Here is a 461,373-nt window from a genome sequence, read left to right on the forward strand (position 1 = left end):
CTATTTTTATTATGGAAATATAGTTGTTAAGAAAATTGACGAGACCTATATCCTATAGGTTCATACAATACTTTAAAAAAACGATTCTTTTTGATTACTTTCTTCTAAGAAGTTTGGTAGTTTATCGATTTTATGACCGTATTGCCAAACAAAACATTTGCCATTGCTACCATATATTGAGGGGTGTATTAGAGGGAGTATCCTGTTAGTCTTGTGTATGTGGCCAAGCAAACTTGGTTAAATACATTACGAACCTTCAGGAGGTTACGAATCTATGAAAAAAACAATCTTAAAACTTGTTGCTGTTTCAACATTAGCTTTTTCGCTAATTGCGATGACTGCTCCACAATCTAAAGCTAGTGCTGCAACAACATATCAAGTGCAATCAGGAGATACATTCTGGATTATTGGTAAAAAGTATGGAGTTCCTGTTAAATCTTTAATGTCAACAAATAATAAATCTTCACATTTATTATTTATCGGTGAAAAACTAGTTATACCTCAAACAATAACAGCATCAGAGATGGATTTATTGGCTCGTCTTGTAAATGCAGAAGCAAAAGGTGAACCTTATGCTGGTAAAGTTGCTGTTGCTTCAGTTGTATTAAACCGTGTAGACAGTTCTTTATTCCCAAATTCTATTTCAAGTGTTATTTATCAGAAAGATCAAGGTTACTATGCTTTTACACCTGTTCAAAACGGAACAATTAATTCACCTGCAGATGCATCAGCAAAAGCAGCAGTAAAAGAAGCTTTAGCTTTCCGCGGAATGGGGAAAGGCTCATTATATTTCTATAATCCTAAAACAGCAAAAAGCACTTGGATTACATCACGTCAAGTGACAGTAACTATTGGTAATCACCGCTTTGCGAAATAATGATATTACTTAGAGGGTGACTCAAAAGGTTGTTAAATAACGACCTTTTGAGCACCCTTTCTTCATTTTTTATATAGAAACCAAATAAGTAGGATTTTTTAATGAAAAAGGGTATTCCTCCCCCCTTATTGGCATCCAATTTCCTCTTTTACTTTATTTCTTTTTATTGCTTTCTGCATTTTTTTACAGTTATGTGCAACGCAAAGAAGCCCCCATTCAATCGTATTTTTTTGGAGGCCACGCATCGAAAAGCGTCTGAACTGCTGATTATGTTTTATTTGTCCAAATACACTTTCCACATCACATTTTCGTTGGCTATATAATTTTTTTCCTTCTTCACTCTGAAGACGTTCACGAATCTCTTTTCGTTGTCTTTGATTTTCTAGAGATATTGTAATTGTTTTTTGTTCTTTTCCTTTTGCACAAGTTTTTTGGAAAGGGCAGCCTGCACATTCAAAACATGAATATTTTCTTTTAATTGAAACATATTCATTTTCAGAAGTTTTTGAGGTTTCATACTGGAATACAAGGCTTTGCTTGTTTGCACATATAAACTCATCTAGTTCCTCATCGTACTCCATATTTTCTACACGTTCGATTTTCTTTTTCCAGTTTCTTTTTTGTTCTTGATCAAATGTATTATATTTTATGTACGCTGTTCGTCCTTCTCTTTCTAAAAAGTCATAGTTTTCCTCACTACCATAACCAGAATCGGCAACTATTTTTTCTGGTTTCACTCCGTGCTCCTCCAGGTGTTGAAGATGAGGGATCAAGCAGCCTGGATCACCTGCTCTTTGATGTAGAGAGAAACCTGTAATAAATTGACCTTCTGTTCCTGTTTGTACATTATATCCTGGTTTTAACTGCCCATTTCGCATATGATCTTCCTTCATTCTCATAAAAGTTGCATCATTATCTGTTTTCGAGAAACTGTTTCTTCCATTGAAAAGTTGATTTTGTTCTTCATATTTCATTTTTCGAGGAAGATAGTCTTTCTTTAATAATCGAACAGCTTTTTTTGCCTCTTTATTTTTAGGTTCTGTCTCTAAATGCTTTTCTAACTTTTTAATACTTTGTTCAATCTGTTCTGAAGTAATAGGAGTTTCTTTCAGCTTTTCTTCTAGCCCCATGGAAGGGGCGGTCTTTTCCTCATTTTCAAGGATGTGCTCAATTTGTAAAGCGAGTTGACGATATTTATCATCTAAACTTTTTTCATATTTCTCTGTCGCTTTTCGCCAAACAAAAGTATACTGATTTGCATTTGCTTCAATCTTAGTCCCATCTACAAAATAGTGCTCCAGCTTGACTAATCCTTTTTCACGTAGTAACTCTATAATTGAGAAGAAGACTTGATAGATAATGTCTTTCATTCGCTCTGATCGAAACCGATTGATCGTACGAAAATCAGGAGTTTGACAACCGCTTAACCACATAAAGTAGATATTTTCGGTTAGTAACTTTTCCATTTGTCTTCCTGAATAAACTTTTTGTGTATAAGCATATATGATGACTTTAAGTAACATTTTTGGGTGATATGATGGGCGTCCACCACCTTTGTAGGGTTGAACCAACAAAGTATCGTCTAGATTTTCTACAGCTTCGTGAACAATGATAGATAAATGATTTTGAGGGATGAGAATTTCAAGGTCTAATGGAAGAACTAACTGATTCATGTTATAATTAACGAAAGAGATATGATCATATTTCATAAAAAAATCGTTCCTTTCTTGTATAAGGTGGTGTGGTAACTTCATTATACAAAATTGGACGATTTTTTTGTTTTAATTTTGTCTTTTAAAAAGTTGTTTTCGTAGATTGATGCAGATAAATATTATTTTAAATGGATAGTGGAATGGAGCGGAAGACACTTGACTCCTGCGGGAGGTAGAGGAAAGGCTGAGACCCCGCAGGCGAAGGCGAGGAGGCTCAGCTTCCTCCCCGCGGAAAGCAAGTGTCTGGAGCGCAATGGAACGAACCAGTTTTTATATTTAACTTTATTAAAAACACTTCTTAAAAAAGGCTAACCCAAAGGTCTAAAATCTAGACTTTTGGGTCAGCCCCTTTTTGCATTATAAAATACATATCCGTGATTAAGATGAATATCTAAATCCTTTTAATAACAATCTCCTATCAGTAAGAATATTATCGCTAAATTTTGGCAACATAAGAAAAAAGTATGTCAATGAAAGCGTGTGGAATGATGAATAAAATGACGTATGAAGGTGGCAGAGAAAAGCTATCATTAGTACAGGTGTTAGCAAGGTTTAGAACTTCTTCTGACTTTATTCAATATGAAGCCGAGACTTCACAGGTTAAGTACTGGGTATCTTACTTTAGGACAATGGTTGATATGCAGACTCTTCAAAAAAGTATTATGCCTTTTTTAAAGAGTGAGAATTGGAAAACATTAGATGATTTGCAAAAGGGAATACCAATCGAAATTATCATTATCACTATTGATACAGATGTGATTAAGGAAAAGTTATTAGACGGCTACATTCTTATTTGCTTAACAGAGTATGGATTGCCTGGCTTATTAATTAAAGCAACAATTAATAAAGCGCGTGATGTTTCTTTACCTGAAGTTGAGTTTAGTGTGGTTGGTCCAAAAGAGGCCTTTGTTGAATCAATTGAATCTAATATTAATTTAATCCGAAAACGAATTCCAGATGAAAAACTACGTATTTTTGAATTGAAAGTCGGTGAGCTTTCAAAAACAAAGGTAGCAATTTTATATATAGAGGGAATTGCGAATGAAGAGAATGTTCACACGGTTAAACAAAGGATTAAAAACATTGAATTTGACCAAATTAGTGACAGCTCCTTTATTACGCAAATGATTTCAGATAATCACAATTCTCCTTTTCCTCAGTTATTGGATACGGAACGCCCTGACAGGGTGTCATCGATTTTAGCTGAAGGAAAGGTTGGTGTTATGGTTGATGGATCTCCACATGTATTAATTGGACCCACAACGTTAGTGGAATTTTTTTCAGCATTTGATGACTACTTTTATAACTGGTTAAATGCATCATTTTTTAGACTGATTCGTTTGTTTGCAGTAGCATTTTCTATTTTAGTTACACCTATTTATGTTGCTACCTTAACTTACCATTACGAATTAATTCCAGGTGATTTATTAAATACTCTCATTTCATCCAGACGAGTAGTACCATTGCCGCCGATACTAGAGGCATTGTTTTTAGAATTAACGATCGAGCTTTTGCGTGAAGCTGGAGCACGCCTTCCTACTAAAGTTGGTCAAACAATTGGTATCGTTGGAGGGATTGTTATTGGAACGGCTTCTGTAGAGGCGGGTCTTACAAGTAATATTTTATTAATTATTGTTGCGCTTTCAGCACTTGCGTCTTTTACAACACCAATTTACGCTATGGGCAACACAATCCGTATGCTTCGCTTTCCATTTTTATTATTGGCAGAATGGTTAGGGTTACTGGGATTAATGCTTTGTTTCTGTTTTCTTATGACCCATTTGTTAAGATTAACCTCTTTAGGGAGACCTTTTTTAGAGCCAATCTATCCACCTAGAACAAAAGATATGAAAGACGCGCTAATTAGACTTCCGTTTTCCTTATTGTCAAAACGACCGTCACAATTGAGAACAAATAATCCGATAAGGTTTCCTTCTAAAAAGGCAAAAATGAATAAAGATATTGATGAATGAATGAGGTGAGTGGACAAAATGAAAATAGCAGAGCGTTTTCAAGTATCACATTTTTTAGTATTCTATTTGATCCACTCACTCCAATTTGGTGTAGGAGTATTAGGATTTCAAAGGATTGTAGCAGAAAAATCAGGAAGAGATGCCTGGATCGCCGTTATTATATCAGGATTATTTGTACATATTTCAGTATGGATGATTTTTCGTATTTTAAAAGATTTTGACGGCAACATTATTGATGTTCATAAAGAACTTTTTGGGAAATGGATCGGTGGTGCTCTTAGTACTCTTTTTGGTCTATATTTCTGTTTACTAGCGATAAATGTTTTAAATACTTATATAGAAATTATTGTAGTTTGGATGTTTCCGGATCTCAATTCTTGGTTGTTTACATCAATCTTTTTGTTATTAGTCTACTATGTGATTAGTGGTGGATTTAGAATCGTAACAGGTATATGCTTTTTTGGAGTTGTTTTACCTAGTTATTTAATATTTACATTTTTCTTTCCAATTGAATTCTCAGATTTATCTAATCTAGCCCCACCGCTTAATCATTCTTTCAAAGATATGGCTTCTTCAACTAAGGATATGTCTTTAACAGTATTAGGGTTTGAGGCTTTGTTAGTTTATTATCCATTTATCAAACGACCGGAAAAGTCAAAAAAATGGGCACATCTCGGGGTTGCCTATAGTACATTATTGTTTACTTTAATCATGATGATCTCACTTGCTTATTTTAGTGAGGAACAATTGCAGAAAAATGTGTGGGCTACATTAACAATTTGGAAGATTGTTGAAATGCCTTTTGTGGAACGTTTTGAATATATAGGAATTGCTAACTGGTGTTTAATCATATTGCCTAACGTTTGTTTAACTTTTTGGTGTGCGAGCAGATGTCTTAAGGATACATTTAAATTTAATCAGAGAATTTTGCTTGCACTTGTTTTGCTTTTGGCATTTTTTATCATTCCATTGATTCAAACAAGAGAGAAAATAAGCTTTTTTAATGACTTAGTTTCACAAATAGGCTTTTATATGATGTTTGGATATATACCGATTCTTTTCTTTCTCACAGTATTGATAAAAAAAATAAAGGGGAGAAAAGCGTGAATTGTAGGTTTGTATTCGTATCTTTGCTAATGATGACATTTCTAACAGGATGTATTGAAAAAGAAATTATAGATGATGTAAACCTTATAACAGCTATGGGCATTGATCTTGTTGAAGGAGAAGATAAGATAAAAGGATCGGCTAATATTGATACATACATTAAAGATCAACCCGTTACAGATCATGTTATTGTGGAGGAATCTGAATTGGCGCGTGATGTTGTTTCAAACATGCAAAAACAATCACCAGATCCACTCGTGTTAGGTAAATTACAGATTGTTTTATTTGGGGAAAGTCTTGCCAAACAAGGACTTACAGAAATGGTTGATACGCTTCAGCGTGATGCTTCAATTGGTGAGCGATTATTGCTTGTTATTACAAGAGGTGAGGCAAATGCGATTTTAGAATCAGACTTTTCGACACTCGGTGCAGCAAAATACTTAACTAACTTGGTCTTACATAACAAACTGAATAGTGACTTGCCACGAACGAATCTACATTTGTTTCTTTATCAACATTATTCAAAGGGGCAGGATCCATTCCTTCCGATTATAAAAAAAAATGAGGGGTCCGGTAGTGTTGAAATTGATGGAATAGCGCTTTTGGATGGCAAAAAAATGGTTGGTGAAATTTCAAATGAGAAGTTGTTATTTTTTAAAGTACTAGCAGATCAGTATACAAAAGGCACTTATACAGTCAAAATGCCTGACACAGGTGAATCAGTTGGCGTTAAAAGCATAGCCTCATCACGTGAGCTAAAGGTAATTTCAACAAATCCAATTAAGGTGGAAATAAAAGTTCATATTGAGGGGGTTATAAATGAGTTTACAGGGAAGAAAATTACCCCAGAGGTAATGGGGAAAGTTGAGAAAGCCTTTAAAGATGTTGTGGAAAAAGAATCGCTAGCTCTAATTGATAAATTTAAAGAGTTAAAAATAGATCCGATTGGAATTGGAGACGATCTCCGGTCACAGTCTCGTACATTTCTAATTGATGAGTGGCGGGAGCGAATCCCTGAGTTGGAGGTGGACTTGCAGGCGGATATAGTTATCTCTGAATCAGGTGTTATCGATTAAGTTTATCAATTTTGTGAATTTTGATAAAAATAAAAGATGCTTGTTTTATTTAAAGGTGTTGTCTCATATCGTTTAGTAATGGACTAGTCTAAAGATAAGGGGACAAGACATCATGAATACTTTTGTTAAAGGGACATTAATGCTTGTTATAGCAGCCTTTTTCGGTGAATGTTTAGAGTTTTTCATTAACATGATTTTGGCTCGGGAGTTAGGAGAAGAGGGAATGGGCTTATATATGTCCATTTTACCGATTATCTTTTTTATTGTTATAATCGCCAGTTTAGAGTTGCCGATTTCTATTTCTAAATTTGTTGCTGAAAAGCATCGTGAAACACATTTTTATATGTTGAGACATACTCTTTTGTTGACCATTATCTTTACATGTATATCTGTTGTAGCTGCTGTACTAACTATTCCACATTTACCATTTTTAGATACCTACCATCCATATGTAAAATGGTTGTTCGTTATTCTCATACCTGTTGTGTCATTTTCATCGATTGCAAGAGGTTATTTTATGGGAGTACAACACATGGGGAAGATCGCATTTTCAAATTTCTTAAAAAAGCTAGTACAACTTGGTATTCTTTATTGGGTGTATCAATCCTTTCAGTTTCAAATTGAGCTTGCATTGCTTATTGCTTTAGCTACATTAATTGGAAGTGAGCTGCTTGTAAGTGCCTATTTAATTGCTGTCTATATTATGGAATATCAAATACTTAGCAAAGAAAATAATAAGTTCCTACGTGGAGATAAAGTGAGAAAGGCTCTTTTTTCCGTCTCTTTTCCAACTACAGGATTGAGGCTTTTTCATTCTTTTACACATGCAATACAGCCTTTCCTTGTAAAGGGTGCTTTAGTTGCAGCTGGATTTTCTAGTATCATGGCCAATGAACATTATGGAATGCTAGCGGGTGTAGCTATGTCAATTGGTTTCTTTCCAGCTTTTATAGGTCATTCTTTAATGGTGATGCTTATACCGAATGTGTCTGAAGCCTATGCGAATAACGATAATAACAAGTTAGTACGATTGTTACAGCAGTCAATGGTTATTACATTACTTTATGGATCTGTTTCGGTTTTTGTGATGTATATGTTTGCAGAACCACTTTCCCGCTTATTTTTTGATTCTTCAACTGCTGCATTTTATTTAAAGCTATTATGGCCGTACTTTCTTTTCCATTTTTTCATCATTCCTATGCAAGCCTATTTAATTGGTTTGGGGCTCGTCAAGGATGCCCTTTTTCATACTGTATGGTCCCATATCATTTCGTTTGGGATGATGTATGTATTAGGTTCTATGGAAGTACTGCAAATGAAAGGGATTATCTTGGGGATGAACATGGGAGCTGTGCTTCTTATGCTCATGCATTACGTAACAATTTGCAATAAGCTAGAAGTAAGTGTGTATTTTATGAAAAAAAGATATACGTATTAATTGGAGGTGGAATATGAGTAAGGGAGCTATTAACATAATCCTTTATTCATATTTTTTTGTTTTCTGGTAAAAGTAAGCAGAGGATAATATCTTAAAGGGTGATTTAATGAACACATTTAGCTTTTTTTTAAAGATACTGCTCATCATTTTTATTGTTTTTCCTGTTTTTAGCGATAGCTCGCTTGCTCTTGAAAAAGGAGAAAAAGCAATTGATTTCACATTGAAAACGACAGAAGATATTGAATTCAATTTAGAATCCCTAAAAGGAAAAGTAATTGTTCTTACATTTTGGACTACTTGGTGTTCTTATTGTCAGGAAGAAATGGCGGAATTGAAGAAGTTTTATATAGGGGAAAAATCAAAGGATATTGAGGTAATTGGAGTTAACATTACATCTTCAGAAAACAGTCAAAAAGAAGTTATCCAATTTGTGAAGCAATCAAAATTACCGTTTTCAGTTGCTTTAGATGTAAATGGAGAGGTTTCAAAGAGTTATCAAGTCATTGGAATTCCTACGAATTATATAATAGATAAAACTGGAACAATTAAAGACAAAATATTAGGACCTGTAACTGCTGAAAGGTTACATCAGGCATTATTAGATCTTTAGGTCACTTTTAAATTAACATGATAAATATTAATAAACTTATTGTTAATGGTTTGGCTAATAGTGGTTTTTCTCACAGATTAAATTAAATTTAATATCATTTATTTAAGGGAGTACAGTTAGTGACAAGGATTCTTGCATTAACTGTACTTTCTTTTTATGCGTTTAAAAGGTTAGCACCTTATTTAGGAGGGTATTATAACTAATTTATTGAGAACTCTTATTATTAATAATTATTATCATTTAATAATTATAATAATTATTACTTGAAAATAAAATGTTGTTTGCTATAATCAAATTATACCTTAATTTAATCATGTTTTGTTTGAATAGACCTAGAAAATTTAAAAGAATAAAGACTGTGACGATGAATGTTATTCTCAATTAGAAAGGCGGATGATTATGGAGACAAACACGGTAAGTGGAATAAATCCTCAAACAAACGCAAAAAATGAAAACCAGTTTCTTAAAAAAGGGATGGAACATATAGAGCTTATTAATGCAATTATTTCTGGTATCTTAATAGGTTTTGGATGGTTTTATAATAATCAGGGGAATGAGACAATCGCTATTCCACTTTTTATTTTGGCCTTTATTATAGGTGGATTTGCAAAAGCGAAGGAAGGGATAGAGGAAACAATAGCAGAGAAAAACCTGAACGTTGAACTACTAATGATCTTTGCAGCAGTAGGTTCTGCTATTATTGGTTATTGGACAGAAGGTGCCATCCTTATTTTTATTTTTGCTTTAAGTGGTGCATTGGAGACCTATACAATGAATAAAAGTCAACGGGAAATTTCCGCATTAATGAGTTTGCAGCCTGAAGAGGCAGTGCTGTTAGTTGACGGAAAGGAAAGTCGAATCCATGTTTCTTCATTAGCTATTGGTGATACCATTTTAGTGAAACCTGGTGAAAGAATTGCAACAGATGGTTATATTTTATCCGGTAAAACAAATATAGATCAATCTGCTATTACAGGAGAGTCTATGCCTATTGAAAAAGGTATAAATGATGAGGTGTTTGCTGGTACAGTTAATGGAAATGGTTCAATTACAGTTTCTGTTACGAAAAAAAGTACAGAAACAATGTTTCAGAAAATATTAGATTTAGTTCAGTCTGCTCAATCGGAAAAATCTCCTTCACAACAATTTATTGAACGGTTTGAAGGCACGTATGTAAAAGGGGTATTACTATTAGTTGCAGCGATGATGATATTACCTCACTTTTTATTTGGTTGGACATGGAATGAAACTATTTATCGTGCACTTGTCTTAATGGTCGTGGCATCACCTTGTGCATTGGTTGCATCAATTATGCCAGCAACTCTATCAGCCATATCAAATGGGGCAAGAAATGGTCTCTTATTTAAAGGTGGTATGCATTTAGAAAGGTTAAGTAAAACAAGTGTTGTCGTCTTTGATAAAACAGGAACTTTAACAAAGGGAGAACCGGCTGTTACAGATATTATTACGTCTAAAAATGTGGATCTTAAAGAATTCTACGAAGCAGTTTACTCGATTGAAAATCAATCAACACATCCACTTGCAAAAGCTATCGTTTCCAAAATTAATAAAGACAACCCAAATCACCCGGCCAAAATGACTTCAGTGGATGAAAAGTCTGGATTTGGTGTAAGTGCAGTTATGAATGGAGTGAATTGGAGGATCGGTAAGTCGGATTTTGTTGGAAGAAGTATAGCGGAGACATTTCATGATGGAATAAGCGAACAACTTGCTAAAGAGGGAAAAACCATTGTATATGTTCTTCGTAATGATGAAATGATAGGGCTAATTGCTTTAAAAGATGTTGTAAGACAAGAGGCAAAGGCTGCAATTGAAACCTTGCAGCAAAGTGGAATTAAGACAGTTATGTTAACGGGTGATAGTCTATCAACCGCAGAAGCAATCGCAAAAGAGTTGAAGTTGGATTTATTTAAGGCTGAGTGTTTGCCGGAAGACAAGGTGGCAGAAATTAAAACATTAAAAGAGACATATGGTACAGTAACAATGATTGGGGACGGAATTAATGATGCTCCGGCGCTTGCCATTTCCGATGTGGGAATTGCAATGGGCGAAGGTACAGATGTTGCACTGGAAACAGCAGATATTGTTTTAATGAAAAATGAACTTTCGAAGCTTACAAATGCTTTGAAATTGTCTAAAAAGATGAATAGAATTGTAAAACAGAATATTGTATTCTCTATGTCTGTAATTGCACTATTAATTTGTTCAAACTTCCTCCAAGTGTTGGATTTACCTCTCGGTGTTATTGGACACGAAGGAAGTACCATTTTGGTTATTTTGAATGGATTACGTTTATTAAGAGGGATATAGAAAGAGAAAAGAGGGTGTTTCATACAATAAGAAAGAGTATGAATCCCCTCTTTTTAATTTCCTGCATTTTATAAAGATTCTTTAGGTGCATTAACTGCTCCTTCTTCCTCATCAGGGCGTTTACTTACAATGATATATGAAATAACAAAGCAGCAAAAGCCTATAATCCATCCAAATATCGTACTATAGTAAAAGGTGTCAATTAATGACATTCCTATAAAAGGAGCAACAACCCCTATGATACAAAGTATAGAAACTAAATGACGTTTTACCCAATGAAGCAATACAAACAACTCCTTAGTAGGAAGAAAGATAGATAGACATATAATGTTATTATACAAGAAAAAGAACTTTTGGAGTATCAATGAAATATTAAGAACATGTTACAATTATTAGTGATATTTACGTCCTTTCCACATATATCCTTTTTTCCTAATTGAAGAAACCATGGAAGAGATCAGTAATGCGATAAAGGATACTGCAATTAACGGCATCGCAAAACTGGTTGAAACATTTTGTTTGTTTTTCCGGTCAACAAACCCTTTTTGTATTACGATAAGTAAGTAAGGAAAAATATTAGATATAGTAATATAATTTTTAGCCATAAAATTGTATACTTCATAGATGACAAGAAAGCCTGGAAAGATAAAGAAACAGAAATAAAAGGAAATAAGAATAAAAGCAAAAAAACGAGAGCGACCAATTCCGATAAAAGTATTTTTTTTAAAGCCTTCCCATACTTCTTTATTGTTCTTATACATGTAGCATGTAACAAATGATGTTATATTGCTCAGAATGACTTTGTAGCCTTGCTTTTTCATAATCCTCGCTAAATGAACATCATCAAGCAAAGAATTTTTAATGGCTTCGTGACCACCAATATTAAAATATGCCTGTCGTTCAAATAACATAAATGACCCATGTGCAGCAGTAGCGGAAGACATTTGCGTATAGTTTGCTAAAAAAAGCGGTAAATGGAAATAAATTAAAAAATGCTGCATGGGCACAAGCCATTTTTCTAATATATGATGAACAGGGAAACGTGGAAAGCCTGTAATTAGATGACCTTTTTGTTTTTCAAGCATATGAATAACTGATTGAATAACATCTGGATTTAAGCGAACGTCTGCATCTAAAAATAATAAATAATCACCTTTTGCGTGCTTGCTTAATTGTTTGCATGCATGGACTTTTCCTGTCCAGCCTTCAGGTAATTCAGTTCCGTAGAGTAAAGTAAAACGCTTATTGTTCAATATCGAGGACTTAATATAAGATGATGTAAGATCAGTTGATTGATCGTCGAGTAAATAAAATTCAAGGTTTTGATAAGTAAGTTTTTTTAGAGATTGGATTAGTTCAATTACATTGTCTTCTTCATTGCGTAAGGGAATTAAAATGGAGACAAGTTTATTGTGATGTATTCTTTGTTTTGTTAATTCAGGCATAAAGAAAGAGTTGAAAATGGTCCAAATCAAAAATAAACTTAAAATGATAATATAAATAAGCATAATGATCCCCCAATTATCTTTATCAAATCTATTGTACTGTCTTAGGGGGGATTTTACATTTTGTAAGGTGTTTTGGTTAAAAAACCCACGTAGACTGTAATATCTTCTACATGGGTACACATATTAGCCAATTTCTCTTTCCTGATCATATTTTAGGTCGTGTTCCAATATTAGATCTGCAGTCAGTTGCCCAGATAAAGTTACCATTGGTACACCTCCCCCGGGATGTGTTGATCCCCCTACAAAGTAAAGATTTTGCACATATGAGCTTTTGCTCGGAAATTTAAAGCCACCGTTTTTCTTACGATCTGTGGCAACTCCATAAATAGACCCGCCGTTTGCTCCGTATAATTGCTGAAGGTCATTAGGTGTAAACATGTATTCAAATTCAATAGAATTTGATAAATCTGTAACACCCATTTTTTCGAGTTTAGTAATAATTGTTTTCCGGTATTCAAGTGCTTTAGTATCCCATGTTTCTCCTTCTTTTAATGGAGGTACATGTGTTAACACAAATAAGTTTTCTTTGCCATCAGGTGCTTGTGTTGAATCGGACTTTGAGGATATTCCAACATAAATTGTTGGGTCTTCTGCTAGAGTTTCCTCATTGAAAAGTTGGTTAAACTCTTTTTCAGGTGATGATGAGAAGAAAAAGTTATGATGTGTAAGATGTTCGTATTTTTTATTAACCCCTAATAAAAGCACTAGGCCAGAAACCGTTGGAGGAAACTTTTCCTGTTCCTGTTTAAAATCAGGATGTAAAGAGTGATCTTCTAACAATGATTGATAGGTAGGCACCACCTCTAGATTGGAGACAACAATATCAGCTTCTACTATTTGTCCATTTTCAAGCTCTACACCCGTTGCTTTGTTTCCATTTAATACGATTCTTTTTACTTTAGTGTTTAGATGTACATTAACTTGTAATTCATGTAAGACCTTTGACATAGCGTTTGCAATTTCGTACATGCCGCCCTCAACATAATATATTCCAAGTCCTAATTGAACATGTGCTAACTGAGACAAAACGGCAGGAGCATGATAGGGGGAAGACCCAATATACATGATTAAAAAATTGAACAATTGCTGAATTTTTTTATCCTTGAAAAATTTACGTGTTCCTTGATGCATTGTTTTCATCGGATCCATAGATAATAACTCTTTAACAGTATGCATGGATCTTAAATCATGTAGTCCTCTTAAGCTTTTTTTATAAACACTTTTCAAGCTGTACTCATACATTTTACTGCAATAATTCAAATAATTGAAAAGCTCTCCTGCGTCATCTTCAGATACTGATTTTAGTTGTTTAATTAACTCAGGTAAATCACTTGTAAGTTCGATGGTTGTGCCGTCTTCAAAAAATGTTTTCCATTGGGGCTCGATTCTTTTAAGTTTAATATAGTCTGAAAGGTTTCTATTGGCATTTTGAAATAATTGTTCCAGTACCCATGGCATGGTTAGAATAGATGGACCTGTGTCAAAAGAATACCCTTTTCCACCTCGCTTGTTCAATTTTCCGCCAAGTCGCTCTCCTTTTTCTATAATCGTAACATCGTAGTTATCTACAGCAAGACGTATACCTGCTGACATCCCGCCTAAACCACCACCGATAATAACAACTTTTTTGTTCATATTTTCCTCCTTAAGAATCTTGAGTGTGAATAAATGTAAAAAACGACCTCTTTTAGAACTTATTTTATCCATGATTTTCCTATTCAAGACAGTGAATTGCTTCCTTAATAGATTTTCTAACAAAGAGTAGTTACTATGGGTTTCGTTAAATTGTACTTTTATAGGTTCATTGCTATCATGTAAAGAGAAGTGTAGAAGGGTAGTGAGATTATGAAAAATCGTATAGAACATGTAATGAAATGGCTTCAAGAGCATAATATTGATATGTGTTTTATCCAAACTAAAGAGAACGTCTTTTATTTAACCCATTTTTATACCGACCCACATGAAAGATTATTGGGTGTTTTTATATTTAAAGAAGCTGATCCTATTATGGTTTGTCCTAATATGGAGGTTAATCAGGTAAAGGCATCTGGGTGGCAAAATGAAATTATTGGTTACAGTGATCACGAAGATCCTTGGGAGCTAATTAAAGAAAGAGTGAGAATTAGACATAAACATTCTTTAAATAAGGTCGCGGTGGAAAAAGAAACTGTTTCCTACAGTAGGGTTGAAAAGTTAAAACAACTTTCAAATGAAGATGTTCAAATTGTTTCAGCAGAGGATATGTTAAATCAACTTAGACTAATAAAGGACAAAAGTGAGATAAAAATCATAACTGAAGCTGCTAAACTTGCAGACTATGGAGTCCAAATTGGGGTAGAGGCTCTTAAAAGTGGTGTTACTGAAATGGATGTATTGGCCACGATTGAATACGAGCTCAAGAAAAAAGGTATAAGAGAAATGTCTTTTTCAACAATGGTATTATTCGGAGAAAAGTCAGGGGATCCTCATGGCAATCCCGGGTTGAGGCAGCTTACTGATGGAGATTTTGTACTATTTGATCTTGGTGTTGTATTAGATGGTTATTGCTCCGACATTACAAGAACTTTTGTGTATAAACAGGCTAATGAAAAGCAAGAAGAAATTTATCATACTGTACTTCAGGCGCAATTAGCTGCATTGGAAGCTAGTAAACCTGGTACTCGAATTGGAGATTTAGATGTAATAGCTAGAAAAGTGATTTCAGATGCAGGCTATAGTGATTATTTCCCGCATCGACTTGGACATGGGTTAGGAATTAACGTTCATGAATATCCTTCCATGAGTCATATTAATGATGATTTGTTAACAAAAGGTATGGTTTATACAATTGAACCTGGAATATACATACCTTCTATTGGTGGAGTACGTATAGAAGATGATGTGTTGATAACAGAAAATGGAAATAAGATATTAACAACGTTTCCAAAGGATTTTACTGTAATTAAATAACCGTAGCACCTAAAAGGATTGACATAAAAAAGATGAGAAAGAAATTAATAAACCTGTTTTTCTTGCTGCTAATGTTCTTAGTAACAATAGCATGCTCTGCAAATCAAGATAGCAAGGACATGATATCTGCTAAAGTAATAAATGTCGTAGACGGAGACACATTAAACGTCATGATTAATGATAAAGAAGAAACAATACGATTACTATTAGTAGATACTCCAGAGACGGTACACCCTACTAAACCTGTTCAACCGTTTGGTCCAGAGGCAAGTCAATTTTTAAAGGAACAGTTAAATGGAAAAGAAGTTCAGGTTGAATTAGGAATAGGTGAACGTGATAAATATGGCAGGCTGTTGGCATATGTGTATGTTGATAAAGAAATGGTAAATAAGTTGCTTTTGGAAAAGGGTTTAGCAAGAGTTGCTTATGTGTTTGAACCTAATACAAAGTATATTGATGAATTCAATTCACTTCAAGAGCAAGCTCAACAAGATGAGATTGGGATTTGGAGTATTGAAAACTATGCAACAAATGAAGGTTTCCAGACAACAATTAATGAAGACCAAAACGAGTTAAATCAAAGTTTGCCAGTTGATGAGGAGTGTACAATTAAGGGGAACATTAATTCAAAAGGTGAAAAAATTTTTCATACAGAGCAATCACCTTCATATAAAATGACAAAGCCGGAAGAAATGTTTTGTACAGAAGATGAAGCGATAGAAGCGGGATATCGAGCGGTTAAAAGATAGCACAAAAGGGATTCAATTGTTGAATCCCTTTTGTGTTACATATAAGTATCTGTTATTCCCTATTTTTTGAATTACAGACCTGCTAGTTGTCGATTTTCTTTATCAAATAAAAGTAAGGAAGGATTTGGGCTTGGCTTTCCAATAAAATATCCTTGTGCTAAATCGATACCAATTTCCTTTAAATATTGGAATTCTTCTTTTGTTTCAATACCTTCACCTAACACTGTAATACCTAGTTCTCTAGCCAAATTCATTACACCAAGTAAAAAAGTTTGATTGTCTTTGTTCATATGACAATCTTGAATATATTGTCTATCAATTTTAATATAATCAGGACGAAGCTTAGAAAGCATATCTAATGTAGAATATCCGGCGCCAACATCGTCTAGTGCAACTTTCATACCGTGGTTTCTATAGGTTTTTAGAATTGATTTTAAATGCTGTACATCATGTATTTTCTCTGTCTCGACCACTTCAAACACTAAATCATTTGGATCCACATTGTATTTTTCGACAATTTGAAATGTGTGTTTTAAGCAATGCGCAGGGTTATAGATTGTTGAAGGTAAGAAGTTGATAAAGCTTTTGATTCCTTGTGGGATTTGATTTGTTCGAGCCTCTATGGCGATTTCACGGGCTTTTTTATCTAATATAGAGTGCATTTCTGTTTTTCTGGCAACTTCAAATAGTTGACTAGGAAAAATAGATTGATCCTTTACCCTTAGAAGTGATTCATATCCATAAATATCGCCACTTTCCATATTAATTATGGGCTGCATATAACTAATAAACTCTCCATTTTTTATAATGTTAACTGTATTTTCATGAATGGTATGTTCATATATTGTTTGTAATGAATACCTTTCAAAAGGTCCCGGCACTTCTTCCTGGTGTATGGCCCCTTTAACTTCTTCAAGAACATTACCCAATTCATAATGAATAAAAGAAAGAAATTCCTTTAATGCACTTTTTGACTCAAAAGCATTAATGAAATGATCTGTGTTAACCTGTTTAAAATAAAGTTTCGTCAAAGTTTCTTTTAATTTATCATTATCGCTAGAAAATATTGAAAGAAAACCTTGATTATGTATTTTAAGAGGTTGAAAGCAGGATCTACAATAATTGACCATCTTTATCCCTCGTTTCAGAATCAAAATTTAGAATGATTTTATTTTACCAAAGATTATACAAAAGTTAAACAAAAATAATTCAAGAATAAAATTGCTAAATGATTCTAGCGAATTGATTATCTTGTCCACTGTTTGGGTATAGCATAAAAGGAACTTTAAAAGTGTTCTTTTACCGTTATTTATTAAGGATATGAGTAATTTCACCGTAGTGTTTTGGTTAATAAAGTAAAAATGGGAAAGTCTAAAGGAGTGATGAAAATTGATAAAAGCCGTTGTTTTTGATGTGTATGGAACATTGTTTAATGTTCATTCTGTTGTTGAAAAATGTAACTCTCTTTTTCCAAGCAAAGGTCAGGAACTGAGTGAACTTTGGAGAAAAAAACAATTAGAGTACTCGTTTCTGAGGCAGCTTATGGGAAATTATGAGACCTTTTTAACGATCACAAAAGAGTCATTAGCATATTCCTGTAAAAGTTTAAGTCTCCCATATAATTCCGAAATAGAAGAGATCTTGATTAATGAATATGCAAATTTATCATTATATGATGAAGTTGAAGAGGTGCTAGCCACACTTGAAAATAAAAAAATAGCAATGTTTTCAAACGGCTCTCTCGATATGTTAAAGCCGCTAATACATAATTCTTCAATAAATAATAATAAAATAGTGTTGATCTCTGTTGATGAAAGAAAACAGTATAAACCGACACCAATGTCTTATCAATTCGTATTAAAAAAGCTTAAGGTTGAGAGGAGGCCACTGAAAATCTGACGATTTTAAAGATTATTCATGTGAGTTTAAAAAGAGCCGACTTTTTTTCCTTTTTTAGGAATTAAAGTCGGCTCTTTCTTTGCATTAGCCACATATTTTCTCTAATTTTCCCCTAGTAGCTTTAGAATTCTTTTAATGTTTACCGTAAATATAGCCATGGCGCCTTGCAACTCCATGCTAATTAGACCCGAGGATTTTGCCACATTATACCCGTGTCTGTGTTTTAATTCACTATTTTTCGCTTCAATTTTATAACGCTCTTTAGACTTTTCCTTAAAATATACACTTTTCTGGAATTGTGCTTGGGATGAATGTTGATCAGACTTAAGGGAAACAGAATATGTTTTACTTTTGGCTCCCTCTTTGTAGCACCCTTCTCTGAAAGGACATCTCTTGCATTTTTCAACATTAAAATAGTAGGTATCAACTTGGTTTTTGCCTACTCCTTTTTTACCTTGCCTAGCTTTCCGTACAGCCATATGCCCTGCCTTGCAGACATACATGCCCGCATCCTTATTGAATTCAAATTCATCCTCTTTTTTTCGGGTACCCTGAGTTATGGAAGGATTTAATTTTGAGACCAGTTTAATTCCATTTTCCTTACTATATTGAATGTTGTCTTTCTCAGAATACGCAGTATCCCCAATAACCGTTTCAATTTCCATTCCTGCATCTATACTTTTCTCAACAAGTGTCTGTAGCTCTTTTCCATCATTTTTTTCTCCGGTTGTAATCGTTGCGGCTGTAATAATTCGCTCTTCACTCATCGCCAGATGAGTTTTATAGCCAAAGAATGATGAGTCAGCTGCTTTGTGTCCGACTTTGGCATCTAGATCATTCATGGACTGTAGCTGTTCGATATCATCTGCAACGGCTTCTTTCAGGAGATTAAGATGTTCCTTGACTTTTGGATACTCTAAAAGGCTTTCTTCCTTTTCAATCACTTCAATGAGCTCTTGGGAATAAGTAATCTCATCTTCAAGTAGATCATTGTTTGGCTTTACGGGGAATTTCTTCTTCATACTCTCGTTAATTTTATAAATTGCTTTTCTGAGGTTTTTGGAGCGCTCCATTAGTATTTCTTTTGGAGTCATTTGATTATATCTCGCCTTTGTATGGGTGGCATCTACAATAATGGACTTGCTTTTAATAATCTCTTTCTCAATGGCAATCTCCACTGTCTTATTGATAAGCATGTCTAATAAGTTCATGTCTTTTAACCTAAGCTTACGAAACTTTGTCAAAGAACTTGAATCAATAACGGCTTCCTCCGGAGCCATATCCAAAAAATATTTGAAGGACATATCATATTTTGAACGCTCGATAATATCAACATCTGAAACATCATGAATGGTTTTCAAAAACAAATATTTAAACATGCGAATAGGATCTATCGCATTCCGCCCATTATCTAGACAATATTTATCCTTTAATTCTTCGTAAATAAAAGAAAAGTCAATTAGATCCTTAATTCTTCGTAACATATTATCCTGAGGAACGACGATATCATATAGAGCCACATATGGACTAAACATCATTGTTTGTTGTTTTTGTATCATTGGAAACCACCCACTTATATTTATAATTTTAATTATAAAGTAAAAAAGGTAGAAAAGTTCACCTAAGTGAATCTTTCTACCTTTTACTTGGACTTTTTCAGTGGCCTCGTTGAGAGAGAAGAGATTTTGTTTGTTTCCTCTAATACTTGGGATATTGCAGGGGCTAAACATTTTGGTTTTCGGACTGCTTGGATTAATCGGGATAACCGAGTGTTTGATTATCTAGGGACTTTTCCTGACAATGAGTACAATAACTTAAAAGGAATTATATAAGAAATTTTTCAGGAGGTTGTATTATGAAAAAAATAGCAGTGTTAACGAGCGGAGGAGATTCACCAGGTATGAATGCAGCTATACGTGCTGTTGTTCGGAAAGGGATTTATGAAGGGTTAGACGTTTATGGTGTATATCATGGCTATGCTGGTTTAATGGAAGGGAAAATAAAAAAACTTGAGCTAGGTTCAGTTGGAGATATTATCCATCGTGGTGGTACGATTCTTTATTCGGCAAGATCTGAAGAATTTAAAAAAGATGAATCACAGCACAAGGCAATAAGACAACTAAAGGATTTAGGTATCGATGGACTTGTAGTTATAGGTGGAGATGGCTCATATCGTGGGGCCGCAAAATTAACTGAAAAAGGTTTTCCATGTGTTGGTTTACCTGGAACAATTGATAATGATATCCCAGGAACAGACTATACCATTGGATATGATACAGCTTTAAACACTGTTGTCGAAAATATTGATAAAATTAGGGACACCGCAACATCTCATGATCGAACATTTATTATTGAAGTAATGGGACGTCATGCAGGAGATATTGCGCTTTTTTCTGGAGTGGCTGTTGGGGCTGAAACTATATTAATCCCCGAAAGAACTTTTGAATTAAATGATGTTGTTGAAAAATTAAATAAAGGTATAAAACGTGGAAAGAAGCACTCTATTATAGTATTAGCGGAGGGTGTTTGTTCTGCAAATGAACTAGCAGAACAATTAAAGGAAAAATACCATCTAGAAACAAGAATTTCAGTATTAGGGCATATTCAAAGAGGTGGATCTCCTACAGGTTTTGATCGTGTTTTAGCATCAAGATTAGGTGCCCGAGCTGTTGAACTTTTACTCCAAGGAAAATCAGGTCGAGCAATTGGCATGCAAAAGCAAGAGATTGTTGATCATGATATTATTGAAATTTTGAAACAAAAAGATCCGTTTCCAGAGGGAGTTTATACATTGTCGCAGCAATTATCAATATAGTCATAGTCTAGATAAAGAGAGCTCATCATTGACAGAGGCTGACTGTTTTAAGTTAAACAGTCAGCCTCTTTTTGTTGAAAATCGAGAAACCATCATCAAAATACTTTCACGATCTTCTATCTTGATGTTTATGTAAGCTTATTTAGCTTTAAGGGTTTATTTTTTGTTATTGTCTATTTTATTGACGCCTTAAGATATAAGCCCTGCCTCTCTTATATCGTTGCGGCTCCTTGGCCGCGCCACTGATTTAAGCGTCTTGTAGTTGTATCATGGTGTTGCTTCATTGCGCGCTTAATTATGTAATACCCATATTGAACATTACAAAACACATAGAGACAAGTTATTTTAAGAAGTTAAGTTAACATGATTTAAATTATCCTATGCTGTTCATGAAAAAATGTTATTGAAAAGAATAAATATGAAAGATGATATTGCAGAGTATAAAGTGAATAAGTATGATAATGCTTAAATTGCTTTTAAAGAAGGATCCACTCCTGCAGAAAGTACATTTTTAACTGAAAAGGTACGAATTTCTTTTCGTAAATAACAATAAGCCATTATTTTCTCATCGGATATTTTCCGAACAAGTATTTTTCTTTTTGAAAAGCTGCCTGATCCTGATAAGTAAATAATTGTAATCGGCAATTTATTTTCTAAGCTTAATTTTAAAAAGTATTTCATAAGGACACCCCCATCTTTCTTCACCTTTATTATATGCGAACGTACATTCTTTTATCCACTAAAAACGAACATATATTCGATATTTTTTAGCCATATTTCTTCTTTATCAGGCGTAAGATGTAAGGATCACATTTTTAGTTTAGATCCTTGAGAGGGGAGAAATGAGGATGACAGAACGAGAAAAAATATTATTAATCCAAGAAATTTCAAAAGAAATGATGAAACATTCTGTTAAGGATCAAAAAGGGAAACATACAAGTGAGTATGAAAAAGCGGTAGAACTTCTTGCAAGAGCCTTACATGATTTTTCTGATCTGTATCTAAAGCAACAAAACGATGATGAAGTTTTAAAAGGTATATTAGCAAAGGTGAAAATTGCCTACAACACTATGGAGCGGGTAAAGAAACCAAATATAGTTATTAAAAGAGTTTAAATCATACTTTGAATAAACAGAGGGGGTGATTAATATAGGAGGAATGAATTAAAAATAGAACATACGTTCCAATCCGGAGTTGTTTTATGGTACAATAAGTTTGCAGTCAAGTGATCGAACAAGCCCCTTCTAAAAGGAGGTGATGCTTGTTGACGATTTATGAGAGTCTTATTTCTATGTTTACATTTGCTTCTTTAGTTATTGCTATTCTGGCTTTTTCACAAAAAAAATAGACCTTCTAGAGGTCTAATCATTTAAATCTACTTTAAGATCTGTCGACTGCAGACTGTGGATGCTGCAACATCCACGGTCAATTATAACCCTATTATACCATAATAGGAAGAATGAATAAGTACGTAAACATATTGCTTATTAATTATTTTTGCTTCTTTTTCTTAGTTGTCATTTCTTTAGATGTTGTTGATTCCATAGCTTCGTTTTGTTGTTTTTGAAATTTTTGTTCTTTACTATCATTGCTGTTTTGCATGTTTTCACCTCCGAGACTTTTTCCTTCTCTATTTTCAACTAACAGTAAATTTCTTATTCCTTATTCTTTAATTTCCAAAGTTTTCAATAAATCGGTGAAATTAAATTCTATGTCAAAAAACATCGGTGTATTTTCATCGTCATATAAAATTAATCTCCCTTGATTTTCTGTTGAATGATCATATATTAATATAATTTCTGTTATAAGAGAATCAAACCATTTGTTTTTAACTTTATATGATTTTGTTAATGGTATTCTGATGAGATAACCTTTATTGGGGATAGGATTTGCTTGTACTGTGACCTTTTGAATACTCTTAATTGCGCTAATTGCATATTGATCCATTTCAGAAGATAGTTTCTTTTCTTTGATAATTGCATTTGTTTCGATATCCATTACTTTAATTTGTTGATTTTCTGCTATAGCAACATTATTGTTTGAAAAGCTAACAAAAAGAAAAAAAATAACGTGAAACAAAAGATGTTTTTTCTTCATTTTTTCACCTCAGTTATTAGTCTTTCCAACAAGAAAAATAATCAACATGGAATTATTACCTAATAGAACTTGTCGAAAGTCGCCATCCTAACTAAAGGAGGTGATAAGATGATACAAAAACTACTTCTTATTACAGGGTGTTTTCTTTTTATTACTGGTTGCAAACAGGATGATCAGGTGTCTTCAAGAACATTTTTAATACCAGAAGGATATGTAGGTTGGGTTCAAGTAAAATATGATCAACAGTTACCTGAAAAAGTAAAGAATGAAGGAAATAATCAAGTATATAAAGTTAGTCAAAATGGAATGACATATACAGATGAAGAACATATCCATGAGGGGTGGGCAACTAATAAATATTATTATGTAGACGATAAAGGTGAACGAACGTCTCTAGTACCAGGGAAGATGGTTCATGGACCATCAAGTGGAAGAGAATTAGCTGGTAAAACGGTTGAATATTTTTTTATAGGCTCATCAGATCAGTTTCATAAAGATGAATATGTACCCAATGAGTATGAAGTAAATTAGCGGCTGCAATATGCAGCTTTCTTTTTTCTCCTAGACTAGCAAGTCAAGAATTAATCAAAAGAAATTTTTCTACAATAAGCGACAAATTCATTGACGTCCATACATAACTTTTGTACGATATGAAGGATTGAATGAAAAGGAGCTGTGGATTTCGCGATGGAGTCCTTTAAAATAAAAAAAACTTTAAATAACAACGTTTTGATAGCATCTCATGATTCTTTTGGAGAGGTTGTATTAATTGGAAAAGGCATTAGTTTTGGTAAAAAAGAAGGAGACATAATTCAAGAAGATAGCTATGATAAAATGTTTGTTTTAACAAATCAAAAGGAGCAGGAGCAATATAAGTTACTGCTATCAGATATTGATGAAGAAATGCTCGAAATTATGCAGGAAGTGATTCAATATATCTTTGAACGTGTTGACAAGCCATTAAATGAACATATTCACATAGCACTTACAGACCACTTAGCATTTGCTTTAAAGCGTTTGCAGCAAGGTATGGATTTGAAGAATCCTTTTCTCCTTGAAACAAAGTCTTTATATCCTTTTGAATATGAGCTGGCAACAGAGGTTATTAATATGCTGAATGATAAATTAAACGTACAGCTTCCTCAAGGAGAAATTGGTTTTATTGCGCTTCATATTCATAGCTCAATATCTAATAAACCACTTTCAGAAGTAAATCAATATTCTCAGCTCATTAGCCGGTTAACAGAAGTGATAGAGGAGTCTTTAAAGATCAAAGTGGATCGAGAAAGTGTAAACTATTTACGTCTAATTCGCCATCTTCGCTACACAATTGAAAGAGTGAATTCAGGGGAATCTGTTACAGAACCAGAAAAATTAGCTTTTTTGTTGAAAAAAGAATATCCTTTATGCTACAATACTTCTTGGAAAATGATAAAAGTAATGCAACAGGTTTTAAAGAAATCTGTTTATGAAGCTGAAGCAGTTTACTTAACAATGCACTTATACCGACTAACAAATAAATAATTGTAACAGATATTATTCACGTGTTACTGATTCGATCAGGCATGAGTGAACAAGGTGTTTTTAATTGCTATTTTGGGGAACTATACCTAATAGCAGCTAAAATACATGTTCACCATGCCTTTTTTGTATGCATCGGGACAATTCCTGAGCTTAATGTAAACGGTTAATAGTAGATTGTTTTTTTAGGCTTTGTACTTTTATTGACTACAGAAATTAACAAAATAGGAGGAAATGATTATGTTTAAAAATGCATTCGGCGTCTTGCAAAAAGTCGGACGTGCACTAATGCTGCCAGTTGCATTATTACCAGCTGCTGGTTTATTACTTGCAATAGGTAATGCCCTTCAAAATCCAACACTTACTGATTTAGCACCATTCTTAACAGCAGATTGGATCGTATTAATTGCAAGTGTTATGGAGAATGCAGGTAACATTGTATTCTCGAATTTACCTGTATTATTCGCAGTTGGGGTTGCAATAGGCTTAGCTAACGGTGATGGAGTTGCCGGTATTGCTGCTTTAATTGGTTACTTAATAATGAATATTACAATGAGTAGTATCCTTAAGGGAGTTGGTACACTTCCGTCTGGTGGACAGGAGCTTGCTGACTTTTTAGCTAATAACGGTGCTGCCTATGGTAATGTACTAGGTATCCCAACCCTACAAACAGGGGTATTTGGTGGTATTATCGTTGGTATTATTGCTGCTGCCATGTATAATCGCTTTTTCACGATTGATTTACCATCTTATTTAGGATTCTTTGCTGGTAAGCGTTTCGTACCAATTGTAACGGCTGGAGCAACAGTATTACTTGGTATTGTAATGTATTTTGTTTGGCCTCCAATTCAAACAGGTTTAAACGCTTTTTCTACAAACTTATTAGATGCAAACAGAACGTTGGCAGCCTTTATATTTGGTGTTATTGAACGTTCGTTAATTCCATTCGGTCTTCATCATATCTTCTATTCACCGTTCTGGTTTGAATTTGGAAGTTATGTAAATGCTGCTGGAGAAACTGTACGTGGAGATCAAACAATCTTCTTCTCTCAAATTAGAGATGGTGTACAAGATTTAACAGCAGGTACATTTATGACTGGTAAATTCCCATTCATGATGTTTGGTTTACCAGCTGCAGCACTTGCAATTTACCATGAAGCAAGACCAGAACATAAAAAAGTTGTTGCAGGTTTAATGGGTTCTGCAGCCCTAACTTCTTTCTTAACAGGTATTACAGAACCACTTGAATTCTCATTCTTATTCGTAGCACCTGTATTATTCGGTATTCATGCAATCTTTGCTGGTTTATCATTTATGACTATGCACATTCTTAATGTTAAAATTGGTATGACGTTTTCTGGAGGTTTAATTGACTTCCTATTATTCGGGGTATTAAACCCACAAACAAACTGGTGGCTAGTTATTCCTGTAGGTTTAGTCTTTGCAGTTGTTTATTACTTTGGTTTCCGTTTTGCAATTAGAAAGTGGAATCTTGCCACTCCTGGTCGTGAGGAAACTGATGTTGAAACTTCTGATGAAGGTCAACCAAAAGCAAATGCAGGAGATTTACCATTCCAAGTGTTAGAATCCTTAGGTGGATCTGGAAACATTAAGCACTTAGATGCTTGTATTACTCGTTTACGTGTTACAGTTAATGACATTAAAGATGTTGACAAAGATCGTTTGAAAAAACTTGGTGCATCTGGTGTATTAGAAATTGGAAACAACATACAAGCAATCTTTGGACCTAAATCTGATAATTTAAAAACTCAAATCCAAGATGTTATGTCTGGCAAACGTCCTAAAGCAACACAAACTCATTCTCAAGAAAAAGAAGTTCAAGAGCAAGTTGAGGATGTAGTAGCTGACGGATTAAAAAATGATGTAATAGATGAAACATTTGTTTCTCCACTTACAGGTGAGATTAAAGATATTACAGAAGTTCCAGACCAAGTATTCTCTGGAAAAATGATGGGTGATGGTTTTGCAATTCTACCTTCTAACGGAACAGTCGTTTCACCTGTTAATGGTAAAATCTTAAATGTTTTCCCTACAAAACATGCTATTGGTATTCAATCTGATGGTGGTAGAGAAATTCTTATTCACTTTGGTATTGATACAGTTAATCTGAAAGGTGAAGGATTCGAAGCATTTGTCCAAGAAGGTGACATAGTTGAGCAAGGTCAAAAACTTCTAGAGGTTGATCTAGATTTTGTAAAATCTAATGCACCTTCAATTATAACTCCAATCGTATTCACGAACTTAAAAGAGGGTCAATCAATTAAACTGCAAACAAAAGATAATGTTGCAGCAAATGATACTGATATCATTGAGATTGAAGGCAAGTAATTTTAATATCCAAAAGCCACACTTGTATTTTTACATGTGTGGCTATAAAATTAATTTTTGAATAATATGAATGATTTTAAAGGAGATTGATGAAAATGGCAGAAAAAACATTTACAGTAACAGCAGATACAGGAATTCACGCTCGTCCAGCAACTGTGTTGGTACAAGCTGCAAGTAAGTATGATGCAGATGTAAACCTTGAGTACAATGGTAAAACTGTTAACTTAAAATCAATCATGGGTGTTATGTCTCTAGGAATTCCAAAAGGCTCTCAAATCAAGATTATTGCTTCAGGTTCTGATGCAGACGAAGCAGTTACAGGTCTTGGCGAAACTTTAAAAAATGAAGGGTTAGGCGAATAATGAGTAACCTTAAAGGGATTGGAGCTTCGGCTGGTATTGCTATTGCAAAAGCTTACCGTTTAGAAGAACCAGAACTAAATATTGAACAAAAAACAATTGCAGATAAAGAGGCAGAAAAGCAACGTTTTGATGATGCAATAAACAAGTCAAAATCAGAGCTTGAAAAAATAAAAGACCATGCTAATCGTGAATTAGGTGCAGACAAAGCTGAAATTTTTGCAGCACATTTATTAGTTTTAAGTGATCCTGAGTTGTTAAATCCAGTAGTGGATAAGATTAACGCTGAAGGTGTTAATGCTGAATTTGCAATGAAGGAAACAGCTGATATGTTTGTTTCTATGTTCGAATCAATGGATAATGAATATATGAAAGAACGTGCAGCTGACATTCGTGACGTAACTAAGCGTGTTATTGCTCACTTATTAGGGGTGCAAATTCCAAACCCTAGTCTAATTTCTGAAGAAGTTGTCATTATTGCTGAAGATTTAACACCATCTGATACTGCTCAATTAAATCGTCAATATGTAAAAGGATTTACAACAGACATTGGTGGACGTACTTCTCATTCTGCAATTATGGCTCGCTCTATGGAAATTCCAGCTGTTGTTGGAACAAAGCAAGCTACATCAACGATTGAAAATGGTGTAATGGTTATTGTTGATGGATTAGATGGTGATGTTATTATTGATCCATCTTCAGATGTTATTGCTCAATATGAAGAGAAAAAGGCAAAGTATGAAGCTCAAAAAGCAGAATGGGCAAAGCTTGTAAATGAACCTACCATTACAAGTGATGGTCAGCATGTTGAGCTTGCTGCTAACATTGGAACACCTGATGATGTTAAAGGTGTGCTAGAAAACGGCGGTGAAGGTGTTGGACTTTATCGTACGGAATTCTTATATATGGGAAGAGATCAGCTTCCAACTGAAGATGAACAATATGATGCTTATAAAACTGTTTTGGAAAGAATGGGTGATAAGCCGGTTGTTGTTCGTACTTTAGACATCGGTGGAGACAAAGAATTACCATACTTACATCTTCCAAAAGAAATGAACCCATTCCTTGGTTTTAGAGCAATTCGTTTATGCTTGGAAGAACAAGAAATTTTCAGAACACAATTACGTGCATTATTACGTGCAAGTAGTTATGGAAATCTAAAGATTATGTTCCCAATGATTGCGACAGTTTCTGAATTCAGAGAAGCTAAGGCAATTCTTTTAGAAGAAAAGGAAAAGCTAGTTGCCAATGGGGTACAAGTATCTGATTCAATTGAGATTGGTATGATGGTAGAAATTCCATCTACAGCAGTAATGGCTGATCAATTTGCAAAAGAAGTAGATTTCTTCAGTATTGGAACAAATGATTTAATTCAATACACTATGGCTGCAGATCGTATGAATGAGCGTGTGTCATACTTATATCAACCGTATAACCCAGCTATTTTACGTCTGGTTTCTATGGTAATCGATGCAGCACATAAAGAAGGCAAATGGGCAGGTATGTGTGGTGAAATGGCTGGCGATACTATCGCTATCCCACTATTATTAGGTTTAGGTCTTGATGAGTTCTCTATGAGTGCTACATCAATCCTGCCAGCACGTACTCAAATTAAAGGTCTATCTAAAGAAAAAGCCCAAAGCATAAAAGAAACTGTTTTATCTATGAGTACAACTGAAGAAGTCGTTGCATTTGTGAAAGAAACTTTCCAAATTGACTGATAACCGAAAGACAGGCAGAATTTGCCTGTCTTTTTGATGTTTTTTAAAGATAATACATACACTTCATTATGGGAAAGCTAACCCTAGTATAGATGGGAGGAGTTTTCCAAAATGGACAATTTCAAAATAGGTGAAGAAGTATATGTGATCTATAGAAATCCTCATGCTGTAAATGTGGCAAATATTGAAAAAGCAGAAATTGTTGAGCACCCTACTAATCAAAAGGAATTGGCTATTTTCCTACATGATGCATACCATCCATTAGCAGAAGATGATGCTGTCTTTTCTAGTTTTGAGGAAGCCGAAGAGCTTTACAATCAGCTATTTGATTACCAACAATTCGATTAAGTTAATAGGAAATATTTGAATCGATTATTAGATAACGATTAAGCAAAAGGTAAATATGTATAGAATCTTTGATTATATATAAAGGAAGGTACTATCATGATAAAACCTTTTGTTCCACAATTAGTTTATATAGAACCTAGAGCTCTGGAATACCCGCGTGGTGTTGAACTAAAAGAAAAATTTGAAAAAATGGGTCTTGAGATTAGAGAAACAACGTCTCATAACCAAGTCCGAAATATTCCAGGTAAGAACCACCTTCAGCAATATCGAACAGCCAAATCTACATTAGTTGTCGGTGTTAGAAAAACGCTCGAATTTGATAGCTCCAAGCCATCAGCTGAGTATGCAATTCCTTTAGCAACTGGATGTATGGGTCATTGTCATTATTGCTATTTACAAACTACAATGGGTAGTAAACCGTATATTAGAACATATGTCAATGTAGATGAAATACTTGAGCAAGCTAAGGATTATATGGAGGAGCGTGCTCCAGAAATTACACGGTTTGAAGCCTCTTGTACATCTGACATAGTAGGGATTGACCATCTTACTCATTCTTTAAAATCAGCAATTGAATTTTTTGGACAAACAGATATAGGAAGGTTGCGTTTTGTAACAAAATTTCATCATGTTGACCATTTATTGGATGCAAAACATAATGGAAAGACTCGTTTTCGTTTTAGCATTAATGCTGATTATGTTATAAAAAACTTTGAACCAGGAACATCTCCTCTTGATAAAAGAATTGAAGCTGCAGTAAAAGTGGCAAAGGCTGGGTATCCGTTAGGGTTTATTGTAGCTCCAATTTATATTCATGAGGGCTGGCAAGAAGGGTACAAAACACTCTTTGAAAAGCTGGATGCATCTCTCCCAGCAGATGTACGAGATGATATAACGTTTGAAATGATTCAACACCGTTTTACAAAGCCAGCAAAACGAGTAATTCAAAAAAATTATCCGAAAACGAAGCTTGAATTAAATGAGGAAGAAAGACGTTATAAATGGGGCAGATATGGGATAGGTAAATATATTTATCAAAAAGATCAAGAACAGGAATTACGTGATACATTAGAGGATTATGTGGATCACTATTTTCCAACTGCCAAGGTTGAATATTTCACCTAACAAAAAAACTCTCATCGTAACATTGATGAGAGTTTTTTTGTTATTTTTTAGCCTTCAACTTCATATTCAACTTCATATATATGGTAAAATTACTTTAATCATACATAAGGGGTGTAACTATGGATATGTCATTAAATGGTAAAAGTGCATTAGTTATTGCTTCCAGCCAAGGACTTGGTAAAGCCATTGCTCAAAAGCTTGCAGAACAAGGGGCAAATGTTATGTTATCTAGTCGGGATGAAGAAAAGCTAAAAAAAATAAAACATGAGCTTGGGCAAAATAGTCATGGACGTATTGAATACAAAGTATGTGATATAAAAAACAAAGAAGAAATAGAACAACTTGTTACTTTTACACAAACTGAATTTGGTGCAATCGATCTGCTTGTTAATAATGCAGGAGGTCCACCAGCAGGTACATTTGAAGAAATGACTGATGAAGATTGGCAGCATGCATTTGAATTAAACTTACTTAGTTATATCCGAATTATAAGAGAAGTGCTCCCCTATATGAAGAAAAGCGGTGGAAAGATCGTAAATATTGCTTCCTCCTCCGTAAAGGAACCAATCCCTGGTTTAATTTTATCTAATACTTTTCGAACGGGTATTGTCGGTTTAACAAAAACTCTGGCTTCAGAATTTGCATCATATGGAATTTTAATAAATACAGTTGCTCCAGGACGTATCTCAACAGATCGCGTCGCCTCTTTAGATGAGATTGCAGCAAAGAAACAAGGAGTATCAAAACAAGATGTTGAGGAAAGTGTAAAAGATAAAATTCCACTAGGCCGTTATGGGTTACCAGAAGAATTTGCTAATTATGCTACATTCCTCTTATCTGACTTAAATTCCTATATGACGGGTCAAACATTTTTAGTCGATGGTGGGCTGGTGAAATCAATTTAAATGATGATAAGGAGAAGCAAGCTTCTCCTTGTTTTTATATTTCTATTTTATAAAGGAGAGGGGAAATTTGATTTCATATCCAATTTTACAAAATGACGCAACAATTGGAGTAACAGCACCATCATCTGGGATTCCTGAAGAACTTCACTCAATGTTTAAACAGGCCTTAGTAAGCATGGAAAACAAAGGTTACAAAACACGTTGTGGTGAAACAGTGTGGACACAGAATAAAGCTAAATCTTCATTTGCTAAAAAAAGGGCGGATGAATTTATGTCCATGATGAAAGATAATGAAATTTCGCTTATTGTTCCCCCTTGGGGTGGAGAGCTCTTGATTGAAATTCTTGAACATATTGATTTTGATAACATGCAGAATAAATGGGTAATGGGTTACTCTGATACAAGTGCATTACTCCTTGCTATTACATTGAAAACAGGAATGGCAACAGCTCATGGAACAAATCTAGTAGATCTAAGAGGTGAATATTCTGATTCGACGACCGCAAAATGGGAAAGTGTTTTAACAACGAAAAAAGGAGAGCTGATTTTTCAGAATTCCTCAGAAAAATTTCAAAAGCAATGGGACCATAACAATCCTTCACCACATGTTTTTCATTTAACTGAAAAAACTGAGTGGAAGACTGTTTCTAATCATAAGGAAGAATGCAAAGGTCGTTTACTTGGAGGATGTATTGATATAATCCGACATCTGGTAGGTACACCTTATGGACAGGTTAGCAAATTTCAAGATTCTTTTTTAGAGCGCGATGATAAAGTAATTTGGTATTTTGAAAACTGTGAGCTAAATACAACAGATTTACGTAGATCTCTTGTTCAAATGAAACTAACAGGTTGGTTTGATTCTTGTTCAGGAATATTATTTGGAAGAAGTGCTGCCAATCAATCTGTAGACAATTATCACGTAGTAGATGTTTATAATGATTTGTATAGTGAACTTCAAATCCCGATTATATATGATATAGACTGTGGTCATGTACCACCACAACTAACATTGATAAATGGAGCATATGCTGAAGTGCTGGTTCAAAATGGAGAAGGAAGAGTTTCACAAATGTTTATTTAATAAGGGATTCGTTACTAGTACATTAAGGAGGAAGTTAGATGAAACAAACAATTGGCTTTATTGGTCTTGGTGTTATGGGGAAAAGTATGGCAAAACACATATTAGAAGCTGGATATCATTTGAACATCTATACTAGAACTAAGGAAAAGGCAGAGGAACTGCTATCTTTAGGAGCTGAATGGAAAAATACGGTTGCGGAGCTTTCGAATGAGTCTGATATTATTATTACAATGATTGGCTATCCGCAAGATGTTGAGCATGTTTATTTAGACGAAGCAGGTATTATTTCATCTTCAAGACCAGGTACATACATTATTGACATGACTACTTCTCAGCCCTCCTTGGCAAAGAGAATTTATGAACAAGCGAAACAAAAAAATATTTACGCACTAGATGCACCAGTGTCTGGGGGAGATATCGGTGCACGTGAAGCTCGATTAGCGATTATGGTTGGTGGAGATAGAGAGGCGTTTGATCATTGTTACCCGTTGTTTGAAAAAATGGGACAAAATACTGTGTACCAAGGAGGAGCAGGTTCTGGACAACATACGAAAATGTGCAATCAAATTGCGATCGCATCGGGTATGATCGGTGTTTGTGAAGCCGTTTCTTATGCAAAAAAATCAGGGTTAGATCCAGCTAATGTGCTAAAAAGCATTACAACTGGTGCAGCAGGAAGTTGGTCGTTAAGTAATCTAGCACCACGTATGTTAGAGGAAGATTATGAACCAGGCTTTTTTGTAAAACATTTTATAAAAGATATGGGAATTGCATTAGATGAATCAAACGAAATGGAACTTTTCACCCCAGGATTAAAGCTTGCACATGAGCTTTATGAGAAACTCGCTGAAGAGGGGAATGAGAATAAAGGGACACAGGCTTTAGTTAAGCTGTGGGATAAAGCGGAAGTTAATAACTAAAAATAATGTAGTTATTTGAAACTTTTTCGTTAAATATACGTCAATTAAAAGTGATGGAAAGGCAACGTGAAACTATTCATGTTGTCTTTTCTTTTTGACGGTATGGTATGTTTCCCATTACTTCATTTTCTTCACATGAATGTCATAAAGCAAAGCTACCTCTTCATTGATGATAATGGTAAAATAAAGGGTAACCTAAGAAAATAAGTTATCTTGAAATAGATATAAATTAATAGGAGGAAAGCGACTTTGACAGAACAAAACACAAATAAATCAGAAGAGCGGAAACTACGGAAGTCCAGATATGTCAGAATCAATGTGTTCTTTTTTCTTGTCTTTCTGTTGTTTGTCGCCCTTATCGTTCGCTTAGGAGTTGTACAAATTGTTCAGGGAGAAGAGTTTTCAAAGGAAGTCTCTAGAACAGAATCCGATTATGCAAGCTTACCTGCACCGCGTGGGAAAATGTATGATCGTTACAATCGTGTTGTAGTAGACAATACAAGGGTACCAGCCATCACATATACAGTTGATAAAACAACATCAGCTGAGGATAAAATTGAAACGGCGAAAAAGCTCGCAGAATATATTAGTTATGATAACGAATTCTTAACAGATGAGCTAAAAGATCGTGACATTAAAGATTATTGGTTAGCTTCTCACCCAACTGAGGCGAAAGAACTTCTTTCTAAAAAAGAACTTGAGCTGAAGCCTGCTGAAACATACAAATTACAAGTAGAGCGTGTGCCAGAGGACGAATTTAATACAATTAAGTCTGATCCTGAACAGATGGAGTTAGCTTACATCTATACACGCTTTTCTTCAGGATATCAGTACGAACCACAAGTTGTGAAATCACTAAACCTAACCGATGAGGAGGTATCACTCGTTGCTGAACATTTGGAGCAGCTTCCTGGAGTAGATGTGATTACTGATTGGGGAAGATCTTATCCATATGAATCACTTGGCTCTATTTTTGGTACTGTAACCTCTCCTGAGGAAGGTATTCTTCAATCTCGAGAAGATTATTACAAGGCAAGAGGCTATGCTAGAAATGAAAGAGTCGGGAGAAGTTATTTAGAATATCAATACGAAGATTACTTAAATCCTCGTAAAGCAAAAGTAGAATATATTTCAGATAAAGATGGTAACATCATTTCTGAAGAAGTTGTAGATGAAGGACAAAGAGGTTATGATCTGAAGCTTTCTTTTGATATGGAACTTCAAATGGAAGTGGAAAAAATTGTAGAAGAAGAATTACTTCAGGCAAGTAAAAGTCACTTTTTAATGGACCGGGCGTTTGTTGTAATGATGGACCCTTACCAAGGTGATGTATTAGCAATGGTAGGAAAACAATTAGATTCCAAAAACCGTAACAACATTATAGATTATCCTTATGGGACGTTTACTACTCAATATGAGGCAGGGTCCACAGTTAAAGGTGCGACTGTTTTAGCCGGATACCAGAAAGGAATTCCTATTGGAAAGGGATATTACGATACAAAGCTCTATTTTAAAGGAACTCCACCAAAAGGTTCATATTCAAATCTTGGTTATATGACCGATTTAAGTGCGTTAAAGCTTTCTTCTAACGTGTACATGTTTCATGTAGCCTTAGCAATTGCTGATCTTGAATATGTGAAAAATGGGCCGTTAAATGTATCAAGTGAGGATTTCCAAAGACTGCGAAATTATTTTGCACAATTTGGATTAGGTGTTCCTACTGGTATTGACCTACCACAGGAATCCTCTGGATTATTAAGTACACCGGATACAGCGGGTAAACTTTTGGATATTGCTATAGGTCAGTTTGACACATATACACCTCTTCAACTAGCACAGTATGTTTCGGCTGTTGCAAATGGGGGATCAAGGATTCAACCACGTATTGTCACAAGTATTCATACACCTGTTGAAGACTCAATATTAGGCCCTATTGCCGTTGATAAGTCTCCAAATGTGTTAAATAAAGTTAATAACACACCGGAGGAAATTGAGAGAGTTCAACAAGGTTTCAGGTTAGTTGTTACCTCTGGAACAGCTTCAGCTTATATTGATTATGATGTTGCTGGTAAAACTGGAACATCTCAAACCAATTACTATGGTCCTAAGCGAGAGTATTGGGGTAGAAAAACAAATAACTTAAACTTTATAGGATATTATCCTTCAGAGAACCCTGAAGTGGCTTTCAGTGTTGTTGTTCCGTGGGCTAGTAACGATAAAGATGCAGTTAATAAACACATTGCAAATCGAATCGTAAAAGCTTATATGGATTTACAAAAGAAGTACTTAACAACAACAGAGATTGAAACACAAGAAGTTACAGAAACTGAATAAACTAACACATTAGACATCAGTCTGTCATTGAACATGGCAGGCTGTTTTGTATTTTTAAAACAATAAATATGGAATCACACATAAATCCCTTCTCTTTTCACAAAATAACAATGAAAACGAAAGGGAGTGAACAACTTGGCAAAAAGAACAAAGAAAAATGACCCGCAGCAAAAAAACAAAAAAGGTTTTGATTCAAGTGTAATCGATTCTGAATTCAGTCATGAAGTAGGAAGTACTGACACGAATAAGATACACAAAGATAAAGCGAAGAAAGAAAAAGCTTCTAAAAACAATGGTGAATATAAAGGATAAAAACTTGGTGCTCACCAAGTTTTTTTGTTTAAACAAATCTTAGCAAAGTGAGTTTTTATAGATTTAATGTTGATAATTTTATTAGTTTCATTATATGATAGATATAGAAACATACCGACCGGTTAGTTGGTGTGGGAGAAGGAGTGAGATTGATTGAATTTTTCTTATTCAGAGAAGGTAATATCACTTCAAGAGAAACTACATACTTTTATGGAAGAATATATTTATCCTAATGAACAATTGTATGAACAACAGTTAGGTGAGCAACAATCACGATGGACAACAATACCTCCTATTATGGAAGAGCTCAAGGACAAGGCAAAGGCACAAGGTTTGTGGAATTTATTTTTACCAGAAAGTGAATATGGGGCAGGTCTTTCGAATATCGAATATGCTCCGTTATGTGAAATTATGGGAAGGTCACTTATTGCTCCGGAGGTTTTCAACTGTAATGCACCTGACACCGGCAATATGGAAGTACTAGTTCGGTATGGGACAGAAGAGCAAAAGCAACAGTGGCTTATGCCATTACTAGATGGAAGGATTCGTTCTTGCTTTTCAATGACTGAGCCTGAAGTTGCTTCAGCTGATGCGACAAATATTTGTGCAACGATTGAAAAAGACGGAGATGAGTATGTGATCAACGGCCGTAAGTGGTGGTCCTCGGGTGCGGGAGATCCAAGATGTAAAATAGCCATTGTTATGGGAAAAAATGATTCTGAAGCTCCAAAGCATGAACAGCAATCTATGATCTTAGTACCACTAGATACTCCAGGTGTAAAAATCGAACGTGTTCTGCCTGTTTTTGGATACGATCATGCACCACATGGTCATGCAGAAATTTCTTTTCAGTCGGTTCGAGTACCAGCAGCAAATATGATTCTAGGAGAAGGAAAAGGCTTTGCTATTGCTCAGGGAAGATTAGGTCTTGGAAGAATACATCACTGTATGCGTTTAATTGGAGCAGCAGAAAGAGCACTTGAACTTTTATGTAAGCGCGTACAAAATAGAGATGCTTTTGGAAAAAGCCTTTCGCAGCAAGGTGTAATTAGGGAATGGATTGCTGACTCTAGAATTGAAATTGAACAAGCGAGATTATTAACACTAAAAGCGGCTTATATGATGGATACAGTTGGAAATAAACAAGCTAAAGCAGAAATCGCCATGATTAAGGTTGTTGCCCCTACTATGGCATTAAAGGTACTAGATCGTGCCATTCAGGCTTTTGGAGGAGCTGGTGTGAGTGAAGATTTTCCATTGGCAGCTCAATGGGCAAATGCAAGAACACTAAGAATAGCTGATGGTCCAGATGAAGTTCATCGCGCACAGATAGGAAAGCTTGAATTAAAAAAATATCAGTAGACAGTAAGTAAGGAGGGAATGAATTTGCATATTAAGGATTTATTTGATTTATCAGGTAAAACAGCTGTTATTACAGGTGGTGGAAGAGGACTCGGAGAACAAATTGCAGAAGGATTTGCAGAAGCTGGAGCTAATATTGTTTTATGCTCACGAAAAGAAGAGGCATGTGTTGAAGTCGCAAATCGTTTAGCCGAAAATGGCGTTCAAGCACTTGGTCTTCGGTGTGATATTACTAAAAAAGAGGATATTACCTATGTTGTTAATGAAACAATGAAACGATTTGGACAAATAGATATTCTCGTTAATAATAGCGGAGCAACATGGGGAGCTCCTGCCGTAGAGATGCCACTAGAGGCATGGCAGAAGGTAATTGATGTAAATGTGACCGGAACATTTTTAATGAGCCAAGCGGTTGGTAAAGAGATGATCAAACAAAAAAGTGGAAAAATCATAAATATTTCATCTGTTGCCGGGCTAGGGGGAACAGATCCCAATTTAATGGACACAATCGGGTATAACACAAGTAAAGGAGCTGTTATTACTCTTACAAAAGATTTAGCCGCTAAATGGGGACAGTACAATATTAATGTAAATGCTATTGCTCCAGGATTTTTTCCAACAAAAATGTCTAAGGTGATCATTGAGCATGGTAAAGACCATTTTCTTTCAGGAACACCTCTGAAGCGATTCGGATCAAATCAAGATTTAAAAGGGGTTGCTGTATTTTTAGCATCAAGAGCCTCAGACTTTATAACAGGTGATGTACTTGTTGTCGATGGTGGTACACATGTGTTATAAAACTAGCTTTATCGTTTTCTATCATTTTTCTTTTGGAGGTATGTAAATGGAAAACAATCAAAAGTGGTTGGCTAAATATCCTAATTCAGTGTCTAATAATGTTGATCTTCCTCATATTTCTTTACCTGAAATGCTACAAAATACAATTAATAAATATGGGAAGCATGAGGCAATTTCTTTCTATGGTAAGAGATTTACGTATCATGAAGTGGCAAAAATGGTTTTTGCCTTTACATCAGCCCTCCAACAGTCTGGTGTGCAAAAAGGTGATAGGGTTGCAATTATGCTGCCCAACTGTCCACAGTATGTTGTCTCCTATTACGGTGCCTTAGGTGCTGGTGGAATTGTTACTCAGCTCAATCCTATGCTTGTTGAAAGGGAGCTAGAGTACATTTTAAATGATGCTGGTGCTGAAACAATTGTTGTTTTTGACAGTATTTACCCGAGAGTAAAGTCTATTCAGTCAAAAACACAGTTGAAAAATATCATCACTGTTAGTCTTCAACCTTCTGGAAACATTCAGGAAGAGGATGACACATTTGAGAGTTTTCTAGCTAAACAGAACGGTCAGGTTTTACCAGTTGATATTGAGCCGGAACATGATATCGCGGTTTTACAATATACGGGAGGAACGACTGGACGTTCAAAAGGGGCTATGCTGACTCATAGAAATGTTGTTGCAAATGCTGTGCAATCTTATGAATTTTTTAAAGAAGAAATTATTATGGGACAAGAAAAATGTTTGACAGTCATTCCATTATTTCATGTTTTCGGAATGTCTAGCTGCATGAACCTTACCATCTTGTGTGGAAACTGCTTAATCATGCTCCCGAGATTTGATTTAGAGGAAGTGCTACAAACAATTAAGAAGGAACAGCCTACAGTATTTCCAGGCGTACCAACGATGTATGTAGCAATTACTAACCATCCAAAAGCTGAGGAATATGGAATTGATTCAATTAAAACGTGCAACAGTGGAAGTGCTCCAATGCCGGTTGAGTTGTTGAATGAATTTGAAAGAAAAACTGGTGCCAAAATTTTAGAAGGCTATGGGCTTTCCGAGGCTTCACCCACTACCCATTGTAACCCGCCATTTGCAGAAAGAAAGGCTGGTACTGTTGGGTTAGGGTTGCCTAACACTGCATATAAAATAGTGGATGTAGCAACAGGTAAACAGGAAGTACCAATTGGAGAGCTGGGAGAACTGATTATTAGTGGGCCACAGGTGATGAAAGGCTACTGGAATATGCCTGAGGAAACAGCTGTTACACTTAGAGATGGCTGGTTGTTTACAGGTGATATTGCAAGAATGGATGAAGAAGGCTATGTTTCCATTGTGGATCGAAAAAAAGACCTAATTATTGCAAGCGGTTACAATGTCTATCCGAGAGATATTGAAGAAGTTCTCTATGAACATCCTAGCGTTCAAGAAGCAGTTGTCATTGGTATACCTGATGAGTATCGAGGGGAAACGGTAAAAGCATTTATTGTCTTAAAATCAGGGAAAACAGCAACAGAAGAGGAAATGATTGAATACAGCCGTAAACATTTGGCTACTTATAAAGTTCCGAGGTTTATTGAATTTCGGAAGGAATTACCTAAAACAAATGTCGGAAAGATTTTAAGACGTGCTTTGAGGGAAGAAGTATTAAAACAATAAAGAATTCAATCTATTTTACTGATAACTGAAAGGAAAAAATACTTGAATTTAACCATAGTTAAAACTGATGATAGCTCTAAACAAAGACGTCTTAGCCTATGGTATAATCTGAAAAAAGTAGAATAGATTGAGAGGATATGAAAAATGAAAGAGAAAATAAGAGAGCAAAGTATTCAACTATTTGCAACAAAAGGGTTTAAAGAAACATCCATCCAAGATATTGTAGATGCTCTCAATGTCACTAAAGGAACTTTTTATTATTACTTCACTTCTAAGGAACAGCTATTAATGGATATACATTTACAGTATATTGATGATTTGTTAGAAAAACAGGAAAACATCATTAAAAACGAATCCATGAATTGTAAGGATAAGTTGTATAACATCGTTTATATGCTCATTCATGATATTGAAAAAGAAGGATTAAGTGCAAAGGTGTTCTTTCGTGAAATGCGTAACCTTAATGAAGATCATCTTACATTAATAGTCCCGAAAAGAGATCAATTTCGAATTAATATCCAAAAATTATTAGATGAAGGTATTGAACAAAACGAAATTCGCTCTGATTTACCGACAGATATTGTAACACTTAGTATATTAGGAATGACTAACTGGAGCTATTTTTGGTTTGATCCTCAAGGTAGGGCATCAGATAAGGACGTTTCAGAGGTGTTTATTAAAGTGTTATTGGAAGGATTGGCTGTGTAGTTGCCTGATGATGCAAGATTAACTTGCATCATCAGAAAAAAATTTACAAAAAACATACCGACTGGTTAGTAAGTGAAGGGAGGATTTATTCATGTTGAAAAATCAAGTTAGATCAATTTGTGTAGTTGGGGCAGGACAAATGGGTCATCAAATTGCCATGTTAAGTGCATTAGCTGGATTTGAAACAGTTATTCAAGATGTAAATGTAGATGCTCTTCAAAAAGCAGAATCAACTCTACATACAATAATGGACAAATGGGTAGCAAAAGGGAAAATCAGTATTGAAACCAAGGAGCAGGCTTTCCAAAGATTAATATTTTCAACTGATTTACTGGATTCTGTGCAAGATGCAGATTTTATTATAGAAGCAATTGTTGAAAAATTAGATGCAAAGCAAGAATTGTTCCGTAAGCTTGATGAATATGCAAAGCCAGAAGCAATCCTAGCTTCAAATAGTTCAACAATTGTAAATTCACTCTTAGCTGATGTAACGAATCGTCCTGATAAGGTTGTGAATATGCATTTCTTTTTTCCACCCCTTGTGATGGATTGTGTAGAGGTTGTGAAAAGTGAAGAAACATCTGAGCTTACAGCTCATATGACGATGTTTGTTTGTGAAAAAATGAATCGAACGGCCGTTCTTTTACAAAAGGAGATTTCAGGATTTATTGCAAATCGAATTTTAGGGGCATTACAGCGTGAAGCCGTTTATCTGTATGAAAACGGTTATGCAGATTTTAAAGATATTGATCTTATTTGTAAAAAGGCTCTAAGTCATCCAATAGGACCATTTGAATTAATGGATTTGTCGGGAATCGATGTTGGTTACTTTGTTATGCAACAAAGATTTTCAGAAACTGGTGATCCGGCGGATAGACCTGCTGCATGTATTGAGGAAAAAGTAAAGCAAGGCCATTTAGGAAGAAAAACCGGTAAGGGTTGGTATGAGTATAAGAAAGAAGAGGTCAGAGGCTAATGAAGCATGAAACATTAGTAAAAGTTCGTTTTTGTGAAACTGATGCCTTAGGACATGTAAACAACACCAGCTTTTTTATTTATTTGGAGGAAGCACGGGTTTTATTTTTTGAAAGCATTGGTTATTCGATGAAAATGGATGGCTGGGAATTTATTCTTGCTTCTACAAAATGTGATTTCATTGGGCAAGCTTTTTTTAATCAAAAACTAAAGATCGAAACAGAGGTTAGCAAAATTGGCAATAAAAGCTTTCATTTAGCTCACTCCATTATTGATGATGTAACAGGTGAATTGGTTGCTAGAGGTGAGGCAATCATTGTTTATTTTAATTTTGAAATGCAAAAAAGTATGCCAATTCCGAATGAGTTAAAAGAAGCATTACAAAGTCATCATACCCTTATTTAAATTAGTAACGATCTAGTTTATATCCTATTAAAAGGAGTGAAAATCATGAGTGATATAATTCCAGTCAGAAGTGGAGAGGAGCTTAATGATAAAACAGTTAAAGAATTTTTAATACATCATTTTCCGCAGCTTTCTGAAGAAGATCCCCTAATCATTAATCAATTTGGAACAGGTGCTTCAAATTTAACGTATGAGCTTAAGCTAGGAAACTGGGAAGGAGTGTTAAGAAGGCCACCACTTGGTCCTGTTGCACCTAAAGCTCATGATATGAAACGAGAATTTAAAATTTTGAGTGCCCTTCACCCTTTGTTTTCACCTGCACCGAAACCGTATCTGTTTTCAGAAGACGAAGAGGTGGTCGGAAGTCCATTTCTTATTATGGAAAGAAGGCATGGAATATTGTTAAATACTGATTTTCCTCCCGATACTCCGTCTTCACATGAGCTTGGAGAAAAGTTAAGCGAAATGATGATTGATACTCTTGTTCAGCTTCACCAAGTTAATTATAAAGGAACAGTTTTAGAAGAACTGAGTAACCCTGATGGCTTTTTGGAACGTCAGGTTTATGGTTGGATAAAGCGATATCACAGTGCAAAAACAGATGATATTAAAATAATAGATGAATTAACAAATTGGCTAGTAAAAAATATTCCTTCTTCACAAGAAGCCACGATCATACATTATGACTTTAAATTCAACAATGCATTATTCTCTCATGATTTTAGTCAACTAACTGGATTGTTTGATTGGGAAATGACAACTGTTGGTGATCCATTAGCAGATGTTGGTGCAGCGTTAAGCTATTGGTGTCAGAACGATGATCCGGACCTATTGAAATATGGACTTGGTAAGCCACCAATAACAGTTAAAGAAGGATTTTATACTAGAAATCAATTTATCGAACGATATGCTGCAAACAGTGGCCGTGATTTGTCACAAATCCATTACTATATGACATTTGCTTATTTTAAGCTAGCGGTCATTTGTCAGCAGATTTATTATCGTTATCATAATGGGCAAACAAATGATAAACGGTTTAAAGACTTTCATCTATATGTGAAAACACTTATTGAGCATGCTGTATCTGTAAGTCGAGAAAAGGCAAGGTGAACTCAGGTATGGGCGTTAGGAGATCTCCTTCAAGAAAGGGGTGTAAAGGGTGACAAAGGTACATGTGATCATGAAAAAAGAAGAAATTATTGAGGAGAAAATGGAGGGGAATATTGCAATTGTTATCGATGTCTTACTGGCAACCTCAACAATCACCTGTGCACTTGTGGATGGGGCGAAAGCGGTTATTCCTGTTCATAATGCAGAAGAAGCTCGTGTAGCCTCAAATCTTATCAGAGCAGAAAATCACATACTAGTTGGAGAATATGAGGGGAAAACAATTGAGGGTTTTTATGATCCAATGCCAACCATTTTAAAAGACAGCATTCAAGGCAAGCATATGATCTTATCTACAACAAATGGAACAGTAGCAATTAATAAATCAAAAAAAGCAAATAAAATTTATATTTGTTCTCTATTAAATGGAAAAGCAGTTGCAAATACAATTACTCATTTTCATAAAGATGATTCTATTATTATTGTGTGTTCTGGATCTTCAGATCAGTTTTGTTTAGAAGATTTTTATGGAGCGGGGCATCTTATCTATCATTTACAAGAAAAGATGCATTTACAGCTAACAGATTCGGCTAAGGCAGCTCGACTTTTTTATGAAAGCAATAAATCTGTTGCTGAAACGATTCTTCTTTCATCAAGGGTAGGAGAAATGCTTGAAAAATATGGATTCATTGATGAAGTGAAAGTTGTTAGCCAAAAAGATTGCTTTGAAATTGTTCCATTTTTTGACGGAGAAAAAATTATAGCAGGGGGAGAGTGTGTATGACTTTACTAGCTAATAAAGGCGGTAGCTTTTTATATGACTATGATTTACCTTTAAATCTATTTACTCCTGAAGATGTAACAGATGAACAAAAAATGATTGAAAAAACGGCAAAACAGTTTGTAGAAAAAGATGTAACACCTGTTAGAGAGAGAATTGAAAATCAAGATTTTGATAAAGTAGTAGAGTTGTTAAAAAAAGCCGGTGAGCTTGGACTCCTTGCACACAGTGTACCGGAGCAGTATGGTGGGCTAGGTCTTGACAAGGTTAGTAAAGGTATTGTTGGAGAAGTTGTCGGAAGGTCTGGTGGATATGGTGTTGCCCATTCAAATCATACATGTATCGCTACTCTTCCGATCACTTATTTTGGTACAAAGCAACAAAAAGAACGTTACTTACCTAAATTGGCTTCAGGAGAATATCTTGGTGCATATTGCTTAACGGAGCCGAATGCGGGTTCAGATGCTCTGGCGTCACAAACAACTGCAAAACTAAATGACCAAGGAACTCATTATCTGTTAAACGGTACAAAACTTTATATTACAAATGCAATATTTTCAGATACATTCATTGTATATGCGAAAGTAGATGGTGATAAATTTTCGGCCTTTATTGTTGAAAAGAACTATCCTGGAATTTCTTTAGGACCTGAGGAACAAAAGATGGGTATTAAAGGTTCCTCTACAAGAGCTGTTATTTTAGAGGATTGTCTAGTTCCTAAAGAAAATCTATTAGGAGAAATCGGGAAAGGTCATGTTATAGCTCTAAATGTTCTAAATTTAGGGCGGTTTAACTTAGGATCTGCGTGTGTAGGGGGTGCAAAGTATGCATTAGAACTTGCACTTTCTTATACAAAACAGCGGATTCAATTTGGTAAATCAATTGCAGATTTCCCTGCCACAAAGGAAAAAATAGCCCTGATGTCAGCACGTATATTCGCCGCTGAGTCTATTCAATATCGAACTGCAGGGTTGCTCGAAGAAATTCTAGGTAACATAACAGAAGATGAAGATATCACAGCTATCGGAAAGAAATTAATGGAATACGCTACAGAATGTGCCATCTGTAAAGTATATGGATCTGAAACACTTGATTCAGTCAGTGATGAGGCTCTTCAATTACACGGTGGGGCAGGCTTTATTAAGGAATATACGATCGAGCAAGTTTATCGAGATTCACGTATTAATCGAATTTTCGAAGGAACAAATGAGATTAATCGCTTGTTATTACCGACCCATTTATTTAGAAAAGCTTTAAAAGGAGAAATTCCTCTAGAAGAGATGATTCAAACAGCGATTCAAAATTTGGCCGTGAACCCAAGTCAAGATAATGGGGAGTTTTCTCAGGAAAAGGCGGCAATAAGCGCAATGAGAAACGTTTTTTTAGCTTGTATTGGAGCTGTTTATGAGCAATTCGGCGAAAAACTTTTTGATGAACAAGAAACACTAATGAAATTATCAAATATAGCAATAGAGCTTTATGCAGCTGAATCGACTCTTGCTAGGTCAATAAAGCGGGATGATCGATTAAAAAGGTTACTAGCAAGAACAGTCTTGGAACAGTCACTGCTTTCTGTTGAAGTCATGTCAAGACAACTTGTGAATGGCGTGGTAAACGGTAAAAAAAGAAGCTTATTTATACAAATGATAACGAGTCACCTTCAATCAGTTGACGTTACGTCAACGGTAGAAGAAAAGCGTGAAATTGCACGGGCTCAATTTGAAGCTGAACGATTTGTAACGAAATGAGGTGCTGTTAATGAGGTTTTTAAATAAACTTGCTGTTATTACCGGAGCTGGGAGTGGAATTGGAGAAGCAACAGCGATACGCTTAGCTAAGGAAGGAGCAACAGTTGTTTTAGTAGGAAGAACAAAAGAAAAGCTTGAAAAAGTTGCTAGAATTATTAATGAATCTAAAGCTTGTGAAAAAGCTATTCCATACCCGGCCGATGTGACTTCTGAGGATAGTATAAAGAAACTTGCTATTTTTTTAGAAAGCGAATATCCATCACTTGATATTGTTGTAAACAACGCTGGAGGCTCATCAAAATCTACCATTCTTGAAACTACGGAAGAGCAGTGGGACACAGTACAGGCTGTTAATTTGAAAAGTATCTTTTTAGTTTCGAAACATCTCGGGAAACTAATGAAAGAACAAAACTTAACAGATTACCGTTCAATCGTAAATGTTGCTTCATTATCGGGGTATAAGGCTGGTGCTCAAATTCCACATTATAGCTCGGCAAAAGCTGGGGTTATTAATTTTTCAAGAGCCTTAGCATTAGAGCTTGCTCCTTATAAAATTCGTGTTAATTCTGTTTCACCTGGATTTGTTGAAACACCGTTAACTGAGAAGGGGTTGGAAAATGAGGCTTTTGTAAAAGCGATTAAACGTAGTACTGCGCTTGAACGCGTTGGGCAACCTGATGAAGTAGCAAATGTAATTGCTTTTGTTGCATCTAATGAGGCTTCATATATGACAGGATCAGATGTGTTGGTTGATGGAGGCTGGCTTATTAAATAACGGTATGCCAATTCAAAGGTTTTTACTAGTTTATTAAAAAGGAGTCAATCAAATGAGTGATTTATTGATAGAAAGAGAAGGGGCAGTGTTAACTCTTTGTCTTAATAGACCTGAAAATTTGAATGCTTTTAGTGCAGAAATGATTAGAATGTTAACAAAAACATTTCAAGACGCTCAACTTGATGAGGAAGTACGTGTGATTGTATTGAAGGGATCGGGGCGATCTTTCTCTGCCGGTGGAGATGTAAAAACAATGGGAACATCAACTGGTTCAGAGGTTTATGAACATATTGGTCAATTAAATGAATGCATTAAAGCAATGACAGAACTTGAAAAACCAATTATTGCGGCTGTACATGGTTTTGCAGCAGGAGCAGCTTTTAATTTGGCATTAGCTTGTGACATGATTTATGCATCAGAAGAAAGTAAATTTGTCATGAGCTTTTCACAAGTAGGATTGATATCTGATGGTGGTGGATTACACTTTCTTCCAAAAATAATTGGACCTTATCGGGCAAAAGAGCTCTTCTTTTCAGCAAAACCAATAACTGCTCAGCAGGCTTACCAATACGGGATTGTTAACGAGCTTATTCCGTTAGATGAATTATCAAGCCGTGTGGCTGCAATTGCTAATGAACTTTCACAAGGTGCTGTAAGAGCATACGGACTCATGAAAAAAATTATTCATTCTGCAGGTTCATTAGAAAATGTGTTGGAGATAGAAAGAATTACTCAAACGTATATGATTCAAACGGAAGATCATAAAGAAGGTGTTAAAGCATTTAAAGAAAAACGGAAACCACAATTCAAAGGGAAGTAGGAGGATATTAAGATGAAAGCTATTCAATTTGAACAATATGGCGGACCTGAGGTATTAAAATATATAGATTTAGATTATCCAAAACCAAGAGATTTTGAGGTTGTTATAAAAATTGAAGCAATAGGTGTAAACTATGCAGACACAGCAAGAAGAGAGGGACAGTATGTAGTCGATACACCTCTTCCTTATGTACCAGGCTCAGAAGTCGCAGGTACAGTGGTCGAGGTGGGCAAGGATGTTAAAGGAATTTCGGTTGGTAGCCGAGTTGTTACATTACTAAGCTCACGAAAAGCTACGGGTTATGCTGAATACACAGTTGCGGATGGAAGAGCACTTATTCCAGTGCCGGACAATGTGGAGTTTAGTACAGCTGTAGCCTTACCGTTACAAGGGCTGAGTGCTTATCATATATTAAAAACAATGGGAAGACTAGAGAAAGGAGAGACGGTATTAATTCATGCAGCAGCAGGTGGGGTTGGAACATTAGCTGTACAACTTGCTAAATTGTTTGGAGCTGGGAAAGTTATTGCTACCGCAAGTACAGATGAAAAACTGGCATTAGCAAAAGAACTTGGAGCTGATGTTCTAATCAATTATACAAAAGAGGGATGGGAAAAAGAGGTATTAACCGCAACAAATGGAGTTGGAGCGGATGTTGCATTAGAGATGGCAGGTGGAGATGTTTTCCGAAAAACACTGGATTGTTTAGCACCTTTTGGTCGGTTAGTTATTTATGGGGTTGCCAGTGGAGAACAAGCTAGATTATATCCTTCATCTTTAATGGCAGAAAATAAATCGGTCATTGGCTTCTTTTTACCGGGAATTATGAAAAAACAAGAGTTGTATAGTAGTAGCTTAACAGAACTATTAACATATGTTAACGATGGAACACTCTTACTTAAAATAGGTGGAGTTTTCCCTTTAGAAAAAGCAGCAGATGTACATCGTCTACTTCAAAGTAGGAAAACTCAGGGGAAGTTGGTATTAGTTCCATAATCTAAAGGATATTTTTTGCTACAAAACGTGGTAAACTTCAGCAGTATGCATTTAATTTTTATCTACAAAAAAGTCGGAAATTCCGGCTTTTTTAACTTTATTGTCATAATTCACACCCTATATCATATATTAATTTTGTCGAGGTTATTTTTCATATATTGACAAACTTTTATTACTATGTACACTTATTTTAAAGGTATAAACATTTATATATGTAAATTCAATAGGAATATGTTCGTTATATAAAACTAATGTACTAGTATAGAGGTCATGAAAAAGGGGAAGGGAAGCAATGAATAGTGAAATAACAAATCAAGAGGAAGCTATACAAACACTGGAACTTTATGCTGTTGTATCCTCAAATGGGAGATTTCAATACATTTCTTCTAATTCTTTTGAATTAATAGGCTACACAAGTACGGATCTAATTGGACGATATATAAAAGATTTTATTCATAATGAAGATTTATTTTTAATAGAGAGTTATTTTTATAACGAACATCATTTATATCCATGTTCCATACGATTTTTGATGCAAAATGGTAGATATATTTGGCTAGAATCAAATGCTGATTTTATCCGAAGTAACATCCAAAAAGAAGGACATGATATTATTCTCAAGATGAAAGCATTAACACCTCATTCGATTAATGATACGGCTACCGTTGAAGATCAATCGAATGATGTAATAAATGAACATGATGAATGGGCTATATTACAGGATTTACCTACACCAGTCTTTATTTCTAGGAAAGGTAAGTTACTCTTTGTAAACAAGGCATTCCAAGAGTTGTTAGGTGCTAGATCTTCGGATCAATTAATAGGTAAGCATACGTTTGATTTTATCGATGAATCTTTTCATTCGGTTATTAAAAATAGAGAGTCGCGGTTACATAAAGGAGAAAGAGTAGGTATTATTGAGGAAACATGGCGCAGGATTGATGGGCGTGAAATAAATGTAGAGATTATGGCATCTTTAACAAATGTTGATGGGGGACAAGCAGAAATTGTCATATTAAATGATATCTCATCCCGAAGGAATTTCCAAAAAATTCTTCAAAAGAGTAGGGAACGGTATCAGCGTTTAATTGATAATTCGATTGATACAATTGCAGTTATTCATAAGGATCAATTTGTTTTCATGAACGAGTCTGGTATTAAGCTTTTTGATGCAGAGTGCTACCCTGACTTGTTAGGGCGGAATATATATGATTACCTACATCCTAATGACCATCAAACAATGAAAAATACATTGAAAAACATACAAGATGGGGTTGCTGATGTTCAAGTAACAAACCAATCTTGGTTAATTTCCAATGAAAAAAAGGTTTTTACAGAAATGGTTTGTATTCCAACTACATATTTTGGTGAGCAAGCTGTTCAAGTTATCCTTCGTGATATTTCGTATAGGAAAAAAACAGAGGAGCTCATGTTGCGTTCTGAAAAACTATCTATAGCAGGCCAATTAGCTGCTGGAATTGCCCATGAAATACGAAATCCATTGACTGCGATTAAGGGATTTTTACAAATTATGCATCCCGATTTAGAACATCACCGTCAATATTTGAATATTATCTTTTCTGAGCTGAATCGAATTGAGATGATATTAAGTGAACTTCTTGTTCTTGCAAAACCACAGGAAACAAAATTTAAAAAAACGAATTTAATTACCTTATTAAACGATGTAGCGATGCTACTTGAAACACAAGGTAATATGAAAAATGTTGCTATTGTTCAAAATCATGACAATCAATCTTTATCAATTAATTGTGATGAAAATCAATTAAAGCAATTGTTTATAAATTTATATAAAAATGCTATTGATGCGATGCCTAAAGGTGGAAAAGTATCGGTATTAACAAAAAAATCAAATCATAATGTTCAAATTATTGTTAAAGATGATGGAGAGGGAATTCCTCCAAGCGTTTTAAAAAGAATAGGTGAGCCGTTTCTTACAACAAAAGAAAAAGGTAACGGATTAGGTTTAATGATAAGTTATAAAATCGTTGAAAATCATAATGGAAGTATGTTGGTCGATAGTCAACAAGGAATAGGGAGTACTTTCACCATTACATTACCTTTTATAGAATAAGCAAAAAAGAACCAACGGATAATATTCGCGTTGGTTCTTTTTGTAAATGAGCTACTACAAACTTTTTAAATAATCTTCGATTCGATCCATAGCTTCAATTAATTGTTCCATGGAATAGGCATAAGACAGCCTTACATATCCTTCACCATATGTAGAAAAAGCACTGCCAGGAACAAGGGCAACTCCTGCTTTTTCAACAAGTGAAAGAGCAAATTCAAAGGAAGTTTGTTCAAACTTCTTAATACTTGGAAAAAGATAAAAAGCTCCATTAGGCTTTATCACATCAAATCCCATTTTAACTAAACGGTCATAAACATAATCTAATCGCTCTTTATATGCTGTTTTCATTTCTTCTGCATCATTCAATCCAATTGTTAATGCTTCATATGCTGCTTTTTGAGAAATCGATGTGGCACAGGAGACATTATATTGGTGAACTTTTAATAAATGTTTTGCTACAGAATGTGGTGCAAATAACAAACCAATTCTCCAGCCCGTCATACTGTGAGATTTCGAAAGACCATTGATAACAATTGTCTGCTCTCTTAGATATGAAGCAATTGAGTTGTGTGTCCCGCTATAAACTAATTCACTATAGATTTCATCAGATAAAACAAAAATATTTTTCCCTCTTAAAAGGTTTGCAATTTCCTCAAGTTCTTCACTACTAAGTGTGGCACCTGTAGGGTTTGATGGATATGGGAGAACAATACATCTTGTTTTTTCTGTTATGTAAGAAGCTAGCAATTCAGCAGTTAACTTAAAATCATTTTCAGTTGTATCTACATAGACTGGAACACCACCAGCCAATTTAATAAGTGGTTCATATCCAGGATATACAGGACTTGGTAATATTACTTCACTGCCTTCTTCTAATAATGTTCGGAAAGTACAATCAATTGCTTGACTAGCACCAACTGTAACGATAACTTCATTTTCAGGAGAGTAGGTTAGACCGTATTTTTTTGAGACAAATTGGCATGCCGCTTCACGAAGCTCAAAAAATCCAGCATTGTGCGTATATGTCGTAAAGTCATGCTGAATAGCAGTTACACCAGCATTTTTTACATGGTTAGGTGTTGTAAAGTCCGGTTGACCAATAGTTAGAGAGATAACATTCTCATAGTCAGCCACCATGTTAAAGAACTTTCTAATGCCTGATAATTCAATTTCCTTAACTTTTGAGTTAACCAAATGCTCCATACTAAAAAACCTCCTATAAAATCTTTTTTAAGCATCAAAATTACTAATCATATTGTGTAGAAGGTTAGTAAATTAATGAATGCAAAAATAAATGAACTAAAAAGTTTCATAACAGTTATTTTACCATTTTTCTTATACAAGTCATCCTTTTCTAACTCGTTTAGTCAATCTACAGAACGGGAATAGTAATAGAGAATGTAAAAAGAGGGTAGTGAAGAAATTGATTAGAACTTTAGCAATAACAACAGAGGAAGAGGTTGTCTATGACCTACCTCTGGGTGAACTAAAAAAAGGAAACATAGAGTGGTATTGGGTTGACTTTCAAGAGCCAACCGATGATGAAGTGAAAAAGCTATCATCTTTTTTTCATTTCCACCCACTAGCAATTGAAGACTGCTTAGAGTTTGTTCAAAGACCTAAAATGGATTTTTATGACCATTATTTTTTTGTTGTCATTCATTCCATTAACCAAAGTACATTAGAAGCGGATGAGATTGATCTTTTTGTTTCAAATCGCTTTATCGTTACTTTTCATAAAAACCCTGTTAGGGATATAACAAACATATGGCAACGTGTAAAAAAAGAAATAAGCCTTCAAAAAAGCCCAATGCAAATCTTGTATCAAATCGTTGACAAGATTGTTGATGAATATTTTCCTCCTGTTTACAAATTAGAAGATTCAATAAATCAGGTAGAAGATAATACTAGTGATCAAACAATAAGTGAACTAATGGAACAAGTATTTGATATTAGATCAGAGTTAAATAAATTAAGAAGAACCATAGTCCCGATGAGGGACCTTCTCTATCGAATCATCTCCTCATCAAGGCTCAATTCACTAAAGGAAAAGCATATTTATTTTCAAGACATTTATGATCACTTGTTAAAGCTAGTTGAAATGATTGATGCTAACAGAGAATTATCTTCTGATATACGTGATAGCTATTTATCAATAAGTTCTGATCGCATGAACAGAGTCATGATGACGTTAACAGTTATGTCTTCAATTTTTCTGCCTTTAACGTTTATTGCAGGAGTTTACGGTATGAATTTTCAATATATGCCTGAATTGACGGGGAAATATAGCTATTTTATTGTGCTTGGACTTATGGGCATAATCGGACTTGGTATGGTATTGTTTTTTTATAAAATGGGATGGTTTCGATTTCATAAAGGAACAAAATTGTAACGACGGACAAATATCTCTTGAACTCTACGTACTATGTAGTAAGATACAATTAGTACTTATTTACTAGAAGAGGTGGTAAATGATGAATGATATGAACTCATTATTAACCGAAGAAGAACAAAAAATCATTACGAAATTAGAATCAGAAATGCTTTTTGCCCTTACTGTCTCACATATGACTTTTTATAAAAATGAAATCCAAGCAATCATTTCACAGGCAAAACGTAGACATTCCTTTCTTGAGAAGCTCGAAAAAGAAGCATTAGTATAAAAAAGAGGTTCCTTCTGGACTTGAGAAAAAGTCTTAATGGGAACCTCTTTTTTATTTGAGTGATAATGACTATCTTCCTAAGTAATCTTTCATAAGGAATATGATAGGTCCTTTTGTTTAGTTCTTATTGATTACGAGGGCGTGTTTTTTCTGCCTTTTTATTTGTAGAAGTAAGTTCTTTTGAGAACTCAGGGTCTGTTAAAGGTTTTGCTGTTTGAAGACCTGATTTTGAACGTACATTTCTCTTTGTCATGTAATTGCCTCCTAATATAATGTAACAATACCCTTTTATTTTTAACGAATCATATCATTTTATTTTAACAATTTCTACCTTAATGGAGGTATGATATAAGAAAGGTGTTTCTAAAAAGAGGAGGTTTCATTAATGAATAATCATAGTTTAAGTATTGCTTATCACAAGTGGGCAACTTTAAAGGTGGTAGGGCATATCCAAACCTTACCTAAAGAGATCCATAAACAAGAAATAATAAGTGTGTTCCCCTCATTATTTGATACACTCTTACACATGATAGAGGTAGATGAACTATGGCTATCAAGAATAAAAAATAGAGAAATTAGCATAAATGAAAATAACACAATCGAACAACTATTTGAAAATTATGTAGCGTTACTAAATGAATATGAACAACTGGAACATGATGTTTTCGATCAATTAGTTACATATAAAAGTTCAGAGGGAATAGCATATGAAAATACATGTTATGAGATCATTCAACATGTAGTAAACCACGGTACTTATCATAGAGGAAATATTTCAGCAATGTTAAGACAATTAGGTAATAAAACAGTATCTACAGATTATATTTATTTTCTTAGAGAGAGCGTGGACATAGAAAGGTAACTAGGAGGAACCGTAACAACGGTTCCTTCCTGAGTTAACGACAACTAAATGATTGAATACGATCTAAATCAATACCGAAATAAACCCAACGATATTGACGTCTGCGCCAACGATATCCTGCGATAGAGTTGCGCCCTACAAATGTTGGATAGAACCAGAAGCCACGTCCATTGTTTAAACGAATATATGTGTATCGATATAAACAACCACGAATTCCACCTGGATCTACAGCAAAAACACTTGCTTGACCTTGTGATTGAAGGGGTGGTATTTCACTTGGTGGTGGACCAGGGGGAGGGCCTGCTTGATCAAATCCACCTCCAAATCCACCTTGACCGTAGCCAGGCGGTCCAAATGGAGCTTGTTGATCAAAATCATTTTGAAAAGGATATTGATCAAAACCATTACCAACTGGTGGCCCATAAGGCGGGAATCCGGGCACTTGAATTGAAAACTGACGATATGGATACATATTTTTCTCTCCTCTCATGAACCTTCGTATTACATTATGCAATAAAATTAGATAGGTGAATGTCCCGGATTTGTTTTTTTGTATTGATAAGTGGGGAAGGTATCATTCTGATGAAAACACGGCGGAACAAAAAAAGATAATGAAAAAGAAATTTCTTCTCCATTATCTTTACTTGTTATTGTTGTGGTGCACAACAATCCTTCTTAGCATTCAAATCATAGCTCACATAACAGCTATCTTCTTGTAACTTACAGAGTTTTTTTACTTCTGCAGCAATTTTACTAATCTCATCTATTGAATGGTAAATATGATTCTGATTTGTAATAGTAGCTATAGAGAGAGCTACTAATGGTATTTTGTTGAAATTACCGTTACGATCTTTTGTGTAAACAAATTTATTATTCCAGTCATGAGGATCATAATATTGTTTTATGCGAACTTCATATTCCTGGATAATAAGTTGGCAAATCTCTTCATAATGGTAATGAGGAAGAATGGCTACAAAATCATCTCCACCGATATGTCCGACAAAGGCATCTCTATCATCAATTAATAAAATATTTTTGCTTAATAGGTTGGCTACTTCTTTTATTAACAAGTCACCTTTTTTAAATCCATATGTGTCGTTGTATTCCTTGAAATGATCAAGATCAACATAAAGAAATGAAAATTCTTTTTGTTTATTAGTAAGAAATTCATTCATCTTTTCTTCAATAAGAACATTTCCAGGTAATCCTGATAAGGGGTTAGTATACATTGCTAGATTCACTTGTACTTCAGCTAGCTTAATCAGCAGATTTTTTATACTGACTATTCCCTTTAGCATTTGATCTTTAGTAACAACTACATAATCATACAGGTTTTTTTGGCTACGTCCCATTGCTTTTGAACTAACGACAGTAATTGCTTCAGTATGTTCGACAATAAGTGGAGCTGTATCCATGACTAGATCAATTGGTCTTCCCATAAAAAGATCAAAACCATATTTGGTAGAAATTTTTTGGTAAAATTGTGCTTTCATGACAAGTCCAACGGGTTGATTTTCACTAGTAACGACGATTCCTTCAAGATCAGGTAAATCTTCAAAAATCTGATTTACCTCCGAACTTTTTGTTTTTATTGAAACAACTGGTACTTTTTCGATAATATCTCCAATGGTTACCATGTACTCACGACTCCTATTTTAATGAACAGGCTGATATATTACCTACTATTGTACTATAAAAACAGAAGATTTTTGTTAAATAAATGTAAATTTTTCAGGATTGAGAAATAATATGAATGTTTTCCCTCGTTAGATTAAAGTAAATAGGTATAAATATCTATATTGCTTTTTTGCCTAAAACATTGATATCCTATACTTATTATTGAATCATCATCATTGGAGGATCATTTTGTTATCACTTATAAAACCACTTATTGTGAATATTACCATTTTATTTTCATTAACATTTAATGCTAATTTGTTCTTACCATTTCAAAAAAACGTTAAACTAACATTAAAATATAAATCAATATATGGTTTTTTAGGTGCATTTGGTGCATTGTTATGTATGGCATATCCTATTGAGACGTTAGGAGAAACAAATTTTGATTTGCGTATGATTGCGATTATGGTTGTAACCTTGTATGCTGGGTGGATTCCTGGAAGTATCATTGTTACGATTGTATCAATTGCACGATTTATTATCGGAGGATCTTTTTTACATATTGGAATTATTGTTTCTATAGGTGCTTTTGTTATTGCTCTATTGTTTAGAAAACAGTATTTAAATGCAGCAAATCGATTTGTAAGTGCTTCATTTATCTCAATCATTTATTTTTTATTATATATAATCGTGATTTATATTAATATCGATTTCTTAGATGCAAAGTTTTACTGTATCTATTTTTTAGCCTTTTTTGGAACATATATGGCTACGATCTTTATTATTGAAACCTTAATGAAGTCTAATAAACAATTTGATGAAATGGTATACATGGATAAGCTGACAACAACAGGTCAAATGGCAGCATCAATTGCTCATGAAATACGAAATCCTATTACAACTGTAAGAGGTTTTATCCAGTTAATTCAACAAGATACGGTTGATCAAAAATTAAAAAAGTTTGCTCCTCTTATACTGGAGGAATTGGACCGCACAAATAATATCATTACTAATTATTTGAAGTTAGCGAAACCAGAGTCTTTTGAATTAACGAAGGTGGAGCTAAATACAATTCTAAGTGACTCTATAGAATTATTACGTCCTTTAGGGACTTTCTCAAATGTATCCATTGAATTTACTCCTTTTAGAGAAAGTTGTTTTGTAAAGGGGGATATACAGCATATAAAACAATCTTTACTAAATATTATAAAAAATGCGATCGAGTCCATTGAAGAATGTGGAGTAATCGTTATTCGAACTGATATAGATCGAAATGAGGGAAGGGCTATTATTAGCATTGAAGATAATGGAAAAGGAATGACAAAAGAAGAATTAAAACATATTGGTTTACCTTTTTACACAACGAAAACAAAAGGTACAGGTTTAGGAAGTATGATCACAAATCGACTAATTCGACAAATTGGGGGAACGATAGAATATAGCAGTGAGTTGGGTAAAGGAACTGCTGTTACGGTTACTTTTCAGTTAGTCTAATGGTTTCTCTATATAAAATGGAAAGCTGACAATTCATAGTCAGCTTTCCATTTTTATTATCGTTGTAATTTTTCGACCTTTTGTGTTTTTAAGTCTACCATATACCATGCTTCACTGTTTTCTTTTTCTCCTTCAAGTGAATAGACATGGATTATATAATGACCATTTTCTAAGTGGTCATATTGAACAATTGTATTTTCATTATGCTCTGAACCTATTTTCTTCTTAACTAATTTCTCAGCTTCAGTAGGATGTAACGGATCATCGTTATTATCCAGATTTACTTCTTCTCTTGATTCAACTAGTAGGTCATCATTTCTTTTTATTTCATCATTGCCTGTTTGAAGTAAACCTTGTTCCTGCTCCACTTCTGCTCCATTCATTGCTTCATCTTGGTTGTTCGTATTACAAGCTGTACAAATTAATACAGTCATAAATATTACAAAATATTTCATAATCCACCTCGCGACTTTTATCATAACTCATGCTTATTTTGTTAAATCAGCGTGTTATTTATGCGAAATGAATGCTATCTGGACAATAAAAAAGACAGATATAAGCTCTGTCTTTAATGTAATGAATGAAAGATAAAGTTTAACAAAAATAAAAATGCAATAATATAAAGAGGTGGTTTAACATCTGTTTGTCTTTTAAGTACAATCTTTAAGATCGGATACATAATAAATCCGAATGCCATACCATCTACAATACTATAGGTAAATGGAATTAAAGCAATAATTAGGAATGCTGGGAAGCTCTCACTAAAGTCGTTTAAATCAATATGCTGGATATTTTGTATCATTAAACTTCCAATTAATATTAGTATAGGAGCTATTGCGCTATCGGGAATTATTCTTACAAATGGTAAGAATAAAAGTGAAGTTAAAAATAAAACTCCAGTTGTAAGTGATGTTAAACCAGTTCTTCCACCAGCAGTAATTCCAGCTGCTGTCTCAACAGTACTTACCGTAGGACTTGAGCCGAAAATACCAGAGGTAATTGTTGATAATGCGTTAGCTTGTAAAGATCGATTATATCGCTGTGGACGATTAATCATATGTACTTGACCAAATACTAAGCCAATGTTCTCAAATACGATAACCATTGTTAAAGAAAACGTTGCTGTCCAGAAAGCAATATCAACCATATTTGCAAAAGACATAGCCAAAAAAACCTCTTTATACATAACAAATGCATCAACTGATTTAAAAGTAAAATCATAGTTGAGCTGACCAAAGCATGCTGAAAGAATAGTCCCAAATAATATACTAATTAGAAAGTTACCAGGTATTTGTTTGGAAAATAATATAACAGTTGTAATTAAAGTGATAAGAGTCAAAAACACAGTTGGTTCACTAAAATTACCTAAGGCTACGAATGTTTCTTTACTTAAAACAACAATGCCGCCTTTTTGTAGACCTATAAATGTTAAGAAAAAACCAATTCCAACTGTTATGGCTTCTTTTAAAGACAGTGGGATTGACTCCGAGATTATAGTTGAAAGCTTTGTAAAGGCAATAATAGTAAACAGAATACCGGAAACAAAGACAACTGCCAGACCTTCTTGCCAAGTTAGCCCCATCCCCAACACAATAGTGTAAGTGAAAAGTGCGTTAACTCCCATGCCAGGAACAAGGATTATAGGCGTATTTCCGAATAACCCCATAATTAAACAACCCGCGACAGATGTCAGAACTGTTGCTATTATCCCTGCTTCTAAAGGTATCCCCGCGTCGGCTAAGATAGAAGCATTAACAACGACAATATAGACAATAGTGAAAAAAGAAACGGATCCAGCAAGTATTTCCTGTTTTATTGACGTTTTATTTTTAGTTAATTGAAAAAACTTATCCAATGTAGACCTTCCTTAATTGTGCCCCTCAACCCAACCCATTGAATACGAAAAAACGATCCACTACAGGATTATAACAAGAGTGTCACAAAAATGCATTTAATTTTTGTTTCTTTATATTTACAAAGTACATTACTATCATGTCATAGAACTGATATAAAAATGTAAACAACATAGAAAATAAGACCAATTATGAAGTTAATAATGCAATCTCAACTAAAATTGAAATGAGTCAAGCTTAGAAGGGAAAATGAGTTAATGGAAATGGATTGAAAAGTGGGGGATTTATTAATTATATGTTTGAGACAACCCTGAACTTTCATATACATGTGTAGAGCGTAGAGAAAGGGTGTGGTGTCTCTGGCACGAAAAGTTTGGGGCGTTGATTCAGCATATACAGTTAATCAAGAGTTATATGATTGTGTAAGAAAGCGATTTGGTTTACCTAAGTTTTGGGGGAGATACTTAACAGATATTCCTAAGGTTTCAAACGGTTTAACTAAACAAGAAATCACTTTTATCAGAAGTAAGGGGATAAAAGTATTACCTATTTATAATGTTATTAGAGAAGCCGTTGGCTATGATGAAGCGCAAATTGCCGTAAGAAATGCTGTTTATCATGCCAGAAGACTTGATTTACCTCAAGGTACGGTTCTGTTCGCAAATGTTGAAAATTTCTTTAATGTTGATTCAGCTTGGATAAGAGGATGGGTCGAAACACTCTTACCGACCGGGTATCAATCGGGATTTTATCATGATCCGGTTGAAGGGGATTTTACTCAAGCTTATTGTCAGGCTGTTCAGGAGAATAATGAAATTGCCCTACAAACCATTTTATGGAGTGCAGAACCTGAACCAGGAGTAACTTCTGAAAGAAAAGCCCCTAAGTATAATCCGGCAACTCCAAACTGTAAGGCAAATGTTTGGGTATGGCAATATGGCAGGGATGCAATGAAATGCCAGATAGACACTAATCTGGCAGATGAAAGAGTATTAAATTATTTATATTAGTATAAAAGCTTGGAATGAACTCCAAGCTTTTGCTTATAGACTGAATCAAGATAATCGTATTAAAATACTAAAACAATTGCTGCTAGGACATGGTATTTCTATAAACTCAAATAAAATCCTTTAAGTTTTTAAAATATTTGCCGATATAATAAGTACAAATGTATTCAGATGGAAGGAAGAAGAAAATGGATCAACAAAAAGGGATTTTACTTGAGAGTGGAACAAATGAACTTGAAATTGTAGAGTTTAGCGTAGGTAAAAATAAATTTGGTATTAACGTAATCAAAGTAAAAGAAATTATCCAGCCAGTACAAGTAACGCAAATACCACATTCACATCCAAATGTGGAAGGAATCATAGATATCAGAGGGGAAATTTTGCCTGTCGTAAGTGTTTCTAGAGCGCTAGGTTTTGGACAAGATGAGGCAGTAAAAGATGAAAAATTTATTGTTACAGAATTTAATCAAACAAAAGTTGTTTTTCATGTACATGCAGTTACACAAATTCACCGAATTTCCTGGGATAAAATAGAAAAGCCATCTGGAATGTATCAAGGCTTGGAAAGTCAAATTACAGGAGTAGTAAAAATTAACGGAGAGATGATTCTTCTGTTAGACTTTGAGAAAATTGTTGTTGATATCAATCCAGAGTCAGGGATTAATGTTGAAAGTGTAAAAAAGCTCGGGTCAAGAGAAAGATCGGAAAAAAAATTAGTTATTGCAGAAGATTCACCGTTATTACGTAAATTATTGCAGGAAACGCTTAATGAAGCTGGATTTCAATATATTGAATTCTTTGAAAATGGTAAAGATGCACTATCCTATTTAAAGTCGATTGTAGAGGCAGGCAAAGCAATCGAAGACGAGGTGCAATTAATTATTACTGATATTGAAATGCCACAAATGGATGGACACCATTTAACAAGAAGGATAAAGGATGATCCATTATTAAGTATTTTACCAGTTATTATCTTTTCTTCCTTAATTACGAGTGACCTTCGACATAAGGGCCAGATGGTAGGGGCAAGTGAACAAATAAGTAAACCTGAAATAAGCACCCTTGTACAAAATATCGATCAGTATGTACTTTAATATACAGAAGACTGCATAATATGCAGTCTTTTTGTAGTACAACTAAGAGGGAAAAATATGCATTGGGGACGGATTGATCGAGATCATTCTGGTTTATAATAAAGCAATCATTTAGTTATTAGTGGCTAGAGGTGAAGATATGGAGATTCTTCTAAAAGCAAGAGATTTTGCTAAGAACGCACATAATGGACAAAAAAGAAAAATAAGTGGAAAACCATATTTTACACACGTAGAAAATGTGGCAGCTATACTTAAACAATCCGGTTTTCCTGATAGCGTCGTTGCAGCAGGATATCTGCATGATGTTATCGAGGATACCGACGTATCCCAAGAGGATATTAGAGAGATATTTGGCGAGGAGATCTTGCAGCTTGTTTTACATAATACAGAAAACAAAGAGTTGGAATGGGAGCAAAGAAAACAAGCTACCATACTAAAAGCAAATGAATCATCGTTTGAAATTAGAGCATTAATAGCAGCGGACAAACTAGATAATAGTAAGGATTTACTGAACTTTTACCAACAATATGGAGACAAAGTGTGGGAGTTTTTTAATAGAGGGTATGAAAAACAAGCTTGGTATTATAAGGAATTAACAGAAGCTTTATTTAAAAATGTAAATGAAACCGAAGTTCCTGATTTTTTTCATATTCTTAGAAGTAATGTTGAACATCTATTTAGTCAGAAAGAAATGTAACTTCTAAAAAGGCAAAAGAAAAAGCCACTTACGATAATGTGGCTTTTTTGTATTTATCTGTAGCTCTCACCTAATCTTTTAAAAACCGGCTTTTCATATGTACGTGCTTTGTTTGTACGATAATTGTGTGATTTAGGTTTTTTCTCTTCCTTCATTCCAACGTAATTTTGTAAGAGAATCTTGGCCTTAGTTAAGGACATGTGTGTTTTTGGGTTACGATAAGTTGAATTTAATGAACCTAAATGTGGAAGTTGATCGAAGTCATCTTTTGTAGGAGGCATATGAAAGTAATACTCCCCAGCTAAAACTAAAACATCAGATTGCTGTTGACTTAATTTTGGATTATTTGAAAAGTGAAGTCCTTTTTTAGTTGCTTTTCCTTCTTGGACAAGCTTAAGTAATGCTTTCTTTTTTAAAGCATAAAGATATTTTGGGTTTGGTGCAGTTTTTGCATGACGGTTAACCACGTAAATAGCACGTGCGAGGTTTTCAATTGTTGGGTTTAATCTTGGATCGAGCCGCTTATGATCGTCCATTGGTTCTCTCCTTTTCTTGTTACACTTTCAGTTTGTATCTATCTTATATAAATTATACTTGGTCAGTAGTAAAATGCAACTAGAAAAGGGTATTTAATTGCAAAAATTCATTAAAGTCTGTAAATAGAAGCATACGTCAAAACGAATGCTTCTATGATAGATTTTCTCAAAAGTTATACGCTTTTCTTAAGTTGATCGCTAGCCAACTGTTCATTTTGTCTCATATAGCTTATGAAAAGTTGAGCATATCTTGGATCCCACTGAGACCCTTTTCCTTCTTCTATAATTGCTAAAGCTTTTTGAATAGGCATACCTTTACGATATGGACGATCAGATGTCATAGCATCAAAAGCATCAGCAACAGCCATAATCCTACCGAAGAGAGGAATATCTTCCCCCAGAAGACCTTCCGGATAACCTAATCCGTCATATCGTTCATGGTGATATTTTACACCTGGAATAAGTGCATCCATCTCCACTTTAGGCTGAACTTGGGAGAGAATGGTTGCTCCGATAACAGGATGGGTTTTTATTTCATTAAATTCCTCATCCGTTAAGCGACCATCTTTCAATAAGATATCATCTCTAATGCCTATTTTTCCAATATCATGTAATAAAGCTGATTTTCTTAATAAATCTAGTGTTTCCTTATCTAACTGAGCTTGTTCACCAATTAAAACTGAATACTTTGCAACCCTGACTGAATGACCAGCAGTATATGGATCACGTGCATCTAATGCTAGTGCTAGTGTTGTAAAAAGACTGTCTAATAGTTGTTTGTTTATTTGATCCCTTCGTTTAAGACCACTAACCATTTGATTATAGCCGGATATTAATTTGGAAAATTCATCAGAATACACATCTTTTTGATAAACAAGATTACCTTGCTGAATTTGTTGCATCGCATCTTCAAGTGTTTGGATAGGTTCTGCTATATTATGAAATAATAAATACGCACCATAAAAAGCAAATAATATCGAAACAACTAAAACGATAACAGCCCAACTCCAGTATTCTGTTAATAATGGGATGGAGGCTTCGGTAAATCGAAAATGAGTGGCTAAACTAAATAATAACAAAGGAAAAATACCTATAAAAATTGCACTATACAATACTTTCTTTTGAATTGAAATGTATATATGCGATTGATGTGAAAAGTCCACGTCGTATAAATTCTGACTTTGATCTCTAATATAAACAAGTATCGGCTGTATAGCCTTGGTAGCTAAAAAGAATTCTATAATAGCATGCATTCCTGCTATAAGTACAGAAGCACCGAAAGCAATTCCAACATAATACAAAGGAAAAGGAAGCATTTCATTGTTAATATAAATGTAGCTCATTGCCATGGCAGGTATAGAAAATCCAAATAAATGTGGACCGAAGATTCTATATACACTAAGAATAGGTAATCGATGTGTTTGTTTAAAAGATAATCTTAAGTCATCAAGTGATGGTTGATCATTCAAGAATGTCCTTTTTATTGGTCTGATCATAAGTGAAAATACAATACTTTCAAGTGAAAGCATACATAAAAGTGAAAGGCAGATTATTTTACCCAATATAATGGTTTCATTTAATTGAACATCTATTGTTGTAAACATGAAAAGTGCTCCAACTCCAAATACTGCAAGTAAGGAGCCAAATATATAGTTTCTAAGTAGAATCAATAAAAAATGTCTAAATATCGTATGTCGCATTTGCTCACAACCTAACATAAGTGGTAAAGAATAAAGTGTCACCATATATATCGGCTAGAAATGATAAATATTAAGGGGATAAGAGACAAGGATGACTCTTTGGGAAAGTCATCCTTTTTAGATTGAGGTGATATTTGCATTAGCTTTATGATTCAATCTTCTTTGCTTTCTCTCAAATGCCTCACTTAATTTTGGAAGTGTGAAGGCATAGAAGAGGGAAACTAGTAAAATAATAGCGGCAATTCCGTAATAGAGTAAATCAATTTCCTCAATGATTTTTGGGAATAAAAGTGCAATAAGACCTAATGTCATAGATTGTGCAAACATCATTAGTGGGTCAATCCATCCACTAACACGGCCCATAAGTTTAGGATGGACAATTTTAGGCATCCAGCCGCCAATTGCTATATTAATTGGACCTAAGCATGTCCCAATAATAAACACGATAATAAGAAAGATCGATATTCTATCTGTAAAACCTAAAAAGAAAACGAGCAAACTTGTTAGAAAGATTGGAAAGATCATTAATTGATGTGGCTTAAACTTTGAGGCAATTAATGTTCCCAGACCGCTTCCTGTTAATAATCCTAAACCTAATGAAATGGCGAAAAGGGATGCATACCATTCATAGTTTGTAGGTGAGAGTTCATATTTCATTGTAAACATAGGTAAGATAGCAAATGCTCCATTAAAAAAACCAAAAACAAAAAAGCCAAAGATTAAAGAAGCTAACAGTCGATTTTTAATAATATAAAGTATTCCATCTTTAAAATCGACAAATGAAGATTTAATACTAACATCTTTCCATTCTAACCTTCCATTAGGAAGTCTTGCAGAAGATGGTATCTGACATGACCTAATAAGTAAGCCAGAGATAATAAAGCTTACAAAGTCAACAGCAACTGCACCATGTATTCCGATTGTTTTATACATTGCTGCACCTATGCCGACTCCAAACACCATAAAAATACTAAAAAGCATTTGATTTAGTCCAGCTGCTTGTGCATATTGATCTTTGTTTAAAATCCCTTGAACAAGACTGTTTTCAGCAGGGAAAAAGAATTTTGTTACAGCACTTCTTAAGAAAAGTACCAGAAAAATAAGAGGGATAGAGTTAGTGAAAAGTGAACCAAATAAGATAACGGTTAAAGCTGCGCGTATCCAGTCACAATTTTCAGCTACTTTCTTACGATCAAATCTGTCTGCGACAACTCCAACGATGAAAAAAACGAGAATGGTAGGTAATGAATACATCAGCTCTGCTATTGTTGCATAAGAAGGCTGATGACTAAAATGATCCAGTAAATAAAAGGCAAAAGCCATATTTCCTATTGTTGTACCCATTTGCGAAAAAAGGGCAGCATAGAATAATTTAACAAAGTTACGATTACGAAAAATTTTCATTTGTTCGCTCCTTATTTTCTTCGTCCATATCTACAATTGTCATTATAAGGTAACAAATAAAGTTTTGATACGTAAATTACAAAATCTTAATAAAATCTTAAGGTCTTATCATTACATTAGTACCATTAGGAACTAGTGAAGCTAGTTCTAAAACATCGCTGTTGTACATTCTAATACATCCTTGTGAAACGGCTTTACCAATAGAAGATGGGTTGTTTGTTCCATGTATTCCATAGTGGATTTTAGACAAGGAAAGCCACATTGCCCCAAAAGGTCCACCAGGGTTTGGTTCCCGATTTACAATGACAAAATCTCCTACAGGTGTAGAACTAACTATTTTCCCTACGGCAATAGGGTATTCTTTCATAACTTGTCCGTTTCTGTTTAGGGTTAAACGTTTATTGGATATAGATATTTGAATCGAATAAGGAATGGTATCAGGATTAGGTAAACCTGGAATCGTTATTTTTTGTCCAATATAGATAATATTAGGATTTTGAATTGAGTTTGCTGATAATAGCTTATTTATAGTAGTTCGGTAATTAGCAGCTATCAGGGCAAGGCTTTCTCCTTGTTTAACAATATGAATCATGTTAATACCTCCATTTATAATAGACACTGTTATACAGAGATTTTTGTGAAAAAAGAAATCAATATAACTTATGTATGGATATGGTATAATGTACATTAATTTATTCCTAAAAGATGACGTTTACAGTAAGATATCAAATAAATGTTTAATACTTTATTCACACAGTTGTATGTAATTTATATATGTAAGGGTGTTGAAATTGAATCAAGAAAAATATGCAATAGTTGATATCGGATCAAATACAATGAGACTTGTTATTTACTTACGGGAGAAAAGCGGAAGATTAAAAGAAATTGAAAATGTAAAGGTAGTGGCACGTCTTAGAAACTATTTATCAGATGAGGGAGTGTTAATGGACGAAGGAATGTCAATTTTAATTAACACGCTTCTTAGTTTTAAGGAGGTAACAAATCATCATAAATTAGATGAGGTAAAATGTGTGGCCACCGCTACAATCCGCCAAGCCAAAAATCAGCAAACAGTTCTTGAAAAAGTAAAAGCTGAGACTGACTTTGTGATTAGAATCTTATCAGAGTATGAAGAAGCCTATTTTGGTTATTTAGCTGTAGTTAATACAACACCTTTTGATCATGGTATTACAATTGATATTGGTGGAGGAAGTACAGAGCTTACGTACTTTGCCAATCGAAAATTAATAAGTTATCACAGTTTTCCTTTTGGAGCGCTATCTTTAAAAAAACAATTTATAAAAGGTGACGTTCCAACTCCGGATGAATTAAAAAAGTTAAGAGCGTTTATATATGAACAGTTTCAAACACTTGATTGGGTAAATAACAGAAAGCTTCCAATTATCGGTATTGGAGGAAGCGCGAGAAATATGGTTCAAATACACCAAGAACGTATCGGATACCCAATTGCAGGTGTTCATCAATATTTAATGAATAATGAGGACATTAATGAAATCAACCAATATCTTCAGTCATTAACGTTTTCAGAGTTACAACGAGTCGAAGGGCTCTCTAAAGACCGAGCAGATATTATCATTCCTGCTGTTGAGGTGTTTTCTTGTTTAGTGGAGGTTGTAAACACAAATAAGTTTGCATTAAGTAAAAAAGGTTTGCGAGATGGTGTTTTCTTTGAGGAACTTACAAAGGAATTTGGAATAAGTATTTTCCCTAATGTTATTGAAGAGAGTTTTTATGAATTGGCAACAGATTACAGCATTAACTTAAACCATGTTTTTCATGTAACTACAAATGCATTAATGATAACTACTCTTCTTGGTAAAGCTGAATTAGCTTCATTTAATAAAGAAGATGAGCTATTACTTAAAAGAGGTGCATTTGTTTATGACCTTGGTTCATATATTGACTCGGAATCAAGCAGTCAACATACTTTCTACCTTCTAGCTAATAGAACAATTGATGGATTGCTTCACCGAGATCGGATTATTATCGCATTGATTGCTTCTTATACAAGTAAAACAAATTTCAAAAGATATGTTTCTTCATATAGTGATTGGTTCACAAAAGATGAGTTAGCAAAGTATAGAATGTTAGGAGCTATACTAAAATTTGCATATAGTTTAAATGCGACGAAAAGAAATATTATTAGATCCCTTGATTTGAAGCTTGAGCAGGGGAAGTTGGTTTTCGATGTTACATGTAACAGAGATTGGAAGCCAGAGCAATATCAAGTTGAAAAGCAGAAGAAACATTTGGAAAAAGTATTGAAAAGGTCAATATCTATTCATTTTGTTGAAGAATAAAAAGATAGATCACTGTTGATAGTAAATGTCGAATGTACGTTAAGTTTTAATAACAACTTGTTAGAGGAAGTTATGCTAATCATTATTTATCTAAGTTTGGTATTGTCTAAATTTATTCATAAGCTAACTATTATTTACATAAAATTAATAAAAATTTACATAAATTTTACAATTTGAGTAGTACCATAGTGCTATCATGTAAACAATAGATATTTGTCGAAAAAGGGTGGCTTAAAATGAATACAATAAATAAAAACGCTGTAGATCTACAGAGTCCGCTATATTATAACAACAGAGAACTAAGCTGGCTTGCTTTTAACGAACGAGTTTTGGAAGAAGCACTAGACGAGCGTAACCCTTTACTAGAAAGGTTAAAATTTTTAGCGATATTTAGTTCAAATTTAGATGAGTTTTTCATGGTTCGTGTAGCGGGATTAAAAGACCAAGTAAAAGCAGGTTTTAATAAGCCGGAAAATAAGGCTGGGATGACCCCAAAACAACAACTTAACCAAATAGGCATTCGAACTCACCGCCTTGTTGAAATGCAATATGAAGCTTATAATCACCTTCTGATCCCAAATCTTGATATAGAAGAGATTCAGTTATTAAAGATGGAAGAAGTAGCTTCTGAGCAGCTACAAATTCTTGAGGAATATTTTGACGAACAAATTTTCCCTGTCCTTACTCCAATGGCTGTTGATGCATATCGGCCGTTTCCAATGCTTTTAAATAAAAGCTTAAATCTTGCTATTGTTATCGAGGATAACGATGAATATGAAGAAAATCGCTATAAAACAGCTATTGTTCAAGTTCCTTCTGTTTTAGATCGCTTTGTTAAACTTTCTTCTTCAGGAGCTACTCAATTTGTGTTGCTTGAAGATATTATTAGCAGGTTTATCCATAAACTTTTTAAAGGATATAAGGTGGTTTCTGTATCTGTTTTCCGGATCACTAGAAATGCAGATATGACGATTCATGAAGAAGGTGCTCGTGATTTATTAAAAGAAATTGAAAAAGAGCTGAAAAAACGAAAATGGGGAGCAGCTGTTAGGCTGGAAATCCAAAAACAAGGATTTGATCGTAATATTTTACGTTATCTTACAGAAGAACTCGAAATTCATGAAAAAGATGTATATGAAATAGATGGACCTCTAGATCTAACATACTTATTTGGTTTTGCAAAAGAAATTTCTAAAATTAGAGAAGACCTTTTGTTTGAAACACTCATTCCCCAGCCTCCACGCGATATCGGCTCAGATGAAGATATTTTTGAAAAAGTTTCAGAACAAGATGTTTTCTTGCATCATCCTTATGAATCGTTTGAGCCTGTTGTAGAATTTATTTCTGATGCAGCAGATGATCCAGATGTGCTTGCGATTAAACAAACTTTATATCGGGTTAGTGGTGATTCTCCTATTATTGAGGCGCTTATGCGTGCTGCTGAGAATGGGAAGCAAGTAACAGTTCTCGTTGAGTTAAAAGCTCGATTTGATGAGGAAAATAATGTCCAATGGGCTAAGGAGCTTGAAAAAGCTGGATGTCACGTTATTTATGGGATGACATACTTAAAAACTCATAGTAAAATAACTCTCGTTGTTAGAAGAAAAAATAACCGAATTGAGCGATTTGTTCATCTTGGAACAGGTAATTACAATGATCAAACAGCAAAAATATATACAGATATGGGCTTGCTTACATCAAAAAGGAAATTTGGTATTGATGCCACAAATTTCTTTAACTATTTAAGTGGATATACCGAAAAGCCTGAGTTTCATCATTTATCTGTAGCACCTTTTGACATTCGTAAGGATTTTATTCAACTTATAGATGATGAAATTAATTTCCACAAAAGATTTTCAAATGGACGGATTATTGCAAAAATGAATTCTTTAACAGATAAAGTCATTATTACAAAGCTCTATGAAGCTTCAAACGCTGGAGTTAAAATTGACTTAATTATTAGAGGAACATGCTGTTTACGTCCAGGAATAAAAGGAGTAAGTGAAAATATAAGGGTTCGCAGTATTGTTGGTAGATTTTTAGAGCATAGCAGAATCTACTTCTTTCACCATAATGGAGAAGAAAAAACATTCCTATCATCCGCTGATATGATGACAAGAAATATGGAGAAGCGAGTTGAAATCTTATTTCCTATCTTTGATGGTCGAATCAAGAAACGCTTAAATCAAGTCCTAATGTCAAATTTAGCTGATAATGTAAAGGCAAGAGAGCAGGACAAAGATGGTGTGTATCATTATGTAACTCGTGAGGTTGAAGATGAGCCAATGATCGATAGCCAATTATTACTTTTTGGCCAGGCTTATCGTGTTCTAGAAGATGAAGAATAAATAACATAAAAAAAGCAGGACCTTCAAATGACTAACTGAAGGTCCTTTCCTTTTCTTGAAAAGGAACTTTCTTTTGAGATAATAAGAGGAAGTTGCTCTTTTTAGAGAGATTAGGAGGAAAGGAATCTTATGATGAAAGAAAAATTTCATAATAGCTTAATTGTTGCAAGCGGAGGAGCAATAGGCTCCATACTCAGATATATGTTTTCTTTCGTTCACTCTTATGGACCATTCTCTACGTTTACAGTTAACATAATAGGTAGCTTTTTATTAGGTTTTTTCACGGTCTTCTTTACAAATCGGGTAGATAATAAGAAGTCGAAGTTACTTCTTGGTACAGGATTTTGTGGAGGATTAACAACGATGTCAACTTTAAGCTTGGAATTAACGACAATGCCGATACATCATGCTATTTTCTACCTTATATGTACTCTAATTATAAGTTTCTTACTAGTACTAATAGGTATGAAAATCGCAAGTAATATAGTGAAAAAGGAGGCTCAGTCATGATAGCTGTAGCAATTGGTGGTGCTTTGGGTGCATCAGTACGATATTTAATAGGTGAATACATTAATAGTACGTTCAAATCTTCAATACCTATTTCAATCATGCTAATAAACCTTTTAGGAGCTTTCTTATTAGGTTTGTTTATCAATGTCACACCCGGAAACATTCTATTATTTCTAGCCACAGGGTTTTGTGGGGGCTTTACTACTTATTCTACTTTTAGTATAGAAGCTATACAGTTAGTTCAAGAGAAAAAATATTTATATTTTATTTTGTATCTACTAATAACCATTGTTGGAAGTATTCTTTCAATTATGATAGGTAATTCTTTAACAACTCATTGGGGAGCAGTTGTTAAATGATAACATTATGGTACTATTAAATTAAAGATGCTAGGGACCAAGCAAAATTAACTAGTTACCACAGTTATTTTATTGTTAAACATTATAAATAGACATGTACAGGATGATGGGGATGACCGATTTTTTAAACTTAAAAAAAGACTTTAATAACGACAAAAAGCTATCAGTAATTGAATCGTTTATTTTTCAAATTATTTTAAAGCATATCAATGATTTGATATTTATTATGAAGGTTGAAATTGATGGTTCATTTACTTATTTATTTGTGAATGAAATGGGGAAAATAAGAGCAAAGCTTGACAATAATTATGCGGGGAAGACCTTTTACGACCTCCAACCTGCAAAGAGTGCAGATGAATTAAATGAGAAATATACATTTGTGAAAAATCATAAAATGGCAACCACATTCCAAGATAGAGTAAAAATTGATGAAAACCATTTTGCATATGGTGAAACCATTTTAACACCAATACAAAATGATGATGGCGATGTTATTTATATTATTGGTGTAACTAGAGATATTTCAGAAAGGGTTCATGAAAAGACCTTGTTAATAGAAAGTCAACAAATGTATAAATCACTTGTTGATTTCAATATGGATGCAGTTTTATCAGTTGATAATGATGGAGTGATCTGTTCGTTTAATCATTCTGCTAAAAGAATACTCAAGGTAGACGATGAATATATTAATGTGAGCGTTTTCTCGCTATTTGAATACAGCTATCATCTAGAAATACAACATGCATTTCAACGATCTATTAATGGAGAATCTTCTGAAGGAGAAGCGGTTCTTATTCAAAAGCAAAACAGATTAAATGTTCATTATAAAACTGTGCCTATTATGATAAATGAAACAGTAAGTGGAATCTTTTTTATATTAAGGGATATCACAGAGAAGGTAAAGCATGCGGAGCTAATTGAGCACCTTGCATATCATGATTCTCTTACTGGATTGTATAATCGAAGTGCGTTAAAAAAAGACTTACCTAAAGTAATGGAGATTTCTAAACAAAATCAAACACCTTTGGCTTTAATGTTTATGGATTTAGATCGCTTTAAAATGTTAAATGATACTCTTGGACATAATAATGGTGATCAAATCTTAATAGAGGTTGGAAAACGGCTGTTAAGTATAAACTCTCCTGAATTTAATGTATACCGTCATGGAGGAGATGAATTCATCATTGTTTTGCCATCATCTAATGTAGAAGCGGCAAGCAAGGTTGCCTCACAAATTCTGGATATGTTTAAAGACCCTTTTTCTATCAATGACAACTTATACTATGTTTCAATTAGCATAGGTATAAGTATATATCCTGATGATTGTCAGGATGAAGACTCATTAATCATGAATGCGGATAAAGCACTATATGTTGTAAAGCAAAGCAGCAGGGCACAATATCAACATTATCATAAGGCTATGGATAAAAATACCAACGAGTTATTATCTATGGAAACTGCTCTAAGAAGGTCTATAGGAAACAATGAATTAAAATTGCATTATCAACCACAAGTTGACTTGCATACAAATGAGATCGTAAGCTATGAAGTATTATTGAGATGGGAAAATTCACACTTAGGAAATGTTTCGCCTGCTAAATTTGTGCCCATTGCAGAGGAGTCAGGATTGATTATTTCTATAGGCGAATGGGTAATTGAGGAAGCATGCAAACAGCTTATGCAATGGAAAAAAGAAGGTTTAGGTGAAATTGTACTAGCTATAAATCTATCAGCTAAGCAGTTTGAACAACCTTATTTAGTAGAAAAAATAAAGAGCTTATTTAGTGAGTATTATATAAATCCTAATCAAATTGAATTTGAGATTACAGAAGGTGCCTTACAAAATGTAGATGAAGCATTGCATATTATGAGTAGGTTAAAAGAAATTGGAGTAGCTATCTCAATTGATGATTTTGGCACAGGATATTCTTCTCTAATGTATTTAAAACAATTTCCTATTGACTCCTTAAAAATTGACCAATCATTTATTCGAGAAGTGTTAACCGATCAAAAAGATGAGGCAATCGTCAAAACAATCCTTTCTATCGCCGAAAATTTAGGACTCTTAGTTGTAGCAGAAGGAATTGAAACGTTGGAGCAGTTGAATTTTTTAAAAACGCTAAACTGTCAAAAGGGACAAGGTTTTTACTTTAGCAAGCCAATCCCACCCGAAGAAATCACCAATAGGCTGAAGGATTAGATCCTTTAGCCTATTTTAATGAGTGGAGTGTAAACTGAGTTAATTCTGGAACAGATAAAAACCTAAACGGAAGTCTAGTTGTGCCTAATCCTCTATTAACATAAAGCTTCATCTTTTCCACATCATATAAACCCTCAATATATTCAGTAGCATAAGGTGGTGTAATTAGCGGTCCGATAAAGGGCAGTTGAATTTGTCCGCCATGACTATGACCTGAAAGCTGTAAGTGAACAGGATACTTTTTTGACTCAAGTGCTGCATCTGGTTCATGAGCTAATAGAATATTAAACATATCTTTATTTAAATTTCCTAGTGTCGCATCATAACTGGGTTTCCCAAGCATAAGGTCATCAATTCCTGCAATGGCTATTTTACTACCATCAACCATTTTTATATTTGCAACCTCATTTTGTAATAATGTAAACCCAGACATTGTTATAACATTTCGATAAATATCAGTACCGTAACCACCATGGTCATGATTCCCGTAAACAGCGTATTTTCCAAATGGTGCCTCTAACTTTTCAAGAACTGGAACAATCTTATTTATTTTCTCATATTGATTTGGTTCGTCCATTAAGTCACCAGTGAAAAGCAATAAATCAGGAGAAAGAGAATTGATTTCCTTCACAATTGTTTCTAGTCGTTCTAATGTGAAAAATTCACTTAAATGTGTATCGCTAAATTGTACGATTTTAAAACCTTCGAATGCTTTTGGGATGTTTGGATGTGACAGTGAAAGAATGTTTTTATCTAAAAAAGTAGGCTCAATATACCTGGCATATGTATAACCACCTGCTGCTGTTAAGAAGCTTGCAAAAGAAAAGGAAAGAAGACCTTTTAAAAAGGCTGTTTTCGCATAGATTGTTGCTTTCTTGACCATACTGTTAAAGGCTTGGTATAATGCTATTTCAAGGAGGCGTTCGGTATGTGGTTGGATGTGTATGAAAATGCAAATGAGCTTACAACAGAAGAACAGTTAGAGTTATTTAATGCTCTTAAAAGAGACCTTTTTCCAGATGAACCAGATAAGATTACCAAACTACTGAAACAAATTCGTGAAACTCGTTTTAACAGTGGTATGGCTTGTGTTCATTGTGGAAGCACATCTGTAAAGCGTAATGGTAAATACAAGACTCGCCAACGCTATCTTTGTAAGGACTGTAATAAAACATTTAACGATATGACTAATACACCATTCTCTGGTTCTCGCTATCCTGATAAATGGGTGAAATATATGGAGATGATGGTCGAAGGATATACACTACCTAAAATCGCTAAATGGCTTAGAATACACATCTCAACGGCTTTCTATTGGAGGCATAAAATACTGAATGCTCTGCGTTCGTTAGATTTTGCACAACTACAAGGTATCGTTGAAAGTGACGAGACCTTCTTTCGTGAGTCAATGAAAGGTCGTGAAGTTACCCATCGTAAACCTAAGAAAAGGAAGACTCCAGACGAAAAGAGAGGGATTTCTGACTTAAAAATTGCCGTTGTTGTAGCACAAGACCGAAATAACAACATTATTGCTTTGAAAGCTGGAACAGGTCGTGTTAAAGCAGATGAAATTGATACTGCCATCGGTAAATATATAGACCCCAAATCTTTACTTTGCACTGATACAGCGACTAACTATAAGAAATTCGCAAAAATGAAGGGATTAAAGCACGAACCTATCAATGACCGACAGAAACAACGAGTAAAGAAGGGAATTTATCATATTCAAAATGTAAATAGTTTTCATAGCCGCTTAAAGACTTGGATGCGAAGATTTCAAGGTGTGGCAACAAAGTATCTTGACAACTACCTTTATTGGTTCAGATGGCTTGAAATAGACAAGCATTTATCCTTTGAAAAACAAGTGGAGCAAATGCTTATTTCAGCGTGTCAAAAATCGAATAACACAACAGTTGAAATGCTAAAATGTGCATAAGAAAAGACCTCAAGCAAGAGGTCTCATTAAATTTCTATTCTATTAACTCAATTAACTTATCAGTCATTTCTTCTGAAACAGTATAGATTGTATGAGTGTCGTCTGTTTTCATTAAGGTGCTTTTTTGTCCTTTTTCACCTATCCATAAATGATAACTTTGCTTATTTTCATTTATGTAGATGACATCCAAATAATATTCAGGATTAGCCATATTCGCTATCCCGTCTTCTTTTACAGCACTTGAAATAATACTTTTAAATGTTTCGACATCTTTATCTTCTTCGAAAACAGTTGGACTGACTCCTTTTGACTTAGAAATACTAATCTTTGTAATTTCCGCATCACCTTCTGATTGTAATTCAGCGTTGGTATTTGCCGCATCCGTAGTAGTGCTATCTTCCGATTGGCAACCAAAAAGAATAGCGGACAACAAAGTTAAAGATAAAAGCAGAGTAATTTTTCTCATATATTATAAACCTCCAATCGTCTTGTTCTAATATTCAAATTAGACGAATAAAACCCTCTTGAAGTTGCACTCTATTTTATTTTATCAGAAAATTGTTACCTATCAACTTTTATCAAAAAACAACAAACTTTACGAAAACAGCCTTTAAAAAAGATCTTCTTGAATATAATTTTGTCATGTTTCTACCAACCATTTCTCCGTGTTTTATTCATATATATTAAGTCATTTTTTTTATTTACGTCCGTACCTGAAAAAATATTCTTCAATATAAGTATATCATGCTTCAATTTAAAGAACCATTTCATACTATTTGAATAGAAACAGAAGTGTAATTATGTTAAGATATGAATGAATGGTCATTCATTACACAAGGGGGAAAATGATTATGAAGGATAATGTTATTATTGTTACAGGTGGCTCAAGTGGGATGGGAAAAGCTATGGCAAAACGGTTTGCTGAAGATGGTGCCAAGGTTGTTATAATTGGTCGAACACTAGAAAAACTGAATGAAGCGAAAAATGAGATTCAAACATATGATGGACAGGTCCTTCCAATACAACTTGATGTAAGAGATCCTGAAAAAATATCAGAAATGATTCAGCACGTTGATACTAAATTTGGAAAAATTGATGGGTTTGTTAATAATGCTGCAGGGAATTTTATCTGCCCTGCTGAAAATCTTTCTATAAATGGTTGGAAGGCCGTAATAGACATTGTGTTAAACGGGACATTTTATTGTTCTTCCGCAATCGGAAAGTACTGGATTGAGAAAAAAGTAAAGGGATCAATTTTGAATATGGTGGCTACATATGCATGGGGAGCCGGGGCAGGTGTTATTCATTCAGCTGCTGCAAAGGCTGGAGTGCTTTCAATGACAAGAACACTTGCTGTTGAATGGGGCAGTAAATATGGGATTAGAGTAAACGCTATCGCACCTGGTCCAATTGAAAGAACAGGTGGAGCTGATCGTTTATGGGAATCAAAGGAAGCTGCTGAACGTACTTTAAATAGTGTGCCACTAGGTCGATTAGGAACTCCGGAAGAAATTGCAGCGCTCTCAGCATTCTTATTATCAAATGAAGCATCTTATATAAACGGTGAATGCATCACAATGGATGGCGGTCAATGGTTAAATCAACGACCATTTTAAAATGTGATAATTCAAACCTAATTTAAAGTCTGATTATTTGATAAGATGGCTGTCAATTCCTTTTAGTCATGAAGGTGTTTTGGCAGCTTTATTGTTCCCTCTTTAATATCTTTGAAAGCCTTAATTAATTTACAAAAAAATCCCTTTAGTTACAATTTTGCCTAATCTTTTCCGGACTATGCTATAATATGATTACTTTCTAGATAGATATAGGTGAGGGGATTGCAATGGATCCGTTAGACGTTTTAACGAATTTGGATAAAGTTTTTCCATATTATCAAGCAATTTTCAGTGCAGATGAACAAACAGTTATTGGTTATGAGGTATTAGGGAGAATAAAAATCAATGATCAAATAGATAGCCTTGGCTCATTTTTTCATGATGAAAGTATTCCAGATGAATATCGGATTGAAGTCGATGATCATTTACTACATATAGCAATAGATGAATTTTTAAAGCTTAATAACCAAGAACTGATGCTATTCATTAATCGAGATGCAAATTTGCTTATGCTAGATCATGGTGAAGATTTTTTGCATACTTTAATAGAAAAACAAGAAAAAGGATTACACTTAAATCAAATTGTACTGGAAATTACAGAACATAATTTTCTAGGAGATATTGAACAACTGTATCATCTTTTACTTTATTACAGAACTTATGGTATTAAAGTTGCTATTGATAATATCGGCAAGGCAGGTAGCAATTTAGATCGAATTGGCCTTTTATCACCCGATATATTGAAAATAGATTTACAGCCTCTCCGATTAACTTCACCACTTCAATCTTATTATGATGTTCTTTATTCAATTTCTTTGTTAGCACGGAAAATTGGGGCAACTCTTTTATACGAAGATATTGAAGTTAATTTTCAGCTTCAATATGCATGGAAAAATGGTGGTAGATATTATCAGGGATACTTTCTAAACAAACCAACTCGTAATTTTATTGAGAGGGACGATTGTAAAGAAAGACTTAGGTTAGAATTTCAGCGTTATATAAGCTCTGAGAAGAAAAAACTAGAAGGATTATATAACTTTACTGAACAGTTTAACCTAAGAGTCCAGCAAATGCTTAATAGAATTGGTAAGCAATATATTGATTATAAACAATTACTTGAACAACTCTCAAATGAGTTAGACGATTGTTGTTTTCGCATATATATTTGCGATGAAGATGGATTTCAGCAATCCGTTAATATATTCAAAAAAGATAATTGGGAAATCCAACCTCAGTATTATTTAAAAAATTGGAGTTGGAGACCATACTTTTTAGCAAATATTATAAGAATGAGATTTGATCAAAAGGGCTTTTTAAGTGATGTTTATAGTGACATAGAGACTGGTGAGTTGATTAGAACTTTTTCGTATCCACTAGATCAAAATCTGTATCTTTTTATTGATTTATCCTACGAGTATTTATATGAGGCAGATGGCTTATTATAAATTTTCCACCCTCAACTGGTTAGTATTCATTGAGGTACTGAAAGAATAATTTGCAGGTAATGAGTCATCCTATTTATAGAAGGGGTGACAGCAAGATGACCTACTTAACAATGGTACTCGGTGTGATAGCATTGCTTATATTGGCTTCAAGCTTAATTTATACATTTAAGGTAGGAAAACTTGTAAGTGAAAGAAAAGCAAAATATGATACTCAAATTAATGAAAAGGTTCAAGATCATCCTTATACTCGCAACCCAGTATTTCTAACTTATTTAATTGCAGCTGTTCTTTCACTTGCATATATTTTTTATTTGGCATTTACAATATCATGGTAAAAACGGCGGATAGGTTTTCCGCTGTTTTTTTTGTAGAAACTGATTAAAAAAACGTTGACAATGAAACTGATAATCATTATCATTGTAGTTAAGAAAGAGAATAAAACAATCTAGAACTACATAAAACATTTTTACGGAGGTGAAACCTTTTTCATCACCTTAGAATGTGCTTGTAGAGCTTGATTAGTCATTAAACTCTCGATTTTCCCCAAACCCCTTTTAATAGACGGAAAAAGCTTGGCTGGTCACCAAGCTTTTTTTCTTTCTTGATTCTTCAGTTTTCAATCTCCAATAACTTTTCAAGCTTTTGTAAATCAAAACCTGTTACTACTGCATCATCAACTGTTACAGTTGGTGTGGAAGTAGATTGTAATTCATTGATCAGTGTGTTTCTTGCATCTAAGTCTATTGAAACATCTTTTTCAATATAGGAAATCTGATGATGCTCTAAAAACTTCTTTACCACCTGACATGGTGGACAACTTGGTTGAGTATAAACTGTAACTTTTTTCACTCATATCCCCCTTACATTTTATATAGATTTTTACTTTTTTTGTTCAAGTTTATAAATGTAATCAACAAGGCCTTGAGCACAAACTGATAAATCAAGTAATACCATATCATGAACATCATTAGAAAGTGTAACTTTTTGTTCAGCTAACACTCGAGAAACAAGGTTTTCTAATTCAATATTTACCTGTTTACTTGCTTGTTGAATGGTTTCAAAGCTATTGCTAGTAAGAGTTTGCTGAGCTGTTTGTAAAAATTGAGGTAACCACTTTCTCAATTCATTAATTACCCTGTTTGGATTTTTACTGACTCCATAATGACTAAAATAAATTAAACTCACATTTAAATTTTCAATCATTTTTGCAGAATGAAGCATAGCTTCTGGGTCAAATTGATTAGGCGATGTAGAAGGTAGGTAAAATTCCTTATTGTTTTCAGGTAGAACCCCATAAAAAACCCCAATCGTATCCCCTGTAAATATTCCATTGCTTACAGAATCATGAATACTAAAATGATGATTTGCATGACCTGGAGAATCATAAAAGGTTAGAGTGCAGTGATTACTTAATTCAAGAGTATCAAGATGTTTCTTAATTATGATTCGATCTTCAGCAATTGGAAGTACTGGATGGAACAAACGATCAAAGCTTTCACCGTAGACTGCTCTTGCACCAGCAATTAATCTTGAGGGATCAATCATATGCCTAGCACCTTTTGGATGGACAATTAGCTTTGCATTGGGACACTTTTCTAAAAGTAATCCTGCTCCACCGGCATGGTCTAGATGAATATGTGTTACAATAATATAGGCTATTGATTCAAACGGAATGTTTAGCTCGTTTAGTCCTTCTAGGATATGAGGTACTGAAGGGCTTGCTGACGGTTCAAAAAGGACTACCTGTTTTTCATCCTGAAGAACATAGCAACTTGTTCTACCTTGCATTCCTAAATCCATTGTGTCGATGATTGTTATTCGATCATTAATCTTTTTTGTAAGTGCCAAAATTAATTTCCCCCTTGTTTTAAACACGGATTTTTTTGACTGACGAGGGTGAAAGTGATTTCCTAGCAATTAATATCAAGGCAGTTTTTGTTGCTTCAGTTGGATTGTTGATATTAATAAATCAACGTTTGTCAAAACTATGTCAATTTCCTTGGAAATCCTTATATACATAGTGTAAAATTGATATGGCACAAAGTAAAGATACTGATTATTGAATCGTTGTTTAGTGGATAGAATGTATGGTAGAGTAAAACAATAAAATATGAGGAATTAGTTATACGTTAACTCTTCCGGAAGGGGGATATTCTAGTGTCACAACTTTTAGGTATTATTACAAGACTTCAAAATTTACAAGAAAATGCGGGGTCTGGAGAACCAGTTCAACGTTTTTTCGAAGTAGAAGGTGAAAAACGCTGTAGTGTAAAATATTTTGATAAAAACAGCACGTTTGAACTAGAGGTTTATCAAAAGGGTGAAAAACCTCAATCTTACCAGTTCGACAATATTGATATGATTGCGATGGAAATTTTTGATCTCCTCCAGTAACTAACGGAGTAAGGAGGCAAAATGAGAAAAGAGCCTTTTGTTATTTGTCCATCATGTCATGGACAAGGACCACTATCAGAATCATTAACAGCTCAATCTAATCAAAATGTTATCTTTACGTGCGCTCATTGTCATGCAACCATTAAAAACATTGAGACTAGTAAAGGAAAGTAGCCATGCCTTAAGGTATGGCTACTTTTTTTTCTGCGTAATTATACGTTTGCTATGAGTTAGTTAGAATTAATGAGAAATACTCATAATATTCCTTGTTTCATACATATAGTGAGGTAGAAGGGAAAAACTCTTTTGAAAAATGAAATCATTGACAAGGAGATGTGACATGAACGAATCTTTCACCTTTTATAATGTCTCTGAGAAGAATATGTCCTTCCAAACTGTAATTGAGCGTATAAAAGGCTTTATGTTAAAGGATCCACGTTCACTTTATGTATTGTCAATTGGTTCAGACTCACATGTTCATCAAACAGAGACTAAGTTTATAACAGCCATACATGTACATCGTGTTGGCAAAGGTGCATGGGGATGTTTAAAGTACCATAGTGTGAATAGGCCAATTTCGAGTATTCGTGAAAAAATTTCGCTGGAAACTGCACTTAGTCAAGAAATTGCTTACTACTTTACTTCTCAATATTTAGAACAGTTAACAGATGTATTAATTCCTTTTTCAGATGAAGGAGCAGATTTAGTTTTTGAAATTCATCTTGATATAGGAAGAAAAGGATTAACAAAGGAGTTAATTCAGGAAATGACAGGTCGCATAGAAGCGATGGGAATTGAAGCGAAAATAAAACCAGATTCATACACGGCATTCAGTTACGCAAATCGATATACAAAATAATGGGAATTTAGTATTATTGTCGAAACTTGCGTTTGACTCCCCACTTTTGAATTGATTATGCTTAGGGAAAGCAACCAATTTCATGGGGGGATTCTTCAATGGAGACAATTGATAGATTATCGTATGATGAGCAAAAGCTTTTAGTAGAAACGCTCTTAAGACAAGATTACGCTATTGAATTAATTAGCAGTGAAATAAATGATATTGAATCAGGTTTAATACAGGTGGATGAGGGATATTATCATCAACTTAAGTTGTTATATGACAGATTGAGAATAAAATAGTTATTCTCTACTTAAAATAGAAAGATTAAAAGTGGATACTCATATAATGAGTATCATTTTTTTATTTGTTCCTAAGTTTAGGAAGATCAAAATTGCTTTGCTGAATGAGTGTTAGAAAAGATCAAATGAAACATATACGATAGCTTTTATGATATGATAGATTTGGATTATTCATTACCTCTTTTATAATATAGAAAAGTTTTTTAGAGAGGAAGAACAGCTATGTTTAGTATTGACGCCAATGAATTAATGGGTTTAACCATTAGAGATTTAATGATTCCTGGAGATAAGGTTGCACATGTTCAAATTGGAAATAATTTAGAGCATGCTTTACTTGTTTTAACTAAGACAGGATACACAGCCATTCCTGTTTTGGACCCAACTTTTAAGCTTCACGGTCTTATTGGGATGAATTTAATATTGGACAATATCTTTGGTCTAGAGAGGATAGAATTTGAAAGATTAGAAAATATGAAAGTAGAAGAAGTGATGAATACAGAAATACCAAGACTCTTTTTAAATGACTCTTTAGAAAAAGGACTGGATCTTGTTGTAAACAATCCTTTTATTTGTGTGCAAAATGATGAGAAGATATTCGAAGGGATTTTTACAAGAAGGGCAATCTTAAAGCAGTTAAAGAAACATATTCATCTATTAAATAATAATCAACATAATAAATAGAAATTCTTAAGCGGTGTAAAAATTTACACCGTTTTCATATTACATAAAAGGCGGATCAAGTAATGGGAGAAGGAAAAGAATTTTTAACATTTAGGCAAAGAAATTCTGTAATAACCAAGAGACCATATGTATTGGCTACTGTTATGTTAGCTATGTTTATGGCGGCAATTGAAGCAACAATTGTTGCAACAGCTATGCCGGCAATTGTTGCAGAACTTGAAGACTTTTCTTTATATAGCTGGGTGTTTTCGTCATACCTATTAATGAATGCTGTTACAGTCTTAATATATGGGAAATTATCTGATATTTTTGGACGAAAACCAGTATTAACTGTTGGGATTGTTATTTTTTTGATGGGTTCTATTCTTTGTGGATTAGCGTCATCAATGGAATGGCTTATATTTGCCCGTTTTGTTCAAGGATTTGGAGCAGGTGCAGTCATGCCGATAGCATCAACTATAGTAGGAGACATTTATACAAAAGAAGAACGGGCCAAAATACAAGGTTACTTATCAAGTGTGTGGGGAATCTCGGCTATCATGGGGCCAGCAATTGGTGGTTTATTAGTCGAATTTGTAAGCTGGCGATTTGTTTTCTGGATTAACGTTCCATTAGGAATATTAGCAATAATTGGATTATATTTATTTCTGCATGAGGAAATTGAAAAGAGTAAGCCAAAAATTGATTATGTTGGTGCCTTACTTTTAACGTTATTTGTAACTACATTTATGTTTATTCTTGTAGAAGGAGGGGTGCGTTGGGACTGGCTATCCGGGCCTATTGTCAGTCTGGCTTTACTCTCGCTTCTAAGTTTGGTGATTTTTGTTTTTTATGAGCGTAAAGTAGATGATCCTATGATGCCATTTGAGCTTTGGCGTGAGCGCTCAATTTTAATAGCAAACTTAACTTCTTTAACAACTGGAATTATATTAATCGGCTTATCGACGTTTTTGCCTACCTTTGTTCAAGGTGTTATGGAGGAAAAACCAATCATTGCTGGGTTAACATTGACAACAATGTCCATAGGCTGGCCAATAGCTGCGACAATTTCAGGAAAAGCCATATTGTCAATTGGCTTCCGTACTACCTCCATCTTGGGAGGAGTTTCTCTTATTTTAGGAAGTATTGTGTTTACGATACTATCTGGAAGTGATAGTCCATTATTCGCTGCGTTTGGATCTTTTCTGATAGGGATTGGGATGGGGTTAACAACTACTGCTTTTATAGTTTCCATTCAAAGCACCGTTTCTTGGAATACAAGAGGCGTTGCAACCGCTACTAATATGTTTATGAGAAATGTCGGTAGTACAGTAGGTGCAGCACTTTTAGGAGGAATTTTAAATAGTCAGCTTCTTGCGTTTTATTCAAGTAAAGGTGTTGAGGATGAAATGAATCTTGACTCCACTACTATGTTACTCGATGATCAGCAAAGAAATGAATTAACAGCACAGGCAAGATCTCTTTTACAGGAAGGACTTGAAATAGCTTTAAATGATGTTTATTGGGTAGTATTTGGGTTTGCCGTTTTAAGTTTTTTGTTCATATTGTTTTTACCTAAAAAGCAAAAGGCTGATGTGTAAGCATTAGTCTTTCAGTCATCTATTCTTTGTAATAATTCAATTCTGTTGTTAAACGGATCAAAGCATGAAAATCTAACAATCCCGGGAATAGGTGTATCTTCTTTAATAGGAACCTGATAGTGTTCCAAGTGCTTTCTTGTTTCCATAATATCTTCGACAATAAATGCTGGATGACGCTTGCTTGTTATGATTGCATCACACTCCTCTACTCCTATATGAAGAAAAGCATCGCCTGCACAACACCAAAAACCGCCGTTTTTCTTTAGAGTCTTCGGTTTTTCAATTTCCTCAAAGTTTAATATGTTAAGGTAGAATTCACGAGCGGTTTCTTCTTGATCAGTAGGGACACATATTTGAATATGATCAAGTCCTGTTATTTTCAATGTCATAAACAATTCCCCTTTTCTGGTGAAATTATTACTTTACAAACCCTTTATTCATCCTTATCATACAATTAAAATCAATATAATAAAATTAGATATTCTTTGATACATATTATAAGAAAAACTTATAAAGTAGGTGCTATATGCAAACATCAGAGCTTCGAATGCTTGTTGTTTTATCGGAGGAAATGAATATGAGAAAGGCTGCTGAACGTCTATTTGTTTCACAGCCAGCTTTATCACAGAGATTGCAAACAATTGAAAAGTCGTGGGGAATACAAATTTTTGTTCGTTCTCAAAAAGGGTTAACACTAACTCCAGCCGGTGAGAAAGTTATTCAATATGCACGTGAAGTTGTTTTGAAAGAGGAGAAAGTAAAGGAACAAATATTAGAATTGGAAGGAGAAGTTCATGGCACGTTGAAGCTTGCTGTAGCCTCTATCATAGGTCAGCATTGGTTGCCAAGTGTTTTAAAAACATATGTAAGAAAATATCCACATGCAAAAATATCTCTTATTACTGGATGGAGCAGCGAGATTTTAAGAAGTATGTACGAAGATCACGTGCATTTAGGGATAATTCGGGGAAATCCAGATTGGAAAGGTATAAAGAAGCATTTATTAACAGATACTTTGTATTTAGTAGACACAGAAATTAACAATATAGAAGAAGTTCTACATACAGAAAGACCTTTTATTCAATTTAAAAGTGATTCGTCTTATTATCAAGAAATTCAGGATTGGTGGCACAGACAATTTCATACTTCACCTAAAAGAACAATTGTTGTTGATCAGATTGAAACTTGTAAACAAATGGCTCTTAATGGAATCGGTTACGCGATTCTTCCTTCTGTTACCCTTAAAGAAGAACAGCAGGATGTTTATAGAATTCCACTTCTAGATGAAGAGGGTAAACCTATTGAAAGAGATACATGGTTGTTAGGTTTTGAATCGTCATTTGAATTAAAACAAGTTAAAGCATTTTTAGAAGTAGTGGAAGAGTATAAAAATACTTGAAATTTGATTAAAAATATAAAATATAACTGACTAGATGACAAATTTAGCAGATAGCTTGTCAACCGATGAATCCTTTGATACAGTAAAGAATGACTGAAATGTACAAGGAGGATATACATATGAAAATGATGGATGCAAATGAGATTATCTCATTTATACAAAACAGCACAAAATCAACACCTGTAAAAGTTTACGTTAAAGGAAATCTTGAAGGTGTAAACTTTGGGGATTCTGCAAAAACATTTATTACTGGAAACACTGGTGTTGTTTTCGGAGAGTGGGCAGAAATTCAAGAAGCGTTAGAAAATAACAAAAATAATATTGAGGATTATGTTGTAGAAAACGATCGACGTAATTCTGCAATTCCTTTACTTGATCTTAAAGGTATTAAAGCACGTATTGAGCCTGGCGCAATCATTCGTGATCAAGTTGAAATAGGTGATAATGCTGTTATTATGATGGGGGCTTCAATCAATATCGGTTCTGTTATTGGTGAAGGGACAATGATTGATATGAATGCTACACTTGGTGGTCGTGCGACTGTTGGTAAAAACTGTCATATCGGTGCTGGATCTGTATTAGCTGGTGTTATTGAGCCACCTTCTGCAAAACCGGTTGTTATTGAAGACGATGTTATGATCGGAGCTAATGTTGTTGTACTTGAGGGTGTAACAGTTGGTAAAGGTGCCGTTGTTGGTGCAGGTTCAATCGTAACAAAAGATGTTGAGCCTTACACAGTTGTTTACGGTGCTCCAGCTCGTAAAATTAAAGATATTGACGATAGCACTAAATCAAAAACTGAAATCATGCAAGAATTAAGACAGCTATAAGAACAAAAGGCGTGGATCATGATCCACGCCTTAAGTATAGAGAGGAATGGTCGGATTGGGGAAAGAACATCTCATTCAAATTCGCAGGGATCTTCATCGGATCCCAGAGATTGGTTTCCAGGAATTCAAAACACAGCGGTATTTACTAGATTTATTAAATAAGCTGCCACAAGACCGTTTGGAAGTAAGAACATGGAAAACAGGAATTTTTGCGTTAGTAAAAGGGACGAACCCTAATAAAACAATTGGCTACCGAGCGGATATTGATGGCTTGCCAATAACTGAGGAAACCGATTATGATTTCCAATCTGAACATCCTGGTTTTATGCATGCATGTGGACATGACTTGCACATGACAATTGCAATCGGAATTCTTATGCATTTTATTGAAAATCCTATTTCTGATAATGTTTTGTTTTTATTTCAGCCAGCAGAAGAAGGTCCTGGTGGAGCGGAACCAATGTTAAATAGTGAAATTGCCCAAGAATGGAGACCGGACATTATTACTGCACTTCATATTTCTCCTGAGCTTCCAGTAGGTACAATTGCGACAAAACCTGGTTTGCTTTTTGCAAATACCTCCGAATTGTTCATAGATCTCAAAGGAAGAGGAGGACACGCTGCATATCCTCATACAACAAATGATATGGTTGTTGCGGCTTGCTCGCTTGTTACTCAGCTGCAATCAATCGTTGCTCGTAATGTCGATCCATTAGATAGTGCAGTTATTACGATTGGAAAAATAACTGGTGGAACAGTCCAGAACATTATAGCTGAAAATGCTAGATTGGAAGGAACCATTCGTACGCTTTCAGTTGAATCAATGGATAGGGTAAAGGAAAGAATTGAAGCAATCGTAAAAGGAATAGAAATCGGATATTCATGTCAAGCCAAAATTGATTATGGATCTATGTATCATCAAGTCTTTAATGATGAAGAACTAACAACAGAATTTATGGATTATATATCTAAAAATACTTCTTACCATGTAAATGAGTGTTCAGAAGCAATGACTGGTGAAGATTTTGGTTATATGGTCGATCAAGTTTCTGGATTCATGTTTTGGCTTGGGGTTAATTCATCATACGGATTACATCATGCAAAACTTCAACCAGATGAAGAGGCAATTGACGTTGCAGTAAATGTTATGAGTAAATATATTTCGTTCAAAGCAACCCAATCATAATGATTGGGTTTTTAAATGCCAAAATAGACAAGGTTGAGTTACATAGTTAAAAAACGAAAAAGAATTAAAGTATATTTTATCCAACCATGTACACAATACATGTAGGAGGTGGATAAATTATGGCAAAAATCGGTGTAGAACAATCACTATCTGATGTAACTTCTGCTTTACAAGAAAAAGGCTATGACGTTGTCCAATTAAAAAATGAAAATGATGCAAAAGGTTGTGACTGCTGTGTCATTACAGGACAGGATTCTAACGTAATGGGAATTAGTAATGTAGTGACAGCTGGATCTGTTATTCAGGCAAGCGGTATGTCTGCTGATGAAATCTGTCAGCAAGTTGAAAGCAAAATAAACCGTTAGTAAAAAAGGCTATGTGGCAAGTGATTAGATTAGTTTTTCATCTGAATCACTTGCCCGCTATAAGATTGGTTGCTAATGAAGGAACATAAAAAGGGTACCTAAAAAAATTAGGATACCCTTCTTTACTCAAGCTATTACTGACTCTTTTTCTCAACATATACTTGATGTGGAAATGGAATTTCGATTCCGTTTGCATCAAGAGCCTCTTTCATTGCCTTACGTAATTTACGTTCAACAGCCCATTGCTGCATGTTTTCAGTCTTTGCAAGCACACGAATGACAACGTCAGATGCACCTAATGCTTGGACACCAAGTACGTTTGGTCCCTCTACAACAGTGTTATCCTCAGCCGCAAATTTGTCACATACATCTTGTAAAACAGTAATTGCCTTATCAATATTATCATCATAAGAGATTCCAATATCTACTAATGCTCTCATATTTCCACGAGAATGGTTACTTACATTTGTGATTTCACGGTTTGGAACATAATGAAGTGTCCCATCAAATCCTCTAATTTGAGTTGTGCGTAACCCTACTTGTTCAACAACACCGTCAAAACCAGCTACAGTAACATAATCTTCTACATCAATTTGCTTTTCTAGTAACAGAAAGAATCCGGTTACGACATCACTAACTAACCCTTGTGCACCAAAACCAATTGCTAGCCCAACAACACCTGCACCAGCAATTAATGCAGATGCATTATAGTTAAATACCTCAAAAATCATGACAACAATAATAAAAACTAACACATATGAAAACACATTTAGTGAAAGACTTTGGAGAGTTAAAGCTCGACCTGATGAAATATTGTCACGTTCTTGTAAACGTTGAAACATTCTTCGAATAATTTTGTTTCCGATTGCTTTTATGATTAAAAAAGCAATGATAATTCCTATAAGTTTTAAAATAATAATTCCTGCTTCAGTCATTAATGATGACCAATCAATTTCCTCAAACCAATCCATTGTACAACATCCTTTCTCGAAATAGAGGTCCTTTCAATACTGCACGCAACCTGTTATTACGCTCTAATTTTTGAAAGAAAGAACAAGTTATTTATACCCTACTTCTACTATGTTAAACATATTTTGTGTAAAAATGAAGGAATTTAGCTTATTTTGACTAAAATGATATGGTTTTTTAGAAATCAATCAATGCGCTTTTGCATGAAATTCTTAAATCGGGACAATAATGATAGTGGTAAAAACTATAACCCTAATGAGTGTAAATTAACTGTATTGCAAGATTACATAGAAGTTGAATTTTAAAAAATATGAATGTTTTCGGAGGTAAAAACTATGGGTGAACGTATGGTGGGAAAACAAGCACCTCGATTTGAGATGGATGCAGTAATGGATGACAAAGAATTTGGAAAAGTTAGTTTAGAGGAAAATATGAAAAATGACAAATGGACTGTACTTTTCTTTTATCCAATGGACTTTACTTTTGTATGTCCTACAGAAATAACGTCCCTATCTGATCGATACGAAGAGTTTGAAGATTTGGATGCTGAAGTAATTGGTGTTTCAACAGATACAATTCATACCCATCTGGCATGGATTAAGACTGATCGTAAAGATAATGGTTTGGGAGATTTAAACTATCCATTGGCAGCTGATACGAACCATTCTGTTTCCCGTGATTATGGTGTGTTAATTGAAGAAGAAGGTATTGCACTTCGTGGGTTGTTTATTATTAATCCAGAAGGTGAAACTCAATATGCTGTTGTTAACCATAACAATATTGGCCGTGATGTTGATGAAACTCTACGTGTATTACAAGCTCTTCAAACAGGTGGACTTTGCCCGGCTAACTGGAAACCAGGTCAATCAACTCTATGATCCCGGATACAATAATCATTACTTTCAATTACCAATATGCTTGGGGGTTACTAAATGAAATTACGTGAACCGATGCCTGAGTTAAACGGTGCAACGGAATGGCTCAATGGCCAAGTATCAAGAGAGGATTTGGTTGGAGATAAGCCGACTCTGATCCATTTTTGGTCAATTAGCTGTCACTTGTGTAAAGAAGCAATGCCTGCAGTGAATGAATTCCGCGATCAATATTGTAAGAAATTAAATGTTTTAGCTGTTCATATGCCTCGTTCTGAGGATGATTTAAATATGGATGAGATAAAAAAAGTTGCAGCTGAGCATGATATCACTCAGTCAATCTTTGTTGATAGTGAGAATATACTAACAGATGCTTTAGAAAATCAATATGTTCCTGCCTATTATGTTTTCGACAGGGAAGGAAAGCTTCGGCATTTTCAAGCTGGTGGCAGCGGAATGAAAATGCTAGAAAAACGGGTGAATCGCGTCCTAGCTGAATTAGAATCATCCGCAGAGTAAGTTATTAGATTATTTTAACCTGGTCGGTTACCATGAAGGTAGCTGACTTTTTTGTTTGAATCATTAGTAAAGATTTTTATAAAGGGGTGGGTCAGAGTTGATTGAAACATTAGGTGTTTTACTCGCTGGAGGTCAATCACGTAGATTCGGAAGTCCAAAAGCATTTGCTACATACAAAGGTAAGGAATTTTGGGAATATTCCTTACAAGCACTCAAAAGTTCGACAGAAAGCCAAGCAATTATTAGTCACCCTAGCTTAATAGAAAAATTAAAAAAACAAACGAATATAAAAGTTTTGAATGATGATCCAATAGTACAAGGGAAAGGACCGCTTGCTGGAATTTATACAGCGATGAAAGATGAAAAGGCTGAATGGTTTGTGTTTCTATCCTGTGATATTCCTTTAATAACAGATAAAGTGGTATCAACACTCCTTACATATAGAAGTGAAGGTGCAAAAATAATTATCCCTAAAATAAATGGCAAACTTCATCCGTTAATAGGAATCTATCACCATTCAATACAGTCTGTTGTAGAGAATCAGCTATTGAACAATGAGCTAAAGGTGATGTCATTGTTCGAAAAGGTCCCAGTTTATTTTGTCTTACAACATCAATTGGATGTAGATTCTAAAATATTTAGTAACATAAACTCACCAAATGATTATGTTGAAATTCTAAAAAATGATAAAATAGCAGAATCTGATTAAACTTACTATTTTATTTACCGGAGTGGAAATGATGATAGAAAAAAGAAAGCCTTTGGCTGTAAAAGAAGCAATTAATAAAGTAATGGGTTATTCTGTAGCTGGTAAGGGTGAAAAGGTAACACTTCAAGAAAGCTATGGTCGTTTTTTAGCAGAGGATCTTATTGCAGATCATCCTGTACCACCTTTTGATCGTTCTCCATATGATGGTTACGCGATAAGATCTATCGATACTATACATGCTCAAAGTGATCATCCTATTGAATTTGAAGTAATTGATGAGATTGGTGCAGGAAGTGTTAGTGATTATACACTAGGTAGAATGCAGGCAATTCGTATTATGACTGGTGCACAGATGCCGGTAGGAAGTGATGCGGTTGTTATGTTGGAATTAACGAAAATGTTTCAACAAGATAATAAGTCTTTTATGTCGATTAAACGACCTTTTAAAAAGGGAGACAATGTGTCATTCAAAGGAGAAGATACACCAGAAGGTAGCGTGTTAGTAAAAAAAGGTACATATATAACCCCTGGTGTTATAGCATTGCTAGCAACATTCGGCTATGAAAAGGTTTCTGTAGTAAAAAAGCCTAAAATTGGAATTATTGCTACAGGTAGTGAATTACTAAATGTTGGGGAGCCGCTTGTTCCTGGTAAAATAAGAAATAGTAATTCATATATGATTGAAGCTCAAGCTAGACGAAGCGGGGCAGCCCCTGTTTTTCTGGGGAAACTTGCTGATGATCTTGAAAAATGCTATGATGCGATCGCAAGTGCCTTAGAAAAGGTAGATTTCTTGATTACAACGGGGGGAGTTTCCGTTGGTGACTATGATTATTTGCCCGAAATTTATAAACGTTTAGGTGCAAATGTTCTTTTCAATAAAGTAGCGATGAGACCAGGAAGTGTAACAACAGTAGCTGAGTTGAATGGAAAATTATTATTTGGACTGTCAGGCAACCCGTCTGCATGTTATGTTGGTTTTGAGTTATTTGTACGTCCTATTGTTCGGATCTTTTTAAACTCAAATCATCCGCATCTTCAAAAGGTTACTGCAACCTTAGGAAAGGATTTTCCAAAGCCAAATCCTTTCACTCGCTTTGTTAGAGGGTTTATCTCAATGGAAAATGGGCGGGTACTAGCTACACCAGTTGGATTAGACAAATCCAATGTCGTTACATCACTTGCTGAAGCAAATGCTTTTATTGTTTTACCAGGAGGAACAAGAGGATATAAAGCAGGAGATACAGTTGATGTCCTTTTAATTGAAGATCAAACAGGAAGTGAACAACCTTGGGCAGAATCCTTCAAGTAGTCGGGTTTCAAAATAGTGGAAAAACGACATTTGTAACGGAATATATTAAAGCTTGTGTAGAAGCGCATTTAAAAGTAGGCACAATTAAGCATCATGGACATGGGGGAGCATCCCTTCATCATGATCAACAAAAAGATACAGGAAAGCATCGTCAAGCAGGAGCCAAAGTATCACTTGTTGAAGGCAATGGATCGTTTATTTTGTCTACAGACAAGTTAAGTTTAACTCTCACACAAATGATTACATTATATAATATGTTTGAACTAGACGTGATATTAGTTGAGGGTTTTAAATTTGAACGATATCCGAAAGTTGTTCTACTTCGAGGAGAAGAAGATATTGACCTGTTAGATAAGCTTGAAAATGTTTGTTGTATTCTAGCTGGCTTTCCTTTACCGAAAATTTACAGCGAAAAATTCAGGATTTATTCTAACATGTATGAGTGTATAAACTGGTTAATAAATACTAAAGCAGGTGAATATATTGACAATTCCAATGTTTGAGATTGTAACAAATCCAATTTCAGTAGAAGAAATGACAAATAAGGTAATACGCAGGGAAGCGGGTGCTGTAACAACGTTTATTGGAACGGTAAGGGAATTTACATACTGTAAACGAACATTATCATTAGAATATCAAGCTTATGAAAAAATGGCTGTGAAAATGCTTGCTCAAATAGGTCAAGAAATAAATGAAAAATGGGAGAATTCAAAAGTAGCGATTACACACAGGATTGGAAAATTAGAGATTTCTGATATTGCTGTTGTTATTGCGGTTTCAACACCACATCGTAAAGATGCGTATGAAGCAAATGAATATGCAATAGAACGAATTAAACAAATTGTCCCAATCTGGAAAAAAGAAATATGGGAAAACGGCGAAGCATGGATTGGTGATCAATTAGAAAAAACACCATATCCAAGTGGAAAGCCAGTGGAGGAGAAACATGATTAAAGTACTTTTATTTGCTCACTTACAAGAAAAAATTGGAACGGATAATATTGTTATTGAAAAAAACTCACTAACGGTTAAAGAATTAAGAGATTTTGTTAGTCAAACGTATGAAGTAGGGTCACTTGAAAATGTTATGGTTGCTGTAAATGAAGAATATGCACTTGAAGAAGATCTTGTACAGGCAGGAGATACTGTTGCGTTTATTCCACCTGTTAGTGGTGGATGACACCATCAGTTTAGGAATCACTATAGACAAGATGTGTATTAAATGGGGAATAAATTATGACATATGAATTTTGGGATCCTATTTTCCTATCAGTGAGAATTGCTTTAATTGCCAGTGTTTTTGTTCTATTAATGGGTACTTTAATAGGCAGGTTTATGGCAAAATCTTCATTTAAAGGAAAAATGTTAGTTGAAACAGTATTGATTTTACCACTGGTTTTGCCGCCTTCTGTTATTGGCTTTTTCTTGATCATTATATTTGGAATGAACAGTCCTATAGGTCGAGTGATTGAGAACATTTTTAATGAAACCATAATTTTTACTTGGTGGGCGGGGGTTATTGCTGCTGCGGTTGTGGCTTTTCCCCTTATGTATCAAGTCACAAAAGCTGGATTTGAACATGTTGACACCGATATTGAAAATGCTGCACGTGTAGACGGAGCTGGTGAAAGAGGAGTTTTTTTTCTTGTCTCTCTTCCATTAACAATAAAATATATTTTTACTGGTTTTGTTTTAAGTTTTACTAGAGCGTTAGGTGAATTTGGGGCAACTCTTATGTTTGCGGGAAATATACCAGGAAAGACACAAACTGTTTCAACTGCCATTTATGTTGCGATAGATAGTGGGAAAATGGACCTTGCGTGGTTATGGGTATTGTCGATGATCCTTATATCCTCGATCATGTTATTGATTGTTCAATGGATGAATAAGAAAGCACATTGATGTTACTGGTGATTTGACAGTTATAGGAAAAAAGGTTATTATAGAATTTAGTGCTTTAAAACCTTTAATGTTTTAGTGTTGTGTGAGTGATCAAATTAGCAAAAAGTAGATGTTAATCAATTCACACTGGCGCGGACTAGGAGCCGTAAGGACGAAAGAGAGGTAGGGCTTTCGTTGTTTTGAAAATTCAGCAATTTTTATAAATAAAACATAGACTATTTTTTATTATAACTAACGAAATATGGAGCTGCTTCATTCACATATTATAAAGAATATCTATATCAACCATTGATATTTTCTATAATATGTGAATTTGATTTATTTCCGGTACGAGTAGCCCTGTATTAAAAAATCTTTGGAGGTACTACTTTTGAAAACAATTTGTAGTGTAATATTGCTTAATTCAGAAAAAGGTTTCGGATTTATAGAAGTTGTAGAAGGTAACGATGTATTTGCTTACTTCAATACTAATAATTGAGAAGGTTTTGAGTTATTAACGGACTAACAATCTCTTGTTAGTCCATTTTTGTTAGGGTTAAACTTATAGAATTGGTGAGTCTTTTTATAAAGACTTATGCTTGTTTTTCATTTCCTAGACTTTTTAGTCATAACTTATAGTTCGGTTAAACGATCAACTGGTACGTTTTTTTCTGCTTGAGGATTGTTTATCGGAAAGATGCGAGCAGTTTCTTGCTCTTCGTTCACAGATTGTATGTAAATAGATTCTCCTTCAAATTGAACATTCACCATTTCACCCATACTTGAGATTTCTTTTGCGCGATTTACATTCATATTATCAACTCCACTTGTATTTAATAAAATCCTTTTTATGAAAGTTTTACGTTAAATCCAAGAAAATCCCTTTTGTTTTTTCCTTCATAATTGATTGAAGGCGTTGTATTAACAGTCATCATATGATGATAGAACTTTCACAATAAGTATATTTTTACGTTCTCCGAATATAAGAAAACTATGCTAGAATAAACTGATATTTTAAATATATTTTCTCACGGTGTGAGATGTGTTATCTTGTATAGAGAGAAAAGGGGGATTAGGGTAATTGATGAGCGCTATTATATTTTTACTATTTTTCTTCATTAGTATTGCAGTCATTTATTTATATTCTAACCAACAACGAATAAGTGAAAATGTTTTTAATAGATCTTTCATTTTATCTGTTATGAAAAAATATGGTGGGACCACCCTTTCGCATCTTCTCTTTTTAGAGGATAAGCAGGTGTTTCAAGCACAGGGAGGTTCTGTCCTAATTTCGTATAGAAAAAAGGGAAGAAGACTTTTTATCCTTGGTGATCCGTTTGGTGATAAGGAAAAAATTGAAGAAGGTTTGAATGAGTTTTTTTCTTATGCATCTAAAAGAAAATTAACACCGGTCTTCTATCAGGCAAGTGAAAAATATATTTCATTTTATGAAAAACACGGTTACCGACTATTTAAAGTCGGAGAAGAAGCTAAAGTGAATCTTAAAAGCTTTGTAATTGAAGGGAAAAAGTTCGGGAATATCCGAAATATTAAAAATAAATTTACAAAAGACGGATATATCTTTTCGGTTGCTCATCCACCGTTCAGTTCTAGTCTTTTAGAAGAAATGAAATCTGTTTCAAATGAATGGTTAAATGATCGAAAAGAAAAAGGTTTTTCTGTAAGTTCATTCTCTGAGGAATATATTAGTTATTTTCCGGTATCGCTCTTTCGTGATCCAAATGGACGTTTAATTGCCTTTGCAAGTCTGCCATCTGATTACCAAAAAGAAGAAACATTAAGTATTGATATAATGAGATATCGAAATGATAGTAGAGGTGCCATGGATATGGTATTTGTATCAACGATTCTTTGGGCAAAAGAAATGGGTTATACATCATGTAGTCTTGGAATGTCTCCATTTTCAAATGTGGGCGTTGACAATAACTCACCTTTTCAAGAGAAAATTGCCCGATATGCCTTTTGAATGGATGTAAATTTTATAATTTTAAGGGCTTGCGTAGGTATAAAGCTAAATTTGCCACCGATTGGTCTCCTCGTTATTTAGTTTATAAAAAGTCTTTATTATTTTTACTGATTTTACAACTCATTTTAATTGTACAAAAAGAGCCTATACACAAATTTTCTTTTATAAAGAAGAAGATTTTTCGAGACAAAGAAGCGGTATAGAGGAAAAGGACGACTAAATGCAGTCGTCCTTTTTTTATAGGTTTGAAACAAGCTCCATACAATGTGCAACAATTTCTTTTTCTTCATCTTCTTCAAGACCGAAATCTAAAAATTTTTCTGTTGTCATCTCAATGAAATCATATTGTGCAATATTGTATTGATCTTGGTCAACAGCAAATATTAATTTTAGTTTAATTCCGTGTTCACTAAACAACTCATCCTCCTCATCTACATCTAATGTAAGGAAAATCTCGTAACGATCTCCGGAAAGAATGCCGAATGGGTCATCTAATTTTTCAATTGTTGATTCAATGATTTTCATTTAAATCTTACCTCTTCCTATTCTTGAATAATCTCATTTAATGGTGTGAAAATATGTACCTAGTCAAACTTCTATAGCATTAATATTATAGCCTTTTCTTTATGATAATCCAAATTAGGGGTGGTCCGATGAAAATCTTGGTTCTTGGAGACACGAATATACCTAAATGTGCAAAAAAACTTTCATATTCCTCTTAAAAAGGTAGTGAATGGTATTCTCTTATTTAATCCGGGTTCTGCTACTGACAAAAGGAGACAAAGACACTATTCATATGGAATTTTAACAATCACAAGTGAGATTCACGCTTAACATAAGTTCTATAGTGTTAGAGAGTAAATTTGTAGACATGCAGTTAGTTATCAAGTGTTACAGTATTGTTAATCTTATCTGCAAGTACGGGAATACAAAAGGGGAATAACATTTGTTTTGATTGCAATGTTATTCTCCATTTTAAAGGACGTTAATTTAGAATTAAAAGCTGGAAAATCACGTCAGATTTAATTGATTTAATTGTTTTTATTGAGTATCTCAAGAATTTGAGATGCTCTTTTTATTGTTAGTGTTAAAATTTTCATTTTAAAAGCGGTATAAAATCATGTTCCAAATCACTTATGTTAGATATTCTAACACGAAATTATCAGAAACTTTGCAAAACGTGTTGACACTTTGAAAATATCGTATAGAATAGTAAATAAGAAACAGATGTTATATTTTCTTACATCTAGTGTAAACTAAACAAACGAGGGAGGAAATGACATGGATTCAATGTTTTTAATGAACAGCTTATGGGTCATGTTAAGTGCAATTTTAGTTATTTTTATGCTAGGAGGATTTATTCTACTTGAAGCAGGGTCAACAAGAATGAAAAATGCAGGTCATATTGCAGGTAAGACAATATTTACAGTAGGCCTTGCTTCATTAGTTTACTGGGCGGTAGGGTATGCATTTACTTTTGGTGGAAATGGTAATTTCTTTGTCGGTTTAACTGATTTCTTCTACTCAGGAGCACAAGCGGAAGGAATGGGATTATCCACAGCAGTATTCTTTGTTTTCCAATGTGCATTTGCCTGTATCTCAATTACAATTGCTTTAGGTGGATTTGCGGAACGTGCTAAATTATCAATTTATCTAGTTTTTACTATCTTATTCTCAGCTCTTATTTATCCGGTTATTGCTCATTGGATTTGGGGTGGCGGTTGGTTAGCAGAACATGGTAAACAAGACTTTGCCGGATCAACAGTTGTTCACTTAACAGGTGCTATGGCAGCATTTGCAGCAACAATTTTATTAAAACCTCGTATTGGAAAATACAATAAAGATGGCTCAGCTAATAACATTCAAGGTCATAACCAAGTATTCACAGCTTTAGGTGTTCTTATCCTTTGGGTAGGTTGGTTCGGATTTAATGCAGGTAGTACTGTAGCTGTTGATGACGGTTTCTTCGGATTTGTTGCTTTAAACACGAACTTAGCTGCTGGAGCAGGTGCAGTTGCAGCACTTCTTATTTCTTGGATGGTTTTAGGGAAATCTGATGTTCCAACAATGTTAAATGGTGCTTTAGCAGGTTTAGTTGCTATTACAGCATCATGTGCGTTCGTTGATACTTGGGCGGCAGTGGTCATTGGTTTCATTGCTGGTATACTAGTATTCTATAGTGCAAGATTCTTTGAAAAGAGAAAAATTGACGATCCAATCTTTGCTTTATCTGTACACGGTGTTGCTGGTGTATGGGGAACTTTATCAACAGGCTTCTTTGCAACGCCAGAACTAGCATCTGTTGGTAAGCCTGGTTTATTCTATGGTGGCGGATTTGATCAACTTGGCGTACAATTTATGGGTGTTGCAGTATCTGGCCTTTATGCATTCATTGTATCTTTTGTTATCTTAGCAATTGCTAAGAAAGTAATGAATGGTCTCCGTGTAACAGAAGAAGAGGAAGTAATGGGATTAGATATGAGCGAACACGGAAGCTATGGTTACCCAGAAGTGTTTGCTTCAAAAAATCAAAATGTTGGCTCTTAAACAACATAAGTGGTTAGATACGCTCATATTGAATAAACGTGAGGAAGTGTCTCTCATGCACGGTGCATTTGATTCCTATGAATCAATTAAAAAGTGGAAAGACGAACATATCCACAATTATGAATCAAATACAATAGAGTTAAATAAATTTCATGATGAGATGATGAAGAGTGCTAGTAAAGTGGCACTCTTTCATCTTGAAAGGAACTCTGGGGCTCCACCTTGTGATTTTACATGGTTTATTACTGGGAGTGGTGGACGAATTGAACAAGGTATCATTAGCGATCAAGATCATGGTTTAGTTTACGAAGAAAAATCAGAACGTGCAAGTAAGTATTTCTCTGCCCTTGGAGAAGAATTGTCAAAAGGACTTCATTTAATCGGATATCCTTATTGTGAAGGAAACGTTATGAGCTCAAATCCTTTGTGGTGTAAATCATTAGATGACTGGGAAAAGCAACTTGTTGCTTGGATGGATGAAAAAAGCTGGGAATCCATTCGCTTTTTACAGATCTTTTATGACTGTAGAAGCTTAGTTGGAAATGATGCTTTTATAAAGGACTTAAAATCTACAATCTTTGAATATCGAAATACAAATCCTAAGCTTTTACAGCGATTTATGGACAATATTCAACATATTAAACATTCGATTGGTCCATTAGGACAAATCTATGTCGAACAAAGTGGCCAGTATGAAGGATGTATTGATCTAAAAAAAGGAGCTTTTTTACCGTATGTTAATGCAGTTAGGTTACTAGCAATGAAAGAGGGGATAATTGAAACCTCTACTCTCGAAAGAATTACCATCCTTAGTAAAAAAGATCCTTATCGACAAGAAATGCTTTATTATAAAAAGAATTTTGAGAAGTTGCTTGAATACCGAAGACTATTATTTGCAAGTGCTGAAAGTTATGATGATGTGCATTATTTAAACATTAAGAAAATGACCAAGGAAGAAAAAAGAGAGATAAAATCAATCTTAAAAGATGGTAAAAAACTGCATCAATATGTGCAGGGGATCATTGATAAAGGGTGTTTAGAATGACATTTGACCCGTTTTTTTTTATGAGAGGTAAGCTTGGTGGTTCTCAATCTGCCCAATCACAGCAACAAGTAGCCTACCTTAGACAATTACAACGTGAAATGAGGGTGGAGGAGACATTAAATATTCCTCTTACTGAATTAAACGTCATTGTTTTTGATATCGAAACAACAGGTTTTTATCCCGATCAAGGAGACCAAATTATTTCAATTGGTGCAATTAAAGTAAAGGGAGATGAAATTAAAGAAGAGGAAACCTTTTACTCACTTGTTCGCTCAGAAAAACCAATTTCTAATGAAATTAGTTCTTTGACTGGTCTAACAAACGAACAATTAACAACTGCTCCGCTGTTATCCGAAACCTTGTTCGAGTTTTTTCGGTTTGCCCAGGATTATACACTTGTTGCTCATCATGCAAACCATGAAAAGATGTTTTTACAGCATGCCTCTTGGAAGCTCTACAGGTCACCATTTAAGCACCGCCTTGTAGATATGTCCTTCTTGTACAGAATTGCAGAGCCTGGAGCAAAGCTTATCACTCTTGAAGAATGTTGCAAACATAATGGAATACCGATTTTTGGTCGACATCATGCTCTGGAGGATGCCAAGTTGACTGCACAGTTATGGAGTATTTATGTTAATAAGCTTAAAAGATTAGGGTGTGAAACATTAAAGGATTTATATGAACGTTATACAATGGTTTAATGAAAAGGGTTATCAAAATGATAGCTCTTTCTTTATATAGAAAAAGTTTCAGAATATAATGATTTATCATAAAAAGATAGCCAAATTATGTCATAAGTAGTATGATAGTACTACTAAATTTATAGGCAGAATTGCCGAAATTATTTGTATATAATATAAAATTGGGCAAACCATTTGAAAAAATGGGACGCAAAACTAAAGGGGCTTATCATTTTATGCTAGCCAGTTGCAGATATGATTAACTTTAAACTTTTTAGTGAGCTGTCCTTATTTTTATCATGTGGGCAGTTTTATTATTTTACAAAGAGTAATAGAGACGAGAAAGGGAGAAAGAACATCATGAAAATCCGTCATGTTTTAAAGAATAATGTATTAAAAGGTATTGACAGAAATCTCACGATTAGAAAAAAATTAATCATTGCCTTCGCATGCATTTTACTTGTACCAAGTCTTGCTATAGGATTTATCTCTTATCAATCTGCAAAATCTGAATTACAAGATAGCATGCTTCAAACAGCTAAGGAAAGTGTGCAACTAATTGATTCTTCTATGAATTCACAGCTAATTCCTATAGAAAAGGACATTGAATATTTTGCTCAGACAGCAAAAACGGCTAATGCAAAAATTGATATCGAGGAAATTTCGAAAATTAAATTGAAATTTAATCAATATATTGAAACAAAACCAGGAGCACAAGCAATTTATATTGGAACAGATACGGGTGAAATGATTGTTTCACCAACACTTCAACTCCCCGATGATTATGACCCACGTGATCGTCCTTGGTATACGTTGGCAATGGAGAATAAAGGAGAAGTTGTTATTACAGATCCGTATATCGATGCTAATACAAATGAAACATCAGTTACATTTGCTAAAGTTTTAAATGATGGTTCAGGTGTAGTGGCTGTTGATGTGAACTTAAATGTACTGAAAGATATGATAAGTGTAGTGAAGGTTGGGGAAGAGGGCTACGTAACAATTGTTGATGAAACTCAAACTTACTTAATTCATCCTTCTAAGCAAGGTGAAAAGGTAACGGGTGATTGGGTAGGAAATTTATTTAAAAGTAATACTGGTGAATTTTCCTATACTATAGATGGTAAAGCGAAGGAAATGGATTTTATTACAAATGAACTAACAGGCTGGAAAATTGCTGGTACGATGTATACTAGTGAAATCTCAGAAGCCGCTAAAGGAATCTTTTTAAAAACATTAGCTGTAGTACTATCCTCTATTCTCGGAGCTATTGTTATTTTTGTTATTATACGTTCTATTTTACAACCAATTCGTATTTTAGTTGCTTCTTCAGAAAAAATTGCTAATGGAGATTTAGCGGTTGATATTAACATTAATTCTAATGATGAAGTAGGACAATTGTCCAAGAGCTTTAACAAAATGGTCGAAAATTTACGTGCAGTGGTTGTAAGTCTCCAAACAGCATCAGAAAGGGTGAGTTCATCTTCTGAAGAGTTGATTGCTAGTGCAGACCAATCGACAGCTGGAACTAAACAAGTAACAGAAGCAATCCAACAGGTAGCTAGTGGAGCCGAAAGCCAAACATTTAAAATTGATGCAAATAATGCTGCATTAGATGAAGTGCTACAAGGAATTCTAAGAATTTCATCTAGCTCATCAAATGTTTCTGATATAGCACAAGAAACTGTCAGTGAGGCAGAAGTTGGTGGGAAATTTGTAAAAGATAGCTTGGAGCAAATGAAGTTTATTCATGCTTCCGTGACTGAATCAAATAAGGTCATTCAATCATTATCCAAAAGATCACAGGAAATTGGAAAGATCCTAGATGCTATTTCTGAAATTGCTAATCAAACAAATTTACTTGCATTAAATGCCGCAATTGAGGCAGCAAGAGCCGGTGAACATGGAAAAGGATTTGCAGTAGTAGCTGATGAAGTGCGCAAATTAGCAGAACAATCTCAACAATCAGCTGGTCAGATCTCTACACTAATTTTATCTATACAAAAAGACACAAATCATTCCGTACAGGTAATGGGCGAGGTATCTAAAAATGCAGAGCAGGGATTAACAATCTCAACAGAAACATCTGAGAAATTTGATTCGATATTAAATAGAATGAACACTATGACTCCACAAATTGAAGAAGTTTCAGCAACTGTACAGCAAATAACAGCTGCCATTCAAGAAGTTACAGCATCAGCCAATGAGCTAGCTATTATTGCAAAAGAAAGTTCAGCAACATCTGAAGAAGTAGCGGCTACAACTGAGCAACAACTTGCTTCAATGGAGGAAATTACAGCTGCCTCAAAAGCCTTAACTGGAATGGCTGAAGAACTACAATCAATTATTGATCGCTTTAAAGTATAAGTGATTGTTAAAAAGTCAGCTGAAGTTGCAGCTGGCTTTTTAAGTTTTTCAACTTAAGGTTATTGAGCATTATGAAGCATTTTTAAAACTAGCTTGGAGTCAAGTTACGCCTAAAGAAGTATTATCTATAGCAAAAACTCACCATACATACGATCGTAGCTAGTGATTACCGGAATTAGGGAGATTAAAAGAGCTTGACGGTATGTAATCAAGCTCTAATGAGACGTTAGATGAACAGTTCCCTATATATGGTTGGAAACTACTATCAATTTTTTTGGTTTTCATTACTGGGAAAGAGAAAATACGTAATTAAGCCGGAAAAAAGAGCCCCACCTAAAGAAATCAACGTTCGGATTTGTATGGAAATAGCGCTACCATAGTTTTGGTCAAGTACTCTAATCGCAAAAATAAACACTATGATCATTACAGGTAGCACAATTTTAAATTTCTTCAAAAGCTTCACATCCCTATCAAAAAATAATACTTAGTTTATCATATTTGATGTTAATTGTTAGGACAAGAATACCATCAATTTGGTCGTAGTCAAGATTAACGGTACAGACAATAGAGAAATAGAATAAAATAATGCTAGTCCACCTCTATAATTATGTTTAAAACATTTATTTTAAGCTAAACAAACGGCAGATCATGACTAATTTTGTTATATTATTTAGAATTGATAACCTTTTTCAACGAAATTGTTGTACTATTATATGTGAGACTTACTATAGATTAAACAGTTTGAAGGTAAGGAGAAAATAACATATATGATAAAAAATATGGCTGAATTTACATATAAATTAAATGAAAATGGTGGAGGTCACATTCTGTATTTTACGGAGAAATTGGATGATTATGTTCAAAACGCTGTTGAATTTATAATTAGTGGTATAAAAAACAATGAATATGTTTTGTTTGTTGAAAATGAGCCTATTAATCATTTAATATCACAAAAACTAAAAAATATATTAGAAGCAGATGAAATAAAGAGAGTCCACCAAATTAGTAATTTTGATTTCTATTGTTCCACAGGTAATTTCCACACAGTAACAATTCTAAACTACTTTTTTAACACATTAGATCCCTATTTTGATCAAAATTTGAAAATAAGGTGTTGGGGTCACGTGGAATGGCCGACTCAAAAACATATTAATAGCACATTGAAAGAATTTGAATTTGAAGTAGACAGGTTAATGCCGGAAATGGATATAATCGGTGTTTGTGCATATAATTTAGACCGATTAACGGATGAGGTCCAAAAAGCTTTAATGGAGTGTCACGGATACTTAATGACGGATAATGAAATAATGAAACTAGTTGATGAAGCTAATGGAATAAAGAAAATATTTTAAATTAAGAAGTTCCTAATGGCAATTTGATTCATTTATTCGTCATCCTTTTTTTCTTTTAGCAAATCACGTATTTCTTCCAGTAGAAGTTCAGTGTTAGTTTTAGTTTGACCAAAAGGCTTGTCGTTGTCTAATTTCCGGAGCTTATAAAATAGTTGGACAAAGAAGAAAATACTATATGTTATGATTAAAAATTCTAATACAGTTTGTAAGAATGATCCATATTGAATAACTGATGCTCCAAAAGGTAAAGAGAAATCCTTCAAATTTATGCCGCCTAAAAGTACACCTATTACTGGCATGACAAGATCATCAACTAATGAGCTAACGATTTTTCCAAAAGCCGTTCCGATAATTACTCCTACTGCTAGGTCAATTGCATTCCCTCTTATGGCGAATTGTAGAAATTGTTTTAGCATGCTATTATCTCCAATCTATTCATTACTTTAAAAGAGGACAATAAAAACAGTCCTTAGTAAAGATTATTCACATAAGACAAGTTTAGAAGGAGAAGAAGAATATGAAGGTTTCATTGTCAGAATATGATCCGAAATGGCCGCAAAAATACCTGATTGAAAAGGAAATGTTACAATCTAAACTAGGTTTTCTTAAACCAATGATTGAACATATTGGAAGTACATCAATAATTGGTTTATCAGCAAAACCAATAATCGATATCATGATTGGTGTTAGAGAGGAAAGTCAGCTTGAAAAGGTTGTTGATGCGTTATCACAACCTCCTTATGTTTATGTATCAATTTATGATAAACAGCTGCCGTTTCGACGTTTTTTTATTGTGGTTAAAGAAGTTTATGCCGAGTTATATCCACGTGTATTAACGACTGAGAATTTTATGGAGATTCCCCATCAACATCGAATAGCTCATATACATACAGTACCTTTAGATAGTCAATGGTGGGAGGAACATCTTTTATTTCGTGATTTTCTTATACAATCGAAAGAGCATCTTTTAGAATATGAAAGCTTGAAAAAGAAATTATCGAAAAAAGAATGGACTAATGGAAATGAGTATGCTGGTGCAAAGGCTAAATTTATACAGTCTGTTCTTAAAGAGGCAAAATTATAAGGTGTTTTTTAGAAAGATGCTTATTGGTTAGTTGAGATTCCACTAACCAATAAGCATCTTTTTTCGTTCAAAGGTATTAGTTCTTTCGTCCACTAGAAGGAGGTAGATTCCTTCAAAGGATATATTTTTAGAAAATTAAGGAAAATGTATGGATAATTATTTCGATTGTCGATATATTTAAACGTATTACGTTATATCTATAGGTAATGTGATGGTAAACAACTGTGGGGAGGGGAAGTATGGAAACGTTTAAAAAATTAAAAAGCTTTTATTGGCCATACAGAAAGTATTTCTTATGGTCATTGTTTTTTGTCTTATTTATTACAGGCATTACGGTTATTTATCCAATTGTTTTGCAATTAACAATCGATGAAATTGTATTAAAGAAACAATATGAGTATATTCCATGGATTGTGGTTGGTTTTTTATCATTGATGGTGGTAAAAGGGGTATCTGCATTTTTTCATCAATATTTAGGAGATATGTTTGGGATACAGTCAGTTTACAGACTTAGAAATGCTTTATATGAAAAGTTACAGCGATTGCCTTTTATTTACTATGATAATGCTAAAACGGGTGATTTAATGTCCCGATTGACTGCTGATGTAGAAGGGTTTCGTTTCTTTTTATCGTTCGGTTTTTCTGAGCTTGTTCGATTTTTACTATTAATATGCGGAACATTAACAGTTATGTTTATTTATTCCGTACCGTTAACGTTAGTAACGATTGCTGCTTTACCTTTTCTAGCGGTGGCTGTATATCATTTTGATAAACGTGTACATCCAGCTTTTCGGAACATTCGTGAATCATTTGGAAAGCTAAACACGAATGTGCAAGAAAATATTAGTGGAATACAAACGGTTAAGGCACTTTCTCGTGAGGATTTTGAAATATCAAAGTTTAACCAAGCAAACGGCAATTACAAAGAAAAATCATTAACAACCTCCTTTGTTTGGGCGAAATTTTTCCCTCTCATGGAGTTAATCGGAAATATATGTGTTGTCGCATTGCTTGCATACGGAAGTGTACTTGTTATTCAAGGAGGCCTGCAACCTGGTGAGCTTGTTGCTTTTTTCAGTTTAGTTTGGTATTTAATGAACCCAATCATGCACTTAGGATTTGTTATTAACTTATTTTCGCAATCGAAGGCATCAGGAGAGCGACTACTTGAAATTTTAGAGGCTGAGGAAAGCATTCGAGATCAAGAAAATATCCTTCCCGATACTAAAATAAATGGAGATGTAACCTTTTGCAATGTAAGTTTACGTTATAAAGAGGAAGAATCACTAGCATTACATCAACTAACTTTTCAGGCATCAAAGGGAAAAACAATCGGGTTAATTGGTTCAACTGGTTCTGGAAAAACAAGTTTGACTCAATTGATGACAAGGTTTTATACACCAACAAGTGGTCAAATTTTAATTGATGGAGAAGATATTCGTGATTATTCATTAAAAGCATTACGCTCAAATATAGGAGTGGTTTTACAAGAATCATTTTTATTTTCATCCACAATTAAATCAAATATAGCTTACGGAAGACCAGATGCCACGATAGATGAAATTATTGATGCAGCAAAACGTGCGCAGGCACATGATTTCATTATGGAACTGAAAGACGGATACGATACGATGTTAGGTGAAAGAGGACTCGGGCTTTCAGGAGGACAAAAGCAAAGAATTGCAATTGCCAGAGCAATTTGCATGGATCCACGCATTCTTATTTTAGATGATGCAACAAGTGCTGTAGATATGACGACAGAGTCTCATATTCAACAAGCATTAAAAGAAGTGATGAAGGGTCGAACGACATTTATCATTGCCCATCGTATTTCTTCTCTGAAGCATGCTGATGAGATTCTTGTTCTTGATAGTGGCTCAATTATTGAGAGAGGAACTCATGAAAGGCTTCTACAGCAAGAAGGTTATTACAAACGAATCTATAATATTCAATATAAAGATCAAAAAGCTGTTCTACACTCAACAGCAGGGTAGGTGATGATATGAGAAACAAAGATATAAAAGAAAAAATTAAGGAAAGATTTCATTACTCCACAGAAACGGTTATAGATAAACCATTTAATTGGCAGCAAATGTGGAGATTACTAAGTTACTTGAAACCGTATTCCAGAACATTACTTCCTGCAGCATTTATTGCTGTCCTCATTTTTGCAGTGGTCCGTCTCGTGGCACCTATATTAATAGGGAAATATACACTAGATTACGCAATTGCAAATAAAGATATCAAGCTTCTCATTATCTTAGTTACGACAATTTCTTTTCTCTATCTTGTATCTTACATAGCCAACACATTTCGAATCAGGTGGATGAACATGCTTGGTCAAAATGTAATCTATGATATTAGAAAGCATATATTTACCCATGTTCAGTCATTGTCTCACAGATTTTTTGATCAGCGTTCCGCAGGTTCTATCCTAGTTCGAATTATGAATGATATTAATTCCCTTCAGGAGCTATTTACTAGTGGGGTAATCAACCTGTTAATGGATTTCATCCTCTTAATCGGGGTTGTAGTACTTTTGTTTACTCTTAGTCCTCAACTCACTTTAGCAATTATGGTTATTGTGCCACTTATGTTTTTCATTTCTACCAGTCTACGAAAAAAAATACGTCGTTCTTGGCAAACTGTACGATTAAAGCAATCAAAACTGAATTCACATCTGAATGAATCAATTCAGGGAATCCGAGTGACTCAATCATTTACACAAGAAAAAGAAAACATTGAATATTTCGATGGAGTTAACTCGGAGAATTTTGGGTCATGGCAAAATGCTACCAAACGCAATGCAATGTTTACACCAATTGTTGAGATGACAAACGCAATTGGTACAGCTATTTTAATTGCTTATGGAGCAACCCTGATAGCAAATGAATCAATTACAATCGGAACTTTTGTTTCTTTTGCTTTTTACTTAGGAATGTTTTGGGAACCAATTTCGAGACTAGGCCAGGTATATAATCAATTGCTAATGGGAATGGCTTCTTCAGAAAGAATTTTTGAATTTATTGATGAAAAACCGAATGTTGCTGATTCGGATAATCCGACCAACCTTAAGAGTATGAAGGGTAAAATTGATTTTGAATCAGTGGAATTTGCCTATGATTCTTCTAGAAAAGCACTCAACAAGATCTCTTTATCAATCTCAGCGGGGCAAACAGTTGCATTGGTTGGCCATACAGGTTCTGGAAAAACAACAATCGCCAATTTAATTAGTCGTTTTTATGATGCAACTGGGGGAAGTGTAAAAATTGATGATATAAATATTAAAAATTTACCAATCAGTGAATTAAGATCACGTATCAGTGTTGTTCTTCAAGATACATTTATCTTTTCAGGCACAATTATGGATAATATTCGGTTCGGTTGCCCAACAGCTTCGGACGAACAGGTGGTAAATGCTGCGAAAGCAGTTGGTGCGGATGATTTCATATGCTGTTTGTCTAGTGGTTACTTAACAGAAGTAGAGGAAAGAGGAAATGTATTGTCAGTAGGTGAACGACAACTTATTTCTTTTGCTCGGACACTACTTGCAGATCCAACCATTATTATACTTGATGAAGCAACTGCAAGTATTGATACTGAAACAGAAGTGAAAATTCAACAAGCACTGAAAACCCTCCTGAGTGGAAGAACTGCAATAATGATTGCCCATCGACTTTCAACAATTCGTGAGGCTGATAATATTATTGTTTTGGATCATGGTGAAATTATGGAGCAAGGAAATCATGAACAACTAATGGAGAAAGAGGGTGTTTACTATGGATTGGTCAAAGCTCAATTTACTATGTTAGAAGTGGGATAATTCTATAGATATCGAATGAGAATAATAGTTTTTATGGATTTATACTTGAAAGGCGCCCAAAATGGGTGCTTTTTTCATTCATAAAAAAAAAAGTGAAATTAAAATTTTAAAAAAACTTCGTGAATTAAATGAACAAAACATATTAATTGTTCGAAAAGATTTATACATACAAATAGGTTTTTAAGGATAAATCAACCATAATATTTACCCCCATTTACCCTTCATTTATAGTTGGAAATAACAAAGAATTCTAATTATTACATTTTGTAAGCGCGTTCAGATATGGGGGGGTATTATGTTAGCAATATTAGGTTTTCTAATGGTATTTGTGTTTATGTTTTTAATTATGACTGGTAGACTATCAGCTTTAATTGCTTTAATTCTTATTCCCGTTATATTTGCAATTGTTGGAGGGTTTGCGAGTGAATTAGGACCAATGCTAATAGATGGCATAAATCAATTAGCTCCTACCGGTGTTATGCTTATGTTTGCGATTTTATATTTTGGTATAATGATTGATGCTGGTTTATTTGAACCTGTTGTAGGGGCAATTTTAAAGGCTGTTAAAGGTGATCCATTAAAAATTATTATCGGAACTGCAGTGTTAGCATTAGTTGTATCCTTAGATGGAGATGGGACAACAACCTATATGATTACAATTTCGGCTATGTTTCCACTGTATCAACGATTAAAAATGAATCCATTAATTCTTCCATGTATAGCGATCATGAGTGTTGGTGTAACAAATCTTACGCCATGGGGAGGACCAACTGCCCGCGCAGTTAGTGCTTTAAATTTAGATATGTCAGAAGTGTTTGTACCACTTGTTCCTGCAATGATAGGTGGAGCTATATGGGTTATCTTTGTTGCATACTTATTTGGAGTTAAAGAAAGAAAACGTGTTGGAACTTTAGAATTAGATCAACTACCACAGCAACAGTTAATCGCGTTTCATCAACAAGCAGCAGCATCAGAAGTGCAATCAGAAAAACGTCCAAAATTAATATGGATCAACTTTGCATTAACTGTACTCCTTCTTTTAGGTTTAATCATGGGAATTATGCCTCTGCCCGCTTTATTTATGATTGGCTTTGCACTTGCAATTGTGATTAACTACCCTAATTTAGAAGAACAAAAGGAACGTATTAAAGCACATGCTGGAAACGTTTTAGCTGTTGTATCACTTGTTTTTGCTGCTGGTGCATTTACTGGCATTCTATCAGGCACGAAGATGGTGGACGCAATGGCAAACAGTCTTGTTGCTTTAATTCCAGATGCATTAGGCTCTTATCTACCGATTATTACAGCATTGACTAGTATGCCCTTTACTTTTTTTATGTCAAACGATGCATATTATTTTGGTATGCTACCAATCATTGCTGAAGCTGCTACTAGTTATGGAATCAATCCAGTTGAAATTGCTCGTGCATCATTAGTTGGTCAACCCGTTCATTTGTTAAGTCCTTTAGTTGCTTCAACGTATTTGTTAGTTGGTATGTCAAAAGTAGAGTTTGGTGACTTTCAAAAATTTACGTTAAAATGGACTGTTGGTACTTCGCTTACCATGTTAATTGTTTCAATTATTGTAGGTGTAATCTCTATATAAAATCATGTGAGAGCTAGAGAGTTACTCTAGCTCTTTTAAAAGTAAATATAGTTAAAATAAGATGTTAAGATGATGGTATAATCTTTAAAATGATTTAATTTATGATTAAAAAGGATATGGAAATGAGAGGGAAAAATAAAATTTCATTGCAATTTAAAGTATTGTCACTGATAAGCGTCCTGCTATTAGTGATCATTTTGCTTTTAGCTGGTATTTTCTCGTATATATTATACGTTGATTCAAGAACTCAAGCAGAGCTGCTCGTGTTGCAAACAGCAAAAACGATTTCTTTAATGCCAGAGCTTTACGAGGCAATTAAAGAAGATAACTTGGAGGAAATATTTCGACCAATTGCCGAACAAGTTAAAGATCAGGCAAATGCTTCAAATATAGTAATTGAGAACCGTGAACGGATCATTTACTCTCATTCAGATTTGAAATTAGTTGGACAAAGAAACTCTAATCACACAAATGACCAAGCTTTAATTTTTGGTGGATCTAGTAGCTTTGAAATAGATCGAGAACAGGGGCGTGTTATTGTTGGAAAAGTTCCAATCATTGCTGACTATAGTACATATAGTCAAGTTATTGGAACAGTATCTGTTGAATTTTTAGAGAAAGACCTTCTTTACAATTTATATAAGAAAATAAAATTTATTATATTTGCTTCTCTTGGAGTATTCATTTTAGGAATCATCGGTGGGATTTACTTAACAAACAATATTAGAAAAGATACTCTCGGATTAGAACCTCATGAAATTTCATCTTTATTCCGAGAAAGAAATGCGATACTTTCTTCTATTAAAGAAGGAATTATTGCTATTAATGAAAGAGGGCTCATTACAATGATTAATCTATCTGCATCAGATATGTTAAACATTTGTGAAAAACATTTCATTAATCAACATATTCATGATATTTTACCTAATATCAAAATTGATCTTGTATTGGAAACTGGACAGGATATCCATAATGTAGAACTGCTTCTTCATGATAAAATGTATATTTTTAATTTCATTCCTATCATTGAACAAGAACAAGTTGTTGAACAAGTTGTTGGAGTGGTTTTAAGTTTTCGTGATAAAACAGAATTAAAGAAATTAATAGATACAATTTCAGAAGTTCGTACCTATTCAGAAGGCCTTCGAGCACAAACACATGAGTATGCAAACAAATTATATTTATTATCCGGTTTATTACAACTAGAAAAATATCAAGATGCACTTGATTTTATAAATAAAGAATCAACGATCCATCATCACCAAACAAAACTTTTGTTTAATCAAATTCAAGACCTTAATATCCAGGCAATCTTATTAGGTAAATTGGGAAGAGCGTCAGAGATGAAGATTCATTTTGAAATAGACCCTGAAAGTTATGTAGATCCTCTTCCAAAACATATTGGAGTTACAGAGATCATCACAATTATTGGAAATTTAATTGACAATGCTTTTGAATCAGTCATTTTTCAAGATAAGAGAAACGTTTCATTTTCTATAACAAACCTCGGAAATGAAATTATTATAGAGGTAACTGATAGCGGCAAAGGGTTATCAAAAGAACAATTTGATACACTTTTTGCAGTTGGCTTTTCTTCTAAAGGTGAAAATAGAGGGTATGGACTATATAATGTAAAACGCATTGTAGATGCCTTAAACGGAAATATTGATGTAATTAATGGCAAAGAAGGAGGGGCAATTTTCACAGTGTTTCTTCCAAAGGGAGTTAAGTAAAGATTAAGGAGAAGGTTCAAATGATTAACGTACTAATTGCAGAAGATGATTTTCGAATTGCCCAGGTTCAGGAGCAATTTCTAAAGAAGATAGCAGACGTTCAATTAGTAGGAAAGGCACTAAATGCAAATGACACGATGAAGTTGTTGAATGAAAATAAAGTTGATCTGCTTTTACTTGATATATATTTACCAGATGAATTAGGTATAGATATATTACCTAAAATTAGAGAGCGATATCCTACCACCGACGTAATCATGATCACGGCTGCAACTGAAAAAGACATGCTTGAAACATCTATAAGACAAGGTGTATTTCATTATTTATTAAAACCTGTAACGATGGAAAAATTTATTGAAACAATTGAAAACTATAAAAATAGAAGGAAATTATTTTATAGTCAAGATGAAGTAACTCAAGTCTTCATTGATCAATATTTTACAAAAGGAAATCAACAAACACTAAATCAAAAAGATTTACCTTCCGGGGTCGATAAAATAACGCTACAAAAGGTAATTGAGGTTCTCAACGCTTTTAAAGGTGGTGTTACGATTGAAGAGATGGGGGAAAGAATGGGTGCTTCAAGAACAACTGCAAGAAGGTACTTGGAGTATCTCGTCTCAATTGATGAATGTAAATCAAAACATGAATATGGCATAGTAGGAAGACCAGAGAGAAAGTACTTTAAAAAAGGTGGAGTTTATTAGGTAATGATGAGAAAAAGAATCTTTTATGTTTGCTTATATTTTCTCCTTTTCCTTTTTGGATGTTCAGTACAAGAGAATAATGAGTTTCTGCTAAGTGAAGATATAACAATCATAGCTCCAAGCTCAAAAGGTGGAGGATGGGATTTAACAGCAAGAGCTGTGCAACGTACTCTTTTAAGTGAAGGGATCATAGAGGAAGATATCCAAGTAGTGAATAAAATTGGTGCTGGTGGAGAACTAGGGTGGAAATTTTTAAGTCAGCAAGAGGGACAAGTACTTGCGATGAATTCAAGTCTTCTTATAACAAATCATTTGCTAGGTCAAAGTAAGCTAACATTTAAAGATTTTACTCCAATCGCAACATTGGCAACTGAATGGGAAGCAGTTATTGTCTCAAAAGAATCTGAAATGAATAGTGCAAAAATGTTAATGGAAAAGATGGAATCAGCACCAGAATCTTTTAAAATTGGGGTTTCGCCTAGACTAGGAAACGATGATCAACTTTCTTTTGTATTGGCTAGTAAACAAGCAGATATAGAGCCAACAAAGCTTAATTTCCGGGTGTATGAAAATAGTCAACAGGTTGTTGATGCATTACTTGCAAAACAAATAGATGTTGCCACTATGACAATATCAGAAGCAATTAAGTATTATGAGTTAAATCAAGTAAAGCTTCTAGTAGTTTCGGCCGATAGCCGGTTAAGGGAACTTCCGATGATTCCTACCTGGAAGGAAGAAGGGATAGACGTCGTTTTTAGCCATTGGCGAGGAATAATGGGGCCGCCTAATATGACAAAAGAAGAGATTTCATTTTGGGATAAGACATTAAGTGAAATGGTGAAAACTAAAAAATGGCAAGAAATACTAGACGAATATATGTGGAAGAGTTTTTATAAAGACAGTAAAGATACCTTTAACTATCTTGAACAACAAAGTGAGATGTATGAGCGTTTAATGGGGGTTAATGAGATGAGTTGATTCTCGTGAACAAAATGATCAAAACTCACTTAATGAACATAATAAAATAATTATTTGTATTATTTACTTTGAAAGTAACTGGAATTATCATATGGAATGAAAGGTTACAAAACTTTATCTTGTCTTAGCAACTGTTTCTAAAAGGGGAACTTTATACTATTAAAAGATTGCTATTTATAAATGTTAGTATAGAAGTTTACCATTTTGATTTGACGATTAGCCTTTTAACAAAGATATTGGGGGAGCAAAAAATGTGGGTAATTACTGTTTATTCTAATGAAAGTATTAAAATGTTCGAATATGAAAGTGAATTAGAAGCTAAAGAATCACTACGGAGCATGAAAGGAAGTAGTATTCTCTCACATGTTGTTTATTATAATGATCACTTAGTAGAAACAGTAGCTAATTAATAGAAACCAAAATGACCCTATCTAAATTACTCTTTTCCCATTGTTAATGTGAAAAGAGTAGCAAATTAGGGTCATTTTTTAGTTATTGTAACAGAAGTTAGGAACGTAGATTTATGAGGGGTGAGTAAGGTTGATCAAGCAAATGAACCTTTATTTTATTATTGAAACAGTCATTGTTGGAGTATGTGGGGGAACTCTTTTCTTACTATTTAACTTGCCTTTAGCATGGATGCTTGGTCCACTAAGTGCAGTTATGCTTTGGAAGTTGATAACTAAACGCAAATTACATTGGCCAATTGGTTTTCGTAACGGTGGACAGATGATTTTGGGCTTTAGTATGGGGTTATCATTTACAACGGAGAGTGCTAGGCAAATACTCGAGCAATTTCCCTCAATGATGATAACAACAATTTTAATGGTTGGATTTGGTCTTGTAATGGCTAAGTTCATTTCAAAGGTCACAAAAATGAAAGTAGCAAGTGCGGTGATGGGGACAACACCCGGAGGATTATCACAAATGGTTATTTTAAGTGAAGAAATTACTGATTCAGAACCAACAATTGTTACATTTATGCAAACGGTGAGGATGTTAACGGTTATTTTCCTAGTACCTTTTTTAACGATCCATGCATTATCTACCTCTCACACCGATAGCTTCGTGGAAGATTCTGTTTCTCAAATGAATACAAGCGGTTACATACAACTATTAATCTTTTTAGTTATTGTTTTCTTTTTTACAAAATTGGCAGTTCGTTTTAAATGCCCTACTCCATGGATTATTGGTCCACTTATTTCTTCTGCACTTTTAACTGTATTTGGGTTTAGTGTTCCATCTGTGCCTGATTTTTTGACCATATTGGCCCAGCTTTGCTTGGGGATCTACCTAGGTCTTGGGATGAAAACAAATATGCTAGGTAATTGGCAAAGTTTGTTGCCGGTTACGATCTTGTCATCATTACTCATTGTAGGGTTTGCTCTTTTATTAGCATACGGATTACATAGCTTATACTCTATTTCCATGTCTACAGCATTTCTATGTATTGCACCAGGTGGATTACCTGAAATGGGTGTCACAGCTCATACAGTAAATGCGGATGTTTCAATGGTGGCGGCCTTCCAATTATTTCGTGTGTTTTTTATCTTATTCATCATTCCGTTATTCTTAAGAAAATTTTTTGGTAGAAATACAATTGAGAAAAAATCAGTTACTGCAAGTAAATTAATACCGTAAATAAAATGAACAAAATACACAGAAAAAATTAAAAGCAATAAATTGTCAAAACGATTACAGGAAAGAGCACCTATAATAAAATGTATTTAGGATATTAAAACGCTTCCAATTCACCTAATTTATTTTAAGCGCAAATGCTTATAGGCTTTCGCTACGTACAAGAAATAGATTAGTCGTTCTAATATCCCCTTTATTGATAAAGCATTTGGAGGTATCGAATGTCTCAACTTAGTAATGCAAGCATGAATATAATTATTAGACTTCATTTTCAGAAAAACCTTATTACGTTTAGTGAGATTGCTAAGGTAATTGGGGAAGCTGGTGGTGATGTAATTGGAATTGATGTGATCTCAACAAGTAAAACACAAACGGTACGAGACATAACGATAACAGTAAAGAACCAACAACATGGTCAAACTGTTATGGACGAAATCGGTCAACTAGAAGGTGTAAAGATTTTGTCAGTTTCTGATCGAACATTTTTATTACATCTTGGAGGAAAAATAGAAATCACTCCAAAAAATCCGATTAAAAATCGAGATGATTTATCTAGAGTTTATACACCTGGAGTCGCACAGGTATGTAACGCCATTGCTGATGAGCCACTTAAAGCTCACTCGTTAACGATTAAACGAAATACGGTTGCGGTTGTTTCTGATGGAACTGCAGTTTTAGGACTAGGTGATATTGGGCCATTGGCTGCAATGCCTGTTATGGAAGGAAAAGCAATGCTGTTTAAACAAATGGCAGATGTAGATGCATTCCCAATATGTCTTGATACGAAAGATCCGGAAGAGATTATTTCAATTGTAAAATCAATTGCGCCTGCCTTTGGAGGTATTAATTTAGAAGATATTTCTTCTCCTAGATGCTTTGAAATCGAAGAAAGATTAAAGACTGAAATGGACATACCTGTCTTTCATGACGACCAACATGGAACAGCTGTCGTATTACTTGCAGGTCTTTACAATGCACTTAAGCTTACTGGTAAAAATATTGAATCAATCAAAGTTGTTTTGAATGGTGTAGGTGCAGCTGGAACAGCATGTGCAAAAATGCTGCTAGCTGCTGGAGTGAAAAACATCATAGGTGTTGATCGAGCAGGTGCTATTAATAGAAATGAAACATACGATAATAAAAATTGGACAGACTTTGCATACATGACAAACCCAGAAAATATCAGTGGTTCCTTAACTGACGTAATAATAGGAGCAGATGTTTTTATCGGAGTTTCAGCTCCTGGTGTGTTAACGGTAGAACATCTCAAAACAATGGCGAAAGATCCAATTGTGTTCGCATTAGCTAACCCTGTACCCGAGATTGATCCAGAACTAGCTGAACCATATGTTAGAGTGATGGCGACAGGTAGATCCGATTTTCCAAATCAGATTAATAATGTCCTTTGTTTCCCTGGTATTTTTAGAGGGGCACTTGATTGCCGGGCTTCAGAAATTAATGAAGAAATGAAAATTGCTACTGCAAAAGCTATTGCTAATGTAGTTTCTGATGATGAGTTAAGTGAAACCTACATTGTTCCAAGTGTATTCAATCAAAAAGTTGTTGAAAAGGTACGCGAGGCAGTGGTAAAGGCTGCTTATGAATCTGGTGTGGCAAGAAAAGATCTATTTAAAGAAGAAAATGCACTAGTGAGAAGTTATTAGCAAAAAGTCTTAGGTTACTAGTTTTTTTAAACAAGTAGCTTAAGATTTTTTTGCTTTTTTTTGAAACCATTTAATACCTCCTACGTATTAGGTAATGAAGACAAATTTTGGAGGTAGAAACATGGAAGAACAAACAATAAAAACGAAAAAACCGTCATTATTCGGAATGATTTTTCAACCGGGAGAACAATTTGAGAGATTAAGAGAAAAACCAGTCATTTGGCTTCCGTTAATTCTTTTGTCTATACTTGGAACAGTTATTGCTGTCCTTACAGCACTTAACGTGGATTATTCTACATTACCAGGACCAGCTATGTCGGCTGAAGAGCTTGAGCTTACAAAAATGTTTGGAATCATTTTTGGGGGACTTGGTGGTTTATTTGGTACATCAATTGGCTTTGTAGTTGTTGCAGCAATTTTATTAGGAATTGCCAAAATAGCTAAATCACCAGTTTCATTTAAACAAATGTTTTCACTAATCATTTTCACCGGATTTATCACAACAATTGGTGGAGATCCGTACATTATGTGAACAAGTGTTAACAGCTTTGTTGGAGCAGATGGAGTTTTAGGAGCAGTTTTAGGCGTATTTGAAGTGTTTCAAATTTGGTATTATGTTTTACTGGCACTTGGACTTGTGAAAGTAGCCCAACTTTCCAAACCTGCAGCATATACAATTGCTATTATCTTCTTTATTTTAGGTCTTATTGTTGCAGCAATTGGAGGAGTTCTTGAAGGGATTGCACAGTTCTGATGAAGAAAAAAATTTGGATAGGTATAGGCGTTGCATGCTTAATCATTATATTAGTTGGAGTTAATGTTTTTCGAACAGTAAGTAAAGAAAACCTAACAGTTGATACAATAAAAGTTGAAGAACGTGAAATGACCGGGAATGTAATGGTTCCCGGTACACTTTCGCTAAGAAATGAGAGTTTAGTTTACTTATCACCTGAAAGTGGTAAAGTTGCTGAGATTCTTGTAAAAGAAGGAGATAAGGTGGAAGAAGGAACACCTCTACTTCGTTATGAGAATGAGCAGCTATTAGTAGAAAAAGAACAAAATGCTTTATCTCTAGAATCTTCCTACCTACGAATTAATCAGGTGGAAAAACAAATAAATGATTTGGATGAAAAAGAGGAGGATTTGACGAAGCAAGTAGGCAAAGAGGAAGCGAAAAAACAAGTTGATGCCGAAAGAGATCAATTAAAAACAGATTTAAAATTAGCTAACATCGAAGCTAGACAAGTGCTGCTTCAAAAAGAAACAATTGAGAAAAAACTGGGAGAACTTGAAGTTGTAAGTGAAATTTCTGGTACGGTTCTTTCTATTAGTAAAGATGCATCAAAAGGAGTCACTCAAGGAGCTATTTTACACATTGCAAAACCTGATGAGCTCATTGTAAAGGGATCCATTTCTGAATATGATTCTTTAAAAATTAAGGAGAAGCAACCTGTAACATTGAGATCTGATGTTGTACCAGGAAAGGAATGGGTTGGTGTCGTTAGTAAGGTTAATCTTCTGCCGGAACAGAGTGAAAATGCAATGGGTAATGAAGATAGTGCTGTTCAGTATCCAATTGAGGTTACAATTGATGATAAAGGTATTAAAGCAAAACCAGGTTTTAAATTAATAATGGATATCCAAACAGAAAAAAGAAAAGCTCTTGCTGTTCCTTTAGAAGCAGTTAAACAGGATGCTGAAGAATATTATGTATTTGTTGTTGAAGAAGGAAAGGCCATTCGTAAAATAGTAAAAACAGGAGCAGCAAGTGATGAGTATATGGAGATCAAAACAGGGTTAGAAACAGGAGAAAGAGTTATTGTTAGTCCTTCAAATGAACTGCAAAATAACATGGAAGTGAATGAGAAATGATTGAGTTAACTTCCATTACTAAGAGCTATAAAGTTGGACAGGATACATTGGATGTTCTTAAAGGAATTAGTCTAACAATTAACGAAGGTGAATTCGTAGCGATTATGGGTCCTTCTGGTTCCGGAAAATCGACACTAATGAACGTTATTGGATGTTTAGACAACCCTACCTCGGGCACATACTTACTCGGTGATGAGGACATTTCAACTTATAAGGATGAAATGTTAGCTAAGGTACGTAATTTATCGATAGGCTTCGTTTTCCAACAATTTCAGCTTCTCCCCCGGCTCACGGCTCTAAAAAATGTAGAGCTTCCTATGGTTTACGCCGGTTATAAGAAAAAAGAGCGTGAGGAGAGAGCAAAGCAGGCTCTTGAAAAGGTTGGGCTAGCCGAGAGGGTGAATCACTTGCCCAATGAGTTATCTGGAGGACAAAAACAACGTGTTGCAATCGCGAGGTCAATTGTAAATAACCCTAAAATCATACTAGCGGACGAACCAACTGGAGCACTTGATAGTAAAACAAGCATTACAATAATGGAGCAATTCACACAATTAAATTTGGAGGGAACAACAGTTATACTTGTTACCCACGAACAAGAGGTTGCTGATTATGCAAAAAGAATTATAACAGTTAGAGATGGGATCATTCTCTCAGATGTAGAGCGGAGGAGAGAAGTATGAGCTTACTTGAAAATGTAAAGATGGCATTAAGTTCAGTATTAGCTCATAAATTGCGGTCCATTTTAACAATGCTCGGAATTATTATCGGTGTAGCATCGGTTATTTTAGTTGTTGCCATCGGACAAGGTGGAGAGCAATTACTAAAAACTTCAATAACTGGTCCTGGTAATACGATTGAAGTTTATTATGAACCAAGTGAAGAAGAATTACTGTCAAACCCAAATGCCTATATGAATGCTGCTTTTACTCAGGAAGATGTTCATTCATTAAGCAATATACCAGAAGTGAAAAAAGTTGTTGCTGCTTCATCAGAATACTTTTCAACAAGATATCGGGAAGAAACAGCCGATACTAGTGTTAATGGTATAAACCAAGCCTATATGGAAGTAAATAACTTGAAGGTTGAATCAGGAAGAAATCTGGTTGAAGCAGATTTTATTGGAGGCACACGTGTAGGGGTTATTAGCTCAGAGTTGAAAAAGGAAATGTTTGATAAAATTGAGCCGTTAGGTGAAGTTGTTTGGATTAATGGTCAACCGATTGAAATTATAGGAGTATTAGAGAAGCCAGAAGGTTTATTCGCATTCGGGGCGATGGAAGTATATGTACCATGGAGTACATTTCGGAACTCTTTTGGAAAAAATGAATATAATTCAATTACGTTACAGGCTACAAATGCTGACGTAATGAAAGAGGTTGGAGAAAAGGCAACAACTCTTTTAAATACAACTCATAATACAGATGATTCTTATAAAGTGTTTAATATGGAAGAAATGGCAGAAGGAATTGGACAAATCACAACGATTATGACTTTAATAATTGGATCAATTGCGGGTATTTCACTTGTAGTCGGGGGAATAGGTGTTATGAACATCATGCTTGTTTCCGTAACGGAACGAACAAAAGAAATAGGTATAAGAAAGGCGTTAGGAGCAACCAAGCGACAAATTCTTACTCAATTTCTAATTGAATCGGTCACCCTTACTCTTATTGGTGGAATTATTGGAATTTTACTAGGAGCAATAGCGGCAAATGTTGTATCAATCTTTGCTGGATGGCCACCTCTCATTTCTTGGCAAGTTGTTTTAGGAGGGTTAATATTTTCAATGGTTATTGGAATTGTTTTTGGAATGTTACCTGCGAATAAAGCGGCCCGCTTAAGTCCAATTGAATCTTTACGATATGAATAACATTTTAACCTCCCATTAGTTGTTTATGGGAGGTTTTTATTATGTTTTTTTCTTGAAATGTAGAGACTGATTTAACTAATACAATTGAATTCTTTCGAAAAACAATCAATTTCATTCAAATAAAATGAATGCATCGATTCTTCAGCCTATTGTTTTATTAAAATATCATTCGATATATGAATGTTTTTGAAAGGATTGTATGTTCATAGTGATAAAAAGTGATAGTTTTTGATAAAATATGATTGATTTTGGCTGGAGATGAAAGTATAATGAAAAAGTAAGCAGATTATGTATTCGCTTACAAAAAATTAGGAGGTGTTGTTAGTTTGTTAACACCTGAACGTCATCGACTAATTCTTGATCTTTTAAAAGAAAGACATTCTGTGAAAATACATGAGCTTGTCGACTTAACTAACACATCAGAGTCAACAATTCGTCGTGACTTAACACAATTGGAAGAAGATAAATATTTAAAACGAATTCATGGCGGAGCAGCACTTTTACAAGGAAAGCTAAAGGAACCAAATGTTAGTGAGAAATCTGCTAAAAACCTTCAGCAAAAGAAAATGATTGCAGCTGAAGCAGCTGCTCTTATAGAAGAAGGAGATTGTATTTTTTTAGATGCAGGTACAACAACACTACAAATGGTTGATTATTTATCACTTGAAAAAGAAATTGTTGTTGTAACGAATGGACTCACTGTTATGGAACCGCTTTTAAGCAAAGGTATAAAAACATACTTAATAGGTGGATTTTTAAAACCATCTACTGGTGCTATGATTGGACGCGGTGCTTTAACGGCATTAGAACAATACCGTTTTGATAAATGTTTTTTAGGAGTAAATGGCATACATGTTGAGTTAGGTTATACAACACCTGACCCAGAAGAAGCAGCAATGAAAATGACAGCGCTAAAGCTTTCAAGAGAAAAATATGTTTTAGCTGATTATTCCAAATTTGGAGAAATTGCATTTTCAAGAATTGCTCAGCTTTCAGAAGCAAAGATTATAACGGATGAAGGGGAAGATGAAGTCCTTTATCCATATACAAAAAATACAGCAATAAAGGTAGTGAATACATGATTTATACCGTGACATTGAATCCATCAGTTGATTACATCGTAAGAGTTGAACAATTTGAGTTAGGGTCGTTAAACCGTTCATCGGAAGATTCAAAATTTCCTGGTGGTAAAGGGATTAATGTATCACGTGTGTTGAAACGATTAGGTGTTGAATCTAACGCATTAGGTTTTATAGGTGGTTTTACGGGTTCTTTTGTAGCAGATTTCCTATCTGAGGAGAATATTCAACACAACTTTATAAACGTTTCTGGTGATACAAGAATAAACGTTAAGCTAAAAACTGACGTTGAGACAGAGATAAATGGAGTGGGACCTAGTGTGTCAGAAGAACAGCTAAATCAGTTTTTACAATTGTTTCAGCATATGAATCAAGACGATATTGTTCTTTTAGCAGGTAGTATTCCAGGGACATTACCAACATCTATCTATCAAAAAATCATGACTATTTGTAAAGAGAAAGAGATAAAAGTAGTGGCAGATGTTTCTGGTGATGCACTAAAAGAAGTTGTATCTGAAAAACCATTCTTAATTAAACCGAACCATCATGAATTAGGGGAATTGTTTGAAACAAACATTCAATCTGTAGAAGATGCACATAAATATGCGAAGCAACTTGTCCAACAAGGTGTAAAGCATGTGATTGTCTCAATGGCTGGTGAAGGGGCACTTCTAGTTACAGATGAATTCAGTTATGTAGCAAATGTACCAAAAGGAAAGGTATTAAATTCTGTTGGTGCCGGTGATTCAGTTGTTGGTGGATTTTTAAGTGCTTTCTCCGAAAATAAATCGCTGGAAGAAGCGTTTAAGATTGGTGTTGCTTCAGGCAGTGCAACAGCATTTTCACTTGAGCTTTGTACAAAAAAAGAAGTAGAAGAGTTATTACCTCAAATAGAAGTAGTCAAAATATAGAGGGGGAAAAATGATGAGGATAACAGAAGTATTAACAAAAAGGACAATAAAATTAGAAATCCAATCAACATCAAAGGGCGATGTTGTAAAAGAATTAGTTGATGTATTAGATCGTGCTGGTAAGCTTTCAAACAAAGCGGCTTACGAGCAAGCCGTATTAAATCGTGAAAAACAAAGTACAACAGGAATTGGTGATGGTATTGCCATTCCTCATGCTAAAACAAATGCAGTGAAAGAACCCGCTATTGTGTTTGGACGCTCAACAACTGGTGTGGATTATGAATCATTAGATGGTCAGCCAAGTTATTTGTTTTTTATGATTGCTGCTCCAGAGGGCGCAAACAATACCCACTTAGAAGCATTGTCAAAACTCTCAAGTATATTAATGAAGCAAGAAGTAAGAGATCAGTTACTTCAAGCAAAAACAGAGGATGAAGTGTTGGCGATTATCGACCAATATGATGTTCAAGAAGATGAGAATGAAGCTGTGCCAACTGAGGGGAAAACAGGTAAAATATTAGCTGTTACTGCATGTCCAACGGGTATTGCTCATACGTATATGGCAGCAGATGCATTAAAAGAAAAAGCAAAAGAGCTGAACTTATCGTTAAAAGTAGAAACGAATGGTTCCGGTGGAGCTAAAAATGTTTTAACTCCTGCAGAAATAGAAGAAGCCACAGCGATTATCGTAGCTGCAGATAAACAAGTAGAAATGGAACGTTTTAAAGGTAAGCATGTGATCATTGTTCCAGTTGCTGATGGTATTCGTAAAACAAAAGAATTATTAGATCGTGCTGTAAATCAAGATGCTCCAATTTATCAAGGAAGTGGAGAATCGAAAAAAGAAGATCGCAGTGGTGAAAGAACTGGATTTTATAAGCACTTAATGAACGGTGTATCTAATATGTTACCGTTTGTTGTAGGTGGCGGTATCTTAATTGCCTTATCATTCATGTTTGGAATTCATGCATCAGATCCTAACGACCCTTCACATAACGCCTTTGCTGAAGCATTGAGCACAATTGGTGGCGGAAATGCATTTGGATTAATGATTCCTGTATTAGCTGGATTCATTGCATTAAGTATTGCTGACCGTCCAGGATTAGCGCCAGGTATGGTTGGTGGATTTATGGCAGCTCAAGGTGGCGCAGGCTTCTTGGGTGGATTAATTGCTGGTTTCTTAGCAGGTTATATTGTTGTACTTTTAAAGAAACTTTTATCTGGCATGCCAGCTTCTTTAGAAGGAATTAAACCCGTTCTGTTATATCCGGTTTTAAGTATATTCACTGTTGGAATGATCATGTTCTTTGTAGTAAATCAACCTGTAAGTGCATTAAATGGTGTGATTAGTGACTTCTTAAGTAACTTAGGTACAGGAAACTTAATACTTCTAGGCTTACTATTAGGCGGTATGATGGCAGTAGATATGGGTGGTCCAATCAATAAAGCTGCTTTCACATTTGGTATAGCAATGATTGATGCAGGAAACTTTGCTCCGCATGCTGCAGTTATGGCTGGCGGTATGGTTCCTCCACTAGGAATTGCATTAGCAACTACGTTATTCAAAAATAAATTTACGAAACGTGAACGTGAAGCAGGTATTACTTGTTATATTATGGGTGCTTCATTTATTACAGAAGGTGCTATTCCTTTTGCAGCGGCCGATCCAGCTCGTGTTATTCCTTCCATTATCACTGGTTCTGCAGTAGCTGGAGCTTTAGCAATGTTCTTCGGAAATGGATTACGCGCACCACACGGCGGTGCATTTGTTATTCCTTTAGTTGAAGGTAACCCAGTTTTATATCTATTAGCTATTGTTATAGGTGCAGTAGTTACTGCTTTAATGTTAGGAATTTTAAAAAAGCCTGTTAATGAATAAAAAATTGTAAAAAAGCAGACTGGTTTTTAGTTTACTAGAAATCAGTCTGTTTTTCTTTTTTGAGAATTCTTTTACAACTGTAGTGATTAAAAGTAAAAAAAGTTGGGTAAATAAAAGTAGTAGACAAAAAGATAGGATTGAAAGGTGGAATTAACTTGTCAAAACCAATATTTACGTCAACAGTAACAGCAGTCGGTGGAAGAGATGGCAGAGTTGAGTCATCTGACGGCAATATCAATTTACAATTAGCAATGCCAGGTTCACCTAGAGCCAAGGAAATGCCTGAAGCAACAAATCCTGAACAATTATTTGCGGCTGGTTATTCTGCATGCTTTGATGGTGCATTACAATTAATTGCAAAAAGAGAAAATGTGAACTTTGAATCTGAAGTAACAGCAAATGTTAGTCTTTTAAAGGACGAGTCTGATGATGGTTTTAAACTAGGTGTTACGTTACAAGTAAAAGGAACGGGAATTGAAAAGGACAAGCTTGAAGAATTGGTTGAAAAGGCACATGGATTTTGTCCATATTCAAAAGCAACAAGAGGAAATATTGAAGTTGAACTAGAGGTCGTATAAGAATTTACCTTTAATTTGAAGAATTTCTTCAAGTAAATAAACGTAAAATTATTTCTAAGCCCCAAATGATATATCTTCATTTGGGGTTTAATTGTTTTTATAGAAATAGGATATTTATTGGCAAAATATCCATATAAAAAGGTATAATGATAAAAGAGCAATGTAATATAGGAGGATCTTCATGTCGCAAACTGAAACAGAAACAACGAAGTCAAAGATGTGGGAATGGACAAAGGCTATTGTGCTAGCGGTTGGACTAGCTATGATTATTCGTATTTTTTTATTTGAACCATATCTTGTAGAAGGGTCTTCGATGGATCCAACACTACATGATGGGGATCGTCTTTTTGTTAATAAAACGTTAAAGTTTATTGGTGAGATTGATAAAGGTGATATTGTTATTATTGATGGCAAAGAAGAAAACATTCGCTATGTAAAACGTGTAATAGGTGTCCCAGGAGATAAGGTCAGTGCGCAAGATGGAAAAGTGTATGTCAACGGAACGGTTATAGAGGAACCATATCTTGATAGTAATGAAAAGGAAGCAGAGAGTATAGGAATTGACTTAACTGATGATTTTGAAGAGATAGAGGTACCGAACGGTAACTATTTTGTTATGGGAGATAATCGACTAAATAGCATGGATAGTCGAAACGGTCTAGGTTTAATTGAAAAAGATCGTATTTTGGGTAAATCTGAATTTATCTTTTTCCCATTTGATCATTTAAGTAAAACAGAATAGTTGATACAACGATGACGACAAAGTTTTATTTGTCGTCTTTTTAAATTTATCTTCCATATTTTTGTAACATTTCATCCTTTTAAGCGACTACATATATAAGTCAAACACAACAAAGGAAGTGTTAAAAAGATGAAAAAGTGGAGGTTTCTTTTATGTTCATTCTTTCTTGTTATCCTTTTTACTGGTTGTAGTAATAATTCAAGTGAGAGTGCAACTGAGAATACGACGGGTCAATCTTCTGATCAAGCTGTTCCGGAACTGGAAAAGAAAGAGCATTCAGAAGCAGATTCAGTAGAAAATACGGTTGAAAAGGAAAAAAAGGAAGATAACTTTGATAGTGGCAGGATGGTTATTTATACAGCTGACCTGTCTATAAAAGTATCGAACTTTGATGAAACAGTGAAATTTGTTCAAGAGAAAACAGAAACTTTACATGGATATGTTGTACAATCTCATTCCTACTCTGTGGATGATGGAGAAACGGTTGAAGGTACAATAACAGTGAGAATACCACAGGAATCTTTTCACTTATTTTTGGAGAGTGTTGAAAAGGGAAGTACAAAGGTTTTAGATCGTTCAATTTCAGGCCAAGATGTAACAGAAGAATATGTTGATCTTGAATCACGTTTGAAATCTAAACAAGTTGTTGAAAAAAGATTACTTGAATTTATGGAGAAGGCTGAAAAAACAGAGGATTTATTGAAAATTTCAAGCGACTTAGCTGCTATCCAAGAAGAAATTGAGACAATAAAGGGAAGAATGAATTACTTAGATAATCAAGTTAGTTTAGCTACTGTAACGCTTCAAGTTAGAGAAGATAAAGTAAATGTTCCAGAACTTGATAATGAGGGTTTGAATACTTGGGAACGGACAAAGAAGCAGTTCATGGAAAGTGTTAATGTTGTTTTAAAATCAATGTCTAGTATTTTTATTTTCTTAGTTGGAAGTTTACCGATTTTAATTATTATTGGTGGAATTCTTTTTATTGCGCTTTTCATTTTTAAAAGAAAAAGAAGGCATAATCAAGGAAAACCACCAACTAATTTAGGTGAATAAATGAAATGCTTTTATGTAGCCAAGATCGTTAAAATAAGCATCGTTATAAAGACAGAACCAATTACTAGTAGTACACTAACTAAAATAGGCATTTTTTTATCCGCAAGGTGATAATGGGGAAGAATTCGCTTTAGTGAGAGCGAAATAATTATGTAAATGAATATAACCCCGATAATAAACGTAACCCCACTAGACTCAAAACCTAGAAAGGCAAAGTAAATTCCAGAAAAAAAGATTAGCAAGCAGTATTCAATTAGAGTGTGTAATTTCATGTTAGTCTCCCTTAAACTTTTAGATAGCTTATTTTAACATAAATTAAATATGAGTTTAAGAAAGACAAGGACTAATAATTGAAATTATAAATAGAAAAGAAGCAGCTGGGAAAGCTGCTTCTTTTTTGGAAAATGCTATGCTGCAATGTTTATGTCATCATCAAGTTGTAATTTATTTTCTCTTGCCTTAATAGCAGCCTTATAGAAGAGACCAGTTATTAAAACAGTGATGATGCTTGCGCCGATATATGATGTTGTTAATGATAATCCGAAGCCAATTGCTGCATTCAAAATATACGTGGAGGTGGCCATTGTCATGAAAATTCCTGGAATCATAGCAATCCAATAGTTTTTCTTAGCGATGAACAAATACATTGAAGCTACCCATAATGCAATTACTGCTGTTGATTGGTTTGCCCAAGAAAAATAACGCCATAATAGTGTAAAGTCTATTTTAGTTAGAGCAAAAGAGATAACAAACAATGGAATCGCAATCCAAAGGCGACTCATAATTTTAGATTGAGAAATGTTTAAATAGTCTGCAATGATCATACGTGCACTTCTAAATGCTGTATCACCAGAAGTAATCGGTAGTACAATGACACCTAGAACAGCTAACGTTCCGCCAATTGCTCCTAACATGGCAGTAGAAGCTTCACTTACAACTGCTGCAGGCCCTCCATTAGCCAAAATATCAGCTAATCCATTATAGCCATCAAATAAACTCATAGCTGCAGCTGCCCAGATCATCGCAATAATTCCTTCAGCAATCATCATTCCATAAAAAATAAAGCGACCTTGTGCTTCATTTTGTGTTGTACGTGAAATGATCGGTGTTTGTGTTGCATGAAATCCGGATAAAGCTCCACAAGAAATAGTTAAAAATAAAAGAGGGAAGATCGGTGCGTTATCAGGATGCATATTAGCAAACGTTAATTCAGGAATTGGTGCACCGGTAATGAGTAATGATACACCTACACCAATTGCACTTATTAAAAGTAAAGCCCCGAAAATTGGATATAAACGACCAATAACCTTATCAATTGGTAATAGTGTTGCTAAAATATAGTAGATAAAGATAGCACCTATAATAACTCCAAATGATACCCAATCAGGAGTAATACCTGCTAATAAATCGGCTGGTGCTGTTACAAATACAGTTCCAACTAAAAGTAATAGTAAAATAGCAAAAGCATTTACAACGTGTTTCATTGCTTTACCTAAAAATTTACCTGCAAGCTCTGGTAAATGTGCTCCACGATTACGAATTGAAATCATACCTGTTAAATAGTCATGAACAGCACCGGCGAATATACATCCGATTACAATCCAAATGAATGCTGCAGGACCGTACAAAGCTCCCATAATAGGTCCGAAGATCGGTCCAACTCCAGCGATATTTAATAATTGAATTAGAGAATTACGTTTCTTACCCATAGGAAGGTAATCAACATCATCTCTACGAGTAATGGCAGGTGTTTTTCTTGCTTCCTTCACACCAAAAACTTTTTCTACAAATCGACCGTAGATAAAATATCCTAAGATTAATAGTACAATTCCAGCAATAAATGTATACATAAAAGGACCTCCTTTAGAGTGATGATTACGCTTACATAGATCTTAACAAAAAAACAGCTAAATCGGAGTGTTTTGTGATTAAGATGTGAAATAGAGAGTGTAACATGTAGTAAAACGCTTTCAAGATGCATGTGGAAATAAATAGAACGTAAGAAAAGGAGTTAAATATTTAAAAACAATCCGTATTCATATATGATGTTAATATCTGCTAAAAAAGGAAACTCTTAAAAACATGGAGGAAAAGAAGTGGAAGCAATATTGCATGGAATATTATTAGCATTTGGGTTAATTCTTCCTTTAGGTGCACAAAATGTGTTTGTTTTTAACCAAGGGGCACTTCAACCTCGGTTTGTGCAGGCTCTTCCGGTTATTGTTACAGCAGCACTTTGTGATACATTTTTAATTATTCTTGCAGTCCTAGGAGTGTCTGTTATTGTTTTTTCATTTGAATGGTTAAAAGTAGCTATATTTTTGATTGGCATTATGTTTTTGCTTTATATGGGTTGGTCTGTTTGGAGGTCAGATGAACAATCAGAAAAGGAGCATCATTCATCCTCCTTATCTCCTAAAAAACAAGTTATGTTTGCGATGAGTGTTTCTCTATTAAATCCACATGCAATTTTAGATACAATTGGTGTCATTGGGACGAGTTCACTTGCTTATAATGAAGGAGACAAGGTGTTATTTACACTAGCGTGTATTATTGTTTCGTGGATTTGGTTTCTTGGTCTCGCACTAACAGGAAGAAGTATAAAGAAAATTGATCAAAACGGAAAACATTTAAGAAAAATAAATAAAGTTTCTGCTCTTATTATTTGGGCAGTAGCTGTTTATTTAATCTTTCAATTAATAAGTTAAAGGGAGATTTGATTATGAGGCAGAGTTTTATCAAAATTGAAGAAGGTAAAAATACGCATAAGAGATATATTGGTTCTCTATTTGTTATTTTAGCTTTTATGCTTATTTTAGGAACAGTTGCATATACAGTAGCACTTATATTAGGTGAGTTTATTAAACCTGGTTTGATAGATTTTGAGACAGGTATGGTAACAGATCCTTTAGTTGATCTTTACCTATTACACTTGCAAAGCATTTTTTTGATTCTTGGTCTACTTATTGCAGTTAAAGCGATCTTAAAAAGAAGGTTCATCTCATTAATAACGCCGTATAAAAACCTAAATTGGGGAAAAATATTTTATGGTTATGTCGTTTTATTTATATTACTAATTGCGTTTACACTAATTGATTATGCCTTTTTCCCGAATGATTATTATTTAAATGATTTTGATGCTGATAGGTTTATATGGTTATTGGTTGCGGTAATTTTTCTGGTTCCGATTCAAACAACTTCTGAAGAACTTCTTTTCAGAGGGTTTCTTCTTCAATGGGGAGCGAAATTCACGAAAAATCCGATTTTGCTCGCTATTATAGTAGGCGGGATTTTTGGTAGTCTTCACTTTTTTAACCCAGAAATGGAGTATGGAGCTTTTTGGGTAGCGCTAGATTACTTAGCAATGGGGTTTATTTGGACGTATATTTCAATAAAAACAAACAGTTCAGAGTTCTCGATTGGTGCACATGCGGCAAATAATATGTTTCTCTGCTTATTTTTAACAATGGATGATACTGTTTATGGTGACATACCTTCCGTGTTTGTAACAACGAATGTCAATGCGATGCTTTCGACACTTACTACGATAATCACTGGTGTGTTATTTACAATTATTGTATTTCGGAAACAAAAGAAAGAGATGAAGTAGAGACTTTTAATCATGTATAGAGCGTGCTATTTAGCCCGCTCTTTTTTTATACTATCAGAAGGCTTTTGTGGATGAGAGTATAAGGAAGACTAAGGTTCTCCATTAACTTGGCTGAGCCAAGTTTTTTAATTAGTGAACTAGTGTCGAATGTCGTTCCTTTAAAATATTTTCGATCAAGGTTAGGTGTATTGCAGCCCAGGATCTTTCTCGAAAATGTAGGATAACACTTATAACTAGTATTGTTAGATAGATGGAAATAAAAATAACAAAAGGCATACTGCCGTTCTTAAATAAAAATTCTTGAAGTTGCTTTGAAAAAAGAAAAAGTAGCCAAGGACCAGCAGATACAAATACAGGAATCATTCCTGTTCCATTTTTCTCCTTTAAAATTCGATAATACATTTTCTCTAATGTTGAGGTATCGATAGTAAGATAGAAATGTTTAATTTGTTCTATTTCTTTTAGTTCTTTTAACTTATGAAGCGGTTGTCCATTCTCGACTGTTTTTTTGAATTTTAAATAAAGTTTATGTGCATCCCCGCGTGTTGAAATCATTTGGTAATTACCTCCGTTCCCTAAATTAAGTCGTTAACAAATGAAGCATATTTTATACCTCCGTTTTTAATATCAGTGGGTGAAAAAATCTTTATCTTTTAGGCTACACGTTGCCCTTAGTAATAAATTCCTTTATAATTAGCATAGCTTAATGTGTAATTTTCTATAAAATTGCTGTGGTTGAAGTCAATATTGACTTTTACGCCTTGTTAAATGTGCATTATTTAACAGGCTTAAAGAGCTATTAAAATAAGTATTAGGGTAATCAGATCCCTTGTTATTGGAGGATGTTTCATGATTCAAGTTACGAATGTTAGCTTACGATTTGGAGATCGCAAGCTTTTTGAAGATGTTAATATTAAATTTACGCCGGGTAACTGCTACGGTTTAATCGGGGCAAATGGAGCCGGGAAATCAACATTTATTAAAATTTTATCAGGTGAGATTGAAGCCCAATCTGGTGATGTTAGCATGGCACCTGGTGAGCGTTTAGCTGTATTAAAACAAAATCATTTTGAATATGAAGAGCATGAAGTTTTGAAAACTGTCATTATGGGTCATAAACGCCTTTATGAAGTAATGCAAGAAAAAGATGCTATCTATATGAAAGCTGATTTCACAGATGAAGATGGTATGAAGGCGGCTGAATTAGAAGGTGAGTTTGCTGAGCTTAATGGTTGGGAAGCCGAAAGTGAAGCAGCAATCCTTTTAAAAGGACTTGGTATCTCTGAGGACCTTCATACAAAGAAGATGGCAGATTTAACAGGTGGAGATAAGGTTAAAGTACTCTTAGCTCAAGCACTTTTTGGTGAGCCGGATGTTCTTCTCTTAGACGAGCCAACCAACCATCTTGATATCCATGCGATTCAATGGCTAGAGGAATTCCTTATCAACTTTGAGAATACTGTTATTGTAGTATCCCATGACCGTCATTTCTTAAACAAAGTTTGTACACATATTGCTGATTTAGATTTCTCTAAAATCAAAATCTATGTTGGAAACTATGACTTTTGGTATGAGTCTAGTCAATTGGCACTTAAACTAGGTCAAGAAGCTAATAAGAAAAAAGAAGAAAAAATTAAAGAGCTTCAAAACTTTATTGCGAGATTTAGCGCTAATGCTTCGAAGTCAAAACAAGCAACATCACGTAAAAAATTATTAGATAAGATTTCCTTAGACGACATTCAGCCATCTTCTCGTCGTTATCCTTATGTAAACTTTACACCTGAGCGTGAGATAGGGAACGATGTTTTGCGTGTTGAAGGATTATCAAAAACAATCGATGGTGTAAAAGTTTTAGATAATATTAGTTTTACTTTGAACAAGGAAGATAAAATTGCATTAGTTGGTCGTGATGAAATTGCGATTACAACTCTTTTTAAAATCTTAGCTGGTGAAATGGAGCCTGATAGTGGCTCATTTAAATGGGGGGTAACAACTTCTCAGGCATATTTCCCAAAAGATAATGGCGAGTATTTTAAAGGTGATGAGCCGAATTTAGTCGACTGGTTACGCCAATATTCTCCTAATGACCAAAGTGAAAGCTTTTTACGTGGCTTCTTAGGTCGTATGCTTTTCTCTGGTGAAGAAGTTTTGAAAAAGCCAAGTGTATTATCTGGAGGAGAGAAAGTTCGTTGTATGCTATCGAAAATGATGCTTAGTGGAGCTAATGTGCTCTTACTGGATGAACCAACGAACCACTTAGACCTTGAATCAATTACCGCTTTAAATAATGGTCTAACAGCATATAAAGGCGCAATGATCTTTACTTCACATGACCATCAGTTTGTTCAAACAATTGCTAATCGCATTATTGAAATAACTGCGAATGGCTTAGTTGATAAACAAATGACATACGATGAATTCTTAGAAGATGATAATGTTCAAAAACAAGTAAAGCAATTATATGCTTAATTTAAAAAATAGCTGGTATGAATTTTTTCATACCAGCTATTTTTTTTGCCCTATATCAATAATAATTTGTTTCATAGGTTACCTTTTGTGATGTTTAGTATATATCTTAAGGACTATATTTCTAATCGTTCTCGCAGTGCCTTAACATAGTTACGACTAACAGAAAGTAGTTCAGAATGACCTTTTAGCTCAAGTTGATAGGCGCCATTGAACCATGGAATTAATCTAGTTACGAATTTTAAATTAACAAGATAACTTTTATGTATTCTGAAAAAACTAAAATCCTTTAGTCGTATTTCTAGATCTTTTAAAGGAGTTTTCGTTTCATATTTAAATACACTGCCAACAATTTTCGTTACTCTTTCATCTCGATATAAATAGAGAATTTCGTCTGGGTGAATATAGACTATTCCCTCATCGCTTTCCACGGCTAATTTTGAAGGAGAGTCTTCTTGCTGGGGGATAACATTTACTAAGCGATCTTCCAGTCTACCAATTGTTTCTTGCAATCTCTCTTCTTCAAAAGGTTTTAAGACATAATCAATTGCATCATAACGAAAGGCATCTACTGCAAATGAAGGGTAGGCTGTTGCAAAAACTAGGAGAGGTTGATGCTTTAATTCTTTCATTGCCATAGCTGTTTCTATTCCATTCATTTTAGGCATCTCGATATCTAAAAAAACAACATCTGGCTTTAGTTGCAGAGTTTTAACTAAGGCAGATTCACCTGAGTCTGCCTCGCCAACAACATGAAGGTTATCATGCTCTGAAAGTAAGTGTTTTAATTCATCCCTGCTATAGCGTTCATCATCAACGATCAATAGTTTAATTTGTCGTTTTTTCATATTGTCCTCCTACTTTACTTTAAAAGAAACGGTTGTGCCTTCATTAAGTTTTGAAGAAATGCGTAGTGTGCTTTCCTCTCCGAGCATGAGCAAAAGTCTTCGATTCACATTATATAACCCAAAGCCAGTGCCCTGTTTGGACTCAACAATACTTTTTACTAAAGAGTTTAATCGACTAAGCTCAATCCCCTTTCCATTATCTTCAATTGTTACAAATATGCTAGTACCCTTATGTTTAATAGAAATTTTAATCAAGCAATTTTTATCCAATTCTCTTATGCCATGCTTGATGGCGTTTTCAACAATTGGTTGTAAAGTTAGAGTTGGAACTTTTTGAGATAAAGCCAGATGATCTATATCATACTTAACGGATAGTCTATCAACAAATCTTGCTTCCTCGATAGAGAGATATGCCCTTACATGTGCAAGTTCTTCCTCAAGGGTAGTCCATTTTGTCGTTGTTCCTGTAAGATTTTTTCTAAAAAACTGTGATAAAGATAAAAGTAACTTTCTTGCTAAGTCAGGGTTTGTCCTAATTAATGAGACAATAATGTTTAATGAATTAAATAAAAAATGAGGACTTATTTGTGCTTGAAGCACTTTAATTTCTGCTTCGTTTGCTAATTGTTTTGCTTGCTCCGCTTCTGCTATTTCTAATTGGTTGCTAAGCAATGAACTTAACCCACTAATTAATTCGATGACTAAATATGAAATGTCTTTTTCAGATTGAAAATAAAATTTTAATGTTCCGATTGTTTCATCCCTTATTTTTAGTGGAGCAATAACAGCAGCTCCTAATGGACAGTTTTTTTCTTGACAATGAATATCTTCTTGCTTGGCAATTGTGAGCTTTCCATTTTCAATGACTTGTTTTGTTAAGGTTGTTTGAATCTTTTGATTAGCTTGGTGATGATTATCAGCCATTCCAACATGAGCTAGAATTCTTTCCTGATTTGTTACAGAGATGGCCAAGGCGTCTACCTCTTTTAAAATAATTCTACACACAACATCTGCGGTTTGTAACGTTAGTCCATTTCTTAAATAACTAAGAGTTTGCTCCGCTAATCTTAGCGCTTTCTGAGCTTGCAGAGCACCAATTTTTTCTTCCTCATTTAATACGTTTCGTATGATAAGAAGAAATATAGCTGATCCAACACCATTTGCAACAATCATTGGTAGGCCAATTGCTTCTACAAGCTGTAATGCTTGACTGAACGGTCTTGAAATGAGGAGGATCACAAGCATCTGTATTGTCTCGGCTAAAGCACCAACAACTAATGCAGTTGATAAATTTAGACGAGCTTTTTTTCTGTAAAAAAACCCAGATAGAATTCCAGCAAGTATTGCAGATATTCCGCAAGATAAAGAAGTAAATCCGCCGAGAGAATATCGATGAATTCCAGCTAATAAACCTGCGCCAATACCGACTTTATAACCACCCAGTAGTCCTGCGATAATAATGCCAATAACTCTTGAATTGGCAATTGCTTCCTCATTGCCTAGAGCATAGGTCCACCTGTCAAACTGTAAAGAGGTTGAATCAAACGTTATACCAGAATATGTACCAATTATACCAAAAGCACCAAAGAATAAAATTGCATAGTATTGTTGTTTTCTACTAATTTCGTTACGTTCAATCATATGTCTGAAGAAAGGCAACCTTGTCATAATTAATGCAACAGTAACAATAATTCCCAATCTTTCAAGCATCGTTAAAAATAATACAAACATGTTTACACACCTCGCTATTATTTGTACATATTTTAGCACAGCTGATAATCGGAAGTAGAGCTAGTTAATAGCGAAGAGTTTTTAACATGACAAATTGTTATCGCTTACTTATACTTTAATAAGAAGATTCTATTATAGCAAAATAAGAATACAGAGGAGAGAACACAATGAAAGTTTTAGTAGTTGGTGCAGGTGCAGTAGGAGGTTATTTTGGAGGGAGACTTCATGAGAAAGGTGTAGATGTGACGTTTTTAGTAAGAGAAGGGCGTCAAAAGCAATTAAAAGAAAAGGGCTTAAAAATAGAAAGTATTCATGGGAACTACACATTTCAACCAAAAACAGTTTTAACTATGGAATCTGAAATTGAAGTATATGATGTTATTTTGATTGGTACGAAATCGTATCATTTTAATCAGGCTATACAAGACATTAAACCATTTGTTGGAACTCAGACGACAATCATACCAATGTTAAATGGAATTAAACATCTTTATGAACTTCAAACTATGTTTGCAAAAGAACAAATAATAGGTGGCCTTTGCTTTGTAGAATCTACTGTTAATGAAGAAGGCACCATCATCCAAACAAGCACAAGTCATGAATTAGTATATGGAGAACTTTCTGGAGAAGAAACCGAAAGAATTATGAAAATAGAAGAAGTATTTTCACATACTAAAGCTTCAATTAGAAGAAGTAATACAATTTTACAGGATATGTGGCATAAATATATGTTTATAACTGGATTATCAGGTGTTACCTCGTTATTTCGATCAAGCATCGGACCAATTCTTAAAACAGAACATGGCTTAGAAATAATTGAAGGATTATTTGCTGAAATTGGTTTTATTATGCGTAAAATGAATGCACCAATAGTAGATGGTATTGAAGAGGTTCAGGTAAATAGAGTAAAAGAAATGGATTATACGATGAAGTCATCTATGCAAAGAGATATGGAAAAAGGCTTTCAAGTTGAAGCAAATCATTTACAAGGCTATCTACTTTCTGAAGCAGAAAAACACAAAGTGAAAACTCCTTATCTGAAAATTGTCTATGCAAACCTTGAAACCTATGGGAAACAATAAGAGATTTTGATAGAACAAAGGCAAGCACACAAAATGTAATGCTTGCCTTTTGAGTTAATTAGAGACAATTTCTACTGCAGCGAGCTGTTGTTTAAGCGTTTCATGATCTAGATTTTCTCCGATAAAAACAAGAGTTTGTTTTCTTTTGATTTGCTCTTTCATATATAACGGCATGCCATAAGAGTATTGAAATAGAAAGGACTCTGTAGAATGAGAAAAGGTTATATATCCTTTAATTCGGTAAATAGTATCAGGCATCTCCCTTAGAAATTTCTCAAATTGGTCTAAATCAATTGGATTTGTAAAGGTATGAACATAACTTCGTACGTGCAGGTTCTTAGAAACATGTGATTGTTCATGATGTTTTTTTTCGCCTAATTGTTTTGGTTGAATAGAAGAGAGTGGTATCTTCGCATGCTCAGTCATGTATAATTTTCCGTTTGGATTTAACCCTTGAATTTCTGCCACTAATTTTGCTTTTTCATTTTCAGATAGTGAATCTGTTTTATTTAAAAGAACGATATCAGCGTGAGTTACTTGTTCTATTAACAATTTACGCAATTGAATGCTTAGCTTTTCTTGGTCCTGCCATCTTTTTGCATCTACTAAAGTGATAATGCCCTTAACATCCAGCTTTTCAGCAAAAAGAGGAGATAAACATGCATCAAGTACCTCGATTGGATGGGCAACCCCAGTAGTTTCAATATAGATTGCGTCCAGCTCATATTCATGAAGCATTTGATTTAGTTGAACCTCAAGCTGACCTTGGATTGTGCAACAAACACAACCGTTTAGCAACTCTTTTAAGGGTGTATCCTTAGAAACAGCATCAGAATCAATCGATGTTTCTCCTAGTTCATTCATAATAACAGCTATTTTTCTATTTTTCTGATGTTCCTGGGTAAGAATGTTTTGAAGAAGTGTCGTTTTTCCTGCTCCAAGGAAACCAGATAATATGTATACGTCAACCTTTTTCATGTTAAACTCCTTATCGTGCTTTTTTTATATATTTCCTTTATTAATGGTTTATAAAATTGATACAAGTTTTATCTTATCATAATTAAAAGGTCTGACATATTTAGTCAGACCTTTTTGCATATTTGAAAATTAGAAAGCCCAAGTACCATTGCGGAAGATTGGTTCAGATGTTCCGTCTTCTTTAATACCATCAATGTCCATGTTAGCTGCACCAATCATGAAATCAACATGGGTAAGACTGGAGTTTACACCTACTTTTTCAAGCTCCTCACGAGACATTTTCTTTCCGCCCTCAACACAAAATGCATAACCGTTTCCAATTGCTAAATGGTTAGATGCGTTTTCGTCAAAAAGAGTGTTATAGAAAAGAATACCTGATTGTGAAATAGGTGAATCATGAGCAACTAAAGCAATTTCACCTAAATAATGTGAACCTTCATCAGTTTCAACAAGTTGCTTTAAGACTGCTTCACCTTTTTCTGCTTTTACTGAAACAATTCTTCCATCTTCAAAAGTTAGTGAGAAGTTGTCAATTAAATTACCACTATAGCTTAGAGGCTTCGTGCTTTGAACAACACCATTTACGCCGTTACGTAATGGCACAGTAAAAACCTCTTCTGTCGGCATATTAGCCATAAAGAAATTTCCTTTTTCGTTCTCACTACCAGCACCAACCCAAGTATGAGTAGGGTGTAATTCAATAGTTAGATCTGTACCGTCAGCTTTATAGTGAAGTTTTTTGTATCTTTTATTATTTAAGTAATCTACTTTTGTATGTAATGAATCATTGTGCTGTTTCCAGGCTTCAACCGGATCGGCTTGATCAATACGAGTTGTTCTGAAAATGGCTTCCCAAAGCTTTTCAACTTGTTTATCTTCACTTTCGTTAGGGAATACCTTTGCTGCCCATTCCTTAGAAGGTGCTGCAATTACTGTCCAACTAGCCTTATCTGCTTGTAAATAATTTCGGTATTTTGTCAGTGCCATTCCAGCAGCTTTTGTAGAAGCGGCGATTCTCTTTGGATCTATCCCACTTAAAAGATCAGGATCTGAAGAAATGATTGACATAAAAGCTCCGTCATTTTCAGCCAATGTTTCTAAGCCTTTTGCTTTCCATTCAGGATAATCACTCAATGCTTCTTCAGATGCAAGTTCAAAACGAGTTCTTGTAATAAAATCGTCATGCCATTCAACATATACATTACGCGCACCAGCTTCATAGGCTTTTTTGACAACAAGACGAACAAATTCAAGAACCTCCGTTGATGCGTTAATTGTTAAGTTTTGGTTTGGTTGAATATTAACCCCTACACGAACTGCGAGTTCAGCATATTTTTCTAAGTTTTGATTGAAATTACTCAAGAAAAAACCTCCTTCATCCTAGGATGAATATGTAATTAATGGAGCTCCTAAAGAAGTTCCTCTTTCATTTTATCAAAACAAATAGAAGAATGAAAAGGTTAACATAATTGATAAGCTAAATTACTTTCAGTTAACAAGTAAAATGACTACAATATGGATAACGAGGTGATAACGTGAATTATATAGATGAACAATTTATAAAAAATGAAAATCAAAAGCAAATACTTTTAAAAACAGATAAGCTAGCAAGAGAATTTGAAACACGTGCAGACCGCTATGATAAAGAAGGTTTATTTCCTTTTGAAAATTTTGATCGTTTAAAAGAAAATGGATATTTACACTTCACCATTCCGAATCACTTGGGAGGGTTAGGGGCAACCTTGTACGAATTTTTATTAGTTCAAGAAAAAATCGCTCAAGGTGATGCAGCAACAGCATTATCATTAGGGTGGCATTTGGGTTTAATGATGCATTTAAGAGAAACGGAAAAATGGGAAGAAAATACTTATAATATAATCTGTGAAGAAATAATTTCTTCAAAAAAACTAATTAACAGTGCTGCAACCGAGCCAAACTCTGGAAGTCCAGCAAGAGGCGGTAAACCTGAAACAATCGCTATTCGAAAAGAAGGACATTGGATCATTAATGGTAAAAAAATCTTTACTTCACTAGCTCCGGCACTTGATTATTTTATTGTACCCGCAACAATTGAAGAAACAGGGGAAATTGGTGACTTTTTAATTCCGAGAGAAGCAAAGGGTGTGGAAATTGAGGAAACTTGGGATACATTAGGTATGCGTGGGACTAGAAGTGACGATCTTATACTAAATGCAGTCAAGGTTCCATTAGAAGCTTTAGTTGAAAGAAAACAGAAGAAAGAAAGACCTACTGCACAAGGCTGGCTTCTTCATATTCCAGCCTGTTATATAGGCATTGCCATATCTGCAAGAAATAAAGCAATAGAATTTGCAAAAACATATCAGCCAACAAGCTTAACTCATCCAATTAAAGATGTGCCTGAAGTACGAAGAAAGGTTGCTGAAATCGATGTGAAGTTAACCACGGCACGAACACTCATGTATTCAACAGCTGAGAAATGGGATTTGGCAAGTAAGAATGAGCGTGATTCTTTAGCGTATGATTTGGCAGTTACAAAAACTGTCGTGACAAATACAGCTGTTGAAGTTGTTGATTTAGCTATGAGGATAGTAGGGGGGCAAAGTCTCTTTAGCTCTAATGTATTGCAAAGGCATTACCGCGATGTTCGTGCAGGGCTACACAACCCACCTTCTGATGATATAACATATAAAATATTAGGTGACCGTGCATTTAGAGAGTAATTGTCTAATGATAAAAAAAGGCATTCAAGAAATGATTTTTTCTTGAATGCTTATGTATTATTTGGGTACATTTATACACCTGAGGCTATAGCCATTATATAAAGCAAAGCTCCTCCGAATATTAATATACCGGTAACATAGAGATTAATAATCGATCCAATTAATGCCCTTTTTGTTAGCATGGAAACGAAGGAATACGCAAAACCAAAAAGTAAAACGATGACAAAGACAGGGATCGTATAAGTACCTAATAAACCGCTTAGGAGTAGTAGTAGAGCAAAAGTCAGGAATACAAATGGAATAATTTGTTGGAATTTAGATATGTCCTTATTTTTCATCTTTTTAGTTAACCTCTCTTTTTGATTACTCACCTTGAACTGAAACGATTTCGTTATTTTGGGATGGGCTACCAGGCATATTTGCCATAGAAACACTCATCCCCCCCATAATGATGACAGCTAATGTTAAACTAATAATGATACGTCTGCTCAGGTCTTTCACACATGTACCTCCCTTACGATTCAATAATTAGACGGATGGAGTTTGATTAAAGTTTCAGGTAACTGCTAAAAATATACAAAGTTATTACTGTATTACTATTAAACCAGATATAATTTATTCAAGAATAAGAGAAATGATGCTGAAAAATATGTTAATTTTGTGTAAATATAAAATTTTGATAAAAGGGTTTAATATTAAAGCTTTATATATAGACAAAAAGGAAACCTAATTTGGTTTCCTTTTTGCATTATTTTGCTACTTTAACTAATCTATTAATAACTGCGAGTGATCTACCGGTGCCAATTGCCACTGACTCTAACGGATTTGGAGCAATATGAACAGGTACAATCATTTCGTTACTTATCCATTCCTGTATCCCTTTCATTAGTGAACCACCACCTGTTAGAATAACTCCTCGGTCAACAATATCACCACTTAACTCAGGAGGACAGTCTTCAAGTGTAGCTCTTATTGCTTCTAAAATATGAAGTAATGATTCTTTCATTGCATCCTGCATTTCATTTGACGAAACACTAATTGTTTTAGGTAAACCTGTTACGAGATCTCTGCCTCGTATTTCCATTGTTTCTTTTTCGTGCTTAATTAGTGCATAGCCGATTTCCATTTTCATTTGTTCAGCAGTTCTCTCACCGATTAGGAGATTATAATTTTTTCTAACATATTGAATAATATCTTCATCAAGTTGATCTCCGCCAATTCTGATTGAGTGACATGTTACGATTCCGCCGAACGAGATTATGGCTACTTCTGTTGTTCCCCCTCCAATATCTACTATGACATTTGCAATTGGTTCGTCTACAGGAAGATCCGCTCCAATTGCTGCAGCTACAGGCTCCTCAATTAAATGAACTTGCTTTGCTCCTGAACTACGAATAGCATCTTGAATTGCTCTTCTTTCAACTGATGTAGCACCTGATGGAGTACAAACAACAACAGTTGGTTTTCTCATAGACATACCAAGCTTTCCTGACGCCTTTTTCATGACATGTCTTAACATATCCGTTGTGATGTCATAATCTGCTATAACTCCATCCTTTAGAGGTCTTACTGCAATGATTTGTCCAGGTGTTTTTCCAATCATACTTTTTGCTTCTGTTCCAACTGCTAATACTTTTTTAGTACTTGTATCTATTGCTACCACAGAAGGCTCATTTAAAATGATACCTTTATTTTTTGTGTAAACTAAGATATTTGCTGTTCCTAAATCTATTCCAATTTCAGTAGTAGAAAACATAACCTAAAAAACCTCTTTCCTTTATTAACGTTATTTATAGAATTTGTTGAATATTGTTGGTTTTTGGGGGCTGTTATCAATATGAAAAGAGATCGTCATCTTTTTGTCATATAAGTGTTTAGATGATTTTTAAATATAATATCTTTATTGAATAAAAGCTTTAAAGTGAAAATGAATATATTTAAGGTTGAAAATTTGCTAATTTGGATGTGTTTTTGATGAGTGGACATTTTTATTGGTAGAAAATCTTACAAAAACCTTTATTTATAAGGGGTTTTGCTCTGTGTGCAGTAGGGGTAAAATGACCTATTTTCATTTTGTGTATTGGGAAAATGGACTTATTTTAATTTTCAGAAAATAGAATTTTCGGACTATTTATTATATTCATATAAAGATTATAATAGTTATGTAGTTATAATAATTTTTAGTAGAAAAGTATTTTGAAGTTACAAAGTTCCATCTTGCAATGCTTTCTATTAAAAGAAGGGGGATTAAAGTGAGAAAGTTAAGAAGAGGAATTGAAGCTCGAAATAAGCAGCTGAAAAAGGCGCTAAAGGTTACTGCTAGTTCGGTAATTATGGGAGGACTATTGTTCAGTACATACTTGCCGGTAGCGTCAAATGTTCAAGCTGCTAGTCCTGTACTAGAGTCAGCACCAATTGATTACAATATTGTTCCTGAAGAGAGATTAGCACAAGCATTGAAAGATCAAGGGGTTATTTCTAAAAATGCTTCTGCTGCAGAAGTAAAGAAAAAGGTTAAAGAATATATTGAGAAAAAAGAAGGCGAAAAAGCCGGTAAAGTGTCTCATAAAACTTCTCATGAAGAAGTGATGGATAAAAAAACGAAAGACTTCCTTACAAAACAAAAGGACAAGCTAGCAAAACAACTAAATAAAGGTCATGGAAACTTCAAAAAAGGTAAACCTAATGGTGCAGTGAAAGTGAATGCTGCTAAACAAGCACCATATAACGGAGAAGTTCGCTCAGATAAGGTCTTGGTTTTATTAACAGAATTTGCAGATTTCAAGCATAACAATGTTGTTCAAGAAGATGGTTACATGTATGCGGATGACTTTAATAAAGAGCATTATGAAAAGTTAATGTTTGGTGATGAAGACTTTACCTTGTTTAATGGAGAGAAAGTTAAAACCTTTAAACAATATTATGAAGAGCAATCAGGTGGTAGTTACACAGTTGATGGAACAGTTTCAGAATGGTTAACTGTACCAGGTACTGCAAAAGAATATGGTGATGACAATCCTGAAGGTGGGCATGATAACCTTAATCCTAAAGGACCTAGAGATCTTGTTAAGGATGCGCTAAATGCAGCAGTTGCTTCTGGTCTTGATTTAGCCGAATACGATGAATTTGATTTATATGATCTTGATGGTGATGGAAATCAAAATGAGCCAGATGGACTAGTAGATCACTTGATGATTATTCACGCAGGTACTGGTCAGGAAGCTGGTGGTGGTACTTTAGGTGATGATGCCATTTGGTCACATAGATGGACGTTAAACGGAGTGTATCCGATTGCTGAAACACAGGCGGAGGTTGATTATTGGGGTGGTCAAATGGCTGCATTCGACTACACAATCCAACCTGAAGATGGTGCAGTTGGTGTATTCGCACATGAATTTGGACACGATTTAGGTCTTCCAGATGAGTATGACACTCAATATACTGGTCAGGGTGAGCCAGTTGCTTCTTGGTCAATTATGAGTGGAGGAAGCTGGAATGGAAACATCGCCGGAACTGCTCCAACAAGCTTCTCACCTCAAAATAAGGAATTCTTCCAAAATGTTATGGGAGGAAACTGGGCGAAGATTATGGAGGTTGATTATGCAGATATTACAAAGAACGGCATTGCGACTTTCCTAGATCAAAGTGTAACGAAATCAAATAACCCTGGTATTGTAAAAGTGAACTTACCAGCTAAAAATGTAAAAGGGTTTTTACCAGCTGAGAATGGTGGGGAAAACTATTACTACAGCCAAAAAGGCGATGATCTTCATACAGCATTAGAAACACCACTATTTGATTTAACAGGTGCAACTTCAGCAGAATTTAATGCATTACAATGGTTTGAAGTTGAATTTGACTATGATTATGTATATGTAAAGGCTATAACAGAGGATGGCACAGAAGCTGTGCTAGATGTTATTGGTGATGACAATACTGCTGATGGTATGGAAACAACAAATGGTCAATGGGTTGAAAAAACGTATGACTTAAGCGATTATGCTGGTAAAAAAGTAAAACTAGTATTTGAATATGTAACTGATGGCGGTTTAGCTCCGAATGGGTTTGCGATTGATAATATTTCAGTAACAGCTGACGGTAACGAAATCTTTACAGATAATGCTGAAGGCGAAGCAAAAGTTTCATTAGATGGTTTCATTGTTTCTAATGGCTATTCTCAAGCTAATAATCATTACTACTTAGAGTGGAGAAACTATGCTGGTTCTGATAAAGCATTAGCATACTCTCGTGGTGCTAAGTATAATACTGGTTTAGTTGTTTGGTATGCAGATGAAAGCTATACGGATAACTGGGTTGGAGTACATCCGGGAGAAGGGTTTCTTGGAGTAGTTGATTCACATCCAGAGGCTGTATTTGGATTATTAAATGGCCAAAAAACGGTTACTCAAAGTACTCGCTACCAAGTTGCGGATGCGGCATTCTCTTTAGATAAAACACCAGGATTCTTCGTTGATTCTCCTACTCGTGGAGCATATGAGTTCCTAAGCTTGAAAGGAAATACTAAGTTTGATGATTCAGAAACATATTACAATACTGCGATTAAAGATGCAGGTCGAATTGTTCCTAACCATGGCTTGAAATTTGAGGTTATTGGTGAAGCGAAAGACAATTCTGCAGGTGCAGTTTGGATTCATAAGTAAAAAGCAAGTAACTCCTTCCTTTCTTTGAAAGAGAGGGGTTATTTTTTTTTGCCTTAAAGGTTAAATTGTATTATATGGTTTAATAGGCATTAGAATTTTAATTTTCACTTTAGTAAAACTTCATAATAACCTTTGAAAAGTAAAATCTACTAAAAAAAGATAAAGCTTAGACGTGTTATACTAGTATAAACAGAAGTAAAATAAAAGCAAAGGTGATTAAATGCTGCAAAAAGCTGAAAAGTTGTTAAAAGATTATTTCGGTTATTCATCGTTTCGAAAAGGCCAAGTGGATATTATTCGTAATATATTAGAGGGACATGACACGCTAGCCATTATGCCAACAGGTGGTGGGAAATCCATCTGTTATCAAGTGCCTGCATTATTGATGGATGGTATTACTGTTGTCATATCTCCACTAATTTCTTTAATGAAAGATCAAGTAGATGCTTTAACAAGTGTTGGAATACCATCAACTTATATAAATAGCAGTCTTTCCATTCCAGACATAAATGAACGAATCGCAGAGCTAAGAGATGGCTCTTATAAAATTGTTTATATTGCACCTGAGAGATTAGAAACGAATTCGTTTCGAGACCTCTTATTAACGTTAAATATTTCTATGGTAGCAGTAGATGAGGCACACTGTATATCTCAATGGGGGCATGATTTTCGACCTAGTTACAGGTCGATAAATAAGATGATAATGGACCTTTCTACTAAACCAATTGTCGTTGCCCTTACAGCAACAGCAACAAAAGAAGTAATAGCTGATATTTGTCATTTGTTAGATTTATCAGAGGAGGATTCGTTTGTTACTGGTTTTTCCCGAGAAAACCTAACATTTAATGTAGTTAAAGGTGAAAATAAGCGCGACTATATTAAAAAATATATTAAAGCAAATAAAAATGAAGCTGGCATTATTTATGCTGCTACTCGAAAAGAAGTAGATGAATTATCTCAATTTCTTAAAAAAAGCGGCTTCAAGGCAGGGAAATATCATGCTGGTATGTCAGAACAAGAGCGAGCACAACAGCAGGATCAATTTTTATATGACGAGTTTGATGTTATGGTTGCAACAAACGCTTTTGGTATGGGAATAAACAAATCCAATATTCGGTATGTCATTCATCATAATTTACCTAAAAATATAGAGGCTTACTACCAGGAAGCAGGCCGTGCCGGGCGGGATGGGGAGCCTAGTGAATGTACGATTCTGTTTGCTGGACAAGACATACAGCTTCAAAAATTCTTAATAGAACAAACATCTCTAAGTTATGAAAAGAAGGTTCATGAATATCAAAAATTACAGCAAATGGTAGATCTCTGTCATACTGAAAAATGTTTACAATCTTATATTGTTGAATATTTTGGTGAAGAGAATGCGGAAGCAGATTGTGGCAATTGCATGAATTGTAAGGATACACGAGAAAAAATTGAGGTAACAACTGAAGCTTTAATGGTTTTTTCTTGTGTGAAAAGAATGAACGAAAAATTCGGGAAAACTCTTGTAGCGCAAGTACTAAAGGGTTCTAATAATAAGCGGATTTCTCAGATGGGATTTCAAAAATTATCAACCTATGGGTTAATGAAGAACAAGACAGAAAAACAAATTGTAGAATTTATTGATTTTTTAATTGCTGAAGGTTATTTATCTTTAACAAATGCTCAATACCCTGTTATCGAACTTAGTAAAAAGGGGTTACTTGTATTAGTTGATAAAACGCCAGTATTTAAGAAGGAAAAACTAGTGATTTCATCAATTGAAAGCAATGATGAACTATTTGAAGTACTAAAGAATATAAGAAGAGAACTTGCTTCTGAACATAGAGTACCGCCTTATATTATATTTTCTGATAGTAGCCTAAAAGACATGAGTAATAAATGTCCGATTAATGAGTCTGAGTTTTTAGAAGTAAAAGGTGTTGCTCAAACAAAGCTTGAACGTTATGGACAACCATTTATTAAGGCAATTTGTGACTATATGAAAGTTGAACAAGAGCCACTTAATCAAATAGTGATACAAAAATCACATTCACAAATATCGGCTGATAAGACACCTAGTCATCTTGTTACCTATCAATTATATATGAATGGGTTAAAGATGAATGAGATTAGTATACAACGGGAAATTACTGAAATCACTGTACAAAACCATATCATTCGAGCGGTGGAAGAAGGACAACCGATTGAATGGAGAGGCATATTTACCGAAGAACAAGAGAACTTAATCATAGAGAAAATTAAGGAATTGAATACTGAATTGCTAAAGCCCTTAAAAGAAGTGTTACCTTCTAGCATTAATTATTTTCAAATAAAAGCGGCAATTTGTAAGTTGAATCTAGAAGTGATCAGTTCGTGAAAAAAGCTCACATCCCCGGGAATGATACTGAGGTATGTGAGCTTTTTTTCATAACTGTTTAATATTAATCTTATAGTAAAGACAGTCTTTAATATGAATTTCTTCTAATTTAAACTTTTTGATGGAAGTTTGTTCATGCTAAATTTTAAAAGACTTGGGACCACACTTATAATAAATAGTAGACGGATAAATTGTAAGGAACTAACTACCGCTGGATCAGCACCAATTGACGACGCCGTTAAAACCATCTCAACTAGTCCGCCAGGTGCAAGAGAAAGCATGGCTGTTGCTAAGTTTAGGTCTGTTAAAAAGCTGAAAACATAACCGAAGGCAAAGCTTGCTACAATAAGAATCATTGTTGTAATAAAATACAAGCCACAGTATTTTCCACCCTTTTTAAGATCATTAAATGTGATCATAAGTCCAAATCCAACACCGATTGATATTTGAGCAAAAATCATAAATAAATCATGAAAAAGGGGTAATTCTATACCTATAATCTTCAATGAGGCAGTTGTTAAAAGAGGACCAATTACATATGATGCAGGTAAGAATTTTCTAAGCCCCCAACCTACAAATCCTGCAAGGAAATACCAGCTATATGAAAATATTGATATATCACTTTGTGCTAAAAGTGTTGTTGTTTGTAAATAAGACGAGGGTTCGAACATATGTAGTATTGTAAATGGGACCAAAAAGACAACTGTTAATAATCTTACAGTTTGAAAGATGGTAACTAATGAAGAGTTTGCATGAACAGCCTCACTAGCGGCAACCATTTCTGTTAATCCACCGGGAATAGAAGCAAAAATACTCGTGTTTCGATCGATGTTAACAAGTTTACTAATGATTAAACCGTTACAAACGCTAAGAAAAATTAATAAAACTGTTGTAAGTAAAAAGGGAATCACGTATGGACCTACAAGAACAAAGGTTTCTTTTGTGAATGAAAGTCCAAATGATATTCCTAAAATCATAAATGAACCGTTTTTAAAAAAACTCGGTTGTATAAATGTACTTATTTTTTTAAAAAGTGATCGCCATATTATTAGAAAAGTCATAGGACCTAAAATCCAAGCTAGAGGGAGATGAGCAAGATAAAATAGAAACCCTCCAAATGTTCCGATTATGTAGGGAAATATGACATTGGGTAGTTTTGTACTCATTCTATTCCTCCCACATTACTTGTTTACTAATTTTCTGTTAAAATATGTTTTAATTTTTACACTGTTATTCACTGACTTTCGTCATGCGGTTTTTTATTGTTACTACACCAGTCTTTCTATTTTATCATAAAGTCCGTGAAATTTTTTAAGGTCATCAGGCTTATCTTTGTACAAATTTTGGTTTATAAAAACAAAAAGATAATCATGAGTTGTCCTGTAAAAAAAAGTTGATATGTGATAACATTTTTAATAGTAGTAGCTTATAAAAAGGATTTTGGTTTCTTAAAGCGTTTTCTAACTATTTATTGTGATATTGCGGAGGATTTTAGATGAAAAAAGAATTTGCGGTAATTGGACTTGGGCGTTTTGGAGGCAGTATTTGTCGGGCTCTAAGTGAAGAGGGTATGGAAGTAATGGCTATTGATACAGATGAAGACAAAGTAAATGAGTTTGCAAACGTTGCTTCACATGCTGTTGTTGGAGATTCCACAGATGAAACAGTGTTAAAAAGTCTTGGTATCCGTAACTTTGATCATGTTATTGTTGCGATAGGAGATAATATTCAAGCGAGTATCTTAACCACATTGATTCTTAAAGAATTAGGAGTTAAGCATATTACTGTTAAAGCTCAAAATGATTATCATGAAAAAGTACTATCCAAAATTGGAGCTGACCGTATCGTTCATCCAGAACGTGATATGGGGAGAAGAATTGCTCATAAAATTATTTCAAACAACGTTCTTGACTATTTAGAGCTCTCTGATGAGCATAGCATCGTTGAAATTGTTGCAAATGACAGGCTTAATGGAAACTCCATCATTGATTTAGATATTCGTGCTAAATATGGAATCAATATTGTTGCTGTAAAAAGAGGAAAAGATATTATTGTTTCTCCGCAAGCAAATGAAATTATTCAAAAAAATGATATATTAATCGTTATTGGTGCGGATACAGATATTAACCGTTTCGAAAAACGTTTATTAGGTGACTAAAAAAGCAGTACCCGATTTTTCAATCGGTGTACTGCTTTTTTAATTAAACTTCCATAATAATTGGTAAAATCATTGGGCGACGCTTTGTTTTTTCGTATAAGAATGGAGCGAGTGTGTCAGTGATTTCATTTTTAATTTCGGACCATTGACTTGTGCGACGTTCCATAATTTTGTTCAGATGCTTGGAGATTAGTGATTGAGCATCATTAATTAAATCACCAGATTCGCGCATGTAGACAAAACCTCTAGAGATAATATCTGGACCTGCTGCGATTTTGAAGTCTTTCATGTTGATGCTTACAACGACTATCACAAGACCTTCTTCTGACAGAATTCGGCGGTCTCGGAGGACAATGTTACCGATATCACCAATACCACTTCCATCAATATAAACATTACCTGAAGGGATTTTCCCAGCAATTCCAACTTCTTTATCTCCTATTGCTAGAACCTCTCCGTTATCCATGATAAAACAGTTTTCTTCCTCAACACCACAGTCTACTGCATGTCTAGCATGCATCTTCTGCATACGGAATTCACCATGTATTGGCATAAAGTATTTTGGCTTCATTAATCTAAGCATAAGTTTTTGTTCTTCTTGACCACCGTGACCTGAAGTATGAATGTCGTTAAGTGGTCCGTGGATTACCTCTGCTCCTGCACGGAACAGTTGATTAATCGTTTTGCTAACGCTAAGTGTATTTCCTGGTATTGGAGAAGAAGAGAAGACAACATTGTCCCCAGGTATAATTTGAATTTGTCTATGAGTGCCGTTTGCGATACGCGATAGAGCTGCCATTGGTTCACCTTGAGATCCTGTACAAAGAATTGTCACACGATGAGCTGGCATACGATTAATTTCATGTGCATCTACAAAAGTATCTTTAGGACAACTAATATATCCTAAATCTTGTCCAATTTGTATGGCTGCCTCCATACTTCGCCCAAACACAGCAACTTTACGTCCGTGTGCAACCGCAGCTTCAACTACTTGTTGGAGGCGGTGTATATTTGATGCAAATGTTGCAAAGATAATGCGACCATCAACCTTACGGAAAATTTCGTGTATACTGTCACCGACACGTCTCTCTGACATCGTAAAGGTAGGAATCTCACTGTTTGTACTGTCAGAAAGTAAACACAGAACTCCATCCCGACCAATCTCAGCCATCTTTGTTAAGTTTGCAGGTTCACCTACAGGTGTAAAATCAAATTTAAAGTCACCAGTATGTACGATGTTTCCAGGTGGCGTTTTAACGACAATACCATATGAATCAGGAATACTATGAGTTGTTCTAAAAAAGGTTACAGATGTTTTTCTGAACTTAATAATATCATCTTCCTGAATTTCGATTAATTTAGTTTGTCGAAGAAGTCCGTGCTCTTCAAGTTTGTTTCTGAGTAAACCTAAAGCAAGCTTACCCCCATAAATAGGAATGTTTACTTGACGAAGTAAATATGGAATTCCACCAATGTGGTCTTCATGTCCGTGCGTAATAAATAATCCCTTTATTTTATCTTCGTTTTTGGATAAATAAGTGTAGTCAGGAATGACATAATCAATTCCAAGTAACTCATCCTCTGGAAATTTTATTCCAGCATCAATCAGGATGATTTCATCTTGAAATTGTACTCCGTACGTGTTTTTTCCGATTTCACCAAGTCCGCCTAATGCAAAGACAGCAACTTGATCATTTTTTACAAATTTCATAACAATCAGATCTCCAATACTTTATAATTTTCGCTTTGCTTTTCATATTCTAAATATGCCCCATCAACTGCAGTGACAAATTCAATATTATAGCCGCGTTCTTTAAGTTTAAATCTCACATTTGCTTCAGTTGTTGCTTCAATATAAAGAGTGTTTGTTCGTTCGCGAACAGGAACCTCTGTAATTTTATCTTGATAATAAACTTTAAAAATCATTTACCAAATCTCTCCTTAACTTCCGAATGTTAGACTAACTTTTTCTATTATATGCGATATTTCTATTCAAGCCAAGCCTATAGGGCAAGAGCGACTCTACTTTTGGTAAATAAGTCTATAACTCACAGTTAAAAATAAAATATAGGCACCAGTTGGAATAGGCTTTATTAAGCGATTGTTTTTCTCTTTACTAAGTGTTTCCACTGTCTTCTAAGAGATTTCTTTAATTTTTTTAACATAGAAAATCCTCCTACCTAATTTTTATTTACCGACCTCATGTTATCGGTTTTAGTATATGTCATTTTTTGTGATATTTTCATGGGAATTAATGTGAAAGAAATTGACAATTTCTTCATTTTCACTTAGTTTGAAAACATGCTTTTTACACATCAGGAGGATAAACTGAAATGAAAAAATTATATAGTTCATTATTTATTTTAAGTATGATTTGGGGGATGTCATTTCTATTTATAAAGGTCCTTGTAGAAGATTTAGGGCCATGGGGTGTTGTGTTTTGGCGGTGTTTATTTGGCACAATCACACTATTCATTATTCTTTTTGTTTTTAAAAAGCAAGAGTTGAGAAAAGTAAGGTTTAAAAGTCTACCGTGGCTGAAGCTTTTTCTTGTAGCACTTTTTAATAATGCACTTCCTTTTGCATTCATAGCTATGAGTGAAATGAAGATTTCCAGTAGTCTTGCCTCTGTTATAAATGCAACTACTCCATTATGGACAATTGTCATTGGGGCACTCTTTTTCTTTATTCCTGTTAAGGGGAGACAATGGGTTGGAGTTTCAATTGGGTTTTTTGGTATTTTAATTTTGTTGAATCTTGATTTTGAAAGCTTAATAAATGAAAACTTTATTGGGGCAGGAACGATGCTTTTTGCTACATTTTGTTATGGGTTAGGCGCTCAAATGGCAAAAAGATATTTACAGGAATTATCTATTATAATTGTATCGATTGTTACTTTGTTTTTTTCAACAATGATCAGCTTAGTATTTATTTTATTATTAAATGAATCTGTTCATCTACCATCAGTTTTTTCGGCTCATACTTTTATATCGTTAATTGGATTAGGTGTGTTTGGTTCTGGATTTGCTTATCTTTTTTACTATTATATGGTTAAAGAAGGTAGTGCAGAATTTGCTTCGCTGGTAACTTATATCGTTCCAATTACGGCAATGTTATGGGGGTATTTATTACTTGGGGAAGGTATTTCTCCACATATGATTTTAGGTTTATTGTTTGTTTTTGCTGGAGTTTATTTAAGCTCAGCTAAATTGGCGAAAAAAAGCAGTATTAATACTTCAATAGAGAGTAAACATTAAAGTGAAGAAAAAACACTCATAGACAAACTAAAGAAGGGAGTATATCCCTTCTTTAACGTTCAATTGGAACTGCATTTTCAGGTTCTTGAAACGGGTGATCTCCATTAATATGATCATAAAACATAACTCCATTTAAATGATCAATCTCATGCTGGAAAACAATGGACAATAGACCTCTTAGTCTAATATCAATATTCTTTCCTTCAAGGCTTGTAGCTTTAACGCGAATTCGGGCATAACGAGGAACAAAGCCTGGAACTGCTCGATCAACCGAAAGGCAGCCTTCACCGCTAGTTAAATAGCTTTTCTCAATAGAATGGCTAACAATCTTTGGATTAAATAGAGCATAACTGTGCTGGTTTCCTTTTTCATCAACAACATGAATAGCAATCATTCTTTTTGATACATTAATTTGAGGAGCTGCAAGTCCTATACCTGGGCGTAATCCGTACTTCTCAGAAATTTCCGGATCTTGACTATTTTTTACGTATTGGATCATTTGAGATAAGGTTTCTTTATCCTCATCAGAAGGAGGTAATGTAACTTCCTTCGCCACTTCTCTCAAAGTTGGATGACCTTCTCTTATAATATCTTCCATTGTTATCATGGTAAACACTCCTTTAAACATAAAGCTAAAGTATTTAATTAGTGAATGACTAAGGCAAGTCAAGCTATATTTTTCCGACCGACCTCCAGGTCATTATGTATATATAAATAGATATAATTTCATTGTATTATACTACAAGATTATATAGGAAATAGTAGAAATCGAAAAGATTTTGGGATTACTTAAAGTATCTCGTAAAAATATAGAAGGGCTAACAGTTAAAAATTGTTAGCCCTTTGACATATTTCTCTACTTTTATTTTTAATAGCCGATGTAAGCTGCACCAACAATAATTAGTAAAATAAACAATACAACGATTAACGCAAAGCCGTTTCCGTATCCAGCTGTTGGTGCAACATATCCGTGACCATAATTTCCACACCCGTAATTGCAATCATAATAATGCATTCTAACGACCTCCTCATGATGATTACGCCCTTTGTTTTGGCGTATAGTACACTGTATGAAAGTAGTTCAAAAGTGTATAGACATTAGCCTAGATATGATTAAATTGACTCTAACTTTCCTAAGGAGCAGTTGATTACTGATGTTATTAGATACTTTACCTCCTTTGTATACCCCTATGATTGGTTTTGAGAAATGCTCTCTGAAAACCACAAGAAATAATGGTCTAAAAACTAAGACAGGCTCATATGAATGTAAATAATAAATACAAAAATTGGAAAAGTGGATTCCATCCAAATAATTCCAAATATATATTCAAAACCTATTGAGAAAATATGTTAGACCAATTATAGTAGAAATGTCTGTAAGTTAGGAGGATATACATTCTGATGCTAAGAAAAAGTAATTACGTTTTGTTTATAATATTATTGTTTTTACTTTCTGGCTGCTTCGGTCCAGCACCAGAAGAAAAGATTTATACGATTTTGGAGGAAGCTGTTACATTAGAAGATTCATTTAAAGAACAACAACAGCCATTACTCGAACTCGAAAAGAAGGAAGCGGACCTCTATAATAAGATTATGGATTTGGGAATGAAAGAATTTGCACAAGTTGTTTCCTTATCTAACCAAGCTTTAACTTCAGTAGAGGAACGAGAATCTAAAATACAAATGGAATATGACAGTATTATGTCTTCGAAAGATAAATTCAATGAAATTAATGAAGAAATAGAAAAAATTAAGGATGAAACACTTTTACAATCTGCACAAGAGCTTAAGTCTGCAATGGAAGGTCGATATAAATCATACGAAAAACTTTATGAAAACTACAAAAAGTCAATTTCTTTAGACAAAGAACTGTATTCAATGCTTCAAAAGGAAGATTTGGAGATGGAGCAGTTGGAAACACAAATAGATAAAGTTAATAAGTCATATCAATCTGTTATGGAACAAAATAATGAATTTAACAAACTAACGGAACAATATAATGATTTAAAAATAAAGTTTTATGAAGAAGCCAATTTAAATGTTGAAAAAAGTGAATAATGCTATGCTTATGAAGATCCTTCCACTTGGGAGGTTCTTTTTTGTGCACTGTTGATTCTCTTATTCCGAATGGTATTCATTTAAAGCTGAATAAATTATTAGCTAAATATGAAAACGCAGTGTTCGAGAAGGTGAAAATTGTCGAGTATATATAATAAATACAAGTTTTATATAAAACTGTATTACAAACAATGTTACAGTGTTTGTATTTGTGATAATACAGTTTGAAGAAACAGGGAAAAAGATTAAGGATAAAATTTATTATTCTTTAGCTATTATAGATATAAACTGATTGACGGGCGTGAAAACATTGGTGTAAACTTGTAAATGAATTGTTAATGTGTATCAGTTTATTTTAAATTTAAACTAATACAGTGTGGGCTAAACAGACCACCAAACCATACATAGAGAACGTTTTTATACATCTCGTGAGTGGTATAAGGGTAAGAAAAGTCGAATTCAAAAAAATTGTGTCATCCATATGATTTTAGGGTAACCTATTGCTGTGAATATTGGAATTCTCTTACTAATACTTTTGAAGTTCAATTCTCAATATGGATTGAACAACACTCTTAAAATGGAAAGGAAGAGGTTATAAAATGGCTGCAAAAACAAAAGGCGCTGTTGTAGACAGTAAGAAACAGTTTGAAGCTATTTCTAAGGTTTTTGAAACATTCCAGATTTTAAATGAAGAAGGTAAAGTCGTAAATGAAGCGGCAATGCCAGAATTAAGTGATGATCAATTAAAAGAATTAATGCGTCGTATGGTTTATACACGCATTTTAGATCAACGTTCTATTTCATTAAACCGTCAAGGTCGTTTAGGTTTCTATGCTCCAACTGCAGGACAAGAAGCTTCTCAGATTGCATCTCAATATGCTTTAGAAAAAGAAGATTGGATTTTACCTGGATACCGTGATGTTCCACAAATCATTTGGCATGGTCTTCCGTTATATCAAGCATTCTTGTTTTCTCGTGGACATTTCCATGGTAACCAAATGCCTGAAGGAGTTAACTGCTTATCTCCACAAATTATCATCGGTGCACAATACATCCAAACAGCTGGAGTTGCATTAGGTCTTAAGAAGAAAGGCAAACAAGCTGTTGCGATCACTTATACAGGTGACGGTGGTGCATCACAAGGTGATTTTTATGAAGGTATTAACTTTGCTGGTGCATATAAAGCTCCTGCAATCTTCGTTGTACAAAATAACCGCTATGCGATCTCAACTCCAGTTGAAAAACAATCTGCAGCACAAACTATTGCACAAAAAGCAGTTGCAGCTGGTATCGTAGGTGTTCAAGTTGATGGTATGGATCCATTAGCAGTCTATGCTGCAGTTCGTGATGCTCGTGAGCGTGCAGTTAACGGAGAAGGTCCTACATTAATTGAAACATTAACATTCCGTTATGGACCACACACTATGGCTGGTGATGATCCTACACGTTACCGTACAAAAGAAACAGAAAATGAGTGGGAAGCTAAAGATCCATTAGTTCGTTTCCGTAAGTTCTTAGAGGACAAAGGAATCTGGAACGAAGAAGAAGAAAATAAAGTTATTGAACAAGCAAAAGAAGATATTAAAGATGCTATTCAAAAAGCTGATAAATATCCAAAACAAAAGGTAACGGACTTGATGGAAATCATGTACGAAGAAATGCCTTATAACCTAAAAGAGCAATATGAAATTTACAAAGCAAAGGAGTCGAAATAATCCATGGCACAAATGACAATGATTCAAGCCATCACTGATGCATTACGCACCGAATTAAAAAATGATGAAAACGTCCTTGTATATGGTGAAGACGTTGGTGTGAACGGTGGGGTATTCCGTGCGACGGAAGGACTTCAAAAAGAGTTTGGAGAAGACCGTGTATTCGATACACCACTTGCTGAGTCTGGTATTGGTGGACTAACAGTTGGTTTCGGTTTAACTGGATTCCGTCCAGTTATGGAAATTCAATTCTTTGGTTTCGTTTATGAAGTAATGGATTCATTAAATGGTCAATTAGCTCGTATGCGTTATCGTTCAGGTGGACATTGGACTGCTCCAGTAACAATTCGCTCCCCATTTGGTGGATTCGTACATACACCAGAGCTTCACGCTGATAGCTTGGAAGGTCTTGTTGCACAACAACCTGGACTTAAAGTTGTTATTCCTTCAACACCTTATGATGCAAAAGGACTTTTAATCTCTGCTATTCGTGATAATGACCCAGTTGTATTCTTGGAGCACATGAAATTATATCGCTCATTCCGTCAGGAAGTTCCTGAAGAAGAATATACGATCGAAATTGGTAAAGCTGATGTAAAACGTGAAGGTACAGATCTTTCAATTATTACTTACGGAGCAATGGTTCATGAATCATTAAAGGCTGCGGATGAATTAGAAAAAGAAGGTATTTCTGTTGAGGTTGTTGACTTACGTACAATCAGCCCGTTAGATATTGAAACAATTATTGCATCTGTTGAAAAAACAGGTCGTGTAATTGTCGTTCAAGAAGCACAAAAACAAGCAGGTATTGCGGCTAATGTAGTGGCTGAAATTACTGAAAGAGCAATTTTAAGCTTAGAAGCACCAGTATTGCGTGTTGCTGCTCCTGATACTGTATACGCATTTACTGAAGCGGAAAATATTTGGTTGCCAATTTATAAAGATATTTTAGAAACTGCTAGAAAAGTTCTTGAATTTTAATTAATACTTCAAAACGAATTTTTAACATAATTATAGGAGGTTGAATGATTTGGCATTTGAATTTAAACTGCCTGATATTGGTGAAGGTATCCACGAAGGTGAAATTGTAAAGTGGTTCGTTAAACCAGGCGACAAGGTTGAAGAAGATGATGTCCTTGCTGAAGTTCAAAATGATAAAGCGGTTGTTGAAATCCCATCACCAGTTAAAGGTACAGTTACAGAAGTAAATGTAGAAGAGGGAACAGTTGCAACTGTTGGTCAAACAATTATTACTTTTGATGCACCTGGTTACGAAAACCTAAAATTCAAAGGTGACCATGGTGATGATGAGCCTAAGAAGGAAGAAAAAGCTGAACCTGCACCAGCTGCAGAAGAGAAAACAGAAGCACCTGCTGCTGCACCTGCAGAAGTAGAGGTAGATCCTTCTAAGCGTGTTATTGCTATGCCTTCTGTACGTAAATATGCTCGTGAAAAAGATGTGGATATTCGTCAAGTTTCAGGTAGCGGTAAAAATGGTCGTGTATTAAAAGAGGATGTTGATTCATTCTTACAAGGTGGAGGAGTTACTGCTCAACCAGCTACTACAGAAGAAACACCAGCTGCAAAAGAAGAGAAACAAGCTCAACCAGCTGCAGCTCAAGCAATTCCAGAGGGTGAATTCCCAGAGACTCGTGAAAAAATGAGTCCAATCCGTAAAGCTATTGCTAAAGCAATGGTTAACTCAAAACATACTGCTCCACACGTAACTTTAATGGATGAAGTGGATGTAACAAATTTAGTTTCTCATAGAAAACAATTTAAAAATGTTGCAGCAGAGCAGGGTATTAAGTTAACATATTTACCGTACGTAGTGAAAGCTCTTACTTCAGCACTTAAAAAGTATCCTGTACTTAATACTTCACTTGATGACAAAACAGAAGAAGTTGTTCAGAAGCATTATTACAACATTGGTATTGCTGCTGACACTGAAAAAGGTCTTCTAGTACCAGTTGTGAAAAATGCAGAGCGCAAATCTGTGTTTGAAATTTCTGATGAAATTAACGGACTTGCTACAAAAGCGCGTGAAGGTAAGCTTGCACCAAATGAAATGAAAGGTGCTTCTTGCACAATCACTAACATTGGTTCTGCAGGTGGTCAATGGTTCACTCCAGTAATTAACCACCCAGAGGTTGCTATTTTAGGTATTGGACGAATTGCAGAAAAACCTGTTGTTCGTGATGGAGAGATTGTTGTAGCTCCGGTTCTTGCTTTATCATTAAGCTTTGACCACAGAATGATCGATGGTGCTACAGCTCAAAATGCTCTTAACCACATCAAGCGTTTACTTAACGATCCACAATTAATTTTAATGGAGGCGTAATCGATGGTAGTAGGAGATTTCCCAATTGAAACAGATACTCTTGTCATAGGAGCAGGTCCAGGCGGATACGTTGCAGCAATCCGCGCTGCACAACTAGGACAAAAAGTAACAGTAGTTGAAAAAGCAACACTTGGAGGGGTTTGTTTAAACGTTGGTTGTATTCCTTCAAAAGCGCTAATCGCTGCTGGACACCGTTATGAAGAAGCTAGACACTCTGAAGATATGGGTATCAAAGCTGAAAACGTAACTGTTGACTTTTCAAAAGTCCAAGAATTTAAACAAGGTGTTGTGAAAAAACTAACTGGCGGTGTAGCTGGATTACTTAAGGGTAATAAAGTTGACGTAGTTAGTGGTGAAGCATACTTTGTTGATAACGAAACTGTAAAAGTTATGGACGAAACGTCTTCACAAACTTACAAATTTAAAAATGTAATTATCGCAACTGGTTCACGTCCAATTGAAATCCCTGCTTTCAAATACTCTAAGCGTGTATTAGATTCTACAGGTGCATTAAACCTTCAGGAAATTCCTAATAAGCTTGTTGTAATCGGTGGCGGATATATCGGAACTGAGCTTGGTACAGCGTATGCTAATTTTGGTACTGAAGTAACGTTTATCGAAGCTGCTGACGAAATTCTTGCTGGTTTTGAAAAACAAATGAGTGCGATTGTTAAACGTAACCTAAAGAAAAAAGGAAATGTTGAAATTCACACAAAAGCAATGGCAAAAGGTGTGGAAGAAACAGACAACGGTGTTAAAGTAACATTTGAAGTAAACGGTGAAGAAAAAACTGTTGAAGCTGATTACTTATTAGTTACGGTAGGACGCCGTCCAAACACTGATGAACTTGGTTTAGAGCAAGTTGGTGTTGAAATGACGGATAGAGGTGTTATCAAAATTGATAAACAATGCCGTACAAACATTCCAAACATCTATGCAATCGGTGATATTGTTGAGGGGCCACCTTTAGCTCATAAAGCTTCTTATGAAGGTAAAATTGCTGCAGAAGCAATTGCTGGAGAAAAAGCAGAGATTGATTACTTAGCTATTCCTGCTGTTGTATTCTCTGAGCCAGAATTAGCTTCTGTAGGTTACACAGAAGCTCAAGCAAAAGAAGAAGGCATTGAAGTGAATGCTTCTAAATTCCCATTTGCTGCAAATGGTCGTGCGTTATCACTTAACAATACTGATGGTTTCTTAAAACTTGTAACTCGTAAGGAAGATGGATTAGTAATTGGTGCACAAATCGCTGGACCAAGTGCTTCAGACATGATTTCAGAGTTAGGATTAGCAATTGAAGCTGGTATGACAGCAGAAGATATTGCAATGACAATTCATGCTCACCCAACATTAGGTGAGATCACAATGGAAGCTGCTGAAGTTGCAATTGGTAGTCCAATCCATATCGTAAAATAATAAAGAAAAGGCTGACTATTAAAGTCAGCCTTTTTGCATGTATTTTTTTCTATTTCGATAGAGCGCTTGAAACAGGCTCTAATATATCTTCTTTTGATACGACGGTTCCTTCGATTTGTACTAAAACTTGTTTCTTATCAATAACAAGAAGCGAAGGAAAAGTTTCAATTTCGAATTGATTATGATCTGTTTTCTCTGAGATTATTTTCATATTCTCAAATTCCTCTGGGAAATTCTTTTTAATGTCCAATAAGGCATCATAATAGACTGCTTCACGCTGAATATTTTCATCATCGGAAAAAAACACTAGTTGTTTGTCTTGTGGAATATCTTCATTTAAGGGACCTTCTGAAAACAGCAAATTTTCACATGAAGAAAGAACAATGACTGGTATGATGAAGGCAATAAGTATTGATCTTTTCATCCATGTCCACCTCTTTTTAATAGAATAAAATAGAACAAAATAATTATTTATGTCAGAATTTCATTTATAAAATTCAAAAATATGTATCTAAATTAAACACATTTTATCATAATAATTCAATTTTCTTCCTATTGTCATCTATTTGTTACATAAATGAAAAATATAATGAAGTTTCTATACAAATAATTAAGATTAAGTTTCAAAATCCCTGAAAGAATCTTATATTTTTGCATAAGAATTGATAAAGGGGGAGGATGAAATGAAAAAAACATGGAGCTTGCTTTCTGTTACTCATCTCCTTTTGTGGAGTAGCTATAGCGTGATAGAATGGCTTTCAAAAAAAGATAGCTTATTAGCAAAAATTATCTTATTGGTCATGTTTTTCTATCTTTCATATTTAATTGCCTATACTTTAATAAAGGCGAGGAAAAATGCGATATACTTTTCTCTTTTTTCTCTCCTGCTATTTGCTATTGCAAATCAAATTATTTTGTTTATTTCGGATTGAAAAAATGAGTACCATATTGGTACCCATTTTACTTTTTAACAATATTTTCTTGTTGCAATGATTTTAATAATGAGAAAACAATTAGGATTATATTCACTGCAAAAGAAAGTGATCTAATACTGCAAACAGAGCGCCGATACTACGTTTAAGTTACTTAAATATTTAATTCCTTTATTAAGAACAGTTTGTACTGATAACATAAATAAGACAGTTACAATTAATATAATGGTAATTTGAGTTGTAAAGTTATTTCTCAATTCCTTTAAATAAATAAGAAATACCTCCGCTTATTTGAGCAGCCCCAAAAGCCTAAAGAAGTGGCTACTCCAAAAACAGTCGCCAAATACAGAAATAAAATTAATTAGAATCCCAATTTTTCATCAACTTTATCATAGCTGAATAAATAGCCCAGGGATGTAAACCTTAATGAAAAAAAGAGTAGCGCAATGCATCCCTTCCTGATTGATCTGTAAAGCCTTCACCAGTTGGTAGACCACTATAATGATGAGTGGGTTCAGAAACACCTCAGAACACTAAACCAATACCCATCCCTGCACTAAACTAAAATGCATCGCAAACCAGGATAAATGGTTATATTCTGGTTCATCAGTATCTTTACCCAACCTAAGGTAAATCTATACGACAATCCATGATGCATAAAGGAAATTTCAATAATATCCAATAACGTCTAGTAAGCCTTGAATATCTCTACATTTACTTTGTTAAAAATATAGACTATTTTATAGTTTTTCTATATTTCTGACACTTGTTTCTGTTTTAAATCATAGATTATCACTGTATTTTTAAAATACGAATGTTGATTGGAGGTTTGATATGTTCCATGAATTCTTATGAAAATTTAGAGGAATATTGGGAGGAACAGTTTGATAAAGGTGTAGAGTGTTATTACAAGGCAATTAAGGGAGATAAAAAAGCAGGTATTGAAGCACATCGTCTTTTTGAGGAACTTTTAAGAGATGATCCCAATAATACGGAATTAATGGCTTATCTTGGATCAGTAAAGGCTTTGCTAGCAAGAGATACATTTGATCTGAGAGAGAAAGGGAAATATGCAAATGAAGGTCTAAAGTTGCTTGATGTAGCGGTATTAAAAGATCCTTCTAATGCATTAATTCGAACATTACGAGGGAATGTTGCCAATAACTTGCCTGAAAGTCGATTTCATAGAACGGAAACAGCAATTGAGGATTTTGAATGTATTATAAACATGTATGAACGCAATTCTTATGGAATTCCACAAACACTATGTATTGAAACAATGAAGAGTTTAATTACTGCGTATGAACGTTTAGGTAAGATAGAAGAAGCCACGGAGGTAGCAAATAAATTATTAGATATAGATTCTTCATATCAAATACCTAAGTTTAATAGCAAATTAAAATCTTTACCAGTAGCTAATATAAATGACCCTATTAATGATGAAATTCATTCTTTATATACTATGGCAATTTGTAGTGATGAGGTCTCTTTACTTAAGGTGATGAAAAAAGTCTCACGATTAATGGATAAAGATTCTAATAATCCAATTTTACAAGCTTACAATGTTCATTTGAACTCAATTAAAAATAGTCATAGTTTTGCCGGTATGGTTGAATTATTCACAAATGCTTATAAGACTGCAAATCTATTAGATAAGCTTGTAAGTGAATATCCTACAACTTATAAAATACGATATGGGAGGGCGATGCAAAGTTATCGATTGCCAGAGTTTTTCTTTTTTCGATCTTCAACTGCAGCACGTGATTTTCAATATTTATCAGCTCAGTATGAAAAAGATCCTACTATTTTTTCTTTGGCTATCTATGAAGATATCCTACTTAGGCTTGGAGAATGCTTTGTTCGATTAGATATGGTAGAGGAAGCAGTAAAACAATGGCATAAACTTGTTGAATTTTCATCAAATAAAGAGATTGTTACCAAAGCCAACGAATTAATTAACGTCTTTTCATTTGAAGAGCTAATACTTGATGAAATAATGGAAAAACCAAAGGAACAATTATATGAAACTGCATTAAAACTTCATGATATTGGTGTGAACGGTAATGAAAAGGCAGCAAAACAATCACTGGCTTTATGGGAATTCATTCAAAAAGAATATAGCAGCTGCCCGGTAGCAAAGTTTTATTATTCCGCGTCGTTAACCTTACTGGGTCGATTCTTCTCGGATCCTTATGAGGTCTTTAGTAAATCTATAAAAGGGCTAAAGAAACTAAATACATCAATTCCGATCAATGATCCAAGGTATATTCAACTTCTTCTACATCGAGCCTATATACAATTTAGCCTTCCGGATACTTTCTTTCGTTGTAGTGATCAGATAATTAAGGATTTTGAAGCAGTTATTAAAATGTATCAAAGTAACACAGATATTGATATAACCAAAAGTCAATATTTAATGGTATTAGCTGATCTTGGAACTGTTTATGAGAAAAAATATTTTGTTCATAAAGCCAAAGAAATTTGGTCTGAACTTGCTAAGGAAGATGAAAGTTTATTTTATTCGGAGTTTTTGACTGAAAAAGGAATACGTATTGAGGATTAATTCTTTGTTCGTATAACTTAAAAAATAGGAGGCTATTTATGGCTAATAATACAGAATGGAATCTTCGTTTTAATGAGGCTGTTGATCTTTATCATAAAGGTGTAAAAGGAAATAAAAAAGCTGCACAGCAGGCATATCATTTATTTGAAACGTTAGCAAGTGAAAAACCAAATCACATAGAATCATTAGGATATTACGGAAGTGCTACAGCACTTTTAGCGAGAGATACCCCAATCCCTAAAGATAAGAAAAAATATGCATTAGATGGTTTGAAAATGCTGGATCAAGCTGTTTCAAAAGAACCAAAAAATTATACAATACGTATCCTGCGAGGTAATGTATGTGTAAGAATGCCTGAATCAGTTTTTCATCGCACTTCAACTGCGATTGAAGACTTTGAGCTGTTAGTGGAGGCTTATAAAAATGACTCAACAGTACTATCGGAAAACACTTATCAATCTATATTAAATGAATTGGAAAAGGCAAAAAAGAGAATAAAATATTAGGTAATAATCGTTAGAATGTGTCACTCTATTCCTTGAAAAAGAGTGACCTTTTTTTATCTAAACATTAGTGAATAAAAATTGTTACTTAAGAATGTAATAATCACTTTATCTAGATTATACGTATTCTTCTCTAACTAAAAATATACTTCCCTATTAACAAATACTTTAAATAATTCACATATGAATGTGTTATACAATTAACTATTGACTATTTAAATGTGACATATTATTATGGGTATAACGAGTTAATTAAACGCTTTCAGAGATTAGGAGAATTAAAGAGTTTTAATTATCTAGAGTGAAAAGGGGTATGGAGATGGGAACAATCGTATGTCAGCACTGCAGCTCTACAATCGGTCATGTAGAAGGAGAAAAAGTGACAACTTTATATGGTAAATGTAGTCATAATGATTGTTGTAGCCAAAACCAGCAACGAAGCTCAGTAAAGGTCAAATAAAAGGGGTTATATATAAAAGGGAAGATTGACTATTAAATTCAGTACTGGAAAATTGTACTGAAAAAATTAGCTCAAGTACTTGTATAGGTACTTGAGCTTTGTTTTGTACTTAAAATACGTTTTAGAATTCCCAAAAAGGGGGGGTTATCTAATTGCTCTATGTTCTTTAATCACTCGTATTTTGTTAAGTGTAGGATCCTCTGGACCTTGAACTGGTAAACCTACTTCTAAGTTTTTCTTAATATATGTTAAATTTTCTTCAGTAATGATTTCCCCTGGAATGAAAATTGGTATACCTGGAGGGTAAACCATGATAAACTCTGCAATAATTCTACCTGCGGATTCTTCAAAGGACACAATTTCAGTTTCCGAATAAAATGCATCTCTCGGTGTAAGCGCAAGTACTGGGATATCAGGTAATAAAATGCGTTCTTTTACATCACCTTGCTCTTTCATTGCCTTAAATTCTGAAGATAGCTCATTTAATGCTTTAATTAATGTATCAACATCATTTTTCGTATCCCCAGGTGTAATAATACAAAGGATATTGTACAAATCAGATAATTCTACCTCAATTAGGTATTTTTCTCGAAGCCATTTTTCAACATCATAGCCAGTAATACCAAGTTCATAAACTGGAATAATCAATTTTGTTGGGTCATAATCAAATGTTGCTTTAGTACCTAATATTTCTTTACCTATACAAGATATGTTAGGAATTTCGTTTATTTTATCTCTCGTATAATTAGCCAACTCAATCGTTTTCTGAATAAGTTCATGCCCTTCGGTTGCCAATCGTTTTCTTGCAACATCAAGTGAAGCAAGAAGCAAGTACGAAGTTGAGGTGGTTGTCATCATACTTAAAATGGATTGAACACGTTGTGGTGATACAAGTCCTTCTCTTACATTTAATACAGAGCTTTGGGTCATTGAACCCCCTAGTTTATGAACGCTAGTTGCGGCCATATCGGCACCTGCTTGCATTGCACTTAAAGGTAAATCTTCATGAAAATGTATATGCACACCATGTGCCTCATCGACTAAAACTGGAACTGAGTATGAATGAGCAATTTCAACGATTTTCTTTAAATCAGCAGAAATCCCAAAATAGGTAGGATTTATTACAAGTACACCTTTTGCGTCAGGGTGTTGTTCAAGTGCTTTTTCAACAGCATCCGTTGTTATACCGTGAGAAATACCGAGGTTTTTATCAATTTCAGGGTGAATGAAAATAGGTGTTGCGCCTGAAAAGACAATGGCAGACATAACGGATTTATGAACATTCCTAGGAACGATAATCTTATCTCCAGGCCCACAAACAGTCATAACCATCGTCATAATGGCACCACTCGTTCCTTGAACGGAGAAAAATGTATGATCTGCACCAAATGCTTCCGCTGCTAAGTCTTGAGCTCTTTTTATCATTCCTTTAGGGGCATGGAGGTCATCTAAAGGTCCGATATTAATTAGATCGATTGATAAGGCGTTATCACCAATAAATTGTCTAAATTCAGGATCAATCCCTGCTCCTTTTTTATGTCCTGGAATATGAAACTGAATAGGGTCTTTTTTTGCATGTTCAATTAAACCAGTGAACAATGGTGTTTCTTTTTGTGACAAAGTTGTTCCCACCTTCTTTTTTGAAAGATATTATTGTGTTTTTTAAGACATCAAAAGCAACGGATGATGTTTAGCGTCTATTATGTATGAGATCCGATACTTTTAAGTTTTACTTGTATTACATAAGTTTATGTCGAAATCTGCGTTATTATTAGACATAAAACAAATGAATTATATCGCTATCAATAAAGTCAGTCAACAGAAAAGATTAAATAAAAAGATAGAAGGGAGAAATTAGCAAGTCTAGAATAGTTATTTAATAAAGGAGGGGAAGAAATGAATTGGAGAACAAGAGTAACTGATGTTTTGGGGATTCAATATCCAATTATACAGGGGGGGTTAGCGTATTTAGCCTATTCAGATTTAGCTGCAGCTGTTTCAAATGCTGGTGGGTTAGGGCAAATTACAGCTATGTCACTTGGAACAACTGATGCACTTCGTGATGAAATTAAAAAGATACGTGATAAAACATCAAAACCGTTTGGCGTGAATTTTGCAATCGGCCAACATGGAAAAGGATATGAAGAGCTAGTACAAGTAGCGATAGAGGAAGATGTTCCAGTGATCTCTATGACAGGTGGAAATCCCAGTCCTATTTTTGATTTACTTAAAGGCACGGAAATAAAAAAACTGGTCTTAGTAGCAGCAAAACGGCAGGCAATCAAAGCAGAAGAGTTGGGTGCAGATGCTGTAATGGTAGTAGGACAAGAAGGCGGGGGACATCTTGGAAGAACAGATGTAGGTACTATGGTGTTTGTTCCTCAAGTAGTCGACGCTGTCAAAATACCTGTTATTGCTTCAGGTGGGATTGCTGATGGTAGAGGGCTAATGGCTGCTTTAAGCTTAGGAGCTGAAGGAATTGAAATGGGCACTAGATTTATTGCTACGAAAGAATGCATTCATGCACACCCTGTTTATAAGAAAGCATTAATTAATGGAGATGAAAACAGCACAGTTGTTATTAAAAAGTCACTTGGAGCACCTGCTCGGGCAATTGCTAATGAATGGACAGACAGAATCTTAGAAATTGAAAAGAATTCTGGTGGGTATGAAGAATTAAAAACTTATATTAGTGGAGGAGCTAACAAAAGATACATATATGATGGTAAGATTAATGATGGGTTTGCATGGGCAGGGCAAGTAATGGGGTTAATATCAGACATACCTTCTGTACAAGAGCTAGTTAGTCGAATTACTAAAGAGGCAGAAACAATCCGTAAAGAATGGACATAATGTTCATAGACACAGTGGAAGTGAGGCATTATACATGGAATATCAATATCCTATTTCTCTAGACTGGAACACAGAAGAAACAGTTGATGTGATTCATTTTTTTGAATGTATTGAGAAAGCATATGAAAATGGAATCGATCGGACAGTACTAATGACAGCATATCGAAGATTTAAAGAGATTGTGCCAAGCAAGGCGGAAGAAAAGACAATATGCAATGAGTTTGAAGAAGTGAGCGGTTATTCATCCTATCGCGTGATCAAAAAAGCAAAAGATGCTGAAGAAGTTCATTTATTGAAAATGTAAGAAACAAAACGTCCAAAGTAGTAAAAGTACTTTGGACGTTTTGTTATCACAAACGATTTGTTTTTTTTATTTATCGAACGACAGCTTATAAAGAGGAAGTAATGTCTCATATGTTTCACGAATGACTTTATATAACTTATCTCCGTCTCGTACAATTGGGTCTTCCGCTCGGAAATGACGACCAATAAGAAATTCCGCTTTTTTTACATCTCTAAATCTTTCTAAAGCTTTTTTTAAATCAGTTTCCTGAAGTGGCTTAGCATCTTTCTTTGTATGATCTAAAGAAACATAGTATTCTTCTGGTGTAATATCTACAACTTTATCAAGATGTTCTAAGAATTTTTTTGCAATATTTTCCTTGTTTGGTAATTCATAAATAAATGCCAGCCAAATAAAAAGATGGTCATCAAATAATCCAACCTGAAAGTGAGGATGCTGTTTATATCCACGTTTATTATCCGCAATAGCCAACCATGTATCTTTAGGTGGATTTACCGTTCTTCTTGCATGCTTTGCTATATGTAAAAACATTTCTTTTTGCAGCAAAGAAGCAAGATCATCTGTTAAAGCTTGTCCTAACTCATGGAATTTTGGTTGAATACGTCCTCGAATTGCTTCCATCCGTTCATCCAGACCATCTATTGTAAATGTTTCAAAATCTTCATTTGTGAACCCATTAAACTTCATCGATCAAAGTTCCTCCTAGTTTATATCTAATTTTAATTTATAATTATTATAAACAATTTCCGTCCTCTTTCCCAGTTATATGTCTTCCTTAAGTTTACCTTAAAAACGATTGATTATTTACTAGTTAAAACTACCCGAACATACATTCTTGATACTCTCTTTTTAAAGTTTTAAAAAATAATTTGGTGGTATAGATTAGGTAAATACACAATTTTGTCTAATTGGTTCCAACTTTTTTTACGATCACATATTATATAAAAAAACTATTAAAACATTAAATGATTCTTTGAAATCGCTTTGTTGGTTACCTTGTTATAAAAAAGATGAAATGAAAGGGGCGGTAAAAAATGAAACAAATAGTTAAAACGAGTGGTCAGAAAATGATTAACAATCGTATTGGGGTGTTAAGACTCGAACTCGATTACGAATTAGCCTCCCTTTACGAAGCTATGCAGAATAAAGATCAAAAGAAAAAAATAGAGTGTAAGCAAAAACTAGAAAAGTTAAGAAAAGAGTGGATGAAACTTCAAGCTTAGTAGAGAAGAATATCTACAAACGAACCTTAGGTTAGGTTCGTTTTTATCTGCGCGACAAAGTGTCAGATACTTGATTTCCGTTAATTCCATACAGTATGCTTAATATAGAAATGGTGATTTATTACATAGAAATGAGGTTGCTTAATGACGAACTGGAAGGAATTAGATCAAAGGGCAAAACAGTGGGTGGAAGAAGCCGGTGAATTAATAAGAAACTCTTTTGATTCTGCCCTTTCTATACAGTACAAGTCAAACCCAAATGATTTGGTTACAAATATGGATAAAGAAGTAGAACAATATTTAATAAGTAAAATTCAAGAAACCTACCCTGATCACAAAATCCTTGGTGAAGAGGGATATGGTGATAAGGTGGAAAGTTTAGACGGAGTCGTGTGGATTATTGATCCAATTGATGGCACGATGAATTTTGTCCATCAGCAAAGAAACTTCGCTATATCTGTAGGAGTATATGGAGATGGTGTTGGTTACATAGGGTTAATCTATGATGTTGTACATAAAGAGCTTTATCATGCTTTTAGAGGAGAGGGTGCTTATATGAATGAGTTACCTTTGCCTAAACGTGATGAAGTGAAAATCGAGCAAGCTATATTAAGTGTAAGTCCGATGTGGGTAACAGAGAATAAACGGTTCGATCACCAATTAATTACCCCTATTGTTAAAAGGGTACGTGGTACAAGGTCTTATGGATCAGCAGCGCTTGAATGTGCATATGTTGCAGCGGGACGTTTAGATGCTTATATGACGATGAGATTGGCACCTTGGGACTTTGCGGCGGGTTTGGTTCTGCTAGAGGAAGTTGGTGCAAACGCATCAACATTATCAGGAGAAAAACTTGATCTATTAAATAAGAATAGCTTTTTTATTGGTGAACAATCATTACATCAATATATCCTTAAAGAATTTTTGGTAAAATGACAAAATTAACATCTCGTATACTTGAAACTAGTGATTATCCATTTTTCATGGATTTAGTTAGGACAAGTCTAGAATGGCAAGAGGAAGAATGTAAAGTCGAAGACATTACTGAATACCTATCATCATACAAAATGTACAACGGTGATTGGAGGGTATGGTTGGATGAAAATCACCTTATAGGTATATCATATGTTTTGGAATGGTCTCCAGCTAACGAGAAGCCTTGGATTGGTACGATTATTGTTCATGAAAACTTTAGAGGAAAAGGATATGGAAAAGCCATACTGAATGAAATCGGAATGGTTTTAAGTGATAATGGCCATAAAGCAATATTTGCGGGGTGTCCTATTCAGAGAGATTCCTGGCTTCTATTTCTTGGGAAATGTGGATTTGAGCAATTTAAGGTTGAAGAGGATGATACAACTCATAAAAAATTTATGATCTCTGTTAAGCCATTATAAAGAAAACTCGCCGAAGGTGGCGAGTTTCTTTAATTTCTAGAGAAAAGGAGAGGATCTTATATTAAGCCTTTTTCTCTCATTCTTTTTTTCATAATAAAACCAGTAGCCATTACAGCATTTAGACCAATGATGGCTAAAATAATTCCCAGGATGCTTCGTTCACCAACGGCCACTCCAATTCCAATCATAAAAAGGGCTGCTAATACAGCTAATACAAGAAAAATCCATTTACCTTGTTTCATTAAAAATGACAGCTCCCAACCATGGCTTTGCCTAATTTTTGATTACTTCTTATAGTTTACTTAAAATCATTCGGCTTTTCTAGATTGTTTATGGTATAATATCGAAGGTGATTTTGAAATAATGAAAGTATTAACTCAGAATACTACAGGAATGAGCATTTTAAAACCATTTAGATAGCCTCTCATTCTTTGGTTATTATATATTTTTAGGAGATGAAATTGTGAAACTTCGAAATGATATTCGCAACATTGCTATTATTGCCCACGTTGACCACGGTAAAACAACTTTGGTTGACCAACTTTTACATCAGTCTGGAACATTCCGTACGAACGAGCAAGTTGCTGAACGTGCAATGGATTCAAACGACCTTGAGCGTGAGCGTGGAATTACAATCCTTGCAAAAAACACAGCAATAAACTATAAAGACAAACGTATTAACATTATGGATACGCCAGGACATGCTGACTTCGGTGGAGAAGTTGAACGTATTATGAAAATGGTTGACGGTGTATTACTTGTTGTTGATGCTTATGAAGGGTGTATGCCACAAACACGCTTCGTATTAAAGAAAGCATTAGAGCAAAACTTAACACCGATTGTTGTCGTAAACAAGATTGACCGTGATTTTGCACGTCCATCAGAAGTAGTCGATGAAGTGTTAGATTTATTCATCGAGCTTGATGCAAATGAAGATCAATTAGAATTCCCGGTAGTGTTTGCTTCAGCTATTAATGGTACAGCAAGTACAAGTCCTGACCCAGCTGAACAAGAAGAAAACATGGCTTCATTATTTGATGCTATTGTAGATCATATTCCTGCACCAGTTGATAACAAAGAAGAGCCTCTTCAATTCCAAGTAGCTTTGTTAGATTACAATGACTACGTAGGTCGTATCGGGATTGGACGCGTATTCCGTGGAACAATGAAGGTTGGACAACAAGTTTCATTAATGAAAGTTGATGGTTCAATTAAAAACTTCCGTGTATCAAAGATTTTTGGTTTCCAAGGATTAAAACGTGTTGAAGTAGAACAAGCTGTCGCAGGGGACCTTGTTGCAGTATCAGGTATGGAAGATATCAATGTTGGTGAGACAGTATGTCCAGCTGAACATCAGGAAGCTCTTCCTATTCTACGTATAGATGAGCCTACATTACAAATGACTTTTGCTGTAAATAACAGTCCGTTTGCTGGTCGTGAAGGTAAATTTGTTACAGCACGTAAAATTGAAGAGCGTTTATTAGCTCAATTACAAACAGATGTAAGTTTACGTGTTGATCCAACAGATTCACCAGATGCATGGGTTGTTTCTGGTCGTGGAGAGCTTCATTTATCAATCTTAATTGAAAACATGCGTCGTGAAGGATATGAATTACAAGTATCCAAACCAGAGGTTATTGTTAAGGAAATTGATGGAGTAAGATGTGAACCAGTAGAACGTGTACAAATTGATGTTCCTGAAGAGCACACTGGTTCTGTTATGGAATCTATCGGAGCTCGTAAAGGTGAAATGCTTGATATGATAAATAACGGTAATGGTCAAGTACGTTTAATATTTAATGTACCTGCTCGAGGATTAATTGGATATTCAACTGAGTTCATGTCTTTAACTCGTGGATTTGGTATCATTAACCACACATTCGACAGCTACCAGCCAATGCAACCTGGTAAAGTAGGAGGACGTCGCCAAGGTGTTCTTGTTTCAATGGAGAATGGCAAGTCTACAACTTACGGTATTCAAGGTGTTGAGGACCGTGGAGTGATCTTCGTTGAAGCTGGTGTTGATGTATATGAAGGTATGATTGTTGGAGAACACACTCGTGAAAATGACCTTGTTGTTAATATTTGTAAGATGAAACAACAAACAAATATTCGTTCTGCTACTAAAGATCAAACGAGTACAATGAAAAAACCTCGTATTATGTCATTAGAAGAAGCCCTTGAGTATTTAAATGATGATGAATATTGTGAGTTAACTCCTGAATCGATTCGATTGAGAAAGAAAATTCTTGATAAAAATGAACGTGAAAAAGCAGCTAAAAAGAAAAAACTAGCTGGCATGTAATTTGAAAGCTAATTTGAAAGGCTGATTCTATTGTGTAGAATCAGCCTTTCACTTAAAGTAATGTTCATAGTTCAATTTGTGGATGGATGGTAACCTAACATAACTAGACTCCAATTTACTAAAATGATGTAACAATTTATGTGTTAGTATATAATTAGAGTTTTTATACAGTTAGTAACTAGCAAGTAAACTTGTGAGGAGGGGACATGATGGATGTTTCAGAAAGACTTTCGTTTTTTCCTAGCCTGTACCAAGTTGTCGATAACCCGAAGCTTGGGATGTGGATGTTATATTTAACAATCTTATTTTTATCGATTCTTGTTTACAAACTTGGGTTTGCTAAAAAACTTCCAATTTTAAAATCGGCTGTTATTTATACCTTTTTAGCCTTTGGTAGTACGGTATTAACATTTTTAGGAATATTTTTACCAGTTGCAGAAGGTCTAGTAGTTGCAGCACTTATTTTAATTATTTATAAAATCAGGCTATATCAGTCAAAAAAACAAGAAGCAGAAGAAGTAAAATAAAGGTTCTGACAAAAGTCAGAACCTTTATTTTATGGTTAATTTAAAAAGTCGTAGTGGAATTGGTAGGATTAAGGCGTATAGTAAGTGTCCTAATGTCCACCAAAGTATAGCTGTAAAGTCAAGTAACTCAGGTGTTTCTTTTATGGAAAGTATTGTTAAAGGGAAATATAAAAAAACAGTTGGTATAGTTAAAAAACATGAGAGAAGAACTTGCTGCTTCACCTTTACTAGCTTAAGGAAATGAGTTAAAAAAACAAAGATTATACCGATCATAACAGATACTGCTAGATGAACAATAAATTCTAAGATTTCAGGAATATAACCAATATAAATAAAATCAATATTTAGCAATAGTGTGTAAACCTTTAGATTTGTTATTGTTTCGACTAATTTTAAAAACAAGCCCAATACTGTTCCGCTTATAAGTCCGGTAACGGCTCCTTGAAAAATTCTCACCAGGTGTCTTCAGTCTTTTTATCTTGATAAAGCCGAAACTTACCGGTTGCAATTCGCTCATTTGTTTTTTCTGTAATTCTGTTTTGACAAGGATTACACATATATGTATGAATTGGACGGTTTCTAAGTCGTTTTGCAACTAATGTTTCATCGTCAATGTTTTCCACTGTATCACAGATAACACACTTTACTCTCATTTGGCACCTCTTTATTATATTAATATCTTTTACTAATTCTATTGGTCATATTATAACATAAGCCTTTAAAAGAATAGAGAAGGAATGTTTTTAGTTGGAACCTTTTAGAAAAAAAGGTATGATATTTGTATATAAAATGGAAAGGGAGGATTCAGATGGCAAATAAAGTTGAACCAGTGTTAATTGAGCCCTTATTTAATGCTTTGCAGCAAGAGCGGTATGTAACTTTGGCAACAATTGATAATGAAACGGGTTCTCCAAACATAAGTGCCATTTCTTGGGTTTTTGCTCCGGAAACTAATCGAATATTATTAGCAGTAGATGAACGCTCACGAATCATCGACAATATAAAGAAACATCCTGCAATTGTTTTAAATTTAATCGCTAACGAATCTACATACTCCATTAACGGAAATGCACATGTTAAAGGGGGAAGGTTGGAAGAAGTTCCGCTGAAACTTGCTTTAATTGAACTATCTATAATCGAAGTTCGTGATGTTATGTTCTAGTTCAAAAATTTCAGCCGAACCAAAATATGAAAAAACGTATGATGAAAAAGCGGCATCAAAGTTAGATAAACAAGTATTAGAGGCCTTAAAAAAACATCATTGAAAAGTGAATATATTATAGTCGGATTAGAAAAAAGACTGCTTGAAACAAGATGACCCTAACACCGCTAACTCGTATTAGGTATTCATAAATTGTTCCAGGCAGTCTTGTTTTAATTTAAAAAAGTAACTGATTTACTTATCGTTTAAATGACCATTCGATTGATCTTGCTGTACTTTTTCTAACGACTTTTCTTCTTGCTCATTTAGTTGATTTTTACCTTGCTCTGTTGGTTGTTTTTGCTGGTTATCTAAGATTTCAGACGGTACTTCTGGTACGACACGTCCTACAATGGCTGCTAACTCGTCTAAGATACCAACAACTGGTCGTCCTTTCTGAATTTCGTTGGCCATTTCACGTAGTCTAACGTTTGTATCTGCATCTGCAATGACGATTGCTCTTGCTCCATATGGATCATGCATTAAGCTTTCTGCAACTGTATATTTTATTGTTTCTACTTTATTACGATCAAGCTTTGAATTAACGTCAATACCAATAACTGCAAATTGTCCAAGCACAACAGCTGTTGCATCGTTAACTTCAGGTATTTGAGTTGCGAGCTCCACAAGATGCTTTGAGATTTCTTGTCCTGTTTTACGATCAACATGCTCTTCTACGCTGTTTTTAACATTTATTGGTGTTTCGTTTCCGCCATTTTTTTGCGTATCATTGGCACCCTGGTCTTGATTGCAACCGGTTATGATGAGGAACGATAACAAAAGAATTGTAATGAATTTCATGAGATCACTCCTTAAGATTTTTTAGAATTTAGTGTTATTCATTGAATTTAATTGTTCATTTGACATCAGAATTTCAGTTGAAAAGAAGTTTTTTTACTGCTTTTTAATTTTATTGTCTAATAAACCTTCTATCTTTATTCATTCTTTCATATATTTTAGCAACGCTTCATTCACAGCTTGACTTTTTTTCACCACCTAATTGTATAAACTCCATAAAAAAATAGGAACGGAGTAGGAGGCGGAGGTTTGAGGAAGATTTATGTTTTAGACACAAATGTATTATTGCAAGATCCGAATTCAATTTTTTCTTTTGAAGAAAATGAAGTAGTAATTCCAGCAGTGGTTTTAGAAGAGGTTGATTCAAAGAAGCGGTATATGGATGAAATAGGTAGAAATGCAAGACAAGTTTCAAAATTGATTGATCAGCTTAGAGAAACAGGCAAACTTCATGAGAAAATTCCTTTACCAAATGGTGGGTCATTAAGGATAGAATTAAATCATCGGTCTTTTCACCAATTACAAGAAATTTTTGTTGAAAAAACAAATGATAACCGAATACTTGCAGTTGCAAAGAATTTATCTTTAGAGGAACAAACGAAAGAAAATGGCCGAGCAGTTATTTTAGTAAGTAAGGACACGCTCGTTCGAGTAAAGGCTGATGCGATCGGTTTAATAGCTGAGGATTTTTTAAGTGATCGAGTAGTTGAAATTGATCACATCTATTCAGGCTTTCTCGACTTGTATATTAGCAATGAAAATTTAAATCGTTTTTATGAAAAAAATGAGTTAATATTATCAGAAATAACGAATCATCCTTTTTATCCAAATCAATTTGTGATCATGAAAGATGCACTTGGAGGTTCTTCATCTGCGATTGGTAAGGTGGATCATTCAGGTAAAAAAATCCAAAGACTTGTATTTGATCATGACCACATTTGGGGAATTAAACCTAGAAATGTTCAGCAAACGATGGCTATGGAGCTTTTACTTAGAACGGACTTGCCTTTAGTTACATTAATTGGAAAAGCAGGAACTGGAAAAACATTACTTGCTTTAGCGGCAGGCCTTATGCAAACTGAAGATCTTGGTTCTTACAAAAAGTTACTTGTTGCAAGACCGATCGTACCTGTTGGAAAAGATTTAGGATTTTTACCTGGTGAGAAAGAAGAAAAGCTTAGACCGTGGATGCAGCCAATATTTGATAACCTTGAATATCTCTTTAATACCAAAAAGCCAGGTGAGCTTGATGCGATATTAGCTGGTATGGGGTCAATTGAAGTAGAAGCTTTAACGTATATTCGTGGGAGAAGTATACCTGAGCAAATTATTATTATTGATGAAGCACAAAATTTAACAAAACATGAAGTGAAAACAATTCTTACGCGTGTTGGTGAGAGAAGTAAAATTGTTCTAATGGGGGATCCTGAACAAATAGATCATCCTTATTTAGATGAATATAATAATGGACTAACCTATGTTGTGGAAAAGTTTAAAGATCAGCCTATAGCCGGTCATGTAAGGCTGGTAAAAGGAGAAAGATCTGGGTTAGCTCAGCTTGCGGCTGACTTACTATAGTGCTCTACAATTAGTCAAAAAGAAAAGGGCTTTGATCAGCCCTTTTCTTAACTCATTAAGAAACTATAATTTCCTTTACATGTTTTATTGGTGAATCAACATTTGATCCATCACCATAATAAACGTGAATAGGACCATCTTCTTTAAGAGGTTTTCCTTTCTTGCTAAACCCTAAGATCATCTCTGAAGCATCTCCAAGTGAAACGATGTATTTCTGATCTTTTGTAATAAATTGAACCTCTTTTGCATCATCTTGGGTCTCTGCATTTTGAAGGAAGGGTTTAAAAGGAATTCCAAAGGTTCCGTTCAAAATTTTTTCTTTTTCATATGTACGTTCTGTCTTAAGTGTTGGAGGGTAAATAGCTCCTTCACGAATTTCACGTTCCCAGTGTTTAGATACCGCTTTCGTATACTCTTCTAACTCATCTTTTGATTCCTGTTCCGTATGAAAATATGTTGTTAAATCAACTTTTCTATCATCGAAAATCCAAACTCCTGGATCTAAGGTAACTTGATAATTTACCTTTCCTTTTATAATAATAATTGAATTCATTATGAACACCCCTTTACAACGCTAGTATAAGCTTTTATGGAAAATTTGTCACATGTTAAGAAAGCAATCCTTTCAATGAGGTTTACAATTAATTCCATTGCGAAAGTGAACATCATTTGTGTAAAAATACATTGGCTTTAACTTATAAAAATCTAATTCCATTATGATAATATTTAAGAATTAGCAAATAGGCTTAAATTTTAGAGGATTATTTAATCTTTAGTCTGTTTGTCCTTGCTTTTTTCTTTCAATGGATTTAATATTAATACATAGAATAGGGTAATCGCTCGGAAACGGAGGGATTAAATTGGCGTCTGAGATTGCTGTTAATCATCGAGAAAAGGCACTTGCGGTACTTAAGGCAGATGCTGATAAAATCATGAAATTAATCAAGGTTCAAATGGATAATTTAACGATGCCTCAATGTCCACTTTATGAAGAGGTTTTAGATACACAAATGTTTGGTTTATCTAGAGAAATAGACTTCGCTGTAAGGCTTGGTTTAGTTGAGGAACGTGAAGGAAAAGAACTTCTTGATTCGCTTGAAAGAGAGTTGTCTGCATTACACGATGCATTTACAACAAAATAGTTGACTAAAAACTCAAACTCACATGTAATAGTTTGAGTTTTTTTAGTTTATTGATAAAAATATGATGATTTTAAAGGATTTTCCTCTATAAAAAGCGAAGATATAGTAAAATAAAGGTACAACTAGATTTACTTCATGTTTTTAAGTAAGGAAGAGATAATTATGATGAAAAAAATAATAAAATCATATGATTATTCATTAATATTGGCTGTTATCCTGTTATGTTCATTTGGACTTGTTATGGTTTATAGTTCTAGTATGATCACAGCAGTTGCACGATATGGCTTTGAGCCAGATCATTTTTTTCAAAGGCAAAAAATGGCTCTTATTGGAGGCGGTCTTGCATTTATTGTAATGATGATTTTTCCTTACAGAGCATTTTTAAATAGTAAAATTTTGAAATTTATTGTCTTTGGATCTATTGGACTCTTAGTCTCTTTATTTTTCATCGGGCATGTAGCAGGTAACGCTCAAAGTTGGATCAAGTTGGGGGGTTTCAGCCTTCAGCCTGGGGAGTTTGTGAAGCTAAGTGTAATCATTTATCTTGCAGCTGTTTATGATAAGAAGCAGTCTTATATAGATGAATTTGGACGAGGTGTTCTTCCTCCGCTTATTTTCACAGGACTTATTTGCTTTTTTGTTGTCATTCAACCTGATTTTGGAACTGCTTTTATAATTGGGATGATTGCTATTTGTATGATTGTCTGCTCAGGAATGGCGATAAAAAGTATGTTAAAGCTAATATCTCTATTCGGGCTGTTTTGCTTATTGATGCTGCCGTATATCATTCTTAAAGGATTTTTTAGCGATGAACAGATGAGTCGTTTTACTGGTGTGCTAGATCCTTTCGGAAACGAAGGGGGAGCTGGATATCAACTTGTAAATTCTCTTTATGCAATTGGTTCCGGTGGCTTGACAGGATTAGGTTTGGGACAAAGTGTTCAAAAGTATGGATACTTACCTGAATCACATACTGATTTTATAATGTCTATCATTGCTGAGGAATTAGGAATTTTAGGAGTCCTATTTGTATTGATTCTACTATCATTTATTGTAATAAAAGGGTTCTATATTGCAAGGAAATGTCAAGATCCTTTTGGTACCTTGCTTGCCGTTGGTATTTCAAGTATGATTGCCATTCAATCTATGATTAATTTAGGCGGGTTAACGGGAATGCTACCGATTACAGGTGTTCCTTTACCGTTTATAAGCTACGGAGGTTCTTCTATTCTTTTGCTCCTTATTTCTATGGGGCTACTTATAAATGTTTCAATGTTTACAACATACCGTGATACGTATAAGAAGCCTGTTAAAGTGGATAATCAACCATTACAAGAAATCAAGCCTATTCAAACAACAAAGAATACTTCAATAAGATAAAATTTACTTAAATACCCATCAGTCACAAATGTCTGTCTGACGGGTATTTTATTTATATTCTGAAGATAACTACCTGCTGTGTTAGTCTAAAAGGCCAAATAGCCATTGATTTTCTGTATAACATTTTTATTCAATGTGTTATACTAATTGCAAACTAATTGTTTGTTTTAGGAGGGGAAATGATTTAATGGGTAAAGTGAATAAGCTTTTAGTTGCAAACAGAGGGGAAATAGCGATTCGGGTTTTTCGGGCATGTACAGAGTTGAATATTAGGACAGTAGCGATTTATTCGAAAGAAGATACAGGATCATATCATCGCTATAAAGCTGATGAAGCTTATTTAGTAGGAGAAGGAAAGAAACCAATTGATGCCTATCTTGATATCGAAGGAATCATTGAGATCGCAAAAAATAATCAGGTTGATGCAATACATCCAGGTTATGGTTTTTTATCTGAGAATATTCATTTTGCTAGAAGATGCGAGGAAGAAGGAATCATTTTTGTCGGTCCTAAATCTGAGCATTTAGATATGTTTGGAGATAAGGTAAAGGCAAGAAAACAAGCAGAACTAGCTAATATACCTGTTATTCCGGGGAGTGATGGTCCTGTAGCAAACCTTGATGAAGTGATTGAATTTGGAGATACATACGATTATCCTTTTATGATTAAGGCCTCACTAGGAGGCGGTGGAAGAGGTATGAGAATTGTAAGAAGTAAAGAAAGCTTACAAGAATCATATGAACGAGCAAAATCTGAAGCGAAAGCAGCTTTTGGGAACGATGAGGTTTATGTAGAAAAATTTATTGAGAATCCTAAACATATTGAAGTTCAAATATTTGGAGATCATGACGGGAAAACTGTTCACCTTTATGAAAGAGATTGTTCTGTCCAGAGACGTCATCAAAAGGTTGTTGAGGTAGCACCTAGTGTTTCTTTATCGGAGGACCTTCGTATTAGGATTTGCGATGATGCTGTAAAGCTTATGGATAATGTGAAATATTTAAATGCAGGAACAGTTGAATTTTTAGTTTCAGGAGATCACTATTATTTCATTGAAGTAAATCCACGTGTACAGGTTGAACATACGATAACTGAAATGATAACAGGAATTGATATTGTCCAAACTCAAATTCTAATAGCTCAGGGTCATAATCTGGCAAGTAAAGAGATTGGCATTCTATCTCAAGATCAAATTAAAGTAAATGGTTATGCAATTCAATCAAGGGTAACGACAGAAGATCCTTTAAATAACTTTATGCCTGATACCGGTAAAATTATGGCATACCGATCTGGTGGCGGCTTTGGTGTTCGTTTAGATGCAGGTAATGGGTTTCAAGGGGCTGTTATTACTCCTCACTATGATTCATTACTAGTAAAGCTTTCGACTTGGGCTTTAACATTTGAACAAGCTGCATCTAAAATGGTCAGAAATTTAAGGGAATTTAGAATAAGAGGAATTAAAACAAATATCCCTTTCTTAGAAAATGTAGTAAAGCATGAGGACTTCTTAAGTGGAAAATATAATACATCCTTTATCGACTCATCACCGGAGTTATTTGTTTTTCCAAAAAGGAAAGACAGGGGAACAAAAATGCTTTCATACATTGGAACTCTTACTGTAAATGGATTCCCTGGAATAGATAAACAAAAGAAGCCTGTGTTTGAGAAACCTGTTGTTCCAAAAGTCAAGTACTCTGAACAAAAATTAAATGGAACGAAACAAATTTTAGACAAACAAGGAGCTTCAGGGCTTATTAAGTGGATAAAGGATCAAAATCAAGTGCTGTTAACAGATACAACATTTAGAGATGGACACCAATCCTTACTTGCAACACGAGTGCGAACAAATGACTTAAAGAATATAGCTGAACCAACTTCGCAATTGTTACCTCATTTATTTTCTTTGGAAATGTGGGGCGGGGCAACTTTTGATGTTTCTTACCGTTTTTTAAAAGAAGATCCTTGGGATCGTTTATTAACAATTCGTGATAAAGTGCCAAACGTATTGTTACAGATGCTACTGCGAGCATCAAATGCAGTTGGGTATAAAAATTATCCTGATAATGTCATAAAGGAATTTGTTGAAAAATCAGCATATGCAGGTATTGATGTTTTTAGAATTTTTGACAGTTTGAACTGGGTTAAAGGAATGACATTGGCAATTGATGAGGTAGGTAAATCTGGGAAAATTGCAGAAGCTGCTATTTGCTATACAGGAGATATATTGGATTCAAGCAGACCTAAATATAATCTGGAATATTATAAAAATATGGCAAAAGAGCTTGAGCGAGCTGGTGCGCATATTCTAGCGATTAAGGATATGGCAGGTTTACTTAAACCTAAAGCAGCCTATGAACTCATATCTACCCTTAAAGATGCAGTTGATCTCCCAATCCACCTTCATACCCATGATACAAGTGGTAATGGAATTTTTACCTATTCAAAAGCAATTGAGGCTGGGGTAGATATAGTTGATGTAGCGGTAAGTTCAATGGCAGGGCTTACCTCACAACCAAGTGCGAATTCCCTTTATTATGCTTTAGAAGGATATGAGCGACAACCAAATATAGATATACAGTCATTAGAACAGCTTTCACAATATTGGGAGAATGTTAGGAAATATTATGTTAACTTTGAGAGTGGTATGAACGCACCACATTCAGAAATTTATATGCACGAAATGCCAGGAGGTCAATATAGTAATCTTCAGCAACAAGCAAAGGCTGTTGGACTAGGTGATGAATGGGATAAAGTAAAAGAGATGTACCGCAGAGTAAATGATCTATTCGGTGACATAGTCAAAGTTACCCCTTCGTCTAAGGTTGTTGGCGACATGGCACTATTCATGGTTCAAAATAAACTAAATGAAGATGATATTTTTGAAAAGGGCGAAACTCTGGATTTTCCTGATTCAGTTATTGAATTGTTTGAGGGGTATTTAGGGCAACCGCATGGAGGGTTTCCTAAAGAATTACAACGAATCATTTTAAAAGGTCGCACTCCTATAACCGAGCGACCTGGTGAAAAACTTGAACCAGTAAATTTTCAAGCTATGAAAGAAGAGCTATTTCATAGTTTGGGAAGACCTGTAACTAATTTTGAACTAATTTCTAATGCTCTTTACCCTAAAGTCTTTTCTGAATATATTAAAACATGTGATATGTATGGTGATATTTCTGTCCTTGATACCCCAACTTTTTTATATGGAATGAGGTTGGGTGAGGAGATAGAGGTTGAGATTGAACAAGGTAAAACATTAATAGTGAAACTTGTTTCAATTGGTGAACCTCAAGCTGATGGACATAGAGTTGTTTATTTTGAATTAAATGGTCAGCCCCGTGAAGTGTTGATTAAAGACGAAAACATACAATCTACGGTAGTGTCAAAGCTTAAAGCTGATAAAAGCAATGGAGAACATATTGGTGCGACTATGCCGGGAACAGTTATTAAGGTGTTAGTTGTAAAAGGTGAAAAAGTGAACAAAGGTGATCATTTAATTATTACAGAAGCTATGAAAATGGAAACTACAGTTCAAGCTCCCTTTACAGGAGTTGTTAAAAGTATTCATGTTACTAATGGTGAGGGAATTCAATCTGGTGATTTGTTAATAGAAATTTCTAAAGGGTAATCTACCAATACTTTAGAGAAAATAAAAAAGAGGCGAAGGCCTCTTTTTTTATTTGGAAAATGAATGTTCAGTTGTTGAACTAACCTCAGTATTTAAATTACTACGACTAACTAATAAAAGGAAATAGCTGAATAGTCCAAACAAACATGAAATTATAAGTGCATGAGCTAACGATACAAAAAGATTTAACCCTGATAAAACAACAAATGCTCCGGATGTTACCTGCATACATACTAAAATAAAGGCAATCATCCAACCTTTATAAATAATTTTTTGATGTTTGTGATACTTAAATGCACGCCATGCGGTATATGTTATCCAAATAAAAATAATGCCCGCAGCCATTCGATGTCCCATTTGAATCCATTCATGCAGTGTAGTCGGCAGTCCACCTGCTCGTCCGCTGCACATCGGCCATTCTGGACAGGCTAGACTTGCACCTTTATGTCTAACATATGCGCCAGTGTAAACGACAACATATGAATAGACGATAATGCCAACCATATGAAATTTCATAGTCTTATCAATTATTAATGTCTTTGAGTCAAATTTCTTATCAACTTCAAATATTAATAGTGTTAATAACAATACAGATGCAAAGGAAATAAGCGATATACCGAAATGAAGAGCAAGAACGGCATCTGATTGGCCCCACATAACAGCAGCAGCTCCAATTAAGGCCTGCAATACTAGAAAAAACATTGATAGTATAGCTAAAAACTTTGTTTCTCTTACATGACCTATTTGTTTCCAGGACCATATTGAGAGAATTAACACAGCTATACCAGCAAGTCCACTAACCAAACGATGACTAAGTTCTATAACGAGTTCAAAAGTGATTTCACTCGGTACAAGCTCGCCGTGACATAGCGGCCAAGAATCTCCACATCCTGCACCTGACTCAGTTTTCGTAACAAGAGCTCCGCCAATTAAAACACACAACATAATCACTGTTGTCAAAACGGCGAACCATTTAAGAGCACGTTGCAACATGTTCACCTACTTAAGTATAGTCAATTGAGATAAATATTAGAAAAAAATACTCCACCGTATCGTACACAATGTATAAGAAAAAGACAATAAATAACGTAAAATGTTCACAAAGTTCTTAAGTTTTATGAAAAGGGTGTCAAATATAGTCGTCACAATTTATTGCTCCGTTAAAGGGGTTGAATATGTATTAGGAGTTTACTAGAAAAATAGAAGGTACCATTATTTTTATTACAATAACTATTTTTTCCTAAGAATTGAAATGGAAATTATGATAAAATAGGAAGGCTTGGTATAGTAGTATAGTTCAAGGGAGATGTATCGCTTCACAATTTCGACAAAAATACTTCATAAATTATTCACAATTTAAGAAAGAATTATGTTTTAATATCAAGTAGACCGTTTTTAAATGTTTATTTTTTTAGTATGATAAGATATAGAAAATTAGCAGGTTGCAACCGCCTTCATCTTACTTCTCTTAACTATGTTATCATATGTAATAGAAGAGACTGTTTATTTCAAAAGCAAGTATTTTAAAGACAGGTGAAGGAAATTGAAATAGCCTAAATATTTTAGGTTATATTGGGTAAGGAGGTAATGAATTGGCAGATACAAAAGTTTTGGATGAGGCTGCAATTAAGCATCATTCAAATGATATACGTGAGACGACACTCTGGAAGGATTTCCTTTCATTAATTAAAGTAGGGATTGTTAACTCAAATGCAATAACTACCTTTACTGGTATTTGGCTTGCTCTTTACTTTAGTGGTAAAGGATTCCTAGCTAATATTGATGTCGTACTATTTACATTGCTTGGTTCTTCATTAGTAATCGCTGGATCCTGTGCAATTAATAATTATTATGACAGGGATATTGATCATTTAATGGAAAGAACAAAGGAACGTCCAACAGTTACTGGAAAAATGAACCCAATGCATGCATTGTGGATTGGAATCTTTCTGTTAACTATAGGATTTGCATTAATGCTTATGACAACGATCACTGCGACAATTATTTCGTTGGTAGGGGTTGTTACTTATATCTTTTTGTATACAATGTGGTCTAAGCGTTTATATACCATTAATACTGTTATTGGAAGTGTTTCAGGTGCTGTTCCACCTTTAATTGGATGGGCGGCAATTGACTCTAACTTAAGTGTTATGGCATGGGTACTATTTTTAATTATGTTCATTTGGCAACCACCACATTTTTTAGCCTTAGCAATGAGAAGAACCGAAGAGTATCGAGCTGCTAATATTCCAATGCTTCCTGTTGTTCATGGGTTTGATGTTACTAAACGTCAAATTATGGTATGGGTTGCATGCTTAATACCGTTGCCATTTTACTTATATGAACTTGGTGTGGGATTTCTGATTCTAGCAACCATTCTTAATATTGGGTGGGTAATAATTGGAATAAAAGGCTTTAAAAATAAAGAAATTGAAATGAAATGGGCAACTAAAATGTTCGTCTATTCAATTAACTACTTAACAATTTTGTTTGTATCAATGGTGTTATTCACCATTATCTAATTGTGAAATTCTTTCTTTAAAAAGAATTTATTTATACAAGAGTTCCTGTAAAATTGATAGGACTTTAATTTACTGAAAGAGGGGTTTGATTTGGCTATGAGAAAATGGCTGACAAAATGGCGTCTGTTTTCACTTTTCGCAGTTATGACGCTTGTCTTAGCCGGCTGCGGTGAACCGTTTCTTTCCACGCTTAAACCTGCTGGTGAAGTAGCGGATATGCAGTACGACATCATGGTATTAAGTACTTTAGTTATGGTCGTCGTTATTGCAATCGTAACGGTAATCTTCATTTATGTTGTAATGAAATTCCGTAGAAGCAAAATGGGAGAAGACAACATTCCTGTACAAGTTGAAGGGAATCATAAGCTAGAAATCATTTGGACTGTTATTCCTATTTTGTTACTTCTTGTCTTAGCTGTGCCTGTGGTATCTGCAACATTTAAACTTGCAGAGGTGGATGCTATCGATGATGAGAACCGTAAACCAGAAGACGCGATCGTTGTCAATGTTCGTGCAAATCTATACTGGTGGGAATTTGAATATCCTGATTACGGAATAGTTACGAGTCAAGATTTAGTCGTTCCAACTGATGAGAGAGTTTACTTTAACTTGATTGCTTCTGATGTTAAGCACTCATTCTGGATTCCATCAATTGGTGGAAAGATGGATACGAACGTAGACAATGTAAACCAAATGTGGTTAAAGTTTGATTCAGCAAGAGCTGACCAAGCTGGTGAGTATTTCTATGGTAAATGTGCTGAACTTTGTGGACCTTCACACGGATTAATGGACTTTAAAGTAAAAGCTATTTCCAGAGACGAATTTGACCAGTGGATCTCTGGCATGGAAAATGCTAATGCAGTTGCATCAACTGATTTAGCAAAACAAGGTGAGCAATTATTTGAAGAAAAAGGATGTATTGCTTGTCATGCTGTTTCTCCTACTGATGAGAGACCAGCAGCTGCAAGAACTGCTCCTAACTTAGCAACATTTGGAGAGCGTGCTCGTGTAGCAGGTGTTCTTGAACACAATGCTGAGAACGTTCGTGCTTGGTTAGAAGATCCTGAAGCATACAAGCCAGGAAATAAAATGACTGGTACTTATCCAGAATTGAATGATCAAGAGTTGGATGCTCTAACTGAATATTTAATGGGACTTAAAGTCTCAAGTAATTAATTAAGAGCTAAATGAAAAGGGAGGTAACACTGTGAGCACGTTAACTCAGAAAAAAGGGGTCGGCGCTGTTCTTTGGGACTATCTCACAACGGTAGACCATAAGAAAATCGCTATCCTTTACCTGATATCCGGTGGCTTCTTCTTCCTTGTTGGTGGATTAGAAGCAATGATGATCCGCATTCAGCTAGCCGTTCCGAACAATGATTTTGTTAGTGCTGGTTTATACAATGAAGTGTTAACAATGCATGGAACGACAATGATATTTTTAGCTGCAATGCCTTTATTATTCGCATTAATGAATGCGGTTGTACCATTACAAATTGGTGCTCGTGACGTAGCATTTCCATTCTTAAACTCTTTAGGTTTTTGGTTATTCTTCTTTGGTGGAGTTTTCTTAAACTTAAGTTGGTTTTTAGGAGGAGCACCTGACGCAGGTTGGACGTCATATGCATCTTTAGCGTTAGAATCACCAGGACATGGTGTTGATTTTTACTTATTAGGATTACAGGTTTCAGGTCTAGGTACGTTGATAGCTGGGATTAACTTCCTTGTAACAATCATTAACATGCGTGCACCTGGAATGACTTACATGCGTATGCCATTATTTACATGGACTACATTTGTAGCTTCTGCACTTATTTTATTTGCTTTCCCTGCATTAACAGTAGGTTTAGCATTTCTAATGTTTGATCGTTTATTTGGTACTGCTTTCTTTAACCCTGCTTTAGGCGGTAACACTGTAATTTTCGAACATATCTTCTGGATTTTTGGACACCCTGAAGTATATATCTTAGTATTACCTGCTTTCGGTATCTTCTCAGATATTCTTCCGGTTTTTGCAAGAAAGCGTTTGTTCGGATATTCATCAATGGTATTTGCTACAGTTTTAATCGGTTTCCTTGGGTTCATGGTTTGGGCTCACCATATGTTTACAACTGGTTTAGGACCAATTGCAAATGCTATTTTTGCGGTAGCTACTATGGCAATCGCTGTACCAACAGGTATTAAAATTTTCAACTGGCTATTTACAATTTGGGGTGGATCTATTAAATTTACGTCCCCAATGGTATGGTCTGTAGCATTTATTCCTACATTCGTTATGGGTGGAGTAACAGGTGTAATGCTTGCTATGGCTGCAGCTGACTATCAATACCATGATAGTTACTTTGTAGTAGCTCACTTCCACTATGTAATTGTAGGTGGGGTAGTATTCTCATTATTTGCTGGTGCCATTTACTGGTGGCCAACAATGTTTGGTAAATTGTTAAATGAAAAATTAAACATGGTAACCTTTGTTTTATTCTTTACTGGTTTCCATTTAACTTTCTTTATCCAACATTTCTTAGGCTTAATGGGGATGCCTCGTCGTGTATTCACATTCTTACCTGGTCAAGGGTTAGATACAGGGAACTTTATTAGTACAATCGGTGCTTTCTTAATGGCAGCTGGAACAATTCTTTTACTTATTAATATTGTCTACACGGCAGTAAAGGGTAAAAAAGTTGGAAGAGATCCATGGGGAGACGGTCGTACACTTGAGTGGGCGATTTCATCACCACCACCTGAGTATAACTTTAAACAAACTCCACTTGTTCGTGGATTAGATGCTCTTTGGATTGAGAAGATGGAAGGAAATAAAGAAATGACACCAGCAGAACCACTTGGTGACATTCATATGCCTAACGGTTCAATCCTACCGTTTATTATGTCATTTGGATTATTTATTGTATCATTTGGATTAATGTACCGTGAAGATTACAGTTGGGGACTTCCTGCGATCATTGTAGGTTTCATTATTACTTTCGCTTGTATGTTCTTACGTTCTGTTATTGATGATCATGGATATCATATCCATAAAGAGGACTTACTTAATGAAGATAAAGGAGGGAAAGCGTAATGGCATCTGTTGAAGAAAAATTAACAGCAGAAAATTTCCCTGCTTCGCCTGAAAAGTCAACCCTTGAAGGCAAAAATAAATTTACTGGCTTTTGGTTATTCCTTGGTGGAGAGACAGTACTCTTTGCAACTCTTTTTGCAACATTCTTAGCTTTAAGAGAATCTACTGCAGGTGGGGCTACCACACAAGAGTTATTTGAAATTCCTCTTGTATTTGCAGCAACGATGTTACTTTTAACATCAAGTTTAACTAGTGTATATGCAATGTACCATATGAAAAACTTCAATTTTGGTAAAATGCAACTTTGGTTAATCATTACTGTTCTATTAGGATTGGCATTCCTGATTTTGGAAATTTATGAGTTTAATCATTATGTCCATGAATTTGAATTCACAATTACTAGTAGTGCACTTGGATCTTCTTTCTACACGCTAGTAGGAACACACGGACTTCACGTTGCTTTTGGTCTATTATGGATTACTACCTTAATTGTTCGAAATGCAAAACGTGGCTTAAGTTTGTATAATGCACCTAAATATTATGTTGCAAGTTTATATTGGCACTTTATTGATGTTGTTTGGGTGTTCATTTTCACTGTTGTATACTTAATGGGAATGGTGGGATAAACTGATGGCAAATAATCATAATTCAACAAACCCTAAAGTAGATCTTGCTTATCGTCGTAAAAAAAATGCAGAGGATATGAAACATCAGGTTGTAACATTTGGCATGATGATTTTCTTAACAATTGTCGCATTTATTGCTGTAGGATATGATGGAATTGCTGAATGGTTCAAGATTCCTTTTATCATTACTCTTGCGGTTATTCAAGTCATTTTCCAGCTTTACTACTTTATGCATATGAGTCATAAAGGACATGAAACTCCAGCATTATTTCTTTTTTCAGGTGTAGGAGTTGCTGGCTTAACAGTTTTAGCTTTCGTTACGATCATTTGGTGGTAATGAAAACAATGAAGAGCAATTGGCGTATATGCTGATTGCTCTTTCTTTATTCGTTAATCCTTAAATACCCACTTAAACGGGATATAATTATTGGTTAGTTGTATATAAATAATTAAATTATCCCCTTAATAGCAAATGTATTTAGATATATATTAGGCTCTCTTAGAGTGTTATCATTAATAAACCTCTAATGTATTTGTCATAGAACGTTCATTGATACGCTATGAACTAAAAGTGTATAATAATCCTGAAAGACTAGCTTAAGGAGCTGACTTAAAGATGAGCTTTGATATATTTGGATTTCGTGCCTTGTGGAGTCCGTATTTTTTCATTGTTTTACTTGTGATTGTAGCCATCTATTTTTTGATCATTGGACCTTGGCGAACTAAGTTTAAAGATAGTTCTCCTGTTTCAAATAAACAAAAATTACTTTTTGTCACGGCTATACTGTTTATCTATATTAGTAAAGGAAGTCCTGTTGATCTTCTTGGGCACATTATGTTTAGTGCTCATATGACACAGATGGCAATATTATATTTAGTTGTACCCCCATTTATTATTTTGGGAGTACCGGATTGGCTATGGAGATCAATAATATATCGTCCAGTAATAAAGCCTATAATGAAAGTATTAACAAATCCAATAATAGCTTTAATTGTATTTAATGGAGTTTTTTCACTTTATCATGTTCCGCTAGTTTTCGATTTTGTGAAAACTGATTCATTGTATCACGCGATCATGACGACAGCTATTTTCATCGGTGCTATGTGTATGTGGTGGCCGTTATTAAATACATTATCAGATTGGAAATCGCTTACAGGTATAAAAAAAGTAGGATATATTTTTGCTGATGGAGTTTTATTAACACCTGCATGTGCACTTATTATTTTTGCTAATGATCCACTTTATTTAACTTATTCCGAGCCACAAGCATGGATTAATGCATTACAATTATGTGTTCCAGCTGATATGCTATCTGGATTAAATCTTACAGGTCCTGATATGTTTAATACATTACCACTTGTTGAGGATCAACAGCTTGGCGGAGTGTTGATGAAAATCATCCAAGAAATTGTTTATGGGACAATTCTTGCTTATATCTTTTTTAAATGGGCAGGTAATGAGAGACGAAGAGATGAACTTGAGTTGAAAAAGAACCTGTCTCCAGAACCAGTAAAATAATATATGAATTATTGGAGGCTGACATCTTATATCAGTCAGCCTTACATAAGTATTTTAAGTTATAAGAGAGGAAGAGACATGAATACATCACTACCGATTTTACCAACAATAAGTACCTCCTTTATCGTTATTAGTGCGATTTTTGTAGCAATTGGTTGGTACCTAATTAAACAACGAAAAATTGAAGCACATATGAAGGTAATGTTTTTAGCAGCTATATCAGCTATCATTTTCTTTGTTATATATGCTTCTCGCACGATTTTTATCGGCAATACAGCTTTCGGTGGACCAGATGAGTTAAAGATTTATTATACAATTTTTCTTATCTTCCATATAACATTAGCAACAATTGGAGCTGTACTAGGTATTATTTCTTTAATTACTGGTTATAAAAAGAACTATGCAAAACATCGAAAACTTGGTCCGGTAACAAGTATTGTTTGGTTTTTTACAGCCATCACTGGTGTTGCAGTTTATTTACTTTTATATGTTTTTTATCACGGTGGAGAAACAACGTCAGTCATTAAAGCAATCTTAGGGTTTTAAACATATTTTAAGGGTGGGTTAGAATAAAATGTTCTAAACCGCCTTTTTTTATTGTCTTGAAACAAGAAAAATATTGTTTAAGGTAACATATATGATAAGTGCGTAATCCACTTAGCATTTACTTCTTTTCATGATGTTAAAATCAATCAGAGGGGAGAGAATGGCTTGATTGAAATTTTAACAAACCGGTTAATGATTGTCCCATGTTCACTTGATATTGCAAAATCATTAGTATTTCATAGAAAAGAATTAGATAAACGTTCACCTATTGAAATCCCTAAAAGCTGGCCATCTTCATATGTACGAGGATTTTTACCTTTCTATATTGAGAGTTTGGAGAAGAAGGAAAAAGAATCTGAATGCGGATTGTGGATGATTATTATGTATGAGGACAAGAAAATTATTGGTGATATTTTATTGCAAGGAAATCCTTCTAAAGAAGGAAAAGTTCACTTATGTTACCATGTTGAAGATAAGACTTTAGACGAAACAATTGCATATGAAGCAGTTGATGCTTTTATTGATTGGCTAACATATCAGATGTCTGTTAAAAAAGTTGTAATGGAATGTGAGAAGAATGATAAACATTCAATTAGACTATTCGAAAAGCTCGGTTTTATTTGTAAAGAAAAAGAAGGTCAATTTTTAATGTGGGAAATTCAAAAAGATGAATAACTTATGTTCTGGGTGAAATAGTTTTTACAAAAGTCTTACTATTTCACCCTATCTTATTAGGGACTTTATATGAACTACATAAACTTGAAGGTAGTTTGGATTAAAGCAAAAAGAAAGAGCTTCGGCTCTTTCTCAGGCTGTCGAGAAACCTCGGCAGCCTATTATTTTGTCTGATTACTTTTACTTTTCACCGCGTTAATTTGGTATAATATATATAACAAATTGGGGATGGTGATATTTATGTTCAATACAAGAGAAAACACACAAAATGAAGTTGAATTTATAGTAATAGATGACCTTGTTCCTGAAAATCATCTGCTTCGAAAAATAGATAAATATATAGATTTTTCATTCATTCTTGAAAAGGTAAAACCTTATTATTGTGAGGATAATGGACGCCCTTCAATTGATCCTTTAGTTCTTTTTAAAATGATGTTTGTTGGCTATTTATATGGAATTCGCTCTGAGAGACAATTAGAAGAAGAAATTAAAATGAATATTGCTTATAGATGGTTTTTAGGATTGAAATTATCTGATCGAGTTCCTCATCATTCTACAATAAGTTGGAATCGTAGAACTCGTTATAAAGAAACAAATATATTCCAAGAAATCTTTGATGAGATTGTCTTTCAGGCAATGGAACATCGTATGGTAGGAGGAAGAGTTCTCTTTACAGATTCTACTCATTTAAAAGCTAATGCGAATAAACACAAATTCACTAGAGAAACGGTTGAGGTTGAGACTAGAGATTATATTGAAGACTTAAATAAAGCTATTGAACAAGATCGTAAAGAACATGGAAAAAAGCTCTGAAAGAAAGAGAGGAGGTGAAGGAAACTAAGGAAATACGTGTAAGTTCAACAGATCCTGAAAGTGGATTTATGTCTAGAGATAACAAACAGGAAATGTTCTGTTACCTAGATCATCGAACGACAGACTTTAAATTCAATATTATAACTGATGCGTATGTTACACCAGGTAATGTCCATGATTCTGTTCCTTATTTATCAAGACTTGACCGTCAAATCGAGCGATTTGGTTTTAAAGTAGAAGCTTCAGCTTTGGATTCAGGATATCTAACTAGTGCTGTTTGTAAGGGATTATCGGATAGAAACATATTTGGAGTAATTGCTCATAGAAGATTTAAACCAACCAAAGGTTTGTTTCCTAAATGGAAATTTACATATGATAGAGAGAATGATCTATATATTTGTCCAAATAAGGATGAGTTAACTTATCGAACAACTACAAGAGAGGGATATCGAGAATATAAATCTGATCCCAAGAAATGTGCAACATGTCCTCTACTCTCACAGTGTACAAGGTCGAAAAACAACCAAAAAGTAGTAACTCGACATGTTTGGGAAGATCATAAAGATCAAGTTAGATTAAATCGCCTTTCCCCATCTGGGAAAGAACTATATAAATTTAGAAAAGAAAAGGTAGAGCGAAGCTTTGCAGATTCAAAAGAATTGCATGGGCTTCGCTACTGCCGGTTACGGGGATTAAGGAATGCAAGTGAGCAGGTGCTTCTCACCGCTGCTTGCCAGAATATGAAAAAGATTGCCACACACCTAGCTAAGTTAAGCTAGGTGTGTGAGAAGCTTTTTCTTTTGGTTGGCTTAAGAAAATTATTACTATTTATAAAAACATTTTTAGAAAATAAAAAAGCCTGTAGAGAAAAACACCCACTTTCTCTACAAGCTGAGAAAGAGCTTCGGCTCTTTCTTTTTATAATTTAAATTTAATTTTTATTAAACCTGCTTCTCTTGCTGAATTGTAAACAATCAAAATCATTGGCCCAATGAAAAAACCAAGTACACCAAATAATTTTAACCCTAGATACATGGAAATTAGTGTAGCAAGTGGAGACAACCCAATATGAGTTCCCATGACCTTGGGTTCAATTGTTCTTCTAATAACTAAAAGGATTATGGTTAAAACACCAAGCTTAGCTGCTATTGCCATATCACCAGTAACTACATGATATAAAGTCCATGGTCCCATAATAATAATGGAACCTATTAATGGGATTACATCAATAATCCAGATAATTAAAGACATGATTAGTGCAATTTCAGGTGCGATAAACAACAAACCAATTAAAGATGCAACAAAAATAATAATACTAACTAAAAATTGTGCTTTGATAAATCCCATCACAACATATGTTAAGCGGGAGATCATAAAAGTCACTTTTTCAGCAGTTTTATCTGTTAGATACGAGTATGCTTTTGTTTTTAATCGAGGTAACTCGAGCATAAATAAAAAAAGAGCAATTAAATAAACAATTAAATTTACTAAATAGTTAGGTATGTTTGTAAAAATTGCTTTTACATTCTCAATGTTTACATAGCTTGTTAGTTCTAATCTGGTCTTTTGTAAAAAACTTGTTACTTGGTTACTAACCTCTTCAACAAAGATTGGTGGAAGATCTTGGGCAGTATTTGAAATATCATCTTCAAAGTTTTCCCAAACCTTAGTAATCTCATTTATATAGGATGGAGCATTATCTGCTATTTGAACAACCTCTCCAACTACCTTAGTGGTTAAGATATAACCACTAACACTTATGAGAATTAGAAATAACAAAAACACTATTAAAACTGATAAGTGTCTGTTTAATGTTCCTCTCCGCTGAAGCAACCGGATAGCTGGTTCAAGAAATAGGGCAGTAATAAAAGCGACAATCAGTGGAACAGAAATTGGTAGAATGTAAAATAGGATTACACCCACAATGATAATTGATACAATTGTTAAGAGAATTCTTTTGTTTAAAATAGTGGTCAAATTTGTGCCCCTTTCTAAAGAAACATTTCTTATCTCATTATAGTACGAAACTCGATGAAAACAAAGAATTTTCAATCGCTTTAAAGGTGCAATAAGAACGTTTGGAAGCTATTTTTAAGGTGAAATAGCCTTTTAAAAATCGGTAGGAATGGGACCACTTTTACTTAGGTTAAATGTATATCCCTAAATTAATGTTTAGCTATAAAGTAAATAACAAAACTTTAATTTAAACAAAAATAAAAAAGCATGGACTAGTCCGGTGCTTTTTTATTTTTGTAGGTTTATTTATGCTTACTGAACCTTTTTTAATTCTTCAGATAATCTTTTTAATAGATTTTTACTAGTATCGACTACAGCTGATGGAAATACTTCTCCTTCACCGTACTCAACACCGTGAGGATAGTAGTGCTTGCCTAAAAGAGGAGTAATAAGCTTCATAACAGCATGACGTCCTCCAACATCTCCTTCAACAGCATAAGCAGGAACACGTAGATAGTAGATATCCCCTTTAGCTTCAATCTTACGATCGTAGGTAGCACGCTCATAATCCCATTGTCCCGCTCTTACTAACCCAAGATCGTCCATTATCTCATCTAAACGTGCAAGATCTATTGTAATTCCCTCTAAACCAGTGCCTTCAATTTTCATATGTAATTTCCCTCCTAAAGCCTTTTCACGTTATTTATTATAGCTTAAAACAACATAAAAGTTAAAGTGAAACTTTAACTCATTCATAGTTAGTTGAGCTTATTAAAAAAATATTATTGGAAAAAATATAAAAAAAGGAGGTATACACATGAGTTTGCAATTCACTCAGCGTAATATTCTACTATTTATCATGATTTGTATTTTGTTGTTATCTCCTCTTCAAGTGAGAGCAGAGGAATTTAATCACACAGTCAAAAAAGGGGAAACTTTATGGAGTATTGCTCAATCTTATCAAGTCGGATTATCAGAAATTCTTGCCTCGAATCGTCATATAGATAATCCTCATTTAATTTTCCCAGGACAGAAGCTGCATATTCCACAATTAAACGAAATTAAATTAATAGAAAAGCAAGTAATTACTTTAACAAACCTGGAAAGGAAGGATGCTGGTCTCCCACCATTACAGACCAATTGGGAGCTTTCCCGGGTTGCAAGATTTAAATCAAAGGACATGAAAGAGTTGAACTATTTTAGCCATGATTCACCAACATATGGCTCTCCCTTTACGATGATTAATAACTTTAATATTTCTTTCCGAACAGCAGCTGAAAACTTAGCAGCAGGTCAGAGAACCCCAAAAGAAGTAGTAAGTGCATGGATGAATAGTCCGGGACATCGTGCTAACATACTTAAAAAGGAAGTTTCGGAAATTGGAGTAGGGTATGTTAATGGAGGTGAGTATGGCCACTATTGGACACAAATGTTTATTAGCAGGTAAAGTGTTATATAATTTATTTGTAACAACTTTCTTACTAATTATTTGATACAATTAAAGTTATCAAAAAGTTTTAACATTAAGTTTCCAGGGTAATAATGATAAGACAGTTTAGGGCTTCTAGAACAATTATTGTGCATACTTGTTCATTTAAAGTAGAAAGAGAATAACAAGTATGTTGTCTCATATAATGAAAGAAATGGGAGAAGCATAAGGAGGAGGTTTTTTCACTGCATATACTGATTCGGAGCATTTTAATTTTTTGTATTATTTTTGTTAGTTATACGTTATTTTTTCATTATGGAAAATATACTCCAAATGAACAACTTAAAGAAGAGAATGTTCAAATATCAAATGAAGAATCAACGAATTCTGAAAAACAAGTTGCTGAAGGTGAAACAGCTCCAAATGAGGGTTTATTATCATTTATGGAGAAATCATCTGAAGAAATCACTGCAATACTAGGTGAGCCTGACCGTATCGATCCCTCTGCTTATGATTATGATTGGTGGATTTACGAACAAGAAGACAATCAATATATACAGGTGGGAGTTTTAAATCAAAGGGTCGTATCAGTTTATGGAATAGGAAAAGAATTAAACGCTAAACCGTTTGTGATTGGACAACCTATTCAAGAAGTCTTTAAAATACAACCTGTTTCATCTAGTTTATCACTAGAGTATGAAGGTAATTCATATCGTTTTGAATTTTCGGAGGAAGATATGAATACCAGACCAACAGTAAAAATAGGTGATGTGTTTGTGCAGTTATATATTGATAAATTTGACGGAATTTTATCAAGCATTCGGGTGATAGATGCTGAGACATTTATCAAACAACGCTCCTATGAGGTTACATACAGAGGTGAGCTCATTGAACCAAAAGAAATAAGTGAAGATAAATGGGAAAAGATTGAAGCTGGTGCTGAACAACAGATCTTGTCAATAACGAATATGTTAAGAGCAAGGCATGGTTTATCAGCTGTTCAGTGGCATGAAGATACGTCAAAGGTTGCTTTTTTACATAGTAAAGATATGAAAGAGAATGAATATTTTTCTCATGAATCGCCAACAGAAGGTACTCTTGTTAATCGTCTTGCACAATTGGATATCAAGTATCAGATGGCAGGTGAAAACATAGCTGCTCAATATGTAGACGCTATTGCAGCAAGTGAAGGGTGGCTAAACAGTAAAGGTCATCGTGATACTATGCTAAACGAGGAATTTACACACTTAGGAGTTGGAGTAGACGGTCTTTATTATACACAGAATTTTATTACAAATTGGGATTTAAACCAATAAACATAGTAACAAGCAAGACCCTTTTTCTTTGTTGGCAAGGGTCTTGTTTAATTTAATTTACTTTACGATACGCTCTTCTTTCAGCATAGCTAATGCAAAGCGCGCACACATAAATCTCTTGACCAATATCATTGAGATAAAATAAACCTTTGTTATTCTTCTTATTACATATTTTACATTGCTTTTTCAGAAAAAACTTTTTCATCTCACTCACCCATAATTATGTTCTATTAATAATAAAAAAACTTGCTGTACTATGTGCAATTAATGTTCCGTCATCACGAAAAACTTTTCCTTCCGTAACAACCGTTTTATTGCCTTTATGAATCATCCCGGCAACACATGTCAGTTCCTTGCCAACCCCTGGAGCCACATAGTTAATTTTAATTTCAGTTGTAACGGCTGCTTTATCAGGGGGGAGGATATGATGGACAAGCCCTCCCATAGCTGAGTCTAATAAAGTAGCGGTTATTCCGCCATGTACTATGTTTAGTGCATTCTGAATAATTGGTGTGTTTGGAATGGTAATTTTAAATTCATGTTCCTTGTACTCGCCCTCAGCATGGAGAAGCGCACCTATGTAGGAACCTTTTTCATGAAATTGCTTTTTCTTCAATCCATTAAGTAGAAGTTCTAAAACATATTGATCCTCTTCATTTGCATTTTGTAAAACTTCGGAACTTAATTTTAATAATTCATCCTTTGTCATACTGTTACCCTCTCCTTTTTAGATCGTATTGTCAAAACTTCTATAAGAAATAGGTTATAAAATATCTCCATAGAGGGCTTTATAGGCAAAAAAATTGCCACCCCCTAAATTCTTTGGATAATTGAGGTTACCACACACCCAACAACCAAGAATGGAAGTGACAATTTGTACCCTCAAATTATAACCTATTTATTAACTTTTATAAACTATCAAGAACAACTCATTCGAACATTGCTTACTTTATTGATTGGTAAAAGCATGTTCGATAAACCTACTGAACAGCCCGTAAATAAACCTTATCGAAAACTTCAAGTGGATGACCTTCCGGTCATTGAAGTTCTAGAACAGCTTGATTATCGAGTTCTTCTTAGTGAATATCTAGAGAAGAACGGGAAAGCTCTCAAACCTGTTCAAAGGCGTAAGAATGCAAAAGTTTCCGTACCTAAAGCCATGAACTGTCCAAAGTGTGGTGCTCCATCGGATTATCTTTATGCCAACAATGGAGATAAAGGTCAGTATCAATGCAAGGTGTGTACAGAACTTTTCAGTGAAAAGAACCGTTACTCTAAGGAGGCCATCCTGAAGTGTCCTCATTGTTCCAAGACTCTCGAGAAAATAAAAGAAAGAAAAGATTTTCACGTGTTTAAGTGCAAGAACAATGACTGTTCTTATTATCAAAAGAAGCTCAATGGGATGACTTCAAAAGAAAAGAAAAGGTTCAAAAAGGACCCTCAAGCATTTAAATTGAGATACATTTTCCGTCAGTTTTATATCGATTTCCAGCCGTTATCTAAGGAATCACCAGAACTGCCGGCCGTGGACTTATCAAAGATTTATGCATCCCCACATACATTAGGATTGATCCTAACCTATCATGTAAACTATGGCCTTTCGGCCCGTAAAACAGCTGCGATTATGCAGGACGTACACGGAGTGATGATTTCACATCAGACTGTATTGAACTACGAAAATAGCGTAGCTTTATTACTTAAACCTTATGTGGATCACTATCCCTATGAACTTTCAGACCAATTCTGCGGTGATGAAACGTATATCAGAGTAAACGGTCGATGGCATTATTTATTTTTCTTTTTTGACGCCGTGAAAAAGATTATTCTTTCGTATCCGGTGTCGCCTAATCGAGACACAGCAACAGCCATTCGAGCAATTGATGAGGTCTTAATCAAGATGAAAGAGATTCCAGAAAATCTGACCTTTGTGGTAGACGGGAATCCAATCTATCTTTTAGCCCAACATTTCTTCGCTCAACATGAGATTTTATTCGATGTGAAGCAGGTCATTGGATTAACCAATGAGGACCCTGTTTCAACCGAATATAGACCAATGAAACAAATAATTGAGAGACTTAACCGCACCTTTAAGGGCAATTATCGCTCCACTCATGGATTCGGCTCTGAACATGGTTCCATTTCATACGTCACCTTATTTACGGCCTACTTTAACTTTTTGCGTCCGCATGCCGCCTTAGAAGGAAAAGTGCCCGTAGTGAATCCAGAACTCAAGGGGCTTCCAACAATGCCAGCACGTTGGACAAAGCTCATTGGATTAGCACAACAATGGATAGTAGAACAAAGACAAGCCTAACTTTTTGTTTAGCTGAGCCCTTAAGCTAATTCAGCAATCGGCGGAGCGAACTCTTGACAAACCGAACTTGCCAATGGTTTAAAATGGAAACAACCAAGGGCTTATTTGGTATGCCTTCTTTTGTTCCCTTCGCCCTTGTTAAACAATCCACAAACCATTGGCGTGTTTGTCAAGAGAGATTGCGGCGCATCTCCATCCAGTAAATAGGAGAGAAGCTAACCCTTTAGGTAGTTTTCATAAATCTTTTGACACTACCTTTTAGATAGTGATATTTTACCAAAAATTTGTTACATTTAGTTATTTTTCTAATAATAAATAGATTTACTTTGTTTTATTTTTTTCTAAATATGGGCGAACAGTCTAATGGTTTCTTAAATAAGATATTATAGGCAAATGTATCAATGAGGTGAGAATAATGACATCTAAAAAAACGCATCCATCTGTACAACAATTTAAGGAATTTGTTAAAAAACATCCCAAACTTGTTCAAGAAGTCCGTAAGGGTAATAAAGAGTGGCAGGAAGTGTTTGAAGATTGGTATTTACTTGGAGAAAATGATATTGTTTGGAAACAGTATAAAGGAGATCAGACAGAGGATTCTTCTGAAAAGGAAACAAAAAGTAAATCTGATTTTATGACACAAATATTTTCAGCTGTTAAGCAAATGGATATGGATACTGTAAACCATCATATTAACAACATGAGTAGTACTATTTCTACCATTCAAGGTCTTTTCGATCAGTTTGGTGGTTCAAAAGGCTCTAATCAAAAGTCTGCAACAGCAAGTCAGCATCCCTTTTCATTCAGAAAGGATTAGTGACCAAATCGTGACTCCGAATGGAGGAGAATGATGAGAAAAGAAGTTCAAGATTATATATTTGCAAATGATGAACGAAAGAAATTTGTACGTGAACAACCATATTGGTATAGGAAACTGTCAAGAAACCCTAATGATATAAACGATATGGAAATTAGTATGATGAACTATTATCAAAAGACAATTCCTCATAAAGTACAGCAGTTTTCAAACTCGATACAAATGGCGTCGATGATGGTAGCAATGTTTCAATCTATGAGACAGCAGGATTAGAATGGTGATTAACACTTACAGGCAAGGTGATTAGTTATAATTGCCTGCCTGTTTTTTTTATCTCCTTACATAAAGAGACATCTGAAAAGTATTCATGAATTTCTACGCCTCTGTAAACACTAAGAAAAAGGAGGCAGATAGGATGAAGCGATTTTTTTGTACGGTTTTTTTATTAGGTATTGTCACTGGATGTGTTGAAGATAAACCAAGACCAGAAGGAAACTTAGAGGTTGTACCTCTTCAAGTGGTGAACCATTCATTTGAGGCAATGGAAGTGATAAATCAACAGCGTAAAATGAATATATCTGTTAAACATCATATAAGAGATCAAGATGTTTATGTAGAATGTTATATACCTTCATTTACCTTTAAAGAAAAAGGAGGAAAAAAGGTAGATGGTGAGGGTCATTTACAGTTATCTGTTGATGGCAAGGTTGTTGATCATATTCAAACGGCTGCTTTTGTTATAAAAGGATTAGAAAAAGGAACCCACACATTTGAAATAGAGGTTGTTCATAATGATTCTACTAGCTATGAACTAAAAAAATCATGGAATGCTACCATTCAATAAATAAAAGGATTATCATGTTAATATTTTAAATTTCTCATTTGACGATATTCATGATAGAATGATTATCGGAGGTGCATATACTCTATGTTTGCTACACTTGAGAGCACATTATTAGTAGATCAAGCTGAAGAACTTGCTAACTTGGTACTTCAATCAGAGACTGTTGAGGAGTATCGTCGTAGTTTCAATATATTAAAAAAAGATCAAGAAGCTCAACAACTAATTCAGGAATTTACTAAGATTAAGGACCTGTACGAAGATGTTCAACGTTTTGGTAAATATCATCCTGATTATCGTAAAATTACAAAAGATTTGCGTGATATTAAGCGTGAGGTAGATTTGAACGAAAGTATATCTAATTTTAAGAAGGCTGAGAATGAAGTACAATCTCTTCTTGATGAAATTAGTGTGCAAATCGGTCAAGCTGTTTCCATCCATGTTAAAGTTCCTACAGGTAACCCATTTTTTGAATCTAGTTGTGGCGGGGGATGCGGATCTGGTGGAAGTTGTGGGTGTAAGGTATCCTAAAACGAGTATTACTGCTCGTTTTCTTTTTTTGCTAAAATGTACAGATGATTAAAATAATACAGATTTAACTGACATTTTTTAAAAATTAGCTTATACGAGTTAATTTCATAATAATAACTCTTAAATCAAAAAACGAACATTTTTCTTCATCCGGAACTTGTTAATAAACAATACACGGATAAAAATACTAATAAAGGTGAAATTCATACGTTTTTTGGTAACAAATGATACATTATGAAATTGATTCATACAAATATTGTTTATAAAATGAAAATTTGCTAGACTTTTTATTGGAAATAATGATGTTACTAATGTTGTTTAGATAACCTGAGGGAGACAAGAGTATGTTTGAAAAGCGTCAAGGGATAGTTGTTTGGCTCCATACATTAAAACAATTAAAAATGCTTAGAAAATTTGGGAATGTTCATTATGTTTCAAAAAAATTAAAATACGTTGTCCTGTATTGTAATATGGATGTAACAGAGCAAACGATTCAAAAGCTCTCTTCCTACTCCTATGTTAAACATGTTGAGCCCTCTTACAAACCCTTTCTAAAGCTGGAATTTGAATCAAAAATTGATAAAGCAAAAGAATATGATTACAAAATTGGCTTGTAGTTATTAAACTGCATCCAAAAAAGGCTGACAATAGTGTCAGCCTTTTTCCATTTGTTGAAAGTAAGGTCGTAAGATCGTAGTGACCAGTTTTAAGGGTGAATGATATGCTATTGAAGAGGAGGGATAAGATGGTTTAGTCTTAAAATCCCAATCAGATATTGGTAGTAAAGATCAGTTTCATTAAACATACTTGATGGTTTAACATCAAACGAAATAATATTCTTCTGCAATGTTTTAGCCAATTCATTAAATAAATCATATCGTTTGTTTTCTAATTGGTTCGGATTAGGTATCCCTTCCCTACATATATATAAGGCTTGGAAATTCCCCGGATCAGTAGGCTTCATAATTACCACAACGGAAGTAACATCTTTGTCATTCAATTTTGTATGTAAAGCTAGTAAATGAGTTACTCGATGTTTATTAGCCATTGCTGTTTCAATTAACTCATAAATATCAGAATAACCCTCACCTAATTCAATAAAACGCTGTATCATAAAAACTTCCCCCTGAAAAAAATTTAACAATATTTCATTTAACCGATCCAACTATAACATGTAAATAGTAAAAAGAGAAGTTGGATAGTAGCTTATATGTTTTCTTGAAAAACATGGATTTTCAGCTAGTACTAATCCTAAATCCTTAGTCCAGTCTATAAATTCCTATTAAAAAAACCCTACAGAAATTAATCTGTAGGGTCCTTCAATACCTTTTATACTAAAGGCTGAAGGCAAAGGGAGAGGAGAAACCGGAGGAAGAACTTATGGGGAAACGTAAGTCTTCTCCGCGGTTGGCAACAACATCAACGAATCGATGTTGTTACTAATCATTATCACCAAATGGTTAATCAGTATACATCATTATGTAATTTTTTCTTAACTTTTTATCCAACTGCAATTCAAAAAGAGAGAACTTGAGGATAAGAGTATAGGAAACAATATTAATTGAAGAAAATATTACTAATAAGTTTAGATATTGTAACAAACTGAAGGCCTATGGTAGGATTAAGTGAAAACTTTAAAAAATCATGTTTTTATCTTTATTTATATCATGTAAAATTAAAAAGTAGTGGTGAACGTAATGAGAGTAGTATCTGGAAACTATAAAGGGAGACAGCTTAAAGCTGTACCTGGAACAACAACAAGACCAACAACTGATAAAGTTAAGGAAGCTATTTTTAATATGGTTGGTCCATATTTTGATGGGGGCTTAGCGTTAGATTTATTTGCCGGTAGTGGAGGGTTAGGAATTGAAGCACTTAGTCGGGGAATTGAACGCTGTATCTTTGTTGATCGTGAGCCAAAAGCGATACAAACAATACATAAAAATTTAGAGATTTGTCAAGCTACCGAATTTGAGGTATATCGTAATGATGCAGAAAGAGCATTAAAGGCTATAATAAAAAGGGAGTTACGTTTTCAATTAATCTTGTTAGATCCACCGTATAAGCAACAAAAATTGAAAGCGCTTTTAAAAATGATAAGTGAAAATGGTTTATTAGACAAAAACGGTTTTATTGTTACCGAGCATGGTTCTGACATAGTACTTACTGAAGAAGTTGAGGAACTTGTTCAAGTAAAACAAGAAACCTATGGTACGAGTTCAATTACAATTTATAGTAACAAGGAAGCAATTGGGGAGGATGAATAAATGGGTAGTATTGCAGTATGTCCAGGTAGTTTTGACCCTATTACTTATGGACATTTAGACATTATCAAAAGAGGAGCAAAAGTATTTGAAGAGGTATATGTTTGTGTCCTAAATAATGCTTCAAAACAACCATTGTTTACTGTGGATGAACGATGTGAGCTTATCCGGGAAGTGACCAAAGAAATGCCAAATGTCATTGTAGAATCATATCGTGGTCTTCTTATTGATTATGTTCGAGAAAAAAATGCACAAGCCATTTTACGTGGCTTACGTGCAGTTTCAGATTTTGAATATGAAATGCAAATTACTTCCATGAACAGAGTACTAGATGAGAATATTGAAACATTCTTCATGATGACAAACAACCAATATTCCTTCCTAAGTTCGAGTATTGTTAAAGAAGTTGCAAAATATAAAGGAGATATTTCTGAATTGGTACCAGAAGTTGTAGAAAAGGCACTTAAAACTAAATTTGTAAATGAATAAAAGGTGAAAAGGTGAGGGAGCTCCTCACCTTTTTTAGATATTTGAGTATTGTTTTATGATAACTTCGTGAAAACATTCCTTTTTCCATAAAGAATGATATATAGCAATAAAGATGCTAATGTAATGATGGGACCAGTATGGATAACTATTTCCCAATAGATTTTTGCCCATTCGGGTCCATTTGTCATTAAAATAACTGGTAAATCACTCGTATTGTGAGCTTGTAGATTCAAGTACAATGGCTTGAACAACAAGTAAGCAATGAACGAAGAATAAAAACCTTGCAGAATTCTAGCGATGAAAAAGGGCTTAAATCTAATATCAGTGTCAGCTAAAATACTTGCAACTTGGGCCTGTATTGATAATCCTCCAAAAGCTAAAATGAAGCTTGCAATCATTACTTTATCTAAAAGATTTGCATTGGTTTCGCTCACTAACTGATTGCCTAGAGTAATTTCAAAGATGCCGGTAATAAGAGGTACGCTTAAATCAGTAGCGATGTGGAAAAATGCTAAAAATCCAGAGAAAATAAGACCGATTATCTCCGTAACAGAAATGATGGCTAAAATTTTATTGAATACCGAGAAAAGGATAATAAATCCGCCAATCATTAGTAATGTTTGAATTGATGATATGACGGCATCTCCAAGCATTTTTCCTAATGGCCTGGTTTCACTCACTCTTGTAGCATGCAGCTCCTTAAGAGCAATTGAAAGAGGTGAAAAGAAGGACTTCTTTTTCTTCGGTTGAATGACTGAATCGGATCCTCCATAAAATCTCATTGTCAATCCAACACCTAAATTCCCTAAATAATGTGATGCAGCTAATAATATACCAAGTGAAGGATTGTCAAAAAAACCAACTGCAACGGCACCAAAAATAAATAAAGGGTTTGAAGAACTTGTAAATGATACAAGCCGCTCTGCCTGAACTGTGGTTAGTTGTTTTTCCTGCCTCATTCTTGCCGTAAGTTTTGCTCCAGCTGGATTACCTGAAGCCATCCCCATTGCCCATACAAAACCACCTACACCCGGAACTCGAAAAATTGGTCTCATCAGTGGCTCTAAAAGAACTCCAATAAATTTGACAACACCAAAACCAATAAGAAGTTCGGAAACAATAAAAAAAGGAAGAAGTGATGGAAAAACTACTTCCCACCAAATTGATAGTCCCCTTGTTGATGCATCAAGAGACTCCTTAGGATTAAGAATAATGGCAACTGTTAAGCCGCTAATAAAAATAGCTAAGATAATTGTTTTAAGTTTTGAAAGACTCAAAATGTGACGCCTCCTAAATTAAACACACATGTATGAAAATAAGGATCATACAGCTTTTCCAAACAATTGTACAATCCTTACTAATTCAATATACGTGAATAGGTGGACATTTTAGACCATAAGAATGTCATAGGAGCTTAAATAAACACTGGGGTACACTCCATAAGTATTTTCTCTAACAGAACCCTAATTATAGTCAGAGACCCTGGTGCAGTGAAGATCAAGGTTTAAATGTAGCAACTTGCTTAAATATAAATCAGTTGCGAAATATTACTAATAAGGTAATCATATATTTTATTCTATTCCAGTGAAAAAGGAGGAACTCTCCTTGAAAAAAGAACCCAAAATCGGACTAGCGCTTGGCTCAGGAGGTGCAAGAGGATTTGCTCATTTAGGAGTATTAAAGGTTTTAAAAGAAAATGGTATACCAATTGATTTAATAGCCGGTAGCAGTATGGGAGCGGTCGTTGGAACCTTGTATGCAGCAGGAACGAGTATAGAACGACTTTATCAGTTTGCATTAGCGTTTAAGAGGAAATATTATTTAGATTATACCGTACCTAAAATGGGGTTTATTTCAGGAAATCGTGTAAAAGAGCTTATTCGGTTATTTACACACCAAAAAGACTTTCATCAATTAAATATTCCTGTTGCAGTTGTTGCAACTGATTTATATGATGGGAAAAAGGTTATATTTAAAGAGGGGCCAGTTGCAGATGCTGTCCGTGCAAGTATTGCCATACCAGGAATTTTTGTACCTGAAAAGATAGATGGAAGGTTGTTAGTGGACGGTGGAGTTGTTGATCGGGTGCCCGTTTCGGTTGTAAAGGAAATGGGTGCTGATATCGTCATTGCTGTAGATGTGTCACATGTAAAAAGGAATGAAGACATTACATCAATTTTTGATGTTATTCTCCAAAGCTTAGATATTATGCAAGATGAACTAGTTCATCACAGGGAAATAGCATCTGATGTGATGATAAGGCCACATGTTGAACAGTATAGTTCAAGAGCTTTCACGAATATTAAAGAAATCATTGAGATTGGGGAAACAGAAGCTCAGAAACATGTAGATAAAATTCAAGATCTTATCGTAAAGTGGAAGGAGACAAATTTTTAATGAAGAATAAATCACTGCTTAGATCTAGTCTAATTGTTTTAATTATTATCCTTATCATATCCTTCATTAAACTTCCGTACTACATTACTCAGCCAGGTATGGCATCTGAATTGGAACCAATTATTAAGGTTGAAAATGGTGATGAAAATGAGAAAGGAAGTTTTTCTTTAACAACTGTCCGCTTCGGCAGGGCAAACCCTTTTACATATATATGGGCCAAGCTTCAAGACTACCATTATATCCATCCATTAGAAGATATTAAAAGAGAGGATGAAACAGATAAAGAGTACTTTAACAGACAATTACATATGATGGAGGTTTCACAAGAATCTGCCATAACAATTGCCTATCAAAAAGCAAACAAAAAGGTAGAGTATACATTTCATGGAATATATGTTGATGGAATAATTAAGGAAATGCCTGCAGGAAGTATATTAGAAGTTGGAGATCGCATATACAAGGTAGATAATAAAGAATTTCAAACAGCTGAAGAATTTATAGAATATGTTAGTCAGAAAAAAGAAGGAGAAGAAGTAACAATCACATTTGAACGTGAAGGGAAACAGGACCAAGCTACGCTGCCATTAACGTCATTCCCTAATGATCCCGATAAAGTAGGGATTGGAATATCGTTAGTGACAGATCGACAATTAGATGTAGACCCTGATATTGAATTGAAAACTGAGGAAATTGGTGGGCCTTCAGCTGGTCTAATGATGTCACTAGAAATTTATAATCAATTAACTAAAGGTGATTTGACCAAAGGTTACGAAATAGCTGGGACAGGAACAATTAGTTCGTCAGGGGAAGTAGGACCTATTGGTGGTATTTCGCAGAAAATTGTCGCAGCAGATCGACAAGGAATTGACGTATTCTTTGCTCCTAATGAAAAAGACAGCCCAACATCAAATTATAAAGAAGCCATTGAAACAGGTGAAAACATACAGACTAAGATGGAGATTATTCCGATAGACACTTTTGATGAAGCGGTAGAATATCTACTAAACTTAGAGGAGAAAGGATGAATTTTATCCTTTCTCTTTCTTTATTAAAAAATAATAACCCTCAAAACGGAAAGAGGTACAACTTAGGTATTGAGATTAAAGGAAGTTATTCTATGGCTTGTATTATCTCACTCTAATGGGTGGAGTGGAGAACTCTTCTTTTAATCGTTTCGTTCGAATTGGTTCATTATAAATCATTTGATAGGCATGTGCAGCTTTAATATCTAAATCCAGCAATGGATGGTCAAAGGAAGTAACTTTAGATAGTAGCGGCAGCATTAATTGTTTTTTTATATGACTTAAATAAGCCTGACCTTCTGAAGACATACCTAGAAGTCTAATATATGGTGACGTTTGGCCTTCATTCATACATTTCATTTGTTCTTTTGTTGTGTTAGTTAATAGATGAGTACATAGTCTTTGAAGTCTTGTCCATGTATAACGTTTTGTTTTTAACGATTCCATAAACTCTTGGAAACTTGAAGAACTTTGAATGAATCTTTTTATTCTATGCTCTAATCCTTCTTCAACTTCGTAGATTGAACCGATTTCCTCGGTTGTCATCGTCATAATCCGATATTTTAATAAATGAAAGTAAAGTTCCCAACGGTGTAAGTGATAATTCTTTTTATTTTCTTGCAGGAATTGTAAAGTGACTTCAGGTACATAACTTTGAATGGGATGATTTTCTGAAAACAATGCTTTACGAATACTAGTTGCACTTGCAATTGTAGGTGATCGAAACTGCTGATCATGATATCCTGCAGAGGTACGTTTTATTGTTAAAGGCTTTATTTTTGAATGCTGCTGAAGAATTGCGCGAACATAATAAAACCCTAAAATATTATTAGGTAATGAAAGATCTAATAATTCTTTATCACCGTTCAAATTTTTGTATGCCAGAGTTAATGCCTTCGGATAACTAACCCCAGTTTTTACATACTGTTGAATTAAGTCTTCATACTCTGCTTTGGATTGTTCTAGAAAATGATTTGTAGAAATAAAAGGATTGATATCTCCTAATTCACTGCCAAAGCATAAATAATCACAACCTAGAGCATCAAGAATAGATACAGCACCACTAGCAAATGTTTCAGCCTTTTGTGTTGCAAATGCGTAAGGTAATTCTACAACAAGATCAACACCACAATATAAGGCCATTTTTGTACGAGTCCATTTTGATACAATTGCTGGTTCGCCCCTTTGCAGGAAATGACCACTCATTACAGCAATTACAACAGAAGCATTTGACTTTTTAATCGATTCTCTCAAGTGATATAAATGACCATTATGAAATGGATTATATTCAACAACTAGACCTACTACACTCATGTAATCACCACTCTTTTTCATTCTACTATTTTCATATGGATAATTTTTATAATATTATAGGGTATAAAGAACAATCTATAAACCTTTGGAAGGAAATTAACATGTAAGTTAGGAGATAAATAATCATGATTTCAGAGTAAGCAATAAATTTAAGGTGAAAATATATAATAAACTATAGCTCTAAAAACGAAAAGTAAGCTTGATATTTCAACACAAATTTTAAATAGGGTATCGATATGATTAAAGATGGTTTTGTTTTGAAAATATAGGTTTATCATGTATACTTACACTGTAAAGAAAAAATATTGACAAATATAATTGCGAAGGCTATAATTACCTTTGTTGCCTTGAGGTGATACGATTTGAAATGGACAATTAGTCAACTACATCAATTACAAAGCAAGGGATTAAAATTTGATGAAGAAATTGATTTAAGCGAATGGGTCAAAAGTCAATCTGACATTCGTGATATTTCGCCAGTAAATGTTAAAGGAAGAGCCGATATAAGCTCCACTAAAGTAACATTCCATCTGTCAATTTCAGGTTCAATGGTTTTACCTTGTTCACGAACATTAGTGGATGTTCCGTATCCATTTTTAATTGATACAACGGAAACATTTTTATTAAAACCCGCAGACTATGAAACGTCAGAGGATTTCTACTTACCAGAGGGTGAAATCGTTGATTTAACTCCTATAATAAAAGAAATTCTTCTTGTAGAAATTCCGATGCAGGTATTCTGTGATGATGTAAGAAATGAAGAAGGAGCAGCTCCACAATCTGGTAAAGACTGGGAAGTTATTGCTGAGGAAGATCAGCAAAACAAGGTTGATCCACGATTGGCTGGACTAGCTAAATTCTTCGAAAATGAAGAAAGCTAATGATTTTTTGAATAGCTTAAAAAGCAAATGAGCTGATGCATATTGTATCGGTCTCACAAATGCGTAATGCTCTTTAAGGAGGTGGGAATAATGGCTGTACCTTTTAGAAGAACTTCTAAAACGAGAAAACGACTACGTCGTACACATTTTAAATTACAAGTACCTGGTATGGTAGAATGCCCAAACTGCGGTGAAAGCAAACTTGCTCACCGTGTATGTAAAGCATGTGGAACATACAAAGGAAAAGATGTTGTAAGCAAATAATAATTTGTTTCAACGAGGCGTAAGGACATTGTTCCTTACGCCTTTTATTTTTGTTTAGGAAATTATAACCCTCTTTAATTGAAGATAACGCTTCGACATCCAGCTCCAGTAATCTGATTTTTTGGCAAAAAAGTCAGATGCCTAACCTCTAAGGTCATAAGCCAATTTAGAATATCAGGCCAAAAAACGCCTTCTATTCTAATCGTCTTATTTCGGTCGGCTAGTTTTTCAATCATAAAAAAAATTTTTTGTTGTGTTGCATTTAAAAATTTTATCTAATAGATAATAAGAGACCTAAAGCAACAAAGAGTATTTTTCCTGAGTTTAAATTTTTAAATGGGAGGGTATGGAAGAATGAGTAAGTTAATTGTAAGTGAAATTGAGGATGGTTTGGTTGAATTACGTCTAAACCGACCGATTAAGCATAATGCTATAGATTACGAAATCATGGATGAAATAAAGAGAAATTTACAGTCACTTAAAACAAAAAAGAGCTTAAGAGCATTAATATTAACAGGAGAAGGAGATAAAGCGTTCTGCTCCGGTGGTGATGTTAAAGCATTTCAGCACCTTAAAACAAGGGATGAAGCATATTTTATGCTATCTAAAATGGGTGATGTTCTTTATGAACTCATGACTTTTCCTTTACCTACATTCGCTATAATAAACGGTATTGCTTTAGGTGGAGGGTGTGAAATTGCAACTGCATGTGATATTCGAATTGCGAGAAAAGGTGCCACTCTTGGCTTTATACAAGGTCAATTATCTATTACTACAGGTTGGGGTGGTGCAACACTGTTATATGAAAAGCTTTCATACGAGCATGCGATTTCCTTTTTATATTCAGCAAAAAAAATATCATCTAACGATGCGGAACATATGGGGTTTGTACAAAAGACTGTTTCTGATGAAAATTATAAAGAACAAAGCTATTCATTTATTAAAGAATCGCTAGTTAAAGACCCAAATGTTTTGAGAGCTTATAAAGCAGTGAAGGTTAGTCAATGGGAGCAATCGAATTTATATTCACGTATGATGTCAGAGATTAATCGTTGTGCAGAGCTCTGGTCTTCTGAGGAGCATCATCATGCAGTATCTGCCTTTCTTACAAGAAAAGGGAAGAGCTAATAAAGCTCATAATCATTACATACAATTTCTACCATTTCCTTCTGTATGATGGTCTATTTAATTGTGTGATTCATTCCTTATTAAGCATCTTCATTCCCGTCCTATTATCACCTTTTTCTAATGTAATAGAGTGTATTTAGTCTATCTACTCTACTAGCTGCATATGTATAGAAAAAAAGTGACTATTGGAGGGAATTTAAATGACAACTACGCGTCAAGATGCATGGACACATGATGAAGATTTATTATTAGCAGAAGTGGTATTAAGGCATATTCGAGAAGGTGCAACACAGCTGGCTGCGTTTGAGGAAGTAGGTCGTAAATTATCTCGTACAGCGGCAGCTTGTGGATTTAGATGGAACTCTCATGTTCGTAAACAGTATAAAACTGGAATCGAGGTTGCAAAAAAACAAAGAAAAGAGTTGCGAACTCTTAATTCACAGGAAAAAGTAGAGGAGCAAAAGGAAGTTAATGTAAAAGAGACTGCTTTAGAGGTGGAACATACAGAATCAACACAACCCACTCAGTTATCTGAACCAACTCAATCAAACCAACCTAGTACTAATTCGAAAAATGCTATTAAGGATCTTATTTCGTTCCTTCAGCAATATGAAGATGCCCCTTCTATAAAGGAGGTTCAAGAAGAGAATCTCCAATTAAGAAATAAAATTCAAGAATTACAAAATGAAGTTGAAAAGCTAAAAGATGAAAAGCAGTCTTTAACTAATCATTTGCAGGTTGTCGAAGAAGATTACCGCGCGTTAATTGAAATAATGGATCGAGCAAGAAAAATGGTTATTTTACAAGAGGATGAAAGAAGTAGGAAAGTTAAATTTCAGATGGATAAAAATGGTAATCTAGAAAGAGTGGAAAAGTAAAAAGGTTCATCTTATTATAAAAATGAAAACAGCTCATGAAGGATCATTTTCCTTTCATGAGCTGTTTTTTTGAGTTAGCATTAAAAAGTTTATTCTTGAATAGTAACGCCACTTGGATACCAAACTAAAGGGTTTTCCCCTTTATCCCGATCCATATCGTATTTTACAGGCTCAAATTGCATTTTTGACCAAAAATCACTGGATTTCACTCTAGGGTTTGTTTTGATTGGTAGGTTAAATGATTTTGCGTATTCCACTAACGCTCTACCATAACCCTTTCCTTGATAATTTGGTAATACTTCGAGTTTCCAAAGTTCTAAATAATCCTGTTTAGGTTCAAAATATTGATCAAATTTCATGTCAACACGGTATAAGCTCATTCTTGCCACCAGCTTGTCACCGTAATAAATCCCATAAAACGGTGAATCACTGTCATTTTCAATAATATTTGATTGAAGATCTTCTAACATTGAAAGTTCTTGAATACCATATTCTCTGAATTTTTTAAATTCTTCCAGGGTTTTGTAATTAACTAATAATTTCTCAACTTTTAACATACCTTTTCCCCCTTGGTGCAAATTCTACAATAATAAAATTACATTCACATGATAAAAAGACTAGTTCAGAGTGTTTGTTGTTTGATTATTTATAAATCCTATAATCTTCAAAGCAGCATTATTTTGACAACAAATCTTTTAATGTAAGTCTTTATAAGATATTGTTATTATACCATGATGAGTGTGAATAGTGGTATGATTTAGTTAACGCTTACACAAAATTAGCTAGAATTGTCAATTAGGCAAAATTCTAGTAAAAATACTGTTGGTTTTGTTATGATATTGATTAAGAAGAACGATTTGTTAAGTATATATTGGCTTTAAGGGGCCTTATTTCAGAAGGTGAAGTTTATGGAAATTGGAATTATTGGTTCTGGATCATTAGGGTTACTTTATTCATTTTACCTTTCAGAAACCAATAAAGTTACTTTATATACCAGACGGGAAGAACAAGCAAATAAAATAAATAAACATGGTATTACTTTGGTTCAAGGAAATACAGAAATAACGAAGAAAGTGGAAGCATCATATGAGAAGAATTATAAAGAGCCAGTATTAATAATCACTGTTAAACAATACAGTCTCAACTCCATTATCGATACTTTAACAGGGCTTTCTCCACGAACCATTATATTTCTTCAAAATGGCATGGGGCATTTACGTTTTCTGAATCACTTGTCACATCATAATCTTATATTGGGTGTATCTGAGCATGGAGCATTAAAAGTGAGTGATTCTGTTGTACATCATACAGGAAGTGGAATAACAAAAATTTCAATGTATAAAGATTGTGAAATGGATGTAATGAACCAATTAATAAGAAATCAATCAGAAGTTTTTCCTTTTATACATAAATCTGATTGGGAAACAATGCTGAAAGAGAAATTAATTGTCAATGCTACCATTAACCCTCTAACAGCACTTTTTAGAGTCAAAAACGGAGAGCTTTTAACAAACCCTTATTTTCATAAACTTTTTTATGAACTTTTTGAAGAAGTGGCCGATCTACTTAAAATAGAGAATAAAGAATTATCTTGGAAACAAGTGCAAACTATATGTGAAAATACTTCGGAAAATCAATCTTCTATGTTTAAGGATATTTACAATGGTAGACAAACCGAAATTGATTCAATTCTCGGATATATGATAGAGCATTCTAATGAAAAATCCTGTCCTCGCATTTCATTTCTGAATCAAGCAATAAAAGGGATTGAGAGAGGAAAGGAGGGCGTATGAGCGGTTTCTTTACTTGGATTGTCTCAGTGGCGATTACGTTACCGATATTGAGTTTGTTATTCATTTATTTTCTTGTTCGAATTTTTGTTAGAGGAAAGAAAACAATTTTGTGGACTGTTGATTTATCAACAGCAGTTTTCATAGTATCCGTGCACTTTCATTTGTTAACCATATTTGAGCAATCATTTCTTCTTTATATTATATTACTACTTACTTTTTTAGCACTGGTTGTCTATTACTTTGAATATAAAAGTTCGAGGGAGCCTTCTATGTATGTGGCTATTAAAAAAATGTGGAGACTTTCATTTTTCCTTTTTTTCATAAGCTATGTAGGTCTTACCATTGGTGGTATTTTAACAGGAGTTTTTAAAAGTGCATTCCTATTATAGTTTTTAATTTTAAGCTATGTTAAACAATAATGTTGATTTTTAATATAAACGAGGGGACTTCAGTATTAAGGAGTTCCCTTGTTAGTTCAATAATTTCTTTACATCGTTTGAAATGTAGTTTTTTAAGAATACCAGTTCATCTTTCTCAAAACTATAAGTATCTTTATCATTTGAATAACATTTAACCACTTTTTCAACGGTGTTTTTTATCTCTTTGGGAAGTGTAGATAACCCCCAGTTACCAGCTTCTTGCTTTGAAGAAATAACACCTTCTTTTAGGTACCAATAAACTCTAATCAAATTTAGCGTACAGTAAATTGGGTCTTCTTCGATATTTTCTAAACAATCCGTGAAATCACCCATTATTGATGATAGATAATCTGAGGATGGAACTAAAGGAAAAACTTCATCAATAGATTTACCATATACACAAACCCCTCTTTTATTAGTGATGGTAATATGAGCTGCTAAATCTGCATCGGTATTAACATCACCATTCAAAAATTTGTCTGTTCCACTTAATAAATCATTTGCATATCGTTCTCTCCAAAATTCACTATAATGAAAATCAAATGGGCAAGGATGCTGCCAGACCTTTAATTGTTCAGTATTCAGGAAACTAATTTCAACAGGAAATGGGGAACTAGAATGCATTAATAAGAGCTTTGCTAATTTCCTTTTAGTTTCAACTGTCATCGACTTGTTTGTAACGACCAATACATCAATATCACTACTGTTCGGATTAAATCCTCCCATTGCTAAGGAACCGTGGATATAGATACCAATTAAATCATCTTTGATTATTTCTGAAATCCCTTTTTGCAGGTTGAAAATAAAATCATTTGTATCGAATGAACTTGATTTCAAATTATAAACCATCTATTACTACCCCTTTTTTTCCTATCTCACCTTCGGTACATCGTTTGATTTTCATAATGAAAATTGTGATAAACGCAATTTATCATAGGTGACATCAATTGAAAACAGGCTACTTTCAACAATCATCTTACTAACAGTTGTGTCGTCATTTCGATGTTTGATTTGGTCGAGAAATTGAAACCAACTCAAATAATGGTCGAGGTATTTTGTAGCCACACCATTAAATCGATTTAACCAGCCTTTTAAACGACTGTGATAACTATTTACATTTTGAATATGATAAACACCACGGACCCGTTCCTTACCATCTGATTTAAATCTATAATGTTCAAGTCCTTTTTCTTTTGCGTAGGTCATAAATGCCCGCCAAGCATCAGTACAAAGAACATTGGAAGAGGAAAGTTTAGACCCAATAGCTTCTTCCAAACGAGTTTTTATAATCCGACCCTGACCAACTACTTTCGAGTATGTTACCTTCTGACGGTCTCTTGCAACAAGAACACAGACTTGTTCTTTGCTGATACCCCGTTGAGAAGACGAACCTCCACGTTTTCGAGCTTTTCGTCCTTCCACTTTACGTTTCCCTTTTTCCGAGTAGAGAAAATAAGTCTCGTCCATTTCCACAATACCTTCGAATTGGTCAAAATCCATCTTTTTAATGGCTGAAAGGAGCTTATGCCTCCAATAAAATAAAGTTACATAATGAACTTCTAAAAGCTCTGACGATTTACGCAGTGAATAGCCTTCTATCATACACTGAACGAACTCCAACCATTTGTGAGGAAGATGAGTACGATGAAGAGGCGTATTCGTCACATCAGTAAAAGTCTTTCCACAATCTTTGCAGCGGTATCGTTGTCGTTCCAATGTACGGCTACCCATTTTCACATTATACTTACCGAAACGAACGGAGTTATTGGAATGGCAATGAGAACAAGTAAATCCATCTTTATGCTTCCGCTCTGAAACCTCTTTAAAAACAGGTTCACTTGCGGAATAGGAAGCCAAAGATTTAGTAAAGAACTCTTTTAGTCGGTATTGGTCTCCCGTACTCAACTTTCTAATTTCTTCGATAATGTCCTTCAATGCCATCCTTGCCAACTCCATATCGTTTAATTTTACAAATTCATTATAGAACAAGGGTTCGTTATAATCAAATATCAACAGAGTTATTTAACATAGCTTAATTTTAAAAAGAACTAGAATTCAAGCAAAGGTTTTTTGTTTCATTACCATAAGTGCTATACTCACCTTGTTACATCGTACAATCGGACATAAATGACAACATATGACTTTAATCAAGAAAGGAAGTTTATATATGGAGATAGTTGAACTCTCCCTGCGCTCTTCAAATCAATTTATTAATGACTTAACTGAGAAAAAGTTGCATGTTGAATCTTTTTTTGATTATAACGTTCATTCATCTTCTCTTTTTAGAGAAAGAGCTGAAGATTTAAGGGAACGTACTTATCAACGCGAAGAGCTTGCAACTTACTTGAAAAACTATACCAACCGATGTTTAAACAGTGATGAAAAAATATTAGAAAACATAGAACGATTGAAAAATCCTGATAGCCTTGTAGTTATTGGAGGGCAACAGGCAGGTTTATTAACTGGTCCTCTATATACAATACATAAAATTATTTCAATCATTGTACTTGCTGAGAAAGAAGAAAAGGAATTAGGTGTTCCTGTTATTCCTGTTTTTTGGATTGCTGGTGAGGACCATGATTTTGTGGAAATCAATCATGTTTTTATAGAGAAAAATCAAATAGCAAGAAAGCTTGCAATAAAGGATTCACCTGTAAAAAAACAACCTGTGTCACAACTTGAGCTTAACAAACAAAAAACATTTGATTGGATTGACCAAGTTTTTGAGGCTTTTGGAGAAACAGATTATTCCAATCAATTGATTTCTACCTTAAAGCAATTTGCTGAAGAGTCTTCAACATATGTTGAATTCTTTGAAAAAGTAATCATGGATCTTTTTAAGGATAAAGGGCTTGTTCTGATTAATTCAGGAGATCATGAGCTAAGAAAGCTGGAAAAATCATATTTCAAATCAATTTTAGAACAAAATGAGAGAATTTACGACGCAGTAAAAGAACAACAACAAAAAATGCAATCATTAGATTATCATCCTATTATAGAAATGACAGATAACAGTGCTAACCTTTTCTACCATCATGACGGGGAGCGTTTCCTTCTAGAGAGAATTAGTCATAATGAGTATGAAGTAAGTGAAATTGGATTTACTATTACCAGAGCGGAACTTTTTGATTTGATTGAAACGAATCCTGAAAAATTCAGTAACAATGTTGTGACAAGGCCGTTAATGCAGGAATATTTATTTCCTACATTAGCCTTTATTGCAGGTCCGGGTGAAGTAACATATTGGTCTGAATTAAAAGGTGTTTTTTCATTATTTGATATAAAAATGCCACCAGTTCTTCCAAGGCTGCAAATGACTATTTTAGAAAGAGCTATAGACAGAAACATAAAGGAAACGGGTGTGGAATTAGAGGCAGTGCTGCAAGAAGGAGTAATGTCTTCAATGAACAACTTTCTCAAGGAAATGTCTCCAGTTGATATGGCACCCTTAATTGAGGAAGCTAAAAAAGAAATTTCCGAGATTCATACTAAGTTGGTTGACGCTGCATTGTTAATTGATCAAAGCTTAGAGCCGATGCTAAAAAAGAATGGTCATTTTATTAAGGAACACCTTGATTTTATTTATAAAACTGTTGAAAATCGGAAGAAACAACAGCATGATTCTCAATTGTCAAAGTTTAAATCAATTGAACAATCATTACTTCCAAATTTACATCCACAAGAGAGAGTTTGGAATGTTTATTACTATTTAAACAAGTTTGGACCAAATTTTGTAGGAGAATTGCTAAACTTGTCATATTCCTTTAATGGAACACATAAAATTGTCAAAATATAAATAAAAGTTTTTTGAAAATCCTGTGAATACAGGGTTTTTTTTTTATGAAAACAAATGTAGAATAAAGATGTGGAGATAAGTGGGGGGAAGTGGTGAGTTAAGGGGAGAAAGTGGGGACAACGAACATGTTTATGGGAGAATACCATCACACCATTGATATAAAAGGCAGAATGATTGTCCCATCAAAATTTAGAGATGGACTAGGAGAAACATTCGTTTTAACACGTGGCCTGGACCAGTGTTTGTTCGGTTATCCAATGAGTGAGTGGAAAATAATTGAAGATAAGCTAAAGAATCTCCCATTAACTAAAAAAGATGCTCGTGCATTTACCCGTTTTTTCTTTTCAGGTGCGACTGAATGTGAGCTTGATAAACAAGGTCGTGTAAATATCGCAACACCACTTTTGCAGTATGCAAAACTAGAAAAAGAATGCGTTGTGATCGGCGTTTCAAATCGGATTGAGCTGTGGAGTAAGTCCATTTGGGAAACTTATGTTGCTGAGCAAGAAGATTCTTTTGAAGAAATTGCGGAAAATATGATTGATTTTGATATATAATCTTCTCTTTAGCAAAGAATGAGTAGAAAAATGGACAAGCTAAGAATAGTCCAAGATTTTAGGGGGAGATTATTTACTTCCTTCTAACTGAAACAGATTTGAAGAGGTGGTACAACATATGTTTAAACATACAACAGTGTTACTAAAGGAAACAGTAGATGGCTTAAATATTAAGGAAGATGGTATTTACGTTGATTGCACACTAGGAGGTGCAGGTCATAGTAGCTATCTGCTTTCACAGTTATCAGAACAAGGGCATCTAATCGCCTTTGATCAGGATGATACAGCGTTAGAAAACGCGAAAGAAAAGCTTGCTAATTATAAAGGTAAGGTAACCTTAATCAAAAGTAATTTTCGTTACCTATCTGAAAAACTTGCTGAAATAGGAATTGACAAAGTAGATGGTATTCTATTTGATTTAGGGGTTTCATCCCCACAGCTAGATACGCCTGAACGAGGATTTAGTTATCATCATGATGCACCGTTAGATATGAGAATGGACCAGCAATCAGATATTTCAGCATACGAAGTGGTAAACACGTGGACTTACGAACAACTAGTGAAAATTTTCTTTCGATATGGTGAGGAGAAATTCTCTAAACAAATTGCGAGAAAGATTGAAAGTCACAGAGAAACTCAGCCAATTCGAACTACCGGTGAGCTAGTTGAAATTATTAAAGAGGCAATTCCGGCACCTGCACGCAGAAAAGGTGGACACCCAGCCAAAAGAATTTTCCAGGCGATAAGAATTGCTGTAAATGATGAATTAAAAGTATTTGAAGAGGCAATTGAACAATCAATTGAATTGTTAAAGCCTGAAGGAAGAGTGAGTGTTATCACATTCCACTCTTTGGAAGACCGTATATGTAAATCAGCCTTTAAAGAAGCGGCAACACCACCTGAATTACCTAGGAATATGCCATATATCCCAGAAGGGTATGAGCCTAAAATAAAAATTATTACTAGAAAACCTATTCTTCCATCAGAACAAGAACTGGAAGAAAACAATAGAGCACGATCAGCTAAGCTAAGAATTGCTGAAAAGCTCTAAAAAGAAAAAGATTATTTTAAAGGAGGTTATTAAAATGAGTAATTTAGCCATGAAACTAGAACAACAACGTCAGGAGCAGCTAAATCAATCCCCTAAACAAGAACCTGTTATTAGAACAAGAAGAGCTTCAATAACCCCAGGTGAGAAATTCCTCATTTTATTATTTGTTTCTCTCTTTGTATTAGGAGCTATTACAATTGTTGCGAACTCCTATAATGTGTATCAAGCTAATATGGAGATTCAAAAAACTGAAGCTAAAATCCAAGAACAAACGAAATTAAACAGTGACCTTCATGTTCAAGTAGAAGAGTTAAGTACATATGATCGTATTTGGGAAAAAGCTAAGGAATTAGGGTTAACATTAGATCAAAATAATGTAAAAAGTGTGCAAAATTAATAAAGAATCAAATAAAGGGACTAAGCCGTGTAAGTTTCATGTGGGCTTAGTCCTTCAATTATTCTATCCATTTACGGGTAAAGGTGATATCATACAACATAGGAGGTTTTCTATGAAATTAACGCATAAAAATATAAACATGAATAGAGGCGCTGCATTATTAGCGTTGATTTTTGGTTTGCTATTTTTAGTTATTTTTGTTCGTTTCTTTTATATTCAATCAACTGGAACTGCACATGGTCAAGCACTTGCAGCAAGAGCTGAAGAACTCTATGAGAGTCAAAGAACTATAGAAGCATCAAGAGGGTCAATATTAGATCGTAAGGGTGAGGTTATTGCTGAAGACAAGTCTTCTTATAAACTCGTTGCAATTCTTGACGATCAAATAACAACAGATCCTGACAATCCAGAGCATGTTGTTGATGTAGAAGAAACGGCACAAAAGTTAGCACCTTTATTAAATATGGAAGAAAATGAAATAGAAGAGGTTTTATCTAAGGATTTATACCAAGTTGAATTTGGATCTGCAGGTAGAGACATTAGCCATACTTTAAAAGAACAAATAACAAAATTGGAGCTTCCTGGTATTACGTTCATTCGTGATACACAACGATTTTATCCAAATGGAATCTTTGCCTCTCATTTAATCGGTTATGCGCAAAAGCAAGAAGACACAGGTGAGACGATCGGAATGATGGGCCTTGAAAAAACATTAGAGAAATACCTTCATGAAGAAGATGGCTACATAAAATTTGAAAAAGATCGTTACAATTGGAAATTACCAACAAGTGACGATGAAATAGTAGCTCCGAAAAATGGTCAAGATGTGTATTTAACCATTGATCAGAAAATACAAACCTTTTTAGAAGACTCTATGAATCAAGTAGTTGAAGAGTATTCACCTGAGAAGATCGTTGCTGTTGTAGCTGATCCGAAGACCGGAAAAATACTAGCTATGGCTCAGCGACCGAGTTTCGACCCAAATAAAAGGAACATTACGTCTTATTACAATGATGTTATCTCTTATCCTTTTGAACCTGGTTCAACGATGAAAATCTTCACTTTAGCAGCAGCAATTGAAGAAGGAGTCTATAATGGAAATGCAACGTTCCAATCAGGTTCGTATGCAGTAGGACCATCTGTTGTACGTGACCATAAAAGAGGTGGTTGGGGAACAATCAGCTTTAATGAAGGTGTACAAAGGTCATCAAATGTTGGTTTTTCAATTCTTGCTAAAGATATGCTTGGAACTGATCGAATGTATCAATATCTAAACAAATTCGGATTTACGAAAAAGACAAATATTGATTTGCCAAACGAAGCTGAAAGTAAAATAAATTATAACTATGAGATCGATAAGGTATCAACTGCATTTGGACAAGCATCTGCCTTTACTCCGATTCAGCTCGTACAAGCAGCAACAGCGATTGCGAACAATGGTAAAATGATGAAACCTTATGTTATTGATAAAATAGTAGATAAAGATTCTAATGAAGTTGTAAAGGAAAATAGTTCAAAGGTAGTTTCTCAACCAATTACTGAAAAAACTGCAAAAGCAACACTGGATATTTTAGAAACTGTTGTAAGTTCAGAAAATGGTACTGGAAAACCTTATAGCATTGAAGGGTATCAGGTTGCTGGTAAAACGGGTACTGCACAAATGCCAAACCCAAATGGAAGAGGTTATTTATCAGGAAATGACAACCATATTTTTTCGTTTTTAGGAATGGCACCAAAAGATAATCCAGAGCTTATTGTATATGTAGCTGTTCAGAAACCTAAGCTTGAAGGACAAGCAGGTTCTGTTCCAGTTTCAATGATTTTTAATACTGTGATGAAAAACAGCCTTCAATATTTACAAATTGAACCTACAGAAGAAATTGAAACTGAAACACAAGTGAAACCCTCAAGTGAAGACACGTTACTTCCTGATTTAGTAGATACAAAGTTTGCAGAAGCTAACAATCAATTGAAAAAATTAGGTTTAACTCCAATTATTCTTGGAAATGGACAAAAAGTTACTGCTCAATATCCTGAAGGTGATACTTCAATAATGTTAAATGAAAAAGTCTTTCTAAAGTTATCTGAAGAAGTTAAAATGCCAGATTTAACAGGTTGGTCTAAACGGGATGTCATGAAACTAGGAAATATAATGAATATTTCTGTGAATGCAGAAGGATCTGGTTTCGTCATAAAACAGAGTATTAAAAAAGGTAGCCTATTAAAGAAAGGCGATGTTTTGACGATATCACTTGGGACAGAAAATGGTGAAAAACAGCCTGAAGAAAGCAATGAACAAGAATAAAATGAATTTAGGATTGATCTCAGCTAAAAAGAGATCAATCTTTTTTTATTCGAATTTATATTCGGTTGTACTTAGTGCAACAATAATTATTTTACATGTTCTTATACATGATTAATGATTGAAAAGTTTCTTTGATTTATCCTTGTGAGTTGTCAGATTAGAATGTATGGATAACAGTTCTAACTCCTCCTGTACAAGCATATATATTTGAACGAGCCTAGACAAGGAGGAGTAAAATATATGCGGGTATCTAATGTGACCGTTAGAAAGCGTCTTGTTTTAACATTGCTTTTCGGTTTTTTAATTTTCTTAGTGATTGATATACGTCTAGGGTATGTTCAATTTTTTCTTGGTAATACACTCACTTCGGGAGCCAAAGATTTATGGAGCAGAAACATTCCATTTGAGCCTGAACGTGGGGAAATTTTAGATCGAAATGGAGTAAAGCTAGCAACGAATATGAGTGCTCCAACGATTTATGTTGTACCAAGACAAATTGAAGATCCTGCTATGGCTGCAAAAGAATTAGCTGCAGTTTTAAATATGTCAGAAGAAAAAGCCTATCAACATATTACAAAAAGAGTTTCTATCGAAAGAATCAATCCTGAGGGGAGAAAAATTTCTCATGAAAAAGCAAATGAAGTGAGAGATTTAAATATAAAGGGAGTTTACATAGCTGAAGATTCGATCAGGTATTATCCTTATGGAAGTTATCTATCACATGTTCTTGGTTTTGCAGGAATTGATAATCAGGGATTATTAGGCTTAGAAGCATATTACGATGAGCAATTAAAGGGAGAAAAAGGGTATGTTAAGTTTTATTCAGATGCAAAAGGGCAAAGGATGCCAGATGAAGCGGATGACTATACAGCTCCTGTTGATGGAAATAATCTAAAACTAACAATTGATTCGAGAGTTCAAACAATTATTGAAAGAGAACTAGATAATGCTCAGGCCACTTATAACCCTGATGGGATTATTGCCATTGCTATGAACCCAAACAATGGTGAAATATTAGCGATGTCAAGCAGGCCTGATTTTGATCCAGCTAATTTTAAGGAAGTAGATCCGATGGTCTACAATCGGAACTTACCTGTTTGGAGTACTTATGAACCTGGTTCTACATTCAAGATTATTACTCTAGCTGCAGCACTGGAAGAAAAGAAAGTGAACCTAGAAAAAGATGAATTTAATGATTCAGGTTCGGTAGAGGTTGATGGAGCAAGATTACGATGTTGGAAAAGAGGGGGACATGGTCATCAAACATTTCTTGAAGTTGTCCAAAACTCTTGTAACCCTGGTTTTGTAGAGCTTGGTCAAAGACTTGGGGAAGAAACGCTGTTTAAATATATAAAAGATTTTGGATTTGGTCAAAAAACAGGAATTGATCTTCAAGGTGAAGGAACTGGTATTATGTTTAAACCAGAACAAGTAGGACCTGTGGAACTTGCAACCACCGCATTTGGTCAAGGTGTTTCTGTTACACCGATACAGCAAGTTGCTGCTGTTTCTGCAGCTATAAACGGAGGTGTTCTGTATACCCCATATATAGCGAAGGAATGGGTAGATCCAGTTACTGGTGAAGTAATCAGTCGAAATACACCTAATGCAAAAAAACGTGTTATTTCTGAAGAAACTTCAAAAGAAATTCGTTATGCTCTTGAAAGTGTTGTTGCATTAGGAAGTGGGAGAAATGCTTTTGTTGATGGCTATCGAGTTGGTGGAAAAACAGGTACAGCACAAAAAGTAAAAGATGGGCGATATATGGAAAATAACCATATTGTTTCCTTTGTTGGATTTGCACCTGCTGATGACCCTCAAATTGTTGTTTATGTTGCAGTCGACAATCCTAAGGGAACGGTCCAATTTGGTGGAACGGTTGCTGCACCTATAGTAGGAAACATTATGCGTGATGTATTACCTGAGATAGGTGTAAAGCCGAGAGACGGCCAAATTGAGAAAGAATATAATTGGCTGGACACAAAACTAGTAGAAGTACCGAACATTATAGGGTTAACGAAACAAGAATTAACTCAACAATTCGTTAACTTGAAGATTGATGTATCGGGCGAAGGAGATGTTGTTGTGCAACAATCCCCAAATGAAGGTGTAAAAGTTAAAGAAGGATCCACCTTAAGAGTATACCTAGGTGATGAACATAGTGAAAAGAAAGAAAGTGAATAACCAGAGGGAGCATGCTATTGCAAAAATTGCATTGGCACGCTTTCTTTCTGTTGGTATAATAACATTTATGTTTTTCGTAAAATTGAAAGGAATGATGGCTCTTTTCTTTTAAGTAAGATAAAATAGTACGGAGAAATATTTTACCATTTATATTTTGACTGGTGGTTTATTTCTTTTATTGTAAAAGGAAAACCCTGTAATGAAAGTAGGAATAAAAATGAAATTAAATGATTTACTAACATTTTTACATGATGACTCACTTCTATCTTTAAAGAACCCTACCATCTCATCTTTAGAAATGGATTCTAGAGAAGTTAAGCCCGGTAGTTTATTTATATGTATAAAGGGTTACACGGTTGACGGTCATGATTTTGCACGAAAGGCTGTTGAGCAGGGTGCAGTAGCTATACTCGCAGAAAGAAACTTAGACTTAGATGTTCCTGTTATTGTTGTAAAAGATACTAAAAGATCAATGGCTGTATTAGCGGATATTTTTTATGGACAGCCAACTCATTCCATGCACCTGATAGGTGTTACTGGAACTAATGGAAAAACAACAACAACACATATTATTGAGAAAATATTCAATGAAGCAAAAAAGCAAACAGGTCTTATTGGGACAATGTACATAAAAATTGGTGATGAACAAAAAGAAGTTAAAAACACAACTCCTGAAAGTCTGACATTGCAAAAGACATTTGCCGAAATGAAGGAACAAAATGTTTCACACGCTATTATGGAGGTATCATCACATGCCCTTCATCTTGGAAGAATCCATGGATGTGATTTCAATGTTGCTGTGTTTACGAACTTAACACAGGATCATTTAGACTACCATAAAACAATGGAAGCATATAAGTATGCTAAAGGACTATTGTTTGCTCAACTAGGTAATAAGTTTGATCATAATGATCTAAAGATTGCTGTTTTAAATGAAGATGAAGAGGCATCTGAAGAATTTAAACGGATGACATCTGCAAAAACTTTAACCTATGGTATCGATCGTCCTGCTGATATTAAAGCAAATAACATAAAAATGACATCTAAAGGTACAAAGTTTCAACTCGTAACACCTGTTGGTACACGCAATGTTACAATTCAAATGGTTGGAAAGTTCAGTGTGTATAACGTGTTAGCTGCTGTTTCTGCTTCACTTGCTTCATCTGTTGATTTAGATACGATTGTTACAGCTATTGAATCGATGGAGGGGGTACGAGGACGTTTTGAATTAGTTGATGGTGGGCAGGATTATACCGTTATTGTTGATTACGCACATACACCTGATAGCCTAGAAAATGTTCTTAAGACTGTTAAACAGTTTGCAGAGGGGCGCATCTTTTGTATTGTAGGATGTGGGGGAGACAGGGATAAAACAAAAAGACCTTTAATGGCTAAAATCGCGGTAACATATAGTGATGAACCCGTTTTTACATCTGATAACCCAAGAAGTGAAGATCCGCAAGATATTCTTCAGGAAATGGAAGAAGGTGTAGTGGGTTACCAGTTCACATCTATTATTAGCAGAGAAGAGGCTATTTCCTATGCTGTTAAAAAAGCTCAAAAAGGTGATGTAATACTAATTGCAGGTAAAGGCCACGAAACATATCAGATAATAGGTAATAAAGTTTTTGATTTTGATGATAAGGAAATCGCATTAAATGCAATAAATACATTAAATTTGTAGTGAATGACCAAGACCTTTCATAAGAATAGGTACAAAGGAAGAAAGAGAAGTTGATAAGATGAAGAAAAACAGTTTAGAAGAACATATTCAGAAAAATACCTCATATGATAATCTCGTAAAAGATACGCTTGTATATTCTAATGACTTAGTATTCTGTGGGGAGGTGTGTGCATGTTAGAGCAAGTAATTTTATTTACAATCGTTATGGGATTCTTAATCAGTGTATTACTTTCCCCAATCATTATTCCGTTTTTAAGAAGGCTGAAGTTTGGTCAAAGTATTAGAGAAGAAGGACCTAAATCTCATCAAAAAAAATCGGGTACCCCAACAATGGGTGGTGTAATGATCATTATTTCGATCATTATTACAACGATTGTTATGACAGGGAAATTTTCACAACTTAGTGTTGAGATGTATTTATTGTTGTTTGTAACATTCGGATACGGTTTGTTAGGGTTTTTGGATGATTTTATCAAGGTTGTTATGAAACGAAATCTTGGTTTAACTTCAAGACAAAAACTTCTTGGGCAAGTGATTATTGCTATTATATTTTACCTTGTCTTCACACAGTATGGCTTTTCAACAGAAATAGGGATACCTGGAACAACTTTTTCTTTAGACCTTGGTTGGGGCTATATTATTCTCGTTGTATTTATGTTAGTGGGAGGATCAAATGCAGTAAACTTAACAGATGGTTTAGATGGGTTGTTATCAGGTACTGCTGCTATCGCTTTTGGGGCATTTGCTGTTTTGGCTTGGAATCAATCGCAATACGATGTTGCCATTTTTTCGGTAGCTGTTGTTGGAGCTGTCCTCGGGTTTTTAGTGTTTAATGCACATCCTGCAAAAGTATTTATGGGAGACACAGGTTCACTAGCACTTGGAGGTGCCATTGTAACAATAGCGATTTTAACAAAGCTTGAAATTTTATTAGTTTTAATTGGCGGAGTTTTCGTCATTGAGACTTTATCAGTTATTATTCAAGTTATTTCTTTTAAAACAACTGGGAAGAGAGTATTTAAGATGAGTCCTCTTCATCATCACTATGAATTAGTAGGGTGGTCAGAGTGGAGAGTTGTTGTTACTTTTTGGACGATTGGTTTAATTTTTGCAGTACTTGGAATTTATATTGAGGTGTGGTTGTAATTGAAAAACATTAATGATTACTTACATAAAAATGTATTGGTAATAGGATTGGCAAAAAGCGGCTTAGCGGCCGCTAAATTGTTACACAAGCTTGGGGCAGCAGTAACTGTAAATGATTTAAAGGCGACTGATGAAGACCCAGTTGTAAAAGAATTGAAAAACAATGGAATTAATGTTGTTGGTGGAGGACACCCTCTATCTTTACTAGAGGATCTTACAATCGACGTTATTGTGAAAAACCCAGGGATTCCATACTCTAATCCTCTTTTAGTTCTTGCCAAGGAAAAGAATATTCCTATCATCACGGAAGTTGAACTTGCTTATAAGATTTCAGAGGCGGACATTATCGCAATAACCGGTTCAAACGGTAAAACAACAACAACAACCCTTATCTTTGAAATGTTAAATGAGGACGGAAAACAACCTTTAATTGCAGGTAATATTGGCACTGTAGCTTGCGAAGTTGCTCAAAAAGCCACAAAAGAAAATGTCATTGTTATGGAATTATCATCGTTTCAACTTCTTGGAACAATTGATTTTAAACCATCCATTGCCATGATATTAAATATTTTTGATGCCCATTTAGATTACCATGGCACCAAAGAAGAATACGTTTATGCTAAGGGGAAGATCTATGAAAACCAAGCTGAGGAAGATGTGTCGATTGTAAACTTAAATGATAAAGAAGTTTGTGAATGCTCTGAAAGATCAACGGCACAAAAATTATTTTTCTCAACTACAGAAGTTATAGATAATGGAGTTTACATCTTAGATGAATCAATCTTTTATAAAGGTGAGAAGATTGTTTCCTTAAAAGATATCGTACTGCCGGGAGAACATAATTTAGAAAATATTCTGGCTGCTATAGCTGCTGTCAAGCTAAGAGGAGTTTCTAACGAATCTATTTACAAGGTTTTAACCACTTTTAACGGCGTTAAACATAGGTTGCAATATGTAGATACTATTCGGGAGCGTCGTTTTTATAACGATTCAAAAGCAACAAATATATTAGCAACAAGTAAAGCGCTTAGTGCATTTAAAACACCTACCATCTTATTGGCAGGAGGCCTTGATAGAGGTAACGAATTCGATGAATTAAAGCCATTTTTACATCATGTAAAGGCTATGATTTTATTTGGGGAAACTGCACCTAAGCTTGAAAGAATTGCCAGAGAAAGTGGAATAGAACAAATTAAACGTGTCGATAATGTAGAAAAAGCAGTATTGACGGCGTTTAATGTTTCCGAAAAAGAAGATGTGATCTTATTGTCACCAGCATGCGCAAGTTGGGATCAATATAAAACTTTTGAGGAAAGAGGAGACATTTTTATTCAAGCCGTGCATAAGCTTAACTAAGGGCTTGTACGAATAATTAATTGCAGTCTATGCTACAGCCCTTAATAAATTTGATACAGGGGTGTTCGGCGTTGACAGCAAAAAGGTCTACACCAGATTTTATATTGGTTATTCTAACATTACTTCTTTTAACAATTGGACTAATCATGGTATATAGTGCAAGTGCAGTTTGGGCAACATATAAGTTTGATGATTCCTTCTTTTTTGCGAAGCGCCAATTGTTATTTGCAGGTGTTGGTGTTATAGCCATGTTTTTTATTATGAACGTTGACTATTGGACATGGCGGACATGGTCAAAAATGTTAATTATCATTTGTTTTTTTCTTTTAATTGCAGTATTAATACCCGGCATAGGGATGGAGCGTAATGGTTCTCGAAGTTGGATTGGTGTTGGTGCATTTTCGATACAGCCATCAGAGTTTATGAAATTGGCGATGATTGCTTTCTTAGCGAAGTTTTTATCTGAAAATCAAAAGAAAATTACCTCGTTTAAAAAAGGATTAGTCCCTTCTCTTGGACTCGTTTTCACTGCATTTGGGATCATTATGCTTCAGCCTGACTTAGGAACAGGGACAGTTATGGTAGGGACATGTATCGTGATGATATTTGTTTCGGGAGCTAGAGTGGTGCATTTTGCTTGGCTGGGTCTTTTAGGTGTTGCGGGATTTGTTGCTCTTGTTCTTTCAGCACCATACAGAATTAAAAGGATTACATCATTTTTGGATCCATGGGAAGATCCACTAGGCAGTGGGTTCCAAATCATTCAATCTTTGTATGCGATTGGTCCTGGAGGTCTTTTTGGTCAAGGGTTAGGACAAAGCAGGCAGAAATTCTTTTATTTACCTGAGCCCCAAACTGACTTCATTTTTGCCATTTTAGCTGAAGAGCTTGGTTTTATTGGTGGGTCATTAGTTATATTATTGTTTGGTTTACTTTTATGGAGAGGGGTACGAATTGCGTTAGGAGCCCCTGATTTATATGGTAGCTTCTTGGCCATTGGAATTATTACAATGGTAGCTATTCAGGTTATGATTAACATTGGTGTTGTAACCGGACTAATGCCTGTAACAGGTATTACTCTTCCATTCTTAAGTTATGGAGGATCTTCCCTTACACTAATGCTAATGGCAATGGGTGTCTTATTAAATGTGAGCAGATACTCAAAGTATTAGGTCCATTAAAAGGCTAATTTTAGTTTCATTATAGGTTGTTTATCATATAAAATAGTAAGTATCGAGGCTGACGTTGGTAAGTGACAGACTAGGGGTTTTTAACCTCTAAGCAGTCCTTAAAAGGTCAGCCTTCATAGTTTTACATATGTGTTTCTATACAACTACTAGTTTACTTATAACCTAGTAGTTGAGAGTACGTACATTTTATAATAAGAAATCCATTCAAAATGGGGGAACAAGTATGAAAGTAGTTGTAAGTGGTGGCGGAACTGGTGGTCATATCTATCCAGCACTGGCTTTAATAAATGAAATTAAAAAACATCATTCAGATGTAGAATTTCTATATATTGGTACAGAAAATGGACTTGAGCAAAATATTGTAAACAGAGCCAACATACCATTTAAATCTGTAGAAATATCCGGATTTAAAAGAAAGATCTCCATTGAAAATGTGAAAACTGTTACGAGATTTCTTAAAGCAGTTTCTGTTAGTAAAAAATATTTAAAAGAGTTTAATGCAGATGTTGTTATTGGAACAGGAGGATATGTTTGTGGACCTGTTGTTTATGCGGCGGCTAAAATGAAGATTCCAACAGTTATTCATGAACAAAATAGTTTACCTGGCATAACAAATAAGTTTTTGTCTCGATATGTTAACAAAGTCGCCATCTGTTTTGAAGAAGCGAGAAAACATTTTCCTGCAGATAAAGTTGTATTAACCGGTAATCCACGTGCTTCAGAGGTGCTGGGTCAAGATGCAGATAAAGGGAGACATTCAGTCGGTTTGATTAAAGACAAAAAGACAGTGCTGATTTTCGGGGGAAGCAGGGGAGCTAAAGCTATTAATGATGCTGTTTTAGAAATGATTCCATCTCTTGCTGAAAAGCCATATCAAATTGTTTATGTCACTGGTGAAGTACATTATGAAAAAGTAATGAATGAAGTAAAAAAAGGAAACAGTTCTGAGAACTTGATCATAAAACCATTTATACACAATATGCCGGAAGTATTAGCGGCAGTGGACTTAATTGTATCGAGAGCCGGAGCTACCTCTCTTGCAGAAATTACAGCATTGGGGTTGCCTAGTATATTAATTCCAAGCCCTTATGTAACGGCTAATCATCAAGAAGTAAACGCAAGATCGTTAAGTGATCATCATGCAGCAATTATGCTAAAGGAGCAAGAATTGAATGGTGATAAATTACTTACGGAAATTGACGGAGTCTTACTTAATGAATTTAAATTGAAAGAAATGAAGCAGGCATCAAAGAAATTAGGTATTCCTGATGCTGCATTAAGACTTTATTCAGTCCTAAAGGAACTTTCTAAGTAACAACAGAGATAAACTGACCTGAGGAGGTAAATTATGACTACGTTATATGAGGCATTAACAACTGCAGAAATTGGGAAAGTTCTTGTAGATGAACCTTTAGCAAAGCATACAACAATAAGGATAGGTGGCCCTGCAGATATTCTATTGGAACCTAGAGACAGTGAAAGCCTGAGCAAGGCGATAAAAATAATAAAAGAATATGGAGCTAAATGGACAGTGGTAGGAAGGGGCTCTAACCTTCTAGTTTCAGATAAAGGAATAGAAGGGGTCGTAGTAAAGCTTGGAGCTGGAATCGATCACTTTGAGTTAGATGAAGATGTATTAACCGTTGGCGGGGGATATTCCATTGTAAAGCTTGCAACACTCATTAGTAGGAAGGGTTTATCAGGTTTGGAATTTGCCAGTGGTATTCCTGGTTCAATAGGTGGAGCTGTTTATATGAATGCAGGGGCACATGGGTCAGACATGTCAAAAATTCTTTTGAAAGCTCTAGTGTTATTTGAAGATGGAACGATGGAATGGCTGACAAATGAAGAAATGGAGTTTTCTTATCGAACTTCAATTCTTCAGACGAAAAGACCAGGTATATGTATAGAAGCAGTTCTACAACTTAAAAAGGGTGAAAAAGAAGAAATTGTTGCGATCATGCAAAAGAACAAAGATTACAGAAGAGAAACACAGCCTTGGAATTATCCTTGCGCAGGGAGTATCTTCAGGAACCCACTTCCTAGTTATGCAGGTCAATTAGTTGAAGCAGCGGGTCTAAAAGGATATCAAATCGGTGGTGCTAAAGTTTCAGAAATGCATGGTAATTTTATTGTTAATGCTGGAGGAGCAACTGCTCAAGATGTATTGGATTTAATAAAATATATTAAAGAAACGATTCTTGAGAAGTATGATGTGACAATGGAAACTGAAGTTGAAATAATAGGTCGGAAATAGTCACATTACTCCCCATTATTTCCTTTTATTGTGTTATAATGTCTTTATAAAAATTGCTGAACAATTTTAGTTTATTCTTAAACGGCATTTTTAAATGCCGTTTCAGTGTGTAAGTGGGGAAAATCTTTTTAAATAGGATTAATTTTATTACTTTACATACTGTGATGATTTGCCATAACATTGTGCAAGAAATCTACCTAGAGGGAACTACTAGGGTGGGGTGAAAACGATTGGAGAAAAAGGTTGTTTCGTTAGAAGACCGCATACCAAAACTACAGCAGCAGCGAAAACAGAAGACTAATCGAAGACTTATTTCATTCCTTTCAATCTTTTTTCTATTAATTTTACTTGTTATCTATTTTCAGTCTCCCTTAAGTAAAGTCTCAAGTATAACAGTAAAAGGAAATGTACATGTTGAGTCGGAAAAGATCATTGAAATGAGTAAAATTACAACTTCTAATGGGTTTTGGAATATCAATACAACAAAGACTAGTCAGTTGATTGAGGACCATTTACAAATAAAACAAGCCACTGTGGAAAAAAAGTTTCCTAACCATATTGTCTTGCAGGTTGATGAGTATGACAGTATTGCTTATCTGGAAGAGAATGGTGTATTTAAGCCGATTCTAGAAAATGGACAAGTTCTGAAGGACCGTACTGTGAAAGTACCGGCAGATGCACCAGTCCTGATAAACTGGAAACAAGAGAAAGATGTTAATGAGATGATAAATGAGTTGAAAAAATTATCTCCCAGTATCTTAAACTCAATTTCAGAAATTCATCATGCTCCTAATAAAACAGATCCTTGGTTAGTTCATCTTTATATGAATGATGGTTATGAAGTAATGGCATCTGTTCGTACATTCTCAAAGAAAATGAATACTTACACTAAAATTGTAAGTCAGCTGGACGAGAACAGTAAAGGAATCATTCATCTGGAAGTAGGCTCTTATTTTGAATCTTATACACCAATAGAGTCTAAGGAAGAGGGGGATGAAGCTCAAGATGAAACTGAGGGGTAGTTATGTGATTTTTTCTCTCATTCTCTTAGTTGCAGGTTTTCTGTTTTCATATTCTTATCAGCTGACAAAGGAAAGTAATCGAAACCAAGAGATAACAACCGAACAATGGGATAAAGAATATGAAATTAGGTCACAACTTATTTCAAAAGAAGAAATAAACCGAGATCTCCAAAAAGAACTTTTTAAAAAACAAGAAGAAGTGAAAGAAATTGAAGAATCTCTAAAGGATGAAAAACAGGTGTACTACAATCTTGTAGAAGATGTTGAAAAGTATCGCATGTATGTTGGTGATATAGCAGTTCAAGGTAAAGGGATACAAGTAACATTAGAAGATTCCTCTTACGTCCCTGAAGGAGAAAATGTAAACAATTATATTGTGCATGAGAGTCATTTGTTTAGTGTTATTAATGAACTTTATATCTCGGGAGCAGATGCTATCTCAATTAACGGTCAAAGGTTATCAAGTCATTCGTATATATATTGCAATGGACCAGTTGTGACAGTTGATGGAAATCAGTTCCCTGCACCTTTTGTTATATCTGCGATTGGGGACCCAAATGTTTTATTACCTGCATTAAATATTACTGGTGGAATTGTAGATCAGCTTTCCTATGATAATGTTGTGGTAACTTTAGAAAAACTAGAAAATATTAAGATGGAGCCACTTCTACAAGAAAAAAAAGCTTCATCATAGGAAAGTAATACGATGTTTCACTAACGGATTATTGTTTAGATAGGTGGTTGGTGTGAAACAAAAAAGTTGGAAAAAGGGTCTTAGTTTTGCTTTGCTAACAATGATCTTTGGTTTAATGCTTGGAATTCAGTTTCAAACAATTAAAGAACCAGTGGAAAGAGATACGCGTGATATGTGGCAACTTAGGGAAGATTTAAAAAAAGAGCAACAACTTCAAGCGGAGCTTCTTAATGAGATACGAAAATATGATGAAATTATTGAGTCTTATAAGAAGCAAGAAAATTCGAATCCAGAAACAGCCTTAAAAGAGACCTTGGCAGTTTTAAAGGAAGAAGTTGGTTTAACCGAAATTTCTGGAGAGGGCATAACAATTACAATTGATCGATTGTTTTCAGAAGAATTACTTGGAGTTGAAATACAAAATATTTCACCAGAGCTTTTAAAACGGTTAATTAATGAACTCAATTCTTATGGAGCGAAAGAAATCTCAATAGAAGGCAGAAGGGTTATTAATTCGACTGTCATAAGAGATATCAATGGTCAGACCAAGATGGATAATTTTAGCTTAAACAGTTTTCCTATTAAGATAAACGTCATTTCAGATAATGTGGACAAGCTTTATAACAGAATGAATGCTTCGAATACTGATGAAGATTTTGCTATAGATAATCTTAAGTTAACGATATCAGACCCAATTGAACAGTTAACGATTCCTCCTTATGAAGATCCAATTCGAGTTCGGAATATGAAACCTGTAGAATCATCAGAAAAAGGGGGAGAATAATATGTGGCTGCCAATTTTAGGACTAATTCTCGGTGTCTTTTTAGGTCTAGTATCGGAGTTGCGTATTCCCCCTGAGTATTCCAACTATTTATCAATTGCAATTTTAGCAGCACTTGATACACTGTTAGGAGGAATTCGTGCACATCTTCAGGATATCTATGATGAAATGGTGTTCGTTTCTGGATTTTTCTTTAACATCATTTTAGCTGCAAGTTTAGCTTTTCTAGGTGTCCATCTTGGTGTAGACTTGTATTTAGTAGCAATGTTTGCCTTTGGAGTAAGGCTATTTCAAAATATAGCAGTAATAAGAAGGATTCTTATTACGAAATGGTCAAATTCTAGGGAAAAAATGAAAAAAATTGAATAATAAAAAGGAAAAATTAAGTATTTGACGAATAAACACTAGTAAAGCAGAAATCAAGCAAATATTTAAATAAAATTTTTGTTACAAACCTGTAAAACTAGATTCATTGTCATGTTGTTCTGCAAAGAATAGAATAGAAAGTGATAGATGGGGAGGTGCCTTAGAATGAACAGCAATGAACTATTTGTAAGTCTTGACATCGGTACATCCAGTGTTAAAGTAATTATTGGTGAAATGACGAATGATGCTTTAAACATTATTGGTGTAGGTAATGTAAAATCAGAAGGATTAAGAAAAGGGTCTATAGTTGATATAGACGAAACAGTTCATTCTATAAAAAAAGCGGTTGAGCAGGCCGAGAGAATGGTTGGAATCTCCTTAACGAGAGTGGTAGTAGGTGTTACAGGAAATCATGTACAATTACAGGATTGCCACGGAGTTGTAGCTGTTTCGAGTGAGAATAGAGAAATATCAAATGAAGATGTAAGACGAGTTATTGAAGCTGCTCAAGTGATCTCAATTCCACCTGAACGAGAAATAATCGATGTTATTCCAAGACAATTTATTGTAGATGGACTAGATGAAATCAATGATCCAAGAGGAATGCTTGGGGTTCGTTTGGAAATGGAAGGTACCATTATTACTGGATCTAAAACGATCTTACATAATTTATTGCGTTGTGTAGAGCGTGCAGGCCTTGAAATAACTGATATCTGTTTACAACCTCTAGCTGCAGGATCTGTTGCATTATCAAAAGATGAGAAAAACCTGGGTGTTGCACTAGTTGAAATCGGTGGGGGATCCACTACAATTGCAGTGTTTGAACAAAATCACCTGATTGCATCGACTGTCTTGCCTGTCGGTGGTGAGCACATTACGAAAGATTTGTCTATAGGTCTTCGTACAACTACCGATGAAGCGGAACGTATAAAGCTAAAATATGGACATGCCTTTTATGATCATGCTTCAGAGGATGAAATTTTTGAAGCAGCAGTTATTGGATCAGATCAGAAAAGAACTTTTAACCAATTAGAAGTTGCGGACATTATTGAAGCTCGTTTAGAAGAGTTATATGAGCTTATCTTACATGAGCTAAGAAGATTAGGAATTGGAGAATTACCTGGCGGCTTTGTTCTAACCGGGGGTACAGTTAGAATGCCCGGAGTACTTGAATTAGGACAAGTTGTTCTTCAGAATAGTGTAAGAATTGCAAGTCCGGATTATATTGGTGTCAGAGAACCTCAATATATGACGGGTGTAGGCTTGATTCAATTTGCATATAAGAATGCGAAAATTCAAGGTAGAAAAATAGGTTCAAACGTTACTGTTGATGCTGTAGAAGTAGCAGCAACAAAGGAACCGCAACAGCAGCGTACAAAACCTCAGCAACAACAAGAAGATAAAAAGGTAAATAAAGTGAAGAAATTTTTTGGCTACTTCTTTGAATAGTTTACATCTATTAGAAGTCATTTGATGGATTAGGAGGATTTTGCATGTTGGAGTTTGATACGAATATTGACGGCTTGGCTACCATCAAAGTAATTGGAGTTGGTGGCGGTGGTAATAACGCTGTTAATCGAATGATAGAGCACGGTGTACAAGGTGTAGAATTTATTGCAGTTAACACGGATGCACAAGCATTAAACTTATCTAAAGCAGAAGTGAAGATGCAGATTGGATCGAAGCTTACAAGAGGACTAGGTGCTGGTGCTAACCCTGAAGTAGGGAAAAAAGCTGCTGAAGAAAGCAGAGAGCAAATTGAAGAAGCTTTAAGAGGAGCTGACATGGTATTCGTTACAGCTGGAATGGGCGGCGGAACTGGAACTGGAGCAGCACCTGTTATTGCACAAATTGCTAAAGATTTAGGTGCTCTTACAGTCGGTGTTGTTACTAGACCGTTTACATTTGAAGGACGTAAACGTCAAATGCAAGCAGCTGGCGGTATTTCTTCAATGAAAGAGTCAGTGGATACACTTATTGTGATTCCAAATGACCGTTTACTTGAAATTGTTGATAAAAATACACCTATGCTTGAAGCGTTTAGAGAAGCAGATAATGTTCTTCGTCAAGGGGTTCAAGGTATTTCCGACTTAATCGCTACCCCAGGTTTAATAAACCTTGACTTTGCAGATGTAAAGACGATTATGTCAAATAGAGGATCTGCTTTAATGGGAATTGGTGTAGCCACTGGAGAAAATCGTGCTGCAGAAGCTGCTAAGAAAGCTATTTCCAGCCCACTATTAGAGAAATCAATTGACGGTGCTCAGGGTGTTCTTATGAACATTACTGGTGGAATGAATTTAAGTTTATATGAGGTACAAGAGGCAGCTGATATTGTAGCTACTGCTTCTGATCAAGATGTAAACATGATTTTTGGTTCTGTTATTAATGAAAACCTAAAGGATGAAATAATTGTTACAGTTATTGCAACTGGTTTTACAGAACAAGAAATTAGTCCTTTAAAACAACCGAATACTCGTCAATTTAATAACGGTAATACGTTAACAAAAGTTCCACCAAAACGTGAGAGTCATCGAGAGGAACCGGTACAAGAAGCACCAACTCGTACTAATACACAACAACCAGAAGAAACGCTTGATATTCCGACCTTCTTACGTAACCGTAATAAACGTAGATAAACCAAAAAGAGTGCTAAATGAAAATTTAGCACTCTTTTTATTTTGAATGATAAAAGATGTAATAGAAACCTAGAATAGTCAATTAAGTTTGATTTTCCTCATATTTTTTTTCAAGTATCTCTTTTTCTACTAATTGTTTTGTGAACCTAGACTATGACTCTTATAATTTAGTCGACAAAAATTCTAATAATCTTTCAAAAATTCTTACGTTCTATCGGCACTAAATGACAGACTTCCTATTTCTTAGGATTTATACTTAATGCAACAGGTCCAGAAGCTTTGAATTGTAATATAAGACAGAGTCAGAGTACAAAGGACTATTATTAAAACAGAAGGGAAAGGAGTAACAGATGTCTATTTATTTAGACGTTATTTGGCTCTTAAACTTTTCCTTTGATTTGTTTCTACTTGTTTTAACAGCCATTGCATTGAAAAGGAAAATAATGAAAATAAGAATTCTTCTTGCGGCACTATTAGGCTCAAGTATCGTGATTATGATGTTTAGCCCTTTAGCATTTATCTCTACACATCCTCTTGGAAAAATGAGTATCTCTATTTTAATGGTCTTGTTGGCATTTGGCTTTAAACGATTTCGCTATTTTTTTCATGGCCTTTTCACCTTTTATTTTGTCACTTTTCTAGTAGGTGGTGGAATGATCGGTGTTCATTATTTTTTACAGGCAGAAATCTCTTATTTAGACGGAATCTTAATGACTAATTCAACTGGCTTTGGACACCCAATCAGCTGGTTATTTGTACTTATTGGATTTCCAGTTTTGTGGATGTTTGCAAGGAATAGTTTAGAAGGCTTTGAAGCAAAAAAAATTCATTACGAACAATTGGTGACTGTTAAGATAAAGGTAGATTCAACTCAAATGACCTTAAAGGGGCTGGTTGATAGTGGAAATCAACTGTTTGATCCGATTACTCGTAGTCCTGTTATGATTTTAGATACTCAGAAAGTTAAGGACTATATTCCTGAACAACTCGTTCACCATGCGCTGCAAGATGATGTGATGAAGGCAATGACTGACGATCAACAAGAAGGTCACGAATGGGAGCATCGGGTTCGGATTATACCTTATCGTGTGGTAGGAAAAGAGAATCAGTTTTTATTAGGATTTAAGCCAGATGAAGTGTGGATAGAAACAAATAGTGAAAAAATCAAGGTACAAAAGACAATTGTTGGGTTAAATCGAACTGCTCTGTCTTCAGAGGATGAATATCAATGTATCGTTCATCCGAAAATGCTTCAAGGCCCATCAATCCAAAATGTTTCGTAAAATTACCTACTTCTATCTTACTCCGGTTCCATTTATTTATTACGCCAGGTATAAGATTTTTTATACTATCAGAATGTAAAAGGTTTAATGGTTGATAGTATAGAAAAATATGGCTCACGTCATTAGGATTTGGCAATAAGCCAATTTGTTAAAATAATGAATTTAAGGAAGAGATCAGGGGAGAAAAACGCAACTGTCATATTTTGGTAGTGTCAAAAGATTTATGAAAACTACCTAAAGGGTTAGCTTCTCTCCTATTTACTGGATGGAGATGCGCCGCAATCTCTCTTGACAAACACGCCAATGGTTTGTGGATTGTTTAACAAGGGCGAAGGGAACAAAAGAAGGCATACCAAATAAGCCCTTGGTTGTTTCCATTTTAAACCATTGGCAAGTTCGGTTTGTCAAGAGTTCGCTCCGCCGATTGCTGAATTAGCTTAAGGGCTCAGCTAAACAAAAAGTTAGGCTTGTCTTTGTTCTACTATCCATTGTTGTGCTAATCCAATGAGCTTTGTCCAACGTGCTGGCATTGTTGGAAGCCCCTTGAGTTCTGGATTCACTACGGGCACTTTTCCTTCTAAGGCGGCATGCGGACGCAAAAAGTTAAAGTAGGCCGTAAATAAGGTGACGTATGAAATGGAACCATGTTCAGAGCCGAATCCATGAGTGGAGCGATAATTGCCCTTAAAGGTGCGGTTAAGTCTCTCAATTATTTGTTTCATTGGTCTATATTCGGTTGAAACAGGGTCCTCATTGGTTAATCCAATGACCTGCTTCACATCGAATAAAATCTCATGTTGAGCGAAGAAATGTTGGGCTAAAAGATAGATTGGATTCCCGTCTACCACAAAGGTCAGATTTTCTGGAATCTCTTTCATCTTGATTAAGACCTCATCAATTGCTCGAATGGCTGTTGCTGTGTCTCGATTAGGCGACACCGGATACGAAAGAATAATCTTTTTCACGGCGTCAAAAAAGAAAAATAAATAATGCCATCGACCGTTTACTCTGATATACGTTTCATCACCGCAGAATTGGTCTGAAAGTTCATAGGGATAGTGATCCACATAAGGTTTAAGTAATAAAGCTACGCTATTTTCGTAGTTCAATACAGTCTGATGTGAAATCATCACTCCGTGTACGTCCTGCATAATCGCAGCTGTTTTACGGGCCGAAAGGCCATAGTTTACATGATAGGTTAGGATCAATCCTAATGTATGTGGGGATGCATAAATCTTTGATAAGTCCACGGCCGGCAGTTCTGGTGATTCCTTAGATAACGGCTGGAAATCGATATAAAACTGACGGAAAATGTATCTCAATTTAAATGCTTGAGGGTCCTTTTTGAACCTTTTCTTTTCTTTTGAAGTCATCCCATTGAGCTTCTTTTGATAATAAGAACAGTCATTGTTCTTGCACTTAAACACGTGAAAATCTTTTCTTTCTTTTATTTTCTCGAGAGTCTTGGAACAATGAGGACACTTCAGGATGGCCTCCTTAGAGTAACGGTACTTTTCACTGAAAAGTTCTGTACACACCTTGCATTGATACTGACCTTTATCTCCATTGTTGGCATAAAGATAATCCGATGGAGCACCACACTTTGGACAGTTCATGGCTTTAGGTACGGAAACTTTTGCATTCTTACGCCTTTGAACAGGTTTGAGAGCTTTCCCGTTCTTCTCTAGATATTCACTAAGAAGAACTCGATAATCAAGCTGTTCTAGAACTTCAATGACCGGAAGGTCATCCACTTGAAGTTTTCGATAAGGTTTATTTACGGGCTGTTCAGTAGGTTTATCGAACATGCTTTTACCAATCAATAAAGTAAGCAATGTTCGAATGAGTTGTTCTTGATAGTTTATAAAAGTTAATAAATAGGTTATAATTTGAGGGTACAAATTGTCACTTCCATTCTTGGTTGTTGGGTGTGTGGTAACCTCAATTATCCAAAGAATTTAGGGGGTGGCAATTTTTTTGCCTATAAAGCCCTCTATGGAGATATTTTATAACCTATTTCTTATAGAAGTTTTGACAATACGCATATTTTGGTAGTGTCAAAAGATTTATGAAAACTACCTAAAGGGTTAGCTTCTCTCCTATTTACTGGATGGAGATGCGCCGCAATCTCTCTTGACAAACACGCCAATGGTTTGTGGATTGTTTAACAAGGGCGAAGGGAACAAAAGAAGGCATACCAAATAAGCCCTTGGTTGTTTCCATTTTAAACCATTGGCAAGTTCGGTTTGTCAAGAGTTCGCTCCGCCGATTGCTGAATTAGCTTAAGGGCTCAGCTAAACAAAAAGTTAGGCTTGTCTTTGTTCTACTATCCATTGTTGTGCTAATCCAATGAGCTTTGTCCAACGTGCTGGCATTGTTGGAAGCCCCTTGAGTTCTGGATTCACTACGGGCACTTTTCCTTCTAAGGCGGCATGCGGACGCAAAAAGTTAAAGTAGGCCGTAAATAAGGTGACGTATGAAATGGAACCATGTTCAGAGCCGAATCCATGAGTGGAGCGATAATTGCCCTTAAAGGTGCGGTTAAGTCTCTCAATTATTTGTTTCATTGGTCTATATTCGGTTGAAACAGGGTCCTCATTGGTTAATCCAATGACCTGCTTCACATCGAATAAAATCTCATGTTGAGCGAAGAAATGTTGGGCTAAAAGATAGATTGGATTCCCGTCTACCACAAAGGTCAGATTTTCTGGAATCTCTTTCATCTTGATTAAGACCTCATCAATTGCTCGAATGGCTGTTGCTGTGTCTCGATTAGGCGACACCGGATACGAAAGAATAATCTTTTTCACGGCGTCAAAAAAGAAAAATAAATAATGCCATCGACCGTTTACTCTGATATACGTTTCATCACCGCAGAATTGGTCTGAAAGTTCATAGGGATAGTGATCCACATAAGGTTTAAGTAATAAAGCTACGCTATTTTCGTAGTTCAATACAGTCTGATGTGAAATCATCACTCCGTGTACGTCCTGCATAATCGCAGCTGTTTTACGGGCCGAAAGGCCATAGTTTACATGATAGGTTAGGATCAATCCTAATGTATGTGGGGATGCATAAATCTTTGATAAGTCCACGGCCGGCAGTTCTGGTGATTCCTTAGATAACGGCTGGAAATCGATATAAAACTGACGGAAAATGTATCTCAATTTAAATGCTTGAGGGTCCTTTTTGAACCTTTTCTTTTCTTTTGAAGTCATCCCATTGAGCTTCTTTTGATAATAAGAACAGTCATTGTTCTTGCACTTAAACACGTGAAAATCTTTTCTTTCTTTTATTTTCTCGAGAGTCTTGGAACAATGAGGACACTTCAGGATGGCCTCCTTAGAGTAACGGTTCTTTTCACTGAAAAGTTCTGTACACACCTTGCATTGATACTGACCTTTATCTCCATTGTTGGCATAAAGATAATCCGATGGAGCACCACACTTTGGACAGTTCATGGCTTTAGGTACGGAAACTTTTGCATTCTTACGCCTTTGAACAGGTTTGAGAGCTTTCCCGTTCTTCTCTAGATATTCACTAAGAAGAACTCGATAATCAAGCTGTTCTAGAACTTCAATGACCGGAAGGTCATCCACTTGAAGTTTTCGATAAGGTTTATTTACGGGCTGTTCAGTAGGTTTATCGAACATGCTTTTACCAATCAATAAAGTAAGCAATGTTCGAATGAGTTGTTCTTGATAGTTTATAAAAGTTAATAAATAGGTTATAATTTGAGGGTACAAATTGTCACTTCCATTCTTGGTTGTTGGGTGTGTGGTAACCTCAATTATCCAAAGAATTTAGGGGGTGGCAATTTTTTTGCCTATAAAGCCCTCTATGGAGATATTTTATAACCTATTTCTTATAGAAGTTTTGACAATACGCATATTTTAGAAGGGGGAGGAAAATGAAAAAATTAAAGTTACAGCTAACATACTTATGGTATAAGTTATTAATTAAACTAGGGATTAAATCTGATGAGGTATACTACATTGGTGGAAGTGAAGCATTACCACCACCTCTTTCTAAAGATGAAGAAGAAGTTTTGCTACAAAAACTACCTTCAGGTGATCAAGCCGCTCGATCAATTTTAATTGAACGAAATTTACGATTGGTTGTTTATATTGCACGTAAATTTGAAAATACAGGAATAAATATAGAAGATTTAATCAGTATTGGTACGATTGGCTTGATTAAGGCAGTTAATACATTTAACCCGGAAAAGAAAATAAAATTAGCTACATATGCTTCAAGATGTATAGAAAATGAAATACTCATGTATTTACGAAGAAATAACAAATTACGCTCAGAGGTTTCTTTTGATGAACCCTTAAATATTGATTGGGATGGTAATGAGTTACTATTATCAGATGTTTTAGGTACAGAAGATGACATTATTACAAAGGATCTTGAAGCAAATGTAGACAGAAAATTACTTTTAAAAGCACTACATCAATTAAATGACCGAGAAAAACAAATTATGGAATTAAGATTTGGATTGCTTGGTGGTGAAGAAAAGACTCAAAAGGATGTGGCAGATATGTTAGGCATATCTCAATCCTATATCTCCAGGCTTGAGAAGCGTATTATTAAAAGGCTGCAAAAAGAATTTAATAAAATGGTCTAAAAAATTTTTTTCAGTAAAAAGTCCTTTTATATCAATTATTTAGACGGTTTCTACTCCCTTTAACTTGAAAGCTTGTGCATATTTTTTCCTGTCCAGGAGATACTTAACACTGTACAGCAACTCCTGTTAGGAGGGAAAGATGTGACAAGAAATAAAGTTGAAATTTGTGGAGTAGATACCTCTAAACTTCCAGTTCTTAAGAATGAGAAAATGAGAGAGCTATTTAAGCGAATGCAAAACGGAGACATATCAGCAAGAGAAGAGCTGGTAAATGGCAACTTAAGATTGGTACTTAGTGTAATCCAGCGATTTAACAACCGAGGAGAATTTGTTGACGATTTGTTTCAAGTTGGCTGTATAGGATTAATGAAATCAATCGATAATTTTGACTTAGGCCAGAACGTCAAATTTTCAACATATGCTGTACCAATGATTATCGGAGAAATCCGAAGATACTTAAGAGATAATAACCCAATCCGTGTCTCCCGTTCTTTAAGAGACATCGCTTACAAAGCACTACAAGTAAGAGAACGTTTAATGAGTGAGACCTCCCGGGAGCCAACCGCAGAGGAAATATCAAAAGTACTTGATGTCCCACATGAGGAAATTGTATTTGCACTTGATGCTATTCAAGACCCGGTTTCACTTTTTGAGCCTATTTACAATGATGGGGGAGACCCAATTTTTGTCATGGATCAGTTAAGTGATGAAAAAAATCGCGATATTCAGTGGATTGAAGAATTAGCATTAAAAGAAGGTATGAGACGCCTTAACAGTCGAGAAAAGCTAATTCTACGCAAGAGATTTTTCCAAGGTAAAACTCAAATGGAAGTCGCAGAAGAAATAGGGATTTCTCAAGCACAAGTTTCTCGTCTAGAAAAAGCTGCAATTAAACAAATGAATAAAAATATCCAAAATTAAGGCTGCTCTTTTGAGTAGTCTTTTTATTTTGTAAGTTGTTACCCAGCTCATTCTGTAAAGTCCTTACCACTTCTTCACTACACTTCAGGAATCTAAGCCATCACTTCAGCAACAAGCAGTAGTATACCTATTTTAAGTATGACATAAAAAAATCTGAACGAATTGAATAGTTTATGCTATAAGCTACATAGATATGTAATAGGGGATTTCTTATAAATGTAAACAGGAATGATTTAATAGATAATGAATTTGAATAATGGGGGTAAAGTTAATGAATATATCCGAGTTCCAAACAAAAGATGTTGTTAATGTTTCTGATGGAAAAAAGATGGGTAACATTGGAGATTTTGATATTAATGTTACAACAGGAAAAATTCAAGCCATTATTATAAATGGTCAAGGAAGAATGCTTGGTTTTTTTGGAAAAGACGAGGAATTCGTCATTCCATGGCGAAATATAGTAAAAATAGGGGAAGATGTTATTTTAGTGAGAATGAATCGACAAATTGAGCCTCAAGATGAATAAATTGTCAATGAAAGCTAAACGTAACGGGTAATATGTGGTAAAATAAAGAGCGTTAGAACCGAATTAATGTCGAATATAAAAGGTTGAAACAATGATGACAGCAAACTCTTTTCAGTTAGAAGATAAAATGTATTTGTCAGTCAGTCCCTGGGATGGTTTAATAAAGGGTCTTTCAGTTGGGTTTACAACTAAAAACGGTGGTAATAGTGTTGAAGGATTTTCCTCTTTAAACCTGGGTCTTCACGTTAACGACCAAACCGAAATTGTTATAAAGAACAGAGATCAACTTGCAAAGGCTTTAGGATTTTCATTAGATAACTGGGTTTTTGCAGAACAAGTTCATTCCAATGTTATAAAGAAAGTGACAAAAGAGAGCAAAGGAAAGGGAATAAGTGTATATACAGATGGATTAACTGCATCTGACGGGATTTACACGTCTGAAAAGGGAATCATGTTATCTCTGTGTTTTGCAGATTGTGTGCCTTTATACTTTATTGCTCCCGAACATTCTTTAATTGGTCTTGCTCATGCTGGCTGGAAAGGGACAGTAAAGAATATTGCTGGTGAAATGATCATAAAGTGGAATAAAGACGAGGGAGTAAACCTAAAGGATATTAAAGTAGCTATTGGTCCCGCAATTAATGATTGTTGTTATATTGTTGACGAAAAAGTGATATCCTCTATAGATAAGAATATTTTAAAAGATTACCCATTGCCTTATAACACTGTATCAGAGGGGCAATACAAATTAAACCTTCCTCTACTTAATAAATACTATCTTTTTAGTGCGGGTATACCGGATGAAAATATTATAACATCCGATTTATGTACAAGTTGTGAAAGTGGACTGTTTTTTTCTCATCGTCGTGACAAAGGAAAAACAGGTAGGATGTTAAGCTTTATTGGAATAAATGAGGAGGCTCACCTGTAGAAATGAACGTGCAGGAAAATTACCGTAATATACGTAGTACAATTGAAAAAACATGTGAACGAATAGGTAGAAATGCAGATGAAGTTCATGTAGTTGCTGTAACAAAGTATGTAAGTGTTCAACGTGCTAAGGAAGCCCTTGATGCTGGAGTTAAACATCTAGGAGAAAACAGAGATGAAGGTCTTATTGAAAAAATAGAAAATATAGGAGAAGGTCCTATTTGGCACTTTATCGGTTCATTGCAAACACGTAAGGTGAGGAATATCATCAATAAAGTTGACTATATTCATTCGTTAGATCGTCTTTCATTAGCAAAAGAAATTGATAAGCGTGCTCAAAAACCTATTAAATGCTTTGTTCAAGTTAATGTTTCCGGCGAAGAAGCTAAGCATGGCTGTTCACCAGAAGATGTTTTAAAATTTATTCAAGCATTATCAGAGTATCCTAACATTATTATTATTGGATTAATGACAATGGCACCATTAACTGAAGACCATGATGTTATTCGAGGCTGTTTTAAACGATTAAAACAGCTTCAGCAAGATGTACAAGCATTACAACTCCTATCGGCGCCTTGTATGGAATTATCAATGGGTATGTCTAATGATTATGAAATAGCGATTGAAGAAGGTGCTACTTTTATTAGAATTGGCACTTCTCTCGTTGGAAATGAAATTGGAGGTGTATAAGATGTCAATCAAAAATAGATTTAAAAGTTTTTTTGCATTAGAAGATGAAGAATATGAATATGATGAAAATGAGGGATATGATGAAGAGTTTGAAACAACTCAACAGCAACAACAACCCTTGGCAGCTAAACATCCATCTCAACCAGCAAAGCAAAATGTGGTGAGTTTGCAAAGTATTCAAAAATCCTCTAAAGTTGTTTTAAGTGAACCAAGAGTGTATGCTGAAGCTCAAGAAGTTGCAGATCATTTGAAGAATCGCCGTGCGGTGGTTGTTAATCTTCAAAGTATACAAAGAGATCAGGCGAAAAGAATTGTTGATTTTTTGAGTGGTACGGTATACGCAATTGGTGGAGATATTCAGCGAATTGGAATGAACATTTTTTTATGTACTCCTGATAATGTTGATGTTTCAGGCTCCATATCTGAATTAGTAACAGAAGATGATCATCAAAGGTGGTAGACAAACATGGGTATATTATTTAGTTTACTCTCTACATTAATTACTTTTTATTCGTATGCGTTAATTGTTTACATATTACTTTCTTGGTTTCCAGGGGCAAGGGAATCAGGATTTGGGCAATTTTTAGCAAAAATTTGTGAACCATACTTAGAGCCCTTCCGAAAATTTATTCCACCACTTGGTATGATTGATATTTCACCGATTGTTGCAATTTTAGCTCTACGATTTGCTCAGTATGGAATTGCTTCGATCTTCAGAATGATTGGCTAAGGGACTATAATTAGTCCCTCTTTTTCATTTATGTAAAGAAATATATTGGAGTTGGGTTATGGATCATATATATCAACATTTTCGCAATGAAGAGAAACAATTTATTGATCAAGTTTTAGAGTGGAAGGATACTGTTTTAAATCAATATAGCCCAAAGCTTACTGATTTTTTAGATCCACGCGAGCAAGAGATTGTAGCATCAGTAATAGGTGAAAATCTGGATATAAAGGTGATGTTTTCTGGTGGTGTTCAGGATACCGAAAGAAAAAGAGCTTTTATTTATCCGGATTATTGTCAGCCACTTGAAGAGGATTTTCAGTTAACACTTTTTGAAATTCATTATGCAAGTAAATTTGTTTCTTTACAGCATAGACAAGTATTAGGTTCTTTAATGAGTTTAGGTCTAAAGAGATCTAAATTCGGAGATATACGATTTTACGAAGAAGTTGTTCAATTTGTGTGTGCAAGTGAAATTGCCGATTATTTGCGTGCTAATTTCCATGAGATTGGCCGAGCCAAAGTTACTCTCAAAGAAATGAATGTAGAAAAACTTATTCCTCATGTTGAAGATGTACAGGAAATAGTAACAACGGTATCTTCTCTTAGACTAGATGTGGTTTGTTCAGCTATTTATACTATTTCACGACAAAAGATTCAACCGTTAATTACAAATGGACTCGTAAAAGTGAACTGGAAAACAGTAGACTCGGTCTCATTTGAATGCCGGGAAGGGGATACTCTCTCAGTCAGAGGTTTTGGAAGGAGTAAACTCGTTTCAATGGAAGGAAAAACAAAAAAAGACCGATTTAGAGTTATCATTCATAAACAAAAATAAATGACCCGAAATAGTTTAGAAAAGATTGAAACATAAAATTATTTTAAGAAAAAACAGGAATTTCAACAAACCTGTCGAAATATGATTTATAATGTTGACAAGGATTAACTATTTCACTACATATTGGAGGTGGCACCCGTGCCTTTAACACCGTTAGATATCCATAATAAGGAATTTAATAAAGGGTTTCGTGGATATGATGAAGATGAAGTTAACGAGTTTTTAGATCAGGTTATCAAAGATTATGAAATGATTATCAGAGAAAAGAAAGAGCTTGAATCTCGTGTTACAGAACTAACAGAGAAACTCGGTCACTTTACTAATATTGAAGAAACGTTGAATAAATCGATCATTATAGCACAAGAAGCAGCGGAAGAAGTGAAGCGGAATGCTCAGAAAGAATCAAAGCTGATTATTAAAGAGGCTGAGAAAAACGCGGATCGAATTATTAATGAATCCTTATCTAAATCAAGAAAAATTGCTATGGAAATTGAAGAGCTAAAAAAACAGTCAAAAGTATTCAGAACCCGTTTCCAAATGCTTATAGAGGCACAGCTCGACCTGCTTAAAAATGATGATTGGGATCATTTATTAGAATACGAGGTTGAGCCTATTTTTGGAGAAACAGAAGAATCCAAAAGTTAAACTTGACTTTTTTAATTTCAATCGCATATAATACGAAAACATAGATATGTTTTTGCTCTAATAATACAAATACTAAATATAACTGTGATAGGGACAGTAGTCTTTTATTTTCTTTATATTAGCGAATCGAGGATGGTGTAAGCTCGACATAAAGATAAAAGATGAACATCACCCTTGAGTTCCAGGCTGAACATGTTACCATTAGTAAGCTGTGGCGTATATATTCACGTTACGAATACTAGAGTGGATTAAAGTAGTGTATTTAATCTAGTAGGGTGGTACCGCGAGAAAACCTTCTCGTCCCTTTTGGGATGAGAAGGTTTTTTGTGTTGTATTAGATAGAATTTTTAAAACATTTACTTATTTTGATCAACAATTCAATGAAAAAAGAGCTATTAAAATAACTGGAGGAATTAGTGATGGAATACAAAGATACCCTTCTGATGCCGAAAACTGAGTTTCCAATGCGTGGAAACCTACCTAACAGAGAGCCGTTAATGCAAGAAAAATGGGATAAGATGAATATCTACGAAATGGTACAAGAACGAACAAAAGATCGTCCACTTTTTGTTTTACATGATGGACCTCCATATGCAAATGGAGACATTCATATGGGGCATGCATTAAATAAAATCTTAAAGGATTTTATTGTGCGTTTTAAATCTATGAGTGGCTATTGTGCACCTTATGTTCCTGGCTGGGATACACATGGTTTACCAATTGAAACAGCTCTTACAAAAAATAAGAAAGTAAAAAGAAAAGAGATGTCTGTTGCTGAGTTTCGTAAGCTTTGTGAGGATTACGCTTGGGAACAAATTAATGGTCAACGTGAGCAGTTTAAACGCTTAGGGGTTCGTGGGGATTGGGAAAACCCATATGTAACTTTGAAGCCTGAATATGAAGCACAACAAATTAAAGTTTTTGGTGAGATGGCGAAAAAAGGCTATATTTATAAAGGGTTAAAACCTGTATATTGGTCACCATCAAGTGAATCAGCACTCGCTGAAGCAGAAATTGAATATCAAGATAAACGCTCTCCATCGATTTATGTTGCCTTCCCTGTAAAAGATGGAAAAGGCGTTTTATCTCATGATGAGAAAATTATCATTTGGACAACAACTCCTTGGACAATGCCAGCAAATTTAGGAATTTCAGTACATCCAGAGTTAGAATATAGTGTTGTAGCTGCTAATGGTGAAAAGTATGTTGTTGCGTCTGAACTAGTTGAATCTGTTGCATCAACTATTGGTTGGGAAAGTTATGAAGTTGACCGCACATTAAAAGGTATTGAACTAGACCGTGTAACGGCAAAACACCCAATTTATGACCGTGAATCACTTGTTATGCTAGGTGAGCATGTTACAAGTGATGGAGGAACAGGTTGTGTTCACACTGCTCCAGGTCATGGAGAAGATGACTTTATTGTAGGACAGCAATATGGACTAGATGTATTATGTCCAGTTGATGAAAAAGGATATATGACAAAAGAAGCACCAGGGTTTGAAGGGCTTTTCTATGATGAAGCAAATAAGCCAATCACTGAAAAACTTCAAGAAGTGGGCGCATTATTGAAGCTTCAATTTATTACACACTCTTATCCGCATGATTGGAGAACGAAAAAGCCAACAATATTCCGTGCTACTGCTCAATGGTTTGCGTCAATCAAAGATTTCCGTGAAGATCTTTTAAAAGCTGTTAATGATACAAAATGGGTCCCGGCTTGGGGGGAAACTCGTCTTTACAACATGGTTCGTGATCGTGGAGATTGGTGTATTTCCCGACAACGTGCATGGGGTGTACCGATTCCTGTGTTTTACGCTGAAAATGGTGAGCCGATCATTACGGATGAAACAATTGAGCATGTTTCAAACTTATTCCGTGATTATGGGTCTAATATTTGGTTCGAACGCGAAGCAAAAGACCTTTTACCAGATGGCTTTTCACATGAAGGAAGCCCTAACGGTAAGTTTACAAAAGAAAATGACATTATGGATGTTTGGTTTGATTCAGGATCTTCCCACCAAGCGGTACTTTTAGAAAGAGAAGATCTCCAAAGACCTGCAGACTTGTATTTAGAAGGATCTGACCAGTATCGTGGTTGGTTTAACTCTTCTTTATCAACGGCAGTTGCTGTGACTGGCAAAGCTCCGTATAAAGGTGTTCTAAGTCATGGTTTTGCTCTTGATGGTGAAGGGCGTAAAATGAGTAAATCTTTAGGGAATACTGTTGTACCTGCTAAAGTTATGAACCAATTAGGTGGAGATATTCTTCGTCTATGGGTTGCTTCAGTTGATTATCAAGCAGATGTTCGTGTTTCTGACGCAATTTTAAAACAAGTTGCTGAGGTTTACCGTAAAATTCGTAATACATTCCGTTTCTTACTAGGTAACTTAAGTGATTTTAACCCAGCAACTGATTCGGTTAGCTTAGAGAACCTTAGAGATGTAGATCGATATATGCTTGTAAAACTAAATAAGCTAACAAAACGAGTAAAGGAAGCTTATGAACAATATGAATTTGCTGCGATTTATCATGCTGTTCATAATTTCTGTACGATTGAATTAAGCTCATTCTATTTAGATTTTGCAAAAGATGTACTTTATATTGAGTCAAAAGAAAATCAGGAACGTCGTGCGATTCAAACTGTACTACACGAAACATTATTATCACTTGTTAAATTAGTAACACCAATTCTTCCGCACACTGCCGATGAAGTTTGGGAGCATATTGATTCTGTAACAGAAGAGAGTGTGCAGCTTGTTGACATGCCGGAAGTAAAAGAATATGAAAAATCAGATGAACTTGAGAAAAAATGGGATGCATTTATGACATTGCGTGATGATGTTTTAAAAGCATTAGAAGTGGCTCGTAATGAGAAAGTAATCGGAAAGTCGTTAACAGCAAGTATTGCTCTTTATCCAAATGCGGAGTCAAAAGCATTACTTGATTCAGTTGATGAAGACTTAAAGCAATTATTTATCGTTTCAGGCTTTACTATTGCTGGGGATTTTGACAATGCACCTGAAAATGCTCAGGTCTTTGATACAGTGAAAATTGTGATAACACCAGCAGAAGGTAAAACATGTGATCGTTGTTGGATCGTTACACCAGAAGTTGGTCAAGTTGAAGAACATCCAACACTATGTCAGCGATGTGCTTCAATTGTTAAGGATCATTATTAAGATTTAATAAGAGCCTATTTCTTTAATGTGTTAATTGCCTATTAAAGAATAGGCTCTTTTTCTTTTGTACATAACTATGTCAAATCCTAAAAAGTATAGTCTACAGACTATATCCGGAAGTATAAAGCCCAATTTCACAGAAAAAGGTTTTAAAGAGTAAATTCATGGGTAAAAAATACTCATTCAGACAAATGGAAAGAAAGTTAACAAAGTTAGCAGCCATTACAATCACAGGAAAATTCTTATCAGGGTGAGCAATGGATTTTTCGGGCAAAACTAATGTTAACATCATGAGAAGGATAAGGAGTTGTCCATCTTGAATAAATTTTCTGGTATTCGTTACGAATTACAATTGATGAGAGAAGAACTGCGAGCTAGATTATTCAATCACAGTTTGTTTGATATGACTTTAGACGAAGATTACAATAAAAGTCATACATTAATGCATCATATTAAAGAGGAACTTCAAGATGTAGAACGTGCCTTAATGAAAATTGAAAAAGGACTTTACGGGTATTGTGAAGATACCGGTGAAGAAATTCCTTTTGAAAAATTAAGGATACTCCCAACAGCAAGAACAAAATACGATTTCTTTTTTCAAGAATTATTTGAACGAAAATCTCTCCCTCAACACGACTATACTCATGAAGAAACTTATATCACAGGCAGTGATTTCTGACCATCATTGATTTTTGCAACAGCCCAAATTACTTTTTAATTTGGGCTGTAATAATTAATAAATTGTTTTATACAAGCTATACTTCTCCTAATAACTTACGCTTTTGTTCTGATTATGGTACAATTTCTTAGGATAAACCCGAAAATAGAAATTAGAAAGTTGGGGGAAGAACGTGTATTATTACATAATTGCTGCTGTAATTATTTTAATTGACCAAGTCACGAAGTGGTTAATCGTAAAAAACATGCAAATTGGTGAGAATATTACTGTAATAGAAAATTTCTTCTACATTACATCCCATCGGAATCGCGGAGCAGCTTGGGGAATTTTGGAAGGGCAAATGTGGTTTTTCTATATTATAACGGCTGTTGTTATAGTAGGGTTAATTTTTTATATTCAAAAACATACAAAGAATAATAAGGTAATGGGTGTGGCGCTTGGCTTTATGCTAGGTGGTGCAATTGGTAATTTCATTGACCGTTTATTTCGGAAAGAAGTTGTCGATTTTATTAATACATACATTTTTTCTTATGACTTCCCAATTTTCAATATAGCAGATTCTGCTCTTTGTATTGGGGTAGCTTTATTATTTATTCATATGTTGTTTTTTGAAGGGAAACAAGAGAAGGAGCAAGCATAAATGGACATCGTTGAATTACAAGTTAGTGAAGAGCATAAAAACGAACGAATTGATAAGTTTTTGTCTACTTCAAACGAAGAATGGTCAAGAACTCAAGTTCAAATTTGGATAAAAGATGGTTTTGTGAAGGTAAATGAAAAGACCATTAAGACGAATTACAAATGTCAAGTGGATGATAAAGTAGTTTTAGAAATACCTGACCCAGAACCTCTTGATGTAGTAGCCGAAGAAATGGATCTTGATATATATTATGAGGATCAAGATGTGTTAGTTGTTAATAAACCAAAAGGAATGGTTGTTCATCCAGCACCTGGTCATATGAATGGTACCCTTGTTAACGGTTTAATGGCACATTGCAAGGATCTTTCAGGGATCAATGGCGTTTTAAGGCCGGGAATAGTCCATCGAATTGACAAAGACACTTCCGGATTATTAATGGTTGCTAAAAACGATATGGCACATGAATCTTTAGTTCAGCAGCTTGTCGACAAAACGGTAACAAGACGTTATAAAGCAATTGTACATGGCAGCATTCAACATGATCATGGAACAATCAATGCACCAATTGGCCGTGATAAAACAGATCGTCAGAGTATGACGGTAACAAATGTTAGCAGTAAAGAAGCAGTCACACATTTTCATGTGTTAGAGAGATTTGATAACTTTACGTATATCGAATGTCAGCTTGAAACTGGAAGAACCCATCAAATTCGTGTCCATATGAAGTATATAGGCTTTCCGTTAGTTGGTGATCCGAAATACGGGCCGAAAAAAACACTAGACATAAATGGACAAGCACTTCATGCAGGTATCCTAGGGTTTGAACACCCTCGGACTAAAGAATATCTTGAGTTTGAAGCGCCATTACCTAATGAATTTGAAGAAGTATTAAATAGTATTAAAAATAATCGTTGACACATTTCTACATGTTTGTCATAATGTAATTAACTTAATAAGAACCTTTAACACAGTCCCGTGAGGCTGAGAAGGAAAACGGATAAAGACCATAGTCTATATTGGCTTAGTCTAGCTATGTCTTCGTTAACCCTCTCATAAAATCGGTGAGAGGGTTTTTCGTTTTTCAAGGTTATATTTTGAATTTCTACATGTGGAGAAACGAAAGGAGATTATAAAATGTCTCAAAAAGCAGTTTTATTAGATGAACAAGCAATTCGTCGTGCTTTAACAAGAATTGCTCATGAAATTATTGAGAGAAACAAGGGAATTGAAGACAGCATTTTAGTTGGCATTAAAACAAGAGGGATTTACCTCGCCAATCGACTTGCCGAACGAATTGAACAAATAGAAGGTAAAAAAATCGCAATTGGTGAACTGGATATAACACTATATCGTGATGATCTTACGAAGAAAACAGAAGACCTAGAACCGCTTGTAAAAGGTTCTGATATCCCTGTAGATGTAACAAATCAAAAAGTGATTTTGGTTGACGATGTACTATATACTGGCAGAACTGTTAGAGCTGCGATGGATGCACTTGTTGATATTGGAAGACCTGCAAATATACAACTAGCTGTATTAGTTGACAGAGGACACCGTGAACTTCCGATAAGAGCAGATTATGTAGGGAAAAACATTCCAACATCGAGCTCAGAAAAAATTGTCGTTGAATTAAATGAAGCTGATAAAAAAGACCAAGTAACTATTCACGAAAATTAAATAAAACCCTTTTAAGAACAGTCCAGAGAGGCTGCAAAGGGGCGCACATTGGAAGGTGGTCATTAGAATAATGATTGCTGGCCTCTTTGTACCTCTTTGCCTTAGGATTAAGCAAAGAGGTTTTTTTATGGACATAAAAAGCGTTACTTGAGTGAATGGTCGGAAACACAATTCAAAGATTACCGCTATTATAATAAAATTACGATTCTTTCACACATTATAACTAACAAGAATGATGCATATTGGAGGACATAACATGAAAGAAGATCAAATTGTTTTAGATGTAAAAGATACACCAAAACCAATGACCTGGCTTGCACTTAGCTTTCAACATTTGTTTGCCATGTTTGGCGCAACAATTCTAGTACCATTTTTAGTGGAGCTAGACCCAGCTGTAGCACTTATCTCAAGTGGATTAGGAACTATTGCATTTTTACTCATTACAAAAGGTCAGGTACCAGCGTATTTAGGATCGTCCTTCGCATTCATTACGCCAATTATTGTGGCAAAATCAACAGCAGGTGTTGGAGCTGCGATGGTAGGGAGCTTCTTAGCTGGTCTTGTATACGGAATTATTGCTTTACTTATTAAAGGGACTGGTCATAAATGGATAATGAAAATACTTCCGCCAGTAGTTGTAGGACCTGTCATTATCGTTATTGGATTGGGATTAGCAGCAACTGCGGTAGGTATGGCGACAAATAACCCTGCCGGCGATTATAGCTTAAAACATTTCTCGGTTGCGTTGGTAACATTGTTAATCACAATTTTATGTTCAATCTTTCTAAAAGGATTTTTCAACTTAATACCAGTACTTATTGGAATAGCAGGCGGCTATTTCTACTCACTAGCGATTGGAATTATTGATTTTTCAAGCGTAATAGCAGCAAACTGGATTCAAGTACCAAACTTTGTTATACCTTTTGTAAACTACACTCCATCAATCACACTTGATATTGTATTACTTATGGTACCTGTAGTTGTCGTAACAATCTCAGAACATATTGGACACCAACTAGTTTTAGGGAAAGTTGTTGGAAGAGATTATATTGAAAAACCAGGCTTACATCGTTCGATTTTAGGAGATGGTGTAGCTACAATGATTGCTGCTTTAATCGGGGGACCACCGAACACAACATATGGAGAAAACATTGGTGTTCTGGCAATTACAAGAGTTTATAGTGTGTTTGTTATTGCAGGAGCCGCAGTACTAGCCATTTTGTTTGGATTTATTGGAAAGATATCAGCATTTATCAGTTCAATCCCGACACCTGTTATGGGTGGAGTATCCATTCTTCTATTTGGTATCATCGCATCATCTGGATTACGTATGATGATTGACAGCAAACTTGATCTTGGAAATAAACGAAATTTAATTATAGTGTCTGTTATATTAGTAATTGGAATTGGAGAAGCAACGCTTAAGATTGGGAATTTCGACCTTCATGGGATGGCATTAGCAGCAATAATTGGTATTGTATTAAATTTAGTTCTACCTTATGATAAGGACGAATCAATTAATAATGAAACGGCATAAGAAAATGGCTTAGATCTTTTAAAGAAAAGTCCAGAGAGGCTTAAAAGGGTGTAAGGCAAACAAAGGTATCTCTATACCTTCATTTGCTCTACCTTCAAACACCCTGATTTAGTAAATCAGGGTGTTTTTCTATAAAAAGAGACTTATTAAAACAAGATTATAGGAGTGGTTGGGCATGTCAAATCTATTAACTATGAACCAGCTTACAAATGAAGAAATTCACGCCATCTTAGAGGATGCAGAGCAGTATAAATCAGGGCAAGGTTGGAAGGCTCTAGATACAGTGTTTGTCTCAAATTTGTTTTTTGAGCCAAGTACAAGAACAAGATTCAGCTTTGAAGTAGCTGAAAAGAAGTTAGGGCTTCAAGTCTTAAATTTTACAGCAGAACATTCTAGTGTGCAAAAAGGTGAAACTTTATATGATACGGTTAAAACTCTTGAGTCAATTGGGGCAAATGCAGTAGTCATTAGGCATCAACAAGATCACTTTTTTGATGATTTGGTCGGAAAGGTATCAATACCAGTGATTAATGCAGGAGATGGTTGTGGTCATCACCCTACACAATCATTACTTGATTTACTAACAATTAAACAAGAGTTTGGACAGTTTAAAGATTTGACAATATCAATACATGGTGATATTCGACACAGTCGTGTTGCAAGGTCAAATGCGGAAGTATTAACAAGGCTTGGAGCAAGGGTGTTATTTTCTGGACCTGCTAAATGGCAAGATCCATTAAACACATATGGAGAATATGTCGAAGTTGACGAAGCAATCCAACAGTCAGATGTTGTGATGCTTCTTAGAATACAGCATGAGCGACACGAAGAAAAAGCATCAGCACAAGATTATCTACAGCAATATGGTTTAACAAAAGAAAGAGAAAAACAAATGAAACAACATGCCATTATCATGCATCCAGCTCCAGTAAATCGTGGTGTTGAAATTAATGGTGATTTAATAGAATGCGAACGTTCTAGAATATTTAAACAAATGGAAAATGGTGTTTTTGCTAGAATGGCTGTTTTAAAGAGAGCTTTACAACAAATTGAGCAAAATCAGGAGGTAATGAAACATGCTATTTATTCTTAAAAATGGATTAATTTTAGATGAGCTTGGTGAGTTGAAAAAGTCTGATGTGAAGGTGGAAGACGGAGAGATACTTGAGATTGGAGAAAATCTTTCTACAGACGGATGTGAAATCATTTCAGTTGATGGAAAGTTGGTTTCAGCAGGTTTTATTGACCTTCACGTCCATCTAAGAGAGCCAGGTGGCGAGCACAAAGAAACAATCGAAACAGGTACACAGAGTGCAGCAAAAGGCGGATTTACAACAATAGCTCCAATGCCAAATACTCGCCCAGTTCCTGACACCAAAGAGCAAATGGAATGGTTGCAAAATCGAATTAAAGAAACAGCTGTTGTGAAAGTTCTTCCATATGCTTCGATTACAACAAGACAGTTAGGTGAAGAATTAACAGACTTCCAAGGATTAAAAAACGCAGGTGCATTTGCCTTCACGGATGATGGTGTTGGTGTACAATCTGCTGGCAAAATGTTAGAAGCAATGAAACAGGCAGCTTCGATCGGTGCAGCAATTGTGGCACACTGCGAAGAAAATACATTAATTAACAAAGGTTCAGTACATGAAGGTGAATTTTCTAAAAAACATGGTATTAATGGGATTCCTTCTGTATGTGAGTCTGTACATATCGCGAGGGATATCCTTCTAGCGGAAGCTGCAGGCTGCCACTATCATGTGTGTCATATCAGTACAAAAGAGTCTGTACGTGTAGTAAGAGATGCAAAACGTGCCGGAATAAACGTAACAGCTGAAGTAACACCACATCACTTATTATTATGTGAAGAAGATATTCCTGGCCTTGATCCGAATTTTAAAATGAACCCTCCTTTAAGAGGAAAAGCAGATCAAGAAGCTTTAATAGAAGGATTATTAGATGGAACAATTGACTTTATTGCAACAGACCATGCACCACATGCAGCAGAAGAAAAAGCAGAAGGCATGCAGTTAGCACCATTTGGAATTGTGGGATTAGAAACAGCATTTCCACTACTTTATACACATTTCGTACTAACGAAGAAATTTACACTAAAGCAACTTGTAGACTTCTTGACAATTCAACCTGCAAAAGCATTTGGATTATCTGGAGGAGTGCTTGAAGTTGGAGCTGCTGCTGATATTACAGTGGTAGATTTGGAAACAGAATCATCAATTAACCCAAGTGAATTTTTATCAAAAGGCAAAAATACACCATTCACAGGCTGGACTTGCAAAGGTTGGCCAACCACAACAATCGTAGATGGAAACATTATATGGGAAAAGGGAGGCATCACAGTATGAAAAGACAACTAATCTTAGAAGATGGAACAGTATTTTTGGGTGAAGCATTTGGAAGTGATAAGGAAAATTTTGGAGAAGTAGTATTTAACACAGGAATGACAGGATACCAAGAAATCCTTTCAGATCCATCATATTGTGGACAGATCGTCACTTTAACGTATCCTTTAATCGGAAACTATGGTATTAACAGAGATGATTTCGAAACAATTACGCCATTTATAAACGGATTTGTTGTAAAGGAATTCTGTGACTATCCTTCTAACTGGAGAAGTGAATATACAATTGATGAGTATTTTAAAATGAAAAACATCCCTGGAATCTCAGGCATTGATACTCGTAAGCTTACAAGAATTATTCGTATGCACGGTACATTAAAAGGAGCAATTTGCTCAGCAGATGCAAACCCTGAAGAAGTCATTAGTAAGCTAAAAGGAACACAACTTCCTACAGATCAAGTACAAGTTGTTTCAACAAAAACAGCCTATCCAAGCCCAGGCAGAGGACATCGTGTAGTGTTAGTTGATTTTGGAATGAAGCATGGTATTTTAAGAGAATTAAATAAACGTAACTGTGACATTGTTGTTGTACCTCATAATGTAACAGCCGAGGAAGTACTACAACTTAAACCAGATGGTATTATGCTATCAAATGGTCCAGGAGATCCAAAAGATGTACCAGAAGCAATTGAAATGATCAAAGGAATTCTTGGTAAAGTTCCATTATTCGGAATTTGTTTAGGTCACCAATTATTTGCCTTAGCTTGTGGTGCAGATTCAGAAAAAATGAAATTCGGTCATCGTGGGTCAAACCACCCGGTAAAAGAATTAAGCACAGGGAAAGTTGATATTACTTCACAAAACCATGGATATACAGTTAGAGAAGATTCAATTAAGGATACAGATTTAGAAGTAACACATGTTGCATTAAATGATGGAACAGTAGAAGGTCTCAAACATAAACAAGCACCTGCATTCACAGTTCAATACCATCCAGAGGCTTCACCAGGCCCTGAGGACGCGAACGGATTATTTGATCAATTTATAAACTTGATGAATGAAGCTAATAAGAAAGAAGGGGTTCTATAATGCCAAAACGTACAGACATCAATAAAATTCTTGTTATCGGTTCAGGTCCAATCGTCATTGGTCAAGCAGCAGAGTTTGATTATGCTGGAACACAAGCATGTATCGCATTAAAAGAAGAAGGATATGAAGTAGTTCTTGTTAACTCAAACCCAGCAACAATTATGACGGATACAGAAATTGCAGATAAAGTATATATCGAGCCTCTTACGGTTGAATTTTTAAGCAACATTATTCGTAAAGAACGTCCAGATGCCCTTGTTCCAACTTTAGGAGGGCAAACGGGTCTTAACATGGCCGTTCAATTAGCAGAATCAGGTGTACTTGATGAATGTGGAGTGGAAATTTTAGGTACTAAGCTTTCCGCAATCCAACAAGCAGAAGATCGTGATTTATTCAGAAGATTAATGAATGAATTAAATGAGCCTGTACCTGAAAGTGAAATTATCCATAACTTAGATGAAGCTTTTGCGTTTGTTAATCAAATCGGATATCCAGTTATCGTAAGACCTGCCTATACATTAGGTGGAACTGGTGGAGGTATTTGTGAAAATGAAGAAGATCTTATCGAAATTGTTACAAGTGGATTAAAAAACAGCCCTGTAACACAATGTCTTCTTGAAAAAAGTATTGCTGGATTTAAAGAAATTGAATATGAGGTAATGCGTGACTCAAATGACCATGCCATTGTTGTTTGTAACATGGAAAACTTTGATCCAGTAGGTGTTCATACAGGTGACTCAATCGTTTTTGCACCAAGTCAAACGTTAAGTGACCGTGAATATCAAATGCTGCGAAACGTATCATTGAAGATTATCCGTGCATTGAAAATTGAAGGTGGCTGTAATGTTCAGCTAGCACTTGATCCAGACAGCTTTAAATACTACATTATTGAGGTTAACCCACGTGTAAGTAGGTCATCTGCGTTAGCTTCTAAAGCAACTGGATATCCGATCGCTAAATTAGCAGCGAAAATTGCTGTTGGTTTAACACTAGATGAAATGAAAAACCCTGTTACAGGGAGAACATATGCATGCTTTGAGCCAGCATTAGATTACATCGTATCAAAGATCCCACGCTGGCCATTTGATAAGTTTGAGTCTGCAAACCGTCGTTTAGGAACTCAAATGAAAGCCACTGGTGAGGTTATGGCGATCGGTCGTACACTTGAGGAATCACTCTTAAAAGCAGTTCGTTCACTCGAGTCTGATGTAGATTATCTTCGTTTAAAAGATGCTGAACAATTCACAGACGAACTAATTGAAAAGCGTATCCGTAAAGCTGGTGATGAGCGCCTATTTTATATCGCTGAAGCTCTTAGAAGAGGTGTTACGAAAGAAACCATTCATGAGTGGAGCCAAATTGACTTATTTTTCTTAATGAAGATTGAAAAAATTATTGCATTTGAAAAAAATCTTCAAGAAAACCCTTATGAATTAACAACATTACAAACAGCTAAAGAAATGGGCTTTGCAGATTCTGAGATTGCTAAGCTTTGGAATACAAATGATCGTGAAGTTTATGAATTAAGAAAACAAGCAGATATTATCCCAGTTTATAAAATGGTTGATACATGTGCAGCGGAATTTGAATCTGCAACACCATACTTCTATGGATCATATGAAGACGAAAACGAATCAATTGTAACTGAGCGTGAAAGTGTTGTTGTTTTAGGCTCAGGTCCAATCCGAATCGGTCAAGGTGTGGAGTTCGATTATGCAACAGTTCACTCTGTATGGGCAATTAAAGAAGCAGGGTATGAAGCAATCATTGTAAATAACAATCCCGAAACAGTTTCAACAGATTTCAGTATTTCTGACAAGCTTTATTTTGAACCATTAACAATTGAAGATGTTATGCATATCATCGATTTAGAAAAACCAAAGGGTGTTGTTGTTCAATTCGGTGGTCAAACAGCTATTAATTTAGCGGATGAGTTACAAGCTCGAGGTGTAAAAATACTTGGAACATCTTTGGAAGATTTAGATCGTGCGGAAGATCGTGATAAATTCGAACATACTTTAGCTACTCTAGGAATTCCTCAACCACATGGAAAAACAGCTACTTCTGTAGACCAGGCTGTGAAAATTGCAGAAAACATTGGTTATCCAGTATTAGTAAGACCATCTTATGTACTAGGTGGACGTGCAATGGAAATTGTTTACCAAGAGGCTGAGCTTTTACACTATATGAATAATGCGGTAAAAATAAATCCGCAACATCCTGTATTAATTGATAAATATTTAACAGGTAAAGAAATTGAAGTTGATGCAATTTCTGATGGAAAAACAGTTCTTATACCTGGAATTATGGAGCATATTGAACGTGCAGGTGTTCACTCAGGAGATTCAATCGCTGTATACCCACCGCAATCTTTATCTGAAGAAATTAAAAATAGTATTATTGACTACACAATTAAACTGGCTAAAGGGTTAAATATTATTGGATTGTTAAATATCCAATTCGTATTATCAAAAGGAGCGGTTTACGTACTAGAAGTAAATCCTCGCTCAAGTCGTACGGTACCATTCCTAAGCAAAATTACCGGAGTACCGATGGCTAATTTAGCAACAAAAGTAATACTTGGTGCAAAACTTGAGGAACTCGGCTATGAAACAGGATTACATCCAGAAAGTGAAGGTGTGTATGTAAAAGCTCCTGTCTTCTCATTCGCTAAGTTACGCCGAGTGGACATCACATTAGGACCAGAGATGAAATCAACAGGAGAAGTAATGGGTAAAGATATTACTCTTGAGAAAGCTCTTTATAAAGCACTTGTTGCATCTGGTATTCAGATTAAAAACCATGGATCAGTTTTATTAACAGTAGCGGATAAAGATAAAGAAGAAGGTTTAGAGATTGCTAGAAGATTCCACCAAATTGGATATCAAATTCTTGCGACAAGTGGAACAGCAGATTATTTAAGAACCTACAATATTCCGGCAAAAGTTGTTAATAAAATTGGTGCTTCTGAACCGAATTTATTAGATGTTATTCGTAAAGGTGAAGCACAATTTGTGATCAATACGTTAACAAAAGGAAAACAGCCTGCTAGAGACGGATTTAAAATTCGCCGTGAATCAGTAGAAAATGGAATTCCTTGTTTAACTTCATTAGATACAGCAGTTGCCATTTTACGTGTATTAGAGTCGATGACATTCTCTACAGATACGATGCCAAAGATCAACAAGCAGCTAGAGGTGAGCTTAACGTGATAAAAAAAGAACTAATGGTCGTGACAAAACACGAAAAAATTGCAGAACATATTTTTCAGCTAACACTACAAGGTGAACTTGTTTCAGAGATGGGTAACCCAGGTCAGTTTGTTCATTTAAAGGTGTCTGAGGGTAGCACCCCTTTATTAAGAAGACCGATTAGCATTTCTGAAATTGATAAAGATAAAAAGCAATTTACAATGATATATAGAGCAGAAGGGGCTGGTACTCAGCTCCTTTCTAAAAAGGTCGTTGAAAACGTAGTGGATGTTTTAGGACCATTAGGAAATGGATTTCCAATTAATCAAGTTGAGAGTGGACAAAATGCTTTGTTAGTTGGTGGAGGAATAGGTGTTCCTCCCTTGCTTGAACTATCAAGACAATTAGTCGCAAAGGGTGTAAAGGTGCAGCATGTTTTGGGCTTTCAAACAAAAAATGCTGTTTTTTTAGAAGAAGAGTTTTCTAAACTTGGAACAACGGTTATAACAACCGATGATGGTTCTTACGGATATAAGGGATTCGTTACTGATGCCATTAAAGATTACGACCTACAATTTGATACAATGTTTACTTGTGGTCCAACACCAATGTTAAGAGCACTAGAAAAGCTTCATGGACATAAACCTTTGTTTCTATCATTAGAAGAAAGAATGGGCTGTGGAGTTGGAGCTTGTTTTGCGTGTGTTTGTCATACCGGAGATGACCCTACTGGAACAAGTTATAAAAAAGTATGTAGTGATGGGCCTGTGTTTAAGGCTGGAGAGGTGGTTTTATAACATGCTAGACATCAACTTACCCGGTTTGTCACTTAAAAATCCTATCATGCCTGCATCAGGATGCTTTGGCTTTGGTAGAGAATATAGTAAGTTTTATGACTTGAGTCAGCTTGGATCAATAATGATTAAAGCCAGTACACAGGAGCCCCGATTTGGTAATCCTACTCCTCGTGTAGCTGAGACAGAAGCAGGCATGTTAAATGCTATTGGACTACAAAACCCCGGTGTTCATAAAGTCATTTCAGAAGAGCTTGCTTGGCTTGAGCAGTATGATGTTCCGATTATCGCAAATGTAGCAGGCTCTCAAATTGAGGACTATGTATATGTCGCAGAAAAGATCAGTCAGGCAAACAATGTACATGCTCTTGAATTAAATATTTCATGTCCTAATGTAAAAACAGGTGGCATTGCATTTGGAACAATTCCTGAAGTTGCAGCACAGTTAACAAAAGCTGTGAAAGAGGTATCAGCTGTACCTGTTTATGTGAAATTATCACCTAACGTTGCGAACATCGTTGAAATGGCAAAAGCTATTGAAGATGCAGGTGCTGATGGTTTAACAATGATTAACACTTTAATAGGAATGAGACTTGACCTTAAAACAGGTAAGCCAGTTATTGCAAATAAAACTGGTGGGTTATCAGGTCCAGCTATTAAACCAGTAGCTATACGCATGATTTATGAAGTAAGTCAAGCTGTATCAATTCCGGTCATTGGCATGGGTGGCGTGCAAAACGTTGATGATGTGATTGAATTCTTATATGCTGGAGCAAGTGCTGTTGCTGTTGGTACTGCTAATTTTGTTAATCCATTTGTATGTCCGGAAATTATCGAGCAGTTGCCAGCAAGATTAAATGAACTTGGTTTTGAACATGTTACGGAATGTATCGGAAGGAGTTGGAAGGCTAATGCAAAGACCGCTCATTATAGCTCTTGATTTTAAAGATCAGCAAGAGGTAAAAGAATTTTTACAGCACTTTCAACAAGAACAGTTATTTGTCAAGGTAGGTATGGAATTATTTTATCAGGAAGGTCCTGAGATTATTTCCTATCTTAAAAAACTTGGCCACAACATCTTTTTAGACCTAAAGCTTCACGACATTCCGAATACAGTTAAACAAGCAATGCGTGGGTTAGCCAAGCTTGATGTGGACATTGTAAATGTGCATGCTGCAGGCGGAAAGAGAATGATGGAAGCAGCTATTGAAGGACTTGAGGCAGGAACTCAAGAAGGTAAAAAAAGACCAATATGTATTGCTGTTACTCAGTTAACTAGTACTTCTCAAGATATGATGCATGAAGAGCTATTAATTAATGAAGATATCAATAATGTTGTTCTTCATTATGCACAAATGGCAAAAGAAAGCGGCTTAGATGGAGTGGTTTGTTCTACTCATGAAGTAGAAACATTAAATGCAAAGCTTGGATCTTCTTTTATGACTGTCACACCGGGAATTCGTTTGAAGGAAGATTCGACAGATGATCAAACTAGAATAGCTAGTCCAGACCAAGCACGTCGTCTAGGTTCGACAGCTATTGTAGTCGGAAGAAGCATAACAAAACAAAACAATCCATATGAGGCATATTTAAAAGTGAAAAAAGCTTGGGAGGAATCAGAGGAATGAAACAAACGATTGCAAAAAACCTATTAGAAATTAAGGCAGTTTATCTCCAACCAAATGACCCCTTCACTTGGTCCAGTGGATTAAAGTCACCAATTTACTGTGATAATCGTCTTACATTATCATTTCCTTCTATTCGTACTCAAATAGCTGAAGGTCTTATTGATTTAATAAAAGAGCATTACCCTGAGGTTGAAGTGATCGCAGGGACTGCAACTGCAGGTATCCCTCACGCTGCATGGGTAAGTGATAAAATGGATTTACCAATGGTTTATGTTCGAAGCAAGGCAAAGGGACATGGTAAAGGAAATCAAATTGAAGGACAAGTTAAGCGAAATCAGAAGGTAGTGGTTGTGGAAGATTTGATTTCAACTGGCGGAAGTGCCATTACAGCTGTTGAAGCTCTTCGTGAAGCAGGCTGTGAGGTTTTAGGGATCGTAGCGATTTTTACATATGATCTTGCACTTGGAAAATCAAAACTGGAAGAAGCGAATATTAAAGCACAATCGTTATGTGACTATAACACTTTAGTTGAAGTTGCTGCTAAAGAAGGTTATGTAACAGAGCAGGACATTAGTAAATTAAAAATGTGGAGAGAAGATCCATCTTCTGAACGCTGGCTTAATGTATAACAAATAAATGTAAGTAAAAAGCGTCTTTTATCGTATGCTCAAATAACGTTCATTAACGTGGAAGGATGCAATAAAAAGGCGCTTTTAAATTTTTGATAGAATTAGAAAGAAGGAACTAAACGAAATAATTAGAAATACGATTAAGTAGCTTGGATAAATGAAACGTTCAGGAATTTTCACCTTTTTTAATAAGCTCCATACTGCTATACCAAGGATAGCAAAAATGAAGGAATGCCTTACAGCTTTTAACTGATTCAATAGTTCTTTACTTGGCTTGTACATAAAAATATGAGCGATACTGAGACAAAATAGATAAAAACCAATGAAGACTAAACAAATATTAGCCACGATCTCCCACATAACAATCCTCCTTACACCTTCTATTAAATAGTACAAGTTTATGTATATGATTTTGCTTTTATGATTTATTATAAGAATTTAAGATATTGAATAAAAATTATTAATCCGATAAGTAAACTCGGGTTGACATTTGTTATAATTGTGTTAAAATTTTGAATCAAATAGCATATTATCATAGTAGGTGTGAGTAAGAAAATGCTGGGACAGTAATAGTAACGCTTTTTATACGATCACAAAGTTTAAAATTTTAATAAAAATAATCTAGTAAATGTATTGTCAAATCACAGATAAGGTGTATAATTCATACTATATTAATAGGTTTTACACTTAATCCCGAGTATTAATGTGTGAATAAACGGGATTCTAATTCCGAGTTGAGTAGTATGAGAGAAAGAGGTGAATCGTATGTTAACATATGAAAACTGGACAGAACAAACTGATTCATTTGAAGTTGATGAAACGTATAAAGGTGCACTTAATGTTTTAAATTGGGCATATGACCATTACGGTGAAGAGGTTGTATATGCTTGTAGCTTTGGAATTGAGGGGATCGTTCTAATTGACTTAATTTCTAAAGTGAAACCAGATGCTAAGATCGTTTTCCTTGATACAGATGTACATTTTAAGGAAACGTATGAATTAATTGATAAGGTAAAAGAAAAATATCCATCATTAAATATTGAATTAAAAAAGCCAAAATTAACACTTGAAGAACAAGCTGAGCAATATGGTGATAAATTATGGGAAACAAACCCTAATCAATGCTGTAACATCCGCAAAATTGTTCCTCTAACTGAAACATTAAATGGTGCAACAGCATGGATTTCAGGTTTAAGACGAGAACAGTCTGAAACAAGAAAGAATGTAAATTATATTAATAAGGACGAACGCTTTCATTCAGTAAAGGTTTGCCCGCTTATTCATTGGACGTGGAAGGATGTTTGGAGATACGTTCATAAAAATGACTTAATCTATAACCCTCTTCATGATAGAGGATATCCAAGTATCGGTTGTTTTCATTGTACAAAGCCTGCCTTTGATGAAAATGATTTAAGATCAGGTAGATGGTCAGGGCAAATGAAAACAGAATGTGGCCTCCACCAATAGGAGGATATAATCATGTTAGAAATCATTGCCATCATTATTAGCTTCTTTTTTGCAATGAACATTGGGGCGAGCGGTGCAGCTGCCTCAATGGGGGTTGCATATGGCTCAGGAGCGATTTTACGACCGAGAAATGCGCTTATATTATGTGGGATAGGGGTCATATTAGGAGCTGTTATTGGCGGTGGAGAAGTTGTCAAAACAATAAGTTCTGGAATCATTCCATCATCGCTTATATCGATAAAAATGGTTGTTATTATCCTCTTTTCAGCTACTTTTTCCTTATTCTTGTCCAATCTTTTAGGAATACCACTTTCTACAAGTGAGGTAACGGTGGGATCTGTAGTTGGTGTTGGTATAGCGTACCAAGCCTTATATGTTAATAATTTACTCTATATCATTATGTTTTGGATTATTGTTCCGATCGTTGCGTTTGCCATTGCCTTTCTTTTTATAAAAATCCTTCATTCCTTTAAGCTGACTCAAAAGTATAGCTTTGAAGGAAAGGTGATAACATATTTACTTATATTTGCTGGTTTCTTTGAAGCATTTTCAGCGGGGATGAATAACGTGGCAAATGCTGTTGGACCACTTGTAAGTGCTGGTATTCTAACGGTTTCAAAAGGAACATTAATTGGAGGAGTGTTTGTTGCTCTAGGTGCTCTTCTTTTAGGGAGACGTGTTTTAGAGACAAACGGTAAGAAAATAACGAGCTTCTCAAAAATTGAAGGTGTCTTGATTTCTGGTACTGGTGCTACGCTTGTTATTGTAGCTTCCATCTTTGGTATACCTGTGCCTCTTACTCAAATTACGACCTCGTCGATTTTAGGAATTGGTATTGCAAAATCTGGGTCAAACATCTTTCAACAAAAAATCGTAAAAAATATGCTTATGGTATGGTTAATTTCTCCACTTGTGTCACTAACGATGAGTTACTTCTTAGTGCAGTTGTTTATAGAAAGTGATTTATATACAATTTTTGTATTAGCAAGTCTTTTGCTAGCTACAATTGGCGCAAACACTTTAATGAAAGCAAGCAAACAAGAAAAGCGTGCTGTACACGAAGAAGGTGGAGGAATATAACTATTATTCCTATTAAACTGATTGGATTTCTGTAAGAATCAATCAGTTTAATAATTTTGGTCTATTACATTTTAATTGGAGGAAATGAAAATGAGCTTACTTCCACATGGAGGAACATTAATTCAAAAATTATCACTAGGAACAGATGTATCACATATTGAGAAAGAAATTGAACTAGATGCAATCTCTCTAAGTGATCTTGAACTAATTTCTATAGGTGGTTACAGCCCAATTGAAGGGTTCTTAACTCAAGAAGATTATGAGTCTGTAGTAGAGAATATGAAACTGAAAAATGGTGTGGTATGGAGTATCCCTATTACATTACCAGTATCAGAAGAGAAGGCATCTACTTTAGCAGTTGGTGACGAAGTTCGCCTTGTGCTTGATGAAGTTACATATGGCACAATTAAGGTTTCGGATATCTATACTCCTGATAAACAAAAAGAGGCAGTTAATGTTTATCGTACAGATGATCTTGCACATCCTGGTGTTAAGAAAATGTTCGAACGTGGTAATGTTTATGTTGGAGGAGAGGTAACATTAGTTCATCGCCCGGAAAAGAAATTTGCAGATTTCTATCTTGATCCTAAAGAATCAAGAGCTAAATTCGAAGAACTAAATTGGAAGACAATCGTAGGCTTCCAAACACGTAATCCTGTTCACCGTGCTCATGAATATATCCAGAAAACAGCATTAGAAACTGTAGATGGTTTATTCTTAAATCCATTAGTAGGGGAAACAAAATCTGATGATATTCCAGCACATATTCGTATGGAAAGCTATCAGGTTTTATTAAAAAACTATTATCCTTCAGATCGTGTACATTTAGCTGTATTCCCAGCTGCTATGCGATATGCTGGACCGCGTGAAGCGATTTTCCATGCCTTAGTTCGTAAGAATTATGGTTGTACACATTTTATTGTTGGTAGAGACCATGCTGGTGTAGGCGATTATTATGGAACTTATGATGCACAACTTATCTTTTCTAATTTTACTGCAGATGAATTAGGAATTACACCAATGTTCTTTGAGCATAGTTTCTATTGCATAAAATGTGAAGGTATGGCTTCATCAAAAACATGCCCACATGGTAAAGAAGACCGAGTTATTTTATCAGGTACAAAAGTACGTGAAATGCTTCGTAATGGTGAATTACCTCCTAGCACATTCAGCCGCAAAGAGGTTGTAGAAGTTTTAATTAGAGGTATGAAAGAAACGGTAAATGCATAAGGAGGTAGGAACAATGGCTGCAAATAACATTGTGTGGCATGATGCATCTGTCACAAAAGAAGAGAGAAGAAAGAAAAATAATTACGGAAGCTATGTTTTATGGTTTACTGGTCTTTCAGGGTCGGGTAAATCAACCCTTGCAAATGCCCTTGCAAGATACTTGTTTGAAAATAATATTCAAACCTATGTGTTAGATGGGGACAATATCCGTCATGGCTTAAATAAAGATTTAGGTTTTACTGATGAAGATCGCAAAGAAAATATTCGCCGAATTGGTGAGGTGTCAAAGCTGTTTGTTGATAGTGGGCAAATTGTGTTAACAGCGTTTATTTCACCATTCCGGGAAGATCGCCAGCAAGTAAAGGACATTCTTTCGGAAAATGAATTCTTCGAAGTATATGTAAAGTGTTCGTTAGATGAATGTGAAGTACGTGACCCTAAGGGATTATATAAAAAGGCAAGAAACAATGAAATTAAACATTTCACTGGTATTGATTCACCATATGAGGAACCTGAAAACCCTGCTATAATAGTTGACACAGAAACCCAAGACATAGAACAATCTGTTAAACAAATCGTAAGTTTCCTTGTTGAAAAAGGATTCATTCAAGAAAATAAATAGTGGTCGAAGTAATAGCAATTGGTGAATTCCAATTGCTATTACTTTCATTTGATGATATCTAATACCTTACAATACGCAACTAGAAAAGGGGGGAGAATGCATGGCGAAGGTTTTTTTAGTGGGAGCAGGCCCTGGAGATGAAGATTTGCTTACAATTAAGGCATTAAAATGTATTCAAAAATCAGATGTTATTCTTTATGATCGTTTAGTTAATAAAGAAATTTTAAAACATGCTAAAGAAAATTGTGAGCTTGTTTATTGTGGGAAGCTACCTAACTATCATACAATGAAACAAGAAACGATTAATACTTTTCTTGTTAAATATGCTAAAAGTGGAAAAATCGTTACAAGGCTTAAAGGTGGCGATCCGTTTATTTTCGGTCGGGGAGGAGAAGAAGCTGAAGCCCTAGCTAAACATCATATCCCCTATGAAATCATTCCTGGGATCACTTCAGGTGTTGCCGCAGCAGCATATGCAGGAATTCCAGTAACACATCGGGATTTAAGCGGTAGTGTTGCTTTTGTTACTGGTCATCGAAGAGACGGTATTGATGAGGATACGAAATGGGAATCCCTTGCGAAAGGAATTGATACATTAGCTATTTATATGGGTGTTAGCAATTTACCTTATATTCAGGAACAACTAATGAAGCATGGGAAAAATTCTCAAACACCGGTTGCGGTTATACACTGGGGGACTACTAATGTTCAACGCACGGTCACAGGGACATTAGAAAACATTTATCAACGTGTGTTACAAGAAAAAATAACAAACCCTAGCATGATTATTGTAGGTGAGGTTGTTTCTTTAAGAGAAAAATTAAGTTGGTATGAAGAAGTAATTGCAAAAAATGCACAAAGTGAGGCTCTATTACTATGAAACAAGCTGTTTTATATGTTTGTCATGGAAGTCGAGTACCAAAAGCTCGTGAAGAAGCCATTGAATTTATTTCAAAGGTTAAACCAAGAATAAATGCAAAAGTCCAGGAAGTGTGTTTTTTGGAGCTAGCCGAGCCCTCTATTGAGGAAGGATTTAAAAATTGTGTTAGTCAAGGTGCGACAGACATCGCCGTGATTCCTTTACTTTTATTAACTGCTGCTCACGCTAAAAGTGATATTCCAGAAGAAGTTAAGCATGTTTCATCGCTTTTTCCATCAGTTCGTGTTACCTATGGAAAACCAATTGGTGTTGATCTACGTTTAGCGGAAATGCTGGTTGATAAAATGAATGAAAAATCACCAACTGATAGCTCCAGAACGGCAATCCTTGTCGGAAGAGGAAGCAGCGACATGGATGTAGTAAATGACTTGAACCAAATTGCAGATTTTCTCCAGAATAAATCAGGTGTTAAAAAGGTACATACTTGCTTTTTAACAGCTGCTGAGCCTAAATTTAGTCAAATGATTGAAGATGTTTTCAATTCAGATGAACAATCTCTTTTCATCATTCCTTATTTAATATTTACCGGATTGTTAAAGAAGGAAATTGATCATACTGTTAAACAATATAATTGGGGAGATCGAAAGGTTGAGGTATGTTCGTATTTAGGCCCTCACCCGATTTTACTTGATCTATTTGTTGAACGTGTTCATGAAGCTATAGAAAATACTGATGGTTTGTATACCTTTCATAAAGGAAAACAACATGCTCCCACTTCATATTGATGTAAAAGATCGTTTGGTTCTAATCATTGGTGGCGGGAAAATTGCGTACAGAAGATTATCTTTATTTCTTGAGGAAGGGGCAGAAATTACGGTTGTGAGTCCTGATGTTGTGAAAGAAATAGAGAATCTACATGACGAGAACCTTTTAAATTGGGTGAAAAAAGAAGTTGAACTTAGTGATTTGGAAAATGCACATATCATTATTGCAGCAACTGAGCATCCTTCTATAAACGAATGGGTAGCAGAAAATGCAAACAAGTTTCAGCTGGTTAATGTAGTAAGCAATGTAGATAAAGGAAACTTCCTTGTTCCAAAGTCTGTTAAAAGGGGAAGACTTTCCCTATCAGTATCTACTAATGGTGCAAGCCCAAAGCTTGCAAAAGAAATTTGTGAAAACTTGTCTAATCAATTTGATGACGAGTTTATCGAAAAGCTTGATCACCTCTACGAACAGAGATTAAAGAAAAAGCAGAGAAAATAAAAGGGAATGTACTCGGTTTAAGTAAAATGTACCCTATAGAGTAGACACTTAAAAAAAGTGCTCTCTCTATAGGGTGCTTTTTTGTATAATGTAAGCATCACAACTACAGACATAACTTGGAGACGGAGAATCATGAGTAAAAAGCTATTTACAGAAAAAGAAATCAAACTATTATCTAAAAACCCATATGTGAAATCGGTCAGTTCAAAGGGAATTACTTACTCGGATGAGTTTAAACAACATTTTGTATCTGAATTCAGTAAGGGGAAGCTTTCAAGACAAATCTTTGAAGAAGCTGGATTTGATGTTGAAATTATTGGCATGCAAAGAATTAAATCTTCTTCAGAGCGTTGGAGAAACACTTATAAAACTGAAGGCTTGTTGGGGCTTAAAGACACTAGGAAAAATAATTCTGGAAGACCGCGAGTAAAAGAACTGTCCCTTGAGGAGAAGTATGCAAGATTAGAAGCTAAGATGAATCTTGTAAAGGCAGAAAATGAACTCCTAAAAAAGATTCGTATGTTAGAAAGGGGGCTGAAGAAGTAAGGCTTCCTTCTAGTCAGAGGTACATTCTTATTCGTGAGGTTATTGAAAAATACAACCTAAAACACATGGTGAAATTCCTTTGTGACGTTGCCGGGGTGTCACGAAGTGGTTACTATAATTATTTCTCAGCTAAGTCCGAAGAACAAAGGAAACGTCAGGAAGTGAGGGATGAAGAAGCTAAAGCATTAATTTTAAAAGCCTTCCACTTTAAAGGTCGAAAGAAAGGGGCACGCCAAATTAAGATGACATTGGCGGGTCAATTTCAGTGTGTCTTTAATTTGAAACGTGTTCGCAGAATTATGAAGAAATACAATATTTTCTGTCCTATTAGAAAAGCTAACCCATATAAAAGAATGATGAAGGCAACCCAAGAACATCGCGTTGTGCCAAACATATTAAACCGCCAATTTAAGCAAGGGATTCCATATAACGTACTTCTTACTGACATCACTTATATGCATTACCATAATGGCCAAAGAGCTTATTTATCAGTAATTAAAGATGGATCAACAGGTGAAATTCTAGCTTATCATCTATCGGATCGTATCACCATGGAGTTAGCTACAAACACCTTGCACAAGTTAAAGAAGAACCGAAACTATAAGAAAGCTAAAGACGCTCTCATTCATTCAGATCAAGGAACTCACTACACCCATCCAGGATTCCAAAAGCTTGTGAAGAAAATGGGATTACGGCAATCTATGTCTAGACGGGGAAACTGTTGGGATAACGCACCAATAGAATCATTCTTTGGCCACCTTAAAGACGAAGCAAATATTAAGCCATGTAAAACTTTGGACGAACTAAAACGCGAAATAGACAAATACATCACTTACTATAACCATCATAGATATCAATGGAACCTAAAAAAGATGACCCCTGTAAAATACAGAGATCATCTTCTTCAGGCTGCTTAATGCCTTTTTTTAAAACTGTCCTTTACAAAGGGTACATTTTAAAGAGTCATTCCCTTTTATTATTATATAATCTCACTAGCTATAGAGGGGCTGTCTTCAGTAGGTTTTCGTTTTTTTTCCTGAACAATAAATACTGCTACTAATACGAAGAATATACCGATATATTGCCATAGGCTAAGCATTTCCTTAAAGACGAAAAAGCCAACAAGAGAGGCCACTACTGGTTCTACAGTAGCCATGATGGAAGCGCGACTTGATTCAACCGTTTCAAGACCTTTCGTATATAGTAAAAAAGCAAATAAAGTTGAAAATAAGCCAAGTCCTAAAATGGAAAGCCAAACATCGGATCTTGATAATAAATACCCCATCTCCCATATCCCACTTACCGGTGTAATTGCGAGTGCTGCAAAGATAAATGTATAAACTGTAACCGTTAATGAAGAATATTTTTGAAGTGCAAACTTACCGAAAATACTGTATAAGGCATAGAAAAATCCTGAACCTAACCCAAGTATTAATCCATAAATCGAAACCGATTGACTTGTGGATGGAAACAGACCAATGACTAATGTACAACCCAAAAAAGTAATGAAAAGTGCAGAAATTTTTCGCAATGTTAGGGCTTCTTTAAAAAATAATCTTGAAAAAATCGTAACAAACGCGGGAGCGGTATATAATAGAATGCTTGCTACAGAAATGGACGTTTCCTTCATACATTGAAACAAACACCAGTTAAAAAAAACAATACTAATAATACCGGTTCCGATAAAATATTTACTATCTGAAAATTTGATTTTTAAGGCTTTTTTATTTTTAATAAGAATAAAAATGAGCAAAAATGAAGACGCGGATAATGCACGAATTGCCACTACATGAGTTGGGGTAAATCCAGCTTCATAGAGATAGGTAACAAAAAGTCCTATCAATCCCCATAGTGCTGCCCCTGAAAGTATAGATAGATAGGCTATATTTTTTTTCAAAATGTTCCCTTCCTCTCGTTAAATAATGCAAATCTAATCTTATCAAAATCAAGAGTGAATTTGTATAATTTTACAAAATACATATCTAATTGATAGTCATAGAAAAAAGAGCATTGAATAGATCAACGCTCTTTTCAACTATTACCCCTTACGAAGTTGAAATACTAAATCTTCGTTTGGAGTTACATAAACAGTTTGTTGATGATCATAAATTACATAACCAGGCTTAGAGCCACTTGGTTTTTTTACATGGCGAATGGCAGTGAAATCAACAGGGACAGAGCTGGAGCTTTTAGCTTTACTAAAGTATGCAGCGATATTGGCAGCTTCCAGTATTGTCTCTTCTGATGGATTACTGCTTCGTATCACAACATGTGACCCAGGGATGTCTTTGGTGTGTAACCAGATGTCATCACGGGCAGCAAATCTGTTTGTTAAATACTCATTTTGTTTATTGTTTTTACCGACAATGATTTCAGTACCATCTGAAGAAGAGTAATGCTCAAGAACGGGCTTTTGAGATTTCTTCTTTTTTATGTTTTTAGACTGTCTTTGTTTTAAGTAGGCTCCCTCTATTAATTCCTCACGAATCTCCTCGATGTCTTTGGGTGAAGCAGACTCAATCTGTTGAATAAGGCTATCAAAATAGTCAATTTCACGTTCTGCTATTTCAATTTGCTCATGAACCACTTCCACCGAATTTTTAGCCTTTTGATATTTCGAAAAGTACTTCTGAGCATTTTCTGATGGAGTTTTTTGAACATCTAATGGAATGGTAATCATATTGTTTTCTTCATCATAGTAGTTTATCACTTCAGCCTGTTTATCACCTTTGCTTATCGCATAAATATTTGCCGTAATCAATTCCCCGTATAATTGAAATTCATTTGCTTTTTCAGCTTGATCGAGAGTAGCTGTGAGTTTTTTAATTTTCTTTTCGTTCTTTTTCTTTTCATTAACCATAAATCGCTCTAAGTCATTTCCTTGCTGTTTCACTCGATCTCGTTCAGCTTTTCCGTAATAGTACCGATCCAATGTTTCAGAGATAGTTGAAAAACTCTTTGTTTTTGCTTCTGTTAAATGAGCAAGGCGGATCATATAGAACTGCTCACGATTATCTAGTTCATATATAGTAGGTTCAAATTTATGTTCTTTTACATCCGATACTATATCTAAAAAAGCATTCGGTAGTGTTTTGCGATTTACTAACCCAGCGCGCAAGGTGACCTCTTTGGCGAATAACGGAGAAATTCCCGCAAAATTTTGTACAAGCTGTTGATCAATTCTTCCGGTATTAAAATCTAATTTTTTTAGAAGTAAATCTTCATCAGCGCTCAGAGGATTTACTTTTTCTTGGCCAGGTGGCAATACATACGGATGACCAGGTAATACCGTTCTATGGCGATTAACCGCTGGTGAAAGGTGTTTTACACTATCTAAAATCATTTCGCGATCTTTATCGACAAGTATGATATTACTATGTCTTCCCATTATTTCAACCATAAGTCTTTTTACGGTTATGTCACCAAGCTCATTTCTGCTTCTAATATCAAAGATGATGATTCTTTCCATCTCAGGTTGTTCAATCTTTTCTATGACTCCACCTTCTAAATGCTTTCTCAAAAGCATACAAAACATTGGGGGCTCACTAGGGTTTTCATAGCTCTCGTTCGTTAAATGAATTCGAGCATAACTAGGGTGAGCAGATAGGAAAAGTTTATGGTTTTTTCCAGCCGACCTTACTTGAAAAATAAGATCATATTTATAGGGCTGATGGATTTTTGTAATCTTTCCGTTTAATAATACGCTCTTTAGTTCTTCAGTAATTGCATATGTAAATAAACCATCAAAAGACATGGCACAAACTCCTTTTTGTAAACACGCAAGGTGTATAAGTAAATTCTTCTCGGTTACGATCCTCCGGTTTCGTCTTATAAGACTGTTAAATCATTTACCACAATTAACTCTAGGGTAGCAAATAATTAGTGAAACCTTTCAAATTAAATAACTTTTCTAAATGATTATAGCATGTTTTAGGACGAGGCTGAATAAGTTGTCTTATAGGCTAGACAAGTACAAGTTGAACTTTGCAATAAATGCAAAAGACTTCGAAAATTTTTTTGTTTTAAAGGGGTGTGTAGGTGATTCATGAAGTGGCATGAGATGAGATCAGATGAAGTGATGGATTCCATTAATACGGACGGAGATTCAGGATTAACAAGTAAGGAGGTACAAAAGCGAACCCAGAAGTTTGGATTAAATGAATTAAAAGAGGCTGATAGACCATCAGCTATAATTATATTTTTAAGTCAATTTAAAGATTTTATGGTTCTTGTTTTATTAGCCGCTACACTCATTTCAGGACTGTTAGGCGAATATATTGATGCTATTGCCATTATAGCCATCGTTGTTGTCAACGGCGTACTAGGCTTCTTTCAAGAAAGAAAAGCAGAACGATCATTAGAAGCATTAAAAGAATTATCTGCACCACAAGTGAATGTGTTAAGAAATGGGCAATGGGAGAAAATTTTATCGAAAGAGTTAGTGCCGGGAGATATTGTCAAGTTTTCGAGTGGTGATCGAATTGGCGCTGACATGAGATTACTAGATACGAAGAGTCTAGAAGTTGAAGAGTCTGCCCTTACAGGAGAATCACTTCCTGTCCAAAAATCAACTCAACCTATTGCAGGTGAAGAAGTTGGACTAGGTGATTTAACGAATATGGTCTTTATGGGAACTCTTATTACAAGAGGATCCGGAATTGGTGTGGTTATAGGTACCGGTATGAATACCGCAATGGGACAAATTGCAGATCTTCTGCAAAATGCAGAAACAATGGAAACACCTCTTCAACGACGTCTAGAGCAGTTAGGGAAGATTCTCATTGTTGTTGCATTAGCTTTAACAGTTCTAGTTGTTGGAATTGGTGTAATACAGGGACATGATCTTTATAATATGTTTTTAGCAGGTGTTTCATTGGCAGTTGCAGCCATTCCTGAGGGACTTCCAGCTATTGTAACAGTAGCTCTATCTCTTGGTGTTCAACGAATGATCAAACAAAAATCAATTGTTCGAAAACTTCCAGCTGTTGAAACATTAGGCTGTGCCTCTGTAATTTGTTCCGATAAAACCGGAACAATGACTCAAAACAAAATGACCGTAACACATATCTGGTCTGGTGATAAGGTTTGGAATGTAACTGGAACGGGATATCATCCACACGGTGAATTTTTATATGATGATCAACAGGTTGATGTAAATAATACAAGAACTCTTCAACAAATATTAACATTTGGTTCTTTATGTAATAGCGCTTCAATAATTGAAAGCGAGGGTCAGTATCGTTTAGACGGAGACCCGACAGATGGTGCGCTTGTTGTTTCTGCTATGAAAGCTGGAATTAAGCGTGAAACCTTACAGAAAAATTTTGAAGTTGTGGACGAATTTCCGTTTGACTCTACAAGAAAGATGATGAGTGTAGTTGTTAAGGATAAATCAGGTAATCGTTTTGTTGTCACAAAAGGTGCTCCTGATGTGTTACTAGGTGTTTCTAGTAATATATTATGGAATGAAAGACAAGAGGTTTTAAACAGCAAGTATGAAGGGAAAGTAAAACATGCAATTGAATCACTGGCTTCTCAAGCATTACGAACTATTGCTGTAGCCTTCAAGCCATTAAAATCAACTGATAAAATTAACTCAAGCTTTGAAGCAGAAAAAGACTTGGTGTTTATTGGTTTACAGGGCATGATTGATCCGCCTCGTCCTGAAGTGAAACAGGCTGTTAAAGAATGTCGTGATGCTGGAATAAAAACGGTGATGATAACAGGAGATCATGTTATAACTGCAAAAGCAATTGCTAAGCAATTAAACATTCTTCCTCATAATGGGAAAGTAATGGAAGGGAAAGAGTTATCTAATCTTTCTGTTGATGAACTAGAAACCATTGTTGATGATGTCTATGTTTTTGCACGAGTGTCACCGGAGCATAAACTGAAGATCGTAAAAGCATTACAAAATCGGGGACATATTGTTGCGATGACAGGGGATGGGGTAAACGATGCTCCAGCTATTAAAGCGGCAGATATAGGTATATCCATGGGGATTACAGGAACAGATGTTGCCAAAGAAGCTTCATCACTTGTCTTAGTAGATGACAACTTTGCCACAATTAAATCTGCGATAAAAGAAGGCCGTAATATCTATGAAAATATACGAAAGTTTATTCGCTACCTTCTCGCATCAAATGTCGGTGAAATATTGGTTATGCTATTTGCCATGATCTTAGCTCTTCCTTTACCATTAGTCCCAATTCAGATTCTTTGGGTAAATTTAGTAACAGATGGTCTGCCAGCGATGGCTCTTGGGCTAGATCAGCCTGAAGGTGATTTGATGAGACGTAAGCCTCGACACCCTAAAGAAGGTGTATTTGCTAGGGGTCTAGGTTGGAAAGTAATATCACGAGGTTTTTTAATAGGTATAGTAACCTTAGCAGCCTTCATGATTGTTTATTACAGAAATCCTGATGAGCTAGCATACGCACAAACTATAGCTTTTGCAACTTTAGTTATGGCGCAGTTGATACATGTATTTGATTGTCGAAGTGAAAAGTCTATTTTTGAGCGTAATCCTTTTGGTAATATATATTTAATCGGAGCTGTCATTTCATCAATCTTGCTTATGCTTGTTGTTATTTATTATCCGCCGCTGCAACCTATTTTCCACACATTTCCAATACTTGCGAGAGATTGGTTATTGATACTCGGATTGTCCGCAATTCCAACTTTTTTACTTGCTGGATCACTTTTAACAAGAAAATCAGCTTAGATTATGTTATAATCCTAAAGGGGGTGACCCACAAAGTCATCCCCTTTGCTTGTTGGATTATATACATGATATTTTATGATATATAGCTATCTTACTTGTTGATTTCATAATGATCTATTTTATTGGTACTGTAAGCAACTATACATACATAAAGCCTTGAACGGGTAAGACTGCCTGTAAATAAATACCTGTTATCCGAATCAATACACGTTTTAAAAAAGCTGATGGGCCAATAAGTTCGTACGAGAAAGAGATGTGATACATAGTGGTACTAAGTATGACTGGCTTTGGCCGTTCAAGTGGTCAGATACAATCCTGTCTTTTTACGGTTGAAATGAAGTCGGTTAACCACCGTTTTTTGGATATCCAAATTAAAATGCCAAAGCAATTACTAAGTATTGAAGATAAAATTAAAAAGCTTTTATCAACATACATAAGTCGGGGACGGATAGAGGTTTATATTAATCTAGAGGGTGAATTGCAGTCATCGAAAACAATTCATGTTGATTGGGGTTTGTTAGATCAGTATACTGAATCATTACAGCAAATAAAAAAACACTTCTCTATTAAGGATGATCTTTCTTTAAATCATATTCTATCCCTAGGAGAAGGTATGGACATACGTGAGGAATCATTGTCGAGCGATGAGGTTGAAGATGAATTAATTCAACTTGTCGAAGTAGCTGTAAAGCAATTAGCTGATATGAGAAAAGTAGAAGGTGAACAACTGGCTATTGATATTAATAAGCGGTTGGATTTGTTGGCTGAGATTAATGGTGACCTTCAAAAGATGGCTCCTTTAGTGGTGGACCAATACCGAGAAAGAATAAGTAAACGTGTTTCTGAATTTTTATCAGGAAAGATTGATGAAACACGTATTTTGACAGAAGTAGCCCTTTTTGCTGATAAAGTAGATATTAGCGAAGAGATTATTAGAATACATAGTCATGTTCGACAATTTAAGCAAACTCTACAAACAAAAGAACCAGTTGGTAGAAAATTGGATTTTATTGTTCAAGAGCTAAATAGAGAGGCAAACACGATTGGTTCCAAAGCAAATGATGGGACAATTGCAAAAAATGTCGTCGAATTAAAAAGTATTATTGAAAAATTGAAGGAACAAGTTCAAAATATTGAATAGGTTTAATAACCATTGATTATAAAAGGGCTTAAAAGGCAAAAATAGTTTTGTCTATAACCAGGGGGAGCATATTTATGAGCATTAAACTTATTAATATCGGTTTTGGAAACATTGTTTCCGCGAATCGAATTATTTCCATTGTTAGTCCTGAATCAGCTCCAATTAAGAGGATTATTCAAGACGCAAGAGACAGAGGTATGTTAATTGATGCAACATACGGCCGTCGGACTAGAGCAGTTGTTATTATGGATAGCGATCATATTATTCTTTCAGCTGTTCAGCCGGAAACAGTTGCTCAAAGGCTTTCAAATAAAGATGAGGTATCAGATGAAGGGTAGGGAATAGAAGCATTGATTAAAGAAAGAGGATTATTAATCGTCCTATCAGGGCCTTCAGGTGTAGGAAAAGGAACGGTTAGAAAAGAGTTATTTTCACAAGAGGATACAGCATTTGAATATTCCATTTCAATGACAACGAGAAAACCACGTGAAGGAGAAGTGGATGGAGTTGACTATTTCTTTAAATCTCGAGAGGAATTTGAAGATTTAATTACTCAAAATAAGTTGCTTGAATGGGCAGAATACGTAGGAAACTATTATGGTACACCAGTTGATTATGTAGAAAAAACATTGAGTGAGGGTAAGGATGTGTTCTTAGAAATAGAGGTGCAAGGTGCCTTACAGGTAAGAAATGCATTTCCTGAAGGACTTTTTATCTTTTTAAGTCCACCAAGCTTAAATGAGCTTAAAAACAGAATAGTTACAAGAGGTACCGAGTCAGAAGAACTTATTAACAATCGTATGAAGGTAGCAAAGGAAGAAATTATCATGATGGATGCCTATGACTATGTCGTAGAAAATGATAATGTTTTATTTGCTTGTGATCGAATAAAAGCGATTGTTACAGCAGAACATTGCCGTCGTGAACGAGTAGCACCTAGATATAAAAAAATTCTGGAGGTTGAATAATATGTTATATCCATCTATTGATGTTTTAATGAATAAATTAGATTCTAAGTACACGTTGGTAACAGTTGCAGCTAAACGTGCGCGTGAAATGCAGGAGTTAAGTGATCAACAGATCGTAAAGCCGGTTTCATATAAGTATGTTGGAAAGGCTCTTGAAGAAATTAATGCTGGACTTTTAAATTACAAACGAACTGAAAAATAATTGTTTATATGATAACAACCTAGAATTAGGTTGTTATTTTTTTCAGGGTGTAGGATATTTTTCAACCTAACAATATAAATAATAAAATGATGTGAGTAGGTGGGGGAATCATGTTATCAAGAAAAAAAATATTATTATGCGTAAGTGGAGGTATTGCTGTATATAAGGCTGCTGCATTAACTAGTAAATTAGTACAAGCTGGTGCAGAAGTAAAAGTCATTATGAGTGATTCAGCCATTGAGTTTGTCTCACCTTTAACATTTCAAGCTCTTTCAAGAAATGATGTGTATTACGACACTTTTGATGAAAAAAACTCAAAGGTTATTGCTCATATAGATCTTGCTGATTGGGCGGATCTTGTTCTTGTTGCTCCAGCGACTGCAAATATTATTGGGAAACTTGCTAATGGTATAGCAGATAATATGTTAACGACAACATTATTAGCTACCACAGCAAATGTTTGGATCGCCCCAGCAATGAATGTACATATGTACGACCATCCAGCAGTACAGAAAAATATCCAAACACTTTATGACTTTGGATACCGTTTTATTGAGCCTAGTGAAGGTTTTTTAGCTTGTGGATATGTCGGGAAAGGTAGATTAGAAGAACCGGAAAAAATAGTCTCTTTGTTAACTAATTTTTTTGAACAAAGGGAATTTGGAATACCATTAAGTGGATTTAACATAATGGTAACTGCAGGTCCAACGAGAGAAAAGGTAGATCCCGTAAGATATTTTACGAATCATTCTACAGGTAAAATGGGCTATGCAATTGCTGAGGAGGCTGCAAAGCTTGGAGCAAATGTAACTCTAATAACAGGACCGACTTCAATAACACCACCAAATGTAACAACAATTAACATTGAATCAGCTCAAGAAATGTATGAGCAAGTAATGAAACGTTATCCAAACATGGATATTGTTATTAAGTCAGCTGCTGTGGCAGATTACCGACCAATAAGCATACATGAGCAAAAGCTAAAAAAACAAAGTGAAAATTTAACAATTGAACTTGCTAAAACAACAGACATCCTTAAAGAGCTAGGACAAAAAAAATCACATCAATTGTTAGTAGGGTTTGCCGCAGAAACAAATGATCTTGATGTGTATGCCAAAAAGAAATTGGCAACTAAAAACCTTGACTTAATTGTGGCTAATAATGTCACAACGGAAGGGGCCGGGTTTGGAACAGACACAAATATTGTTACAATTTATGATAAATTCTTAAACAAAATGGAACTTCCACTTATGTCCAAAAAAGAAGTGGCTAAGAACTTACTATTAAAAGTTAAAGACATGTTAAAGGATGTTAATGGATGAAGTATGCGAGTGTAATCGTTGATGTTCCTTCAATGCAAACAGATCGGTCCTTTGATTATAAAATACCTGAAGAGTGGCAAGGCTTTTTAACACCAGGTATGCGGGTCGTTGTACCGTTTGGACCAAGAAAGATTCAAGGATTTGTAGTTGAGACAAAAGAACATTCTGATTTTAAACGTTTAAAATCGATTACTGAATGTCTGGATTTAACGCCTTGTTTAACAAAAGAGCTATTACAAGTTGGTCACTGGTTAACAGAAAAAACACTATGTTTTAAGATCTCTGCCTTTCAAGCCATGCTACCAGCCGCTATGAAAGCGAAATATGAAAAAGTGTTATCTTTAACACAAGATGAACACCTTCTTAATATTTCTGATCAATTAAAACCGTTCTTTCAAAAACAAAGTCAAGTTGATTTTAAAGAGATCGAACAAGTTGTCTCTTTAAAAACGATACAAAAAGATATTGAAAATGGGTATGTGGAGCTTATCTATAAAGTAAAACAAAAGGGAAATAAAAAAAGAATTAAAATGATTAATCTTAATGTTTCTTTTTCCGAGCTTGAAGATAAGATGAATAACATACCTGTTAACGCTAAAAAGCAATTAGAAGTGCTGCAATATTTTAAAGATAATGAAGTGAAGACTATAACTTTACAAGATTTACTAGCAGCAACGAATGTATCAGATGCCTCTGTTAAAGCATTGATTGCAAAAGAAATTTTAAGTGAAAAATATCAAGAGGTTTATCGTGACCCCTATCAAGACCGTGAATTCAAGAAAACAAATGCGCTATTATTGAATCATGAACAACAGCAAGCGATTAAGCCAATTTTATCTTCAATAGAAGAAAACGAACATCATGTATTTCTAATGTATGGGGTAACAGGAAGTGGGAAAACCGAGGTTTATCTTCAATCGATTGAAGAAGTGTTGAAAAATGGAAAAGAAGCGATCGTACTAGTTCCAGAAATTTCACTTACACCACAAATGGTAAATAGATTCAAAGGAAGATTTGGTTCAAAAGTGGCTGTTCTTCATAGTGGACTTTCAACAGGTGAAAAATATGATGAATGGAGAAAGATACAGCGTAAAGAAGTTCAATTAGTTGTAGGAGCCAGGTCGGCGATTTTTGCTCCATTTGAAAACTTAGGTATGATTATTATTGATGAAGAACATGAATCAAGTTATAAGCAAGAAGAGAATCCTCGATATCATGCTCGAGATGTTGCTATTTATCGGGCTAGAAACCACCATTGTCCGGTTGTATTAGGGAGTGCAACACCAACATTAGAATCATTTGCTCGTGCTCAAAAAGGTGTGTACAAGCTTCTTTCTTTAAAAGAGCGTGTGAATAAAAGGTCTATGCCAGCTGTTGATATTGTTGACATGAGAGAAGAATTACGAAATGGAAATCGTTCAATGTTTTCTACCTCATTAATAGAAAAGTTAACTGAAAGACTAGAAAAGGGAGAGCAATCAGTCCTATTCCTGAATAAAAGAGGTTACTCCTCGTTTGTTATGTGTCGTGACTGTGGATTTGTCATTCAATGCCCACACTGTGATATTTCCCTAACTTACCATAGATTTGGACAACAACTTAAATGTCATTATTGTGGACATGAAGAGCATATGCCAAAGGTTTGTCCGGAATGTCAAAGTGAACACATAAGATTTTTTGGAACAGGTACACAAAGAGTTGAAGAAGAATTGGTTAAAGTGTTACCAGAATCTCGGATTATCAGAATGGATGTTGATACAACTGGGAAAAAAGGTGCTCACGAAAAATTATTAACAATGTTCGGAAATAAAGAAGCGGATATTTTACTTGGTACACAAATGATTGCAAAAGGCCTTGATTTTCCAGATGTAACCTTAGTTGGAGTTCTAACTGCCGACACAATGCTGCACTTACCTGACTTCCGAGCGTCTGAAAAAACATTTCAGCTATTAACACAAGTAAGTGGGAGAGCAGGAAGACATGAGCTTCATGGTGAAGTTATCATTCAAACATATACACCAGAACATTATAGTATCCAATTAGCAAGTCAATATGATTATGATGCTTTTTATGAACAAGAGATGTTTCTTCGAAAATCACATGCATACCCACCTTATTATTACTTAACACTTATAACAATTTCTCATCCTGAAATTACAAAAGTAGTTGCTGTAACGGAAAAAATCGTTCAGTACTTAAACCGAAATTTATCGAGTACTACAAAAATCCTCGGACCAGTCGCATCACCTATCCCAAGGATCAAAGATAGATATCGATATCAATGCATGGTAAAATACAAACGGGAAAACAACTTACATGAGACTTTACGCAAAATCATTGATCACTTTCAGCAAGAAATGAGTTCAGATGATCTAGCGATTACGATAGATTTAAGTCCAAACACAATGATGTAACATTTACTTACTTAGCTATAAATAGCAATCATCAAGAATTATATATTTTAATTTTAAGGAATATCCGAATGGTTAAATTCAGAAATACTCTGTTTTTACCATTCCATACATAATTTATTTTATAAAGATCTGTAAACGTTTGGAGGAATTTTTTTGGCTGTAAAACAGATTGTTATGTTTCCGGATGAAGTATTAGAAAGGCCGTGTGACAAAGTAACAGTTTTTGATAAAAAATTAACAAAGCTCTTAGGTGATATGTACGATACCATGATAGAAAATGATGGGGTAGGTTTAGCTGCACCACAGATAGGCATTTCTCAACAAATTGCGATTGTTGATATAGATGATCACCACGGGACAATCGAGTTAATTAATCCTGAAATAATAGAGCAACGCGGGAAGCAGACAGGTCCTGAAGGATGTTTAAGCTTTCCAGGTTTATTTGGCGAAGTAAGCCGGGCAGATTATGTGAAAGTTCGTACATATAATCGTAAAGGAAAAGTGAAAGTAATCGAGGCTGAAGGGTTCCTTGCTCGTGCCATTCAACACGAAATGGATCACTTAGAAGGAATTTTATTTACATCAAAAGTAGAAAAGTATTTAGAAGAAGAAGATCTTGAAAGTGCGGAAGGATGAATGTAATGACAAAAATTGTTTTTATGGGAACACCTGATTTTTCTGTTCCGGTTTTAAGAAGACTGGTTGAAGAGGGCTATAATGTTGTAGGAGTTGTTACTCAACCTGATCGGCCAAAAGGAAGAAAGAAAACATTAACTCCTCCTCCTGTTAAAGTTGAAGCTGAGAAACATAATATTAAGGTTCTTCAACCAGAAAAAATTCGTCATGAAGTTGAAACTGTTTTGGAATTGGAACCAGATTTAATTGTAACAGCTGCTTTTGGTCAAATTTTACCTAAAGAGCTCTTAGAAGCCCCTAAACATGGATGTATTAATGTTCATGCTTCACTATTACCAGAATTAAGAGGTGGAGCACCAATTCATTATTCGATCTTACAAGGGAAAACTAAAACAGGTATTACCATCATGTATATGGCTGAAAAGCTGGATGCTGGAGATATTTTAACACAAGCTGAAGTTGAAATTGATGAAAAAGATACAGTAGGTACTCTCCATGACAAGCTTAGTGAAGTAGGAGTTAAGCTCTTAATAGATACTATTCCACCATTATTAGAAGGGAAAATAGTACCGCAAAAGCAGGATGATTCTAAAGCTACTTTTGCTTCTAATATTAAACGGGAACAAGAAATGATTGATTGGACGAAGCCTGGAGAGGAAATATATAACCAAATAAGAGGACTTAACCCATGGCCTGTTGCGTTTACTAGCTTTCAAAATCAACCACTAAAAATATGGTGGAGTGAGAAGGTCGTAAATAAAAATGAATCTACTCCAGGAACGATTATTGGATTTGACCAAGATGGGATTGTTGTTGCAACAGGAAATGATACTGCGATAAAAATAACGGAGTTACAACCTTCAGGTAAAAAAAGAATGCGTGGGGAAGATTATTTAAGAGGTACCACAATGACAGTTGGTGAGAAATTAGGCGATGAAGATGAAAAACAAAATGACCGTACGTGATGTGGCTGTTGAGACATTACTTCAAATTGAAAAAAATCAAGCATACAGTAACTTACTTTTAAATTCTATGATTAAGAAATATCAAGTGAATACAAAGGATATTTCTTTGTTAACTGAAATTGTATATGGAACTTTACAACGAAAAGATACCCTTGATTATTACTTAGAGAACTTTATAAAGAAAACAAAAAAAATCGATGCGTGGGTAAGAATTTTGCTTCGCATCTCAGTTTATCAAATGGTTTATCTAGATCGTGTACCGGAGCGAGCAATTTTTTTTGAAGCAGTAGAAATTGCTAAAAAAAGAGGACATAAGGGAATTTCTTCTTTTGTCAATGGTGTACTAAGATCGCTACAAAGAGAGGGTTTATCAGATATAAACCAGATTGCTGATCCTGTTGAAAGACTCTCGATTAAAACGAGTCACCCAAAATGGTTAGTAGAAAAGTGGATTGATCAGTATGGGTATGAAGAAACAGAAAAAATGTGTGAAGCTAATCTAACACCACCATCACAAACTGCCCGAGTAAATCAAACAAAAATGACAGTTGATGAACTAATGAAGACATTAAATCAAAATGGAGTAAGTGTAGAACATGGTGATCTAGCGGTTGATGCAATTAAAGGGACAAAAGGAAACCTTGCCTTGACTGATGCATTCTCTGAAGGTTTTTTAACGATTCAGGATGAAAGTTCAATGCTGGTTGCAAGAGCGCTGAATCCACAAATTGGTGAAACAATTTTAGATGCTTGTGCTGCGCCTGGAGGAAAGTCTACACATATAGCTGAAAGAATGGAAGGAACAGGTACTGTTCACTCATTGGATCTTCATGAGCACAAAGTAAAGCTAATTAAACAACAAGCAGAACGACTTAATTTAACAAATATTCAAGCAGAGGCTTTAGATAGTAGACTTGCAGGAGAGCGTTTTGAGAAAAATAAGTTTGACCGAATTTTAGTAGATGCGCCATGCTCGGGATTTGGTGTTATTCGAAGAAAGCCGGATATAAAATATACAAAATCTCCTGAGGATGTTCTAAAGCTTGCAGAGTTACAGAAAAATATCTTACATGCTGTTGCCCCTTTATTAAAAAGTAATGGTGTGTTAGTTTATAGTACATGTACAATTGACCGAGAAGAAAACACGGATGTTATTCAATCATTCTTAAAACATCATCCTGAGTTTGAACTTGATCAGGGTGCAATTCATCATTTTCCTGAAAACCTTCATCCATATTTTAATGGAGGAGAAGTACAACTGTTACCACATTACTTTGGAACAGACGGATTTTATATAGTATGTTTACGAAAGAAGGGTTAAAATTGGAACAAGCAAAAGCAACGAGGACTAAAAAAGACAACTTAGAGAAGAATAGCAACCCATCCATATATTCTTTAGAACTTCATGAGCTTGAAGATTGGCTAAAAGAACATGGAGAAAAATCGTTCAGAGCAAACCAGGTTTTTGAATGGCTTTACACAAAGCGTGCAACAAGCTTTGAGGATATGTCAAATCTCTCAAAGAGCTTGAGAACACTATTAAATGAGAATTTTACTTTAACAACATTAAATACTTTAATTCAACAAACATCAAAAGACGGGACAATTAAGTTTCTTTTTGAACTTCATGATGGATACTCTATTGAAACGGTTTTAATGAGACATGAATATGGCAATTCTGTATGTGTAACGACACAAGTTGGGTGTAGAATTGGATGTACATTCTGTGCTTCAACTTTAGGTGGTTTAAAAAGAAATTTAGAAGCTGGAGAAATTGTTGCTCAAGTTGTAAAAGTTCAACAAGCCCTTGACGAATTCGAAGAGCGTGTCAGTCATGTAGTTATTATGGGAATAGGTGAGCCTTTTGATAATTATGATGAAATGATGTCATTCTTAAAAATTATTAATCATGATAAAGGCTTAAATATTGGAGCCCGACACATTACAGTTTCTACTAGTGGTATTATTCCGAAAATTTATAAGTTTGCTGATGAAAAGCTGCAAATTAACTTTGCGATTTCTCTACATGCACCAAATACTGAGTTGAGAACGAAGCTAATGCCCATTAATAAAGCATACAAGCTACCAGATCTTATGGAAGCAGTAAGGTACTATGTAGATAAGACTGGACGACGTGTGAGTTTTGAATATGGATTATTTGGTGGAGAAAATGATCAGGTAGAGCATGCTGAAGAACTTGCACAATTAGTGAAAGGGTTAAAATGTCATATTAATTTAATTCCAGTTAACTATGTACCTGAAAGAAACTATGTTCGTACACCAAAAGAGCAAATCAAACTATTTGAAGATACGCTTAAAAAGCACGGTGTTAATGTGACAACTAGAAGAGAACAAGGACATGATATTGATGCAGCGTGTGGCCAACTTCGAGCTAAGGAGCGTAAAGAGGAGACGAGGTGACCATTTTGGAACACATTTTTTTGACTGATAGGGGAAAGGTTAGACAACATAACGAAGATAGTGTTGGCGTGTTTGAAAATGAAACGGGGATATTAGCAATAGTAGCAGATGGTATGGGTGGTCATTTGGCTGGAGATGTTGCAAGTCAAATGACAATCTCTACTTTTAAGGAATTATGGGAACAAGCTCCAACTATTAATGGACCAAGTGATGCTGAAGCTTGGTTAATCGAAAAAGTGGAAGAAGTGAATAAAACTGTTTATGAGCATTCTCTAACTAATTCGGAATGTCAAGGAATGGGGACAACCATAGTTGGAGTTTTGGTTACACCTAGTTTTGCCACCATCGGTCATATCGGAGATAGTCGCTGCTACCTTTTAAATAATAGTGGCTTTAAACAAGTTACACAAGATCATTCACTTGTTAACGAATTGGTAAGATCAGGTCAAATTTCTAAGGAAGATGCAGAACATCATCCTCGTAAAAATGTTCTTTTAAGAGCATTAGGAACTGAACAAACGGTTGATCTTGATGTTAGAACAATTGAACTAGAGGAAAATGATGTACTATTGCTTTGTTCTGATGGATTGTCAAATAAAATATCTGACGAGACATTGGAGCATGAGTTACTTCAATCTAAAGATTTGTCTCATACTGCAAACCATTTAGTACAAATGGCAAATGATAATGGAGGGGAAGATAATATTTCCATTATCATACTAAAAAAGTCGACAAATAAATTAGGTGAAGATCCGTGCTAATAGGAAAAAGAATTAGTGGTCGATATAAAATTCTAGAAGTTGTAGGTGGCGGTGGCATGGCTAACGTTTACCTAGCCCGAGACATGATTCTAGAACGCGAAGTGGCAATGAAGGTGTTGCGCTTTGATTTTTCCAATGATGATGAATTTATTAAACGATTTAGAAGAGAAGCACAATCAGCAACTAGTTTGGCGCATCCAAATATCGTAAGTATATATGATGTTGGTGAAGAGGACGGTATTTACTATATTGTTATGGAGTACGTGGAAGGCCAGACTTTAAAACAATACATACAACAGTTTGCACCAGTTCATCCAAGAAAAGCAGTGAATATTATGGTGCAAATTGCATCGGCCATTCAGCACGCACATGATAATCAAATTATTCATAGAGACATAAAGCCGCATAATATTCTTATTGATCATCATGGAAATGTGAAGGTAACAGATTTTGGAATTGCTACAGCGTTAAGTTCAACGACCATAACACAAACAAATTCAGTATTAGGATCTGTTCACTATTTATCACCTGAACAAGCAAGAGGTGGACTGGCTAATAAAAAATCAGATATTTACTCTATTGGTATTGTTTTATTTGAGTTATTAACTGGACGATTACCGTTTGATGGAGAATCAGCTATCTCAATTGCCCTTAAGCATTTGCAATCAGAAACTCCATCCCCTAAAAGGTGGAATCCTGACATACCCCAAAGTATTGAAAACATAATTTTAAGATCGACTGCTAAGGATCCGTTTCACCGTTATGATTCAGTAGAAGAAATGGAAAAGGATCTTGAAACAGCCTTTGATGTTAGTAGAATTTCTGAGGAACGTTTTTCTATACCTGAAGATGATGAAGCCACCAAGGCTATACCAATTATTACAAATGAGAATTTTAATGAACATAAGGTAGAAGACACCATTGTCAGAAAACCTGTTGGTAACGAGAATTTTAATAATTCCAATCAGGAAGAAAATAGCAATAAAGGAAAAAAGCAAAAGAAACCCAAAAAGAAGAAAAGCAAGCTTGCTACCTTTATCGTTTCAGTATTTTTGATTTTACTTGTTGCAGGTATAGCTGCTTTTACAATCATTCCTTCCTTTTTCCTTCCTAAGGATGTTGAGGTTCCGGACGTTACAGGAAAGTCCTACGAAGAAGCTGTTAACATATTGCTTGATAGTGGATTTGAAGTGGCGGATCCAGTGCTGGTAACAGATGAAGAGGTTGAAGAGGGGTATGTTATTAAAACAGAACCAACCGCAAATGAAATCATCAAGGAAGGCTCTACTATTACAATCTATGAAAGTATAGGAAAAGAAAAAGTGGTATTAGAGGATTATGTTGGAAGAAAAATTGATCGTATTACCTCTATTCTTGAAATGAAGGGCTTTACAGTAGAGGTTGTAAAAGAAGAATATAGTGAGACCGAACCTGCTGGTAACATATTGTCCCAAGATCCTGAAATCGGAGAAGAAGTTGTACCAGAAGACACAGTGGTAGAATTTACGGTTAGTAAAGGGCCAAAACTAGTGAAAATAGAGGATCTGGTTGGGAAAACAAAGGAAGAAGTTAATAAATATATTTCAGAAACAGGATTTAGTGTTAATGTTGATGATGAGTATTCAGCAGAAGTGGAGAAAGGCTCACTCATCAGGCAAAGTCCAAAGGCTGGTACTGAAGTTGTACCAAAAGAAACAACATTAGAAGTTGTCTATTCTCTTGGTCCGGAGCCTAAGCCTTCTAAGACAGTAACAAAAACTGTTACAATCCCTTATGAAACGGAAGAACAGGGCAAAGAATTAGAAGTGAAGATTTCAATTGACGATGAAGAACATTCTATATCAGACGTATTTGAAACCTTTACTATTACTAGTCCTCGGGTAAAAACATTAGAATTTACAATACCACCAAATGACAAAGCTTTTTATCAGATTACTGTGGATAATAAAATTGTAATAACTGAGACTATTCCCTATCCAGAGGGATAGAAATGAACGACGAATGAGAATTCTAAATAGCAAAGAGTTTTTTTATGTTTGCATAGCCTTTTTTAGTAAATATTCACGATCATTTAATCGGAACACATCCAAGGAGGTTATCCATGCCACAAGGGAAAATTGTGAAGGCTCTTAGTGGTTTTTACTATGTTCAAGATCAAGAGAGATTAGTTCAGTGTAGAGGAAGAGGTGTATTTAGGAAGAATAAGATAACACCTCTTGTAGGCGACGAGGTAGAATATCAAGCCGAAAATGACTTGGAAGGATATATTCTTGAAGTCTTTGATCGTAAAAATGAACTTGTAAGACCACCTATTTGTAATGTTGATCAAGCTATTCTTGTATTTTCTGCAGTAGAGCCTGATTTTAGTCCAACGCTTCTTGATCGATTTCTTGTACTAATTGAAGCAAATGAGATCATTCCAATCATTGTTATTAGTAAAACAGATCTTATATCCTCTGATAAAATAAGAGGAGAAGTTCAGTCTTATGCAAAAGATTATGAAAATGCAGGTTATACCGTCTTGTTAACCTCAACGGTCGAATCAACAGTTGAAAATGATTTGCTACCGTATTTAAATGACCATATTTCAGTTTTTGCAGGTCAATCAGGGGTGGGGAAATCCTCTTTATTAAATGTATTAAGACCGGATCTAGAATTGAAAACGAATGATATTTCTTCCCATTTAGGGCGGGGGAAGCATACAACAAGACATGTTGAACTTATTTCAGTAGGAACAGGTTTTGTAGCAGATACTCCTGGTTTTAGTTCACTGGATTTTACAGGTATTGAGGTGGAAGATCTTTCATACTGTTTTCCAGAGATGCGTGAACGAAGTAGTAGCTGTAAATTCAGAGGATGCACTCATGTCAAAGAACCAAAATGTGCAGTAAAAGAGGCTGTTGAAAAAGGAGAAATACCGCAATACCGATATGAGCATTATTTAACATTCGTAGAAGAGATAAAAGATAGAAAGCCGAGGTATTAATATGATAAAAATTGCTCCATCGATTTTATCGGCAGATTTTGCTAAATTGGGAGAGGAAATTAAGGATGTTGAAAAGGGAGGTGCAGATTATATTCATGTTGATGTAATGGACGGCCACTTTGTTCCTAACATTACGATCGGACCACTTATTGTCGAGGCTATAAGACCTGTAACAAAGCTTCCTTTAGACGTTCATTTAATGATTGAACAACCTGATTTGTATATTAAAGAATTTGTCCGTGCAGGAGCCGATATTATTACTGTTCATGTAGAAGCTTCTAAACATCTGCACCGAACAATTCAACTTATTAAGTCTGAAGGAATAAAAGCTGGTGTTGTGTTAAATCCACATACACCAATTGAGTTAATATTACACATTCTTGAGGATATTGATATGGTATTGTTCATGACTGTTAATCCGGGCTTCGGTGGGCAATCATTCATACCGCAAGTCTTACCTAAGATAAAGGCATTAGCTGATATAATTAAAGAAAGAAATCTTTCAGTTGATATAGAAGTTGATGGCGGGATTAATGAAGAAACAGCTAAGCAATGTGTTGCTGCTGGAGCAAATGTTTTAGTTGCCGGTTCTTTTATATACAATAAGCCTGACCGTCATGAGGCAATACAAAGTCTTAAGCAAGCAGTTCTATCTTAAAGAACAAAACACCGTCATAAAATAAGTCAAAAAAACTCATCCTATTACAGTAGACTGCTAAGTGATAGGAGGGGGTAGAGTGAATATTTTAAGGGAAGATATTGCCATAATTGAACAAGCGTTAAAGGTCGCTTTACAAAATAGTTCAGATTATGAAGAAATTTCTCAGTATGAATCAGTATTACAAAGGCTTAAAAGCGGAAGTACTGACGCTCAGCATGATGGTTTTAGATATGATTATGATGATAATATGCAATAGAATGAAAGAAACGAAGTTCTGGCATTTCATATGCCAGACTTTTTTCGTAGTGAGGAGATAAAATGAAAACAATTGCACTAGTAGCAGGAGGTCCCAAGGAGAATCTTGCTGACTTAACAATATTTAATCAAAGAGAAATAATGTGGGTTGGGATAGATAGAGGTGTCCGTTATATTGAAGAAGCAGGATTTACACCTGCAAATGCATTTGGAGACTTTGATTCCATTTCGAGTGAAGAACATAAAAAGTTGAAAAAGGATCTTCCACATTTATCTACATATCCTTCAGAAAAAGATCAAACAGATACTGAAATAGCTCTAGAATGGGCAATTAATCAAAAACCAGACCAAATTTATCTTTTTGGAGCCACTGGTGGACGAATTGATCATATGCTTGCAAATTTGTATCTCCTTATTAAATCACCCTCTACTCTATCAAAAATTGAATGTATTGATCGTCAAAATCATATCACGCTCTATGGCCCAGGAACATATAAAGTAAAGAGGAAAAATGAATTGCGTTATATTTCTTTTATCGCCTTAACCCCAGATGTCATAGGCCTGACACTTGAAGGATTTAAATATCCTTTAAAAAATTGTCATATTAGGCTTGGATCAACATTATGTATTAGTAATGAACTCATTTATGAAGTAGGTACTTTTTCTTTCCTAGACGGCATATTAATAATGATAAGAAGCCGAGATTAAATTGTTGGTAAAAGACAATAGGGGATAGCGTCATTTTTTTACAGAGTATGAATATAATTTAAAGAAATGATTTATTTTATTATGACGCTTGAGCACCTTTGAACAAGCATGAAGACTTGTTTAAGATTTGGTTGAGGAGGGAAACAATGAAATTTTATACGATTAAGTTACCGAAGTTTTTAGGAGGAATAGTTCGAGCAATGCTCGGTTCGTTTAAAAAAGATTAAGAAAAAAAGCACCGTGATTATCGGTGCTTTTTTTCTTAATCCAGTGTTTTCTCTATAAAAGAAAAAACAAAGCTGCAGAATGCGGCTTTATTTTAACTGGATTGTTTTTATAGAATGTTAAAGTTAAACATCCATATAGAGAGAGCTTAATATAAATTAAACTCGCTCAACTTTACCTGATCTTAAAGCGCGAGCAGATACATATACTCTTTTTGGTTTACCGTTAACTAAGATGCGAACTTTTTGAAGGTTTGCGCCCCAAGTACGTTTGTTAGCGTTCATCGCGTGTGAACGTGCATTACCTGAGCGAGTTTTTCTACCAGTAACAACGCATTTACGTGCCATGTTATTCCCTCCTTACTACAAAAAAACCTTACATATTTTACGTTAATCATGTACATTGCCATGAGATACTTTAATAATTTATCACAACTCAAATGAGATTGCAATACTTCAACGTTAGTCTTTCAAGAATTTTTCCTTGACATAGTTATTTAAGTATTGTTGTATAATAATAAAGGTTGTATTAAGTAACTAGGATTTTATAATCACTTTTAAAATGGGTATGCTTATAGTAAAATAATAAAAGCCAGTGCGAACAATTCCAAAGGGGGAACAAACATGTCCATTGAATTAAAAACAAAGTACGGACAAATCGATATTTCCAACGAGGTCATTGCAACTGTTGCAGGTGGAGCAGCGATCGACTGCTATGGTATTGTAGGAATGGCTTCAAGGAATCAAATAAAAGACGGTCTTACGGATATCCTAAGAAAAGAGAACTTTAGCAGAGGCGTAATCGTACGCCAAGATGACGATTCAATTAATATTGATATGTATATTATCGTCAGCTATGGTACAAAAATTTCTGAAGTCGCGCATAACGTTCAAACGAAAGTTAAGTATACGTTAGATCAGACGGTTGGACTTGCTGTTGATTCTGTTAATATTTTTGTACAAGGTGTTCGTGTAGCGAACCCATAGTAAGGAGGAAACTACCTGTGTCTATTACAACTTTAGATGGTAAGCAATTTGCAGAAATGATCTTGCAAGGTGCTAACCACCTATCGAATAATTCGAAATTAGTCGATGCGTTAAACGTTTTTCCAGTTCCTGATGGTGACACTGGAACCAATATGAATCTATCTATGACATCAGGAGCAAAAGAGGTAAGAAATAATCCTTCTGCTCATATTGGGAAAACTGGTAATGCGCTTTCGAAAGGCTTATTAATGGGTGCCCGAGGAAATTCCGGCGTTATTCTATCGCAATTATTTAGAGGCTTTTCGAAGTTTATTGAATCAAAAGCAAGCATTAATGCAAGTGAATTTGCTGCAGCACTTCAAGCTGGTGTAGATACTGCATATAAAGCGGTAATGAAGCCTGTTGAGGGGACAATTTTAACTGTAGCAAAAGATGCAGCTAAAGCTGCTGTAACTGCTGCGCAAAATGAAACTTCGATTGTGAAACTTATGGAAATTACATTGAAAGAAGCTGAAGCATCATTAAAGCGTACTCCAGATCTACTTCCTGTATTAAAAGAGGTAGGAGTGGTTGATAGTGGCGGACAGGGCCTTGTATTTGTTTATGAAGGATTTCTTGCAGTTCTAAAGGGTGAAAAACTTGATACAACAAATGTGGCGACACCTAGTATGGATGAGCTTGTTAGTGCTGAGCATCATAAAAGTGTACAAAGCCATATAAATACGGAAGATATTGAATTCGGATATTGTACGGAATTTATGGTACGCTTTGAAAGTGGAAAAACGCCTTTTAATGAAGAAACGTTTCGTCAAGATTTAAGTCATTATGGTGATTCTTTATTAGTAATTGCTGATGATGAATTAGCTAAAGTACATATACATGCTGAACATCCGGGTGAGGTTTTATCATATGGTCAGAAATATGGAAACCTTATCAATATGAAAATTGAAAATATGCGTCAACAACATACTGATATCGTAGGTGAAAAACCACAAGTTCATTCTGAACAGAAAATCAAGAAAGAAAAGAACAAATACGGTATCATAACAGTGTCAATGGGAAAAGGTATTGCTGAATTATTTAGAAGCATTGGTGCTAATGAGGTTATTGAAGGTGGCCAAACAATGAATCCAAGCACAGAGGATATTGTTAAGGCTATTCATGATGTGAATGCTGAAAATATTATTATTTTACCTAATAACTCAAACATTGTGATGGCTGCTCAACAGGCGGCATCAGTAGTGGAAGAAAATGTTATTGTTGTCCCTTCCAAAACCGTTCCACAAGGAATGGCTGCTTTACTTTCTTTCAATCCTACGGTTGAGCCTGAAGAAGTCGGGCAAATTATGTCGGATGCATTAGGTAATGTTAAGAGCGGTCAAATTACTTATGCAGTACGTGATACGAACATTGATGGACTTGATATTGCAAAAGGCGATTTTATGGGAATATCTAATGGGAAGATTGTTGTTACTGATCGTGATCAGCTTTCAGTATCTAAAAAACTTCTTTCTGAAATGATTACAGAAGATGATGAAATTTTAACAATCATTCAAGGAGAAGATGCAAGTGATGTAGAAGTCGAGCAGCTTCTAGCATTTGCTGAAGAACAGTTTGAAGATGTTGAAATTGAAGTTCATAAAGGAGAACAACCACTATATTCTTATATTTTCTCTGTGGAATAAATAAGAAAACCCGGCTTATTAGCCGGGTTTTCTTTGGTTTCTGTTAGAAAAGAGATTTGCATTTATTAGAATAGTCCATTTTTTCTTGCTTTTCTTGATATAATAGTGTTTTTTAAAAAATCTGTTAAACTAAAGTTACATGAATCATATGAAGAAAGAAGAGCAACTAGCTTCAACAATACCAGTGCTATAGGGGGAGTGTGTCTAATGAAATATAGAAGTGTTTTTGACATAATTGGACCTGTTATGATCGGTCCGTCGAGTTCACATACAGCCGGTGCGGCAAGAATTGGACGTGTTGCACGAACATTGTTTGGACGTGAACCTAAATGGGTTATCATTTCCCTTTACAACTCTTTTGCTAAAACCTATAAGGGGCATGGTACAGATGTTGCTCTTGTAGGTGGTTTGCTTGATTTTGATACCTTTGACGAAAGAATAAAATCGTCATTAGAAATAGCTAAAGAGAAAGAAATTAAGATAACGTTTATAGAAGAAGAAGCAGTGGCAGACCATCCAAACACAGCTCGACTTATTATTGGTGATGACTATGGACAGTTTGAATTAGTTGGGATTTCAATAGGTGGAGGAAAGATTGAAATAACTGAACTAAATGGCTTTGAATTAAAATTATCAGGAAATCACCCTGCTTTACTGGTTGTGCATAACGATCGATTTGGTGTAATTGCCGCAGTTGCCAATGTGTTGGCAAAGTATGAAATAAACATCGGACATATGGATGTTTCCAGAAAAGAAGTTGGTCAGCTTGCTTTAATGACAATTGAAACAGATCAGAACATTACAAATGAAGTAATTGAAGAATTAAAAACATTAACAAATATATTACAAGTAACAAGAATTGATGATTAACAAAAACAAAGTAGATGATATTTTTATACAACTATGACAAAATGAGGGGGATATCATCATGTTTCGTAACGTAGAAGAACTAGTAGGATTAGCCGAAAGTAAAGGGGTAAAAATCGCAGAGATCATGATTGAACAAGAATGTAGAGTGACAGATCGAAAGCGAGAAGATGTTTTATTACAGATGGAAAAGAACTTAGAAGTAATGGAACAAGCTGTTGAAAAGGGGCTGTCAGGAGTAAAGTCTCATTCTGGTTTAACTGGTGGAGATGCGGTGCTCTTACAATCTTATCTTGAGAAGGGTAACTTTCTTTCCGGAGATACAATTTTAGATGCTGTAAGTAAGGCTGTTGCAACTAATGAAGTGAATGCTGCGATGGGGACAATTTGCGCCACTCCTACAGCTGGATCCGCTGGTGTTGTACCTGGTACACTTTTTGCCGTAAAAGATAAGCTAAAGCCAACAAGAAAAGAAATGATTGAATTTCTTTTTACTTCAGGCGCATTTGGTTTTGTAGTGGCTAACAATGCTTCCATTTCTGGTGCTGCTGGAGGTTGTCAAGCTGAGGTAGGCTCTGCTTCAGGGATGGCTGCTGCAGCAATTGTTGAGATGGCTGGTGGTACTCCCAGACAAGCTGCACATGCTATGGCAATAACATTGAAAAATATGCTCGGATTAGTTTGTGACCCTGTTGCAGGATTAGTGGAGGTCCCTTGTGTAAAAAGAAATGCAATGGGTGCTGCTAATGCAATGATTGCCGCTGATATGGCATTAGCAGGTATTACAAGTAGAATTCCATGTGATGAAGTAATTGATGCCATGTATCGAATTGGGCAAACGATGCCTACAGCATTAAAAGAAACTGCACAAGGGGGGTTAGCTGCGACTCCGACAGGTCAAAAGCTCAAAAGGGAAATATTTGGAGACTCGCACAAGTGACGTGAAAAATATGTTATTGGATCCTATTACCAACTTAAAGGGAGTTGGTAGTGAAACAGAGGAAGTACTAAATGATGTTGGAATTTACACGATTCATGACCTTCTTGAATATTTTCCATATAGATATGAAGATAATAGTTTAAAAGATTTAGAGGATGTAAAGCATGAGGAACGTGTTACTGTTGAGGGAAGAGTTCATAGTGAGCCTTCTCTCCAGTTTTACGGTAAAAAAAGGTCGCGTCTTACGTTCCGATTGTTAGTAGGACGATATTTGCTTTCAGTTGTTTGCTTTAATCGCCCTTACTTTAAAAATAAGCTGTCTATTGATGCGACGGTTACTGTTACAGGGAAATGGGATAAACATAGACAAACGATTACAGTTTCAAATCTTTTATTTGGCCCAAAACAAGAAGTATCAGGAATTGAACCTGTTTATTCTGTTAAAGGAAAATTAACAGTAAAAGGCATTAGGAAATTTGTTTCAATTGCACTTAAGGATTATCTTGAAGGAGTTACTGAGCTCTTGCCTGATCATTTACTTAATAAATACAAGCTAATGACAAGAAAAGAGGCTCTTAAGACGATTCACATACCTGAGGAAAAAGAAGACCTTAAACAAGCGAGAAGACGCTTTGTTTATGAAGAGTTTCTTTTATTCCAACTCAAAATGCAGACGCTAAGAAAGGTTCAGCGAGAACAATCGAAGGGGGTTGTTCATCAATTTTCTAAAGAAAAGCATAAGATTTTTCTTGATTCTTTACCTTTTCCATTAACGAATGCCCAAACACGTGTTGTAAATGAAATCCTAAGTGACATGACATCACCATATCGAATGAATCGGCTATTGCAAGGGGATGTTGGTTCCGGTAAAACGGTTGTTTCTGCTATTGCTATCTATGCAGCTTTCTTGTCTGGATACCAAAGTGCGTTAATGGTGCCTACCGAGATATTAGCTGAACAGCATGCTGAGTCACTTTTTCAATTGTTTGAACCTTTTGGAGTATCAGTAGCTTTGTTAACTAGTTCAGTAAAAGGGAAGAAAAGAAGAGACTTACTAGAAAGAGTAGCAAACAATGAAATTAATTTATTAATTGGGACACATGCACTTATTCAAGATGAAATCATGTTCCATAAGCTTGGACTTGTTATTACAGATGAACAACACCGTTTTGGAGTTGAACAAAGGCGGCTGCTAAGAGAAAAAGGTGAACAGACCGATGTATTATTTATGACAGCTACACCAATACCTCGGACATTAGCGATAACTGCCTTTGGTGAAATGGATGTATCAATTATAGATGAACTGCCAGCAGGAAGAAAAACAATCGAAACATACTGGGTAAAGCCGGATATGCTAGAACGTATATTAGTCTTTATTGAAAAGGAAGTTTCTAAAGGACGGCAAGCTTATGTTATTTGTCCGCTTATTGAAGAATCTGATAAGTTGGATGTGCAAAATGCCCTTGATGTTCATGGTATGCTTACTCAATACTATAGAGGTCGCTATAAAGTAGGTCTTATGCATGGCAGGTTAAGCTCAGATGAAAAAGATGAAGTAATGAGGAGCTTTAGTCAAAACGAGGTTCATATTCTTGTGTCAACGACTGTTGTTGAAGTTGGTGTAAACGTGCCAAACGCTACCACAATGGTTATTTATGATGCGGAACGTTTTGGATTATCTCAACTCCACCAACTCCGTGGTCGGGTTGGAAGAGGAAGTGATCAGTCATATTGTATTTTGCTGGCCGATCCTAAGTCGGAAACAGGGAAAGAACGTATGAAAATAATGACTGAAACAAATGATGGTTTTGTTCTCTCTGAGCGAGATCTTGAGCTTAGAGGCCCTGGTGATTTTTTCGGGAAAAAGCAAAGTGGTGTTCCTGTTTTTAAGGTTGCAGATATGGTTCATGATTACAGAGCCTTGGAAGTAGCAAGGCAGGATGCAGTTGAACTTGTAGGTTCGATGGAATTTTGGAAGGGAAATCAATATGAGGCTCTAAGAAACTACCTTACTAACTCGGGAGTATTAGATGGTGAAAAATTAGATTAATGCTCTAGCTCTATATCACAAAGTAAAACGCTACACCTAATAGATTTAGGACAACAATACTTTTTAGAAAACAGATTGCAATGACTTGCAATCTGTTTTCTTTATATATATACTACTATTAGTACCTAGTCTTAATAGTTCGGACGGTGTCGTATACATAATGAGGAAGAATAAGAAAGAGAGACAGTCTTTATTACAAGAAACAATTGCTATCACTCCATTTATAACAGATGAAGAATTAGCGGAAAAATTTCAAGTGAGTATTCAAACAATCCGTTTGGATCGCTTAGAACTATCAATTCCTGAATTAAGAGAGCGAATAAAACATGTAGCGGAAAAGAAACTAGATGATGAGGTAAAAGCGCTGCCGATTGAAGAAGTCATTGGTGAAATTATTGACCTTCAGCTTGATCATTCTGCGATCTCTATCTTAGAAATAAGAAAAGAGCATGTATTTAGTAGAAACCAAATAGCACGGGGACATCATCTTTTTGCACAAGCAAATTCGTTAGCTGTTGCTATGATAAATGATGAGCTTGCTTTAACGGCGAAAGCGAATATTCGATTTACCACACAAGTTAAAGAAAATGAACGTGTCATTGCCAAGGCTAAAATAGTGAAAAACGATCCTGAACAAAGACGAACATTAGTAGAAGTGAACAGCTTTGTGGGCAATGAATTAGTGTTTTCGGGTGAGTTTGAAATGTATCGCTCAAATCCAACACAAAGGTAGGTTACATAAATGAAGCTCGCAATTGATGCGATGGGTGGAGACAATGCACCACAAGCAGTAGTAGAAGGAGTAATGAAGGCTATCACTGCTTTTCCAGATTTAGAAGTAACATTAATAGGGCAAGAAGATAAAATTAAAACATACTTAACAGATTCCACACGAATCTCAATTTTACATACAGATGAAGTGATAGAAGCTACTGATGAGCCCGTTCGCGCGGTTAGACGGAAGAAAAATGCGTCAATGGTTTTGATGGCAAATGAAGTAAAAGAAGGAAGGGCAGATGGTTGTATTTCTGCTGGGAACACAGGAGCACTAATGACAGCAGGTCTCTTTGTTGTTGGTCGAATCGAGGGAATAGAAAGACCTGCTTTATCACCAACTTTGCCAACATTAAATGGAAAAGGTTTTTTATTTTTAGATGTTGGTGCAAATGTAGACGCTAAGCCGGAACATTTATTGCAATATGCAATAATGGGTTCTATATATGTTGAGAAAGTTCGTGGAGTTAAAAATCCACGCGTTGGTTTGCTAAATGTAGGTACAGAAGATAAAAAAGGAAATGAGTTAACAAAACAAACTTATGAGCTTTTAAAACAAACAGATTTAAATTTTGTAGGAAATGTTGAGTCAAGAGATTTAATGGAGTCCGTTGCTGATGTTGTTGTAACAGATGGGTTTACCGGAAATATAGCTTTAAAGACAATTGAGGGTACAGCACTCTCTGTTTTTTCTATGCTTAAATCAGCTTTAACGAGTAACCTTAAGTCTAAAATTGCTGCGGGTATCCTGAAGCCTCAGCTAAAATCAATAAAACAACAGATGGATTATTCAGAGTACGGTGGTGCTGCGCTCTTTGGCCTTAAGGCACCTGTAATAAAAGCGCATGGCTCTTCAGATGCTAATGCAATATACAACGCAATTCGCCAAACAAAAGATATGGTGTCTTATGATGTTGCTGAAACCATTCATGCATCGCTAAAAAGTATGAATAAAGAAGATTAACAGGATAGAAACGGGGGAACACTTTCATGACAAAAATCGCTTTTTTATTTCCAGGCCAAGGTTCACAGACTGTTGGAATGGGAAAAGATTTTTATGAAGAAGTAGAATCATCCAAACAAATTTTTGATCAAGCAGATGAACGATTAGGTCAAGAATTATCGAAACTTATTTTTGAGGGACCACAAGATACATTAACTTTGACTTATAATGCTCAACCGGCGCTTCTTACAACAAGTATTGCAATATTAAACCATTTCAAACAATTTAATATTCAACCAGAATATGTTGCTGGACATAGCCTTGGTGAATACTCAGCGCTTGTTGCAGCTGGTGTACTTCCTTTTGAAGATGCAGTTTATGCAGTTAAAAAGCGTGGGGAATATATGGACCAAGCGGTTCCAGCAGGACAAGGAGCTATGTCAGCGGTTTTAGGCATATCAGCTGAAGAATTAGAAAAAGTAACAGCTCAGGTTTCTGATGAAGGAGATTCGGTACAACTGGCTAACTTAAATTGTCCAGGTCAAATCGTTATTTCAGGTACGGCTGAAGGAGTTGAAAAAGCTTCAGCACTGGCAAAAGAAAATGGAGCGAAAAGAGCCATTCCACTTGTAGTTAGTGGTCCGTTTCATTCTGAATTAATGAAACCTGCTGCACATAAGTTTCAAGAGGTATTATCTCAATTAAACTTTCAAGATGCATCTATTCCAGTTATAGCAAACGTAACAGCTAAGCCAGTGAAAGAGAGTCTTGAAATTAAAGACTTACTAGTAAAACAGTTATACTCTCCTGTAAGATGGGAAGAATCAGTAAAAACAATGATGGAAAATGGTGTGACGACGTTCATAGAAGTAGGTCCTGGTAAGGTATTAACAGGATTAGTGAAAAAAATTGACCGCTCTGCAACGATTCACAACGTTTTTGATCTTGAGTCATTACAAGCTACTGTAGAAAAGCTTAAGGAGGAACAATAAATGTTGGAGAATAAAGTTGCTCTTGTAACCGGAGCTTCTCGTGGAATTGGTAAAGCGATCGCATTGGATCTTGCGAGTAATGGAGCAAGCATTGCCGTGAACTATGCAGGAAATGAAGCGAAAGCAAATGAAGTTGTCGATGAAATCAAAGCAAATGGTGGAAATGCAATTGCCATTAAAGCTGATGTTTCAAATGGTGACGAAGTTCAAGCTATGATTAAAGAAGTATTAAATGAGTTCGGTCAATTAGATATTCTAGTAAATAATGCTGGAATCACAAGAGATAATCTTCTAATGAGAATGAAAGATTCTGAATGGGATGATGTTATTGACACAAACTTAAAAGGTGTTTTCCTTTGTACGAAAGCTGTAACAAGACAAATGATGAAGCAGAGAAACGGTCGTATCATTAATATTACATCTGTTGTTGGAGTTAGTGGTAACGCTGGTCAAGCTAACTATGTTGCGGCGAAGGCTGGGGTTATTGGATTAACAAAAACAACAGCAAAGGAACTGGCTTCAAGAAATATTACTGTAAACGCAGTTGCTCCTGGCTTTATCACAACTGACATGACAGATGAACTTAATGAAGATATAAAAGCAGATTTATTAAAACAAATACCACTTGCAACTTTAGGTGAACCTAGTGATATTGCTAATGTTGTAACATTCCTTGCTTCTGAAAAAAGCAAATATATAACCGGACAAACGCTGCATGTAAATGGCGGAATGGTTATGTAATCTCCCATATAGATGTTGAATCTATGTTTAGGGAGCTAAAATTATTGAAAATACTAGAGAGAAGCCTAGTTTTTCAATTAAAAATCATCTATAATACTTGAGGGGAGGTGAACGAAAATGGCAGATGTATTAGAACGTGTAACAAAGATCATCGTTGACCGCTTAGGCGTTGATGAAGCTGAGGTAAAATTAGAGTCTTCTTTTAAAGATGATCTTGGAGCAGATTCCCTTGATGTAGTTGAGCTTGTTATGGAACTTGAAGATGAGTTCGATATGGAAATTTCTGATGAAGATGCAGAAAAAATCGGTACAGTGGGTGACGCTGTTAACTACATAAATAGCCAACAGTAATGTTGATGATAAGTCCCGTATTTATTACGGGGCTTTCCCCCTTTTATTAGATATTTTTTAATAGTAAAATGTAAAAAGCAAGCCCCAAAACCTTTTTGCCCAGGTACGAAGCTCTCGTTACAAAACTTGAGTACGATTAACAGGTCATAAGCCACTTCATAATTCAAGGGAATAATGTCACCTTCAATTATGAAGTGTCTTATATAAGGATCAAGGCGTCGCTGCAGCTATAAAATTGGAGGTGCCTGATGATGGCAAGACATATTAATTATAAAGAAAGAAGATCTTTTGCTAAAAAAGCAGAGGAATTCAAAAAATTCCAGGAGCGTATTGGTCACACGTTTACTAATGAAAAATTACTCTATCAAGCATTTACTCATTCTTCCTATGTAAATGAACATCGTAAAAAGCCATACGAAGATAATGAAAGACTTGAATTTTTAGGTGATGCTGTTTTAGAATTGACCATTTCTCAATATCTTTATAAAAAATATCCAATGATGAGCGAAGGAGAATTAACAAAACTGCGTGCCGCTATTGTTTGTGAACCTTCTCTTGTATCGTTCGCGAATACACTTGCTTTTGGTAGCTTAGTTCTACTTGGAAAAGGAGAAGAAATGACAGGGGGACGAGCTCGCCCAGCCTTGCTAGCAGATGTTTTTGAAGCGTTCATTGGTGCACTTTACTTAGATCAAGGCCTTGAATCTGTTGTTCAATTTTTAGATAAATTTGTTATTCCAAAGGTTGATGAAGGGGCCTTTTCTCATGTTATGGACTTTAAGAGTCAGCTTCAAGAACTTGTTCAGCGTGATACTAAAGGTACACTTGAATATAAAATTCTACAGGAAAAAGGTCCAGCTCATAACCGAGAATTTGTATCTACTGTATCATTAAATGGTGAGGTTTTTGGCACAGGAAGTGGAAAGTCAAAAAAAGAAGCTGAGCAACATGCTGCACAAGAAGCACTTTCAAAGCTTCAACAAATAAATAAATAAGATGCTATGAAGGGCAGACTCATATTAGTATTGAATGAGTTGTCCTTTTTTTAAGGTTTTTACATGTTATCATTGATATTTTACGTTGATTGTTCTTATTTTTATGATGTCAAAATATCCAAATGTATGAACCGAGGTTCGACAAATTGTGATAAAATATGAAGGAGTTTGTCAGAAGAATAGTCTTATTAATAACATTACAAAAAAATAACTTAAAAGAAAATAGTAAGGAGGATCACAATGTTCCTCAAACGATTGGATATTGTAGGATTCAAGTCCTTTGCTGAACGAGTAACTGTTGATTTTGTAAAAGGTGTTACAGCAGTAGTTGGACCTAATGGTAGTGGTAAAAGTAATATAACAGATGGAATAAGATGGGTATTAGGTGAACAATCAGCTAAGTCTCTTCGTGGAGCCAAAATGGAAGATATTATTTTTGCTGGAAGTGACTCTAGAAGAGGGCTGAATGTAGCGGAGGTAACCCTAACTTTAGATAATGATGACTCTTTCCTCCCAATTGATTATCACGAAGTTAGTGTAACACGTCGTGTATATCGTTCAGGGGAAAGTGAATTTTTTATTAATAAACAAAGTTGCCGTCTAAAAGACATTGTTGATTTATTTATGGATTCTGGTTTAGGTAAAGAAGCCTTTTCCATAATTAGTCAAGGGAAAGTCGAAGAAATTCTCAGCAGTAAATCTGAAGAACGTAGAACGATTTTTGAAGAGGCTGCTGGTGTTTTAAAATATAAGTCGCGTAAAAAGAAAGCAGAATATAAATTAGCTGAAACCCAAGAAAATTTAAATCGTGTTCAGGATATCCTTCATGAATTAGAAGGTCAGGTTGAACCTCTAAAAATACAGGCTTCAATCGCTAAAGATTATTTAGAGAAAAAAGAAGAATTAGAGAAAATTGAAGTAGCGCTTACGGTTTTCGAAGTAGAAGAGTTGCACGGGAAATACGAAGCTCTTTCAAAATCAGTAGAAGAGGGAAAAGACCGCGAATTAAAGCTTGCTGCAACAATGCAAAAACGTGAAGCCGATGTTGAACGAATGAAAGAGCATCTTAGTGCTTTGGATGATTCAATTGACGATCTACAACAAGTTCTCTTATTAACAAGTGAAGAACTGGAAAAACTAGAAGGTAGAAAAGAAGTCTTAAAAGAGCGAAAGAAAAATGCACATCAAAATAAAGCTCAGCTTGAAAGAACAATTGAAGAACTATCGGTTAAAATTTCTCAGTTAACTCATGAAAAGCAGGAACAAGAGAATCTATTAAATTCATATACAAATGAACTAGAAAAAATTAAAAGTGAACTGTCAGAAAAGCAAAAACTTGCCTCCACTTATGATCAAAATCTTGATGAAATGATTGAAGAATTAAAAAGTGAATATTTTGACCTACTAAATGAGCAAGCTTCATCACGTAACGAGATAAATTACTTAGAAGAGCAGCTTTCACAGCAAGAAAGAAAAAATACAAGACTGCTAGATTCTAATCAAAGATATGTGACTGAGCGTCAGGAAATCTTAGAAAAGAAGCTGAAAATTGAAGCAAATTATTCACTTATTGAAAAGCAATTATCAGACCAGATTAAAAGCTTTCGTGATACAACTGCGAAATTAGAAAACCTGAAGAATTCATATCAGAAAAAGGAGACAGCTCTTTATCAGGCTTATCAATTATTACAACAAACACGTTCGCGAAAAGAAGTTCTTGAATCAATGCAGGAGGACTATGCAGGCTTTTTCCAAGGAGTAAAAGAAATTCTAAAAGCGAAAGATGAGCTTGGAGGAATTCACGGTGCTGTTGCTGAATTAATTACAACAGATAAGGAATATGAAACAGCAATTGAAATTGCTTTAAGTAGTTCTATGCAGCATGTCGTTGTTCAAGATGAATCAGCAGCTAGAAAAGCTATACAATTTTTAAAGCAACATTCATTTGGACGAGCTACATTTTTGCCTCTATCAGTAATAAAGGAGCGTTCTATTAACCATCATGATTTAGCGTTGATTGAAAACCATCCTGCGTTTGTTGGGCTTGCGAAAAATCTTGTTAAGTATCAAGCTCAATTTCAATCAATTATTGGGAATTTATTAGGTACAGTCATTGTTACCTCTGACTTAAAGGGAGCAAATGATATTGCCAAGTTAATGAATTATCGCTATCGCTTAGTGACCCTTCAAGGTGATGTTGTGAATCCTGGGGGCTCGATGACAGGTGGTGCGGTAAAACAAAAGAACAATTCCTTACTGAGTAGACAACGTGAACTAGAACAAATTGTAGAAAAGTTATCTGTAATGGAGCAGAAGACTGAGGAGCTTGAAAAAGATGTTAAATCCTCAAAAGAATTAATTCAACAGCATGAAAAAACGCTAGAGGAGCTTCGTTCTAAAGGTGAAAACCTTCGATTAGAAGAGCAAAAAATCCGTGGTAACATACGAGAGATTGAATTGAATGAAAAAAATGTAAATGATCATTTGAAATTATATGATTCTGAGCGAGAAGCCTTTGAGTCTGAGAAAACAAGAATGATAGGTCGAAAAGATGAACTTCAGGTGAAATTAAAAGAGATTTCAACAAGTTTGGAAAAACTGGATAAAGAAATCGAAGAATTGTCTGTAAAGAAGACAACACAACAAACGTCTAAAGATGAACTGCAGAATCAACTTATTGAATTAAAGGTAGTACATGCAAGTAAGCAGCAAGTGTATGAGAATCAAAAAGAAAAAGTTGAACGTATAAAATTAGACTTACAAGAATCTCAACAAAAGCATAAAGATGCATCTGAAGATTATTCACTTCTTTCAAATGAGATGAGTTCAAGTTCTTCAGGTGAGGAAAAACTAGATGAAGCTGCTAATAAGAAGCTACAAGACAAAAACAAAACAGTTGAATTAATAGCTAGCAGACGTGAAGAGCGTCTTCAGTTACAAGAAAAGCTTGAACATGAAGAGCGGGAGCTAAAAGAATTAAAACGTCAGGATAAACAGCTTCAAGATATTTTAAAAGATGAGGAAGTAAAGTTAAATCGATTAGATGTTGAACTTGATAATCGATTAAATCATCTTCGAGAAGAATATTTCTTAACATTTGAAGGTGCTAAAGAAAAATATACTCTTGAAATAGAAGTTGATGAAGCGAGAAAACGTGTGAAGTTAATTAAACTTGCAATTGATGAACTTGGAACAGTAAACTTAGGAGCGATTGATGAATATGAACGTGTTTCTGAGAGATTTACGTTTTTAACAGAACAACGCGATGATTTATTAGAAGCAAAAGATACGCTATATCAAGTGATCGATGAGATGGATATCGAAATGAAAAGAAGGTTCGAACAAACATTTAATGCTATTCGTTCTCATTTTGAATCTGTTTTTCAGGCATTATTTGGTGGAGGACGGGCTGAGTTGAAACTAACTGATCCTAATGACCTTTTAAATACTGGTGTTGATATTGTGGCACAGCCTCCGGGGAAAAAACTTCAAAACCTTGGCTTGCTTTCTGGTGGAGAACGTGCCTTAACAGCTATTGCCTTACTGTTTTCTATTTTAAAGGTACGACCGGTTCCTTTTTGTGTACTAGATGAAGTGGAAGCGGCACTTGATGAAGCAAACGTACACCGATTCGCACAGTATTTAAAAAAATTCAGTCATGAAACACAATTTATTGTTATCACGCATCGGAAAGGTACTATGGAAGAGGCTGATGTATTATATGGCGTAACAATGCAGGAATCAGGTGTTTCTAAGCTTGTATCTGTTAGACTTGAAGAAACAAAGGAATTAGTGCAATCTTAGTGGAAAGGAAACGACAAAGATGAGCTTTTTTAAAAAATTAAAAGAAAAAATTACTCAACAAACAGATTCTGTTACTGAAAAATTCAAAGAGGGCTTAACAAAGACAAGAGATTCTTTTGCTGGTAAAATGAATGATCTTGTAGCTAGATATCGTAAAGTGGATGAAGAGTTTTTCGAAGAGCTTGAAGAATTACTCATTAGTGCCGATGTTGGTGTTGCTACTGTTATGGATTTAATTGATGAATTAAAGATGGAAGTGAAACGTCAAAATATCCAAGATACGAAAGAAGTTCAAGCTGTTATTTCTGAAAAGCTTGTTGAAATATATGAAGGTAGCGATCATGATGAGTCGCTCAATAAATTGGAATTACAAGCTGGAAGATTAAATGTCGTTTTATTTGTAGGTGTAAATGGAGTAGGGAAAACTACGACAATTGGCAAGCTAGCACATAAACTAAAAAGCGAAGGAAATTCTGTTTTATTGGCTGCTGGTGATACTTTTAGAGCAGGAGCTATTGAGCAGTTAGAAGTGTGGGGAGAGCGTGTAGGTGTTGATGTTATTAAACAATCGGAAGGTTCTGACCCTGCTGCGGTTATGTATGATGCTGTTCAGGCAGCTAAGGCACGTAATGTCGATGTTTTACTCTGTGATACAGCTGGAAGACTACAAAATAAAGTTAATCTGATGAAAGAGCTTGAGAAAGTTAAGCGTGTAATCGAACGTGAAATACCTGGAGCTCCTCATGAAGTATTGCTTGTACTAGACGCAACAACAGGTCAAAATGCTATGACACAAGCAAAACAATTTTCCCAAGCAACAGATGTATCAGGAATAGTTCTTACAAAATTAGACGGTACTGCAAAAGGTGGTATTGTGTTAGCGATTAAAGGAGAGCTTGATATCCCTGTGAAGTTTGTTGGTTTGGGAGAAAAAATGGATGATTTACAAGAGTTTAACACGGAACAATATGTTTATGGTCTTTTCTCAGGAATAATTGAAGCACAAGAAGAAGAGTAAATAATCATTATTAAAGCTATCAATTTCATTTATTGAGATTGTTAGCTTTTTTGTTTTATTCAACACAAAACGTGAGTAAGAATGTGCTTATACATCGTCGCTATCACAATTTTCATATACAATTACTTGACAAGAAAAAGCTTCCTATGTAGACTAATAAGTTGTAAAGGTAATTCACTTAACAAAGGGGTGAATCGGCATGATGCTTGAAAAAACGACGAGGCTTACGTATTTATTTGATTTCTATCAATCGTTGTTAACACCTAAGCAGAAAAGCTATATGTCGTTATACTATTTAGATGATTTCTCCCTTGGTGAAATTGCGGAAGAGTATGATGTGAGTAGACAAGCTGTTTACGATAACATTAAACGAACTGAAGCAATGCTGGAGCAATATGAAGAGAAGCTATTATTATTTCAAAAATTTCAAGAGAGACAAAAGTTAATGACAAAACTACGTGAATTTTCTCCTAACATTGAGAACAAAGCTATGTTTGATTCATTACTAAATGAACTTGAGAAATTAGATTAGGAGGCGGCATATTATGGCATTTGAAGGATTAGCCGACCGACTGCAGAATACGATGGCCAAAATTCGCGGCAAAGGGAAAGTATCTGAAGCAGATGTAAAAGAAATGATGCGTGAAGTACGCCTTGCTCTTTTAGAAGCGGATGTTAACTTCAAAGTCGTGAAGGACTTTATTAAGCGCGTTAGTGAGCGCGCTGTTGGTCAAGAAGTTATGAAAAGCTTAACTCCAGGCCAACAGGTCATTAAAGTGGTTAAAGACGAGCTGACTGAACTGATGGGTGGAGAGCAGAGTAAAATAGCTGTGTCCAACCGCCCGCCAACGGTTATTATGATGGTTGGTTTACAGGGTGCTGGTAAAACAACAACTACCGGTAAACTCGCAAATTTATTAAGAAAAAAGCATAACCGTAAGCCGTTACTTGTTGCTGCTGATATTTACCGTCCTGCGGCGATAAAGCAGTTAGAGACATTAGGTAAACAATTGGATATGCCTGTTTTCTCATTAGGTGATCAAGTTAGTCCAGTTGAAATAGCAACAAAGGCATTAGCCCACGCAAAAGAAGAACATCATGATTACGTAATTATTGATACTGCAGGTCGTCTTCATATTGATGAAAATCTTATGGAAGAGCTTGAGCAGGTAAAAGAAATTGCGAAACCAGATGAAATTTTTCTTGTTGTTGATGCGATGACGGGTCAAGATGCGGTGAATGTTGCCAAAAGCTTTAATGAGCAGCTTGGGTTAACAGGGGTTGTTTTAACCAAACTTGACGGTGATACTCGTGGTGGAGCGGCACTTTCTATTCGGTCTGTTACTAATACACCTATTAAGTTTGTTGGGTTAGGTGAAAAGCTTGATGCTCTTGAGGCGTTTCATCCAGAACGGATGGCTTCAAGAATTTTAGGTATGGGTGATGTTTTAACACTTATTGAAAAGGCTCAAACAAATGTAGATGCTGAAAAAGCAAAAGAGTTAGAACAAAAAATGCGTACAGCATCCTTCACATTTGATGATTTCCTTGAGCAGCTTGGTCAGGTGCGCAATATGGGACCTTTAGAGGATCTAATTGGCATGTTGCCGGGGGCTAACAAGGTGAAGGGTTTGAAAAACCTTCAAGTTGACGAAAAGCAAATCAGTCATGTAGAAGCAATTATTAAGTCCATGACAAAAGCTGAAAAGATAAACCCTGAAATTATGAATGCTTCTCGAAAAAAGAGAATTGCAGTTGGTAGTGGTACATCCGTACAAGAGGTGAACCGACTATTAAAGCAATTTGAAGATATGAAAAAAATGATGAAGCAAATGACAAATATGTCAAAAGGAAAGAAAAAAGGCGGAATGAAGTTTCCGTTCATGTAATTCTATGATTTTAAGTCTCGTTTTTTAGAAAATATCATAGCAAAAAATAAGTTTTTTAAGGAAATTTTCTTCTGACAAGAAAAAAACCTTTACATCATATCACTTATTTGATAATATACTATCTTGTTGAAACATTTTCGGAGGTGCTTTATAAAATGGCAGTTAAAATTCGTTTAAAACGTATGGGAGCAAAAAAATCTCCTTTTTATCGTATTGTAGTAGCAGATTCTCGTTCACCACGTGATGGACGTTTCATTGAAGTTGTTGGGACATACAATCCAGTTGCTCAACCAGCAGAAGTGAAAATCAATGAAGAATTAGCATTAAAATGGATGTCAAACGGTGCTAAACCTTCTGACACAGTTCGTAACTTGTTCTCTAACGAAGGCATTATGGAAAAATTCCATAACGCAAAAAATAGCAAGTAATGACTGTTAAGATGAAAGAGTTAATCGAAGCAATTGTTAAACCACTTGTTGATTCTCCCGATTCTGTTGAGATAACTGAATTTGAACAGGAGCATCAAATAATTTATTGCCTTTCTGTTCATAAAGAAGATGTCGGCAAAGTCATTGGGAAACAAGGTCGTATAGCAAAAGCGATTCGAACTGTTGTGTATGCAGCAGGATCTAATTCATCTAAAAGAATCCAACTAGAAATTAATGACTAAAAAAGGGTGAGGAGGTTCCTCCCCTTTTTTTGTACGTAAAAAAAAATAGTAATAAATCAAATTAGAATATGAATGGTTTTTCAAAGTATTATGCTTGTAAATGGGAGGAACAATAATGAAGATACTCCACCAGGTTACAGTGAAGCAAATGATAACCGAAACAAGTAAGGAATTATTGATAAAACAATTTACACAGCGCAAAAAAAGCCTGAAACAGGAAATGGATCAATTATATTTTGAATATAAAAAACTAGAGAAAACGAGTAAACAGCTTGCTGGACCGTTCTTAAAAGAAATTGATAAAAGGCGGGAAAAGATTAAGCTAGTGGATTTTCAACTAGAACAAGTACATACATTACCAATTGGAAGCGAAATTAAAGATAAAGAAGTAGAAGCAATTGTCGAAGTAAATGTAGGAGACAATTGGGAAGAATTAATGAAAGAAAAAACGATTATCATTAGAGATGGAATCGTAGATCAAATACGCCTGAGGTGATTAATAGTATGACAGAAAAATGGTTTAATGTAGGGAAAATTGTAAATACACACGGAATTAGAGGAGAAGTTCGTGTTATTTCAAAAACAGACTTTGCTGAAGAAAGATATGAGCCAGGTAACACTCTTTATATATTTAAAGAAGGTTCTGATCAACCTATTGAAGTAGTTGTTGATAGCCATCGTGTTCATAAGAATTTTGATCTATTAACGTTTGAAGGAATGCCTTCAATTCAGGATGTTGAACAATTCAAAGGCTCACTACTTAAAGTGACAGAATCACAACTTTCTGAATTGGAAGAGGGTGAGTATTACTTTCACGAAATAATCGGTTGTAAAATGTTTACCGATGAAGGTGAAGAAATCGGGACAATTAGAGAAATATTAGCAACTGGTGCAAATGATGTATGGGTTGTACAAAGAAAGATAGGAAAAGACCTCCTAGTTCCTTATATTGAAGACATTGTTAAAGAGATTGATATCGTAGAGAAAAAAATTATTATAACACCTATGGAAGGGTTACTAGACTAATGAAGATCGATTTTTTAACACTTTTCCCAGAGATGTTTCATGGAGTCTTGAATGAATCTATCCTAAAGAAGGCACAGGAAAAGGAAGCTGTTCAGTTTAACGTGATTAACTTCAGACAATATTCCTCCAATAAGCATCAAAATGTCGATGACTATCCCTATGGTGGAGGTGCTGGAATGGTGTTAACTCCACAACCGATCTTTGATGCTGTAGAAGATATTCGTAGTAATGGGAATACTGAACCGAAAGTGATCTTGGTGTGCCCTCAGGGAGAACGTTTTACTCAGTCAAAAGCAGAACAATTAGCAAAAGAAGAACATCTTCTTTTTATCTGTGGTCATTATGAGGGGTATGATGAACGTATTAGGGAACATCTTGTAACAGAAGAGATCTCAATTGGGGATTTTGTTTTAACAGGTGGAGAACTCGCGTCAATGGTCATAACAGACAGTGTTGTAAGGCTTTTACCAGGAGTCTTAGGAAACGAAGATTCACCTGTACTAGACTCATACAGCTCAGGCTTACTAGAACATCCGCATTACACCCGTCCAGCAGATTTTAGAGGGTTACAAGTACCTGAAGTTCTTCTATCAGGGAACCATAAATTAATTGCAGAGTGGCGTGAAGAACAATCACTCCGTAGAACGTTTGAGAGACGTCCAGACCTGCTAAAATCATATCCTTTGACTGACAAGCAAAAAACCTTGATAAAAAAATGGGAAAATGAGAACTAGCTATTGCAGCCTAACAGTCTATATGTTATGATAAATCTCGTGACTTGCAGATGAAAAGTTTTTATTTAAACTATTTTCCTTTATGCAGTCTTTTATAACGATGTTCCGCTGCAATAAAAGTATTGGAATGAGCATCTGTTGGAAGGAGTTGAAAACGATGCAAAAATTAATTGAAGAAATCACAAAAGAACAATTAAAAACTGATCTACCTGCATTCCGTCCTGGTGATACTGTACGTGTACACGTAAGTATTGTTGAGGGTACTCGTGAGCGTATTCAGGTATTTGAAGGTGTTGTGATTAAGCGTCGTGGTGGTGGAATCAGTGAAACATTTACAGTTCGTAAGATTTCTTACGGTGTAGGTGTTGAGCGTACTTTCCCTGTACACACACCAAAGATCGCGAAGCTAGAAGTAATTCGTCGCGGTAAAGTTCGCCGTGCTAAACTTTACTACCTACGTCAATTACGTGGTAAAGCTGCGCGTATTAAAGAAATTCGATAAGATTGCTTAGTAGTCTACTAAGCCTCAAATATATGGGTCAGGTACACTGTCCGTATAGTTGAAAAGGAGCTTGTTACCTAACAAGCTCCTTTTTCAATAAAAAGGCTGTTTCATCACATGAACAGTAAACTCACCATACAAGTATAGTAATAAACAAATAATGGACATAATGATTGCTAGAAGCAGGTGAATTGAATGACCAAAAAGAAAAATGAACTTTTTGAATGGATAAAAGCATTGGCTATTGCCGTTCTTTTAGCAGCTATTATTAGGTATTTCTTATTTGCTCCTATTGTAGTTGATGGGTTCTCAATGATGCCAACTTTACATACACAAGATCGAATGATTGTTAATAAATTATCATACAAAATTGGAGAACCTGAACGTTTTGATATTGTGGTTTTTCATGCAACTTTAGAAAAAGACTATATAAAACGAGTAATAGGTTTACCGGGTGATAAAGTAGAATACAAAAACGATACGTTATACATTAACGGAGAAGCTTATGAAGAACCCTATCTGAATGAATATAAAGACGATTTAATTGACGGCCCGCTAACAGAACCTTTTGACCTCGATAGCATTATTGGGCAAGATACTGTACCAGAAGGTCATTTATTTGTCATGGGGGATAACAGAAGGCAAAGCAAGGATAGCAGACATATAGGAACAATACCGATAGAAGAGGTTATGGGTAAGGCAAGCTTAGTTTATTGGCCAGTATCAGATATACGGTTTGCTGAGTAATTTAAAGAAGGTGTTATGAAATGACGATACAATGGTTTCCAGGTCATATGGCAAAAGCGAGAAGACAGGTTACTGAAAAGATAAAACTTATTGACATTGTTTTTGAACTTGTAGATGCGAGAATTCCTATGTCTTCTAGAAATCCGATGATAGATGAAATTGTTTCATCTAAACCAAGAATAGTACTCTTGAACAAAGCTGACAAAGCTGATGATTCAATTACTAAGCAATGGATTGAATATTTTAAAGAACAAGATATACCCGCCATTGCTATAGACGCTCAATCTGGAACAGGATTAAAACAAATCACTGCATTGTCAAAAGTTCTTCTTAAAGAGAAATTTGATAAAATGGCTGCGAAGGGAATTAAACCTCGTGCCATACGTGCATTGATTATTGGTATCCCGAATGTTGGGAAATCCACTCTTATTAATAGACTCGCTAAAAGAAATATTACAAAAACTGGAGATCGTCCGGGAGTAACGACGGCACAACAATGGGTAAAGGTTGGAAATGAGCTAGAGCTTTTAGACACACCTGGTATCCTTTGGCCGAAGTTTGAAGATCAATTAGTAGGTCAAAAACTTGCAACAACAGGAGCAATCAAGGATGCTATTTTGAATCTGCAAGAAGTCACTGTTTTTGCATTAAACTTTATGAAAGAACATTATCCTAAAAGATTGTTAGAGCGCTATAATCTTAATGAAATTCCTGAAGAAATAGTCCCGCTATTTGATGAGATCGGGAAGAAACGGGGCTGTATGGTATCCGGGGGCTATATTGATTACGATAAAACATCTGAATTAATTTTAAGGGAAATAAGAACAGATAAGTTAGGGAAATTATCTTTTGAAATTCCTGCTGATTTTCAAGATGAATAAACCATTTTTAATCTGACCCGCATTTAATTATGACGGGTCTTTATTTATTTGAATTACGGCCGATATAATGATAAAGAATAATTTTAGATATTATACATATAAAAGACAAAACATGTGCACGAGGAGAACAAATAATGCCATTAACAACAAAAGAAGTTCAAAAAAAATTAGTGGAAATTACGGATATGCAAGATCCATTTCTTAAAGAGTGTCAAGCTGATACTAGAAAAGGAGTACAGCAACTCGTTGAAAGATGGTTTAAAAACTACGAACACGAGAAATTGTTACAGAAGCAATATTATGAAATGCTTAGTTATGAAAGAGCAGCAAAACAGGAGGGTTTTGAGTTTATTGCTGGAATCGATGAAGTTGGCAGAGGACCTCTGGCAGGACCTGTAGTTGCTGCAGCTGTCATTTTAAAAGAAGATTGCTATATCCCCGGCTTAACGGACTCTAAAAAGCTTTCTGAATCTATGAGAAATCACTACTATGATTTGATAAAGGAAAATGCTGAAGCTATAGGTATTGGCGTTATCTCACCAGATATAATTGATAAAGTTAATATTTACGAAGCTACAAAATTAGCGATGAAAAAAGCGATTGAGGAATTAGCTATTCAGCCAACTTATTTACTACTTGATGCGATGAAGTTAGATCTGCCAATTCAGCAGGAGTCTATCGTTAAAGGAGATTCAAAAAGTGTCTCTATTGCTGCAAGTTCAGTAATTGCTAAGGTAACACGAGATAAAATGATGGTCGATCTTTCTAGTAAATATCCACAGTATGGATTTGAGCAACATATGGGATACGGGACAAAATTCCATCTAGATGCGCTAAAAGAGTTTGGGGTAACAGAACACCACCGTAGGAGTTTTGCGCCTGTAAAGGGATTGTGCAACGTCCTATAAGGCTATTGAAGTAGGATATGGTAAAGAAAAGAGGCATTTTGAGAAGGGAGGAATAGGCTAATGGTTTATCCACTTGCAATAAAAAATCTTATTCAGACTACTGTTGAACAAATGACTATGCCCCAAAACCAATTAACATTAAAAGAAAATCAAGTCGTAGTTGGACATGTTCTAAAGCTCTTTCCTGACCAAAAAGCTCTTATTCAAGTTGGGCAATCTAAGCTTGTTGCACAGCTTGAAGCACCAATTAATGCTTTACAAAATTATTGGTTCCGTGTTAAAGGATCTAATCAACAAGGTATTGAGCTGAGGATTATTAAATCAGTGGAAGCTGATAAACTATCAAAACAGGATGCTTCTGCAAAGGACTTTCTTTCATTATTTCAGCAGAAACCAACAAAGGATAATATACTACTTTCAAATGTTTTGTTAAAGGAAAATATACCAGTTACAAAGGAACAGCTAGTATCAGCAACTGAGATCGTAAAAAACACACCGAAAAGTTTAATTCCCCAAACAATTGAAGCTATTAAATTTGCCCTCAAGCAACACTATCAACTTTCGGAAAATGTTGTAAGTTCTCTAGTTCAAGCTAATTCTAAAATCCCTTTAGCTAAGCAAATGGATACACTTTTTCAGTCACTTCAACAAGTGGACCAGCCAAAAGACCAAGTCAACCAATTGCGTTCCATTTTGGCCAATGTTATACAAAAACCTGTTGAACAGATGGTGGAAAAACTTATTCAACCAGAGTTTATCAAGACTCTTTCAAATGTTGAACAAAAGGTCGTAAAGGGAATAAATCAAAATGATGCTCATCAAATGAGCGGATTAAAACAAGTAATAAAAGAAGTGTTTCAACAAACTAGTACTCCTTTACAGCCTATTCAACCAAAAGATCATGCTGTAATAAATCAGTTCAGTCAAAATGAAATAGATATTATTCAAAAAATAGTTAACAAGGTCCCGTTTTTTTCATCAAAAGAAGATGTTCTTTCTCTTTTCTTTCATCATAGAAATGAACAATTTGAATTGCAAAAGCTTAATATGAATTTGGAATCTGGAAATGCAAGAGAACTCCAAATACTTAAAGAAACATTACTAGCTGCTAGCAAGGAGCTAGAAGGGTCTGTTATAAAGGAACAAGTGGATCAGCTTACAAACCGTTTAAACGGACAAACTCTGCTTCAGCAAGACACTGGACCGACGACGCAATTTATTACACAAGTCCCGCTGTTTGCTTTAAATCAAACAGATTTAACAATTCAATGGAATGGGAAAAAACGTTCAGATGGAACAATCGATCCATCTTTTTGCCGAATTCTTTTTTACCTACAGCTTCCTAACCTGTCTGAAACAATGATTGATGTGCAAATTCAAAACAGAGTGATGACGATAACGCTTATTAATAATAATGAGCATTTAAAAGAACTTGTTTCATCTAGTAGTGAAGAGCTAAAAAAGGGCCTTCAGACTATGAATTATCAGGTGACTTCGGTTCAAGTAAAGCCATTTGAAGAAGAAAAGAAAATTGGTTCTAATACAAATTTTTCTGGTGTTAATACTTCTTATACAGGAGTTGACTTTAAAATATGATAAAAAAGGAAGAACCAACAAAAGCAATTGCCTTAAAATATGATCAAAATAAAGAAAATGCACCTAAAGTCATTGCAAAAGGAAAAGGACTGATTGCAAAAGAAATTCTTGAAACAGCAAAAGAAAATCATGTACACGTACATGAGGACCCGGCACTTGTGGAACTTCTGACAAAATTGGAAATTCATCAAAAAATACCTGAAGAGCTTTATGAAGCTGTTGCAGAAATATTCGCTTTTGTTTATACGTTAGATAAAAAGCTATCAACATAAGAGATAGAATAATATAGTGACTAACCTTAAGAGTTTAGGCTGTTTAATATATAGACTACCTACATTTCTTAGGGTTTTTAATGTTCAAAAAGTATTTATTTTACTTTTAATTTTTAAAAGTTTTATTGTAAAAAAATAAAAATTGACTTGAATTTTACTATTTTATGTGTAATTGTAGACAAGGTTCGAACTATTATATAAAATGAAAGCGCAGTCTAATTTTATATTGCAAATTGGTTAGGAGGATGGCTAATGAATATCCATGAGTACCAAGGGAAAGAACTCCTTCGCAAATACGGAGTATCTGTACCAAACGGACGAGTGGCTTTTTCTGTAGATGAAGCGGTAGAAGCTGCAAAAGAGCTTGGAACAGACGTAGTAGTGGTAAAAGCACAAATCCATGCAGGTGGACGCGGTAAAGCAGGCGGGGTAAAAGTTGCAAAAAACCTTGACGAAGCACGTACATATGCAGAAGAAATTCTAGGGAAAACACTTGTAACTCACCAAACAGGTCCAGAAGGTAAGGAAGTTAAACGTCTTCTAATTGAAGAAGGTTGTGACATTAAAAAAGAATACTACGTTGGTTTAGTACTAGATCGTGCTACATCTCGAGTAGTTTTAATGGCTTCTGAAGAAGGTGGAACTGAAATTGAAGAAGTGGCGGAAAAAACGCCAGAAAAAATCTTCAAAGAAGTGATTGATCCTGCGGTTGGACTTCAAGGCTATCAAGCTAGAAGAATTGCATTCAACATTAATATTCCTAAAGAGTTAGTTGGTAAAACAGTTAAATTTATGATGGGATTATATCAAGTATTTGTTGAAAAGGATTGCTCAATTGCAGAAATCAATCCATTAGTTATCACTGGTGATGGCAACGTAATGGCTCTTGACGCAAAATTAAACTTTGATTCAAATGCATTATATCGCCATAAAGATATTGTAGAATATCGTGATTTGGAAGAAGAAGATCCAAAAGAAATCGAAGCATCTAAATATGACTTAAGTTATATCTCATTAGACGGTAACATCGGCTGTATGGTAAATGGCGCTGGTCTTGCAATGTCAACAATGGATATTATTAAGTATTATGGCGGCGAACCTGCAAACTTCCTTGATGTTGGGGGCGGTGCAACTGCAGAAAAAGTTACAGAAGCATTCAAAATTATTCTTTCTGATAAAAATGTTAAAGGAATTTTCGTTAATATCTTCGGTGGAATCATGAAATGTGATGTTATCGCAGAGGGTGTAGTTGAAGCTACGAAACAAGTTGGCTTAGAGATTCCTTTAGTTGTACGTCTTGAAGGTACAAATGTTGAATTAGGTAAGAAAATTTTAAATGAATCTGGATTAAATATTACTTCTGCAGAGTCTATGGCTGACGGCGCACAAAAAATAGTTTCATTAGTGAAGTAAGAAAGGCAGGGGACAAACATGAGTGTATTTATTAATAAAGATACGAAAGTAATCGTACAAGGTATCACTGGTTCTACAGCGTTATTTCATACAAAACAAATGCTTGAGTATGGCACAAATATCGTTGGTGGGGTTACACCTGGTAAAGGTGGAACAGAAGTAGAAGGTGTACCTGTTTTCAATACAGTTCAAGAAGCAGTTCAAGCGACTGGTGCAAACGCGTCTGTTATTTATGTACCTGCTCCTTTCGCAGCTGATGCAATTATGGAAGGTGTAGACGCAGAATTAGATTTAGTTATTTGTATTACAGAGCATATTCCAGTTATGGATATGGTGAATGTTAAACGCTACATGGAAGGTAAGAAAACTCGCCTTGTAGGACCAAACTGCCCTGGTGTGATTACACCTGAGGAGTGCAAAATTGGAATTATGCCTGGCTATATTCATAAGAAGGGCCATGTTGGTGTTGTTTCACGTTCTGGTACTCTTACTTATGAAGCCGTTCATCAATTATCACAAGCTGGTATTGGTCAATCTACTGCTGTAGGTATCGGAGGGGATCCTGTTAACGGGACGAACTTTATCGATGTTCTCAAAGCTTTTAACGAAGATGAAGACACATATGCAGTTATCATGATTGGTGAGATCGGTGGTACAGCTGAAGAAGAAGCTGCTGAATGGGTTAAAGCAAATATGACAAAACCTGTTGTAGGCTTCATCGGTGGTCAAACAGCACCTCCTGGAAAACGTATGGGTCATGCTGGTGCGATTATTTCTGGTGGTAAAGGTACGGCTGAAGAAAAAATTAAAACAATGAATGCCTGTGGAATTAAAGTGGCTGACACTCCATCTGTTATGGGTGAAACACTTATTTCTGTTCTTGAAGAACAAGGTTTATTAGAAAAATGTAAAACACACTAAATAAATTAATAGTAGGAACAGGTTTTTAACCTGTTCCTATTAATCGTAGAAAAAACAGGAGGATTTTATGGACGATGTAACAAAAAAATTATTTTTGTTAGCTCATTGTAAGGAACTTAATAGTCAAATGATTTATAAATTACTAACAATAGATCCATCGTTGCAGATTTTTTTTCAACTAAAAGACGATGAATGGTTACATTATTTTAATGTGAAGAAACATAAAATAGATAACATAAAAACTGAGTATTTTTCTCACTCAGCTGAGCTCCTCATTAAAAAATATAATCAGCAAAATATTTCTTTCCTTCCCCTTTTTGATCCCAATTATCCTTATTTGTTAAAGCAAATTGCTGATCCGCCTCCATTTTTATTTTATAAAGGTAATATCACCCTTGCTTCTCGTAAAAATCTTATTAGTGTAGTAGGTACAAGATATCCGTCTGAATATGGTGTTAAAGCCCTTGAGCATGTGTTAAAACCTCTTATCCAAGAAAAATGGGTTATTGTAAGTGGTTTAGCTAAAGGAATCGATACTTTAGCACATGAAGCAGCACTAAACCATGGGGGTGAAACAATTGCCGTAATTGGTGGAGGATTAGAGCATATATATCCTAGGCAGAATCAAACGTTGGCAAACAAGCTAATGACTTCACATCTTATTCTTTCAGAACATTCTCCTTCGACATCACCTCAAAAATGGCATTTTCCTAAAAGAAATCGAATTATTAGTGGTATTTCTTTGGGGACACTTATTATCCAAGCTAAGCAAAGAAGTGGTTCACTAATAACTGCACATCAAGCATTGGAGCAAAACCGAGAAGTATTTGCCATACCAGGATCTATTTTTGATGAGTGTAGTATTGGTGGAAATGAACTAATACAAAACGGGGCAAAATTAGTACAACATGCATCACATATATTTGAAGAATTTCCTCAAGAAGTTGAAATGTAAATTCAGGTGTTTTTTTGACAATTAAGTAAAAATATTCATGTTATTTGAGCTTGAATTAGGATATGATTAGTGTAATTTCTTTTTATTATGTTTGACAAATGATATAGGAATATTTAATAATAGTGGAGATTTAAGTATAGATTTTGAAGAAACACAGTGATAATAGGAGTTTAATCAAATCTACTAGTTATTAACTACTTGGAGGAAAACCCTTCAATGTATAAATAGAAATTTAATTAATGAACTAAAAATTTCAAGAAATATAAAAGAGAGAATACCTCTTAAGGAGGATACCAGGCATGTCGGACTATTTAGTCATTGTGGAATCACCTGCAAAGGCGAAAACAATCGAACGTTATTTAGGGAAAAAATATAAGGTAAAGGCATCGATGGGTCATGTGCGTGATCTACCAAAAAGTCAAATTGGTGTTGATGTTGAACATAATTTTGAACCAAAATACATTACTATAAGAGGAAAAGGTTCAGTACTTAAAGAATTAAAAACAGCTGCTAAAAAAGCAAAAAAAGTATACTTAGCGGCTGACCCGGATCGCGAAGGGGAAGCGATTGCATGGCATTTAGCACATAGTCTTGACGTTGATGTAAACTCTGATTGCCGTGTAGTATTTAATGAAATTACAAAAGATGCTATAAAAGAATCTTTCAAGCATCCACGCTCAATCAATATGGATTTAGTTGATGCCCAACAAGCAAGACGTGTATTAGACCGATTGGTTGGTTATAAAATAAGCCCGATTCTTTGGAAAAAAGTAAAAAAAGGGTTAAGTGCAGGGAGAGTTCAATCTGTAGCTGTACGTTTAATTATTGATCGGGAAAATGAAATTAAAGAATTTGTACCAGAAGAATATTGGTCAATTGAAGGTCAATTTTTAAAAGGTCAAAAAGAATTTGATGCTTCTTTCTATGGAATAAATGGAGAAAAGCAAGATCTTAAGAATGAATCAGAAGTAAAGGCTGTTTTGAGTAACATTAAAGAAAATAAATTTAAAGTGGAAAAGGTGACGAAAAAGGAAAGAAAAAGAAATCCAGCCGTACCTTTTACAACTTCCACTCTTCAACAAGAGGCAGCGCGTAAGCTGAATTTTAGAGCAAAGAAAACGATGATGATTGCTCAGCAATTATACGAAGGTATCGATTTAGGTAAAGAAGGCACTGTTGGATTAATTACCTATATGAGAACGGATTCTACCAGAATATCAGAAACGGCCCAGACTGAAGCAACTGGTTACATTACTGAAAAATATGGTGAAGAGTTTATTGGCACACAAGCAAAAACAGCGAAGAAAAACAGTAATGCTCAAGATGCCCATGAAGCAATTCGTCCAACATCAGCCTTACGTGATCCAGCATCAATAAAAGAATTTCTGAGCAGAGATCAGTTAAGATTATATAAACTGATTTGGGAAAGATTTGTTTCTAGTCAAATGGCACCAGCTGTATTAGACACAATGAGTGTTGACCTTGTAAATAACGGTGTCATGTTTAGAGCTACAGGTTCTAAAGTTAAGTTTCCTGGATTTATGAAAGTATATGTTGAAGGAAACGACGATCAAATTGAGGAAAAAGATAGATTACTCCCGGATTTAAAAGAAGGCGATGAAGTCTATTCAAAGGATATCGAACCAGCGCAGCATTTTACACAGCCGCCACCACGGTACACGGAGGCTCGTCTTGTAAAAACGTTGGAGGAACTAGGAATAGGTCGACCATCGACTTATGCACCTACACTAGATACGATACAAAAGCGCGGATATGTTTCACTCGATAATAAACGTTTTATCCCTACTGAGTTGGGTGAAATCGTTTTAGAACTGATCAGAGAGTTCTTCCCAGAAATAATCAATGTTGAATTTACAGCAAATATGGAAAATAGCCTTGATGAAGTTGAGGATGGCCATATTCAGTGGATTCAAATTATTGACAATTTTTATAAGGATTTTTCTCCAAGACTTGAAAAAGCAGAAAATGAGATGGAGAAAATTGAAATTAAAGATGAACCAGCTGGTGTTGATTGTGAAGAATGTGGTCATCATATGGTTTATAAAATGGGTAGATATGGAAAATTTATGGCTTGCTCAAATTTCCCGGATTGCAGAAATACGAAGCCAATTGTAAAAGATATTGGGGTAAAATGTCCAAGTTGTGATGAAGGAACAATTGTTGAACGAAAGTCAAAAAAACGCCGCATTTTTTATGGCTGTGATCAATATCCTGAATGTGAGTTTTTATCCTGGGACAAACCAATAGCAAGAAGTTGTCCAAAATGTAATCATATGTTGGTTGAGAAAAAGCTTAAAAAAGGTGTTCAAGTTCAATGTATGGAATGCGATTATAAAGAGGAACAACAAAAGTAGGTGAGCAACTTTATGCTCACCTTTTTTAACTTATATTTTTTAGGACAACATAAGTAATAAGAATAAATGCCATTCTACATAAGGTCTTTTTAATTAATGGAGGGTCATGTCACGATGAATCAAGATGTAGTTGTAAATGTAGTAGGTGCTGGTTTGGCTGGAAGCGAAGCGGCTTGGCAATTAGCCAAAAGGGGTATTCAAGTAAAACTGTATGAAATGCGACCTGTAAAGCAAACACCTGCCCATCATACTGATAAATTTGCAGAGTTAGTTTGCAGTAACTCATTAAGAGCAAACAATTTAACAAATGCTGTCGGTGTATTGAAAGAAGAAATGAGAATTCTAGACTCTGTTATTATAAAGGCAGCAGATGAGTGTGCAGTTCCGGCTGGTGGAGCACTTGCTGTTGACCGGCATGAATTTGCCGGTAAGGTGACAGAGTTAGTAAAAGGTCATCAAAATGTAACTGTTATGAATGAAGAGGTAGAAGAAATTCCTTCAGGACCAACGATTATCGCAACAGGTCCACTGACCTCCAAAAGCTTATCAGAACAATTAAAAACTTTAACAGGTGAAGAGTATTTATATTTCTATGATGCAGCTGCTCCAATAATTGAGAAAGATAGCATCGATATGAACAAGGTATATTTAAAGTCCCGATATGATAAAGGCGAAGCAGCCTACCTTAATTGTCCTATGACAGAAGAGGAATTTGATCGATTTTATGAAGCTTTAATTGCTGCGGAGACCGTGCCATTAAAGGAATTCGAAAAAGAAATATTCTTCGAAGGATGTATGCCTATTGAAGTGATGGCACAAAGAGGAAGAAAAACAATGCTCTTTGGCCCTTTAAAGCCAGTAGGTTTAGAAGATCCAAAAACAGGGAAAAGACCATTTGCTGTGATACAACTTCGACAAGATGATGCAGCTGGAACTTTATATAATATTGTAGGATTTCAAACACACCTAAAATGGGGACCGCAAAAAGAGGTTCTTTCCTTAATTCCAGGTTTAGAAAACGCAGAAATAGTTCGATATGGCGTTATGCATCGTAACACGTTTATTAATTCACCAAAACTTTTAAGATCAACTTACCAATACAAAGACCGGGACGATTTGTTTTTTGCTGGTCAAATGACGGGTGTTGAAGGATATGTCGAGTCTGCCGCATCAGGGTTAGTTGCAGGAATAAATGCTGCACATCTTATTTTAGGAAAAGATTTAGTGGACCTACCAAATGAAACAGCTATTGGGAGTATGGCCAAGTATATTACAAATGCAAACGCAGATAACTTTCAACCAATGAATGCAAATTTTGGGATTTTTGCTCCATTACCTGAGCGTATAAAGAGTAAAAAAGAACGTAATGAAACACTGGCAAATCGCGCGCTAGAAACAATTCAAAAAATTTCGAAAAATTTATAGAAATTATTTGCAAGGGCTACTATTGTTGTGATAACATTTAGTAGCCCTTGTGTTGTTTGTGAGGTGTAAAATGTGAGAAATGTTAAGAATTATTTAAATTTGTTTATTGAATATTTACAAATAGAGAAAAATTATTCAAAATATACAATTGTGAATTACAGCAAAGATATTGAGGATTTTTTTTCTTTTATGGAAGAACAAGCAATGATCCATCTAGAAGACATGACATATAATGATACACGTTTATACTTAACGAAGTTACATAATAAAAAGTATTCTAGAAAAACAATATCAAGAAAAGTATCAACTCTTAGAAGTTTTTATAAATTTCTTGTTAGAGAAGAGATACTAACTGAAAATCCATTTACACTTGTTACATTGCCAAAAAAGGAGCAAAAAATTCCAAAATTTCTTTATGAAGAGGAAGTTGAGCAACTTCTTACCATATCTGACTGTAATACTCCTCTTGGGCAACGAAATCAAGCGCTCATTGAAGTGCTTTACGGTACTGGGATCCGTGTAAGCGAATGTTGCAACATTAAACTATCAGATATTGATTTTTTTATTGAAACGATTCTTGTATATGGAAAAGGTGGAAAGCAGCGATATGTTCCTTTCGGTAGCTATGCTCATGATGCAATTGATCAATATTTATCGGTTGGAAGAAAGGTGTTAATGAGCAAACTGAAGGTAAGTGATCAACACAATTATTTATTTGTGAATCATCGTGGGACACCGCTTACAGATCGTGGTGTAAGATATGTTTTAAATGACATGATAAAAAAAGCAGCATCAACACTTCATATTCATCCACATATGTTGCGCCATACATTTGCTACACATCTGTTAAATGAAGGTGCAGATATGAGAAGTGTACAGGAGCTTTTGGGTCATGAACATTTATCATCTACACAAGTATATACACACGTCACAAAGGAGCATTTGCAACGAATCTATATGTCCCATCATCCTCGGGCATAAAGGACTCAATTTAGGAGGTAGAACTATGTCTGAATTTCATGCAACAACAATATTTGCGATTCAACATAATGGTAAAGCTGCGATGGCAGGTGACGGTCAGGTAACTTTTGGGAATGCTGTTGTTATGAAACATACAGCTAAAAAGGTAAGAAAGCTTTTTAATGGTAAAGTAATTGCTGGATTTGCAGGATCTGTAGCTGATGCATTCACACTATTTGAGTTATTTGAAAATAGACTTGAAGAGTATAATGGGAATTTGCAAAGAGCTGCTGTTGAGCTAGCAAAGGAATGGCGTAGCGATAAAGTGCTAAGAAGACTTGAAGCTATGCTGATTGTTATGGATGAAAATGATCTTCTTTTAGTTTCAGGAACAGGTGAAGTGATTGAACCAGATGATGGGATCTTAGCAATTGGTTCAGGTGGTAATTATGCTTTGTCAGCTGGTCGTGCATTGAAGAGATTTTCAGGTGATTCCTTATCTGCAAAAGAAATTGCTGAGGGTGCTTTAACAATTGCAGGAGAAATTTGTGTTTATACAAATCTAAATATTATTGTCGAAGAACTTTAATAAGGGAGGCAAATAGTATGAATAAACAGTTAACCCCTAAAGAAATTGTTGAGCGTTTGGATCAATATATTATAGGACAAAAGGATGCAAAAAAAGCGGTAGCAGTAGCTTTAAGAAATCGCTATAGAAGAAGCTTACTAACTGAAAAGCTACGCGAGGAAGTTGTACCTAAAAACATTCTTATGATTGGACCTACAGGTGTTGGGAAAACCGAGATAGCAAGGAGAATTGCAAAACTTGCGCATGCCCCTTTTATTAAAGTTGAAGCAACAAAATTTACTGAAGTCGGCTATGTTGGTAGGGATGTTGAATCAATGGTGCGTGATCTGGTTGAGACTGCCGTTCGACTAGTAAAAGAAGAAAAAATAGCTGATGTTAAAGGGCTAGCTGAGGAAAATGCTAATAAACGGTTAATTGAGCTACTTGTTCCAAGTAAGAAAAAACAATCAGCAGCGAAAAATCCTTTGGAAATGCTTTTTGGAGGAGCGAGTCAACAATCTCAAGATCAAGAGGAAAGCTCAACTGAAGAATCTACTCTTCAAGAAAAGCGTCGTAGAATCTCACATCAATTAGCATTAGGTGAATTAGAAGATCATTATGTAACTGTCGAGGTTGAGGAACAACAAGCATCAATGTTTGATTTACTTCAAGGCTCGGGTATGGAACAAATGGGGATGAACATGCAGGATGCTCTAGGAAGTTTTATGCCTAAGAAAAAGAAAAAGAGAAAGTTAACTGTTAGAGAAGCAAGAAAAGTTATAACAAATGAAGAAGCAAGTAAACTAATTGATATGGAAGATGTAACACAGGAAGCTATTATACGTTCTGAACAAACCGGTATTATTTTCATAGATGAAATCGATAAAATAGCAGGTAAATCTAAGGGTGGATCTTCAGCGGATGTTTCCAGGGAAGGGGTACAACGTGATATTCTTCCGATTGTGGAAGGATCTACTGTTGTAACGAAATATGGATCAGTCAAGACAGATCATATGTTATTTATTGCTGCTGGTGCCTTTCATATCGCTAAGCCATCTGACCTTATCCCGGAACTACAAGGAAGATTTCCAATTCGTGTAGAATTAACAAAACTTAGTGTAGATGATTTTGTGAAAATCTTAGTAGAACCTGATAATGCTCTTTTAAAACAATATCAAGCGTTAATTGAAACAGAAGGTATACAATTAGAATTTTCTGACGATGCTATTCGTAGAATAGCTGAAGTTGCATTTGAGGTGAATCAAAATACTGATAATATTGGTGCAAGGAGATTACATACAATTCTTGAACGATTATTAGAAGATCTATCATTTGAGGCACCTGATATAAATTTAGAAAAGATTGTCATTACGCCACAGTACGTCGAAGACAAACTTGGGAAAATATCTAAAAACAAAGATTTAAGCCAGTTTATATTATAAAAAATTACAATTTCATATGTTTACAGGAGGAACCAATAAATGGCTCTATTACAGAAAACACGTAAAATTAATGCAATGCTCCAAAGAGCAGCAGGGAAACCAGTTAACTTCAAAGAGATGGCTGAAAAGCTAAGCGAAGTGATTGAAGCAAATATCTTTGTTGTAAGCAGAAGAGGAAAGTTACTAGGCTTTGCAGTTAATCAGCTTATCGAAAACGAGAGAATGAAAAAAATGCTTGAAGACCGTCAGTTTCCTGAAGGTTATACAAACAACCTTTTTAACATAACAGAAACATCTTCAAACATCGATGTATATAGTGAATATACTGCATTTCCAGTTGAAAATCGTGAATTATTTAAAAATGGCTTAACAACTATCGTGCCGATCATTGGTGGTGGAGAGCGTTTAGGAACTTTAATTTTAGCAAGAGTACAAGAACAATTTGAAGATGAAGATTTAATTCTTGCTGAATATGGAGCTACTGTTGTAGGTATGGAGATTCTGCGTGAAAAAGCTGAAGAAATCGAAGAGGAAGCACGAAGCAAAGCGGTTGTACAAATGGCTATCAGTTCTCTATCATACAGTGAATTAGAAGCGATTGAACATATATTTGAGGAATTAAGCGGAAATGAAGGTCTTTTAGTAGCTAGTAAAATAGCTGATCGTGTTGGAATTACAAGATCTGTAATTGTAAATGCATTACGTAAGCTAGAGAGTGCTGGTGTTATTGAATCCCGATCTCTAGGGATGAAAGGAACATATATAAAAGTTCTTAATGCGAAATTCTTAGTTGAATTAGAGAAATTAAAAACAAATTAATAATAAAAGGCACTTTGAGGATTATATCCTTAAAGTGCCTTTTTTGAGTTTTTGTAAATCTTTTTTGATTTATTCAATAAGATAGAAAATCCGACTTTTTTTTACAAAATCTTAATAGACTTTAAGACTAATATTTCATACAATGAGTAAGAAGAAAACACATATTTCGACATTATACGATACGTATGTACTTTACATTTTGTGAGGGGATATTATGAAATTATTTTCAAATACAATAAATAGTTTAGAAACCGCAATTTCTCAATCAACTGCTAAGCAAAAGGTTATCTCTAATAACATTGCCAATGTTGATACCCCGAATTATAAAGCTCAAGAGGTTCGGTTTAATACTGCATTATCAAATGAGATGCAAAAACTTCAGGCTACAAAGACAAACGCCAAACATTTTGAATTTGGTGGTTCTGATACATCAAGCTTTAAAATCGTTTCAAGAAATAACACCAATTATCATCATAATGGAAATAATGTTGACATTGATTCTGAAATGACAGAAATGGCAAAAAATCAAATTCAATATAATGCGCTAATCGAAAGAATAAGTGGGAAATTTAACTCACTAAAAACAGTGATTAAAGGTGGCAGATAAATATGTCTATTTTTCATTCAATAAACACATCTGGTTCGGCATTAACTGCTCAGCGGGTTAGAATGGACGTTATTTCTTCGAATATGGCTAATATGGACACAACCAGAGGAGAATTCATTGATGGTGAGTGGCAACCATATCGCAGAAAAATGGTTGTCACTCAGCCCCAAGGAAACAGTTTTTCCTCTTTTCTTAATAAGGCAATGGGCTCGGGCTCATCAGCAAAAGCCGATGGGGTAAAAGTAACGGAAATTGTCGAAGATGATACTCCATTTGAACTAATCTATGACCCAGAGCATCCGGACGCTAATGATGAAGGCTATGTCGCGATGCCGAATGTAGATCCTTTAAAGGAAATGGTTGATCTTATTAGTAGCACTCGATCATATGAAGCGAATGTTACGGCAATGAATGCTTCTAAAGGGATGCTAATGAAAGCATTAGAAATTGGGAAATAGGTGATTAGAAATGATTAATAGTATTAGTCCATTCCAAGTAACAACTACTCAGCCTGTTCAACCTAAGGCTATCAATATAACAAATAGTAAGACGGAAAATAAAACTAGTTTTGCAGAAACGTTAAAGCAATCTATTAATGAGATCAATAAAGTACAACTTGAATCAGATAAAATGACAGAGGCTCTTGCAAGCGGCAAAAATGTGGAACTTCATGATGTCATGATTGCATCCCAGAAATCAAGTATTACGCTTCTAACAGCTATAGAAGTCAGAAACAAAGCGATTGAAGCATATCAAGAAATGATGAGAATGCAGGTTTAGTAGTTTAGAGGAACCGTTCTATTAACAATAGAACGGTTCTGACTACGAAATGCAGAAAGTCATTGTGACCGGGGGATTTTATGGAATGAACGAAAAATTAATGAATACAAAAGATAAACTATCTGGGCTATGGCAAGGAAGAAGTAAAGGACAAAAAAACCTTATTATAACAGGCACGATTCTGTTTTTTGTTATAGCCGGGCTATTGACTTACTTTGTGTCAAAACCTACTTTAGTTCCTCTTTATTCTAATCTTTCTCCTGCTGAAACAGGTCAAATTAAAGAAACACTTGATGCGAAGGGTGTTCAGTCCGAAATCTCAAATAATGGTTCAACCATTATGGTACCAAAAGAGATGGTAGACACTTTGATGGTTGAGTTAGCAGCTGAAGGAGTTCCAAATACGGGAACAATTGACTATTCTTACTTTGGTCAGGATTCTGGTTTTGGAATGACGGATAAAGAGTTTGATGTGATTAAACTTAAGGCTACTCAAACAGAGCTGGCAAACCTAATGAAGGGAATAGAGGGAGTTAATAATGCAAATGTCATGATTAATCTTCCAGCAGAATCTGTTTTTGTAGGAGAACAAACTGAAGGTTCATCTGCTTCGGTTGTATTAAATTTAAAACCTGGAGCTCAATTGGACCAAGAAAAAGTAAATGCACTTTTTCACTTAGTTTCTAAAAGTGTTCCAAATCTTTCTACAGATAATATCGTCATTATGGATCAAAACTTTAACTATTATGATCTAAATAATGGTCAAAACTCTTCACCAGGTACAAGCTATGCATCTCAGCAAGAAATTAAAGCACAAATTGAACAAGATATTCAACGAGATGTTCAAAAGTTATTGGGTACGATGATGGGACAAGAAAAAGTTGTTGTTGCGGTAACAACAGATATTGACTTCACTCAAGAAAACCGTGAAGAAAATATTGTATCTCCAGTAGTCGAAGGTTCTGATGAAGGAATTGCTGTTAGTGTAGAAAGAATTACCGAAGCCTATACGGGAGATGGTGCTGCCGCCGCAGGTGGTCCGAATGGAACTGGTGAAACGGATGTTCCTAACTACGAAGCAACAGCAGAAGGCACTGGTAATGGAGATTATGAACGTATTGAAGAACGAATTAATAATGAAGTGAATCGTATTAATAAACAGATTGTGGAGAGTCCGTATAAAATACGGGACTTAGGAATTCAAGTAATGGTCGAACCACCAGATCCAGAAAATCTGGATTCATTCACACCAGAACGCGAAGAAGATATTCAACAAATATTATCAACAATCGTAAGAACCTCAATTAATAAAGAAGCTGATGCAGAGCCTTTAACACAAGAGCAGCTAGAAGAAAAAGTTGTGGTTTCTGTTCAACCGTTCGATGGTAAACAGCAACTTGCTGAAGCTGAAGCAACTCCAGTTATTCCAATTTGGATGTACATTGTAGGAGGAGTTTTACTATTAGCAATCATTGTTCTTATCATTCTGCTAGTTAGAAAGAAAAAGCAAGAGAATGAAGAGCTTGAAGAAGAGGAAGACGACTTACAGGATGGACCAACGTTTGATATTCAAGATATCAACAACAATGAAATTGAGACAGAGACTACAGTTCGTAAAAAGCAGCTAGAAAAAATGGCAAAAGAAAAACCAGAAGATTTTGCAAAACTGTTACGAACTTGGATTTCTGAGGAATAGGAGGTTAACTGATGGCTAGGAAAGATAATAATACATTAACAGGTAAACAGAAGGCTGCCATTCTTTTAATCTCTTTAGGACCAGAAGTATCAGCATCTGTTTATAAACATTTGTCTGAAGAAGAAATCGAAAAACTAACATTAGAGATTTCAGGTGTACGAAAGGTCGATTCCGAAAAGAAAGAAGAAATTATTGAGGAATTTCATGATATTGCAATGGCGCAAGATTTTATCACCCAAGGTGGAATTGCTTACGCAAAAGAGGTACTGGAAAAGGCATTAGGTGAGGATAAAGCAACTAGCATTATTCACCGACTAACATCTTCCTTACAAGTTAAACCATTTGATTTTGCAAGGAAGGCAGATCCATCACAGATTTTGAACTTTATTCAAAATGAGCATCCTCAGACAATTGCCCTGATTCTTTCTTATCTAGAACCGAATCAATCAGGACAAATTCTATCTGAGCTTCCACAAGAACTGCAAGCAGATGTTGCGCGAAGAATTGCTGTAATGGATAGAACAGCTCCTGAAATAATTAATGAAGTTGAACAGATTCTTGAACGCAAGCTTTCATCAACGGTTACTCAAGACTTTACACAAACTGGTGGAATTGAGGCAGTTGTTGAAGTATTAAATGGAGTGGATCGATCAACAGAAAGAACCATCCTTGATTCACTTGAGATTCAAGATCCGGTATTGGCTGAAGAAATTAAAAAGAGAATGTTTGTCTTTGAAGACATTGTTACACTTGATAATCGTGCAATACAGCGTGTGATTAGAGATGTAGAAAACGATGACTTAATGCTTTCACTTAAAGTTGCTAGTGAAGAAGTTAGAGATGTGGTCTTTAAGAATATGTCTAAACGAATGGTTGATACGTTCAAAGAAGAAATGGAATTTATGGGGCCAGTTAGGCTTCGTGATGTAGAAGAGGCTCAATCAAGAATTGTTGGTGTTATTAGAAGGCTTGAAGAAGCTGGTGAAATTGTCATTGCCCGTGGTGGAGGAGATGATATTATTGTCTAGGCTTATTAAGTCTCAATTCACTAATCATCATGATGACAAAAGAACAATAGCAGTCCAGCAACTTCAGGTATTAATGCAAGATAAAATAACTCAAGATGATCCTGAGTTATTAAAAGAATCTTCATATATTATTCAATCAGCTAGAGCAGAAGCAGAGAAGATCATCCAATCTGCACATGACGAGTCATCTAGAATAAAGCAGCAAATAGACGGTGAAAGAAATGAGTGGCATCAAGAACGCGAACAATTAATTGAACAGGCCAAGCAAGAAGGATATGCAGAAGGTTTGGAACTGGGAAGACAAGAAGCACTAAGACAATATCATGCTCATATAGAAGAGTCGAAAAGAATGATCGATATGGCAAAACATGATTATGATGAAATAATTCAATCTGCCGAAAACACAATCTTAGAACTTTCGATAAAAGTAGCAGAAAAAATTATTAGTTCTAAACTTGTTGACTCACAGGAGAATTTCCTTCCCTTAGTAAAAAAGGGGCTTCTTGAAGTAAAAGAATATGAAAATATTAAAATCCATGTTCATCCATGTTACTACGAATTGGTGTTAAATCAAAAAAATGAATTAAAAACATTGGTGACAAATGACACAGACTTATATGTATATGCTAATGCAGAATTAAATGAGCAGGATTGCTTTATCGAATCTGCTTTTGGGCGGATTGATCTGAGTATTGATACTCAATTAGAGCAGTTAAAAGAACAATTACTAGATTTACTTGATGAGAGGTGATTTCCAATTGAGAGCAGTGGATCTGATTCATACAATTGACAGTTTAGATTCCTATAAGCGTTATGGGAAAGTAAAAAGGGTAGTCGGGTTGATGATTGAATCAAGAGGACCTGAAAGCTCAATTGGTGACCTTTGTTATATTTATACCGGATCAACTAAGAAAACGAGAATTCCGGCAGAGGTTGTTGGTTTTAAAGATGAAAATGTTCTGTTAATGCCGTATTTGCAAGTGATGCATATATCACCTGGAAGTATTGTTGAAGCGACGGATGAACCTCTAACAGTAAAAATCGGTATGGGTTTAATTGGACAAGTAGTCGATGCTTTTGGATTACCTCTAAATGAATCCAATCTTCCAAAGGGCCTAGCAAGTGTTCCAACTGATCAATCTCCTCCCAATCCAATGAAGCGTCCACCCATCCATGAAAAAATGGAAGTTGGAGTCCGTGTTATTGATAGCTTGTTAACGGTTGGAAAAGGTCAGCGTGTAGGTATTTTTGCGGGTAGTGGTGTTGGTAAAAGTACATTAATGGGTATGATTGCCCGAAACACAAATGCAGATTTAAATGTGATCGCGCTCATAGGTGAACGTGGACGTGAGGTAAGAGAGTTTATTGACAAAGATCTTGGACCTGAAGGATTAAAAAGATCAATTGTTGTTGTTGCCACTTCAGATCAGCCTGCTCTTATGAGGATGAAGGCGGCGTATACCGCAACTGCTATTGCTGAGTATTTTCGTGATAAAGGGTTAAATGTTATGTTTATGATGGACTCTGTTACGCGTGTAGCAATGGCACAGCGTGAAATCGGGCTTGCAGTTGGGGAACCACCAACAACAAAAGGATATACCCCATCGGTTTTTGCCATATTGCCTAAACTATTAGAACGAACTGGTACAAATGAGCAAGGAACAATCACGGCTTTTTATACTGTTCTTGTTGATGGTGATGATTTAAATGAACCAATCTCAGATACTGTTCGAGGTATATTAGATGGTCATATTGTTTTGGACCGACAACTCGCAAATAAAGGACAATTCCCGGCAATTAATGTTCTAAAAAGCATTAGTCGAGTTATGAATCAAATCGTTGATTCAGGACACAAAAGTTCAGCATCAAAACTGCGTGATCTTCTTTCAACCTATTTAAATTCCGAAGATTTAATTAATATCGGGGCTTATAAAAGAGGTTCTTCACGAGAGATTGATGAAGCAATTAAATTCTATCCGAAAATCATTTCATTTTTAAAGCAAAATGTTGAAGATAAAGTCACTATTGAAGAAAGTATTTCTTCACTTAATCAGTTAATCGAAAAAGGTGATTTTTAATGGTAAATCCATTTCGATTCCAAAAAATAATGGATGTTAAAGAAAATGAAAAAGAACAATCACTAGCTGAGTATAATCAATCTGTAAATGATTTTGAAAATGTAGCGAACAAATTATACGATTCTTTGAAACAAAAAGAAGTGTTAGAGGAAACAACTCTTGCGCGATTAAATAGTGGAATGTCTGTTCAGGAAATTAGACATTATCAACAATTTGTTAGCAATATAGAAAAAACAATTACTCATTATCAAAAACTGGTTCAGTTAACAAGAAACAGAATGAATGAAAAACAAATGAAGCTTATGCAGAAAAATATTGAAGTGAAAAAATACGAAAAGTTGAAAGAAAAACAGCTGGAACAGTATATTTTGGCAACAAAACATTCTGAAAACAAGCAAATGGATGATCTTTCTATCCAATCTTATATGTATCGTGGAAGTTAGGTGAACCCAAAGTGGAAACTGAAACTGAAAAACAAGAATTCGGTAAATTTCAATGGTTTTTCTTTGTCATATTTATTCCGATGATTTTCACTTTAACGTTAGTCGGTGTTATTTTATCCGTAGCAGGCTTTGATGTACTGGGAAAAGCCAAATCAACATTAAAGGAAATACCTGTCGTTGAAAAATTATTCAAAGAAGAAGAAGATACAGCCGCTACTTCTCAGGTTTTGAAAGAAGAAGCTCAAAAAGAAGAAATGAAGAAGCTTGAAGAAACGGTTGAGGAACAATCAGTGATGATTACCGCTCTTGAAAAGGATTTAACGAATAAAGAAAAAGAAGTTCAAACTCTTACACAAGAAATAAGCTCATTGGAAAAACAACTTGAGGAAATTAAAAATACAGAAACAGAAACAAACAATCAGAAAAAGGATATTTCTAGCTTATACGACAATATGAGCAGTAAGAAAGCAGCGGAGATTATTCCGAATTTATCTCAAGAAGATGCTTTGTTAATTCTTACTTCATTAGATGATAAGCAAGTTGCTGATATATTAGCAAAAATGACGGTTGAAGATGCAGTGAAATATACTGGGTTATTGTCTTCTAATGAAGAATAGAAGGGAGGTGGAAATGTGAAAATCGCAAATTTGTTTGACGCTCAAAGTTTTTCACCAAAAAAGACGAATCAGAACAGTACGAGCAGTAGCTTTAAAGATTTTATATTTTCTGTACAACATTCCCATCATGGACAGCCAACTGCTGTTACCCCTAAACAAGATGTACAAAAAAAGGATTTATTAACAGGAGTTAAGAATGAGATACAAGAAATTCTAGGGGATCAGCTAGGTAAAGACACAACCATTAACGATCTATCTGAAGAAGATCTTTCAAGTATACAAACAAGTATGAATGAGCTATTAAATCAGTTTACATCTTTAGAAGACTTATTAAACTCATCAGATAAACTTCCAATTGGGATTAGTATCTTAGCCTTGGCTATAAAAATAGAAGATATAGCTAAAACGGACGGTTCTGTTGACATGACTCCATTATTGGGAAATTTACATGCATTATTAGAAAGTGAGTTTCCAAGCTTTTCTCCAGCAGAAGATCTTAACTTCGATCATATATTTTTTGCTCTAGAAAATATGAGTAAGGAAGATAAAGCTTTATTGGAAGGTCAAATGATTATTAGCACTGCAAGTGAACAAGTTTTAGATGATTTACGTTATTATAGTAAACTACTAGGCTTAATGGAAAATCCATCCGAAGCAAATTACGCCAAAAATTTGCTTAAAGACTCTTTATTAGCTGATTCTGATGTAGCTGATCACTTAAAGCAGATACTTTCATCAGATGATTTATCTAAAGTTAAGGAACTGCTGACAAAGCTAATGACTGTGGTAGATTCAGCAGAAAATACTGATCAAAATCATTCATTTAATAAAGATTTAGTTGCTAGTCAACATAACTCAGGTCTTTCATTAAATTCAGCTTCTGTTCCTGAAGAAACTTTTTCTATTCAATTAGATAAATTCGTACAAAAAGATCAGCTTATGACCGTTGGTGAAAATAAAAATACAAATTTATTAACTTCGACGAAAGAAGAATTTACAAATAAAATGATCGAGTTACTGAAAAATAGTAGACTCTCTCAATTTAACAATGGCACAAGCCGTTTGGTTATTAATTTGACTCCAGAGCATCTTGGGTCCATTACAATCAGAATTGTTCAACAACAGAATGGTGAAATGGTTGCTAAAATCATTGCTGCCACACAATCAGCAAAGGAATTGTTAGAACATAGTGGATCTCAACTAAGGCAGGCATTACCTAATGTAAATATAGAGTTTGAGAGATTTGAAGTTTTTACTGATGATTCCTCTAAATTCCTAAGAGAAAATAAAGATCCTAAACAAGGAAAAGAACATAGCAATCAAAATGAAAATTCCGATCAAGAAGAACAAAATAATGTGAACTTTAAAGATTCACTAAATGATGCATTAAACATTTCAATTTAAGGAGGCTGCTTATGTCTGTATCTATAGATCCAAGTTTATTATTGTCAAATAATACAAAAACTCGTAGTTCTGGATCCAATCTTGGAAAAGATGAATTTTTGAAAATACTTATGACACAACTTCAAAACCAAGATCCATTAAACCCAATGGAAGATAAAGAATTTATTTCACAGATGGCTAACTTTTCATCACTTGAACAGATAACCAATATGAATTCCCTGATGCAAAAGTTTTTAGATACACAAAAAGCAACAACGGATTCTATTTTAAAATATTCAGAGATGATTGGTAAATCTATTGAATGGTCAGATTCAGGTGCTGAAGAGGCTATACAAACTGGAGTTGTAAAAGCAATTAAACAAAAAAACAATAGCATAATTCTTGAACTTGATAATGGGAAAGAAATTACGAGTGATTTAGTTACAAAAATCAGCCAGCCTGAGTAAGGGGGTGTGTTGATGACTTTACCTATTAAACCTGTTACTTCACAAACATTAGATTTAATAAAATCCAGAACTAATCCCTTAAAATCTAATACTTCATTTAAAGAAGTTCTTAGTGAGTTGCAAAACCCAACTTTAAAGATTAGTAAACATGCACAAGAAAGAATTCAACAAAGAGATATACATATCTCTGATAATGAATGGAATTTGATCGAGGAAAAAGTGCAGGAGGCAAGCCATAAAGGTGTGACGGATTCACTTGTCATCTTGCATGATGCTGCTTTAATCGTAAGTGCAAAAAATAACACTGTTGTTACAGCAATGAATATAGACGAAGCAAAATCTCAAATTTTTACCAATATAAATGGAACAATTATTATGGATTAAAAAGCTGGCCCTACTAGGAAGCTTATGTTGTGGATCGACTGAAACAACAAAATCCAATATACAAGGGAGAGGAAAGTAAATGTTACGTTCAATGTACTCAGGTATCAGTGGTATGAAAAACTTTCAAATGAAGCTAGATGTTATCGGGAATAACATCGCAAACGTTAATACGTACGGCTATAAAAAATCTCGTTCAACTTTTAAAGATTTAATTAGCCAACAAATATCAGGTGCAGGTGCTGCAAACGGTGCACGTGGGGGAACAAATGCTCAGCAAGTTGGTTTAGGATCTCAAGCTTCTTCTGTCGATGTTATTCATACAACAGGAGCAACTCAAACAACGGCAAGAACACTTGATTTGGCTCTTTCTGGAGATGGATTCTTCCCTGTAGCTACTATATCTGATTTGGCACGTGTTGGTGTTGACCGAGGGAATCAAGTGGGGAACAACAAAATTACTGGGGCTATTGACCGTGCTATGAATCTTAGTTATACAAGAGCTGGAAACTTTTATATGGATGATAGAGGTTACTTAGTAACTTCAGATGGTTACTATTTAGTTGGTGAAACAGGTGAAAAAACGCCTCCAACAGCTGATCATATAACTAAAGGGAATAACGCTCTTACAAGTATTACCCAATTTGAAGGATCATATAAAAACATTACAAATGCTGTGAAGTTATTAGAAAAGAAAACAGATACATTACTTAGTGCTTATAATGAATACAACGATGCTGTATCAACTGGTATGAATGTTGCGTCCGCTCATAATGCTCTTACAACTGCTCATGCGGACTTCAAGAATTTTGTAGATGGTACTGGACCTTATAATAATAATGGTTTTAAAAATATTGCTATGGCATTTAACGATACAAATGTTGCAACAGAAGCAATTGCTATGATTAACAAGAGTATCTCGGATGCAACAAATGGATTTAATAGTACTACACCTATCACTGAGATTGTTAGCGAAATAAGTACATCAGTTAGACAGCTACAAGCTAATGAATATCCAGCAAATGTAGTTGCTTCGGGAACTGCTGCAACAACTGATCTTGATACAGTTAAAGCTCTAATGGATAAAATATCAAACTTCAAAGTTGATTTAGAGCAAGTAGCTCAATCAGTCGTTAATTATGAAAATGCAGCTGAAGCCTTACTCAAACCAACTTGGTCTGACAGCCTAAGCGGAGAAGCAGGACTTATCCAAATCCCACTTGACGCTCAAAGCTTCTCGATTGGACCTGACGGAACAGTTTCTTTCGTAAATAGCAGTGGTCAATTAAAGGTAGCTGGACAAATCCGCTTAGCAAACTTTGCTAACGCAGGTGGTCTTGAAAAAGCTGGTGGAAACTTATTCAGAGAATCTTCCAACTCAGGATCAGTTGATAAAAATGCTAATGGAATTCAATTAAATGAGCTTTTTGCACCAGGGACTAACGGAGTTGCTTCAATCGTTGCCGGTGCACTAGAAATGTCAAACATAGACTTATCTGAAGAGTTCACTGAAATGATCGTTGCGCAACGTGGATTCCAATCAAATACAAAAATCATTACAACATCAGACGAAATACTTCAAGAATTAGTGAACCTAAAACGTTAATAAGGGGGGAAGGGGCTGATATATAGCTCGGCTACTCAGCTCCTGTAAATATGATTCAAGTTACTAGGTTGAATGGTAAATCATTTACCTTAAATGCATTATATATTGAGGTAATTGAATCATTTCCTGACACAACAATTACTCTAACAAATGGTCACAAATATGTTGTGAAGGAGAATGAACAAGAGGTTCGAACAAAGATCTCTTCCTTCTATAGAAATATCAATGTATTGTCGCTGAGAAAAGACTCGGAGGTCTTGGAAGATGAATAAGAAGCTTTTAACGATAATGCTTGTCATTATAAGTTCTATAACATTAATTGGGGTTACAGCCTTAGTTGTTGTTACAAAATTTCTTGGAGATGAAGATGAGCATAAAGCACCTCCAATTAAAGAGGTGGTTGAGGCATCTGTAGATATACCGGAAATAACCACAAATTTATCCAGTGGTAATATAGTACGCTTATCATTTAAAATTGAAACAGACTCAAAAAAGGCCAAAGAAGAATTAACACAACGCGAGTTTCAAGTTCGTGATATTATCATTTCTGAATTGGCAAATATGAACGCAGATCAGCTTGATGGTACTGAAGGTATGAACAAACTAAAAGATACAATTAAAGTGAAAGTTAATGAGTTGATGCAAGAAGGCAAGGTCAATAAGGTTTATACCACTTCCTATATCCTTCAATAATAAATGACTAACAAATTTTAGTGGGAGGTGAAAACTTTGGCAGGTGATATTTTATCACAAAGTGAAATTGATGCCTTGCTGTCTGCTATTTCAACAGGTGAAATGGATGCAGATGAATTAAAAAAGGAAGAATCCAATAAAAAAGTTAAGGTCTATGATTTTAAACGTGCTTTGCGGTTCTCAAAAGATCAAATTCGAAGTTTAACCCGAATTCATGACAACTTTGCGAGATTATTAACAACACACTTTTCAGCTCAATTAAGAACGTATATACAAATAACTGTAGGTTCTGTTGACCAATTGCCATATGAAGAATTTATTCGATCTATTCCAAAGATGACTGTTTTAAATATATTTGAAGTTCACCCTTTGGAAGGTAGAGTATTAATGGAAGTGAATCCTAATATAGCATACGCTATGATGGATCGAATTATGGGTGGTATCGGTGCTAGTGTTAATAAAATTGAAAATTTAACCGAAATAGAAACAAAAATTATTTCAAATATCTTTGAAAAATCACTAGAAAACTACCAAGAAGCTTGGGATTCTTTAGTTGAAATTGATCCTGTAATGGCAGATTTTGAAGTGAATCCTCAATTTTTACAGATGGTTTCTCCGAATGAAACAGTTGTTGTTATATCATTGAATATTCAAGTGGGAGAAACGAGCGGAATGATAAATTTATGTATCCCGCATGTAGTTTTGGAGCCAATCATCCCAAAGCTTTCTGTACATTATTGGATGCAGTCTGATCGAAAAGAGCCTAAGCAAAACGAGATTGATGCTTTGAAAAAGCAAATTAATCTTGCTGATCTCACAGTGTCTGCAGAATTGGGATCATCTGATTTATCTATTCAAGATTTTCTTCAATTACAACCTGGAGACGTCATTCAATTAGATCGTACCATTGATCAACCATTGGTGGTTACAATAGGTGACAAGCCAAAGTTTACTGGACAACCAGGGAAATTAAACAAAAAATTAGCGGTTCAAATTATTGACCACTTATCGAGAGGTGACGAAGATGGTGAGTAATGATATGTTATCTCAGGATGAAATTGATGCTTTATTAAAAGGATCAAGTGTTGACGAAGAAGAAACTCCTGCTGATACAAATGACAAAGCTGAACTAAAGAACGAAGATTACTTTAGTGATATGGAAGAAGATGCCATTGGTGAAATTGGAAACATTTCTTTCGGTAGTTCTGCAACAGCTTTATCTACACTACTTCAACAAAAGGTTGAAATTACAACACCGAGTGTTTCAGTTGTTCATAAAAATAAGCTTGGAGATCAATTCCAACATCCTTATGTGGCAATTGAGGTGAATTATACAGAGGGTTTTTCTGGAAGTAACATTTTAGTCATTAAACAAAGTGATGCAGCCATTATTGCTGATTTAATGATGGGTGGAGATGGGACAAATCCTGATGATATGCTTGGAGACATTCAAGTAAGTGCTGTTCAGGAGGCGATGAACCAAATGATGGGTTCAGCCGCAACATCAATGTCTACTATCTTCAATAAAAAAGTAGATATTTCACCCCCAACAGTTGAGCTCCTAGATGTAAATGAGACTGAGGAAGCTAATACTATTCCGAATGAAGACTTGTTAGTTCAAGTATCATTCAGACTGAAAATTGGTACATTAATTGATTCGAATATCATGCAATTATTACCTTTATATTTTGCTAAAGATTTAATTGATCAATTAATTAACCCATCACAAGAGGTTGCTGTTACAGCTGAAGCAGTGAAAGAGGAAGAGACTATTCCTCAGCCAACAGTACAGCAGCACCAGTATGAACAACCAGTTCCACAGCAACCAATGTATCAACAACAGCAACAATATGAACAACCAATGTATCAACAAACACAACAACCATATATGGGGCAGCCTAATCAGCAGATGCATGCTCCACCACCACAATATGCTCAACCGCCGAGACCTCAGCAGCCAACAGTGAATGTGAAACCAGCTGAATTTGCTAGTTTTGAACCTGTGCAATATCAACAACAAGATATTCAGAATCTTGATATGCTTTTAGACATCCCTCTAAAAGTAACAGTTGAACTTGGTAGAACAAAACGTTCTGTAAAGGAAATTCTTGAATTATCATCTGGTTCTATTATTGAATTGGACAAGTTAGCTGGAGAGCATGTTGATATTTTAGTTAACAATAAAATTGTGGCAAAAGGTGAAGTTGTAGTAATTGATGAGAATTTTGGAGTACGTGTTACGGATATTATTAGTCAATCTGAACGTTTAAACAAACTTAAATAATTAATATAGTAGGAGTGGGGAAACTATGGCACACAAGATTATGATTGTAGACGACGCAGCTTTTATGAGAATGATGATTAAAGATATTTTAACTAAAAACGGATATGAAGTAGTTGCTGAAGCAGCAGATGGAGCTCAAGCTGTAGAAAAATACAAAGAACTTCAACCAGACTTGGTAACAATGGATATTACAATGCCTGAAATGGATGGGATCGCAGCGTTAAAAGAAATAAAGAAATTAAACAGCAATGCAAAAGTTATTATGTGTTCAGCGATGGGGCAGCAAGCAATGGTTATTGATGCAATCCAAGCTGGAGCAAAGGATTTTATTGTTAAGCCATTCCAAGCAGACCGTGTATTAGAGGCGATTGGAAAAACTTTAAGCTAAAGGTGGAGTGACATTGCTTCGTAGAAACTACGTCATCTTGATTTTATTAGCTCTTATTTTATTCTCTCCGCAAGCTGCATCAAATGTGCTTGCGGAGGATTCTTCGAACAAAAGTGTATATGAAAATCTGACTGATGAAGAACAAACGCAAAAACCTGACGAGACAAACATTGTTGAAGATAAGCAAGTAAGTCCGGATGAAAATGTTCAAGGTGATGCTTTATCTGTCACTGCATTTGATTTTATTAAAATGTTCTTTGCACTTGGAATCGTTCTTTTTCTCGTCTATTTTTTATTAAAGTTTGTTACAAAGCGAAACAGAGTTTTTCAGCAAGGACAAGCAATTGTTAATCTTGGCGGTACAAATGTAGGGCAAAACAAATCAGTACAAATGGTGAAAATAGGTGACAGAGTTTTAGTTGTTGGTGTAGGAGAGTCAATTTCTCTGTTAACGGAAATCAATGATGAAGAAGAAAATAAGAGGATTATTCAGGAGTTTGAGCTAAAGCAAGAACGAGTTGTTGAATCAAAAGACTTAATTCAAAAAGTGTTCTCATTTATTCAACAAGGTGCAAAAGGACAGAAACATAATGAGTCAACAATGACATTTTCAACAAAGTTAAGTGAACAATTGGAAAAAATGAAAAAAGAGCGGACAAAACAGATTGAGGATATTGAAAGAAAGGGTTTAGACAAGCATGAATGAGTTTATGGAGTTTTTTAACAATAGCAACCCTGAAGATGTCAGCACCTCTGTAAAGCTCCTTTTATTACTAACAGTTTTATCGATAGCACCTAGTATATTAATCTTAATGACTTGTTTTACAAGAATAATCATTGTTTTATCCTTTGTTCGAACGTCTCTTGCAACACAATCTATGCCACCAAATCAAATTTTGATTGGAATCGCGCTATTTCTAACCTTCTTTATAATGGCACCAACTTTTTCACAGGTAAACGAGCAGGCGTTAACGCCTCTTTTTAATGAGGAAATTACGTTAGAAGAAGCTTATGATCGAGCTGCAATTCCATTTAAAGAGTTTATGAGTAAACATACAAGGCAAAAAGATTTGGCGTTATTTTTAAATTATGCTGGAATTGAGCAACCAGAATCAGTAGAGGATATTCCTTTAACAGCACTTGTACCCGCTTTTGCCATTAGTGAGATTAAGACAGCATTTCAAATTGGATTTATGATATTTATACCTTTCTTAGTTATTGATATGGTTGTCGCAAGTATTCTTATGTCAATGGGTATGATGATGCTTCCTCCAGTTATGATTTCATTACCTTTTAAAATATTATTATTTGTTTTAGTTGATGGTTGGTATTTGATTATTAAATCATTGTTACAAAGTTTTTAGAATGGGTGTGAACGAATGAGTTCAGAATTTGTTATTTCCTTAGCAGAAAAAGCCGTATACACAACGTTAATTATTTGTGGACCATTATTACTATTAGCCTTGGTTATCGGTCTTGTTGTTAGTATTTTTCAGGCTACAACTCAAATTCAAGAGCAAACTCTTGCGTTTATCCCGAAAATCGTTGCTGTTTTGGTGGGGCTAATCTTTTTTGGGCCTTGGATGCTTTCAACTCTAGTATCCTATGCACAAGATATATTCGGAAACTTAAATAGGTTTGTGGGCTAGAATGATCACAATACTAGAGAATTATCCGGCTTTTCTTTTGATTTTTATGAGAATTACAGCATTTTTCGTTACAATGCCTTTCTTCTCATACCGCAATATTCCTAATACTCATAAAATTGGTTTTTCCTTCTTTTTAGCGTGGATTATGTTTTTCTCAATAGATCCTCCTGCTATTGAAGTGAATGGGCAATATATTATGCTGATATTAAAAGAAGTGCTTTTGGGATTAACAATCGGATTTTCAGCGTATTTTATCCTTGCTGCAATACAAATTGCCGGAAGTTTTATTGATTTCCAGATGGGTTTTGCGATAGCGAATGTAATTGATCCGCAAACAGGAGCACAAAGTCCTCTTGTTGGTCAATTTTTATACACATTTGTTCTCTTATTTATGATTACAACAAATGCTCATCATTTATTGCTTGACGGAGTTTTTTATAGCTACCAATTTGTCCCTATTGATCAACCTTTTCTTCCAATGGGTGAAGAAAGTGTTATTGAATTTATTGTTGAGTCATTTAATTCAATGTTTATCATTGCATTTCAAATGTCTATCCCGGTAGTAGGCTCACTATTTTTAGTTGATATTGCTTTAGGAATAGTAGCTAGAACTGTGCCTCAGTTAAACATTTTCGTTGTTGGTTTGCCATTAAAAATTGGTGTAAGTTTTATCATGTTAATTTTAGTTATGGGAGCTTTATTTATGCTGATGCAGCAGTTATTTGAAACAATGACTTATACAATGAGAGGACTTATGGAGTTGTTCGGAGGTGGAGGCAATGAATCTTCTTAGATTAGATTTACAGTTTTTTGCTGGAGAGAAAACGGAAAAAGCCACACCACGAAAAAAGCAAGATGCAAGGAAAAAAGGACAAGTAGCTAAAAGTGCGGATGTTATTACAGCAATATCACTTTTAGCAATATTTTTATCGTTTTTATTCATTGGCGCATTTATGAGAGATCGTATCCTGCTTATGATGAGAGGAACTTTTCAAGATTATTTGCTTATTGAACTATCAGATCAAAATGTTCATGACTTATTTATTACATCAGCTTATCAGTCTGCTATTATTCTGGCACCTGTAATGGGGGTTGCTTTAGTTGCTGGTATTTTGGCTAATTATTTACAAGTAGGGTTCTTATTTTCAACTGAAGCTATTCAAATGAAGTTAAATAAATTAGATCCAATTCAGGGCTTTAAGCGTATTTATTCAATGCGTGCCATTGTTGAATTATTAAAATCATTATTGAAGATTACATTTGTCGGGTTTGTTACTTTTTCTGTTCTTTGGTTAGATATTGAGAATGTTTTACGATTGTCACATATGACAGTTGAACAATCTTTAATATATATTGCTACTTTAACAGTAAAAATGGGGTTGTTTGCCTCAGCAGCTTTATTGCTATTGTCACTATTAGACTATCTTTATCAGCGCTACGATTATGAAAAAAACCTAAAAATGTCGAAACAAGACATAAAGGATGAATATAAAAAATCTGAAGGTGACCCCCTTATTAAATCGAAAATTAAGCAAAGACAACGTGAGATGGCAATGAGACGTATGATGCAGGATGTTCCAAATGCCGATGTAGTCATTACGAATCCCACTCACTATGCGATTGCTTTAAAATATGATGAAACAAAAATGGATGCACCCTTTGTTGTAGCAATGGGCGTGGATCTTGTTGCACAGAAAATAAAAGAAATTGCTAAAGCAAATGATGTTGTCATGGTGGAAAATCGACCATTGGCAAGGGCCTTATATGCCCAAGTGGATATTGGACAAGCAATTCCTGATGAGTTTTTCCAGGCGGTTGCAGAAATTATTGCCTATGTTTATCAAGCTAAATCAATTTAGTTATAAATTTATAGATTTTGTTATAAAAGGCAAACTAGAAACTTAATGAAGGATGCCTGAAGTGGAAATCTTAGAAGGTGTGTTAACACAGATAAAGATAGATAGAATGGGTTTTAAGGAGAGATAAACAACATGTCCGGAAAAGATTTATCTGTATTACTTAGTGTTATCTTAATAGTAGCAATGCTGATCATTCCGTTCCCGGGCTGGTTATTGAGCTTTTTAATTATTATTAATATTTCTCTTGCGTTATTGGTCATTCTTACGTCAATGAATATGAACGAGCCATTACAGTTTTCAATTTTTCCATCTTTAATACTGCTTTTAACACTTTTCCGTTTAGGGTTAAATGTTTCAACAACAAGAGCCATTCTTGCCGAAGGAGATGCAGGTAAGGTTGTTGAAACATTTGGTACTTTTGTTACCGGTGGGAATGTTCTTGTAGGTTTTGTTGTTTTTACTATCTTAATTGTGATCCAATTTGTTGTTATTACAAAGGGATCTGAACGTGTATCAGAGGTTGCTGCCCGTTTTACACTCGATGCAATGCCAGGTAAACAAATGAGTATTGATGCTGATTTAAATGCAGGAATGATCTCTGAACAACAGGCACGTGAGCGTCGAGATAAAATTGCAAATGAAGCAGATTTTTACGGAGCAATGGATGGTGCTAGTAAATTCGTTAAAGGTGATGCGATCGCTGGTATTATCATGGTTCTTATAAATATGTTATTTGGAATCATTATCGGTATGATGCAATTAGGAATGCCGATTGGTGAAGCGGCTTCTCATTTTACAATGTTAACAGTTGGAGATGGAATCGTGAGTCAAATACCTGCACTTCTAATCTCCACTGCAACAGGTATTGTTGTAACAAGAGCAGCTTCGGAAGGTAATCTAGGTACTGATATTACTTCACAACTTTTTGCTTATCCGAAAATGCTTTACGTAGCGGCAGGGACGATCTTTCTATTAGGAATCTTTACTCCAATCGGTATTTTATTAACATTACCGATCGCAGGTCTTTTAGCTTTTGGTGGCTATATGATTACAAGATCAAAAGCTCAAGAAATTCCGGATGAAGAAGAGTTGGAACAAGAAATAGAAATGGATGAAATGAAAAGCCCTGAGAGTGTGGTAAATCTATTGAATATTGATCCAATTGAATTTGAATTCGGATATGGATTAATTCCTCTTGCCGATACAAATCAAGGTGGGGATCTTTTAGACCGTGTAGTTATGATTCGTAGACAATTAGCAATTGAATTAGGTATCGTTATTCCTGTTGTACGTATACGGGATAACATACAGTTGCAACCTAATGAGTATCGATTAAAGATAAAAGGAAATGAATTAGCCAAAGGCGAGATTCTTCTTGATCATTATTTAGCAATGGCACCAGGAATTGAAGATGATTCAATTGAAGGAATTGATACCATTGAGCCTTCGTTTGGTTTGCCTGCAAAATGGATTACAGAAGAAATGAAGGATACGGCGGAAATGTATGGATATACGGTAGTAGATCCACCATCTGTTGTTTCTACACACATTACAGAGATTATTAAACAACATGCACATGAGCTATTAGGTCGACAAGAAACAAAACAATTAATAGATCACTTAAAAGAATCTTACCCAATTTTAGTGGAAGAAGTAACACCTTCACCACTTGGAATTGGGGATATTCAAAAAGTTCTTGCAAAGCTTTTGAGAGAAAAGGTATCTATTCGAAACTTACCAATTATCTTTGAAACATTAGCAGATTTCGGAAAAATGACTTCGGATACGGAACTATTAGGAGAATATGTTAGACAAGCGTTAGCTAAACAAATTACTTCCCAATATGCTGATCAGGAACAAATGATGAAGGTTGTCACCTTATCAGGTAGGGTAGAAAAACTTATAGCAGAAGGTGTCCAGCAAACAGAGCACGGAAATTATTTATCATTAAGCCCGGATGTTTCACAACAACTTATTGAAGCTATAGCAAAAGAAATTGAAATGCTATCACTTCAACAACAAACACCAATTGTATTATGTTCACCTGCAGTGAGAATGTATGTTAGACAGCTAACAGATCGTTATTTCCCTCAGGTACCTATATTGTCATATAATGAACTAGAAGCAAATGTCGAAGTACAAAGTATTGGGGTGGTAAACGTCGAATGAAGGTAAAAAAATATGTCGCACCATCTATGCAAGAAGCAATGAAAAAAATCCGTGCTGAAATGGGTAATGATGCAGTTATTTTGATTTCCAAAAGTATTCAAACAGGTGGTTTTCTAGGTCTTTTTACTAAAAAAAAGATCGAAGTGATTGCTGCTATGGATCCGGAAGTACAAGTAGATCAGCAGCCAAAGAAAGAAACAAAAGCAATTGTTCAAGAAAACACAGTACCACAAACAAAGTTCAATTCTGAGCCAGCAAATCAAAGCACACCAAAACCAGTTGAAAAAGTAACTGATCACAAGCCCCTTTTAGACGAAATAAATGAGTTGAAGCGACTTGTTCAAACCATTTCCAGTGATGAAAAAATGGGACAATACCCTGAACCGCTTCAACTAATTTTACAAAAGATGATTAAACAAGATATTAGTTCATCTATAAGAGCTCAAATTATGGGTGAACTTTTGGAATATTGGTATAACAAAAAGGGTGACGTCACAGTTGAACAGCTATTTAAGAAACAAATGGAACTCTTTGCTAGCCGTATTTCCAATCTTGAGTTTGGTGGTATTTCTTATAAAAAGAAATACATTAATGTTATTGGCCCAACAGGAGTAGGTAAAACAACTACCTTAGCGAAATTAGCAGCTGAATGTGTGTTACAAAAGAAGAAAAAAGTTGCTTTTATCACAACTGACACTTATAGAATTGCGGCTATTGAACAGTTAAAAACATATGCAAAAATTTTAGACGTTCCAATGGAAGTTTGTTATACAATTGAAGATTTTAAAGAAGCTAAAAAGAAACTTTCTATGTATGATTATGTATTTATCGATACTGCAGGACGAAATTTTTTAGAAGAAAAGTATGTTTCTGATTTAGAAAAGATTATTGATTTTAATGAGGAAATGGAAACGTATCTTGTTCTTGCTGCTACAGCAAAATCTTCAGATATGTTAGCGGTATATGAACAATTTTCTGTCATTCCAATAAGTAAACTTATCTTTACAAAGTTAGACGAAACAGCAACAAGAGGAACATTGTTTGATGTCATGATAAAGACAAATAAAGGGATTGCCTATACGACCCATGGTCAAGATGTCCCAGATGATATTGAAGCAGCTTCACGAGAACGTATAGTCGAACAAATGTTGAGGTAATCAAATGGTAAATGATCAAGCAGAACGTTTAAGACAAAGACTAAATAGCCTAAAATCTCAAGCCAAGTCAATTGCGGTAATGAGTGGAAAAGGCGGGGTTGGTAAATCAAATTTTTCCCTTAATTTTTCACTGGCTTTACAAAAAGAAAATAAACGAGTTTTATTATTTGATTTAGATATAGGTATGGGTAACATTGATATCCTAATAGGCGAAAGTTCGAAATATTCAATTGTTGACTTTTTCCAAAAAGATTTATCACTTACTGATATTATTTCAACTGGACCAGATGGATTGGAGTATATTTCTGGTGGTAGTGGGTTAGGAACTATTTTCAAACTTGATGAGACAAAGTTCCAACGATTTCTACAGCAGTTAGATCTCTTATTTAAAGTATACGATTATATCATCTTTGATATGGGGGCCGGAATTTCAGAAGATAGTTTGCGCTTTTTACTTTCTGTTGATGAAATTATTGTTATTACAACTCCAGAGCCGACATCAATGACTGATGCTTATTCAGCTATTAAACATGTGTGTCTGAACCACCCAACGATACCCTTTTCAATTGTAGTAAATAGGGCTTTCAACAAGAAGGTTGGTGACTCTACTTATAGCAGATTCGCACAAACGATTACCCAATTTTTGAGTCGCCAGGTTTCATTATTAGGTATCATACCTGACGATTCAACGATCATGAAAGCTGTTATTGACCAAAAACCAGTATTATTATATCAACCTAATTGTCAGGCTAGTAAAGCTTTAATAACAATTTCAAAGGATTTTATTCGAACAAAGTCAACTGATGTAGAAGTAGTTGATTCAACACCTTTTATATCGAAATTAAAAAATTTCTTCATGAAGGGTAGGTAAACAATAATGGGGAAAATACGAGTGCTGGTAGTGGATGATTCAGCTTTTATGAGAAAGCTTATTACAGATTTTCTAGTTGAACATGAGAGCATTGAAGTCGTAGGAACGGCTAGAAATGGTGAAGATGCGCTAGCAAAAATCGAAGAGATAAATCCTGATGTTATAACCCTTGACGTTGAGATGCCTGTTTTGAATGGACTCGAAGCTCTAAAGGTTATTATGAATAAATATCCTCGTCCGGTCATTATGCTTTCTAGTACTACAAAAGAAGGTGCTGAAAATACGATTTTATCCCTACAATACGGGGCATTTGATTTCATCACAAAACCTTCTGGGGCTATTTCATTAGATCTTCATAAAGTAAAGGAAGAATTGAAGGAAAAAGTAATCTTAGCTAATTCATCATGTCGAAATAAAAGAATAAGTCGATTTAGGGAAAAAAAGACTCCACTTACAGTGAATGAATATAGTAAAATAGACTCAACAGATTACAAAAGCCCTACTTCTTTCGACAAAAAACATCTTAAGTCATCAATTGTTTGTATAGGGACTTCAACAGGAGGACCTAGGGCTTTGCAACATGTATTAACAAAAATACCTGCAAACATTGATGCTCCAATCTTTATTGTTCAGCATATGCCTCCTGGTTTCACACATTCACTGGCTAGTCGATTGAACTCTATTTCTTCAATTGAAGTGAAGGAAGCAGTTAATGGTGAATTAGTAAAGAAAGGCACAGCTTATATTGCACCGGGTGGATCTCATCTTAAAATAGTAAAAACAGGCACATCACTTACTATTAAAATTGACCAGTCTGAAATAAAAAATGGACATCGTCCTTCTGTAGATGTGATGTTTGATTCTATTAGCGAACTAAATGATTACCGCAAAGTAGCTGTAATCATGACTGGAATGGGATCTGATGGTTCAGAAGGTTTGAAGAAGCTAAAGTCAACGGGAGTGGTAAAAGCTATTTCTGAATCTGAACAGACATCTGTTGTATACGGAATGCCTAAAGCAGCAGTGGCAACAAATCTGGTAGATAAAGTTGAAAATGTTGAGAATATAGCAGCGACTATTATGAACTTTTTGACAAATCAGCGTTAAAGAACATTTTTCGCTGTGTTAGTTTTGATGTGTATCATAATAATTTTTCCAAATATAAATAAATTACTTAACTTGATACTTAGGGGTGTTACCGTATGGAAATGAATCAATACCTAGAAGTCTTTATTGAAGAAAGTAAAGAGCATCTACAAGCTTGTAATGAGAAATTACTAGAATTAGAGAAAAACCCAACTGATCTATCAATTGTCAATGATATTTTCCGTTCGGCACATACACTCAAAGGAATGAGTGCAACAATGGGTTACGAAGATTTAGCTAGCTTAACACATCAAATGGAAAATGTATTAGATGCTATTCGAAATGAAAAACTATCTGTTTCTGCTGAAATTCTTGATGTTGTATTTGCTTCTGTTGACGATTTAGAGGAAATGGTTTTCTCTATAGCAGAAGGTGGAGATGGTAAGAAGGATGTTTCAAAAGTAGTTGAAATGTTGAAGAAAATTGAAAATGGTGAAGCTGTTGCAGAAGAGTCATCACCATCAAACGAGGTAACTCTTTCACAATCAATTCAAGATTATGATGATTATGAAAATGCCGTTATTCAGCAATCTAAAGAACAAGGATTTTCAGCATTTGAATTAACGATAACCTTAAGAGAAGATTGTTTGTTAAAAGCTGCTCGAGTATTTATGGTATTTGAAATTCTAGAGCAGGCTGGTGAAGTTATTAAGTCCGTTCCATCAGTTGATCAATTAGAAGAAGAAAAATTTGATCATCAATTCACTGTTGCAATTGTAACAAAGGATTCTTCTGAAGATATTCAAAATAAGGTAATGAAAGTTTCTGAAATTGATAGTGTAAATGTTCAACCAATAGTAGTAGTTGGAAAAAATATGAAACAAGCTCATGAAGAAACTTCTCAACAAGAATTAACGGTAGCTGAGGAAGAAGTAGTAAAACATGTACAAGCCAAAGAGCAGGTTAAAACAGCTACAAAGCAGGTTGCTGCTACAAGTACTAAGACAATACGTGTTAATATTGAACGTTTGGATATTTTAATGAATCTTTTCGAAGAATTGGTTATTGACCGAGGTAGATTAGAGCAAATTTCTAAAGATTTAAACAATAATGAGCTTAATGAAACTGTAGAAAGAATGTCTCGTATCTCTGGAGATTTACAGAATATTATCCTAAATATGCGAATGGTACCAGTTGAAACTGTGTTTAACCGATTCCCACGAATGATTAGACAACTTGCTAAAGATTTAAACAAAAAAATAAATCTTGAAATTTTCGGTGCAGAAACAGAACTTGACCGCACAGTAATTGATGAGATTGGGGATCCATTAGTTCACTTACTTCGAAATGCGATTGATCACGGTGTAGAAATGCCGGACGTTCGTGTGAAAAATGGTAAAAGTGATGAAGGTAATGTTGTTTTAAGAGCTTATCATAGTGGAAACCATGTTTTCATTGAAATCGAAGATGATGGTGCTGGAATTAGTCGTGACCGAGTCTTGAAGAAAGCATTAGATAGAGGAGTAGTAACAGAGCAGGTTGCTTCTACACTAACTGATAAACAAGTTTACGAATTGATTTTCTCTTCAGGATTCTCTACTGCTGATCAAATTTCAGATATCTCTGGTCGTGGAGTAGGACTGGATGTTGTAAAAAGCACGATTGAATCATTAGGAGGAACGGTATCAGTAGATGCTCAGGAAGGAAAAGGATCACTTTTCTCTATCCAACTTCCGCTTACATTATCGATTATCTCCGTAATGTTAGTTGAATTACGTAAAGAAAAATATGCAATTCCACTATCATCAATTATTGAAACAGCTGTTATTAAAAAAGATGAGATTCTACAAGCACATAATCAAAAAGTAATTGATTTCCGTGGGAAAATTGTGCCGTTAGTCTTCTTATCTGAAATCTTTGAAGTACCAGAAGAAAGCGAAAATGAAGATTTTGTTTCATTAATTATTGTACGTAAAGGTGACAAAATGGCAGCACTTGTCGTTGACTCCTTCATTGGTCAGCAGGAAATCGTTCTAAAATCTCTTGGAAATTACTTGAACTCAGTATTTGCCATCTCAGGTGCTACTATTTTAGGTGATGGTCAAGTAGCGTTAATCGTTGATTGTAATTCTTTAATAAAATAGTGACTTCATTTAGAACGTTTGTTTTTTAAGCTTATTATTTAAATCAAGATGCTGATATTTTCTTTTGAGAGGGGATTAAACGATGAGTGAACATATATCTGGTGACTTAAAAGTCATTGTTTTTCAATTACAAGATGAGGAATACGGAATTCCTGTACAACAAGTCCGTTCTATTGAAAAAGTTCAACATATTACTAGAGTTCCAAGAACAGCTTCTTATATTAAAGGAGTAATTAATTTACGTGGAGTTGTAACACCTATTATAGATTTACGCAAAAGATTTGGATTAAAAGACCTCGAAGATACTGAAAGTACAAGAATGATTATTGTTTCCAAAGAAGATATGGAAGTTGGGTTTATTGTAGATGCAGCAAATGATGTTATTGATATTCATCAGGACATTATTGAACCTGCACCAGAAGTTGTTGGGGCTGTGGAAGTTGAGTATATTCAAGGAGTAGCCAAATTAGATAAAAGGTTAATTGTTATGATTGATTTAGAACAAGTTCTGAAAAGTAATGACGAGCGTTCTCTTCTCGGTGTATAGAGGGAATTTAAATGGATTATATTAATTTTATTTCATCTACACATATCGATATTTTAAAAGAAGTAGGGAATATTGGTGCTGGACATTCAGCAACTTCATTATCGAAGTTGCTGGAAAAAAAGATAGATATGAATGTACCAGATGTTAAGATTGTTTCCTTTAACGACTTAATGGAATGGGTAGGCGGTCCTGACGTTGTCATAGCCAGTGTCTTTTTAAGGATTGAAGGTGATATCCCTGGCTCCTTATTCTTTGTATTAAGCATTGAACAAGCGGAACGCTTTATAAAACAGCTGATCGGCGATGATCAATTTTCGTTAAAAGAACCACCATATAATGAATTAGGATTATCTGCATTTCAAGAACTCGGTAATATTTTAACAGGATCATATTTATCATCATTATCTGATTTGACAGATTTAACAATCTATCCTTCAGTTCCTGCACTTACAATTGATATGTTTGGTGCTGTTATTAGTCACGGTTTAATTGAGTTATCACATGCGGGTGATTTTGCTATTATCATTGACACTGCAATTAAGGAAGAAGATCAGTTAGAAAAAGATTCAGTAAAAGGGCATTTCTTTCTCTTACCAGATCCAGATTCCTTTAAAAAGTTATTTGATGCGCTTGGTGTAAAAGATGAAGAATGAGTCAATTGAAATTGTTAAAGTTGGGATTGCTGATTTAAATATAGTGAAATCTCCACAGCGAATTCGCACCTCAGGATTAGGATCTTGTGTAGGTCTTATTTTATTCGATAGGATCTACCAAATAGCTGGACTTGCTCATGTTATGCTACCAGATTCAACACTGGCAAATCAGTCGTCTATTAATCAGGCAAAATATGCAGACACTGCTGTTCCATTACTAATCGACAAATTAGTAGAAGCAGGAGCAAAAATGAGGTCTTTACAAGCTAAGATGGCTGGTGGTGCTCAAATGTTCCAATTTCAAACAACTAGTGACATGATGAGAATCGGCCCAAGAAATGTAGAAGCAGTTAAAGAAGTTCTTAAATCATATAACATACCTTTACTAAAAGAAGATGTTGGTGGTAATAGCGGAAGAACCATTGAATTTGATCCAATAACATGTGAGTTAATGATTAGAACAGTAAATCAAGGTGTGAAAATTATTTAACTTATAAAAACCTAGCTTGTTATTTATTACTGGGTGTGAAAGTTTTTGAAAGATAAAATTGCTTTTCAATGAAACATATCTGTATCAGGGGGATAAAAATGACACTAATGACACTAACCGATGAACAAGTAATTTGGCAAAAATGGATAGATGTACGAGATTCTCATGCTGGTGATGCGCTCATCAAGAAATATATGCCCCTTGTTTCTTATCATGTTCAAAGAATTTCTATTGGACTTCCAAAGAATGTAAATAAAGACGATTTGATGAGCTTAGGCTTGTTTGGGTTATATGATGCATTAGAGAAATTTGACCCAAATCGTGATTTAAAGTTCGACACGTATGCTTCTTTCCGGGTGCGAGGAGCAATCATAGATGGCCTAAGAAAAGAAGACTGGCTACCACGAAGTTCACGTGAAAAGGCTAAACGAGTAGAAGCGGCGATTGATAAATTAGAGCAAAAACATTTGCGAAATATTTCCACGAAAGAAATTGCAAATGAACTTGGCTTAACAGAAGATGAAGTTATTGGTGTTATGAATGAAGGTTTCTTTGCAAATGTATTGTCTATTGATGATCAATTGTTTGATCAAGATGATGGCGAAAGTATTGGGTTTACTGTGAAAGATGATAACCAGGTAACACCGGAAGAAAAGATGATTAATGATGAATTAATCAGTCAGTTATCCGAAGTTATCACTCAATTAAGTGAAAAAGAGCAGCTTGTTATAAGCTTCTTTTACAAAGAAGAATTAACTTTAACAGAAATTGGTCAAGTTATGAACCTATCAACTTCAAGAATCTCACAAATTCATTCGAAAGCGTTGTTTAAATTAAGAAAAATATTAGAAAATGTAATACATTAATATTTTTGTTATGAATCATTAGTACAATCATGAGGTAAGCCAACAAGACTTTACAAACAAACATCAGTATTGTGCTTCGTAAAGGTGAGGACGATATGAGCTTAAAAAATATAGAAATGCAAATTGCTCTGCCTCGCACACATGATGCCGGGAAGATTCAAGAACAGCTCAATCAAAGAAATCAGATTAATCATGATCAACTTGCACATTCTATACAAAAGGAAGTAGACTTAAAAAGATCGCAGGTTCAGGAAAATCAAGAAAGTGAAAAGTTACAATTAAAAAAGGATCAATCAGAGCAACATCATAATCAGAAGAAAAAGAAAAAAGAAGAACAAAAACAAGAGGAGAATCCTGACCATCCCTATAAGGGGAAAACAATTGATTTTTTTGGTTAAGAGAGGATGCCTATGCCGACTATATTACTTTTGATAAGTTTACTACTTCATGTAGTAGCTTTTTATTTTATCGTTGTTCTTTATATGAAATACTCTACAATAAAAAATATATCTGATACACAGCGTCAGTTACTTGAAGAAACAGAAAATTCTATGACAAGTTTTCTTATTGATATTAAGGATGAGAATGACAGACTTATTGAAAAGTTATTGAAAACATCTAATTCAATTCCTCAAAAAAAAGAAGAACATCATTTTAATCCAAATAATCAAGATCAAAAAGCTAGTCATGTTGAAATACAAAAACCTGATAAACAAGTTGATAAACATGAACTTCCTGATTACTTATTAAATGTTGATCAAGTGGAGGATATCGTTGAAATTAATCAACCTAAACAACAAAAAAATCCATCTTTTGAAGAAAAAGCTATAAATCTTTATAAAGAGGGACATACTATTGAACAAATTGCGAAACGGTTGAATGTTGGTAAAACAGAAATCGAGCTTCTTTTAAAATTTCGTCAATTATAATTGAATCAAAGCGTTGTTTAATGAGTAATCAAATAATATTGTTAAGAAGTTTTACTTTACTCTTGAATGTGGTAGGTTAATATGGTATATTAATTTTTGGTGTTATTACACACGCTTATAGATTTAAGTATTGGTGCTGTTAACCTTATCATAATATTATATGCTTAAAGATAACAGTTATGCTTAGAGATGATATAAGCGGAGGAGATCAAAACCATTAGGAGGAACAAATTAATGTCAGTAATTTCTATGAAACAATTGCTTGAAGCTGGTGTTCACTTCGGTCACCAAACACGCCGTTGGAACCCAAAAATGAAACGTTACATCTTCACTGAGCGTAACGGTATCTACATCATCGACCTTCAAAAAACAGTTAAAAAGGTTGAAGAAGCTTACAAATTCGTTAAAGAACTTGGAGCTGAAGGTGGTACAATCCTTTTCGTAGGTACAAAAAAACAAGCACAAGATTCAGTTAAAGAAGAAGCAGAACGTTCTGGAATGTACTTTGTAAACCAACGTTGGTTAGGTGGTACATTAACAAACTTTGAAACAATCCAAAAGCGTATCAAGCGCTTAAAAGATATTCAAAGAATGCAAGAAGATGGCACTTTTGAAGTACTACCAAAGAAAGAAGTAGTACAACTTAACAAAGAGCTTGAGCGTCTTGAAAAATTCCTTGGTGGAATTAAAGACATGAAGCAATTACCAGATGCATTATTCATTATTGATCCTCGTAAAGAGCGTATCGCTGTTGCAGAAGCTCGTAAATTAAACATCCCGATCGTAGGTATCGTTGATACTAACTGTGATCCTGATGAAATTGATTACGTAATCCCTGCAAATGATGATGCAATCCGCGCTGTTAAGCTTCTAACTGCAAAAATTGCAGATGCAATTTTAGAATCTAAACAAGGTGAAGAAACTACACCTGCTTAATGTGCAAAAGGTGATAAGGGGGAATGACCTTTTATCACCTTTTTTTAAAGTAAGTTACATAAGAAATAACTAAATCTGGGCATCTTGGAAACCATAAGGAGAAACCTTAGGTCTCTTTAATAAACTGCCTATTGTTATCATATCCACTTATTTAAAATAATGGATGGTTAGAATCATTTAAAAACCCATATGACTTTAAGGAGGAATACCGTAATGGCAGTAACTGCACAAATGGTAAAAGAATTACGTGAAAAAACAGGCGCTGGAATGATGGATTGTAAAAAAGCGTTAACTGAAACTAATGGAGACATGGATCAAGCAATCGACTATCTTCGTGAAAAAGGCATTGCTAAAGCAGCTAAAAAGGCTGATCGTATTGCTGCTGAAGGTTCTACATTAGTTAAAGTAAACGGTAATGAAGCAGTAATCTTAGAAGTAAACTCTGAGACTGATTTCGTAGCGAAAAACGAAGGTTTCAAAGAGTTAATTAACGGTTTAGCTGATTTCTTACTTGAGAAGAAGCCTGCAGATGCAGACGCAGCTTTATCTGAGACAATGAGCAATGGCACAACTGTTGCTGATTACATCAATTCTGCAATTGCGAAAATCGGAGAAAAAATCACTCTTCGTCGTTTTACTGTATTATCAAAAACTGACAATGATGCATTTGGTGCATACCTACATATGGGAGGACGTATCGGCGTTCTAACATTACTAGAAGGTACAACAGATGCAGATGCTGCAAAAGATGTGGCAATGCATGCAGCTGCTGTAAATCCTAAGTATGTATCACGTGATCAAGTTTCTGCTGAAGAAGCTGAGCATGAGCGTAAAATCTTAACTGAACAAGCTCTAAACGAAGGTAAGCCAGAAAATATTGTTGCAAAAATGGTTGAAGGTCGTCTTGGTAAATATTTTGAAGACATCTGTTTACTTGACCAAAGCTTTGTTAAGAATCCAGATCAAAAAGTTAAAGAATTTGTTCAATCTAAAGGTGCAACTGTAAAAACTTTCATCCGCTATGAAGTTGGAGAAGGTATTGAAAAACGCCAGGATAACTTCGCTGAAGAAGTTATGAGTCAAGTTAAAAAATAAGTATTAATATGTACACAAATAAGTATTCATAATCGACGTTGTGTACAGATACATGTTTTTCTTATAATGGAAAAAGGGAACACAGCATGTGTTCCCTTCTTTTTAGAGAGATGGGACCTATCTAAAGCTATGTAGGATTAAAAAGAATCTAAGCCGAATAACACGGATAAAATAGAATTGAGAGTAAATACATCAGTTCATGTTAGTTACACATTAATATCCATGAAAAAAGCTTAGTATTTATTCATGCGGAACAGAGAGTTGGAGGTAATCATGAGTAAACCTAAATATCAACGTATTGTACTAAAATTAAGTGGTGAAGCACTTGCGGGTGATAATGGATTTGGAATAAATCCTTCAGTTATTCAGTCAATTGCTAAACAAGTGAAGGAAATTGCTGAACTAGATGTAGAAGTAGCTGTTGTTGTTGGAGGCGGAAACATCTGGCGCGGCAAAATCGGTAGTGAAATGGGAATGGACCGTGCAACCGCCGACTACATGGGAATGCTTGCAACTGTCATGAACTCGCTTGCTTTACAAGATAGCCTTGAAACACAGGGAATTCAAACACGTGTTCAAACATCTATTGAAATGAGACAGGTTGCCGAGCCATACATAAGAAGAAAAGCAATTCGTCACCTTGAAAAGAAACGCGTTGTGATCTTTGCTGCTGGTACTGGAAATCCGTATTTCTCTACAGATACGACTGCGGCATTACGTGCTGCAGAAATTGAAGCAGATGTTATTCTTATGGCGAAAAACAATGTGGATGGTGTTTATAACGCCGACCCTAGAATTGACAAAGATGCTGTTAAATATGAAACTCTTTCATACTTAGATGTACTTAAAGAAGGTCTTGCTGTAATGGATTCAACTGCATCTTCTTTATGCATGGATAATGATATCCCATTAATTGTCTTCTCAATTATGGAAGAAGGTAATATTAAGCGTGCCGTGATTGGCGAAAATATCGGAACAATTGTAAGGGGGAAATAATCTTGGCTAAACAAATTTTAGCAAACACAAAAGAAAAAATGGAAAAAGCTGTTGCTTCTTTAACTCGTGAGTTAGCTTCAGTAAGAGCCGGACGTGCTAGTGCAAACTTATTAGACAAAATTTCTGTTGACTATTATGGGGCTCCAACACCTGTTAATCAACTTGCATCTATTAGTGTGCCAGAAGCAAGACTTTTAGTTATCCAACCTTATGATAAAACTGTTTTAGGTGATATCGAAAAGGCTATTTTAAAATCTGACTTGGGTTTAACACCTTCAAATGATGGTTCTCTTATTCGACTTTCTATCCCTGCTCTAACAGAGGAAAGACGTAAGGAACTTGTTAAGTTAGTTAAAAAATATGCAGAAGAAGCAAAAGTTGCAGTGCGTAATATTAGACGTGATGGTAATGACGACCTGAAGAAATTGGAAAAAAACGGGGATATTACTGAAGATGAATTACGTGGCAACACGGAAGAAGTACAAAAGTTAACAGATGATTATATTGTGAAAGTTGATCAAGTTGCAAAAGATAAAGAAAAAGAAATCATGGAAGTTTAAGTGAAAAATCTGTACAATAGGTATGGAAAGACCCTCTAATGTTTACAGGGGGTTTTTTTGTTAAAGATAAGAGAATATGATATCTTTACTTAATATTGGTGTCTAGCTGAAGCGTATAGCCTCTTAAGGTCATAAGCCACAAATGAATTGAAGACAAAGAGTCTCTTCTATTCATTTGTTTCTTATGCTTGTGGGGGGCTGAGCAAGGCGTTTACGTTTTTCTTATAGTTTAACGTCATCATGGTAGAAAGAGATCATGAATTATTGGGTGATGGAGGAATCACATGCTCAACATATTAAAGAAATGGAAAGGAAACCCTCGGCCTTCCAATGAACAAACGTTAAGTAAAGAGGACATTTTAAAGGGAGAAATTCCAAAACATATTGCCATTATTATGGATGGAAATGGAAGGTGGGCAAAAAAACGTGCCTTACCTCGGATAGCAGGACATCATGAGGGCATGAAAGTTGTCAGAAAGATAACGAAACAAGCTAATTCACTCGGTGTTAAAACTCTTACTTTGTATGCTTTTTCAACTGAAAACTGGAAACGCCCTAAGGTAGAAGTAGATTATTTAATGAAGTTACCTGAAGAATTTTTAAATACTTATTTACCTGAGCTTATTGAAGAAAATGTACAGGTACGCATTATGGGGGATAAAAACAGACTCCCGGTGCATACATTAAGTGCTGTTGAAAAGGCTATAAATGAAACAAGTGATAATGATGGTCTTGTTTTAAATTTTGCTTTGAATTATGGCAGTCGTGCTGAAATTATTACTGCAGTTCAACAGATTGCTCAAGATATTGATAGTGGTAAAATAAACGGTAATTCAATTGATGAATCGCTTTTCTCCAATTATTTAATGTCTCAATCACTAGATGATCCTGACCTATTAATACGTACTAGTGGTGAAATCCGGTTAAGCAATTTTATGTTATGGCAACTAGCCTATACAGAATTTTGGTTCACTGAAGTATTATGGCCTGATTTTAATGAACAATGTTTTTTACAAGCAATACACACATATCAACAAAGAGGACGCAGATTTGGTGGCGTATAAAGGTGATGAAATTTTAAATGAAGCAACGAATTCTAACTGCAATATTAGCTGCAGCAGTTTTTCTTCCATTTGTTATATACGGAAATCTTCCGTTTACAATATTTGTTTATTTACTAGCATCAATTGGATTGTATGAATTGTTAAGAATGAAAAAAATATCGTTAGTAAGTTTTCCTGGATTAATTAGCTTATTAATTTTATGGGTTCTTTTAATTCCAAATTCTTATATAACAATATTAAACGATATAAATTTTTCTAAGGCCGAATTAGCATTACTAGCTTTGTTATTTTTGTTAACTTACACGGTTATTACGAAAAATAAGTTTACATTTGACGATGTTGGTTTTGTTGTAATTTCTGTATTTTATCTTGGGATCGGTTTTTACTTTTTTATTGAAACAAGGCATTCTGGATTGGCAGAAGTATTTTATGCATTATTCTTAATATGGGTAACTGATTCAGGAGCTTATTTTGTCGGTCGGGCAATGGGGAAAAACAAGCTTTGGCCTGAAATAAGTCCGAATAAAACAGTAGAAGGTGCAGTGGGTGGAGTTTTATTTGCTGTTATTTTCGCTTGGGTGTACCACATGTTTACAGGAGTTTTAGATTCTTTCCTTATCATTACGGTTATGACAATCTGTCTCTCTGTTTTTGGACAAATTGGAGACTTGGTTGAATCTGCATTCAAACGTCATTATCAAGTAAAGGATTCCGGTTCAATTCTTCCGGGCCATGGTGGTATTTTAGATCGATTCGATAGCCTATTATTTGTATTACCTCTACTTCACTTTTTAAATATTCTTTTTTGAAAATGTTTAAGTCCATAACATTAATATGGTGGATATTAGTAATACGCATTTCTTTTTGATTGGAAGTGACTTTGTGAAGAAAATAAGTTTACTTGGAGCTACTGGTTCGATAGGAATCCAAACTTTATCAGTAATAGAAGCACACCCTGATGAATTTGAGTTAGTTTCCATGTCTTTTGGAAGAAATATAAAATCGGGAATTGAAATCATTAGAAAATTTCACCCTCGATTTGTTGCGGTTCAAGATAAAGAAACATATGAAAAATTGAAACTTGAGCTTGAAATCGATAAAATAAAAATCGGTTACGGACAAGAAGCATTAATAGAGGCGGCTATTTTTGATGATGTTGATTGTTTAGTTAATGCAGTTGTTGGTAGTGTAGGACTTGTTCCAACGTTAAAAGCAATTGAAAACAAAATTACAATTGCAATTGCTAATAAAGAAACACTCGTAACAGCAGGTCATCTAGTAACAGAATATGCAAGGAAACACGAAGTTGATTTGTTACCAGTTGATAGTGAACATTCTGCGATTTTTCAATGTTTACAAGGTGAAAAATCAAAAAATATAGAACGTCTAATCATAACTGCATCTGGTGGAAGTTTTCGGGATAAAACGAGAGAAGAATTGATAAACGTTACAGTAGAGCAGGCTTTAAATCATCCAAATTGGTCAATGGGTGCCAAAATTACAATAGATTCTGCAACTATGATGAACAAAGGGCTTGAGGTGATTGAGGCACATTGGTTATTTAATATTCCTTATCAAAAAATTGATGTACTGTTACATAAAGAAAGTATTATACATTCTTTAGTGGAATTCCACGATCGTAGTGTGATTGCACAATTAGGAACACCAGATATGAGAGTTCCTATTCAATATGCATTAACTTATCCTGACAGACTTCCGCTTGAAAATGCTAAAAGACTTGAATTGTGGGAACATGGTAAACTTCATTTTGAAAAAATCAACTTTGATAGGTACAAATGCTTACAATATGCTTTTGATTCAGGTAAAATAGGTGGGACAATGCCAACTGTACTAAATGCTGCAAATGAAGAAGCAGTTGAAGCTTTTTTGAAGGGTAAGATAAAATTCCTTCAAATTGAAGACTTAATTGAAAGAGCTATGGATAAGCATGAGAGCATCGCGCATCCAGATTTGGAGCAAATTCAAGAAGTTGATCAACTAACGCGAAATTTTGTACAAACATTAATCTCATAAAGGTGGTCATTCAAAATGAATACAGTGATAGCGTTTGTCCTTATTTTCGGTGCTCTTGTATTTTTTCATGAGCTAGGTCATTTAATGTTAGCAAATAGAGCTGGGATACTTTGCCGCGAATTCGCTATAGGGTTTGGTCCGAAAATCTTATCATTTAAAAAGAATGAAACAGTATATACGATTCGACTCCTTCCTATTGGGGGATTCGTACGAATGGCTGGGGAAGATCCTGAGGTTATCGAGGTTAAACCGGGACACAATGTAGGATTATTATTTAACAAGGAAGACAAAGTTGAAAAGATCATTCTTAACAATAAAGAAAAATACCCTCAAGCACGTGTTATAGAGGTAGAAAATGTTGATCTTGAGCATAACATGTTTATCTCAGGCTATGAACACGGAGAAGAGGATTTTATTAAAAGATTTGATGTGAGTGAAACATCTTATTTTATTGTAGATGGTCAAGAAACACAAATTGCTCCTTATAATCGACAGTTCCAATCAAAAACTGTAGGTCAAAGGATTGCTGCTATCTTTGCTGGTCCGTTAATGAATTTTCTTCTTGCTTTTGTTATTTTAGTTTCCTTAGGTTTTATTCAAGGTGCACCAGTTGATGAACCAAGATTAGGGAAATTGACTTCTGATGGTGCTGCAAATGAGGCGGGGTTACAAGAGGGAGATGAAATTCATTCTATTGAAGGTGAATCAACATCTTCATGGGGCGAAGTAGTATCAATCATTCAAGAAAATCCGGATAAAGAATTAACATTTGAAGTTGAACGTAATGGCGAAATGTTAAGCTTAGAAGTGGTTCCTGCAGCAACAAAAGTTGGTGAAACTGTCATTGGACGGATTGGTGCATATAATCCTGTTGATAAGTCATTCGGCAGTTCGTTCAAATATGGCTTTGTTGAAACGTATACGTGGACGAAAGAAATTTTAATCGGGTTTGGAAAGCTTGTAACAGGACAATTCTCAATTGATATGCTGTCAGGTCCGGTTGGTATTTATGACATGACAGATCAAGTTGCCGAGTCTGGGACAACTAATTTATTAAGATGGGCAGCACTACTAAGTATTAATCTAGGAATAGTTAACTTGTTGCCGATCCCAGCTTTAGATGGTGGTCGCTTATTATTTTTATTCATTGAGGCATTAAGAGGAAAGCCAATTGATCGCCAAAAGGAAGGTATTGTTCATTTTATTGGTTTTTCATTACTTATGCTCTTAATGCTTGTTGTTACATGGAACGACATTCAACGCTTATTTCTGTAAAGAAGTTTAATTAAAATAGAGGTGCTCGTAAATGAAACAAAGTATGACGTTTATTCCTACTCTTAGAGAAGTTCCGGCTGATGCTGAAGTCAAAAGCCATCAGCTAATGCTACGAGCTGGATTTATTAGACAAAATACAAGTGGCGTATATAGCTACTTACCTTTAGCACAAAAAGTACTAAAGAAAATTGAACAAATTGTTCGTGAGGAAATGAATAAAGCAGGAGCTTCAGAGTTGTTAATGCCTGCATTGCAACAGAGTGAGCTTTGGCAAGAATCCGGTCGTTGGTATTCCTATGGCCCTGAATTAATGAGATTAAAGGATCGTCATAACCGTGAATTTGCTCTAGGAGCAACACATGAAGAAATGATTACAAGCCTTGTTCGTGATGAAGTGAAGTCATACAAACGTCTCCCACTTGGTTTGTACCAAATTCAAACTAAATTCCGCGATGAGAAACGTCCAAGATTTGGTGTTTTACGAGGGCGTGAATTCATTATGAAAGATGCATATACCTTTCACGCAACAAACGAGAGCTTGGATGAGGGCTATAATAAAATGTTTACAGCTTATCAAAATATCTTCACACGCTGTGGCTTAGATTTTAGAGCTGTTATTGCAGACTCAGGTGCGATGGGTGGAACCGACACTCACGAATTTATGGTTCTTTCAGAGATTGGTGAAGATACAATTGCATATTCAGATACATCCCAATATGCAGCAAACATTGAAATGGCCCCGGTTATTTCAACATATGAAAAGAGTTCGGAAGAGCAGCAGTCATTAGAAAAAATAGAAACACCAAATCAAAAAACAATAGAAGAAATATCTTCATTTTTAAATATCTCAAAAGAAAATTGTATCAAGTCAGTTCTATTTAAAGTAGATGAAAAGTTTGTGCTCGTTCTTGTTCGTGGAGACCACGAAGTAAATGATATTAAAGTGAAAAACTTATATTCTGCTTCAGTAGTTGAATTAGCAACAGCCGAGGAAACTAAAGAAGCAATAAATTGTGTTCCAGGTTATGTAGGTCCAATTCATGTTACAGAGGATGTTGAAGTCATTGCAGACCATGCTGTTGCAGCTATAGTAAATGGAGTATGCGGTGCTAATGAAGAAGCATTCCACTATACAGGAGTTAATTTAGAACGAGATGCATCTGTTACTCAATATGCTGATTTGCGTTTTATACAAGAAGGTGATCTTTCTCCTGATGGTGAAGGCATTATTAAATTTGCAAAAGGTATAGAAGTTGGTCATGTTTTTAAATTGGGAACAAGATATAGTGAAGCGATGAATGCTACATTCCTTGATGAAAATGGCCGAACGCAACCAATGATTATGGGCTGCTATGGCATTGGAGTCTCTAGAACATTAGCTGCTGTTATCGAGCAGAATAATGACGAAAATGGAATTGTTTGGCCTGAAGCGTTAGCACCATTTCAACTTCATGTGATTCCTATTAATGTGAAAAATGATGCTCAAAAAGAATTAGGTGAAAAGCTATACAATATATTTACTGACCTTGGTTATGAAGTTCTTCTTGATGATCGTCAAGAACGAGCAGGGGTTAAATTTGCTGATTCCGATTTAATTGGCTTACCAGTTCGTGTAACAGTTGGTAAAAAGGCTGAAGAAGGAATTGTAGAAGTTAAAATTCGTAAAACAGGTGAGTCTTTTGAAGTTTCAGTTGATGAACTGGAAGGTAAAGTAAAACAAATACTTGGTAACTAAAAAATTGTTACTGCAAAGACAAAACCATGTTAAAATAATAAAATGAGAAGAAGAGGCTGACTCGATAAATTTAGACAATTTTCTTTTGAATTGTCTAATGATGGGGCAGCCTCTTCAATTGTGAAAAAAATAATATTCATGATTCTGGGAGAGGGGATATAAAGGTCATGGACATGTTAAACAACCAAATTGAGCGATTTCAACTCCTGCTCCAGCAAATAAATTTAACAGAAGATGCAGCCGTTGTTCATTTTAGAAACGGTTCGATTGCTAGATTAACCGTTCATAAGCAATTGAAAAAATGGCATTTTCATTTTCAATTTGATAAGATTCTACCCTTTGATGTGTACCATTTATTTAAAACAAAACTATCAAAGGCTTTTTCACATATTGCAGATGTATCTTTTACATTTGAAGCAAGAGACCAAGCTTTTGATGAAAAGTTAGTACAAGATTATTGGTCAATTTGTATTCAAGAGATGGATGGTATTTCACCTCCGATGCTTGCTTTACTAAATGAGCAGAAGCCAACCCTTCAAGGGCTAAAGGTAATCGTAAAAACAAAAAACGATACAGAAGCAATGACAATAAAAAGAAAATATGCTTCTCTTATTCAAGAAAGCTTTCAGCAGTTTGGGTTTCCAACTTTTCAAATGGATACAACTGTAGCGGTAACAGAAGAAGAAATTAAACAATTCCAAGAGCAAAAGCTTCAAGAAGATAAAGCAAGAGGTTTCCAAGCGTTAACCGACATGGAAAATGCAGAAAAAGAGGATTCAATTCAGCCTGAACTTTCCGGCCCATTAACAATCGGTTATACAATTAAAGATGATGAAGAAATTCGTACAATGGCTTCCATTGAGGATGAAGAAAGAAGAGTAGCATTACAGGGGTATGTTTTTGATGCTGAAACAAGAGAATTACGAAGTGGGAGAACATTATTAACATTTAAAATTACTGATTATACAAGCTCGATACTAGTAAAAATGTTTGCGAGAGATAAAGAAGATGCAGTATTGGTACAAGCTGTAAAGAAAGGTATGTGGCTTAAAGTAAGAGGTAGTATCCAAAATGACACCTTTGTCCGAGATCTTGTTATGATTGCAAATGATATCAATGAAGTTGCACCAAGAGAAAGACAAGATACTGCCCCTGAAGATGAAAAACGAGTCGAATTACATTTACATTCACCGATGAGTCAAATGGATGCTGTCACTTCAGTAAGCAAATATATTGAGCAAGCGAAGAAATGGGGTCATAAAGCGATAGCTCTAACAGATCATGCTGTTGCACAATCTTTTCCGGAGGCATATTCTGCAGGGAAAAAGAATGGAATCAAAGTGTTGTTTGGTGTAGAAGTCAACTTAGTAGATGATGGAGTTCCGATTGCCTACAATTCTGAACATCGTTTACTGTCAGATGAAACCTATGTTGTGTTTGATGTAGAAACAACAGGGCTTTCTGCAGTTTACGATACTATTATTGAGCTTGCCGCTGTTAAGATTCGTGATGGTGAAATTGTTGATCGCTTTGAATCCTTTGCTAACCCACACCATCCACTATCAGCTACAACAATTGATTTAACTGGTATTACGGACGATATGGTAAGGGATGCCCCTAATGTAGACGTAGTATTAAGGAAATTTAAAGAATGGATTGGGGACGACATTTTAGTTGCGCACAACGCGAGCTTTGATATGGGTTTTTTAAATGTTGGGTATAAAAAACTTCTAGGTGAGGAAAAAGCAAAAAATCCTGTTATTGATACATTAGAGTTAGGTAGATTTCTATATCCTGAAATGAAAAACCACCGATTGAACACTCTTTGTAAAAAGTTTGATATTGAGTTAACACAGCACCACCGTGCTATTTATGATGCGGAAGCAACAGGATTCTTGCTTATTAAAATGTTAAAAGATGCTGCTGAACAAGAAATCGAATATCATGATCAATTTAATGAAAATATGGGAAAAGGAAATGCCTACCAGCGTTCTCGTCCATATCATGCAACGATTCTTGCTCAAAATGAAACAGGGTTAAAAAATCTATTTAAATTAGTTTCAATCTCGCATATTAACTATTTTTATCGGGTTCCACGAATTCCGCGTTCACAGCTTAATAAACACCGTGAAGGTCTTATTATTGGCTCAGCCTGTGATAAGGGAGAAGTGTTTGAAGGAATGATGCAAAAATCACCTGAGGAAGTTGAGGAGATCGCTGCATTTTATGATTATTTAGAAGTTCATCCTTTAGAAGTTTATCAACACCTAATTACACTGGATTATATAAAAGATAATAATGCGCTACAGGAAATTGTAACGAATATTGTGAAGCTGGGTGAAAAATTAAATAAACCTGTCGTGGCAACGGGGAATGTTCATTATCTTAATCCTGTTGATAAAATTTATCGCAAAATATTGGTTAGTTCTCAAGGAGGAGCCAATCCATTAAACCGCCATGAGCTACCGGATGTTCATTTTCGAACAACAGATGAAATGCTAAATGCTTTTTCATTTCTTGGCACAGAAAAGGCGAAAGAAATTGTAGTAGAAAATACAAACAAAGTAGCAGATATGATTGAAGATGTTAAACCAATCAAAGATGATCTATATACACCAAAAATTGAAGGTGCAGATGATGAAATACGGGAAATGAGTTATTCAATGGCGAGAAGTATTTATGGTGAAAATCTACCGGAACTTGTTGAAGCACGTTTGGAAAAGGAATTAAAAAGTATTATCGGACATGGGTTCGCTGTTATATACTTGATTTCACATAAACTTGTTAAAAAATCACTCGATGATGGATATCTTGTAGGTTCACGTGGTTCCGTAGGATCTTCTTTTGTTGCGACAATGACGGAGATTACAGAGGTTAATCCTCTTCCGCCACATTATGTATGCCCTGATTGCAGGCACTCTGAGTTTTTTAATGATGGATCAGTTGGGTCTGGATTCGATTTGCCAAATAAAGAATGTCCAAAGTGTGGAGCACAGTATACGAAAGATGGACATGATATACCTTTTGAAACGTTCTTGGGATTTAAAGGTGATAAAGTTCCTGATATCGATTTGAATTTCTCCGGTGAATATCAACCTACAGCACACAACTATACAAAGGTGTTGTTCGGAGAAGATAATGTTTTCCGTGCAGGAACAATAGGTACAGTTGCAGAAAAGACGGCTTACGGATATGTAAAAGGTTATGCGAATGACCGCAATATCATTTATAGAGGAGCTGAGGTTGACCGTCTTGTACAAGGGTGTACAGGTGTAAAGAGAACAACCGGTCAGCACCCGGGTGGTATTATCGTAGTACCTGACTACATGGATATCTTTGATTTCTCACCAATTCAATTTCCAGCTGATGCAACTGGATCTGAATGGCGAACTACTCATTTTGACTTTCATTCAATTCACGATAACTTATTAAAACTTGATATTCTTGGACACGATGATCCAACGGTCATCCGTATGCTACAAGATTTAAGTGGAATTGATCCTAAAACAATTCCAACCGATGATCCAGAGGTTATGAAGATATTTAGTGGAACTGAATCATTAGGAGTAACAGAAGATCAAATAATGTGTAAAACAGGAACACTTGGGATTCCTGAATTCGGTACACGATTTGTTCGCCAAATGTTAGAAGATACAAAACCGACAACTTTTTCTGAGCTTGTTCAAATTTCTGGTCTATCGCATGGTACAGACGTTTGGCTTGGAAATGCACAGGAACTTATCCACAATAAGACTTGTACATTGAGTGAAGTAATCGGTTGTCGTGATGATATTATGGTATACCTGATCTATCAAGGATTAGATCCTTCTTTTGCATTTAAGATCATGGAATCTGTTCGAAAGGGTAAAGGCTTAACAGATGAAATGATGGAGGAAATGAAAAAACAAGAAGTGCCGGGTTGGTATATTAATTCTTGCTTAAAGATCAAATATATGTTCCCTAAGGCCCATGCTGCTGCATATGTTTTAATGGCGGTACGTATTGCTTATTTCAAAGTTCATCTTCCTCTATTATATTACGCTGCATACTTTACTGTTCGTGCAGATGATTTCGATATTGATACAATGGTTAAAGGGTCAGCATCTATTAAAGCAAAAATAGATGAAATTAACTTAAAAGGCTTAGATGCATCACCAAAAGAAAAAAACCTTCTTACTGTTTTAGAATTATCCTTAGAAATGTGTGAAAGAGGATTTGCATTCCAAAAGGTAGATCTTTATCGTTCTAGTGCTGATGAGTTTCTAATTGATGGTAATACACTAATTCCACCTTTTAATTCAATACCAGGGCTTGGAACGAATGCTGCGATTAACATAGTTAAAGCTAGAGAAGAAGGAGAGTTTTTATCAAAAGAAGATTTACAGCAAAGAGGTAAGGTGTCTAAAACAATTATCGAATACCTTACTAATCATGGTTGTTTGGATGAATTACCAGATCAAAACCAATTATCTCTTTTTTAAAGATTCTTTTCTTTTTTAATCTTTTATTCCTTCAGAGGATAAATTTGCATAAAAAACACGGTTATGTTATGCTTTTAGTGGAAATGCTAACGATAAGCAGAGGAAAAGAGTGGGGTAATCACCCACTCTTTCGTATTGTAATCGCCCTCGTCATTCGGATAGTTATACTACATACCATTCCCTGCTCAAAAGGCAGGGTTTTTCAACAGCTAAAGGTGTCAAACTGCTTCTGTTCAGGTTAAGCTAGAGCGCTTAGCTCCGTGTGTAGTCTTGGATGAGGGGATGTTCATTTTGAAGAAGAAGTTCATTATCTAAAAAATAACTTATTTTCACCATTGACTTATGCTTGATGCCTAAAGGGCAGGAGCATTGCGCTTTTCTTACAAGGAGGAAGAGAATGAGCAAAAAAGTAACAGAAATCGTTGAACAATTAGTAACACCAATTTTAGAGGATATGAACCTTGAATTAGTTGATATTGAATATGTTAAAGAAGGCTCTAATTGGTTTCTACGATTATTTATTGATTCTGAGACAGGCATTGATATTGAAGAATGTGGAGTAGTAAGTGAAAGATTAAGTGAAAAACTCGATGCTTTAGATCCTATTCAGCATAATTACTTTTTAGAGGTTTCCTCACCAGGTGCAGAGAGACCATTAAAAAAAGAAGCGGATATAAAAAAGGCACTCGGCAAGCAAGTTCATATCAAAACATATGAACCAACTAATGGTGAAAAAGTTTTTGAGGGTGTTTTAACTGATTTTGACGGTCAAACTCTTTTCGTTACTGTTACCATTAAAACTAGAAAAAAACAAATTGAGATTCCGTATGATAAAGTGGCAAAAGCTAGATTAGCCGTTACCTTTTAGCTAACTTTTAAACTTATATCTCCAAATGACTGTTTTACTAATTGTGGAAATTCTTCTTTGTTGACTTTCGTTAATGAAAAGAATGGTACACAACACATTTCCATGTAGCTTATTTTTTAAGGGGGAGCCGTTAAAATGAGTAGTGAATTATTAGATGCCTTAACAATTTTAGAGAAGGAAAAGGGCATTAGTAAAGAAGTAATTATTGAAGCAATTGAAGCGGCACTAATTTCTGCATATAAGCGAAACTTCAATCAAGCTCAAAATGTGCGAGTAGATTTAAATCGCGAAACAGGTACAATGAAAGTTTTCGCTCGTAAAGATGTAGTTGATGAGGTATATGACCCAAGACTAGAAATATCAATTGGTGAAGCTCAAAGTATTAACCCAAACTATGTGGTTAATGATGTTATTGAAATGGAAGTAACGCCTAAAGATTTTGGAAGAATTGCAGCACAAACAGCAAAGCAAGTTGTTACACAACGTGTACGTGAAGCTGAGCGTGGCGTTATATACGGTGAGTTTATCGACCGTGAAGAAGATATTATGACAGGAATTGTACAAAGAATAGATTCAAAATTCATTTATGTTAGCCTAGGTAAAATTGAGGCTTTACTTCCTGTTAGTGAACAAATGCCTAATGAAACATACCGTCCACACGATCGAATTAAAGTATTTATTACTAAAGTAGAAAAAACAACAAAAGGTCCACAAATTTTTGTATCTCGTACACATCCAGGCCTTTTAAAGAGATTATTTGAAATTGAGGTTCCAGAGATCTATGACGGAACAGTTGAGATAAAATCAGTTTCTCGTGAAGCAGGAGATCGTTCAAAAATCTCTGTTCACTCTGATAATTCAGAAGTTGATCCGGTTGGGTCATGTGTGGGACCAAAGGGTCAGCGTGTACAGGCAATTGTTAACGAATTAAAGGGTGAAAAAATTGACATCGTTAGATGGTCGCAAGATCCAATTGAATTTGTTGCGAATGCACTTAGTCCTTCAAAGGTAGTTGAGGTCTTAGTTGATGAAGAAGAAAAAGCTACAACTGTCATTGTCCCAGATTACCAACTATCGTTAGCAATTGGTAAACGTGGTCAAAATGCCCGTTTGGCTGCAAAATTAACTGGCTGGAAAATTGACATCAAGAGTGAAACAGATGCAGAAAAAGCTGGTATTTATCCTGTTCAAAAAACAGACATTGATGAAGTTGATGTTGATGATGAACCGCTTTTAACAAGTGTACAAGACCCTGAGTTTAGTGAATAAGAGGTGAAATCACATGAACAATCGTAAAATTCCTTTGCGTAAATGTGTTGCAACAGGAGAGATGAAGACAAAAAAAGAACTTGTCCGAGTTGTCCGGTCAAAGGAAGGCGATGTTTCTGTCGACTTAACCGGTAAAAAAAATGGACGAGGGGCATATATTACTCTTGATAAAGAATGCATTCTTTTAGCAAAAAAGAAAAATATTCTTGCCAATCACTTGAAATCTAATATTGATGAAGGTGTTTATGAAGAGTTACTTCAACTGGCTGAGAAGGAGAAGCAATAAATAGATGAGTAAGCAGCAACAATGGACGTCCTTATTGGGCTTAGCAAATCGAGCACGAAAAGTTATTTCTGGAGAGGAACTTGTTGTTAAGGAAGTAAGACAACAACGTGCTAAGTTAGTTCTTCTTTCACAAGATGCATCCGCTAATACAATGAAAAAGGTAACAGATAAATGTAAGTTTTATCAGGTCCCCTTTAAAATGGTTGAAGATCGCTACCAGTTAGGTCAAGCAATTGGGAAAGAAGCGAGAGTTGTTGTAGCGATAAATGATGCAGGCTTTGCTGCAAAGTTAAAAACCTTGCTCGATTAATATTCTTGGGGGTGAACGTATGACAAAAATGAGAGTATATGAATATGCAAAACAGACAAATGTATCAAGCAAAGACATTATTTCTACGTTACAAGAAATGAATGTTGAAGTTAACAATCATATGTCAACAATTGAGGATCATGTTATTACAAAACTCGATCAAAAATATAAAAGCAATAATGTTGAAGAAACAAATAATGAATCAACAAAGAAACCGGGGAAACAAGTGGATAATACAAAGAATAAACCAAATAACGAACAACCAAAACCTTCAAATAACAAGCAAGCTCCTAATAATCAAAATCGCGATAATAAAAAGCAAAATCAAGCTAATAACAAATCTTTTAATAACAATAAAGGTAAGAAAAACAATAATAAAAGAAACAACAACAAAGGACCTGTACAGCAACCTAAGCCAAAAAAAGAGCTACCTGAAAAAATTACGTTCTCAGGAAGCTTATCTGTAGGTGAATTAGCATCTGAGCTAGGAAAAGAACCTTCTGAAATCATTAAGAAGCTTTTAATGCTAGGAACGATGGCTACAATTAATCAAGAGCTTGACAAGGATTCAATTGAGCTAATTGCTGGTGAATATGGTGTTGAAGTAGAGGAAGAAATTGTATTCGAAAAAACGGAATTTGAAAAATACGAAGAAGAAGACCGTGAAGAAGATCTAACAATTCGTCCTGCTGTTGTTACAATTATGGGACACGTTGACCATGGTAAAACTACGTTACTTGATTCTATTCGTAATACAAAAGTAACGGAAGGTGAAGCTGGAGGAATTACGCAACATATTGGTGCGTACCAAATTGTTGCAAATGATCAAAAGATTACCTTCCTTGATACTCCAGGACATGCCGCTTTTACAACAATGCGTGCACGTGGAGCACAGGTTACAGACATTACGATTTTAGTTGTTGCTGCTGATGATGGTGTTATGCCACAAACAATTGAAGCCATTAACCATGCAAAAGCAGCAGAAGTACCGATTATCGTTGCTGTTAACAAAGTTGATAAACCAACAGCTAATCCAGATCGTGTGATGCAAGAATTAACAGAACATGGTCTAGTACCAGAGGCTTGGGGTGGAGATACTATCTTTGTACCTGTTTCTGCTTTAACAGGTGATGGTATTGATGATCTTCTAGAAATGATATTATTAGTTACAGAAGTTGAAGAATTAAAAGCGAATCCTAATCGTCGTGCAACAGGAACTGTAATTGAGGCACAACTTGATAAAGGTCGTGGATCAGTTGCAACACTTCTTGTTCAAAATGGTACATTACGCGTGGGAGATCCAATCGTTGTAGGAAATACATTTGGACGTGTTCGTGCAATGGTTAATGATCTTGGACGTCGAGTTAAAGACGCGGCTCCTTCTACTCCTGTTGAGATAACAGGCTTAAATGATGTTCCTCTTGCAGGAGATCAGTTTATGGTATTTGAAGATGAAAAGTCTGCACGTCAAGTAGGAGAAGCTAGAGCTCAGAAGAAGCTTGATGAACAAAGAAGCGAAGGCTCTAAGCTTAGCCTGGATGATCTATTTGAACAAATTAAGCAAGGGGATATCAAAGATATCAATTTAATTGTAAAAGCTGATGTACAAGGTTCTGTTGAGGCTCTAGCTGCTGCTTTACAAAAAATTGATGTTGAAGGTGTTCGTGTTAAAATTATCCATACAGGTGTAGGGGCAATTACGGAGTCTGATATTATTTTAGCTGCAGCATCTAATGCAATTGTTATTGGTTTTAACGTTCGTCCAGATGCTGGTGCTAAGAAAACAGCTGACGTTGAAGAAGTAGATATCCGTTTACACCGTATCATCTATAAAGTAATTGAAGAAATTGAATCAGCAATGAAAGGTATGCTTGATCCTGAATTTGAAGAAAAAGTCATCGGTCAAGTTGAAGTCCGCACAACTTTCAAAGTATCTAAAATTGGGACAATTGCTGGTTGTTATGTAACGGAAGGTAAAATTACCCGTGATAGTGGTATCCGCTTAATTCGAGATGGAATTGTTATCTTCGAAGGTGAGATTGATACACTGAAACGATTTAAAGATGATGTAAAAGAAGTTGCACGAAACTATGAATGTGGAATCACAATTAAAAACTACAATGATGTTAAAGAAGGCGACATTATTGAAGCGTATGTGATGGAGGAAATCGAACGTAAATGATCGGATACGTTGATTGTGAATGTATGATTTACGATACACAGTCATTAAAAGAGAAACGAGCTGTTTTACAACGAGTTTTAACAAGAATCAAACAAAAGTACAATGTTTCTATTTCGGAAATTGAATTTCAGGACACATGGCAGCATACAAAGTTTGGTATTGTTGCCATTACGTCCTCTAAGGTTTCAACAGAAAAGGAATTAAATCATGTACTAAGCTTTATTGATTCGTTTCCTGAAATAGAAAGAACAGTTACAACGTTTGAATGGTTTTAAGTGAAGAGGTGATTGACATGAGCTTAAGAGCAAACCGTGTCGGAGAACAAATGAAAAAAGAATTAGGCGATATTATCGGTCGCAAAATAAAAGACCCGCGTATTGGCTTTGTTACTGTAACTGATGTAAGTGTTTCTGGAGACCTTCAGATTGCAAAGGTGTTCATTTCCGTACTAGGAGATGAGGAACAAAGACAAAATACTCTTAAAGGCTTAGCGAAAGCAAAAGGTTTTATTAGGTCTGAAATTGGACAACGAATTCGTCTTAGAAAAACACCGGAGATTCAATTTGAGTTTGATGAGTCAATTGACTACGGTAATCGTATTGAAACTCTTCTTCATGAGTTAAATGTTGAAAATAAAGAGGAGGATTAACTCCTTTTCAGGGATAGGCGCCTCGTCTATCCCTTTTATTTTTAAGAGATACTAACATATTTCTTATTCAAAATTATCTAACCGTTTGCACAAAACTGATTAAATGAAAGAGGAGGAACAACATGGAAGGTGTTCTTTTACTAAATAAGCCTGCTGGTATGACATCTCATGATTGTGTCGCAAGAATGCGAAGGCTGGCAAAAACAAGGAAAGTCGGTCATACAGGCACGTTAGATCCAGATGTAACTGGCGTACTCCCTATATGTCTTGGTAGGGCAACTAAGATCGTAGAATATTTAACAGCTGCTTCAAAAACGTATGAAGCTGAGGTAACAATTGGTTTTTCTACAACAACTGAGGATGCATCTGGTGAAATTGTTAAAGAGCAAAGTGTACAATCACCTATTTCAGAGGAAAAAGTTAAGCTTGTATTGAATTCAATGGTTGGTACAATTGAGCAAGTTCCTCCAATGTATTCTGCTATTAAAGTTAACGGGAAAAAACTTTATGAGTATGCAAGAGCTGGTATAGAGATTGAAAGGCCGGCAAGGACCATTACAATAAATGAGCTTGTGCTTTTAGGTGATGTTCATAATGAAGACAATCTCACAAAGTTCCGGTTCCGTGTTACTTGTTCTAAAGGTACTTATGTCCGAACATTGGCGGTAATGATAGGTGAAAAATTAGACTATCCGGCACATATGTCACATTTAATCAGAACAAAATCCGGAAATTTTAGAATTGAAGATTGTTTAACATTTGAAGAAATAGAAAGTGCGATTGAAAACAATGCGTTACAGAGCAAATTACTGCCTATAGGTAAAGCACTATATGATTTGCCGAAACTGAAAATCCATGATACTCTAGCAGAGAAAGTGAAAAATGGTGCAGTGTTAGAATTACCGTCGCAATTTAAGGACATTGAAGTGGGTGCTCCAATTGTTGTCTATGATGATGACGACCGCTGTCTAGCTATCTATGCAAAGCATCCCACTAAAACAGATCTGATGAAACCAACAAAGGTACTGCTAAATGAAGCGTAAGTTGTATGATGAAGTACCTTATCCAAAATAAATCATACAGCAAAAAGTGAAAATAGGTGAAGCTACCGTGAAAATAATAAGATTGTCTCAACCACATAATTTAAATCAACTTGATTTTCCTGAAATGGTCATGGCTTTAGGCTATTTTGACGGAGTACATAAAGGTCATCAAAAGGTAATAACAAAAGCGAAAGAAATAGCAAAACAAACAGGAATGAAAAGTGCAGTAATGACCTTTCATCCACACCCGCTTGTTGTTCTTCGTAAGAAGGAAGATATTGATTATATTACTCCCTTAGAAGAGAAAATAAATTTAATTCAAGAGCTTGAGGTAGATTTATTGTTTGTAGTTGAATTTACTAAGGAATTTGCCGCTTTATTACCACAAGAATTTGTGGATGATTATATTATTAAGTTAAATGTTAAGCATGTTGTAGCAGGTTTTGATTTTACATATGGACATTTGGGCAAAGGAACAATGGAAACAATCCCATTCCATTCAAGAGAGCAGTTTTTACATACAACTGTGGAAAAAATAACGGATCATGATCGCAAGGTTAGTTCGACTCTGATTCGGGAGGTAATCAGGAGTGGTGATGTTGAGTATGCACAGACACTTTTAGGTAGACCTCACTCTGTTGTTGGTGTAGTTGTTCATGGTGATAAACGTGGACGAACGATTGGTTTTCCAACTGCTAATGTTGAAGTTGAAGAGCACTATCTTATACCTCCAACTGGTGTTTATGCTGTTTCAATAGAAATTGATTCAGTTGTCTTTGATGGTGTTTGTAATATTGGTTATAAACCAACTTTTAACAACGAAAAATCTCCAAAACCTAGTATTGAAGTCCATATATTTGACTTTAATAGAGAAATTTATGGTCAAAAAGTCTCAGTTTCCTGGTTTAAACGTATAAGAAGTGAGAAAAAATTCCATAATGTTGATGAGCTCATTGAACAAATTTCTAAAGACAAGGCTGCTGCCGAACAATTCTTTCATAAAAAGATGGTATAAGCCTTGCATTCTTTATGAAAAAATAGTATTCTAATTGATGTAGTTTAAAACCATTGCTTGGCAGATCGATTCACCAACGTTTGCTCGGTAATTGGGGTTTGTAAAAATAAGGAGGTGAAAAGGATGGCTATCACACAAGAACGTAAAAATGAACTAATTGCTCAATATAAAACACATGAGTCAGATACTGGATCTCCAGAGGTTCAAATTGCTATCCTTACTGAGGACATCAATAATCTTAACGATCACTTACGTGTTCACAAAAAAGACCACCATTCACGTCGCGGTCTTTTAAAAATGGTAGGTAAACGTCGTAACTTACTAACTTACCTACGTAATAAAGACGTAACTCGTTATCGTGAGTTAATCAACAAGCTTGGTTTACGTCGATAATTACTAGAAAAAGCGGGATTTTTCCCGCTTTTTTAGTGTATTTAAAATTGATTCCTATAAAAAATCTTTACATATAAAAACTACATTGATATGTTGAATTTAATTGGTTCATACTATTACATAACGTGACTAAATAGAGAAGGAGTTTTACATATATGGGACAAGATAAACAAACGTTCTCCATAGATTGGGCAGGTCGAAACCTTACTGTTGAAATTGGCCAGCTTGCAAAACAAGCAAACGGGTCTGTAATGATTCGTTATGGCGATACGGCAGTTTTAAGTACTGCCACCGCTTCAAAAGATCCAAAGCCTTTAGATTTTTTTCCGTTAACAGTTAATTACGAGGAGCGTTTATATGCTGTAGGGAAAATCCCAGGAGGATTTATCAAGAGAGAAGGAAGACCAAGTGAAAAAGCTATATTAGCCAGCCGATTAATTGACCGTCCAATTAGACCTTTATTTGCTGATGGTTTTAGAAATGAAGTTCAGGTTATTAGTATTGTGATGAGTGTTGATCAAAATTGTTCTTCTGAAATGGCTGCAATGTTTGGATCTTCATTAGCACTTTGTGTATCTGATATTCCTTTTGAGGGACCGATTGCAGGTGTAACTGTTGGAAGAATCAATAATGAATTTGTTATTAACCCAACAGTTGAACAAGCAGAACAAAGTGATATTCATTTAGTAGTAGCTGGTACAAAAGATGCGATTAATATGGTTGAAGCTGGTGCTGATGAAGTTCCAGAAGAAACAATGTTAGAAGCTATTATGTTTGGACATGAAGAAATAAAACGTTTAATTTCTTTCCAAGAGGAAGTAGCTGCAGCTGTTGGAAAAGAAAAAATGGAAATTGAACTATTTGATCTTGATGCAGACCTTGAAAAAGAAATTCGAGAGTTTGCAGAGGGTGACTTATTACAAGCTATTCAGGTTCAAGAGAAACATGCTCGTGAAGATGCAATCAGCGCTGTGAAAAACAAAGTTGTTGAGAAATATGTGGAACAAGAAGCTGATGAGAGCACCATTAAGATGGTTAAACAAATCTTATCAAAACTTGTTAAGGCGGAAGTACGTCGATTAATTACAGAAGAAAAAGTAAGACCTGATGGACGTGGTGTTGATGAAATTCGCCCACTGTCTTCTGAAGTTGGGTTATTACCTAGAACACATGGTTCAGGGTTGTTTACACGTGGACAAACTCAAGCATTAAGTATATGTACACTTGGAGCGCTTGGGGATGTTCAAATTCTTGATGGACTTGGTATCGAGGAATCCAAACGCTTTATGCACCATTACAACTTCCCGCAATTTAGCGTTGGTGAAACTGGACCTATGAGAGGACCAGGACGACGTGAAATTGGACATGGTGCGTTAGGTGAAAGAGCATTAGAACCAATTATTCCATCTGAGAAAGATTTTCCATATACAGTTCGCTTAGTATCAGAAGTTCTTGAATCAAATGGTTCTACTTCACAAGCAAGTATTTGTGCAAGTACTTTAGCAATGATGGACGCTGGTGTACCTATTAAAGCTCCTGTTGCCGGAATTGCAATGGGACTTGTAAAATCAGGAGAACACTATACAGTTTTAACAGACATCCAAGGTATGGAAGATGCTCTTGGTGATATGGACTTTAAAGTAGCTGGTACTGATAAAGGTGTAACGGCTTTACAAATGGATATTAAAATAGAAGGCTTATCAAGAGAAATACTTGAAGAAGCACTACAACAAGCGAAAAAGGGTCGTATGGAAATATTAAAATCAATGCTTGCTACCATTTCTACTCCAAAAGGTGAGCTTTCTCAATATGCACCTAAAATCTTAACAATGAAGATTAATCCAGATAAAATTAGAGATGTTATTGGTCCAAGTGGAAAGCAAATTAATAAAATTATTGAAGAAACTGGAGTAAAGATTGATATCGAACAAGATGGTACTGTCTTCATTTCATCAGTAAATGATGAGATGAACCAAAAAGCAAAGAAAATTATTGAAGATCTCGTACGAGAAGTTGTTGTTGGACAACTATATCTTGGTAAAGTAAAACGAATTGAAAAATTCGGAGCATTTGTAGAAATTTTTGCAGGTAAAGATGGTTTAGTTCACATATCAGAGCTTGCAGAGGAACGTGTTGGAAAAGTTGAAGACGTTGTGTCAATTGGTGACGAGCTACTAGTTAAGGTAACTGAAATTGATAAACAAGGTCGTGTTAATTTATCTAGAAAAGCAGTATTGAAAGAACAAAAAGAAAATCAACCAGAACAGCAAGGTTGATTCTATAAAGGAGGCCAGGGTATCCGGTCTTCTTTTTCGATTTAAAAGATCAAAGATGTTACTATAGTATTCCGTTTTTTGTTCTACCTTGTCCCCTTTTTACATATTTTTTAGTGAAAAGGGGGATATTGAATGCAAAGGAAAATGATTCATATCGTAGGATTTGCCTTAATCTTAATTGTTAGCATCGGATTTTTACAAAATCCATTTACATCTTCATATGTTGATCAAATAAAGCATGCTAGTGTAACAGTGTCTAAACATCAAGACGAATTATATGAAGAAATAGCAGCAAAAGCACCGGAATACAATATTCCTGCTCAAAATGCGGAAGTACATAAAGTATGGAAGGCAACGCCTGGATATAATGGTTTAGAGGTGGATATAGATCAGTCTTACAAGAAGATGAAAGCAAAGGGGACCTTTGATGAAAGCCTTCTTGTATACCGACAAGTCAAGCCTTCTGTTCATTTAGAGGATTTACCTGCTGAGCCAATTTATCGTGGACATCCCGATAAACCGATGGTGTCTTTCATTATTAACGTAGCATGGGGAAATGAGTACATACCTGATATGCTTGAGACTCTTAATAAGTACCATGTAAAGGCCACCTTTTTTCTTGAAGGAAGGTGGGTAAAAGAAAATCCGGATATGGCAATGATGATAGTAGATGCAGGCCATGAAATCGGAAATCATTCCTATTCACATCCAGATATGAGTCAATTATCCAGCGGTAATATAAGAGAACAACTTTCGAAGACAAACGAAGTGATAAAATCAGTAACTGATATTACTCCAACTTGGTTTGCTCCCCCAAGTGGTAGCTTTAAAAATGAGGTCGTAAAAATTGCGAATGATATGAGCATGAAAACAGTTATGTGGAGCGTAGACACGATCGATTGGCAGCGCCCAGAGCCACATGTGTTAGTTTCAAGAGTAATGAGTAAAGTTCATAATGGAGCACTTATTTTAATGCATCCTACTTCCTCTACATCTGAGAGCCTTGAAACGTTAATTTTATCCATTAAACAAAAAGGTTATTCCTTCGGATCTGTATCAATGCTTGTAAATGAGGAAAGGTTATCAACAAAAGATGTAGATGAGGATAATTAGGAAGAATGGCAACATGAAGGAGGAACTTTTTTGATCAAAAAATATACTTGTCAAAATGGAGTAAGAATTGTATTGGAAAATATCCCGACGGTTCGATCAGTTGCAATCGGTGTATGGATTGGAACAGGCTCCCGTAATGAAGATCCAAAAATAAACGGAGTTTCCCATTTTTTAGAGCACATGTTTTTTAAAGGAACAAAAACAAGATCAGCTCGTGAAATTGCTGAGTCATTTGATAGCATTGGTGGTCAAGTTAATGCTTTTACTTCTAAAGAATATACTTGTTATTATGCAAAAGTTCTTGATGACCATGCTAACTATGCGCTTGATGTGTTATCAGACATGTTTTTCAACTCAACATTTGATGAGGAAGAATTGAAAAAAGAAAAGAATGTTGTTTATGAAGAAATTAAAATGTACGATGATACACCTGATGATATTGTACATGATATTTTAAGTAAAGCTACTTATGGTAATCATCCTCTAGGTTACCCTATTTTAGGAACTGAAGAAACTCTTGCATCTTTTAACGGTGATACATTAAGAGAGTATATGAACAATCACTATACTCCTGAAAATGTTGTTGTTTCTGTTGCAGGAAATGTATCTGAAGGTTTTATTAAAGAAGTTGAGAAATTCTTCGGTTCTTATGAAACAAATGCTCAAAAACACCAAATCGGAAAACCGACGTTCATGGATCAGAAATTAGCCAAGCAAAAGGATACGGAACAAGCACATCTTTGTTTAGGTTACAATGGGCTAGAAGTCGGTCATGATGATATATATAGCTTAATTGTTTTAAATAATATATTAGGTGGAAGTATGAGCAGTCGCTTGTTCCAGGATGTACGTGAACAAAAAGGACTTGCGTATTCTGTCTTCTCCTACCATTCTTCTTATGCAGATAACGGACTTCTTACAATTTATGGTGGGACAGGAAGTAATCAATTAAATGTTTTATTTGAAACAATTCAGGAAACATTATCAACTTTAAAAGCAGATGGAATTACTGCAAAAGAATTAGCAAACAGTAAGGAACAAATGAAAGGAAGCCTAATGCTTAGTCTTGAGAGTACGAATAGCAGAATGAGCAGAAATGGTAAAAACGAGCTCTTACTAGGCTATCACCGTTCATTAGATTCAATCATTGACAAAGTAAATGAGGTTTCTGAAGAAAGTGTTAATACTTTAGCTAACCAGGTGTTTACAGATTCTTATTCTGTAGCGTTAATAAGTCCTGATGGAACACTCCCGGAGAGTTTAAAATCTTAATTGAAGCAAAAAATGCCTACTATTTTTCATAATTGTAGGCATTTTTTTATGCGGTCCATTGATAAGATATATTAAGGGGGAATGGACATGAGATTAAGTGAATTAAGTGGAAAAGAAATTGTAGATGTTAAGCGTGCTGAGCGCTTGGGAGTACTTGGTCAAACTGATTTAGAAATTAATGAGCAAACTGGTCAAATTACTACATTAATTATTCCTTCATTAAAATGGTTCGGCTTAAGAAAGCAAGGACAAGAAATCCGAGTTCCTTGGCAGCATATTAAAAAGATCGGAACAGATATGATTATTCTTGATATTCCAGATGAGCAAATTGAAAAAATTGAATCTTAACTGTTAACGATTGGTGTTATGCCAATCGTTTTTTTGTTTAGAAACTTACTATTTCCGTTTAAGGTTCTTCTATCTCCGTCACCTAAAAAGACTCTTCTTTAATTTCTTCTGTTTATTCACCCATACAACTATTTCTACATAGTATGTTGAAGTAAGTTATCCTAGGATTTAAAAAAAGAAATTAGAAACACATGTAAAAGAAGGTGAACTTTCGACATGTTAACTGGATTAAACGTAGCTGTAATCGGTGGCGATGCAAGGCAGCTAGAAGTTATCCGTAAATTGACTGAACTTGATGCAAAGCTTTTGCTCATCGGTTTTGATCAGCTTGATCATGGTTTTACAGGTGCTACAAAAGTCAAGATAGATGAGGTTCAATTTAATGAAATAGATGCCATTATTTTACCTATCCCCGGAACGAATCATGAGGGGGTTGTAGATACTGTATTTTCAAATGAAGAAGTTATTTTATCAGAAGAATTACTAGAACAAACGCCTTCTCATTGTACGATATATTCCGGCATCTCAAATTCCTATCTAGATAACCTTGTAAGTGCAACAAATAGAAAATTAATTCAATTATTTGAACGAGATGATGTTGCTATATATAACTCAATACCTACAGTAGAAGGAACAATTATGATGGTCATTCAGCATACTGATATTACAATTCATGGCTCAACCATAGCAGTCCTTGGGTTAGGGAGAGTCGGAATGAGTGTAGCAAGAACATTTAACTCACTAGGTGCAAAAGTTAAAGTAGGTGCCAGAGATACAGCAGATCTAGCAAGAATTACAGAAATGGGGCTTACACCATTTCATATTGACGATATTCAACGAGAAGTGAAAGACATCGATGTTTGTATCAACACGATTCCATCTTTATTAGTCACAGCAAAGGTAATCTCAAATATGCCGGCACACACGTTAATTGTAGACTTGGCATCTAAGCCAGGGGGAACTGATTTCCGGTATGCAGAAAAACGTGGAATTAAAGCATTATTAGCTCCAGGATTGCCTGGAATCGTTGCACCTAAATCAGCCGGGCAAATTGTTGCAAATGTTTTATCACAACTTTTGGGTGATTTAAAAATAGATGGAAAGGGGTCTTCTTCATGAAATTAGAAGGAAAAAGAATTGGATTTGGAATGACAGGTTCTCACTGCACATATGAAGAGGTATATCCACAAATTAAGTCATTAATGGATGAAGGAGCTGACATTATACCAGTTGTCTCTCATACTGTGAAAAATACAACTACACGTTTTGGTAAAGCTGGAGAATGGGTAGAGAAAGTTGAAGAATTAACTGGCAATAAAGTAATTGACTCAATTGTGGCGGCAGAGCCACTGGGACCAAAATTGCCACTTGATTGTATGGTTATCGCACCATTAACAGGTAACTCCATGAGTAAATTTGCCAATGCTTTAACAGACTCTCCCGTATTAATGGCAGCTAAGGCTACTCTTCGGACTCATCGTCCTGTAGTACTTGGGATCTCTACAAATGATGCATTAGGACTAAATGGTGTAAACTTAATGCGTCTTATGGCAACAAAAGATATCTACTTTATTCCATTTGGTCAGGATATGCCAGATAAAAAGCCAAATTCAATGGTGGCAAGAATGGAATCATTGTTAGATACGGTAGTAGCAGCTTTAGAAGGTAAACAATTTCAACCAGTAGTTGTAGAAAAATTCCGTGATTTAGAGAATTAATTGCACAATTCAATGAAAGAATCATAAATTTTTAATCCATTCGACAATTAATGTGATAGAATAATACGTAAAAGATTTGAAGCTATATACAGTATAAAGATATAGCTGGAAGGAGCTAGTGTTAAATGGAAGCAAGAGGTTATCATGTAGCAGTAGTCGGAGCAACAGGAGCAGTAGGGCAACAAATGCTTCATACTTTAGAACAACGTAATTTTCCAATTTCAAAACTAACTTTGCTTTCTTCTGAGCGTTCTGCCGGTAAAAAGGTAATGTTCAAGAATGAAGAATATACTGTTCAAGTTGCAACACCAGAAAGCTTTGAAGGCGTACAAATTGCGTTATTCAGTGCAGGTGGAAGTGTATCTAAGCAATTTGCTCCAGAAGCTGTAAAACGAGGAGCAATTGTTGTAGACAATACGAGTGCATATAGAATGGATGAAAATGTTCCTTTAGTAGTACCTGAAGTAAACGAAGAAGCTTTAAAGAATCATAACGGAATTATTGCAAATCCAAACTGTTCAACTATTCAAATGGTTGTAGCCCTTGAACCAATCCGTAAGCAGTATGGCTTAAATAAAGTAATTGTATCAACATATCAAGCAGTTTCAGGAGCTGGTGCAGCTGCCATTAACGAACTAAAGGAACAATCAAAAGCTATTTTAAACGGTGAAGAATTTACTCCGGAAATTCTTCCTGTAGGTAGTGATGAAAAGCATTATCAGATTGCTTTTAATGCGATTCCACAAATTGATAAGTTCCAAGAAAATGGATTTACATTTGAAGAAATGAAAATGATTAACGAAACGAAGAAAATTATGACTATGCCAGAGTTGCATGTTGCTGCAACTTGTGTAAGATTACCTGTTGAAACTGGTCACTCTGAGTCTGTTTATGTTGAAGTTGATTCAGAGGATGTTTCAGCACAGCAACTAAAAGAGTTGCTGAAAAATTCAGATGGAATTACTCTTCAAGACGATCCATCTCAGCAGTTATATCCAATGCCGGCAAATTGTGTTGGAAAGAATGATGTTTTCGTAGGCAGAATTCGTAAAGATTTAGACCGCGATAATGGTTTCCACATGTGGATTGTTTCTGATAATCTATTAAAAGGTGCTGCATGGAATTCTGTACAAATCGCTGAAAGTTTAGTTAAATTACAATTAGTTTAACCTGTATAGGAAGAGAGCATGGCGGTTTGCCAGCTCTCTTCTCTCACGTCTATAGTAGAGGTGTTACACTTGAAAATTATAGTTCAAAAATTCGGAGGAACGTCCGTCAAGGATGATCGTGGTCGTCAAATGGCTCTCGGGCATATTAAAGATGCATTAAATGATGGCTATAAAGTTGTGGCAGTCGTTTCGGCCATGGGTAGAAGTGGCGATCCTTATGCTACTGACACACTTTTAGACTTAGTTTATGGAAATATTGATAACATTTCTAAAAGAGAACAAGATATGCTACTTTCTTGTGGTGAAGTTATTTCTTCAATTGTCTTTTCCAGCCTCTTAAATCAAAATAAGATTAAAGCTACCTCCCTAACTGGAGCACAGGCTGGATTTGTGACAAATGACGATCATACAAATGCGAAAATTCTGGAAATGGATTGTGAGCGCTTATTAGATATCCTAGCTAATCAAGATGTAGTTGTAGTGGCTGGATTCCAAGGAGCTTCCATAAAAAGTGGAGATACCACGACGATTGGAAGAGGAGGCAGTGATACTTCGGCAGCAGCTCTTGGTGCAGCATTAGGGGCTGAATATGTGGATATTTTTACAGATGTTGAAGGGGTAATGACAGCAGATCCTCGTATTGTTGAGAACGCAAAGCCTTTGACAAAAGTCACGTATACTGAAATTGTAAACCTTGCTTACCAAGGAGCAAAAGTAGTCCATCCTCGTGCAGTGGAAATTGCTATGCAAGCAGAGGTGCCGATACGAGTTAGGTCCACTTATTCAAAATCAACAGGAACATTAGTTACGACAAATCATTCCGCTAAAAAAGGCAGTGATGTTCATGAAAGCCTTATTACCGGAATTGCTCATGTTTCAAATGTAACTCAAATAAAAGTAGCAGCAAAAGAAGGACATTATGATGTGCAGACAGAAGTATTTAAGGCAATGGCAAAAGAAGGAATCAGTGTTGACTTCTTCAACATCACACCTAAATCAGTGATATATACTGTTACAGATGAAGTAACGAATCAGGCCATTGATATACTTGAGGGGTTAGGTTATGAACCTATCGTTAACCGCCATTGTGCAAAAGTATCTGCAGTTGGAGCTGGTATAATGGGGGTTCCAGGTGTAACTTCAAAAATCGTAACAGCTTTATCACAACAAGGGATACAAATTCTACAATCTGCAGATAGCCATACAACAATATGGGTACTTGTAAAAGAACATGATATGATAAAAGCGGTCAATGCTTTACATGAAGCTTTTGATCTATCAGAATAAAAAGAGAGAAAAAATGCTTGGAATTTCCTTGATTCATAAGGAAATATGGCGCTGAAGCATTTTACGTCAGAATGCAACATAAGGAGTGAAGGTAAGAATGGGTCTTTTTGGTAAAGTATCAACAGCAATGGTAACACCATTTGATAAAAATGGAAATATTGATTTTCAAAAAACATCAACATTGATTGATTACCTTATAAATCATGGTTCTGATTCATTAGTTATTGCGGGTACAACAGGTGAATCTCCAACTTTAAGTACTGAGGAAAAAGTTGCATTAATTAAACACTCTGTTAAGGAAGTTAATGGAAGAGTTCCTGTTATCGCTGGAACAGGCAGCAATAACACAGCTGCCTCCATTAAATTAACTAAGCAAGCTGAAGAAGCTGGTGTAGATGCTATTATGCTTGTTGTTCCTTATTATAATAAGCCAAGTCAAGAAGGTTTATATCAGCACTTTAAAACAATAGCAGAATCTACAAAGCTGCCAGTAATGTTATATAATATTCCTGGTAGAAGTGTGATTAACATGACTGTAGATACAATTGTAAGGTTATCGGAAATTCCAAACATCGTAGCAATAAAAGAAGCAAGCGGTAATTTAGATGCTATGGCCGAAATCATTTCAAAAACGGACGCTGAATTCGCACTATATACTGGTGATGACGGTTTAACTCTACCAGCCCTTTCAATAGGAGGAAATGGTGTAGTGTCCGTTGCTTCACATATTATTGGGAACGAAATGCAAGCAATGATCTCATCTTTCGAAAATGGTGATCATGCCCAAGCAGCAGAACAGCATCGTACTTTATTACCAATTATGAAACAACTATTTGCTGCTCCAAACCCTAGTCCGGTAAAAACAGCACTTCAAGTTAAAGGCTTGGATGTTGGATCAGTACGCTTACCTTTATTACCATTAACAAGTTTGGAACGAAACGAATTAATGGATGTTATTGATAAAAACCTAAGATAAGAATAGAAGAAGGGATGCTTGAGGTAAGAAAAAACTTACTCAGGTGTCTCTTCTTTTTATTTTCTTTAATAAACTTTTTATCCCTTAAATTAAATCATTTATGCATGTTGAAAAAAGACTCATATATTATACGGCGAAAATTTCCTTGTATTCCATTTCTTTCATCAGTTATAATATTTCTAAGTGACGTTGAACGGGTACTTCAGTGGGGAGGATTTACATGGAAAAAACAGAAAATATAAAATTAATTGCTTTAGGTGGAGTAGGAGAAGTCGGAAAAAATATGTTTGTTGTTGAAATTAATTCTGACATATTTGTTATTGATGCCGGCTTAATGTATCCAGAAGATAGTATGCTAGGAATTGATATGGTCATACCGGATATTACTTACCTTAAGGAAAATGAGGAAAGAATAAAGGGGATCTTTTTAACACATGGTCATGATGAAAGTATCGGTGGAATCTTTTATTTACTCAATAATTTAAGTGTTCCAATTTATGGGACAAAGCTTACTTTGGCTCTGGTTGGAGAAAAGTTAAAAGAAAATCGTATGAGACAATCTGTGTTTGTTAAAGAAGTTGATAATGAAACGATATTGTCATTTCCAAGTACAGAAATCTCGTTTTTTAGAACAAATCACAGTATCCCCGATTCAGTAGGTATTAGCTTTGAAACTTCTATGGGAGCAATTATTCATACTGGAGATTTTAAGATTGATCAAACACCAGTAGCTGATAGTCATATGGATATCGGTAAAATTGCTAAGTTAGGTGAAAACGGTGTCTTATGCTTACTATCTGATAGTATAAATGCAGAAAGACCAGGTTATTCTGGTTCAGAAGCCAGAGTAGGTGGAGAAATTTCAGATGTTATGTACAATGCAGATGGAAGAGTAATAGTTGCTGTTTTTGCTTCAAACTTATATCGAATTCAACAAGTAATTAATGCGGCAGTGAAAAACAATCGTAAATTAGCTGTTGTTGGAAAAAATATGAAGAGTATACTAAATTTAGCGATAAGTCTTGGCTACATCTCTGTTGAAGAAGAACTCTTCATTTCCGTAAATGAAATTGATAAACATGAATCAAATGAAGTGGCCATATTAACGACAAGTAACCATGGCGAGCCACTTGCTGTTTTATCTAGAATGGCTAAGCAGTCACATAAATTGGTGAATGTGAAAGATGGAGATACTGTTCTTATTGCTGCGACACCTATACCTGGTCATGAACTGGTATTTTCTAAAACCATTGATCTATTAAGTAGAGCAGGAGCCAATGTAATTTTTGGACAAAAACAAATACATGTTTCGGGACATGGGCATCAGGAAGAATTAAAAATGATGCTTAATTTAACAAAGCCAAAATATTTTATACCAATTCATGGCGAATTTAAAATGCAAAAGGCTCATGAAAAACTGGCAAAACAAGTTGGTATTGAACCTCAAAATATCTTCTTAGTTGATAAAGGAGAAGTAGTAGAGTTCAAAGGACTGAATGTTTACACTGGTGCAAAAGTACCTTCAGGGAATGTTCTGATTGATGGTTTAGGGATTGGCGATGTTGGTAATATCGTTCTTCGAGACCGCAGATTATTATCACAAGATGGAATTTTAATTGTAGTCGTAACACTTAATAAGCAGAAAAAGCAGATAACCTCAGGTCCTGAGATTATCACAAGAGGGTTCGTATATGTAAGGGAATCTGAGGAACTAATCGGAGAAGCGACTAAGGTTGTATCAAACATCGTAGAACGAAGTATGCAGGAACACTCTATTGAATGGTCTTCAATTAAACTGAGCATTCGTGAATCATTAAATCAATTTTTATATGAAAAAACTAAGAGAAGACCGATGATTCTTCCAATTATCATGGAAATTTAATCTAGTGTTATGTTAGTTAAAAAGCATTGAGTACTTTCAATGCTTTTTGTTTTGTCTCTTTTCTATTCATTCGTATGAAAATAGTAAGGTTGTCAATACTACAGAAAGAATGAAATAGAAAGGATGGCTAACATGACAAATCATGATCATTACATAAAAAATGAGGCTACGGAAAAACCAGAAGGAAAAGAGAGCTCTATTGTAGAAAAAATCCAACAATTAGGACAAACGAATGTTCCTCAAATGGGAAACGATTCAAAAATACACTGCTTAACAATTGTGGGACAAATTGAAGGACATATTCAACTACCACCACAAAATAAAACAACGAAATATGAGCATGTTATTCCTCAAATTGTTGCAATTGAACAAAACCCAAATATTGAAGGTTTATTAGTTATTCTTAATACCGTTGGTGGAGACGTTGAAGCGGGACTTGCGATAGCTGAGATGCTATCATCCTTATCTAAACCAACAGTATCGATTGTTTTAGGTGGAGGCCATTCAATTGGGGTTCCAATTGCAGTATCTTGTGATTATTCTTTCATAGCAGAGTCTGCAACAATGACTATTCATCCAGTAAGATTAACAGGTCTTGTTATTGGGGTTCCACAAACTTTTGAATATTTAGACAAAATGCAAGAGCGTGTTATTAATTTCGTAACAAAGAATTCACATATTAGTGAAGAGAAATTTAAAGAGCTTATGCTGTCTAAAGGCAACCTAACTCGTGATATCGGAACGAATGTCGTTGGAGCGGATGCTGTGGAATATGGTTTGATAAACGAAGTAGGCGGCGTTGGACAAGCAATTAAAAAGCTCAATAGCTTACTTGAAAAAAATGATGATGATCAGGTGCTTCAATAATGATTTATTATACAATGATGCCAGAGGAACTTATGTTTCCTCATACAGACGAAGAATATAAAAAGCAATCAATCATCGAAATGAACGGAATACAACTGCTTGTTCAACAATCTGAGAATGCCCAATACGAGATTATACGAGTATTAAGTAGTGATCCACAGCACTATTTAAATTCAGAATTATGTCCAGGTCAAAAAATTACAATGTCCCTTTCTACCATCTAGTTCTGTTATGGTATAATAAAATAGATCTTCTTTTATAAGGCAGCCATTTCGGCTGCTTTCTTCATTGTAAATAACAAAAAACTGTGTATTATGCCTTTGGCTGCATTAATTTTACTTATATAGTTACATACTCGAAAGAAACAAAGGTGATAAAAAGATGGCAAAACGAAAACGAAGACAAAAACAGTCAAAGGATGATTGGAAGAAGACCCTAAAGTTTGAGTTGGCAGGCTTAATCATTTTAGCTATTGCTCTTATTACAATTTCAAAGCTAGGATTTGTGGGAACAACATTTGTTCATTTATTTCGATTTTTTAGTGGTGAATGGTATATGCTCTTCCTTATTGGCATTGTCCTGTTTTCACTTTATCTTATATGGAAGCGTCAGATACCAACTTTATTTAGTAGACAAATGATAGGAATATATTGCGTAACAGCATCATTGTTATTATTAAGTCATGTGACATTATTTAAAATGCTATCACATAATGGTACATTTGCCTCGCCAAGTGTAATTTCTAATACACTCGAGCTATTTTGGATGGAAGTGAACGGTGAAGCAAGTACTGTTGATTTAGGCGGGGGAATAATTGGAGCAATATTGTTTGCTGCATCCTATTATTTATTTGCAGAGGCTGGTTCAAGAATTATAGCAATTGTCTTAATTGTAATCGGGGTTCTTTTGATTACTGGAAAATCGCTTCAAGCCACACTAGCAAAGATTCTCCTTCCAATTGGAGGATTTATTAAAAATCAAACTATCGGTTTTTTAGAAGATATGAAAAATTTGCCTAAGGCTCTAAAACAGCAAAAAAAGCAAAAGCCTAAGAAGAATAAAAAAGAGAAAAAAGATTCAGATGATGAAATTATGGATGAAGAAGAAGATGTACTTCAACCTATTATATCAAGTTTTTCTGACACAGAGAGTGGTCAGCAAGAAATGATTATACATACAATGGAAGAACAACAACAATCTTCTCGAGAGTCAAAGGAAAGAAAAGCAGATCAAGACAAGCAACAACAACCTTCAAAAGAGTCTAGTGAGGTAAATGAGGCACTTCAGACAATGGCATTTGTTGAAGTAGAAAATAAAGACTATAAGCTACCACCACTTGATTTGTTAAAAGCACCAAAACAAAATTCACAGCATGCAGATAAGAAAAATATTTATGAAAACGCAAGGAAACTTGAAAAAACGTTTCAAAGTTTTGGTGTAAAAGCTAAAGTAACACAAGTACATTTAGGTCCTGCTGTTACAAAATACGAAGTTTATCCTGATGTCGGAGTAAAGGTTAGCAAAATTGTCAACTTAAGTGACGATCTTGCGCTAGCATTAGCAGCAAAAGATATTAGGATAGAAGCACCTATTCCGGGAAAATCAGCAGTTGGAATAGAAGTACCTAATTCAGAAATAGCAATGGTTTCATTAAGAGAAGTATTAGAATCAAAAGCAAATGATAGACCAGATGCTAAATTATTAATAGGGCTAGGAAGAGATATTTCAGGTGATGCGGTTTTAGCTGAACTAAACAAAATGCCCCATCTCTTAGTTGCAGGTGCTACCGGAAGCGGAAAGAGTGTTTGCATTAACGGTATCATTACTAGTATTTTAATGAGAGCAAAACCACATGAAGTCAAGTTGATGATGATTGATCCAAAAATGGTTGAGTTAAATGTATATAATGGGGTACCACATTTGCTTGCACCGGTAGTAACAGATCCTAAAAAAGCTTCACAAGCATTGAAAAAAGTTGTTAATGAAATGGAAAGAAGATATGAGCTCTTCTCCCATACAGGTACAAGAAACATAGAAGGTTATAATGAAGTTATAAAAAGAAATAACCGAGAGGAGGAAGCGAAGCAACCGGAACTCCCATACATTGTTGTTATAGTTGATGAGCTTGCAGATTTAATGATGGTTGCTTCTTCTGATGTAGAGGATTCTATTACGAGACTTTCTCAAATGGCACGTGCAGCCGGAATACATTTAATCATTGCAACACAACGTCCATCAGTTGATGTTATTACTGGTGTTATTAAGGCAAATATACCTTCTCGTATTGCCTTTAGTGTCTCATCTATGACAGATTCAAGAACCATATTAGATATGGGAGGAGCTGAAAAGCTACTTGGAAGAGGGGACATGCTCTTCCTACCTGTTGGTGCCTCTAAACCAGTTCGGGTACAAGGTGCATTTTTATCCGATGAAGAGGTAGAACAAACAGTTAACTTTGTTATTGCTCAACAAAAAGCTCAATATCAGGAAGAAATGATTCCAACTGAGGTTGTAGAAACAACTAGTGAAGTTGATGATGAATTGTTTGATGAAGCTGTACAACTTGTTGTTGACATGCAAACAGCCTCTGTATCTATGCTTCAAAGACGATTTCGTGTTGGATATACAAGGGCTGCAAGATTAATAGATGCGATGGAAGAACGAGGAATAGTCGGACCATATGAAGGAAGCAAACCACGAGAAGTCCTTCTTTCAAAAGAAAAACATGAAGACATTACTTCTTAATATCATGACTAAACAGAGACACCTTTTAATAAGTTGATTTCTGTTTAGTTTTTTTAATTGGTTTTGGTATTTAACTATAATAAATTCGTCGACAAAATGTGACAAAAAGAGTAAGATATAAATGCATTGTATGAAGAGTCATGTTATGGGTATAAGTTCACCCATAGAAACAAACGATAGGAAAGAATTCCTTTCCTTATTCGACAATTTTTACTAGTTTCTATTTATTTATAGTATAAAACATGATATAGTAATTTCGGTTAGACTATGGTGTATAACATCTGATGTCTGATCTCTTGTATATAGTGGGTATAACTGGGGGCGCGTTTCAATGACCATAAAATCTGATAATCGGCATTTGTATTTACAAGTGATTGATAAGATCAAAGAAGATATAGAAAATGGTACATATCGAGAAAGAGAAAAATTACCTTCTGAATTCGAATTATCGAAAAGTCTAGGTGTAAGTAGAGCGACTTTACGTGAAGCATTACGAACACTAGAAGAAGAAAACGTTATCATTAGAAGACATGGTGTAGGTACCTTTGTTAATTCTAAACCTAGATTCACCTCAGGTATTGAGCAATTAAATAGTGTCACAGCTATGATTGAACAAGCTGGTTTAAAGCCTGGTACTGTTTTTTTATCTTCCTCAATTACTGGTGCAACAGAAGATGATGTTAAAAGATTTAAATGTGAAAAATCAGAAGAGATATTTTTACTTGAACGAGTAAGAACCGCAAACGGAGAGCCTGTTGTATATTGTTTAGATAAAATCCCAACTAAAATATTGCCAGACACATTTGATCATGAACAAGAATCTTTGTTTAAATTACTTGAAGATAAAGCAAATATTTACATAAGTTATGCAGTTACACATATTGAACCAATCGGTTATCATGAAAAAATTTCTCCAATATTAGAATGTGATCCCGAAACATCATTATTGCTTTTAAAACAAATGCATTTTAATGATCAAGATCAACCCGTACTATACTCATTAAACTATTTTAGAGCGGACCATTTTAGTTTTCATGTAGTAAGGAAACGTTTATAGGTAAAGAATAAATAGTGATACATACTTTTTCGATAATAAAGTATGTAAGGAAATCTCCGCTATATCGTGCTTAACTCCTAAAGGTTGTTTAAAATGTATGAGAGTACATAGCTCTTTACTTTAAGGAGGTGGTTGGCCAAGATAGGCTATACGTTTAGGTTATGTTGTTATTTTAAAATATTTTTTAGGGGGCTTTAATGATGAAGAAAAGAAATGGATTAGCATTATCACTTTTTCTTGCTGCAGGAACACTGTTAGCAGGATGCGGTGGTGCTGACAAAAATGAAGGCGCTGGCGGTGAAGGCGGCGGAGAAGCAAAAGAAGATAATTTTTCTGTTGCAATGGTAACTGATATTGGTGGTGTAGATGATAAATCATTTAACCAATCTGCTTGGGAAGGTCTTCAAGCATATGGAGAAGAAAATGGATTAGAAAAAGGAACTGACGGTTTTGATTACCTTCAATCCAAAAGTGATGCAGATTATGCAACAAACTTAAATACATTAGCTCGTAAGAATTTTGATTTAATTTATGGTATTGGTTACTTATTACAACCAGCTGTTGATGAAATTGCTCAACAACAAAAAGATACACACTTTGCAATTGTTGATAGTGTTGTAGAACAATCTAATGTTGCAAGCATTACATTCAAAGAACATCAAGGATCATTCCTAGTAGGTGTTGTTGCTGGTTTAACAACGAAAACAAACAAAATTGGTTTCGTTGGTGGTGTTGAGGGTGATCTTATCAAGAAGTTTGAAGTTGGATTTATTGAAGGTGTTAAAGCTGTAAACCCTGATGCAACTGTTGAAGTTCAATATGCTGGTTCTTTCGGGGATGCTGCAAAAGGTAAGCAAATTGCATCAAGTATGTATGGTTTAGGCGCTGATATTATTTACCATGCTGCTGGTGGTACAGGTAATGGTGTATTTTCTGAAGCAATTGACTTAAAAGTAGAAGATCCAAACCGTGAACTATGGGTTATTGGAGTAGATAAAGATCAACACGAAGAAGGTAACGGTACAACAAAAGATGGTGAAGAATTCAATATTACTCTTACATCTATGGTTAAACGTGTAGACGTTGCTGTGAAGGACCTTGCTGAAAAAGCAAAAGCTGGTGAGTTCCCTGGTGGTCAAGTAATTGAGTATGGTATTGAAGAAGAAGCAATTGGTATTGCTCCAAGCGATGAGCATTTATCTGATGAGGTAAAAGCAAAAGTAGAAGAATATGAGCAAAAAATTGTTAATGGTGAAATCGAAGTACCAACAAAATAATGAATAGGGGTAGGGCTGACTTAGATAATCTTTAGACTCCTCCAACAATAATAATTTGTGGGGTGTCTTTACAGATAAAAGTCAGCCCTTATTCCTGAAAATCATTAAATGCAAATATTCTAATAATTTATTAAATTTATTTTTGTACGATGATTGATGACTTCAAATACATAAAAGCAACTATAGAGGGTTATAGTTAGTTAATTAAATTATGTCATCAAGATAATGAAAGATTTAGTAGATTTGCATTTGGTGATTTTCATACCAGCTAGTTTTTAGCAAAATGAAACGTGAAAACCATAAGTTGTTCAGGAAAAAGGAGTGAGCAAGTTGGAATATGTAATTGAAATGCTAAATATTCGTAAGGAATTTCCTGGCATAGTAGCAAATAATAATATTACATTACAAGTGAAAAAAGGCGAAATTCATGCCTTATTAGGTGAAAATGGTGCAGGAAAATCAACTTTAATGAATGTTCTTTTTGGCTTATATCAACCTGAAAAAGGGGAGATAAAAGTAAAAGGGAAAAAAGTAGATATTACCAATCCTAATATAGCGAACGATTTAGGGATCGGCATGGTCCACCAGCATTTTATGTTGGTCAATACTTTTTCTATTACAGAAAACATTATATTAGGAAATGAGCCGAAAAAAGGAACGACAATCAATATAAAAGATGCTGAGAAGCAGGTTAAAGAGATATCTGAAAAATACGGTTTAGCAGTAGATCCGTCGGCAAAAATATCTGATATATCAGTAGGGATGCAGCAACGTGTAGAAATTCTAAAAACTCTATATCGTGGTGCTGAAATCTTAATTTTTGATGAGCCGACAGCAGTATTGACTCCACAAGAAATTAAAGAGTTAATTCAAATCTTAAAGACGTTGATAAAAGAAGGAAAATCAATCATCTTAATTACACATAAGTTAAAAGAGATTATGGAAGTTTGTGATCGGGTTACGGTTATCCGCAAAGGTGAAGGAATTGGAACAGTAAATGTTGCTGATACAAATCCAAATGAATTAGCTTCACTTATGGTAGGACGTGAGGTCTCCTTTAAAACTGAAAAAACTCCTGCTAAACCAAAGGAAGATGTTTTAACTATTAATGATCTTATCGTAAAGGATAATCGACAGGTTGCAATGGTTAATTCTTTGAACTTATCTGTACGAGCTGGTGAGATTGTCGGTGTTGCAGGTGTAGACGGTAATGGTCAAACTGAACTAATTGAAGCGATAACAGGATTAAGAAAAGTCAGCTCTGGTTCGATTAAAATTAACAATAAAGAAATTACAAATTTTCATCCTAGAAAAATAACTGAATCAGGGGTTGGGCATATCCCACAAGACAGACATAAACATGGACTCGTCCTAGACTTTCCAATTGGTGAAAACATGGTTTTACAATCTTATTATAAGCAGCCGTTTTCAAAAAGTGGTGTTTTAAACTTTAATTCCATTTATGATAAAGCAAAGGAACTTATTAAGGAATTTGATGTTAGAACACCAAGTTCTTCAACACTTGCTAGAGCTCTCTCAGGTGGAAATCAACAAAAAGCGATTATAGGGAGAGAGGTTGATCGTAATCCCGAATTATTAATTGCAGCTCAACCTACGCGAGGTCTTGATGTTGGTGCGATTGAATTCATTCATAGCAGATTAATTGAGCAGCGTGATAAAGGGAAAGCAGTACTTCTAATTTCTTTTGAATTGGATGAAATTATGAACGTAAGTGATCGAATTGCTGTTATTTATGAAGGGCAAATCGTTGATATCGTGGATCCTAAAGAAACAACTGAGCAAGAACTCGGACTCCTTATGGCGGGAAGTAAGCGTCAGAAAGAAGGTAACCAGTCATGAATTTAAATCGTTATATGAACTTATTAATTCCTGTAATTGCGGTCATCTTAGGATTAATCTCAGGTGCAATTATCATGCTTGTTAGTGGATACAATCCTATTGCTGGATATAGTGCGTTATGGTATGGAATTTTTGGTGACACTTATTATATTGGTGAAACAGTTAGACAATTAACACCGTATATTCTTACTGGTTTAGCTGTTGCCTTTGCTTATAGAACAGGACTTTTTAACATTGGTGTTGAAGGTCAAGTAATCGTTGGCTGGTTAGCAGCTGTTTGGGTTGGTGTTGCGTTTGAGTTACCGGCAATTATACATCTTCCATTAGCAATTATCGCTGCTGGATTAGCGGGTGCATTATGGGCTTTTGTTCCTGGATTTTTAAAGGCTAGATTTAAAGTCCATGAAGTAATCGTTTCAATTATGATGAACTATGTTGCACTGCACGTAACGAATTATCTAATAAGAGAGGTTATTACTGATAACAGTGATTCCACTGACAAAATATTCCCGTCTGCATCACTACGTTCTGAGTTTTTTGAAAGTATAACAGATTACTCACGTATGCATTATGGAATTTTTATTGCTTTAATCGGTGCCTTTATTATGTGGTTCTTACTTGAGAAAACAACAAAAGGCTTTGAACTACGAGCTGTAGGATTTAATCACGATGCAGCACATTATTCTGGTATGAATGTTAGTCGTAACATTGTTCTTTCTATGGTAATATCAGGTGTTTTCGCGGGCGTTGCCGGGGCTATGGAAGGTCTTGGAACGTTTGAATATGTTTCAGTTAAAAATGGATTTACTGGAATAGGATTTGATGGTATTGCTGTTGCACTTATTGGTGGGAACGCTGCAATTGGTATTATCCTATCGGGAGCTTTGTTTGGCGGGTTAAAAGTTGGGGCGTTAAATATGCCTTCTGAAGCTGGTGTTCCAAATGAGCTTGTTGAAATCATTATTGCGCTTATTATCTTCTTCGTTGCTTCTAGCTATTTTATCCGTTGGATATTATTACGTTTTAAAAAGGAGGGGAAATAAGTGAGCATACTACAAGCTTTAGAAATCATTATCCCAACAGCTTTATTCGTTGCGGCTCCACTTATTTTCACTGCACTTGGAGGAGTTTTTAGTGAACGTTCAGGTGTTGTTAATATCGGTCTAGAAGGTTTAATGGTTATTGGTGCTTTTGTAGGAATTGTATTTAATTTACAGTTCGCTGAAGTATTTGGAAATGCTACTCCGTGGCTATCTATCGTTGCTGCTATGGTTGCTGCATCGATCTTTTCATTATTACATGCTGTAGCTTCTATTACGTTTAAGGCAGATCAAGTTGTAAGTGGTGTTGCAATTAACTTCTTGGCGGTTGGTTTAACATTATTCCTTGTTAAAAATATTTATGAAAAAGGGCAAACTGATCGAATCAATATTAGTTTTAACAAAATGGATGTACCATTATTAAGTGATATCCCGATTATTGGAAAAATATTTTTCTCAGGTGGATATGTAACTTCTTATTTAGCAATTTTCACTGCGATTGTTGTTTGGTATGTAATCTTTAAGACGCCATTTGGACTTCGTTTACGTTCAGTAGGAGAACATCCAATGGCTGCTGATACTATGGGGATTAATGTAACTAGAATGAGGTATATAGGAGTTCTATTAAGTGGTGCATTTGCCGGTTTAGGTGGTGCTGTTTATGCTACCATTATTTCTAGAGACTTTAGTCATGCGACGATAAGTGGTCAAGGATTTATGGCACTTGCAGCAGTAATATTTGGAAAATGGCACCCGCTTGGAGCAATGGGAGCAGCTTTATTCTTTGGGCTGGCTCAAGGCTTGAGTATTATAGGTGGAACAATCCCGTTTTTAAAAGATATCCCAGCTGTTTATTTACTTATCCTTCCTTATGTTTTAACAATTCTTGCATTAACAGGATTTATCGGCCGTGCTGATTCACCTAAAGCATTGGGAACACCTTATGAAAAGGGAAAACGATAATGAAAAAGCTTCTCCAAACTGGAGAAGCTTTTTTACTGTAAACCACCATGCTGAACTACTGTTACTTAATTCCAGTATATGTTAGACCAATATTACGCAAAATGAACTTGTTAACAAAATAATCTTTAGACAGGTGAAGAAAATATGGGAGCACCAAAGAAGCTTGATTTACTTGCATTATCATCTGTTCCTCTTGTTATGACATTAGGAAATTCAATGCTGATTCCTGTTTTACCTCTCATCTCAAAAAAATTAAATATTAGTGCCTTTCAGGTATCTTTAATTATTACTGTATACTCGATTGTTGCGATTATTTTAATTCCAATAGCGGGTTACTTATCAGATCGGTTTGGGCGAAAAATTGTGATGGTTCCATGTTTAATTATTGCTGGGGTAGGTGGAGCGGTTTCTGGATGGGCTTCTTGGAAAATTGAAGATCCTTACATATGGATCTTAATAGGACGTGTGCTTCAAGGAATAGGTTCTGCAGGAGCAGCACCGGTCGTTATGCCATTAGTAGGAGATATGTTTAAAAGTGATGAAGAAATAAGTGCTGGTCTTGGGTTAACCGAAACAGCAAACACTGCAGGTAAGGTGTTGAGTCCAATAATTGGTGCAGCTCTTGCAGCTTTTTTATGGTTCCTCCCGTTTTGGTTTATTCCTTTTTTTAGTTTAATTAGTGTTTTGTTAGTAGCTTTCCTTGTAAAAGTACCAAAAACAAAGGATAAAGAAGTACAAACAGTTAAGGAATTTGCCCACTGTGTAAAAGGTATTTTTAAAGAAAATGGGAAATGGCTTTTTGCCATTTTTACAGTTGGGTGTATTATCATGTTCGTTCTATTTGGAATTTTATTTTTCTTGTCGGACATGTTAGAAAAACAATATAACATTAATGGAGTAAAAAAAGGTTTAGTTTTAGCTATTCCATTACTGCCTTTATCGGTTAGTTCTTTCATATCCGGGAAGAAAATTGGTCAAAATAAAAATTTAATGAAAACGGTTATTATCGCTGGCATGGGATTAGTTACAATTTCGTTTATTGCATTAAGAGTACAACATACATTGATATTTTTAATTTCTTTCTTAGTTTTAACTGGAATAGGTATTGGGATTACCTTACCAAGTTTAGATGCTTTAATCACAGAAGGAATAGAAAAAGAAGAGAGAGGTACAATTACATCAATATATAGTGCAATGAGATTTATTGGTGTTGCAGCAGGTCCTCCAGTTTATTCATACTTAATGTCTACTAGTGAACATCTTGTCTATTACATTTCTGCAGGTTCAAGTGTGATAGCAGTTATGGTTGTGTTGCTTTTCATCCAAGTTAAGGATCTTGAGAAAGATCCAAAGCAAATGCCAAAGTTAGCGTAAAGAGACCGAATTTTTTCGGTTTCTTTTTTGTATAGAATTTTATGTTAAGAGTCAGGATAAGATAGTAAATAAAAGTGTATTATTTCCTTTATTATCCTTGTATTGATATAATTACAAACAAATTGAAAATAGAAAAAAGGAGGGTCTTCATGTCTTATTTTCATGAACAGCAAACAGATGTAAACGGTCTATCTTTGCATACCGTCTCAACAGCAAAATTCAAAACCAATACCATAGTTCTTAAGTTATTAGCCCCTTTAAATGAACAGGATGTTACATATAGAGCGCTATTACCATATGTACTTCAAAGAGGGACAAAAAATTTCCCGACTAGCACTGTTTTGAGACAACATTTGGATGAATTGTATGGCGCAACACTTCATGTAGATTTATCAAAAAAGGGTGAAAATCACATTATATCTTTTCGAATGGAAATTGCAAATGAAAAATTTTTAACAGATGCTACTCCATTATTAGAACAAGGTATTAAATTTTTATCCGAAATTTTATTGCAACCAGTTACAGAAAATGAAGCATTTCAGGATGAAATAGTTTCTCAAGAAAAACGTACCTTAAAGCAACGCATTCAATCTGTGAATGATGACAAAATGAGGTATTCAAATTTAAGACTTGTACAAGAAATGTGTAAAAATGAGCCTTATGCTTTACATGTGAATGGTGAAACCAAAGATGTAGATAAAATTGATGCAAAATCTTTGTATGAATATTATCAAAAATGCATTCAGACAGATCATATTGATCTATATGTTGTAGGGGATCTTGAACAAGATGAAGTAAAAGGGTATGTGAGTAAATATTTTACTTTTGACAACAGCCGTGAGCCTGTAGTCCAAACCCCATATAAAAAAGAAATAAAAGAAAAAGAAGTAATCGAAGAACAGGATGTAAAGCAAGGTAAGTTAAACATCGGCTATCGAACAAATAGTACGTATAAAGATGAGGATTACTATGCTCTGCAGGTCTTTAACGGAATTTTTGGTGGCTTTTCTCATTCGAAACTATTTATCAATGTACGTGAAAAAGCGAGTTTAGCTTATTATGCAGCATCAAGGGTAGAAAGTCATAAAGGATTACTAATGGTTATGTCGGGAATTGAGGTTCAAAATTATGATCAGGCAGTTTCCATTATTAAAGAACAGATGGCAGCAATGAAAAACGGAGATTTCACTGAACAAGAGTTTGAGCAAACCAAGGCTGTAATTCGAAATCAATTACTAGAAACTGTAGATACTGCTTATGGCTTAGTTGAAATTGTTTACCATAACGTTATCGCAAATATAAATCGGTCATTTGAGGACTATTTAAATGGAATTGAAAAGGTATCAAAAGAAGAAGTAACTAAAGTTGCTCAAAAGGTTGAGCTAGATACAATTTATTTCTTAAAAGGAATGGGGGGAACGGCATGACAACAAATCCTATTCGCTTCGATCAATTACAAGAATCATTATATTACGAGAAAATGTCAAATGGGCTTGATGTCTATGTGTTACCTAAAAAAGGTTTTAACAAAACTTATGCCACTTTTACGACGAAATATGGATCAATTGATAATCAATTTGTCCCTTTAAATGAAAATGAGATGATTTCTGTACCCGATGGGATTGCTCATTTTCTTGAACATAAATTATTTGAAAAGGAAGATGGAGATGTATTTCAGCAGTTTAGTAAGCAAGGTGCTTCTGCAAATGCTTTTACATCCTTCACTCGAACAGCTTATTTATTTTCAAGCACAAGCTCAGTTGAAAAAAACCTAGAAACATTAATTGATTTTGTGCAAGATCCCTATTTTTCAGAAAAAACAGTGGAGAAAGAAAAGGGAATTATCGGGCAAGAAATAAATATGTATGATGATAATCCTGATTGGCGTTTATATTTTGGATTAATTCAAAATTTGTATCAAAATCATCCTGTTAGAATTGATATTGCCGGAACCGTTGATTCTATTGCTAAAATTACGAAGGATTCCTTGTATGAATGCTATAACACGTTCTACCATCCAAGTAATATGCTCTTATTTGTTGTAGGTGCAGTTGAACCTGAGGAAATATTAAATCAGGTAAGAACTAACCAAGGTAAAAAAGATTTCACAGCTCAACCAGAAATAAAAAGGGAATTTCCAGATGAACCACTTGGGGTATTTAAAAAAATTGAGAAATTAAAAATGAATGTTCAAAGCTCAAAATGTTTAGTCGGATTGAAAGCTAAAAACCCTAATCGAGTGGGGAAAGAGTTGTTGAAATTTGAGCTTTCTATGAATATTATTCTCGATATGCTCTTCAGTAAAAGTTCAAAGCACTACGAGGAATTATATAAAGAAGGTTTAATTGATGACACATTCAGCTATGATTATACAGAAGAAAAAGGATTTGGATTTGCTATGATCGGTGGAGATACGGAAAATCCAGATCTCCTTGCAGACAAAATTAAACAAGTATTATTTAGTGCCAAAAAAGATGGTGTGGACTTCACAACATTCCAGGCGACTAAAAAGAAAAAAATTGGGGCATTTTTGAGAGCCGTTAATTCACCAGAATACATTGCCAATCAATTTACACGCTATGCATTTAATGAGATGAACCTATTTGATGTAGTCCCAATGTTAGAATCATTAACTCAAGAAGATATAACTAACGTATTACAAGAAGCAGTAGATGAAGAGTTATTTTCAGTATGTCAAGTGGTACCAAAATAATTTATTGGAGAGATCTGACTCAGTCAGATCTTTTTTCTGTATAATAGGGAAGCGGCAATTTAATTCACTTTAAAAGGAAGCTAACGGTAGTTACATAACATATAGAATGATTATTAAAGGAGTAAGTTATGGATAAATACGCACTTATAACTGGAGCGAGTGGTGACATTGGCATTGCTATCTCCAAAAAATTAATTAGTGAGGGGTATCATTTATATGTCCATTATCATCAGAATGAAAAGGTATTAAAGGAGTTAAAAGGCTTGTATAATGACAACTTAATTCTTCCGATTAAAGCTGATCTGACAAGCAAAACGGGTGTACAAGAGTTACTTGGACATATAAAGATGCCTGTTGAATTGGTTGTGTTTACTAGTGGTATGAGTCATTATGGGTTGGTAACAGATCTAAATGATGTAGAGATTGATCAAATGGTAGAACTACATATAACGAGTCCATTTCGCATAATACAAAAGCTAATACCTTCGATGATTACAAACCGTAAAGGTAATATCCTGTTTATATCCTCTATTTGGGGGATTACAGGTGCTTCTTGTGAGGTTTTGTATTCAATGGTGAAAGGTGGACAAAATGCTTATGTGAAGGCTCTCGCAAAAGAGCTTGCACCAAGTCATATTAGAGTTAATGCCATTGCACCAGGAGCGATATCTACTAAAATGCTTGCTCAATTTACGGATGAGGAAATAATTGAACTTCAAGAAGAAATTCCATTAGGAAGATTAGGCACACCTGATGAAATTGCAGAGGCTGTTATTTTTTTAGCGTCAGAAAAATCCTCTTATATTACAGGTCAAGTTATTTCCGTAAATGGTGGATGGATTTAAAAAGAAATTTGTATAAAATACTCCTCCCCTTGGAACAATAATTTTGTATCAATTAAAAAGGAGGAACTCCTATGTCTGTATTAGAAAATTGGAATGAGTGGAAAAATTTCCTTGGTGATCGTTTAGATCATGCCCAAAACGAAGGAATGAACGATCAAGTTATTTCTAACTTAGCGTTTGAAATTGGTGATTATTTAGCGAAGCAAGTAGAAGCTAAAAACCCACAAGAAAAAGTACTAGCAGATTTATGGAGTGTAGCTTCTGAACAAGAACAACATGCGATTGCAAACATGATGGTGAAACTTGTTCAAAACAATGGTTCGCACTAAGAGAGGAGAGATCCTCTCTTTTTCTTTGATAAAACGAGGGTTTGTACTTTAGTCGAGAAATCATTTTATCTTATACGTTTCTTTCTCTCTTTCTTCTTTGAGGAAAATCATTTATTATAAATAATAGTGGTTGTTAAAGAGGAGGGTTTAATTTGCCATATGAGTGGTATTTGGAATATGAAATTCAAAAGAACCGTCCCGGTTTATTAGGTGATGTGTCTTCCTTGTTAGGAATGTTGGCAATTAATATTATTACAATTAATGGTGTTGACGATTCCCGTCGGGGTCTTTTACTAAAATGTGAAAGTAATGATCAGGTCCGCAGACTTGAATCAATTTTAAATACAATGGATAACATAACTGTTACAAAGCTTAGAGTTCCAAAACTTCGTGATCGATTAGCGGTTCGACATGGTCGTTATATTCAAAGAGATGCAGACGACAAAAAAACTTTCCGGTTTGTGCGTGACGAACTTGGACTATTGGTTGATTTTATGGCAGAATTATATAAACAAGAAGGTCATAAGTTAATTGGAATTCGCGGAATGCCTCGGGTTGGAAAAACAGAATCAATTGTGGCCTCTAGTGTTTGTGCTAATAAAAAATGGTTGTTTGTTTCTTCTACGTTACTTAAACAAACCATTCGTAGCCAGTTGATTGCCGATGAATATAGTGAAGATAATGTGTTTATTATCGATGGAATTGTTTCAACGAGAAGAGGATCTGAAAAACACTTACAGCTTGTAAGAGAAATTATGAGGCTTTCTGCTACTAAGGTTGTTGAGCATCCTGATATATTTGTACAGAATACAGAGTATACAATTGATGATTTTGATTACATAATAGAAATTCGCAACGAGCCTGACGAGGAAATTACATATAAAGATGTTGAAGAGGGACCAACAATGTTCGACTCTTCAAGTCTTTCAGGATTTGACTTTTAATTATGGGGTGTTACGGTTGAGTGAACTAGGAAATCGACTGAAACAAGCAAGAGAAGAAAAGAATATGAGCTTGGACGATCTCCAGGAAATAACAAAAATTCAAAAGCGTTACTTGATAGGCATTGAGGAAGGCAATTATGCTATGATGCCTGGTAAATTTTATGCAAGAGCATTTATAAAGCAATATGCTGAAGCAGTTGATTTAGATCCGGAAATGCTGTTTGAAGAATACAAGAACGATGTACCAAGCACACACAAGGAAGATGTTCCTGAGCAGTTATCAAGAGTAAGAACACATAAACAATTGCCAAAATCTGCGTCTAAATTTATAGACTTTTTACCTAAACTTCTAACGATAGCTGTAGTTGTAGTAGTGGCTATTTTATTATGGTTATGGAGACAAGATGCAGCTGAAGACAATGCTAATAATGAAAACAAAATGGCTGAAGCAAATGATGTTGAATTTGAAATAGTAGAAAATACGACAACAACAGATGAACAGGCTAACGAAGAAGAAGCTGCCCAGGAAGAGGCGCCAAAAGAGGAAGCAGCAGAACCAGAAGAACCTGAAACACCTGCTCAAAGCCTGTCTGTAGTGGAAGGAACAACAACGACTTATGAGCTATCAGGTGCTGAAGAGTTTCAGCTGGAAGTTGTTGCAAAGGATCGGACATGGGTTAGAGTTAGAAACGGAAAAGGTAAAACATTCTATGGAGAAGAAATCCCTAAAGGTGAAACAAAAGTAAATGATCTAACTGCAGAATCAGAAATAACAATTAGAGTTGGAAATGTACCAGGGACAGACTTGAAAATTAATGGTGAGCTCCTGCAATTTCAAGATACAAAAACCACGCCACAGGACATTACCATCATTTATAAGAAAGAATAGGGGACTGACTCAGGAAGAAGAGTATGAACCACTACATTATTAGTAGAGGTTCATACTCCCTAATGGGGTCGTCCCATTTTGCATGTAAATGCTTGAGTTCAATAAAATGGAGGAATATACATGAATTTACCGAATAAAATTACCATTTCAAGGATTCTTTTAATACCAGTTTTTATGGTTATTATGTTAGTCCCATTTAACTGGGGAGAACTAACGTTTGGTTCGGAATCAATCTTAACAACTCATTTTGTAGGAGCTATTCTATTTATTGTTGCATCAACAACTGATTGGATTGATGGTTATTATGCAAGGAAATTGAATCAAGTTACGAATCTAGGGAAATTTCTGGATCCATTAGCAGACAAGCTACTCGTGTCAGCTGCTCTAATTATTTTAGTGGAGCTGGGGGCTGCACCTTCGTGGATGGTTATTCTTATCATAAGTCGAGAATTTGCAGTAACCGGTCTTCGCCTTGTGTTAGCCGGAGAAGGAGAGGTTGTGGCAGCCAACATGTTAGGGAAAATTAAGACATGGACGCAAATTATTGCCATTTCAGCTTTATTACTTAACAATTTACCATTTGAATTTATGAACATTCCATTTGCAACTATTTCTTTATGGGTTGCAACTTTCTTTACTGTTTATTCTGGATGGGACTACTTTATTAAAAATAAACAAGCCTTTGTAAATTCTAAATAAGGGGGATTGTTCATGAACATAAGAACAGAGATTATCGCCGTTGGTTCGGAGTTGCTTTTAGGTCAAATAGTGAACAGTAATGCCCAATTTTTATCACAAGAGTTAGCTGAACTTGGCTTGAGTGTTTATTATCATACCGTAGTTGGAGATAACCCTTCACGTCTAGAATCAGCGATTAACAACGCAAAAGAACGTTCTAATGTTATCATTTTTACTGGAGGCCTCGGTCCGACTAAGGATGATTTAACAAAAGAAACAATTTCAAAAGTGTTGGGAAGAGAGCTTACGTTTGATGTGGAAGCTTTAGAAAGTATCGAACGTTATTTTACTCAAACAAAACGTAGCATGTCTGAAAATAATAAAAAACAAGCATTGGTTATTGATGGCTCCTACATTTTAAAAAATGACTATGGTATGGCTCCTGGAATGGCTGTTGATATTGACGGAATGATTTATATGCTTTTGCCAGGCCCGCCTAGTGAAATGAAGCCAATGTTTGAGAATTATGGAAGAGAATATTTCCAAACAAAACTAGGTTTTCAAGATAAAATTATTTCACGTGTTTTAAGATATTTTGGAATTGGTGAATCCCAGCTTGAAACAGATATACAGGATATAATTGATGGACAAACAAATCCGACAATTGCTCCTCTGGCAGCGGATGGAGAAGTAACATTAAGACTTACAGCTAAGCATAAAGATGAACATATTGCACAAAAACTCCTTGATGAGACAGAGAAAAGAATTAATGACCGTGTAGGTGAGTTTTTCTATGGTTATGAACAGACAACCCTTGTTCATGAATTAAATAAACTATTGATGGAAAAAGGGAAAACAATTTCTGCAGCTGAAAGTTTAACAGGTGGAATGTTTTCAGAGTACATAACATCTTTAGATGGTGCTTCCCAAATTTTTAAAGGTAGTATTGTTTCTTATACAAATGAAGTGAAAGAGCAAATTTTGAAGGTGCAAAAACGTACCCTTGAACAATTTGGCGCAGTTAGCGAGGAATGTGCAAGGGAAATGGCTGAGCAAATCCGAAAGCTCTCTAAAAGTGATATAGGCATTAGCTTTACAGGTGCTGCAGGACCACAACCACATGAGGGACAACCTGTAGGGACAGTTTTTATTGCTATTTCTATGGGCGATCAGAATTCCAATGTTTTTAAACTGAATCTAGCTGGATCTAGAAAGGGAATTCGTGTTCGCTCGGTAAAGTATGGATGTCATTATTTAGTCAAACTATTAAACGAAATTGAATGATATAATGAAGTCTGTTAAGCCCAAATCTATTATTAGACTTTTGCTTAGCAGTCTTTTTTTCTATGAAGAAAATTAGTCTGTTTTTGCTGTAAAAATCAACAAACGATTCGAAAATAAGTAAAAATTAAAAATAGAACTCCCTTACTATCTGAAATTTACTTTTTCTTTATATAAAAAAGTAGATATATAGTGACTTTAAAAACATTAAAATAAAATAATCGAATAAATGTTCGCTTTTCACTTGGCAAACAAGATAAAAAGGGGTATATTTATTATAGATGAACTTTAAGGAGGAAATTTTGTGAGTGATCGTCAAGCTGCCTTAGATATGGCGTTAAAACAAATAGAGAAGCAATTCGGTAAAGGATCTATTATGAAATTAGGAGAGCAAACTGATCGAAAGGTATCAACTGTTTCAAGTGGTTCATTAGCACTTGATACTGCGTTAGGTATAGGTGGGTATCCTCGTGGTAGAATCATAGAAATCTATGGTCCTGAAAGCTCTGGTAAAACAACTGTAGCACTACATGCCATCGCTGAGGTTCAACAGCAAGGTGGTCAAGCAGCATTTATTGATGCTGAACACGCACTTGACCCTGTATATGCACAAAAACTTGGTGTAAACATCGATGAATTACTACTTTCACAACCTGATACAGGTGAACAAGCACTAGAAATTGCTGAAGCTCTTGTACGAAGTGGTGCAGTTGATATTTTAATTATTGACTCAGTTGCAGCGTTAGTACCTAAAGCTGAAATTGAAGGTGAGATGGGTGATTCACATGTTGGTCTTCAAGCAAGACTGATGTCTCAAGCATTACGTAAATTATCAGGTGCTATAAATAAATCTAAAACAATTGCTATTTTCATTAACCAAATTCGTGAAAAAGTAGGCGTGATGTTCGGAAACCCTGAGACAACTCCTGGTGGTCGTGCTTTAAAATTCTATTCTTCTGTTCGTTTAGAAGTTCGCCGTGCTGAAACACTTAAACAAGGTAATGATATGGTCGGAAATAAAACAAAAATTAAAGTAGTTAAAAATAAGGTGGCACCTCCTTTCAAAGTAGCAGAAGTTGATATTATGTACGGTGAGGGAATTTCAAAAGAAGGCGAAATCATCGATATGGGTTCGGATTTGGATATTGTTCAAAAGAGCGGTTCTTGGTATTCATATAATGAAGAACGTTTAGGTCAAGGTCGAGAAAATGCCAAACAATTCCTAAAGGAAAACCCTGAAATACGTTTAGAAATACAGGGTCAAATTCGAAAACATTATGGTCTAGACGAAGAAGTTACTGTACCAGATGAAAGTCAAGAAGAGCTTAACTTATTAGGGGAATAATCATTTAATTTTAAGGGGCGTTTTGCCCCTTTTTTATTTTTATTAGAAAAAATAATGTGATATTTGTTTAAATACATATGAATTAAAGAATTTTATTAGTAAGAAAAACGATAAATAACGATAAATAATATTGCATAAAATATTGTGACATAATTCTACAAAAATCATCCTTTTTCGCTAGTTATCACAAAGGTCATGGAAATAAGATTGAACAAAATGCTTAGAAACATTATAATGACAGGCTTGACAAGAAAAATTCACAGATTTACAATTGAGATGTATATTTTACAATTTTGTAGAATGATGATTGAAGCATTTTGAAAGCCGAAAATGTTGGTACTTGAAAAAGTCTTATGTCAAATAGTTTAAAGACGCAAGGTTCAACATGAAAACAAAGCTTTGTGCTGTATGTTGACAACTTATAATTGAACAATGTACATGCCGACACTTTAATCTAGAAAAAACAAGTTCATAGCAAGAGGAGGTGTAATAATGGACGTAGTATCAATAATCATCTCCATTTTGCTTGGCCTAATCGTCGGTGCAGTTGTTGGCTATTTTGTTCGTAAATCTATTGCCGAAGCAAAAATTGCTGGTGCTAATAACGCAGCGGAGCAAATTCTTGAAGAAGCAAAGCGTGATGCTGAGGCTACTAAAAAGGAAGCGCTTCTTGAAGCAAAAGATGAAATTCATAAGCTCCGCACAGATGCAGAACAGGAAGTTCGTGAGAGAAGAAACGAGCTTCAAAAACAAGAAAATCGCTTATTACAAAAAGAAGAGAATCTGGATCGTAAGGATGAGTCTTTAGATAAACGTGAAGCGATGCTAGAGAGAAAAGAAGGTTCTCTTAATGAAAGACAACAGCATATTGAAGAGATGGAAAGCAAAGTGGACGAGGTTGTGCGTAAACAGCAAACAGAGCTTGAGCGCATATCTAGCCTTACAAGAGATGAAGCAAGAGGAATTATTCTTGAAAAGGTAGAAAATGAACTCACACATGATATCGCTGTAATGATCAAAGAAAGCGAAAATCGTGCTAAAGAAGAAGCTGACAAGAAAGCGAAAGAAATCCTGTCACTTGCTATTCAACGATGTGCAGCAGATCATGTAGCTGAAACTACTGTTTCTGTTGTTAATCTTCCAAATGATGAAATGAAAGGTCGTATTATTGGACGTGAGGGGCGTAATATTCGTACGTTAGAAACATTAACGGGGATAGACCTTATCATTGATGATACACCTGAGGCAGTGATCCTGTCAGGCTTTGATCCAATTCGACGTGAAACAGCAAGAATTGCATTAGACAAGCTTGTTCAAGATGGTCGTATTCACCCAGCGCGTATTGAAGAGATGGTTGAGAAATCTCGTCGTGAAGTGGATGAATATATTCGTGAAATTGGAGAACAAACAACGTTCGAAGTTGGAGTTCATGGGCTTCATCCTGACTTGATTAAGATTCTTGGTCGATTGAAATTTAGAACTAGTTACGGTCAAAATGTTTTGAAGCACTCTATGGAAGTTGCGTTCTTATCAGGATTAATGGCTGCTGAGCTTGGAGAAGATGAATTATTGGCAAAACGAGCAGGCTTACTTCATGATATTGGAAAAGCTATTGACCATGAAGTTGAAGGTAGTCATGTGGAAATTGGTGTAGAACTTGCGACAAAGTATAAAGAGCATCCTGTTGTAATTAACAGCATTGCATCACACCATGGTGATACAGAACCTACATCGATTATTGCGGTTATTGTGGCAGCTGCTGATGCATTATCTGCAGCAAGACCAGGAGCACGTAGTGAAACACTAGAAAATTATATTCGTCGACTAGAAAAGCTTGAAGAAATATCTGAATCTTACGAAGGTGTTGAGAAATCATTTGCCATCCAGGCTGGCCGTGAGGTACGTATTATGGTTAAACCTGATAGTATTGATGACTTACAAGCACATCGCTTAGCAAGAGATATTCGAAAACGAATTGAAGAAGAGCTCGATTATCCGGGTCATATTAAAGTTACTGTGATTCGTGAAACAAGAGCTGTTGAATACGCAAAATAAAGTGGTGCAGAAATGCGCCACTTTATTTTTGCTCAATTTTGTGTAACACTAAATCTAAGAACAACGGTTACTATGTGTTGAGTTCAACAAAAATAGTTCAAACATGTTAAATGATAGAAAGGAAATACATATGAAAATTTTATTTATAGGTGATGTGTTTGGTTCACCTGGTAGAGAAATGATTAAAGAGTACCTACCTAAACTGAAAACAAAATATCAGCCACATGCTATTATTATTAATGGAGAAAATGCCGCACATGGGAGAGGGATTACAGAAAAGATGTATCAGCAGTTTATTCAAGCTGGTGCCCATGTCATTACAATGGGAAATCACACTTGGGATAATCGAGAAATTTTTGAATTTATCGATAAAGCACCTAATATGATTCGCCCTGCGAACTTTCCAGAAAATAATCCAGGAAAAGGCATGATATTTGTAACTATTGCAGGAAGAGAGATAGCTGTAATCAATTTGCAAGGGCGTGCATTTTTGCCACCTTCGGACTGTCCATTTAAAAAGGCTGATGAGCTGATTGAGCAAGCCAAAAAGCGTACATCTCTTATTTTTGTCGATTTTCATGCAGAAGCAACTAGTGAGAAACAGGCAATGGGCTGGTATTTAGACGGTCGTGCATCGGTTGTTGTTGGGACGCATACGCATGTTCAAACAGCTGATGATAGAATTTTAGACAAAGGAACAGCATATATTACAGATGTTGGTATGACGGGGCCTTATGATGGCATATTAGGGGTAGATAGAGAAATGATTTTAAAACGATTTCTTACAGGTCTACCTGTTCGTCATGATGTGGCTAATGGTAGAACCCAATTAAGTGGCATTATAGTTGATATTAACGATAAAACGGGCAAGGCTTCAAAAATTGAAAGAATCCTTATTAATGATGATCATATGTTTTTTGAATAGTTAAGAATATAAATGATTGAAAAAAAGAGCGGGAGACAGTGGGTAACTTGAAGACCTATTGTCTTTAAAGAATCCAGCATTGATTGGACGAGTCTTCAAAATAACATAATGTACCATAACATTTAGAATTTTTCGAAATAATGTGCGAACAAGCAGGAATATTTTCCAACTCTAGTGAATATAGTATCAATGGATATATAACTAACACTGTTTAAAAGGGAATTTAGGGGAGTTCCTTTTAAACAAGATATGCCAATGATTGTTCTAATGAACACTCAAGGATTCATTGAAAATGAAGGGGGAACTAGAAATGGAAATATTAAAGGTTTCAGCAAAGTCAAATCCTAATTCAGTCGCTGGTGCATTAGCTGGAGTATTAAGAGAAAGAGGTGCAGCTGAAATTCAAGCAATTGGTGCTGGTGCTCTTAATCAAGCAGTGAAAGCTGTAGCAATCGCTAGAGGCTTTGTTGCACCAAGTGGTGTTGATTTAATATGTATACCTGCTTTTACGGATATTCAAATAGACGGAGAAGAACGTACAGCTATTAAACTCATTGTGGAGCCAAGATAAGCTACATTAATGATGGAAGAGTTGCAGAAAGGATAGGGGTTTGACTCAATAGGAGTCAAGCCCTGTTTTTTTGTTTATATTTTAAGCTTTATTCTATTAATATAATGAAATAGTCCAACGTATGAAAGGAGAAGATAGTTCATGGCACTATTTGACGCGCATTGCGACATGTTATTTAAATTATGGGAGGACCCAACTATAAATGTTTATGAAGATGAGAGATTACATGTTTCTATCTCAAAGTTAAAGCAAATGGAAAAACCGATACAATGTTTTGCTATTTTTGTACCTGAGAGCGTTCCATTTGTTCATAAATTAGATGCTGCTCAGCAACAGATAAACATCTTTTATCAAAAGGTTTTAAACGAGTTTAACGATGTTAAATTGATTAAAACAAAATCGGATATTGATGATTTAAAACAGGGTGAAATCGGGGCTGTTTTAACTTTAGAAGGCTGTGATGCAGTCGGTGACCGTCTTGAAAATCTTGAATTGTTGTATGAACTTGGAATTCGTTCAGTTGGCTTAACGTGGAATTATGCAAATCTTGTGGCAGATGGAGCACAAGAAACAAGGAATGCTGGAATAACGAATTTTGGTAAGGATGTTATTACATTTTTAAATAAGAAAAGGTTGTGGACAGATTTATCTCATACAAGTGAAAGAAGCTTTTGGGAAGGATTAGACTTAGCTGAGTATCCTATCGCTTCACACTCTAATACTCATCATCTTTGTACACATGTAAGAAATTTAAAGGACGAGCAAATTGTTGCACTTTTTAGGAAAAACGGAATGATGGGTATAACATTTGTTCCCTTTTTTACGACAAATTATGAACAACCAACGATCAAGGATTTATTAAAGCATATAGATCATTTATGCTCGTTAGGGGGAGAAAATCATATTGGTTTTGGATCTGACTTTGATGGAATAGATCAAACAATAGTAGGACTTGAAAATTACTTGTGTTATGAACCTTTTATCAATGAACTTCAACGTAATTATCCAGAATCTCTAGTTGAAAAATTTATCTATCAAAATTTTATAAACCATATTTCATATTAATATAAATCAGCTTCTTTAATTCGGTAAAGTTTTAAGTAAAGTCTTGTATTTTTTTCTTGTAAGGTCTAAAATTGAATACGTTTAGTATTAATTCCAATAATTTCACTAGAGTTTAGAAATTTCTATAAAACTGAACATCATTGAAATATGAAAAAGATAGAAAAATAAACCATATTCTTTAAATGAGGGGTGTAGAAACATGATTAGTCAACTTTCATGGAAAGTTGGGGGACAGCAAGGAGAAGGAATTGAAAGTACAGGTGAAGTATTCTCTATTGCATTAAACCGACTAGGGTATTATTTATATGGCTATCGTCATTTTTCTTCTCGAATTAAAGGTGGCCACACCAATAATAAAATTCGTGTAAGTACAACAAAAGTTCAATCAATTTCGGATGATCTTGATATTTTAGTAGCTTTTGACCAAGAAACAATTGATGTAAACTTCCACGAACTTCGTGCGGGTGGAATTGTGCTTGCAGATGCTAAATTTAATCCTACCATTCCAGAAAATGAGGATATAACTTTATTTTCAGTTCCATTTACTGAAATAGCAACAGAGCTTGGTACTTCTTTAATGAAAAATATGGTCGCTATTGGAGCAACAAGTGCATTACTCGATATTGATCCAAGTCAATATCATGAGGTTGTGAATGAAATATATGGCCGAAAAGGCGAACAAATTGTAGAAAAAAATATGCTGGCTATTGAAAATGGAGCAAAATATTTGAAAGAACAACTTGAGTTCCAACGTCAGGATCTTTATTTAGAGAAAGCTGACGGTAAAAAACGTATGTTTATGATTGGAAATGATGCAATTGCATTAGGCGCGATTGCAGGTGGCTCACGCTTTATGGCTGCATATCCAATTACACCTGCTTCAGAAATTATGGAATATTTAATTAAAAAGTTACCTAAGTTCGGTGGTGCTGTTATTCAAACAGAAGATGAAATTGCTGCTTGTACAATGGCAATTGGAGCAAACTATGCTGGAGCTCGTACATTTACAGCTTCCGCGGGACCTGGTTTATCTTTAATGATGGAAGCAATCGGTCTATCAGGTATGACGGAGCAACCACTTGTTATTATTGATACACAACGTGGTGGTCCAAGTACAGGATTACCAACCAAACAAGAACAATCAGACTTAATGGCAATGATTTATGGTACTCACGGAGAGATCCCTAAGGTTGTAATGGCTCCAAGTACAGTGGAAGAAGCATTCTACGATACAATTGAAGCCTTTAATATTGCTGAAGAATTTCAAGTGCCTGTTATTTTATTATCAGACTTACAGCTTTCTCTTGGCAAGCAAACAGTAGAACCATTAGATTACAGCAAAATAGAAATTCGTCGTGGAAAGCTTGTTGCAGATGATCTTCCAGAAGTTGAAAACAAAGCATACTTTAAACGTTTCGAAGTAACTGAGGATGGTGTTTCTCCACGTGTCATTCCAGGCATGAAAAACGGAATTCACCACGTAACAGGGGTTGAACATGATGAAACAGGTAAGCCATCTGAATCTGCTTTGAATCGTGTAGCTCAAATGGATAAACGTTTAAGAAAACTTAACAACATGGAATTTAAAAACCCTGTTTATAAAAATGTTCAGCATGAAAATCCGGATGTTCTACTCGTAGGTTATTTATCAACTCGTGGGACTATTGAAGAAGCTATGGAGCGTCTAGAAGCTGATGGGATAAAAGTGAATCATGCACAAATCCGTCTTATTCATCCATTCCCGAGTGATGAAATCCTACCTTTAGTTGAAACGGCAAAAAAAGTAATTGTTGTAGAAAATAATGCAACAGGTCAACTTGCGAGTCTTCTTAAAATGAACGTAGGAAATGCGAATAAGATCTCTTCTTTACTTAAATATGATGGCAATCCATTCCTACCTCATGAAATTCATACTAGAAGCAAGGAGTTGATGTAACATGGCAGCAACATTTAAAGATTTTCGTAACAATGTAAAACCAAACTGGTGCCCGGGCTGTGGTGATTTCTCAGTACAAGCAGCAATTCAACGTGCAGCGGCTAATGTTGGACTTACACCAGATGAGCTTGCAGTTGTTTCTGGTATTGGCTGTTCAGGTCGTATTTCAGGTTACATTAATTCATATGGATTCCACGGGATTCATGGTCGTTCTTTACCAATTGCACAAGGTGTTAAAATGGCAAATAAAGATCTGACTGTTATTGCCTCTGGTGGAGATGGTGATGGATTTGCGATCGGAATGGGTCATACTATTCACGCTATTCGTCGTAATATTGACATTACTTATATTGTCATGGACAACCAAATTTACGGATTAACAAAAGGGCAAACTTCACCTCGAAGTGATGCTGGATTTGTGACGAAGAGTACTCCGCAAGGCTCAATTGAATCAGCATTATCGGTTATGGAAATGGCCTTAACTGCTGGTGCTACATTTGTAGCACAAAGCTTCTCTACAGACCTTAAAGATTTAACAGCTTTAATTGAAGCAGGAATTAACCATAAGGGATTTTCATTAATTAACGTATTTAGCCCATGTGTAACGTACAATAAAGTAAATACGTACGATTGGTTTAAAGAAAATTTAACTAAACTTTCAAATGTAGAAGGATATGACCCACACAATAAAGAAGTGGCGATGCAAACTCTTATGAAGCATAATGGATTGGTTACAGGTTTAATCTATCAAAATACAGAGCAAAAATCTTACCAAGAAATGATTAATGGGTATAGTGAAACACCTCTTTCTCAAGCTGATTTAACAATAGAAGAGGAAGAATTTAATAAAATGATAGCGGAATTTATGTAATAATTTTAGAGGGGACTGAATTTAAAATTCAGTCCCCTCTTTTTTTAAATTAAAATTCATTGAGGAAGGATTAGGTAAAATGAATCATATTTAACATTTTATTTTATAAGCAATCAAACGTCCACTGTATATGGACAATGATGTTTACAAATAAATATTACATGTAAGATATTGTTATATAAGCTTTTTTGGAGTAAGGGGTGTTCACTGTGAACGGAAAGATGAAAGCGCTTGTAAAACACCATAGAGGATTTGGGGCACTATTAGAAATGGTTGACATTCCACAAATCTCGGAAAATGAAGTATTGATTAAGGTAAAAGCTACGTCAATTTGCGGAACAGATGTTCATATTTATAAATGGGATGAGTGGTCAGCTAGCAGAGTAAACCCACCTTATATTTTTGGTCATGAGTTTTCAGGAGAAATTTTTGAAATAGGAGCAAAGGTGACAAATGTTACAGTAGGTGATTCTGTTTCCGCGGAAACACATTTAGTTTGTGGAAAATGTCCGCAGTGCTTAACGGGTAAAGCACATATATGCAAATTTACTAAAATTATTGGTGTTGATACAGGAGGGTGTTTTGCAGAGTATGTTGCCTTGCCTTCAACAAATTTATGGAAAAATCCTAAAGATATGCCATATGATATTGCCTCTATTCAAGAACCAATGGGAAATGCTGTGCACACTGTATTAGCAGGTGATGTGATTGGTAAAACAGTTACTGTTATAGGATGTGGCCCAATTGGAATTATGGCTGTAGGAATAGCAAAAGCTGCAGGTGCATCTCAGGTCATTGCGGTAGATATTAATGAATATCGATTACAACTAGCTAAACAACTCGGTGCAACTATAATTGTGAATTCTAAATACCAAGATCCGTTGAAAGTTGTTTATGAGTTAACTGACGGTCATGGAGTAGAGGTTGTATGTGAAATGTCAGGTCATCCAGTTGCAATTAACCAAGGGTTTAAAATGGTAACAAATGGAGGGCGTGTGTCAATTCTAAGTTTACCTACTAAACCTGTTGAATTTGATGTAACAAACGATATTGTTTTTAAGGGGATTACGATTCAAGGGATAACTGGTAGAAAAATGTTTGAAACATGGAAGCAAGTATCGGCCTTAATTCATTCAGGACAGGTAAATCTAAAGCCTCTTATTACACATAGATTTTCATTAGAGCAGTTTGAAAAAGGTTTTGATTTAATGATGGATGGGAATTGTGGAAAAGTTGTTTTACACCCATAAATGAAAGCACTTACATTAGTGATCATAGGATTATATATATCTATTTTATAGGAGGAGATTTAAATGAACGGTTTTGAGTTTTTACAATCAGAGTTAGAAGAAATGAAGAAGCAAGGAACATTTCGTCAATTAATACCTTTAGAATCTGACCAGTCAGCAAGAGTTGTTATTAATGGTAAAAAAGTTATCCAATTATCTTCAAATAATTATTTAGGTTTAACTTCGCATCCTCGCTTATGCTCTGCGGCACTTAAAGCTGTCGAAAACTATGGAGCAGGAACAGGGTCAGTACGAACGATTGCTGGTACTTTTACTATGCATAAAGATTTAGAAGAAAAACTTGCTCAGTTTAAACATACGGAATCTTCATTAGTATTTCAATCCGGATTTACAACAAATCAAGGGGTACTTTCCTCTATATTAACAAGTGAGGATGTTGTAATATCAGATGAATTAAATCATGCTTCCATAATTGATGGTATTCGGTTAACAAAGGCAGATAGAAAGGTTTATAAACACGTAAACATGTTAGACCTTGAAAGAGCACTAAAAGAATCAGAGAATTATAGAGTCCGTGTTATTGTGACGGATGGTGTATTCTCTATGGATGGTAATATTGCCCCTTTACCTGGCATTGTAGAATTAGCAGAAAAATACCATGCTTTGGTAATGGTTGATGATGCACACGCTTCAGGTGTATTAGGAGAAAATGGGCGCGGAACGGTTAACCATTTTGGCTTAGATGGTCGTGTTCATATACAAGTAGGAACACTAAGTAAAGCAATCGGGGTTTTGGGAGGTTATGTAGCCGGACAAAAAACACTTATTGATTATTTAATTCATAAAGGCAGACCATTTTTATTTAGTACATCTCATCCACCTGCAGTTACTGCCACATGTATAGAAGCGATAAAGGTTTTATTAGATGAACCACATTTAATTAATAGACTGTGGGATAATACTAAGTTTTTTAAAGATGGTTTAGCAAAACTTGGATTTAATACCGGGAAAAGTGAAACTCCTATAACCCCGATTATTGTTGGAGATGAAGCATTATCACACAAATTTTCAGATAAATTGTTAGAATATGGTGTATTTGCTCAAGGCATTGCTTTTCCTACTGTCGCTAAAGGTCACGCTCGCGTTCGCACAATTGTTACAGCAGAGCATTCGATAGAAGACCTTGAAGAGGCACTTAGTGTGTTTGAGAAAGCAGGAAAAGAATTAAAGATTATCTAAATTTCACTTAGAATTTTATAAAGATTAGTAAATAATCATGAGGTAAGTGATTCTAAAGCCTTATAATAAATCGACACACCTCAACAAATATCGGGTAGTAACAGGTACCATAAAAGTTAGACCACTTTAAAACCCGTGCAACAGGACATTCCCCTACATCATATAAATGAGAATAGCATGGTGAAAGGGAGTGAGCTTGTGGCAGTTGTAAAGGCAACTGAAGCAGATGTTAAGCTTTTGGCGCGGTTAATGAGGGCAGAGGCTGAAGGTGATGGTCAACTTGGAATGCTTATGGTTGGTAATGTCGGTGTTAATCGCACAAGATCCAATTGTTTAGACTTTAAAGATATAAGAACAATAAGAAAAATGGTATATCAACGACCAGGGGGCTTTGAAGCTACAATTAAAGGATATTTTTATCAATCTGCAAGAGAACTGGATATTCGTTTAGCTCGTAGAGTTATTAATGGTGAAAGGTTCCATCCAGCAACAAATTCATTGTGGTTTTTTAAGCCTTCTGGAACGTGTCCTGCACAATGGTATAATCAGTGGAACGCTGGAAGATTTAAAAATCATTGTTTCTATTCACCGACTCAGTCTGATTGTCCAAATGTGTTTAATACATTTTAATAAAAATAAATAATTCTTAATAACATCACAAAAATGTGGTGTTTTTTTATATATCATAAAAATAAGATTTTAAAGAAAAAAATATATGATAAACTAAGGCTTTCATAGTTAATACTTTTAGAAAATCCAAGTTTTTCTAATTAAATATAAATTTATGAAGATAAAAACTTTATTTTCTGCCATTTGTTTTTGTCAATATTAATTTGAGCCAGAGTGATCACTTCAAAAGTGAGCCACTTTATCATTTCTAGCCCCCATTACTGGGAGGGATTGGGTGTTTGGAGGTCTTGCCCCGAGGAGGGGCAAGACCTCCAAACACCTCGCGTTCACTCCTGGTTATGCTTTAGTTTCTCCATTTTGTTTCATACTTTGTCTAAATCGATAGGATTCTCCGTTCAGTAAGTGGATGTGTGATCGATGGGTGAGTCGATCGAGAAGGGCAGCTGTCATTTTTTCATCTCCGAAAAGACTAGTCCACTCCGTAAATTCAAGATTGGTAGTAATAATAACGCTTGCACGTTCATACCTACTTGAGAAAAATTGAAATAGGAGCTCTGATCCAATTTTTGAAAAAGGTACATACCCTAGCTCATCTACGATGATCACATCAAATTTGAGCCACTTCTTTTCTAAAGCACCGAGTTTATGCTCGTCATTCGCCATCAGTAATTCTTCTACTAATTTAGACGCTGTAATGAACTTGGTTTTATAACCATTCTTTATCATCTCAATACCGAGTCCTGTAGCTAGATGGGTCTTTCCAGTACCACTATTTCCGAGAAAGAGAATGTTTTCCTTTTTCTCAACGAATTCACCTTTAGCTAGTGTTAAAAAACGATTTCGATTTAGACTAGGCATTAAACTGAAATCATAGGTATCCAAGGTTTTCTGGACTGGAAAGTTTGCTTGTTTTAGTCGCCTCTGTTTTTGATTTTCATCTCTCATTTCTATCTCTACTTCAAGTAAGGCTAACAAATACTCTTCATAGCTAAGGTTACGTTCTTCAGCTTCTCTTGCGAGAGAGCGATACTGTTTGTGAATGGTAGGCATTCTAAGCTGCTTGGTTAAATGATCCACTAGTAATTCTGTTGTCATCTTACTGACCTCCTGTTAATTGTCCATATTGAGCTACATTCGATTTTTTAACTTTATAATCTACTAGATTAGTAGGCGTTTTCTCTTTCGAAAGGTCATGGATTTTGACGTTTGCGTTTGTCAGTTTTTGAATTATTTCATGAACCACTTCATACCTAAATATCTGCGTTTGTTCCGCCTGTTGTAAAGCTTGCGTGAGTTTCTCCATTCCTATCTCCCGATGGAGAAGGAGTAGACGAATAAACTTTCGATCTCCTGCAGCACCTTCTTGTTCACGCATCTTTTGATGGAAACGCCTGAACACTTCTGGTACTTTAGAAGATTGAAAGGCACGGGCATCTCTGACAGCACGTGGTTTCTTTAATAGAGCTTCTAGATAATGATCTAAAACGGTAACCATTTGATTTCTCTCATAGGAACGAGAATGTTCCGCGATCACTTGATTTTGAGCCACAACGATCACACGATCCACAAAAATTTTTGCCCACACAGCTTGACCGACATAGCTACATGGAACAGAGTATTGGTTGGTATCAACGGTTATTAAAGATGTTTTATTTACTTGGCATGAAACAAGCCTACACGCCTCAAAACGGTTCTCTGGCAATGGGTGAAGCTGTTGTTTCTCCTTTTCCCACATAGCTAAAACTGTTTCTTTTGAGTAAGGTACCATTCGTCTATCAGCCTCTTGTAGGCACCATTCTGAAAGGTATTCATTTAATTCCTCTAACGATTGGACTTCTGGTTTAGGTACAAGGGCATTTCTTCTTATATAACCTACTGTCCCTTCAATGCGTCCTTTTTCGTTTCCAGATCGTACATTACAAAATTCTGCTTTGAATAAATAATGAGCCTGGAGAGCGATAAAAGATTCTTGTTCGAGGCGATCACGCCCCTGAAGAATTTTAAGTACAGCTGTTTTTAAATTATCGAAGAGTCCTTCAGTTGGAACGCCTCCAAAAAACTCAAACGCATGAACAAAACCATCTAAGAAAGCTTCTTGTTTTTCATTTAGATAAGCTCTTACAAATCGTAGGCGGCTTGCCGAAAGCTGAATGCAAAAGAGGTAAACACGTTGCGTTCGACCCTGTAGAATAATGTCCGCCTCTCCCCAGTCGAATTGGAATTGGTGGCCGAGTTGAAAATCAAGTGGAATGAAGACTTCCTGTAGTTTCTTTTTACGTTTGGCAACGATTTTTCGAATATTGGATGCGGAACCTTTGAAATCATACTCGTCTTCTAGTCGATTGAAGATTCTCGCAGCTGTATGTTTTTGTTTTCCCCAGCTCTTTAGATCTTCCTCAAGCCATTGATCGATAATCGGCAATACTCGCTTTGTTTCATCAGAATACTGCTTTGTACCATAGACCTTTTGGCGTTGAATGGTTGTAGGAGCTACATTTTGTTTTAAGTATTTACTAACGGTGTTTCTTGAAATACCAAGTTTTTCTGCAATTTGTCTTTGTGATAATCCTTCAACCTCTTTTAAAAATTTGATACGATGAAATTGAGCCATATTGATCATCCTTTTGTTCCTCTTCTCTGATTGATAGTTTGGTCACTTACAATCATAAAAGAGGTTAATTAAATTGGAAATCGTGTGGCTCATTTTTTATGTGATCAAACTATTGAAAAGTGGCTCAAATCTAATTTATCAAATACACCATTTTTCAGAAATAAAGAAATAAAGTAAACTAGATTAGAATGAAATTTAAAATTAATAGATTGAATATGCAAGGTGAGAAAAATGAAAATAATTATAGCTGAAAAACCTGACCAAGCTTCCACCCTATGTGCACAATTTCAAAGAGTAAAGCGGGATGGTTATTTTGAGGTGAAACCTAATGAACTGTTTCCAAAAGGTGCTTTTTTCACATGGGCTATAGGTCACCTAACGCAATTAAGTAATCCAGAAGCTTATAAACCAGAATGGAAAAAATGGTCTATTTCAATGCTGCCTATAATTCCAGATAGGTTTCAATACGAAGTAACGAAATCAAAATCAAAACAGTTTTATATTATTAAACAGCTATTAAACAATCCAAACGTAACCGAAATTATTCATGCGGGTGATGCTGGACGTGAAGGGGAGTTAATTATCAGGAATATTATCCATTTATCAGGAGTAAAAAAGCCAATAAAAAGATTATGGATATCCTCATTAACACCAGCTGCTATACAAACGGGATTTCAACAGTTATTAGACGATGAAAAAACAAAAAATCTCTTTTATGAGGCTTATTCTCGTGCATGTGCAGATTGGCTCGTTGGAATGAATGCCTCTAGAGTCTATTCTTTATTGCTGAAAGAACGTGGAATGAATGATATTTTTTCAGCAGGGAGAGTTCAAACTCCAACACTTGCACTGATTGTTAAAAGAGAAAAGGAAATTGATTCATTTAAACCTGAACCATTTTGGGAGGTTGTTGCAACATTTAACATCAATGGCAAGAAATATAAAGGGAAATGGCATAAAGATCAGCAAACACGTGTAATGGATAAGGAACTAGCAAATAAAATAGCGGGGTTTTGTATGGGAAAGCCTGCTGAAATTAAAGATTTGATAACTGAAAGAAAAGAATATCAACCGCCCATGCTTTTTAATTTGTCCTCTCTACAGGCAACTGCCAACAAGGCATTTAAGTTTTCACCTAAGAAAACATTAGATATTGTTCAATCACTCTATCAAAAGGGAATAGTATCTTATCCACGTTCATTATATACAAAAAAGGATATGGACATAATTGATAGAATAGGAGAAAAGTTGAATTATAACGGTTTATAGCATGTCCATATGTTGTGGACATAATGAAAGTGGACATAATGGGGTAATTAGTATTTCCGCGAAAACCATAACCGGAGACCCGTAACCATAACCGGAGACCAATTACAGGTATTTAGATTATTTGGGACAATCTATATTTATATTTTATACAATAGCTATTCATTCATAATAAAATTTAAACTTTTTAGTAAGAAGAATAGCACGTGTGACTGCTAGAATAAAGTATACAAGTTTTGCTTGATTTGATGAAACACTTATTTACCCAAATATACCAGCAATGAATATTACTCCTCCCCTGTAAAATGAATAATAGTTTCATTACTTACAGTGGGGGTCAGAAAAGGTGGATAAGTGGGAAATGTACATGGAAATAAGACAATTATTAAAACAAGGATTTAGTCAAACTAAAATAGCTGAAAAGTTAGGGATTTCAAGGTCAACAGTTTACAGACATTTGAAGAAATCACCTTCGGAGATGGCTGATTGGGTAGAATCTCTTAAGAATAAAAAGAGAATACTAGATCCCAATAAAGAGCTGATACTATCTTGGTTGAGGATGCATCCGGATATGTCAGCTGCACAAGTGTATGATTGGCTTCTGGAGAAATATGAAGATATAAATATTGGGGAGAGTACAGTTAGAAGTTATGTAAAGGATCTTAGAGAAGAATACCAGATAAAAAAAGAAACGTCTCCTCGAATGTATGAGGCAATCCCCGATCCCCCGATGGGCGAACAAATGCAGGTAGACTTCGGACATACAAGGCAACAGACAGCTGATAATAAGGAGATTAAGCTAACCTTTATAGCCTTTGTCCTCTCCCACTCTAGACAAAAATATAAAGAGTGGTTGGATAGACCTTTTACAACACAGGATGTAATTAGAGCGCATGAGAATGCATTCAAGTGGTACGGTGGAATGACCAATGAGATTGTGTATGATCAAGATAGTTTAATTGTAGTTAGTGAAAATGGTGGAGATTTAATTTTAACAAAAGAGTTTCAAAATTATAGGGAATCTAGGGGTTTGAACCTTCGTGTTTGTCGCAAAGCTGACCCAGAAAGTAAAGGAAGAATAGAAAATGTTGTAGGATTCATAAAACAAAACTTTGCCAAACATAGAGTATTCCATAACATTGATTCCTGGAACGAACAAGGTTGGGAATGGCTAAACAGAACTGGGAACTTTAAGGTACACAACACAACAAAAAAAAGACCGTTTGAAGTGTTTCTCCTCGAAAAGCAACACTTAAAGCCGGTCTCCAAAAAAATAGATATTCAAAATAACTATGATACAAGTATAGCAAGGTGTGTCCATAAGGACAATACAATTCGTTTCGGTTCAAATCGGTACTCTCTTCCACTTGGCACATACAACAAATTGGATAAAGTATGTATCAAGGAAACGGAGAATAAAGAACTGATTATTTATATCCCTGATACTGGCGAAATCATTGCAAAACATATGATTCCAAATGGCAAAGGCCAATTAGTAAAAGATAGAAAACATAGTAGAGACCGTACAAAAGGAGTCGAAGCATATATTAGCACAGTGGCCGAGGAATTTGAAGATAAAGAACGAGCCTATCAATATTTAGAGAAGGTTAGAGAGAAAAATCCTCGTTACATTAAAGACCAACTGCAAATTATCTTGCGTGAAGCAAAAGAAAGCAATAGCGAAGTACTAACCAAGGCGTTAGCAGAGTGCGTAAAAAGGAAACTATTTAGTGCAACAGATTTTAGCGATATCGTTGCATATGTGAAACGTCAACGCCAGATAAATGAAACAGTTATAGAAAACAAAATAGAAATCAAACCTTTGAACAAGCTGTCTGAATGGGTTTTAGAAACAGATGCACACAAAAGAAAAGTAGATTCTTACACGGTGTTAATGGAGGTAAAATAAGATGAGTCAACTTCAACAAATACAAGACATAATGAAAGCATTAAGACTCGTTGAAACTGCCAAACACCTACCCCATTTGATCAGAGAAGCTGAGCAAAAGGACCAATCATTCACTCAATTTTTATTAGATGTAACAACCTATGAGCAAGCTCGAAGAGAGGAAAAGCAATTAAATAATCGCTTAAAGTGGGCTACCTTTCCTTTTAGTAAAACACTCGAGGAATTCAATTTGAAAGAACAGAAGTCTTTAAGTAATAAACAATTAAATAGATTAAGAGACTTAACTTGGGTTGAACAGTTATACAATTTAATATTACTAGGACCGCCTGGTGTAGGCAAAACGCACCTGGCGGTCGGGCTAGGTATAGAGGCAATAAACCAAGGATACAAAGCTATTTTTACTTCAATGGGAGACCTAGTTCATAATCTGAAAACGGAAGAATTCACGCGCAAATCTAAAGCAAGAATGAAGAGAATTAGAGAAGCAGATTTAGTTATCATAGATGACTTGATGTTCATGGCAATGGATCAACAAGAAGCAAATATGTTTTTCCATTTAATAAACGATTTATATAACCAATCGTCCATTATTCTAACTTCTAACAAGGCTCCAAAAGAATGGGGAGAATTATTAGGAGATCAAGCTATAACAACAGCTATTCTAGATAGAATTCTGCATCGAGTAGAGATTATTCATTTAAATGAAGATAGTTATCGTATGAAGCATCGTTCTACCATATTTGGGGAACAAAGTGTTTCAAATTAATGAGCAAAAATTGTGTCATTCTACTTGACGGTCACAGCACGTCGGCTTTTTCAAAACCTCTATATCAAAAACTTCTAATTTTTAATATATCTTTTTTATTGGTTCCTTCACTAAATTCCCTAAATAAATCTTCAGATTGACAGGCCGAAAAACTTTAAAAAATATAAAATATTAATTATGAGTTCAAATATTAAAGTTTAGTAGTTATTATGTTTTAAATGATTTACTCTTTGTATTTTTAGAACTTGAGTGGATAAACAATTTTTCATAATTGTTATGAAGGGAGAAAAACATCAAGATGAGCAAAACACTTATACTAACAGAAAAGCCTTCTGTAGCTAAAAATATAGCAGATGCACTAAAAATAAAAAGTAGACAGGATGGTTATTTTGAGGGCAACGATTATATTATCACATGGGCTTTTGGTCACCTATTACAGTTATTTGATGCAAAAGATTATGATGAGAAAATGGCAAAATGGAGAACAGAAAACTTTCCATTTATTCCTGATAAATTTAGATATAAGGTGAAATCAAATCAAAAAAATCGTGATAAAGAAGATTTAGGCGCAAAAAAACAATTGAAGATCATATATAGTCTAATTAAAAGAAATGATGTTACTAATCTTATATCTGCGTGTGACTATGATAGAGAGGGACAAATTATTGGAGATACGATCTTATATAAGATAAGACATGGTAAAAAGGTTTATCGTTTACTATTAAATGAGTGGACACCGAATGAAATACTAAAGGGTCTTAATAATATAATATCCAATGATGAGATGATTCCTTTAAGAAATGCAGGTATAGGTAGACAATGGGCAGATTGGACAATAGGAATTAACCTTACTTCTATGGCAACTTTAAAATATCAAGAGGGTAAAGGACAAGCACTTAATATTGGACGAGTTTTGCTACCAACTTTAAAGATTATTTATGACAGAGATAAAGAAATAGAAAATTTCGTTCCAGAAGATTATTTTAAACTAAAAGCATTATTTGCAACCCTATCAGGTAGTGAATATGAAGGGATTTATCATCTTAACAATGAGGATAAATTTAAAGATAAACAAATTCTAATGGATATTCATTCCCTTTTGTCTGGAAAAGAGGGAGCCGTATCTGAAAAAAACGTTGAGAAGAAAAATGAATATCCTCCCTATTTATTTAATTTATCCAATCTTCAAGGGTTTATTACGAACAAATATCAGGGCTGGACTTCGGACAAAGTTTTGCGGATTTCACAATCATTGTATGAGAAAAAACTAATTACCTATCCTCGGACCTCAAGCAATTTTTTGGATGAAAGTCTTGTTGAACGGGCAGAAAATGTTTTGAATGTTCTAAAAAAGGGACTGCCTTATGAAAGTGAACTGAGATTTACAAGAACAAAAAGGGTATTTAATAATGAGAAGGTTGAAAGCCACAGTGCCATTATTCCAACGTATTTAGTCCCTAAATCATTGACTAAAGATGAAATGATTGTATATAATGCTGTGAAAAATAGGTTCTTAATGCAATTTATGCCTATAGCGGAATATGAAGAGACTACTCTAACCACAATTGTAAATAATGTAGAGGGAGAATTTTTATCAAAAGGAAGGGTTCAATTAGTCGAAGGTTGGAAAAAGGTTGAGGAAATAGAAACAAAAGAATCCACTCTTCCATTTGTAGAAATTAATGAAAATGTCACTGTCAAAAATCATGAAGTAACAGCAAATAAAACTAAACCACCTAAATATCATACAGAAAAGACTCTATTACGAGTTATGGAAACTTGTGGTAAGAAGTATGATGATAGCGATGATAATGAAATCATGAATTCTATTTTAAATGGATTTAGTATTGGTACACCAGCAACAAGAGCAGAGACCATAAAAAAACTAAAAGATGTAGGATATATTACTACCCACAAAAAATATCTACAATGTACAGAATTGGGGAAACAACTCGTTGAAATGTTTCCGGTAAAAGAACTATTTGACTTAGGGTTTACCGGAAAACTTGAAAAAACCCTTCATGACATAGAAAAAGGTAAGCTTCGTAAAGAGGAATTTTTGAATTTTATTTTTGATTTTACGAATCAGGCAGTTGTAAAGATAAAAGAAGATCAAGGTCCTTCTTTAAAAAAGATTCCTAACAAGAATACTTATGAGAATCTTGGGAGTTGTCCAAATTGTAAACACCCTGTCATCGAAGGTGAGAAAGGTTTTGGCTGCAGTAACTGGAAGAATGGTTGTAAATTTGTCATTTGGAAAAATGATAAATATTTAGCATCTATGAAAAAGAAACCAACTAAAACAATGGTTAAAAGTCTCTTGAAAAATGGAGTCGTTTTGGTTAATGGATTAACAAGTAAAAAAGGTAAAAAATTTGATGCAAATTTACGATATGAAAAAAACTCTGAAAACGACTATTATAGTTGGAAGATGGAGTTCGATAAATAGTATTGGTATAGATAGAGATGGGTTAGTAAAAAACCCATCTTTTTTATTAAACTTAATAAAAGTTATGTATACAAGTTATGTAGAATTTTATAGAATTAAGGTAATAAAAGAAATGGAGTAAGCGCACACATGATCGAAAAATTTATCAATGAATTAGAAAGACAAGGATTGTCTAAAAATACGATTAAGAGCTATGTATTTGACATTGTTCAGTTTTACGACTGGTTAAAAAGTAAGGAACTGGACCCCAAAATAACAGAAGAAGTGCTAACTGAATACACAATATTTTTATATACCAAATATAGTGAAAATACTGTTTTGAGGAAAATTAAGAGTGTCACTCGGTATAACAAATATTTGTATCATATTGGAGAATCTCCATTAGTAATTGAGCCAAATGAAATAATCAAAATTAAAACAAACAACTGGACTATGAGAATGATGAGTATTAATGAATTTGTTAGACTACGGCAAACAATATTAGAAGGTCAAAATAAGAGGGATATTCTTATATTTCACTTATTATACGGAACTTGTTGCAGGATTTCTGAACTTATTAATATTGAACTGGATGATATAGAAATTACTGATCCATCACAAGGTTATATACAATTTAAAATTTTAAAAAGTGGAAAATTCCCCACTCCTATAAGAAAAATTAGCATAACTGAACCTCTTATTAAAATGATAAAAGATTTTTTAGAAGTCAGACCCATTTATCAAAGTAAGAAACTATTAATTGGACAAAAAGGTCCAATGACAAGGGATGCAATTAACAAAATGTTTCGGAAATACAGTTCGATAGCTAATATTAATTATACGGTTTCACCTCAAATGTTAAGACGTATGGGGATTTTTAACTTGTTAGTATTAGCACAAAATGAACCATTTGAAATATCTTATATATCTAAAATTGCTAGATATACAACTGAATCATATACAGAAAAAATTTACGAGTCTTTATGTTCTAATTTAAAAGGGAACTTAGAACTTCAATCCTTTGAAACCAGATATATCAATTTAGGGTGGGGGAACGATGGGGAGAAACCAAAGAAAGATTGTTAGTATAAAACCTAATGTGAAATTTGTTGTACGTGCAATAATGGCCCAATATGCAGAAACTTCAACAGGTGAGCCAATAGAAAAACAATATGCGTGTATAAAAATTAAAAATGAAGACACAAACGTTGAAGTAATTCATCCTCTTTCAACAGAATTTATATTAGATAATTGGAAAAACGCCCAGTACAATACTATGAAAGCACCGGCAAATACTATAGCGATGTTTTTAAATTTTTTAATAAGCGATAAGAGTAATAAAGTTAAAAGTCTTATAGAATTAAAATCAGACCATGTAATAAATTTTTTATCTGAGCTTTCTTATAAAAGGACACCTAAAAATACGGTCAAGAAACATGAGAAATATATAGAAAAGTTCTTTGATTTTCTAAATGAAAAAAAGATCATTGGTCATACTTTGAAAATTAAAGATGTTCAATACTTTTACAGTAAACCGAAACCGAGACTCCATAAATTACCAGATGAATATATTCTAACCTTTTTAGAAATTGCCTATCAAACAGATAGTAAAATTGCGTTTGCACTTTATTTACAATTCTTTGGTGGACTCCGAACCGGAGAGATATGTAATCTTAGAATAAAAGATTTACAGCTTATAGGGGATAAAGGAGAATATGGTTTTATCGTGGATCTTTCTGAGGATCGAAACTTGAGAAAGGACATCACTAATACATCGGGGTCTAGCTATATTAAAAGTAAAAGAAGGCAAATTGTTTTTGGATTTAAGGATTGGTCAACTTTATTTTATGAAAAACACATGAATAATTTAACAGATGTTATGAAATTAAATGGAGAAACCCCACTATTTCCTAATCAAAAAGGATTAGCCATGACAGGTAACAATTACTATTACCATTTTAATAAAACAAAGAAAATATTTCTGAAGTACCTTAGAGATTCGGAGAATATGGCGGATAGAAATAATGCTTTAGCGCTTGAAGCTGAGAGATGGGCTAGTCATATAGGTAGGGGGATATTTTCTAACTTATTGGCTGAAGAAGCTGATAATTTATATGATGTGAGTTTTCCAAGAGGGGACAAAGGTTTTGACTCAGTAAAACCATATCTAGCTAGCACAAAACGAATTAAAGAAAAGCTAGAAAAAAAGATAGATGAAATATATAAGAAAAAAGAATAAAAGGGAGGTGTTAAGTTTGGAACTTAATGATCAAAATTTATATATTTCTGTTACCGAGGTCTCTAAACTGTTTTCGATAAATAGATCCACGGTACTAAAACTAATAAAAAAAGACGAGTTCCCAAACTGTTTTATTAATTCAAAGCAAGAGGGCTACCGAATACCAGTTACGGATATAGAGGCTTATAAAGAAAAAGTTACGAAAATAGAAGATGCTAAAAAAGACTTTTTATCAATTAGCGAAATGGCGGAAATCTCAGGGTGTACTAATGAGAAGATTAGAAGTGATTTGCGGAACGGAAAAATTAAAAAATTTAGTAGAGATGAAAATAATAATTATATTGTGCATAAGGATATTTTTGACGAGTATATAAAAGAACACATTGAAAGAAATGGTTTTTTAACTTTAAATGAAGCATGTGAACGATTATCCTTATCAAAATTAACGATTCACACATATGGCCCAAGAAAAGTATTTCCTAATGCTATTATTAGAAATCAAACCGAGGGATATCTTATTCCAATATCAGATATAGAGGATTACGAAAATAAAAATGTCATACCAGAGGGATATGTAACTGTAAAACAGATAGCTGAAAAGTACAAACTTCATCCGGAGACAATAAGGGGACTAATAAGGAATAACGTATTAAAAAACCATAAAAAATATGTAAAGGATACCTATATAGTTTTAGCTTCAGAAGCAGAAGATTATTTTAAAGATATGCTTGAAATTAAAGAAAAATATGCAAATATAGATGAAGTATCCCAAATAATAGGATGTAATAAAGATACAATAAGAAGTTATATAAAAAAAGGACTCATTAATGATTGCATACTAAGGTCAAACTCGGAGGGTTATCTCATCAATAGATTAGAAATAGACAAGATAAAAGAAATTTATTCACAGGAAAGACTTCAGTTACCAACAGGTTATATTTTCCCTGAAGATGTTATGCAATTGCTCGAAACAAGAAGCGTTCAAAGAGCAAGGGAAATTATAAAAAAGCATATGAAATCTGCCAAAAAGGTTACAAACGGTTTTAACAATATTGAATATTGGATTGTGCTAGAATCTGAAGTTATTCAGTACAAACAAAAACTTGAAAATGATAGGTTTATCCCTCAAAGTCCCGGTGAATTCACCACTATTGATGCAGTTAACAAGTATAAGTTTGAAGTTGATAAGATTTCCATCCCCTTAAAATTAGCCCAAACAGTCAAAATATACACGGAATATGCTTGTCAAAAGTTAGCTGAAAGTGAGGCAAGAGCAGAGACCCTTTCAAAAAAAACTGCTTATTATATAAAAACTTTAAAGGCTTTAATTAAACATTTACCAAAGAGTATAAAAGAAATGACAGATGAAGATATTGAGAGTTTCTTAAATAATGAGAGTCAACCTAAATATGTTAAACAATACTTTATAGGTTTTGTTCAGTATTGCTCTGAAAATATTGAGGATTGTAACTTTTTTAATCGATACGCAACGTTTAATGATCCAAATACTGATACTGATATATATTCCCTTGAAACTTTTAATAAATATTATAATCATGTTATAGATATAGAGCTGCACATAGAGAAAGCGATTAAATATAAAACATATGCACAGGCATGGGTATATGTCATTATGCACTTAATGAATGCGTGGAGAAGTGGGGATATTATTTACGGTTTACCAACCATTGATTTTGTTGATTTACCAATCAAAGATTTAACATTTTTTGAGAATAATAGATTAAGGAAAGAAGAGGCAAGATTGATTGTAAATCAGGTTCATATAAAAGTTGGTCAAATGAAGATTTCGAAAACGGGGGCGCTTGGACAATTTCTTTGTTTAGATAGTTTGGTTGAACCGTTTGCAACAGCAATCAGTATTACGGAGTTACACCGTAGAAAATACAATGATAAATTAATGCTTACTTCAATTAGAGCAAATGGAATTAATAAAATGTTTTTTGAAAAAAAACTTGAACTATCTGGGTTCCATAGTGTCAAAATGAATAGAACATTGATTACCTACTTTTTCCACCATGTTTCTGAATCAGATGGGGATGCACATTTATCCTATGAGGCAGCTCAAATTTTACGAAGCCACTTAAATGAAGATACAACCAAAGTTTATATAAAATTCTCTAGCCCACAAGGTACTCTTGATAGTATGGCCTTTAATATATGCGAAAGGGGTCATTTTGGTTGGGTTTATAATACCATGATAAATCTTGTGTTGCACCAAAATGAACAAAAACTGGAGGACAGAACCTCTTTAATTAAATCTTTAAGTGAAAAGTATAAAGTAAATGAATTAGAAACGTATTCGTCCTTTTTACTTGCAGAAAGAATTAAAAAAGAATCTTTAGCACTTAGGCTTTCAAAGTTACCTAAAGAGGATCTAAAAAGATTAATTGTTAAAATATTTCGTGGAGAAATGCCAGCAAGGATGGCTTTCGCTCAATGTTTAACATATCCTGAATGCAAAAGTCCTGAACGAACCACTTGTATTGGATGTGAGAACTTAATACCAACAGAATATTTATTATTTTCTATATCTGAACAGATTGAGACGAGCCTTTATAAAATTTACAATAGTGAATTTGAATGGGATAAAGAACGAGAAAAGCATTTTCTAAAACAAATGTTTCTATTAATGAATGAGGCTATTGTTGAGAAAGGTAAAGAATATGTAGAGACCTTTATTGATCGCAAAAGAATCAAAAAATTATATGGAGCTATTCTTAAAGATAGAGAGGTGAAACAAATTGATAATTCAGAAAAAGGTTAAGGAATTAAATGGAGCATTAAACATCCAAATCACAGAAAATCATAAATTTGATAGAAACGACATTTCTAAATATTTAAGTATGTTAGAAACAAATAAAGATCAAGGTATCCTGCTTACAGATAGTTTTGAGAGTGATTATTGGTGTATTGTTGATTTTACGGGAATGCGTAGGTATTTAAAGTTCGATATTGACTTATATCCTGAATTAAAGGTTGCCTTAAAATGTTTTTTGTTAATATTAATAGACACTAAATTTTCCATAAATCATATTCAAGCAATTCATACAAATGTTAAACAAGCAATTGTAGTTTCTGGTGGATTTAAGAAAACAAATGTAGATGCTTATGAAGAGTATGCTATGACAAAAACAATGAATAGTCGTTATAGATTTAATGATTTTACTAGTAGATTTCTTTCATTTATAGAGCATACTTATCGTGATTTATATGACTTAAAGATTAAAAATATGGATTCGAAAAATAGAGATTTACCTAATTATGAAGTAATTATTGATTTTCATTATTTTATGATGGAATTTGAAAATCGAGCAACCACACTTCAGAAATCCAAATATTTTCATATAATATTATGGTGGAAGATTACAGGTATTATTCCAATGAGACCTAAAGAATTTTGTTTACTAGAATGGGATTGTTGCTACGAGGAAGATGGTTATTACTTTTTAAAAGTTCCAAGAAGTAAACAAGAGGCAAAATCATATAGCGAAATAAGCGTGACTAATGTCATTCGTATAAATAAAAATATTTATGACACTATTCAAGAGTATAAGCAAACAGTTCCTCCTGAATTAATTGGAAACTACTTATTTTCATTTAAGATACAATCACGTTTCTTTCAAGCTGATAGCATAACTAAAAGGGAGGATATGTACCATCCAGATACGTTATATTGGCACTTGATGTCCTTCTACAAAGAAATCATCGGTTGGAATAACACTGATTTCTATCGCTTTGTTAAAAGAAATGAAAAAGGTGAAATCATTAAGATTTTCCGTAATTATATAACACCTGCTGATACACGACATTTTTCAATGTGTAATATGATGTTACAGGGGGTTAATCCATTAACTATTGCTAAAATGGCAGGCCATACACGATTAGGTACTCAACGAAATTATTGGGGGCATTTGGAATACTTCGTTGAATCTTATGTTTATATTATTTCAACAAAAGCCAGAATTCATAGGCTTGAGAAAAGTTTAGGAGAAGGAATATTTGGCGTAAAAGATAAAATTAATGAATCACGAATCTATAAACCGGAGGATTTTCCTCTTCGAAAAGAGGTAAAAAACGGATATTGCAAATATGGGGCTTTTGACAATTGCACTGGTGAATGTAGATTTTGTGATGATTTTTTTTATTACCCAAAAAACCATGATGAGGGATTGAAGTGGTTATTATCCGGATCAGATCATTTAGAACAGCAATTAGAAACAGAATTAAAGTCTCTATTAAATCTTTATAAAAATATGAAATTTAATTTTGCCACAGAATCCTATTCAATGCTAGATCATGAACAGATATTAAGCAAGGCAAATCTTATTAATCGCCTAATACGGCAAAAAGCTATGGTTGATTCTTTGCTGCCGGAAGATAGGGAGGTTATTGAATAGTATTATGAAAACTGAGTCTTATAGCGATGAAGAGTTAAAAAAATTACTATTGGAATACTCAAATAAACACACTGGTTCTATCACATATTTAGGGTTACAAAAGGAAACAGGAATTAGTCGAAAAACTTGGAAAAGGCGCATGGAAGAAACTATTGAAACCCTAAATAGAAAGGTAATTACCAGTCATAATAATGTAGGTTTCGATGAAATACCATATCCGAATTTTGATTTAATAATAGATCGATTTTTAAACGAAGAAAAAGGTCTAAGAGATGCTTTATATCATATTCAAGAAGTATTTATTAAAAATATTGAAGAAAACAACAAGCTTTCTGATCAACTTATGAAAAAAGACAAAAAAATTGATGAACTAACACAAAAAATAGAAAAGCTAAAACATGAATTGAACGAAAAGAAACAGGAGGTTAGAAATTACGAAAAGATAATTATTGAGAGTACCAATCCAAGTGTAAGAAGAAGAAAAGGAATTAGTAGTAATCTTATTAAAATGAGTGAGCATAGAAAAGAGTCTGCTGCTTCGTTAGAATTGGAAGACGAATTTCCAGAACTGTTCGGGGATTTGGATGATGAGAGTTAAGAACAATTAAATATCTGTATACTCCGATCTGCATTTATTTGAAAGTTAGTATAATGATGTATCAATAGAGTGTACTCTATTGATACAGGTGTAGTGGACTGATAAAATCATAGTTAAGAGTGTCTCATAAGACTTGTCTCAAAAATGAGGTGAAATTTTGCAGAAAATCGGTTATGTACGCGTCAGTTCGACTAGCCAAAATCCTTCAAGGCAATTTCGGCAATTGAACGAAATTGGAATGGATATTATTTATGAAGAAAAAATTTCAGGAGCCACAAAAGATCGTGAACAACTTCAAAAAATGTTAGAGGATTTACAGGAAGGTGATATTATTTATGTTACAGATTTAACTCGGATCACTCGAAGTACGCAAGATTTATTTGAATTGATTGATTTAATACGAAATAAAAAGGCAAGCTTAAAATCACTTAAGGATACATGGCTAGATTTATCAGAAGATAATCCATATAGCCAATTCTTAATTACGGTAATGGCTGGTGTTAACCAATTAGAGCGAGACCTTATTCGTATGCGTCAGCGTGAAGGAATTGAGCTCGCAAAGAAAGAAGGAAAGTTTAAAGGACGGTTAAAGAAATATCATAAAAATCACGCAGGAATGAATTATGCAGTAAAGCTATATAAAGAAGGAAATATGACTGTAAATCAAATTTGTGAAATTACAAATGTATCTAGAGCTTCTTTATATAGAAAGCTATCGGAAGGAAAAAAATAAGCATTCATTACTTATATTAAAAATTTCCGGGGATTGTGAAACAACGTACCTAACCAAGCAGGCTATTTCTATAAGGAAATATCAATATTTGTTTATCTAACTAGGCACGATCATCAAAGGGTTCCGAGTACATTTTAACGGAGGTTAATCCCTCATGTTTTAAAATATTTATATTACAACATGTAAGCTAAATTAAAATCAGAAAGATAAAAAATACGGGTTTTTTCAACTTATAATAATGGAGAAAGCACGCGAGCACCCTGTTCAACTATGCGCTCAGTCAGGGATCGTTGCAGCAAGTCTTCAATTCTTAATGGTACAGAATCAGTAAGATCCCTCTCGAACTGCTCTGTGAGTTCCCTTGCCACATCAGCACTGTACACGACTTGACACACCTCATAATTCAGGCGAAAACTTCTCATATCATAGTTTGCTGAGCCTACGGCAGCAATCTCCTCATCGATGGTCAACACCTTCGCATGTATCATTCCTTTGTCGTACTGGTAGATTTGAACTCCAGCTTGAACTTTGCCGACTCGAAGCCAAGCCCGCCTACAGTAAAATACCTTAAAGCATCGGCGATTATCGATGCTGAATCACTATATGTATCAGGTAACTTATCAGACTCATTATGAGAAGAGGTCAATCTTTTACGATGAATAAGCTTGGGATTTGATATGCTAAGATATAGTAAGAAACCAATGACAGGCAAAACAAGGACGATTACTATCCAATTCAAAGCTTTGGCTGGCCGACGAACTTCCCAAATTGCTATGAATAACATAAAGAACGTATTTAACAGGTATAGATAAAAAATCCACTCCAACTAAAATTCCCTCCTTAGTTTTTCCATTATCATGTACAAACAATGTACATCATGTAGAAGTTTTATAACAACGAAAAGCAACGGTTTCAAAAAGGGATTATTGCCTTTTGCTTTGGGCATCTTCCAATCCATTCTTTACATTAATTAAGCCACTACCAAATTCGTGATCAGTTCCAGGGATTCCTAAATCATAAGTAGAATTCTTAATAATGTCTATTACTTCTTGGTTCGTTAAATTAGGGTTTACTGAAAGCAAGAGGCCAGCAAGTCCTGCCACATGAGGCGAAGCCATAGAAGTACCTGATAAAGCTGCATACTGCTGGTTAAAATAGGTGCTCGGAATTTGAACTCCGGGAGCTGCAACATCGATATAATCTCCATAATTTGAGAAAGGGGCACGTTGTCCGGTGTAACTTACGGCGGCGACACTTAGAACCTTAGAAAAAGCAGCTGGATAGCTCGGCTGCATAGTATTTTCATTTCCTGCTGCAGCAATCAAGACAACATTTTTACTGTATGCATAATCGATTGCCCCTTTTAAAAGGGAAGAATGCTGATAATTGCCTAAACTCATATTAATGACATCGGCACCATGATCCACTGCCCAAAAAATCACTTTTGCTATATCAAAGGTCGTCCCATGCCCTTCGGCACCCATTGCTTTTATAGGCATTATTTTGTTATACCAAGTGATGCCTGCAACACCTTCATGGTTGTTTGTTTCCGATTGCCAGCAAGATTTCTTCAGGAGGCTCTCTTGTGCTAAACAGCCAGGCCAAGTACCTTATTTCACGATAACGGTTGATCAATTCCAGCACTTCTCCGACTTTGTTTTCCAGATGATTTCGATACTCTTCATGCTGATTTATGGCTTGGGCAGGATTCCTATGAGAAAGCACATAAAATCCTTTTTGAAGAGGCTTGCCAAAAAGCCATGGAAAAAGGGGGCATACAAAAGGATCAAGTTCAATTTATCCTAGCTGGGGACTTAATCAATCAAATCACCCCAACAAGTTTCGCTAGCAGAACGATTGGAGCGCCTTATTTTGGCTTATTCGGTGCTTGCTCTACCTCGATGGAAGGACTGGCTCTAGGTGCTTATATTGTAAATACAAAAGGAGCGAAATATTTGTTAACAGGAGCTTCCAGTCATGATACAGCTGTTGAAAAACAATTTCGGTATCCAACTGAGTATGGTGGACAAAAGCCACCCACGGCACAATGGACGGTTACTGGTGCGGGTGCAGCCCTATTAAGTGATTCTGGGGAAGGACCTCATGTCACATCTGCCACAATTGGTCGTGTAATCGATATGGGATTGACAGATCCATTTAACATGGGAGGAGCTATGGCGCCAGCTGCGGTTGATACCATTGAAGCCCATTTAAAGGAACGAAATGTTGAGCCATCTTATTACGATTTAATTGTAACCGGTGACCTTGGCCAAATCGGACAGGAAGTGTCCATGGATCTATTTAAAAAGCATGGAACTCCTATTAGTGAAGAACAATACCAAGATTGTGGCCTTATGATTTATCGGGAAGGACAACCCGTTCTTGCAGGAGCAAGCGGTGCAGGCTGTTCAGCAACGGTAGTTTATGGGCATTTATTAAACCGCATGAAAAAAGGTGAATTTAAACGAATGTTAGTTGTGGCTACAGGTGCTTTGCTTTCACCGTTGTCCTTTCAGCAAAATGAAACAATTCCTTGTATCGCCCATGCAGTGTCAATTGAATACGGAGGTGAACAATTAACATGATCTATTTTTGGGCTTTTGTCGTAGGCGGTTTAATTTGTATCATTGGGCAAATTATGTTTGATGTATTTAAATTGACACCAGGTCATACCTTAAGTGCTCTTGTAGTGATTGGGGCGCTTTTAGATGGATTTGGACTATACGAGCCTTTGATTGATTTTGCTGGGGCAGGGGCTACCGTTCCGATTACAAGTTTTGGGAATTCGCTTGTTCATGGTGCGATGCAGGAAGCAGAAAAACATGGGTTAGTTGGTGTACTGACAGGAATGTTTGAAGTAACTAGTTCTGGTATTTCAGCTGCCATTGTTTTCGGCATGATAGGAGCTTTAATTTTTAAGCCAAAAGGATAAGGAGAATTAGGATGACAGTAGGATCAGATGTTAAACAGTGTTTTGCCAGTCTAAAAGGGGTAGAAGCAAGTCTCTCAAGTTTAGCATTACGGACTCTTGATGATGAATCGAAGCGAACTTTGCATGAGGCTATGATGGTAGTACACGAAGTAACAAAAGATTTAAAAAAAAGAGTAGGAGAACTAGAAGGAGAGGAACTTCAGTACAAAGGTTTCTAGAAAAACTATATTTACAGGGGGTGTAAGCAGTGCCTGAATGGTTAGAAATAGCTGTACGCTCAGCATTATTTGTTACTGTTTTATTTATCATTACAAAATGGTTAGGGAAAAAGCAAATTTCAGAACTATCTTTCTTTGAATATGTCACCGGTATGTCTATTGGAAGTATTGGTGCAGAAAGTGCTATGGGACTTGAACGGAACATTTTTCACGGAATTATTGGAATTGTCATTTTTGCGGCTATTCCCTTTTTCACTGGTTTAATTTCATTAAAAAGTAAACGTTTTCGTAATTTTATAGAAGGAAAAGCAACTGTATTTATCAAAGATGGGAAGATTATGGAAGATAATTTAAAAAAGGAAAGATATACGACAGATGAACTGTTAGAGCTACTTCGCATGAAGGATGTCTTTCAGTCTCTGATGTAGAATTTGCTGTTTTAGAGGCAACAGGTGATTTATCTGTGATGCTAAAGAAAGAAAATCAACCTTTAACAGCAAAGGATATAAACTTGAAGGTTGCTTCAATCAAGGAGCCTCAGACCATTATTATGGATGGTGCAATAATGGATGAACCACTAGCCACGATTGGACGAAGTCGGGCTTGGCTACATACTGAATTAGAAAAACTAGGGGTAACGATTGAAAATGTATTTCTTGGACAGGTTAATTCTTACGGAGAGTTAACGATTGATCTGTTTGACGATAAATTACAAGTCGCACCCCCTCAAGAAAGACCCTTAATTCTTTCAACCTTGAAAAAATGTCAAGCAGACTTAGAACTATTTGTTCTTGGAACGGAATCAAAAGAGGCCAAACAAATGTATAGGTTAAACAGTGAAAAATTACAAGAAGCCATTGATAAAGTGACCCCTATTTTAAAAGGATAAGGATTTAGCTTAGATTCATACATGACGAAAAAAAGATACCATTTTTAATTGGAAAAAGTTTAAAAACCTTAGTCCAATTTCGGACTAAGGTCAGATTGTCGACAAAAGACACTCCGAATGTCCCCATTCGGAGTGTCTTTCTTCTTTTTTGGGGTCTTCAAAATTAAACTAGCCCTCTTCGAGGCTACTCTTATACCATTTTTGGACTTTCCCAAGTCCAGTTTGCTAATTTCTTTAAATTCATAGCACCAAAAGTAAGCATCGCCTGCATAGACAATTTTTTAAGTCCCCTTAAATTTGTCCATCGCATACCATGCTTTTCTTTTGCATCTGCAAATACACGTTCAACCGTTTCTTTACGTTTGGCATAAATGATTTTATTTTCTTCCGTATGACGAAGGTGTTCAGCTTCTTCTAAGTACCCTTCCCAAACATGACGCTGAATCAGTTTCTGATGATTTTTACTTTGAGTACATTGGGATAGATATTTACATCCTTTACACTGAGTAGGATTAGAGAAATACTGACGGTAACCTTCCTTCGTAGTCGTGCTATATGGTAATTCTTGATCCCCCGGACATAGGTATGTATCAAAATGCTCATCATAAACAAAGTCTGATTTCTTGAAAAAACCTTCCTTTGTTCGTGGTCGCGTATATGGTAAAGCAGGACGAATCTTATTTTCAATCAAGTATTGGGCAATAGCCGGCGTTTTATATCCAGCATCAGCAGCAACAGCAAGAGGTTTCCCTGTTTTCTCAATCACCTTTTCAAGAAGAGGCTCTAACATTGTACTATCGTGAACATTACCAGGTGTGACAATCGTACCTAAAACAAACCCGTGTCGGTCAGCAGCTGCATGAAAAGAATAGGCGAATTGTTTAGTTCTCTCATCTTTAACGTAATAACCACTCTCTGGATCCGTAGTACTTTCTTTTATTTCCTTTGTTTCTTCTTTATCAAATTTGTCAGGTGGAAAAGGCTTTTTTCCATGTTCTTCACGATCTCCATTGATTTCCTCTTGAAGGCGTTCTTGGTAGGCTTTCGTTTCTTTACGGACAACCTTTTTCTCAAATTTACGCTTATTCGCACTAGCTTTTACATGGGTAGAATCAATAAATACATGTTCACTACTAGTGAGATTCTTATCAGTTGCTTGCTTTAAGATTCGATAGAAGATTTGTTCAAATAAGTCCGTGTCTTTAAATCGACGTTCATAGTTTTTACCGAAGGTAGAAAAATGAGGGACTTTATCATGAAAACCAAATCCAAGAAACCAACGATACGCTAGATTTGTTTCAATTTCTTCTATTGTTTTACGCATGGAACGAATACCAAACATGTATTGAATAAATGCCATTTTGATTAATACAACAGGATCGATACTTGGACGTCCTCTTTCACTTGAATACATATCTTGAACAAGTGGGTAGATAAATGAGAAATCAATAGCGGCTTCCACTTTTCGAACCAAGTGGTTTTTCGGAACGAGTTGTTCAAGAGTAATCATTTCTAACTGTTCTCGATTCATCTGTGTATTTTTCGTAAGCATGTTCTTCATCACCTTGTAAAGTTTATTAATAATCTAATTATACAAAAAAACTGTAGGCAAATCCCCTAATTGGGGGATTTGTCTACAGTCTGACCTTAGTCCAATTTCGGACTAAGGTGAATTTTTTTACGAGGTGTTAGAAGTGTCTATTTTTTTAGTTAAAGTTATTTTTATCTATATTGTGTTTATTGTAGCAGTAAAAATTTTAGGGAAATCAGCTCTAGCCCGACTTACCCCTCATGATTTTGGAGCGATTCTTTTTTTATCTTATTTAGCTTTTGGTTCTATTAAAGTAAACGGAGTGATGGAGGGGATTATTGGAATCATTGTAATAACATGCATTCATCTATTTATATCAAAGTTAAGTTTATTAAATAAGTTAAACCCTTTTATTATCGGAAAACCGACTATTCTAATTAAACACGGGAAAATTATCTATCGAAATTTAAAGGAAAGTAGATATCCTTTACCTGAGCTGTTGTCTAATTTAAGAACATCAGGATATCCGGATATTCACGATATTGAATATGCGATTTTGGAAGCAACAGGTGAAATTAGCATTTTTCCAAGAAAAGAATTAGTTCCTATTACTCCAAAAGATTTACATATGAAAGTGGAATACCGCGGATTACCCATAGCCGTTGTCATTGAAGGGAAAGTGCAAAAGCGTAATTTAAAATTAATCAACAAAAATGAAAAGTGGTTAAAGGAAGAACTAAAGGCAAAGGGATATCTTCAAATCAAAGATATTTTTTATGCTGCTGTTAGAGATACCGATCATTCATTAACCATTAACAAAAAAGATGTTAACGACTAATTTTAAGACGATTTCCTCCCAATATAAATTAATGTTTTCTCTTATTTACTCCTTATTGCATTTACCACTTTCATTTTCCAAATTTATAAAAAATTATACCTATATTTAGGAATTTACCAGATGGTAATTTTCAAAATCACTAAGTCTCTAGTTAGGACAGTGCCAGATCATTACGCCTTTCTTGATGTCAGAACTTTCCCAACCTTAATTCTCTTTTTTTCGTTCTTAATATCTTATACAAGTTCTTATAAAGGTAGTCCATAATATATAACAGACAATCCCTTCATATTCCATACGTATACTGGTTACATAGTTTGTACATGTTAAGAGAAACAGAAGGAGGGATTCCAGTTGGAGTGGATTTTTTATCTATACCTGTTAAATACGTTCTTTATCTTATTCATAGCAATTTGGGAAGTTCGTCGGCCTGCCAAGGCTTTGAATTGGATAATAATCGTCCTTTTTTTACCTGTCATTGGTTTCTGGCTATATCTTAGCATATCAAACCCTAAGTTTATTCATCGAAAAAGATTGACCTGTTCTAAAAATGAATCTAACAAATTACCTGAGACATTCGGTGCTTCAGCATCGGTAATTGCCAATGCTTTACGGCATTTCACTGTGAATGGGCTTCGAATGGGCCAAGTCCAAGTGTTTAACAATGGGATAGCAAAATATGATCAACTCCTTGTATCCCTGCAAAAAGCCCAAAAAACCATTGATCTGGAATATTTCATCTATCGGAACGACCAAATTGGTAATCGAATCACAGAACTGCTAATCGAAAAAGCATTAAATGGAGTGCAGGTTCGTTTTATGAGAGATAGCTTGGGGAGTTATAAATTCCCGCGTGAAAAAATCCGGCAGATGGTGGAAGCAGGGATAGAATGCAGGACAATATTTCCTCTGCGATTTCCCTGGATTTTGTCCAATTGGAATTATCGGGATCATTGTAAGATTGTGACGATTGACAGAAAGGAATCCTTTACTGGCGGTATGAACGTTGGGTATGAATATACAGGATTAAAGCCAGACGTAGGATTTTGGAGGGACACTCATTTGCAAATTATAGGGGAAGCAACAGGCGACTTGCAGACTGTTTTTGATGTTCATTGGGAAATCGCTGTGCCGGAAAGGATAAAATCAAAAACAAATTTGAAAACAAAATCAGAGGTAACGAAAATCAATTCAATCGGCAGAGCAGATCATTCCAAATGGTCAGCCGAATTGGGATCAGAGTTGAGCACCCTTGATGATAAAGAAATGGACATATCCGGAAAAACTAGGACATTGCATAAAGCGTATATCCATACGTTGGAAGGAAACCCTGGAATTCCTACCCCAGTCATTCGGCAAGCTTACTTTATCTGTATAACACAGGCGACCAAGACTATTGATTTAACAACACCCTATTTTGTACCAGAAACGGATATTATCATGGCATTAAAGACAGCAGTAACTCGTGGTGTCCGTGTAAGATTGCTGGTTCCTCGCCACAATAATCAAAAAATCGTGGGTCTTGCAAGCCGTACTTATTACGGAGAACTTATAGAAGCTGGAGTTCAAATCTACCAGTACGACAAAGGAATGATACATGCGAAGGTGTTGACCATCGATGAGGAGATTGCTGCCGTAGGCTCAGCAAACTATGATATGAGAAGTTTTCGCCTGAATTATGAAGTGTGTCAAGTCGTGTACAGTGCTGATGTGGCAAGGGAACTCACAGAGCAGTTCGAGAGGGATCTTACTGATTCTGTACCATTAAGAATTGAAGACTTGTTGCAACGATCCCTGACCGAGCGCATTGTTGAACAGGGTTCTCGCCTGCTCTCTCCATTATTATGAGTTGATGTATCCTGTTTTTATTGTTCTATGTTAAATCTAGATTTAAAAAATTTCATTGTTTTTAAAATATTTCTGATTCATTTGAAAAGAGTCGAAAACCCGTGTTAGAAGAACTTTCAATATGGTTTTTTTCTTTTTTACGATGGAAATTCATTACTAAAAAACGGTAATACTAAACAGGCAGCTCAAAGTGTTTGAATTCAAAAATATCTGTTACTTTTTAATTTAAATATAAGGGATGATATCAATAGATAATATATTTGATAAGGAAATACGTTTATTAGAGGATAAACTGTACCTTTTAGAATTAAATAATTGGCTAAAGAATGAATTTTTAACTTGGGAATGGTGGATATTAGTTGGTTTTTTAGTTGTACCTTGGATTATATGGTCTAAACTCGTTAAACGAGACATTATTTTAGAAATTTTGTTGTTTGGTACCATAATTATCATAACAACAACCTTATTAGATGTAGTTGGTGCACAATACAGTTTTTGGGATTACCCCATTGCATTCCTACCTATTATTCCTCGGGCCTTTCCTTTTGATTTTTCAATGGTACCTGTAGCTTACATGTTGTTATATCAATATTTTAGAACATGGAAATCTTTTATTTTAGCCCAGATCATTATGGCACTAACATATGCCTTTATAGGTGAACCCTTTTGCGAGTGGGTCAAACTTGTTAATTATTTAGAGTGGAGATACAGATATTCATTCATATATTACATCATTGTTGGAATTGTAACTCGAGCTTTAATACTAAAACTAGCCTCTTTATCTAAACCTCAAGATCTTACAACTAAGTAAAATTTAAATTGGAGGAAAAAAACTTTGGAAGAAGTTAATATTGGTTTACTGACGATCAAAGTCATCGTTGGTTTTGCCACTTTATTTTTTATCATTATCATAACAGGCAGAACATCCATCTCTCAGTTAACCCCGTTTCACTTAGTTTTTGTGTTAGTACTTGGAGATTTTTTAGGAAATACCATTTATGAAGATAAGGTAAGGACTTTTCACTTTTTATATGCCATCGGATTGTGGACATTTCTTATGTTGGTGATAGAGTTTATGACTCTAAAAAATAAATCGATACGTTCTCTCTTATTAGGCGATCCTAACATCATCATTCGGGATGGTGTCATGGATCGAAAGTTACTTAAAAAGAACAAATTGGATGTAAATCAAGTTTTGAGTATACTTCGACAAAATAATGTTTTTTCAGTTCGCGAAGTCAAATACGGTATATTGGAAGCTAATGGGCAAATAAGTTTATTATTAAAATCTAAGTATCAAAAACCAGACAAGCAAGATCTCAATCTTCCAGAAAGTTCAGTAGATCTCCCAACATCGTTAATTATAGATGGGGAAATATTATGGGATAATTTACATGAACTCGGATTTGATCAACAGTGGTTAGATAACCAATTAACTAACAATGGATATGATAATGTAAAGCGTATACTTTACGCAGATTGGAGAGAGAGTGAAGGCATACATGTAAGTCCTAAATAAAATTTGTTAGGATAGGAGCACATCAATTTTCTTGGTGAATATAATGTGGATTTAAAAAAAGATGAACCAGAGAATCCGTTTTATGAATTTATCTGATAGGGTGTTTGTTCCTTGAGTGTAATCTATTTATTAGAGGATGGAAAACTATAATTTGCGGTCTAGAGCAGCAACCCTGTCATTAAGCCTTAAACAAAAGGTCCTTTTTTATGGAAGAATGTATTATAAGTATCTAAAGTCAGAGTCTAAAAATTAGTGGGATAACTTAGATAAATATTACAGTGGAAAAATGGTATCAGTTGGAGGCTGAAGCGATAACTTTACTTCACTAACGGATGCGTTCATTTTCAGATGGAGATGGAGCAAAAAAAGTACAAGTACTATATTAAGATAACGAGACCTTATCTACAACAAGGATTGAATCCCTAATCGTTTTAAAAGACACGACTATTGAAGATAAGCAAGTAATATAAGCTTGTAACAATGATTCTTCGAAATCTTCGATACAAGCTTAATAATCGATAACAAATTATTTATTAATACATATCAATTCGTATGCTGCTTTACCATCTATAAACGCTTTCGCATGTATTAGCTTGGGGTTCATAATAACAATGTTGTTTATATTGACCTGCTAATGGTTGAGCGTACCAAGTAGGTGGGCATTTACCATATGGATTGAAATACCAAAGAGCATATTTAGAAGGATGCTCTCTCCAATAATCTAATGCTTTTCGTGCTAATCTTTTTTCGACATCTCTTGCACGTTGATAAAAAACATTCCCTTTTTGTACTGCTTCAAAAGAATAATTTCCTCCTTGTACTTGAAAAATCACGTCCCTTATTGACCTTAAATTTAAAAAATCTAAACAATCTGCTTTTAGTCGGTTTACAATGACATTACCAACCAAAAGCATCCCTAGTCGTCCTTCTCCTTCAGCTTCTGCTCTCATCATCCTTGCCATCAATGCAACATCACTTTCGGTATATTTTACTCGTGGCACTTTTATCACTCCCTATATCTAATTATATGAACGTTGTTCATCAGAAATTCCTTGTTGAAGTTTACTAATGAGCGAGTTAAAATGAATTGTTAAAAAATTAGGAAAATAATACATAAGCTAATAATTTCATGAGAAATGAAGAGAATATGAATGATAAATGAAGGAGGAATGTAACTATGGCATTAACACCTTATGACCCATTTAGACAATTAGTAAATATAAGAAGAGATTTTGACCGTATCTTTTCTGACCTACCGTTTGATTTTAGTGGGGACAAAGAGCACTTTGGAAGTATTAAGGTAGATGTGCATGAAAGTGAAAATGAAGTTGTTGCAACTTGTGATATACCGGGACTTGAGAAAAAAGAAGACGTAAACATTGATATTGAAAATAATGTATTATCGATTAGCGGTTCTATAAACAAAACAAATGAAACAAAAGAAAAAAATATGTATAGAAAAGAACGTTACACAGGTAGTTTTCACCGAGCTATAACACTTCCGAGTCTTGTATCTACCGAGGGAGTATCAGCAACCTATAAAAATGGTGTATTAGAAGTAAAAATGTTAAAGACTACACCAAATAATAAAAAGAAAATTGATGTGGAATTTCATTAAAATGAGCAAATTATATGAAGTTATGAAAGAATTTGATAAGGATTATTTGCAGGAGATATCTAATATGCAACCAGAATTAGTGGATTTGCTTATATTAACTTGTCATTCTTCAAATAATAAGAAGAAAGCTATATTAGATGAACTTGCTCATAACATTAAGTCATCATATATTAAAAACAATATTAACTAATCTTCCGATTAGAACTATCTAAACAAGGGGGTGTCGAATTTGGCATCCCTATTGTTGTAACAAAGTTAAGAGGTAAAAAAAATGCCCTTACTGTATTTTCTTTATTTTTTGTGAGTTTTCACCTAAAGATACATAAGAAACTATGTATAGATTGTTGTAAGAACCAAATCTATTATACTAGAGTAATACAGGGTATTTATTTTGAATAAATTCAAACTTCGTTCAATTAATTACCTCGGTAGATAGTATTTAACATAAGGATAACTTATCCCCCCCATTCCTTGCTTATTATTGCATAGAGGTAATTTCTTTTTCTACTTCTTCTTGAATTACATTGTTGAAAATAAGTATGCAAATAAATGTACTTTAACTAAACTGTTTTAATTCAATAACTACATATAGAAAGCTCAAAAATACATTATTTTACTTATTAAAATGTATTATTGTCTCTTTGTTACTTATCTTTGCCTTATAAAATCAGAAAATGATTAACAGATGTCTTGTTATTAGAGGATGCAATTCACTATAAAATGTGAATGATAACTTCCAGTAATGTGTTTCAGTTATTATAGCAGAAATTGTGTCATTCTACTTGATGTTCACAATTGGCTAAAAGAATGAACCATGCGTTAAACTTCATTGAAAATAAAGAAATAGACTACAAAGAAACTGCAAAAGTAGCTAAATTTTCCGAGTTTCACTTTTCAAGAATGTTCTCTTCAATCTCAGGTGTATCGCTCTCAAAATATATTAGACGTAGACGGTTAACACTCGCAGCATTTGAAATTCAAAAAAGTGAAATTCGGATCATCGATGTGGCAGTTAAATATGGTTATGTTTCTTCTGATACTTTCTCACGTGCTTTTCAAAAAATGCATGGAGTAACCCCTTCCAATGCTCATAATAGAGGGGTACAGTTAAAAGCCTTTCCCAGAATATCCTTTCAAATTACTATTAAAGGAGATACCGAGATGGATTACAGAATTGAAAACCTTGATTTTGAATTAAGAATTGTAGGAAAAAGTAAGCCAGTAAAAACAAGCAGAGCATTTAAAACAATCCCTACGCTTTGGAACACCGCGAAAAAAGATGGATTTATGCAAGAACTAGTAGCTATGTCATGGGAAAATCCAAAATGCACGCTTGAAAGCCTTCTGGGGGTTTGCGGAAAAGAAGCCGCCATAACAGATGAAGAATTTTCCTATTTCATGGGCGTAAGATACGATGGGGAATCCCCTGAAAATATGGAGACGCTTATTATACCCGCAAGTACATGGGCAGTATTTCCGAACATAGTAGATGCATGGAAACGTTTATATACCGAGTGGGTTCCTAACTCCGAGTATGAACTTGCAAATTTACCTTGTATAGAATGTTATTACGGTCCGAAGCATAAACCAAGACACGAACTCTGGGTCCCTGTTATCCCGAAGTAAATTACATATTCAGTAATAGAATGTGTTTATGGGACTCTGCAGACGAAACGCAAATATTATACGCTATCAGAAATATAATTAAAAAGTCAATTCCATACATAAAGAATTGACTTTTGTGAAATTTAGCTAAATCACTCTAATAATGACCTTCTTGGTATTTCAATTTTCCTGAGTTCACTAAATTAACTTGTATGTTGATATGCTCGATACTATCCTTATTTAAAAAAAATGGCTTTTCTTTTATCTCTTGATTCCATCTCTGAGGGTTCTCCCGATATAATATTTCACCTAACCTATAAACGTCTGAATTTATCTCCACTCCTTTTTCAAAAGTATTTAAAATCTCAGCTCTTATTATTTTTTCAGTGTTAGCAACTAACTTGTTTTCACTAATTTCTTTTAACTTTTCGTTTATTCCGGCTTGTAAGGATACGTTAATTTTATATCTCACTTGTTCGTTAGTAATAACTGGAGTTATCCTCACCTTTGGTTTTTCTAATACTATAGAAACAACCGGTTGATCATCTTCAACTATCCACAAAGGAGATCGAACAGTTTTTTCATCTATCCATCTTAGACCGTTTAAATCAGATTCAGAAAGCCATCCTTGTAGATGGTTATTTCTTATAAAGACAGCGCCGTCATTTCTTAACAATGGTGCTTTTTTATCTTCCTCTTTCCAATTTTCAGTGGATATTTTTATTGAAGGAATGAAAGCTGTTTGTCCAACAGGATTGCTATCTCGAATAAATTGGAAAAATTGAATGGGTTGTATGTAGGATCTTTGCTTATAACTTTCATTTGGTTCGTGAAGAATCGTCGAGAGTCCAGATAAAGTGAAAAATGATTTTGTTTTAAGTACGTCTTCAATGGATTCATTTGTAGCATAAAATTGGATATTATAACGTATTTCTCTATATCGATTTATAAAATCAATAGAGGATTTGATATCTTGCTCAAGTAATTTATTACTCAAAATCAATGTAGACACATGTCCCCAAAAAAGTCTTTGTTGTGCGTCCTTGTATAATTGATTTAACGCTTCTGTCATCGTAATTCCCTCACCTCTCCCAATCCAAATCGGTGGTTGTTTATCAGGTCTAGCACCTTCTAGTCTAGCCACATTAGAAAAGTCCAGTAATTGAACATAAGCTATATATTTTTCATCTTTATAGTCAATTCCAAGTGCTGCAACATAGTAAATATCTTGTATTTCTTTGATATTCCAACATCCCGATAATACCAGACTAAAGAGAGTTAGTATGCTAATTAAAAAGAACCTACGTAGTTTCAGGATTGTCACTCCCCTTCATCCGTCTTTGTACTATCCCGCGTACGAACATAACTAACACGTTCTCTATAACTTTTCCATGGTAACCGAAATAGCGCCTTGAAAAGATCTGAACTAGACTTCGGAAATACTAAAGCTAAGTAAGGGATTCCGAAAGAACGTAACCTTGCCATATAAATGACAATCATAAATCCTCCAAGCATAAAACCGTATAAACCCATAAAAATCGAGCAAACAAGAACAAATCCTCTAAGAATGGATATTGAACTTGCTAATATTTGGTTCACTAGTGTATACCCTGAGATGGCAGAAAGAGCCGTAATAACGATGACCGAAGGAGAAATAAAACCCGACCGAATTGCAGCGTCTCCAATAATGAGTCCTCCAACGACAGAGAGAGTTTGTCCAAGAGGGGAAGGTAATCTTTGACCAGCTTCACGGAACATTTCAAACAGGAATAAAACGATCATAAGTTCTAATGGTGCAGGAAATGGCAACCCCGATCTTGCAACAGTTACAGTCGCAAGAAGAGGAAATGGAATTTGATCTTGATGGTATGCAAGTAGTGCCATCCAAAACCCGGGTAAGTAGACAGCTAAAAGAAATCCCACCCATCTATAAAATCGAGCTAATGAAATGGGTAAATAATTAAAATGTGAATCCTCTGCTGCTTTAATCAAAAAAGTAATGGTTACAGGAGCAATAATGACTAATGGTGAGCCATCTACTACTATGATTATTCTACCTTGTAATAAACATTCAACTGCAAAGTCAGGTCTGGATGTATCAGCAGAAAGTGGGAAAATAGAAAGTGATTGTTTGGACACCATCTCCTGCAATTGAGTTGAACTAATAATTCCATCAATCTCAACATTAGATAATCGTTCCCGAATAGTATCTAGCATCTCCGTATTAACCACATCTTCTAGATATAATAATCCCACCTTAGTTTGAGTTCTTGTTCCTATCGTATAAGTTTGATAAGATAGCGTTGGCGACCTTAGTCTTTTTCGAATTAGTGCAATATTTGTTGAGATATCCTCTGTGAAATTATCTCTTGGGCCACGAACAGATACCTCGTAATTGGATTGTTCAGTTGAACGGTTTGGTTTATTGGATGCACTAACAGAAAAAAAAGCGCTAAATTCCGGAAAATAAATGACTAAATTACCATCGAAGATCTCTAAAGAGATGGAATTTAACCCTGTTTCCACCTTTAAAGGTGTCCATTCCAGGTCATCTTGATTCCATTCCACGCAATCTTTGAATATTTTATAGTAATTTTTTGTTGTCATTTTTTTAGTTGTGGAATAATGATTTGATTTATTTGTTTTTTATCAACCAAATTCTCACAATAGATAAATATGGTATCTATTTCTTGTTGTTCATCAGTAAATTTATGTAGTACAACTTTAACATCCTCACTTTTTTGATAAGTTGAACGAATTTTCTCTTCATTTACTTCATCAGTATTCTGAAAGGTAGTATGATAAGAGTTCAGTTCCTTTTGTTTTTTATATTTATTAAATTTCAAGAATTATCTCCCCTTTTCTCTTTTAAAAAGGCTAATAACCCAATGCTTAAAGAAAAGATAATTAAAAATAGAAGCGATAAATAAAAATATATATTTTGCAAAAAGCGAACAAATTGCATATCACTAATAGGTAGAAGAACCATCAACAATGTAATTAGTGAGCTAAACCCTATTAATAAATGTCTATTCTTATCGTTCTCAAATGGAAATAGCTGTCCAATTATAAACAAACCTAAACTTATTCTTATAAATCCACCTGACAGCCATTGATAAATAGAAAAAAAATCTACATGTTCAATATATTTACCAATTTTTAATAATCGCCATTCCTCGTATGCCGGATACCTCTGATTAGCAGCCTCTTCTGGACCAAAAATAGCAATTGAACCTAACAAGGGACCTAGGGTTAACCCTATTAAGATAATTCCGAGAAAAAGTAAACTTCGAACCTTAATGTTGGGTTTTAATTTGTGTTGTAAGAAAAGTATAAGTGAAACTTCCATTAGAGAACCTGAACTATAGATTACGCCTTTCAAAACAGGATTCAAACCATGTTCTAATATAGGGAATATTTGAGCGTAATCCTTATGAGGAATATTTAGGCTCATGACAAAAAAACCTAAAGCAATAACAAAAACAAGTAAAAAACCTGAAATAATAGATAGGGTAGCAAAGCTAGATGTCGCAGCAAAAAAACAAATGATTAGAAAAACTATGGCTAAGATGAAAACTGGACTTTGAGGGAAATAGGAAGTAACTGTCCAAACAATCATATCCTTTAAGGTAACTCCAATTAATAAAAGGATAAAAACATAGGCAACCGAAGAAAGACCCCAAGCAACACCTTTACCAACTCGGTCCTTCATCCAAGTAAATAAATGGGAGTAATTTGTTTTTTTAATAATTACTTGTAGAAAAACAAGCCACCCCAAAAATAAAACTCCTGAAATTAGTACAGATATCCAAGAATCCCTCTTTGCTGTGCTTAGTAACATGGGTATCACCATTACATGGTTCATTAATCCTATACTCATCATAGAGAGAACAAATATAGTAGAAAAACTTGCTTTATTTTGATCCATTTTCAACACTCTTACCCCATTATTGTTTTAACTATCCATCTCGTTTTTCCTTTTTGCTACCATATTTTATATAATTACCTAATATTTGATTTATATCCAGAAAACCAACTAAATAAAGCGTTGTGAAACAGCCACAGAAAATAATAGTAACCTTTAAAAATTCAAAGTATAACCAAAATCAAATTACTAGGTAAGAACAACCGCGTTCTTAACTACTTACGTAAACATACCCCAACATTGTTAGATGCCTTAGAAATCACTTCTATATAAAATCAGGAGAGTCATTGCTTCACGCTATTGTGACCATTAAAGAGATGAACAAAAAATAATAAACGAAGAATTCCAGAAGGCGCACCTTTGAACTTTCTCTCAAATCGCTGGCAAAAGCACGTTTATGATGATGGGAATATAAATCGCCAATTATGCGTTGTCTGTTCTTACCGAGTTAAGAAATCTTGTACGATCAGGTAACGTTTTTCTCCCGCACATATCACCATTAGGATCGGAACGTACTTTCTAGGAGAATATTTATTTATACCTAGATTTTGAACTCCATCCCTACGTCCACTTAGGATATAAAAAATGCCTTAGCCTATAATATCAGCATTTTGTCGGCTGTACCTCTTTATTGGGTAACGAAAAAAAGGCCGAATTTCTCAGTTTAGGGAATGGGAAATCAGGATTTTTATATTGGAAATTCCTTATCGTTGTGAATCCCCTTATACTGATGCTACCCCATCTAGAAGAATGGCATTCCAGACCTTTAAGCCCCTGTTATGCATTTTTGTTCGTAGACTGCATGTTCACTACTGTACGAAATCAGTA

443 protein-coding genes, 9 pseudogenes, 1 riboswitch and 1 other annotated feature (1 of these 454 only partly in view) are annotated in these 461,373 nt (G+C 35.0%); of the genes and pseudogenes, 373 read left to right on the top strand and 79 right to left on the bottom strand.

The genetic code is table 11. From position 1 onward, the window contains the following. The first annotated feature begins 274 nt into the window (after positions 1–274). Positions 275–877 (top strand): cell wall hydrolase, encoded by a 603-nt coding sequence (locus LPC09_RS08035; protein ID WP_176550999.1) that lies wholly within the window; start codon positions 275–277, stop codon positions 875–877. 125 nt (positions 878–1,002) lie between these two features. On the opposite strand, the gene LPC09_RS08040 is transcribed toward LPC09_RS08035, so the two are convergent. Beyond that, positions 1,003–2,586: an IS1182 family transposase gene (locus tag LPC09_RS08040; protein ID WP_231309386.1), complete on the bottom strand. Its 1,584-nt coding sequence runs from the start codon at positions 2,584–2,586 to the stop codon at positions 1,003–1,005. Positions 2,587–3,074: 488 nt separating this feature from the next. Here LPC09_RS08040 and LPC09_RS08045 point away from each other — a divergent pair, with 488 nt between their 5' ends. The 6 genes from LPC09_RS08045 to LPC09_RS08070 all read left to right on the top strand — a co-directional run bounded on the left by LPC09_RS08045 (position 3,075) and on the right by LPC09_RS08070 (position 11,124). Continuing rightward, positions 3,075–4,562: a spore germination protein gene (locus tag LPC09_RS08045; protein ID WP_231309387.1), complete on the top strand. Its 1,488-nt coding sequence runs from the start codon at positions 3,075–3,077 to the stop codon at positions 4,560–4,562. An 18-nt stretch (positions 4,563–4,580) separates the two neighbouring features. Further along, the gene (locus LPC09_RS08050; RefSeq protein WP_231309388.1) at positions 4,581–5,669 is read left to right on the top strand and encodes a GerAB/ArcD/ProY family transporter; all 1,089 of its coding nucleotides are present in this window, start codon (positions 4,581–4,583) and stop codon (positions 5,667–5,669) included. Next, positions 5,666–6,745: a Ger(x)C family spore germination protein gene (locus tag LPC09_RS08055; protein WP_231309389.1), complete on the top strand. Its 1,080-nt coding sequence runs from the start codon at positions 5,666–5,668 to the stop codon at positions 6,743–6,745. Before LPC09_RS08050 ends, LPC09_RS08055 begins: the two co-directional genes overlap by 4 nt. A 112-nt stretch (positions 6,746–6,857) precedes the next feature. Beyond that, entirely contained in the window at positions 6,858–8,183 is a 1,326-nt protein-coding gene (locus LPC09_RS08060) for a polysaccharide biosynthesis protein (protein ID WP_098799344.1), read from the top strand. Between the two features lie 106 nt (positions 8,184–8,289). Beyond that, positions 8,290–8,793 carry a TlpA family protein disulfide reductase gene (locus tag LPC09_RS08065; protein ID WP_098799345.1) on the top strand — a complete coding sequence of 168 codons (504 nt, stop codon included), beginning with the start codon at positions 8,290–8,292 and terminating at the stop codon, positions 8,791–8,793. 474 nt (positions 8,794–9,267) lie between these two features. Continuing rightward, a complete protein-coding gene (locus LPC09_RS08070) occupies positions 9,268–11,124 on the top strand; it encodes a heavy metal translocating P-type ATPase (protein ID WP_231309739.1) in 1,857 nt (618 codons plus the stop codon). A 68-nt stretch (positions 11,125–11,192) separates the two neighbouring features. Here LPC09_RS08070 and LPC09_RS08075 read toward each other — a convergent pair whose 3' ends face one another. From LPC09_RS08075 to LPC09_RS08085, 3 genes are all read right to left on the bottom strand, one after another. Beyond that, positions 11,193–11,408, bottom strand: coding sequence for a hypothetical protein (locus LPC09_RS08075; RefSeq protein WP_098799347.1), 216 nt, complete (start codon positions 11,406–11,408; stop codon positions 11,193–11,195). Positions 11,409–11,516: 108 nt separating this feature from the next. Continuing rightward, on the bottom strand, positions 11,517–12,632 hold the full coding sequence (locus tag LPC09_RS08080) for a glycosyltransferase family 2 protein (protein ID WP_098799348.1): 1,116 nt from the start codon (positions 12,630–12,632) through the stop codon (positions 11,517–11,519). 123 nt (positions 12,633–12,755) lie between these two features. After that, positions 12,756–14,267 (bottom strand): phytoene desaturase family protein, encoded by a 1,512-nt coding sequence (locus LPC09_RS08085; RefSeq protein ID WP_098799349.1) that lies wholly within the window; start codon positions 14,265–14,267, stop codon positions 12,756–12,758. A 210-nt stretch (positions 14,268–14,477) separates the two neighbouring features. Here LPC09_RS08085 and LPC09_RS08090 point away from each other — a divergent pair, with 210 nt between their 5' ends. Both LPC09_RS08090 and LPC09_RS08095 read left to right on the top strand, forming a co-directional pair. Beyond that, positions 14,478–15,581, top strand: a complete 1,104-nt coding sequence (locus LPC09_RS08090) for a M24 family metallopeptidase (protein ID WP_098799350.1) — start codon at positions 14,478–14,480, stop codon at positions 15,579–15,581. 32 nt (positions 15,582–15,613) lie between these two features. After that, positions 15,614–16,330, top strand: a complete 717-nt coding sequence (locus LPC09_RS08095) for a thermonuclease family protein (RefSeq protein WP_098799351.1) — start codon at positions 15,614–15,616, stop codon at positions 16,328–16,330. A 71-nt stretch (positions 16,331–16,401) separates the two neighbouring features. Here LPC09_RS08095 and LPC09_RS08100 read toward each other — a convergent pair whose 3' ends face one another. Further along, positions 16,402–17,460: an EAL domain-containing protein gene (locus tag LPC09_RS08100; RefSeq protein ID WP_098799352.1), complete on the bottom strand. Its 1,059-nt coding sequence runs from the start codon at positions 17,458–17,460 to the stop codon at positions 16,402–16,404. 259 nt (positions 17,461–17,719) lie between these two features. Between LPC09_RS08100 and LPC09_RS08105 the strand changes: the two genes are divergently transcribed. Then, complete coding sequence (locus LPC09_RS08105) at positions 17,720–18,229, top strand: haloacid dehalogenase type II (RefSeq protein WP_231309390.1); 510 nt, start codon at positions 17,720–17,722, stop codon at positions 18,227–18,229. 101 nt (positions 18,230–18,330) lie between these two features. Here LPC09_RS08105 and LPC09_RS08110 read toward each other — a convergent pair whose 3' ends face one another. After that, positions 18,331–19,788: an IS1182 family transposase gene (locus LPC09_RS08110; protein ID WP_231308825.1), complete on the bottom strand. Its 1,458-nt coding sequence runs from the start codon at positions 19,786–19,788 to the stop codon at positions 18,331–18,333. 296 nt (positions 19,789–20,084) lie between these two features. On the opposite strand from LPC09_RS08110, the gene pfkA reads away from it, so the two are divergent. Then, entirely contained in the window at positions 20,085–21,044 is a 960-nt protein-coding gene (gene pfkA / locus LPC09_RS08115; protein WP_098799354.1) for a 6-phosphofructokinase, read from the top strand. Between the two features lie 465 nt (positions 21,045–21,509). Here the strand turns inward: pfkA and LPC09_RS08120 are convergent, their stop codons facing one another. Then, positions 21,510–21,725: a hypothetical protein gene (locus LPC09_RS08120; protein WP_141549741.1), complete on the bottom strand. Its 216-nt coding sequence runs from the start codon at positions 21,723–21,725 to the stop codon at positions 21,510–21,512. A 167-nt stretch (positions 21,726–21,892) separates the two neighbouring features. Between LPC09_RS08120 and LPC09_RS08125 the strand changes: the two genes are divergently transcribed. Next, positions 21,893–22,159: a hypothetical protein gene (locus LPC09_RS08125; protein WP_098797965.1), complete on the top strand. Its 267-nt coding sequence runs from the start codon at positions 21,893–21,895 to the stop codon at positions 22,157–22,159. Between the two features lie 547 nt (positions 22,160–22,706). On the opposite strand, the gene LPC09_RS08130 is transcribed toward LPC09_RS08125, so the two are convergent. Continuing rightward, positions 22,707–23,141, bottom strand: coding sequence for a hypothetical protein (locus tag LPC09_RS08130; RefSeq protein WP_098797966.1), 435 nt, complete (start codon positions 23,139–23,141; stop codon positions 22,707–22,709). Positions 23,142–23,249: 108 nt separating this feature from the next. On the opposite strand from LPC09_RS08130, the gene LPC09_RS08135 reads away from it, so the two are divergent. The 25 genes from LPC09_RS08135 (at position 23,250) to LPC09_RS08255 (ending at position 50,346) form a co-directional block, all read left to right on the top strand. Further along, positions 23,250–23,672, top strand: coding sequence for a DUF6843 domain-containing protein (locus LPC09_RS08135; protein ID WP_098797967.1), 423 nt, complete (start codon positions 23,250–23,252; stop codon positions 23,670–23,672). A 156-nt stretch (positions 23,673–23,828) separates the two neighbouring features. Further along, the gene (glcT, locus tag LPC09_RS08140) at positions 23,829–24,665 is read left to right on the top strand and encodes a glucose PTS transporter transcription antiterminator GlcT (RefSeq protein ID WP_098797968.1); all 837 of its coding nucleotides are present in this window, start codon (positions 23,829–23,831) and stop codon (positions 24,663–24,665) included. 237 nt (positions 24,666–24,902) lie between these two features. Next, positions 24,903–27,011: a glucose-specific PTS transporter subunit IIBC gene (gene ptsG, locus LPC09_RS08145; protein ID WP_098797969.1), complete on the top strand. Its 2,109-nt coding sequence runs from the start codon at positions 24,903–24,905 to the stop codon at positions 27,009–27,011. A gap of 95 nt (positions 27,012–27,106) precedes the next feature. Then, the gene (locus LPC09_RS08150; protein ID WP_098797970.1) at positions 27,107–27,373 is read left to right on the top strand and encodes a phosphocarrier protein HPr; all 267 of its coding nucleotides are present in this window, start codon (positions 27,107–27,109) and stop codon (positions 27,371–27,373) included. Continuing rightward, positions 27,373–29,091, top strand: a complete 1,719-nt coding sequence (gene ptsP / locus LPC09_RS08155) for a phosphoenolpyruvate--protein phosphotransferase (protein ID WP_231309391.1) — start codon at positions 27,373–27,375, stop codon at positions 29,089–29,091. The genes LPC09_RS08150 and ptsP overlap by 1 nt, the downstream gene beginning before the upstream one ends. Positions 29,092–29,202: 111 nt before the next feature. After that, positions 29,203–29,439: a transcriptional regulator SplA domain-containing protein gene (locus tag LPC09_RS08160; protein ID WP_098797972.1), complete on the top strand. Its 237-nt coding sequence runs from the start codon at positions 29,203–29,205 to the stop codon at positions 29,437–29,439. 96 nt (positions 29,440–29,535) lie between these two features. Then, on the top strand, positions 29,536–30,564 hold the full coding sequence (splB, locus tag LPC09_RS08165) for a spore photoproduct lyase (protein WP_098797973.1): 1,029 nt from the start codon (positions 29,536–29,538) through the stop codon (positions 30,562–30,564). Between the two features lie 119 nt (positions 30,565–30,683). Beyond that, positions 30,684–31,469, top strand: a complete 786-nt coding sequence (locus LPC09_RS08170) for an SDR family oxidoreductase (RefSeq protein ID WP_231309392.1) — start codon at positions 30,684–30,686, stop codon at positions 31,467–31,469. Positions 31,470–31,536: 67 nt separating this feature from the next. Next, on the top strand, positions 31,537–32,553 hold the full coding sequence (locus LPC09_RS08175) for a S66 family peptidase (protein ID WP_231309393.1): 1,017 nt from the start codon (positions 31,537–31,539) through the stop codon (positions 32,551–32,553). 38 nt (positions 32,554–32,591) lie between these two features. After that, the gene (locus LPC09_RS08180; protein ID WP_231309394.1) at positions 32,592–33,473 is read left to right on the top strand and encodes an NAD(P)-dependent oxidoreductase; all 882 of its coding nucleotides are present in this window, start codon (positions 32,592–32,594) and stop codon (positions 33,471–33,473) included. A 249-nt stretch (positions 33,474–33,722) separates the two neighbouring features. Continuing rightward, positions 33,723–35,807, top strand: coding sequence for a peptidoglycan D,D-transpeptidase FtsI family protein (locus LPC09_RS08185; protein ID WP_231309395.1), 2,085 nt, complete (start codon positions 33,723–33,725; stop codon positions 35,805–35,807). Positions 35,808–35,942: 135 nt separating this feature from the next. After that, a complete protein-coding gene (locus tag LPC09_RS08190; RefSeq protein ID WP_162987278.1) occupies positions 35,943–36,119 on the top strand; it encodes a hypothetical protein in 177 nt (58 codons plus the stop codon). 153 nt (positions 36,120–36,272) lie between these two features. Further along, complete coding sequence (locus LPC09_RS08195) at positions 36,273–37,481, top strand: acyl-CoA dehydrogenase (RefSeq protein ID WP_231309396.1); 1,209 nt, start codon at positions 36,273–36,275, stop codon at positions 37,479–37,481. Between the two features lie 24 nt (positions 37,482–37,505). Then, complete coding sequence (locus LPC09_RS08200; protein WP_231309397.1) at positions 37,506–38,279, top strand: SDR family oxidoreductase; 774 nt, start codon at positions 37,506–37,508, stop codon at positions 38,277–38,279. A gap of 46 nt (positions 38,280–38,325) precedes the next feature. Then, positions 38,326–39,939 carry a long-chain-fatty-acid--CoA ligase gene (locus LPC09_RS08205; RefSeq protein WP_231309398.1) on the top strand — a complete coding sequence of 538 codons (1,614 nt, stop codon included), beginning with the start codon at positions 38,326–38,328 and terminating at the stop codon, positions 39,937–39,939. A gap of 144 nt (positions 39,940–40,083) precedes the next feature. Then, positions 40,084–40,647 (top strand): TetR/AcrR family transcriptional regulator, encoded by a 564-nt coding sequence (locus LPC09_RS08210; RefSeq protein WP_098797981.1) that lies wholly within the window; start codon positions 40,084–40,086, stop codon positions 40,645–40,647. A 91-nt stretch (positions 40,648–40,738) separates the two neighbouring features. Then, positions 40,739–41,623 carry a 3-hydroxyacyl-CoA dehydrogenase family protein gene (locus tag LPC09_RS08215; protein WP_231309399.1) on the top strand — a complete coding sequence of 295 codons (885 nt, stop codon included), beginning with the start codon at positions 40,739–40,741 and terminating at the stop codon, positions 41,621–41,623. After that, positions 41,623–42,027: an acyl-CoA thioesterase gene (locus LPC09_RS08220; RefSeq protein ID WP_231309400.1), complete on the top strand. Its 405-nt coding sequence runs from the start codon at positions 41,623–41,625 to the stop codon at positions 42,025–42,027. Before LPC09_RS08215 ends, LPC09_RS08220 begins: the two co-directional genes overlap by 1 nt. Before the next feature lie 45 nt (positions 42,028–42,072). Continuing rightward, entirely contained in the window at positions 42,073–43,137 is a 1,065-nt protein-coding gene (locus LPC09_RS08225) for a phosphotransferase family protein (RefSeq protein WP_231309401.1), read from the top strand. A gap of 49 nt (positions 43,138–43,186) precedes the next feature. Continuing rightward, complete coding sequence (locus LPC09_RS08230; protein WP_231309402.1) at positions 43,187–43,918, top strand: 2-phosphosulfolactate phosphatase; 732 nt, start codon at positions 43,187–43,189, stop codon at positions 43,916–43,918. Further along, positions 43,915–45,663, top strand: a complete 1,749-nt coding sequence (locus LPC09_RS08235; protein WP_231309403.1) for an acyl-CoA dehydrogenase family protein — start codon at positions 43,915–43,917, stop codon at positions 45,661–45,663. The genes LPC09_RS08230 and LPC09_RS08235 overlap by 4 nt, the downstream gene beginning before the upstream one ends. A gap of 10 nt (positions 45,664–45,673) precedes the next feature. Then, positions 45,674–46,438, top strand: coding sequence for an SDR family NAD(P)-dependent oxidoreductase (locus LPC09_RS08240; protein WP_231309404.1), 765 nt, complete (start codon positions 45,674–45,676; stop codon positions 46,436–46,438). Between the two features lie 52 nt (positions 46,439–46,490). Further along, positions 46,491–47,258 (top strand): enoyl-CoA hydratase/isomerase family protein, encoded by a 768-nt coding sequence (locus LPC09_RS08245; protein WP_231309405.1) that lies wholly within the window; start codon positions 46,491–46,493, stop codon positions 47,256–47,258. Positions 47,259–47,270: 12 nt separating this feature from the next. Further along, entirely contained in the window at positions 47,271–48,254 is a 984-nt protein-coding gene (locus LPC09_RS08250; protein ID WP_231309406.1) for a quinone oxidoreductase family protein, read from the top strand. A gap of 292 nt (positions 48,255–48,546) precedes the next feature. Then, positions 48,547–50,346 (top strand): PAS domain S-box protein, encoded by a 1,800-nt coding sequence (locus LPC09_RS08255; protein ID WP_231309407.1) that lies wholly within the window; start codon positions 48,547–48,549, stop codon positions 50,344–50,346. Between the two features lie 54 nt (positions 50,347–50,400). Here the strand turns inward: LPC09_RS08255 and LPC09_RS08260 are convergent, their stop codons facing one another. Continuing rightward, on the bottom strand, positions 50,401–51,549 hold the full coding sequence (locus tag LPC09_RS08260; RefSeq protein ID WP_098797991.1) for an aminotransferase A: 1,149 nt from the start codon (positions 51,547–51,549) through the stop codon (positions 50,401–50,403). A 211-nt stretch (positions 51,550–51,760) separates the two neighbouring features. Here LPC09_RS08260 and corA point away from each other — a divergent pair, with 211 nt between their 5' ends. Next, positions 51,761–52,738, top strand: a complete 978-nt coding sequence (gene corA / locus LPC09_RS08265) for a magnesium/cobalt transporter CorA (protein WP_098797992.1) — start codon at positions 51,761–51,763, stop codon at positions 52,736–52,738. An 82-nt stretch (positions 52,739–52,820) separates the two neighbouring features. Beyond that, positions 52,821–53,009, top strand: coding sequence for a hypothetical protein (locus LPC09_RS08270; protein WP_098797993.1), 189 nt, complete (start codon positions 52,821–52,823; stop codon positions 53,007–53,009). Positions 53,010–53,133: 124 nt separating this feature from the next. Here LPC09_RS08270 and LPC09_RS27315 read toward each other — a convergent pair whose 3' ends face one another. Then, positions 53,134–53,262 (bottom strand): hypothetical protein, encoded by a 129-nt coding sequence (locus tag LPC09_RS27315; RefSeq protein ID WP_255301634.1) that lies wholly within the window; start codon positions 53,260–53,262, stop codon positions 53,134–53,136. Between the two features lie 132 nt (positions 53,263–53,394). Here LPC09_RS27315 and LPC09_RS08275 point away from each other — a divergent pair, with 132 nt between their 5' ends. Beyond that, entirely contained in the window at positions 53,395–53,871 is a 477-nt protein-coding gene (locus LPC09_RS08275; protein ID WP_098797994.1) for a DinB family protein, read from the top strand. A 34-nt stretch (positions 53,872–53,905) separates the two neighbouring features. Here the strand turns inward: LPC09_RS08275 and LPC09_RS08280 are convergent, their stop codons facing one another. Beyond that, positions 53,906–54,343 (bottom strand): hypothetical protein, encoded by a 438-nt coding sequence (locus LPC09_RS08280; protein WP_231309408.1) that lies wholly within the window; start codon positions 54,341–54,343, stop codon positions 53,906–53,908. Between the two features lie 175 nt (positions 54,344–54,518). Further along, entirely contained in the window at positions 54,519–55,508 is a 990-nt protein-coding gene (locus tag LPC09_RS27320; RefSeq protein ID WP_098797996.1) for a GGDEF domain-containing protein, read from the bottom strand. 229 nt (positions 55,509–55,737) lie between these two features. Here LPC09_RS27320 and LPC09_RS08290 point away from each other — a divergent pair, with 229 nt between their 5' ends. After that, positions 55,738–56,985, top strand: coding sequence for an ATP-binding protein (locus LPC09_RS08290; protein WP_231309409.1), 1,248 nt, complete (start codon positions 55,738–55,740; stop codon positions 56,983–56,985). A gap of 56 nt (positions 56,986–57,041) precedes the next feature. Here the strand turns inward: LPC09_RS08290 and LPC09_RS08295 are convergent, their stop codons facing one another. Together LPC09_RS08295 and LPC09_RS08300 are read right to left on the bottom strand one after the other, a co-directional pair. Continuing rightward, complete coding sequence (locus LPC09_RS08295; RefSeq protein ID WP_098797998.1) at positions 57,042–57,440, bottom strand: hypothetical protein; 399 nt, start codon at positions 57,438–57,440, stop codon at positions 57,042–57,044. A 113-nt stretch (positions 57,441–57,553) separates the two neighbouring features. Continuing rightward, on the bottom strand, positions 57,554–58,840 hold the full coding sequence (locus LPC09_RS08300) for an NCS2 family permease (RefSeq protein ID WP_098797999.1): 1,287 nt from the start codon (positions 58,838–58,840) through the stop codon (positions 57,554–57,556). A gap of 357 nt (positions 58,841–59,197) precedes the next feature. Here LPC09_RS08300 and LPC09_RS08305 point away from each other — a divergent pair, with 357 nt between their 5' ends. The 3 genes from LPC09_RS08305 to LPC09_RS08315 all read left to right on the top strand — a co-directional run bounded on the left by LPC09_RS08305 (position 59,198) and on the right by LPC09_RS08315 (position 61,636). Then, complete coding sequence (locus LPC09_RS08305; RefSeq protein WP_098798089.1) at positions 59,198–59,848, top strand: glycoside hydrolase domain-containing protein; 651 nt, start codon at positions 59,198–59,200, stop codon at positions 59,846–59,848. 185 nt (positions 59,849–60,033) lie between these two features. Then, on the top strand, positions 60,034–60,939 hold the full coding sequence (locus tag LPC09_RS08310) for a chemotaxis protein (RefSeq protein ID WP_098798000.1): 906 nt from the start codon (positions 60,034–60,036) through the stop codon (positions 60,937–60,939). A gap of 139 nt (positions 60,940–61,078) precedes the next feature. After that, a complete protein-coding gene (locus LPC09_RS08315) occupies positions 61,079–61,636 on the top strand; it encodes an HD domain-containing protein (protein WP_098798001.1) in 558 nt (185 codons plus the stop codon). A gap of 53 nt (positions 61,637–61,689) precedes the next feature. Here the strand turns inward: LPC09_RS08315 and LPC09_RS08320 are convergent, their stop codons facing one another. The 4 genes from LPC09_RS08320 to LPC09_RS08335 form a co-directional block, all read right to left on the bottom strand. Beyond that, positions 61,690–62,172 (bottom strand): YkyB family protein, encoded by a 483-nt coding sequence (locus LPC09_RS08320; protein WP_098798002.1) that lies wholly within the window; start codon positions 62,170–62,172, stop codon positions 61,690–61,692. 173 nt (positions 62,173–62,345) lie between these two features. Further along, entirely contained in the window at positions 62,346–63,776 is a 1,431-nt protein-coding gene (locus LPC09_RS08325; protein WP_231309410.1) for an HD-GYP domain-containing protein, read from the bottom strand. Positions 63,777–63,989: 213 nt separating this feature from the next. Further along, positions 63,990–65,276: an MFS transporter gene (locus tag LPC09_RS08330; protein ID WP_098798004.1), complete on the bottom strand. Its 1,287-nt coding sequence runs from the start codon at positions 65,274–65,276 to the stop codon at positions 63,990–63,992. 97 nt (positions 65,277–65,373) lie between these two features. After that, positions 65,374–65,868: a L,D-transpeptidase family protein gene (locus LPC09_RS08335; RefSeq protein ID WP_098798005.1), complete on the bottom strand. Its 495-nt coding sequence runs from the start codon at positions 65,866–65,868 to the stop codon at positions 65,374–65,376. A gap of 244 nt (positions 65,869–66,112) precedes the next feature. Between LPC09_RS08335 and LPC09_RS08340 the strand changes: the two genes are divergently transcribed. From LPC09_RS08340 to LPC09_RS08360, 5 genes are all read left to right on the top strand, one after another. Beyond that, on the top strand, positions 66,113–67,597 hold the full coding sequence (locus tag LPC09_RS08340) for a Ppx/GppA family phosphatase (protein ID WP_098798090.1): 1,485 nt from the start codon (positions 66,113–66,115) through the stop codon (positions 67,595–67,597). A gap of 236 nt (positions 67,598–67,833) precedes the next feature. After that, entirely contained in the window at positions 67,834–69,945 is a 2,112-nt protein-coding gene (locus LPC09_RS08345; RefSeq protein ID WP_098798006.1) for an RNA degradosome polyphosphate kinase, read from the top strand. A gap of 129 nt (positions 69,946–70,074) precedes the next feature. Next, on the top strand, positions 70,075–70,455 hold the full coding sequence (locus tag LPC09_RS08350; RefSeq protein ID WP_098798007.1) for a fluoride efflux transporter FluC: 381 nt from the start codon (positions 70,075–70,077) through the stop codon (positions 70,453–70,455). After that, positions 70,452–70,814, top strand: a complete 363-nt coding sequence (gene crcB, locus LPC09_RS08355; RefSeq protein ID WP_098798008.1) for a fluoride efflux transporter CrcB — start codon at positions 70,452–70,454, stop codon at positions 70,812–70,814. The genes LPC09_RS08350 and crcB overlap by 4 nt, the downstream gene beginning before the upstream one ends. A gap of 112 nt (positions 70,815–70,926) precedes the next feature. Beyond that, complete coding sequence (locus LPC09_RS08360; RefSeq protein WP_231309411.1) at positions 70,927–73,014, top strand: bifunctional diguanylate cyclase/phosphodiesterase; 2,088 nt, start codon at positions 70,927–70,929, stop codon at positions 73,012–73,014. Positions 73,015–73,024: 10 nt separating this feature from the next. Here LPC09_RS08360 and LPC09_RS08365 read toward each other — a convergent pair whose 3' ends face one another. Continuing rightward, complete coding sequence (locus LPC09_RS08365; RefSeq protein WP_231309412.1) at positions 73,025–73,897, bottom strand: metallophosphoesterase; 873 nt, start codon at positions 73,895–73,897, stop codon at positions 73,025–73,027. 45 nt (positions 73,898–73,942) lie between these two features. Here LPC09_RS08365 and LPC09_RS08370 point away from each other — a divergent pair, with 45 nt between their 5' ends. After that, positions 73,943–74,950, top strand: a complete 1,008-nt coding sequence (locus LPC09_RS08370; RefSeq protein WP_098795657.1) for an IS1595 family transposase — start codon at positions 73,943–73,945, stop codon at positions 74,948–74,950. A gap of 34 nt (positions 74,951–74,984) precedes the next feature. Here LPC09_RS08370 and LPC09_RS08375 read toward each other — a convergent pair whose 3' ends face one another. Then, positions 74,985–75,416 carry a YhfM domain-containing protein gene (locus LPC09_RS08375; RefSeq protein ID WP_098795656.1) on the bottom strand — a complete coding sequence of 144 codons (432 nt, stop codon included), beginning with the start codon at positions 75,414–75,416 and terminating at the stop codon, positions 74,985–74,987. Between the two features lie 385 nt (positions 75,417–75,801). Here LPC09_RS08375 and fadH point away from each other — a divergent pair, with 385 nt between their 5' ends. The 3 genes from fadH to LPC09_RS08390 all read left to right on the top strand — a co-directional run bounded on the left by fadH (position 75,802) and on the right by LPC09_RS08390 (position 78,346). Beyond that, complete coding sequence (gene fadH / locus LPC09_RS08380) at positions 75,802–76,566, top strand: 2,4-dienoyl-CoA reductase (protein ID WP_098798011.1); 765 nt, start codon at positions 75,802–75,804, stop codon at positions 76,564–76,566. Positions 76,567–76,793: 227 nt separating this feature from the next. Further along, entirely contained in the window at positions 76,794–78,011 is a 1,218-nt protein-coding gene (locus LPC09_RS08385) for an EAL-associated domain-containing protein (RefSeq protein ID WP_098798012.1), read from the top strand. A 95-nt stretch (positions 78,012–78,106) separates the two neighbouring features. Further along, positions 78,107–78,346: a hypothetical protein gene (locus LPC09_RS08390; RefSeq protein WP_231309413.1), complete on the top strand. Its 240-nt coding sequence runs from the start codon at positions 78,107–78,109 to the stop codon at positions 78,344–78,346. Positions 78,347–78,620: 274 nt separating this feature from the next. On the opposite strand, the gene LPC09_RS08395 is transcribed toward LPC09_RS08390, so the two are convergent. Next, positions 78,621–78,860, bottom strand: coding sequence for a glutaredoxin family protein (locus tag LPC09_RS08395; protein WP_098798013.1), 240 nt, complete (start codon positions 78,858–78,860; stop codon positions 78,621–78,623). Between the two features lie 30 nt (positions 78,861–78,890). Further along, on the bottom strand, positions 78,891–79,859 hold the full coding sequence (locus LPC09_RS08400) for an MBL fold metallo-hydrolase (RefSeq protein WP_231309414.1): 969 nt from the start codon (positions 79,857–79,859) through the stop codon (positions 78,891–78,893). A gap of 309 nt (positions 79,860–80,168) precedes the next feature. Here LPC09_RS08400 and LPC09_RS08405 point away from each other — a divergent pair, with 309 nt between their 5' ends. The 6 genes from LPC09_RS08405 (at position 80,169) to LPC09_RS08430 (ending at position 83,809) form a co-directional block, all read left to right on the top strand. Further along, the gene (locus LPC09_RS08405) at positions 80,169–80,405 is read left to right on the top strand and encodes a YkuJ family protein (RefSeq protein WP_098798014.1); all 237 of its coding nucleotides are present in this window, start codon (positions 80,169–80,171) and stop codon (positions 80,403–80,405) included. A gap of 21 nt (positions 80,406–80,426) precedes the next feature. Further along, positions 80,427–80,579 carry a hypothetical protein gene (locus LPC09_RS08410; RefSeq protein WP_098798015.1) on the top strand — a complete coding sequence of 51 codons (153 nt, stop codon included), beginning with the start codon at positions 80,427–80,429 and terminating at the stop codon, positions 80,577–80,579. 166 nt (positions 80,580–80,745) lie between these two features. Then, complete coding sequence (locus tag LPC09_RS08415) at positions 80,746–81,264, top strand: ribonuclease H-like YkuK family protein (protein ID WP_098798016.1); 519 nt, start codon at positions 80,746–80,748, stop codon at positions 81,262–81,264. A 98-nt stretch (positions 81,265–81,362) separates the two neighbouring features. Next, entirely contained in the window at positions 81,363–81,548 is a 186-nt protein-coding gene (gene abbA, locus LPC09_RS08420) for an antirepressor AbbA (RefSeq protein WP_098798017.1), read from the top strand. Between the two features lie 222 nt (positions 81,549–81,770). Continuing rightward, a complete protein-coding gene (gene cbpB / locus LPC09_RS08425) occupies positions 81,771–82,229 on the top strand; it encodes a cyclic-di-AMP-binding protein CbpB (RefSeq protein WP_098798018.1) in 459 nt (152 codons plus the stop codon). A gap of 62 nt (positions 82,230–82,291) precedes the next feature. Beyond that, complete coding sequence (locus LPC09_RS08430) at positions 82,292–83,809, top strand: MDR family MFS transporter (RefSeq protein ID WP_098798019.1); 1,518 nt, start codon at positions 82,292–82,294, stop codon at positions 83,807–83,809. Positions 83,810–83,820: 11 nt separating this feature from the next. Here the strand turns inward: LPC09_RS08430 and LPC09_RS08435 are convergent, their stop codons facing one another. Further along, complete coding sequence (locus LPC09_RS08435) at positions 83,821–84,198, bottom strand: VOC family protein (protein WP_098798020.1); 378 nt, start codon at positions 84,196–84,198, stop codon at positions 83,821–83,823. Between the two features lie 137 nt (positions 84,199–84,335). Here LPC09_RS08435 and LPC09_RS08440 point away from each other — a divergent pair, with 137 nt between their 5' ends. The 4 genes from LPC09_RS08440 to LPC09_RS08455 all read left to right on the top strand — a co-directional run bounded on the left by LPC09_RS08440 (position 84,336) and on the right by LPC09_RS08455 (position 87,589). Continuing rightward, positions 84,336–85,208: a transcriptional regulator CcpC gene (locus tag LPC09_RS08440; RefSeq protein WP_098798021.1), complete on the top strand. Its 873-nt coding sequence runs from the start codon at positions 84,336–84,338 to the stop codon at positions 85,206–85,208. Between the two features lie 119 nt (positions 85,209–85,327). Further along, on the top strand, positions 85,328–86,038 hold the full coding sequence (dapD, locus tag LPC09_RS08445) for a 2,3,4,5-tetrahydropyridine-2,6-dicarboxylate N-acetyltransferase (protein ID WP_098798022.1): 711 nt from the start codon (positions 85,328–85,330) through the stop codon (positions 86,036–86,038). A gap of 55 nt (positions 86,039–86,093) precedes the next feature. Continuing rightward, positions 86,094–87,224, top strand: coding sequence for an N-acetyldiaminopimelate deacetylase (locus LPC09_RS08450; RefSeq protein ID WP_231309415.1), 1,131 nt, complete (start codon positions 86,094–86,096; stop codon positions 87,222–87,224). A gap of 119 nt (positions 87,225–87,343) precedes the next feature. Next, complete coding sequence (locus LPC09_RS08455; protein ID WP_098798024.1) at positions 87,344–87,589, top strand: YkuS family protein; 246 nt, start codon at positions 87,344–87,346, stop codon at positions 87,587–87,589. A gap of 134 nt (positions 87,590–87,723) precedes the next feature. Here LPC09_RS08455 and LPC09_RS08460 read toward each other — a convergent pair whose 3' ends face one another. Further along, positions 87,724–88,560, bottom strand: coding sequence for a mechanosensitive ion channel family protein (locus tag LPC09_RS08460; RefSeq protein ID WP_098798025.1), 837 nt, complete (start codon positions 88,558–88,560; stop codon positions 87,724–87,726). A 333-nt stretch (positions 88,561–88,893) separates the two neighbouring features. Between LPC09_RS08460 and LPC09_RS08465 the strand changes: the two genes are divergently transcribed. The 8 genes from LPC09_RS08465 to modB all read left to right on the top strand — a co-directional run bounded on the left by LPC09_RS08465 (position 88,894) and on the right by modB (position 93,872). Further along, a complete protein-coding gene (locus LPC09_RS08465; protein WP_098798026.1) occupies positions 88,894–89,436 on the top strand; it encodes a peroxiredoxin in 543 nt (180 codons plus the stop codon). 54 nt (positions 89,437–89,490) lie between these two features. After that, complete coding sequence (locus LPC09_RS08470; protein ID WP_098798027.1) at positions 89,491–89,949, top strand: TlpA family protein disulfide reductase; 459 nt, start codon at positions 89,491–89,493, stop codon at positions 89,947–89,949. A gap of 97 nt (positions 89,950–90,046) precedes the next feature. Further along, positions 90,047–90,658: a molybdenum cofactor guanylyltransferase gene (locus LPC09_RS08475; protein ID WP_098798028.1), complete on the top strand. Its 612-nt coding sequence runs from the start codon at positions 90,047–90,049 to the stop codon at positions 90,656–90,658. A 31-nt stretch (positions 90,659–90,689) separates the two neighbouring features. Then, positions 90,690–91,970 (top strand): molybdopterin molybdotransferase MoeA, encoded by a 1,281-nt coding sequence (locus tag LPC09_RS08480; protein WP_098798029.1) that lies wholly within the window; start codon positions 90,690–90,692, stop codon positions 91,968–91,970. After that, positions 91,949–92,473 (top strand): molybdopterin-guanine dinucleotide biosynthesis protein B, encoded by a 525-nt coding sequence (gene mobB, locus LPC09_RS08485; protein WP_098798030.1) that lies wholly within the window; start codon positions 91,949–91,951, stop codon positions 92,471–92,473. Before LPC09_RS08480 ends, mobB begins: the two co-directional genes overlap by 22 nt. Then, positions 92,466–92,924 carry a molybdenum cofactor biosynthesis protein MoaE gene (locus LPC09_RS08490; RefSeq protein ID WP_442920035.1) on the top strand — a complete coding sequence of 153 codons (459 nt, stop codon included), beginning with the start codon at positions 92,466–92,468 and terminating at the stop codon, positions 92,922–92,924. Before mobB ends, LPC09_RS08490 begins: the two co-directional genes overlap by 8 nt. Next, entirely contained in the window at positions 92,917–93,150 is a 234-nt protein-coding gene (gene moaD, locus LPC09_RS08495) for a molybdopterin converting factor subunit 1 (RefSeq protein ID WP_098798032.1), read from the top strand. Before LPC09_RS08490 ends, moaD begins: the two co-directional genes overlap by 8 nt. Before the next feature lie 56 nt (positions 93,151–93,206). Next, complete coding sequence (gene modB / locus LPC09_RS08500; protein WP_098798033.1) at positions 93,207–93,872, top strand: molybdate ABC transporter permease subunit; 666 nt, start codon at positions 93,207–93,209, stop codon at positions 93,870–93,872. A gap of 612 nt (positions 93,873–94,484) precedes the next feature. On the opposite strand, the gene LPC09_RS08510 is transcribed toward modB, so the two are convergent. Continuing rightward, complete coding sequence (locus tag LPC09_RS08510; protein WP_098798034.1) at positions 94,485–94,664, bottom strand: H-type small acid-soluble spore protein; 180 nt, start codon at positions 94,662–94,664, stop codon at positions 94,485–94,487. 271 nt (positions 94,665–94,935) lie between these two features. Between LPC09_RS08510 and LPC09_RS08515 the strand changes: the two genes are divergently transcribed. Together LPC09_RS08515 and LPC09_RS27565 are read left to right on the top strand one after the other, a co-directional pair. Beyond that, positions 94,936–95,838 (top strand): phosphatidylglycerol lysyltransferase domain-containing protein, encoded by a 903-nt coding sequence (locus tag LPC09_RS08515; protein WP_269217427.1) that lies wholly within the window; start codon positions 94,936–94,938, stop codon positions 95,836–95,838. Next, the gene (locus LPC09_RS27565) at positions 95,835–96,041 is read left to right on the top strand and encodes a phosphatidylglycerol lysyltransferase domain-containing protein (protein ID WP_442920020.1); all 207 of its coding nucleotides are present in this window, start codon (positions 95,835–95,837) and stop codon (positions 96,039–96,041) included. The genes LPC09_RS08515 and LPC09_RS27565 overlap by 4 nt, the downstream gene beginning before the upstream one ends. Before the next feature lie 34 nt (positions 96,042–96,075). On the opposite strand, the gene LPC09_RS08520 is transcribed toward LPC09_RS27565, so the two are convergent. Beyond that, positions 96,076–96,363 carry a DUF6509 family protein gene (locus tag LPC09_RS08520; protein ID WP_098798036.1) on the bottom strand — a complete coding sequence of 96 codons (288 nt, stop codon included), beginning with the start codon at positions 96,361–96,363 and terminating at the stop codon, positions 96,076–96,078. Between the two features lie 756 nt (positions 96,364–97,119). Between LPC09_RS08520 and LPC09_RS08525 the strand changes: the two genes are divergently transcribed. From LPC09_RS08525 to LPC09_RS08545, 5 genes are all read left to right on the top strand, one after another. Continuing rightward, the gene (locus tag LPC09_RS08525) at positions 97,120–98,385 is read left to right on the top strand and encodes an ammonium transporter (protein ID WP_098798037.1); all 1,266 of its coding nucleotides are present in this window, start codon (positions 97,120–97,122) and stop codon (positions 98,383–98,385) included. Between the two features lie 55 nt (positions 98,386–98,440). Continuing rightward, the gene (locus LPC09_RS08530; RefSeq protein WP_231309416.1) at positions 98,441–99,430 is read left to right on the top strand and encodes a DUF294 nucleotidyltransferase-like domain-containing protein; all 990 of its coding nucleotides are present in this window, start codon (positions 98,441–98,443) and stop codon (positions 99,428–99,430) included. Further along, the gene (locus LPC09_RS08535) at positions 99,427–100,131 is read left to right on the top strand and encodes an exonuclease domain-containing protein (RefSeq protein WP_098798039.1); all 705 of its coding nucleotides are present in this window, start codon (positions 99,427–99,429) and stop codon (positions 100,129–100,131) included. The genes LPC09_RS08530 and LPC09_RS08535 overlap by 4 nt, the downstream gene beginning before the upstream one ends. Positions 100,132–100,285: 154 nt before the next feature. After that, a riboswitch (cyclic di-GMP riboswitch) is annotated at positions 100,286–100,365 on the top strand. Between the two features lie 105 nt (positions 100,366–100,470). Further along, positions 100,471–102,477 carry a methyl-accepting chemotaxis protein gene (locus LPC09_RS08540; RefSeq protein ID WP_231309417.1) on the top strand — a complete coding sequence of 669 codons (2,007 nt, stop codon included), beginning with the start codon at positions 100,471–100,473 and terminating at the stop codon, positions 102,475–102,477. 767 nt (positions 102,478–103,244) lie between these two features. Then, positions 103,245–103,829 carry an MEDS domain-containing protein gene (locus tag LPC09_RS08545; protein ID WP_231309418.1) on the top strand — a complete coding sequence of 195 codons (585 nt, stop codon included), beginning with the start codon at positions 103,245–103,247 and terminating at the stop codon, positions 103,827–103,829. A gap of 32 nt (positions 103,830–103,861) precedes the next feature. On the opposite strand, the gene mscL is transcribed toward LPC09_RS08545, so the two are convergent. Continuing rightward, complete coding sequence (gene mscL, locus LPC09_RS08550) at positions 103,862–104,245, bottom strand: large conductance mechanosensitive channel protein MscL (protein WP_231309419.1); 384 nt, start codon at positions 104,243–104,245, stop codon at positions 103,862–103,864. A 101-nt stretch (positions 104,246–104,346) separates the two neighbouring features. On the opposite strand from mscL, the gene LPC09_RS08555 reads away from it, so the two are divergent. The 21 genes from LPC09_RS08555 to LPC09_RS08655 all read left to right on the top strand — a co-directional run bounded on the left by LPC09_RS08555 (position 104,347) and on the right by LPC09_RS08655 (position 127,052). After that, positions 104,347–104,913, top strand: a complete 567-nt coding sequence (locus LPC09_RS08555; protein WP_098798043.1) for a GrpB family protein — start codon at positions 104,347–104,349, stop codon at positions 104,911–104,913. Positions 104,914–105,152: 239 nt separating this feature from the next. Continuing rightward, the gene (locus tag LPC09_RS08560) at positions 105,153–106,907 is read left to right on the top strand and encodes an ABC transporter ATP-binding protein (RefSeq protein WP_231309420.1); all 1,755 of its coding nucleotides are present in this window, start codon (positions 105,153–105,155) and stop codon (positions 106,905–106,907) included. Between the two features lie 8 nt (positions 106,908–106,915). After that, positions 106,916–108,736 (top strand): ABC transporter ATP-binding protein, encoded by a 1,821-nt coding sequence (locus LPC09_RS08565; RefSeq protein ID WP_098798044.1) that lies wholly within the window; start codon positions 106,916–106,918, stop codon positions 108,734–108,736. Positions 108,737–109,031: 295 nt separating this feature from the next. After that, entirely contained in the window at positions 109,032–110,342 is a 1,311-nt protein-coding gene (locus tag LPC09_RS08570; RefSeq protein WP_231309421.1) for a CitMHS family transporter, read from the top strand. A 122-nt stretch (positions 110,343–110,464) separates the two neighbouring features. Further along, a complete protein-coding gene (locus tag LPC09_RS08575) occupies positions 110,465–112,075 on the top strand; it encodes an ATP-binding protein (protein WP_098798093.1) in 1,611 nt (536 codons plus the stop codon). A 20-nt stretch (positions 112,076–112,095) separates the two neighbouring features. Then, entirely contained in the window at positions 112,096–112,782 is a 687-nt protein-coding gene (locus LPC09_RS08580) for a response regulator transcription factor (protein ID WP_098798046.1), read from the top strand. Positions 112,783–112,788: 6 nt separating this feature from the next. Next, the gene (locus LPC09_RS08585; RefSeq protein WP_098798094.1) at positions 112,789–113,760 is read left to right on the top strand and encodes a tripartite tricarboxylate transporter substrate binding protein; all 972 of its coding nucleotides are present in this window, start codon (positions 112,789–112,791) and stop codon (positions 113,758–113,760) included. A gap of 251 nt (positions 113,761–114,011) precedes the next feature. Continuing rightward, entirely contained in the window at positions 114,012–114,170 is a 159-nt protein-coding gene (locus LPC09_RS08590) for a hypothetical protein (RefSeq protein ID WP_176551121.1), read from the top strand. A 130-nt stretch (positions 114,171–114,300) separates the two neighbouring features. Next, positions 114,301–115,401, top strand: coding sequence for an AbrB family transcriptional regulator (locus LPC09_RS08595; RefSeq protein WP_098798047.1), 1,101 nt, complete (start codon positions 114,301–114,303; stop codon positions 115,399–115,401). 218 nt (positions 115,402–115,619) lie between these two features. Beyond that, complete coding sequence (locus LPC09_RS08600; protein ID WP_098798048.1) at positions 115,620–117,062, top strand: NAD-dependent malic enzyme; 1,443 nt, start codon at positions 115,620–115,622, stop codon at positions 117,060–117,062. A 121-nt stretch (positions 117,063–117,183) separates the two neighbouring features. Then, positions 117,184–117,594 carry a YknW family membrane protein gene (locus LPC09_RS08605; protein WP_231309422.1) on the top strand — a complete coding sequence of 137 codons (411 nt, stop codon included), beginning with the start codon at positions 117,184–117,186 and terminating at the stop codon, positions 117,592–117,594. A gap of 63 nt (positions 117,595–117,657) precedes the next feature. Further along, positions 117,658–117,816: a hypothetical protein gene (locus tag LPC09_RS08610; RefSeq protein WP_231309423.1), complete on the top strand. Its 159-nt coding sequence runs from the start codon at positions 117,658–117,660 to the stop codon at positions 117,814–117,816. Next, positions 117,816–118,934 (top strand): efflux RND transporter periplasmic adaptor subunit, encoded by a 1,119-nt coding sequence (locus LPC09_RS08615; RefSeq protein WP_098798050.1) that lies wholly within the window; start codon positions 117,816–117,818, stop codon positions 118,932–118,934. The genes LPC09_RS08610 and LPC09_RS08615 overlap by 1 nt, the downstream gene beginning before the upstream one ends. Further along, positions 118,931–119,617, top strand: a complete 687-nt coding sequence (locus LPC09_RS08620; protein ID WP_231309424.1) for an ABC transporter ATP-binding protein — start codon at positions 118,931–118,933, stop codon at positions 119,615–119,617. The genes LPC09_RS08615 and LPC09_RS08620 overlap by 4 nt, the downstream gene beginning before the upstream one ends. Continuing rightward, positions 119,614–120,807, top strand: a complete 1,194-nt coding sequence (locus LPC09_RS08625) for an ABC transporter permease (RefSeq protein ID WP_098798052.1) — start codon at positions 119,614–119,616, stop codon at positions 120,805–120,807. The genes LPC09_RS08620 and LPC09_RS08625 overlap by 4 nt, the downstream gene beginning before the upstream one ends. Positions 120,808–121,133: 326 nt before the next feature. Further along, positions 121,134–121,889 (top strand): DeoR/GlpR family DNA-binding transcription regulator, encoded by a 756-nt coding sequence (locus LPC09_RS08630; RefSeq protein WP_231309425.1) that lies wholly within the window; start codon positions 121,134–121,136, stop codon positions 121,887–121,889. Next, positions 121,886–122,797: a 1-phosphofructokinase gene (gene pfkB / locus LPC09_RS08635; RefSeq protein ID WP_231309426.1), complete on the top strand. Its 912-nt coding sequence runs from the start codon at positions 121,886–121,888 to the stop codon at positions 122,795–122,797. The genes LPC09_RS08630 and pfkB overlap by 4 nt, the downstream gene beginning before the upstream one ends. A gap of 13 nt (positions 122,798–122,810) precedes the next feature. Then, the gene (locus tag LPC09_RS08640) at positions 122,811–124,676 is read left to right on the top strand and encodes a PTS fructose transporter subunit IIABC (RefSeq protein WP_231309427.1); all 1,866 of its coding nucleotides are present in this window, start codon (positions 122,811–122,813) and stop codon (positions 124,674–124,676) included. Positions 124,677–124,831: 155 nt separating this feature from the next. Next, positions 124,832–125,254 carry an organic hydroperoxide resistance protein gene (locus tag LPC09_RS08645; protein ID WP_231309428.1) on the top strand — a complete coding sequence of 141 codons (423 nt, stop codon included), beginning with the start codon at positions 124,832–124,834 and terminating at the stop codon, positions 125,252–125,254. Positions 125,255–125,435: 181 nt separating this feature from the next. Further along, positions 125,436–125,996, top strand: coding sequence for a signal peptidase I (lepB, locus tag LPC09_RS08650; RefSeq protein WP_212134380.1), 561 nt, complete (start codon positions 125,436–125,438; stop codon positions 125,994–125,996). A 129-nt stretch (positions 125,997–126,125) separates the two neighbouring features. Beyond that, positions 126,126–127,052, top strand: coding sequence for a DUF4349 domain-containing protein (locus LPC09_RS08655; protein WP_231309429.1), 927 nt, complete (start codon positions 126,126–126,128; stop codon positions 127,050–127,052). Positions 127,053–127,063: 11 nt separating this feature from the next. Here the strand turns inward: LPC09_RS08655 and LPC09_RS08660 are convergent, their stop codons facing one another. Together LPC09_RS08660 and LPC09_RS08665 are read right to left on the bottom strand one after the other, a co-directional pair. Beyond that, complete coding sequence (locus LPC09_RS08660) at positions 127,064–127,324, bottom strand: hypothetical protein (RefSeq protein WP_231309430.1); 261 nt, start codon at positions 127,322–127,324, stop codon at positions 127,064–127,066. A gap of 135 nt (positions 127,325–127,459) precedes the next feature. After that, positions 127,460–128,902 (bottom strand): carbon starvation CstA family protein, encoded by a 1,443-nt coding sequence (locus tag LPC09_RS08665; protein WP_231309431.1) that lies wholly within the window; start codon positions 128,900–128,902, stop codon positions 127,460–127,462. A 246-nt stretch (positions 128,903–129,148) separates the two neighbouring features. Here LPC09_RS08665 and LPC09_RS08670 point away from each other — a divergent pair, with 246 nt between their 5' ends. Next, entirely contained in the window at positions 129,149–129,760 is a 612-nt protein-coding gene (locus LPC09_RS08670) for a LysE/ArgO family amino acid transporter (RefSeq protein WP_098798061.1), read from the top strand. A gap of 14 nt (positions 129,761–129,774) precedes the next feature. Next, complete coding sequence (locus LPC09_RS08675; RefSeq protein ID WP_231309432.1) at positions 129,775–130,662, top strand: CPBP family intramembrane glutamic endopeptidase; 888 nt, start codon at positions 129,775–129,777, stop codon at positions 130,660–130,662. Positions 130,663–130,791: 129 nt separating this feature from the next. Here the strand turns inward: LPC09_RS08675 and LPC09_RS08680 are convergent, their stop codons facing one another. Then, entirely contained in the window at positions 130,792–131,217 is a 426-nt protein-coding gene (locus LPC09_RS08680; RefSeq protein ID WP_098798063.1) for a hypothetical protein, read from the bottom strand. 294 nt (positions 131,218–131,511) lie between these two features. On the opposite strand from LPC09_RS08680, the gene LPC09_RS08685 reads away from it, so the two are divergent. Next, positions 131,512–133,131: an ABC-F family ATP-binding cassette domain-containing protein gene (locus LPC09_RS08685; RefSeq protein ID WP_098798064.1), complete on the top strand. Its 1,620-nt coding sequence runs from the start codon at positions 131,512–131,514 to the stop codon at positions 133,129–133,131. 113 nt (positions 133,132–133,244) lie between these two features. On the opposite strand, the gene LPC09_RS08690 is transcribed toward LPC09_RS08685, so the two are convergent. Both LPC09_RS08690 and LPC09_RS08695 read right to left on the bottom strand, forming a co-directional pair. After that, a complete protein-coding gene (locus tag LPC09_RS08690; RefSeq protein WP_098798065.1) occupies positions 133,245–133,976 on the bottom strand; it encodes a LytR/AlgR family response regulator transcription factor in 732 nt (243 codons plus the stop codon). 9 nt (positions 133,977–133,985) lie between these two features. Further along, on the bottom strand, positions 133,986–135,707 hold the full coding sequence (locus tag LPC09_RS08695; RefSeq protein ID WP_098798066.1) for a sensor histidine kinase: 1,722 nt from the start codon (positions 135,705–135,707) through the stop codon (positions 133,986–133,988). Positions 135,708–135,874: 167 nt separating this feature from the next. Between LPC09_RS08695 and LPC09_RS08700 the strand changes: the two genes are divergently transcribed. Next, complete coding sequence (locus LPC09_RS08700; protein WP_098798067.1) at positions 135,875–136,789, top strand: ketopantoate reductase family protein; 915 nt, start codon at positions 135,875–135,877, stop codon at positions 136,787–136,789. A gap of 54 nt (positions 136,790–136,843) precedes the next feature. Here LPC09_RS08700 and LPC09_RS08705 read toward each other — a convergent pair whose 3' ends face one another. Next, complete coding sequence (locus LPC09_RS08705; RefSeq protein ID WP_231309433.1) at positions 136,844–137,767, bottom strand: CobW family GTP-binding protein; 924 nt, start codon at positions 137,765–137,767, stop codon at positions 136,844–136,846. Between the two features lie 129 nt (positions 137,768–137,896). Next, positions 137,897–139,129: an aminopeptidase gene (locus tag LPC09_RS08710; RefSeq protein ID WP_098798069.1), complete on the bottom strand. Its 1,233-nt coding sequence runs from the start codon at positions 139,127–139,129 to the stop codon at positions 137,897–137,899. Between the two features lie 173 nt (positions 139,130–139,302). Between LPC09_RS08710 and LPC09_RS08715 the strand changes: the two genes are divergently transcribed. Next, positions 139,303–140,469, top strand: a complete 1,167-nt coding sequence (locus tag LPC09_RS08715) for an acyl-CoA dehydrogenase family protein (protein WP_231309434.1) — start codon at positions 139,303–139,305, stop codon at positions 140,467–140,469. Positions 140,470–140,540: 71 nt separating this feature from the next. On the opposite strand, the gene LPC09_RS08720 is transcribed toward LPC09_RS08715, so the two are convergent. From LPC09_RS08720 to mreBH, 3 genes are all read right to left on the bottom strand, one after another. Continuing rightward, positions 140,541–140,807 carry a hypothetical protein gene (locus LPC09_RS08720; protein ID WP_231309435.1) on the bottom strand — a complete coding sequence of 89 codons (267 nt, stop codon included), beginning with the start codon at positions 140,805–140,807 and terminating at the stop codon, positions 140,541–140,543. Between the two features lie 25 nt (positions 140,808–140,832). Then, complete coding sequence (locus LPC09_RS08725) at positions 140,833–140,970, bottom strand: protein YkpC (RefSeq protein WP_162987284.1); 138 nt, start codon at positions 140,968–140,970, stop codon at positions 140,833–140,835. A 247-nt stretch (positions 140,971–141,217) separates the two neighbouring features. Beyond that, the gene (gene mreBH, locus LPC09_RS08730; protein WP_098798072.1) at positions 141,218–142,225 is read right to left on the bottom strand and encodes a rod-share determining protein MreBH; all 1,008 of its coding nucleotides are present in this window, start codon (positions 142,223–142,225) and stop codon (positions 141,218–141,220) included. Positions 142,226–142,802: 577 nt separating this feature from the next. Between mreBH and LPC09_RS08735 the strand changes: the two genes are divergently transcribed. Together LPC09_RS08735 and recQ are read left to right on the top strand one after the other, a co-directional pair. After that, the gene (locus tag LPC09_RS08735; RefSeq protein ID WP_176551124.1) at positions 142,803–145,130 is read left to right on the top strand and encodes an immune inhibitor A domain-containing protein; all 2,328 of its coding nucleotides are present in this window, start codon (positions 142,803–142,805) and stop codon (positions 145,128–145,130) included. A 220-nt stretch (positions 145,131–145,350) separates the two neighbouring features. Further along, a complete protein-coding gene (gene recQ, locus LPC09_RS08740) occupies positions 145,351–147,489 on the top strand; it encodes a DNA helicase RecQ (protein ID WP_098798074.1) in 2,139 nt (712 codons plus the stop codon). A gap of 104 nt (positions 147,490–147,593) precedes the next feature. Here the strand turns inward: recQ and LPC09_RS08745 are convergent, their stop codons facing one another. Further along, complete coding sequence (locus tag LPC09_RS08745) at positions 147,594–148,655, bottom strand: AbrB family transcriptional regulator (RefSeq protein WP_098798075.1); 1,062 nt, start codon at positions 148,653–148,655, stop codon at positions 147,594–147,596. Positions 148,656–148,984: 329 nt separating this feature from the next. Between LPC09_RS08745 and LPC09_RS08750 the strand changes: the two genes are divergently transcribed. Beyond that, positions 148,985–149,647: a potassium channel family protein gene (locus LPC09_RS08750; protein ID WP_098798076.1), complete on the top strand. Its 663-nt coding sequence runs from the start codon at positions 148,985–148,987 to the stop codon at positions 149,645–149,647. A 43-nt stretch (positions 149,648–149,690) separates the two neighbouring features. On the opposite strand, the gene rnjA is transcribed toward LPC09_RS08750, so the two are convergent. After that, on the bottom strand, positions 149,691–151,358 hold the full coding sequence (gene rnjA / locus LPC09_RS08755) for a ribonuclease J1 (RefSeq protein ID WP_098798077.1): 1,668 nt from the start codon (positions 151,356–151,358) through the stop codon (positions 149,691–149,693). A 5-nt stretch (positions 151,359–151,363) separates the two neighbouring features. After that, positions 151,364–151,573 carry a DNA-dependent RNA polymerase subunit epsilon gene (locus tag LPC09_RS08760; protein WP_231309436.1) on the bottom strand — a complete coding sequence of 70 codons (210 nt, stop codon included), beginning with the start codon at positions 151,571–151,573 and terminating at the stop codon, positions 151,364–151,366. Positions 151,574–151,980: 407 nt separating this feature from the next. Here LPC09_RS08760 and LPC09_RS08765 point away from each other — a divergent pair, with 407 nt between their 5' ends. After that, positions 151,981–152,904, top strand: a complete 924-nt coding sequence (locus LPC09_RS08765; RefSeq protein ID WP_098798079.1) for a DMT family transporter — start codon at positions 151,981–151,983, stop codon at positions 152,902–152,904. A 52-nt stretch (positions 152,905–152,956) separates the two neighbouring features. Here LPC09_RS08765 and def (LPC09_RS08770) read toward each other — a convergent pair whose 3' ends face one another. Together def (LPC09_RS08770) and LPC09_RS08775 are read right to left on the bottom strand one after the other, a co-directional pair. Next, positions 152,957–153,511, bottom strand: coding sequence for a peptide deformylase (gene def, locus LPC09_RS08770; protein WP_231309437.1), 555 nt, complete (start codon positions 153,509–153,511; stop codon positions 152,957–152,959). A 261-nt stretch (positions 153,512–153,772) separates the two neighbouring features. Next, positions 153,773–153,859, bottom strand: a pseudogene (locus tag LPC09_RS08775) (YjcZ family sporulation protein); the annotation flags it as partial. 446 nt (positions 153,860–154,305) lie between these two features. Between LPC09_RS08775 and LPC09_RS08780 the strand changes: the two are divergent. The 5 genes from LPC09_RS08780 (at position 154,306) to lpdA (ending at position 160,434) form a co-directional block, all read left to right on the top strand. Then, positions 154,306–154,962 (top strand): YkyA family protein, encoded by a 657-nt coding sequence (locus LPC09_RS08780; RefSeq protein ID WP_231309438.1) that lies wholly within the window; start codon positions 154,306–154,308, stop codon positions 154,960–154,962. 599 nt (positions 154,963–155,561) lie between these two features. Then, positions 155,562–156,677 carry a pyruvate dehydrogenase (acetyl-transferring) E1 component subunit alpha gene (gene pdhA, locus LPC09_RS08785; protein WP_098798083.1) on the top strand — a complete coding sequence of 372 codons (1,116 nt, stop codon included), beginning with the start codon at positions 155,562–155,564 and terminating at the stop codon, positions 156,675–156,677. Between the two features lie 3 nt (positions 156,678–156,680). Further along, a complete protein-coding gene (locus tag LPC09_RS08790; protein WP_098798084.1) occupies positions 156,681–157,658 on the top strand; it encodes an alpha-ketoacid dehydrogenase subunit beta in 978 nt (325 codons plus the stop codon). Between the two features lie 49 nt (positions 157,659–157,707). Continuing rightward, positions 157,708–159,018, top strand: a complete 1,311-nt coding sequence (locus LPC09_RS08795; RefSeq protein ID WP_098798085.1) for a dihydrolipoamide acetyltransferase family protein — start codon at positions 157,708–157,710, stop codon at positions 159,016–159,018. A 3-nt stretch (positions 159,019–159,021) separates the two neighbouring features. Then, a complete protein-coding gene (gene lpdA, locus LPC09_RS08800) occupies positions 159,022–160,434 on the top strand; it encodes a dihydrolipoyl dehydrogenase (RefSeq protein ID WP_098798086.1) in 1,413 nt (470 codons plus the stop codon). Positions 160,435–160,483: 49 nt separating this feature from the next. Here the strand turns inward: lpdA and LPC09_RS08805 are convergent, their stop codons facing one another. Further along, positions 160,484–160,858 (bottom strand): hypothetical protein, encoded by a 375-nt coding sequence (locus tag LPC09_RS08805; protein WP_098798087.1) that lies wholly within the window; start codon positions 160,856–160,858, stop codon positions 160,484–160,486. A 259-nt stretch (positions 160,859–161,117) separates the two neighbouring features. Here LPC09_RS08805 and LPC09_RS08810 point away from each other — a divergent pair, with 259 nt between their 5' ends. After that, positions 161,118–161,366 (top strand): hypothetical protein, encoded by a 249-nt coding sequence (locus LPC09_RS08810; RefSeq protein WP_231309439.1) that lies wholly within the window; start codon positions 161,118–161,120, stop codon positions 161,364–161,366. 122 nt (positions 161,367–161,488) lie between these two features. Here the strand turns inward: LPC09_RS08810 and LPC09_RS27570 are convergent. Then, positions 161,489–161,995 (bottom strand): annotated as a pseudogene (locus tag LPC09_RS27570) (BCCT family transporter); the annotation flags it as partial. Positions 161,996–162,207: 212 nt separating this feature from the next. Here LPC09_RS27570 and LPC09_RS08820 point away from each other — a divergent pair. The 3 genes from LPC09_RS08820 to LPC09_RS08830 all read left to right on the top strand — a co-directional run bounded on the left by LPC09_RS08820 (position 162,208) and on the right by LPC09_RS08830 (position 164,892). Further along, positions 162,208–163,929, top strand: coding sequence for a tetratricopeptide repeat protein (locus LPC09_RS08820; RefSeq protein WP_231309440.1), 1,722 nt, complete (start codon positions 162,208–162,210; stop codon positions 163,927–163,929). Between the two features lie 38 nt (positions 163,930–163,967). After that, the gene (locus tag LPC09_RS08825) at positions 163,968–164,435 is read left to right on the top strand and encodes a hypothetical protein (protein ID WP_231309441.1); all 468 of its coding nucleotides are present in this window, start codon (positions 163,968–163,970) and stop codon (positions 164,433–164,435) included. A 316-nt stretch (positions 164,436–164,751) separates the two neighbouring features. Beyond that, positions 164,752–164,892: a GapA-binding peptide SR1P gene (locus LPC09_RS08830; RefSeq protein WP_231309442.1), complete on the top strand. Its 141-nt coding sequence runs from the start codon at positions 164,752–164,754 to the stop codon at positions 164,890–164,892. Positions 164,893–165,036: 144 nt separating this feature from the next. Here LPC09_RS08830 and LPC09_RS08835 read toward each other — a convergent pair whose 3' ends face one another. After that, positions 165,037–166,512 (bottom strand): aminotransferase class I/II-fold pyridoxal phosphate-dependent enzyme, encoded by a 1,476-nt coding sequence (locus tag LPC09_RS08835; RefSeq protein ID WP_231309443.1) that lies wholly within the window; start codon positions 166,510–166,512, stop codon positions 165,037–165,039. Positions 166,513–166,788: 276 nt separating this feature from the next. Between LPC09_RS08835 and LPC09_RS08840 the strand changes: the two genes are divergently transcribed. Beyond that, positions 166,789–167,745 carry an NAD(P)H-dependent flavin oxidoreductase gene (locus LPC09_RS08840; RefSeq protein ID WP_231309444.1) on the top strand — a complete coding sequence of 319 codons (957 nt, stop codon included), beginning with the start codon at positions 166,789–166,791 and terminating at the stop codon, positions 167,743–167,745. 34 nt (positions 167,746–167,779) lie between these two features. Then, the gene (locus tag LPC09_RS08845) at positions 167,780–168,049 is read left to right on the top strand and encodes a UPF0223 family protein (protein WP_098799387.1); all 270 of its coding nucleotides are present in this window, start codon (positions 167,780–167,782) and stop codon (positions 168,047–168,049) included. A 66-nt stretch (positions 168,050–168,115) separates the two neighbouring features. Here LPC09_RS08845 and LPC09_RS08850 read toward each other — a convergent pair whose 3' ends face one another. Further along, on the bottom strand, positions 168,116–168,736 hold the full coding sequence (locus tag LPC09_RS08850) for a YktB family protein (RefSeq protein WP_231309445.1): 621 nt from the start codon (positions 168,734–168,736) through the stop codon (positions 168,116–168,118). A gap of 347 nt (positions 168,737–169,083) precedes the next feature. Between LPC09_RS08850 and LPC09_RS08855 the strand changes: the two genes are divergently transcribed. From LPC09_RS08855 to LPC09_RS08865, 3 genes are all read left to right on the top strand, one after another. After that, a complete protein-coding gene (locus LPC09_RS08855; RefSeq protein ID WP_098799389.1) occupies positions 169,084–169,272 on the top strand; it encodes a hypothetical protein in 189 nt (62 codons plus the stop codon). A 144-nt stretch (positions 169,273–169,416) separates the two neighbouring features. Beyond that, positions 169,417–170,208 (top strand): inositol monophosphatase family protein, encoded by a 792-nt coding sequence (locus LPC09_RS08860; protein WP_098799390.1) that lies wholly within the window; start codon positions 169,417–169,419, stop codon positions 170,206–170,208. Continuing rightward, entirely contained in the window at positions 170,205–170,669 is a 465-nt protein-coding gene (locus tag LPC09_RS08865) for a GNAT family N-acetyltransferase (RefSeq protein WP_098799391.1), read from the top strand. The genes LPC09_RS08860 and LPC09_RS08865 overlap by 4 nt, the downstream gene beginning before the upstream one ends. Before the next feature lie 56 nt (positions 170,670–170,725). Here the strand turns inward: LPC09_RS08865 and LPC09_RS08870 are convergent, their stop codons facing one another. Then, positions 170,726–170,911, bottom strand: a complete 186-nt coding sequence (locus LPC09_RS08870; protein WP_098799392.1) for a DUF5325 family protein — start codon at positions 170,909–170,911, stop codon at positions 170,726–170,728. 221 nt (positions 170,912–171,132) lie between these two features. Between LPC09_RS08870 and typA the strand changes: the two genes are divergently transcribed. Further along, positions 171,133–172,974 (top strand): translational GTPase TypA, encoded by a 1,842-nt coding sequence (gene typA / locus LPC09_RS08875; RefSeq protein ID WP_098799393.1) that lies wholly within the window; start codon positions 171,133–171,135, stop codon positions 172,972–172,974. A gap of 206 nt (positions 172,975–173,180) precedes the next feature. Beyond that, positions 173,181–173,501, top strand: coding sequence for a YlaH-like family protein (locus tag LPC09_RS08880; RefSeq protein ID WP_231309446.1), 321 nt, complete (start codon positions 173,181–173,183; stop codon positions 173,499–173,501). 24 nt (positions 173,502–173,525) lie between these two features. Here the strand turns inward: LPC09_RS08880 and LPC09_RS08885 are convergent, their stop codons facing one another. Further along, positions 173,526–173,957 (bottom strand): hypothetical protein, encoded by a 432-nt coding sequence (locus tag LPC09_RS08885; protein WP_231309447.1) that lies wholly within the window; start codon positions 173,955–173,957, stop codon positions 173,526–173,528. Then, a complete protein-coding gene (locus LPC09_RS08890) occupies positions 173,954–174,154 on the bottom strand; it encodes a YlaI family protein (protein ID WP_098799396.1) in 201 nt (66 codons plus the stop codon). The genes LPC09_RS08885 and LPC09_RS08890 overlap by 4 nt, the downstream gene beginning before the upstream one ends. 155 nt (positions 174,155–174,309) lie before the next feature. On the opposite strand from LPC09_RS08890, the pseudogene LPC09_RS08895 reads away from it, so the two are divergent. Next, positions 174,310–174,766: pseudogene (locus tag LPC09_RS08895) on the top strand (pyridoxamine 5'-phosphate oxidase family protein). Between the two features lie 131 nt (positions 174,767–174,897). Here the strand turns inward: LPC09_RS08895 and LPC09_RS08900 are convergent. Beyond that, positions 174,898–175,503: a YhcN/YlaJ family sporulation lipoprotein gene (locus LPC09_RS08900; protein ID WP_098799398.1), complete on the bottom strand. Its 606-nt coding sequence runs from the start codon at positions 175,501–175,503 to the stop codon at positions 174,898–174,900. A 246-nt stretch (positions 175,504–175,749) separates the two neighbouring features. Between LPC09_RS08900 and LPC09_RS08905 the strand changes: the two genes are divergently transcribed. Beyond that, positions 175,750–177,078, top strand: coding sequence for a PhoH family protein (locus LPC09_RS08905; protein WP_098799399.1), 1,329 nt, complete (start codon positions 175,750–175,752; stop codon positions 177,076–177,078). 55 nt (positions 177,079–177,133) lie between these two features. On the opposite strand, the gene LPC09_RS08910 is transcribed toward LPC09_RS08905, so the two are convergent. Further along, positions 177,134–177,631, bottom strand: a complete 498-nt coding sequence (locus LPC09_RS08910) for a hypothetical protein (protein WP_098799400.1) — start codon at positions 177,629–177,631, stop codon at positions 177,134–177,136. A 307-nt stretch (positions 177,632–177,938) separates the two neighbouring features. Between LPC09_RS08910 and LPC09_RS08915 the strand changes: the two genes are divergently transcribed. The 3 genes from LPC09_RS08915 to pyc all read left to right on the top strand — a co-directional run bounded on the left by LPC09_RS08915 (position 177,939) and on the right by pyc (position 183,228). Continuing rightward, complete coding sequence (locus LPC09_RS08915) at positions 177,939–178,220, top strand: Fpa/YlaN family protein (protein ID WP_098799401.1); 282 nt, start codon at positions 177,939–177,941, stop codon at positions 178,218–178,220. Between the two features lie 162 nt (positions 178,221–178,382). After that, a complete protein-coding gene (locus tag LPC09_RS08920) occupies positions 178,383–179,600 on the top strand; it encodes an FtsW/RodA/SpoVE family cell cycle protein (RefSeq protein WP_098799402.1) in 1,218 nt (405 codons plus the stop codon). Between the two features lie 187 nt (positions 179,601–179,787). Then, positions 179,788–183,228: a pyruvate carboxylase gene (gene pyc, locus LPC09_RS08925; RefSeq protein WP_098799403.1), complete on the top strand. Its 3,441-nt coding sequence runs from the start codon at positions 179,788–179,790 to the stop codon at positions 183,226–183,228. Between the two features lie 48 nt (positions 183,229–183,276). Here pyc and LPC09_RS08930 read toward each other — a convergent pair whose 3' ends face one another. Then, on the bottom strand, positions 183,277–184,218 hold the full coding sequence (locus LPC09_RS08930; protein WP_231309741.1) for a COX15/CtaA family protein: 942 nt from the start codon (positions 184,216–184,218) through the stop codon (positions 183,277–183,279). Between the two features lie 602 nt (positions 184,219–184,820). On the opposite strand from LPC09_RS08930, the gene cyoE reads away from it, so the two are divergent. The 9 genes from cyoE (at position 184,821) to LPC09_RS08975 (ending at position 193,781) form a co-directional block, all read left to right on the top strand. After that, entirely contained in the window at positions 184,821–185,750 is a 930-nt protein-coding gene (gene cyoE, locus LPC09_RS08935) for a heme o synthase (protein ID WP_098799405.1), read from the top strand. 96 nt (positions 185,751–185,846) lie between these two features. Further along, positions 185,847–186,926: a cytochrome c oxidase subunit II gene (gene coxB / locus LPC09_RS08940; RefSeq protein ID WP_098799435.1), complete on the top strand. Its 1,080-nt coding sequence runs from the start codon at positions 185,847–185,849 to the stop codon at positions 186,924–186,926. Positions 186,927–186,957: 31 nt separating this feature from the next. Further along, positions 186,958–188,823, top strand: a complete 1,866-nt coding sequence (ctaD, locus tag LPC09_RS08945) for a cytochrome c oxidase subunit I (RefSeq protein ID WP_098799406.1) — start codon at positions 186,958–186,960, stop codon at positions 188,821–188,823. After that, on the top strand, positions 188,823–189,449 hold the full coding sequence (gene ctaE / locus LPC09_RS08950; protein WP_098799407.1) for a cytochrome c oxidase subunit III: 627 nt from the start codon (positions 188,823–188,825) through the stop codon (positions 189,447–189,449). Before ctaD ends, ctaE begins: the two co-directional genes overlap by 1 nt. A 4-nt stretch (positions 189,450–189,453) precedes the next feature. Further along, on the top strand, positions 189,454–189,786 hold the full coding sequence (ctaF, locus tag LPC09_RS08955) for a cytochrome c oxidase subunit IVB (protein ID WP_098799408.1): 333 nt from the start codon (positions 189,454–189,456) through the stop codon (positions 189,784–189,786). Between the two features lie 279 nt (positions 189,787–190,065). Beyond that, the gene (ctaG, locus tag LPC09_RS08960) at positions 190,066–190,968 is read left to right on the top strand and encodes a cytochrome c oxidase assembly factor CtaG (RefSeq protein ID WP_098799409.1); all 903 of its coding nucleotides are present in this window, start codon (positions 190,066–190,068) and stop codon (positions 190,966–190,968) included. Between the two features lie 78 nt (positions 190,969–191,046). Then, positions 191,047–191,514 carry a DUF420 domain-containing protein gene (locus LPC09_RS08965; protein WP_098799410.1) on the top strand — a complete coding sequence of 156 codons (468 nt, stop codon included), beginning with the start codon at positions 191,047–191,049 and terminating at the stop codon, positions 191,512–191,514. Positions 191,515–191,679: 165 nt separating this feature from the next. Then, positions 191,680–192,189, top strand: a complete 510-nt coding sequence (locus LPC09_RS08970; protein WP_231309448.1) for a GNAT family N-acetyltransferase — start codon at positions 191,680–191,682, stop codon at positions 192,187–192,189. A gap of 240 nt (positions 192,190–192,429) precedes the next feature. Next, positions 192,430–193,781 (top strand): IS1182 family transposase gene (locus LPC09_RS08975; protein WP_176551265.1). Its coding sequence is split into 2 segments (ribosomal slippage): positions 192,430–192,997 and positions 192,997–193,781, totalling 1,353 coding nucleotides; the frame shifts between segments, so codons are not numbered across the junction. A gap of 139 nt (positions 193,782–193,920) precedes the next feature. Here LPC09_RS08975 and ytvI read toward each other — a convergent pair. Next, positions 193,921–194,979, bottom strand: coding sequence for a sporulation integral membrane protein YtvI (gene ytvI, locus LPC09_RS08980; protein ID WP_231309449.1), 1,059 nt, complete (start codon positions 194,977–194,979; stop codon positions 193,921–193,923). A 291-nt stretch (positions 194,980–195,270) separates the two neighbouring features. Next, the gene (locus tag LPC09_RS08985) at positions 195,271–195,627 is read right to left on the bottom strand and encodes a YugN family protein (protein WP_098799413.1); all 357 of its coding nucleotides are present in this window, start codon (positions 195,625–195,627) and stop codon (positions 195,271–195,273) included. 148 nt (positions 195,628–195,775) lie between these two features. Between LPC09_RS08985 and LPC09_RS08990 the strand changes: the two genes are divergently transcribed. Further along, entirely contained in the window at positions 195,776–196,405 is a 630-nt protein-coding gene (locus tag LPC09_RS08990; RefSeq protein WP_098799414.1) for a CAP domain-containing protein, read from the top strand. A gap of 227 nt (positions 196,406–196,632) precedes the next feature. Next, positions 196,633–197,703, top strand: coding sequence for a CAP domain-containing protein (locus LPC09_RS08995; protein ID WP_098799415.1), 1,071 nt, complete (start codon positions 196,633–196,635; stop codon positions 197,701–197,703). 220 nt (positions 197,704–197,923) lie between these two features. On the opposite strand, the gene LPC09_RS09000 is transcribed toward LPC09_RS08995, so the two are convergent. Further along, positions 197,924–198,412 (bottom strand): PaaI family thioesterase, encoded by a 489-nt coding sequence (locus LPC09_RS09000; protein ID WP_098799416.1) that lies wholly within the window; start codon positions 198,410–198,412, stop codon positions 197,924–197,926. Between the two features lie 165 nt (positions 198,413–198,577). Here LPC09_RS09000 and LPC09_RS09005 point away from each other — a divergent pair, with 165 nt between their 5' ends. The 6 genes from LPC09_RS09005 (at position 198,578) to LPC09_RS09030 (ending at position 202,823) form a co-directional block, all read left to right on the top strand. After that, entirely contained in the window at positions 198,578–200,017 is a 1,440-nt protein-coding gene (locus LPC09_RS09005) for a DDE-type integrase/transposase/recombinase (RefSeq protein WP_098795475.1), read from the top strand. 415 nt (positions 200,018–200,432) lie between these two features. Next, on the top strand, positions 200,433–200,834 hold the full coding sequence (locus LPC09_RS09010; protein ID WP_212134431.1) for a YlbD family protein: 402 nt from the start codon (positions 200,433–200,435) through the stop codon (positions 200,832–200,834). 33 nt (positions 200,835–200,867) lie between these two features. Beyond that, positions 200,868–201,107, top strand: a complete 240-nt coding sequence (locus LPC09_RS09015; protein ID WP_098799418.1) for a YlbE-like family protein — start codon at positions 200,868–200,870, stop codon at positions 201,105–201,107. 142 nt (positions 201,108–201,249) lie between these two features. Continuing rightward, entirely contained in the window at positions 201,250–201,678 is a 429-nt protein-coding gene (locus LPC09_RS09020) for a hypothetical protein (RefSeq protein ID WP_098799419.1), read from the top strand. A gap of 84 nt (positions 201,679–201,762) precedes the next feature. Next, on the top strand, positions 201,763–202,206 hold the full coding sequence (locus tag LPC09_RS09025) for a YlbF/YmcA family competence regulator (protein WP_098799420.1): 444 nt from the start codon (positions 201,763–201,765) through the stop codon (positions 202,204–202,206). 344 nt (positions 202,207–202,550) lie between these two features. Next, the gene (locus LPC09_RS09030) at positions 202,551–202,823 is read left to right on the top strand and encodes a YlbG family protein (protein WP_231309450.1); all 273 of its coding nucleotides are present in this window, start codon (positions 202,551–202,553) and stop codon (positions 202,821–202,823) included. A 107-nt stretch (positions 202,824–202,930) separates the two neighbouring features. Here LPC09_RS09030 and LPC09_RS09035 read toward each other — a convergent pair whose 3' ends face one another. Next, entirely contained in the window at positions 202,931–203,320 is a 390-nt protein-coding gene (locus tag LPC09_RS09035; protein WP_098799422.1) for a DUF7147 family protein, read from the bottom strand. A 583-nt stretch (positions 203,321–203,903) separates the two neighbouring features. Between LPC09_RS09035 and rsmD the strand changes: the two genes are divergently transcribed. After that, positions 203,904–204,473: a 16S rRNA (guanine(966)-N(2))-methyltransferase RsmD gene (rsmD, locus tag LPC09_RS09040; protein ID WP_098799423.1), complete on the top strand. Its 570-nt coding sequence runs from the start codon at positions 203,904–203,906 to the stop codon at positions 204,471–204,473. Continuing rightward, the gene (gene coaD, locus LPC09_RS09045) at positions 204,474–204,959 is read left to right on the top strand and encodes a pantetheine-phosphate adenylyltransferase (protein WP_098799424.1); all 486 of its coding nucleotides are present in this window, start codon (positions 204,474–204,476) and stop codon (positions 204,957–204,959) included. A gap of 53 nt (positions 204,960–205,012) precedes the next feature. Here coaD and ylbJ read toward each other — a convergent pair whose 3' ends face one another. Next, the gene (ylbJ, locus tag LPC09_RS09050) at positions 205,013–206,236 is read right to left on the bottom strand and encodes a sporulation integral membrane protein YlbJ (RefSeq protein ID WP_098799425.1); all 1,224 of its coding nucleotides are present in this window, start codon (positions 206,234–206,236) and stop codon (positions 205,013–205,015) included. 328 nt (positions 206,237–206,564) lie between these two features. Between ylbJ and LPC09_RS09055 the strand changes: the two genes are divergently transcribed. Both LPC09_RS09055 and LPC09_RS09060 read left to right on the top strand, forming a co-directional pair. Next, the gene (locus LPC09_RS09055) at positions 206,565–207,356 is read left to right on the top strand and encodes a patatin-like phospholipase family protein (protein ID WP_098799426.1); all 792 of its coding nucleotides are present in this window, start codon (positions 206,565–206,567) and stop codon (positions 207,354–207,356) included. Beyond that, positions 207,356–208,381 (top strand): SepM family pheromone-processing serine protease, encoded by a 1,026-nt coding sequence (locus LPC09_RS09060; protein WP_098799427.1) that lies wholly within the window; start codon positions 207,356–207,358, stop codon positions 208,379–208,381. Before LPC09_RS09055 ends, LPC09_RS09060 begins: the two co-directional genes overlap by 1 nt. 102 nt (positions 208,382–208,483) lie before the next feature. Here LPC09_RS09060 and LPC09_RS09065 read toward each other — a convergent pair whose 3' ends face one another. After that, positions 208,484–209,692: a nucleotidyltransferase gene (locus LPC09_RS09065; RefSeq protein ID WP_098799428.1), complete on the bottom strand. Its 1,209-nt coding sequence runs from the start codon at positions 209,690–209,692 to the stop codon at positions 208,484–208,486. Between the two features lie 362 nt (positions 209,693–210,054). Here LPC09_RS09065 and LPC09_RS09070 point away from each other — a divergent pair, with 362 nt between their 5' ends. The 4 genes from LPC09_RS09070 (at position 210,055) to LPC09_RS09085 (ending at position 212,843) form a co-directional block, all read left to right on the top strand. Further along, positions 210,055–210,573, top strand: a complete 519-nt coding sequence (locus tag LPC09_RS09070; RefSeq protein ID WP_098799429.1) for a YceD family protein — start codon at positions 210,055–210,057, stop codon at positions 210,571–210,573. 90 nt (positions 210,574–210,663) lie between these two features. Beyond that, the gene (gene rpmF, locus LPC09_RS09075) at positions 210,664–210,837 is read left to right on the top strand and encodes a 50S ribosomal protein L32 (RefSeq protein WP_026560479.1); all 174 of its coding nucleotides are present in this window, start codon (positions 210,664–210,666) and stop codon (positions 210,835–210,837) included. Between the two features lie 354 nt (positions 210,838–211,191). After that, entirely contained in the window at positions 211,192–211,965 is a 774-nt protein-coding gene (locus LPC09_RS09080; RefSeq protein WP_098799430.1) for an enoyl-CoA hydratase/isomerase family protein, read from the top strand. 200 nt (positions 211,966–212,165) lie between these two features. Beyond that, entirely contained in the window at positions 212,166–212,843 is a 678-nt protein-coding gene (locus LPC09_RS09085) for an RsfA family transcriptional regulator (RefSeq protein WP_098799431.1), read from the top strand. A gap of 89 nt (positions 212,844–212,932) precedes the next feature. On the opposite strand, the gene LPC09_RS09090 is transcribed toward LPC09_RS09085, so the two are convergent. Next, complete coding sequence (locus LPC09_RS09090; RefSeq protein ID WP_098799432.1) at positions 212,933–213,400, bottom strand: N-acetyltransferase; 468 nt, start codon at positions 213,398–213,400, stop codon at positions 212,933–212,935. 351 nt (positions 213,401–213,751) lie between these two features. Between LPC09_RS09090 and LPC09_RS09095 the strand changes: the two genes are divergently transcribed. Both LPC09_RS09095 and LPC09_RS09100 read left to right on the top strand, forming a co-directional pair. Beyond that, entirely contained in the window at positions 213,752–214,636 is an 885-nt protein-coding gene (locus tag LPC09_RS09095) for a 2-dehydropantoate 2-reductase (RefSeq protein WP_231309451.1), read from the top strand. After that, the gene (locus LPC09_RS09100) at positions 214,633–215,025 is read left to right on the top strand and encodes a DUF3397 domain-containing protein (RefSeq protein ID WP_098799434.1); all 393 of its coding nucleotides are present in this window, start codon (positions 214,633–214,635) and stop codon (positions 215,023–215,025) included. Before LPC09_RS09095 ends, LPC09_RS09100 begins: the two co-directional genes overlap by 4 nt. A gap of 81 nt (positions 215,026–215,106) precedes the next feature. Here LPC09_RS09100 and LPC09_RS09105 read toward each other — a convergent pair whose 3' ends face one another. Together LPC09_RS09105 and LPC09_RS09110 are read right to left on the bottom strand one after the other, a co-directional pair. Beyond that, the gene (locus LPC09_RS09105) at positions 215,107–215,904 is read right to left on the bottom strand and encodes an aminoglycoside adenylyltransferase domain-containing protein (RefSeq protein WP_098794756.1); all 798 of its coding nucleotides are present in this window, start codon (positions 215,902–215,904) and stop codon (positions 215,107–215,109) included. 51 nt (positions 215,905–215,955) lie between these two features. Next, entirely contained in the window at positions 215,956–216,996 is a 1,041-nt protein-coding gene (locus tag LPC09_RS09110) for an IS1595 family transposase (protein ID WP_098794757.1), read from the bottom strand. 226 nt (positions 216,997–217,222) lie between these two features. Here LPC09_RS09110 and bshC point away from each other — a divergent pair, with 226 nt between their 5' ends. The 19 genes from bshC (at position 217,223) to spoIIGA (ending at position 239,764) form a co-directional block, all read left to right on the top strand. Further along, positions 217,223–218,851: a bacillithiol biosynthesis cysteine-adding enzyme BshC gene (gene bshC, locus LPC09_RS09115; protein WP_176551243.1), complete on the top strand. Its 1,629-nt coding sequence runs from the start codon at positions 217,223–217,225 to the stop codon at positions 218,849–218,851. Positions 218,852–218,976: 125 nt separating this feature from the next. After that, complete coding sequence (mraZ, locus tag LPC09_RS09120; RefSeq protein ID WP_098799612.1) at positions 218,977–219,408, top strand: division/cell wall cluster transcriptional repressor MraZ; 432 nt, start codon at positions 218,977–218,979, stop codon at positions 219,406–219,408. A 118-nt stretch (positions 219,409–219,526) separates the two neighbouring features. Further along, the gene (rsmH, locus tag LPC09_RS09125; protein WP_098799611.1) at positions 219,527–220,459 is read left to right on the top strand and encodes a 16S rRNA (cytosine(1402)-N(4))-methyltransferase RsmH; all 933 of its coding nucleotides are present in this window, start codon (positions 219,527–219,529) and stop codon (positions 220,457–220,459) included. 34 nt (positions 220,460–220,493) lie between these two features. Next, the gene (gene ftsL, locus LPC09_RS09130) at positions 220,494–220,856 is read left to right on the top strand and encodes a cell division protein FtsL (RefSeq protein WP_098799610.1); all 363 of its coding nucleotides are present in this window, start codon (positions 220,494–220,496) and stop codon (positions 220,854–220,856) included. 112 nt (positions 220,857–220,968) lie between these two features. After that, positions 220,969–223,161 carry a penicillin-binding protein gene (locus LPC09_RS09135; RefSeq protein ID WP_098797961.1) on the top strand — a complete coding sequence of 731 codons (2,193 nt, stop codon included), beginning with the start codon at positions 220,969–220,971 and terminating at the stop codon, positions 223,159–223,161. Between the two features lie 240 nt (positions 223,162–223,401). Further along, a complete protein-coding gene (locus LPC09_RS09140) occupies positions 223,402–225,345 on the top strand; it encodes a stage V sporulation protein D (RefSeq protein WP_098797960.1) in 1,944 nt (647 codons plus the stop codon). Positions 225,346–225,562: 217 nt separating this feature from the next. Further along, positions 225,563–227,029 (top strand): UDP-N-acetylmuramoyl-L-alanyl-D-glutamate--2,6-diaminopimelate ligase, encoded by a 1,467-nt coding sequence (locus LPC09_RS09145; RefSeq protein ID WP_098797964.1) that lies wholly within the window; start codon positions 225,563–225,565, stop codon positions 227,027–227,029. 171 nt (positions 227,030–227,200) lie between these two features. Beyond that, positions 227,201–228,175 carry a phospho-N-acetylmuramoyl-pentapeptide-transferase gene (mraY, locus tag LPC09_RS09150; RefSeq protein ID WP_098797959.1) on the top strand — a complete coding sequence of 325 codons (975 nt, stop codon included), beginning with the start codon at positions 227,201–227,203 and terminating at the stop codon, positions 228,173–228,175. Then, positions 228,176–229,531 (top strand): UDP-N-acetylmuramoyl-L-alanine--D-glutamate ligase, encoded by a 1,356-nt coding sequence (gene murD, locus LPC09_RS09155; RefSeq protein ID WP_098797958.1) that lies wholly within the window; start codon positions 228,176–228,178, stop codon positions 229,529–229,531. Positions 229,532–229,560: 29 nt separating this feature from the next. Next, a complete protein-coding gene (gene spoVE, locus LPC09_RS09160) occupies positions 229,561–230,703 on the top strand; it encodes a stage V sporulation protein E (RefSeq protein ID WP_373995112.1) in 1,143 nt (380 codons plus the stop codon). A gap of 241 nt (positions 230,704–230,944) precedes the next feature. Beyond that, the gene (gene murG, locus LPC09_RS09165; RefSeq protein ID WP_098797956.1) at positions 230,945–232,036 is read left to right on the top strand and encodes an undecaprenyldiphospho-muramoylpentapeptide beta-N-acetylglucosaminyltransferase; all 1,092 of its coding nucleotides are present in this window, start codon (positions 230,945–230,947) and stop codon (positions 232,034–232,036) included. Positions 232,037–232,069: 33 nt separating this feature from the next. After that, positions 232,070–232,978, top strand: coding sequence for a UDP-N-acetylmuramate dehydrogenase (murB, locus tag LPC09_RS09170; RefSeq protein WP_098797955.1), 909 nt, complete (start codon positions 232,070–232,072; stop codon positions 232,976–232,978). Between the two features lie 230 nt (positions 232,979–233,208). Next, positions 233,209–234,000, top strand: coding sequence for a cell division protein FtsQ/DivIB (locus LPC09_RS09175; RefSeq protein WP_098797954.1), 792 nt, complete (start codon positions 233,209–233,211; stop codon positions 233,998–234,000). Continuing rightward, positions 233,990–234,694 (top strand): DUF881 domain-containing protein, encoded by a 705-nt coding sequence (locus LPC09_RS09180; RefSeq protein WP_098797963.1) that lies wholly within the window; start codon positions 233,990–233,992, stop codon positions 234,692–234,694. Before LPC09_RS09175 ends, LPC09_RS09180 begins: the two co-directional genes overlap by 11 nt. A 52-nt stretch (positions 234,695–234,746) precedes the next feature. Then, positions 234,747–235,478, top strand: coding sequence for a DUF881 domain-containing protein (locus LPC09_RS09185; protein ID WP_331275797.1), 732 nt, complete (start codon positions 234,747–234,749; stop codon positions 235,476–235,478). A gap of 1 nt (position 235,479) precedes the next feature. Continuing rightward, entirely contained in the window at positions 235,480–235,845 is a 366-nt protein-coding gene (locus tag LPC09_RS09190; protein ID WP_098797953.1) for a small basic family protein, read from the top strand. Positions 235,846–236,007: 162 nt separating this feature from the next. Further along, positions 236,008–237,291, top strand: coding sequence for a cell division protein FtsA (ftsA, locus tag LPC09_RS09195; RefSeq protein ID WP_231309452.1), 1,284 nt, complete (start codon positions 236,008–236,010; stop codon positions 237,289–237,291). 44 nt (positions 237,292–237,335) lie between these two features. Further along, positions 237,336–238,481, top strand: a complete 1,146-nt coding sequence (ftsZ, locus tag LPC09_RS09200) for a cell division protein FtsZ (protein WP_231309453.1) — start codon at positions 237,336–237,338, stop codon at positions 238,479–238,481. Positions 238,482–238,831: 350 nt separating this feature from the next. After that, the gene (spoIIGA, locus tag LPC09_RS09205; protein ID WP_231309454.1) at positions 238,832–239,764 is read left to right on the top strand and encodes a sigma-E processing peptidase SpoIIGA; all 933 of its coding nucleotides are present in this window, start codon (positions 238,832–238,834) and stop codon (positions 239,762–239,764) included. A 461-nt stretch (positions 239,765–240,225) separates the two neighbouring features. On the opposite strand, the gene LPC09_RS09210 is transcribed toward spoIIGA, so the two are convergent. Both LPC09_RS09210 and LPC09_RS09215 read right to left on the bottom strand, forming a co-directional pair. Further along, entirely contained in the window at positions 240,226–241,665 is a 1,440-nt protein-coding gene (locus tag LPC09_RS09210; protein ID WP_231309455.1) for a DDE-type integrase/transposase/recombinase, read from the bottom strand. A gap of 405 nt (positions 241,666–242,070) precedes the next feature. Continuing rightward, positions 242,071–243,510: a DDE-type integrase/transposase/recombinase gene (locus LPC09_RS09215; protein ID WP_098795475.1), complete on the bottom strand. Its 1,440-nt coding sequence runs from the start codon at positions 243,508–243,510 to the stop codon at positions 242,071–242,073. Positions 243,511–243,674: 164 nt separating this feature from the next. Between LPC09_RS09215 and sigE the strand changes: the two genes are divergently transcribed. The 23 genes from sigE to pyrE all read left to right on the top strand — a co-directional run bounded on the left by sigE (position 243,675) and on the right by pyrE (position 267,076). After that, entirely contained in the window at positions 243,675–244,394 is a 720-nt protein-coding gene (gene sigE, locus LPC09_RS09220) for an RNA polymerase sporulation sigma factor SigE (RefSeq protein WP_098796209.1), read from the top strand. A 99-nt stretch (positions 244,395–244,493) separates the two neighbouring features. Next, positions 244,494–245,315, top strand: coding sequence for an RNA polymerase sporulation sigma factor SigG (gene sigG / locus LPC09_RS09225; RefSeq protein ID WP_180320432.1), 822 nt, complete (start codon positions 244,494–244,496; stop codon positions 245,313–245,315). Positions 245,316–245,571: 256 nt separating this feature from the next. Further along, complete coding sequence (locus LPC09_RS09230; RefSeq protein WP_098796211.1) at positions 245,572–245,841, top strand: YlmC/YmxH family sporulation protein; 270 nt, start codon at positions 245,572–245,574, stop codon at positions 245,839–245,841. A gap of 94 nt (positions 245,842–245,935) precedes the next feature. Then, complete coding sequence (gene pgeF / locus LPC09_RS09235; protein ID WP_098796212.1) at positions 245,936–246,772, top strand: peptidoglycan editing factor PgeF; 837 nt, start codon at positions 245,936–245,938, stop codon at positions 246,770–246,772. Between the two features lie 2 nt (positions 246,773–246,774). Continuing rightward, positions 246,775–247,461, top strand: a complete 687-nt coding sequence (locus tag LPC09_RS09240; protein WP_098796213.1) for a YggS family pyridoxal phosphate-dependent enzyme — start codon at positions 246,775–246,777, stop codon at positions 247,459–247,461. Position 247,462: 1 nt separating this feature from the next. Beyond that, positions 247,463–247,921 (top strand): cell division protein SepF, encoded by a 459-nt coding sequence (locus LPC09_RS09245; RefSeq protein WP_141549661.1) that lies wholly within the window; start codon positions 247,463–247,465, stop codon positions 247,919–247,921. A gap of 6 nt (positions 247,922–247,927) precedes the next feature. Continuing rightward, complete coding sequence (locus LPC09_RS09250; RefSeq protein WP_098796214.1) at positions 247,928–248,191, top strand: YggT family protein; 264 nt, start codon at positions 247,928–247,930, stop codon at positions 248,189–248,191. 58 nt (positions 248,192–248,249) lie between these two features. Then, positions 248,250–249,026 carry a YlmH family RNA-binding protein gene (locus LPC09_RS09255; protein WP_098796215.1) on the top strand — a complete coding sequence of 259 codons (777 nt, stop codon included), beginning with the start codon at positions 248,250–248,252 and terminating at the stop codon, positions 249,024–249,026. Between the two features lie 138 nt (positions 249,027–249,164). Beyond that, complete coding sequence (locus LPC09_RS09260) at positions 249,165–249,671, top strand: DivIVA domain-containing protein (RefSeq protein ID WP_098796216.1); 507 nt, start codon at positions 249,165–249,167, stop codon at positions 249,669–249,671. Between the two features lie 75 nt (positions 249,672–249,746). Continuing rightward, positions 249,747–249,979: a binding site (T-box leader), on the top strand. Between the two features lie 111 nt (positions 249,980–250,090). After that, complete coding sequence (gene ileS, locus LPC09_RS09265; RefSeq protein WP_231309457.1) at positions 250,091–252,853, top strand: isoleucine--tRNA ligase; 2,763 nt, start codon at positions 250,091–250,093, stop codon at positions 252,851–252,853. A 355-nt stretch (positions 252,854–253,208) separates the two neighbouring features. Beyond that, a complete protein-coding gene (locus LPC09_RS09270; RefSeq protein ID WP_098796373.1) occupies positions 253,209–253,532 on the top strand; it encodes a TraR/DksA family transcriptional regulator in 324 nt (107 codons plus the stop codon). A gap of 172 nt (positions 253,533–253,704) precedes the next feature. Beyond that, positions 253,705–254,172, top strand: a complete 468-nt coding sequence (lspA, locus tag LPC09_RS09275) for a signal peptidase II (RefSeq protein ID WP_098796218.1) — start codon at positions 253,705–253,707, stop codon at positions 254,170–254,172. After that, entirely contained in the window at positions 254,173–255,087 is a 915-nt protein-coding gene (locus LPC09_RS09280) for an RluA family pseudouridine synthase (RefSeq protein ID WP_098796219.1), read from the top strand. Between the two features lie 219 nt (positions 255,088–255,306). Next, the gene (gene pyrR / locus LPC09_RS09285) at positions 255,307–255,849 is read left to right on the top strand and encodes a bifunctional pyr operon transcriptional regulator/uracil phosphoribosyltransferase PyrR (protein WP_098796220.1); all 543 of its coding nucleotides are present in this window, start codon (positions 255,307–255,309) and stop codon (positions 255,847–255,849) included. Between the two features lie 256 nt (positions 255,850–256,105). Then, the gene (locus LPC09_RS09290) at positions 256,106–257,386 is read left to right on the top strand and encodes a solute carrier family 23 protein (RefSeq protein WP_231309458.1); all 1,281 of its coding nucleotides are present in this window, start codon (positions 256,106–256,108) and stop codon (positions 257,384–257,386) included. 175 nt (positions 257,387–257,561) lie between these two features. After that, complete coding sequence (locus tag LPC09_RS09295; protein ID WP_098796222.1) at positions 257,562–258,479, top strand: aspartate carbamoyltransferase catalytic subunit; 918 nt, start codon at positions 257,562–257,564, stop codon at positions 258,477–258,479. Further along, positions 258,463–259,749 carry a dihydroorotase gene (locus tag LPC09_RS09300; RefSeq protein WP_231309459.1) on the top strand — a complete coding sequence of 429 codons (1,287 nt, stop codon included), beginning with the start codon at positions 258,463–258,465 and terminating at the stop codon, positions 259,747–259,749. Before LPC09_RS09295 ends, LPC09_RS09300 begins: the two co-directional genes overlap by 17 nt. Continuing rightward, positions 259,746–260,834 carry a carbamoyl phosphate synthase small subunit gene (locus LPC09_RS09305; protein WP_231309460.1) on the top strand — a complete coding sequence of 363 codons (1,089 nt, stop codon included), beginning with the start codon at positions 259,746–259,748 and terminating at the stop codon, positions 260,832–260,834. The genes LPC09_RS09300 and LPC09_RS09305 overlap by 4 nt, the downstream gene beginning before the upstream one ends. Beyond that, the gene (gene carB / locus LPC09_RS09310) at positions 260,834–264,046 is read left to right on the top strand and encodes a carbamoyl-phosphate synthase large subunit (protein WP_231309461.1); all 3,213 of its coding nucleotides are present in this window, start codon (positions 260,834–260,836) and stop codon (positions 264,044–264,046) included. The genes LPC09_RS09305 and carB overlap by 1 nt, the downstream gene beginning before the upstream one ends. Continuing rightward, the gene (locus LPC09_RS09315) at positions 264,043–264,822 is read left to right on the top strand and encodes a dihydroorotate dehydrogenase electron transfer subunit (RefSeq protein WP_231309462.1); all 780 of its coding nucleotides are present in this window, start codon (positions 264,043–264,045) and stop codon (positions 264,820–264,822) included. The genes carB and LPC09_RS09315 overlap by 4 nt, the downstream gene beginning before the upstream one ends. 1 nt (position 264,823) lies before the next feature. Then, positions 264,824–265,759: a dihydroorotate dehydrogenase gene (locus tag LPC09_RS09320; protein WP_098796227.1), complete on the top strand. Its 936-nt coding sequence runs from the start codon at positions 264,824–264,826 to the stop codon at positions 265,757–265,759. Next, positions 265,731–266,447: an orotidine-5'-phosphate decarboxylase gene (gene pyrF, locus LPC09_RS09325; protein ID WP_098796228.1), complete on the top strand. Its 717-nt coding sequence runs from the start codon at positions 265,731–265,733 to the stop codon at positions 266,445–266,447. Before LPC09_RS09320 ends, pyrF begins: the two co-directional genes overlap by 29 nt. Next, entirely contained in the window at positions 266,444–267,076 is a 633-nt protein-coding gene (pyrE, locus tag LPC09_RS09330) for an orotate phosphoribosyltransferase (RefSeq protein WP_098796229.1), read from the top strand. The genes pyrF and pyrE overlap by 4 nt, the downstream gene beginning before the upstream one ends. An 84-nt stretch (positions 267,077–267,160) precedes the next feature. Here the strand turns inward: pyrE and LPC09_RS09335 are convergent, their stop codons facing one another. Next, a complete protein-coding gene (locus tag LPC09_RS09335) occupies positions 267,161–267,436 on the bottom strand; it encodes a hypothetical protein (RefSeq protein ID WP_098796230.1) in 276 nt (91 codons plus the stop codon). A 405-nt stretch (positions 267,437–267,841) separates the two neighbouring features. Here LPC09_RS09335 and LPC09_RS09340 point away from each other — a divergent pair, with 405 nt between their 5' ends. The 8 genes from LPC09_RS09340 to LPC09_RS09375 all read left to right on the top strand — a co-directional run bounded on the left by LPC09_RS09340 (position 267,842) and on the right by LPC09_RS09375 (position 275,084). Next, the gene (locus LPC09_RS09340) at positions 267,842–268,543 is read left to right on the top strand and encodes a phosphoadenylyl-sulfate reductase (RefSeq protein ID WP_098796231.1); all 702 of its coding nucleotides are present in this window, start codon (positions 267,842–267,844) and stop codon (positions 268,541–268,543) included. A gap of 12 nt (positions 268,544–268,555) precedes the next feature. After that, complete coding sequence (locus LPC09_RS09345; RefSeq protein ID WP_098796232.1) at positions 268,556–269,623, top strand: sulfate permease; 1,068 nt, start codon at positions 268,556–268,558, stop codon at positions 269,621–269,623. A 90-nt stretch (positions 269,624–269,713) separates the two neighbouring features. Next, positions 269,714–270,853: a sulfate adenylyltransferase gene (gene sat, locus LPC09_RS09350; RefSeq protein WP_098796233.1), complete on the top strand. Its 1,140-nt coding sequence runs from the start codon at positions 269,714–269,716 to the stop codon at positions 270,851–270,853. 13 nt (positions 270,854–270,866) lie between these two features. Continuing rightward, positions 270,867–271,475, top strand: coding sequence for an adenylyl-sulfate kinase (cysC, locus tag LPC09_RS09355; RefSeq protein ID WP_098796234.1), 609 nt, complete (start codon positions 270,867–270,869; stop codon positions 271,473–271,475). Positions 271,476–271,575: 100 nt separating this feature from the next. Next, positions 271,576–272,355: a uroporphyrinogen-III C-methyltransferase gene (gene cobA / locus LPC09_RS09360; protein WP_098796235.1), complete on the top strand. Its 780-nt coding sequence runs from the start codon at positions 271,576–271,578 to the stop codon at positions 272,353–272,355. Then, positions 272,352–273,140, top strand: a complete 789-nt coding sequence (locus LPC09_RS09365; RefSeq protein ID WP_098796236.1) for a sirohydrochlorin chelatase — start codon at positions 272,352–272,354, stop codon at positions 273,138–273,140. Before cobA ends, LPC09_RS09365 begins: the two co-directional genes overlap by 4 nt. Continuing rightward, positions 273,121–273,621 carry a precorrin-2 dehydrogenase/sirohydrochlorin ferrochelatase family protein gene (locus LPC09_RS09370; RefSeq protein WP_176551015.1) on the top strand — a complete coding sequence of 167 codons (501 nt, stop codon included), beginning with the start codon at positions 273,121–273,123 and terminating at the stop codon, positions 273,619–273,621. Before LPC09_RS09365 ends, LPC09_RS09370 begins: the two co-directional genes overlap by 20 nt. A gap of 132 nt (positions 273,622–273,753) precedes the next feature. Further along, a protein-coding gene (locus LPC09_RS09375) for an IS3 family transposase (protein WP_231307539.1) occupies positions 273,754–275,084 on the top strand; the annotation gives its coding sequence in 2 pieces (ribosomal slippage) (positions 273,754–274,126 and positions 274,126–275,084; 1,332 coding nt in all). 62 nt (positions 275,085–275,146) lie between these two features. On the opposite strand, the gene LPC09_RS09380 is transcribed toward LPC09_RS09375, so the two are convergent. Further along, positions 275,147–276,064 (bottom strand): DMT family transporter, encoded by a 918-nt coding sequence (locus LPC09_RS09380; RefSeq protein WP_098796238.1) that lies wholly within the window; start codon positions 276,062–276,064, stop codon positions 275,147–275,149. A 141-nt stretch (positions 276,065–276,205) separates the two neighbouring features. Further along, a complete protein-coding gene (locus LPC09_RS09385; protein ID WP_098796239.1) occupies positions 276,206–277,921 on the bottom strand; it encodes an Rqc2 family fibronectin-binding protein in 1,716 nt (571 codons plus the stop codon). 291 nt (positions 277,922–278,212) lie between these two features. Here LPC09_RS09385 and LPC09_RS09390 point away from each other — a divergent pair, with 291 nt between their 5' ends. The 18 genes from LPC09_RS09390 to spoVM all read left to right on the top strand — a co-directional run bounded on the left by LPC09_RS09390 (position 278,213) and on the right by spoVM (position 296,558). Continuing rightward, complete coding sequence (locus LPC09_RS09390; RefSeq protein WP_098796240.1) at positions 278,213–280,891, top strand: calcium-translocating P-type ATPase, SERCA-type; 2,679 nt, start codon at positions 278,213–278,215, stop codon at positions 280,889–280,891. Positions 280,892–281,168: 277 nt separating this feature from the next. Continuing rightward, positions 281,169–282,032: a YicC/YloC family endoribonuclease gene (locus LPC09_RS09395; RefSeq protein ID WP_231309463.1), complete on the top strand. Its 864-nt coding sequence runs from the start codon at positions 281,169–281,171 to the stop codon at positions 282,030–282,032. 74 nt (positions 282,033–282,106) lie between these two features. Beyond that, positions 282,107–282,370 carry an extracellular matrix/biofilm regulator RemA gene (gene remA, locus LPC09_RS09400; protein WP_098796242.1) on the top strand — a complete coding sequence of 88 codons (264 nt, stop codon included), beginning with the start codon at positions 282,107–282,109 and terminating at the stop codon, positions 282,368–282,370. Positions 282,371–282,385: 15 nt separating this feature from the next. Then, positions 282,386–283,000 carry a guanylate kinase gene (gmk, locus tag LPC09_RS09405; protein WP_098796374.1) on the top strand — a complete coding sequence of 205 codons (615 nt, stop codon included), beginning with the start codon at positions 282,386–282,388 and terminating at the stop codon, positions 282,998–283,000. 1 nt (position 283,001) lies between these two features. Then, complete coding sequence (gene rpoZ, locus LPC09_RS09410; protein ID WP_098796243.1) at positions 283,002–283,202, top strand: DNA-directed RNA polymerase subunit omega; 201 nt, start codon at positions 283,002–283,004, stop codon at positions 283,200–283,202. Positions 283,203–283,312: 110 nt separating this feature from the next. Further along, positions 283,313–284,524, top strand: a complete 1,212-nt coding sequence (gene coaBC / locus LPC09_RS09415) for a bifunctional phosphopantothenoylcysteine decarboxylase/phosphopantothenate--cysteine ligase CoaBC (protein WP_098796244.1) — start codon at positions 283,313–283,315, stop codon at positions 284,522–284,524. After that, positions 284,521–286,938, top strand: a complete 2,418-nt coding sequence (gene priA, locus LPC09_RS09420) for a primosomal protein N' (protein WP_231309464.1) — start codon at positions 284,521–284,523, stop codon at positions 286,936–286,938. The genes coaBC and priA overlap by 4 nt, the downstream gene beginning before the upstream one ends. A gap of 153 nt (positions 286,939–287,091) precedes the next feature. Further along, positions 287,092–287,574: a peptide deformylase gene (gene def / locus LPC09_RS09425; protein ID WP_098796246.1), complete on the top strand. Its 483-nt coding sequence runs from the start codon at positions 287,092–287,094 to the stop codon at positions 287,572–287,574. 5 nt (positions 287,575–287,579) lie between these two features. After that, positions 287,580–288,539, top strand: a complete 960-nt coding sequence (gene fmt / locus LPC09_RS09430; protein WP_098796247.1) for a methionyl-tRNA formyltransferase — start codon at positions 287,580–287,582, stop codon at positions 288,537–288,539. Further along, entirely contained in the window at positions 288,508–289,860 is a 1,353-nt protein-coding gene (gene rsmB / locus LPC09_RS09435) for a 16S rRNA (cytosine(967)-C(5))-methyltransferase RsmB (protein ID WP_098796248.1), read from the top strand. Before fmt ends, rsmB begins: the two co-directional genes overlap by 32 nt. Then, positions 289,839–290,960 (top strand): dual-specificity RNA methyltransferase RlmN, encoded by a 1,122-nt coding sequence (gene rlmN, locus LPC09_RS09440; protein ID WP_098796249.1) that lies wholly within the window; start codon positions 289,839–289,841, stop codon positions 290,958–290,960. Before rsmB ends, rlmN begins: the two co-directional genes overlap by 22 nt. 5 nt (positions 290,961–290,965) lie before the next feature. Beyond that, a complete protein-coding gene (locus LPC09_RS09445) occupies positions 290,966–291,721 on the top strand; it encodes a Stp1/IreP family PP2C-type Ser/Thr phosphatase (protein WP_231309466.1) in 756 nt (251 codons plus the stop codon). Beyond that, complete coding sequence (pknB, locus tag LPC09_RS09450) at positions 291,715–293,709, top strand: Stk1 family PASTA domain-containing Ser/Thr kinase (protein ID WP_231309467.1); 1,995 nt, start codon at positions 291,715–291,717, stop codon at positions 293,707–293,709. The genes LPC09_RS09445 and pknB overlap by 7 nt, the downstream gene beginning before the upstream one ends. 113 nt (positions 293,710–293,822) lie before the next feature. Then, the gene (gene rsgA / locus LPC09_RS09455; RefSeq protein WP_231309468.1) at positions 293,823–294,707 is read left to right on the top strand and encodes a ribosome small subunit-dependent GTPase A; all 885 of its coding nucleotides are present in this window, start codon (positions 293,823–293,825) and stop codon (positions 294,705–294,707) included. A 1-nt stretch (position 294,708) separates the two neighbouring features. Beyond that, positions 294,709–295,365 carry a ribulose-phosphate 3-epimerase gene (gene rpe, locus LPC09_RS09460; protein WP_231309469.1) on the top strand — a complete coding sequence of 219 codons (657 nt, stop codon included), beginning with the start codon at positions 294,709–294,711 and terminating at the stop codon, positions 295,363–295,365. A 79-nt stretch (positions 295,366–295,444) separates the two neighbouring features. Then, positions 295,445–295,624 carry a hypothetical protein gene (locus LPC09_RS09465; protein ID WP_231309470.1) on the top strand — a complete coding sequence of 60 codons (180 nt, stop codon included), beginning with the start codon at positions 295,445–295,447 and terminating at the stop codon, positions 295,622–295,624. A 62-nt stretch (positions 295,625–295,686) separates the two neighbouring features. Next, a complete protein-coding gene (locus LPC09_RS09470; RefSeq protein ID WP_098796254.1) occupies positions 295,687–296,331 on the top strand; it encodes a thiamine diphosphokinase in 645 nt (214 codons plus the stop codon). A 146-nt stretch (positions 296,332–296,477) separates the two neighbouring features. Next, on the top strand, positions 296,478–296,558 hold the full coding sequence (gene spoVM, locus LPC09_RS09475; protein ID WP_003328987.1) for a stage V sporulation protein SpoVM: 81 nt from the start codon (positions 296,478–296,480) through the stop codon (positions 296,556–296,558). A gap of 156 nt (positions 296,559–296,714) precedes the next feature. Here spoVM and rpmB read toward each other — a convergent pair whose 3' ends face one another. Beyond that, on the bottom strand, positions 296,715–296,903 hold the full coding sequence (gene rpmB, locus LPC09_RS09480; protein WP_098796255.1) for a 50S ribosomal protein L28: 189 nt from the start codon (positions 296,901–296,903) through the stop codon (positions 296,715–296,717). Positions 296,904–297,179: 276 nt separating this feature from the next. Here rpmB and LPC09_RS09485 point away from each other — a divergent pair, with 276 nt between their 5' ends. From LPC09_RS09485 to LPC09_RS10110, 126 genes are all read left to right on the top strand, one after another. Next, entirely contained in the window at positions 297,180–297,542 is a 363-nt protein-coding gene (locus tag LPC09_RS09485; RefSeq protein ID WP_231309471.1) for an Asp23/Gls24 family envelope stress response protein, read from the top strand. Positions 297,543–297,559: 17 nt separating this feature from the next. Next, complete coding sequence (locus LPC09_RS09490) at positions 297,560–299,227, top strand: DAK2 domain-containing protein (protein WP_231309472.1); 1,668 nt, start codon at positions 297,560–297,562, stop codon at positions 299,225–299,227. A gap of 207 nt (positions 299,228–299,434) precedes the next feature. Beyond that, positions 299,435–300,097: an L-serine ammonia-lyase, iron-sulfur-dependent subunit beta gene (gene sdaAB / locus LPC09_RS09495; RefSeq protein WP_098796258.1), complete on the top strand. Its 663-nt coding sequence runs from the start codon at positions 299,435–299,437 to the stop codon at positions 300,095–300,097. A gap of 58 nt (positions 300,098–300,155) precedes the next feature. Continuing rightward, positions 300,156–301,034 (top strand): L-serine ammonia-lyase, iron-sulfur-dependent, subunit alpha, encoded by an 879-nt coding sequence (sdaAA, locus tag LPC09_RS09500; protein WP_098796259.1) that lies wholly within the window; start codon positions 300,156–300,158, stop codon positions 301,032–301,034. A gap of 1 nt (position 301,035) precedes the next feature. Beyond that, a complete protein-coding gene (gene recG / locus LPC09_RS09505; RefSeq protein WP_098796260.1) occupies positions 301,036–303,084 on the top strand; it encodes an ATP-dependent DNA helicase RecG in 2,049 nt (682 codons plus the stop codon). Between the two features lie 160 nt (positions 303,085–303,244). After that, positions 303,245–303,817 (top strand): transcription factor FapR, encoded by a 573-nt coding sequence (gene fapR / locus LPC09_RS09510; protein WP_098796261.1) that lies wholly within the window; start codon positions 303,245–303,247, stop codon positions 303,815–303,817. Positions 303,818–303,826: 9 nt separating this feature from the next. Continuing rightward, positions 303,827–304,822: a phosphate acyltransferase PlsX gene (plsX, locus tag LPC09_RS09515; protein WP_098796262.1), complete on the top strand. Its 996-nt coding sequence runs from the start codon at positions 303,827–303,829 to the stop codon at positions 304,820–304,822. 26 nt (positions 304,823–304,848) lie between these two features. Further along, positions 304,849–305,793, top strand: a complete 945-nt coding sequence (gene fabD, locus LPC09_RS09520; RefSeq protein WP_098796263.1) for an ACP S-malonyltransferase — start codon at positions 304,849–304,851, stop codon at positions 305,791–305,793. After that, positions 305,794–306,534, top strand: a complete 741-nt coding sequence (gene fabG, locus LPC09_RS09525; protein ID WP_098796264.1) for a 3-oxoacyl-[acyl-carrier-protein] reductase — start codon at positions 305,794–305,796, stop codon at positions 306,532–306,534. Positions 306,535–306,651: 117 nt separating this feature from the next. Continuing rightward, positions 306,652–306,885: an acyl carrier protein gene (gene acpP / locus LPC09_RS09530; RefSeq protein ID WP_026559383.1), complete on the top strand. Its 234-nt coding sequence runs from the start codon at positions 306,652–306,654 to the stop codon at positions 306,883–306,885. A gap of 251 nt (positions 306,886–307,136) precedes the next feature. Beyond that, on the top strand, positions 307,137–307,880 hold the full coding sequence (gene rnc / locus LPC09_RS09535) for a ribonuclease III (protein ID WP_121661381.1): 744 nt from the start codon (positions 307,137–307,139) through the stop codon (positions 307,878–307,880). 240 nt (positions 307,881–308,120) lie between these two features. Further along, positions 308,121–311,684 (top strand): chromosome segregation protein SMC, encoded by a 3,564-nt coding sequence (gene smc, locus LPC09_RS09540; RefSeq protein WP_231309473.1) that lies wholly within the window; start codon positions 308,121–308,123, stop codon positions 311,682–311,684. A gap of 19 nt (positions 311,685–311,703) precedes the next feature. Further along, entirely contained in the window at positions 311,704–312,702 is a 999-nt protein-coding gene (gene ftsY, locus LPC09_RS09545) for a signal recognition particle-docking protein FtsY (protein ID WP_098796267.1), read from the top strand. A gap of 199 nt (positions 312,703–312,901) precedes the next feature. Next, on the top strand, positions 312,902–313,234 hold the full coding sequence (locus LPC09_RS09550) for a putative DNA-binding protein (protein ID WP_098796268.1): 333 nt from the start codon (positions 312,902–312,904) through the stop codon (positions 313,232–313,234). Between the two features lie 13 nt (positions 313,235–313,247). Then, positions 313,248–314,591, top strand: coding sequence for a signal recognition particle protein (gene ffh / locus LPC09_RS09555; protein WP_098796269.1), 1,344 nt, complete (start codon positions 313,248–313,250; stop codon positions 314,589–314,591). Between the two features lie 155 nt (positions 314,592–314,746). Further along, the gene (gene rpsP / locus LPC09_RS09560; RefSeq protein ID WP_078434369.1) at positions 314,747–315,019 is read left to right on the top strand and encodes a 30S ribosomal protein S16; all 273 of its coding nucleotides are present in this window, start codon (positions 314,747–314,749) and stop codon (positions 315,017–315,019) included. Positions 315,020–315,030: 11 nt separating this feature from the next. Next, complete coding sequence (locus LPC09_RS09565; protein WP_098796376.1) at positions 315,031–315,261, top strand: KH domain-containing protein; 231 nt, start codon at positions 315,031–315,033, stop codon at positions 315,259–315,261. A gap of 115 nt (positions 315,262–315,376) precedes the next feature. After that, positions 315,377–315,757: a YlqD family protein gene (locus LPC09_RS09570; protein ID WP_098796270.1), complete on the top strand. Its 381-nt coding sequence runs from the start codon at positions 315,377–315,379 to the stop codon at positions 315,755–315,757. Between the two features lie 8 nt (positions 315,758–315,765). Beyond that, positions 315,766–316,287 carry a ribosome maturation factor RimM gene (gene rimM, locus LPC09_RS09575; RefSeq protein ID WP_098796271.1) on the top strand — a complete coding sequence of 174 codons (522 nt, stop codon included), beginning with the start codon at positions 315,766–315,768 and terminating at the stop codon, positions 316,285–316,287. Further along, on the top strand, positions 316,287–317,021 hold the full coding sequence (gene trmD / locus LPC09_RS09580) for a tRNA (guanosine(37)-N1)-methyltransferase TrmD (protein WP_098796272.1): 735 nt from the start codon (positions 316,287–316,289) through the stop codon (positions 317,019–317,021). The genes rimM and trmD overlap by 1 nt, the downstream gene beginning before the upstream one ends. Positions 317,022–317,178: 157 nt before the next feature. After that, on the top strand, positions 317,179–317,523 hold the full coding sequence (gene rplS / locus LPC09_RS09585) for a 50S ribosomal protein L19 (RefSeq protein WP_072580071.1): 345 nt from the start codon (positions 317,179–317,181) through the stop codon (positions 317,521–317,523). A gap of 195 nt (positions 317,524–317,718) precedes the next feature. Further along, entirely contained in the window at positions 317,719–318,270 is a 552-nt protein-coding gene (gene lepB / locus LPC09_RS09590; protein ID WP_098796273.1) for a signal peptidase I, read from the top strand. Between the two features lie 20 nt (positions 318,271–318,290). Then, positions 318,291–319,151, top strand: coding sequence for a ribosome biogenesis GTPase YlqF (gene ylqF, locus LPC09_RS09595; RefSeq protein WP_098796274.1), 861 nt, complete (start codon positions 318,291–318,293; stop codon positions 319,149–319,151). A 131-nt stretch (positions 319,152–319,282) separates the two neighbouring features. Continuing rightward, on the top strand, positions 319,283–320,059 hold the full coding sequence (locus LPC09_RS09600; RefSeq protein WP_098796275.1) for a ribonuclease HII: 777 nt from the start codon (positions 319,283–319,285) through the stop codon (positions 320,057–320,059). A 60-nt stretch (positions 320,060–320,119) separates the two neighbouring features. After that, entirely contained in the window at positions 320,120–321,655 is a 1,536-nt protein-coding gene (locus tag LPC09_RS09605; protein WP_098796276.1) for a hypothetical protein, read from the top strand. Then, complete coding sequence (locus tag LPC09_RS09610) at positions 321,652–321,927, top strand: EscU/YscU/HrcU family type III secretion system export apparatus switch protein (protein WP_098796277.1); 276 nt, start codon at positions 321,652–321,654, stop codon at positions 321,925–321,927. Before LPC09_RS09605 ends, LPC09_RS09610 begins: the two co-directional genes overlap by 4 nt. A gap of 252 nt (positions 321,928–322,179) precedes the next feature. Further along, the gene (sucC, locus tag LPC09_RS09615; protein WP_098796278.1) at positions 322,180–323,340 is read left to right on the top strand and encodes an ADP-forming succinate--CoA ligase subunit beta; all 1,161 of its coding nucleotides are present in this window, start codon (positions 322,180–322,182) and stop codon (positions 323,338–323,340) included. Positions 323,341–323,358: 18 nt separating this feature from the next. Beyond that, positions 323,359–324,261, top strand: coding sequence for a succinate--CoA ligase subunit alpha (sucD, locus tag LPC09_RS09620; RefSeq protein WP_098796279.1), 903 nt, complete (start codon positions 323,359–323,361; stop codon positions 324,259–324,261). Between the two features lie 67 nt (positions 324,262–324,328). Next, entirely contained in the window at positions 324,329–325,216 is an 888-nt protein-coding gene (dprA, locus tag LPC09_RS09625) for a DNA-processing protein DprA (RefSeq protein WP_098796280.1), read from the top strand. A gap of 299 nt (positions 325,217–325,515) precedes the next feature. Then, on the top strand, positions 325,516–327,591 hold the full coding sequence (topA, locus tag LPC09_RS09630; RefSeq protein WP_098796281.1) for a type I DNA topoisomerase: 2,076 nt from the start codon (positions 325,516–325,518) through the stop codon (positions 327,589–327,591). Positions 327,592–327,705: 114 nt separating this feature from the next. Beyond that, positions 327,706–329,016 carry an FADH(2)-oxidizing methylenetetrahydrofolate--tRNA-(uracil(54)-C(5))-methyltransferase TrmFO gene (trmFO, locus tag LPC09_RS09635; RefSeq protein ID WP_098796282.1) on the top strand — a complete coding sequence of 437 codons (1,311 nt, stop codon included), beginning with the start codon at positions 327,706–327,708 and terminating at the stop codon, positions 329,014–329,016. Between the two features lie 72 nt (positions 329,017–329,088). Further along, a complete protein-coding gene (xerC, locus tag LPC09_RS09640; RefSeq protein WP_098796283.1) occupies positions 329,089–329,997 on the top strand; it encodes a tyrosine recombinase XerC in 909 nt (302 codons plus the stop codon). A 25-nt stretch (positions 329,998–330,022) separates the two neighbouring features. Beyond that, positions 330,023–330,565, top strand: a complete 543-nt coding sequence (gene hslV / locus LPC09_RS09645) for an ATP-dependent protease subunit HslV (RefSeq protein WP_098796284.1) — start codon at positions 330,023–330,025, stop codon at positions 330,563–330,565. A gap of 17 nt (positions 330,566–330,582) precedes the next feature. Next, a complete protein-coding gene (hslU, locus tag LPC09_RS09650) occupies positions 330,583–331,986 on the top strand; it encodes an ATP-dependent protease ATPase subunit HslU (RefSeq protein WP_098796285.1) in 1,404 nt (467 codons plus the stop codon). A 39-nt stretch (positions 331,987–332,025) separates the two neighbouring features. Further along, a complete protein-coding gene (gene codY / locus LPC09_RS09655) occupies positions 332,026–332,805 on the top strand; it encodes a GTP-sensing pleiotropic transcriptional regulator CodY (protein WP_098796286.1) in 780 nt (259 codons plus the stop codon). A gap of 214 nt (positions 332,806–333,019) precedes the next feature. Next, complete coding sequence (gene flgB, locus LPC09_RS09660) at positions 333,020–333,412, top strand: flagellar basal body rod protein FlgB (protein WP_098796287.1); 393 nt, start codon at positions 333,020–333,022, stop codon at positions 333,410–333,412. A 2-nt stretch (positions 333,413–333,414) separates the two neighbouring features. After that, positions 333,415–333,870 (top strand): flagellar basal body rod protein FlgC, encoded by a 456-nt coding sequence (flgC, locus tag LPC09_RS09665; protein WP_098796288.1) that lies wholly within the window; start codon positions 333,415–333,417, stop codon positions 333,868–333,870. A gap of 10 nt (positions 333,871–333,880) precedes the next feature. Beyond that, on the top strand, positions 333,881–334,192 hold the full coding sequence (gene fliE, locus LPC09_RS09670) for a flagellar hook-basal body complex protein FliE (protein ID WP_098796289.1): 312 nt from the start codon (positions 333,881–333,883) through the stop codon (positions 334,190–334,192). An 85-nt stretch (positions 334,193–334,277) separates the two neighbouring features. Continuing rightward, the gene (gene fliF / locus LPC09_RS09675) at positions 334,278–335,888 is read left to right on the top strand and encodes a flagellar basal-body MS-ring/collar protein FliF (RefSeq protein WP_098796290.1); all 1,611 of its coding nucleotides are present in this window, start codon (positions 334,278–334,280) and stop codon (positions 335,886–335,888) included. An 11-nt stretch (positions 335,889–335,899) separates the two neighbouring features. Next, positions 335,900–336,916, top strand: a complete 1,017-nt coding sequence (gene fliG / locus LPC09_RS09680) for a flagellar motor switch protein FliG (protein ID WP_098796291.1) — start codon at positions 335,900–335,902, stop codon at positions 336,914–336,916. Further along, entirely contained in the window at positions 336,909–337,667 is a 759-nt protein-coding gene (gene fliH, locus LPC09_RS09685) for a flagellar assembly protein FliH (protein WP_176551016.1), read from the top strand. The genes fliG and fliH overlap by 8 nt, the downstream gene beginning before the upstream one ends. A 7-nt stretch (positions 337,668–337,674) precedes the next feature. After that, on the top strand, positions 337,675–338,994 hold the full coding sequence (gene fliI / locus LPC09_RS09690; protein WP_098796293.1) for a flagellar protein export ATPase FliI: 1,320 nt from the start codon (positions 337,675–337,677) through the stop codon (positions 338,992–338,994). Next, a complete protein-coding gene (gene fliJ, locus LPC09_RS09695) occupies positions 338,994–339,437 on the top strand; it encodes a flagellar export protein FliJ (RefSeq protein WP_098796294.1) in 444 nt (147 codons plus the stop codon). Before fliI ends, fliJ begins: the two co-directional genes overlap by 1 nt. An 11-nt stretch (positions 339,438–339,448) precedes the next feature. Further along, positions 339,449–340,054, top strand: coding sequence for a MotE family protein (locus LPC09_RS09700; protein ID WP_098796295.1), 606 nt, complete (start codon positions 339,449–339,451; stop codon positions 340,052–340,054). A 15-nt stretch (positions 340,055–340,069) separates the two neighbouring features. After that, positions 340,070–341,458: a flagellar hook-length control protein FliK gene (locus tag LPC09_RS09705; RefSeq protein ID WP_231309474.1), complete on the top strand. Its 1,389-nt coding sequence runs from the start codon at positions 340,070–340,072 to the stop codon at positions 341,456–341,458. Between the two features lie 11 nt (positions 341,459–341,469). Further along, complete coding sequence (gene flgD / locus LPC09_RS09710; RefSeq protein ID WP_098796297.1) at positions 341,470–341,904, top strand: flagellar hook assembly protein FlgD; 435 nt, start codon at positions 341,470–341,472, stop codon at positions 341,902–341,904. A 12-nt stretch (positions 341,905–341,916) separates the two neighbouring features. Beyond that, positions 341,917–342,288, top strand: a complete 372-nt coding sequence (locus LPC09_RS09715) for a TIGR02530 family flagellar biosynthesis protein (RefSeq protein WP_098796298.1) — start codon at positions 341,917–341,919, stop codon at positions 342,286–342,288. A gap of 79 nt (positions 342,289–342,367) precedes the next feature. Then, positions 342,368–343,891, top strand: a complete 1,524-nt coding sequence (locus tag LPC09_RS09720; protein ID WP_231309475.1) for a flagellar hook-basal body complex protein — start codon at positions 342,368–342,370, stop codon at positions 343,889–343,891. Between the two features lie 50 nt (positions 343,892–343,941). After that, positions 343,942–344,163 (top strand): flagellar FlbD family protein, encoded by a 222-nt coding sequence (locus LPC09_RS09725; protein WP_098796300.1) that lies wholly within the window; start codon positions 343,942–343,944, stop codon positions 344,161–344,163. Further along, complete coding sequence (fliL, locus tag LPC09_RS09730; protein WP_098796301.1) at positions 344,156–344,584, top strand: flagellar basal body-associated protein FliL; 429 nt, start codon at positions 344,156–344,158, stop codon at positions 344,582–344,584. Before LPC09_RS09725 ends, fliL begins: the two co-directional genes overlap by 8 nt. Positions 344,585–344,620: 36 nt before the next feature. Then, on the top strand, positions 344,621–345,619 hold the full coding sequence (fliM, locus tag LPC09_RS09735) for a flagellar motor switch protein FliM (RefSeq protein ID WP_098796302.1): 999 nt from the start codon (positions 344,621–344,623) through the stop codon (positions 345,617–345,619). After that, positions 345,609–346,868, top strand: coding sequence for a flagellar motor switch phosphatase FliY (fliY, locus tag LPC09_RS09740; protein WP_231309476.1), 1,260 nt, complete (start codon positions 345,609–345,611; stop codon positions 346,866–346,868). Before fliM ends, fliY begins: the two co-directional genes overlap by 11 nt. 25 nt (positions 346,869–346,893) lie before the next feature. Next, a complete protein-coding gene (locus LPC09_RS09745; RefSeq protein ID WP_098796304.1) occupies positions 346,894–347,256 on the top strand; it encodes a response regulator in 363 nt (120 codons plus the stop codon). A gap of 13 nt (positions 347,257–347,269) precedes the next feature. Further along, positions 347,270–347,962, top strand: coding sequence for a flagellar biosynthetic protein FliO (locus LPC09_RS09750; protein WP_098796305.1), 693 nt, complete (start codon positions 347,270–347,272; stop codon positions 347,960–347,962). Next, the gene (gene fliP, locus LPC09_RS09755) at positions 347,955–348,620 is read left to right on the top strand and encodes a flagellar type III secretion system pore protein FliP (RefSeq protein WP_098796306.1); all 666 of its coding nucleotides are present in this window, start codon (positions 347,955–347,957) and stop codon (positions 348,618–348,620) included. Before LPC09_RS09750 ends, fliP begins: the two co-directional genes overlap by 8 nt. A gap of 15 nt (positions 348,621–348,635) precedes the next feature. Continuing rightward, positions 348,636–348,905, top strand: coding sequence for a flagellar biosynthesis protein FliQ (fliQ, locus tag LPC09_RS09760; RefSeq protein WP_098796307.1), 270 nt, complete (start codon positions 348,636–348,638; stop codon positions 348,903–348,905). Position 348,906: 1 nt separating this feature from the next. Next, entirely contained in the window at positions 348,907–349,698 is a 792-nt protein-coding gene (fliR, locus tag LPC09_RS09765) for a flagellar biosynthetic protein FliR (protein ID WP_098796308.1), read from the top strand. Then, a complete protein-coding gene (gene flhB, locus LPC09_RS09770) occupies positions 349,685–350,764 on the top strand; it encodes a flagellar biosynthesis protein FlhB (RefSeq protein ID WP_231309477.1) in 1,080 nt (359 codons plus the stop codon). The genes fliR and flhB overlap by 14 nt, the downstream gene beginning before the upstream one ends. Positions 350,765–350,896: 132 nt before the next feature. Beyond that, the gene (flhA, locus tag LPC09_RS09775) at positions 350,897–352,933 is read left to right on the top strand and encodes a flagellar biosynthesis protein FlhA (RefSeq protein ID WP_098796310.1); all 2,037 of its coding nucleotides are present in this window, start codon (positions 350,897–350,899) and stop codon (positions 352,931–352,933) included. Beyond that, positions 352,930–354,090, top strand: a complete 1,161-nt coding sequence (flhF, locus tag LPC09_RS09780; protein ID WP_231309478.1) for a flagellar biosynthesis GTPase FlhF — start codon at positions 352,930–352,932, stop codon at positions 354,088–354,090. Before flhA ends, flhF begins: the two co-directional genes overlap by 4 nt. 4 nt (positions 354,091–354,094) lie before the next feature. Beyond that, positions 354,095–354,961: a MinD/ParA family protein gene (locus tag LPC09_RS09785; protein ID WP_098796312.1), complete on the top strand. Its 867-nt coding sequence runs from the start codon at positions 354,095–354,097 to the stop codon at positions 354,959–354,961. A 6-nt stretch (positions 354,962–354,967) separates the two neighbouring features. After that, positions 354,968–356,068, top strand: a complete 1,101-nt coding sequence (locus LPC09_RS09790; RefSeq protein ID WP_098796313.1) for a protein-glutamate methylesterase/protein-glutamine glutaminase — start codon at positions 354,968–354,970, stop codon at positions 356,066–356,068. A gap of 95 nt (positions 356,069–356,163) precedes the next feature. Beyond that, on the top strand, positions 356,164–358,191 hold the full coding sequence (locus tag LPC09_RS09795; protein WP_098796314.1) for a chemotaxis protein CheA: 2,028 nt from the start codon (positions 356,164–356,166) through the stop codon (positions 358,189–358,191). Positions 358,192–358,273: 82 nt separating this feature from the next. Next, positions 358,274–358,738, top strand: a complete 465-nt coding sequence (locus tag LPC09_RS09800; protein WP_098796315.1) for a chemotaxis protein CheW — start codon at positions 358,274–358,276, stop codon at positions 358,736–358,738. 11 nt (positions 358,739–358,749) lie between these two features. Continuing rightward, a complete protein-coding gene (locus tag LPC09_RS09805) occupies positions 358,750–359,391 on the top strand; it encodes a chemotaxis protein CheC (RefSeq protein ID WP_098796316.1) in 642 nt (213 codons plus the stop codon). Beyond that, on the top strand, positions 359,381–359,881 hold the full coding sequence (locus tag LPC09_RS09810; protein WP_098796317.1) for a chemotaxis protein CheD: 501 nt from the start codon (positions 359,381–359,383) through the stop codon (positions 359,879–359,881). Before LPC09_RS09805 ends, LPC09_RS09810 begins: the two co-directional genes overlap by 11 nt. A 98-nt stretch (positions 359,882–359,979) precedes the next feature. Beyond that, positions 359,980–360,747: a FliA/WhiG family RNA polymerase sigma factor gene (locus tag LPC09_RS09815; protein ID WP_098796318.1), complete on the top strand. Its 768-nt coding sequence runs from the start codon at positions 359,980–359,982 to the stop codon at positions 360,745–360,747. Positions 360,748–360,842: 95 nt separating this feature from the next. Further along, positions 360,843–361,145 carry a hypothetical protein gene (locus LPC09_RS09820; protein WP_098796319.1) on the top strand — a complete coding sequence of 101 codons (303 nt, stop codon included), beginning with the start codon at positions 360,843–360,845 and terminating at the stop codon, positions 361,143–361,145. A gap of 12 nt (positions 361,146–361,157) precedes the next feature. After that, entirely contained in the window at positions 361,158–361,676 is a 519-nt protein-coding gene (locus LPC09_RS09825; RefSeq protein WP_098796320.1) for a hypothetical protein, read from the top strand. A gap of 234 nt (positions 361,677–361,910) precedes the next feature. After that, positions 361,911–362,612 (top strand): 30S ribosomal protein S2, encoded by a 702-nt coding sequence (rpsB, locus tag LPC09_RS09830; protein ID WP_066337690.1) that lies wholly within the window; start codon positions 361,911–361,913, stop codon positions 362,610–362,612. Between the two features lie 213 nt (positions 362,613–362,825). Further along, entirely contained in the window at positions 362,826–363,707 is an 882-nt protein-coding gene (gene tsf / locus LPC09_RS09835; protein ID WP_098796321.1) for a translation elongation factor Ts, read from the top strand. 273 nt (positions 363,708–363,980) lie between these two features. Beyond that, positions 363,981–364,703: a UMP kinase gene (pyrH, locus tag LPC09_RS09840; RefSeq protein WP_098796322.1), complete on the top strand. Its 723-nt coding sequence runs from the start codon at positions 363,981–363,983 to the stop codon at positions 364,701–364,703. Between the two features lie 38 nt (positions 364,704–364,741). Then, on the top strand, positions 364,742–365,263 hold the full coding sequence (frr, locus tag LPC09_RS09845; protein ID WP_373995113.1) for a ribosome recycling factor: 522 nt from the start codon (positions 364,742–364,744) through the stop codon (positions 365,261–365,263). Positions 365,264–365,547: 284 nt separating this feature from the next. After that, entirely contained in the window at positions 365,548–366,327 is a 780-nt protein-coding gene (locus LPC09_RS09850; RefSeq protein WP_098796324.1) for an undecaprenyl pyrophosphate synthase, read from the top strand. A gap of 17 nt (positions 366,328–366,344) precedes the next feature. Next, entirely contained in the window at positions 366,345–367,136 is a 792-nt protein-coding gene (locus tag LPC09_RS09855; RefSeq protein ID WP_098796325.1) for a phosphatidate cytidylyltransferase, read from the top strand. Between the two features lie 73 nt (positions 367,137–367,209). Beyond that, a complete protein-coding gene (dxr, locus tag LPC09_RS09860) occupies positions 367,210–368,361 on the top strand; it encodes a 1-deoxy-D-xylulose-5-phosphate reductoisomerase (RefSeq protein WP_098796326.1) in 1,152 nt (383 codons plus the stop codon). Between the two features lie 15 nt (positions 368,362–368,376). Next, complete coding sequence (gene rseP, locus LPC09_RS09865; protein ID WP_098796327.1) at positions 368,377–369,636, top strand: RIP metalloprotease RseP; 1,260 nt, start codon at positions 368,377–368,379, stop codon at positions 369,634–369,636. A gap of 31 nt (positions 369,637–369,667) precedes the next feature. Further along, complete coding sequence (locus LPC09_RS09870) at positions 369,668–371,371, top strand: proline--tRNA ligase (RefSeq protein ID WP_231309479.1); 1,704 nt, start codon at positions 369,668–369,670, stop codon at positions 371,369–371,371. A 167-nt stretch (positions 371,372–371,538) separates the two neighbouring features. Beyond that, positions 371,539–375,852 carry a PolC-type DNA polymerase III gene (locus tag LPC09_RS09875; protein ID WP_231309480.1) on the top strand — a complete coding sequence of 1,438 codons (4,314 nt, stop codon included), beginning with the start codon at positions 371,539–371,541 and terminating at the stop codon, positions 375,850–375,852. 397 nt (positions 375,853–376,249) lie between these two features. Then, positions 376,250–376,720 carry a ribosome maturation factor RimP gene (rimP, locus tag LPC09_RS09880; protein ID WP_231309481.1) on the top strand — a complete coding sequence of 157 codons (471 nt, stop codon included), beginning with the start codon at positions 376,250–376,252 and terminating at the stop codon, positions 376,718–376,720. Between the two features lie 135 nt (positions 376,721–376,855). After that, positions 376,856–377,989 carry a transcription termination factor NusA gene (gene nusA / locus LPC09_RS09885; protein ID WP_231309482.1) on the top strand — a complete coding sequence of 378 codons (1,134 nt, stop codon included), beginning with the start codon at positions 376,856–376,858 and terminating at the stop codon, positions 377,987–377,989. A 13-nt stretch (positions 377,990–378,002) separates the two neighbouring features. Then, the gene (gene rnpM / locus LPC09_RS09890) at positions 378,003–378,275 is read left to right on the top strand and encodes an RNase P modulator RnpM (protein ID WP_098796332.1); all 273 of its coding nucleotides are present in this window, start codon (positions 378,003–378,005) and stop codon (positions 378,273–378,275) included. 4 nt (positions 378,276–378,279) lie between these two features. After that, positions 378,280–378,585 carry a YlxQ family RNA-binding protein gene (locus LPC09_RS09895; protein ID WP_098796333.1) on the top strand — a complete coding sequence of 102 codons (306 nt, stop codon included), beginning with the start codon at positions 378,280–378,282 and terminating at the stop codon, positions 378,583–378,585. A 19-nt stretch (positions 378,586–378,604) separates the two neighbouring features. Continuing rightward, positions 378,605–380,767 carry a translation initiation factor IF-2 gene (gene infB / locus LPC09_RS09900; RefSeq protein WP_098796334.1) on the top strand — a complete coding sequence of 721 codons (2,163 nt, stop codon included), beginning with the start codon at positions 378,605–378,607 and terminating at the stop codon, positions 380,765–380,767. Then, complete coding sequence (locus tag LPC09_RS09905; protein WP_098796335.1) at positions 380,764–381,042, top strand: DUF503 domain-containing protein; 279 nt, start codon at positions 380,764–380,766, stop codon at positions 381,040–381,042. Before infB ends, LPC09_RS09905 begins: the two co-directional genes overlap by 4 nt. A gap of 17 nt (positions 381,043–381,059) precedes the next feature. Further along, positions 381,060–381,416 carry a 30S ribosome-binding factor RbfA gene (rbfA, locus tag LPC09_RS09910; RefSeq protein ID WP_098796336.1) on the top strand — a complete coding sequence of 119 codons (357 nt, stop codon included), beginning with the start codon at positions 381,060–381,062 and terminating at the stop codon, positions 381,414–381,416. Between the two features lie 122 nt (positions 381,417–381,538). Further along, positions 381,539–382,459 carry a tRNA pseudouridine(55) synthase TruB gene (gene truB / locus LPC09_RS09915; protein ID WP_098796337.1) on the top strand — a complete coding sequence of 307 codons (921 nt, stop codon included), beginning with the start codon at positions 381,539–381,541 and terminating at the stop codon, positions 382,457–382,459. A gap of 67 nt (positions 382,460–382,526) precedes the next feature. Further along, on the top strand, positions 382,527–383,474 hold the full coding sequence (gene ribF, locus LPC09_RS09920; RefSeq protein WP_098796338.1) for a bifunctional riboflavin kinase/FAD synthetase: 948 nt from the start codon (positions 382,527–382,529) through the stop codon (positions 383,472–383,474). A 123-nt stretch (positions 383,475–383,597) separates the two neighbouring features. After that, positions 383,598–383,867 carry a 30S ribosomal protein S15 gene (gene rpsO, locus LPC09_RS09925; RefSeq protein WP_026559305.1) on the top strand — a complete coding sequence of 90 codons (270 nt, stop codon included), beginning with the start codon at positions 383,598–383,600 and terminating at the stop codon, positions 383,865–383,867. Positions 383,868–384,022: 155 nt separating this feature from the next. Then, positions 384,023–386,143: a polyribonucleotide nucleotidyltransferase gene (gene pnp, locus LPC09_RS09930; RefSeq protein ID WP_098796339.1), complete on the top strand. Its 2,121-nt coding sequence runs from the start codon at positions 384,023–384,025 to the stop codon at positions 386,141–386,143. A gap of 132 nt (positions 386,144–386,275) precedes the next feature. Further along, positions 386,276–387,256: a polysaccharide deacetylase family protein gene (locus tag LPC09_RS09935; protein WP_098796340.1), complete on the top strand. Its 981-nt coding sequence runs from the start codon at positions 386,276–386,278 to the stop codon at positions 387,254–387,256. Positions 387,257–387,286: 30 nt separating this feature from the next. Continuing rightward, entirely contained in the window at positions 387,287–388,528 is a 1,242-nt protein-coding gene (locus LPC09_RS09940) for a M16 family metallopeptidase (RefSeq protein ID WP_098796341.1), read from the top strand. Between the two features lie 87 nt (positions 388,529–388,615). Beyond that, a complete protein-coding gene (locus LPC09_RS09945) occupies positions 388,616–388,876 on the top strand; it encodes a YlmC/YmxH family sporulation protein (protein ID WP_066337647.1) in 261 nt (86 codons plus the stop codon). Between the two features lie 216 nt (positions 388,877–389,092). After that, positions 389,093–389,995, top strand: a complete 903-nt coding sequence (gene dpaA / locus LPC09_RS09950; RefSeq protein ID WP_231309483.1) for a dipicolinic acid synthetase subunit A — start codon at positions 389,093–389,095, stop codon at positions 389,993–389,995. Next, positions 389,992–390,594, top strand: a complete 603-nt coding sequence (locus LPC09_RS09955) for a dipicolinate synthase subunit B (protein ID WP_098796343.1) — start codon at positions 389,992–389,994, stop codon at positions 390,592–390,594. Before dpaA ends, LPC09_RS09955 begins: the two co-directional genes overlap by 4 nt. A gap of 125 nt (positions 390,595–390,719) precedes the next feature. Beyond that, positions 390,720–391,763: an aspartate-semialdehyde dehydrogenase gene (gene asd, locus LPC09_RS09960; RefSeq protein ID WP_098796344.1), complete on the top strand. Its 1,044-nt coding sequence runs from the start codon at positions 390,720–390,722 to the stop codon at positions 391,761–391,763. A gap of 69 nt (positions 391,764–391,832) precedes the next feature. After that, positions 391,833–393,050: an aspartate kinase gene (gene dapG / locus LPC09_RS09965; RefSeq protein WP_098796345.1), complete on the top strand. Its 1,218-nt coding sequence runs from the start codon at positions 391,833–391,835 to the stop codon at positions 393,048–393,050. A gap of 97 nt (positions 393,051–393,147) precedes the next feature. After that, positions 393,148–394,026 (top strand): 4-hydroxy-tetrahydrodipicolinate synthase, encoded by an 879-nt coding sequence (dapA, locus tag LPC09_RS09970; RefSeq protein WP_098796346.1) that lies wholly within the window; start codon positions 393,148–393,150, stop codon positions 394,024–394,026. 214 nt (positions 394,027–394,240) lie between these two features. Next, a complete protein-coding gene (locus LPC09_RS09975) occupies positions 394,241–395,908 on the top strand; it encodes a ribonuclease J (RefSeq protein ID WP_231309742.1) in 1,668 nt (555 codons plus the stop codon). Positions 395,909–396,040: 132 nt separating this feature from the next. After that, complete coding sequence (locus LPC09_RS09980; protein ID WP_098796348.1) at positions 396,041–396,775, top strand: ClpP family protease; 735 nt, start codon at positions 396,041–396,043, stop codon at positions 396,773–396,775. Continuing rightward, complete coding sequence (locus LPC09_RS09985) at positions 396,775–396,999, top strand: YlzJ-like family protein (protein ID WP_098796349.1); 225 nt, start codon at positions 396,775–396,777, stop codon at positions 396,997–396,999. Before LPC09_RS09980 ends, LPC09_RS09985 begins: the two co-directional genes overlap by 1 nt. Positions 397,000–397,156: 157 nt before the next feature. After that, positions 397,157–399,520 carry an FtsK/SpoIIIE family DNA translocase gene (locus LPC09_RS09990; RefSeq protein WP_231309484.1) on the top strand — a complete coding sequence of 788 codons (2,364 nt, stop codon included), beginning with the start codon at positions 397,157–397,159 and terminating at the stop codon, positions 399,518–399,520. A 331-nt stretch (positions 399,521–399,851) separates the two neighbouring features. Then, positions 399,852–400,577 carry a GntR family transcriptional regulator gene (locus tag LPC09_RS09995; protein WP_098796351.1) on the top strand — a complete coding sequence of 242 codons (726 nt, stop codon included), beginning with the start codon at positions 399,852–399,854 and terminating at the stop codon, positions 400,575–400,577. 200 nt (positions 400,578–400,777) lie between these two features. Then, positions 400,778–401,854, top strand: a complete 1,077-nt coding sequence (locus LPC09_RS10000) for a BMP family lipoprotein (protein WP_098796352.1) — start codon at positions 400,778–400,780, stop codon at positions 401,852–401,854. Positions 401,855–402,184: 330 nt separating this feature from the next. Continuing rightward, positions 402,185–403,714, top strand: coding sequence for an ABC transporter ATP-binding protein (locus LPC09_RS10005; protein WP_098796353.1), 1,530 nt, complete (start codon positions 402,185–402,187; stop codon positions 403,712–403,714). Beyond that, positions 403,711–404,757, top strand: coding sequence for an ABC transporter permease (locus tag LPC09_RS10010; RefSeq protein WP_098796354.1), 1,047 nt, complete (start codon positions 403,711–403,713; stop codon positions 404,755–404,757). Before LPC09_RS10005 ends, LPC09_RS10010 begins: the two co-directional genes overlap by 4 nt. 6 nt (positions 404,758–404,763) lie before the next feature. Beyond that, positions 404,764–405,717: an ABC transporter permease gene (locus LPC09_RS10015; protein WP_379050906.1), complete on the top strand. Its 954-nt coding sequence runs from the start codon at positions 404,764–404,766 to the stop codon at positions 405,715–405,717. 144 nt (positions 405,718–405,861) lie between these two features. Continuing rightward, complete coding sequence (locus tag LPC09_RS10020; protein ID WP_098796356.1) at positions 405,862–407,091, top strand: bacillibactin exporter BcbE; 1,230 nt, start codon at positions 405,862–405,864, stop codon at positions 407,089–407,091. 149 nt (positions 407,092–407,240) lie between these two features. After that, positions 407,241–408,518 (top strand): EF-P 5-aminopentanol modification-associated protein YfmF, encoded by a 1,278-nt coding sequence (gene yfmF, locus LPC09_RS10025; RefSeq protein WP_098796357.1) that lies wholly within the window; start codon positions 407,241–407,243, stop codon positions 408,516–408,518. Further along, positions 408,515–409,804: an EF-P 5-aminopentanol modification-associated protein YfmH gene (gene yfmH / locus LPC09_RS10030; RefSeq protein ID WP_098796358.1), complete on the top strand. Its 1,290-nt coding sequence runs from the start codon at positions 408,515–408,517 to the stop codon at positions 409,802–409,804. Before yfmF ends, yfmH begins: the two co-directional genes overlap by 4 nt. A gap of 128 nt (positions 409,805–409,932) precedes the next feature. Further along, a complete protein-coding gene (gene ymfI, locus LPC09_RS10035; RefSeq protein WP_098796359.1) occupies positions 409,933–410,649 on the top strand; it encodes an elongation factor P 5-aminopentanone reductase in 717 nt (238 codons plus the stop codon). A gap of 71 nt (positions 410,650–410,720) precedes the next feature. Further along, the gene (locus LPC09_RS10040) at positions 410,721–410,978 is read left to right on the top strand and encodes a DUF3243 domain-containing protein (protein WP_098796360.1); all 258 of its coding nucleotides are present in this window, start codon (positions 410,721–410,723) and stop codon (positions 410,976–410,978) included. 152 nt (positions 410,979–411,130) lie between these two features. Further along, positions 411,131–411,922 (top strand): DUF3388 domain-containing protein, encoded by a 792-nt coding sequence (locus LPC09_RS10045; RefSeq protein ID WP_098796361.1) that lies wholly within the window; start codon positions 411,131–411,133, stop codon positions 411,920–411,922. Between the two features lie 7 nt (positions 411,923–411,929). Continuing rightward, positions 411,930–412,811, top strand: coding sequence for a helix-turn-helix domain-containing protein (locus LPC09_RS10050; RefSeq protein ID WP_098796377.1), 882 nt, complete (start codon positions 411,930–411,932; stop codon positions 412,809–412,811). 120 nt (positions 412,812–412,931) lie between these two features. Then, positions 412,932–413,510: a CDP-diacylglycerol--glycerol-3-phosphate 3-phosphatidyltransferase gene (gene pgsA, locus LPC09_RS10055; RefSeq protein WP_098796362.1), complete on the top strand. Its 579-nt coding sequence runs from the start codon at positions 412,932–412,934 to the stop codon at positions 413,508–413,510. 12 nt (positions 413,511–413,522) lie between these two features. Then, a complete protein-coding gene (locus tag LPC09_RS10060; protein WP_098796363.1) occupies positions 413,523–414,773 on the top strand; it encodes a competence/damage-inducible protein A in 1,251 nt (416 codons plus the stop codon). 301 nt (positions 414,774–415,074) lie between these two features. Further along, positions 415,075–416,115, top strand: coding sequence for a recombinase RecA (gene recA, locus LPC09_RS10065; protein WP_098796364.1), 1,041 nt, complete (start codon positions 415,075–415,077; stop codon positions 416,113–416,115). A 492-nt stretch (positions 416,116–416,607) separates the two neighbouring features. Next, positions 416,608–418,170 carry a ribonuclease Y gene (gene rny, locus LPC09_RS10070; protein ID WP_379050119.1) on the top strand — a complete coding sequence of 521 codons (1,563 nt, stop codon included), beginning with the start codon at positions 416,608–416,610 and terminating at the stop codon, positions 418,168–418,170. A 130-nt stretch (positions 418,171–418,300) separates the two neighbouring features. Continuing rightward, entirely contained in the window at positions 418,301–419,095 is a 795-nt protein-coding gene (locus LPC09_RS10075) for a TIGR00282 family metallophosphoesterase (RefSeq protein WP_098796366.1), read from the top strand. A 310-nt stretch (positions 419,096–419,405) separates the two neighbouring features. Beyond that, complete coding sequence (gene spoVS, locus LPC09_RS10080; RefSeq protein ID WP_003181955.1) at positions 419,406–419,666, top strand: stage V sporulation protein SpoVS; 261 nt, start codon at positions 419,406–419,408, stop codon at positions 419,664–419,666. A gap of 141 nt (positions 419,667–419,807) precedes the next feature. Beyond that, positions 419,808–420,731 (top strand): dipeptidase, encoded by a 924-nt coding sequence (locus tag LPC09_RS10085; RefSeq protein WP_098796367.1) that lies wholly within the window; start codon positions 419,808–419,810, stop codon positions 420,729–420,731. 199 nt (positions 420,732–420,930) lie between these two features. After that, on the top strand, positions 420,931–422,667 hold the full coding sequence (locus LPC09_RS10090) for a 2-oxoacid:acceptor oxidoreductase subunit alpha (protein WP_098796368.1): 1,737 nt from the start codon (positions 420,931–420,933) through the stop codon (positions 422,665–422,667). A gap of 1 nt (position 422,668) precedes the next feature. Continuing rightward, positions 422,669–423,538 carry a 2-oxoacid:ferredoxin oxidoreductase subunit beta gene (locus LPC09_RS10095; RefSeq protein ID WP_098796369.1) on the top strand — a complete coding sequence of 290 codons (870 nt, stop codon included), beginning with the start codon at positions 422,669–422,671 and terminating at the stop codon, positions 423,536–423,538. Positions 423,539–423,747: 209 nt separating this feature from the next. Continuing rightward, positions 423,748–424,788 carry an L-threonine 3-dehydrogenase gene (gene tdh, locus LPC09_RS10100; protein WP_176551018.1) on the top strand — a complete coding sequence of 347 codons (1,041 nt, stop codon included), beginning with the start codon at positions 423,748–423,750 and terminating at the stop codon, positions 424,786–424,788. A 63-nt stretch (positions 424,789–424,851) separates the two neighbouring features. Beyond that, positions 424,852–426,027: a glycine C-acetyltransferase gene (locus LPC09_RS10105; RefSeq protein WP_098796370.1), complete on the top strand. Its 1,176-nt coding sequence runs from the start codon at positions 424,852–424,854 to the stop codon at positions 426,025–426,027. A gap of 198 nt (positions 426,028–426,225) precedes the next feature. Further along, positions 426,226–426,657, top strand: coding sequence for a cell wall hydrolase (locus LPC09_RS10110; RefSeq protein WP_098796379.1), 432 nt, complete (start codon positions 426,226–426,228; stop codon positions 426,655–426,657). A 336-nt stretch (positions 426,658–426,993) separates the two neighbouring features. On the opposite strand, the gene istB (LPC09_RS10115) is transcribed toward LPC09_RS10110, so the two are convergent. Further along, entirely contained in the window at positions 426,994–427,752 is a 759-nt protein-coding gene (istB, locus tag LPC09_RS10115; protein ID WP_231307495.1) for an IS21-like element helper ATPase IstB, read from the bottom strand. A gap of 1 nt (position 427,753) precedes the next feature. Beyond that, on the bottom strand, positions 427,754–429,268 hold the full coding sequence (istA, locus tag LPC09_RS10120; RefSeq protein WP_231307496.1) for an IS21 family transposase: 1,515 nt from the start codon (positions 429,266–429,268) through the stop codon (positions 427,754–427,756). A 231-nt stretch (positions 429,269–429,499) separates the two neighbouring features. Between istA (LPC09_RS10120) and LPC09_RS10125 the strand changes: the two are divergent. The 10 genes and pseudogenes from LPC09_RS10125 to LPC09_RS10170 all read left to right on the top strand — a co-directional run. Continuing rightward, positions 429,500–430,534: pseudogene (locus LPC09_RS10125) on the top strand (DNA topoisomerase); the annotation flags it as partial. Positions 430,535–430,880: 346 nt separating this feature from the next. Then, positions 430,881–432,443 (top strand): IS21 family transposase, encoded by a 1,563-nt coding sequence (gene istA, locus LPC09_RS10130; RefSeq protein WP_098799615.1) that lies wholly within the window; start codon positions 430,881–430,883, stop codon positions 432,441–432,443. 1 nt (position 432,444) lies between these two features. Then, on the top strand, positions 432,445–433,209 hold the full coding sequence (istB, locus tag LPC09_RS10135) for an IS21-like element helper ATPase IstB (protein WP_098799614.1): 765 nt from the start codon (positions 432,445–432,447) through the stop codon (positions 433,207–433,209). Between the two features lie 298 nt (positions 433,210–433,507). Further along, entirely contained in the window at positions 433,508–435,658 is a 2,151-nt protein-coding gene (locus LPC09_RS10140; protein ID WP_098797398.1) for a type IA DNA topoisomerase, read from the top strand. A 129-nt stretch (positions 435,659–435,787) separates the two neighbouring features. Continuing rightward, positions 435,788–436,723 (top strand): tyrosine-type recombinase/integrase, encoded by a 936-nt coding sequence (locus tag LPC09_RS10145; RefSeq protein WP_098799043.1) that lies wholly within the window; start codon positions 435,788–435,790, stop codon positions 436,721–436,723. Further along, entirely contained in the window at positions 436,695–437,876 is a 1,182-nt protein-coding gene (locus tag LPC09_RS10150; protein ID WP_060669316.1) for a site-specific integrase, read from the top strand. Before LPC09_RS10145 ends, LPC09_RS10150 begins: the two co-directional genes overlap by 29 nt. Positions 437,877–437,892: 16 nt before the next feature. Continuing rightward, positions 437,893–440,661, top strand: coding sequence for a helix-turn-helix domain-containing protein (locus LPC09_RS10155; RefSeq protein ID WP_231309485.1), 2,769 nt, complete (start codon positions 437,893–437,895; stop codon positions 440,659–440,661). Beyond that, positions 440,639–442,294 carry a site-specific integrase gene (locus tag LPC09_RS10160; RefSeq protein ID WP_098799041.1) on the top strand — a complete coding sequence of 552 codons (1,656 nt, stop codon included), beginning with the start codon at positions 440,639–440,641 and terminating at the stop codon, positions 442,292–442,294. The genes LPC09_RS10155 and LPC09_RS10160 overlap by 23 nt, the downstream gene beginning before the upstream one ends. Positions 442,295–442,298: 4 nt before the next feature. Further along, positions 442,299–442,892, top strand: coding sequence for a restriction endonuclease subunit S domain-containing protein (locus tag LPC09_RS10165; protein ID WP_141549731.1), 594 nt, complete (start codon positions 442,299–442,301; stop codon positions 442,890–442,892). 157 nt (positions 442,893–443,049) lie between these two features. Continuing rightward, a complete protein-coding gene (locus LPC09_RS10170) occupies positions 443,050–443,625 on the top strand; it encodes a recombinase family protein (RefSeq protein ID WP_001169292.1) in 576 nt (191 codons plus the stop codon). 230 nt (positions 443,626–443,855) lie between these two features. Here LPC09_RS10170 and LPC09_RS27575 read toward each other — a convergent pair. From LPC09_RS27575 to LPC09_RS10185, 4 genes and pseudogenes are all read right to left on the bottom strand, one after another. Continuing rightward, positions 443,856–444,152 (bottom strand): annotated as a pseudogene (locus tag LPC09_RS27575) (phospholipase D-like domain-containing protein); the annotation flags it as partial. Continuing rightward, a complete protein-coding gene (locus LPC09_RS27580; RefSeq protein WP_442920036.1) occupies positions 444,110–444,409 on the bottom strand; it encodes a PLD nuclease N-terminal domain-containing protein in 300 nt (99 codons plus the stop codon). The gene LPC09_RS27580 and the pseudogene LPC09_RS27575, both read right to left, overlap by 43 nt. Before the next feature lie 139 nt (positions 444,410–444,548). After that, positions 444,549–445,124: a S8 family serine peptidase gene (locus tag LPC09_RS10180; RefSeq protein WP_231309486.1), complete on the bottom strand. Its 576-nt coding sequence runs from the start codon at positions 445,122–445,124 to the stop codon at positions 444,549–444,551. A 34-nt stretch (positions 445,125–445,158) separates the two neighbouring features. After that, positions 445,159–445,350 carry a hypothetical protein gene (locus tag LPC09_RS10185; RefSeq protein ID WP_231309487.1) on the bottom strand — a complete coding sequence of 64 codons (192 nt, stop codon included), beginning with the start codon at positions 445,348–445,350 and terminating at the stop codon, positions 445,159–445,161. Here LPC09_RS10185 and spoVAD point away from each other — a divergent pair. From spoVAD to LPC09_RS10205, 4 genes and pseudogenes are all read left to right on the top strand, one after another. Next, positions 445,287–446,210, top strand: a pseudogene (gene spoVAD / locus LPC09_RS10190) (stage V sporulation protein AD); the annotation flags it as partial. The gene LPC09_RS10185 and the pseudogene spoVAD sit on opposite strands and share 64 nt — an antisense overlap. Further along, positions 446,207–446,557: a stage V sporulation protein AE gene (gene spoVAE / locus LPC09_RS10195; protein WP_098797242.1), complete on the top strand. Its 351-nt coding sequence runs from the start codon at positions 446,207–446,209 to the stop codon at positions 446,555–446,557. The pseudogene spoVAD and the gene spoVAE, both read left to right, overlap by 4 nt. A gap of 11 nt (positions 446,558–446,568) precedes the next feature. Then, positions 446,569–446,775, top strand: coding sequence for a DUF1657 domain-containing protein (locus LPC09_RS10200; RefSeq protein ID WP_009336483.1), 207 nt, complete (start codon positions 446,569–446,571; stop codon positions 446,773–446,775). 29 nt (positions 446,776–446,804) lie between these two features. Continuing rightward, positions 446,805–447,664: pseudogene (locus tag LPC09_RS10205) on the top strand (DUF421 domain-containing protein). 190 nt (positions 447,665–447,854) lie between these two features. Here LPC09_RS10205 and LPC09_RS10210 read toward each other — a convergent pair. Then, positions 447,855–449,216: an IS1182 family transposase gene (locus LPC09_RS10210; RefSeq protein ID WP_098799679.1), complete on the bottom strand. Its 1,362-nt coding sequence runs from the start codon at positions 449,214–449,216 to the stop codon at positions 447,855–447,857. Positions 449,217–449,358: 142 nt separating this feature from the next. Between LPC09_RS10210 and LPC09_RS10215 the strand changes: the two genes are divergently transcribed. The 4 genes from LPC09_RS10215 to LPC09_RS10230 all read left to right on the top strand — a co-directional run bounded on the left by LPC09_RS10215 (position 449,359) and on the right by LPC09_RS10230 (position 453,397). Further along, positions 449,359–450,033 carry a DUF421 domain-containing protein gene (locus LPC09_RS10215; RefSeq protein WP_098797272.1) on the top strand — a complete coding sequence of 225 codons (675 nt, stop codon included), beginning with the start codon at positions 449,359–449,361 and terminating at the stop codon, positions 450,031–450,033. Between the two features lie 351 nt (positions 450,034–450,384). Next, a complete protein-coding gene (locus LPC09_RS10220; RefSeq protein WP_098797271.1) occupies positions 450,385–451,878 on the top strand; it encodes a phospholipase D-like domain-containing protein in 1,494 nt (497 codons plus the stop codon). Between the two features lie 238 nt (positions 451,879–452,116). After that, complete coding sequence (locus tag LPC09_RS10225) at positions 452,117–452,689, top strand: CBO0543 family protein (protein WP_098797270.1); 573 nt, start codon at positions 452,117–452,119, stop codon at positions 452,687–452,689. Between the two features lie 24 nt (positions 452,690–452,713). After that, positions 452,714–453,397: a DUF421 domain-containing protein gene (locus tag LPC09_RS10230; protein WP_231309488.1), complete on the top strand. Its 684-nt coding sequence runs from the start codon at positions 452,714–452,716 to the stop codon at positions 453,395–453,397. Positions 453,398–453,957: 560 nt separating this feature from the next. Here the strand turns inward: LPC09_RS10230 and LPC09_RS10235 are convergent. Then, positions 453,958–454,398: a cell wall hydrolase gene (locus LPC09_RS10235; protein WP_060668912.1), complete on the bottom strand. Its 441-nt coding sequence runs from the start codon at positions 454,396–454,398 to the stop codon at positions 453,958–453,960. A gap of 176 nt (positions 454,399–454,574) precedes the next feature. On the opposite strand from LPC09_RS10235, the gene LPC09_RS10240 reads away from it, so the two are divergent. The 3 genes from LPC09_RS10240 (at position 454,575) to LPC09_RS10250 (ending at position 456,641) form a co-directional block, all read left to right on the top strand. Beyond that, a complete protein-coding gene (locus LPC09_RS10240) occupies positions 454,575–455,015 on the top strand; it encodes an Hsp20/alpha crystallin family protein (RefSeq protein ID WP_031536672.1) in 441 nt (146 codons plus the stop codon). A 1-nt stretch (position 455,016) separates the two neighbouring features. Then, on the top strand, positions 455,017–455,205 hold the full coding sequence (locus LPC09_RS10245; protein ID WP_002081493.1) for a hypothetical protein: 189 nt from the start codon (positions 455,017–455,019) through the stop codon (positions 455,203–455,205). A gap of 617 nt (positions 455,206–455,822) precedes the next feature. Next, positions 455,823–456,641 carry an AraC family transcriptional regulator gene (locus LPC09_RS10250; RefSeq protein WP_060668918.1) on the top strand — a complete coding sequence of 273 codons (819 nt, stop codon included), beginning with the start codon at positions 455,823–455,825 and terminating at the stop codon, positions 456,639–456,641. Positions 456,642–456,777: 136 nt separating this feature from the next. Here the strand turns inward: LPC09_RS10250 and LPC09_RS10255 are convergent, their stop codons facing one another. The 4 genes from LPC09_RS10255 to LPC09_RS10270 are packed head-to-tail and all read right to left on the bottom strand — an operon-like array spanning position 456,778 to position 460,548. Continuing rightward, positions 456,778–457,944 carry a Ger(x)C family spore germination protein gene (locus tag LPC09_RS10255; protein WP_098797268.1) on the bottom strand — a complete coding sequence of 389 codons (1,167 nt, stop codon included), beginning with the start codon at positions 457,942–457,944 and terminating at the stop codon, positions 456,778–456,780. Further along, on the bottom strand, positions 457,941–459,188 hold the full coding sequence (locus LPC09_RS10260; protein WP_231309489.1) for a spore germination protein: 1,248 nt from the start codon (positions 459,186–459,188) through the stop codon (positions 457,941–457,943). The genes LPC09_RS10255 and LPC09_RS10260 overlap by 4 nt, the downstream gene beginning before the upstream one ends. A 35-nt stretch (positions 459,189–459,223) precedes the next feature. After that, positions 459,224–459,466: a hypothetical protein gene (locus LPC09_RS10265; RefSeq protein ID WP_231309490.1), complete on the bottom strand. Its 243-nt coding sequence runs from the start codon at positions 459,464–459,466 to the stop codon at positions 459,224–459,226. Further along, positions 459,463–460,548, bottom strand: coding sequence for an endospore germination permease (locus LPC09_RS10270; protein WP_098797266.1), 1,086 nt, complete (start codon positions 460,546–460,548; stop codon positions 459,463–459,465). Before LPC09_RS10270 ends, LPC09_RS10265 begins: the two co-directional genes overlap by 4 nt. Positions 460,549–460,764: 216 nt before the next feature. On the opposite strand from LPC09_RS10270, the pseudogene LPC09_RS10275 reads away from it, so the two are divergent. Further along, a pseudogene (locus tag LPC09_RS10275) lies at positions 460,765–461,023 on the top strand (hypothetical protein); the annotation flags it as partial. A gap of 252 nt (positions 461,024–461,275) precedes the next feature. After that, a pseudogene (locus tag LPC09_RS10280) lies at positions 461,276–461,373 on the top strand (IS256 family transposase) (its annotated part continues 688 nt past the right edge of the window); the annotation flags it as partial.

The organism is Metabacillus sp. B2-18, assembly GCF_021117275.1.
GTDB lineage: Bacteria > Bacillota > Bacilli > Bacillales > Bacillaceae > Metabacillus.

Coding starts and splice junctions, on each gene's coding strand:
- LPC09_RS08685 (WP_098798064.1), top strand. CDS start 131,512: ATGATTCAAGTTACGAATGTTAGCTTACGATTTGGAGATCGCAAGCTT.
- LPC09_RS08605 (WP_231309422.1), top strand. CDS start 117,184: ATGGAAGAACAAACAATAAAAACGAAAAAACCGTCATTATTCGGAATG.
- LPC09_RS08565 (WP_098798044.1), top strand. CDS start 106,916: ATGAGAAACAAAGATATAAAAGAAAAAATTAAGGAAAGATTTCATTAC.
- LPC09_RS08250 (WP_231309406.1), top strand. CDS start 47,271: ATGAAAGCTATTCAATTTGAACAATATGGCGGACCTGAGGTATTAAAA.
- LPC09_RS08095 (WP_098799351.1), top strand. CDS start 15,614: ATGAGAAAGAAATTAATAAACCTGTTTTTCTTGCTGCTAATGTTCTTA.
- LPC09_RS08280 (WP_231309408.1), bottom strand. CDS start 54,343: ATGTATCCATATCGTCAGTTTTCAATTCAAGTGCCCGGATTCCCGCCT.
- LPC09_RS08060 (WP_098799344.1), top strand. CDS start 6,858: ATGAATACTTTTGTTAAAGGGACATTAATGCTTGTTATAGCAGCCTTT.
- ftsZ (WP_231309453.1), top strand. CDS start 237,336: ATGTTGGAGTTTGATACGAATATTGACGGCTTGGCTACCATCAAAGTA.
- LPC09_RS08520 (WP_098798036.1), bottom strand. CDS start 96,363: ATGAAAATCATTGAATCAACAATTGAAAAATTAGATGACCCATTCGGC.
- LPC09_RS08295 (WP_098797998.1), bottom strand. CDS start 57,440: ATGAAATATTTTGTAATATTTATGACTGTATTAATTTGTACAGCTTGT.
- LPC09_RS09270 (WP_098796373.1), top strand. CDS start 253,209: ATGAGAGAAGAACTGCGAGCTAGATTATTCAATCACAGTTTGTTTGAT.
- LPC09_RS08525 (WP_098798037.1), top strand. CDS start 97,120: ATGGATTCAATGTTTTTAATGAACAGCTTATGGGTCATGTTAAGTGCA.
- LPC09_RS08270 (WP_098797993.1), top strand. CDS start 52,821: ATGAATGATATGAACTCATTATTAACCGAAGAAGAACAAAAAATCATT.
- LPC09_RS08545 (WP_231309418.1), top strand. CDS start 103,245: ATGATAAAAAATATGGCTGAATTTACATATAAATTAAATGAAAATGGT.
- LPC09_RS09365 (WP_098796236.1), top strand. CDS start 272,352: ATGAAACAAGCTGTTTTATATGTTTGTCATGGAAGTCGAGTACCAAAA.
- LPC09_RS08820 (WP_231309440.1), top strand. CDS start 162,208: ATGAATTCTTATGAAAATTTAGAGGAATATTGGGAGGAACAGTTTGAT.
- LPC09_RS08615 (WP_098798050.1), top strand. CDS start 117,816: ATGAAGAAAAAAATTTGGATAGGTATAGGCGTTGCATGCTTAATCATT.
- LPC09_RS08620 (WP_231309424.1), top strand. CDS start 118,931: ATGATTGAGTTAACTTCCATTACTAAGAGCTATAAAGTTGGACAGGAT.
- LPC09_RS08480 (WP_098798029.1), top strand. CDS start 90,690: ATGATAGAAAAAAGAAAGCCTTTGGCTGTAAAAGAAGCAATTAATAAA.
- topA (WP_098796281.1), top strand. CDS start 325,516: ATGTCGGACTATTTAGTCATTGTGGAATCACCTGCAAAGGCGAAAACA.
- bshC (WP_176551243.1), top strand. CDS start 217,223: ATGGAGATAGTTGAACTCTCCCTGCGCTCTTCAAATCAATTTATTAAT.
- LPC09_RS08965 (WP_098799410.1), top strand. CDS start 191,047: ATGAATACATCACTACCGATTTTACCAACAATAAGTACCTCCTTTATC.
- cbpB (WP_098798018.1), top strand. CDS start 81,771: ATGTTTAGTATTGACGCCAATGAATTAATGGGTTTAACCATTAGAGAT.
- LPC09_RS08330 (WP_098798004.1), bottom strand. CDS start 65,276: ATGAAAATTTTTCGTAATCGTAACTTTGTTAAATTATTCTATGCTGCC.
- LPC09_RS09905 (WP_098796335.1), top strand. CDS start 380,764: ATGATCGGATACGTTGATTGTGAATGTATGATTTACGATACACAGTCA.
- LPC09_RS09255 (WP_098796215.1), top strand. CDS start 248,250: ATGGATCATATATATCAACATTTTCGCAATGAAGAGAAACAATTTATT.
- LPC09_RS08220 (WP_231309400.1), top strand. CDS start 41,623: ATGAAGCATGAAACATTAGTAAAAGTTCGTTTTTGTGAAACTGATGCC.
- LPC09_RS08515 (WP_269217427.1), top strand. CDS start 94,936: ATGAGCGCTATTATATTTTTACTATTTTTCTTCATTAGTATTGCAGTC.
- rnpM (WP_098796332.1), top strand. CDS start 378,003: ATGAACAATCGTAAAATTCCTTTGCGTAAATGTGTTGCAACAGGAGAG.
- LPC09_RS09250 (WP_098796214.1), top strand. CDS start 247,928: ATGGGTATATTATTTAGTTTACTCTCTACATTAATTACTTTTTATTCG.
- murB (WP_098797955.1), top strand. CDS start 232,070: ATGACTACGTTATATGAGGCATTAACAACTGCAGAAATTGGGAAAGTT.
- LPC09_RS08340 (WP_098798090.1), top strand. CDS start 66,113: ATGAGACTTGTTATTTACTTACGGGAGAAAAGCGGAAGATTAAAAGAA.
- LPC09_RS09390 (WP_098796240.1), top strand. CDS start 278,213: ATGAAGTGGCATGAGATGAGATCAGATGAAGTGATGGATTCCATTAAT.
- lepB (WP_212134380.1), top strand. CDS start 125,436: ATGTCGCAAACTGAAACAGAAACAACGAAGTCAAAGATGTGGGAATGG.
- LPC09_RS08900 (WP_098799398.1), bottom strand. CDS start 175,503: ATGAAATTCATTACAATTCTTTTGTTATCGTTCCTCATCATAACCGGT.
- LPC09_RS08990 (WP_098799414.1), top strand. CDS start 195,776: ATGAGTTTGCAATTCACTCAGCGTAATATTCTACTATTTATCATGATT.
- LPC09_RS08805 (WP_098798087.1), bottom strand. CDS start 160,858: ATGAAAAGATCAATACTTATTGCCTTCATCATACCAGTCATTGTTCTT.
- LPC09_RS09810 (WP_098796317.1), top strand. CDS start 359,381: ATGAAGAATGAGTCAATTGAAATTGTTAAAGTTGGGATTGCTGATTTA.
- splB (WP_098797973.1), top strand. CDS start 29,536: ATGATAAAACCTTTTGTTCCACAATTAGTTTATATAGAACCTAGAGCT.
- LPC09_RS09110 (WP_098794757.1), bottom strand. CDS start 216,996: ATGGCATTGAAGGACATTATCGAAGAAATTAGAAAGTTGAGTACGGGA.
- fliR (WP_098796308.1), top strand. CDS start 348,907: ATGATCACAATACTAGAGAATTATCCGGCTTTTCTTTTGATTTTTATG.
- dapD (WP_098798022.1), top strand. CDS start 85,328: ATGAAAATGATGGATGCAAATGAGATTATCTCATTTATACAAAACAGC.
- LPC09_RS08690 (WP_098798065.1), bottom strand. CDS start 133,976: ATGAAAAAACGACAAATTAAACTATTGATCGTTGATGATGAACGCTAT.
- yfmH (WP_098796358.1), top strand. CDS start 408,515: ATGACAACAAATCCTATTCGCTTCGATCAATTACAAGAATCATTATAT.
- LPC09_RS08540 (WP_231309417.1), top strand. CDS start 100,471: ATGAAAATCCGTCATGTTTTAAAGAATAATGTATTAAAAGGTATTGAC.
- rsgA (WP_231309468.1), top strand. CDS start 293,823: ATGCCACAAGGGAAAATTGTGAAGGCTCTTAGTGGTTTTTACTATGTT.
- LPC09_RS08435 (WP_098798020.1), bottom strand. CDS start 84,198: ATGACATTGAAAATAACAGGACTTGATCATATTCAAATATGTGTCCCT.
- LPC09_RS08840 (WP_231309444.1), top strand. CDS start 166,789: ATGAATTGGAGAACAAGAGTAACTGATGTTTTGGGGATTCAATATCCA.
- nusA (WP_231309482.1), top strand. CDS start 376,856: ATGAGTAGTGAATTATTAGATGCCTTAACAATTTTAGAGAAGGAAAAG.
- pyrE (WP_098796229.1), top strand. CDS start 266,444: ATGAAACAAACGATTGCAAAAAACCTATTAGAAATTAAGGCAGTTTAT.
- LPC09_RS08860 (WP_098799390.1), top strand. CDS start 169,417: ATGACGAACTGGAAGGAATTAGATCAAAGGGCAAAACAGTGGGTGGAA.
- flgD (WP_098796297.1), top strand. CDS start 341,470: ATGTCTGTATCTATAGATCCAAGTTTATTATTGTCAAATAATACAAAA.
- LPC09_RS09000 (WP_098799416.1), bottom strand. CDS start 198,412: ATGACAAAGGATGAATTATTAAAATTAAGTTCCGAAGTTTTACAAAAT.
- LPC09_RS09290 (WP_231309458.1), top strand. CDS start 256,106: ATGAAAGAAGATCAAATTGTTTTAGATGTAAAAGATACACCAAAACCA.
- LPC09_RS08205 (WP_231309398.1), top strand. CDS start 38,326: ATGGAAAACAATCAAAAGTGGTTGGCTAAATATCCTAATTCAGTGTCT.
- spoVM (WP_003328987.1), top strand. CDS start 296,478: ATGAAATTTTATACGATTAAGTTACCGAAGTTTTTAGGAGGAATAGTT.
- LPC09_RS27580 (WP_442920036.1), bottom strand. CDS start 444,409: ATGTTATTCATAGCAATTTGGGAAGTTCGTCGGCCAGCCAAAGCTTTG.
- LPC09_RS08125 (WP_098797965.1), top strand. CDS start 21,893: ATGACAGAACGAGAAAAAATATTATTAATCCAAGAAATTTCAAAAGAA.
- LPC09_RS08335 (WP_098798005.1), bottom strand. CDS start 65,868: ATGATTCATATTGTTAAACAAGGAGAAAGCCTTGCCCTGATAGCTGCT.
- LPC09_RS09230 (WP_098796211.1), top strand. CDS start 245,572: ATGGGGGTAAAGTTAATGAATATATCCGAGTTCCAAACAAAAGATGTT.
- fliG (WP_098796291.1), top strand. CDS start 335,900: ATGGCTAGGAAAGATAATAATACATTAACAGGTAAACAGAAGGCTGCC.
- codY (WP_098796286.1), top strand. CDS start 332,026: ATGGCTCTATTACAGAAAACACGTAAAATTAATGCAATGCTCCAAAGA.
- LPC09_RS08765 (WP_098798079.1), top strand. CDS start 151,981: ATGAAAAAATTATATAGTTCATTATTTATTTTAAGTATGATTTGGGGG.
- LPC09_RS08830 (WP_231309442.1), top strand. CDS start 164,752: ATGGGAACAATCGTATGTCAGCACTGCAGCTCTACAATCGGTCATGTA.
- rpsO (WP_026559305.1), top strand. CDS start 383,598: ATGGCTATCACACAAGAACGTAAAAATGAACTAATTGCTCAATATAAA.
- LPC09_RS08490 (WP_442920035.1), top strand. CDS start 92,466: ATGTTTGAGATTGTAACAAATCCAATTTCAGTAGAAGAAATGACAAAT.
- LPC09_RS08455 (WP_098798024.1), top strand. CDS start 87,344: ATGGCAAAAATCGGTGTAGAACAATCACTATCTGATGTAACTTCTGCT.
- LPC09_RS08585 (WP_098798094.1), top strand. CDS start 112,789: ATGAGAAAAAGAATCTTTTATGTTTGCTTATATTTTCTCCTTTTCCTT.
- LPC09_RS08735 (WP_176551124.1), top strand. CDS start 142,803: ATGGGAGGACTATTGTTCAGTACATACTTGCCGGTAGCGTCAAATGTT.
- ptsG (WP_098797969.1), top strand. CDS start 24,903: ATGTTTAAAAATGCATTCGGCGTCTTGCAAAAAGTCGGACGTGCACTA.
- fliP (WP_098796306.1), top strand. CDS start 347,955: ATGAATGAGTTTATGGAGTTTTTTAACAATAGCAACCCTGAAGATGTC.
- LPC09_RS08910 (WP_098799400.1), bottom strand. CDS start 177,631: ATGAATTCAATTATTATTATAAAAGGAAAGGTAAATTATCAAGTTACC.
- smc (WP_231309473.1), top strand. CDS start 308,121: ATGTTCCTCAAACGATTGGATATTGTAGGATTCAAGTCCTTTGCTGAA.
- LPC09_RS10165 (WP_141549731.1), top strand. CDS start 442,299: ATGAAAACTGAGTCTTATAGCGATGAAGAGTTAAAAAAATTACTATTG.
- coaBC (WP_098796244.1), top strand. CDS start 283,313: ATGTTATCAAGAAAAAAAATATTATTATGCGTAAGTGGAGGTATTGCT.
- spoIIGA (WP_231309454.1), top strand. CDS start 238,832: ATGTCTATTTATTTAGACGTTATTTGGCTCTTAAACTTTTCCTTTGAT.
- LPC09_RS10150 (WP_060669316.1), top strand. CDS start 436,695: ATGGGGAGAAACCAAAGAAAGATTGTTAGTATAAAACCTAATGTGAAA.
- fapR (WP_098796261.1), top strand. CDS start 303,245: ATGAGGAAGAATAAGAAAGAGAGACAGTCTTTATTACAAGAAACAATT.
- LPC09_RS09720 (WP_231309475.1), top strand. CDS start 342,368: ATGTTACGTTCAATGTACTCAGGTATCAGTGGTATGAAAAACTTTCAA.
- ftsA (WP_231309452.1), top strand. CDS start 236,008: ATGAACAGCAATGAACTATTTGTAAGTCTTGACATCGGTACATCCAGT.
- rpmB (WP_098796255.1), bottom strand. CDS start 296,903: ATGGCACGTAAATGCGTTGTTACTGGTAGAAAAACTCGCTCAGGTAAT.
- truB (WP_098796337.1), top strand. CDS start 381,539: ATGGAAGGTGTTCTTTTACTAAATAAGCCTGCTGGTATGACATCTCAT.
- ileS (WP_231309457.1), top strand. CDS start 250,091: ATGGAATACAAAGATACCCTTCTGATGCCGAAAACTGAGTTTCCAATG.
- LPC09_RS10240 (WP_031536672.1), top strand. CDS start 454,575: ATGGCATTAACACCTTATGACCCATTTAGACAATTAGTAAATATAAGA.
- LPC09_RS09300 (WP_231309459.1), top strand. CDS start 258,463: ATGCTATTTATTCTTAAAAATGGATTAATTTTAGATGAGCTTGGTGAG.
- rpsB (WP_066337690.1), top strand. CDS start 361,911: ATGTCAGTAATTTCTATGAAACAATTGCTTGAAGCTGGTGTTCACTTC.
- LPC09_RS08865 (WP_098799391.1), top strand. CDS start 170,205: ATGACAAAATTAACATCTCGTATACTTGAAACTAGTGATTATCCATTT.
- pyrH (WP_098796322.1), top strand. CDS start 363,981: ATGAGTAAACCTAAATATCAACGTATTGTACTAAAATTAAGTGGTGAA.
- LPC09_RS09725 (WP_098796300.1), top strand. CDS start 343,942: ATGATTCAAGTTACTAGGTTGAATGGTAAATCATTTACCTTAAATGCA.
- istB (WP_098799614.1), top strand. CDS start 432,445: ATGAGTCAACTTCAACAAATACAAGACATAATGAAAGCATTAAGACTC.
- LPC09_RS08385 (WP_098798012.1), top strand. CDS start 76,794: ATGGATCCGTTAGACGTTTTAACGAATTTGGATAAAGTTTTTCCATAT.
- pgsA (WP_098796362.1), top strand. CDS start 412,932: ATGAATTTACCGAATAAAATTACCATTTCAAGGATTCTTTTAATACCA.
- priA (WP_231309464.1), top strand. CDS start 284,521: ATGAAGTATGCGAGTGTAATCGTTGATGTTCCTTCAATGCAAACAGAT.
- LPC09_RS08325 (WP_231309410.1), bottom strand. CDS start 63,776: ATGTTTACAACAATAGATGTTCAATTAAATGAAACCATTATATTGGGT.
- LPC09_RS08070 (WP_231309739.1), top strand. CDS start 9,268: ATGGAACATATAGAGCTTATTAATGCAATTATTTCTGGTATCTTAATA.
- fliQ (WP_098796307.1), top strand. CDS start 348,636: ATGAGTTCAGAATTTGTTATTTCCTTAGCAGAAAAAGCCGTATACACA.
- LPC09_RS08080 (WP_098799348.1), bottom strand. CDS start 12,632: ATGCTTATTTATATTATCATTTTAAGTTTATTTTTGATTTGGACCATT.
- LPC09_RS08040 (WP_231309386.1), bottom strand. CDS start 2,586: ATGAAATATGATCATATCTCTTTCGTTAATTATAACATGAATCAGTTA.
- rsmB (WP_098796248.1), top strand. CDS start 288,508: ATGAAGATGAAAAACAAAATGACCGTACGTGATGTGGCTGTTGAGACA.
- LPC09_RS09825 (WP_098796320.1), top strand. CDS start 361,158: ATGCCGACTATATTACTTTTGATAAGTTTACTACTTCATGTAGTAGCT.
- LPC09_RS08555 (WP_098798043.1), top strand. CDS start 104,347: ATGAAGGTTTCATTGTCAGAATATGATCCGAAATGGCCGCAAAAATAC.
- ctaG (WP_098799409.1), top strand. CDS start 190,066: ATGAGCTTTGATATATTTGGATTTCGTGCCTTGTGGAGTCCGTATTTT.
- cobA (WP_098796235.1), top strand. CDS start 271,576: ATGGCGAAGGTTTTTTTAGTGGGAGCAGGCCCTGGAGATGAAGATTTG.
- LPC09_RS09335 (WP_098796230.1), bottom strand. CDS start 267,436: ATGTGGGAGATCGTGGCTAATATTTGTTTAGTCTTCATTGGTTTTTAT.
- LPC09_RS27320 (WP_098797996.1), bottom strand. CDS start 55,508: ATGGTAACCATTGGAGATATTATCGAAAAAGTACCAGTTGTTTCAATA.
- LPC09_RS10140 (WP_098797398.1), top strand. CDS start 433,508: ATGAGCAAAACACTTATACTAACAGAAAAGCCTTCTGTAGCTAAAAAT.
- LPC09_RS08580 (WP_098798046.1), top strand. CDS start 112,096: ATGATTAACGTACTAATTGCAGAAGATGATTTTCGAATTGCCCAGGTT.
- dprA (WP_098796280.1), top strand. CDS start 324,329: ATGGACGATGTAACAAAAAAATTATTTTTGTTAGCTCATTGTAAGGAA.
- LPC09_RS08985 (WP_098799413.1), bottom strand. CDS start 195,627: ATGAAAATTGAAGGCACTGGTTTAGAGGGAATTACAATAGATCTTGCA.
- istB (WP_231307495.1), bottom strand. CDS start 427,752: ATGACAACAGAATTACTAGTGGATCATTTAACCAAGCAGCTTAGAATG.
- ctaF (WP_098799408.1), top strand. CDS start 189,454: ATGGCAAATAATCATAATTCAACAAACCCTAAAGTAGATCTTGCTTAT.
- LPC09_RS27315 (WP_255301634.1), bottom strand. CDS start 53,262: ATGACAAAGAGAAATGTACGTTCAAAATCAGGTCTTCAAACAGCAAAA.
- mscL (WP_231309419.1), bottom strand. CDS start 104,245: ATGCTAAAACAATTTCTACAATTCGCCATAAGAGGGAATGCAATTGAC.
- LPC09_RS08810 (WP_231309439.1), top strand. CDS start 161,118: ATGAAAAAAACATGGAGCTTGCTTTCTGTTACTCATCTCCTTTTGTGG.
- LPC09_RS08700 (WP_098798067.1), top strand. CDS start 135,875: ATGAAAGTTTTAGTAGTTGGTGCAGGTGCAGTAGGAGGTTATTTTGGA.
- LPC09_RS08655 (WP_231309429.1), top strand. CDS start 126,126: ATGAAAAAGTGGAGGTTTCTTTTATGTTCATTCTTTCTTGTTATCCTT.
- LPC09_RS09320 (WP_098796227.1), top strand. CDS start 264,824: ATGCTAGACATCAACTTACCCGGTTTGTCACTTAAAAATCCTATCATG.
- LPC09_RS10250 (WP_060668918.1), top strand. CDS start 455,823: ATGAACCATGCGTTAAACTTCATTGAAAATAAAGAAATAGACTACAAA.
- pfkB (WP_231309426.1), top strand. CDS start 121,886: ATGATTTATACCGTGACATTGAATCCATCAGTTGATTACATCGTAAGA.
- flhB (WP_231309477.1), top strand. CDS start 349,685: ATGAATCTTCTTAGATTAGATTTACAGTTTTTTGCTGGAGAGAAAACG.
- LPC09_RS08130 (WP_098797966.1), bottom strand. CDS start 23,141: ATGAAGAAAAAACATCTTTTGTTTCACGTTATTTTTTTTCTTTTTGTT.
- LPC09_RS09340 (WP_098796231.1), top strand. CDS start 267,842: ATGTTAACATATGAAAACTGGACAGAACAAACTGATTCATTTGAAGTT.
- rseP (WP_098796327.1), top strand. CDS start 368,377: ATGAATACAGTGATAGCGTTTGTCCTTATTTTCGGTGCTCTTGTATTT.
- flhA (WP_098796310.1), top strand. CDS start 350,897: ATGTCCGGAAAAGATTTATCTGTATTACTTAGTGTTATCTTAATAGTA.
- LPC09_RS09085 (WP_098799431.1), top strand. CDS start 212,166: ATGACAACTACGCGTCAAGATGCATGGACACATGATGAAGATTTATTA.
- LPC09_RS08045 (WP_231309387.1), top strand. CDS start 3,075: ATGATGAATAAAATGACGTATGAAGGTGGCAGAGAAAAGCTATCATTA.
- LPC09_RS08410 (WP_098798015.1), top strand. CDS start 80,427: ATGAGAAAAGAGCCTTTTGTTATTTGTCCATCATGTCATGGACAAGGA.
- glcT (WP_098797968.1), top strand. CDS start 23,829: ATGGAGTCCTTTAAAATAAAAAAAACTTTAAATAACAACGTTTTGATA.
- murG (WP_098797956.1), top strand. CDS start 230,945: ATGAAAGTAGTTGTAAGTGGTGGCGGAACTGGTGGTCATATCTATCCA.
- rlmN (WP_098796249.1), top strand. CDS start 289,839: ATGTTTACGAAAGAAGGGTTAAAATTGGAACAAGCAAAAGCAACGAGG.
- ylqF (WP_098796274.1), top strand. CDS start 318,291: ATGACGATACAATGGTTTCCAGGTCATATGGCAAAAGCGAGAAGACAG.
- rimM (WP_098796271.1), top strand. CDS start 315,766: ATGACAGAAAAATGGTTTAATGTAGGGAAAATTGTAAATACACACGGA.
- LPC09_RS08390 (WP_231309413.1), top strand. CDS start 78,107: ATGACCTACTTAACAATGGTACTCGGTGTGATAGCATTGCTTATATTG.
- LPC09_RS08560 (WP_231309420.1), top strand. CDS start 105,153: ATGGAAACGTTTAAAAAATTAAAAAGCTTTTATTGGCCATACAGAAAG.
- plsX (WP_098796262.1), top strand. CDS start 303,827: ATGAAGCTCGCAATTGATGCGATGGGTGGAGACAATGCACCACAAGCA.
- LPC09_RS09090 (WP_098799432.1), bottom strand. CDS start 213,400: ATGTTAAAAGTTGAGAAATTATTAGTTAATTACAAAACCCTGGAAGAA.
- LPC09_RS10270 (WP_098797266.1), bottom strand. CDS start 460,548: ATGGATCAAAATAAAGCAAGTTTTTCTACTATATTTGTTCTCTCTATG.
- LPC09_RS08575 (WP_098798093.1), top strand. CDS start 110,465: ATGAGAGGGAAAAATAAAATTTCATTGCAATTTAAAGTATTGTCACTG.
- recQ (WP_098798074.1), top strand. CDS start 145,351: ATGCTGCAAAAAGCTGAAAAGTTGTTAAAAGATTATTTCGGTTATTCA.
- LPC09_RS09570 (WP_098796270.1), top strand. CDS start 315,377: ATGAAGATACTCCACCAGGTTACAGTGAAGCAAATGATAACCGAAACA.
- LPC09_RS09745 (WP_098796304.1), top strand. CDS start 346,894: ATGGCACACAAGATTATGATTGTAGACGACGCAGCTTTTATGAGAATG.
- LPC09_RS08465 (WP_098798026.1), top strand. CDS start 88,894: ATGGGTGAACGTATGGTGGGAAAACAAGCACCTCGATTTGAGATGGAT.
- LPC09_RS08310 (WP_098798000.1), top strand. CDS start 60,034: ATGGATCAACAAAAAGGGATTTTACTTGAGAGTGGAACAAATGAACTT.
- sucC (WP_098796278.1), top strand. CDS start 322,180: ATGAATATCCATGAGTACCAAGGGAAAGAACTCCTTCGCAAATACGGA.
- LPC09_RS08100 (WP_098799352.1), bottom strand. CDS start 17,460: ATGGTCAATTATTGTAGATCCTGCTTTCAACCTCTTAAAATACATAAT.
- sigE (WP_098796209.1), top strand. CDS start 243,675: ATGAAAAAATTAAAGTTACAGCTAACATACTTATGGTATAAGTTATTA.
- ctaE (WP_098799407.1), top strand. CDS start 188,823: ATGGCATCTGTTGAAGAAAAATTAACAGCAGAAAATTTCCCTGCTTCG.
- LPC09_RS08600 (WP_098798048.1), top strand. CDS start 115,620: ATGTCTCAACTTAGTAATGCAAGCATGAATATAATTATTAGACTTCAT.
- LPC09_RS08315 (WP_098798001.1), top strand. CDS start 61,079: ATGGAGATTCTTCTAAAAGCAAGAGATTTTGCTAAGAACGCACATAAT.
- LPC09_RS09020 (WP_098799419.1), top strand. CDS start 201,250: ATGAAGCGATTTTTTTGTACGGTTTTTTTATTAGGTATTGTCACTGGA.
- ymfI (WP_098796359.1), top strand. CDS start 409,933: ATGGATAAATACGCACTTATAACTGGAGCGAGTGGTGACATTGGCATT.
- dpaA (WP_231309483.1), top strand. CDS start 389,093: ATGTTAACTGGATTAAACGTAGCTGTAATCGGTGGCGATGCAAGGCAG.
- flhF (WP_231309478.1), top strand. CDS start 352,930: ATGAAGGTAAAAAAATATGTCGCACCATCTATGCAAGAAGCAATGAAA.
- LPC09_RS10095 (WP_098796369.1), top strand. CDS start 422,669: ATGGCAGCAACATTTAAAGATTTTCGTAACAATGTAAAACCAAACTGG.
- LPC09_RS08050 (WP_231309388.1), top strand. CDS start 4,581: ATGAAAATAGCAGAGCGTTTTCAAGTATCACATTTTTTAGTATTCTAT.
- LPC09_RS09025 (WP_098799420.1), top strand. CDS start 201,763: ATGTTTGCTACACTTGAGAGCACATTATTAGTAGATCAAGCTGAAGAA.
- rsmD (WP_098799423.1), top strand. CDS start 203,904: ATGAGAGTAGTATCTGGAAACTATAAAGGGAGACAGCTTAAAGCTGTA.
- LPC09_RS08845 (WP_098799387.1), top strand. CDS start 167,780: ATGGAATATCAATATCCTATTTCTCTAGACTGGAACACAGAAGAAACA.
- LPC09_RS08855 (WP_098799389.1), top strand. CDS start 169,084: ATGAAACAAATAGTTAAAACGAGTGGTCAGAAAATGATTAACAATCGT.
- LPC09_RS09785 (WP_098796312.1), top strand. CDS start 354,095: ATGGTAAATGATCAAGCAGAACGTTTAAGACAAAGACTAAATAGCCTA.
- LPC09_RS09105 (WP_098794756.1), bottom strand. CDS start 215,904: ATGGTTTATAATTTGAAATCAAGTTCATTCGATACAAATGATTTTATT.
- pyrR (WP_098796220.1), top strand. CDS start 255,307: ATGTCTCAAAAAGCAGTTTTATTAGATGAACAAGCAATTCGTCGTGCT.
- LPC09_RS09035 (WP_098799422.1), bottom strand. CDS start 203,320: ATGATACAGCGTTTTATTGAATTAGGTGAGGGTTATTCTGATATTTAT.
- LPC09_RS08460 (WP_098798025.1), bottom strand. CDS start 88,560: ATGGATTGGTTTGAGGAAATTGATTGGTCATCATTAATGACTGAAGCA.
- def (WP_231309437.1), bottom strand. CDS start 153,511: ATGATAACAATGGAAGATATTATAAGAGAAGGTCATCCAACTTTGAGA.
- LPC09_RS10145 (WP_098799043.1), top strand. CDS start 435,788: ATGATCGAAAAATTTATCAATGAATTAGAAAGACAAGGATTGTCTAAA.
- LPC09_RS10225 (WP_098797270.1), top strand. CDS start 452,117: ATGATATCAATAGATAATATATTTGATAAGGAAATACGTTTATTAGAG.
- LPC09_RS09385 (WP_098796239.1), bottom strand. CDS start 277,921: ATGTCTTTTGATGGTTTATTTACATATGCAATTACTGAAGAACTAAAG.
- LPC09_RS08135 (WP_098797967.1), top strand. CDS start 23,250: ATGATACAAAAACTACTTCTTATTACAGGGTGTTTTCTTTTTATTACT.
- LPC09_RS08640 (WP_231309427.1), top strand. CDS start 122,811: ATGAGGATAACAGAAGTATTAACAAAAAGGACAATAAAATTAGAAATC.
- LPC09_RS09990 (WP_231309484.1), top strand. CDS start 397,157: ATGGCAAAACGAAAACGAAGACAAAAACAGTCAAAGGATGATTGGAAG.
- LPC09_RS09800 (WP_098796315.1), top strand. CDS start 358,274: ATGAGTGAACATATATCTGGTGACTTAAAAGTCATTGTTTTTCAATTA.
- spoVAE (WP_098797242.1), top strand. CDS start 446,207: ATGATCTATTTTTGGGCTTTTGTCGTAGGCGGTTTAATTTGTATCATT.
- rpoZ (WP_098796243.1), top strand. CDS start 283,002: ATGTTATATCCATCTATTGATGTTTTAATGAATAAATTAGATTCTAAG.
- pgeF (WP_098796212.1), top strand. CDS start 245,936: ATGACAGCAAACTCTTTTCAGTTAGAAGATAAAATGTATTTGTCAGTC.
- LPC09_RS09855 (WP_098796325.1), top strand. CDS start 366,345: ATGAAGCAACGAATTCTAACTGCAATATTAGCTGCAGCAGTTTTTCTT.
- LPC09_RS09145 (WP_098797964.1), top strand. CDS start 225,563: ATGAAATTAAATGATTTACTAACATTTTTACATGATGACTCACTTCTA.
- rimP (WP_231309481.1), top strand. CDS start 376,250: ATGAGCAAAAAAGTAACAGAAATCGTTGAACAATTAGTAACACCAATT.
- LPC09_RS08720 (WP_231309435.1), bottom strand. CDS start 140,807: ATGAAAAATAAGGACATATCTAAATTCCAACAAATTATTCCATTTGTA.
- LPC09_RS08035 (WP_176550999.1), top strand. CDS start 275: ATGAAAAAAACAATCTTAAAACTTGTTGCTGTTTCAACATTAGCTTTT.
- LPC09_RS09550 (WP_098796268.1), top strand. CDS start 312,902: ATGATGCTTGAAAAAACGACGAGGCTTACGTATTTATTTGATTTCTAT.
- LPC09_RS08530 (WP_231309416.1), top strand. CDS start 98,441: ATGCACGGTGCATTTGATTCCTATGAATCAATTAAAAAGTGGAAAGAC.
- LPC09_RS09280 (WP_098796219.1), top strand. CDS start 254,173: ATGGACATCGTTGAATTACAAGTTAGTGAAGAGCATAAAAACGAACGA.
- LPC09_RS09565 (WP_098796376.1), top strand. CDS start 315,031: ATGAAAGAGTTAATCGAAGCAATTGTTAAACCACTTGTTGATTCTCCC.
- LPC09_RS09895 (WP_098796333.1), top strand. CDS start 378,280: ATGAGTAAGCAGCAACAATGGACGTCCTTATTGGGCTTAGCAAATCGA.
- LPC09_RS08375 (WP_098795656.1), bottom strand. CDS start 75,416: ATGAGAAAAATTACTCTGCTTTTATCTTTAACTTTGTTGTCCGCTATT.
- LPC09_RS08705 (WP_231309433.1), bottom strand. CDS start 137,767: ATGAAAAAGGTTGACGTATACATATTATCTGGTTTCCTTGGAGCAGGA.
- LPC09_RS09820 (WP_098796319.1), top strand. CDS start 360,843: ATGAGCTTAAAAAATATAGAAATGCAAATTGCTCTGCCTCGCACACAT.
- yfmF (WP_098796357.1), top strand. CDS start 407,241: ATGTCTTATTTTCATGAACAGCAAACAGATGTAAACGGTCTATCTTTG.
- tsf (WP_098796321.1), top strand. CDS start 362,826: ATGGCAGTAACTGCACAAATGGTAAAAGAATTACGTGAAAAAACAGGC.
- rbfA (WP_098796336.1), top strand. CDS start 381,060: ATGAGCTTAAGAGCAAACCGTGTCGGAGAACAAATGAAAAAAGAATTA.
- fadH (WP_098798011.1), top strand. CDS start 75,802: ATGAAGGATAATGTTATTATTGTTACAGGTGGCTCAAGTGGGATGGGA.
- pdhA (WP_098798083.1), top strand. CDS start 155,562: ATGGCTGCAAAAACAAAAGGCGCTGTTGTAGACAGTAAGAAACAGTTT.
- LPC09_RS09140 (WP_098797960.1), top strand. CDS start 223,402: ATGCGGGTATCTAATGTGACCGTTAGAAAGCGTCTTGTTTTAACATTG.
- LPC09_RS08090 (WP_098799350.1), top strand. CDS start 14,478: ATGAAAAATCGTATAGAACATGTAATGAAATGGCTTCAAGAGCATAAT.
- pyrF (WP_098796228.1), top strand. CDS start 265,731: ATGCAAAGACCGCTCATTATAGCTCTTGATTTTAAAGATCAGCAAGAG.
- fliJ (WP_098796294.1), top strand. CDS start 338,994: ATGGTAAATCCATTTCGATTCCAAAAAATAATGGATGTTAAAGAAAAT.
- LPC09_RS10090 (WP_098796368.1), top strand. CDS start 420,931: ATGATTAGTCAACTTTCATGGAAAGTTGGGGGACAGCAAGGAGAAGGA.
- LPC09_RS08225 (WP_231309401.1), top strand. CDS start 42,073: ATGAGTGATATAATTCCAGTCAGAAGTGGAGAGGAGCTTAATGATAAA.
- LPC09_RS09795 (WP_098796314.1), top strand. CDS start 356,164: ATGGAAATGAATCAATACCTAGAAGTCTTTATTGAAGAAAGTAAAGAG.
- LPC09_RS10040 (WP_098796360.1), top strand. CDS start 410,721: ATGTCTGTATTAGAAAATTGGAATGAGTGGAAAAATTTCCTTGGTGAT.
- carB (WP_231309461.1), top strand. CDS start 260,834: ATGCCAAAACGTACAGACATCAATAAAATTCTTGTTATCGGTTCAGGT.
- LPC09_RS09370 (WP_176551015.1), top strand. CDS start 273,121: ATGCTCCCACTTCATATTGATGTAAAAGATCGTTTGGTTCTAATCATT.
- asd (WP_098796344.1), top strand. CDS start 390,720: ATGGAAGCAAGAGGTTATCATGTAGCAGTAGTCGGAGCAACAGGAGCA.
- LPC09_RS08245 (WP_231309405.1), top strand. CDS start 46,491: ATGAGTGATTTATTGATAGAAAGAGAAGGGGCAGTGTTAACTCTTTGT.
- dapA (WP_098796346.1), top strand. CDS start 393,148: ATGGGTCTTTTTGGTAAAGTATCAACAGCAATGGTAACACCATTTGAT.
- LPC09_RS08920 (WP_098799402.1), top strand. CDS start 178,383: ATGATGAAAAAAATAATAAAATCATATGATTATTCATTAATATTGGCT.
- LPC09_RS09875 (WP_231309480.1), top strand. CDS start 371,539: ATGGACATGTTAAACAACCAAATTGAGCGATTTCAACTCCTGCTCCAG.
- LPC09_RS08210 (WP_098797981.1), top strand. CDS start 40,084: ATGAAAGAGAAAATAAGAGAGCAAAGTATTCAACTATTTGCAACAAAA.
- LPC09_RS08745 (WP_098798075.1), bottom strand. CDS start 148,655: ATGAGTACAAAACTACCCAATGTCATATTTCCCTACATAATCGGAACA.
- LPC09_RS08430 (WP_098798019.1), top strand. CDS start 82,292: ATGGGAGAAGGAAAAGAATTTTTAACATTTAGGCAAAGAAATTCTGTA.
- cysC (WP_098796234.1), top strand. CDS start 270,867: ATGGCTGCAAATAACATTGTGTGGCATGATGCATCTGTCACAAAAGAA.
- LPC09_RS09980 (WP_098796348.1), top strand. CDS start 396,041: ATGACAAATCATGATCATTACATAAAAAATGAGGCTACGGAAAAACCA.
- LPC09_RS08180 (WP_231309394.1), top strand. CDS start 32,592: ATGAAACAAACAATTGGCTTTATTGGTCTTGGTGTTATGGGGAAAAGT.
- rpe (WP_231309469.1), top strand. CDS start 294,709: ATGATAAAAATTGCTCCATCGATTTTATCGGCAGATTTTGCTAAATTG.
- LPC09_RS08790 (WP_098798084.1), top strand. CDS start 156,681: ATGGCACAAATGACAATGATTCAAGCCATCACTGATGCATTACGCACC.
- LPC09_RS10060 (WP_098796363.1), top strand. CDS start 413,523: ATGAACATAAGAACAGAGATTATCGCCGTTGGTTCGGAGTTGCTTTTA.
- moaD (WP_098798032.1), top strand. CDS start 92,917: ATGATTAAAGTACTTTTATTTGCTCACTTACAAGAAAAAATTGGAACG.
- LPC09_RS09395 (WP_231309463.1), top strand. CDS start 281,169: ATGACTGGCTTTGGCCGTTCAAGTGGTCAGATACAATCCTGTCTTTTT.
- LPC09_RS08570 (WP_231309421.1), top strand. CDS start 109,032: ATGTTAGCAATATTAGGTTTTCTAATGGTATTTGTGTTTATGTTTTTA.
- LPC09_RS10085 (WP_098796367.1), top strand. CDS start 419,808: ATGGCACTATTTGACGCGCATTGCGACATGTTATTTAAATTATGGGAG.
- LPC09_RS08890 (WP_098799396.1), bottom strand. CDS start 174,154: ATGAGAGTAAAGTGTGTTATCTGTGATACAGTGGAAAACATTGACGAT.
- infB (WP_098796334.1), top strand. CDS start 378,605: ATGACAAAAATGAGAGTATATGAATATGCAAAACAGACAAATGTATCA.
- LPC09_RS08365 (WP_231309412.1), bottom strand. CDS start 73,897: ATGGTCAAGAAAGCAACAATCTATGCGAAAACAGCCTTTTTAAAAGGT.
- LPC09_RS09955 (WP_098796343.1), top strand. CDS start 389,992: ATGAAATTAGAAGGAAAAAGAATTGGATTTGGAATGACAGGTTCTCAC.
- pyc (WP_098799403.1), top strand. CDS start 179,788: ATGGGTAAAGTGAATAAGCTTTTAGTTGCAAACAGAGGGGAAATAGCG.
- LPC09_RS08695 (WP_098798066.1), bottom strand. CDS start 135,707: ATGTTTGTATTATTTTTAACGATGCTTGAAAGATTGGGAATTATTGTT.
- LPC09_RS09995 (WP_098796351.1), top strand. CDS start 399,852: ATGACCATAAAATCTGATAATCGGCATTTGTATTTACAAGTGATTGAT.
- mraY (WP_098797959.1), top strand. CDS start 227,201: ATGTTAGAGCAAGTAATTTTATTTACAATCGTTATGGGATTCTTAATC.
- lpdA (WP_098798086.1), top strand. CDS start 159,022: ATGGTAGTAGGAGATTTCCCAATTGAAACAGATACTCTTGTCATAGGA.
- LPC09_RS08260 (WP_098797991.1), bottom strand. CDS start 51,549: ATGGAGCATTTGGTTAACTCAAAAGTTAAGGAAATTGAATTATCAGGC.
- LPC09_RS09610 (WP_098796277.1), top strand. CDS start 321,652: ATGATAAAAAAGGAAGAACCAACAAAAGCAATTGCCTTAAAATATGAT.
- LPC09_RS08350 (WP_098798007.1), top strand. CDS start 70,075: ATGATGAAAGAAAAATTTCATAATAGCTTAATTGTTGCAAGCGGAGGA.
- LPC09_RS09010 (WP_212134431.1), top strand. CDS start 200,433: ATGACATCTAAAAAAACGCATCCATCTGTACAACAATTTAAGGAATTT.
- lepB (WP_098796273.1), top strand. CDS start 317,719: ATGACCAAAAAGAAAAATGAACTTTTTGAATGGATAAAAGCATTGGCT.
- LPC09_RS09870 (WP_231309479.1), top strand. CDS start 369,668: ATGAAACAAAGTATGACGTTTATTCCTACTCTTAGAGAAGTTCCGGCT.
- LPC09_RS08415 (WP_098798016.1), top strand. CDS start 80,746: ATGAACGAATCTTTCACCTTTTATAATGTCTCTGAGAAGAATATGTCC.
- LPC09_RS09240 (WP_098796213.1), top strand. CDS start 246,775: ATGAACGTGCAGGAAAATTACCGTAATATACGTAGTACAATTGAAAAA.
- pfkA (WP_098799354.1), top strand. CDS start 20,085: ATGAAAAAAATAGCAGTGTTAACGAGCGGAGGAGATTCACCAGGTATG.
- LPC09_RS08750 (WP_098798076.1), top strand. CDS start 148,985: ATGAAAAAAGAATTTGCGGTAATTGGACTTGGGCGTTTTGGAGGCAGT.
- sat (WP_098796233.1), top strand. CDS start 269,714: ATGAGCTTACTTCCACATGGAGGAACATTAATTCAAAAATTATCACTA.
- sucD (WP_098796279.1), top strand. CDS start 323,359: ATGAGTGTATTTATTAATAAAGATACGAAAGTAATCGTACAAGGTATC.
- rplS (WP_072580071.1), top strand. CDS start 317,179: ATGCAAAAATTAATTGAAGAAATCACAAAAGAACAATTAAAAACTGAT.
- fliY (WP_231309476.1), top strand. CDS start 345,609: ATGGTGAGTAATGATATGTTATCTCAGGATGAAATTGATGCTTTATTA.
- rnc (WP_121661381.1), top strand. CDS start 307,137: ATGGCAAGACATATTAATTATAAAGAAAGAAGATCTTTTGCTAAAAAA.
- ftsL (WP_098799610.1), top strand. CDS start 220,494: ATGAGTAATTTAGCCATGAAACTAGAACAACAACGTCAGGAGCAGCTA.
- LPC09_RS08160 (WP_098797972.1), top strand. CDS start 29,203: ATGGACAATTTCAAAATAGGTGAAGAAGTATATGTGATCTATAGAAAT.
- flgB (WP_098796287.1), top strand. CDS start 333,020: ATGAAATTATTTTCAAATACAATAAATAGTTTAGAAACCGCAATTTCT.
- LPC09_RS08870 (WP_098799392.1), bottom strand. CDS start 170,911: ATGAAACAAGGTAAATGGATTTTTCTTGTATTAGCTGTATTAGCAGCC.
- LPC09_RS10105 (WP_098796370.1), top strand. CDS start 424,852: ATGAACGGTTTTGAGTTTTTACAATCAGAGTTAGAAGAAATGAAGAAG.
- LPC09_RS10200 (WP_009336483.1), top strand. CDS start 446,569: ATGACAGTAGGATCAGATGTTAAACAGTGTTTTGCCAGTCTAAAAGGG.
- LPC09_RS08275 (WP_098797994.1), top strand. CDS start 53,395: ATGAATAATCATAGTTTAAGTATTGCTTATCACAAGTGGGCAACTTTA.
- LPC09_RS10020 (WP_098796356.1), top strand. CDS start 405,862: ATGGGAGCACCAAAGAAGCTTGATTTACTTGCATTATCATCTGTTCCT.
- LPC09_RS08345 (WP_098798006.1), top strand. CDS start 67,834: ATGAATACAATAAATAAAAACGCTGTAGATCTACAGAGTCCGCTATAT.
- mreBH (WP_098798072.1), bottom strand. CDS start 142,225: ATGTTTTCTACTACTGAAATTGGAATAGATTTAGGAACAGCAAATATC.
- LPC09_RS08065 (WP_098799345.1), top strand. CDS start 8,290: ATGAACACATTTAGCTTTTTTTTAAAGATACTGCTCATCATTTTTATT.
- LPC09_RS08235 (WP_231309403.1), top strand. CDS start 43,915: ATGACTTTACTAGCTAATAAAGGCGGTAGCTTTTTATATGACTATGAT.
- LPC09_RS08535 (WP_098798039.1), top strand. CDS start 99,427: ATGACATTTGACCCGTTTTTTTTTATGAGAGGTAAGCTTGGTGGTTCT.
- LPC09_RS10075 (WP_098796366.1), top strand. CDS start 418,301: ATGAAAATTTTATTTATAGGTGATGTGTTTGGTTCACCTGGTAGAGAA.
- LPC09_RS09605 (WP_098796276.1), top strand. CDS start 320,120: ATGGTTTATCCACTTGCAATAAAAAATCTTATTCAGACTACTGTTGAA.
- trmD (WP_098796272.1), top strand. CDS start 316,287: ATGAAGATCGATTTTTTAACACTTTTCCCAGAGATGTTTCATGGAGTC.
- LPC09_RS09060 (WP_098799427.1), top strand. CDS start 207,356: ATGAAGAATAAATCACTGCTTAGATCTAGTCTAATTGTTTTAATTATT.
- rpsP (WP_078434369.1), top strand. CDS start 314,747: ATGGCAGTTAAAATTCGTTTAAAACGTATGGGAGCAAAAAAATCTCCT.
- LPC09_RS10210 (WP_098799679.1), bottom strand. CDS start 449,216: ATGCTTACGAAAAATACACAGATGAATCGAGAACAGTTAGAAATGATT.
- fmt (WP_098796247.1), top strand. CDS start 287,580: ATGACAAAAATTGTTTTTATGGGAACACCTGATTTTTCTGTTCCGGTT.
- LPC09_RS08625 (WP_098798052.1), top strand. CDS start 119,614: ATGAGCTTACTTGAAAATGTAAAGATGGCATTAAGTTCAGTATTAGCT.
- LPC09_RS08360 (WP_231309411.1), top strand. CDS start 70,927: ATGACCGATTTTTTAAACTTAAAAAAAGACTTTAATAACGACAAAAAG.
- abbA (WP_098798017.1), top strand. CDS start 81,363: ATGGAGACAATTGATAGATTATCGTATGATGAGCAAAAGCTTTTAGTA.
- mraZ (WP_098799612.1), top strand. CDS start 218,977: ATGTTTATGGGAGAATACCATCACACCATTGATATAAAAGGCAGAATG.
- LPC09_RS08880 (WP_231309446.1), top strand. CDS start 173,181: ATGATGGATGTTTCAGAAAGACTTTCGTTTTTTCCTAGCCTGTACCAA.
- acpP (WP_026559383.1), top strand. CDS start 306,652: ATGGCAGATGTATTAGAACGTGTAACAAAGATCATCGTTGACCGCTTA.
- sdaAB (WP_098796258.1), top strand. CDS start 299,435: ATGAAATATAGAAGTGTTTTTGACATAATTGGACCTGTTATGATCGGT.
- LPC09_RS08665 (WP_231309431.1), bottom strand. CDS start 128,902: ATGTATACATTTATTGCTGGAATTGTACTATTAATCTTAGGATATTTT.
- LPC09_RS08760 (WP_231309436.1), bottom strand. CDS start 151,573: ATGATTTTTAAAGTTTATTATCAAGATAAAATTACAGAGGTTCCTGTT.
- LPC09_RS09095 (WP_231309451.1), top strand. CDS start 213,752: ATGGAAATTGGAATTATTGGTTCTGGATCATTAGGGTTACTTTATTCA.
- ffh (WP_098796269.1), top strand. CDS start 313,248: ATGGCATTTGAAGGATTAGCCGACCGACTGCAGAATACGATGGCCAAA.
- ptsP (WP_231309391.1), top strand. CDS start 27,373: ATGAGTAACCTTAAAGGGATTGGAGCTTCGGCTGGTATTGCTATTGCA.
- LPC09_RS09135 (WP_098797961.1), top strand. CDS start 220,969: ATGAAATTAACGCATAAAAATATAAACATGAATAGAGGCGCTGCATTA.
- LPC09_RS09245 (WP_141549661.1), top strand. CDS start 247,463: ATGTCAATCAAAAATAGATTTAAAAGTTTTTTTGCATTAGAAGATGAA.
- LPC09_RS08780 (WP_231309438.1), top strand. CDS start 154,306: ATGCTAAGAAAAAGTAATTACGTTTTGTTTATAATATTATTGTTTTTA.
- LPC09_RS09100 (WP_098799434.1), top strand. CDS start 214,633: ATGAGCGGTTTCTTTACTTGGATTGTCTCAGTGGCGATTACGTTACCG.
- LPC09_RS10180 (WP_231309486.1), bottom strand. CDS start 445,124: ATGCCTATAAAAGCAATGGGTGCCGAAGGGCATGGGACGACCTTTGAT.
- LPC09_RS08440 (WP_098798021.1), top strand. CDS start 84,336: ATGCAAACATCAGAGCTTCGAATGCTTGTTGTTTTATCGGAGGAAATG.
- LPC09_RS09345 (WP_098796232.1), top strand. CDS start 268,556: ATGTTAGAAATCATTGCCATCATTATTAGCTTCTTTTTTGCAATGAAC.
- coaD (WP_098799424.1), top strand. CDS start 204,474: ATGGGTAGTATTGCAGTATGTCCAGGTAGTTTTGACCCTATTACTTAT.
- flgC (WP_098796288.1), top strand. CDS start 333,415: ATGTCTATTTTTCATTCAATAAACACATCTGGTTCGGCATTAACTGCT.
- LPC09_RS08850 (WP_231309445.1), bottom strand. CDS start 168,736: ATGAAGTTTAATGGGTTCACAAATGAAGATTTTGAAACATTTACAATA.
- ftsY (WP_098796267.1), top strand. CDS start 311,704: ATGAGCTTTTTTAAAAAATTAAAAGAAAAAATTACTCAACAAACAGAT.
- LPC09_RS09190 (WP_098797953.1), top strand. CDS start 235,480: ATGTGGCTGCCAATTTTAGGACTAATTCTCGGTGTCTTTTTAGGTCTA.
- LPC09_RS10000 (WP_098796352.1), top strand. CDS start 400,778: ATGAAGAAAAGAAATGGATTAGCATTATCACTTTTTCTTGCTGCAGGA.
- LPC09_RS09945 (WP_066337647.1), top strand. CDS start 388,616: ATGAGATTAAGTGAATTAAGTGGAAAAGAAATTGTAGATGTTAAGCGT.
- LPC09_RS09805 (WP_098796316.1), top strand. CDS start 358,750: ATGGATTATATTAATTTTATTTCATCTACACATATCGATATTTTAAAA.
- LPC09_RS09305 (WP_231309460.1), top strand. CDS start 259,746: ATGAAAAGACAACTAATCTTAGAAGATGGAACAGTATTTTTGGGTGAA.
- spoVE (WP_373995112.1), top strand. CDS start 229,561: ATGCTACAGCCCTTAATAAATTTGATACAGGGGTGTTCGGCGTTGACA.
- remA (WP_098796242.1), top strand. CDS start 282,107: ATGAGCATTAAACTTATTAATATCGGTTTTGGAAACATTGTTTCCGCG.
- LPC09_RS09790 (WP_098796313.1), top strand. CDS start 354,968: ATGGGGAAAATACGAGTGCTGGTAGTGGATGATTCAGCTTTTATGAGA.
- LPC09_RS08660 (WP_231309430.1), bottom strand. CDS start 127,324: ATGAAATTACACACTCTAATTGAATACTGCTTGCTAATCTTTTTTTCT.
- LPC09_RS08680 (WP_098798063.1), bottom strand. CDS start 131,217: ATGATTTCAACACGCGGGGATGCACATAAACTTTATTTAAAATTCAAA.
- fliF (WP_098796290.1), top strand. CDS start 334,278: ATGAACGAAAAATTAATGAATACAAAAGATAAACTATCTGGGCTATGG.
- LPC09_RS08590 (WP_176551121.1), top strand. CDS start 114,012: ATGTGGGTAATTACTGTTTATTCTAATGAAAGTATTAAAATGTTCGAA.
- LPC09_RS08110 (WP_231308825.1), bottom strand. CDS start 19,788: ATGATACAAAAACAACAAACAATGATGTTTAGTCCATATGTGGCTCTA.
- hslV (WP_098796284.1), top strand. CDS start 330,023: ATGTCTGAATTTCATGCAACAACAATATTTGCGATTCAACATAATGGT.
- LPC09_RS09470 (WP_098796254.1), top strand. CDS start 295,687: ATGAAAACAATTGCACTAGTAGCAGGAGGTCCCAAGGAGAATCTTGCT.
- rsmH (WP_098799611.1), top strand. CDS start 219,527: ATGTTTAAACATACAACAGTGTTACTAAAGGAAACAGTAGATGGCTTA.
- rpmF (WP_026560479.1), top strand. CDS start 210,664: ATGGCTGTACCTTTTAGAAGAACTTCTAAAACGAGAAAACGACTACGT.
- spoVS (WP_003181955.1), top strand. CDS start 419,406: ATGGAAATATTAAAGGTTTCAGCAAAGTCAAATCCTAATTCAGTCGCT.
- trmFO (WP_098796282.1), top strand. CDS start 327,706: ATGAATCAAGATGTAGTTGTAAATGTAGTAGGTGCTGGTTTGGCTGGA.
- LPC09_RS09295 (WP_098796222.1), top strand. CDS start 257,562: ATGTCAAATCTATTAACTATGAACCAGCTTACAAATGAAGAAATTCAC.
- LPC09_RS08150 (WP_098797970.1), top strand. CDS start 27,107: ATGGCAGAAAAAACATTTACAGTAACAGCAGATACAGGAATTCACGCT.
- LPC09_RS10010 (WP_098796354.1), top strand. CDS start 403,711: ATGAATTTAAATCGTTATATGAACTTATTAATTCCTGTAATTGCGGTC.
- LPC09_RS08120 (WP_141549741.1), bottom strand. CDS start 21,725: ATGAAATACTTTTTAAAATTAAGCTTAGAAAATAAATTGCCGATTACA.
- fliE (WP_098796289.1), top strand. CDS start 333,881: ATGATTAATAGTATTAGTCCATTCCAAGTAACAACTACTCAGCCTGTT.
- crcB (WP_098798008.1), top strand. CDS start 70,452: ATGATAGCTGTAGCAATTGGTGGTGCTTTGGGTGCATCAGTACGATAT.
- LPC09_RS10245 (WP_002081493.1), top strand. CDS start 455,017: ATGAGCAAATTATATGAAGTTATGAAAGAATTTGATAAGGATTATTTG.
- LPC09_RS08370 (WP_098795657.1), top strand. CDS start 73,943: ATGTGGTTGGATGTGTATGAAAATGCAAATGAGCTTACAACAGAAGAA.
- LPC09_RS09715 (WP_098796298.1), top strand. CDS start 341,917: ATGACTTTACCTATTAAACCTGTTACTTCACAAACATTAGATTTAATA.
- LPC09_RS08675 (WP_231309432.1), top strand. CDS start 129,775: ATGAGGCAGAGTTTTATCAAAATTGAAGAAGGTAAAAATACGCATAAG.
- LPC09_RS09485 (WP_231309471.1), top strand. CDS start 297,180: ATGTCCATTGAATTAAAAACAAAGTACGGACAAATCGATATTTCCAAC.
- modB (WP_098798033.1), top strand. CDS start 93,207: ATGACATATGAATTTTGGGATCCTATTTTCCTATCAGTGAGAATTGCT.
- fabD (WP_098796263.1), top strand. CDS start 304,849: ATGACAAAAATCGCTTTTTTATTTCCAGGCCAAGGTTCACAGACTGTT.
- LPC09_RS09935 (WP_098796340.1), top strand. CDS start 386,276: ATGCAAAGGAAAATGATTCATATCGTAGGATTTGCCTTAATCTTAATT.
- pnp (WP_098796339.1), top strand. CDS start 384,023: ATGGGACAAGATAAACAAACGTTCTCCATAGATTGGGCAGGTCGAAAC.
- LPC09_RS08215 (WP_231309399.1), top strand. CDS start 40,739: ATGTTGAAAAATCAAGTTAGATCAATTTGTGTAGTTGGGGCAGGACAA.
- LPC09_RS09850 (WP_098796324.1), top strand. CDS start 365,548: ATGCTCAACATATTAAAGAAATGGAAAGGAAACCCTCGGCCTTCCAAT.
- LPC09_RS08240 (WP_231309404.1), top strand. CDS start 45,674: ATGAGGTTTTTAAATAAACTTGCTGTTATTACCGGAGCTGGGAGTGGA.
- hslU (WP_098796285.1), top strand. CDS start 330,583: ATGAATAAACAGTTAACCCCTAAAGAAATTGTTGAGCGTTTGGATCAA.
- LPC09_RS09015 (WP_098799418.1), top strand. CDS start 200,868: ATGAGAAAAGAAGTTCAAGATTATATATTTGCAAATGATGAACGAAAG.
- istA (WP_231307496.1), bottom strand. CDS start 429,268: ATGGCTCAATTTCATCGTATCAAATTTTTAAAAGAGGTTGAAGGATTA.
- rny (WP_379050119.1), top strand. CDS start 416,608: ATGGACGTAGTATCAATAATCATCTCCATTTTGCTTGGCCTAATCGTC.
- fliL (WP_098796301.1), top strand. CDS start 344,156: ATGAATAAGAAGCTTTTAACGATAATGCTTGTCATTATAAGTTCTATA.
- LPC09_RS09985 (WP_098796349.1), top strand. CDS start 396,775: ATGATTTATTATACAATGATGCCAGAGGAACTTATGTTTCCTCATACA.
- LPC09_RS09080 (WP_098799430.1), top strand. CDS start 211,192: ATGAGTAAGTTAATTGTAAGTGAAATTGAGGATGGTTTGGTTGAATTA.
- LPC09_RS08255 (WP_231309407.1), top strand. CDS start 48,547: ATGAATAGTGAAATAACAAATCAAGAGGAAGCTATACAAACACTGGAA.
- LPC09_RS09030 (WP_231309450.1), top strand. CDS start 202,551: ATGTTTGAAAAGCGTCAAGGGATAGTTGTTTGGCTCCATACATTAAAA.
- LPC09_RS09065 (WP_098799428.1), bottom strand. CDS start 209,692: ATGAGTGTAGTAGGTCTAGTTGTTGAATATAATCCATTTCATAATGGT.
- rnjA (WP_098798077.1), bottom strand. CDS start 151,358: ATGAAATTTGTAAAAAATGATCAAGTTGCTGTCTTTGCATTAGGCGGA.
- LPC09_RS09815 (WP_098796318.1), top strand. CDS start 359,980: ATGACACTAATGACACTAACCGATGAACAAGTAATTTGGCAAAAATGG.
- fabG (WP_098796264.1), top strand. CDS start 305,794: ATGTTGGAGAATAAAGTTGCTCTTGTAACCGGAGCTTCTCGTGGAATT.
- LPC09_RS08470 (WP_098798027.1), top strand. CDS start 89,491: ATGAAATTACGTGAACCGATGCCTGAGTTAAACGGTGCAACGGAATGG.
- frr (WP_373995113.1), top strand. CDS start 364,742: ATGGAAAAAGCTGTTGCTTCTTTAACTCGTGAGTTAGCTTCAGTAAGA.
- sdaAA (WP_098796259.1), top strand. CDS start 300,156: ATGTTTCGTAACGTAGAAGAACTAGTAGGATTAGCCGAAAGTAAAGGG.
- LPC09_RS08320 (WP_098798002.1), bottom strand. CDS start 62,172: ATGGACGATCATAAGCGGCTCGATCCAAGATTAAACCCAACAATTGAA.
- LPC09_RS08170 (WP_231309392.1), top strand. CDS start 30,684: ATGGATATGTCATTAAATGGTAAAAGTGCATTAGTTATTGCTTCCAGC.
- LPC09_RS08825 (WP_231309441.1), top strand. CDS start 163,968: ATGGCTAATAATACAGAATGGAATCTTCGTTTTAATGAGGCTGTTGAT.
- LPC09_RS08510 (WP_098798034.1), bottom strand. CDS start 94,664: ATGAATGTAAATCGCGCAAAAGAAATCTCAAGTATGGGTGAAATGGTG.
- coxB (WP_098799435.1), top strand. CDS start 185,847: ATGAGAAAATGGCTGACAAAATGGCGTCTGTTTTCACTTTTCGCAGTT.
- LPC09_RS08085 (WP_098799349.1), bottom strand. CDS start 14,267: ATGAACAAAAAAGTTGTTATTATCGGTGGTGGTTTAGGCGGGATGTCA.